The following is a 401,075-nucleotide window of genomic DNA, read 5'->3' as shown; positions in this document are numbered from 1 at the left end:
ACCGATACAACCACAATCTCCGTGACCTTGCCAGCTTCCTTCAGGCGGATCGCCTCTTCAACCGCAATCTCGTCGAACGGATTCATCGACATCTTCACATTCGAAAGCTCAACGCCTGATCCGTCGCCCTTAACACGGATCTTAACATTGTAATCGACGACACGTTTTACTGCGACAAGGACTTTCATCCGCGACCACCTCTTCAATGAATCCTGCGGCACGACTATGCCGCCATGAAACACCGCCCGCATGTCAGATTCCGACGGGAATCCGACATGGAAGCGGCTCCGAAAAAAGCACTGTGACAAAGCCTTTAGCCACGGCGCTTCCTATTAGAAATCGGCGGGAAACGTAAAGACGCCTGACGTGCACGTCAATCAGCCTCGGCAATCTATATCGATTAATATCCATTTATTCTGACAGAACTTCATTCTCAGATTGCGACATCCCTCATCGTGCCTTCTGTTCCCTTATCTGTGGCGTTTACAAAGGCGTCATCCTGCTTTACGACACGCTCCGCACTAACCGGTCGCAGCCTACCCGGTCAAAACAAGGAACCCTGACTATGAAAACGCTTGTCGTCTGCTCCGGCGGACTCGACTCCGTTTCGCTTGCGCATAGAATCGCAGCGGAACTTGAACTCACTGCCCTTCTCTCCTTCGATTACGGCCAGCGGCATAAGAAGGAACTGGATTCAGCCAGAGCCTGCGCCGAACGGCTCGGCGTTCCGCACCAGATTATCGATATCCGCACCATCGGCGCCAGCCTCACCGGCTCGGCACTGACTGATGCTATCGATGTTCCGGACGGTCACTATGCCGAAGAGACGATGAAGATCACCGTCGTACCCAATCGCAACGCCATCATGCTGGCGATTGCCTTTGGTGTGGCCGCCGCACAAAAGGCCGACGCGGTGGCGCTGGCCGTCCATGGCGGCGATCATTTCATCTATCCCGATTGCCGTCCCGGCTTCGTCGACGCCTTCCAGACCATGCAGAATCATGCGCTGGACGGCTATGCCGATATCAAGCTGCTGGCACCCTATGTGCGTGCATCCAAGGCCGATATCGTCACCGATGGTGCAAGACACGACACGCCTTTCGAGGCGACATGGTCCTGCTACAAGGGCGGCGAACACCATTGCGGTCGCTGCGGCACCTGTGTTGAGCGTCGCGAGGCATTTCACCTCGCAGGCGTCGCAGACCCAACCGTCTATGAGGATGCCGATTTCTGGCGCGAAGCCGTTGAGCGGAGGAACGCCTGATGTTTCGCATCACCAAGGAGTTTCATTTCTCTGCATCACACCAGTTGACCGGGCTACCTGCCGATCATCAATGCGCGCGCCTGCACGGGCATAATTACATCGTTGAAGTGGAGCTTTCCGCCGCCGGTCTAAACGGACATGGCTTCGTGCGCGACTATCACGAGCTGGCGCCGTTCAAACACTATATTGACGACGCTTTCGATCACCGGCATCTCAACGATGTGCTGGGTCATGGACACACCACAGCCGAAACGCTGGCAAAGCATTTCTTCGACTGGTGCCATTCGCGCTGGCCGGAAATTTCGGCCGTGCGGGTGAGTGAAACGCCAAAAACATGGGCGGAATATCGTCCAAGTGTAAAGCAATGAAACCGGCATCCGAAATCCGCATCAGCGAGATTTTCGGCCCCACCATTCAAGGCGAAGGCGTGCTCATCGGCGAGCCGACTGTCTTCGTGCGCACAGGCGGCTGCGACTACCGTTGCGCATGGTGCGACAGCCTGCACGCGGTCGAAAGCCGCTTTCGCCATGAATGGAAGCCTATGGGTATCGAAGCCATCTGGCATGAAGTGACGACACTTTCGGGAAATAAGCCGTTAACAGTGTCACTTTCTGGCGGCAATCCGGCGATACAACCTCTTGGACCTCTCATCGCCCATGGCAAGGTGGAGGGTTATCGCTTTGCGCTGGAAACCCAAGGCTCTATCGCCAAGGACTGGTTTTCGGCGCTGGACACGTTGGTGCTTAGCCCCAAACCACCGTCAAGCGAAATGGAATTTGATCCCGATGCGCTGGCGGCCTGTGTCGAAGCGGCAGGACCGAAGCCGCGTGTGGTGCTGAAATTCGTGATCTTCGATGATGCCGATTATGCCTTCGCAAAGCATGTCTCGGCGCGTCATCCCCAGCTGCCGGTCTATCTCCAGCCCGGCAATCACACGCCGCCACCGCCAGAAGCAGATGATGCGCTGATCGACATTGACGGCATCATGCGCCGCATGGAATGGCTGGTGGACGCGGTGATAGCAGACCGCTGGTTCGAAGCGCATGTGCTGCCCCAGTTGCATGTGCTGATCTGGGGCAACAAACGGGGCGTCTGACTACCGATTTACGCCTGGCACCCAGAGCACGTCTTTCGCGCCGTTGTCATTGACGGCGCGGGAGGCGACGAAGAGAAAATCCGAGAGGCGGTTGATATATTGCAGAGCCTCCGGCGACACCACCTCGCCCTCAATCTTCGCCAGCGCCACCATCAGGCGCTCGGCGCGGCGTGAAACCGTGCGCGCCAGATGAAGTGCTGCCGATGCCGCCGAGCCGCCCGGCAAAATGAAAGAGCGCAATGGCTGGAGACTGGCGTTGAGACCATCGATATCCGCTTCCACGCGCGCGACCTGCGACGCAATGATGCGCAGCGGTTCATAAGCCAGCGGCTTGCCGTCATCGGGCGTCGAAAGATCGGCCCCGAGATCGAAAAGATCGTTCTGGATGCGCGAGAGCATCGCGTCGATTTCAGCATATTCGCCGGTATGAATCCGCGCCATGCCGATGCAGGCATTGGCTTCATCCACCGTGCCATAGGCTTCCACACGCAGATCGGACTTCAGACGGCGCGGGCCGCTGGCAAGGCCAGTGGTGCCGTCATCGCCGGTGCGCGTGTAAATTTTGTTGAGCTTGACCATGGCTTACTGTCCGCCAGTGTGCCGCGCGAAATAAATTGCGCCCACGATCAGAACGATTGCGATGAACTGCAGGAATACGCGTAACTGCATCATCTTGTTGGAAAAATTGGCATCACCACCGCGCATCATATTGCGCAGGCCAATGATCAACACAATCGCAACGGCGAGCATGGCCACCATGGCTGCGCCTTTGAACACAACGTCCATCTTGTTCCCTTCCCATCATCCGCAGCCCCTTGTTTTTCAAGACTGATCGGACAGCATCCGGTACAGCCAGCGCGACGGCATCAGGCGGCGCGCCAGAATTCCCAGTTTCGCCGGTCTCGTTACCGCATAGTGCGGACGTGGACGCGGCGCCTCCAATGCGTGAAGCAGTACATCATAGACGGCTTCCGGTCCAAGCTTGTTCTTCGATTTGGTGCCGCCGCTTGTCAGCTTGGCCATCTGGCGCTGATAAAGTTCGCGATGCACGGAAGCTTCCAGATCGATATTGGCCTGCGCATGCCGGGCGGCATTATAGGTGAATTGCGATGCAATCGGCCCCGGTTCGATCAGCGAAACCTCCACACCGGAGCCTTCAAGCTCCATACGCTGCGCCAGCATCAGCCCTTCAATGGCGAATTTGGACGCGACATAAGCGCCGCGCCATTTCATCGGCACCAGCCCCAATATCGACGAACAATGAACGATGCGCCCGTGCCCCTGCCCGCGCATGACGGGCACCACCCGTCGCGTCAGATCATGCCAGCCGAAGAAATTGGCTTCGAACTGGGCGCGAAGCGCTTCCACCGGCAAATCCTCGACCGCGCCCGGCTGGGCATAAGCACCATTATTGAACAACGCACCCAGCCTGCCATCCGTCTTGCGCAACACTTCATCGGCAAGAGCAGCAATGGAGTCCGGCTCGGCATAATCAAGATAATAGGCCGCCATGCCTTTGGCTTGCAGAGCGGCGATATCCTGTTCCTTGCGAGCGGTGGCAAATACCTGCCATCCACGACGATGCAAGGCTTCCGCGCAATAAGCGCCAATGCCGGAAGAACAGCCGGTTATGATGATGCTGCGATTTGCGTGTTCCTCAGCCATTTCGTCCTGTCCTGCCACCGCGTTTCATCCACAGTGCTTGATTCGCAAGGGCTTTAAAACGGCGCAACCCTTGCAATCTGACAGGTGATGCTAGATTTAAGTGTCTGAAACTTGAGCCAAGGATCGAAGGGGTAAAATCTGCGGATGCGAAAAGTCAGACGTTTTCTCCGTCAGATTACCTATGATGTGCTTGGTCATTTCAGTTCGGACGACGGCTGGGCTTTTGCCAGTCACATCGCCCTGTCGGGCCTGATGGCGCTGTTTCCTTTCCTGATCTTCGCAACTTCGCTGGCCAGCTTTCTCGGCACCAAGGAATTTGCTCAAACGGCGGTCCATGTCATTTTCGACATGTGGCCGTCGAATATCGCGGCCCCCATCGCCAATGAAGTGACCAATGTTCTGACGGTTCAGCGCCGGGGGCTTCTGACCCTCAGTGTGATCGCCGCTGCGTACTTTGCCTCCAATGGCGTGGAGGCGCTGCGCATCGCGCTCAACCGCGCCTATCGCGTCACCGACCAGCGCTCGATCATCTTCTGCCGCCTGCAAAGCCTGGGTTTCGTTCTGGTCGGCACTCTCAGCCTGATGGCAATCAGCTTCCTGCTGGTTCTCGCACCGCTCGCCGTGCGCATTGCCGAACAATGGTTTCCCGACATTGCACCCTTCACCGGCACTATCGCGTTCTGGCGCTATAGTGTCGCCGTGGCGGTTCTGGTGCTGGCGCTGTTCATGGTGCATATCTGGCTGCCTGCCGGTCGCCGCAGCCTTGGCGATATCCTGCCCGGCATCATCATCACGCTTCTTGCCTGGCTTGCCTCGGCAACCGCCTTCGCAAAATATCTGGAGACTTTTGCCAATTATGTTTCCACCTATGCGGGCCTTGCCTCGATCATGGTGGCTATCGTTTTCCTCTATATGCTGTCGGCTATCTTCATCATCGGCGCAGAAATCAACGCCGCAATCATGAATTTCCGCAAACGCGAGCAGCAGCCGGATTTGATCGTCGAATAATCAGCGCTTCATCGTCGTCAGGGCCACGCCAAGCGTGGTGACGACCATGCCTGCAATCTGGATCGGACCGAGCGTCTCGCCAAAAATCAGATAGGCCATGATCGCCGCTGTGCCCGGCACGAGATAAAACAGCGATGCGACTTTCGACATCGCACCCTCGCGGATCATCACCAAAAGCGCCAGAATCGCACCGATGGAAATCGCCAGCGTCAGCCAGACCAGCGCGAAAATGAGCTGCGGCGACCAGATCATCACCCGGGTTTCGAACGCAAAGGCACAGATAGCAGTCAGCGTAGCGGCGGCGATATACTGAACGGCAGTGCCTGTCTTCAAATCGCCGGTCGTTCCAAAACGCTTCTGCCAGACCGTGCCCGTGCTGATGGCCAACACCGCAAAAAAAGCTGCGGCAAGGCTTTTCGGGTCGACGCCGCTACCAGCGGAAAACTTCGGCCAGACGACCATGGCCACGCCAAGAAAACCGATCAGTAGTCCCGCCCACTGACGTCCGCTTGCTCTTTCCCCGAGAAGCATGGCGGCGATCAGCGTTGTGAGCATGGGCTGCAGACCGGCGACGAGGCCCGACATGCCAGCAGGTAGACCGTGATGCACGGCCCAGAACAGTGCCGAGAGATAAGCGCCATGGATCAGACAACCAGCGATGGCTGCATGAACCAGCGTTGCCCCCTTCGGCCACGCAGCCCTGCTTGCCAGCGCCCAGAGCGTCATGATGACTGCCGCAATGGAGAACCGCACCGCCATGAAAGTGAAGGGTTCCGCATAGGGCATGGACAGCCCGGCCCCGATAAAGCCAGTGGCCCAGAGCAGAACAAACATGATGGGGAAGAAACGGGCGGCCATGACAAACTCTCTTATTTTGGCCCGCCATATACCGCTTCGCTAGAAACGCCTATCGCATAAATCTGATTGCAGCGTTCAATTTGCCAAAAGGCGCCGGTCCTTTTATGGAGAACGGATGACCGCTGAAACCAATACGATCCGCATTCTTGTCGACGCCGATGCCTGCCCGGTGAAGGCTGAAATCTACCGCGTCGCCGAGCGTCACAACCTTCCGGTGGTGCTGGTTGCCAACAGTCACGTGGCAATCCCGCGCGATGCCGAACGGGTGGAACGGGTTGTCGTTTCGGACAAGCTGGATGCGGCGGACGACTGGATCGCCGAAAATGCACATCCGGGGGCAATCGTCATCACCGCCGATATTCCGCTTGCTAGCCGCTCACTTGAAAAGGGCGCATCGGTCATCGCGCCCAATGGGCGCGTTCACACACAGAGCACCATCGGCAACACGCTCGCGACACGCAATCTGATGGATTCGTTACGTTCCGCCGGAGAAATCACCGGCGGCCCGGCGCCATTTTCGCCGAAGGACCGTTCGGCCTTTCTGTCGGCGCTCGATCTCGCGATTGTACGGCTGAAGCGCGCCGGTTTTACCTCAGCTTGACCGGATCGTCGCGGTCGCCACACCAGCGCCGATCAGCAGGGTTCCGCCGGCACGATTGAAAATCCGCAAGGCCCGCTCGCTGGCAAAGAAGCGCCGCGCCCGCGCTGCTGTCAGCGCATAAGCGAAGGCATTGAGGAAGGCGAGCACCAGAAACGTGCTCTCAAAAACCAACATCTGGGTCAGGAAATCCCGATGCGGGCTGAGAAACTGCGGCAAAAACGCCACGAAGAAAGTAATACTCTTTGGGTTGAGAGCCGTCACCAGCCAGGCGTGAACCAGCATCTTTGCCGGATGCACCTTGTCATGCCGCGCCTTGGCGTTCATCGCGCCGCCTGCCCGGAACAGCTTGATGCCCAGCCAGACGAGATAGGCTGCACCAATCCATTTGACCGCCGTGAACACAGTTGCAGAAGCCGCGAGCAGCGCGCCGACGCCTAACATCGACAGGGTCATGGCCGTGAAATCGCCAAGCGCCACACCCACCGCCATCGGGAAAGCCGTCTTCCAGCCCTGTCCAAGCGCGTAGGAAACGACGAGCAGAACTGTCGGCCCCGGAATGATCAGAAGCACGATAGATGCAGCGGTGAATGCCAGCCAGACGTCGAGGCTCATGGGATGTCTCCTTAGAAAAAGGAGGAAGCCACCAATTCCGGACTTTGTCGAGGACTAAAGCATAATCCGACCGGAGTGAAACGAGGATTGATAAGATTATGCGTTAAACAAAAGAATTTAGAGCGTCGATCCGATTCATTCGGATCGGTACACGCTCTAAAGTTTTTGCGCTGCGTCGATCAATTTCATGGCGTCAGGCCCTTCCCATGGAGCAGGACCGTTCATGGAGGCGATCTGGCAGCCTTCCTTGTCGACCAGAAGTGTGACCGGCAAGCCGAAAGCGAGGTTCTTGCGCTTCAGCTCATTGAAACTCGCCATTGTCGCATCGCGATGCAAGGCAAGGTTCTTGATGCCGATCTCGTTCAGAAAGCCCTTCGGCTTGTCGTCGGAACCTGTGTCGATATTGATCGCCACAACGTCGAAATCCTTGCCACCTTTTTCGGCCTGCAATTTGTCGAGGGCGGGCATTTCCTCGCGGCATGGCGCGCACCAGGTCGCCCAGAGATTAACGAGAAGCGTCTTGCCCTTGTAATCACCAAGCGTCATCTGCTTGCCGTCGGGGCCGGTGAAAGCCAGATGAGCAACGGAAATCGGCTTTTCCGCCGGGCGCATGGCAGCCACGCCACCGGTTGCAGCCGCGTCCAGTCCCTTCAGGGAATCGGCTTTGAGGGCGCATTGGGCGGACGCTTCGTCATTTTCGGCAGAAACATTAGCCGCTACCACATTGCCAGAGGGGCGCTCCATCACGTATACCGCCCCAATACCGGCAATGACACCGGCAAGGGCTGCAAGAAGGACGATCTTGCGATTTCCCGATTTCGCCTTTTCGTTGTCTTCTGCCATGTCGCGTCACTTCTTTCTATTATCCGGCCAAATCGTCACTCGGGGCATATGAGCATGAGCGAACAAAAATCAAGCAATCAGATGTGGGGCGGCCGTTTTGCCTCAGGACCCGATGCGATCATGGAAGAGATCAATGCATCGATCGGCTTCGACCGCAAGCTCTACGCGCAAGACATCCAGGGCTCGCTCGCACATGCAGCCATGCTTGCAAAGACGGGCATCATTACGGCAGACGATCATAAGCAGATCGAGCAGGGCCTGAAAACCATCCTCAAGGAAATTGAGGACGGCAAGTTCACCTTCTCACGCAAGCTTGAAGACATTCACATGAATATCGAGGCGCGGCTGGCCGATCTGATTGGCCCTTCCGCCGGACGCCTGCACACGGCCCGCTCGCGCAACGATCAGGTGGCTGTCGATTTTCGTCTCTGGGTCAAGCAGGAGATGGAAAAGACTGCCGTCGCCCTGAAGAACCTGATCGAAGCATTTCTGGAACGCGCCGAGGAACATGCGGCGACGGTCATGCCGGGGTTCACCCATCTCCAGACCGCGCAGCCTGTCACTTTCGGCCATCATTGCATGGCCTATGTGGAAATGTTCGGCCGCGATCTGTCCCGCGTGCGCGATGCAATTGAGCGCATGGATGAATCGCCGCTGGGTGCAGCAGCCCTTGCAGGCACCGGCTTCCCGATCGACCGCCACATGACAGCAAAGACGCTCGGCTTCCGCGAACCGACCCGCAACTCGCTCGATAGCGTTTCCGACCGCGATTACGCGCTGGAATTCCTGTCGCTCGCGTCAATCTGCGCCGGTCATCTGTCGCGCCTTGCGGAAGAAATCGTCATCTGGTCGACGCCGCAGTTCAACTTCGTGCGCCTGTCCGACGCCTTCTCCACCGGCTCGTCGATCATGCCGCAGAAGAAAAACCCGGATGCCGCCGAACTGGTTCGCGCGAAAACGGGCCGTATCAACGGTTCGCTGGTTGCACTTCTGACCATCATGAAGGGTCTGCCGCTCGCCTATTCCAAGGACATGCAGGAAGACAAGGAACAGGTCTTCGACGCTGCCGAAAATCTGGAACTCGCTATCGCCGCCATGGCTGGCATGGTGCGCGACCTGACCATCAATGTCGCGTCCATGAAGAAGGCTGCCGGTTCGGGCTATTCCACGGCAACCGATCTGGCCGACTGGCTGGTGCGGGAACTGGGCCTGCCCTTCCGCGAAGCGCATCACGTCACCGGTCGCGCTGTTGCTCTGGCGGAAAGCCGCAAGGTCGACCTCGCCAAGCTCTCGCTGGAAGAGCTGCAATCGATCCATCCCGGTATCACCGATGCGATCTTCGGCTACCTCACGGTCGAGAAATCGGTCAAGAGCCGCCAGTCCTTCGGTGGTACGGCCCCGCAGGAAGTGCGCCGCCAAATCCGGTACTGGAAGAAGCGCATCGTGAAGGCGTAATCGCCGTTCAAGATAAAGTCATGTGAAATCATCCGGTCAACGGATGATTTCACTCTTGAGATTTTTGCGTTACAGCTAGCGCAAATAGATTTTGATTCAGGAACCAAAGCTGATGACAGGCCGCTCCGCTATTTCTACCGTGCTTATGATCGCCGCACTCGCGGCCACGCTTGCCGCCTGTGGACGCAAGGGCCCGCTGGAGCCGCCGCCGTCGTCGCTGATTACCGACGATCAGGGGCATACCAAGCCGAAACCCAAGGAAGACAAGCCTTTCATTCTTGATAAGCTGCTCTAGTTCCCAGAAGGACTATCTTCCGTGAATCATTTTGAATATCGCGACGGCGTGCTGCACGCCGAAAATGTCAGCCTGCCTGAAATCGCCAAGGTGGTCGGCACGCCGTTCTATGTCTATTCCCGCGCCACGATCGAGCGTCATTTCCGCGTTTTCAGCGAAGCTTTCGCTGACATGGAACCACTGATCGCCTATGCGCTGAAGGCCAACTCGAACCTGGCGGTGTTGAAGACGCTGGCGAAGCTCGGCGCAGGCGCGGACACCGTTTCGGAAGGCGAAATTCGTCGTGCGCTCGCCGCAGGCATTCCCGCCAACAAGATCGTCTTTTCGGGCGTCGGCAAGACGCCGCGCGAAATGGATTTCGCGCTGCAAGCCGATATCTACTGCTTCAACGTCGAATCCGAGCCGGAGCTGGAAATCCTCTCGGCCCGTGCAGTTGCAGCCGGCAAGGTTGCCTCGGTATCGCTGCGCATCAATCCGGATGTTGACGCCAAGACCCACGCCAAGATCTCGACCGGCAAGTCTGAAAACAAGTTTGGCATTCCGCGCGTCAAGGCGCGTGAGGCCTATGCTCGCGCGGCGAGCCTCCCCGGTATCGACGTCGTCGGCATCGATATGCATATCGGTAGCCAGATCATCGATCTCGAACCGTTCGACAACGCCTTTGCGCTGATGGCGCAACTGGTGACGGAATTGCGCGCCGATGGCCACAATATCCGCCATGTCGACGTTGGCGGCGGTCTGGGCGTTCCCTACCGCACCGACAACAACCCGCCGCCACTGCCCGTGGCCTATGCGGAAATTGTTGCCAAGCACATCAAGCCGCTCGGGCTGAAGACCGTTTTCGAGCCTGGCCGTCTGATCGTCGGCAATGCCGGTCTGTTGGTGACGGAAGTGATTTTCGTCAAGGAAGGCGATGCAAAGAACTTTATCATCGTCGATGCCGCGATGAATGATCTCATCCGCCCGACGCTTTATGAAGCATTCCACGATATCCGCCCGGTCAAGCTGGCGAAGGACGACGCGCCGCGCATCCGCGCCGATTTCGTCGGGCCTGTTTGCGAAACGGGCGACTATCTCGGCCTCGACCGCGAAACAACAAAGCCAGCGCCCGGCGACCTGATCGCCGTCAGCACGGCTGGTGCCTACGGCGCGGTTCTGTCGAGCACCTATAACAGTCGCCTTCTGGTGCCGGAAGTTCTGGTGGATGGCGACCGCTACCATGTCGTTCGCCCGCGCCACACTTACGAAGAGCTGCTCGCGCTCGATTCCATTCCGGATTGGCTGTAGTCGATATTAATCGTGGCCCATATTAATCATGGCGAAGCCTCGCCTTTGCCATGATGCATGTTATCCTGTCATTCGATTGCACACTGGCAGACAGAGCAGAAAGCCCGGATGACGGATCAAGGCCACGACAAGAAGGATAAGCCGCAACTGATGCGGGATGCCTTTTTGCGCCTGTTTTCAGGCGATGGCGCGCTGTTGCGGCGTCTGCGTCTGCGCACTTTCCTGTCTGTCGGGTTTGAACGTCTGTGGCCGCTGGTCCTGCCGCTGATTCTGCTGGCAGCACTTTTCGCAAGCATCAGCTGGTTTGGCCTGTTCGGCATGATGCCGCGCTGGCTGCATATCGCCGTGCTAACGGTCTTCGCGCTGGCAGGGCTGGTTGCGCTCTATCTCCCGTCCCGCTTCCGCCAGCCGACCGACGACGATGTGACGGCGCGGATCGAGGCGGTGAACGGCCTTGTGCATGAGCCGCTGGCCGTGCAGTCCGGCCACATGGCCACCGGCACCCACGATCCTTTCTCGCAGGCTCTGTGGCGCGAACACCAGCGCCGCATGGCCGAACGGCTGAAGAACCTGCAATCCGGTCTGCCGCGACCGCGCCTTCCCGAACGCGATCCTTATGGCCTGCGCGCCGCCGTGGCGCTGCTGTTCGTCACGGCGCTCGCCTATACGTCCAGTTCAAGCAGCGGGCGCATTGCCGATGCGTTTCACATTCGCCCCGGTGAAGGCAGCGCTGTTGTCCGCGTCGATGCCTGGGTGACGCCACCGCGCTATACGGGCCGCGCGCCGGTCTTCCTGACGGTCAGTGCCGACAATGCCCGCAATGCCGAGGCGATTACGGTTCCGGAAGGCAGTGTGCTTTCGGTCCGCGTCATCGGCGGCAGCTCGGAACGCCTGACCGCAACCAATGCAGAAGGCGAACAGCGGGATGTCCAGCCGGTCGCGCCGAAGGAAGAGCAGACGGAAGCCAAGGGGCTAAAGCCGGTGCAGACGCCGGAAGAAAGCGCCGTCGCGGGCAGCCGCAACTTCCGCTACGATTTGCGTGAAGACGAAACCCTGACGCTTTCCGGCACCGATGCGCGCTGGAAATTTGCGGTGACGCCGGACACGCCGCCGACAATCCGCTTTACCAAGGAACCCGGTCGCGCGTTGAACGGCACGCTGCAACTCACCTATGAAATCGATGACGATTATGCGCCGGCCAAGGCTTTTGCTGAAATCGTGCCGCTGGAAATCGATGAAGACGAAGAAGCAACGCCGCTTTACGAAGCACCTGAACTGCCGCTCGCACTGCCACGCCGTGGCGTGAAGGAAGCCACCACCTCGAAGGACCTGACCGAACATCCGTGGGCTGGCCAGAAAGTGGCACTGACCCTCGTCGTCACCGACGCGGCAGGTCAGGTCGGCCGCAGTGAAACCAAGACAATAACGCTTCCAGAACGGCCATTCAGCAACCCGCTTGCGCGCGCAATTGCCGAACAGCGGCGTATTCTGGCGCTCGACGCCAATCAGCGCGATCATGTACTGGACATGCTCTCGGCGCTGATGCTGCGCCCGGAAGAAACGATCAAGAACGCCGCGCATTATCTCGGCCTCGTGACCATCCGTACAAAGCTTCGTCTGGCGCGCAGCGATGATTCGCTCCGCGAGACTGCCGATTACATGTGGCAGGTGGCGCTGGGTATCGAGGACGGCAATCTCTCGGCAGCCGAAAAGCGTCTGCGTCAGGCGCAGGAAGCGCTCAAAAACGCGCTGCAAAACGGTGCCTCGCAGGAAGAGATCGAGAAACTCACCGCCGATCTGCGCAAGGCGATGCAGGATTTCCTGCGCGAATTCGCCCAGCGTCAGCAGCAGAACCCGAATGCGCGCCAGTCAGCGCCCGATCCCAATGCGCGGATGCTGACGGAAAAAGACCTGCAGCGCATGATGGACCAGATCGAAAATCTGGCCCGTCAGGGTTCCCGCGATCAGGCCGAACAGCTTCTGTCGCAATTGCAGGACTTGATGAACAATCTGCAGATGGGACAGGCGCAGCCCGGCCAACAAGGTCAGGGTCAGCAAGGTCAGCAAGGTCAGATGCAGCAGCAGATGAACAAGCTTGGCGATCTGATGCGTCGCCAGCAGCAGATGATGAACGAGACATTCAATCTCGACCAGCAGCAGCGGCGCCAGTTCGACAGCAATCCGGGTGCGGGGACAGAGGGCGAAGACGAAGACATGGAAGGCCTGTTTCCCGGCGATGACGGCTCCAAGGGTGGTGGCTCGCAGCAGGGCGGCCAGACGGATGAAAAGACGGCTGAGGCCATGCGCAAGCTGCAACAGCAACAGCAGCAATTGCAGCAGGAATTGCAGAAGCTAACGGAAGACCTGAAAGGCATGGGCATTGAACCCGGCAAGGATTTCGGCGATGCCGGAAAATCCATGGGCAGTGCCGCCGAAGCGCTCGGACGCAATGAAGGTGCGGAAGCCAACGACAATCAGGGCAGCGCTCTGGACGCCTTGCGCCGTGCCGGACGCGACATGATGCAGAAGATGCAGCAGGCGATGGGGCAAGATGGCCAGCAGGGTCAGGGCGCGAATGGTTCTCGTGGCCGCGATCCACTTGGACGGCAGCAGGGCATGGGAGCTGATGACGGCAGCGGCACCAAAATTCCAGGTGAAATCGATATCCAGCGCGCGCGTGAGATTCTGGATGAAATCCGCCGCAAGCTCGGCAATGCGCTGACGCCACAGATGGAAAAGGAATATCTGCAGCGCCTGTTACAGTTTGATTAGAGCATTTCCAGCAAAAGTGCGTAGCGCCTACGCAGGGCAATCAGTCCACTGGACTGATTTCTGATCCTGCTTCGATGCGTTGGATAATGCGAAAATACAAATAGATCGAGCGGTTCGGAACCGCTCTAGAAGCTGTTCAGCAAATTCGTCAGGCCACGGCAAAAAGAGTGATTTTCAAGCACCGGAGCGGAGCATACTTAAAGCTACGTGAGCACCGGCGCACAGAAAAGCGCTCTTTGCAGCCCGGCATCACGGATTTGCCGCTCAGTCCTTGACGTGCCCAACATAAGGCAGTTGCCGGAACGAATGAGCCACGTCCATGCCGTAGCCAACGACAAAATAGTCCGGGCATTCGAAGGCGACGAAATCAGCTTCCAGATCAACCTTGCGACGCACGCTCTTGTCGAGCAGAACGGCGATGCTGACGCTGCGCGCTCCACGTTCCAGCATCAGTTCGCGGACGAATTTGAGCGTCTTGCCTGATTCCAGAATATCGTCGATCAACAGCACGTCGCGGTCGCGAACTTCACTGTCGATATCACGCAGCAGGCGAACCTCGGTGCTGGTCGTGCCCTTGCCATAGCTGGAAACGGTGATGAACTCGACATCCGGTTCAACGCCTGCATCATGCATGGCGCGGATGAGGTCAGCTGCGAAAATGAACGAGCCCTTGAGAATGGAAATCGTCAGCAGATTGTGAAACTTGCGTTCGGCAATAGCCTTCGCCAGCTCAAGATTGCGACCGGCAATATCTTCCGGGCTGAACAGAACTTCTATCGTCTTGCCGCCGACTTCTGGCATTGTCGGTTCTCTCCTGATCGTTTGCTGTACTTCTCACACCCGAAGCCGTTTCAGACTTTCGGGAGGTGCTGTCATGCAGAAGGCACGCTCTATAGCATGGTTTGAGAAAAATGCACCCCGCCTGTCAACAGGCTCAGGCTTATATCCATTCCCCGATGACGGGATTTGATATAGCGTGCCAGCATGCATCCGGACATTATCGAACTGCGCTCCTTTTACGACACGACACTCGGTCATTTGGCCGAGCGTGCCATACGCATGGCGATTGCAGGTCTGTGGGAACGCGTACCGGGTGAGCGTCTCGTCGGAATGGGCTACTGCCTCCCCTATCTTGACCGTTTCAGCGCCGATACCGAGCGCACTTTTGCCTTCATGCCAGCCGGACAAGGCGCCATTGCCTGGCCTTCAGCCGACAAATCCAGCACGGCTTTGGTCTTCGATGAAGAACTGCCGCTGCCAGATTCCTCTATCGACCGCGTTTTGATGGTGCATGCACTGGAATATGCGGAAAACGCGCAGGAAACGCTGAAGGAAATGTGGCGCGTGCTTGCCCCTAATGGACGGCTAGTGATTGTGGTGCCGAACCGCCGCGGTGTCTGGGCCCGCTTCGAGCACACACCTTTCGGCAGCGGGCGACCCTATAGCCGCGATCAGCTTTCCACCTTGCTGCGCGAAGCCAACTTCACGGTCAACACCGTCAGCGACGCCCTGCATTTTCCACCCGCCACGCGTCGCTGGATGATGCGCCCCTGTCTGGCGCTAGAAGGCATGGGGCGGCGGCTGTGGCCGCTTTTCTCCGGCGTTCTGGTCGTGGAAGCACAGAAGCGCCTCTATCAGGGCCTGCCGGTTGCGCAGCGCTCGTCCCGCCGTGTTTTCGTGCCGGTGCTTGGAACCCCCGTCGGGGGCTTGCGCAAAACAAAGCAGAAAGAAGCGGAAACCTGACGCTTTTCCCTTGAAAACAAGGTTTTTCTCGACTTCCCGTCCATGGCGGTTTATGTCGCATCGGGGCTCAAATCCCTTGAGCGTCCCGTTAAGCAACACTGTTCTTTTGGCGGAGCCAAAATCATGACCGATCAGCAAACCCTTTCCCGTCCCCAGCCCAAGGCCGGCCTGCTCAACATCGCAGCCTACGTGCCTGGCAAGGAACATGTGGAAGGCGTTGCCAAGGTCTATAAGCTCTCCTCCAACGAGACGCCGATCGGTCCCAGCCCCCATGCGGTGGAGGCCTATCGATACGCGGGCGAAAAGCTGGAGATTTATCCCGACGGACAAGCGCTCGCGCTGCGTGAGGCCATTGCCGAAACGCAAGGCTTGAACATTGGCAATATCCTGTGCGGCAATGGTTCGGACGAGCTGCTTGGCCTTCTCTGCCAGACCTATCTTGCGCCCGGCGATGAAGCCATCATCACCGAGCACGGCTTTGCCGTGTACAAGATCCAGACGCTGGCAGCCGGTGCAACGCCGGTGACAGTGAAGGAAAGCAACGAGCGCATCGACGTGGATGCCATTCTTGCTGGCATTACGCCGCGCACCAAGGTTGTCTTCATTGCCAATCCGGCCAACCCGACCGGCACCTATCTGCCGTTCGAGGAAGTGCGCCGTCTGCATGCGGGCCTGCCGAAGCATGTCCTCTTCATCCTCGACGCGGCCTATGCCGAATATGTCCGCCGCAACGATTACGAGGCTGGCCTCGAACTCGTTTCGTCGAACGAAAATGTCGTGATGACCCGTACCTTCTCGAAGATTCACGGCCTTCCAGGCCTGCGGATCGGCTGGATGTATGCGCCTGCCCATGTAATCGACGCGGTCAATCGCATTCGCGGTCCGTTCAACATGAACGCGCCCGCCATTGCTGCGGGCGCCGCGGCCATTCGCGATCGCAACCATGTCGAAAAGTCGGTCGCCTATAATGACACCTGGCTGAACTGGCTGACGGAGGAGTTCACCAAGCTCGGCCTTCGGGTCACGCCTTCGGTAACGAACTTCCTTCTGATCCATTTCCCCGAAGACGCCGCGCACTCGGCGGACAAGGCGGATGAGTGGCTTTCCAAGCGCGGTTATATTCTGCGCCGCGTTGGCGGATACGGTTTCCCCAATGCGCTGCGCATGACTGTCGGACCGGAAGAAGCCAATCGCGGCGTAGTCGCCGCACTCACTGAGTTTTTAAAGTAAGATCAATGTCCACGATCCATTTTGATAAAATCGCGCTGATCGGTATCGGCCTCATCGGTTCGTCGCTCGCACGCGTCATCCGTCGCGAAGGCCTTGCAAACCACATCGCAATCGCAACCCGCAGCGCCGAGACCCTGAAGCGCGCCGAAGAACTGGCCCTCGGCGACAGCTACACGACCGACAGTGCCGAAGCGGTCAAGGATGCCGATCTGGTTATCGTCTCGGTGCCGGTCGGTTCTTCCGGCACTGTCGCAAAGCAGATTGCCGCAAGCCTGAAGCCGGGCGCCATCGTCACCGATGTCGGCTCCACCAAGGCTTCCGTCATTGCGCAGATGCAGCCGGAACTGCCTGCCAATGTGCATTTCATTCCGGGCCACCCGCTGGCCGGAACGGAATATTCCGGCCCGGATGCAGGCTTTGCGGAGCTGTTCAACAATCGCTGGTGCATCCTCACGCCTCTTCCCGACACGGATGAAGCGGCGCTGGAAAAGCTCACCGCCTTCTGGACAGCCTGCGGTTCACGGCTCGATCACATGGACCCGCAGCACCATGATCTGGTGCTGGCCATCGTCTCGCATCTGCCGCATATCATCGCCTACAACATTGTCGGCACGGCCAGCGATCTGGAACAGGTGACGAAATCGGAAGTCATCAAATATTCCGCATCCGGCTTCCGCGATTTCACGCGTCTGGCGGCATCCGATCCGACCATGTGGCGCGATGTCTGCCTGCACAACAAGGACGCCATCCTTGAAATGCTGGGACGGTTCTCGGAAGATCTTGCCTCCTTGCAGCGCTCGATACGCTGGGGTGATGGGGAGGCCTTGTTCGACCTCTTCACGCGCACACGCGCGGTCCGCCGCGGCATTATCGATGCAGGTCAGGAAGTGGATGCGCCGGACTTTGGCCGTCAGGCTGCGACGCGCACAAACGAAAAGAAGTAAGGCAACGGGTAGGGCAGTAAAACATACTGCCCTACTCCCTTATTCCCCTACTCCCCTATTCCCTTACAACGCCGGCAACCGCCCAAGCGGAATGAACCCGGCATTGGCCCTGCCCTTGCGAACAGCAATCTCCAGCGTGGGATTGCCGTTTTCGTCTTTCGGCATAGCTGAAAGCGCGAAGAGGATGGTGGCGATATTGCTGCCCTGTTCCGGGAAAACCGTCTGGCCTGCTTGCGCCAGCGACTGGGCATTCACCAGCGTCAGCTTCACGTCGGCATTGATCAGCCCGTCGTCATCGACGGAGAAAGGACCGGTCAGCGATACCATGGCCCCATTGGGCATGGAGAGAAATGCCTGATGGATCGTGCCGCTATGACCGCGCAAACGCTGGCTGAAGTCGGAAGAGCCAGACGCCAGAAGCGTCGCAGCATCGGCGATCTCGATATCAGCAACACCGTCGATCTCGGGGCTCTTGGCATTACCGATCACCGGTGCTGCAAGCTTCAGCCCTGCAAAACGGCCAGTCAGCTTCAGCGCGCCATCGACGGCGCTCATGCTGAAATCCATCTGTTCCAGACTGCTGAGTGGTTCCGTGGTCGTGGCTTCCGTGCGGCGGCCGACCACGACGTCGCGGGCTTCCAGCGCAATCTCAGTCGGGAACGGGCGGGCAAGCCGGGTGTTGGAGTTGAACTTGCTCCAGTTGACTTCTAGCGGTTGCAAGCCGGGGAATTCGATAAAGGCGGGGCCGGTCAGATCATTGCTGAGCGAGCGCGGCGCATAGACAGGCGAGCCGGAGGTGAAACGACCGGCACGGAATGCCATGCCAGCGCTCGGCTTCTGCCAGGAAATGCTGTCGCAGACGACATTGACGCGGAGCGGATAACCGCTGGTGCGCAAATCCTCGCAGCGCACACCAATACCCTGAGCAGAAAGCTTGGCCATGTCTGCCGTCGCGCGCGTTTGCAGGCGGTCGGCCACATAAAACCACCCGGCTGTATAGCCAGCGACGAGAACGATCAGGAAAATGCCAAGCGCAATCGGGCGCTTTCTGGACTTCCGTTGCTCTGTTCCAGCTTCCGTCCCGGGATGCATCATCGAAAAACCTTATGTCGGTCAGAGAGTTGAGCCTGAGAAGCGGCAAAGCCGCCAGCGACGCATCTTTCGATACCAGTGTTTTGCTCAACCTCACTGGTGGCCATATTATGGCAGGATTGAGTCTTGTGAAGTGGAGCTTCAGAAAAAACGAGGGATATCCATCAATTACCCATGGAAATCGAACAAGAGACGGCAAATATTATATCATCATGACAAAACACATCGATGAAAAGCGGACGAGTGATTTCTGGGTTTTTGGCTATGGCTCGCTGATGTGGCGTCCCGGTTTCGCGCATGTGGAAACTATTCGCGCCCGCCTGCACGGCTATCGTCGCAGCCTGTGCATCTATTCGCATTTTCATCGCGGCTCACCCGATCATCCCGGACTGGTGCTTGGCCTCGATGCGGGCGGCTCCTGCCTTGGCATGGCCTTTCGCGTGCCGGGCGAAATGACCGACGAAGTGATGGTCTATCTGCGCGAACGCGAAATGTCGAACAATGTCTATCATGAAAAGAAGCTGCGGCTGCGCCTTCACGACGGGCGCGATGTTCAGGGACTGGTCTATGTAGCCGACCGCCGCCATGTGCAATATGCCGGCGCGCTCAAGGCCGAGGATGCAGCGGCAATTGTTGCCTCCGCGCATGGCGAGTCCGGCGCAAATATCGACTATGTAGCCAATACGCTGAAGCATCTGCGCGACATGCGGGTGCGCGATCACGCGTTGGAACATGTCGGCAATCTGATCGCCTCGAAATCACACCAGCCGCGTGATTTCGACTGACAGGACGCGTCAAGGGATGACAATCATCCTCTGATAGCAAGAATGGATTTCGCCAGTCCGGCAATCTTTTCAAACTCGATCTGCGCATCCGGGAAGAGCTTGCGCACCTGCCCCGTGGTCAGAAGGCGGATCGATTCCACGTGGAAGCGCGCTTCATCGGCGGTTTCCTGACGCGGGAAAAAGCCAAGCCGCATTTTGGTCATCAGCCAGATGCGCACCGGCACCGGCAGCCACTGGAATCCGATAAAGCGGAAATGCGGCTCGTAAGGGAACCAGTAATTCGGCGTCTGCATATAATAGCGCTTGCCGAGCCTGCGCGTATTTTCGGCGAACCGCGTGATGGCAGCCCAGTCGCCGACATGTTCAATGACCGAGTTGGAATGAACAACATCGAAAGCCCGCCCGGCAAAAAGCGCTGGATCGGTCGCGTCTCCAACCAGAAAGGTGAAGGTTTCCGTGTCCTTCTCTTCCTGCTTTTCAGGATTGATCAGTGTGAAATGCAGGCGGTCGCGATTGGCCTCGATGAAGGCTTCGCCAATCAGCCAATATTTTTCCGATCCGCCGAGATCGAGAATCTCGACCTTTTCGCCTTCCGGCTTTTCGGCGAGTGCGGCTTCGATCAATCTTTGGATATGAGCAAACCGTTTGGCGCGGAAAGAAAACTCGATGCTTTTGCGGTCCTTATAGGGATCGCGACCATTCTCTGAAATACTCATTGCCGTTTTATCCGTTCAGCCAAACACCCGTCAGCACTGTCAGGTTCACTTGGCATTTATTACAGAGCATAGCAACACTGCACAGAATATTAGTATGCTCTAATTTTTTGTTCACATATCATCACCGCTATACTGAATATGGGGTGATCTGTGAATAATCAGGACCAAGGCGGGAAAGAACGGCGCATTCGCACGGCATTTCAGTCACGAAAATTGAGCCGACACTCTATCGGGCACTTGTCCTTAATCGCTGTAATCGCTACATCTCGGCCAATCGTCAAGGAGACAGACACTCATGATTGCATTGTTCCGCACCATTGATCTGGCGCTCGACATCTACACCTGGATCATCATCGCCAGCGCCATCTATTCGTGGCTCTATGCGTTCAATGTCGTCAATTCCAGCAATCGCTTCGTGGCCTCGGTCGGAGAGTTTCTCTACAAGGTGACCGAGCCGGTTCTACGCCCGATCCGCAATCTCCTGCCCAATCTCGGCGGGATCGATATTTCGCCGATCATCCTGCTCCTGATCATCTTCTTCATCCGCCAGTTCATGTGGACGACGCTGCTGCCGCTCTTCCTCTGATCGGCAAATCAAAGCTTAAAAGCAAAAGCGCCCAATAATCCTTCGGGGATCATTGGGCGCTTTTGTTTTAAACCAGAATGCAAACCGGCGATTGCTCGCCCGGATTATTTGCCCTTGGCGCGTTCGATCGCTTCAACGATGAACTTGCGAGCGTAATCTTCATCGCCCCAATCGCCAATCTTGACCCACTTGCCGGGTTCCAGATCCTTGTAGTGTTCGAAGAAATGCGCGATCTGCTTCAGCGTGATTTCCGGCATATCCGTGTAATCATGGATCTTCTCGTAACGGCGCGTCAGGTGCGGCGACGGAACGGCGATGATCTTTTCGTCCTTACCGGAATTGTCTTCCATGACCAGAACGCCGATCGGGCGGACATTGATCACAGAACCCGGCACCAGCGGACGGGTGTTGCAGACGAGAACGTCAATCGGATCGCCGTCTTCCGAGAGCGTATGCGGTACGAAACCGTAATTGCCCGGATAGGTCATCGGCGTGTAGAGAAAACGGTCAACGATCAGAGCCCCGGACTTCTTGTCCATCTCGTACTTGATCGGCTGGCCGCCGACTGGAACTTCGATGATGACGTTGACGTCTTCGGGAGGATTGGTTCCGATGGAAATGGCATCAATATTCATGATGGGTCCTTTCGTGTCGCGCTCTGATACCGGGTTTCATGTTTCCGTGCAAGAAAAACGAAACTCCCACAAAACGCGACTAATTGTCGTTTAACTTAAGTTGAACATGAAGGCTCGGGACGTTTAACCGCGAGGGGAAACGCCCAGTTCCTTCAAGCGCTCAACAGCTGTTGGTGGCATCGGGGGTGGGTTGGGGTCGCGGCTTGCCGCAACCAGAAGCTCGTCGCAGGCCGTTTCGGTGGTTTCGATCAGCCGGCGCAGAAACTCTTCCTTTTCAAGCCCCGGCGGAATCGGAGGCAGAACACGGCAGCGAACGGTGCCCGGAAAACGCAGGAACTTGCGGCGCGGCCAGTAGAGCCCGGCATTATGCGCAATCGGCAGGACCGGCAGATCGAGCGCATCGTAAAGATGCACGATGCCGTATTTATACTGCGGCGGTGCGCCCGGCGACCGGCGTGTGCCTTCGGGATAGATGAGGATCTGACGCCCTTCGGCGATAGCCTTTTCCGCGCCCTTGGTGATCGAGTGCAGCGCCTTGACGCGCGATCCACGATCCACCGGGATCATCTCCATCTTGGCGATATACCAGCCGAACAGCGGAATGCGCATCAGTTCGCGCTTCAGGATGAGAACCGGATCGTCCAGATAAGGCAGGAAAGCATAAGTATCCCAGGCCGACTGGTGCTTGGGCGCGCAGATATAGGCGCCTTCCGGAATATTCTCGAGCCCTTCGATGACGTAATCCGTACCGGCAATGACCTTCTGGAGCCACAGATTAACCCGCGCCCAGAGCTTCGGCACGATCCATGCCTTCTTGCGCGGCAGCAGGAAATAGAACGGCGTATAAAGGATCATCTGCACCAGTGTGCAGATGTAAAACGCAGCGTTGAAGAGGATCGAGCGCAGGTATAGAAGCATCGTGTCGGCGAGTATCCCGGCTAGAGCACATCCCGAAAAGCGTGAAACGGCTTTCAGAAATGATGTGCTCAAAACAAACAGTCAGACCATAATCCCGAAAAACTGTCAGGCCTTCGTTTTCCGAAATCTCGGGCACTCCTATATCAGGAACTGCCCCATTTTCCATACAGAAAACGGTGACTGACCGCCGGGATTTTCCTGTTTGTTACCGATTGATCTTCTGACCGGTCACGCCGTCGAGAATGTCGAAGCCGAAAATCTCTGACGCACCAACGCGCACGACCGCGCCCAGATATTTGACATATTCAACGAAGAGCACGCGCAATGTGTCGCCTTCGGCCACCCAGCTTTGCTCGCGACCGTCGCCATTCACCACCGGATAGGGCACGAATTCCACGTCCTTCATCCGATAGGACATTTCCAGAATGCTGCGCGGCATATGGTAATTGTTCGTCACGACGATCACGCGGCGATAATCGTTGTTGCGAATCCAATGCTCGCTTTCCTCGGCATTGCCGACGGTGTTGCGGGCCGAACGGTCGAGATCGACACAGCAGTCGAACAGGCCTGGATCAGCATGCGTTGCGCGCTGTATGGATTTTTCATTCGTCGAAGGATGAACGCCGCTGATCAGCAGTCGCTTGCCGCGCTTATCCTGCAAGAGATCGACCGCCGCCTGAATGCGGGACTGACCGCCGGTCAGAACCACGATGCCATCGGCCGGCTCATCGATCACTGGCGGCGTCATGCTCGTCACCTTCTCCCCGAAGACGACAAAGCCGACGAGAAAAGCCAGAAGCAGCGTGAAAAGCACAATCGAGATGGGTTGGAAACGTCTGAGCATACGCATCATGACAGACCACAGGAATCTGGCTGGCGCAAGCAGCAAGGATGAAGGGGCAACAACAGGGGGACTGCGCCGCCAGACCACAGCGCCCGCATGCATCTCTTCCGCTGTTCGTTTCTGTGCCACCGCATCGTTACTCGCCCGGTATCCGCCGCCCAATGCGCGCGCGATTCGTCCGTCGTTCCTCTGGCTATCATACGCAGCATTGCGGCGATAACTCGGAGAACTACCAGGAATTCCCGTGCGACGGAGCGTATTGGGCCAAAAGACTGTCATTCGGAGCGTACTCCCGGACCATCCATGGTTGCGAGCTGGCGGATAACCGTCAGGCGGCTGGTCAGCATAGTCAGGACACTGACCAGAATGATGATGGCGGCGGCACCGAGATAGCCGCTGCGACCAATGGCGAAGCTGCCGAACATGGCAGCGGCCTGATCGCCTTCGGGTGTCGCCATATGGCGCGAAGCCCACCAGGAAAAGATCAGGAAAACCAGCATGGCGGCAGCGCCGCCGAACAGAGCACCCTTCAGCGCCGTGCGGAAGAAATGCCACTCGAATTCGCGCGCCACGAATTTCGATTCCGCACCGATGAAATGCAGAACCTCGATGATGTGGCTATTGCCGGACATTGCGCCACGGGTGGCGAAAATGACGGTGAGAACGGTCGCCGCAATGACCAGCGACAGAACCGCCGTACCGACCAGAACCGTTGTGTGCGCCATCGACACCAGTCTGTCCACCCAAGTCCGGTGGTCGTCGAAGCTGGCCGCCGGAATAGCGCGGGTCAATTCCGTGCGCATGGTGCCGAAATCGGGCGGCGCGCTTTCGTCGATGGTCACCACGACGAGGCGCGGCACAGGCAGTTCATCGATATTGAGACCAGTGCCAAGCCATGGCTCCAGCAGGCGCGCAGTAGCATCCTTGTCGATGATGTTCGTCGCCTTCACGCCCGCAAAGCCGCGTGCGATGTCGCTCGCCTGCTGCAAGGCCTTTTCAATATCCTGCCCTTCGACCGAGCGTATCTGGATCGTTGCCTCCCGCGCAATCTGGCTCTGCCAGGCGGCAGCCGATGCACGAACCAGCGACACGCCGCCCATGGTCAGGCAGGCAAGAAAGGTCATGATCGCGATAACGGTCACCAAAGCGGTGCCGGTAACGCTTCCGTCGGGCACAATCGGGCTTGGCCCTTTGCGTTGTCGGCGCTTGCCGACGCGCACCAGAACCATATCCTTCAGGTCTTCGAAACGAACCTTCAGGTCATCCTGAATTTTCTGCCAGCCGCTTGGACGGCCACTGCGGGTACTACTCATAGATGTCGAGCCGCCCGTGTTCCAGAATCATGCGCCGCGCATTGACCTGATCCATCAGGGATAGATCGTGCGTGGCGATGATGACAGCAGTGCCCGAGCGATTAAGCTCCGTAAAAAGGCGCAACAGGCGCTTGGCCAGCGGCGGATCGACATTACCGGTCGGCTCATCAGCAAGCAGCAGTTCCGGCTGATCAATGAGCGCACGCGCAATCGCGGCGCGCTGCTTCTCACCGCCGGACAAAACCGGGGGCAGAACGCCCATGCGGTCACCAAGGCCAACCCAATGCAGCAGCTCTTCCACCTCATGCCGATAGGTGGCTTCTTCCTTGCCGCGCACCCGCAGCGGAAGAGCCACATTCTCGTAAGTGGTCATGTGGTCAAGCAGGCGAAAATCCTGAAACACAATGCCGATACGGCGGCGCAGCAAAGGCACTTGTCTGTGATCAAGGCCCGCCACATCCTTGCCGAACACGTTGATCAGACCGCGTGTCGGCTTCAACGCCATGAAAAGAAGGCGCATGAGCGACGTCTTGCCGGCGCCTGAAGGGCCAGTCAGAAACTGGAATGAACGCGGCGGTATGTGGAAACTGACATCCTTGAGGATCTCAGGTCCCATTCCATATCTCAGGCCGACATTCTCGAAACGTATCACCGGTCAGCTTCTCTTCGGTTCTTCGCGCGCGCGAAGCGTTCGCACGCGCATCAATATCGGATTGACCTTTACCCTCTATGGTTAATCTTGCGTTAAATCCGGCCTGTTTGGACCGTTAAAAATTTCGCGAGCGAAGCATTAACCATTTTGCGGCAGCCTAGGCTGGCAAGGTCTATCGAGAAAACACAGAGGAAGATGACTTCATGATGGCGAAGCAATCATCAGCCAGAGGTAGCGCGCGCGGCCAACCGCATGCGGCAAAGCCTGCTGGCTGGCGTCTGTCGCCTGCTGCTGAAGTCGAGGATGCCGAATTCGAAACCGTGCTGCCGGAGCGGCAAATGCCGGTCACGCCGCTCGCGCTGCCGGGTTTGAGCCTTTTTCACAAACAGGACCATCCAACGCTTTCGGTGAAAGCCGCCAGCGGCCCCGGAGCGGCCTATTGGATTCTGGTGGCCTTTTGCGCCACGACCGCTTTCTGGATGGCGGGCGGCTATACGATCATGACCAGCAAGTCATCGGATGTCGCAGCCGCTGCCTCGCCGTCCCTGCCACTTGCTCCCGCATTGAAAGTGACCGACATCACCACGAATATTGCTGAGCGCGCCGAAGGCAATGTGCTGAATGTCGGCGCCAGCATCAGCAATGAAAGTCGCGAGACACGGCTGCCCCCGGCACTGATCGTCAGTATCACCTATAGCGACGGACAAAAGCGCGAGCGCCTGCTGGAACCGGTGCGCACCAGCATCCGGCCCGGCGGTAATATCCGCTTCGAGACAATGCTGCCCGCGCTGCGCGGCACGATCGAGAAAGTCGATATACGGATGGCGAGCCCGGCCTGATTACCGGGCGCAGACCGCCTGTAATTCTCGAAACCGCGGTTACTGCCAGCAGCCGAGATTGCGTCCCTTGAGATTGTGAGAATCGATATCGACGACAAGCTTCGGGTCCTGACGCAGCAGAACCATCGTCGTCCGCTGTTTCAAATCAATCTTCTGCCATCCAGCGCATTCGGTCGGCATCGGCGTGGAGTCGATCTTGACCTTTTCCGTCCATGCGGTCGCCGTGCAGCCCGACAGAACGGAAATCAGCGCCACTGCCACAGCACTGCCCAATAGGGCTTTCGATTCTCTGGTCTTCGGATGCGTGTTCAAACCGCAAACTCCCCGTCATGCTCTGCGACAGCCTTTGAAAATGGCTGTTCTTCGGTTGCGGGCCTGCCCCGTGCCTACCTTTCGCTTATAACGCGCACGCAGCGTTCTGCGCAATGACCCGACGACAGAAGACCATGGCCAAGGCTCCATTGCAAATGCGGCGCCGGTCAGGCCAGCGATGATGATCCCATCAACGCAGAAGCGCGATAGAGCGCTAAAAAAGCCGGCCTCTATTTTAACCAACGGGGCAAATGGATTATTTAAATGAATTCAATATTTTATGGGCTAAATTTATAAAATTCATAATATAATTGGGATAAATTTGCGCCTTTACTGTTAAAACGGTTCTAACAAGCAAAGCATAACAATCATTCTTTGCTTTCAACAATATTGCCGGAAGAATATGACAAGGATATAGTTTTTTGTCATCTGATTCGCTTACGGCCAGTTTCACTACACCAACCTTGGGGATTTCCATGTTGAATAAACTATCGGCTGAGTTTTTCGGAACTTTCTGGCTGGTTTTCGGCGGCTGCGGTAGCGCGGTGCTCGCTGCGGCTTTTCCTGAACTTGGCATCGGCTTCCTTGGCGTCGCCTTTGCTTTCGGTCTCACCGTCCTGACCATGGCTTATGCTGTGGGCGGCATTTCCGGCGGTCACTTCAATCCGGCTGTATCACTCGGCCTCGTGATCGGCGGCAGACTTCCGGCAAAGGACCTCATTCCTTACTGGATCGCACAGGTTCTGGGCGCCATCGTTGCGGCGGCAGTACTCTATCTGATCGCTTCGGGGAAAAGCGGTTTTACGGCTGGGGGCTTTGCTTCCAACGGTTATGGCGAATTGTCGCCTGGCGGCTATAGCCTGACATCGGCCCTGCTGATCGAAGTCGTCCTGACGGCGTTCTTCATCATCATCATTCTGGGTTCGACCTCGTCGATTGCTCCGGCAGGTTTTGCGCCGATCGCTATCGGTCTTGGCCTGACCCTCATCCACCTGATCTCGATCCCGGTGACCAATACATCGGTCAACCCGGCTCGCTCGACCGGCGTTGCGCTCTTCGCTGACACAGCTGCACTCAGCCAGCTCTGGCTGTTCTGGGTCGCACCTTTGGTCGGCGCAGCACTCGGCGCGATCATCTGGAAAGGCCTGCTTGGCAAAGATTGATCCGCCCTCCCGGATCGACTAGGCCGGCTTCATGTCGGCCTTTTTTTATTTGAAGATTTTTCGCCCCTAGTGGATTGAATCTGACGTTTGAATCCCGACTGACATAGATGCTGTTTCAAACGTCAAATTCGAAAAATCCACTAGATACTTATACTTGCTAGTGGTCTGATTCCAACATTTGCTCAGCGCTTGAACCGAAGGACGCAAATGTTGGAATCAGACCTCTAGAAACAGGGGCGAAACATTTGCCACCAAAAAAGTGATTCCGATCATGGGAAGGATGCTGTAAGTAACAAGCATCTTTCCTCTCGATGTCTTGAGCAATGTCCCCCTCAACTGATGCTTCTTCTGCGGATCGCTACGCAGCATTCCGCCACTCGTCATTCAAGAAATACTGGGGCGCGCGCTTTCTGAGCGCCTTCGCGGTGCAGATTGTCAGCGTTTCGGTCGGCTGGCAGATTTATGACCAGACCCGCGATGCCTTCAATCTGGGCATGGTCGGGCTGGTGCAGTTTCTGCCTGCATTGCTGCTTGTTCTGGTGACCGGCGCAACAGCCGACCGTTTCGGCAGACGCCTGATCATGGGGCTGTCGCTGGTTCTGGAAGCTGTCGTCACGGCTTTGCTGCTCTCACTGACGCTGGCGGGCCTGTTCGAGCCGATGACCGTGTTTGCCTGCCTTCTGCTCTTCGGTATCGCACGCGCCTTCCTCGGACCGTCCTCGGCATCGCTCGTCGTGAACCTCGTTCCAACCGAAGACTTTGCAAATGCGGTATCGTGGAATTCGTCTGCCTGGCAGGTCGCAACCATTGTCGGCCCGGTTGCTGGCGGTTTGCTCTATGGCATCTCGCCGGTTGCGGCCTATTGTGTGGCCACAATCTTCCTGATCGCGGCTGCGGTTCTCACCTTCTCTATCCCGAAACCGAAACAGCACACGCTGACGGAAGAGCGCTCCATGTCGAGCATGCTCGCCGGCTTCCGCTATATCTGGAAGGAAAAGATCGTTCTGGGTGCGATCTCGCTCGATCTTTTTGCGGTGCTGCTCGGCGGTACGGTCGCACTATTGCCGATCTATGCGCGGGATATTCTCGATCTCGGTCCGTGGGGGCTTGGCCTGCTGCGTTCAGCACCCGGCATCGGCGCGGTTCTGACCGCAATCTGGCTGGCCGGTCATCCGATCCGCGATCATGCGGGCCGCGTGATGTTCGTGTTCGTCGCGTTTTTCGGCCTGTTCAACATCATTTTCGGTGTTTCAACACTGACCTGGCTTTCCGTCGTCGCACTGGCGCTGGCGGGTGCTGCCGATATGATCAGCGTCTATATTCGCGAAACGCTGATGCAGCTCTGGACGCCGGATCATGTTCGCGGACGCGTCAATGCCGTGAATATGGTTTTCGTCGGCGCGTCGAACGAACTGGGCGAATTCCGCGCGGGCCTGATGGCAGCGGCGCTCGGCGCGGTTCCGGCTGTGGTGATCGGCGGCGTCGGCTCCATCGCGGTCGCGATGATCTGGGCAGCCATGTTCCCGCAATTGCGCAAAGCCCGCCACTTGCAAGGGCGGACTTGATGATCAAAAGGGCGAGCTACGGCTCGCCTTTTCTATTTGTACCCGTGCCTGAAGAGCATTGCGGTCGTCTTCGCGGATGCCGATAAGCTCCGCGATACGCCATGTCACGTCCGCTTCCACTTCGCTGACATCGCCATCGGCATAGACCATTTCCCACATCAGCCCCACGAAATCGAGCCGCGCATTATAGTCGAGCTGGCGCTTGAGAACGGATGTGAAGCTTGAAAAATCGATGGCCTCGCTGTCGGCCACTTCGGCGGCCTTGATCAGCTTCTTCAGCGCATCGCCTTTGAGATTATATTTCAGCGACAGCATCGCCGCGAGCTTCTTGCGCTCGCTCTCACGCGTCTCGCCATCGACATCCATGATGTGGAACAGCAGGGCAGCTGCGGCAAGCTTGGGATCGTCATTGGAAATATCACCCTTGCGGTCACGAAAACCGTTGCCGGGCAGCTCCTTCAAAAATTCCAACAGACGATCGAACATTCACCCTCGCCAGACATATCAATACAGACGCACCCCATAGAGAAACGCTGCTCTTCATATCTGCGAACCTAACCGGGGAAACACGGCAGACAACGCGACAAACCGTCATGAAAGACGGTTCGCAGCAGATGACGCCGCCAGCGTTGTTTTTAAGCAACGCTTTGCTAAAGCGGAAGCGGCTTAAAAGAGCCGCAAGCCGCCCTGCGCCTTGCGTGGTGTACTGTTTTGATCCACACCTGGATCATCGACGACGAAATGACCGCGCTTGTCCTCGTCGTTACCATCATCAATGGGCGACGCATCAAGAGGCGGTTGCGGAATTTCATCGCGTTTCTGAGCAGGCGCGGGAGGGGAAGCTTTGACCGGTTCTGCGTCGGGAACGACCACTTCGGCCTCCACCACGTCGATTTGGGGAGCTGCTTTCACTCGCGCTTCGCGAGCAGGCGGTGTTACCACAACGGGCACTGGCGCTTTGTCATCGGGAATTGGCCCCTTGATCTCCGGCTCTTCCGCCTCAACAACCGGGGCAAGCTCGACCACCGGAACTTTCCATTCAAAACTGTTCAGGCGACCGGTGACCGGCGAGACCGGCGACCAGCGTTCCGACACATAACCATCGGCAGTCCAGGCGGGATCACGTGGCGCCTTGACGGCCCGGGCTAGCCACTGACGCACCTTGCCCTGATCGCCAGTCTCGGCTTCCTCAATATCGGCCAGCAGCAAATAGACGCTTTCCGTCGGACGCGCCCTCAGCACCTGATCGGCACTGTCGCGCGCTGCCTTGAAATCTCCGGCTTCATAAGCCGCGCGCGCCAGCACAAGACTGCCTTCGGCTGTGTTGGAACGCAGCGAAACCAGATGCCGCGCGCGTTTCAAACGGTCCTGCGCCGTGTCGCCAGCGCGGGCATAGACATAAGCGGAAGCGATATCCGGATGCGGGAAACGCTTCCATGCCGCTTCCAGAAGCTTGGAACCCTTGCGCACTTCGCCATCGCTAAACAGCGCCTGTGCGGCCACCACGGCGGCGGGCACCAGATCTGGCGCGAGCTTGTTTGCCTCCAGCGCCATGGTGCGTGCGTGGGCGTGATCCACATTCAGCGTTGCCATGGCCTTGGCCGTCAGCAGCGCGGCGCGCTCCTTCTTCACCGTATCTTTGCTGTGCGCCAGCGCCTGCTTGCGCGCCTCAACCAGCTTCAGCGCCCCGTCCCAATCGCCATCAGCGCAGAACTGGCCCATAACCGCAGATGACGCCCATTCTAGTTGCGGAGCTTGCTTGGCAGCTTCCGAAGCATAATGGCGTGCGGCTTCAATCGCACCAACGCGCTGGGCCTCAATGTAAAGCCCGCGCAGGCCCAGAAGCTTGGTTTCCGGATCTTCCAGCATGGCCTCAAACCCCTTGCGGGCATCGTCCGTGCGGCCTTCCAGCATCGCCGTCTGCGCTTCCAGAAGCTTGATGAGCGGCTCCTGATCGGAATTCAGCAATTTTCCAGCCTGCTTGGTCATGCGGCGCGCGGCCTCGGCATCGCCCGCACCGGCAGCGATGAGGCCGGTCGAAAGCGACTGATATCCACGGTCGCGCTTGCGCGCCCGGAAATGACGGCGCAGCGTGTAGGGCGACTGGATAATGCTCTTCACCAGCCACCACAAAAGCAGGATCGCCGCCACGATGGCCACGATACCGGCAACCGCAGTAATCAGCGGCACGTTATAGTGGTTGCCCGCGAAAACGACATCCAGCTCACCCGGACGATCGGCCAGCCATGCAAAGCCGAAACCAAGGGCCACAACGATCAGTAGATAGAATAAAACACGCAGCATCGGCCCGCCCCCTTAATTACCCGCTGGTGCCGCAGCGCCCGCGTCAGTCGGCGTCTTTGGCTTGAGGCTGTCCGCAACCAGACGCTGGATCAGCGCATCGGCATCGCGGCGCACTTTCATCTGGTTCGCAAATTCTCCCGAAACGGCTTTAGCATCGGCGGGCAGTTTCTCCCATTCACCGATGGCGCGTTCCAGATCACCTGCGTGGAGTGCGGCTTCCATGCGGGCAGTCGTCGGACCGACGCCCTCGCCTTCCACATTGCCCGCGACAGGGCGAACACTTACCAGCCCCTTGGCGCTGGCAACCAGCTGATCCCAAACACCCGCATCGGCGGGCAGCTTGTTTTCGGTCGCGACAATGCGATTGGCAACCGGGCCAAACCAGGCGTTTAGGTCGGCCACTGTCGGCACGCCCGTATCGGCAAATGGCTTGAGGCCCTCGACCGAACTATCCTGCGGCGCAAGTGAAGCATAAGTATCGAGTTCAACCTTGAACGAACCGCCACGATCAATGGCCGTCTTCAGCGCATTGGCCGCGATCAGCGCTGTCGCATCCGGCTGGCGGGCAGCTTCGCCGACCTTTGCCTGCAAGGAGGTCAGTTTTGATTCGAGCGAAGAAATTGTGCCGCTATTGCCCGAAACACCGGCTGCGGCCTGATCAGCCTGATTCTGGGCTGCCGACAATTTCGATTCCAGCGCGTCGAGACGTCCGGTCAGCGCTTCAATATCACCCGAAGCTGCACCTCCAGTCGCCTGCGGCAGTGTTTCGACCTGCTGCTGCAATTGCGTGAGGGTGCCCGCGACCGCTTCCGCCTTGATCTCTGCGGCCTGAACATTCTTCTGTAAATCGGCAAATTGCGTGCGGCTTGCCGCATCGAGCGGCGCAGGCGTTGGATTGGTGCGCAGATCGGCGATCTGCTGCTCCATCTGCGCCAGTTGCTCGGCAGTCACGCGCGCGCCGGGCGACGGAATGACATTACCCCATTGAAGCGCAAACATGCCGCCGAGCGCGATAACGCCACCGGCAATGCCGGCCAGAAGATGCGATGCACCGGATGTGGATTTCGGGCTGGAACCCTGATTGGCATTGCTGATTGGCGGCACAGTGCACGATGCGCTGGAGGTTGAACGCGGCTTTTCCGCTTCCGGCTTGACGCCTGCGGTAAAAGGCGGACTGGCGGCATTTGAGGTACTTGCAGCCGGTTTCGGTTCTGGCTTTGGCCCAGATTTCGTTTCGGCGGCTTTCGCCTCAGCGGGCTTGGTTGCTGTTGCTTGAGCAAAGTTGCCGACCGGCTCGGCGGGCGGAGTCGCCCTGGCTCCCGTCTGTTCATCGACACGCTTTACATCAGACGGATCGAGATTGATCGTCACGGGATTGCGGGCCGGTTTGGAATGTCGCGGGGTGCCGGATTTCGCCATGGGTCCTCTCGTAATCGTCGATTGCCTGCCGGTGACTCTATGTGACTCTAACAGATAAAATCCTCTGTCGCAGGAAGGTTGCGTCTAAAAGAGTCAAAGTTTGGAAAACAGGCGGAAAAGTCCTTTCTCGTCCGGCTGTTCTGCGACCAGCGCATTCGTCTGCCATTCGGCGGGCAGTTTTGCGGCCACACGCGCCGATATACACAAAAAACGGGTCTTTTCGTTAAAAGGCGGGGCAATCTCGCCCATCGCGGCGGTAAATTCTTCCGCCGCCACACCGGAATAGAGCATCACAGCCGCAAGCGGTTGCGTGCCCAATATGCGCTGAAGTTCATCACGCGAATAATCGATGGTTTCGATATCATAGACATCGCACACGGTCATATCGAGACCAGCTGCGGATACACGTTCTTCGAAAATCGGCTGGCGAACGCGCCCCGCCAGATAGAGAATGCGCGCGCCTTGCGGCAAAACCTTACGCATGGTTTCAGCAAGACGCACCGCATCACCGCCACCGTCGACCACATCGGTGAAGCCCGCCTCACACGCGCCGCGCGCCGTACCCTCGCCAACGGCGAAGAGCGGCATATCGCGTTGCGGCAAAGCATGCCCCGCATGGCGAAACGCATTGGCGCTTGTCACCGTCAATGCGTCGAAACGGGTATCAGGCAGGGAAAAAGCCATTGTGACCGTGCGGCTGAGCGGCAGAAGCACCGGCTCGAAACCCGCATCAGTGAGTTTCGCGGCGGTCAGCAGGGCCGCCGGTTCTGGCCTCGTCACCAGAACCCGCCTGCCTGCTATGGCTGCGCCCGGCCCGGTCAAGATCAATCCCAGTCGGTGAAGAAATGCGGACCGGCAGCGGCACGAACCTGACTTGCAGCCTCAATCCCAAGCGCCGCCGCTTCCGATGCCGTGCCGTCGAGCGTCACTTCATGCGCCTTTGTGCCATCGGGCGTCAGGATCATGCCATGGAAATGCACCTTGTCGCCGTCCACAGTGGCAAGCCCGGCAATCGGCGTGCGGCAGGAGCCGTCAAGCGCGCCCAAAAACGCGCGTTCGCAGGCAAGGGCTACCTGCGTGTCGCGATGCGCCAACGGTGCCAGCAGCTCATCAATGCGCGCATCGCCGATGCGGCTTTCAATACCGATGGCGCCCTGTCCCGGCGCGGGCGGGAAGGTCAGCGGATCCACCAGTTCGGTAATCGCTGCATCAAGGCCCAGCCGCTTCAGACCTGCACAGGCCAGAAAGGTTCCATCAACCTCGCCTGCTTCAAGTTTTCGCAAACGGGTATCGACATTGCCGCGATACATCACCACCTGAATGTCCGGGCGAAGGCGCCGGATCAGCGCCTGACGGCGCAGTGACGACGAACCAACGACGGCGCCCTGCGGCAAATCCATGAACCGCTTGGCCGTGCGACCGATGAAGGCATCGCGCGGGTCTTCGCGTTCGAGAAAGACGGAAAGATGCAAGCCTTCAGGCAAGACAGTCGGCATATCCTTGGTCGAATGAACGGCGAGATCGATACGTCCGTCCTTCAGCGCCTGCTCGATTTCCTCGGTGAAAAGCCCCTTGCCGCCGACTTCCGAGAGCGGGCGGTCCTGAATGCGGTCGCCCGCCGTGGACATGGGCAAAATCTCGATTGCCTCTTCCGGCAAGCCATGCGCTTCCATCAGGCGGCGACGCGTCTCGTGAGCTTGAGCCAGAGCCAGCTTGCTACCGCGTGTGCCAATCTTCAAGGATGGTGTTTGCATATTGCGTCGTCCATGGTACCGGGTTGCTTGACGTATCAGAAATATGAGACTGGCAGGGTCTAACCGCAAATGCGCATTCTTGGAATAGAAACCAGTTGCGACGAAACAGCCGCCGCTATCGTTGAACGCAACGATAAGGGTGAAGGCCGTATTCTGTCCAATGTGGTTCTGAGCCAGATCGCCGAACACGAGCCTTATGGCGGCGTTGTGCCGGAAATTGCGGCACGCGCACATGTCGAGGCGCTGGACCGGCTGGTCGCGCGCGCCTTGCAGGATGCGGATATGCAGCTCGATGATGTGGATGCCGTGGCAGCCACCGCCGGTCCCGGCCTGATCGGTGGGCTGATCGTCGGCCTGATGACGGCCAAGGCGCTCGCCATGGCTGCGCAAAAGCCGTTCTATGCTGTAAACCATCTCGAAGGCCACGCGCTGACGGCGCGGCTGACCGACAAGCTCGAATTTCCCTATCTGCTGCTGCTGGTTTCGGGTGGTCACACGCAGATGGTGCTGGTGCGCGGACTTAATGATTATGAGCGCCTCGGCACCACGATTGATGATGCGCTGGGTGAAGCCTTCGACAAGACGGCGAAGCTTCTCGGCCTGCCTTATCCCGGCGGTCCGGCGGTTGAGCGCATGGCGCTTCAGGGCGATCCCAAGCGCTTTGCCCTGCCCCGACCGCTGAAAGGCGAAGCGCGGCTCGATTTTTCATTTTCCGGTCTCAAGACCGCCGTGCGCCAGACGGCAAGCGAACTGGTGCCGCTCAGCGATCAGGATGTCGCCGATATTTGCGCCTCGTTTCAGGCCGCAGTGGCCGATACGCTTGCCGACCGGGTCGGACGTTCGCTCGAACGTTTCAAGGCAGAATTTCCGGACTGCGCGACACCGTCGCTGGTGGTCGCGGGCGGTGTGGCCGCCAACAAGACCTTGCGAGCTTCGCTGGAGCAGCTCTGCGCCAGACACGGCTTCAGCTTTATCGCACCGCCGCTCAATCTTTGCACCGACAATGCAGCGATGATCGCCTGGGCTGGAGCCGAGCATGCCGCAACCAAAATGCCGGATTCGCTTGCCATCGCGCCGCGCTCGCGCTGGCCGCTCGATGAAAAATCCGCGCCGCTGATCGGCACGGGACGGCGCGGAGCCAAAGCATGAGCGGTCGCACGAAGATCGCCGTTCTCGGTGGCGGCGCATGGGGCACGGCGCTTGCTGCCATGGCGGCGACCAGCGGCCACGAAGCCTGGCTTTACGCCCGTGTTACGGACACGGTCGCAGCGATCAACGAAAACCGACGCAACCCGCGCTATCTGGGCGACATCGAACTGCCAGCCGGTATTCGCGCCAGCACCAAGGCTTCCGATGTTGTGACCGGTGCTGACGCCGTTTTGGCGGTAGTCCCGGCACAGGCAATGCGCGTGGGCCTCTCCGAACTGAGCGGCCTCATTCCACAGTCCGCGCCCGTCGTTCTTTGCGCCAAGGGAATTGAACGCGGCACCGGACGCCTGATGTCGGAAGTGGTGGCGGAAGTTTTGCCGAACCACCGCATCGCTGCCCTTTCCGGCCCAAGTTTTGCAACCGATGTTGCACGCGGCCTGCCAACGGCTGTGACGGTTGCCTGTGAAGATGCAGACACAGCCGACAAGCTGGCAGCTCTTCTTTCTGGTCCAGCTTTTCGCTGCTATTCGACCACCGATCTTAAAGGCGTCGAGATTGGCGGCGCTTTGAAAAACGTTCTGGCGATTGCCGCTGGCGCCGCTGTCGGACGCGGCTATGGTGCGAGCGCGCAAGCAGCGCTCGTCACACGCGGCTTCGCGGAACTGCGCCGTATCGGACAAGCCATGGGCGCAAAGCCGGAAACCATCATGGGGCTCTCCGGCCTCGGCGATCTGATGCTGACATGCTCATCATCACAATCGCGCAACTATTCCTACGGTCTTGCGCTGGGACGCGGCGAAGACCTGACCAACCGGCCTCTGGCCGAAGGTGTCGCTACCGCGCCTATTGCTGCGGAACTGTGCGAAAAGCACGGCATTTCTGCACCCATCATCGATGCGGTTGGCGCTTTGCTCAGCGGGAAGATCACCATCGATGAGGCTGTAACCAGTCTCATCAACCGACCACTCAAGACCGAAGACTAGAGGACCAGACGATGCTTTTTGCACTTCTCTGCAACGACAAGCCCGACCATTTGCAGGTGCGCCTCGATACGCGCCCGACGCATCTCGAATATCTTACGAGCCTTGGCGATGTGCTGAAGTTTGCCGGTCCCTTCCTCGGCGAAGACGGCAAGCCAAATGGCAGCCTTCTCGTTGTCGAAGCTGAAGACAAGGCCGCAGCGGCCGCCATCGGCGCCAATGATCCCTATGCGAAAGCTGGTCTGTTTCAGGACGTCACCGTACGCCCGTGGAACTGGACGTTCAAAAATCCTGCCAACGCCTAAGGCTTAAGCACCGGGGAACACGCAATGGCATACTGGCTGTTCAAGTCCGAACCGTTCAAATGGTCATGGGAAATGCAAAAGGCCCGTGGCGAAAAGGGCGAGCAATGGGATGGTGTGCGCAATTATCTGGCGCGCAACAACATGCGCGCCATGAAAATCGGCGACAAAGGCTTTTTCTATCATTCCAATGAAGGGCTCGAAGTGGTCGGCATTGTCGAGGTTTGCGCTTTGTCGCACCCCGACAGCACCACCGATGATCCGCGCTGGGACTGTGTAGACATCAAGGCCGTCCGCGATGTGCCGAAGCCTGTTACGCTGAAGGACGTCAAGGCGAACCCTAAGCTTGAGAACATGGCGCTTGTCACCTCCATGCGCCTGTCTGTGCAGCCGGTGACCGAAGACGAATGGATCGAAGTCTGCCGCATGGGCGGCCTCGACGCCAAAGACATCTGAGACCAGCAACCGATGCTCGATCCGGCGGAAACCAGCACGCGCAGCTTCATTCTGGCCAATACCGGCCTGCAAGCACCACCGCATGTGCCGGAAATCCGCCTGCATCTGGCTGACGAAGCGCACGACCTCTGGCACAAGACAGAGGAAGAACTGGCCACAATCGGCCTGCCGCCGCCCTTCTGGGCCTTTGCCTGGGCGGGCGGTCAGGGCGTGGCGCGCTATATTCTCGACTATCCGAAAACCGTAAGCGGCAAGACTGTGCTGGATTTTGCGTCCGGCTCAGGTCTTGTCGCCATCGCGGCCATGAAGGCTGGTGCGAATAGCGTCCTCGCTTCGGATATCGATCCCTTCGCGCTCCCGGCAATCGATATCAACGCCACGGCCAACGGCGTGGCGGTGACCGCAAGCCTTGAAGATCTCATCGGCACCGATTACGGCTGGGATGTGGTTCTGGCAGGCGATGTCTTCTATGAGAAGGCGCTGGCCGATCGGCTTATTCCATGGTTCGCAAAACTGGCGGAACGCGGCGCTGAGATCATTGTCGGCGATCCGGGCCGCTCCTATCTACCGAAAGAGCGCTTGCGGCAGCTTGCCGTCTACACCGTGCCCGTGACGCGTGCGCTGGAAGATTCCGAGGTCAAGCGCACAACCGTCTGGGCATTCATTTAGACGCACATCTTATCCGAAAACCGTTTCACACTTTTCGGGATGTGCTTTTGCTTAAGCAAAGCGTTTCGCTCCCGCGACGCAGAGCACGACAATCCCCGCTGTCGCGACCATGCCCATGCTGACGGGTTCGCCCGCAATGCCCGCCGCCAGCATCAAGCCGAAAAACGGTTGCAAAAGCTGAAGCTGACCGACCGTCGCAGCGCCGCCTTGCGCCAGCCCGCGATACCAGAAGAAAAAGCCGATTAGCATCGAGAACAGCGAAACATAGACCAGTCCGCCCCAGGCCATGGCCCCAATCCCCGCCCATGTTTCAGGACGCATGAGAATGGTCAGCGGCAGCATGATCGGCAGCGAGAAAACCAGCGCCCAGCAAATGACCTGCCAGCCGCCGAGCCTGCGGGACAGGCTCGCACCTTCCGCATAGCCAAGCCCGCAAACAATGATCGCGCCCAGCATCAGCACATCGCCTAGGAAAGTCGACTGGCTGCCCTGCCCGTAAGCGTAGGACGCGACGATAGCGCCGCCCACGATCGAAAATAGCCAGAACAGCGGACGCGGACGCTCGCCGCCGCGCAGCACCGCAAATACCGCCGTTGAAAGCGGCAGCAGCCCGATGAAGACAATCGCATGGGCAGAGGTCATATGTTGCAGCGCGATGCCCGTCAGCAGCGGAAAGCCGACCACGACGCCCAGCGCCACGACAATGAGTGAAATGACATCGCTCTTGCGCGGAAACGGTTCACGGAATGCCAGCAGCAGCGCCATGCCCAGCAGTCCGGCAATCGACGCGCGTGCCAGTGTCAGAAAAGTCGGATCGATATCGATGACGGCAAGACGGGTCGCGGGTAGCGAGCCTGAGAAAATCAGCACACCGAGAAATCCATTCAACCACCCGGCCGTCTTGTTACCCACGGTCTGGCTAACAACCACCTTGTTCCCAACATTCTCGCGCATGTGTCTTTTCAGCTTTCAACAAAATCGTCTATGAATTTTGCGGACAATGCCGCGAACTTGCCGAAATAATCAGAGACAGTTACCGGACAATTCTGGCAAACTGTACTGGTACGAAAGAGAGTACAGATGATATCGACGGGCTTATTGCGCAGCCTGGAAGCCGTAGAAGCCGCCTATGCGGGCGTCGATAACGCGCGCGGCGATGAAAACGCTGCTGCGGAGAAGACCTCGCTCGTCGAAAAAGTCATGTCCATTATCCGTGGACGGATTGCGGCCATGAGCCTTGCGCCCGGCGCCCGACTGCCATCGATCCGTCGGCTTGCCGGGACGATGGACGTTTCCAAATCGACCGTTGTCGAAGCCTATGACCGGCTGGTCGCCGAAGGCATCATCCAGTCACGCCGCGGCGCGGGCTTCTATGTGTCGGAACGGGCGCGCCAGCCCTTTTCGCTGGCCACGACCACACCGCATAAGGACCGGCAGATCGATCCATTCTGGGTCATGCGCCAATCGCTGGAAACCGAAGGCAAGACATTGAAGCCCGGCTGCGGCTGGCTGCCGGATGAATGGCTGCCGCTTGAAGGCATCCGCCGCGCGCTCCGCGCCATTGCTCGCGACGAGCGCAGCGATCTCGCCACCTATGGCGAACCGCTCGGCTTCCGTCCGCTGCGCAGCCACCTCGCGCACCGGCTGGCGGAACAGGGCATGGATATTTCCGGTGGCGAGATAATGCTGACCGATTCCGGCACGCAGGCCATCGATCTCATTTGCCGCTTTCTGCTTCAGCCGGGCGACACCGTGCTGGTGGACGATCCCTGCTATTTCAATTTTCAGGCCGTGCTGCTGACCCATCGCGTCAAGCTGATCGGCGTCCCCTATACACATAGCGGCCCGGACCTCGAAGCCTTCGCCAAGGCAGCCGCCGAACATGCGCCGAAACTCTATATTTCCAATGCAGGGCTGCAAAACCCGACCGGCGGCGTCATGTCGCCCGCAACCGCGCATCGCCTGCTGAAACTTGCGGAAGCCCATGGCATCATTCTCGTCGAGGATAATATTTTCGGCGATTTTCATCCCTCACCAGCACCGCTGCTGGCGGAACTCGACGGGTTCGAACGTGTTCTGCACATTGGCAGCTTCTCCAAGACCCTCTCGGCTGCGGCCCGTGTCGGCTATATTGCCGGGCGCAGCGACTGGATCGACGGCCTCACCGATTTGAAGCTGGCCACCACCTTCGGCGGCAATTCGATTTCAGCACAAGTCGTCCACGCGCTTCTGACCGACGGCACCTATCGCCGCCACATCGAAGGCATGCGCGCCAAGCTGGCCGATGCCATGACGCTGACCGCCAAGCGCCTGAAAGCCGCAGGACTTGAACTCTGGAACGAACCGCAAGGCGGCATGTTTCTCTGGGCGCGCCTGCCGGACGGCATGGACTCCGGCATCATTGCCAGACACGCTCTCGACAAGGGTGTCGTTCTGGCTCCGGGTGATGTGTTCAGCCCGTCACGGACCGCAAGTTCCTATTTGCGCTTCAATGTGGCACAATCGACTGACCCCGCTGTTTTCACGGTTCTGCAAGAAGCGATGAAAATCACCGAACGCTAAATCCACCCACAACATTAGCCTTCCCGCGTCGAAAACAATTTCAAGCAAAAGACGCACAGTCATGCGGACGGCTGTCGTTATACTCTTGCGACTGTCTTGGAGGAGACATCGCGTATTTGTGTGTGTGGCATAACTCGGACAGCCACAACACGATTGCGCAGGGAGAACGGAGAGGGCAGACTGGTCTAAACCCGTCTGCCGGGAGGGAGTAGCATTGAATACGCACCTGTCCGGGGCGGATGCAGTTTCGCGCCCCGAAGATGAAAAACTGTCGGTTGCTGCCAACATTGCCTATGGTTTTCAGCATGTGCTGACCATGTATGGCGGCATTGTCGCGGTTCCACTGATTATCGGTCAGGCCGCAGGGCTGAGTCCCAGCGAAGTTGGGCTTCTCATCACGGCTTCGCTCTTTGCAGGCGGTGTCGCCACCGTACTGCAAACCATCGGCATTCCCTTTTTCGGATGCCAGTTGCCGCTCGTGCAGGGCGTGTCCTTTGCCGGTGTCGCCACGATGGTGGCCATCGTCACATCCAGCGGTAGCGGCGAAGCGGGGCTGCAAGTCGTCCTTGGCTCCGTCATGGCAGCGGCTTTTATCGGCTTTCTGATAACGCCGATTTTCTCACGCATTACGCGCTTCTTTCCACCGCTCGTGACGGGCATCGTCATTACAACCATCGGCCTGACGCTGATGCCTGTTGCCGCCCGCTGGGCGATGGGCGGTAACAGCAATGCGCCCGACTTCGGCAGCATGTCCAATATCGGCCTCGCTGGATTGACGCTGGCGCTTGTGCTTGTCTTGAGCAAAATCGGAAGCGCCACAATTTCCCGCCTGTCCATCCTGCTTGCCATGGTGTGCGGCACGCTGATCGCCTGGGCGCTCGGCATGACGGATTTTTCGAGAGTCAGCGAAGGCCCGGTCATGGCTTTCCCGGAAATCTTCCATTTCGGAATGCCGGTGTTCAGCATCGCCGCGACCATTTCCATGTTCATCGTCATTCTGGTGACTTTGGTGGAAACATCCGCCGATATTCTGGCGGTAGGCGATATCATCGGCACCAAGGTCGATTCCCGCAGGCTCGGCAACGGACTGCGTGCCGACATGGCATCAAGCATTCTTGCCCCGGTCTTTGGCTCGTTCACACAAAGCGCTTTTGCGCAGAATGTCGGCCTTGTGGCGGTAACAGGTGTGAAAAGCCGCTTTGTCGTCGCGACCGGCGGTCTCATTCTCGTGGCGCTTGGCCTGTTGCCGGTGATGGGGCGCGTGATTGCCTGCGTTCCGCCAGCGGTTCTGGGCGGTGCAGGCATCGTGCTTTTCGGCACAGTTGCGGCCAGCGGTATTCGCACGCTGTCGAAGGTCGATTATCAGAACAATGTCAATCTGATCATCGTGGCGACCTCCATCGGTTTCGGCATGATCCCGATTGCCGCGCCGCAGTTCTATCATCAGTTTCCGGCCTGGTTTGAAACCATCTTCCATTCCGGCATCAGCTCGGCTGCGCTGATGGCCATCTTGCTGAACCTGATGTTCAATGAATTCAAGACCGGCAATTCCGATCAAATGTCTGTGTTCTCGGAAGGAACCGAGCGCATCATCCGCCATCACCACATCGCCGAACTGCATGATGGCGACTATGTCCTCGGCGGAAAGCTCTATGATGTGCAGGGCAATGAAGTGAAAGTCGTTCCCGCACCGGCACACTGACGGATCGAAACTATCGCAGGACGCGAACCACCGTTCGATCCGATAAATGCGGCAAGAGGCGCGCCATGTCGGCGCGCTTCAATGCGATACAGCCCTCGGTCGGTGTATAGCCGGGCCTTGCAAGGTGGAAGAAAATGGCGCTGCCGCAGCCGCGACGGCGCGGTACGATATTCCAGTCCATCACAATGCAGACATCGTAGAGATCGTCCTTGCGCCACATATCTTCGTGACTGGCCTTGTAAGGCAGCGGTACCGGCCGGTTATAATTGCGGTCTCCCGGTGCGTCGCACCAACCGTCCAGACGACGGATTCTACGCAACGGCAGCTGCGTTATCGGCAGAGTTCCCTTATCGCCACGGCGATATCCGTAGAGCAGACGCATGGCGGTCAAAGGCGTTGCGCCGTCGCCCTCGCGCTTGAAAGCGCTGATGCCCCCCTTGCCAAGCGCGCATTCCAGCACCAGATTGCCAGCAGTAAGCAGCCCGCGAGTCTTGTGGCCCGGCTTGGCCCGAACATTGATGATGCCGACCCCACGGCTTCCTTGGTATCTGGTCACGCCCCCGCCTCCATTTTCAGTTTTCGGGCAAAACATGTTTACAATCCGCCCCTGAAGCCGGTGAAAGCATGATTCGCGTTTCGCCGCTTCAACTTCTGGCCATTAAGTGTCATAAAACACGAAGAGCCATATTTAAATCAAAGAGTAACGAGGACAGGCATGACAGGCCGTACAATTCTGATTGTGGATGACGACGAAGATCTCCGCTCCATCCTCGTCGAGCAGCTTGAGCTGTGTGAAGAATTCCAGATCCTGCAGGAAGACAATGCCACCAAGGGCATTCAGACTGCGCGCAACGGCATCGTCGATCTTCTGATCATGGATGTGGGTCTGCCGGACATGGATGGCCGTGAGGCTGTCAAGCTTCTGCGCAAAGGCGGCTTCAAGTCCCCGATCATCATGCTGACCGGACATGACACTGAATCGGACACGATTCTCGGTCTTGAATCCGGCGCGAATGACTATGTCACCAAGCCGTTCAAATTTGCCGTTCTGCTTGCCCGTATTCGTGCGCAGTTGCGCCAGCATGAACAAAGCGAAGACGCGACCTTCACGGTCGGCGCCTACACGTTCAAGCCGGGCCAAAAGCTGCTCATCGACGAGAAGGGGGCGAAGATTCGCCTGACCGAAAAGGAAGCGGCGATCATCAAGTATCTCTATCGCGCTGGCGACAAGGTCATCGGTCGCGACGTGCTGCTGGAAGAGGTCTGGGGTTATAATTCGGGCGTAACGACCCATACGCTTGAAACCCACGTCTATCGCCTGCGCCAGAAAATCGAGAAAGACCCGTCCAATGCCACGCTTCTCGTCACAGAAAGCGGGGGATACAAGCTTGTCCCGTGATGGACAGCGCTCGATGCAGGTGTATTGACAATCTATGGCGCTAGACGACGATATTCGCATTCTCGGCACGGTGGGCCTGTTCGAGTCATTCACACCCGAACAGTTGCGTCTTCTTGCCTTTGGCGCCGAGCGGCTTGTGCTACGCGCGGGCCGCGAACTTTTTCGTGAAGGCCAGAGCGCAGACTGCGCATATATCGTCGTTTCCGGCAACATTACCCTGTTTCACGATGCTGATGAGGGGCGGATATCAATCCGCCCTGTCGGCCCCGGTGCGATGCTTGGTGAGATGGCTCTCATCGCCCAGACATCACGCCTCACCGGCGCGGTCGCTGAAGCAGAAACTGAAGTGATCCGCATCAGCCGCTCGATCTTCCGGCGCATTCTGGAAGAATATCCAGAAGTGGCAGCCTCCTTGCATAGTCATATCAGCCGTAATCTGCTGGACCTGATCAGCGAGATTGAAAAGGTCGCGCCTCGTCTCGGGAATGGTGACTGACCGCCTCTCATTACAGTTCAATCACTCGTTCTATTCCGATGGCGTTCAAAAACGCCTGATCATGGCTGACAACAAGTAAGCCGCCTTCATAACCGTTTAGCGCTATTTCGAGAGCCTCGATGGAGTCGAGATCGAGATGGTTGGTCGGTTCGTCCAGGATCAGCAATTCCGGCTTCTGTGTTCCGCCGAGAACGCAGGCAAGCGCGGCGCGCAGCAATTCGCCACCGCTCAGCTCTCCCGCAAACCGGCTCGCGCTTTCGCCGCGAAATGAAAAACGCGCCAGCGCTGCACGCGCATCATTGTCATTCGCATCCGGATTGAGACGACGGAAGTTCTCATAAAGCGTGGCCGTGCGATCCATCAGCTTCATCTGCTGATCGAACATCGCAATTGGTACGTAACACTGCACGCGTCCAGCAACCGGCAACAGTTCTCCCGTGACAAGCCGCAGCAGCGATGTCTTACCCGCACCATTGGCACCACATATAGCGATGCGCTCCGGCCCGACGATCTTCATCGAAAAGTCCCGGATAACAGGCCGGCCTGATCGCGGTCCACCCGACACAGTATCGATTTCCACAAGAACGCGCCCGGATGGCAGTGCCGAACGCTCGACGTTGAAACGCATTGGCTTGATCGTTTCGACCAGCGCCTCGGCCTCCTTCAATTGAGCCTGCGCTTTCTCCGAATTGCGATCCGCGAGCGCCTGCCCCTTGCCGCCGGTCTTCTGCGCCCGATCCTCCCGCGCATCGAGTGTCATTTTACTTATGCCGCTATCAGCACGTGAATTACGCCCACGCGCATCACTGCGCGCCTGACGTTCGGCCGCGTCCTGCGCCTTGCGTTGAACCTGTTTCACCTCGCGTTGAGCCGTCTGAAGATTGCGGGCCGCAATATCCCGCTCTTCCTGCTTCTTATCGTGATAAAAATCCCAGTTGCCGCCATAAAGATGCAGGCCAGTTTGCGTAAGCTCGGCGATGCTATCCATCTGCCGCAACAATGCGCGATCATGGCTGACGACAATCGCCGCCCCGCGCCAGTCCGCCAACATAGCCCTCACGGCCTCACGGCCATCGTGATCGAGATTGTTGGTCGGCTCATCCAACAGAATGATATCGGGTTGGTGGAAGATCAGGGCAGCCAATGCCGCGCGTGTCCGCTGCCCACCGCTGAGCAACGCAAGGGGTGTCTGCGGTTCAAGTACCAGTCCGAAGCGCTGTAAGGCGTCCGCAAAGCGCTGCGGCAGAGCCCAGTCGGCTTGTTCAAAGTCGCTGTCCGCCCCCTGCCCGGTCTCAATACGCGAAAGCATGGCTAATTCTGCGGCAAGCTCGAACAGATCGGCCAGCGTTTGCCCGCTATCGGTCGAGATATTCTGTTGCAGAACACCGAGCCTGCCGCTGCGCGCGACAGTGCCCGATGTCGGCGCCAAGACACCGCTCATGATGTTGAGAAGCGTGGATTTACCCACACCATTGCGCCCGACAAGCCCGATACGGGCTTCGGTTACGCTAAAATTGACGGATTCGAAAAGCGTGCGGCCATCAGCCGTGATGCAGGAAACATCCTGAAGTGTCAGAAGAGCAGTCATTGCGAACCATGGAAACATTGAAAACACTGGTCGGTTGATACAGTGCTGTCTGATCCATCGTTCTTTTCTCCTTGCTTAGACTGCTTCCTATATAGGGGCTGTTACCGGATCAATCCAGATCGAACGTCGCAATAACCGGAACATGGTCTGATGGCCGCTCCCAGCCACGCGCATCGCGCAGAATCTGCAGGCCCTTCATATGGGCCTCCAGATCGGCAGAACCCCAGACATGGTCGAGCCTGCGGCCACGATCCGATTCATCCCAATCCTTGGCGCGATAGCTCCACCAGGTATAGATTTTCTGGTCAGACGGAATGATCTGACGCATGAGATCGCTCCAGCCGCCCTTGACGCGCAAATCTTCCAGCGTCTCGGTCTCGATCGGCGTATGGCTGACGATCTTCAAAAGCTGCTTATGCGACCAGACGTCGTTTTCAAGCGGGGCGATGTTGAGATCGCCCACCAGGATCGACGACAGACCATCCTGACGATCCGCCACAATGGCGCGCATTTCTTCAAGAAAGCCAAGCTTGTGGGCAAATTTCGGATTGATTGCCGGGTCCGGCTCATCGCCTCCCGCCGGCACGTAGAAATTATGGATGCGAAGCTTCTTGGTCCCCGCCTCGACCACCGCACTCAAATGGCGGCAATCGCCCATATCGCAAAAGCCGATTTTCTCAACACCGGACAATGGACGGCGCGAAATGGTTGCGACGCCATGATAACCCTTCTGGCCGCTGATCGCGATATGTTCATAACCAAGTGCGCGAAAACCCTTGGATGGAAACTGATCGTCCGGGCACTTGGTTTCCTGAAGACACAGAACATCGGGCTGATAGTCGCGCAGAAACTGCTCGACCAGCGGCATGCGCAGGCGCACAGAGTTGATGTTCCAGGTAGCAACGGAAAAAACCATGGGGGTGGGACTCGCAGCAACGAAAAAGATGCCGCGAACCTAACCATTTATCCTGCAAATGCAAACAGCTTGCCGCAGCAAGGTGACATTTGCTGACCTTTTTGTGAAGGCCGTTACTGGCCTTTGCGCTTCATGGCGATGCGCTGATAGTCGATCTTGAACATGTCATCGGTGAAACGGACACCGCTGCGCACATTGAAGATCATGACCGTCGTATCAAGCTTCTGGGCATCGGTGATCGTCCACTGCTTCAGCTCGTAAGACTTCGGATCGAACATCATGGTGATTTTCGAATCGCCGAAGATCGACTTGTCACCGAGAACCAGCGTGGTCATGTCCGGTTCCTGCTTCACATTCTGCAACCGACCGCCGCCGAGATCAATGCGATCTGCCAGTAACAGCTTGAGCGGCGTCTTGGACAGCGGATAGAGATCCCACGTATCCAGCTTGCGATTGTTGATGACCACAGACTCGCCATCGGAAATCACGCGGATCGGCGAATTATTGTAGTTGAAGCGGATCTTGCCCGGACGCTCGATATAGAAAGTGCCGCCAGTCTGATCGCCCTTCGGGCCGAACTGTACGAACTCACCCGTCATGGTGCGAACCGATGAAAAATGATCGGCGATCTGCTGCGCTGCACCAGCAGCACCAGCCCCCTGCGCCATCGCGGCAACAGGCGTCAGAACCAGAGACGTGACGCCAAGACCAAGCGCTCCCATTCCCAGCACGGCTGCAAGACGACCAGCTTTCGCAAAGGCTGAAAAACGGGAGAATATCATCGGTATACTTTCTCTTTTCATCATATCGTCAGGTTATCGCGCCAGTTTGGCGCGAGTGTGGCGTGCCGTTTTCATAGGGTCGATGAGATTTTGGCTATGGCGCACCGAAAATGGTGGGGTTCGAGAACCGGAGCGGAGTGTACTTAACGTACATGAGCACCGGAAGCGCAGAACAACGCCATTTGCAGGTTGCCAGAGCCGAAATATCCCTGGCTTAAAAGTCATCGTCACCGGTCGGTACGAGAATTTCGCGCTTTCCGGCATGGTTGGCAGGACCGACAATCCCTTCGTCTTCCATCCGCTCGATAATCGACGCAGCCCGGTTATAGCCAATGCCAAGACGACGCTGGATATAGGAAGTGGAAGCCTTCTTGTCGCGAAGCACCACGGCGACGGCCTGATCATACGGATCATCGGAATCTTCCAGATTGGAGGTTCCAGACGGGCCGCTGCCGCTCTCGTCGTCTTCTTCATCCTCAGTGATGGCATCCAGATATTCCGGCACGCCCTGAAGCTTCAGATGCTGCACGATGCGTTCCACCTCGTCGTCGCCGACGAAAGGCCCGTGCACGCGCTGGATACGACCGCCGCCAGCCATGAAGAGCATATCGCCCTGACCGAGCAACTGCTCGGCGCCCTGCTCGCCCAGAATGGTGCGGCTATCGATCTTCGATGTCACCTGGAAGGAAATACGGGTCGGGAAGTTGGCCTTGATCGTACCGGTGATGACATCCACCGATGGACGCTGCGTGGCCATGATCACGTGGATACCAGCGGCTCGCGCCATCTGCGCCAGACGCTGCACCGCGCCTTCGATATCCTTGCCCGCGACCATCATCAGGTCGGCCATTTCGTCGATGATCACGACGATATAGGGCATTGGCGCCAGATCCAGCTCTTCGGTCTCGTAGATCGCCTCGCCGGTATTGCGGTCAAAGCCGGTCTGCACAGTGCGTGCAATCGGCTCGCCCTTTTTCTGCGCCAGACCGACACGCTGATTGAAGCCGTCGATGTTGCGAACGCCGACCTTCGACATCTTGCGATAACGGTCTTCCATTTCGCGCACGGTCCATTTGAGCGCGACCACAGCCTTTTTCGGGTCGGTCACAACCGGCGTGAGCAGGTGCGGAATGCCGTCATAGACGGAGAGTTCCAGCATCTTCGGATCGATCATGATCAGGCGGCATTCCTGCGGCGTCATGCGATAGAGCAGCGACAGGATCATCGTGTTGATCGCAACCGACTTGCCCGAACCGGTCGTTCCGGCAACGAGCACGTGCGGCATCTTCGCGATATCGGCAATGACCGGCTCACCATTGATGGTCTTGCCGAGCGCCAGCGCCAGTTTCGCCTTGGACTGTTCGAAGTCGCGGCTGGCCAGCATTTCGCGCAGATACACCATTTCGCGCTTCGGATTGGGCAGCTCGATGCCGATAGCGTTGCGGCCCGGAATGACAGCAACACGCGCGGCAATCGCGCTCATCGAGCGGGCGATATCGTCGGCAAGGCCGATGACGCGGGATGACTTGATGCCCGGTGCCGGCTCCAGTTCGTAAAGCGTGACCACCGGGCCCGGCTTCACATTGATGATTTCACCGCGCACGCCGAAATCTTCCAGCACGCCTTCCAGCAGGCGCGCATTCTGCTCAAGCGCATCCTTCGACAGAGCGGGATCGCGCTGGACCAGCTTGGGTTCCGCGAGGAAATGCAGCGACGGCATTTCAAACACGCCATTATCCTTGAGGAAGGATGGCTGCGCTTCACGCTGGGCGCGAGCGCCCGGCTTGGGCGAAGGCGCGGCCTGCTCGACACGCGCCTTGCGGCTGCGTGCAGGCGGTGCGTCGTGCCATTCCTGACCGGCCAGCGGTGCGTCGTCCACGCCATCATCCATAGGATCATGCATCGGGTCGTCCATATCGAACGGAGCTTCATCCGCTGACGGTCCACCGAAGCCCGGTTCACGACGCCTGCCCGCTTCCGCACCATTGCGCGTTTCAGCACTGCGGCGCACGGCGCGCATATCGCCGAAATCCTCGTCACGGGACTGGCGACGGCCAAGGCCGGTGAGCCGCTTGAAGTTGGCTGTCGTCGTCAGGGCGAGGTGGGTCAGCGCACCAATGAACTGGAAGCCGCCGCCTGCGGCTTCCTCGTCCTCATCGATGAAATCATCCTCAGTCCGTCCGCGTTGTGCAGGCTGAACCGGATTGATGATGCCACGGCCAATGATGCCGCTTGCAAAAAGGCAGAGCCACAGAGCGGGAAAGGCGAGAACCAGCGCAATCGCGGAAGCGATTGCACCCTGCGGGAACTGGCCAAGGAACAGGCCGGGCAGCCGCAGCAGCATGTCGCCAAACACACCGCCAAGCCCGATTGGCATCGGCCAGCTTTCCGGCACGGCAAAGCAGCTTGCAATGCCCGCGAAAAGAATGGCTGCGCCGATCCAGGCAAAGCTGCGCTTGGCAACACGACCGATACCACCGCGCGTCATCATGAGAAGCGACCACACCACCAGCGGCAGCAATGCGGGAACGCTCGCCAGACCGAAAAACTGCATGGCCAGATCAGAGAAGACAGCGCCCGGATAGCCAAGCGCATTGGTCACCGGATTGTCGGTTGCATGGCTGAAGCTTGGATCAGCCACATTCCATGTAGCCAGCGCGCCAACGGCCATCGCCGTCAGCGACAAAAGCGCCAGACCGAACAGTATATAGAACTGCCTGCGGAAGATATTGGTCAGGCGAAGCCTGTCTTCCGTTATCCGCTCGTCACGCAGCGGGTATGAGGGCGAATATCCTTGCCGCATATAGCCAGTCCCGAACCGAAATTTCTGCTGTCGCCCATAACAGAATAGCTAAGGGCAGAATGAATCGGTCCGATCCTAATCCGGCGATGGTTAATTCCGCATTAACCATGGATTATCTTCACACATATGAAAAAAGGCGCAGTTTCCCGCGCCTTTCTTCGTCTTGGGAGAATTGTTCTTAATGAACAGATTCGCCGTGCAAAGAGATATCGAGACCCTCGATTTCGGCCTGCTTGCTTGGACGCAAGCCCATCACAGCCTTGACCACGTAGAGGATGATGGCCGTAGCGATTGCGGTGTAAACGACGGTTACGGCAGCACCGAAGAACTGCTTGCCCATCGTGGCACCTTCGCCAGCTGCATTGATGGTGGCGTCTGCGAAGAAACCGGTCAGAACCGCACCAACGAAACCGCCAACGCCATGGACGCCGAACGCATCGAGCGAGTCGTCATAGCCGAGAGCGTGCTTGATCTTGACGGCTGCAATGTAGCAGATCGCGCCAGCGACGATGCCGATGATGAGCGCGCCCGTCGGGTTGACGAAACCGGCAGCAGGCGTGATCGCAACGAGACCGGCAACGGCGCCCGAAATAATGCCGAGCACGCTTGGCTTACCGGCAACAGCCCATTCCACGAACATCCAGGCCAGAGCCGCACCGGCAGTCGCAACCTGCGTGTTGAGCATGGCGACGCCAGCCAGTGCATTCGCGCCAGCGGCAGAACCAGCGTTGAAACCGAACCAGCCCACCCACAGAAGGGCGGCGCCGATGACCGAGAGAACGAGGTTATGCGGGGCCATGTTGGTGTGGCCGTAGCCGTCACGCTTGCCGAGGATGAGTGCAGCCACCAGACCGGCAACACCGGCGTTGATGTGAACGACCGTACCGCCGGCAAAGTCGAGAACACCATCGGAAGCCATGAAACCGCCGCCCCAGACCCAATGCGCGACCGGGATATAGACGATGAAGAGCCACAGGGTCAGGAAGACCAGCATGGACGAGAACTTCATGCGTTCAGCAAACGAACCGGCAATCAGCGCAGGCGTGATGATCGCGAAGGTCATCTGGAAGGTGATGAAAACATATTCCGGGATGGTGCCGGTCAGCGATTCCATCGTTACGCCGGAGAAGAAGGCCTTCGACAGACCGCCGATGTACGAATTCATCGAACCGCCATCCGTGAAGGCGAGCGAATAGCCAGCGACCATCCACAGCACGGACATGAGGCAGGTGATGGCAAAGCTCTGCATCACCGTGGACAGCACGTTCTTCTTGCGCACCATGCCGCCATAGAACAGCGCAAGGCCCGGAATGGTCATCATCAACACAAGCGCGGTTGACGTCAGCATCCAGGCCGTATCGCCCGTATCGAGAGTGGGCGTGGGTGCCGCAGGGGCTGCGGCGTCCTGAGCCAACGCCATTCCAGCCATGGCGACAAGCGCAGGCAAAGTGGCCAAAAGAGCTGCTGGCTTGATTCTTCCTGTTATGAGCATCGAATATCTCCGTCGAATGGCGGTTTCAAACGCGTATGCGCTGGAAAGACCGGTTCAAACAGAGAGAAACAAAAATCGTGCCAGTTGCAGAAATGCGCGGCACAAAATGTGATTTTTTTGTGAAGCCGAGTATTACGGGTTCCGAGAGAACCCGAAAAGCCGGGCTTTTCTGCCGGAGGTTTAAGCAAATTCAGGCTAAGTGATTCTGGCGATTCAGTTTTTCAGCGCCCTGTGGAAGCGCTGAACTTTACGGCCTACCATCGAATTGCACAATATTTATACAGCAATAACCTGCGCGATTAATATTTAATCATTCCTTCTTTTCGTGCACACGAATTAGCCCTTCCTGTGCAACGGAAGCCACCAGAATACCATCCCGCGTATAAAGCGCGCCGCGATTGAACCCGCGAGCCCCCGAAGCGCTCGGCGTGTCCTGCGTATAAAGCAGCCAGTCATCCAGCTTGAACGGACGATGAAACCACATGGCATGATCAAGGCTTGCCGCCTGAAGATCACGATCGAAGATCGAGCGCCCATGCGGATGCAGCGAGGTGTCGAGAAGCGTCATATCCGACAGATAGGCGAGAATTGCCGCCTGAAGTGCCCGATCATCAGGGACAATACCGTTTGCGCGCACCCAGACATGCTGCACGGGCTCCAGCTTCTCCCGCGAGAAATAATGCGTGAGCTGGACTGGCTTGATCTCGATTGGCCGCTCCCGCTCCCAATATTTGCGGACATTGGCCGGAGCAAGATGCAGATATTGCTCCTTGATGTCGCGATCGCCGAGCAATTGTTCTGGCAAAGGCAACCCTTCAGGCATGGTGATCTGATGATCGAGACCGCCCTCATCCACCTGAAACGAAGCCGACAGCGTGAAGATGGCCTTGCCGTGCTGTTTGGCGAGCACGCGCCGCGTATTGAAGCTCGACCCGTCACGAATACGATCCACTTCATAGATGATCGGAATTGCCGGATCGCCGGGACGCACGAAATAGCCATGCAGCGAATGCACATGCCGCTCTGGTTCCACCGTCCTTTGGGCCGCAATCAGCGCCTGACCGATCACCTGACCGCCGAATACACGCTGCCAGCCCACTTGCGGGCTGTTGCCGCGAAACAGATCCATCTCCAGCGTTTCCAGATCGAGTGTCGAAAGCAACTCGCGCATGGAAGCGGTCTGGCCTGCGCTCTCGCCTGAGACAGGCCCTGCGACAGGCTTGGCATCGGACTGCTGATATTCGGACTTTTCGCGATCGGACATGGACAGCCTAACTCCTGCGACCCTATATGAACCTAATAAACCTATGGCTCATGTTTGTTCCCGACCGCAGAAATCTGTCAAGTGGCGCGGCTGCTTTTAGAGTTCCGCCTCCTTGCGAACATGCCTTACAGTGCCGCGGCAAAATATCGGCTTCACTCTTGCCGTATTTGTGCCAGAAGCGCACAAGCATGGTATAGGCTTTCCGGAAAGGACGAACTGATGGCTGCGAAATCCAAACAGACAAGCACCAGCAACACCGACCTGCTGATCGCCGGCGGCGGTTATGTCGGCCTCGTCACGGCGGTCGCGGTCAAGTCTGCGGCGCCGCATCTTTCCGTTACGGTTGTCGACGGTGCGCCCGCTGGCGCCTGGAAGACCGACCCGCGCGCCTCTTCGATTGCGGCTGCCGCATCGCGCATGCTCGACAAGCTCGGCTGTTGGCAGGAAATCGTGCCTGAGGCGCAGCCAATCACCGAAATGGTCATCACCGATTCGCGCGTATCCGACCCGGTGCGACCCGTTTTCCTGACCTTTTCAGGCGATGTGGACCCGGGTGAGCCCTTTGCCCATATGGTCGAAAATGGCGTTCTCAACACCGCTCTGCATAACAAGGCCGATGCACTCGGCATCAGCTTTCTCGAAGCAACCAGCGTGAACGGCTTTGAAACCAAGCCGGAAACCGTGGCCGTCGCGCTTTCCGATGGCAACACAATCGAGACCCGGCTTCTGATTGCTGCCGATGGCGCGCGCTCGCGCCTGCGCGATCAGGCGGGCATCAAGACCGTCAACTGGGACTACGGCCAGTCCGGTATCGTCTGCAACGTGTCGCATGAAAAGCCGCATGGCGGACGCGCCGACGAGCATTTCCTGCCTGCCGGGCCTTTTGCCATCCTGCCGCTCAAGGGCAATCGCAGTTCGCTGGTGTGGACCGAACGCACCGCTGATGCCGACCGCCTGATCCGCGAAGATGATTTCGTCTTCGAGGCCGAACTGGAACAGCGTTTTGGCCACCGTCTCGGCGCGCTGCATGTCGAAGGTCCACGCCGCGCCTTCCCGCTTGGCCTGACGCTGGCGCGCGAATTCGTAAAGCCGCGCTTTGCCCTCGTCGGCGATGCAGCGCATCGCATCCACCCGATTGCCGGACAAGGTCTCAATCTTGGTTTCCGCGATGCGGCAGCCATTGCCGAAGTCATCGTCGAAACGGATCGTCTCGGCCTCGATATCGGATCATTCGCAGCACTCGAACGCTACCAGTCCTGGCGTCGGTTCGACACGGTGCAGATGGGTGTGACGACCGACGTTCTCACCAAGCTGTTTTCCAACGACAACCCGGCCATCCGCTCCATCCGCGATATTGGTCTCGGTCTCGTGGATCGTGTCCCCAGCCTGAAGTCCTTCTTCATCAAGCAGGCCGCCGGGCTTTCCGGCGAAACACCGCGCCTGTTGAAAGGCCAGTCGATCTGACCGCCTGCTCTCAGATTGCCGCCTGTTAATCGCTGGAAGCTACGGCCAAGCGCCCTATATCCGTGACGGACAATCACCGAGAGGAGCTTCCCCATGGATAGAAAAGCAACGGCAGTCTGGCAAGGCACGCTCAAGGAAGGCAAAGGCACGCTCAACACCCAGAGCGGGGCGCTGAAAGACCTTCCCTATGATTTCAAGGCCCGTTTCGAAGATGAAAGCGGGCGCGCAGGAACCAATCCTGAAGAGCTTCTTGGCGCAGCACATGCGGGCTGCTTTGCGATGCAGCTTTCCGCCTTGCTGACGCAGAACGGCACCCCGGCGGAAAAGCTGGAAGCAACGGCAGTGGTCAGCATCGGCCCTGCCTCGGGTGGCGGTTTTGAGATTACCCGCAGCGCACTAACGCTCAATGCCAAGATTCCGGGCATTTCCTCTGATGATTTCGACAGCCTTGCGAAGAAGGCAAAGGAATCCTGCCCGCTTTCTAAGGCGCTCGGCGCAATCGAAGTGACGCTGGACGCGAAACTGGTCTGAGATCGCCAAAGACGGGCTTTTGAGCGCATCCCGAAAAGTGTGAAACGCCTCCGCAGGGAAATCAGTCCACTGGACTGATTTCTGATCCTGCTTCGATCGGAAAAGATGCGCGTTAGAACAAACCCTTAGAGCGCCGATCTGATCCAATCAGATCGAACGCGCTCTGAGGAACCCGCCTTTTATTCCGGCAGATGACAGACGGCCTCGATATTGTGCCCGTCTGGATCCGTCACGAAGGCCGCATAATAATCGGGATGGTAATCGGCGCGAAGGCCCGGCTTGCCATTGTCGCTGCCGCCGGCTGCAATGGCCGCTTCATAGAAGCGATCCACTTCCGAACGCGTGCCAGCCGAAAAGGCGACATGCAGAACGCCTTCCAGTTTCGCGCCCTTCTGCTTGCCGATCCAGAATTCCGGCTTGCCATTGCGCCCATATCCGACCCAGTCACCGAATTCCATGGCGCGGGTAATGCCCAATGGGGCAAGCGCCTCATCATAGAATTTGCGCGACTTGGGCATGCTGGAAATGTTGAAGCCAATATGGTCGAGCATGATTGCCCATTCTCCGTGCTGCCTTGTTATCTCAAGACATATCGGCGGCAACGTAAAGGTCAAGACCATGCAATCAATGAGTGCATAGTCCTCACGGGAATCCTGACAAAGAAAAAGGGGAAGGCAACAGCCTTCCCCTTTGCGCGTTTAGACTGATAGTTGCCGCGATTACACGCGGCGCTCGACCATCATCTTCTTGATTTCGGCAATCGCCTTGGCCGGGTTCAATCCCTTCGGGCAGGTCTGCGCGCAGTTCATGATCGTGTGGCAGCGATAGAGACGGAACGGATCCTCAAGATTGTCGAGGCGTTCGCCCTTGGCTTCGTCGCGACTGTCGATCAGCCAGCGATAGGCCTGAAGCAGCACAGCCGGGCCGAGGTAACGGTCGCCGTTCCACCAGTAGCTCGGGCACGAAGTCGAGCAGCAGGCGCACAGAATGCACTCATAAAGACCGTCCAGCTTCTGGCGGTCATCATGGCTCTGCAGCCATTCCTTCTGCGGCTCCGGCGAAACCGTCTTGAGCCAAGGCTCAATGGAACGGTGCTGGGCGTAGAAGTTGTTGAGGTCCGGAACGAGATCCTTGACCACTGGCATGTGCGGCAGCGGGTAAACCTTGATGGTCCCCTTGATGTCGTCCATGCCCTTGGTGCAGGCCAGCGTATTGGCGCCGTCGATGTTCATCGCGCAGGAACCGCAAATGCCTTCACGGCACGAACGGCGCAGCGTCAGCGTCGGATCGATCTTGTTCTTGATATAGAGCAGACCGTCCAGAACCATCGGGCCGCAATCGTCGCGATCGACATAATAGGTGTCGATGCTCGGATTGGCGTCGTCGTCCGGCGACCAGCGATAAATACGGAATTCCGTGACGCGCTTTGCGCCATCAGGACGGGGCCAGGTCTTGCCCTCCTGCATGCGGGAATTCTTGGGAAGTGCGAGTTCAACCATTGCTCTTTCCCTTAATCAGTAAACGCGCTTCTTCGGCGCAATCTTGGCGAGGCTGATGCCACCTTCTTCTTCCGTCGTGAGCGGATCGAGGTGAACGGCGCGATAACCGAGCGTCACCTTGCCGTCCGGCGAGAGCCAGGACAGGGTGTGCTTGCGCCACTCGGCATCGTTACGGTCCGGGAAATCCTCATGCGCGTGAGCGCCGCGGCTTTCATGGCGCGCTTCCGCCGAAACAACGGTCGTCAACGCGTTGGCCATGAGGTTTTCAAGTTCGAGCGTTTCGACAAGATCGGAGTTCCAGATCATCGAGCGGTCGGAAACCTTGATATCCGGCAGTTCGTGCCAGAGCTTTTCCATGCGCTCGCAACCCTGCTTGAGCGATTCCGACGTGCGGAACACGGCGGCATCTTCCTGCATGGTGCGCTGCATCTTTTCGCGCAGCTCTGCCGTCGGCGTCGAGCCGTTGGCGTAACGCAGGCGATGGAAACGATCCATGATCTTTTCGACTGCGGCTTCGTTGATGTCCGGGATCTTCGCGGCGCGGTCGATGACTTCGCCAGCGCGGATCGCCGCCGCACGACCGAACACCACAAGGTCGATCAGCGAGTTGGAGCCGAGACGGTTTGCACCGTGGACCGAAGCGCAGCCCGCTTCGCCGACAGCCATCAGGCCCGGCTGGACGCGATCCGGATCTTCCGGCGTCGGGTTCAGCACTTCGCCCCAGTAATTGGTTGGAATGCCGCCCATATTGTAGTGAACCGTTGGCAGAACCGGGATCGGCTCCTTGGTCACGTCCACGCCTGCGAAAATCTTGGCCGACTCGGAGATGCCCGGGAGGCGTTCATGCAGAACGGCGGGATCGAGATGGTCAAGATGCAGGAAGATGTGATCCTTGGCCTTGCCGACGCCACGACCGGCGCGGATTTCCATGGTCATGCAGCGCGAAACCACGTCACGCGAGGCAAGATCCTTGGCCGATGGTGCATAGCGCTCCATAAAGCGCTCGCCTTCGGAATTGACCAGATAGCCGCCTTCGCCGCGTGCGCCTTCAGTGATGAGGCAGCCTGCGCCGTAAATGCCGGTCGGATGGAACTGAACGAATTCCATATCCTGAAGCGGCAGGCCAGCGCGCGCAGCCATGCCGCCGCCGTCGCCGGTGCAGGTATGGGCCGAGGTGGCCGAGAAGTAGGAGCGACCATAACCGCCCGTCGCCAGAACCACCATCTTGGCGGAGAAGCGATGAATGGTGCCGTCATCGAGGTTCCACGCCACGACGCCGGTGCAGACACCGTCGGTCATGATCAGGTCGAGCGCGAAATATTCGATGAAGAACTGTGCGTTGTTCTTCAGGCTCTGGCCGTAAAGCGTGTGCAGGATGGCGTGGCCGGTACGGTCAGCGGCAGCGCAGGTGCGCTGAACCGGAGGACCGTCGCCGAAATTCTGCATGTGGCCGCCGAACGGACGCTGGTAAATCTTGCCTTCTTCCGTACGCGAGAACGGCACACCATAGTGCTCCAGCTCGTAGACGGCGGCAGGCGCTTCACGCGCCAGATATTCCATCGCATCGGTATCGCCGAGCCAGTCCGATCCCTTGACGGTATCGTACATGTGCCACTGCCAGCTGTCCGGGCCCATATTCTTCAGCGAGGCGGCAATGCCGCCCTGCGCCGCAACCGTATGCGAACGGGTCGGGAAAACCTTCGTGATACAGGCTGTCTTCAGGCCCTGTTCGGCCATGCCGAGCGTGGCGCGCAGACCAGCGCCACCGGCGCCAACCACGACAACGTCGAACTTGTGATCGACAAACTTGTAGGACTTTTCGCCCGCAGCAGGAGCTGCATTCTTTTCTGCACTAGCCATCGGGCTATCAACCTCCGAAGCTGAGCTTGAGGATCGCGAAAACGCAGGCAAAACCAACCACCGCCGCAAAGAAGGTGTTCAGCATCACCAGCACGATCTTCATGCCTTCGCCATGCACATAATCTTCGATAATGACCTGCATGCCCAAACGCATGTGATAGACGCCGGTCAAAACGAACAGCGCCATGATAATCGCGGTAAGGGGATGCGAGAGAGCGGCCCGGACTTCCGCAAAGCTTGCGCCATTGAGCGAAATCACCAGGCCGATGAAAAAGAGAACCAGCGGCACCAGAGCCACCGCCGTCATGCGCTGATACCAGAAATGGCTGGTGCCTTTCTTGGCGGAGCCAAGACCGCGAACCTTGCCAAGAGGCGTACGCATATCGTTATTCGAACCGCTCATGGGATCAGCCTCCTAGCGCACCGAGTAAGCGACGACCCAGACGAGGATCGTAGCGATGACCGAGAAGACAACCGTTGCCCAGGCAATCTTGGAAGCGGTGTGCTTTTCAAGACCGGCGCCGGTATCCCAGATGAAGTGGCGAACGCCGCCAGCCAGATGGTGCAGCAGCGCCCAGGTGTAGCCGAACAGAACGAGCTGGCCGATCCAGGAGCCGAAAACGGCGTTGACGGCATTGAAGCACTCTTCGCCAACGGCTGCGGAAATGAGCCAGGCTGCAAGCAGCAATGTGCCGAAATAGAGAGCGCCGCCCGTGATACGATGCACGATGGACATCGTCATCGTGATGACCGGCTTATAGACGGACAGGTGCGGCGACAAAGGACGCTGACGCGTTACGGTCGGTTGTGTCATGGTTCTCGTTGGCCTCTCGTGGGGCTTCCCTGACGTTTCTCCCCGGCAATACCCACCGACGATGATCGGCCAGGCGTACCGGATAGCGGGTTTCTGAAAACCCAGTTTTGAAGTCGCCCTTCACGCAAGGTACCGGAACTTCCGATCCTGCGTCGGCACGACCCAAGAAATATGGCGAGACCGTGGAATACGGCCTTATGTGCCGCTTTCTACTGCTCTTTTACCATCACGTCAAAGAAGCTTTTTCACGAAAAGACTAACAATTGGTCGCACCTTTGCGACACATTCACGTGATTGCGGCCTTCAATCGTTTGAAGGCCGCAATTTCGAAAAACATGTGTAAATTCATCAACTTTAGCAAAGGCGTATCAAGCGCCGAATCGAATCACATAGCTCGACCAGTCAGCCGCCGTCGCGATCTGCTCATAGAGCTTGCGACCGTCTTCCGGCACGCGCGGCGCATTGAGCACAAGCTTGGACCAGCTGCGTTCTTCCGCCTTGTCGGCAAGCAGGTCGATCAGCGCCTTGGCGATGCCTTTGCCCCGGTGATCGTGATGGACATAGATATGATCCACCTGCCCTGCGCGCAGGCCCGATACCGGCTCCGGGAGATCGTAGAAAATCACGAAGCCGACAAGGTTCCCGTCCACACGCGCGCCGAGAATTTCAGTGGCGCGGTCCTGCAAAAGATGCTCGGCATAATAATCGTCGGGACGGCGCGGCGCTCCACGCTTCAGCGCCTGCGCATAGCTGGCAAGCAGCGGCGCAAATTCGTGGGCATCACGAAGATGAAGATGCGCAATATCGACGGCATGATCTTTGGTCATTGAACATTCCTTGGCCTTCGGGGCGGTTCAAGTCGCCTTTGGTCACAACGCGGCGAAGCAGTTGCGTCCAAAGACTTATCCGATTGTAGCCAGCACCGATGACAAAGGTAAAGAAAGAGTTAAGATGATCTGGAAACTCTTTTTGCGTCAGACGGCAAAGGTGAAACCGCACCATGGCAAACCGAAACAGAACAGCCTTGATAGCTTCATGTGCACTTGCGCTTGCCGGCTGGGTCGCGACGGCATCCGCCGACACCACATTGCGCTATGCCGACGCATCGGGAAACCTGATCATGCAGAAAGCGGATGGCGGCCCCAAGATCATCCGTGTTGGTGCGGCGCATAAAGACCCGACATTGCAGATGCCGCGCCGGACGCAGGGCACGACGACCATCACCGCGCCGCAAGACAAGGCTGTGGCCTATATCGTCGGCCCTCCGAACAGCAGCTGTGAAAGCGCTGTTCTTCTGCGCGGGCGCTCATTCATGTATGGGCTGGATAGCGGCGAAACGCCGGTTCTGGATCACCCGGGCTGTTGAACCGGATTATCCGCGTGTGCGGGCGGAGCCCGACGGGCGAAACTCCACGACATTCTCATCCGAGATGATCGGCGATGCTGCGCGCACGCAATTGCGACCGCCCTTTTTCGCCTCGTACAGCGCGCCGTCAGCCCGTTTGTAGAGATCGGAAAACATGTCGTCGAATTCCATCTCGGCAACGCCGAAGCTGGCGGTGAAATCGATATCGCCACTATGGCTCGGAATTTTAATCGTGCCGCATGCCAGACGCATACCATCGGCACAGCGTGACGCCGACTGAATGGTGTTTCCCGGCAGCAGAACCGCAAATTCCTCTCCGCCCATACGCGCCGCAAAACCGCCTCGGGCAACCGCCGTCTTGCGCAATTCAGCAGCAAAGGCCGCAATGACACGGTCGCCCAGCGCATGGCCGTAATTGTCATTTATCAATTTGAAATAGTCGATATCGCAAACCACGAGCGACAAGGCCTGCCGCGACCGCTTCGATTTATCGATGGCCGCTTCCGCCCGCAACGCAAAGCCACGGCGATTGAGCAGGGCCGACAGCTCATCCGTTTCCGAACGGATAGTCATGTCCGAAAGCAGTTCACGCATCAGGCTCAACAGCAACAGCAGCCCCGCCGCGACCGATAGACCTGCGCCAATCGACTGGGCAAAAAGCGCATAGGCCGTGTTCACATAATCGTTCGGCTCGCTGCCCGCCCCACCTGACACATCGGCGAGCACGGGTTTCAAGAGAAAATGTAGCGCACTCAAAGCAAAGAGCGCGGCCATCATCATATCGACGGCACCACGCCTGCTGAAACGCAGGATAACCCAGACGGCAAGCGCCAAGGCCAGAAAATAAGGCGTCTGATAGAGAAACAAACCCGCCCAGCTGCTGCGCGCAATGCCGTAAATGGCGTAAATCATCACCAGCGAAAGAAACACAAGCAGGCCGAGCATCTTCCACGGCACCGGAGCGACATACATGCGCGCCAGCCCGATGACGAGGCAAACCAGCGTCATCAGATAGGTCGCGAAGGCGAGCATATAGCCAAGACGCGGGCTTGGCATGGACGGCATCGCCAGCTCGGTCAGGAAATAAAGCATCGCAAAAACGAAGCCCATCGCGAAGACGCGCGCAGCCGCATTGCCTTGCGCGTAAACGGCAATGCCGAAAAACGCGAAGGCAAACAGACCGGATACGGTCATGTTGATGATGAGAATGAAATCGGCTCCGCCCATGAATGCCTTTTCCGTTCGAAGCGCGTCAAATAAGAAAACACTAATCTAACAGCACTTGCATATACATGGAATATGCGGGGAAACCATGAAGAAGCTCATAAGAGCAGTGCTGTTTAAGGCATTTGTTTTCGATATTTCTATTTAGAACAGAGCATAAAGAAAAAGCCGCCGGATCGCTCCGGCGGCTTTTTCAAATCGGTGTCTTACGGAACTCAGTTCCAGTCGCGAATGTCGACGAAGTGACCGGCAATCGCAGCAGCGGCAGCCATGGCTGGCGATACGAGATGGGTGCGGCCCTTGAAGCCCTGACGGCCTTCGAAGTTACGGTTCGAGGTCGAAGCGCAACGTTCACCCGGCTTCAGACGATCGTCATTCATCGCAAGGCACATGGAGCAGCCCGGCTCGCGCCAGTCGAAACCCGCTTCGATGAAGATCTTGTCGAGGCCTTCAGCTTCCGCCTGTTCCTTCACGAGACCCGAACCCGGCACGATCATCGCGTTGACGCCATCGGCAACCTTCTTGCCAGCGGCCATACGCGCTGCGTCGCGCAGATCTTCGATACGACCATTGGTGCAGGAACCGATGAAGACGCGGTCGATCTTGATGTCGGTCATCTTGGTGCCCGGCTTCAGACCCATATAGTCGAGCGCACGCCACTTCGATGCACGCTTGGTCTCGTCCTTAATCTCGTCCGGATTCGGAACGATGTCGGTGACGAAAACAACGTCTTCCGGCGAAGAGCCCCAGGAGACGACCGGCGAAATCTTGGCGGCATCCAGCTCGACGATCTTGTCGAAATGCGCACCTTCATCCGAATGCAACGTCTTCCAGTAGCCGATAGCCTGTTCCAGCGCTTCACCCTTCGGCGCGCGCGGCTTGTCCTGCACATAGGCGAAGGTCGTTTCGTCCGGAGCGATCAGACCAGCGCGTGCGCCACCTTCAATCGACATGTTGCAGACGGTCATGCGACCTTCCATCGACAGCGAGCGAATGGCGCTGCCCGCATATTCGATCACGTAGCCGGTGCCGCCTGCAGTACCGATTTCACCGATGATGGCGAGCGTGATGTCCTTGGCGGTGACGCCGGGAGCCAGTTCACCATCGACACGCACCAGCATGTTCTTGGCTTTCTTCTGGATCAGCGTCTGGGTTGCGAGCACATGCTCGACTTCCGACGTACCGATACCATGCGCCAGCGAACCGAATGCGCCATGGGTCGAGGTGTGGCTATCGCCGCAGACAATCGTCATGCCCGGCAGGGTGAAGCCCTGTTCCGGTCCAACGATGTGCACGACGCCCTGACGGCGATCGCGTTCGGAATAATATTCGACGTTGAAATCGGCAGCATTCTTGGCGAGAGCCTCAACCTGAATGCGGCTTTCTTCGTTCTTGATGCCGTTAACGCGATCTTTCGAAGTCGGCACGTTGTGATCGACCACGGCGAGCGTCTTCTCGGGATGGCGCACCGGACGGCCAGCCATGCGCAGGCCTTCGAAAGCCTGCGGGCTCGTCACTTCGTGCACAAGATGGCGATCAATATAAAGGAGGCAGGTACCATCTTCCTGCTGATCCACTACATGGTCGTCCCAGATCTTGTCATAAAGTGTACGCGGCGCGCTCATTGCGAGAGTTCCTTTGAACGGTTCTTAATTTGGCCTGTCATATGCACCTGCCGTCGCGTTTCGTCAAGAAACTGAAACCGCAACAGGGTGTCGCAGTAACAATCTTGCGCAAAGCGGGCAGAATTATGCCTGATATTATGTGTCGCGGTGCATTTGGCAAATAAAAAAGGCGGCCACAGGCCGCCTTTTTCAAAGATCTCTGACTGAAACTTATTCAGCAGCGGTCTTGGCAGCTTCGGCCTTGGCAGCGGCAGCCTTGTCAGCTTCGCGCTCAGCCTTGGTGCGGTTGTCTTTCTTTTCAGAAATACGGGCAGCCTTACCGGTGAGGCCACGCAGGTAGTAAAGCTTGGCGCGACGGACCTTACCGCGGCGAACCAGCTCAACGCCTTCAACGATCGGCGAGTAAACCGGGAATACGCGCTCTACGCCTTCGCCGTACGAAATCTTGCGAACGGTGAAGTTTTCGTTGAGGCCAGCGCCCGAACGAGCGATGCAGACGCCTTCATAGGCCTGCACGCGGGTACGCGTACCTTCGGTAACGCGAACCTGAACGCGAACCGTGTCGCCCGGCTGGAAATCTGGAAGCTTGCGCTTTTCTTCGATCTTTGCTGCCTGTTCGGCTTCAAGCTGACGAATGATGTCGGTCATCGTCTGACTCCTTCTATGTTCTTTTCAAACAGTCAGAGCGCTCTGCACTTGCCGCCAAGCAATCCTTGGCCTTGCGGCTATGCCTTCAATATCAGGCAGGAGCGGTACACCATTTATTGGTTTACGGACGTCTCGGGCTTGGCCCGAACGAGGTATTGCAATGTCGGGTTCCCCCGAACAGACGCGCCAATACAGCATTGCGAGGGGTTTGTCACGCCCTGTCAGAATTTTTAATAGCCAGCCGCAAGCGACTATGTCAGAAATATTGCAAAAATAAATGCTTCACACGCAAGCAATCTAAAAAAGCATAAAGCTAAAATGGGGACAATATGACTATCAAACAACCGTCACCCTCATTGTATAATGAGGATCTGGCGCCTGCTGTCGAACGCAAATGGGGCGCTTTCAGTATTTTCAACGTCTGGACATCGGACGTCCATAGTCTTTGGGGCTATTATCTTGCTGCAAGCCTTTTTCTGCTTTGCGGCAGCTTTCTGAACTTTATCATTGCCATCGGCCTTGGCTCACTGGTGATCTTCTTCCTGATGAGCCTCGTCGGCAATGCGGGCGTGCGGACAGGTGTGCCATTTCCGGTGCTGGCGCGCGCGTCTTTCGGCACATTCGGCGCGAATTTTCCGGCGCTCGTGCGCGGCGTCGTCGCCTGCTTCTGGTATGGCGCGCAGACGGCAGCGGCCTCTGGCGCGCTCGTTGCGCTGCTGATCCGCAATGACAGCATGCTGGCCTTCCACCAGAACAGCCATTTGCTCGGCCACTCCACTCTTGAAGTCATCTGCTATGTACTGGTCTGGGCGGCGCAGTTGCTGATCATCCAACGCGGCATGGAAACGGTGCGCCGCTTTCAGGATTGGGCGGGTCCGGCTGTCTGGATCATGATGCTCATTCTGGCCGTCTATCTGATCATCAAGGCTGGTACATTCTCCTTTGGCAGCGAAATCCCGCGCGATATTCTGCTGGAGAAGACAAGGGACGCTGGCGTATCCGGCGAGCCGGGTTCCATCGCCGCGCTGGCAGCGGTCGCCGCCACCTGGATCACCTATTTCGCAGCACTTTATCTCAATTTCTGCGACTTCTCACGCTATGCCAAGGATGAAGCGGCACTGCGGCGCGGCAATCTATGGGGCCTGCCGGTCAATCTTCTGGCCTTCTGCCTCGTTGCCGGTGTCACGACCACCGCCGCATTCACCGTTTATGGTGAAGTGCTGCTGCACCCCGACCAGATTTCGGCAAAGTTCGACAGCTGGTTCCTGGCGCTTCTGGCCGCGCTGACATTCACTGTCGCCACGCTCGGCATCAATGTGGTTGCAAACTTCGTTTCCGCAGCCTTCGACTTCTCGAACACATTTCCGCAAAAGGTTTCTTTCAAGCGGGGCGGCGTCGTTGCGGCGCTTATCGCGCTGATCCTCTATCCGTTCGCGCCATGGGAAACCGGCGCTGCACATTTCGTCAATTTCCTGGGTTCCACCATGGGGCCGATCTTCGGGATCATGATGGTCGACTATTATCTGCTGCGTCGCGGACAGTTGAATGTCGCCGATCTTTATCAGGAGAATGGCGAGTTCCGCTTCCAGAACGGCTGGCACGTCAAGGCTTTCATCGCCTTTGCGATTGGCGCTCTGTTCTCGTCTGTCCTGCCGATGGCCACCAGTCTTCTGCCGGACTGGTGGGGAACCTATGGCTGGTTCTTCGGCGTCGGCATTGGCGGCGGCGTCTATTTCATACTCCGCAGGCCGGAAGCGCAGGCTCACGCATCCGCAAAGCAGCATGCTTGAAACAAAATGCCCGGTGAAAACCGGGCATTTTCATCTATTTGCCGATACGGCCCAGATGCGTATCCTGAAAGCCCGATCCATATTTGAGACCAAAGCCCAGCGCGCGGTCGATGCCGATATGCACGGCCCAGATCAGCGCCATGGCGATGCAAATCTGCCAGTTCATTGCCCAGCCAAACACGGCCAGCAGAACCACACCGATCCAGCTATGGGCGATATTATAGACAACCGCACCGGTGCGCGGTCCCTTCATATAGGCAAAGAACGACAGATCCGGCGCCAGAACCAGTATGGCAAAAAGCCACCAGCTTGCTCCACTCACCCAGTAGGCTCCGAGCGCCAGAAGCGCGAGGGACAGGCTTTCAAGGCGCTGGATCAGATTCATTTGCGTTTTGTCTCCTGATAAGCATCCCAGAGATCAGGCCGACGTTCCCGGGTGATCCGCTCGGCCTGCGCATGCCGCCACTTGTCGATGGCGCCATGATTGCCGGATGTCAGAACATCGGGGATAGACCTGTCTTCCCAGACCTGCGGACGCGTATAATGCGGATGTTCGAGCAGCCCGGTCTCAAAACTTTCCGTTTCGCCCGATTGCTGATTGCCCATCACGCCCGGCAACAGGCGCACCACGGCATCCAGCAGCACGATGGCCGCCGTCTCGCCGCCCGAAAGAATATAATCGCCGATCGAGACTTCCTCGAGTTGGCGCGCTTCAATCACGCGTTCATCCACGCCTTCAAAGCGTCCGCACAGAATGATCGCGCCCGGCCCGGCTGCAAGCTCGCGCACGCGTTTCTGCGTCAGCGGTGCACCGCGCGGGGTCATCAGCAGCATCGGGCGATCATCGGCAACGGAATCGAGCGCCCGCGCAATCACATCGGGCTTCATCACCATACCCGCGCCACCACCCGACGGCGTGTCATCGACCATGCGATGCCTGCCTTCGGCAAAATCGCGAATCTGCACCGTATCGAGCTGCCATTTCGCCTCGGCAAGCGCCTTGCCGGCCAGTGAAACGCCAAGCGGCCCCGGAAACATTTCCGGATAGAGCGTCAGCACAGAAGCATGGAAAAACCCTGCTTCGTGGTCTGCTGCGCTCTGTTCCGAAGATTCGTCGGTCATGACTTCTTCGGTCGCTTCTTCTGTTGATGACCACCCTTCAGCGGATTGTCATTTTCATCGGGGATCAGGCCTGCCGCGAACGGCTCCACCAGCAGGGTGCCTTTTTCGAAGTCGATCTCCGGTACAGCCGCTTCGGTGAAGGGAATGAGCATCGGGCGCTTGCCCTTCTCGCTCAGCTCGATGAGGTCGCCACCACCGAAATCGAACACCGCGCTCACAACGCCATAGCTCTTGCCCTCGGCATCGATTGCCGCAAGACCGATCAGGTCGGTCTGAAAGAACTCGTCGTCTTCGAGATCGTCATCCGACAATTGCGAACGGTCGATGTAAAGCGCAGTACCATTCAGCGCCTCGGCGGCGTTGCGGTCGTTGACGCCCTTGAAGCGCACAATCACAACCGTCTTGGCGGCCCGGGCTTCAAGAACTTCATAGCCCTTACCCTGCTCATCATAAAGCAGGCCATAATCGCCAATTGAAAGCGGGTCTTCGGTGAATGTCTTGATTCTGACCTCACCACGAATGCCATGGGCGGCACCGACGATGGCGAGCTGAATCGGATTTTCTGGACGTGGCATGGTTGCCCCTGATCTGGATTCGGGCACATCGCCCCGACAGTGAGACCGATATGCGCTGCTGATTAGCTTTATCGCTTAGCGAATTAACACCGAAACGCCAAGAAAAATGCTTGGTTCCGTCAATCTGGCTGCCAAACACACTATGGCAACCAGCCAGTAACCTCTCCCTGACAAACTATCAGCCGAAACTTCAACCGGTAGATTTCAAGATGGCGATGAATGGCGAATTCCTGATTCCCGCCCGTGCAGACCTTGCAGCTGCGCGTGAGGAATGGCTGAAGACATTGAAGGATACGCGCCGCCTTTCTGAAAACACCGTCGAAGCCTATGAGCGCGACTCGCGGCAATTTCTCAATTTCCTCACCGGACATCTGGGCGAACCGCCCTCGCTGAAAGATGTAAGTAGCCTGCGCGTTGCCGATCTGCGCTCGTTCCTCGCCAGCCGCCGCAATGATGGCGCAGGCGCGCGCACCCTTGGGCGCGGTCTGGCCGGTATACGCTCCCTGCTGCGCCATCTGGAAAAGCGCGGTCTGGCCAATGCCGCAGGCGCAAGCGCCATGCGCGCGCCCCGCCAGCCAAAATCACTGCCGAAACCGTTGACCGCAGACGATGCCCGCCGTGTGGTCGCTGCCGATGGCCAGATGGCCGAGGAACCGTGGATCGCGGCGCGCAACGCCGCCGTGCTCACCTTGCTCTATGGCTGCGGCCTGCGCATTTCCGAGGCTCTTGGCCTCAAAGGCGATGCGCTGTCCGACAGTTCCGCGCTTTCGATCACCATAACAGGCAAGGGCAACAAGTCCCGGCTTGTGCCCCTGCTGCCGATTATCCATCGCGCCGTCGCGCAATATCGCGCGCTATGCCCCTATGATCTCTCTGCCGACAAGCCGCTGTTTCGCGGTGCGAAAGGCGGCGAGCTTCATGCCGCCATCATCCAGCGCGAAATGCAGAAATTGCGCGCCGGGCTCGGTCTACCGGACAGCGCCACGCCGCATGCTCTACGCCACTCCTTCGCCACCCATCTGTTGGGCCGCGGCGGTGATCTGCGCACCATTCAGGAACTGCTTGGCCATGCCAGCCTGTCCACCACCCAGATCTATACCGGCGTGGATACGGAGCGGTTGCTGGAAGTTTATGACAAGGCGCATCCGAGAGCCTGAACTGGCCACCTTTCACATCGCGGAAGATTGCTTATATTCCCCTGTATGAAAAAGCTGCTTCTCGTTCTTCTATGCGCCGTCTTCGCCGGTTCCGTCACCGCGCGAGCTGATGAAAAAGCTCCCGCCTGCTCCATTCGGGGCGAAAATCTCGTCGATGGCGTGGAAAAAAGCCACCCCGCTCTCTGGAAAGAGCTGCGCGCGGAAGCAGAATCGATCCCCAACCATCAGGGCCGCATCTGGAAGATCGAAAAGGACGGAGTAGCCCCGTCCTATCTGTTCGGCACCATTCATCTCAGCGATCCGCGTGTACTGGAACTGCCGAAGGTGGTGCAAGACGCCTATCAATCGGCGAATACTGTCGTGATCGAAACTACTGATGTTCTCGACCAGAAGAACTTTCTGCGCTTGAAGCTGGAACGTCCCGAACTGCTGCTTTTCACCGATGGCAGCACACTCAAATCGCATCTGCCTGTCGACAGGCGCGAGGATATCGAAAAGAAGCTTGCGGAGCGCGGCATTATTCTCGATGCGGTCGCCAAGATGAAGCCGTGGATTCTGACCACGCTGCTGGCCCTGCCCAAATGCGAGCGCGAGCGCAAAAGCGACGGCGTGAAATCGCTCGACGAGTTTCTGGCGATCCATGCCCAGTTGGAAGGGCGCAACATTGAGGGGCTGGAAACGGCTGCAGAACAGTTCGAAGCCACCGAGAAGCTTCCGCTCGATTTTCACATCCGCAATCTCATCGCCACGGTCGATTACGGTGACAAAACCGAAGACGCCATGGAAACGACCACCGCGCTTTATCTGAAGGGCGAGCTTGGCATGATCATGCCGGCGCTGAGAAGAATCGTGCCGGATGCATTGTCCGATCAGGATTACGATCTGTTCCTGAAATATCTGATCACCGACCGCAACCACACCATGGCGGATCGCGCCGTTCCGCTGCTGGAAAAAGGCAATGTCTTTATTGCTATCGGCGCCCTGCATCTGCCGGGCGAAGAGGGTGTGGTGGAATTGCTGCGCGCCAAGGGCTATCGGCTGACGGCGCTTTAGCTCCCTGCCCACACGCGGAACAATCGGCTTTTGACTGCGTTCACTCTACTGAAGCAGGTTTGTGACGGCTGAAGGCCGCGCAAACCCGATGCGACAACTGGAGGAGCGCGCAATGGTTGATCCCCTCGATCCGCGAAACGACCCCAGAACGAACCCGGTCAATACTGATCCGAGACTTTCCGATCCTTCCGGCATGCCACCGCCGCAACGCGGCGGAAGCGGCTATCTTCTGGGTGCCGTTCTGCTCGTGGCAATCATCATTCTCGGCTATTTCTTCTACAAGAATGGCACGAGAACCGACATGGCGACACCGCCACCTGCACCCGCAACCCAGAGCGAGCCCGCAACACCGGCTCCGGCCCCACCTGCCAATCCGCCAGCCCAGAATTAATTCCCATAAAAACAAGAAAGGCCCGCTTGCGCGGGCCTTTCTGCATTCTCTCTTCAAGAGATTACATATGGATCGGCTTGGCGAAGGTCGCCAGAGCGGATTCGCGCACGGCTTCCGACATGGTCGGATGCGCATGGCAGGTGCGGGCCAGATCTTCCGACGAGCCGCCGAATTCCATCAGAACGGCCAGTTCGTGGATCATTTCGCCAGCATTGTAGCCGAGGATATGTGCACCCAGAACGCGGTCCGTCGCCTTGTCGGCGAGGATTTTCACAAAACCATCCGTGTGCAGCATGGCACGTGCGCGGCCATTGGCCGTGAACGGGTACTTGCCAACCTTGTATTCGATACCGGCAGCCTTCAGTTCTTCTTCGGTCTTGCCGACAGAAGCCACTTCCGGCTGGGTGTAGACAACGCTTGGAATGACGTCGAAATTCACATGACCGGCCTGACCAGCGATGATTTCGGCAACAGCAATGCCTTCGTCTTCAGCCTTGTGCGCCAGCATCGGGCCCTGCACCACGTCGCCGATGGCGTAAATGCCTTCGACATTGGTGCGCCAGTGATCGTCAATCGCAACGCGGCCACGATCATCGACAGTGACGCCTGCTTCCTGAAGGCCAAGACCGTCCGTGTAAGGACGACGGCCCGTGGAGATCAGAACGGCATCGGCTTCGAGTGTTTCGGCATCGCCGCCCTTTACAGGCTCGAAAGTGACCTTCGCGCCCTTACCTGACTTTTCGACGCCCGTCACTTTCGCGCTGAGCTTGAAGGCAATGCCCTGCTTTTCGAGCAGACGCTGGAACTGCTTGGAGACTTCGCCGTCCATCGCGCCCAGCACCTTGTCGAGATATTCGACAACCGTGACCTTTGCACCGAGACGCGCCCAGACCGAACCGAGTTCCAGACCGATCACACCGCCGCCAACGACGACGAGATGACCCGGAACCTTTTCAAAGGACAGAGCGCCAGTCGAGGAAACGATGGTCTTCTCATCAATGTCGACCTTGACGCCCGGAATACCGGCAACGTCGGAACCCGTTGCGATGATGATGTTCTTGGCTTCGATTTCCTCAACCTTGCCGTCTTCGGCGGTCACGGAAACCTTGCCCTTGGCGACAACCTTACCGGTGCCGATGTAAGGCGTGATCTTGTTCTTCTTGAACAGGAATTCCACGCCCGTCACATTGGACTTCACGGTCGCGTCCTTGTGGGCCAGCATCTTTCCCAGATTAAGCTTGGGCGACACTTCCACGCCCAGCGTATCGAAGGAGTGGCCAGCTTCGGCAAAGACTTCCGATGCATGTAGAAGCGCCTTGGACGGAATGCAGCCGACATTGAGGCAGGTGCCGCCGAAGGTCTTGCGCTTTTCCACCACAGCAACCGAGAGACCCAGCTGCGCGGCCTTGATTGCGGCGACATAACCGCCGGGGCCCGTACCGATGACAACCACATCATAAGACATTGAATTACCCTTTTCAGTCTTTCCTGAACGTTTTTCGTTAGAGTACCGCATTTATGCGACGCCAAATGTTTCGGCTGCAAAATGCTTGAAATAACCGGCCTTTGTTAAAGCTGCCGATCAGTTTTCATCCGGGGTGCATCCCTGAAAACGGAACACTTCCCACTGAAGCGGCTTTTCGGGTTTGGCCGCTCCAAAATCATAACCGTCGAGCGCCGTCACCAGATCAGGGAACAGCACGGCCTGCGCGGCAGGTTCATCCGCCTTGGGCAGAACTTCCGCTTCCGCACCTTCCTTCAGCGCGTAGATGACGCTCTGCCAGATGCTGCAATCATCGAGGTCTTCCGGATTGGAGCCATCGCCCTTGCAGTTATAGGTGATGAGCGCATAAGGCCGCGCCACACCCTCTTCCGGCCAGATCACCATGCCATTCAGCTTGAATTCCGGCTTGTCATTGGCAGTGATGGTAAATTCATTGGTCGGCGCAGGCGTCATCTTGAGATCGTTCGTCTGCAGCGGGCGGAACGTCAATGTGTAGGCGCCGTCACGGTCCTGATAGATGCCGCGATTCTGGGTGCAGGCTGCCTGCACCGCGGTTGAGAACACCGAAGCGGCAACGACCGAAGCGGCCGTTATTTTGAGAAGCTTCCTTGCAACATACATCTGTCGGTTCTCCCTGAGTTTTTCCGGCAGCAAATCAATTGCTTCTTACATAGCCTTTTCGGTGGCAAGTTTAAGCCCCAGAGCGATGAAGACAACACCGCTGGTGCGATCGATCCATTTCGAAGCTCGCGAAAAAGCCGCGCGCATCTTCGGCGTCGTCATGAAAATGCTGACACCAACGAACCAGCTGATCAGCGCCGTGGCCATCACGACACCGTAGCCGAGTTTTATTTCGGTCGGCGTATGCGCGTGAACGACTGTCGAAAAAATCGACAGGAAGAAAAACACCGGCTTCGGATTAAGAGCATTCGCCGCAAAGCCGAGACCGAAGGCCTTGGCAAAGCTCTGCTGCTTGCGCGGCTCGTTCGAGGCGGTTTGCGCATCAATTGTGGTCGCGCCCGCACGCAGCGCCTTGATGCCGATATAGACCAGATAGGCCACACCGCACCATTTGACGATGTTGAACAGATAGATCGACTTGGAAATGATGAGGCCGAGACCCAGCACCGTATAGGTGACATGCATCATCAGCGCCGTCCCGATCCCGAAGCTGGTGATGATCGCCTCACGACGGCCATGCATCAAGGACTGCCGCATGACCATGGCCAGATCTGCTCCCGGCGAAACAATCGCAAAGGAGAAGATCGCCATCAGGGAAGCCAGTTCGAAGAGATAGGGATGCATCGCTTTTCCTTTGCTACATTGTGGCGCGATTGACCGCGCCGGCAGCTATCAAAAAATCAAAGCCAGAAACATGACACCCAGTCCGACCATCGAGCCGACCCAGATCAGCGACCGGATATAGGGAATGCCCGCCAGATAGAGCGGAATGTAAACAATACGGCATGCAAACCAGAGCCAGGCTCCGTAAATGCCCCAGACGCTTGCATCACCCTTCAGGGTCAGAGCCAGCGCCAGCGCAATAAAAGCCGGATAGGTTTCGCGGAAATTCGTGGATGCCCGCTCAGCACGCCCGGCAATGGCACCGGAAGGTTTCAACCCTTCATCGCGGGGACCGGCATTCCAGTCGGTGCCGAGTTCTCGCGTGGCCGTCATGGCTTGCAGGAGAATATGGGCCACCAGCAAGACGACGCTCCAGCCGACAAACGGCAGGTAGGGCGACAGATAAGGCGAAGTGGAGAAAAGACCCGGCTCCATCGTTCAAATCCCGTTGCTCGCAAACCCGACCGAAAAGCCGCCCGATTGTGCACGGGCGGCTTTCCTGAATTCCAGCTTAGAGATCGAGAACCAGACGGTCCGGATCTTCCAGGCTTTCCTTGACGCGGACCAGGAAGGTCACGGCTTCCTTGCCGTCCACGATGCGGTGATCGTAGGACAGGGCCAGGTACATCATCGGACGGATCACGATCTGGCCGCCGACAACAACCGGACGGTCCTGGATCTTGTGCATGCCGAGAATGCCCGACTGTGGCGAATTGAGGATCGGCGAAGACATCAGCGAGCCGTAAACACCACCATTGGTGATGGTGAAGGTGCCGCCCTGCATGTCAGCCATCGAAAGCGTGCCATCGCGCGCTGCCTTTGCCAGACGACCCAGTTCCTTTTCCACGCCAGCGATCGAAAGCTGATCGGCGTCGCGGATAACCGGAACAACAAGGCCCTTGTCGGTGCCGACAGCCATGCCGACATGCGCAAAGTTCTTGTAGATGATGTCGGTGCCGTCGATCTCGGCGTTAACAGCCGGGATTTCCTTCAGCGCATGGGTAACAGCCTTCGTGAAGAAGCCCATGAAGCCGAGCTTCACGCCGTGCTTCTTTTCGAAGACGTCTTTGTATTTGGTGCGCAGTTCCATGACGGCGGACATGTCGACTTCGTTATAGGTCGTCAGCATGGCAGCAGTGTTCTGCGCATCCTTCAGACGCTTGGCGATGGTCTGACGCAGACGGGTCATCTTCACACGTTCTTCACGCGGTGCATCGTCAGCCGAGGAAGCCGGACGAGCAGCTGCGGCAGCAACCGGAGCCGGAGCAGCCGAAACGCCCTTGGCGATGGCGTCGAGAACGTCGCCCTTGAGAACCTGACCGCGCTTGCCCGAGCCTTCAACCTGATCAGCGGACAGACCGCTTTCAGCAAGAAGCTTCGAAGCAGCAGGTGCAGGCTGCATGGCCGGGCCCGACGATGCGGAAGCAACCGGTGCAGCGGCTGCCGGAGCGGCGGCTGGCTTGGCTTCTTCCTTCTTCGGAGCAGGTGCAGCAGCTGCGCCCTCACCGGAAATCTGGCCGAGCAGAGCGTTGACCTCAACCGTGTCGCCTTCCTTGGCCACGATTTCAACCAGCACACCAGCAGCAGCAGCCGGAACTTCCACTGTCACCTTGTCGGTTTCCAGTTCCACCAGCGGTTCGTCGATGGCGATAGCATCGCCAACCTTCTTGAACCATTTTCCGATGGTTGCCTCAGTAACGGACTCCCCAAGCGTGGGAACGCGAATTTCGGTGGCCATGGTTTCTTCTTCCGTTGATCTTCAAACTTTAGATTTTGTGTTCAATTCAGGCTGGAGCAGTTTCGAAAAACTGCTCCAAAACTATAACCCGGATCAGTTACCGAGCGCATCCTCAAGGAAAGCCTCAAGCTGCGCAAGATGCTTCGACATCAGGCCGGTTGCCGGAGAAGCGGCAGCCGGGCGGCCCGTGTAGCGGACGCGCTGATGCTTGGCATCGATATGCGCCAGCACCCATTCCAGATACGGATCGATGAACGACCACGCACCCATATTCTTCGGCTCTTCCTGGCACCAGACGATTTCCGCATGACGGAAACGAGACAGCTCGTTGATGAGCGCCTTGGCCGGGAACGGGTAGAGCTGTTCAACACGCAGCAGGTAGACATCGTCGATGCCACGCTTTTCACGCTCTTCGTACAGGTCGTAATAGACCTTGCCCGAGCAGAGCACGACGCGACGGATCTTGGCGTCTTTCTGAAGCTTGATGCCTTCTTCGCCCTTATTGTACTGCGCATCGTCCCAGAGCAGACGGTGGAACGAGGAATCGCCCGACAGTTCGCTGAGGCTCGATACAGCACGCTTGTGGCGCAGCAGGGACTTCGGCGTCATCATGATAAGCGGCTTGCGGAAGTCACGCTTCATCTGGCGGCGCAGAATATGGTAGTAGTTAGCCGGCGTCGTAACGTTGGCAACCTGCATGTTGTCTTCAGCGCAGAGCTGGAGATAACGTTCCAGACGGGCGGACGAATGCTCCGGACCCTGACCTTCATAGCCATGCGGCAGAAGGCAGACGAGACCGGACATGCGCAGCCACTTGCGTTCACCCGACGAGATGAACTGGTCGAACACGACCTGCGCACCGTTGGCGAAATCGCCGAACTGGGCTTCCCAGAGAACCAGCGCACGCGGATCGGATAGCGAATAACCATATTCGTAGCCGAGCACCGCTTCTTCCGAAAGCATCGAGTTGATGGCTTCGTAGATCGCCTGACCCTTCTGAATATTGTTCAGCGGGGTGTAGCGGTTCTGGTTTTCCTGATCGTAGAGAACCGTGTGACGCTGCGAGAAGGTGCCGCGTTCCACGTCCTGACCGGACAGACGAATCGGATGGCCTTCCGCAACGAGCGTGGCGAATGCCAGCGATTCTGCGGTTGCCCAATCGATGCCTTCACCGGTTTCCATCATCTTGGCGCGGTTATCGAGGAAGCGCTGGATGGTGCGGTGGACGTGGAAGTCCTGCGGCACTTCAACCAGCTTCTTGCCGATTTCCTTGAGCGTCTTGATCGGAACACCGGTCTTGCCGCGGCGCTGCTCGTCGGCATTGTCAGCCGTGCGCAGACCAGCCCAGGCACCATCAAGCCAGTCGGCCTTGTTCGGCTTGTAGCTCTGTCCGGCTTCGAACTCGATTTCGAGCTTTTCGCGCCAGTCGGCCTTCATCTTGTCGACGTCGGCCTGGGTGAGCAGACCTTCGGCAATCAGCTTGTCGCTGTAGAGCTGAACGGTCGTCTTGTGCGCGCGGATTTCCTTGTACATCAACGGCTGGGTGAAGGACGGTTCGTCGCCTTCATTGTGGCCGAAGCGACGGTAGCAGAACATGTCCACGACCACCGGCTTGTGGAAGGTCATGCGGAATTCCATCGCAACCTTGGCTGCGAACACCACTGCTTCCGGATCGTCGCCATTGACGTGGAAGACCGGCGCTTCGACCATCTTCGCCACGTCGGACGGATAAGGCGAAGAACGCGAGAAAGCCGGATTGGTGGTGAAGCCGATCTGGTTGTTGATGATGAAATGCAGCGTGCCACCGACGCGGTGACCCTTGAGGCCCGAAAGACCAAGGCACTCGGCAACCACACCCTGACCTGCGAAAGCGGCATCGCCGTGCAGCAGCAGCGGCAGAACCTTGGCGCGTTCGGTCAGCGGAACCATGTCGTCACGGGTGCGACCAACAAGCAAATCCTGCTTGGCGCGGGCCTTGCCCATGACAACCGGATTGACGATTTCAAGGTGAGACGGGTTGGCAGTCAGCGACAGGTGAACCTTGTTGCCATCGAACTCGCGGTCCGACGAAGCGCCAAGATGGTACTTCACGTCGCCCGAACCTTCCACATCGTCCGGCGTGTAGGAGCCGCCCTTGAACTCGTGGAAAATAGCGCGGTGCGGCTTGGCCATAACCTGGCTGAGCACGTTCAGACGGCCACGGTGAGCCATGCCGAACACGACTTCCTTGAGACCCATCTGACCGCCGCGCTTGACGATCTGTTCCAGTGCCGGGATCAGCGATTCACCGCCATCGAGGCCGAAACGCTTGGTGCCCTTGTACTTGACGTCGATGAACTGTTCGAAACCTTCTGCTTCGATAAGCTTCGACAGGATGGCCTTCTTGCCTTCCGGCGTGAAAGCAACCTTTTTATCCGGACCTTCGATGCGTTCCTGAATCCAGGCCTTTTCAGCCGGGTCGGAAATATGCATGAACTCGACGCCAATCGTGCCGCAATAGGTGCGCTTCAGAATGTCGAGCATTTCCGGCACGGTCGCGTATTCGAGACCGAGCACATTATCGATGAAAATCTTGCGATTGTAGTCGGCAGGCGTGAAGCCGTAGGCTTCCGGCTCCAGCTCGTTATAGTCGTTCGGCTTTTCGGCCAGACCAAGCGGATCAAGATTGGCATGCAGATGGCCGCGCATGCGATAGGCGCGGATCATCATGATGGCGCGAACGCTGTCGCGTGCAGCCTGTGCAATCTCTTCAGCGGACAGTGCGGCAGCGGCTTTACCGTCGCCCTTGCCATTCTGGGCAGCTTTGCCCTTCAGCTTGTCGGTCACATGCTTTTCGACTTCAGCCCAGTTGCCGTCGAGAGCGGAGACGAGTTCGCCATTGGCGGCAATCGGCCAGTTCTTTCTGGTCCAGCTTGCGCCCTGCGCATTCTTCTTCACATCTTCGGCACTATCGCCCAGCTTCGCGAAAAAATCGCGCCACTGCGGATCAACCGAATTCGGATCATCCTCATACTTGGCGTACAGCTCCTCGATATAGTCGGCGTTGCCGCCATAGAGGAACGAGGTAAGGGCGAAAACGTCGTTGGCCTGTTCTTGCCTTGCCATAACCTAATCCGGAGCTTTGCTCCGTCTCCTTGTCAGTAGCTCATCTGCGCGGGCCGGAAGTTTCCGGAAGTTCGTTGCCGAAACCTTCATCCCTCACGCCGCCGGGGAGGAACCACAACAGACCCCGGCAAAACTCGTTTCTACGCGACCCGAGCGATCTGTTCCGACGCAATTGTCAGAACCGCCCGGTCTATTTGTTCGACACCGGAGAATGACCGCGAATGCCTGCCATTCCCTTAAAGCCCGGTATCCGGCTTCAGTATGTTTTGTTATGCCAAACCCGGCAGCGGCTTTCGCCGCCGCCGGGATATTCAAACTCGAACCGATCTTAGCCCTTGAGGACTTCGACCAGCGTCTTGCCGAGCTGCGCAGGCGACGGGGAGACGCGGATGCCAGCCGATTCCATGGCTGCAATCTTGTCTTCCGCTCCGCCCTTGCCGCCGGAGATCACGGCGCCGGCATGGCCCATGGTGCGTCCGGCAGGAGCCGTACGGCCAGCGATGAAGCCGACCATTGGCTTCTTGCGACCGCGCTTGGCTTCGTCCTTGAGGAACTGAGCCGCATCTTCTTCAGCCGAACCGCCGATTTCACCGATCATGACGATCGACTTGGTTTCGTCGTCGGCCAGGAACATTTCCAGCACGTCGATGAACTCGGTGCCCTTGACCGGGTCGCCGCCGATACCGACAGCAGTGGTCTGGCCGAGGCCCTCGTTCGAGGTCTGGAACACAGCTTCATAGGTAAGCGTGCCGGAGCGGGATACAACACCCACCGAACCCTTCTTGAAGATATTGCCCGGCATGATGCCGATCTTGCATTCTTCAGGGGTCAGGATGCCCGGGCAGTTCGGTCCGAGCAGGCGCGACTTCGAGCGTTCCAGACGCTCCTTGACGCGAACCATGTCCAGGACCGGAATGCCTTCGGTGATGCAGACGATGAACGGAACTTCAGCTTCGATGGCTTCGATGATCGCGTCGGCTGCGCCTGCTGGCGGAACGTAGATCACGGATGCATCGGCGCCCGTGCGTTCCTTGGCTTCGGCAACGGTTGCGAAGATCGGGAGCTTTTCGCCCTTCGAACCTTCCCAGGTTTCGCCACCCTTCTTCGGATGGATACCGCCGACCATCTGCGTGCCATAGTAAGCAAGCGCCTGTTCGGTATGGAAAGTACCGGTCTTGCCGGTCAGGCCCTGTACGAGAACCTTGGTGTCCTTGTTAACGAGAATGGACATGCCTTAATTCCCCTTCACAGCAGCGACGATCTTCTGCGCCGCATCGTCGAGATCGTCAGCCGAAATAACGTTCAGGCCGCTCTCGTTGATGATCTTCTTGCCGAGTTCCACGTTGGTGCCTTCAAGACGGACAACCAGCGGAACCTTCAGGCCGACTTCCTTGACCGCAGCGATCACGCCTTCGGCGATCACGTCGCACTTCATGATGCCACCGAAGATGTTGACCAGAATGCCCTGGACAGCCGGATCAGCGGTGATGATCTTGAACGCAGCCGTCACCTTCTCCTTGGAAGCGCCGCCACCAACGTCGAGGAAGTTGGCAGGTTCTGCACCGTAGAGCTTGATGATGTCCATCGTTGCCATGGCAAGGCCAGCGCCGTTGACCATGCAGCCGATATTGCCGTCGAGAGCGACGTAAGCGAGGTCGTACTTTGAAGCTTCGATCTCTTTTTCGTCTTCTTCCGACAGATCGCGCAGTTCCTGAATGTCAGGATGACGGAACAGCGCATTGCCGTCGAACGATACCTTGGCATCGAGAACGCGCACGCGGCCATCGGTCATGACGATCAGCGGGTTGATCTCGAGAAGGCTCATGTCCTTTTCGGTGAAGGCCTTGTAGAGGATCGGGAACAGCTTCACGCCGTCTTCGCGAGCCTGACCTTCAAGCTTCAGCGCGTCGGCGAGCTTGTTGGCGTCTTCGTCCGTTACGCCCTTGGCCGGATCGATGGCGACAGTCACGATCTTTTCAGGGGTTTCTTCGGCAACGGCTTCAATGTCCATGCCGCCTTCGGTCGAAACGACGAAAGCCGGACGGCCGACGGTGCGGTCGATCAGGATCGAGAGGTAGAGTTCGCGATCAATGTCGGCGCCATCTTCGATGTAAAGACGGTTGACCTGCTTACCGGCAGGGCCGGTCTGCTTCGTGACGAGCGTGTTGCCGAGCATTTCCTTCGCATTGGCAACCACTTCCTCAACCGACTTGGCGAGGCGCACGCCGCCCTTGGCGTCCGGGCCGAGTTCCTTGAACTTGCCCTTGCCGCGTCCACCAGCATGGATCTGGCTCTTGACGACATAAAGCGGTCCGGGAAGCGTCTTTGCCCACTCTTCCGCCTGCTCGACGGAATAGACAGCCACACCGTTGGCGATCGGCGCGCCGTAGGTGTGAAGCAGGCGCTTGGCCTGATATTCGTGAATATTCATCTGGTTGTCCTCTACGGATTCCCGGTTCGTTTGGCGAACCGGTACGGATTGACAGCCGGAAAAGGCCGGAGCCCCGTCAAAAACAGAGCATCCGGCCTTGTCTGGATATTACTTGAGCGACGGAGCGATACCGATGCAGGCTTCGCAAAGACCGGCAACCGAAGCCACCGACTTTTCGAACTCGGCCTTTTCGTCCTTGTCCAGGTCGATTTCGATGATGCGTTCAACGCCATTGGCGCCGATCACGGTCGGCACGCCGACATACATGTCCTTCACGCCATACTGACCGGTCAGCTGGGCAGCGACGGGCAGAACGCGCTTCTTGTCCTTGAGGTAGGATTCAGCCATCTGAATGGCCGAAGAAGCCGGAGCGTAGAAAGCCGAACCGGTCTTGAGCAGACCGACGATTTCCGCGCCGCCGTCACGGGTGCGCTGGATGATCTTGTCGAGCTTTTCCTGGCTGGTCCAGCCCATCTTGACGAGGTCCGGCAGCGGAATGCCAGCAACCGTCGAGTAGCGAGCCAGCGGAACCATGCTGTCGCCGTGGCCGCCGAGCACGAATGCCGTGACGTCTTCAACCGAAACGTTGAACTCTTCCGAGAGGAAATAACGGAAACGGGCGCTGTCGAGAACGCCAGCCATGCCGACAACCTTGTGAGCCGGAAGGCCCGAGAACTTCTGCAGAGCCCAGACCATCGCGTCGAGCGGGTTGGTGATGCAGATGACGAAGGCTTCAGGCGCATACTTCTTGATGCCTGCGCCGACCTGTTCCATCACCTTCAGGTTGATGCCCAGAAGATCGTCGCGGCTCATGCCAGGCTTGCGCGGCACACCTGCGGTAACGATGACAACGTCCGCGCCTTCGATGGCTGCGTAATCGTTGGCGCCGGTAAACTTCGCATCAAAACCGTCAACCGGAGAAGATTCGGCGATATCCAGTCCCTTGCCCTGCGGAGTACCTTCCGCAATATCAAAAAGGACGACGTCGCCCAGTTCCTTCAGACCGGCGAGATGAGCGAGCGTGCCGCCAATCATACCGGAGCCGATGAGGGCAATCTTGTTGCGTGCCATGATTGTTTCTTTCCTCAAGTTTGATCCAGAAACGCATGAAGCCATCCGGTGTCCTCCCGGAAACGCTTAAGCGCTGCGAGGGTTCGATATGACTCTTTGCAAAAAAACACAACTCATTATTTTGCGACCAATGTTTTCAATCGGTTAGAATTATATGTTCTTACGTAAACGTAAGATAATTGGGCGAAATAATGGCAATTCCCCTCTGTCTCGCCCGTCATCACCCTGCCGGTGATGCGATAGGCAAGCCGCCAATCCGATCGGTCATTGCCGCATCCCGCATGCGAATGCCGGGAGCAACAATCCTAGAGCAGATACGTCCTTCCGAACGTATCAGGTCGCTCTAACTATCTGAACCTACACACCCTGCTTTCCAAAAACTCGCTTTCGCGTTTCGGGGCCGGGGCGCTGAATTTGCGCGGGCACGATAGCCGATTGAGGATATAAGTCCAGTCTGTGGCAATCAGATGATATGGCTAGACATTTGTAGCCAGAGACGGCTCGCAGAATCGGTGAGCCGTCTTCAAGATCAAACCGATCGGAGAAAAGCACCGAATTCAGTCGGCCCTCTCCGGTATCTGCGACAGATATTCGGCGCTCTGCATTTCGAAGAGACGTGATGCGGTGCGGTCGAATTCGAATGCCTCGGTGCCGCTTTTCGCAACATAGAGCTTTTCCGGCTGCGCTTCCGCCGTAATAAACACGCGGGCATGATGGTCGTATAGAACGTCCACCAGCAGGATAAAGCGCTTGGCTTCGTTGCGCCGCGAAAGATCGAGCATCGGCACATTGTCGATAAACAGAGTGGAATAGCGGCCAACAATGGCCAGATAGTCCGCAGCCCCGAGCGGGCGGCTGCACAGTTCTTCGAAACTGAAACGCGCAGCACCTGGAACGGAATGCGGCACCTCGACATCACGCCCCTTGATGCGAATGACGTCCGGCTTTTCTTCCACGCCGTTCTTCTGCGCAGTCCAGGCGGCATCCATCCGCTTCGCCGTCTCGCCACCCAGCGGGGAGAGATAGACCGGCTGGCGGTCCAGCTTTTCCAGACGATAGTCGGTGCGCGAATCGAGATTGATCACGTCGACATGCTTCTTGAGAATATCGACAAAGGGCAGGAACAGCTGGCGGTTCAGGCCGTCGCGATAGAGATTGTTCGGCGCGACATTCGACGTGGCGATCAGCACGACGCCGCGTGCAAACAGCGCGCTGAAGAGGCGCGACAGGATCATCGCATCGGCAATATCCGTTACCGTGAATTCGTCGAAACACAGCACCCATGCCTGTGCGCTCAGCGCATCGGCAACCGGCGGGATCGGGTCGTCCTGCTTGGTCTCGCCACGCTTCAAGGCCTGACGATGCGCATTGATACGATCATGCACATCGGCCATAAAATCATTGAAATGGGCACGGCGTTTGCGTTCGACGGGCAGGAGCGAAAAGAACATGTCCATCAGCATGGTCTTGCCGCGGCCGACTTCGCCATGGACATAAAGCCCCTTGACGATTTCCTGCGCCTGCTTGCGCTTGCCGAAAAGCCAGCCAAGCGCGCTGGACTTGCGCGAAAGCCGCTTGGTGCAAATCTCCTCGATCAGCCGGTCATAACGGCTGGTCAGGTCGAGCTGCGCGGGATCGGCCTCCACTTCGCCGGATACGACCAGTGCATCGTAATGCTCGCGAACGGAGGGAAACGCTTTCAGATTACCATCAAAGGACATGACAGGTTCCGTGAAACCTCTACTTAAAATTCGGCGGAGCAGTCCGGAGACGCCCCGCCGCGATCGATTGTTTCGGCTTTATATCAGCGCGCCACGTTTAAATCAGCGCGCCAATCTCAGATTAACGCGAAAGTGACAGGGCCTGACCGCCCGTGGTCTGACCGTCGAAACGGCCCTGACCGGACGAATAGAGCGAAGCGACCGTGCCGCCCGATCCATCGTAAAGCACAAGCTGCTTGCCGTTGACGGCCCAGGAAGCGAGGTTTGCCAGTTCGCCCGGGCAACGCAGCGGACCTGCGCGGAAACCCTGACCATATTTGGTCTGCGGCGTGGCAACCTTACAGCTCTGGCCGCCAAGCGAGGCGTTCCAGACGCCTGCGACGCTACCCGGCGTCAGATCGGGCGCCGATGCGGGCGGCAGGCTTGCAACCTGCGTATTGCCCGGCTGCATGCCGGGATTGGTGGTTGGAGCGGTCGGGAACTGCGATCCATCCGGCGAATTGAGATTGCCCTTCTGCACAGAACCCTGCGGCGCGGCCTGCAAGGGTGCTGGCGGAGGCGGCGGGGAAACAGGCCCGAGGTCGTTGCCCATCCGGGAGCTCTGACAGCCGGCCAATACGATGCCAGCCGCTGCCAGGCTCAGCAAACTTGCTTTCGAAATTCCCATCAGGTTCTCCATTTCGGTCGAGGTCTTGGGATAGCGGCGCAAACCACGCTCACGCGAAACCCAGCTATCACACCAATATTGGCGCGATAAAATGGCTATATGGTTAAAAAATCAACACCATCACCCGGCAATTTGCGCAGGAGTGATCAATCCGGGTTTGAAATTGCTCATAAATTTTGGGACTGGGACAGGAAGGCCACAGTTTTTTGGGTGCATGGCTCGAAACGGAACCGCGCAACCGGCCATATGAGCTGATAGCAATGTTAGATATATTGCTGGCACTGGCAATTTGCCGGGTTTTCCGCCATATAGACGCCAGATAACCCATTGAACGAACCTTTCGGCTGCATCAACGCAGCCGCAGGCAGAACGGAACCACGACAGCTATGGCCACCAGGGCAGCCTTCGCCAAGATGAACGGGCTCGGCAATCAGATCATCGTTGCCGATATGCGCGGTCGCGCAGACCGCATCACGCCTGACGCCGCCATTCATCTTGCCGGTGCGAGCGAAACGGCCTTCGACCAGATCATGGCCATTCATGATCCGCGCACGCCAGGCACAGACAATTATATATCGATCATCAATTGCGACGGCACGGAAGCGCAGGCCTGCGGTAATGGCACGCGCTGCGTGGTGCAGGCGCTGGCTGCCGAGACCGGCAAGCGCGCCTTCACCTTCGAGACCCGCGCGGGAATTTTGACCGCCAAAGAACATGATGACGGACTGATTTCCGTCGATATGGGCAAGCCGCGTTTCGGCTGGCAGGAAATTCCGCTTGCCGAAGAATTTCAAGACACGCGCATGATCGAGCTTCAGGTTGGCCCTATCGATGCGCCAGTGCTGCATTCGCCTTCGGTCGCCTCGATGGGCAATCCGCATGCGATCTTCTGGGTGGACCGCGATGTGTGGTCCTACGAACTGGAAAAGTTCGGCCCGCTTCTGGAAAACCATCCGATTTTCCCGGAACGCGCCAATATCTCGATTGCCCGCGTCACATCACCGGAAACGATGGACCTGCGCACCTGGGAACGCGGCGCCGGGCTGACCCGCGCCTGCGGTTCTGCCGCCTGCGCCGCGGCTGTTTCCGGCGCACGCACGCGCCATACCGGCCGCAAGGTGACGGTCAATGTTCCGGGCGGCCCTTTGCTAATTGAATGGCGTGACGACGATCATGTCATGATGACCGGCCCGGCTGAGTGGGAATTTTCCGGCACATTCGATCCGGCAAGCGGCGACTGGAGCCGCGACCTTGAAAGCGGCTCGACGGCGAGCACGTCTGCGGACAAGGGTGCTGCCTGATGAGCGTGGAAGTCGTAACATTCGGATGTCGTCTCAACACCTATGAGTCCGAGGTGATGAAGCGCGAAGCCGACGCTGCCGGTCTTGGACAGTTGAAGGATGGCGCGATCATCTTCAACACCTGCGCCGTGACATCGGAAGCCGTGCGACAGGCCCGTCAGGCCATCCGCAAGGCGCGCCGCGAAAATCCGGAAGCCCGCATCATCGTAACCGGCTGCGCTGCACAAACCGAAGCAGACAATTTTGCCTCCATGGATGAAGTGGACCTCGTGCTTGGCAATGAGGAAAAGCTGAAATCCAACTCCTATCGCATGTTGCCCGATTTCGGCGTGAACCAGTTTGAGAAGGTGCGCGTCAACGACATTATGGAAGTGCGCGAAACCGCGAGCCACATGGTCGACGCCATCGAAGGCCGCGCACGCGCCTTCGTGCAGGTCCAGAATGGTTGCGACCATCGCTGCACGTTCTGCATCATCCCCTATGGTCGCGGCAATTCCCGCTCGGTGCCGATGGGCGCGGTGGTGGAACAGGTGAAGCGCCTTGTTGGCAACGGTTATGCCGAAGTGGTGCTGACCGGCGTGGACATGACTTCCTACGGTCCCGACCTTCCGGGAAGCCTGCGTCTCGGCAAACTGGTCAAGACGGTTCTCAATCAGGTGCCGGACCTTCAGCGCCTGCGTCTCTCATCCATCGATTCCATCGAGGCGGATGACGACCTGATGGACGCCATTGCCAATGAAAAGCGGCTGATGCCGCATCTGCACCTGTCCTTGCAAGCAGGTGACGACATGATCCTGAAGCGTATGAAACGCCGCCATCTGCGCGACGATTCCATTCGTTTCTGTGAAACGGTGCGTTCGCTGCGTCCCGATATCGTGTTCGGCGCGGATATCATCACCGGCTTTCCAACCGAAACCGAGGACATGTTCCAGAACTCGATGAAGATCGTCGAGGAATGCGGCCTGACCCATCTGCACGTCTTCCCATATAGCGCGCGCGAAGGCACGCCTGCCGCGCGCATGCCGCAGGTGCGGCGCGAAATCGTCAAGGAGCGCGCCGCCCGGTTGCGCGCTGAAGGCGACAAGGCCTATGAGAAACATCTTGCCTCGCTCACCGGCACGACCCAGCGTCTGCTGATCGAGAAGGAAGGCATTGCCCGCACGGAAGGCTTTACGCTCGCAGCCGTCGAAGGCGGCGCGGAAGCTGCCGCTCCGGGTCAAATTATCGAACGTATGGTGACGGGCCACGACGGTGAGAAACTTCTCACCCGCGCCGCCTGACCATCAGCTGCATAAACAAGGCATCGGAATCCATGGCAATCGGTTTCATCAAGAGAATGTTCTCCTTCGGCAAGAAGGAGGTCGAGGAAAGACCGGTCGACCAACCGGCGCCCGACACAATCACCGAAGCCACGCAAACGCCAGAACCGGAAGCGCCCGCAACACTGGAAGCGCCGAAACCGGCTGAAATACCGGAAGAAGCAGCCGTAGAGGCACCATCCGAGCCGGAAGCTCCGGTTGCTGAAGAACCCGCGGCCCGCACCGCGCCGGAACCGGTTGTTGAACCTGTCGAAACGCCTGCCGAAAAGGCGCCGGAGCCTGCGGTCGAGGACGTTGTCGAAGCGCAGCCTGAGCCGGAACATCCTGTCGCGGAAATCGAAATTCCAATCGAACAGCCACCAGTCATGGAACCGGCTGTAATCGAACCGCCATTTATTGAGCCAGAACCCCAGCCCGAGGCCACGCCGGAACCCGAAGCAGAGCCTGAGCCAGAACCGGCTCCTGCACTTGCACCCGAACCGGAAAAGCCTGAAGAGCCGAAGCCTGTCGAAACACCTGCGCCCGTTGCAGCGGAGCCGGTGGCGGAAGCAGCACCAGAACCTGCGCCCGCCAAGCCGAAAAAGGTCAAGGTTTCCAAGGCAGTCGAGGAACAGGCGGAAGAAGCGCCTGCCGCCCCTGTGGCCGAGCCGAAACTGTCGTGGTTCGAGCGTTTGCGGCGCGGTCTGTCGCGTTCATCCTCTTCGCTCAGCGAATCCATCGGCGGCATTTTCACCAAGCGCAAGCTGGACGAAGACACGCTTCAGGATCTGGAAGATGTACTGATCCAGGCCGATCTCGGCCTTGAAACCGCAATGCGCGTTACCGATGCGCTGGCCTCCGGGCGCTATGGCAAGGATGTTTCGAGCGATGAAGTGCGCTCGATCATGAGCACGGAAATCGAAAAAGTGCTCGGCCCTGTCGCCAAGCCGCTAGAACTCGACCTGTCCCACAAGCCGCATGTCATTCTGGTTGTCGGCGTCAACGGCACTGGCAAGACCACGACCATCGGCAAGCTCGCAGCAAAGCTGACGGCGGGCGGCCTCAAGGTCATGCTGGCGGCAGGCGATACTTTCCGTGCGGCGGCGATCGAACAGCTTCATATCTGGGGTGAGCGCACAGGCGCACCCGTTGTCTCTTCCAAACTCGGTGCTGATGCGGCCGGTCTTGCCTATGACGCCTGGGAAAAAGCCCGGGACGCAGGCAGCGACGTGCTCATCATCGATACAGCCGGACGCTTGCAGAACAAGGCCGAGCTGATGGATGAACTTGCCAAGATCGTGCGCGTGCTCGGCAAGCACGACCCGGAAGCACCGCACACGGTGCTGCAGACGCTCGACGCCACGACCGGTCAGAACGCACTCAATCAGGTCGAAATCTTCAAGAATATCGCTGGTGTGAACGGGCTGGTCATGACCAAGCTTGACGGCACGGCACGGGGCGGCATTCTTGTTGCCATCTCGGCCAAGCACAAGCTGCCGGTCTATTTCATCGGTGTCGGCGAAGGTGTCGATGACCTCGAACCATTTGCGGCCAATGAATTTGCCCGCGCCATTGCAGGAGTTGCCTGATGGAGCACCCCGTCTTCGAACGCGATCCGTCGCAGAAGAGCGAAGTCGAGCGCAAGGAAGTGCAGCCGCTGCTCAAGCTGGTGCTGGAGCTGGGGCCGCTTCTGGTGTTCTTTTTCGCCAATGCGCGCGGCGAAACGCTGATCGAGCATTTTCCGGTGCTCGCCTCCATCGGCGAGCCGATCTTTCTGGCCACCGCCCTTTTCATGGTCGCGACGGTGATCGCACTTGGCATTTCGTGGGCATTGACGCGCACGCTGCCCATCATGCCGCTCATTTCCGGCATCGTGGTTCTGGTGTTCGGCGCGCTGACGCTCTGGCTGCATAACGACACCTTCATCAAGATGAAGCCCACGATCGTTAACACGCTGTTCGGGGCGATTCTCCTTGGCGGATTGTTCTTCGGAAAATCGCTTCTGGGCTATGTGTTTGATTCGGCCTTCCGGCTCGATGCCGAGGGCTGGAAAAAGCTCACCTTCCGCTGGGGCCTGTTCTTCATCTTTCTGGCCGTCGCCAACGAAGTTGTCTGGCGCAATTTCTCCACCGATGCGTGGGTTTCGTTCAAGGTCTGGGGCATCATGCCCATCACAGTTGTCTTCACGCTTTTACAAATGCCGCTTATCCAGAAGCATTCATTGACAGAGGACAATAAGCCCGCATCATAGGTGCATGATCCCGAAAAGATCATGCACGGAAAATGAACGAGCGGCAGGCATTGAGGGAATCGCGGCATGGTCGACATCGCACAACAGCTGGATATCGAACAATTCATCTGCCGCAGTGACAATTATGGCGTCCTGATCCACGATCCGGTCAGCGCGCTGACTGCGGCCATCGATGCGCCGGATGCCCACGCCATAGAAGCAGCTCTTGAGCGGCGCGGCTGGACGCTGGATTTCATTTTCACCACCCATCATCACCTCGACCATGTCGAGGGCAATGCCGCGCTGAAAAAGAAATTTGGCCTCAGCATTATCGGCCCCGAAGCCGAAGAGAGCAAAATCCCCGGCATCGACCGCACGGTTCGCGACGGCGACGAATTCACCTTCGGGCTTTTCAAGGTCAGGGTCATCGCAACGCCAGGCCACACAGCGGGCGAGATTTCCTATTACATCCCGGACGTCAAGGCGGTTTTCACCGGCGATACGCTGTTTGCACTCGGCTGCGGACGGCTTTTTGAGGGAACGCCCGCGACGATGTTTCAGTCGCTGCAAAAGCTGGTCGCCCTGCCCGGCGATACCGCCATCTATTGCGGCCATGAATATACCGAAAGCAATGCACGCTTTGCGCTGACCATCGATCCGGATAATTCCGCGCTGAAAGAACGGGCGCTGGAGATCGGACGGCTGCGCGCTGCCGACAAGATGACCCTGCCGTCGAGCATTAGTCTCGAAATGGCCACCAATCCTTTCCTGCGCTGGCATGACAGCCGTATTCGTGCCCGCCTTGGCATGCAGGATGCGCCCGACGAAGCCGTGTTTGCAGAGATTCGCAAGCGCAAAGACATGTTTTAGAGCCGTCGCCTGTGGCGACCGCTCGAGACAATTGTTTCACGCATAATCTTGTCCGAAAAGTCTGCAACTTTTCGGGATTATGCTTTTAGGATAGACGACGATGACCTTTTCCCGCTTCAAAAGCCTGAACCGCGCCGCCTTGCTCGGCCTGTCGCTTGTTGTCCTGCCTGCCTCTGCCGGAATGGCGCATGCGGAAGACATTCTGTCGATCGCCACACCGCCGGAAACACCAGCCGAAATCAACAATTTCAAGCTGACCGAAGACCTGTTGACGCGCATGGAGAAGATTCATGGCGAACTGGAACGGATGCAGCTTTCGCCTACCTCGGAAGAGGGACAGGATGCGCAGCCCTCGATGGATTCCATGGTGAAAAGCATCGAATCGCGCCCGCAGGTCGTGGAACTGATGAAAGCGCAGAACATTGCGCCGCGCGATTATCTTCTCGCCTATTTCGCCATGATGAGCGCTCTGGCCGCCGTCGATGCGGAAGAAGAAGACCAGCTTGTCGATGAAGTGAAGGGGATCAATCCCGAACACGTCGCCTTCGGCAAGCAATATGGTGACCGCATCCGCGATCTGATCGGCGAATAGTTCTCCTCTTCACCCAGCGCCCACCCCTCATCCTGACCGGTGCTTCCGCTCCTCATCCTGAGGAGCCGTTGAAAACGGCGTCACGAAGGACGATCCTTCGAGACGGTGCTGCGCACCTCCTCAGGATGAGGGCGAGAGCCGGTTAGACTTTCTGTCTCAACAACCGCAGCGCATTGATCGTCACCAGCACGGTTGCGCCGGTATCAGCCAGAATGGCGGGCCACAGCCCGGTTATGCCCAGCACGGTGGTAACCAGGAAGACAGCCTTCAAACCGAGCGCAATGGTGATATTCTGATGAATATTACGCATGGTGCGCTTCGACAGATCGACCATCGCCACCACATCGCTGACCCGACCATGCAGTACCGCTGCATCCGCTGTTTCCAGCGCCACATCGGTGCCGCCACCCATCGCAATGCCAACATCGGCGGCGGCAAGAGCGGGCGCATCGTTGATACCGTCGCCAACCTTGGCAACGACCTGCCCCTCACCCCGCAATTCGCCGACAATGCGCTGCTTGTCTTCGGGCAACAATTCAGCACGAACATCAATGCCCAGATCGCGCCCGATGGCTTCCGCTGTGCGGCGATTATCGCCCGTCAGCATAACCGTGCGAATACCGGCTTCTTTCAGCGCCTTGAGACCCGCAATAGCGTCGGCGCGCGGTTCGTCACGCATGGCGATGGCACCAGCGATCTTGCCGCCAGCGACCAGCACCGAAACCGTCTTGCCATCGTCATTGCAGGCGGCGATGCGTGCGGCCAGTTCGTCAGAAACAGCTGCCACGTCGTTTGCAGCCTTTCGCGACCCGAGAAACAGTTCGGTCCCGTCCGCAACACCGGAAACACCCTTGCCGCCATGCGCTTTGCCCTGTGCAACGGCAGAAAGCTTTAACCCACGCTCTTCCGCAGCCGACACGATGGCCAGCGCTAGCGGATGGCTTGAGCCAGCATCGAGTGATGCCGCAAGGCGCAACACCTCGTCCTCCGGCAGAACACCGGCAAGAACATCCGTAACCTTCGGCTTGCCTTCGGTCAGCGTGCCGGTCTTGTCGAAGCAGGCGGCGGTGATCTTGCCGATGGTTTCAAGCACCGCGCCGCCCTTCATGAGAAGGCCGCGCCGGGCGCCCGACGACAAGGCCGCAGCGATTGCCGCCGGTGTGGAAATGACCAGCGCGCAGGGGCAACCGATCAGCAAGATCGCAAGGCCCTTATATATCCACTCACCCCATTCAGCTCCCGCCACCAAAGGCGGCAGAACAGCCACGAGTGCGGTAACCACCACCACGCCGGGCGTATACCAGGTCGAGAAGCGGTTGATGAAGCGTTCGGTCGGGGCCTTGGCTTCCTGGGCTTCCTCCACCAGTCGCACGACGCGCGCAATGGTATTGTCCTGCGCCTCTGCCGTAACTTTCACACGCAGCAGACCATCGCCATTGATCGTGCCCGCGAAAACGGTGTCGCCCGCGCCCTTGCCAACCGGCGTGCTTTCACCGGTAACCGGCGCTTCATCGATAGCGCTTTCGCCGGACAGAATTTCACCATCCGCTGGCATGCGGTCGCCGGGTCGCACGGAAATGATATCGCCCACAGCAAGGCTGTCGGCGGCAACTTCCGTGGTCGTGCCATTGCGCTCCAGAAAGGCGGTCTTCGGGACAAGGGCAGTCAGCGACTGGATGCTGGCCCGAGCCTTGCCCGCCGCGACACCTTCCAGCAATTCGCCAACGAGGAACAGGAACACGACCGCCGCCGCTTCCTCGGTCGCACCAATGAAGACCGCGCCAATGGCGGCAATCGTCATCAGCATTTCGATAGAGAACGGCGTACCATTGATCGCAGCCATATAGGCGCGCTTGGCAATAGGCACGAGACCGATCAGCATCGCCGCTGTAAAGGCCCACAGAGCGACCGGCGGATAAAGATGACCGATCACATAGGCCGCAACCAGACCGCCGCCACAGACAAGCATCGTGCGGCCCTTGTCCGTCCGCCACCATGGCAGAGGCTTGGATGGTGCACTGGCCTTCGGCGCATCTACGGATGGAGCTGCGGCGAGCGCGGTTTTATAACCTAGCCCTGTGACCTTTCCGGCGATTTCGTCGCTGTTTGCGGAGCCGTCATGATTGACGGTCATGGTCCCGTTGGTCACGGAAACAGACACATCGCTGACGCCTGCAACACGCCGTACCGCCGTGTCGATCTTCGCAGCGCAGGAAGCGCAATCCATGCCCGCCACCTGAAAACGGAAGCTGCTGGACGATGCCGCTATCACCTTTTCCTGGGCTTGTTCATGCGCATGATCGTGCCCGGAATGATCGTGATCATGAGTGGAATGGTCGTGTCCGGAGTGGTCGTGCCCAGAATGGTCGTGATTATGATCATGACCGTCACAGCTCCCATGGTCATGCGCATGCACATGCGCATCAGCCTTGGGCGCTGCTGCGCGCTTTTCAACGATCAGTCGTTCGACGCCATAGCCAAGGCTACGCACCTTCTTTTCCATGCTGTCCGGATCGCTGCTGCCATCATGCAGTACAGTCATCGTACCAGCCGTCACCGAAACGGAGACGTCCTCCACGCCCGGCACGCGGCGTATGGCGGTATCAATCTTGGTCGCGCAGGATGCACAATCCATGCCGTCCACGCGAAAACGAATCTGGTTTATTGCCTTATTCATGACCTGCCCTTTCGGAGCACTCTTGAATTGTCCTGAACGAGGTCTACATCCTCTAGCGACTAGAGGAGCAAGAGGAAAATGACAACCAACCTTCCCATCGGCGAAGCCTCCAAGGCCAGCGGCGTCAAAGTGCCGACAATTCGCTATTATGAGCAGATCGGTCTGCTGCCGGTGCCGCCGCGCACGGAGGGCAATCGCCGCCTTTATGACAAGAGCGATGTTGAGCGGCTATTGTTCATCCGCCACGCGCGCGATCTGGGATTCGAGGTGGATTCAATTCGCACATTGCTCGACTTGCAGGACAATCCGGATCAGTCATGCGCCACGGCCGACGCCATTGCCCGCGCCCGGCTTATTGAGGTCGAGCATCGTATCGCCAAGCTTCTGTCCCTGAAAACGGAACTGCAACGGATGCTGGAATGCACCGCGCATGGCCGCATCGACCAATGCAGGGTCATCGAAATTCTGGGCAATCACGACGAGTGCCTGCATCCGGCGCACTGAGGCGCTAATTCACCTTCTCGAAGCGCGAGGCGGAAATCTTCAGCGTTCCGATTTGCGTACCGATTCGCGCCACGACTGGCGCATAGATGCCCGAATTGCCCAATGAGGCGAAGGAAACGCTGATCCGGCTCTTATTGGCCAGATAGTCGATCGACTTCTTGCCCTTCTGATAGCCGGAAATCGGAATGAACTTGGCCGAGCAGATGACCGACTCGCCAGTAAAGCCATCAGCGGTGAACGATTCGGTGCCGTTGAAGGAAAGCTTGATATCGGCCCGCGTCTGACCGTCAAACACGCTCAGCGTGCGATTGCAGACCGAACCCGGATCGGTAGCGGGAATCATCAAAGCGCTCAGCGCATCGCTGACATTGAGCAGATCCTGCGGTGAAGTCTCTACCCATGGATCGCGCTTTTTCACTGGCGGCTGGTTTTCCGCAGCCACGACATTGCCATTGGCAAATCGAATGGTCGTGCGCTTGTTTTTCCGTCCATGCTTGTAATTGAGATCGAAGGTGCTCGGAATCACCTTCCCTTTGACCGCATTTCCGGTGACATGCACGGTTCCGGCGGTGTCATCGAAGACCCGCGCGAGGCCGGAAGTCTTGAAATTGCCGTTCAGATTATATCGGGAACCGCTAACCGTTGTCTCGGTGGCGGCGCGCGCGATGGAAAGGCCGAAAATCGATATCTCGTAATCGGTTCTGTAAAGATCGTCCGCCTGTGCTACCCCTGCGCTCAGCACGAAACCTGCGCATGACAACAGAACAAGCCTTTTCAGCCGATTCCGTACAGGTTTCAATAAAAGTGGCGGCTCGATCATATTCGGCGTTCCTTTCTGCGTCCCGGCCCGGAAGTGGCGGCCTATGGTTTTCAACCACATTGAGCTGTCAAAAAGTTGCGAGAGATTCTTCGATACAGTATCTGTGCAACAGGCAAAACCGGCGAAGTTATGATCGTATCGTTTCGTGAAGGCGATCTGAATGCCGTAAAACCGCGCTGTTACGGCTTCGCGGCGGAATCTCACTTGACTGCCAGCGCTCCTGTCACTATAGAAACGCGACTTTCCCAATAGGCCGCCTGTCCGAAATCGCGCGCCAGCAGCATTAAGTTGCTTTGAATGCTTGAATTCGGACATTCGGGTCGGGGCCTGAGAAAACAAAATTGAAGGTGAGACCAAAATGTCCCGCGCTTGTGAATTGACCGGCAAGTCGGTCCAGTACGGCAACAATGTCAGCCACGCGAACAACAAGACGCGTCGCCGCTTTCTGCCGAACCTCTGCAACGTTACGCTGATCTCTGAAGCACTCGGCCAGAGCTATCGTCTGCGCGTTTCCGCCAACGCTCTGCGTTCGGTTGAACATCGCGGCGGCCTCGACGCTTTCCTCGTCAAGTCTGACGACAAGGAACTGTCGCAGCGCGCTCGTCTTCTGAAGCGCCAGATCGCGAAGAAGCAGGCTGAAGCTGTTGCTGCCTAAGCAATAATCCTGAAAGGCCAGTTAGCCTTTCAAATTGGATTTTGCTTCAGACAGAACGCAACACATATCCCGAATGTTTTTCGGATCTATGTGTTGTAAGATTACAGTCTTGAAGATTTGACAAAAAAGGCTGACATTTTGTCGGCCTTTTTTGCTGGTTCCATCACCCAGGATAAAAAAATGCCTATTGAGAATCCTGCATTTTCCCGGCTTTTGCCGGCTGTACTGGCCATGTGCGTTGCGGTCGCCGCATCGAATATTCTGGTTCAGTATCCTTTCCAGCATTTCGGCCTTGGCGAAGTGCTGACCTATGGCGCCTTCACCTATCCGGTCGCCTTTCTGGTCAATGACCTGACGAATCGTCGCTTTGGCCCCGCCGCCGCGCGCAAGGTCGTCTATGCCGGTTTTGTGCTCGGTGTCGTGATGTCGATCTGGCTCGCAACGCCACGTATCGCCATCGCTTCGGGCTCGGCCTTTCTGCTGGCACAGCTGATGGACATCACCGTCTTCGACCGCCTGCGTCGCAAGACCTGGTGGAAGGCGCCCTTTGCCGCCGCCATGTTCGGCTCGGTGCTGGATACGATCCTGTTCTTCTCGATCGCTTTTGCCGCGCAATTCGCATGGATCGATAGGCTGACGGGAATGCCTGATTCGTCACTGACGGAACCGGCCTCGTTCCTCGGCCTTGGCGTGCCGCTCTGGGCATCGCTCGCCTTCGGCGATTTCTTCGTGAAGGTCATCATGGGAACGCTGATGCTGATTCCCTATGGCGCGATCCTCGCCATTTTCGCCCCGTCGCTTTATTCATCGGGTCGAGCGACTGTAGAAAAGGCATAAAAAAGGGGCTCATGAGCCCCTTTTATTTTAGAGCATTTCCAGCAAAAGTGCGAAGCGGTTTTGCGTCGGGTAATGCGTCGAAACAAATAGATAGAGCGGTTCCACGATTCCGTTTTAACCGGAACCGCTCTAGCGTCTTCCGCCAGCCCGGCGTTTGCCGTTACCGGCTGCTGCCGCGCCCTGTTCCTCGAACAGGGATGCAAGCTGCTCGGTCATGGCGCCTGCCAGCTCTTCCGCATCGACAATCGTCACGGCGCGACGGTAATAGCGTGTCACGTCATGGCCGATACCGATAGCGATCAGCTCGACTGGCGAACGCGTTTCGATCTCTTCAATCACTGCGCGCAGATGGCGTTCCAGATAGTTGCCCGGATTGACCGACAGCGTCGAATCGTCGACCGGCGCACCATCGGAGATCATCATCAGGATCTTGCGCTGCTCGGGACGGCCCAACAGGCGCTGATGCGCCCAGATCAGCGCCTCACCATCGATATTTTCCTTGAGGAGGCCTTCACGCATCATCAGGCCAAGATTGCGCCGTGCACGACGCCATGGCGCGTCAGCGCTCTTATAGACGATGTGGCGCAGATCGTTGAGACGACCCGGATTGGCTGGCTTGCCACGCGACAGCCACGCCTCGCGCGACTGACCGCCCTTCCAGGCCTTGGTTGTGAAACCGAGGATCTCGACCTTCACGCCGCAACGCTCCAGCGTGCGGGCAAGAATATCGGCGCAGGTGGCCGCAACCGTGATCGGACGACCACGCATGGAGCCGGAGTTATCCAGAACCAGCGTCACGACCGTATCGCGGAAATCCGTGTCGCGTTCCATCTTGTAAGACAGAGGCTGGGTCGGATCGATCACAATACGCACGAGACGTGCCGAGTCGAGATAGCCTTCTTCCAGATCGAAATCCCAGGAACGGCTCTGCTGCGCCATTAGGCGGCGCTGGAGACGATTGGCCAGACGGCCGACCACGCCCTGCAAATTGGCAAGCTGCTTGTCGAGGAAGCCGCGCAGACGGTCCAGCTCGGCCTCGTCGCAAAGATCGGTCGCCTCGACCTCTTCATCGAATTCGCGTGTGAAAACCTTGTAGTCGATCTGTTCGGCAAAATTGCCGAAAGGCTGATTGGGACGGCGCGTATCACCCGGCGTTTCCGCGTCGATATCCTCGCTGTCATCCATATCGTCGGCGGATGCGTCGGCAGCATCCATCTCGCCCTGCTCGCCTTCTTCGCTCGAGCTGTCGGATTCTTCGCTTTCAGCGGAATCGGAGCCTTCCTGGCTCTCGTCGCCGCCTTCCTCGTTCTCGTCGGAATCGGGCGTCTGTTCTTCGTTCTGTTCCTGATCGTCGCTCGGCTCTTCCTGCGACAGCTCTTCAGCCATATCCATGGATGCGAGCATATCGCGCACAGTGCGTGCAAAAGCCTGCTGATCATCGAGGTTTTCACCCAGACGCGCCAGATCGCCGCCAGCCTTCTCCTCGATCCAATCGCGCCACAGCTCCAGCACCTGACCGGCTTCAGCAGGTGCTGCCCGTCCGGTCAGTTTTTCGCGCAAGAGCAGCGACACCGCTTCCTCAAGCGGCGCATCTTCCTTGTCAGTAACAGCCGAGAAATTCGCCTTGGCATATTTGTCTGCCAGCATGGTCGCCAGATTATCGGCAACGCCAGCCATGGCGCGCGCGCCGATTGCCTCGACACGAGCCTGCTCGACGGCGTCATAAATGGCGCGCGCCTGTTTGCCTTCCGGCGCGAGCTGCGCATGAATGCGGGGATTGTGGCGCGCCTGACGCAGCGCCATCGAGTCGCCAAGGCCACGCGTAACCGCAATATCATGCGCGGTCGGGCGCTTCGGCAGATCGGGCAGTCGGGCGCGATTGGCCGTCAGAGCGGGGCGATCATTGCTGAACGCCACTTCCAGCTCGTTTTCGCCGGAAATGGCGCGCATGCAAGCTGTTACCGCGCGCTTGAACGGCTCGGAGTCCACTGGCCCCGGCTTGCGCTCACGCGAATTGTCGCCCATTCCTGACATCTGGCCTGACATATGCCTATCCTGCTTCCCATCAAATCAAGGCCCTGTCGCCATAGCGGCGACAGGTATCGTCAATTTTCCTCATGCTTGTATTTGCCCTGAAAGCGGTCTCCGCTTTCAGGAGAACAGCATCAGGCCAGAACGATATTGGCTGCCGATTCCGGCAGTTCGGTACCGAAGGCGCGCTGATAGAACTCAGCCACCGTCGCACGTTCCAGTTCATCGCACTTGTTGAGGAAGGTCAGGCGGAAGCCAAAACCGACATCATTGCCGAAGATCGCCGCATTTTCAGCCCAGGTGATGACCGTACGCGGGCTCATCACGGTCGAAAGATCGCCGTTGATGAAAGCCTGACGGGTCATGTCGGCAACGCGAACCATCTTGTTGACGATCTCGCGGCCTTCCGCATTCTGGAACTGCTTGGCCTTGGCGAGAACGATATTCACTTCGTTGTCGTGCGGCAGATAGTTCAGCGTCGTCACGATGGACCAACGGTCCATCTGCGCCTGATTGATCTGCTGCGTGCCATGATAAAGACCGGTCGTATCGCCGAGGCCCACCGTATTGGCGGTCGCGAACAGACGGAAAGCCGGGTGCGGATGAATAACGCGGCTCTGGTCGAGCAGCGTGAGGCGGCCGGAGGTTTCCAGCACGCGCTGGATCACGAACATCACATCCGGACGACCGGCATCATATTCGTCGAACACAAGCGCGACATTGTGCTGGTAAGCCCAGGGCAGAATGCCTTCCTTGAATTCCGTGACCTGCACGCCGTCCTTGACGACGATGGCATCCTTGCCGACGAGGTCGATACGGCTGACATGGCTGTCGAGATTGACGCGGACGCAAGGCCAGTTCAGGCGCGATGCAACCTGTTCGATATGGGTCGATTTACCCGTGCCGTGATAGCCCGAAACCATCACGCGGCGGTTATAGGCAAAACCGGCCAGGATCGCGAGCGTCGTCTGACGGTCGAAAAGATAATCCGGATCACGCTCCGGCACATAGGAGTCGCCCGCCGCATAGGCCGGTACTTTCATGTCGGAATCAATTCCGAACACTTCACGCACCGAAACCATCGTATCCGGCAAATTGGCTATATCCCGCTCAACCTTGTTCATCATGCCTCCAGGGCGGCAGGACTGTCCGGCCGCGACATCCAAGTATCATCCGGGGCATGATGTCCGGCAAGCCGGTGGTATGCCCCTTCCGTCGTTCGTTGCGGGCATCCATGCTTGAATCCGCGCTTGGCAGCACGGCAGGAGAATGTCCGTCAGAGCATTTTGCAGCCAAATGACAACATCTGGCGTTGCATAAATGCGGCTTGAGCCACAGCTCGACTTAATCAATCGAAAACCGGCCAGTTCAAGACTGGCCGACCCCTCATGCTCTAGCAAAAACCTGCCTGCTTGAGCAATTGGTAAGCCTGAATGACATCGCGGAATCTCTCTTCAGAACCGCGGTCACCACCATTCGCATCGGGATGGTGCTGTTTTACCAGCTCTTTATAGCGCGCCTTAATCTTATCGCTAGTCGAATTTGGTTCAAGTCCGAGTGTAGCGAGCGCTTTGATTTCCAGCGTGCGCGGCTTGCGCTTGGCTGTTGCCCCCGGTTCCTGACCCTTGGCTTCCTTCACGAAATTGAACGGATCGCGAATGCGATTGTGATAGGAAGCCGATCCGGAGCGCATCTTTGCCACGTCCGGCGAGGTGCGCGCCTTCGCCGTCGAATTCGCCGTCGTGGACCAGGTTGGACGATGGCCGGTGACGGCGTCCTTCTGGAACTTGGCGATATCTCCATCGGCAAGGCCGGAGAAATAGTTGAAATTCTTATTATATTCCCGCACGTGATCGATGCAGAAGTGGAAATATTCCCCTTCGCGCATGCGTCCGACCGGCGCGCGATGCGTGCCAGGCTTGTCACAACCGTCCCACTGACAGCAGGGGCCACTGGACTTGGCCTGCTGCGTCTTCTTCGGGCGAATGCGGATACTGTCGAAAAGTTTGGAGTTCGTGGTCATCGAATCAATTATGCGGATTAAGGGGTTGCTAAACAAGAATTGACATTTCGTCCGGTTGGGCTTTTAGCCATTTCAACAGGGCGAAATTTTGAAGCGGATTAGTTTCCTGTGCGGATTTGCCCCACCTTGGGCCGTCGGGGCTTGAGTCTATATGAAGCACAGCGTGTATATGGGGAGAACGAGCCCAAATGTCCATTCACAATAGCAAACAAGACGTGATGCAAACAAAGCTTACAGCAGCTTTTGCGCCAGAACGGCTTGAAATCATTAATGAAAGCCATCTTCACGCTGGCCATCATCATCACGACAGCGATCATCATGCAGCTTTCGACGGCTCGGGTGAGACGCATTTTCGCGTCCGTATCGTCTCCGATGCCTTCACGGGCCTGAGTCGCGTTCAGCGTCATCGCGCCATCAACGAAGTCCTCAAGGACGAATTGAATAACGGCGTTCATGCATTGGCGCTGGAACCGTCCGCGCCCGGCGAACCGACGCGCCGCTGATCCAGCCTATTTAGGTACGCGGCGGCAGAACGCCAACGGCGACGATTGGTTTTCCATCGGCATCGAGTGTTACGATACGCAAACGCGTCAGGCGGTTTTTCTCCTTTTTCAACACGGAGAACCGCTTGCCGTGAAAGGTGAAGGCCTGCTTCACTTCCGGGATAGACTGGGTTTCATGAATGACCAGCCCGGCAATCGTCGTTGCTTCCTCATCGGGCAGCGACCAGTCGAGCGCCCGGTTGAGATCGCGAATCGGCAGTGATCCGTCGACAATGAACGAACCGTCCGGTTGCAGGCGGACGCCCTGCATATCGATATCGTGTTCATCGGCAATATCGCCGACGATTTCTTCCAGAATGTCTTCCAGCGTCACCAGACCCTGCACATCGCCATATTCGTCCACGACGATGGCGATATGCGCCTTGCGGCGCAAAAAGGCGTTCAGCTGGTCCTGCAAGGTCGTTGTGTCCGGCACGAACCACGGCTTGCTGGCCACTTTCATGATGTCGATGCGGCTGAAGTCATTATCGACATCATAGAGCGCACGCACCAGATCCTTGGTGTGAATGATGCCGACGATATTGTCGATATCGTTGCGCCAGACCGGCATGCGCGTGTGCGGGCTCGCCAGAATATCGCCGACGATCTGCTCGGCTGGCGCATCGGCATTGATGGTTCCCATCGCCGTGCGGTGCACCATGACGTCGCTGACTTCCAGCTCCTTAAGATCGAGAAGGCCGCCCAGTTGGTCGCGGTCTTCCTTGATCACCGAGCCGTCGCGATGCAGAACTTCCACCGCGCCGCGCAATTCGTCATGCGCCGAAAGCATCGAGCGGCCAGCCGCGAGATTGATACCGAACAGCCGCAGGATTGTACGCACAATCCAGTTGATCGCCGTCGAGATCGGGCCGATCACCGAGACCACCACGGAAACGGCGCGGGCCACCGCCAGCGAAAAGCGATCTGGCGCGGAAATCGCCCAGGATTTCGGCAGCACTTCCGCGAAGATCACCAGAATGACCGTCATGGCGATGGTGGCATAGGCCACACCGGCATCGCCGAAGAAGGTGAGGAAAATGCTGGTCGCGATCGAGGATGCGAGAATATTGGCGAGATTATTGCCGATCAGCAGCGCACCGATCAGCCGGTCGCGCCTGCCGATCAATTGCTGCACCACTTCGGCGCGCTCGTCGCCCTGATTTTCCAGCGAGTGCATGCGCGCACGGGATGCGGCGGTCAGCGCCGTTTCGGAACCGGAGAAAAAGGCCGACAGAATGACACAAAGCAGGATGATTCCGCACATGATCCAGAGTTCGAAAACCATCCCATCGATCTCCTTTTCCGTCCGCGCCGACCGGTTGCGCTATGAGAATTATGCAGTAGCCAGACGTTCCTTCAGAAACTCCAGCACGGCAGCAGGCGGCACATCCTTGGCGATAAAGGACTGGCCGATACCATGCGTCAGAATGAAGGTGAGCGCGCCCCGCGCCACTTTCTTGTCCTGCGCGATGTAGTCCATCAGCTTTTCAGCAGGCGGCAAGCCGCCCGGAACGTCGGACAGCGCGGTCGGGAGGCCTACGGCCTTCAGATGCGCCTCGACCCGCTCCACCGCTTCCACGCCAGCCAGATTCATCTTCACCGAGAAACGATGCGCCAGTGCCATGCCAATGGCCACGCCCTCACCGTGCACCAGACGGCTGGAATCGTAGCCCGTCGCCGTTTCCAGCGCATGGCCGAATGTATGGCCGAGATTAAGAAGCGCACGGTCGCCCGTTTCGCGCTCGTCGCGCGCCACCACGGCGGCCTTCGAACGGCAGGATTCGGCAATCGCTTCGGTTCGCGCCGCACCACCGGCAAAAACTTCCTGCCAGTTCTTCTCCAGCCAGGCGAAGAAATCCGGGCGGTCGATAAGTCCATATTTGGCGACTTCGGCATAACCGGCCCGGAATTCACGCGGGCTCAGCGTATCCAGCACTTCCGTGTCAGCAAGCACCAGCTGCGGCTGGTAGAAGACGCCAACGAGGTTCTTGCCATAAGCGGTGTTGATGCCCGTCTTGCCGCCAACCGACGAATCCACCTGCGCCAGAAGCGATGTCGGCATCTGCATGAAGTTCATGCCGCGACGCACAATCCCCGCCACGAAGCCGGACAGGTCGCCCACCACGCCGCCGCCAAACGCCACCAACGCATCGCCGCGCTCCAGCCGGGCAGCCAGAATGGCATTGGTGACGGTTTCAAGCGTCGCGAAGGATTTGGACTTTTCGCCGGGTGCGACAACAACCGGCGTCGCTTCTATGCCCGCCTGATTGAAACTTGCCGTCAGCCGTTCGAGATGCGCCTTGGCGACATTTTCATCAGTGACGATGGCAACGCGCGCGCCCTTCAGCCGCTTGGCAACTTCCACCCCTGCACGGTCGACGAGGCCCTTGCCGATGAGGATATCGTAAGAACGCTCTCCCAGCGAAACCGGAACGGTGACACTGTCATGTGCGGGCGAAGGCGCATTCATGCTTATTCTCCAGTCGATTTTCCGGTGGTCCGGTTTCCGCAAGGCAATCCTCGCTTAGGCCAATCAGTCCGCGAACTGCCGTTTTTCCAGATGCTGCGCGAGAACCTCGATCAACTCGTCGGCGATGATTTCTTTCTTCTCTTCGCGCGTCATCATTTGCAGATCGGCGAGCGCATAAACGGGATAGCGCTCGTTCATCAGTTTCTGCATGACGGCGCGTGGATCGCTGTTGCGAAGAAGCGGCCGGTTCTGGCGGCGTGAAACTCTGTCCATCAGCACATCGATATCGGCATTGAGCCAGATGGAAATGCCGGCAGCGGAGACAGCGGCGCGCGTTTCGGCATTCATGTATGCGCCGCCGCCGGTAGCAAGCACCATCGGGCCGTCATCGAGAAGACGCAGGATAACCCGGCGTTCGAGATCGCGGAATTCAACCTCGCCATAGGCTTCGAACAGTTCGGGAATCGTCATGCGCGAGACGGCTTCGATCTCCGTATCGGCATCGCGAAAAGGAAGGCCGAGCATCGAAGCCATTTTGCGACCGATGGTAGACTTGCCAGCGCCCATCAGTCCGACCAGCACCAGAACCTTCGTACCGAGCAGACCACGGATAGCGTCGGCCCGCCCATGGAGCCCCGCCTTCTCATGTAGATTGGCTTGTTTTTCTATACTGCTCATCAACCTCATCCATTTGGGATGGTTCCACATGAAAAACCGGGCGGCGTCAATTGCTTTCATGGAATCTGAAAGCAGGAATGGCGGCTTTTTGCAGCGATGCCACCGACATTCTTGCTTTCATCGCAATGCCGCATCATAAACGACATATGCCTACGCTGACGCGCCTCATCGCTTTCGTCGTCGTGATCGCAGCCATTGCCTATGCTGCGATGTATGCGCTTGCGAATTTTGTCACGCCGCAGACCCAGGAAATGAAGGTGGAAATTCCAGCTTCCAAATTGAAGCCTGTGCCGATTGCGCCGATGCCTTCGGCTGATGGAACGGCCTCGACGGAGGAACCGGCAGCGGAGACAACCACGCCTTCAACGCAAACCGATCCCCAGGCCAAGCCACAGGCCAAACCCCAGGAATGACGATGCGCGCATCTCTGGCCATTGAAAATTTCCTTGAAATGATGAGCGCCGAACGGGGTGCTGCGGGCAACACGCTCGAATCCTATGCCCGCGACCTGCAAATGACAGCGGAAGCCCTTGGCGAGCGCGGCATCAATCTCGCAGAAGCGCAGGCCGATCACATCCGCTCGGTTCTGGACGGCATGGCGACGGAAGGTTTTGCCGCGACATCGCAGGCGCGCCGCCTGTCCGCGCTGCGCCAGTTCTTTCGGTTTCTCTATTCGGAAGGCTATCGTCAGGATGACCCCACCGGGGTCATCGATGCGCCAAAAAAGCAGAAGCCGCTGCCCAAAATCATGAGCGTCGATCAGGTCACACGCCTTCTCGACCGTGCCGCGCTGGAAGCAAGCGAAGCCACCGAGCAAGGCGAGCGCATCAAGGCACTGCGGCTTCATGCGCTGATCGAAACGCTCTATGCGACAGGCTTGCGTGTTTCAGAGCTGGTGGGTCTGCCGGTGCGCGTTGCCCGCACCGATCACCGTTTCCTGCTGGTGCGCGGCAAAGGTTCGAAGGACCGCATGGTGCCCCTGTCGCCCAAGGCGCGGGATGCGCTGCAAGCCTTCCTGACCTTGCGCGATTCCTTGCCCGCCAGTGACGAAAACCCATGGCTGTTTCCGGCATTTTCGGAAAGCGGACATCTGGCGCGACAGGTTTTTGCCCGCGAGCTGAAAGGGCTTGCCGCCCGCGCCAATCTTTCCGCCGCCGCCATTTCACCCCACGTCTTGCGCCATGCCTTTGCCAGCCATCTTTTGCAAAATGGCGCTGATTTGCGCACAGTGCAGCAATTGCTCGGCCACGCAGATATCTCGACCACGCAGATTTATACGCATGTGCTTGAGGAAAGGCTGCATAAACTGGTCAGTGAGCATCATCCGCTTGCCGATTGAGCCTGCTCCGGTTATGAGAAAGTCAAAATTTGCAAGTTGAGCCCGCAGTGAATATGTAAAGCGCCGTAAAACAGCCTTCTTCAGGCACGCAATTGCGGCGAGCTCATTAGAAACGCACGAACAGTCAGGCCCGATGTACAACTATCTCGATTTTGAAAAACCCGTCGCCGATCTCGAAGGCCAGATTCTTGAGCTGAAGAAGCTCGCGCAGGAACAAGGCAGCGTTGAGATGAGCGATGAGATTCGCCGCCTCGAGAAGCGTTCGGCTGATGCGCTGAAAGATATCTATCGCAAGCTGACCCCTTGGCAGAAGGCGCAGATCGCCCGTCACCCGGATCGTCCGCATTGCCTCGAATATATCGACCGGCTGTTTACGGAATTCACGCCTTTGGCCGGTGATCGCCAGTTCGCCAATGACGAGGCGTTGCAGGCAGGCTTTGCCCGTTTCAACGGACAGCCGGTTGCCATTCTCGGTCAGGAAAAGGGCTCGGACACAAAGACGCGCCTGAAGCACAATTTCGGCTCGGCCCGCCCGGAAGGCTACCGCAAGGCCGTCCGCATCATGGAAATGGCCGACCGTTTCCAGCTGCCGCTGATCACGCTGGTTGATACGGCAGGCGCCTATCCGGGCGTCAGCGCCGAAGAACGCGGCCAGGCGGAAGCCATTGCCCGCTCCACCGCCGAATGCCTGCGTCTGCGCGTACCAGTGGTCTCGATCATCATCGGCGAAGGCGGTTCGGGCGGTGCAATCGCGATCGCCGTCGCCAATCGCGTCTATATGCTCGAACATTCGATCTATTCGGTCATCTCGCCGGAAGGCGCTGCCTCGATCCTGTGGCACGATTCCACCCGTGCGAAGGATGCCGCCTCCAACATGCGCATCACCGCGCAGGATCTGTTCGATCTCAAGGTCATCGACGGCATCATCCCTGAGCCGCTCGGCGGCGCGCATCGCGGCAAGGAAGCCGTCATTGATGCAGCGGGCGACATGATCACGGCATCGTTACGCTCGATGAAGGATATCGACGGCGAGACCCTGAAGCAGGAACGCCGTCAGAAATTCCTCCAGATCGGTCGTAACCTCTAATAAAACCCCTGTCTGTTTTGCCATTTTTCATCCGGGATGTTCTTCACGTCCCGGATTTGCATCTCCACGTCATTTCCGCCATATTGCCGTCGCGTTAATTTTTAGATATCCAAGCAAGGATTTGTAAACGATACCGTAAGGTTTGGTTGTCAAAATCATCCGAGCAGGAAATCGTCTCTTGCACCGTTCTAACAAAATCGATGCGATATGAAGATCAGAACCGCAATACTTGGAACCGTCATGGCAACCGCGCTTCTCGCGGGATGTCAGGGTTCGTCCGTATCCGACCTGAGCTTGCGCGCTGAAAAGCCGCTTCCCGAAAAGATCGTGACCAAGATGAAGGCGAAGGGCATGACCCGCACCTCGCCAATCACCGTGCGCATCTTCAAGGAAGAAGGCGTTCTCGAAGTCTGGAAACAGAAGAATAACGGCAAGTACGACCAGATCGCTTCTTATGAGATCTGCAAATGGTCGGGCAAGCTCGGACCGAAATATATCGAGGGTGACCGTCAGGCTCCGGAAGGTTTCTACACCGTCCATCCTGGGCAGATGAACCCGAAATCCAATTATTATCTCGCCTTCAACATCGGTTTCCCCAACGCCTATGATCGCGCCAACGGGCGCACGGGCCAGAACCTGATGGTGCATGGCGCGTGCTCGTCGTCGGGCTGCTATTCGATGACCGATGAGAGCGTCTCTGAAATCTACGCTTTCGGACGCGACGCCTTCAAGGGCGGCCAGCGCGACTTCCAGATTCAGGCTTTTCCGTTCCGCATGACTGCGGCCAACATGGCCCGTTACAAGAGCGACCCGAATTACGGCTTCTGGAAAATGCTGAAGCAGGGTTACGACGCTTTCGAAGTGACCAAGGTTCCGCCAAAGGTCGACGTTTGCGAAAAGCGCTACGTGTTCAACGTCGCCTCGCCGGACGGCCAGCCGCTCTCGGCAACGGATGCCTGCCCACCATCGGCCAACACCGATGCGATGTCGACGGCCTATACGTCGTATGAAAAGACCTTCCAGAGCGCCTTCAGCGCATCGCAAAAGGCCCCTGCTCCGTCGATCCAGGGCCTGACCGAAGCCAAGCTCGTTTCGGCCTGGAGCGCTGCACGCGCCCGCGGCGAAAAGGTAACTCGCGAACCGCCTTCGCTCACGCCGTCTTCGGCTGAAAAGGCTGGCGCACCGGATATTCGTCCTGTCACGCCGGCGCTATCCCAGCCAACGGCCACGGCGATTGCGGCAACGCCAGCACCGACCGCAACTGCTCCAGTCGCGGCTCCTGCTGCCGCTCCAGCCATTCCGGCGCAATCAACCCGGACGGCTTCGGTGCCTACGCCGCAGCAAAATCCGACCCAGAACGCGGCAATACCTGCCGACGTTTCGCCGGTCACCACCGGAAGCACGGTTGCCCAGAATATCGATCAGCCAGCACCTGTGGCTGCACCGGAAGCGAAAAAGCCATGGTGGAAGATCGTCGGCAACTGACCTCAGCCGAGGCGCAAATTCCCGTTTATGACCTGAGGGGGCTGAAATGCCCCCTTCCGGTTTTGAAAACCCGTCATCGTCTGGAAAAAATGCCGAGCGGCGCGCAGCTTTGGGTGGAGGCGACCGACCCGCTTTCCGGTATCGACCTGCCGCATTTTTGCACGCAAGAAGGCCATGCGCTCATTGAACATGAACGCAGTGAAACCGTGCAGCGTTTCCTGATCCGGAAAAAATAAAACTCAATGCTTTGGTGAGAATCCGGGGATTGCCAATGGATTTTCCATCAGTGCCGCACGGTCTGGCCGGTCAAGGCTTGGACGACCCAGAAACGCGTCGAACAGTTCCCGCACATAGCTCTCCGGCAGGTCCTTCACGATCATGACCAGAAGCGTCTGCTTCTCGCCCTGCGGCCCCAGGGGCCACTCTGGCAGGCGCGCTGGCGGGTGGAAAATCTTCTGCACGCCGTGGATCACGACGGGACGTTCCGGATCTTCCGCGATCTGCACAATGCCTTTGACGCGCAACAGCTTCTCGCCATGCGTTGAACGCAAGAGATCGAGGAACATATCGAAGGTCGAAAGCGGAATAGGTGCATCGTGCCGCAACGAAAACGAGCGGATGGCATCGTCATGGTGGTGATGCGCATGATGATGGTGGTGGTGTCCATGGCCGTGGCCATGATCATGGTCGCAATCCGGCCCGCACACATGGTCATGCCCGTGATCGTGATGATGGTGGTCATGATCCTCATAGGCTTCCGCCTTGAGCCAGCGCTGCACATCCGCAGTTTTGGTCTCAGGATTATATAATCCGCACTCAAACAAAGCCGCAAAGCCGGTGCGCTCATCACCTGCCGTCAGAATCTCGGCACCCGGATTGAGCGCTCTGAGACGCGCTTTCAGCGCCGCCAAGCCTGCTTGCGCTTCGGACAGATCTGACTTGGTGAGGATGATCCGGTCGGCCATTGCCGCCTGCTTGACCGCTTCCTCATGATTGTCGAGCGTCGCCATGCCGTTGACGGCATCGACGGTTGTCAGCACGCCATCGAGACGGAAAGCCTGCATCAACACGGGATGCCCCATGATCGAATGCAGCACTGGCGCCGGATCGGCAAGGCCGGTCGTTTCAATGATAACCCGCTTCAGCGCCTTGATGCGCCCGGTCTGCAAGCGGTCGATCAGATCGGCCAGCGTGTCCACCAGTTCGCCGCGCACCGTGCAGCACAGGCAACCGTCCGACAGCTCGATAACGCCCTCGCTGGCTTGTTCGACCAGCAGATGATCAATGCCCACTTCACCAAATTCATTGATGATCACGGCGGTGTCGCTCAAGGCCGGATCCTTCAGAAGCCGGTTGAGCAGCGTGGTCTTGCCGGAGCCCAGAAAGCCGGTCAACACGGAGACGGGAATAGGATTTGGCATGGCAAACACTTCACACTTTGAGGGCGCGACACTTTAAGCACACAACAGGTTGGGCCAACTATGCCAGCCCAATGTCGTGGTGGATCAGTTGATCGCGGTTGTTTTCACACCCGCTGCACGCTGCGGGCGCGGCATTGGCACAGGCACCTGCGAGATGTGGAGCTGGCTTGGCTTGGTGACCGGGCCCGGTTCGGAAACAAGTCCGACCTGCACGGCAACCGGATCGTGATCCATGGCGTGAATATAGGGCGAGTTGATCTTCAGCTTGCCTTCAACATCGCGACCGTCCCAGCGATCGGCCATGGCCTCCTGACTACAGATCGCCTTGCGCATATCGACAGCCTCATTGAGATTGCCGCCAGCGGTTGGCCGCAGCGTTGCAAGCGTTGCACCGCCAGAAGTGTTGTCACGGAAAGCATCGGTCATCATTTGCGCAGCCTGAACGGCACGCGTTTCCTGACGATCCGCGCCAAGCACGATGGCCAGCACAGTGCGACCGTTACGGGTGGCGGAACCGGCCAGATTGAAGCCCGAAGCGCAGACGAAACCGGTCTTCATGCCATCAGCGCCGTCATAGCGGCCCAGCAGGATGTTGTAATTGGCCTGAACTTTTTTGCCCGCGCCCGGATCGATGGCCTCGGTCGAGAAATAATGCGCATATTGCGGGAATTCGCGGCGCAGTTGCACGGCGAGAACCGCCAGATCGCGCGCCGTCGTATAATTGTTCGGATCATGCAGGCCATTCGGATTGGCGAAATGCGATCCGACCATGCCAAGGCGCTGCGCTTCGGCATTCATGAGCTGTACGAAGCCCGCCTCACTGCCACCCACAGCTTCGCCCACGGCAACGGCGACGTCATTGGCGGATTTGACCAGCATGATCTTCAGCGCAGTATCGAGCGTCATCACGGAGCCGGGCTTGTAGCCCATCTTGCTCGGCGGCTCCTTGGCGGCGCGAACCGTCATCGGCACGGGAGATTCGAGCGTCATGCGACCAGACTGAAGCGCGCGAAACGTGACATAGGTTGTCATCAGCTTGGTGAGCGAAGCCGGATACCAGCGCTGGAACGCATCCTGCTGGGCGTAAACCTTGCCGGTTGCCACATCGACGGCGATTGACGGATTGGCCAGCGCCGCTCCCATCGCCGTGCCAGTCATTGCTGCGGCAGCAACCAGGAATTTCAACGACTTCGACAACATTGCGCAGTTCCAATCAATAATGGCCCGCAATTTCTGCGGGTCTCCGTTCGCACGGCTCAATTCAATGGTTCCAAATCGCCATCAGGACGACACACGACACTTCCGGTCATATAAGGAGGATTTGCGTTGCTCTTATCTATGCCATGTGGCGAGGAAAAGGCAAACAGGGATTGCCGGATTTCACCGAAACGTCATATCCTGCTTCCTTCAAATCACACCCAACCATGCCACATTGGGCCATGTTGGCCCAAGCCCATATAGACCCAATACGGGAGCCTCTCCGAAATGCCAGTGCTTAATCGTGCCGTAGAAACGCAGGCGGAAATCGCCGCCTGGCGACGCCAGCTACACCAGAATCCTGAACTGCTCTACGATGTGCACGACACCGCAAAATTCGTCGCGGAAAAGCTGAAAGCCTTCGGCTGCGACCATGTGGAAACCGGCGTCGGTCGTTCCGGCGTGGTCGGCATCATCAAGGGTCGCCACGGCGACGGCCCGGCCATCGGCCTCCGCGCCGACATGGACGCGCTGCCGATCACCGAAACAAGCGGCGTCGAATGGGCGTCGCAAAACCCCGGCAAGGCGCATTCCTGCGGCCATGACGGCCACACCTCCATGCTGCTGGGCGCTGCGCAATATCTGAGCGAGACGCGCAATTTCCGCGGCTCGGTCGCTCTGCTTTTCCAGCCCGCCGAAGAAGGCGGCGCGGGCGGGCTTGCCATGGTCGAAGACGGTGTCATGGATCGCTTCGGCATTTCGGAAGTCTATGGCGTGCATAACATGCCAGGTCTGCCGGTCGGTCAGTTTGCCATGTGCAAGGGACCGATCATGGCTGCAACGGACGAATTCGATCTCTTCGTCAGCGGACGCGGCGGGCATGCGGCGCAGCCGCACCGCACCATCGATCCAATTCTGGCCGGTTCGCAGCTGATGATGGCTTTGCAGGGCATCGTTTCGCGCAATACCGATCCGCTGGATTCGCTCGTCATCTCGGTCACGAAGTTCATCGCGGGCGAGGCCTATAACGTGATCCCGGAAAAGGCGACGCTGTCGGGCACCGTCCGCACGCTGCAAAAGGAAACACGCGCTTTCGCTGAACGCCGCATTCGCGAAGTGGCAGCGGGCATCGCCGCCGTCACCGGTGCAGAGATTACCGTGCGCTACAAGAACAATTATCCGGTCACCTTCAATCACGATGCGCAGACGGAATTTGCCGAGCGCATCGCCAACAGCGTTGCAGGCGAAGGCAAGGTCAACGCCAATGTCGAGCCGATGATGGCGGCGGAGGACTTTTCCTACATGCTGGAAGCCCGCCCCGGTGCTTACATCTTCATCGGCAATGGCGATACGCCGGGCCTGCATCACCCGGCCTACGATTTCAACGACGACGCCATCCCCTATGGGGTCAGCTATTTCGTAGCCGTAGCCGAAACGGCGCTCGCCGCCTGAGCGCCCCTGCAATCTGAGAAAATCCGCCTACCCCGCTTTTTGCGGGGTTGGCTACCGCCATGAAACCCAGTATGTGTCGGAAACATCCGAACATGCTGGCAAAAGCGGATGGCTCTAACGGTCGGTCCCGTAGCTCAGTAGGATAGAGCGACAGATTCCTAATCTGTAGGCCACTGGTTCGAATCCAGTCGGGATCACCACTTAACAAGTACTGAACACAGAGACCTATATTGCAAACGAACACGCTGGAAAATGCTGCGTAGGTTTTCGCGGATGAGCGGGCGAGTTTCCCCGCCCGCCTCCTTGATATTCTAGGAATGAAGACGGCGAATAGCCTCTTCTTTACTGCCCGGATGCCGCTTTCCAGTATTTACCTCAGAAATACGACCACCATTCGTATCGAAGTAAGCTGCGATGCGGCTCTGCAACTCACCTCTCATGAGCAATAGATGCACCTGAACAGCGTCTTCAAACGTGAGTTTGTATGCGGGTAAAGTCATAGGTTTCGTCTTTCACAAAAACCGGAAAGAACCTTGACTTGTATCGCGAATGCGAACATGGTCACCCCGTGATCACAAATCTCCGCCCTTCCGGCGGTTTCTATCAAGGCCAGTCTAGTTACAGCTAGATTGGCCTTCTCCTTTGCTGCATGCGAATCATCTCTACAAGCAACAGTAGAATTTTGATAGAAAAGGGGAAACTCCGCAACACAATATATAGAAATTCACGGAGACATAGCCGGAACATCCTATATCTAGTGGGTCGCCTGTTGATAGTGGGGATGGGCGTCCGTTGAGCCTAAAGTCTCCCTGACAGCTATTTCAACGGACGCAATGTCTGAATCCTAATAGTAACCTCACCGATCATAAGGCCAGTTGGCCTGCGAGAAGACGCCGCCATCGACCCAGAGCGTCTGGCCCGTCACAAAGCGTGCGGCCTCTGACGCAAAAAACAGCACCGGTCCAGCCAGATCCTCGACGCTACCGACCCGCCGCAAGGGCGTGACCTTGGCCCAGGTGCCTGCGTAGTCCGGCTGTTCCAGCGCTGTGCGATCATTGAGGATTGCGCCGGGGGCCACACAATTCACCCGAATGCCGTGCGGTCCAAGTTCCACCGCCGAAACCTTGGTGAACTGTTCAATGCCGCCCTTGGAGGCCGTGTAGGAAACGAGCTTCGGGAAAGCGAGCTTGTTGCAGCCCGAACCGATATTGATGATCGCGCCGCTCTTGTCCGCATCCACCATGCGCTTGGCCGCCGCCTGTGTGTTGAGGAAGCAGCCCTTCAGATTGGTGCGGATGACATCGTCCCACTCGTCTTCGCCAAGCTCCAGCAGCGAACTCCATGTCTGGATACCGGCATTGTTGACGAGCACGTCAGGCGCATCGCCGAACCAGCTGCATGCTTCATCGAAGAAGGCATCGACTTCCGCCCCAACGCCAACATCACAGGCAAGCCCAAGCGCCTGACCGCCGCCCGCTTCAATCGCCTCGACCAGCGACTGGGCTGCCCCGTCCTCATCCTTGTAGCTGAAAGCAACCGCATAGCCCGCCTCGGCAAAGGCCGTGACCAGATGTCTGCCAATACCCGTGCTGCCGCCTGTGATGACTGCGAATTCGCTCATGCCGTTCCCTCCCTGAAGCATTTCCGGCAACGAACTTAATCGGTTTTCGCCGGTGGTAAACTGGCAGAAAAGAAAATATCGTCCGCAAAGGCAGAATGGAGTGAAAAATGAATCCGGACATCAAGGAAGCCAACGGCGCATGCCACTGCGGAACGGTGCGTTTTCGCGTAAAACTGTCCGACGGCCTGCATAGCGCGCGCCGCTGCGACTGCTCCTATTGCCGGATGCGCGGCGCAGTCGTCGTGTCAGCAGAACTCGGCGGGCTGGAAATCCTGCAAGGGGAAGACGCGCTCACCCTCTACACCTTCAATACCGGCGTCGCGAAGCATTTCTTCTGCTCCAGATGCGGGATCTATACGCACCACCAGCGCCGCTCCAATCCTCGCCAGTTTGGCGTGAATGCGGCTTGTCTGGAAGGCGTTTCGCCTTTCGACTTCAAGGTTATCCCGGTCAATGACGGCGTCAATCACCCCTCCGACAATCCGAACCACAAGGGTTCAGATGTCGTGGGCTATCTGCGCTTTGAACCGGCGGACGGCATGGATTAAACCCTTGCACGCGGCTTCTGTTCGTTTTTCTCCCAGGAGAAAACCGTTGGCGGCAGCGGATCGCGCCCGCGAATAATGTCGGATCCCTTTTCGCCAACCATGATTGTCGGCGCATTGGTGTTGCAGGACGGCACGCGCGGCATGATCGAGCTGTCGCAGACACGCAAGCCCTCCAGACCGTGAACCCTCAGTTCCAGATCGACCACCGCGGAAGCATCCGTGCCCATCTTGCAGGTGCCGACCGGATGGTGATCGGTCTTGGCATTGGCGCAGGCATAGTCGAACAGATCGTCGTCAGTAACCACTTTCGGTCCCGGCAGCCGCTCGGCCATGACAAAGGGTTTCAGAGCTTCCTGTTGCAGGATTTCGCGGGCGATCTTCAGCCCTTCCAATGACATCTTCAGATCGTGCGGATCGCTCCAGTAATTGGGGTCGATTAGCGGGGCTGCTGCCGGATCGCTGGACGCCAGACGCACTGTCCCACGCGAACGCGGATGCAGATAAGCGGAATTGAGCGTCACGCCCGCATTCTTCAGCTTCTCGACGCCGGCTTCAATCCCCGAACCAAGCCCCAGATGGAACTGGATATCCGGCGACCGGGCCTCCGGGTCGGCATACCAGAAGCCGCCCGTCTCAAACAGGCTCGACGCCACCGGGCCGGAACGCAGCAGGATATATTGCAGACCCGCGCCAAGCGTGCGGTGCAGCTTTGCCACGCCGTCATAGGTGTGATCGCCAGTGCATTCGCTGATAACGAACAGATCGAGATGATCCTGCAAGTTTGAGCCGACGCCCGGCAGATCGTGTTTCACGGCCACGCCTGTCTGCTTGAGATGATCGGCTGGTCCGATCCCAGATTGCAGCAGAAGCTTCGGCGAGCCGATCGCGCCCGATGACAGGATCACCTCCCGCGATGCGCGCAGCACCTCGCCGCTCATCAACGCCACGCCGGTGGCGCGCGTCTTCTCCAGCACGATGTTGCGCACTGGCGCGTTGATTCTGACCGTCAGGTTTCTGCGTCCCTTGATCGATGCGAGATAGGCAAGCGAGGCGGACGAGCGGCGGCGATTGCGCTGGGTCAACTGGTAGAAACCGACACCTGCCTGTTCGCGACCGTTGAAATCCGGATTGTAGGGAAGCCCAAGCTCCTGCCCCGCGCGGATATAGGCATCGCAGATCGGCAGCGGTGCAGACGGCATGGAAACGCCAAGCGGCCCGCCATAGGAATGATAGTCATCGTTGAAACGCTGATTGTCCTCGGCACGTTTGAAATAGGGCAGCACGCTGCGATAATCCCAGCCGGTGCAGCCGTCTTCATTGGCCCAGAGATCGTAATCAGCCGCATTGCCGCGCGTATAAATCTGCGCATTGATGCTGGAACCGCCACCAATGACCTTGGCCTGCGTATAGCGCAGAACGCGGTTTTTCATATGCTTCTGCGGGACCGTCTCCCAGCCCCAGCTCGCCACGCCCTTGGTCATTTTGGCAAAGCCCGCAGGCATATGAAACAGCGGGTTCCAGTCGCTTCCTCCGGCTTCCAGCAGCAACACCTTCACCGAAGCATCCTCGCTCAGACGATTGGCGAGAACACAACCGGCCGGCCCGCCGCCAACGATGATATAATCGTAATTCATGCGTTTCTCCTCCCGAGAAACTAAAGCTTTGCTATCGACAGGCCGCCATCGGCATTGATCACCGACCCGGTAGCGAAGATGAAATTTCCGCCCGCAAGCCCGGCCACGATGGCGCCAACATCGCCCACTTCGCCCCAGCGCTTCATCGGCACCAGCCCGCCGTCAATCAGCGTGTCGTAGCGCTCGGCAACCTTTGCGGTCATGTCGGTGCGAATGATACCCGGTCGAACCTCGAACACACCAATCCGCGCCTCGGCGAGCCGCAATGCCAGCCCCTGTACAAAGGCGGTCAGCCCAGCCTTGCTGATGCAGTAATCGAGCCTTTCCGGCGAACTCATCACTGACGAGACTGAACTGATCGTCACGATGCTGCGTGGAAAACGCACATCGGTTACCGCCAGCATGGCTTTCACTATTGCCTGCGTGAAAAACACAGTGCCGCGCAAATTGACCCCCATGATGGTGTCGAAATTCTCCGGCTTCAGGCCAAGAAAGTCACCGCGTTCGACGGAACCCATGCCCGCATTGTTGACGAGACAATCAATGCTACCAAACTCCTTCAACACGGCGGCAACCGTCGCCGCATGGGTTTCTACGGCAGCAAGATCGCCCTTGAAGAAAGCCACCTTGCCGCCCATGCCGCGCAGTTCGTGGATAACGGTCTCGTCGTTTTCAACATCAGTAATCGCCAGATCGAAGCCCTTCGCCGCGAGAGCGCGGGCTATGCCAAGCCCGATGCCACGTCGACCGCCGGTCACCAGCGCCACAGGTCTTTGACGGTTCATGCCAGCACCTCCCGGTTCAGATGATCGGACACGCGCAACGCCTGCGCGGCGATGGTCAGCGCGGGATTGACCGCAGCTGATGTCGGCAGGAACGACGCATCCACCACATGAAGATTGGGATGGTCGTAAGCGCGGCACCATGTATCGAGCGGCGCTGTCGCCGGGTCATTACCAATGCGCACCGTACCGCATTGATGCGAGGGCGTACGCCGGTCGAAGGCCCGCGACAAAACCACCGGAAATCCTGCCGCCCGCAGTGCGGATTTGAGCTTGTCGACCAGCATCAGATGCGCCTTCCAGTTGCTGCGCACCCAATGCAGGACAATGCGTTCGCCATCCACCGTCACGCGGCTTTCCGGCGACGGCAGGTCTTCGCTCATCGCGTAGAAGTCGATTGTGTGCCCGGCAATCCGGTTCAACAGCCATTCCGGCACACGTGGCATATTGGATTTCAGGATCGCGCCCGACACGCGCCCAAGCAATTGCACATTGCCCAGCGGCGGCCCGCCTGCCCCGTCCGACAGATAGTAATCGTTGAAGCCAAAGGTCTTCTGATAGACGCTGTCATTGCGATAGCGCGGATCGAAAGCGATCACGGCGCTAGAATTATGGTTCATGAAATTGCGACCGACCTGATCGGAACGGTTTGCCAATCCTGAGCGCAACAAAAGCGCTGCCGACTGCACCGCACCCGCAGAAAGAATAACGAGCTTTGGGCGCAAGACCAGCGCCTCGCCGTTCTTCACATAATGCACCGCCGCGATGGTTTTGCCATCCGGACCGGCTTCCAGCCGCGTCACCCGGGCCGCGGTTTCCAGCCTGACATTGGAATAGCGCAAGGCGCTGGCAAGCGGACAGGTTTCCGCATCCATCTTGCCGTCATTGCTGTTCGGATGTGCATCCCACGGCGTTTTTGCCTTGGCGAGCCAGCGGTCAATATCGACACCCAGCGGCAGCGATGCGGCATGAAGGCCGTTCTTTTTCAATCGCGCCCGTATATCGGCAATGGCCGGTTCATCACGGATTGCCGGATAGGGATAGGGTTTTGAATGATCTGGCTCGGTCGGATCATCGCCCAGTTCACCCCGCACCTGAAACAGCTGTTCGGCACGGCTATACCAAGGCTCCAGCTCGTCATAGGCGAATGGCCATGCGGGCGAAACGCCTTCCAGATGCGCCATTTCCGCAAAATCCTCGCGGCGATAGCGGATCAGCACCGCGCCAAAGAATTTGGAATTGCCGCCGACATTGTAGTAGTTGCCGGGATTGAATGGCGTACCACTGGTCTCGTACCAGAACTCCTTCGGGCGAAAGAAGCCTTGTTGGAAAATGGCGCGCGGGTCGCGGTTTTCCGGCCTGTCCGGGAGATGCTCCCCCGCCTCAAGAATGAGAATGTCGGCACCTGACACAGCAAGGCCGGCGGCCATTGTCGCGCCGCCGATACCCGATCCGATAATGACGATATCCGGCTGTCCTCCCAAAGCCGTCACTCCCTACTTTTCTTGCGGCATCCACCAGCCGGTGCGCGCGCCGATATGCATGTTGAGCGTCTTGGTTTCGGTGTAATCCTCCACCGCATGACGACCCAACTCGCGGCCCAGACCCGACTGACGATAACCGCCGAAAGGCAGTTCCGGCGTGCCATCCATGAAAGTGTTCATCCAGACCGTACCGGCGCGCACCTTGCGCCCGATGCTCATGCAGGTATCGAAATCGCGGCTCCACACACCTGCGGAAAGCCCGTAATCAACCGCGTTGGCAATGGAGATTGCCTCATCCACCGTATCGAAGGAGAGGACCGACAGGACAGGACCGAACACTTCTTCACGCGCCACGGCCATATCGGCTTTCACGCCCGCAATGATGGTCGGTCCCATATATTGGCCAAGGCCGAGATCCAGCACATCGCCGCCATGGGCAATTGCAGCGCCCGCCTTCTTGGCCTGATCGACATAAGCGCCAACCTTGCTCAGATGCTGCGGCGTGATGATCGCGCCCACCTGCGTGCTGACATCGAGCGGATCACCGACGATGACCTTTTTCGACAGATCAGCGACGCGCCCGACAATCTCATCGACAATCGAGCGATGCACGATCAACCGCGAACCGGCATTGCAGCATTCGCCCGCATTGAACCATGCGCCGAAAACCGCAGCGTCGATGAAGGCATCCATATCCGCATCCGGGAACAGGATTTGCGGGTTCTTGCCGCCAAGTTCCAGCGACACTTTCTTCAGCGTCTGCGCCGCATTGGCCATTGTCAGCTTGCCAACACCAGTGGAACCGGTGAACGACACCATGTCCACATCCGGATGCGTACTCATATGCTGGCCGACATCAGCACCCGTTCCGGTGACGATGTTGACCACGCCATCCGGCACGCCTGCCTCGGCCAGAATTTCACCAAGCACCAGTGTCGAACCGGAGGTAAGTTCCGAAGGCTTTACGACCGCCGTGCAACCCGCCGCCAAAGCAAATGGCAGCTTTTGGCCGACGATCAGGAACGGAAAGTTCCACGGCGTGATGATGGAAACAACACCAATCGCCTCACGCAGCACAACGCCTAAAGTGCCATCGCCCAGCGTATTATAGCTCTCGCCATGCAGATCACGCGCAAGCGCTGCCGCATAACGCCAGATATCGACGGAACCAGCAATCTCGCCCCGCACCTGACTGATTGGCTTTCCTGCTTCAATCGCATCGAGATAGGCAAGCTCTTCCGCCCTCGCTTCAATGAGATCAGCGGCTTTCAACAGCACCAGCGAACGCTGCGATGCCGTTTTGGAAGACCAGCGCCCGTCATCAAAAGCCCTGCGCGCAGCTGCTACGGCACGTTCCACATCAGCCTTGGTGCCAGCGGGATAACGGCTCACCGTCACGCCATGACCGGGGGCCACACGCTCAATGCTGCCGCCGCTTTGGCTCTGCACCCATTTGCCATCGATCAGCATGGAGAATTCGCGGACGGCCAGTCCTGCCAGCGGCTGCGGTTTTACGATCGTGCTCATCACCATTCTCCCTTAAAATTCGCTTCGCGCTTTTCGCTGAACGAACGCACGCCTTCCTTCAGGTCGCCGGTCTTGGCGACAAGGATGGAACCCAATGCCTCGACGGCGGTTCCATTGTCCTCGCCATTGGCGACGGAAAGCATCAGTTTGGAAATTTCCAGTGCAGCCGGTCCGCGCTTGGCCACCCGCGCCGCATAATCCTGCGCCGCCTGCAAGGCTGCGCCCGTCTCCACAACGGCATCGACAAGCCCATGCGAAAGCGCTTCTTCAGCCGTGAACATTTCGCCGCCCAGCACCATACGGCGCACGATCTGCGCACCGAATCGACGCACAAGACGCTGCGTGCCGGACCAACCGGGGATCATGCCGAGCGAGGTTTCCGGCAAGCCGATCTTCGCCTGTCGTTCGACAATGCGGATATCAGCGGCGCCCGCCAGTTCCAGACCGCCGCCCAAAGCATGGCCGTTCATCGCTGCGATCAGTGGCACACGCAAAGTCGCAAGCCGCTCGAACACACGATGGCCGTAACGCACCCATGCATGGCCGAACTCTGCCGGTTCCATGCCGCCCCAGGCCTTGATGTCGCCTCCAGCGGAAAAGGCTTTGCCCTCACCGGTCAGGATCGCAACCCGCACGGTGCTATCCGCCTCCACCCGATCACAGGCGGCGGATAATTCCTGCAAAAGCTCGATATCGAACGCATTGAGCTTTTCGGGACGCTTGATGGTCATGACCGCGATGTGGTTCTCGGTCGCAATTTCTATGCGATCAGCCATCTCACGCCTCCAGCTTTCGCGCAGGCTTTTGCGGCAATTCAAGTCCAATCGGCTCTTCGCGGAACAGCGCCTCGTCCATGATCTTGAGCTGATCGGAAACGATCAGCGGAAACTCAGCCTGATCGAGAATATGGGCCTGCAAATCCACACCCGGCGCGATCTCGGTGAGCACGATGCCTTCCGGCGTCAGCTTCATCACAGCGCGTTCCGTAACATAGGTGATGTCCTGTCCCTGCGCGACACTGCGCGGACCGGAGAAGGTGACGTGCTCAACCTCATTAACGAGCTTTTTGAGCTTGCCTTCCTTCTCGATCACCAGTTTGCCGTCTGCAACGGAGAGCTTGGCCCCTGCATTGAACATGCCGGAGAAGACAATCTTTTTGGCCCTTGCCGTAATGTCCACAAAACCGCCCGCCCCGGCCGTGACATGCGGACGGAATGAAAGCTTCGACACATTGACCGAGCCGTCGCGTCCAATCTCCAGGAAGGACAAGAGCGACGCATCGAAGCCTGCACCCTGAAAATAGGTGAACTGATAGGGCGACGGCATATAGGCGTCAGCATTCGCTGCGCAGCCAAAGGCAAAATCCAGTAGCGGCACGCCACCGACAGCGCCCTGCTCGATCACCCATGTCACAGCACCATGCAGGCCTTCCTCCAGCAAAATGCGCGGCACATTGGCCGAAATTCCGAAGCCGAGATTGACCGTGCTTCCCGCCTGCAATTCCTGCGAGACACGGCGCGCAATCGCCTTCTGGATATTGAACTCGGCCAGACGGAACGTATCGATCGGACGGAAAATCTCGCCCGAAATCGCCGGATCGTACAGTGTCTGCGTCGTCTGCTTCTGGTCCGGATCGACCACGATATAATCGACCAGAACGCCCGGCACCCGCACATCATGCGGCTTCAGCGTGCCTTCCTTGGCGATGCGTTTCACCTGCGCAATGACGATGCCGCCATTGTTGCGCGCGGCCAGCGCCTGATCGAGACCACCAAGATAAGCGCCTTCGTGCTCATAGGTGAGATTGCCACGCTCATCCGCCGTCGTGGCACGAATGATCGCCACTTGCGGGATGATGGAAGGGAAATAGAGCCAGTCTTCGCCTTCGAAACTGACATGTTTCACAACCGGTTCCTGCCCGGCCTTGTCATTCATCGCCGTGCCCTGACGCTTGGGGTCGACAAATGTATCAAGCCCCACCTTGGTCAGCACGCCGGGGCGCTTGGCCGCTGCTTCGCGGTGCATATCGAACAAAATGCCCGACGGAATATTATAGGCCGGGATATCATTGTTAGTGATCATCTGCCAGATCAGCGGCGGCTCGGCACTGGACGGCCCAGACGGATAGGAACCGCCGATGATTTTCTTCAATAATCCCGGCTTGGCAATGTAATCGACGCCCTTGATGCCGCTCATATCGCCCGCCGCAATCGGGTGCAGCGTGGTGATATCTTTGGGATGGCCGGTTTCGTCAAACCGCTCGCCAATGGCTTTCAGCGTCAAATCGGGACAGCCAAGACCGCTCGATGAGGAGACGGAAACGACAGCGTTGTCGGGGATGAGTGCAGCCGCTTCCGCAGCCGAAATATGCTTGTTCATGGTGTTCAGATTCCAGATTTAACGGCGGTTGCCTTGCCGGTCTTTGCGGCCTCAAGCACGGCAAGCCCGGTGGCGAGCGACCAGATGCCATCCTCCAATGTTGCGGAAGGCTGGCCCTCGCCTGCTATCGCATCATGGAAAGCCTGCAAGGCGGTTTCATAGAGATTCGTCTGATCGAGCGGCAATTCGTGCTCGCCGTCCTTGTCACGCAGCAGCACCGAACCAACCGGCTTTTGCGTCATCACATTGCGCGCCACCAGCGAGCCTTCACTGCCATGCACCTCGAAGCCGGTTTCCGCATATTTGGTCGTGAAAGCGTCGTGGAACTGGGCGATCGCGCCAGATGGAAAACGCAATGCGCCCATCACTCCATCTTCCAGTCCCTCACCACTTAAGCCCCCTTGCTGGCTGAAAGCCAGGGCCTCGACCGGGTTTTCACCCAGCACAAAACGCAACGTATCGGCATCGTGCACCGTGATATCGAGAATGACACCGCCACCAGCATCGGGCCGCTCGATACGCCAGCCCTGCAAATGCGGTGGCAAGTAAACCGCATGAAAAACCCGTGCGCCAAGCACCTTGCCGATCCTGCCCTCGGCGATTGCATCACGCATGGCGCGGTGGCTGGCAGCGTTACGCAAATGATGGTTGGTGCCTGCCACCACGCCCGCTTCGCGTACGGCCTTCAACATGGCATGGGCATCACCAATCGTCAGCGCCAGCGGCTTTTCACAGAGGATATGCTTACCAGCCTTGGCGGCGGCAATCGTCTGATCGCGATGCAATTCATTGGTGGTGGAGATATAGACAGCGTCGATTTCCGGATCGGCCAGAAGTGCGTCGAGGCTTGTCACGGAGCGGTCAATTCCGTTGTCACGGGCATAGGTTTCGCCGCGCGCGGCATTGGTGCTGTAAACGGAAACGACTTCGCCGCCAGTAGCACGAATGGCTCCGATCACCCACTCTTTCGCAATCGTGCTTGCGCCTATAAGGCCCCACTTTGCCATCCGCGTTTCTCCTCCGTTTTAAAAGGCATGCCGCAACTGGCACGCACCGCAAGACGCACCGCCAAACGCTGCGCCTCCGCCTCCACCCGTTCTGAATTGATTTGCTTCAAAAGAAGCTGTGCCGCCCGTTCGCCCATCCCCTGCGGATCGACCGACACTGTTGTTAATGCGGGCACGGCGGTCTTTGCTTCGATCACATCGTCGAAGCCGACCACGCCGAAATCACGTCCCGGTTCCAAATGCGCAGCGCGCAAACCGTCGCAAACGCCAAATGCCACCGCATCGTTGAAACACACCGTAGCCGTCGGCTTTGCACCCAGCAGCAACATGCGTTCCACTGCTTCCACACCGCCCGCCCGCGACGGGGCCGATGTGAAGACCAGCGCATCGTCAAAGACGAGACCGGCCTGTTCCAGACCAGCGCGATAGCCGGAAACACGCTCGGCAAACACCGCCGTATCCGCATAACCGCCCATGAAGGCGATGCTGTTGTGCCCGAGGCCGACCAGATGCTCAACGGCCTTAGCCACGCCGCCGCGATTGTCGGACAGAATGGACGAAACGCCAGAACCCGGCACATCGCGCACCATCTGCACCACCGGCAGGCCACTTTTCGCCAGTGGCTTCAGGTCGCCAGATTCAGTGCCACGCGCCGGTGACACGATCAGCCCGGCAATGCCGTGTTCGCGCATGGAGGCGATCACTTCGCGCTGCCGGTCGATGCTCTCGCCGGTATTGGCCAGAAACTGCACATAGCCTGCCGACTGCATAACGCGGTCCACACCGACCGCCAGTTCGGCAAAGAAGCTGTTGGTCAGATCGTTCACGACCAGCCCGATGATCTTCGACTTGGACTGACGCAGATTGGCGGCGCTGCGGTTATAGACGTAACCGAGCTTTTCGATTGCCGCCTGCACCTTCACACGCGTTTCGGCATGAACCAGCGGACTGTCACGCAGCACGAGCGACACGGTCGATTTCGACACGCCTGCCTCGCGTGCAATATCGATGACCGTAACGCTGCTCTTGTTCATGACTTCCTCGGCTTTCGCTAACAATTTAATTGGAACGTTCCAAAAAAGTCAACGGGAGAAATTTTGCCACTATATCGCCACATCAATGTCCTTTTTCACGATATCACTCCCGCATAAATTTGAGAAATATGGATTATTCGCGTGAGAAGCGCTTTTCTCGGGCCTAAAACTCTACTTGTAACTCGATATTGGCGCTTCTTGCCATTTGGAACGTTCTAAATTATGAAAGGCAAGGTTCCGTGGGAGGATGATCATGAGCGTTGCATTCGACACTATGCTGACCTTGCCAAAGGCAGACGGCACTCTACACGCATACCGGCTTGCTGGAACGCCGACAGAAAGACCTTCCGCTCCCCCGCAGTTCAATCGCATCGCCTATGCAGCGGCGCATATCGTCTCCGACCCACAAAGCGATACGACGCCCTGGAACAATCCCGCGCTTGACTGGGGTGCGACCATGGCGTTTCGCCATCATCTCTGGAGCCTCGGCTTCAAGATCGCCGAAGCGATGGACACCTCGCAGCGCGGCATGGGCCTCAACTGGGCGGGTGCGCAGGAATTGATCCGGCGCTCACTGGCTGAAAGCAAAACCGTAGCGGGCGCCGATCTGGCCTGTGGTGCCGGCACGGATCATCTCGATCCGGCGAACGCAAAGAGCTTTGATGACGTGATCAAAGCCTACGAAACACAGGCCGGTTTCGTCGAAAAGCACGGCGGACGTTTCATCCTGATGGCAAGCCGCGCCCTTGCCCGTATTGCGCGATCCCCGGACGATTATGCAAAGGTTTATGGGCACATTCTCTCCAATGCCCGCGAGAAGGTCGTGCTGCATTGGTTGGGCGACATGTTCGACCCGCAGCTCAAGGGCTACTGGGGAAGCTCTAATTTCGACGATGCGCTGAACACTGTCATCAATATTATCGAGGCCAATCGTGACAAGGTCGAAGGCATCAAGATTTCGCTGTTGGAAGAGCGCTACGAACTTGCCCTGCGTGACCGGTTGCCGGAAGGCGTGCTCTGTTTCACGGGCGATGATTTCAACTATGCACCGTTGATCGAAGGCGACGGGCACAAGCATAGCCATGCCCTGCTCGGCATTTTCGATGCAGTCGCGCCACAAGCTTCCAATGCGCTCGCCGCCCTCGCCAAGGGCGATACTGCACGGTTCCGCTCCATCATTGAGCCAACTGTACCGCTCTCGCGCAAGATTTTTGAAGCGCCGACGCAGTATTACAAGGCGGGCGTCGTGTTTCTCGCCTGGCTCAACGGTCATCAGACGCATTTCACCATGCCTGCCGGAATGCAATCGGCGCGCGGCATTGTCCATTATGCCGACATTTTCCAGCTGGCCGACGAGGCCAATGTGCTCGACCGGCCGGAGCTTGCCATGAAGCGCATGAAAGCGCTTTTGGAAACCCATGGAGTGGAGCAAGCCTGACAGCCACTTTTTCGGACGCTATACATTCTCCCACGCAAGTTTGTCCGGTTCCTGTACTGATTGATTTCGGCTATCAACTTGATTAAGCAATCAACAGCATAGAAACCAATTAGGGGAGATTTTCATGCGTTCTGTACTTCTGGCATTGCTGGCCGCAACGGCCATCGCTACTTCGGCCCAGGCAAAAGACGTAACCGTCGCCGTGACCGCCATTGTCGAACATCCGGCACTCGACGCCGCCCGTGACGGCGTCAAGGATGCTCTGGCCGAAGCCGGTTTCAAGGAAGGCGAAAATCTCAAATTCGTCTATCAGTCCGCTCAGGGCAACCCGGCAACCGCCGCACAGATCGCACGTCAGTTCGTGGGTGATGGCCCGAACGTGATCGTCCCGATTTCCACCCCATCGGCTCAGGCTGTAGTTTCCGCCACGCGCGACATTCCGATCGTGTTCACCGCCGTATCCGATCCGGTCGGCGCGCAGCTCGTCAAGAACATGGAAAAGCCGGGCGGAAACGTAACCGGTCTCTCCGACATGTCGCCGGTCGCCGAACACATCAAGCTCATCAAGGAAGTGATGCCGAACATCAAGAAGCTCGGCTATCTCTACAATTCCGGCGAAACCAACTCGGTCTCGCTTCTGGCTGCACTGAAGGAAGCTGCTGCAGCTGACGGCATTGAGATCGTTGAATCCGCTGCCACCAAGTCGGCTGAAGTCAAGGGCGCCGCACAGGCTCTCGTCGGCCGCGCCGATGCCATGTATGTGCCGACTGACAACACCATCGTCTCGGCCCTCGAAAGCGCCGTCGGCGTTGCTGAGGAAAGCAAGCTGCCGCTCTTCACCGCTGATACGGATTCCGTCAAGCGCGGCGCGATGGCTGCGCTTGGCTTCAACTATTACGACGTCGGCAAGCAGACCGGCGCTGTCGTTGCACGCATCCTGAAGGGTGAAAAGCCGGGTGACATTTCAGTTGAAATCGCCAAGGGTACCGACCTCGTCATCAATCTCGGCGCAGCCAAGAAGATGGGCGTTGAGTTCCCGAAGGCTGTGATCGACCGCGCCACCAGCAAGATCGACTGATCCAGTACGAAATGCAGAAAATCAGGGGCGGGAGTGGAAACTTCCCGCCCTTTTTCTTTGAACACAAGACGAAGCCCTGAAGCGGGGTCAGGTTCGAAAAGACATCTGACCTGTAGCAATACCGCACGAATGTTGCGTAAGCTCCATATAAAGCAGCATTTGCGGGCGTTTGGCGCGGTTAGGACTTGCGCTCATGATTGTGAGAGTTGTAATCCGACTGGAACAATAATGGGAACAAATGATCTAGCCGGGAAACAATCCGAACGGGCCTCGCCTGCCGGATAAACTCAAACCAAAACCGGTCGCGATTGGTGAAAGCCTTTTGGACAATTGACGGCGCAGCGCCTTGATGTCCGCAGGCTTGCGGATGATCTTATGCCGGAGAACCGGCTTCATCCTTGTCGATTGCGGCAAAGTACAAGGAATGTCGTTGTGAGTCAGATCGCCTTCTGGGGTGCGGTCGAATTAGGCCTCGTTTTCGCGTTTGTCGCCATCGGCGTCTATCTGGCGTTTCGCGTCCTCGACTTTCCCGACCTGACGGTGGACGGTTCGTTTCCGCTCGGTGCAGCGGTTACCGGCGTTCTGATCCTCGCTGGCCTCAATGCATGGCTAGCCGCGGCAATTGCCATGGTTGCAGGCGCTGTAGCGGGTCTTGTGACCGCAACGCTCAATGTGCGCTTCAAGATCCTCAACCTGCTTGCTTCCATTCTGACGATGATCGCACTTTTTTCGGTGAACCTCCGCGTGATGGGTCGCCCAAACATCGCACTCATCAATCAGGACACGATGCTGAGCCCCTTCTTCGGCCACGGTATTCCGGAATATTATGTGCGTCCGGCCTTCCTGTTTGTACTTGTCGTCATCGCTGTCTTCATCGTCTGGCGCTTTCTGGAAAGCGACATGGGCCTTGCCATGCGTGCGACCGGCGCCAACCCCAAAATGGCGCGTGCACAGGGCGTACAGACTGACCGCCAGATCTATATCGGCATGGCGCTGTCCAACGCGCTTGTCGCGCTTGGCGGCTCGCTGTTCGCCCAGACAAACGGCTTTGCCGATGTTACCTCGGGCGTTGGCACCATCGTTGTCGGCCTCGCCGCTGTCATCATCGGTGAAACCATCCTGCGCACCCGTAACCTGCTGGTGATCCTGATCGGTTGCGTGCTCGGCTCGGTCATCTACCGCATCGCTATCCAGCTCGCGCTTTCCAATGGCGACACGTTCGGCCTGCAGGCTTCCGACCTGAACATCGCCACAGCGCTTCTCGTCACATTCGCCCTGATATTGCCGCGCCTGCGCCGCGGGGGAGCATCCGCATGATCGAAGTTTCCAATCTCGATGTCGTCTTCGGTCGCGGCACTCCACTGGAAAAGCAGGTTCTGAACAAGATCAACCTGACCATGGATCGCGGTTCCTTCGTAACCGTCATCGGCTCGAATGGCGCTGGCAAATCCACCTTGCTCGGTGTGCTTGCAGGCGACGTCATCCCGACCGGCGGTAAGGTCGTGATCAGCGGCAAGGACGTAACCCGCAAATCCACCGCCGACCGCGCCGGTCTCGTTGCACGCGTGTTCCAGGACCCACTGGCCGGCAGCTGCGGCACGCTGACCATCGAAGAAAACCTTGCGCTTGCCGCCTCCCGCGGCAAGAAGCGCGGCTTTACTCATGCGCTGAATTCCAGCCGTCGCGAATGGTTTCGCGAGCGCGTGGCAAGCCTCAATCTCGGCCTTGAAAACCGCATGCAGGACCGCATGGAACTGCTTTCCGGCGGCCAGCGTCAGGCGCTTTCGCTCATCATGGCAACGCTTGCCGGTTCTGAAGTTCTGCTTCTCGACGAACATACCGCAGCACTTGATCCGGGCATGGCGGAATTCGTCATGGAACTGACCCGCACGCTCATCACCGAAAACAAGCTTACAGCGCTGATGGTGACCCATTCCATGCGTCAGGCGCTCGATTATGGCGACCGCACGATCATGCTGCACGGCGGCAAGATTCTGCTCGATGTTACCGGTGACAAGCGCAAGACCTTGGGCGTCGAAGACTTGATCGATATGTTCCGCAAGGTTCGCGGTCAGACGCTGGATGACGACGCTCTGCTGATCGAGTGACACGTCATCTAAAGCGGTTTTACAAAAGCCCCATGCTTGAAGAAAATGCCTCTACGGCATCAAGCATGGTGGCCACCGGAGCCTCCAGACCAGATCGCCTCCAGACAACATAGATATCGCAGGGAATATTGTCTTCAGCGCTGCAGATGTCATCCACACCGAGGGCTGATGCGATCGTCTGCGGGATAAAGCCGACCCCGCCGCTGTTCCTCACAAGAGCGGCCATCAAGGCGTAGGATTCCGTTTCAACCACACTATAGGCGCCAATCGACTGCGATCGTACCCAGTCATCCACAAAATCCCGGTAGAGGCAGCTGTTGCCGTGGCTATAGACCGGCACGGGCCCGTCTGTCGGCGAAGTTTCATTGCGCATGGGAACCAGCCGCTCCTTAAAAATCAAACGGCTGTTCAACTCCGGCGTAACCACCGGACCATCGGAAAAAATCGCGTCATATTCGTGGTTGTAGAGTCCCTCCTCCAGAACTCTGGAATGGCCCCGGAAAACCTTTAGCCGGGCATAGGGCTGCTTCTGCATATAGTGCGGAATGAACAAAGGCAGATGATGGTCTATGACCACATCAATGGCGCCAATGCTCAGACTATGCTGCTGTGCGGAAGTTCTGAACGTCCTTTCCACCCGGTGGGCATTCTCAAGGATCGGATGAACCTCATCGTAATATCGCCGGCCAAAGGGCGTTATGATCAGATTGCCCTTGTCTCGCACAAATAATGCATCGCTCAATAGTGCTTCCAGATCCTTCAGCATCTTGCTGATGTTCGATGGAACACAAAACATTGCATCAGCCGCAGCCACGACAGTGCCCAGCTCGACAACACGACAAAAGGCTTCCACGCGCCGTAAATTCATAGTGGCTTCTCAAAAAGTGAACGAATACGTTCTTTATAATTCACTTTTACAGAATTTCAAATTGATCCATATATTCGCGCAGATGAGGAATGAATATATCAAATGTTCTTTCGTCATTACACTTGAAACTTTAAAACTAATCCAGTTGGAAAATCAGGTAAGAAGATGATTACGCTTAATGTATTCTTCCATGTTCGCGAAGAAAGTAAGAAAGAATTTCTTTCGGTCTTGAATAACATGGTTTCGGAGTCGAACAAGGAAACGGGATGCGATTATTATCAGCTTTGGAAGAGCGATGATGACAGCAATATTTATGCATTGATCGAAAATTGGACAGATAGGGAATCTCTCTCACTCCATCAAAAGACGCCGCATTGGATTGCATTCAATGATGTCGTCAATTCCTTCCTGGTTCGGCCTTACGATGAAAACCATTACACCGCTATTCCGCATTAATGCCTGAACAGTGAGGAATTGGCCTCCACGAGCAGCCGCCTGTCCATGAAAGACAGGCGGCTGTTTCCAAGAAACTCTCGATACAAACCAACCAGCCTGCGGTTCCATAAGCACTCGCATTACAAAATTCAGCATCCGAAACCGTGCAAACACAAAATGCGTTTCCCACTCCCCGCCCAAATGCTCTAAGAACGATTCATGGCGCAGAAAAAAGCAAATGAAGTCGATGGTTTCCTGAGCAGACCGAGCAGCTCGTTTCCGGTCGTGCTTCTCTATGGTCCGGACAAGGGCCTGGTGAGCGAGCGTGCACGCCGTTATGCCGAAGCGACAAAGTTACCGCTCGACGATCCTTTTGCTGTCATCCGTATGGAAGCCGACGAGATCGATGCCGATCCTTCTAAACTGGCGGACGAAGCGCGCACCATTTCCATGTTTGGCGGCACCCGCCTGATCTGGATCAAGAACGCGGCTGGACAGAAGAAACTGGCCGAAGCGATCAAGCTTCTGGCCACCGAACCGCCGCATGAAACCTTCATTCTCGTCGAAGCTGGCGACCTGAAAAAGGGTGTTGGGTTGCGCAGCGCTATCGAGAACGCCTCGGCGGGCATGGCGCTTCCCTGCTATACGGACGACGCACGCGGCGTTGACGGCGTGATCGATGATGTGCTTGCGGAGTGGAAGCTGCAAATCACCCTTGATGGACGTCAGCTCCTTCGCGCCAGCCTTGGCGGCGACCGTCTTGCCACGCGTGGCGAGCTGGAAAAACTCTGCCTCTATGCACGCGGCAAGGAACGTATCGACATTGACGATGTGCGCGAAGCTGTCGGCGACGTTGCAGGCCTGTCGACCGATGAGGTCGTGGATGCGGTTATTGCCGGTGATTTGCAGCGTTTTGAAATCACGTTTGACCGCGTCGTGAAGTCTGGCACAGCGCCGTTTCTGGTGCTGAACACGGCCATGCGACAGTTCCAGCAGATACAGGCTCTGCGCTATATCATGGATACTGAACGCAAGAGCGCCTCGGTCGTGGTGGCCAGTGCAAGGCCACCCATCTTTTTCAATCGCAAAAGGCTCATAGAAACGGCCATCGGACGATGGGGCGGTGAAAGCCTTTCACGCGTCCTGGAGCGTCTCCAGCGCGCCGTCCTGGAAAGCCGCCAGAATTCCGCGCTTGCCATTCCGATCATTCGGCAATGCCTGATGGCCATCGGTGTGGAAGCCATGCGCAATGCGCGGCGCTGACTGCCTTCGCGACTGCAAAACGTGAAACATTGCCACAAACAAAAACCCCGGTACTGCGATACCGGGGTTTTTGTTTTCTTTATGAGAAACACATCAGCTTTGAAGGCGACGGCAGATTTCGTCCAGCTGTTCCAGCGAGCTATAGCGGATCTTCACTTCGCCGCCGCGATCCCGATGGTTGATCTCGACCTTCATGCCGGTCACATCGGAGAGCAGCTTTTCAAGCGCCTTGGTGTCGGCATCTTTTTCAACCGGCGCAGTCTTACCCGGCTTCGGTTCGGCACCGCCGCGTGCCTCGGCCTGAGCCAGCGCTTCCACCTGACGAACCGACAGGCCTTCCTTGACAATGCGCTCTGCCAATCCCGTCGGATTTTCCATCGTGATCAGGCTGCGCGCATGGCCTGCGGACAAAGCGCCGTCGACAATGAAATCCTGTACCGGCTGCGGCAGCTTGAGAAGGCGCAGCGTATTGGCGACATGGCTGCGGCTCTTGCCGATTACCTGCGCCAGATCGTTCTGTGTATACTCATGATTATCGATAAGCTGTTGATATCCCAAAGCTTCTTCGACTGCGTTCAGGTCTGCGCGCTGAACGTTTTCGATAATCGCGATCTCAAGAGCAACACGATCATCCACATCGCGAACGATAACAGGAATCGTATCGACGCCCGCGCGCTGCGAAGCCCGCCAGCGGCGTTCACCAGCGATGAGTTCAAAATGATCAGGCTGGCCCGGTGCTGGACGCACAACGATTGGCTGGACGACGCCATGTTCCTTGATCGACTGCGCCAGATCTTCGAGTTCGGCTTCCGCAAACATGCGTCGCGGATTGCGCGGATTGCGCGTGACAAACTCGATAGGCACATTGCGTTCGATTGGAACCGGCGCTCTGCGCTCTTCGACCGGACGGTCGATCTCACCAATCAGGGCAGCCAGTCCACGGCCAAGGCGCTTTTTTGAAGGATCGTCGTTCATCGTTCGGCAAATTCCTGCAATTGTTACGTAGTCGAATCGATAGTCTAGATTATGCGGCTTTCAATTGCCGCTCGCGCTGAATAACTTCCGACGCAAGCTGCAAATAAGCCTGACTTCCCGCACATTTCAGATCATAAAGAATGGCTGGCTTGCCATGCGATGGCGCTTCCGATACCCGCACATTGCGCGGAATAACGGTGCGATAGACCTTTTCACCCATGAAGGCGCGAACATCGTCCACCACCTGAGAGGCAAGATTGTTGCGGCTATCGAACATCGTCAACACGATGCCCTGGATCGAAAGCTCAGCATTGATCGTTGAACGAACCTGATCGACCGTCTGTAGAAGCTGACTTAGGCCTTCCAGCGCAAAGAATTCGCACTGCAGCGGCACGAGCACGGAGTCCGCAGCTGCCATCGCATTCAGCGTCAACAGGTTCAACGATGGCGGGCAATCCACCAGCACATAGGAGAACCGATCAGAAACGCTTGAATCGAAACGCAGAGAGTCGCGCAAACGGCGCGTACGGTCTGCGGATTGAGCAATTTCCATCTCGATACCCAACAGATCAAGCGTCGATGGCACGATAAAGAGATTGGGCACATCGGTCTGCATCGCAGCTTCCGGAACTGATGCCTCTTGCGTCAACACGTCATAGGATGACAGTGGACGATTGCGACGGTCGATCCCCAACCCCGTGCTGGCATTTCCCTGCGGATCGAGATCAACGATGAGAACTGTTTCGCCTATTGCCGCCAATGCTGTAGCCAGATTGATCGCCGTCGTGGTTTTGCCGACGCCGCCCTTCTGATTTGCAATGGTTATGATCCTGGACATTTTGTTCATTACCGTCGCCCTGCCGCTTTCCAGATCTGCCAAATTCTCGGATTCAATTTGCTTTGCGTCGCAAGTTGCTGATTTCGAGGATGACCGAAGTCTGATCGATAGCACTTTGATGTTTTACCAGATCGAAATCCCAACCGACACGGCTTTCATCGATTTCTCTCTGGTAATCCCGACCTTTTTGGAAAAGCGCTTTAGCGCCATCAACGAGCCAAGGCTCCGTCAAACCGAAAAGATCATTCAATGAGGCGAGCGCTCGGGCGGTAACAACCTCCGGAGTCTCGATTTTTTCCCACATGGACTCGATACGAGCCGCATGAATATGGGCAGGAACATTCAAATGTCCGGCAGAAGTGCGCAGAAAAGCCGCCTTTTTGCCGGCACTTTCCACCAGATCAATACGACTACCCGGTCTATCCACCAGGTAACAGGCCGTCACGATGCCCGGAAATCCACCACCGGAACCGATATCCAGCCAGCGTTTCGCGTGTGGAGCCAACGGAAAAATCTGCGCGCTATCCAGAATATGGCGACTCCAAAGGTCTGCCAAAGTCGATGGAGATGCCAGATTGATCGCTTTCGACCACTTCTGGAACAGCTCTTCAAATGCGATCAGACGATCCACTGTTTCACGTGAAACAGCCGGATTGATCTGGTGAAGACTTTTGAAACGGCGATCCGCACTCTTACCAGCACTCACGCAGCGCCCTTCCCTTCCGCCAATTCAGTAGCGGCTTGACGGCGAGAACCGTGCTTCTTGATCTGTGCTATCAGCAAAGCCAAAGCGGCTGGCGTCATCCCGTCAACACGCTGCGCCTCGGCGATGGTCTCTGGCTTGCGCTGCTTCAGCTTATGCTTCAGCTCGTTGGACAGGCCGGAAATGGCATCAATGTCCAATCCAACGGGAATCAACAAGCGCTCTTCGCGCTCCATGACCGCGATATCAGTCCGCTGACGCTCCATATAGACCGCATACTGCGCCTCAATCTCCAGCGTTTCGCGGGTAATTGGATCAATAGATTCCAGCTCGGGCCAAATCGGATTCAAGCGCGCCAGATCAATATCCGGATAAGACAACAGATCATAAGCCGAACGACGAACCCCATCATGGTTTAGATGCAGGTCATAACGGCTCGCAAGATTAGGCGTAATCGACAATGACTGCGTTAATTCGCGTGCGGCTGACAATGCATTCTCTCGTTCAGCAAAGCGCTGCTTCCGCTCACTTCCCAGTATGCCAAGGCGATCCGCCAACGGTGTCAGACGCTGATCGGCGTTATCCGCGCGTAAAGAGAGGCGGAACTCTGCGCGGGACGTGAACATACGATAAGGCTCACTTACACCGCGCGAAGTCAGATCATCCACCATAACACCAATATAGGCTTCGGTTCGTTGGATGATGATTGGCTCATCGCCCCCTGCTCGCCTTGCGGCATTCAAGCCAGCAAGAAGACCCTGAGCGCCTGCTTCTTCATATCCAGTGGTTCCGTTGATCTGACCAGCCAGGAATAAGCCACTCACGCGCCGCGTTTCAAGGCTACGCTTCAATTCGCGCGGATCAATAAAGTCATACTCGATGGCATAGCCCGGCTGCAGCATGACTGCTTTCTCTAGACCTGGGATGGTCTTGAGAATTTCGAGCTGAACATCCTCGGGCAACGAGGTCGAAATGCCGTTTGGATAAACCGTATGGTCATCCAGACCTTCAGGTTCCAGGAATATCTGGTGGCCATCACGATCACCGAACTTCACGATCTTGTCTTCAACTGACGGGCAATAACGCGGGCCAATACCCTCGATCGAGCCAGAATACATGGCTGAACGGTGCAGGTTGGCGCGTATGATCGCATGTGTTTCAGGCGTTGTTCGCGTAATACCGCAGTCAATTTGCGGTGTCGTGATGCGATCCGTCATCAAAGAAAACGGTACAGGGTTCTCATCAGCAGACTGGGTTTCGAGGTTCCCCCAATCGATGGTCCGGCCATCGAGGCGTGGAGGCGTACCAGTCTTGAGGCGTCCCAATGCGAAGCCAAGGGTCTTCAAAGTATCGGACAAGCCAAGTGCCGGGTTCTCGCCCATGCGCCCTGCTGGTATCTTCTTCTCACCAATATGAATGAGACCGTTCAGGAATGTACCTGTCGTCAGCACGATAGCGCCGCAGCTCAACAGCCGACCGTCCGATAGGACCACGCCGGTGACATTGCCATCATCGGTCTTGATATCGAACGCACCACCCTCGACGACGGTCAGGTTCTCTTGCGCACCTATCAATTCCTGCATCGCAAGCCGATACAGTTTGCGATCAGCCTGCGTGCGCGGGCCGCGAACGGCTGGTCCTTTACGGCGGTTCAACAGACGGAACTGGATACCTGCCTTATCGGCAACACGACCCATCAAACCGTCCAGCGCATCGATTTCGCGAACGAGATGGCCCTTCCCCAAACCGCCAATGGCCGGATTACAGGACATGACGCCGATAGTATCGAAGCGATGAGTAACCAATGCAGTGCGTGCGCCGGCGCGCGCAGCAGCCGACGCGGCTTCACAGCCTGCATGACCGCCACCGACAACAATAACATCGAAGACTGTAGATTCAGCCGAACTCATTTCTCGCATCCTTGGATTAGGAGACAGCTTTTGCCATGAATGCGTTTGAAACGGAAGGATAAAAAGCGTAACAGCCGATCAATTAAAAGCGTTCAGGACCGCTGACTCATGAAGGATGATTGGAGTCAACTATCCTCGCCAGATTCCACAGATGTTTCACGTGAAACATTCAAACGGGATTTCGCTGCCCGGTGGCGAGATGTTTCACGTGAATCACTCATTTGCCGATACAAAATTGAGAGAAGATTACGTCGAGGATTTCCTCGACGTCCACGTCGCCAGTGATGCGTCCCAAATACTGTGATGCTCGGCGCATATTCTCAGCGCGTAATTCCAGCGGAAGATCATCTCGCTCTGCAGCAGTCTGAATTTCAGTAAGTGTCGAGCGAAGCAAATTGATATGGCGCTGTCTTGTCGGAACGGCATCATTAATCTGGCCAATTCGTTCTTCCGCGAAAGACTCGAGTGCGGCTAAAAGCTCTTCCAATCCGGAACCGTTCTTGATCGATATCTGGACGGTCCAGGGCGCGTGTTGGTTCTTCGTTAGATCGGCCTTGGTGCCAATACGCCAAATCTCAACGTCAGCTTCGTTCAATGTCACATCAATCGGATCTTTCATATCTTCCAATAGAAGAATGAGGTCAGCTTCTGATGCCCTTTCGCGGGCTCTTTCAATACCGATCTTCTCGACTGCGCTTTCAGTCTCACGCAATCCGGCTGTATCGGTGACATAAACCGGGATGCCGTTCAGGTCGAGTTTGACTTCCAGAAGATCGCGGGTCGTTCCAGCTTCATCGGATATGATCGCCACTTCGCGCCCAGCAAGAAAGTTCAACAAACTGGATTTGCCCGCATTCGGTGCACCCGCTATCACCACATGCAAACCATCTCGAAGCATGGCTGCGCGCTTACCGCTGGCAATATGCTGCTCAATTTCCTTTTGTAGCTCTTTCAGGGATCGCCATACCTGATCAGAAACCGAGCTTGGGACATCACTCTCATCGGCAAAATCGAGTTCAGCTTCAATGAACGCCCTCGCGCGAACAAGTCTCTGCCGCCATTCCGTATAGAGTTGACGTTGCGCACCGGAAGCCACTTGCAAGGCAAGACGTCGCTGACCTTCGGTCTCGGCGGCTATGAGATCTGCCAGACCTTCTGCAATTGTCAGATCCATCTTACCATTGGTGAAAGCACGTCGTGTGAATTCGCCAGCTTCAGCAATACGGCAACCAGCTATCTCACCCAGTTCCTGCAACAGCTTTTCAACAACAGCTATACCACCATGAAGGTGAAATTCGACACAGTCTTCGCCTGTAAAACTATGCGGTCCGGGGAAGAAGAGTGCTAATCCACGATCAATCGCGTCTCCATTTCGGGAACGGAATGTCTTATAGGCTGCATATCTAGGTTCAATGCCGGAGCCAAGAATCGTTTCGATAATGAATCGAACTTTCGGGCCAGATGCGCGCACGACAGCAACACCAGACGGAAGCCGCCCACTGGACAGGGCAAAAATCGTATCGTGATGCACAGCGGTGTCGTTCATTGCGTTTCCTGACCTATATCAATCTTGCCAAGAGGATTGAAATTAAGCTCAGTGCATATTCATTCAAACGCTGAAAGGGAAGCCTCATGACGGATATCAGCAGAAACAGGCTGTCTGCGGAACCCAGTGCCTATCTGCGCCAACATGCGGATAACCCTGTTCATTGGCAGCCTTGGGGAAAAGAAGCCCTCGACGCAGCACGTGAGTTTAACCGCCCTATCCTGCTTTCGATAGGCTATGCCGCCTGTCACTGGTGCCATGTCATGGCGCATGAATCGTTCGAAGATGCTGATGTCGCTGCAGTGATGAACGACCTGTTCGTGAATGTGAAGGTCGATCGCGAGGAACGACCGGATATCGATCAGATCTATATGGCCGCTCTCGGTGCTATGGGGCAGCAAGGCGGATGGCCCTTGACCATGTTCCTGCGACCTGACGGAAAGCCCTTCTGGGGCGGCACGTACTTTCCGCCCCACGCACGCCACAACATGCCGGGTTTTGTCGATGTCTTGAAGGCGGTGAATAATCTCTGGCAAGGAGATAAAGAAAAAATTAACCATAATGCAGAGGCTGTGTTCGATCATCTGGAAGGTCGGCTCGCCGCGCAGAATGCCGCCACTCCGAATGAAATCGCGCGCTTTGATGATGTGACGCAACGGATCAGTGGTCTTATTGATCCGGTACGCGGCGGTATCGAAGGCGCCCCTAAATTCCCAAATGCTCCATTCATGGACGCGCTGTGGTTATCCTGGCTCTATAATCACGACAGCGATAACAGGGACAAGTTTATCCGCTCGTTGAAGACCATGCTGCAAGGCGGCATCTATGATCATCTCGGCGGTGGTCTTTGCCGCTACAGCACGGACGCCGACTGGCTCGCTCCGCATTTTGAAAAGATGCTCTATGACAATGCCCAGCTGATCCGACATGCCAATTATGCCTTTGCAGAAACGAAGGATGATTTGTTCCGCATACGAATCGAAGAAACTATTGATTGGTTGGTTCGCGAAATGCGTCTGCCAGATGGAAGTTTCACATCCAGTCTGGATGCCGATAGCGAAGGAGAAGAAGGGAAATTCTACGTCTGGAGTGAGACGGAGATAGACAGCGTTTTGGGAGAGGATAGCCAGGCTTTCAAGACGTTCTATGGCGTTTCCTCGGGAGGAAACTGGGAAGGCCATACTATTCTGAACCGGTTGCATGACGTGGATTCTGATGCAGTGGTGCCGCCGTCGATACGGGACGCCAAGGCAAGGCTCTTCGTACAGCGTGAAACACGCATTCGCCCAGGACGCGATGACAAGGCGCTGACAGACTGGAATGCACTTGCAATCCGTGCGCTGGCAGAAGCCGGACGAAGCCTCGCCAAACCGGAATGGGTGACATTGGCCGTCGAAGCCTATCAGGCGATCATGATGCCATTCCGAGCAGGGAAGATGGCGCATTGCCGTATGGAGGATCGACTGGTCTACCCTGCCCTGTCGACTGACTATGCCAGCATGATCAATGCCGCACTGGCGCTCTATGAAGCGAGTTCTGACCGGACTTACATTGATGACGCTCAGAAGCTCAAACAGGCGTTGGATGACCACCACCGGGATGCTTCCGGTAATTACCGTCTATCCGCGCTGGATGCCGACGATGTCATTCTTCACGCCTATGGCGATTATGACGAGGCTATCCCCAGCGCAACCAGCCAGATCATCGAAGCGCTGACGCGGCTTTTCCTCGCAACCGGTGACATGACGCTTTATCGAAGCAATGAGACGTTGATCGAGGAAGCGCTTGGGCGTGCATTGGCGCAGCAATATGGTCAGATCGGCATATTGAATGCAGCACGCATGGCTGCCGAACCACTATCTCTTGTCATTGCCGCGCAGTCCCATCAAGACGAGCTTGTTTCGATAGCGAATCGAAATCCGGATCCGCGTCGTCTCGACAAAATTATCAGTTTCACGCCGGATGCGGTGATTGAACTGCCTACAGGCGGTACTGCCCGGACCGAAAATCCATCGGCATGGCTCTGCAAAGGACAGGTCTGTCTGCCGCCGGTGGAAAGCGGCGATGCATTGCGCATTCTTCTGACAAGCGGAACGTGACAGACAAAAAAAGCCACGCTGGAAAACCAGTGTGGCTTTTGATTAGAGCATTTCCAGCAAAAATGCGAAGCGCCTACGCGGGGAAATCAGTCCACTGGACTGATTTCTGATCCCGCTTCGAAGCGTAGGATAATGCGCGAAAACAAAAAGCTGCAAGAAGCTTAGGTGTTCATCGAATCGAAGAACTCACCATTGCTCTTGGTCTGCTTGAGCTTGTCGATAAGGAACTCGATCGCATCGGTCGTGCCCATCGGCGCGAGGATACGGCGCAGAACGAAGATCTTCTGGAGATCAGCGCGCGGAACGAGCAGATCTTCCTTACGGGTGCCGGACTTGAGAATGTCCATGGCCGGGAAGATGCGCTTGTCTGCAACCTTGCGGTCGAGAACGATTTCCGAGTTACCCGTACCCTTGAATTCTTCAAAGATCACTTCGTCCATACGGCTGCCGGTATCGATCAGCGCGGTCGCGATGATGGTGAGCGAGCCACCTTCTTCGATGTTACGCGCAGCACCGAAGAAACGCTTCGGACGCTGGAGTGCATTGGCGTCCACACCACCGGTCAAAACCTTACCGGACGACGGAACAACCGTGTTGTAGGCACGGCCAAGGCGGGTGATCGAGTCGAGCAGGATCACAACGTCGCGTCCATGTTCGACCAGACGCTTGGCTTTTTCGATGACCATTTCGGCAACCTGCACGTGACGCGCTGCCGGTTCGTCGAAGGTTGACGAAATGACTTCGCCCTTCACCGAACGCTGCATGTCGGTCACTTCTTCCGGACGTTCGTCGATCAGAAGAACGATCAGATAGCATTCCGGATGATTGGCGGTGATCGAGTGTGCAATGTTCTGCAGCAAAACGGTCTTGCCGGTACGCGGCGGAGCGACGATCAGACCGCGCTGGCCCTTGCCGAGTGGTGCAACCAGATCGATGACGCGCGGCGACAGATCCTTGGAGGTCGGAACTTCCAGTTCCATCTTGAAGCGCTCATTCGGATAGAGCGGCGTCAGATTGTCGAAGTGAACCTTGTGGCGGATCTTTTCCGGGTCTTCGAAATTGATCGAATTGACCTTGAGAAGCGCAAAATAGCGCTCGCCTTCCTTCGGGCCACGGATCGGGCCTTCAACCGTATCGCCGGTCTTCAGCGAGAAGCGGCGCAGCTGCGAAGGAGAAATATAAATATCGTCGGGGCCTGGCAGATAATTGGCATCGGCGGAGCGCAGGAAGCCAAAACCGTCCTGCAGCACTTCGACAACGCCTTCACCGATGATCTCAACATCCTGCGAAGCCAACTTCTTGAGAATCGCGAACATCAGTTCTTGCTTGCGCATTGCGCTCGCATTTTCGACTTCAAGGGTTTCGGCAAAAGCAAGCAGCTCGACCGGTGTTTTATTTTTTAGTTCTTGTAGTTTCATTTCCTGCATGGATGAGGAACTCTTTTGAAATATAAGGAGAAAATGCAGTTGTTCGGAAAGTTGGTCAGCTGGTGGGCTGGACCGGCATCGAAGGCCTGCGATCAGGAAGGGAAGAGGCTTTCTTCATACCGATTTGCGATATGAAGAGCAAGTCACATGTAGTGACCGCAGATAAATTCTGCAACGGGAAAATGGCAGAAACCCGACAAAGCGGGTTTCTTTTCATTCAAAAATGCAATCAAAAAGGTTTTACGATCACCAGAATGACGATCAGGATCATCAGAATGGTTGGCACTTCGTTAACGATTCGCCAATGCTTTGCCGGTTTGGTGTTTTTGTCTTCTGCAAAAAGGCGCGTCGCTTTCGAAAGATAGCCATGCATGCCGGACATCAGCACAACCAGCAGCAGCTTGGCGTGCAGCCAGCCGCCCTGGAAGCGGAAGATTTCCCACGCCATCCACAGACCGGCAATCCAGGTTACAGCCATGGCCGGGTTGATGATGAAATGCAGCAGTCGCTTTTCCATCACCTTGAAAGTCTCGGAAGCTTCAGAACCCGGCTTGGTCGCTGTGTGATAGACGAAAAGCCGTGGCAGATAGAGCATGCCAGCCATCCAGGCGATAACGGCGATCACGTGAACCGCTTTCACCCAGAGATAGGCATCGGTTGGATTCACGTGAAACAATGCCCAGACGCCAAGCACCACAATCACAAGCGCTGCGATCATGCGGATATAGGCAGCCTTGGTGCTGCTTTTCGACGATGGCTGGCTCACGATTTTTCTCCACGAATGCGATCAATCATGCGCTGGACATTCTCGACCGGCGCTTGAGGTGTAATTCCATGCCCGAGATTGAAGATCAGCGGGCCTTTCCCCAGACGTTCGAGGATTGCATCCACGCCTTCATCGAGTGCGGAACCGCCCGCAACAACGCGTAACGGATCGAGATTACCCTGAATGGCGCCGTCTTCCTGCAAAGCGGCGGCGAAATTGAGCGGAACCGACCAGTCGAGGCCGAGCACATCAACGCCGGTCTTTTCGCGGTAGCCCGCATAAAGCATCCCTGCCCCTTTCGGGAAACCGATGATGCGCGCTTCGGGATAGACAGCGCGAACTTTTTGAACGATCCGCGCCACTGGCTGGATGCAGAACCGCTCAAAGCAATCTTCGTCCAGAACACCCGACCACGAATCGAAAATCTGTACGGCGTCTGCGCCTGCATCCAGCTGTTCGATAAGATATTCGGCTGACACATCAGCCAGATCATTCAAAAGCTTTTCGAAGGCTTCCGGGAAACGATAGGCGAAAAGACGGGCAGGCGCCTGATCCGGTGTGCCATGACCGGCGATCATATAGGTCGCAACGGTCCAAGGAGCGCCACAGAAGCCGAGCAGCGTCGTTTCATCGGGCAACTGCTCTCGCAGCAGCCGAACCGTCTCGTAGACCGGCTCCAGCCGTTTGGCGACACCTTCCGTCTCAAGCCAGAAAATCTCGTCAGCGTCGATGGGGGTCATCAAAGGTCCCTTGCCTTCCTCAAAGCGAAGGTCGCGTCCAAGGGCGTGAGGGATGACCAGAATGTCGGAAAAGAGAATGGCTGCATCAAAGCCATAACGGCGGATTGGCTGAAGCGTCACTTCGACAGCCAGATCGGGCGAATAACACAGATCGAGAAAGCTCCCTGCCTTTTTTCGTGTCTCGCGATATTCCGGAAGGTAGCGACCGGCCTGACGCATCATCCAGATGGGAGGTGGAAAGACCGCTTCACCGTCGATCACTCTCAAGACTTTGCGTTTCATCTGATTTTTATCCGCCCTGTTGGTTGCCTGATCCGGTTTTGGTCTGAAGTTATCCAGTCCGGTTCTCATAAAGAAAGGATGATTCAGGAATCTTTTGATTCTTAGAGTCTGTTGGAATCGGGGATTAAGGTCTGTCCCGGTTTTCCCCACAGTTCCGAAATTGCCAACTTACCTTGTGCAATTTTTCGTCGCCAGTCTGACGGAAAACGCAAAAAACTCAATTCCCTCTTTTAATATAAAGGGTTACCAATTGACGCAGTTCATGTGCTTTTGTGGAAAAGCTGGGAATTATTGCGAGGTTTTCCGAAATTGCGAGTCTTGTCCACACATGTTGATGGCTGCTTCGCACATGTTCGCCCGCTGTGGATGACTTGCCAATTTTTCCACGGCCTGCCATGGCTTGTGGACGAAGCCTCGGCCTTACGCACAGCCGTCAACAGGAGGGCAACAAAACTGTGACCAGAACGCTTTCCTACTTTCATCTCCATCTGATTTCTGATGCGACCGGAGAGACTCTCCTCGCAGCCGGACGCGCGGCAGCGGCGCAATATGCCAATGCGCGGGCCATCGAGCATATTTATCCACTGATCCGCACCGAGAAGCAGCTGCGCAAGGTTCTGGAAGGGATCGATGCCGAACCGGGCATCGTTCTCTATACGATTGTCGATCAGAAACTGGCCGCGATCATCGATGAGGCCTGTGCGGAAATGGGCGTTCCCAGCGTTTCGGTGCTGGAACCGGTGCTGAACACGTTCCAGTCCTATCTGGGTGCACCGGCACATCGCCGCGCCAGCGCGCAGCATGTGCTTAACGCCGATTATTTCCGCCGGATCGACGCGCTGAATTTCACGATGGAGCATGATGACGGACAATTGCCGCTCGATATCGAGGAGGCGGACGTCATTCTGGTCGGCATTTCGCGCACATCCAAGACGCCAACCAGCATTTATCTCGCCAATCGCGGCGTGAAGGCGACCAATGTTCCAATCGTTTTGGGCATTCCCGTTCCAGAAGTTCTGTTCACGGCCAAGCGTCCGCTGATCGTCGGGCTGGTTGCGACTGCGGAGCGAATCTCGCAAATCCGTCAGAACAGACCGCTCGGCAGTGTGCCGTCGTTCGATACGGGACTTTACACAGACCGGGTGTCCATTTCCGAAGAACTGGCCTTTGCGCGCAACATCTGCAACAGACATGGCTGGCCGATCATCGATGTGTCGCGCCGTTCCATCGAGGAAACGGCTGCCGCGATATTGGCGCTTTTGCGCACTGGGAAGAACGAAGGATTTCAATCATGACGACCAGGCTCATTCTTGCTTCCAAGAGCCCTTTCCGCTCGGCGCTGTTGAAAAATGCCGGGATCGAGTTTTCGGGCGAAAGCGCCGATATCGATGAGCGCGCCGTCGAAGCGCCGCTTTATGAAACGGGCGCAACGCCGGAAGAAGTGGCCCAGGTTCTGGCTGAAGCCAAGGCGCTCGATGTGAGCGAAAAAAATCCGGGTGCTGTGGTGATCGGTTGCGACCAGACCTTGTCGCTTGGTGACGAGATTTTCCACAAGCCCGCCAATATGGAAGCAGCGGGGCGTCAGCTTTTGCAGTTTTCCGGCAAGACGCACCAGCTCAACAGCGCGGTGGTTCTGGTAAAAGACGGCGAGACGCTGTGGCGTCATGTTTCGGTTGCGCGCATGACTATGCGCAAGCTTGATCCGGCTTTTGTCGGGCGCTATCTCGGCCGGGTTGGCGACAGCGCCCTTTCCAGCGTCGGCGCTTATCAGGTGGAAGGTCCGGGCATCCAGCTTTTCGAGAAGATCGAAGGCGATTATTTCACGATTGTCGGCCTGCCGCTGCTGCCGCTGCTTGCCGAACTGCGCAAGGAACATCTCATCGATGGCTGATACGATATCCGTGACGGGGCCGAAGGCTTTTGTCACCGGCTTTCCGATCAAACATTCGCGGTCGCCACTGATCCATGGATTCTGGCTGAACGCGCTTGGCATTGACGGCTCTTATGAGCCGATTGAAGTGAAACCGGAAGATTTTGCGGCTTTCGCCGCGTCATTAGCCGAAAATGGCTTTGCGGGCGGCAATGTGACGATCCCGCATAAGGAAGCTGCCCACGCGGCAGCCGACAGTCTGGATGCGGCTGCAACGGCCATCGGCGCAGTCAACACGCTGTGGTTTGAAAACGGCAAGCTTCGCGGTGGTAATACGGATGCCTATGGTTTCGCAGCCAATCTTGATGATTATGCACCGGGCTGGGACAATGCGGATACGGCGCTTGTGCTGGGTGCAGGCGGCGCGAGCCGAGCCGTCATTCACGCGCTTTTGTCGCGCGGCTTTTCGAAGGTAACAGTTGTCAATCGTACAGCCAGCCGGGCTGAAGAACTGGCGACGCATTTCGGTGCTGCCGTTTCGGCATCTGGCTGGGACGGCGCGCAGGATCGCGTTGCCGATGCCGGGTTGATCATCAACACCACGTCGCTCGGAATGAGCGGACATGACGACGATGGCGGTTTTCCGCTCGATCTGCGTGTCGCTTCAAAAGGCGCCATCGCGACAGATATTGTCTATGTTCCGCTGAAAACGCCTTTTCTGAAAGGCGCAGAAGAAGCGGGGCTCAGAACCGTGGACGGGCTTGGTATGTTGCTGCATCAGGCGGTTCCGGGTTTTGAACGCTGGTTTGGCCAAAAGCCAGAGGTGACGGCGGCGCTTCGCGAGCATATTCTAGCGGATATGGCAAAGGCTGGCGCTCTATGATCATTCTCGGACTGACAGGCTCCATCGGCATGGGAAAAACCACGGCGTCCAATATGTTCGCCGAGGCGGGTGTTCCTGTTTACAGCGCCGACGATGCCGTCCATCGGCTCTATTCAGGCCGCGCCGCGCCGCTGATTGAGGCGGCGTTTCCCGGAACAGTGGCAAATGGCACTGTGGACCGTGAAAAGCTCTCGGCTGAGGTCATCGGCAAGCCGGATGCCCTGAAGAAGCTTGAGAGCATCGTGCATCCGCTTGTGCGTGAGGAAGAAGAAGCGTTTCTGCGCGAGGCGGAAGCGCAAGGCGCGGCCATCGCTCTGGTCGATATTCCGCTGCTGTTTGAAACCGGCGGTGAGAAGCGCGTGGACAGGATTGTGGTTGTATCGGCTCCTGCCGATATTCAGCGCGCGCGCGTTCTGGCACGACCCGGCATGACGGCAGAAAAGCTCGACGCCATTCTCGCTCGGCAGACACCGGATGCGGAAAAGCGCGCTCGTGCCGATTTCGTGCTCGATACCAGCGGCAGTTTTGACAATTTGCGTCAGCAGATAACGACGGTTATCCAGAAATTGAGTGGAAAGCCAGCTGTCGCGACCGAATAGCCGTATTGGTCGTGCTATATGGTTTTAGATAATTTTCTGAGAGGTTCTTCAATGCGCGAGATCGTTTTCGATACCGAAACCACCGGTCTGGAAAGACTGGAGGATCGCGTGATCGAAATTGGCGGCGTGGAACTGATCAACAAGTTTCCCACAGGCCGCACGTTCCACAAATTCATCAACCCGCAGGGACGCCAGGTGCATCCTGAGGCCTTGGCGGTGCACGGCATCAGCAACGAGCAATTGTTGGACAAGCCGACTTTTGCGGAAATTCTGGACGAGTTTCTCGAATTTTTCGATGGCGCCAAACTCGTCGCCCACAACGCCATGTTCGACCTTGGCTTTATGAATGCCGAGCTTGAACGGCTTGGGAAACCGGAAATCGCGGTAGAACGCATTGTGGATACGCTGGCGCTGGCGCGCCGCAAACATCCGATGGGTCCGAATTCACTCGATGCGCTGTGCAAGCGCTACGGCATCGACAACTCGCACCGCACGCTGCATGGCGCATTGCTTGACTCCGAAATTCTGGCGGAAGTCTATATAGAGCTGATCGGCGGCAAGCAGACGGCGCTTGGTTTAAGCATGGATGGCGGCCCGAACAGCAGTGGTGCATCGGACGGTGGTGCAGCGATTGTGCTGGCGGCGCGCCCTGCCCCGCTTAAAGCCCGCATCAGCGAAACGGAACGTGCAGCCCACACGGCGCTCGTGGACGGCATGGGCGACAAGGCGATCTGGAAAAAATACTCGGCCTGAGAACCTGATAGTACGAAATGAAAAAGCCCGGCCTTACAGCCGGGCTTTTCGTATTGGAAAGCAATAAAGCTTAGCTCTTGACGGCAGCCTTGGCCTGTTCTTCAGCCATACGCTGCTGGAACATCTGCGCGAAATCGATCGGGTCGATCATCAGCGGCGGATAGCCGCCATTGCGCGTTGCGTCAGCAATGATCTGGCGTGCGAACGGGAACAGCAGACGCGGGCATTCGATGAACAGCAGCGGCAGCATGTGCTCCTGCGGAATGCCCGAAATGCGGAAAACGCCGCCATAGACCAGTTCCGTGTTGAACAGAACGTCCTTGCCGTCCACAGCCTTGGCTTCCAGCGTCAGCACAACGTCGAAATCCGTTTCGGAAAGCGGATTGGCGTTCACATTCACATTGATGTTGATCGAAGGCGCCTTTTCACGCGGACGCAGCGACAGCGGCGCGCCCGGGCTTTCAAAGGACAGATCCTTCACATATTGCGCCAGAATGTTGAGGGACGGCTCGGCGGTCGCGCCGTTGCCATTCTTTACTTCGCCCGCAGCCTTATCGCTCATTATCGGTATGCCTTCTTTTCGGTAATTAAACTCGTTGCCCCAAAAGGCTGGTGTGCTTGGCTAGCATGCGAGCGAGCATGAGGCAAGAAAGGCTTTCAACGTTAGCTATTGCTGCTGTTAGCCGTCTTTGCGCTCGCCTTTCCATGGCGAATTGTCATTCGGCTTGGTCGTATAGTCTTCCGGGTCGAGATCGATGACACGATCTTCGCGCCGGTTCGGACTGGAATGCTGATACTGGCTATAGCCTTCCGAATAACGCGCCGATGTGGCCACAACCATGCGGCCGCGCACGAATTTTTCCCAGACAATGTCGCGAATGAACGGGATGAAGAGCAAAATGCCGACGGTGCTGGTTACAAAGCCGGGCACGATCAGCATGATCGCAGCCAGAACCAGCATGGCGCCATGCACCATTTCACGATCCGGAACGCGGCCTGCGGCCGTTTCCGTGCGGATACGCTGAAGAAGGCCGATGCCCTGCACGCGCAGCAGGAAAAAGCCCAGCATGGCGCTCAGGATCACCAGACCCAGTGTCGCGAAGACGCCGATATGGCTGCCGACGATCACAAAACCGGCGATCTCGATGAATGGCATTGCCAGCATGACGAGAGGGGCGAAAGAAGACGACACGTGAGTCAGGACCTTTTGTTGTTTGGTTGATGTTCCGAACATAGTGACAAATGTAGCTTTTTCAGGTTCGGAACGAAATTGAAACTGTCTATCATGAAATATCAAATAGGTACGCGTGATCGGGATTTGAATGATTGCGCCTGCCGATCTATATGTATGAAACAGAAATTCACGATTGGAAGGGATTTGACGCCCTCTCCTTCAATCAACGGCAGGCGGCATGGAATTTTTCGACTTCGGCACGATCTTCTTCTTCATCGCAGCGGTGATCATTTTTCTCCAGCTGAGGAATGTTCTTGGCCGCCGTACTGGAAATGAAAAGCCGCCCTTCGATCCCTATACATCGGCCAAAAGCGCCGACAGTGCCGCGCCAGCCGGGCCGGATAGCGACAATGTCGTGGCTCTACCACGCCGCGCCGGTGAAAAAGACTTCACGGCAATCGACAAGATTGCTGCGACCGGAACACCGATCAATGATGGTCTACGGGCGATCTATGCTGCTGATCCGACCTTCGAACCGGCCCGTTTCGTCGATGGTGTGAAGATCGCCTATGAAATGATTGTGATGTCCTTTGCCGATGGCGATCGCAAAGTTTTGAAGAATCTTCTGTCCAAGGAAGTCTATGAGGGCTTCGTTTCGGCCATCGAGGAACGCGAGCAGCGCGGCGAAAGCGTGCGCTCTTCCTTCGTGGGTATCGAGAAGGCGGAGATTGCAGCTGCCGAAATGAAGGGTTCGGAAGCGCATGTGACGCTGAATATCGTCAGCCAGATGATTTCGGCAACGCTCGACAAGGAAGGCAAGCTGATTGATGGCGACCTCGAAAACGTGGTCGAGATCAAGGATTTGTGGACTTTCGCCCGCGATACGCGCTCGCGTGATCCCAATTGGAAGCTTGTCGCAACCGAAGCGGAAGATTAAGAGAAGGCTTAAGAATCGGGCCGCTGATTTCAGCGGCCTTTTTGTTTGTACTTGATAGAGCGGTTCCCTTTTTAAATGCGGAAACGTCGGAACGGCTCTATCAATTTGTTTTCACCGCATTTCCTTCGCAAAACCGTTTCACACTTTTGCTGGAAATGCTCTAGACGGATGCGGCTGTGAGCGACTTGGCGAGGATTTTCCGCCCGGTGGGTTTTTCCGATTGCCCCGGCTGGGACCGGGACGATCAGGCTCCCGCATTTGCTGCTTTTCGCCGTTCCGCCGATTATGCGGCGCAACAGACCTATCATAGCGGCAGCCTTGGCATCAGCTTCGAGGCTTTGCAAGCGGCCTTTGCCGCGGCACGGCATCTCGATAATCCCGATACGATTACCGCCCGCGCCTTTTTCGAACAGCACTTCGTTCCGTGCCGCATCGTTCCGGAACAGGAACAGGGCTTTGTGACCGGCTTTTACGAGCCGGAGATCGAAGCATCCCTTATCGCGGATGACAGATTTACCGTGCCGTTTCTCAGAAAGCCGGACGATCTCGTCAAAGTGACCGATGAGAACCGCCCCGCCGGTTTTGATCCGTCCTATGCGTTTGCCCGTCAGACGGAAGCCGGGCTTGTCGAATATGACGACCGCCGCCAGATCGAACGGGGCAGCCTTTCCGGGCGCGGGCTGGAGATTGCCTTCGTTGCCGACCGTGTGGATGCGTTTTTTGCTCATGTTCAGGGTGCAGCCAGACTGAAACTCACCGATGGCGGCATGATGCGCATTACCTATACCGCCAAGGCGGGCCATCCCTTCACGGGCATTGGACGTATTCTCGTCGCGAATGGAGAAATTCCGGCGGCGGATATTTCCATGCGGACAATCCGGCGCTGGCTGAAGGATCATCCCGACAAGGCGGATGCGCTGATCTGGCAGAACCGGTCCTATATCTTCTTTCGGGAAGCGCCGGTGGATGATGTTGATGCGGGTCCGATTGCCGCTGCCAAGGTTCCGCTGACGGCGGGCCGGTCGCTGGCCGTTGACCGGCTGCTGCATACATTCGGCACGCCGTTTTATGTCGATGCGCCGACGGTGACTGTTTTCGATGGCGCGCCTTTCGCGCGGCTGATGATTGCACAGGATACCGGCACGGCCATTGTCGGCCCAGCACGCGGCGATCTGTTTGCCGGGTCCGGCGATGCGGCTGGCGAGATTGCCGGTGGTATCAAAAGCGCTGCGGATTTCTACGCGCTTGTGCCGCGTCATCTGGTGGGGGCGTGACCATGGCGCGCGACACAGATAAAACTGGCAAGGATTATCTGCGGCCGGAAGACCGCATTCTCTGGGAAACGGTCGCCAAGACCGCAAAGCCCTTAACGCGACAGAAGCCTGTCGCGGAAGAGCTGCCTGACTTCAAGACACTGATGGCGGAAGAAGAAAAGCGTCCCGCTTTGAAAGTGCCACAGGCTTCCAGTGATGAAGGCGCCAAGCCGAAGAAGGGCCTGTCGTCGCTCAGCGAAATGCAGATCAAGTCGCTGGATAAGCCGACTCATCGCAAGATTGCCAAAGGCAGGGTCGATATTGAAGCGCGGATCGATCTTCACGGTCTCACGCAGAATGAAGCGCATGGCCTACTCTATAGTTTTCTGGTGAGCGCCCATGCACGCGGTTTGCGGCATGTGATGGTGATCACCGGTAAGGGGCGCTCTTTCGGCAGCGAAGGCATCTTGCGCCAGGCGGTGCCGCACTGGTTTTCCACACCGCTGTTCCGGCTTCTGGTCAGCGCTTTTGAAGATGCCGCGCGCCATCATGGCGGTCACGGCGCGCTTTATGTCCGGCTGCGCCGCCAGACCCAGCAGAACTTGCTCGGCGGGGGCTTGGGCGGAGGCAGGCAGCAGCGATGACCCCGTTCGGTAAGCGATTGCGGGAACTGCGTGAAGAGCGCGGCGTGACGCAGAAAGATATGGCGGCGGCACTGCGCGTTTCGCCTGCTTATCTGTCGGCTCTCGAACATGGCCGGCGCGGACAGCCAACCTGGGATCTGCTTCAGCGCGTCATCACCTATTTCAATATCATCTGGGATGAGGCGGAAGAGCTGCAAAGCCTTGCGGCTGTTTCGCATCCGCGTGTGGTGATCGACACATCAGGCCTGTCGCCGCAGGCAACGGAGCTTGCCAATCTTCTGGCGCGCAATATCCGCATCATCGACAAGGAAACGATCAAGCGCCTCAGCGATGATATCGAGACGGCGCGCAAGCGCCGTCGCGGGATCATTCCGAAAAGCTGAATTTGTTCTTGCGCATCGAAGCGGGATCAGAAAACAGTCCTCTGGACTGTTTTCCCCGCATAGGCGCTGCGCACTTTTGCTGGAAATGCTTTCCTGATCAGAACAGGGCCTTCAACTCGTCCATCTTGGAGTTGACCAGCCAGCCGTAGTAATTTTCCTGCGGCATTTGCGGGTCGGAACGCCCTGCATTCTCGTTTGCGAGCGCACGGGCGCGGGCATCGGCACCGCCAGTATTATAGAGTGTGGCGGTCAGGCCCGGATTTTTGGAAATGTCGAAACCGGCAATCTGGCGATAGGAGTTGATCGACTGTTTCAGCGTCGCTGCGATGTAAGGCAGCGTCAGATCCGGGTCCATGATGGTCTTGTAGACGGCGCTGCCGTCTTCCGCATCAAGCTTCGGCAGACCGGAAACGCGGTTCACCATGTCGGTCATTTGCAATGCGGTCAGCGGATTGATCTGGCCGAGTCCAAATGTCTGCCCGCCATAGAAAGGCTGGAAGAAAACGGCACTGAAGCGGTTGTTCGGATAGGAATTGCCGCCCACCGACTTGCCCCGAAACGTCTTGTTCCAGACCGTTTCACGGCATGACCACAGCGAATAGCTGTCCTTGAATTTCAGGCAGTCGGCGAATTCGGGGCGCTTGATGAACTGCCCGATGCTTTCACCATTATAGCCGAAGCTCACGCCCTGATTTACATAGGACATGGCTTTCACATAATAGGTCTGAAGCCGGTCATAGACGTCGACATTATAGGTATGCTCACCGACAATCGCGCCGACAATATGAATGGGGTCGATGCCATAGGCGGCGGCGGTCGAACGAATCTTCGAGCGCAGCGAGGCGTCCTTCTTCAGAAGATTATAGATCTTCTGGTACTTCTTCTCATAGGTGGTGCTCAGTTCCCGCGTGCGCTTGGCGGAAGCGCCGGGAATAGGCGGCTGTTCCGCATTGCGGTTGCCGGGCGGCACGACTGTCACAGCATAGGCGCTCTGGCTCGCGAGCATGAAGGCCAGGGTAACACCAGCAACAGTGGAAACCGGTTTTGCATTGGAAATGGCGCGGAAACAAAAGCCAGCAATGCGGTTCAGTGTACTGTTGCTCATCATTGTGCGGAAGCGGCCCTGATATGGTAAATGGATCGTGAAATTGTGGGCAAAATAGAAAACCCCCCGACGCAAGTCGAGGGGTTTCTTTATCGAGGCATGAAAGCGACAGCGGCCGTGGCTTTCGGGTCACTTAGCACTCCAGTTGCATTCTTCGCCATGCCGGTCTGCAACGAGCAATTTCCTGCGCGCCGGTGCTCGAAAATCACTCATTTCGCCACGGCCTGACGAATTTGCAACTGTAGTGTCAGTTGTCACGGTTTACAGGATGAAGCGCGACAAGTCGGTGTTCTTGGACAGAGCACCCACCTTTTCCTTCACATAGTTCGCGTCGACGGTGAAGGTCGCGCCGGTTTTATCCGGGGCAGTGAACGAAATCTCGTCCAGCACCTTTTCCATCACCGTCTGCAAGCGACGAGCGCCGATGTTTTCGACGGTCGCATTCAGATCGACTGCAATATCGGCAAGAGCGTCAATGGCGTCGTCGGTGAAGGAAAGCGTCACCTCTTCCGTCTGCATCAGGGAAATATACTGCTTGATCAGGCTTGCCTCAGTTTCCGTGAGGATACGGCGGAAGTCTTCGCGCGTCAGAGCGGAAAGCTCGACGCGGATCGGCAGACGGCCCTGCAATTCCGGCAGAAGATCGGACGGCTTCGACACATGGAATGCGCCGGAGGTGATGAACAGGATATGATCCGTCTTCACCGGTCCGTATTTGGTCGCAACCGTGGTGCCTTCGACGAGCGGCAGCAGATCGCGCTGCACGCCTTCGCGTGAAACGCCAGCACCGCCGCCGCCTTCGCGAGAGGCGATCTTGTCGATCTCATCGATGAACACGATGCCTTCGTCTTCGGTGACGCGCAGCGCTTCCTGCACAATCTGGTCCTGATCGAGCAGCTTGTCGGATTCATCATTGACGAGGATTGCATAGGAATCCTTCACCGTGGTCTTGCGCGTCTTGGTGCGCCCGCCCATGGCCTTGCCCAGCATGTCCGACAGGTTGAGCACGCCGATGTTCGCGCCCGGCATGCCGGGGATCTCGAAATTCGAGTTCGATCCGGTATCGGCGACCTCGACCTCGATTTCCTTGTCGTCCAGCTCGCCGTTGCGCAGCTTCTTGCGGAAACTGTCGCGGGTAGCGGGGCTCGCCGTCTTGCCGACCAAAGCTTCGAGAACGCGTTCCTCGGCATTGAGATGCGCCTTGGCCTTCACGTCGTCACGGCGCTTTTCACGCACGAGCGCAATGGCGACTTCAACGAGGTCACGGATGATCTGTTCCACGTCGCGGCCGACATAGCCCACTTCGGTGAACTTGGTGGCTTCGACCTTGACGAAAGGCGCGCCCGCAAGCTTGGCGAGGCGGCGCGAGATTTCCGTCTTGCCGACGCCGGTCGGTCCGATCATCAGGATGTTCTTCGGCATGACCTCTTCGCGCATCTGCCCTTCGAGCTGCTGGCGGCGCCAGCGGTTGCGCAAGGCGATAGCCACGGCGCGCTTGGCGTCGTTCTGGCCGATGATGAACCGGTCAAGTTCCGAAACGATTTCACGGGGAGAGAAGTTACTCATTTTACAACCCACTTTGCCACTGCTTGATGAACTCGAACGGATGCAGCAGCATGATCACGTTGAGCGTAAGATTGTCGCGAATGACGATCAGCGCCAGAATTTCAAAAAAGAGCGCGATGGCGACGGTGATTTTGGTTGGCAGCTTTGCTGCGATCAGAAAGCCGAGCGCGGCGGCGAGCGTATCGGAAACCGAATTCACGATGCTGTCGCCGAAATAGTCCACCGAGGACGTATTGGCGCGATAGCGTTCAATGATGAAGTTCGAGTTTTCGACCAGCTCCCAGACCGCTTCGATGCCGACCGCAGCCGCAAGTCTCAAGCCGAGCGGGGCTTTGGGCGCGATGACCGTGAACAGCCAGTAGAACAGAAAGCCATGGATGATATGCGACAGCGTGTACCAGTCGGCTATATGCTGCGAGTTCTCCGATTTCAGAGAACCCGACCATAATTTTATGGTGCCGCATTCACACATGGCGATCCGCCCGTCGAGGTGCAGCCAGATGGCTTGCACCGCGATGATGGCAATCACGATCAGGACGCCCAGGCCCCAGCGTTGTCCACTCGGTTTGGTGACCTGCGCAAGCGAGCTCATTCTGCGTCCAGGCTTTCCACGAGGATGTTGTGGTTGGTGTAGATGCAGATATCGGCTGCGATCTCCATCGCCTTGCGGGCGATCTCTTCTGCCGACTTGTCGGTGTCGATCAGCGCACGGGCCGCAGCCAGCGCATAATTGCCACCCGAACCGATGGCCATGACGCCATGTTCCGGTTCAAGCACGTCGCCAGTGCCGGTAAGCGCCAACGTCACCTTGCTGTCGGCGACAAGCATCATGGCTTCGAGCTTGCGCAGATAACGGTCGGTACGCCAGTCCTTGGCGAGTTCGACCGAAGCGCGCATGAGCTGGTCGGGATATTGCTCCAGCTTGGCTTCGAGGCGCTCCAGAAGGGTGAAGGCGTCGGCGGTTGCGCCGGCGAAACCGGCAATGACATTGCCCTTGCCGATGCGGCGAACCTTGCGCGCATTGCCCTTCATGACGGTATTGCCGAGCGAGACCTGACCGTCGCCTGCAATCACGACCTTGCCGTTCTTGCGGACGGTCACGATGGTCGTGCCGTAAATCGTTGTGGGATTGTGTTCGATCATGGATGCTCCTTTGGCGGCTCATGCAATCCCGGACGGCGATCCCACAAGCCCCTTCATCTGAGGGTGAACCGCTTCAGCCGGTCATCTTGCCGGATGAATCGCGTTTCAATGTGGATATTTAAGAACAGCCCCCTGAATTGCAAATACTGAATTGCAAATGCCGAATTGCGGCTTGCCGGATTGGCAAAAGCATTTGGCAAAGCGGGCAAGCTGTTCTAGAACGCCTCCAGTACCCCAATGAGGATCGCTTATGACTGCTGAAAGCACCCGCAAGGCAAGTATCGAACGCTCCACGAAAGAGACGAGCATTGCCGTTTCTGTCGATGTGGATGGCGTCGGCAAGTTCGACATCACAACCGGTGTCGGCTTCTTCGATCACATGCTCGAGCAGCTTTCGCGACATTCGCTCATCGATATGCGCGTCATGGCCAAGGGCGACCTGCATATCGATGATCACCACACGGTTGAAGATACCGGCATTGCACTTGGTCAGGCTATCGCCAAAGCCTTGGGCGAACGCCGCGGCATCGTGCGCTATGCTTCGCTCGATCTCGCCATGGACGACACGCTGACCGGAGCGGCGGTCGACGTGTCCGGCCGCGCTTATCTGGTGTGGAACGTCAATTTCCCGGCAGCCAAGATCGGCACCTTCGATACCGAGCTTGTGCGTGAGTTCTTCCAGGCCTTTGCGATGAATGCAGGCATCACGCTGCATATCAACAACCACTATGGCGCCAATAACCACCATATTGCCGAGTCGATCTTCAAGGCGGTGGCCCGGGTTCTGCGCACGGCGCTGGAAACCGATCCGCGCCAGAAGGATGCAATCCCCTCCACCAAGGGGTCGCTGAAGGGATAATTCATGGCCCAGTTCGTCGTTCTGGAACCAACCGAAGCGTCTTCCAAAAAGAAGCGCAGCGGGACGAGCGTTGAACATTCCGTGTTCGTGCGCGATGGATTCCATGTGGTGGCGCTGGTTCTACCCTTTGTCTGGCTTGCGATGCAGCGCCTCTGGTTCGAGGCCTTTGCCGTTCTCGGCGTCACGTTTCTGCTCGGCTTTGTCGGGAGTTACTTCGGCATTGCCGATGCGGTTCCCCTGCTGACACTGATCGTTTCGCTGTTCGTGGCCTTTGAAGGCCCGAACTGGAAAATCGCGAAACTGAAGCGTCAGGGCTATATCGAACGGGCGGCAATCGACGCCAGCGATCTCGACGAGGCGGAAATCCGTTATTTCTTCGGGCGCACAGCGTCTGACACCACTATCGCGGAAAAGCCTGTCCCTGCATTGGATCCGGTCACGGCCAATCGATGGGACAAGGCGTCACCGCGTCCCACTTATTCCTCTACTGGCTCCACGATCGGATTCGTGGGTCATCGCGGAGAAAACTGAAAATGCGTGTTGCGATAATCGACTATGGTTCCGGCAATCTTCGCTCGGCCACCAAGGCCTTTGAGCGTGCCGCCCGCGAAAGCGGCATCAATGCCGAAATCGAACTGACGGCGGATGCTGCGCGGGTGGCGTCTGCCGACCGCGTGGTGTTGCCGGGCGTTGGCGCTTATGCCGATTGCCGTGCCGGTCTCCATGCCGTGTCGGGCATGGTTGAAGCTCTTGATGAGGTTGTCATCAAGAAGGCCCACCCGTTTCTCGGTATCTGCGTCGGCATGCAGCTCATGTCCGAGCGCGGATTGGAAAAGACCGTGACCGAAGGCCTGGGCTGGATTGCGGGCGATGTGCGCGAAATGACGCCGTCTGACCCGACGCTGAAGATTCCGCAAATTGGCTGGAATCGGATTCACGTGAAACAATCGCATCAGGCGCATCCGATTTTCCACGGAATCGAGACCGGCGAGAACGGCTTGCACGCCTATTTTGTCCATTCCTATATGTTCGACGCGAAGAAGGCGGACGAGGTTCTGGCCGTGACGGATTATGGTGGCGATGTTACTGCCGCTGTCGGTCGCGACAATATGGTGGGAACCCAGTTCCACCCGGAAAAGAGCCAGCTGCTCGGCCTTTCGCTCATTGCCAATTTCCTGAAATGGAAGCCTTGAAGACATGATCCTTTTTCCCGCCATCGATTTGAAAGACGGTCAATGCGTGCGCCTGAAGCTCGGCGACATGGATCAGGCCACCGTCTACAACACCGATCCCGCCGCGCAGGCCAAAGCCTTTGAAGATCAGGGCTTTGAATGGCTGCATGTGGTTGATCTCAACGGCGCTTTCGCTGGTGAAAGCGTCAATGGCGCTGCGGTCGAAGCAATCCTGAAGGCCACCAAAAACCCGGTGCAGCTGGGTGGTGGCATTCGCACCCTGCAGCACATTGAAAGCTGGCTTTCCAAGGGGCTGCGCCGTGTCATTCTCGGCACGGTCGCCGTGCGCGACCCGGCGCTGGTGATCGAAGCCTGCAAGGCTTTTCCGGGACAGGTCGCGGTTGGCATCGACGCCAAGGGCGGCAAGGTTGCCGTTGAAGGCTGGGCCGAAGCCTCTCAGCTTGGCGTAGTCGAACTTGCGAAGAAGTTCGAAGGCGCTGGCGTTGCCGCCATCATCTACACGGATATCGACCGCGACGGCGTACTGGCTGGCATCAACTGGGAATCGACGCTGGCGCTTGCCGAGGCGGTTTCCATTCCGGTGATCGCATCGGGCGGTCTTGCTTCGATGGACGACATCAAGCGTCTGGCTGCGCCGGATGCGAGCAAGCTCGAAGGCGCGATTTCGGGCCGTGCGCTTTATGACGGTCGCATCGATCCGGCTGAAGCGCTTTCATTGCTGAGGGCCGCAGTATGACACTCAAAGCACGCGTAATTCCCTGTCTCGATGTGAAGGATGGCCGCGTCGTCAAAGGCGTCAACTTTGTCGATCTGATTGATGCGGGCGATCCGGTGGAAGCTGCCCGCGCCTATGATGCGGCGGGAGCGGACGAATTGTGCTTCCTCGACATCACGGCGTCCTCGGACAATCGCGAGACAATTTTCGATGTAGTGGCCCGGACGGCAGAACAGTGCTTCATGCCGCTAACCGTCGGTGGCGGTGTGCGTCAGGTTGCCGATATCCGCAAACTGCTTCTGGCCGGTGCCGACAAGGTGTCGATCAACACGGCAGCGGTGAAAAATCCGGAATTCGTTGCCGAGGCGGCAGACAAGTTCGGCAATCAGTGCATCGTCGTCGCCATCGACGCCAAGAAGGTTTCCGGCGAAGGCGAAGCGGATCGCTGGGAGATCTTCACCCATGGCGGTCGCCAGACGACCGGCATCGATGCGGTGGAGTTCGCCCGAAAGGTGGTCGATCTGGGTGCAGGCGAAATCCTGCTCACCTCGATGGATCGCGATGGCACAAAGGCCGGTTACGATGTGGCGCTGACCCGTGCTGTGGCTGACAGCGTGCGCGTGCCGGTGATCGCCTCGGGCGGCGTGGGCAATCTGGATCACATGGTGGCCGGTATCCGCGACGGCCATGCGACGGCTGTGCTGGCTGCTTCGATCTTCCACTTCGGCACCTATTCGATCGGCGAAGCCAAGCGCTATATGGCCGAAGCCGGAATTCCGATGCGGCTCGATCCGGTTCGCTGAACAAAGAATATAGATGACGGGAGGAACCCCGATGAGCCAGTTTACGCTCGCAGATCTTGAACGCATCGTGGCCGAACGCGCCAGCGTGACTGATGGATCGTCCTATACGGCAAGCCTTGTTGCCAGAGGCCCGAACAAGGCCTCGCAGAAACTGGGCGAAGAAGCCGTGGAAACGGTGATTGCCGCCGTTTCCGGCGACCGCGCAGGCGTGGTTTCCGAAAGCGCCGATCTGCTTTATCACCTGATGGTGGTCTGGAAAATTGCCGGTGTGCCGCTCGAAGAGGTTCTCCAGGAACTCGACCGCCGCACGGGCCAGACCGGCCTTGAAGAAAAGGCCGCTCGCCCGAAGGCGTGATCCTATAAAGGATTGCGCTGAATAGAAGGCCAGAGAGACGACAGTTCATGTGGGAAAAAGTGGATCAGCTCACCCCTTCCAGATATTCGCCCTACCGCTTTTTCTCGGCAGAGGAATGGGCCGGCTTTCGCGCGGATACCCCCCTCACCCTGACCTATGAAGAGGTCAAGCGGTTGCGTTCGCTCGGCGATCCCATCGATCTCGATGAGGTCCGTCGCATCTATCTGTCGCTGTCGCGGCTGCTTTATGCGCATGTCGAGGCAAGCCAGCTTTTGTTTCGCCAGCGCCAGCAATTCCTCAATATGGAGGAATCCTTCAAGACGCCCTTCATCATCGGTGTTGCCGGTTCGGTGGCCGTGGGCAAGTCCACGACAGCGCGTATTCTGAAAGAACTGCTCGCCCGCTGGCCGTCCAGCCCGAAGGTCGATCTGGTGACGACGGACGGTTTCCTTTATCCGAATGCGGTTCTGCGTGAGCAGAACATGATGGAGCGCAAGGGCTTTCCGGAAAGCTACGATATCGGCGCTGTTTTGCGCTTCTTGTCGGCGATCAAGGCGGGCATGAGCCATGTGCGCGCGCCGCTTTACTCGCATCTGAGCTATGACGTGCTGCCGAATGATTATCAGGGCGTCGACAAGCCGGACATTCTGATTTTCGAGGGCATCAATGTCCTTCAGGTGCGCGATCTGCCTGAAGACGGCAAGATGGTGCCCTTCGTTTCGGATTTCTTCGACTTCTCGATCTATATCGATGCCGATCCGGAACTGATCCATAAATGGTATATTGACCGTTTCATGCGCTTGCGCGAAACGGCCTTCCGCGATCCGCAATCCTTCTTCCATCGCTATTCGCAGCTTTCGGAAGATGCGGCGCGCTCCATCGGCGAAGGCCTGTGGCAGAATATCAATCTGCGCAATCTCAATGAGAATATCCTGCCGACCCGACCGCGCGCGGACCTGATCCTGCGCAAGGGCAGCGATCATCTGATCGAAGAGGTTGCACTCAGGAAGATATGAAAAGAGGCCGGGGGAACCCGGCCTCTTTGCTAGAGCATTTCCAGCAAAAGTACGAAGCGCCTACGCGGGGAAATCAGTCCACTGGACTGATTTCTGATCCCGCTTCGATGCGTCGGATAATGCGTGAAAACAAATAGATCAGCGCCCGAGATTGGTGCGGGCGAGTTCGACGATTTCATCGCCGCGCCCGTTGATGATGGCTTTCAGCATATAGAGGCTGAAACCCTTCGCTTGCTCAGCCTTGATCTTCGGCGGCATGACAAGCTCCTGCTTGGCCGTGACCACATCGACCAGAACCGGTCCCTTGTGATCGAAAGCCTGTTGCAGCGCGCCCGGCAGGTCGACGGATTCTTCCACCCGGATACCCTTGATGCCGATGGCTTCCGCCATGGCGGCAAAGTTCGGATTGTCCAGATCGGTGCCTGTGCTGAGATAACCGCCCGCTTTCATTTCCATGGCGACGAAGCCAAGCGAGCCATTATTATAGACGATGATTTTCACCGGCAGTTTCAGCTGCGTGAGGGATAGAAAATCGCCCATCATCATGGTGAAGCCGCCATCCCCGGACAGAGAGACGACCTGCCTGTCCGGTGCTGCGGCCTGCGCGCCGAGTGCTTGCAACATGGCATTGGCCATGGAGCCGTGATTGAACGAGCCGAGCAGACGGCGCTTTCCGTTCATCTTGAGATAGCGCGCCGCCCAGACGGTGGGCGTTCCGACATCGGCGGTGAAAATGGCATCATCCTTCGCAGCCTGATCGATCAGACGCGTGAGATATTGCGGATGAATGGGCTGTCCCGCCTTTGAGGGCTGGGCGAGATCGTCCAGATCCTTGCGCGCTTTCACATAATGCGCCTTGGCGGAACTCAGGAACGTGGCGCTGCGGTTCGATTTCAGTTTGGGCAACAGGGCGGTGGCAGCTTCCTTTACGTCACTGACGACGCCAAGCGTGATCGGCGCGCGACGGCCAAGCTGGGATGGATCGCGATCGATCTGAACCACTTTCGCTTTTTCGGGATAGAAATTCCGATAGGGAAAACTGGTGCCGAGCATCAGGAGCGTGTCGCAGTTCAACATGGCGTGGTAGCCGGATGAAAATCCGATCAGGCCGGTCATGCCAACATCGTTGGGATTGTCCCACTCGATATGCTCCTTGCCGCGTAGCGCATGCACCACAGGCGCGGCGAGACGATCGGCAAGCGCCACCACGGCATCATGCGCACCGGCGCAGCCACTCCCCGCGAGGATTGTGATTTTTTCGGAGCTGTTCAGAAGATCGGCAAGCTGCCCGATATCATCATCGGACGGGATGATCCGCGGCTGCGCGACTTGGACCCAGGCTTTCGCTGCTGGGTCGTCGATCTGTTTCAGTGCAACATCACCCGGCAGGACGATCACGGCCACGCCCTGCTGTCCCACTGCCGCGCGCATGGCGCGGTGCAGCACTTCCGGCATCTGGGCGGGATTGGAGACAAGCTCGACGAAATGGCTGCATTCGCGGAACAGTTCCTGCGGATGTGTTTCCTGAAAATAGTCGAGGCCGATTTCCGACGACGGGATATGGGCGGCGATGGCCAGAACGGGCGTGCGATTGCGCTGGCAGTCGAAAAGACCGTTGATGAGGTGAAGGTTACCGGGGCCGCAGCTGCCAGCACAGACAGCCAGCTGACCTGTAACGGCGGCTTCCGCGCCAGCGGCGAAAGCGGCGGTCTCTTCGTGACGGACATGCATCCAGTCAATCTTGCCAAGGCGGCGCAGGCTGTCGTTCAGCCCGTTCAGACTATCGCCGGTCACGCCCCATATGCGCCGGACTCCGGCTTGAGCGAGGGTTTCGGCCAAAAGGTCTGCAACAGTCATGCTCATAATATCACCTCATTGAAACTCCCGTCTTCAAACTAGGGCGTCAATGAGGAGATGGTAGCGGTAATTTCAGCAGCGCTGCGCAGCGCCGCCGAAAGAATGCATCAAGCGTGATGAAAACAGCTCTATGCGGTGCAATCGGCGATGAAACGCGCCAGATAGGCATCGAAAACCGCTGGCGTTTCACGAAAAGGTGCGTGACCTGCATTATCGATGACGTGGGTTTTGCCTTCCCAGAGATTGCCGAAACGGACTTTCGAGACGAAGTCGAGTTCAACGAAAGGTTCCTCGCGCCCGTTGACCACGGCGATGGGAAGCTTGGCTTCGGCAGCGATGTCGCGCTGATTGCCACCAGTTCCGGCAGCAAATTTCTCAAACATGATGCGGCGTGCGCGACCATCGGTGCGGGCGACGATATCGAGTAGCGAGGGTTCAAACGGTTCGCCGCAGGTGCTGCGGGCATAGGATTCGACATCGCGTGCGGAAAACACTTCCTGCCCGGCCAGTGCCATGTCGGGGCCGCTTTTGAAGCCCTGCCCCACTTCCTCGCGGGCGACCGGCGGCGTGCCGGTGATCATCAGTCCGCGCATGCCGGGATAACGCGAAATCATCTCAAGGCCGATATGGCCGCCGAGCGACCAGCCGAACACCACCGCATCGGAAATGCCAAGCTTTTCCAGCACTTCGGTCATGGCATCGGCATAGCCTTCCATGGAATAGCTGCGGTCGGGATCGATGGCGTCGCCTGACTGGCCGTGGCCGGGCAGATCGGGCGCAATCACGCGCCACTTCTTGCCGATCTCGCCTTCGAGCTGGTTCTGGAAAATCGCGCTCGCGCTCGAATTGCCATGGATCATCAGCAGGGGCGCGCCCTCGCCCGCGCTTTCGCGCACCGCAATTTTGCCATGGCTGGTTTCGAGGTGGTGGAGTTTCGTGGTCATGCGTTTCCCCTGCTCTTGCGGTCTTTTCGGGATTGGAATTCAGGTCCGGAGGCAGCGCTTCAGTCGAAGGAAACCTTGCCGCGCCCTTTTTTGATATCCGCGCGGCCTGATTTTGCTTTCAGGCGGCGCTCGACGGAGCCTTTGGTCGGCCTGGTCTTCTTGCGCGGCGGCGGTGGCGGCTCGGCGGCCTTGGCGATCAGGGCGATCAGCCGTTCGCGGGCGTCTTCGCGATTGCGCTCCTGCGTGCGGAAGCGATTGGCCTCGATGAGAATGTCACCGTCCTTGGTGCCTTTCTGACCGGCCAGCTTGAAGAGGCGCGTGAGAATATCTTCCGGCAATCCCGATTGCGCCGCATGAAAGCGCAGCTGCACCGCCGTCGAAACCTTGTTGACGTTCTGTCCACCGGGACCGGAGGCGCGAATGAAGCTTTCCTCCAGATCGTCCTCGCGGATTGTCAGGCGGTTGGTGATGCGGATGATGTTCCGGTTCTCTTCCATAAGAGAACGCATACACGCTTCGTTGCTGTTGGACAAAAGAAAACCCGGCGCACGCATGCCCCCAAAAATGCGAAGGGTTTTGGGACAAGGGCATGCACAGAAAAGTCATGCCCCCCAAAAGTGCGAAGCGGTTTTGGGATGAGGGTATGCGCAGAAAAGCTGCGCGCGCCAAAGCGGGAAGCCGGATTGAGGGCAAAAGAAAGCCCGGCGCGCTGGCCGGGCTCTCTCCCTCCTCAGTATTCTGGCCTCAGTATCTCTGAGCGATTTTATTCGGCAGCGACGCGGATTGCCGGTGCTGCGTCCTTGACCTCGTGGTCGACGTGGCGTTCGAACTTCTCGAAGTTCGTGACGAACATATCGACCAGCTTCTTGGCCTGTGCGTCATAGGCAGCCTTGTCGGCCCAGGTCGAACGCGGATCGAGAATGGACGTATCCACACCCGGCACTTCAACCGGAACGGCGAAACCGAAATTCGGATCGATGCGGAATTCCGCATTGTTCAGCGAGCCGTCAAGAGCCGCAGCCAGAAGCGCGCGGGTTGCCTTGATCGGCATGCGCTTGCCGGTGCCATAGGCGCCGCCGGTCCAGCCGGTGTTGACCAGCCAGCAATCGACCTTGTGTTCGGCGATCAGCTGGCGCAGCAGATTGCCGTATTCCGACGGATGACGCGGCATGAACGGCGCACCGAAGCAGGTCGAGAAGGTTGCTTCCGGTTCGGTGACGCCCTTTTCAGTGCCAGCAACCTTTGCCGTGTAACCAGACAGGAAGTGGTACATGGCCTGTGCCGGGGTCAGCTTGGCGATTGGAGGCATCACGCCGAAAGCATCGGCGGTGAGCATGATGATGTTTTTTGGCTGACCGCCCTTGCCCGTCTTCGATGCATTCGGGATGAAATCGAGCGGATAGGCGCAACGGGTGTTTTCAGTCAGCGAGCCATCGTCGAAATCCGGCTGGCGGTTGGCGTCGAGAACGACATTTTCCAGCACAGTGCCGAAACGCTGCGTCGTGGCATAGATTTCCGGCTCTGCTTCGGCGGAAAGACGGATCGTCTTGGCATAGCAGCCGCCTTCGAAGTTGAAGATGCCGTGCTCACCCCAGCCATGCTCGTCATCGCCGATCAGCGTGCGTGTCGGGTCAGCGGAAAGCGTGGTCTTGCCCGTGCCGGACAGGCCGAAGAAGACGGCGGTGTCGCCGTTCGGGCCTTCATTGGCCGAGCAATGCATCGGCATCACGCCCTTGGCAGGCAGGAGATAGTTGAGCGCGGTGAAGACCGACTTCTTCATTTCACCGGCGTAGGACGTGCCGCCGATCAGCACGATCTTGCGGGTCAGATCGACCGCGATCACCGTTTCGGTGCGCACGCCATAACGTTCCGGATCGGCCTTGAAGGACGGCAGATCGATGATCGTCATTTCCGGCACATAGGAAGCGAGCTCTTCCTGGGCCGGGCGGATCAGCAGGTTCCGGATGAACAGCGAGTGCCAGGCATATTCGGTCACGATGCGCGCGTTGATCTTGTTGTCGGCATCTGCGCCGCCGATGAGATCCTGAACGAAAAGCTCCTTGCCCTTCGCATGCTCAATGAAATCGGCATAGAGAAGCTCGAAGGCTTCCGGCGTGATCGGCTTGTTGTTGTCCCACCAGACCTGATCTTCGGTATTGGCGTCGCGGACCACGAACTTGTCCTTCGGCGAACGACCGGTGTGCTGGCCGGTGCGGGCGACAAGCGCGCCCTGTGCGGTCAGCTCGGCTTCGCCACGGCGGATGGTTTCCTCATAGAGCCGAGCAGGCCCGAGGTTATAAAAGACTGCGGAGAGTTCCTTCAGTCCCGAAGTGGCAATGGAAGCGGCCGTGTTGTGAATGCCGGTCTCTCTCATGGTGTCTCCGCCATTTGGTTTGACAAATAAATCTGGCCTCCGTTTTTCCGTTCTCGGAGGAGTGGGGAGTCAGAAACAGATTAATTGCGGCAATTCAAATATTTAATCGGTTTAAAAATTTTGAATTTTTTTTAAATCGTTTAATTATTGCGTTTTCGCGTGTATTATTTGTGGAATACAATCTGAGCGAGTATTAACCAAAGAATGATTCGCCAAAGCGTGTTTCGCGGCTTCTTACAGGGCCGCCACATTTTGTACCTAATTTGTACTGCACAAGCTGCATCACTATAATAGTATCGATGTGCAAATCAGGCGCTCGATTTTCGAACCGCCCTCCAGCCGGTTGCGCCGGGTGGAATGCCAGATGGTCAATGCTCCAATGGGATGCATGCCCTGGCAAAACATGAAGGAGAAGGGTCCGCATGAAGGAAGCCTCGGCAACGCAGACAATTGCGCTGGTCGACGATGACCGTAACATTCTGACCTCCGTTTCCATTGCGCTGGAGTCGGAAGGCTATCGGGTTGAAACCTACACCGACGGCGCTTCCGCTCTTGATGGTCTGATGGCGCGTCCGCCAAATCTCGCGATCTTCGATATCAAGATGCCGCGTATGGATGGCATGGAGCTTCTGCGCCGCCTGCGCCAGAAGTCCGATCTTCCGGTCATCTTCCTGACCTCGAAGGACGACGAGATCGACGAACTCTTCGGTCTCAAGATGGGCGCCGACGATTTCATCACCAAGCCGTTCTCGCAGCGTCTGCTGGTGGAGCGCGTGAAGGCTGTTCTGCGCCGCGTCGCTGCGCGCGACGGTACGGCCAAGCCTGCGGGCCAGCCATCCAAGTCGCTGGAACGCGGTCAGCTGGTCATGGATCAGGAACGCCATACCTGCACCTGGAAGGGCGAGCCCGTCACGCTGACGGTCACCGAGTTCCTCATCCTGCATTCGCTGGCACAGCGCCCCGGCGTCGTGAAAAGCCGTGACGCCTTGATGGATGCAGCCTATGATGAGCAGGTCTATGTGGATGATCGCACTATCGACAGCCACATCAAGCGCCTTCGCAAGAAGTTCAAGGTGGTTGACGACGACTTCGAGATGATCGAAACGCTCTATGGCGTCGGCTATCGCTTCCGCGAGGCTTGATGCATATGATTATCAATGCCGGGTGCGATATCCCGGCATTGGTCAGGAATATTTGACGCATATCCTATCCGAAAGCCGTTCACACTTTTCGGGATGTGCTCTAGCACGAGTAACCTAAGCGAGATGGTCGCAGAGACCCAGAACGAAGGCCTTGCAGGCCAGAAAACGAGTTTGCAAGCGAACTTGCGTGAGCGCAGAGCGCGGCGACAGCGCTCGGTGTTCTGGCGTCGCCTGTTTGCGCCCTTTCGCAAGTTTCTCGGTCAATATCTCTTTTCGAGCCTGACGCGCCGCATCCTGTTCCTCAACCTTGCGGCGCTCGGCGTTCTCGTCTCCGGCATTCTCTATATGAACCAGTTCCGCGAGGGGCTGATCGACGCGAAGGTGGAAAGCCTTCTCACTCAGGGCAAGATCATCGCTGCGGCGATTTCTGCCTCGGCAACGGTCGATACCAACTCGCTGATGGTCGATCCGGAAAAGCTTCTGGAGCTGCAGGCCGGGCAAAGCCTGACCCCCTCGCCCGATTCTCCCGATAATTGGGAATTCCCGATCAATCCTGAAAAGGTTTCCCCGCTGTTGCGCCGGTTGATTTCGCCGACCAGCACGCGTGCGCGTATCTATGATCGCTACGCCAATATGCTGCTGGATTCGCGCGCGCTCTATTCGCCGAGTTTCCCGTCGTCCGGGCCGGTGCTGCGCTATGATCTGCCGCCCATCGAGGAAGAAAAGCCCAGTGTTTGGGAGCGTTTCAGCCGATGGTTCACCAGCTTCTTCTTTGGCGGTGGCTTGCCGGTCTATCAGGAACAGCCGGGCGGTAACGGTCTTGCCTTCCCAGAGATCGTCAAGGCGCTGACGGGTTCCCCGCAAACGGCGCAGCGGCGAAACGAGAAAGGCGAACTCGTGGTTTCGGTCGCGGTTCCTGTCCAGCGTTCGCGTGCCATTCTCGGTGTGCTGCTGCTGTCGACCGAAGGCGACGATATCGACAAGATCGTGCAGGGCGAGCGCATGGCGGTCTTCCGCGTGTTCGGCGTCGTCGCGCTGGTCATGGTGATCCTGTCGCTCTTTCTCGCATCGACCATCGCAAGCCCGCTACGCAAATTGTCGGCTGCAGCGGATCGTGTCCGTCATGGCGTCAAGAACCGTGTCGAAATTCCCGATTTCTCGGAACGTCAGGACGAAGTGGGCCATCTCTCCACCTCCATCCGCGAGATGACGGATTCGCTCTATACACGCATCGAAGCCATTGAGAGCTTTGCCGCTGATGTCAGTCACGAGCTGAAGAACCCCCTCACCTCGCTCCGCAGCGCGGTCGAGACCCTGCCGCTCGCCAAGTCCGAGGAATCGCGCAAGCGTCTGCTCGACATCATCCAGCATGATGTGCGCCGTCTGGATCGACTGATCACCGATATTTCGGATGCTTCCCGTCTCGATGCCGAACTGGCGCGTGAACATATCGATCGTGTGGATATGAAGACGCTACTCACCAATCTTGTGACTGCCGCGCGCGAAGTGCGCCGCAACAAGATCGGCACAGAAATCGTCTTCAATACCGGCAAGCTGCCCGCAGGCAAAAAGGCATTCTATGTCGCGGGCCATGATCTGCGGCTCGGTCAGGTGGTGAGCAACCTCATTGAAAATGCACGCTCCTTCGTACCGGACGATACGGGTCGTATCGTGGTGACGTTGCAGGGAGAAGGCAGCCGTCTGCGTGTTCTGGTCGAAGATAACGGACCGGGCATCCCCATCGAGAATATCGAGCGAATTTTCGAGCGTTTCTATACGGATCGTCCGGCCTCGGAGGCTTTCGGACAGAATTCCGGCCTTGGTCTGTCGATCAGCCGCCAGATCATCGAAGCGCATGGTGGCACGCTGACGGCGGAGAACATTGTCGATCCGGCCAAGCCGGATGAATTCAGGGGCGCTCGCTTCATCGTCGATCTTCCGGCCAGCACATGACCCCGGAAGAAGCCAAGAGCGGTCTGCATGCCACCACCGTGCAATTGCGCGGAAAGGGCGTGATGATCATGGGCCGCTCGGGCGCGGGCAAGACTGAACTCGCACTGACACTTATCGAGCGGGCTTCCCTTCGCGGTGAACAGGCTTTTCTGGTCAGCGATGATCGCACGATGCTGCGGTCGGAAGATAATCATCTCATCGCCAGCGCTCCGGCTGCCCTTGCGGGTGGTGTGGAGATTCGCGGTGCGGGCCTGTTCAGGGTGCCTTTTGTCGCCAGTGCGACGCTTGATCTGGTGATCTGGCTTGTGGCCCGCGAAGAAGCGGAGCGCTATCCCGGCGGTGGAAGCTGGAGTTTTGAAGCCATCGATCTGCCGCGGTTGCTTTTGCCGTCCCTGTCGTCAAATGGCGATTCCAACGCGCTGTCGCGGGCGATCGAGGCGACTTTATTCTACGAACCATGGTCGCCGGAGAATCGCTGAGCCGATGATGGTTTCGATTCGATGAAGATTTCACACCGCTGCGGCATTTTGCTTTTTTCAAGGCGGGGTAGAGATTTTTCACTTGCTATAAGGATTTGCCCTGCCAAGATGCACAACTCGCCGGCATGGTTCCGGCTGCAGTACGATCCTTAAAACGGAACAGGTTTTTTGGAGTGATCGTACTGGAACAAAGCAGGTGCCATCTGATCATCTGGCGGGGTGATGCGGCGGGCGCGCGACGGGAGCTTTTATAGTATGATCGGACTCGTGCTTGTTACGCACGGAAGGCTGGCCGAAGAGTTTCTTCATGCCGTTGAGCATGTGGTAGGCCCGCAGGATAATTTCGAAACCGTATGCATCGGTGCGGAAGATGACATGGAGCAGCGTCGGCGGGATATCGTCGAAGCTGTTGAACGCGCCGAAAATGGCAGCGGCGTCATCATCCTGACCGACATGTTCGGTGGAACTCCATCCAATCTGGCCATTTCGGTCATGCAGGAAGGCAAGATTGAAGTCATCGCAGGCGTCAATCTGCCGATGCTGATCAAGCTTTCGAGCGTGCGGGTCGGGGGTGATATCAAGACTGCGCTTCGCGAGGCGCAGGATGCGGGGCGCAAATATATCAACGTCGCAAGTCAGGTTCTGACAGGAAAGTAATATATGCCGTCCAGCGTCACCCTTACTGGCGAATATGATCCCGAAACTGCCATTTCCCGGTCGCTTGAGATCGTGAACAAGCGCGGGCTGCATGCCCGCGCCTCCGCCAAGTTCGTCCAGCTCGTCGATGGCTATGATGCGCATGTCCGCGTTTCCAAGGACGGCATGACCGTTGGGGGCACCTCCATCATGGGATTGATGATGCTGGCCGCCTCGCCCGGTTGCTGCATCGAGGTCAGCGCCTCCGGTGAACAGGCCGAAACCGTGCTCAATGCCTTGCAGGTACTGATTGCCGACAAGTTCGGCGAGGAATGCTGATCCCATTGGACAGCCTTGCCGCGCCTGTCGCGGTGTTTGACGCAGGCATTGGAAGCTACGCGCTGGTCGAGCTGATCAGACGCCGACAGCCCCAGCGGGACATCATCTATTTTGCAGATCGGGCGCGTTTTCCCTATGGCGGGAAAACGCGAAGCGAGCTGTTGTCCATTATGCGCAGCACAATCGACTATTTGATCGGTCTCGGTGCGGAGAGCGTCGTTCTGGCGTCCAATGCCCCGTCGATCATGGTGCTGGATGAATTGAAGGATCAATTCGCTGTTCCAGTCTATGGGGTTGCTCCTCCTGTTCGGGAGGCAATCGCGACCAGCCGCAGTGGCCATGTTGCGGTCATGGGCGTTCGTTCAATGATTGAAAGCGCCGAACTCAGCGCGTTTGTGCATACCCAAGCGACTGGATCGGCTGAGGTTAGTCTCATCAATGCTTCTCCCATGGTCGAGCTTGTGGAAAGCGGTCTGTTTCTGTCAGACCCGGCAAGCACCGCCGAAGACGTTGCCCGCTTCTGCGATGCGATTGTGGCGAAGCATCCACACATCGATGTTCTGACTTTGTCGAGTACGCATCTGCCCTGGCTGCGACCGTTCTTTGAGAAAGCGCGTCCCGATTGGCTGTTTCTCGACCCGGCGGATAGCGTCGTTTCGGCCCTTCCCTCCTCACAAGGCGGCTCCGGGCAGACCGTAGCGCTGGTGACCGAGAACACCGCCTATCCGGCGTCGGAGTTCCGAAGAATGTTGGAAATTCTTGGGATCAATCTCGATTTGACCGTGGTGGAACCGGCAATCGGCTAATTGTTCGATATGCACGTATAAAGATTTGTTTATATGAAGTTGTGCTTCGGCCCGCGATCTGCTAGTCAAAGCGGCAGCCGGAGCGGCTTTTATCGACGATATTCCGTTCCTGAACCATGTCTACAACGCCATTCCGAACCGGTTTCATTGCCGTATCGGAATTGTTTTTGATTGGAGCACGCGATGACCGCAAGCCAAGATTTCGTCGTCAAGGATCTGAGCCTGGCCGACTGGGGCCGCAAGGAACTCGACATTGCTGAAACCGAAATGCCGGGCCTGATGGCCGCGCGCGCGGAATTTGGCAAGTCGCAGCCGCTGAAGGGCGCACGCATTTCCGGTTCGCTGCACATGACCATTCAGACGGCCGTTCTGATCGAGACGCTCAAGGCCCTCGGCGCCGATGTGCGCTGGGCTTCGTGCAACATTTTCTCGACGCAGGACCATGCCGCCGCTGCAATTGCTGCAACCGGCACCCCGGTTTTCGCCATTAAGGGCGAAACCCTTGAAGAATACTGGACCTATACCGACCAGATCTTCCAGTGGCCGGATGGCCAGCCGTCCAACATGATCCTCGACGATGGCGGCGACGCCACCATGTACATCCTCATCGGCGCACGCGCTGAAGCTGGTGAAGACGTTCTGACGAACCCGGGTTCGGAAGAAGAGGAAGTTCTCTTCGCGCAGATCAAGAAGCGCATGGCTGCGACGCCGGGCTTCTTCACGAAGCAGCGCGATGCCATCAAGGGCGTGACGGAAGAAACCACCACGGGCGTCAATCGTCTGTACCAGCTGCAGAAGAAGGGTCTCCTGCCCTTCCCGGCCATCAACGTCAATGACAGCGTCACCAAGTCGAAGTTCGACAACAAGTATGGCTGCAAGGAATCGCTGGTCGACGGTATCCGTCGCGGCACCGACGTGATGATGGCTGGCAAGGTCGCCGTCGTCTGCGGTTACGGCGATGTTGGCAAAGGCTCCGCCCAGTCGCTGGCCGGCGCTGGCGCACGCGTCAAGGTGACGGAAGTCGATCCGATCTGCGCCCTTCAGGCCGCCATGGACGGCTTTGAAGTCGTAACGCTCAGCGATGCTGCTCCGACCGCCGATATCGTGATCACCACGACCGGCAACAAGGACGTCATCACGCTGGACGACATGCGCAAGATGAAAGACATGTGCATCGTCGGCAATATCGGTCACTTCGACAACGAAATTCAGATTGCCGCTCTGCGCAATCTGAAGTGGACCAACGTCAAGCCGCAGGTCGATCTGATCGAGTTCCCGGATGGCAAGCGCCTGATCCTTCTCTCGGAAGGCCGCCTGCTCAATCTCGGCAACGCAACCGGCCATCCGAGCTTCGTGATGTCGGCTTCCTTCACCAACCAGGTGCTGGCCCAGATCGAGCTCTACACGCGTCCGGAAGCCTACAAGAACGAAGTCTATGTTCTGCCGAAGCATCTCGACGAGAAGGTCGCACGCCTGCATCTCGACAAGCTGGGTGCGAAGCTGACTGTGCTTTCTGAGGAACAGGCTGCGTATATCGGCGTCACTCCACAGGGCCCGTACAAGTCCGAACACTACAGATATTAACCATAGGTTAAGCATTCTACTACATGTTGAGATCGGGCAGTTGACAAGCTGTCCGATCTTTCTTTTTGCGCGCGACACGCTTCACGTGGATTCGTCGGAAGGGTATTGTGAAGACGAATCAAAAGCATTCCCGGCAAAAGTGTATTGCGGTTTTGGCGGTCGGGTATGCGAAGAAACAATGTGTTTTGGCGGGTGTTCGCGTAGTGCGTTTTTTGCCGGTTTCGGCGGGAAGCGACTGGTCGCTTCGTCCCTGAAACACGTTTGGCTATCGGGCACTGTGGCGGTGCGTGATGGCCAATCGAGACGTTGAAGTGTTGAAATACGGGTGCGCGTCCGTTTTTACGGGTTGTGCAGTCGGGTGGCGGAGAAAAGGGAAACATGCCAGAAGTCGGCTTACCGGATCAGGCCCGGGGCAATTCCACAATCGGAAAAGGCAGAAGCCTGACGGTTGCCCTCGCTTGTATTACAAAGCCGCTTCGGCAGGTCGTTTTGAAGGCGACCGTGTCGGTTTCCGCCGTTCTTGCCGCAATGCCTGCTTTCGCGCAGGGCGCTGATGGCGCGCGCATCGAGCTGCCTTTTGGCGGCGGCAGCGTCGGCGCTTTCGAAGTTATCCAGTTTTCCATGTTTGTCGGCGCCATGGGCGCGGCGCTGCTTTCCGCAGGCTGGCTCATTCGTGAGCGTTCGCGCGCTGCCAATGAAAACAAGGACCTGCGTTCAAAACTTTCCGATCTGAGCCTCACTGCGCAGCGCAACGAAGCGCTTCTCAATCTCAAGGATCAGCGGATCGTCGTCTGGGACGGTCATACGGTGCGGGCCGATGTGGTCGGGCAATTGCCGGATGAAAGCGGTGCGCCGCAGGATCGTTCGGCATTTCTGGCTTTCGGCCGCTGGCTGCGCCCGCAATCGGTGACGGCACTGGAACGCGCCGTCGCGTCGCTGCGCGAACATGCGCGCACCTTCGATCTGACGGTCGAAACCAATAATGGCACGCTGCTTGATGTTTATGGCCGCACGTCCGGCGGTCTGGCCGTCGCCCGCTTCTTCAGCCTGCAAGGCGTTCAGGCGGAACGCGCCGCACTTCAGGCGCAGAACCGCGAATTGTCGGAACGGGTTGAACTCCTGCGCCGCCTGTTGGAACGCATCGAGCAACCGGTCTGGGTTCGCGATGGCAATGGCCGCATCGAATGGGTCAATCAGGCCTATGCGCGTGCGGTGGATATGCCCGATACCAGCCAGGCGATCGCGGAAGGCCGTGAGCTTTTCGGCGCGCAGGCGCGGATCCGCCTGGAGCGGGATCGTTTTGCCGAGCCGGTTCTGCATGAGCAATTGCCGACAGTTGTGCGCGGCGATCGCCGAATTTTCGATGTGACCGATGTGAGCGCCGAGGGCGGTTCCGCCGGTCTCGGCTTTGATCTGAGCGAAGTCGAGCAGGTGCGCGAAGAACTGAGCCGCACGCTGAAAAGCCACGCTGAAACACTGGATCAGCTCTCCACGGCCGTGGCGATTTTCGATCCGGAGATGAAGCTCCAGTTCTTCAATCAGGCCTTTGCGAAGCTCTGGTCGCTCGATACGGCTTGGCTGGAAACCCAGCCGAGCAACACCTTGCTCTTCGACCGCCTGCGGTCCGAAGGCAAGCTGCCGGAACAGCCGGAATGGCGCAAATGGAAGGACGGCATGCTGTCCGCCTATCGCGCTGTCGAGCCGCAGGAGCATATGTGGCATCTGCCGGATACGCGCACGATGCGTGTGGTGGCAAATCCGCATCCGCAAGGAGGCGTGACCTGGTTCTTCGAGAATATGACAGAAAAGTTCGAACTCGAAGGCCGCTACAACACGCTGATCAAGGTTCAGGGCGAAACGCTGGATCATCTGGCTGAGGCCGTGGCGGTGTTCGGCTCCGATGGCCGCATGCGCCTTTCCAATCCGTCCTTTGCGGATCTGTGGTCATTGCCTGCTGCCATGGTCGTGGTGGGCACGCATATCTCCACGATTTCAAAGCTTTGCCGCGAACGCGGCGGAAGTGGTCTCTGGGACGATTTCGTGTCCTCGGTGACCGGTTTCCTCGACCAGCGTGACGGTCGCATGGGGCAGGTGGAGCTGGATGACGGTGTGATCCTGTCCTTCGCCGTGGTGCCGTTGCCCAAGGGGCAGACCATGCTCACCTTCATCGATGTGACCGATACGGTGCGCGTTGAGCGTGCCCTGAAGGAAAAGAACGAAGCGCTGGAACTGGCCGACCAGATCAAGAACGATTTCGTGCAGCACGTCTCCTACGAGCTGCGTTCGCCGCTGACCAACATTATCGGCTTTACCGAACTGCTGCAGACCCCGTCCTTCGGCTCGCTCAACGAGCGTCAGGTCGAATATCTGGAGCATATCAGCACGTCTTCCTCGGTCCTGCTGACCATTGTGAACGATATTCTCGATCTCGCGACCGTTGATGCCGGCATCATGGAGCTGGACATCGGCGATGTTTCGGTGGTGGAAGCGATTTCCGCTGCTGCTTCGCGGGTGAGCGAACGTCTGCGCGACCATGATATCGGCCTTGATGTCGATATTGCCGACGATGTCGATGTATTCAAGGCGGATGCCAATCGCGTGCGTCAGGTGCTTTTCAACCTTCTGTCCAACGCGACGAATTACGCGCCGGAAGGCTCGACTGTCACGTTGCAGGTTGCCCGTGAAGGGTCCGAAGTGGTCTTCTCTGTTCATGATGACGGGCATGGTATGCCGCCGGAAGTTCTGGACACTGTCTTCAAGCGCTTCCAGTCCTACCCCAATGGCGGGCGCAAGCGCGGTGCCGGGCTTGGTCTTGCTATCGTGAAAAGCTTCGTGGAGCTGCATGGCGGCAAGGTCGATATCGAGACCGGCGCGGGCAGGGGAACGACCGTCATCTGCCGCTTCCCGTCGGAGACACGCAGCTTCCGTGTTGCTGCCGAATAAGGTAAACGGTGCTAGGCTCAGGACTGACTAATTTGATGGAAATGGCACCTGAAATGACAAGAGTTGCCAGGAGAGATGTGAAGAACGGGGCGGTTCCCCCGGTCAAGCAGCTCGACGCAGCAGATCGCCAGTCATTTCGGTGTCCGAAGGATGTGGTCCATTCGCCCGGCTACATCGTCGAAAAGGCTAGAAAATGAACCACATTTCCTTCGCCTTTTCTCCGCGTATCCGAACGGATGGCCTCACACCATTTGCACCAAATTAGCCGGTCCTGAGCCTATGAGCGCCCAAACACAGATTCTCGAATCCTACCTGCCCGATGAAGCCGCCACACTCCGGTTTGGCGAGGACTTCGCTCTTGCTCTGCAAAAGGGCGATCTGGTCACGCTTTCCGGCGATCTGGGGGCGGGGAAGTCGTCGCTGGCACGCGCAATAATCCGCGCCATTGCTGACGATCCGGGGCTGGAAGTGCCAAGCCCGACCTTCACGTTGGTGCAGAGCTACGATGCGCTTCGTTTACCGGTCGCTCATGCCGATCTTTATCGCCTGTCGTCGGGAGAAGAACTCGACGAGCTGGGACTGGTCGAATTTCTGGATGATGGTGTTGTGCTTTCCGAATGGCCGGAACGCGGCGAGGGCTTTTTGCCCGAAGCGAATTTCTCGGTCACGCTTTCGCATGAAGGGGCAGGGCGGCGCATCGCCATTACCGGGCCGCAGGCGGCGATCAGCCGTCTGGAGCGTTCGCTGGCCATTCGCGCTTTCCTTGACCGTTACGACCGGCAGGGTGCCGAGCGGCGTTATCTGCAAGGCGATGCATCTCCGCGCAAATATGAAACGATCCGCACTGCGCATGGCGTCGAAATTCTCATGAATGCGCCGCAGATGCCCTATGATCCGCCGTTGCGTGACGGCAAGACCTATCGGCAGATTGCGCATCTGGCCGAAAATATCCTGGCTTTCGCGGCCATTGACGGGCTTCTGGCCGCGCATGGTTTTCGTGTGCCGGACATGCGCGCCGCTGATCTGGATGCAGGTTTTCTGGTTCTGGAAAATCTGGGCGTAGAGGGCATGCGTGCTGAATCCGGTGAGCCGGTGGCGGAACGCTACGAGGCGGCAGGGCGCTTTCTCGCGCATGTGCATGGTGTGGACTGGCCGAACCGCGTGCCGCTCGATGGCTACGCCTATCACCTGATTGCGCCTTTCGACCGTGATGCCATGATGATTGAGGTGAGCCTTGTCGGGCAGTGGTATGCGCCGCGCATGATGGGGCGGCAACTGACCGACGCTGAAAAGCAGGCTTACGAAGCCGCGTGGGACAGGGTGATTGTCGATATCGCTGATGTCGAACAGAGCCTTTTGCTGCGCGATTATCATTCGCCGAACCTGTTCTGGTTTCCGGAAGCCGAAGGCAAGGACAGGATCGGAACCATCGATTTTCAGGACGCGATGATCGGTCCCGCTGCATATGATGTGGCCTCGCTGGCGCTCGACGCGCGCGTGACGATCTCCGTCGAACTGGAGCAGGCGGTCGTGGCGGCTTATTGTGAGGAGCGCCGTCGCCTCGGCCATGCTTTCGACGAAGCTCTGTTCCGCAAGGCCTATGCGGCCATGGGCGCGCAACGCAATGCCAAGCTGCTCGGACTCTTTGTGCGGCTTGATGAGCGCGACGGCAAACCGGCTTATCTCAACCATCTGCCGCGCATCCATGATTATCTCGGGCGTGTGCTTGTTCATCCGGTCATGGCGCCCGTGGCGGCATGGTTCCGCGAATTGGGGTTGATGCAGGAAGGGTTCGTGCGCAATGAAAATGCCTGAGACGGCCATGGTTCTGGCGGCGGGGCTTGGCAAGCGTATGCGCCCCATCACCGAGACAATTCCAAAGCCGCTGGTCAAAGTCGCGGGAAAGCCACTGATCGACTGGGGTCTGGACGCGCTGGAAGCTGTTGGCGTGCCCAACGCGGTGGTAAATGTCCATTATTTAGCCGACCAACTGGATACCTATCTCGCTGACCGCGCGGAGCCGCATATCGTCATTTCCGACGAGCGTGATCTGCTGCTCGATTCCGCAGGCGGTATCGTAAAGGCATTGCCACAGCTGGGAACGTCTCCGTTCTATCTTCTGAACGCCGATACATTCTGGGTGGGTGATACAGCGAAGCCCAATCTTACGGCTTTAGGCGAAGCCTGGGACGATACCTGCATGGATATCCTGCTGATGACGGCGGGGCTTGATCAGGCCACTGGTTTCGAAGGGAAGGGCGATTTCGTCGCCGATGATGCAGGCCGTTTGCGCCGTGCTCGCGATGTGCCCGGAACGCCGCTGATCTATGCCGGGGCTGGTATCATTCACCCGCGCATTTTTGCAGGTGCAACGCCTGAAGTGGCGTCGCTCAATCGATATTTCGATAAGGCCATCGCTGAAGGCCGTCTTTATGGTATGCCCATGGTGGGGCATTGGCTGACGGTCGGAACGCCAGAGGCCATAGCGCAAGCGGAGGCCGCACTTTCCGCACTGGTTTGAGCCAAGGTAATTGATGAAGGAGAGAAACAGCATGAGCAAAACAAAGCCAAGGCTGTTTTCCATTCCTTCCGGAACGCCCTTCCTGCCAGCCTTTGCCAAGGCCCTGCTTGAGGGAAGGCTGATCGAAGGTTTTCCCGGCAATCCAGCAGATCCTCTGGCACTGGCCAGCGCAACCATTTACGTTCCGACGCGTCGTGCAGCGCGTGCTCTGCGATCTGTTATCGTCGATATGAATCCGGCTAAGAGCGCTATTTTGCCAGCGATACGACCGCTGGGCGATGTGGATGAGGACGCGGCTTTTTTCAATGCTGGGGCGGCGGGCGTGTTCGACCTCAACCCGCCAATTGCAAAGGCCGAGCGGCTTTTGCTGCTGGCGCGTCTGATCCGTCCATGGCGTGAATCCCTGCCTGCCCATGTGCGTGCGCTGTTCGGCGTTGACGATGTATCGGTTCCGGCCACGACCGCCGATGCCATCTGGCTGGCCCGCGATCTGGCCGGGCTGATGGATCAGGTGGAAACCGATGGCGCGAAATGGAGTGAACTTGCCACGATCGCGCCGGACGATCTTGCCGACTGGTGGCGGGTGACGCTCGGTTTCCTCGATATCGTCACCAAGCTGTGGCCCGATATTCTGGCCGAGCGCAAGCTGTCCAATCCGGCAGCACACCGCAACGAGTTGATCTGGGGTGAGGTGGCGCGCCTGCGCGATAACCCACCTCCGGGGCCGGTCATCGCCGCTGGTTCAACGGGTTCCATTCCGGCCACCGCCGAACTGGTTTCCGTTATCGCCCATCTGCCGAATGGCGCAGTCGTTCTGCCGGGGCTTGATCGTGATCTGGACGATGATGCGTGGAAAATGCTGGGCGAGGCCGAGGACAATCCCTCGACCTTCGGACATCCGCAATATGGCCTGCACAAGTTGCTGCGTGCTATCGGGACTCTTCGCGAAGATGTCGAGCATATTGAGGATATGCCGACGCATGATCCCGAAAAGTTGACAGACTTTTCGGATGAGATCATGCGCAAGAAAAAATCGAAGCGTGTTCTGGAACGCGTTGTGAGTGAAGCGCTGCGGCCGGCGGAAACGACTGATGCGTGGGGTGCGCTCAGCCAACACCCGGATATGCAGCCGGATGTTCTTCTGGCTTCGGCCCACAAAATCGACCTCATTGAGGCGGCAAACGAACGCGAGGAAGCCCTGTCGGTGGCGCTGGCGCTGCGCAATGCCATTCACGAGGAGGGCAAGATCGCGGCGCTGGTGACGGCGGATCGCAATCTGGCGCGGCGCGTGGTTGGCGAACTGGCGCGTTTCGGCATTGATGCCGATGATTCCGGCGGGCGGCATTTGCGCGATGTAGAGACCTCGACGCTTCTGCGCCTGACGGTCGAAACGGTGTTCAATCCCGGCGATCCGGTGGCCTTGCTGGCGCTGGTGAAGCACCCTTTGCTGCGGCTGGAAACACCGCGCATCGACCGGCGTCTGGCTGGCGAAACGCTGGAGCTTGTTGCCTTTCGCGGCGGCACGGGCCGCGCTTCGGTCACTGATCTGCCAGCTTTTTTCGATCGACGACTGGAAGAAAGCGCCAACCAGTCCTGGCGTCCGGCATGGCACGACAGTATCACGCCGGAGATGATCGCCGCCGCGCGCGGTCTTTGCGAAAACCTGTCCCAGGCTGTTGCGCCGTTGGCGCCTTTCGCGACAACAAGCCGACGAACCAATATTGCTGAGATAGCACGGGCAACAGCTGAAGCCATTGAGAACATGGCGCGCGATGAAAACGGCAGTGTCGCGGCCTTCTATTCCGGTGAGCGCGGCGAAAAGGTTGCCTCCTTCCTGCGCGGTCTGGTTTCGAGCGAGTCGGAACTGGATTTCGAAGCCAGCGAATGGCCTGCAATTCTGGATGCACTGATGGCTGGCGAAACGGTCAAGCCGCATCCGGGCGGTCATCCGCGCGTCTTCGTCTGGGGTGCGCTCGAAGCGCGGCTGCAGACGGTCGACACGGTGGTGATCGGCGGTCTGAACGAAGGCAGCTGGCCTGCCAAGACCCGCAACGATCCCTTCATGTCGCGCCCGATGAAAGCGATGATCGCGCTTGATCCGCCAGAGCGGCGCACGGGCCTTGCCGCGCATGATTTCCAAATGGCGCTTGGCATGGACCATGTGGTGCTGTCGCGCTCGCAGCGTTCCGACAACGCACCAACGGTGACATCGCGCTGGTTGCAGCGGCTGGAAACTGTGCTGGGTGCGGATGTGACAAAGGAAATGCGCCAGCGTGGCCAGCGTTTCCTGCACTGGTCGCGGGAGATTGATCGTGCACCGGATGTACCTTTCGTCAAGAGGCCTGAGCCTGCGCCGCCGGTTGCAGCGCGGCCCAAACATTTCTCCGTCACGGAAGTGGAAACACTGCGTCGCGATCCTTACGCGATTTTCGCCAAGAAAATTCTCAAGCTGCGTCCGCTGGAGCCATTGATTCGTGATCCGGCGGCGGCGGAACGCGGCACGCTGTTCCATGACATTCTTGGACATTTCACGCAGGAAAATATCGATCCGCTGGCTCCCGATGCCGCCGAGCGTTTGATGGAACTGGGGCGCATCCTGTTTGCCGATATGGATTTGCCGACCGAGATCGAAGCCGTCTGGTGGCCGCGTTTCACGGCGCTGATCCCCCAGTTTCTCGAATGGGAGCGGGAGCGCGCCTATAATGTACAGACACGGTTTGCGGAAATCGCCTCGGATAAACGGGAGATCGAAAACCTTGGTATCACCCTTTCAGGCCGCGCTGACCGTATCGATCTGATGCGGGACGGCACCGCGGATATCATCGACTATAAAACCGGCTCTACGCCTTCGCCGCGTCAGGCGCATGTCCTCCTGTCGCCGCAGCTGGCGCTGGAGGCTGCTCTTCTGGTGCGCGGCGCATTCCGCGAGGTGGGCTCTGTTCGGGCGTCGGATCTCACCTATGTGCGGCTTCGTGCCGGGGGCGAGGTGAAACCGGAATCCATCTTGAAGATCAGCAGACCGCCATCGGAAAAAACCGCACCCGCTTTGGGTGAAGAAGCGTGGCAACGCCTTGCGCAATTGCTTGCTGAATATCAGAAGCCGGATAAGGGTTATCTTTCGCGCGCGCTACCGTTCCGTGAAACTGAGCTGACGGGCGACTATGATCACCTTGCACGTGTGCTGGAATGGTCCGCTGGCGGCGATGCCGGTGGGGAGGGCGGCGAATGAAGAAGAAACTCTATATCCCGCCGGAAACCATCGACGCACAGACACGGGCAGCCGATCCCGCCGCCTCTGTCTGGGTGTCGGCCAACGCCGGATCTGGAAAGACGCATGTTCTGACCGAACGCGTTATCCGCCTGTTGCTCGAAGGGACCGATCCCTCGAAAATTCTCTGCCTCACCTATACGAAGGCTGCGGCAGCCGTGATGCAGAACCGTGTTTTTGCGCGTCTGTCGGAATGGGCGGTGCTGCCGGATAGTGAACTGGCCGAGCGGTTGAAATCGCTTGAAGGTCGCAGGCCGGGCGCTCCCCGTCTCGCGGTGGCACGGCGGCTGTTCGCCCGCGCACTGGAAACGCCGGGCGGCCTGAAAATTCAGACCATCCACGCGTTTTGCGAAGCCATCCTGCATCAGTTTCCACTTGAGGCGAATATCGCCGGTCATTTCGAGATGATGGACGACCTGATGCAGGCAGCACTCGTGGGCGAAGCACGGCGTCAGCTGCTCGAAACCGCGCATGGCGGCGGCGATACGGATATTGCAGCGGCCTTTGCCGATGTCTTGCAGGCATCAGGCGAAATGGGGCTGCAGTCGCTGCTGGACGAGGCTGTAAACCGGCGTAACGGCCTACAGCGCTATATCGCCGAGTTGGGCGTCGCCGAAACGCGTGTCGAGACTCTGCATCGCGCCTTTGGCTTCGATCCGGATGAGCGCGAAAGCGATATTCTGGCTGAACTCTGGCCGGTCCCTGAATTTTCCGATGACGCGCTCGATCTCATTCTTTCGATCCAGAAGGGTGCGGCGCGTGCGCATGATTTTGCGCTACAGCTGAAGCGCTACGACAAAGTGAGCGCCGCCCGTGACCGCGAGGCCGTGCTGCGCGCTGCATTTCTGAAAAGCACCGGAGAGCCGAAATCAGGTGGCTATGTCGGTTCGGCGGCAGTGAAGAAACTGCTGCCGGAATTCGAGGAGGCGTTCGATGGCGCTGCTGCCCGTGTTGAAATGGGGCTCGACCGGCTGAAGGAATTGCGTCTCGTGCGGCTCAATCTGGCTGCGCTGACGCTGATCGATGATCTCCTGCAACGCTATCATGATCTCAAGCGCAAGCGCGGCCTGCTCGACTTTGAAGATCTGATCACGCGAACCGTGGCGCTGCTCGCCCGCGATGGGGCAGGGCAGTGGGTGCAGTACAAGCTTGATCGCGGCATCGATCATATCCTCGTTGATGAAGCGCAGGATACCAGCCCCGACCAGTGGCAGGTCATTCGCATGCTGTCGGAGGAGTTTTTTGCCGGTCTCGGCCAGCGCAATCTGCAACGCACGCTGTTTGCCGTCGGCGACGAAAAGCAGTCGATCTATTCGTTCCAGGGGGCCGTGCCGGAGGATTTTGCCGCGCAGGGCCGCTCAGTCAGTCTTCGCGCAGGCGATGCCGATCTGAAATTCGAGCGCGTCAGTCTCAACTTCTCGTTCCGCTCGGCTCCTGATGTGTTGCAGGCGGTGGATGAAGTGTTTGCAAGACCGGAAGCCAATCGTGGGCTTGCGGGCGCTACGGTCCACGATGCCATTCGCGCCGACGCGCCAGGCGAAGTGGAAATCTGGGATATGTTGACGCCGGAAGCGGTGGAAGAGCCGGATGACTGGCGCGTGCCTGTCGATCATCTTGCGGCACCCGCCGTGCGACTGGCCGAACAGATCGCCGCCACCATTCGCTACTGGCTGGATAGAGGCGAACCCATACCGGGTCAGAACCGGCGCATCGCGCCGCGTGATATCATGGTGCTGGTGCGCAAGCGTGATCAGTTCATGCCTGCCTTGTCACGGGCGCTGAAGAACCTTGGCGTGCCTGTGGCCGGTGCGGACCGTCTGCGCCTCACCAGCCATATCGCCATTCAGGATCTGATGGCGCTCGGGCGTTTCGTTTTGCAGCCCTCGGATGATCTTTCGCTGGCTTCGCTTCTCAAAAGCCCGCTCTTCGGCTGGGATGATGACAGGCTGTTTGCGCTCGCTTATCCGCGTGGGTCAGGCTCGACGCTGTTCGAGCATCTCTATCGCGTCTCGCGTGACGATGAGGCGCTTGGCGCGATCCACAAGACCTTGAGCCGCTGGCGCGGCATGGCCGACACGATGCCAGTTTTCGAGTTCTATGCGCGCATTCTAAGCGCCGACGGCGCGCGCCGAAAGCTTCTGGCGCGGCTTGGGCCGGAAGCGGGCGACATTATCGACGAGTTTCAAAACTACGCGCTTTCTGCCGAGCGTGCGGGTCTGCCGGGCTTGCAGGCTTTCCTTGAAACGCTGGATGCAGCCTCGCCGGAAATCAAACGTGAGCTGGATCAGGGCCGCAACGAAGTGCGCCTCATGACGGTCCACGCGGCCAAAGGCCTTGAGGGTGCGGTGGTGTTTCTGGTTGATCCCGGCAGCGCCGTCTGGACCGGAAGCCGTGCGCCAAAGCTGATCCCCTATGATCTGCCGAACGATGGTGCGCCAGTGAAAGGCTATCTCTGGCAGCCGAATGGCGGGTGGCAGACCGGCTTTACCGCTTCACGTGTCGAAGAGCTGAAAGTCCGCGCTGAGGAAGAATATCGCCGCCTGCTTTATGTCGGCATGACGCGCGCCGAAGACCGCCTCATCATCTGTGGCTATCGCGGCACGCGCGAGAGCGGTGAGACATGGCACCGGCTTGCCGAGGACGCGCTTGCCATCAAATCCGAGACCTTCGTGCATCCCGTGCAAGGTGTCGCCGCCCGGCGCTACCGCAACACGCCACGCGGATTGACGGAAATTATCGAGCCGGATCAGGCAAAGGCGACCCCATTGCCCGATCTGCCGCCGGAATATCTGCTGCCGGTGAAGCCCGAAGCGGGTCTCCCGCGTCCTCTTGCGCCTTCTGGTGCATCAGCATTGATCGAGGCGGATGAAGAGCCGCCGCTTGACGTCAGCTCGCCTGTGCTCGGGGATATCGTCGGTGACGGTGCGCCCGGCTTTGCCTTGCGACGCGGCACGGCCATCCACATGCTGCTGCAATATCTGCCTGAAGTTCCGGAGGGAGAGCGGGAAAAGCTGGCGGAAGATTATCTCGCCCGGATAGCGGGTGACTGGCCGGAGGCCGAGCGCCACAATGCCGTTCTGAGCGTGAAGGCTATACTGGGTGATCAGCGATTTGCACCGGTTTTCGCGTCTGGTTCCCGTGGCGAAGTTGCAATCATGGGCACGATCAATCTTGGCGGGCGCGATCATGCCGTGTCCGGTCAGGTCGATCGTATCAGTGTTGACGAGACCCGCGTGCTCGTCGTCGACTATAAGACCAACAGGCCGCCGCCAAAGACCGTCGAGGCGGTTCCATTTGCCTATCGTGCACAGCTCGCACTTTATAAGGCGCTGCTGGAGCCGCTCTATCCGGGGCGGGTCGTGGAAACAGCATTGCTTTTTACCGAGGGACCGTTCCTTTTGCCGCTGTCTGATACTGTGCTTGATGAAGCCATGCAGGCGCTGAAAGACTCTCAAGGAAAGTTCAATAACTAGAACTTGACGGATGGCAGCAGACACGCCACATGATATAGCGAAGAAAGAGCGGATTGCGTGTGAGTCTGTGAAGATGTCTGCCGTTCTTACCAATGTAGAGGATAGCCCTATGGCAACCGTTAAGGTCGATAACAGCAATTTTCAGTCGGACGTTCTTCAGTCGAACGAGCCGGTCGTGGTGGATTTCTGGGCGGAATGGTGCGGTCCATGCAAGATGATCGCTCCGGCGCTTGATGAGATCGCTGCGGAAATGGCAGGTCAGGTCAAGATCGCCAAGGTCAACATCGATGAAAATCCGGAACTCGCAGCCCAGTTCGGTGTGCGCTCGATCCCGACGCTCCTGATGTTCAAGGACGGCGAACTCGCCGCCAATATGGTTGGCGCTGCTCCGAAGAGCCGCCTTGCCGACTGGATCAAGGCTTCTGCCGCTTAATCAGAGCGCATCCCGAAAACTGTGAAACAGTTTTCGGATAAGATGCGTGTTAAAACGGCATAACAGCATTCCAATAAAAAACCCGGCCTTGGTGCCGGGTTTTTTATTGCTTGAAGAAGCCCGCGTGGGCTTATTTCAACTTCTTCTTGATGTCGGTGTTGCCGGTATTAATCGGCTTGCATTCGTCATGCGTGCCCAGAATATAGTATTTGCCATCGGCAGAAGGATTCGTGCCGATAGCGCAAAATGGCATTACCTTAGTGCGAATTCCCTTTGTGTAGGCTCCGTTTGTGGTACTTGCAGCAAAAGAAGATGTAGCCGAAAAGCTCAAAAATATAATTGTTGAAATAATAATTGTATTTCGCATTTAAATATCCATTATTAAAAATACAATCAGTAATTAATGGATATAAATAAAAGCGAAAGAGTGATTAATAATTATCTCATAATATTCTAATTTTATTAGGTGGGTGGTGTATTGTTCTCTTCCAATACTTCGCCAGCTAGATAAAGCGAGCCACCAATCAGGATGCGCGGCGGGATTTCATCGGCAGGCCATGTATCGTGCAGGAGCTTCAGCGCATTGGCGACCGAGTGGACCGGTTCGGCTGACAGACCAGCCTTTTGGGCCGATACGGCCAGCGCATCGTTCGGTATGCCTGCATCGCTGGATGGGATCGGCACGGTGAAGACATGGCGCGCCATGCCCGCAAAAGCCTCAAAATAGCCGACAGGGTCCTTGGTGTTGATCATGCCGGTAATCAGGAACAGCGGACGCGCATTGCGTTCTTCGAGATCGCCGAAAGCTTCCGCGATCACTGCGCCTGCACCCGGATTGTGACCACCGTCGAGCCAGATTTCCGACGTTGCCGGTGCGAGATCGACCAGTGTTCCGTGGGTCAGCCGCTGCATGCGCGCGGGCCAATCCACAACCATCAGCGCTTTTTCGACGGCCTTGTCGGGGATGTTGAAGCCCGCAAGCTGCACTGTTTCGATAGCGGCGGCGGCATTGGCAATCTGGTGACGGCCGGGCAGGCGCGGAAGCGGCAGATCAATCAGCCCGTCTTCGTTCTGGAAGACCATGCGGCCATGTTCTTCAAAGGCCAGGAAATCCTGTCCGTACACTGATACAGGGCAGCCCAGACGATCCGCCGTGGAAACGAGCACTTCCCGCGCCGCATCGAAAGGCTGAAAGCCGACAACAACCGGGCAATCCTTCTTGATGATCCCGGCCTTTTCGGCGGCGATCAGCTCCACGCGGTCGCCAAGAAAAGCCTGATGGTCGATGGAGACCGGCATGATCAGCGATACGGCAGGTTCGGGAATGACGTTGGTCGCGTCAAAACGACCGCCAAGGCCGACTTCCATGATGACGACATCGGCGGGATGCTCGGCAAACAGCACAAAGGCTACGGCGGTGAGAATTTCAAAGACCGTAATGTGCTGGCCGCCATTGGCAGTCGCAACGCGCTCGATGGCATCGGCCAGTACATCGTCCTCGACCAGCTTGCCGCCGCCGGGCGCAGCCAGACGATAGCGCTCGTGCCAGTTGACCAGATGCGGAGAGGTGTGGACGTGGACGTCAAAGCCGCCCGCCTCAAGAATGGCGCGGCAGAAGGCGGTCGCCGATCCCTTGCCGTTGGTCCCGGCAATATGGATCACTGGCGGTAGTTTGAGATGCGGATTGCCAAGCCTCTCCAATAGACCGCGAATGCGGTCCAGAGAGAGGTCAAATCCTTTCGGATGCAGTTGCATTAGCCGCTCGATAGCGGCAGCCGCCTTGCCTGCCACGATCTGGCTGCCCATGTCAGGCCGCCTTGCTATCGCTATCCGGCTTTGGCGATACCGGGCTGTCGGTGTTGGCCGGCTGTTTGGTCATGATTTTCAGGAGACGTGCAATCGTTTCCTTCAGCTCGGTGCGTGGCACAACCATGTCCACCATGCCGTGCTCCATCAGATATTCAGCGCTCTGGAAGCCTTCCGGCAGCTTTTCGCGGATGGTCTGTTCGATCACGCGCGGACCGGCAAAGCCGATCAGTGCGCCCGGCTCGGCAATGTGAATGTCGCCCAGCATGGCGTAGGAAGCTGTCACGCCACCTGTGGTCGGGTTGGTGAGCACGACGATGTAAGGCAGGCCTGCTTCTTTCAGCATTTCCACGGCAACGGTGGTGCGCGGAAGCTGCATCAGCGAGAGAATACCTTCCTGCATGCGCGCGCCGCCCGATGCTGCGAACAGAACCAGCGGACGCTTCAGCTCAATGGCCTTTTCGAAGCCCTGAATGATCGCTTCGCCAGCGCCCATGCCGAGCGAGCCGCCCATGAAGCCGAAATCCTGCACGGTGGCGACAATCGGCAGGCCTTCGATGGTGCCGAGGCCATTGACGATGGCATCGTCCATGCCAGTGCGGGTGCGGTAATCCTTGAGGCGGTCGATATATTTCTTCTCGTCGCGGAATTTCAGCGGATCAACCGGAACCTTCGGTGCGTCGAGCGTGGTATATTCGCCATTGTCGAAGAAGAAGCGCAGGCGGTCTTTCGCCTTGATGCGCATGTGATGGCCCGAAGACGGGATCACGAACTGGTTGCTCTCCAGATCCTTGTGAAACACCATCTCGCCGGTCGACGGATCCTTGATCCAGAGGTTTTCCGGCATTTCGCGACGACCAAGCATCGAATTGATCTTCGGACGAACGTAGTTGGTGATCCAGTTCATGACGTTTGGTTCCGTTTCTTGTTCTTCGACGGCAAGCAGTTCCGACAGAAAGTGCGGGCGTCTTTGCGCCCGCTTATGCGGAAAAGCAACTCTACCCGCTTAAATGGACGATTTATTGGGCGGCTTCAAGGCGTGTTGTGCGAACGCTTTGCGCCAGTGCACCGACAAGTTTGCTCACAGCGGCCACAGGATCGCCCTTAAGGGCACCTTCCGGCGTCAATTCACTGGCCACCGCATTGACGATTGCCGTGCCAACGACAACGCCATCCGCATGGGCGGCAATGGCAGCAGCCTGTTCCGGCGTCTTGATGCCGAAGCCGACGCAGATCGGCAGATCGGTGCTCTTCTTGATGTGACGCACCGCGTCGCCGACGCGCGCCGTATCGGCGATGGCCGAGCCCGTGATGCCGTTCATCGAGACGTAATAGACGAAGCCCGATGCATTATGCAGAACCTTCGGCAGACGGTTGTCGTCGGTGGTCGGCGTAGTCAGGCGAACGAAGTTGATACCGGCTTTCATGGCCGGGACGCAAAGCTCAGCATCCATTTCCGACGGCAGATCAACAATGATCAGGCCATCAACGCCGGAAGCCTTGGCATCGGCGAGAAAGCGCTCGACGCCATAGATATAGATCGGATTGTAATAGCCCATCAGCACGATCGGGGTCGTGTCGTCTTCCTTGCGGAATTCGGCTGCCATGTAGAGCGTCTTGGTCAGCGACTGTCCGGCTTTCAGGGCGCGCAGACCAGCAGCCTCGATAGCCGGGCCGTCAGCCATCGGATCGGAAAAGGCCATGCCCAGCTCGATCACATCCGCACCGGCCTTCGGCAGCGCCTTCATGATCTTGAGCGAGGTTTCGAGGTCGGGATCGCCACCCATGAAATATGTGACCAGCGCCGGACGGCCTTCGGTCTTCAATGCGGCGAATTTGGTGTCGATGCGAGTGGTCATACCGTGCCCCGTGGCAAAGTGCGCGCAAGATAATCGGCGATGGGTTTGCCGGACATGGCCGTCTCCATCCAAGCGCGCCGTTCAAAGTCAATAATTCCGAGTTCCCAGACGCAGGCCATCAGCAAAGGCTGTGCGGGCATGAATTCGATCTCGTCGCCGAGTTCGGACTGCCACAGCATTTCCGTTGCGATGCCGCCTTCCAGCCACCAGTGGAGCAGAAGCCACAGGCTTTCCTCACCCTGATGGAGAATGGCGAAACCGGCGTCCTGATGCGGCAGGGCTTCGAGCCTTGCCGCAGCATTTGCGATCTGCCTGCGGGCGATGCCCACCGCAGCTTCGGCAAGCGGATTGGAAGGGTCCGCTTCAATGATGTTGAGCTTGATCGTCGCCGGGCCGCATTCCGTCAGCCCGTCGAACCATGCGGCGCGCGGTCTGTAGGTGGAAAGCTCGGCAGCGTCTTTGCCCATTCTGTCCTCAGATATCCATGCCGAGCAGCTTGCCGACCGTGTGGACGTCCTTGTCGCCACGGCCAGACAGGTTGACGATCATGATCTGGTCCTTGCCCATGGTTGGCGCCATCTTGACGGCCTGCGCAATGGCATGGGCGGATTCGAGCGCCGGAATGATGCCTTCGACGCGGGTTGCAAGCTGGAAGGCATCCAGTGCTTCCGTGTCGAGGATCGGCACGTAATCGACGCGACCCGAATCCTTGAGCCAGGAATGTTCCGGGCCAACACCCGGATAGTCGAGACCGGCGGAAACCGAATGGCCTTCGAGAATCTGGCCGTCTTCATTCTGGAGCAGATAGGTGCGGTTGCCGTGCAGAACGCCGGGACGACCCGCGCTCATCGATGCGCAATGCTCGTCACCGTCGAGACCGTGACCGCCTGCCTCGACGCCGACGATCTTGACTGATGCGTCGTCGAGGAAAGGATGGAACAGGCCGATGGCGTTGGAACCGCCGCCGACAGCCGCGATGATGACATCCGGCAGACGACCTTCCTGTTCGAGAATCTGCTGACGGGCTTCCGTGCCGATGACCGACTGGAAGTCGCGGACCAGTTCCGGATAAGGATGCGGACCGGCAGCCGTGCCAATCAGGTAATAGGTGTCTTCAACATTCGTGACCCAGTCGCGAAGCGCTTCGTTCATCGCGTCCTTGAGCGTGCCGTTGCCAGCCGTGACCGGCTTCACTTCGGCACCCAGCAGCTTCATGCGGAACACATTCGGCTTCTGACGTTCAACGTCCGTTGCACCCATATAGACGACGCAAGGCAGGCCGAAACGTGCCGCGACGGTGGCTGATGCAACGCCGTGCTGGCCAGCGCCGGTCTCGGCGATGATGCGCGTCTTGCCCATGCGCTTGGCCAGCAGAATCTGGCCGAGGCAGTTGTTGATCTTGTGGCTGCCCGTGTGGTTCAGGTCTTCGCGCTTGAAGTAAATCTTCGCGCCGCCCAAATGCTTGGTCAGGCCTTCAGCAAAATACAGCTTGGAAGGCCGACCAGCATAATAGGTCGAAAGGGCGGAAAGCTCGGCCTTGAATTCAGGATCGTTCTTGGCCGTTTCATAGGCCTCCTGCAATTCGAGGATCAGCGGCATCAGCGTCTCGGCGACGAAACGTCCGCCGAAAATACCGAACATGCCCTCTTCATCCGGGCCTGTCTTATAAGAATTGGGTTCAACCGGCTTGTTCAACGCTTCCGCTCCGTCATGTTCAGGCCACTCCTGTCTGGGTATGTCTGGCGGACGGTGATACATCCGCATCGGCGACAGCCTGGAAAAAATCTTCAATGAGACGCACGTCCTTTTCGCCCGGTGCGCGCTCGACGCCAGACGATATGTCGATGCCCGGCGCGTGCGTCTCGTGCAGCGCCTCGGCAATGTTGCCAGCGTTCAATCCACCGGAAAGCATGTAATCGACATCCGCGTCAAGCGCATCGAGCAGGCCCCAATCGAAGGAGACCCCGTTGCCGCCCGGCAATTCCGATCCCTTCGGCGGTTTGGCGTCGAACAGGAAGCGGTCGGCAATGCCCTTATAGGGTGCGATAGCGGCCAGATCGTCAGCGCTGCGGATCGCAAAGGCCTTCATGACCGGCAGGCCGTAGCGCTCTTTTACAAAGCGCACACGCTCCGGCGTTTCATGACCATGCAGTTGCAGAATATCCGGTTTTACGGCGCTGACGATTTCGTCCAGCATCGCATCGTCGGCATCAACGGTCACGGCAACAACTTTGGCCCGACCAAGCGCGGCAGGGCGCAGCGCGGCTGCGGCATCGGGTGCGATATTGCGGGGGCTCTTTGGAAAAAAGATAAAGCCGATATGCGTCGCACCGCCGTCGAGAGCGGCAGCGACAGTATCAGGCGTTTTCAGCCCGCATATCTTGATATCCAAAGCCATGGGTTTCCCGTCGCACAAAACGAGGCGCTTCTCAAGCCGTTCGCACCTATTCGCAACTAATCTCTGACGGTATGTCCGTCAAAACCGCGTGCGATCAGGAAATCATACGCTTCCATGACCTCCATGGGAACAGCCTGCGCAATCTGGTAGCCTTTGGCCGGATAGTCCAGAATGCGCTCCAGATCGCCGGTCATCTCGTTGATGAGCATCTCCAGCGGATAGGAAGGTGTCGGCTGTTCTTCGAAGGAAAGGAGCGGCGCCGTTACGCTGGCCTTTGCTTCCGGCCATTGCCGCGCGACGGTGGCGTGGACGCGGCGTTGTGTCTGCGGCTTGGTGACGAAAATCGGGCTGATCACGCCCGGCAGCATTTTTTCGAGCGAGAACCGGATGTTCTCACCAATATTGGTGGCGTTCGGTTCGATGGTGATTGCCTCTTCGGGCACACCGCGCCGCATTGCCACTTCGGCAAAGGCTTCCGCCTCGCTGGCGGGGTAAAGGTTTTCGGTCCAGTGACCGCTTTTGCCGGTGAAGATCACCAGCGGGGCCATGCCTTCGAGATAGAGATCGGCGGCGCGCTCCGCCACGCGCAGATCGTAGCTGCCCAGTCCGATGATCACATCGGATGCCGGAATGGGATCGTAAATGCAGTGGTAGTCCCACAGCACCTTGGCGGCGGTCAGTATCGATGGGTTCATGTAAAGTCTATAGCCTGTAATGCGCTGCCATTTCGCTTCAGCCACGCCTTGCAGCGTTCCGTATCGGGGCAAAGCTCCTGACAGAGTTTCCAGAATTGCGGCCCATGATTCATCTCGATCAGATGCGCGACTTCATGAGCGACGAGATAGTTGATGACGGCCGGGGGTGCCATGCCGATACGCCATGAAAAGGAAAGAACGCCATCCGAGGTGCACGAACCCCAGCGGCTCTTGGTGTCCTTGAAGCGGACAGCCTTGGCCTTGCGCCCGACAGTCGCCGTATGGCGTACCACCAGCGTTTCGATATCCCGCTTCACCTGCCCTTTGAGATAATCGGCCAGACGGCGCGGCAAATGACTGGGATCGCCATGAACCAGCAGCACATTGCCTTCAAGAAGGTCGACTGTGCCGCGTCCGGGCTGATGCATGATGAGGTGCGGCACGCCGCGAATGGGAATTTTCACACCGGGACGCACACCGGGTTGATCCGGCAGTTTGGTGATGCGGCTTTCGATCCAGCCCTGATGGCGCTTGAGAAAGCTCTGTACTTCGCGCTCGGGCAGGCCGGGCGGGACAGTGATGCGCAGTCCTTTTCCGCCAGCTTCGATGCGCAGTGTCAGCCGTTTGGCGCGCGGGTTTTCGAACACACGTAACGGCAGCTCGCGACCCGCCACCGCATGGATGCGTTCGCTCCGGACAGTCGCCGTATTGGCTGATGCCCTGTTGCCGCTGATTTGCCGAAGGAAGGATAAGCCCATCGCTTAAGAATAAGCGATTCGTGTGAAAAGCCAGACAAAAAAGCTCTTTTAAGCAAAACGGCGCGGTAAAATCGCGCCGTTTCGAGAGATTTCAGGGTGTTATACCCTATCAAAGATCAGTGATGTCGTTCTTGCCACCCTTGGCTGGCGTCTTCTTGGCAGCAGCGCGACGCTCGGCCATGAAGCGGTCGAACTCTTCCTTGTCGCGTGCGCGGCGAAGCTCAGCGGCATAGGATTCGAATTCGGCGCGGGCTTCGTCAAGCTTGCGGCGCTCTTCGGCAAGGCGGTCCAGTTCTTCGCGACGCCAGTCGTCGAAGGCTGCATTGCCGGTTGCGCTGCCAAAGTTGAAGCTCTCGCTCTTGCGGCAGTTGCGGAAAGAACCGAACATGGAATCGGTCTTCTCGTTGACGCCGCGCTTGAACCCTTCGAGGCGGTCGCCCCAAAGAATATAGGCGAGCATGGCAAGGCCAAGCGGCCAGAAGAGAAAGAAGCCGAGCACCATCAGCGCAATCGTGGCTGGCGTCCATGCCGGTCGGATCAATGCGGAATTGGTCATGGTCTGCTCCATAATAATCAGGCCTGCCAAGTCCACATCATGCGGACATTTGTGTCTGGCGGCTTGATTTCGAATTGGTGAAGGGATTGCGGCATTTCAAGAATGTCGTAATCCGATTCCACTTCGTTTCAGGCAGGGTCCAAGCTAACTAATGTGATTATCTCGAAATTTTTTTGCGAAAATGTTCGAGAAAAGTAACGGCAAGCCCGGCAATCAGGGCCCAGAAGGCGGAGCCGACCCCGAAAAATGCCATGCCGGAGGCGGTGACAGCGAAGGTAATCGTGGCTGCGAGGCGCTCCGGTTCGTCTTTCAGGGCCAGTGACATGGCATTGATGAACGGGCCGGTCAGGGCAAGACCGGCGACCAGCGCGATCAGCGTTGTCGGCAAGACGGCGAAGATCGCGACCAGCGATGCGCCGAACAAAGCGAATATTACATAGATTGCCGCGTAGACGGGGCCGGTCAGCCAGCGCTTGGTCGGATCTGGATGCGCGTCGGGATTGGTGCAGAGCGCTGCCGAAATTGCTGCCAGATTGGTGGTCGATGCGCCGAAGGGTGCGGACAGAATGGAGAACAAGCCCGTCACGCGCAGGCAGGCGCTGGTCGGCGGCTCATAGCCGGATGCGCGCAGCACTGCGAAACCGGGCAGGTTCTGCGAAGCCATGGTCACGAGATAGAGCGGCAAGGCGAGGCCGATCATCGCGCCCAGATGAAATTCCGGCCAGACGAGGGTGAGCGTCGAGATTTCCGGTGCGGGCAGGGTTGGCGAGCGACCAGAAACAAGCGCGAAGATCATGCCGACCACCAGAACCGCGATGACCGCCAGCGATGGGTTGAAGAGGCGGATCAGGAAGAACAGCGCCACCAGCGGCAGGACGAAAACAGGATCGAAGGGGACGGTCTTTGCGGCAGCGATGACGAAGCTGAGCAAGACGCCCGCAAGCATGCCGGAGGCAACCGATGCGGGTATGCGTGACACCAGCACCGACAGTTGGCGGATCAGTCCGGTGGCAATCAACGCCAGCGCCGTCACGATGAAGGCGCCGACCGCTTCGGCCATGGTGAAACCGGCGCTCGCACCGATCAGCGCCAGTCCGGGTGTCGACCATGCCGCGATGATGGGCATGCGATAGCGCGTGCTCAGCCAGGCGGAAGAGGCGGCGATCGAAAGGCAGATGGCCGTGACCCAGCTGGCCGTTTGGGCCTGGGTTGCGCCTAGAACCTGTGCGGCGGCGATGATCAGCGCCAGCGTGCCGCCGAAGCCGACAATGGCAGCAACCGCCGATGACGCGATGACCGAAAAGCGCATGATGATGCCCCGTTATGCTGTTGCCCGTTATTGTGTTGCGGCTACGCGTTCTGCCAGACCGGAAACCGTGCGGATGAGAAGATCGAGATCCTGCGGCCGCGACAGCCGGTGGTCACCGTCACGCACAAGCGTCAGTGTCACATCGTCAACCGGCAGATGCTCCACGAGCGTCAGCGCATGTCTATAGGGCACATCCGGGTCTTGCATGCCTTGCAGAATATGCACCGGGCAACCCGTTTCGATAATGCCCTTGAGCACGAGGTTCTTGCGACCGTCTTCGATCAATGCACGTGTGTAGACATAAGGATTGGGCGAATAGTCTGAAGGCTCTTCGAAATAGCCCTTTTCCTGCAAGTCACGCTTCTGCGCGTCGGAAAGGCTCGGCTCGACAAGCGCCGCCGTGAAATCGGGGGCAGGGGCGATCAGCACAATACCCGCAGGCGATTTGCCTTGCTTCTTCAGTTCCTGCGCCATGCGCAGCGCGATCCAGCCGCCCATGGATGAGCCGACGAGAATCTGCGGGCCCTTTGCATAGTGATGGTAGACGGCAAGGCTTTCGTTGAGCCAGCGTGAGATCGTGCCCTCGTTGAAGTCGCCACCGGATTCGCCATGACCGGAATAATCGAGCCTCAGCGCGCTGTGGCCAGTCTTTTCGGCCCATTGGTCGAGAACCACAGCCTTGGTGCCAAGCATGTCGGAGCGATAGCCACCCAACCAGACGACGCCGGGCTGATTTTTGCCCTCTCTGTGGCGAACAGCGATCTTCGCGCCGTCCACGTCAAGAAATTCCGGCAGCAATTCCTGCTCCACGTCTGGCCCCGCATTGCTCATTTGAGTCTCCCGATAATTGGGATGTCTTTTGCCATGTCTTGTGGAGCGTGGAAACCCGCGCGATTGACCCAAGCGTTTGGCGCACCTTGAAATTGAAGGAAATGTGACCGATATGTCGCTTTTCGCCCCCGATTTAGCTCTTTATCACGTGGGGGTGATTTTTCCTGTCAAAGATGCTATTGACTTCGCCGCTTGCTTGACGACATTTCCGCGTTCAACTGCGGTTTGATCGGGGATATGTCGTGTAAGCGACAAAAGTTCTTGCCGTATGAACGTTAACAATCAGGAGATAACGACCATTCGCCGACCGTTCAGAGCGACGCCGGTCCAGAAAGACGGACCGCGCTCCAACCGTGACATCCGGGTTCCCCGGGTCCAGCTTATCGATGCCGAAGGCCAGAACCACGGTGATGTTTCCATTCAGGAAGCTATCGCCATGGCAGAGGAAGCGGGCCTCGATCTCGTTGAGATCGTGCCGAACGCAGAGCCTCCGGTTTGCAAGATCGTAGACCTTGGTAAGCTGAAGTATCAGAACCAGAAAAAGGCCGCCGAGGCACGCAAGAAGCAGAAAACGGTTGAAATCAAGGAAATCAAGATGCGACCGAACATCGACACCCATGACTATGAGGTGAAGATGAAGGCTGCTGTGCGTTTCTTTGAAGAAGGCGACAAGGTCAAGGTTACCTTGCGTTTCCGCGGCCGTGAAATGGCGCACCAGGAGCTGGGTATGAAGCTTCTGCAACGCGTCAAGGAAGACACCGTCGAAATCGCGAAGGTCGAGTCCGAGCCAAAGCTCGAAGGCCGTCAGATGATGATGGTGCTCGCACCGCGCTGATTTTTTCAGTATAGTCGTTGAAAAGCCGCCTTCGGGCGGTTTTTCTTTGCAAGTAAGCAACTGGGCCGCAATGAATTTGGCAACCGTGGAACGATCATGAAGACAATAGGTGAATTGGGGAAGTATCAGCAGCGCCGCCGTCTGGCGATTGGCGTTGTGATTGCGCTTCTGGTGATCGCGCTGCTTTTCGTCCGCTCGTCCTGGGTTGGGCGGGTGCATGAATATATTGAGTCCATCGGCCTCAGCTTCATCGTTGCCGCGATTCTCGGGCGCATGTGGTGCACGTTGTATATCGGTGGGCGCAAGAGCGCCGAAATCGTGCGCAGCGGCCCTTATTCGATGACGCGCAACCCGCTTTATGTGTTCAGCACGCTTGGCGCCATGGGCATCGGCGCGCAAACGGGCAGCGTCATCGTCGCTGTCGGCTTCGGTGTCCTTTGCTACGTCGCCTTTTCCATCGTCATTCGCACGGAGGAAAAGTTTCTGGAGCAGAATTTCGGCGAACCGTATCGCGCTTATTGCCGCGACGTTCCTCGCTTCTTCCCGAAGTTCTCGGTCTATAATGACGATACGACCGTGACGGTGAAGCCGGACCGCCTGTATCGCACCTTTACGGACGGTCTGGTGTTCTTCGTGGCCTATCCGTTCTTCGAATTTATCGAGTACCTGCAGGACATTCATGCCCTGCCGGTTTTGCTGCGGCTTTATTGAGTCATTTCAGTCGATTCAGCCATTGCGTTTTATGGGCTTTGAGCCTATAAGGCCGCGTTCGAACCGCCCGGCAGGGCATGCCGTGGCGGTTTCGTATGCTTTTCAGGCTCGGTCTGCCTGAAAGTAAAAACACGGTTCCTGTGTGACCCAGGCATGAGTGCCCTTGAAAACAAGAGGCGTGAAGTGCTGCAGGCACGACGGGGACTAAACAAAGGAGTAGCAAAATGCCCAAGATGAAGACCAAATCGGCCGCCAAGAAGCGGTTCAAAATCACTGGCACTGGCAAGATTAAAGCTGCCGCCGCTGGTAAGCGCCATGGCATGATCAAGCGCTCGAACAAGTTCATTCGCGATGCTCGCGGCACCATGGTGCTCGCCGATGCAGATGCGAAGATCGTAAAACAGTTCCTGCCTAACGGCCTCTAAGCCGCTGTCCTTTAAGGAGATCATAATATGGCACGCGTAAAACGCGGCGTTACTTCACACGCCAAGCACAAAAAAGTTCTCGATCAGGCTGCCGGTTTCCGCGGTCGTCGCAAGAACACCATCCGCACCGCTAAGGCTGCAGTTGATCGTTCGAAGCAGTATGCTTATCGCGACCGCAAGAATCGCAAGCGTACCTTCCGCGCTCTCTGGATCCAGCGCATCAATGCTGCTGTCCGTGAGCAGGGCCTGACCTATGGCCGTTTCATCGACGGTCTGGCCAAGGCTGGTATCGAAGTTGACCGCAAGGTCCTGTCTGACATCGCAATCCATGAACCGGATGCATTCGGTGCGCTGGTTGCATCGGCGAAGAAGGCTCTTGAGTACCTCAAGAACACCGAAACGCCGAACGCTTTTGAAGGCGCTGTCCGCTAAGCCAGCCCTTCCCAAGTGATATTGTGAATTTGGGGAACCCGCGCTGGCTCGGCTGGCGCGGGTTTTTCTTTCTTATCTGGTGCCCACCGCAAATATCGCCGATGAAGAGGCGTGGACGTTGCAGGCGCGACAGGGACGTAAACCAAGAGGCGACGAGTGTCTTTAGACACGAGTGGGAAGCTAACCAAGAGGCGTGGAGCGTCTAAGACGCGACAGGGACGTAACAAATGAGCGATCTTGAACAACTCGAACAAACGATCATGGGCGAAATCGCCGCCGCCAGCGATGAGCAGGCGATTGAAGCGGTCCGCGTCGCGGCACTGGGCAAGAAGGGCACGGTTTCCGAGAAGCTGAAGCTGCTTGGCACCATGACGCCAGAAGAGCGCCAGGTTCAGGGACCGGCGATCAACGGTTTGAAGAACCGCGTCACCGATGCGCTGACCGAGCGCAAGACTGCGCTGCGCAAGGCTGCGGTTGCCGCCCGCCTTGAGCGCGAAAAGGTCGATGTGACGCTGCCGGTTCGTGAAAGCGCTGCTTCGCGCGGTCGCATTCATCCGATTTCGCAGGTGGTGGACGAAATCACCGCGATCTTCGCCGATATGGGGTTCTCGATTGCCGAAGGTCCGGATATCGAGACCGATTACTACAATTTCACAGCGCTGAATTTCCCGGAAGGACACCCGGCGCGCGAAATGCACGACACGTTCTTCTTCAATCCGGACGAGAAGGGCGAGCGCAAGCTTCTGCGCACGCATACCTCGCCGGTGCAGGTGCACACCATGGAGAAGTTCGCAGCCATCCGTGACAAGGAAGGCCGCGACGAGCCGATCCGCATCGTGATCCCGGGCAAGACCTATCGCATGGATTCCGACGCCACTCATTCGCCGATGTTCCATCAGGTCGAAGGTCTGGTCGTGGACAAGTCGGCCAATGTCGCCAACATGAAATGGGTGCTGGAAGAGTTCTGCAAGGCGTTCTTCGAAGTGCCTTCGGTGACGATGCGCATGCGCCCGAGCTTCTTCCCGTTCACGGAACCATCTGTTGAAGTGGATATCCAGTGCGACCGCTCCGGCCCGCATGTGAAGTTCGGCGAAGGCAATGACTGGCTCGAAATTCTGGGCTGCGGCATGGTGCATCCGAATGTGCTGCGCGCTTCCGGTTATGATCCGGACATCTATCAGGGCTTTGCCTGGGGCATGGGCATCGACCGCATCGCCATGCTGAAATACGGCATGCCGGATCTGCGCGCCTTCTTCGACGCTGATGTGCGCTGGATCAACCATTACGGTTTCCGTCCGCTCGATCTGCCGACGCTGTTCGGTGGTCTGAGCGCTTAAAGACAGGAAAGGGATACACAAATGAAATTCACGCTTTCCTGGCTCAAGGATCACCTTGAAACCGATGCGACGCTCGACCAGATCGTCGAGAAGCTGACCGATATCGGTCTTGAAGTGGAATCGGTCGATGACCGCTCCGCCTTCAAGGCTTTCAAGATCGCCAAGGTGGTGAGCGCCACCCAGCATCCCGATGCTGACAAGCTGCGCGTGCTCTCCGTCGATACGGGCGATGGCAAGCCGGTTCAGGTTGTTTGCGGTGCGCCGAACGCCCGCACGGGTCTGGTCGGTGTTCTGGGCCGTCCGGGCGACTATGTTCCGGGTCTCGATGTCACGCTGTCGGTCGGCAAGATTCGCGGTGTTGAGAGCTTCGGCATGATGTGTTCCGAGCGCGAGCTGGAACTGTCCGACGAGCACAACGGCATCATCGATCTGCCGGACAATGCGCCGGTCGGTACCAGCTTTGCGGCCTATATGGGGCTTGATGATCCGATCATCGAAATCGGCCTCACGCCAAACCGCGCTGATTGCACCGGCATTCACGGTATTGCCCGCGATCTGGCAGCCGCCGGTCTCGGCACGCTGAAGGACACGCTGCCTGCCGCCGCCAAGGGCGAAGGCGAAACGCCGGTCAAGATCATTCTCGATCAAAATGCGGAAAACCCGTTCTGTCTCGGCTTTGCGCTGCGCATGGTCAAGGGCGTGAAGAACGGCCCGAGCCCGAAATGGATGCAGCAGCGTCTGAAGGCAATCGGTCTGCGCCCCATCAATGCACTCGTGGACATCACCAATTACGTGACCTTCGATCAGGGCCGTCCACTGCATGTGTTCGACGCTGCCAAGGTCAAGGGCAATCTGACGGTGCGTGCCGCCAAGGATGGCGAAACCATTCTGGCGCTCGACCAGCGCGAATACAAGCTGAACAGCGGCATGTACATCATTGCCGATGAGAACGGTCCCGAATCGATTGCCGGTATCATGGGCGGCGAGCATTCGGGTTGCGACGAAAACACGGTCGATGTGCTAATCGAATCCGCTCTGTGGGATGCGCGCATGATTGCACGCACGGGCCGTGAACTCGGCATCGTCACCGATGCGCGCTATCGTTTCGAACGCGGCGTCGATCCGGAAATGATGGTTCCGGGTGCGGAAATTGCGACCAGGCTGGTTCTCGACCTGTGCGGCGGACAGCCGACGGTTCTCGACGTTGTCGGTTACAAGGCTCCTGCGCCGCGCGTCATCGACTTCCCGGTCACGGAAGTGAAGCGTCTGACGGGTATCGAGGTTTCCTACGACGCCTCGCTGGAAATTCTCAAGCGCCTCGGTTTCGGTGTTGAAGGTGACGGCAAGGTCATCAAGGCGACGGTGCCGACATGGCGCGGAGACGTGGAAGGCAAGGCCGACCTCGTTGAAGAAGTCATGCGCATTCACGGCATCAACCAGATCGAGCCGCAGCCGCTGCCAAGCCATGGCGCCGTCAATGGCCGCATCCTGACCACCTTGCAGATCCGCACGCGTCATGCCCGCCGCATGCTCGCTTCGCGCGGCATGCTGGAAGCAGTGACCTATTCCTTCATTTCCGAAGCGCAGGCCAAGGCATTTGGCGGCGGCCAGCCGGAATTGAAGCTCGCCAACCCGATTGCTTCCGACATGTCGGATATGCGCCCGTCGCTTCTCCCGGGCCTTCTGGCTGCGGCACAGCGCAATGCAGATCGCGGTTTCGGCGATATTGCTTTGTTCGAAGTGTCGGGCATTTACGAAGGCGACACGCCGGAGAAGCAGCGCCGTGTGGCGGGCGGTATCCGTCGTGGAACGGCAGGCGTCGACGGCGCTGGCCGTTTCTGGTCCGGCAATGCCGCGACGGTCGGTGTGTTCGACGCCAAGGCTGATGCGCTGGCCGCATTGGAAGCGGCCGGTGCGCCGGTTGATCGCATCCAGATCGAAGCCGGTGGTCCGGAATGGTTCCACCCGGGCCGTTCTGGCACGCTGAAGCTTGGCCCCAAGGTCGTTCTCGGCACGTTTGGCGAGTTCCATCCGGATACGCTGGAAGCGCTCGATGTATCGGGCAATCTCTGCGGCTTTGAAATCTATATCGATGCGATCCCTGAGCCAAAGGCAAAGGCAACCCGCACGAAGCCTGCGCTCAACCTGTCGCAGTTCCAGAGCCTCAAGCGCGATTATGCCTTTGTGGTGGATGCAAATGTCGAAGCGGGCAATCTCGTGAAGGCGGTTTCCGCCGCTGACAAGAAGCTGATCGTCGGCGTGCAGGTGTTCGACATCTTCACGGGCGCATCGCTTGGCGAAGGCAAAAAGTCGATCGCGGTTGAAGTGCTGTTGCAGCCGCAGGATCGCACCCTGACCGATGAAGATCTGGAAGCACTGTCGAAGCAGGTCGTGGCGAGTGTCGCCAAACAGACCGGCGGCGTGCTGCGCGGATAAGCATAAAACAAAAAGCCCGGCTTCAAGCCGGGCTTTTTTTACCTCGTAAGCCGATGCAATTGCCCCATAGGTCTTGGACCTGACACATGCGCATGCCATCCTGAATATCGAGCGGTCCGCGATAGAGCTTGCCGCCGATGGCCATCAAAAGTGCCAGTGATTCATCGAAATTGTCGACGTGCCAATAGACAATGCTTCCCGCCGCACCGGACGAAACCTTTTCGTCCGCCGGAACAATTTCCAGATCGATGTCACCGATTTGCAGATAGCTGAAATCAAACGCTTCGAGATGTTTGGGAACGGCGTGCGGAAAGGCTTTGCGATACCACTCGATAGCGGCTGCAACATCGCCGACGTGGATCAGAACCGCGGATATAGTGCCGCTCATGCGGGGATAGTCGCACGCGCAGGCATGGCGCGCATGGCCATGTCGATGATCTTCTGCACTGCCGCACGCGAACTGCCGTCGCGCGCCTCATAGGAGAGGCTCTGCTGGATTGCGTGGTAGAACTCACTCATCTGGGTGATATCGGTATCCGGCGGCAGGTCGCCTTCGCACAAGGCGCGTTGCAGGCGCTTGGAAAGCAGTTCCTGATTGGTATGGCGAATGGCGGTCAGGAACTCCTTGATCGGCACATTCTCCGGTTTGCACTGGATCGAGCTGACGCTGATCATGCAGCCGCCAGCCGGGCAGGCAAAGGCGCTGTCCGCGCTCAATTCGAGCCAGAGACGTATGCCATCCTGAATAGTGGCGGCGTCTTCCAGAGCTGCGAAGGGGGTGGCGCCGATGGTGCGCCGGTAAAAATCGACGGCTTCGCGAAAAGCCTGCTCCTTGTTGCCGAAAGCGGCATAGAAGCTCGGCGGCGTAATGCCTATGGCTGCCGTGAAATCGCTGATCTGGGCGCATTCATAGCCTTTGGCCCAGAATACCTTCATGACCTTGTCCAGCGCAGCATCGCGATCGAAACTGCGCGGGCGACCGCGCGAAACCATTTTTCCTCCCTTTCTATAGTCTGTCTTATATAATTCGCTTGACCTCTCCGAACAAGTCGATATGAATTATATAATAATTATTACATAAATAGGGATTCGTCTCCATGAACGATTCGTGCGAATCCGCCCTTGCGGCGGAAGGGGCGTCCATGTCCCGTAAAGAGGCGCGGGCAATACCGATGGTTGTCTATTGCCTCAGTCTCGGCGTTTTTGCGCTGACGACCTCCGAATTGATGATCTCGGGCATGATGCCTTCATTGCAAGAGGCTTTTGGCCGGTCTATTGCGGATATCGGCAATCTGATCTCGCTCTATGCTTTGGGCATGATGATTGGCGGTCCGCTGGTGACCGTGCTGTTTCTGGCCTTGAAGATTGAGAACAAGCGCGGATTGCTGGGCCTTTTGATCTTCTACGCGCTTGCCCAGAGCGTGGCCGCCTCCACCAGCAATTTCCATGTGCTTTTGGCTGCTCGCGTGCTGACAGGCATGGCCGCAGCGACGAGTTTCGGCCTCATGTTGGCCATTACCGCACAGCTGGTTGCGCCGGAATTGCGGGGGCGGGCATCGTCGCTGGTCTTTGCCGGATTGATGCTCTGCACCGTGCTCGGCGTGCCGATTGCCACGGCGATCACGAATGCTTTCGGCTGGCGCGCCAGCTTCTGGAGCATCGTGGTTCTCATTCTGCTGTGCGCGCTGGTCATCGCGTTGAAGATCGAAACGACCCGTGAGGGACCGCAGGCTGATCTGCGCTCGGAACTGGCGGAAATGCGCAAGCCGAAGCTCTGGGCGGCCTATGCCACCAGCGCGCTCGTCATCGGCTCGTCTTTTGCGGTTTACAGTTATTTGTCGCCGATCACCGTGGAACTGGCCGGTTTCTCGGCCATGCAGGTTCCGTTTCTACTTGCCGTCTATGGCGCGGCCAATATCGTCGGCAACTATGTTTCCGGTCGTTTTGCCGACCGGCACACGATCGTGACCATCTTTGCCGGTCTCGTGGTGATGCTTGCGGCCATGCTGATCTTCGCGCTCTTCGCCGAACTCAAACCGGCTGCGATCCTTGCCATTGTGATGATCGGCCTGACGGGAATTGCACTGAATCCCGCCTTCGTGGCACGTGTGATGCGTATTGCCCATCCCGGCGCATTGGTGAATGCGATGCATGCATCGGTCATCAATATTGGTCTCGGCCTCGGCCCATGGATCGGCGGTCAGGCTATGGAAGCAGGATATGGCCTGCACGCGCCCCTGTGGGTTGGCTTTGCCATGACGCTGGCCGGACTGCTGACGCTGGCACCCCCCGCTTTACGGCGCATGTAATTGCCACTCACAACGACAATAAAAAGCCGGGGTCATGCCCCGGCTTTTTCTTTCCGTACCCATAAAGGCGGATCAGTCCTTGGAGAACATGGTGGCCGACTGTGAGGTCGAGACCATCATATTATAGTCGTTCACGATCCATTCGAGATCCGAACCGATACGTGCTTTGCGGGCGTCGCCCTTGGTCTTCTGCAGCGCTTGCTGGAACGAGCGCAATTTGCCGAGCAGGCTTGCCGGGCGCGATTCGAACACGTGGAAGGAGTTCGGGTGCTCCGAAGCGTAATCGTCCATTTCGCGTACGGCGGCGGCATAGACATCCATGGCCTTGCCGAAGGCTTCCATATCGACCACCGGCTTGTCATTGTCCGGCAGCAGGTCCACCACTGACTTGGCGCGCATCATGACATTGCGAACATACCAGTTGGCCTTTTTGCCTTCCGCCTTTTCAATGGCGTCGAGTTCGGCAAGATCGATCTTGCTCTTTTCTTCATCCAGAAGCGCGTCGACGCGCTTACGCTCCTTCAGGAATTCCGGCGCATAGTCGGCAATCTGCTTGTGAAAGGCTTTGGCTTCGGCAAACTTGTCGGACATATAGTCCTTGCGATCATAATATTTGCTGGCTTTTTCGATCACCGGCGCCAGCTTCTGGTAAATCGCGATGTAGCTTTCCATGGCCGCATCGAGATCGGGCATTTTCGGGTCGGCCTTGGTCGCGCCCTCGGCGGCTTCGATTTCGCTGCGCACGTCATAGAGCGAATAGAGCCCGTAGACATTGCGCTCCTTGCCGGTCGGGCCCTTTTTCATGTCGACCCAGCTGTCATATCTGCCGAGCGATTCCGACGCGCGGATCGTGCGGTTGAGAAGCGAAACATAGGCGTTCATTTTTTCGATGGCGGCATTCGGATCGGCCTCATCGGCGGATTGCGCGAAGGCCGCTGCAGGCAGAAGGACTGCCAGAAACGCAAACAGGATTGCGCGCGGCGAAAATCGTCTCATGTGCTTTTCCTCTTTAAAGAATCGGACGCCGTGTTCCGATCTATTCACGAGCATTGTCCGGCAACCAGTTGCTGCCGGAACGGTTTCTGATGAAGGTGATGATTGAAACGACGACGGACAGCACCACCAGATATTCGAAGAAGCGGAACGGGATGACGATCCAGCCGCTGATGGAGCGTTCGATGGCGCCATAGATGTTGACGAGCTGGAAATCATAGTTCACGCCGGTGCTCCCGCCGCCATGGCTGACGATTTCCCTGATCTGCATATGGCTTCCGGGACTGCCGAAAATCCATGCCAGCGGCTGGTTATAGAGTGGGTTGCCGCGGCTATCGAAGAACATGGCAGTGAAGGCCATGAACGAAATCATGATCGCGGCTGCTTCGGGCTTGCGCCAGTCGACCTTGGTGAACCAGAATATCGCGGAGAAGACGACAAGGAGAACGGCGCTTGCAACGCCATCAACGAAGATGACGCCATACATCCCGTAGACCAGAACCAGTCCCACGAGGGCAAAGCAAGCGATGACAACGGCAGCAATGGCAAAAATGCCAAGCACTTTTGTAACAGATCCTGTTTGCATAGCGCGCAGAGAGCATGTGTAGAACGGAATAACAAGTCTTATTAGCTGCTTATAATATTACAGTGACAGCCGTGAACTTCTTTTTACGCTGTGCTTCCGGCACCGAAACTTGAATCCAAACCGAAATCGACAGGAACAAGCAGGATGAACCATCTGCGCTATGCCGGATTGCCGGAGCACGAACAGCGTGAGGTCTTCACGAATATCATTCTGCAAAATCCACTCCTGACAGTCGCCTTTTCGCGCCTTCAAGATCTTGCTACGACCAGTAGGCAGGCTGGAAATGGCGAGGAAAGTCCGGAATTCTGGATTGTTTCGGGCGCACTTTATAACAGTGTCTGGAATCACCTGACCGAGCGCCCGGCTCAGCACGGCATCAAGGATGTCGATATTATCTATTTCGATGCGCACGATCTGTCCTGGGAGGCAGAAGACCGGCTGATCGAGCAAGGAAAGGCTCTTTTCCGCGATTTTCCTCTGCCGGTGGAAATACGCAATCAGGCGCGGGTGCATCTGTGGTTCGAACAGCGCTTTGGTCAGCCTTATGAACCGTTGCGCTCTGCCACGGAATCGATCGGGCGGTTTTCAACCATTGCACATTGCGTCGGAGCCAGGGTGGAAAGTGACAACACGCTGACGTTACAGATGCCCTTCGGCCTTGACGACATTTTTTCGTTTCGTCTCAGGCCTAATCGTGCCATCGATAACGCCGCAACGCACCGAACCAAGGCGCGCCGCGCGCTTTCATGCTGGCCGGAACTGACTTTTCAGGACTGGGATGCGCCAGAATGATTCGGCGATGTGCATTGTGAGAGTAACGATCTGAACGAAGGAAATGGCATGTTCCGCTGGGGTATTCTTTCCACCGCCAAAATCGGCGTCACGCAGGTGATTCCCGCATTCACCGCGTCGGATAACGGGGTTGTCCATGCAATCGCAAGCCGCGACCACGCCCGTGCCCGTGCCGTGGCTGACCGTTTTGGCGCTCCGCTTGCGTTCGGCTCCTATGAGGAATTGCTCGCCAGCGATCAGGTGGACGGTGTCTATATCCCGCTGCCGACATCGCAGCATATCGAATGGACGATCAAGGCCGCAGAAGCTGGCAAACATGTGCTGTGCGAAAAGCCCATCGCGCTTAAGGCCGACGATATCGATCAGCTCATCGCCGCACGCGACAAGCATAAGGTCACGATCGCCGAGGCCTTCATGGTCTATTATCATCCGCAATGGATCAAGCTGCGTGCATTGCTGGCGGAAGGCGCCATTGGCACCTTGCGCCATGTCCAGGGCGCTTTTACCTATTTCAACGTCGATCCGGGCAATATGCGCAACCAGCCGGACCTTGGCGGCGGCGCTCTGCCCGATATCGGCGTTTACCCGACGGTCGTGACGCGCATGGTGACGGGCAAGGAACCGCTCTCCGTGCAGGCTTCGGTCGAGATCGATCCGAACTTTGGCACCGACCGCTACGCCAATGTCGCCGCGCGATTCGACGGCTTCGACATGACCTTCTATGTCGCGACTCAGCTTGCTGGACGCCAGACCATGGTTTTCCACGGCGACAACGGTTTCATTGAAGTTCATGCGCCGTTCAACACCGGCAAATACGGTCACGGCCGCATCACGCTTTATGACGCAGGCCACACGGAAGCGACGGAATGGTCGTTTTCGGACGCAAACCATTATCAATTGCAGGCGCAAAGCTTCGTGCGCGCGGTGCAGGGCGAGGACGTATCCTTGTTTTCGTTGGAGAATTCCAAGGCAAATCAGCGCTTTATCGATGCGATCTATCGCGCGGGCAAAAATAGTGGTTTCGTAGAGGTATAGAACTGTCTGGAAACAGACCTGTCAGAATAGCCGGGAAGGAATTTAAGGCTGTCCGGCTGTTCTGACTTGCAGTGAAAAAGCGCCTTTCTTATATACGCCTCGCACAGGGCTTCGATGACAGGCCGGAGGCTCATGAAAAAACCTCCGGAACCCAACCTTGAAGCGGGCATTGTGAAAACCGTAGGAACCGCCCATGGAACGCTCGGTAGAGGTCTTGGCGGTTTGCTGAATGGAGAGAAATATGGCTAAAGTTATTGGTATCGATCTGGGAACGACCAACTCCTGCGTCGCCGTCATGGACGGTAAGAACGCGAAGGTCATCGAGAATGCCGAAGGCGCTCGCACGACGCCTTCCATTATTGCTTTCACCGATAGTGACGAACGTCTCGCTGGTCAGCCTGCGAAGCGTCAGGCTGTCACTAATCCGGAAGGCACCCTTTTTGCAGTCAAGCGCCTGATCGGTCGCCGTTTCGATGATCCGATGGTCACCAAGGACAAGGATCTTGTCCCATACCACATCGTCAAGGGCGACAATGGCGATGCGTGGGTAGAAGTTCACGGCAAGAAGTATTCGCCATCGCAGGTTTCCGCGATGATCCTTCAGAAGATGAAGGAAACGGCTGAATCCTATCTTGGCGAAACCGTCACGCAGGCTGTTATCACTGTTCCGGCTTACTTCAATGACGCCCAGCGTCAGGCCACCAAGGACGCAGGCAAGATTGCCGGTCTGGAAGTGCTGCGTATCATCAACGAGCCGACCGCTGCTGCGTTGGCTTATGGCCTCGACAAGAACGAAGGCAAGACCATTGCCGTATACGATCTTGGCGGCGGCACCTTCGACGTGTCGGTCCTCGAAATCGGCGACGGCGTGTTCGAAGTGAAGTCTACCAACGGCGACACGTTCCTCGGCGGTGAAGACTTCGACATGAGCATCGTTGACTACATGATCACCGAGTTCAAGAAGGAAAGCGGCATCGATCTGAAGAACGACAAGCTTGCTCTGCAGCGCCTCAAGGAAGCTGCCGAAAAGGCAAAGATCGAATTGTCGGCTGCCCAGCAGACCGAAATCAATCTGCCGTTCATCACCGCTGATGCGAGCGGTCCGAAGCACCTTGCAATCAAGCTGTCGCGCGCCAAGTTCGAAAGCCTGGTTGAAGATCTCGTCAAGCGCACGATCGAGCCGTGCAAGGCCGCTCTCAAGGACGCTGGCCTCAAGGCTGGTGAAATCGACGAAGTGGTTCTGGTCGGCGGTATGACCCGCATGCCCAAGATCCAGGAAGTCGTGAAGGCCTTCTTCGGCAAGGAACCGCACAAGGGCGTGAACCCGGACGAAGTCGTCGCCATGGGCGCGGCTATCCAGGGCGGCGTTCTGCAGGGCGACGTCAAGGACGTTCTGCTGCTCGACGTGACCCCGCTGTCGCTCGGCATCGAAACGCTCGGCGGCGTGTTCACCCGTCTGATCGACCGCAACACGACCATTCCGACCAAGAAGTCGCAGACCTTCTCCACGGCCGAAGACAATCAGTCGGCTGTGACGATCCGCGTCTTCCAGGGCGAGCGTGAGATGGCTGCCGATAACAAGATCCTCGGCCAGTTCGACCTCGTAGGTATTCCGCCTGCACCGCGTGGCGTGCCGCAGATCGAAGTGACCTTCGACATCGATGCCAACGGTATCGTGAACGTCTCGGCCAAGGATAAGGGCACCGGCAAGGAGCACCAGATCCGCATTCAGGCTTCGGGCGGTCTGTCGGATGCCGACATCGAAAAGATGGTCAAGGACGCCGAGGCCAATGCCGACGCCGACAAGAAGCGCCGCGATGCTGTCGAAGCCAAGAACCAGGCCGAAAGCCTGATCCACTCGACTGAAAAGTCGCTGAAGGATTATGGCGACAAGGTCTCGGAAGACGACAAGCAGGCAATCGAAGGTGCTGTTGCAGCACTCAAGACCTCGCTTGAAGGCGACGACGCTGAAGACATCAAGGCCAAGACCCAGACGCTTGCTGAAACGGCGATGAAGCTCGGTCAGGCCATGTATGAGGCAGCGCAGGCTTCTGAAGGTGCAGAGGCCGAAGGCGGCGAACACGCTTCGTCCAAGGACGATGTCGTTGACGCCGACTATGAAGAAATCGACGACGACAAGAAGAAGTCGTAATCATCTGCCGCTGACAGTAAAAGCCCGGCTCCATGCCGGGCTTTTGCCAGTTTCTGTATTCGGCATATGACGAATAATAACGAAGGCTCCGGTTGGGAGTCCGGTCCAGCCGCCGGGGTAACGGACGTATGAAGATCGATTATTACGAAGCATTGGGCGTTGAAAAGTCCTGCGATGACAAGACGCTGAAAGCGGCTTTTCGCAAGCTTGCCATGCAGTACCATCCTGATCGCAATCCGGATAATCCGGAAGCTGAACGCAAGTTCAAGGAAATCGGCGAGGCTTACGAAACGCTTAAGGACCCGCAGAAGCGGGCTGCCTATGACCGTTTCGGCCATGCTGCCTTTGAAAATGGCGGCGCGGGTGGCGGTTTCGGCAATGGCTTTGGTGGCGCAGGCGGTTTTGCCGATATTTTCGAAGATATTTTTGGCGAGATGATGGGTGGCGGTCGCCGCCGTTCCAGCAACGGTCGCGAACGCGGCGCCGATCTGCGCTATAATATGGAAGTGACGCTCGAAGAAGCATTTGCCGGCAAGACCGCGCAGATTCGCGTGCCGACTTCCATCACCTGTGACGAATGCTCCGGTTCCGGCGCCAAGGCCGGTTCGCAGCCCACCACCTGTACCATGTGTTCGGGTTCGGGCCGTGTTCGCGCGGCGCAGGGCTTCTTCTCGGTGGAACGCACCTGCCCGACCTGTAACGGTCGCGGACAGGTCATCAAGGACCCTTGCGGCAAGTGCCATGGTCAGGGCCGTGTGACGCAGGAGCGTTCGCTGTCGGTCAATATCCCGGCCGGTATCGAGGATGGCACCCGTATTCGCCTTGCAGGCGAAGGCGAAGCCGGCATGCGCGGCGGACCGTCGGGCGATCTTTACATCTTCCTTTCGGTCAAGCCGCATGAGTTCTTCCAGCGCGACGGGGCCGACCTTTATTGCAAGGTGCCGATCTCTATGACCACGGCGGCGCTGGGCGGTCAGTTCGAAGTTTCGACACTGGACGGCACCCAGACCCGCGTAAAGGTTCCGGACGGCACGCAGAACGCCAAGCAGTTCCGCCTCAAGGGCAAGGGCATGCCAGTTCTGCGCCAGCAGGCAGTGGGCGATCTCTATATCCAGATCGATATTGAAACGCCGCAAAACCTGTCGAAGCGCCAGCGCGAATTGCTGGAGGAATTCGAAAAACTCTCCTCGCAGGAGAACAGCCCGAAATCAGCCGGGTTCTTCTCGCGGATGAAGGAATTCTTCGAGGGAATAGGTGAATAAAAAAGGGGAGCCATGCGGCTCCCTTTTTTCATATTTTCCTTATTCCTGCCTTGCTTAGGGAATTGAAAGCGGCATAAACTTGTCCAATAACGACAATGGGAGCATGCGGAATGGCAGGTCAACTCGGCAGGAAACTCGCCGCGAAATTCGACGAGGAAATCCGTTTTTTCAAAGGGTGGATTGACGGTCCGAAAGCGGTAGGCGCCATTCTGCCGACCAGCTCCATCACCGCGCGACGCATGGCGAGTGTGATCGACATTCATTCGGGCCTGCCGGTTCTGGAACTTGGACCGGGCACCGGCGTCATCACCAAGGCGATCCTCAAACATGGCGTGAAGCCGTCTGATCTTTACTCCATCGAGTATTCGCAGGATTTCGTCGAGCATCTGAACAAGACATATCCCGAAGTGAACATCATCCAGGGTGATGCGTTTGATCTCGACACCACGCTTGGCGAGATGAAGGACCAGCAATTCGACAGTATTGTCTCTGCCGTGCCGTTGCTCAACTTCCCGATGGCGCGCCGCATCCAGCTCATCGAAGACATGCTGACGCGTATTCCGCGCGGTCGCCCCTTCATGCAGATTACCTATGGTCCTCTGCCACCGGTTCCGTCCGGCCGTGGAAATTACACGGTCCAGCACTATGATTTCGTCATGCGCAACGTTCCGCCGGCACAGCTGTGGGTTTATCGCAGACCGCTCGGCTGAGTGTCTGATCCAAAAGTCACCATGCCGGGCTGCAAATGGCAATTTCTACGCTTCCGGTGCTCACGTACCCGAAAGTACGCTGCGCTCCGGTTCTCGAAATCACCATTTTCGCCACGGCCTGCCGCTTTTTGATTCAGACACTGACTTCATAGGAGTTGTCCATGACCGCACGCATTCTTGTCTTCGCCGGTTCGATCCGTATCGGCGCTTTCTCGGGTCATATGGCGGATGCCGCCGAAAAGGAATTGCGGGCGCAGGGCACGGAAGTAACACGCATCACGCTTGCCGACTATCCGCTGCCGCTGATGGACCAGAATCTGGAAAAGGAGCATGGCGTTCCGGAAAACGCCATGAAGCTCGGTCGGCTCTTTGCCGAACACGACGCGCTATTGATCTGCTCGCCGGAATATAATGCGTCGATCCCGCCGCTGCTCAAGAACACGCTCGATTGGGTCAGCCGCATTTCCAAGGATGGTGATCAGCCGCTTCGGCCTTATAGCGGGCTGACGGTCGGTTTGTGTTCGACGTCGGACGGCATGTTTGCCGGTATGCGCGGGCTTTATCACCTGCGCGCCGTACTCATGGCGGTGGGAACGCAGGTCGTGACCGAGCAATGTTCGGTCGGTCGTGCTTCGGCGGCATTCAATGAAGACGGCACGCTCAAGGATGAGCGCAGCGCGAAGATGCTCACAGCCGTTTGCCACAGCGTGATCAGCCGGGTCGGCTGATTCTCCGTTCAATATGCATATTTCAGGGCGCGGTATCTTTCGTACCGCGCCCTGTTGTGCGAATAGAGCATGATCCCGAAAAGTGGGCACCGGTTTTCGGAAAAGATCATGCTCAAGCAAAATGCCTGAGCGGGGTTATGTTCAACGTGAAATAGATCCCGCTCAAGACAGAATCACAGCGGAGAATTTCATGACGACGACAGAATTGCGCGATCAGCTGATCGTGGGCCTCGACGTGCCAACTATCGCCGAAGCGGAAAAAGCCGTTGAGGAACTCGGTGATGCCGTATCCTTCTACAAGATCGGCTATCAGCTGGTTTTTGCGGGCGGTCTCGATTTTGCAAAGAGCCTGATTGCAGCGAAGAAAAAAGTCTTCCTCGACATGAAGCTGCTCGACATCGACAACACCATTGCCAAGGGCGTGGAGAATGTTGCGAAAATGGGCGTCTCGATGCTCACGCTGCATGCCTATCCGAAAGCCATGCGCGCCGCCGTCGAAGCGGCCAAGGGGTCCGATCTCTGCCTGCTCGGCGTGACGGTGCTGACCTCGATGGACGATGCCGACCTGCGGGAAGCGGGCTATTCCGACAATGCGGAAACCCTGGTGCTGAAGCGTGCGCGTCAGGCGCGCGAGGCGGGCATGGGCGGTATCGTTGCTTCCGCAGCCGAAGCCGCGGCCATCCGTCAGGCAATCGGGCCGGATATGGCCGTAGTGACTCCGGGCATTCGCCCCGCAGGCGCTGAAAAGGGCGACCAGAAGCGCGTCATGACGCCTGCGGATGCGCTTCGGGCCGGTGCGAGCCATCTCGTTGTGGCGCGACCGATTGTCGGAGCGGCGGATCGCAAAGCGTCAGCGCTTGCCATTCTGGAGGAAATGCGCTCGGTTGCGTAAATAATGTTGGAGGAGGATAGCATGACAAAAGCCTATTGGATCGCTCGCGTGGATGTTCGCGACCCGGAACGCTACAAGGACTATGTGGCGGGCTCCAAGGTTGCATTCGAGCGCTATGGCGCCAAGTTTCTGGCGCGCGGCGGCAAGGCGGAAGCCGTCGAGGGACAGGGTCGTGCGCGCAATGTCGTCATCGAATTCGAGACCATGCAGCACGCGCTTGATTGCTTCAATTCACCTGAATATCAGGCTGCAGCCGCGATCCGCCGGACAGTTGCGGATGGTGAAGTTCTCATTGTTGAGGCTTTTGAAGGCTAAAGCACATCTCGAAAAGTGCGCTTGCATTCTGGAATGTAAAAAGGCCCCGAAAGGGGCCTTTGTCTTTTTGGCAGCTTTTAGAGCAGTACCGGCGGGTCGTGCCGTCCTGCCAATGTGAGGTCGAGCAACAGTACCTTTCCGGCATGGGGATCGGCATTGCGTGCTTCGTCGTTCATGCCTTCATGGGCGCTGGTCACAATCATCACTGCCGCATCTGGACCCACAAAGGCCGGGCAGGAAGGCTGGGTAACCGGCAGCTCGATAGAGCGGATCAGACGGCCTTGCGGCGAATAGGCATGCAGCGCCTTTCCGCCCCAGCAGGCATTCCAGACGGTGCCTTCCGCATCCACGACCGATCCGTCAACGCCGCCTTCTTCAATCCGATGGTGAAAGACGCTCTTTTCCGAAACCGGCAAGCCATTTTCCGGATCGGTATCGACGCGCCAGATGATGTTGCGGTCGGTATCGGCGAAATAGGCGATCTTTCCATCGGGGGAAAAGCAGATCGAATTGGTGATGGTGATGCCGGAGAAAAGCTTCTTCACCTGACCTTCCCGATACCACCAGATGGAACCGGCATCCTTCTCGGCCTTGCGGCCCATGGTGCCGATCCAGAACGAGCCGGACGGGTGGACGCGGGCATCGTTGGAGCGTGTCACGGGATTGTCGGCTTCCAGCGGATGATGCATGGTCAGGCGGCCATTGGCGCGTTCGCGGATGAACAGCCCGTGTTCACTGACCAGAAGCTGGCGCTCGCGGTCGATGACGGCAAGGGCGCTGGCTTTCATGCCGAGGTCATGGACCTCTATCGCGCCGCTGTCCCAGTTCCGCTCGATCAGTTTCTGCCCGAGAATGTCGAACCACCAGACGTGGCCCGTCAGTGGATCGTAACCCGGACCTTCGCCCAGCTCGGCGATATGGTCAGCGAATATGGCGGTTTTGACGGACGTCACCTTTTCCTCCTGAAAAGCGTCTTGCGGATTACGTGTTTAGTATACCTTCCGACCAATTGGAAACCTCTGGCGTGGCACCAATAGGGCAAACATGAAGAAGCGGCTTTGCCCTTCCTCCGAGACAAAGCCGCTCCTGATCTCGATGCGTCTAGCGCCAGCCGAGCGCCGGAGCGACATGTTTCAAGATCGCTTCGATGACATGGGCGTTGTAGTCGACGCCAAGCTGGTTGGGGACAGTCAGAAGCAGCGTATCCGCCTCGGCGATCGCTTCGTCCTGCGCCAGTTCCTTGATCAGATCTTCCGGTTCTGCCGCATAGGACCGGCCGAAGATCGCCCTCGTGTTTTCATCGATGTAACCGATGCTGTCCTGCTCCTTGCCGCCAGCACCGAAATAGGCGCGATCACGGTCGTCAACGAGCGCGAAAACGCTACGGCTCACCGAAACGCGCGGCGTGCGGCTGTGGCCCGCTTCCTTCCAGGCTTCGCGATAGGCGCGTATCTGCTTGGCCTGCTGGATATGGAACGGCTCACCGGTCTCATCGTCTTTCAGCGTGGAGCTTTGCAGGTTCATGCCGAGCTTGGCCGCCCAGACAGCCGTGGCGTTTGACGACGCACCCCACCAGATGCGGTCGAGCAGTCCTTCGGAATGCGGCTCCAGACGCAGCAGGCCGGGCGGGTTGGGGAACATCGGACGCGGGTTGGGCTGGGCAAAGCCTTCGCCCTTCAGCGTGCGCAGAAATACTTCCGCATGTTTGCGCCCCATATCCGCATCTGTCTGGCCTTCTTCCGGCGCGTAGCCGAAGTAACGCCAGCCGTCGATCACCTGCTCGGGCGACCCGCGGCTGATGCCGAGCTGCAAGCGTCCGCCGGAGATCAGGTCGGCAGCGCCTGCATCTTCCGCCATGTAAAGCGGGTTTTCATAGCGCATGTCGATCACGGCAGTGCCGATCTCGATCTTGCTGGTCTTGGCTCCGACAGCGGCCAGAAGCGGGAAGGGCGAGGCGAGCTGGCGCGCAAAATGGTGCACGCGGAAATAGGCGCCATCGGCCCCAAGTTCTTCTGCGGCGACAGCCAGATCGATCGATTGCAGCAGCGTATCGGCAGCCGAACGGGTTTGCGACTGCGGTGAGGGCGACCAATGGCCGAACGAGAGAAAGCCGATCTTTTTCATGGGGTTCCCTTGAATCTAGGGGGATCTATTTGTGATCCATCATATGGGGTGGGGCGCGTGCTTTGGAAGTGAGGCCCCTTGGTAAACACTTTTTTGTGTTTCTCCGTCGGGCCGAAAGTGCCTGAAAGGTAGGAACGGCGGCGTTTTGACGGCAGAAAGGCACTATATCGCCGGTTCATTCCGTTTTAGATTTCCCGCAACTTCGAATCGCGAGGAAATCATGGCTCTCAAAGTCGCGGTCCAGATGGACCATATCAGCACGATCAATATCAAGGGCGACACAACATTTGCGCTTTCGCTGGAGGCGCAAAAGCGCGGCCACGAGCTGTATCACTACACGCCTGACCGCCTGTCGATGCGCGATGGCGTTGTTTCAGCCCGTCTTGAAAAACTCGACATACGCGACGTTGTGGGCGACCACTTCACGCTGGGCGAGCCCATCCGCCGCGACATGTCGGAAATGGACGTGGTGCTGCTGCGCCAGGACCCACCCTTCGACATGAACTACATCACCACCACGCATCTTCTGGAGCGCATTCATCCGAAGACGCTGGTCGTCAACGATCCGGCCTGGGTGCGCAACAGCCCCGAAAAGATCTTCGTTACCGAGTTTCCCGATCTGATGCCGGAAACACTCATCACCAAGGACCCGCAGGAAGTCATGGAATTCCGCAGGGAGTTCGGCGACATCATCCTGAAGCCGCTTTACGGCAATGGCGGCGCGGGTGTGTTCCATCTGGCCGATGGCGACCGCAATCTCTCGTCGCTGCTCGAAATGTTCGGCCAGCTCTTCCGCGAGCCGTTCATCGCCCAGCGTTATCTGAAAGATGTGCGCGCAGGTGACAAGCGCATCATCCTGATCGACGGCGAGCCGGTGGGTGCGATCAATCGCGTGCCATCTGAAACCGACGCCCGCTCCAATATGCATGCTGGCGGCAAGGCCGAACAGAGCAAGCTGACGCCGCGCGAACGCGAAATCTGCGAACGTATCGGTCCGTCATTGCGGGAGCGCGGCTTCATTCTCGTCGGCATCGATGTGATCGGCAATTATATGACCGAAATCAACGTCACCTCGCCAACGGGTATCCGCGAGATTGAGCGTTTCGACGGCACCAATATCGCTGCGTTGTTCTGGGATGCCGTGGAAGCAAAGCGATAAAAGCGCGCGCGTGCCCGGTTCATTCGGGGCAAGGTTGTTTTAGCTCAAAATCTATCAGTATTGAGAAACGGGCTTCCAGCAATGGGAGCCCGTTTCTTGTTAGTCAGATAATCGCTTATTATGATTATACCATTGAGAAAACTTGCAAAACCAAAATGAAACATGTCGCTTCTGTCTCAGACGTCAGTTTGGGCAACACTATCTGATAAAGTTAGATTCATCTAATTTATGTTATTGCCAATCCCGCTCTTTAATGCAGAATTCGAAATATTCAGTGATTTGTCGGATAGTGTTGAGGGGATTTTAATGCGTAATTCGACTGAGAACAGAAAAAGTCGCGCCTTTCCATCACTGCGCTTAACCGCACCTCAGTTTAAAATGCCCATACCCGTCATCGGGGTTCTTCTTCTCTTTCCCTATACAGAGACCGCGCTGGCCGATTGTACGCCTGCATCTCCGGCTTCCGGCGATACTGTCATCTGTAACGGCAATCCGAACGGGTTCAGCACCAGCGGGCTTGGCAGCCTTGATGTCGTGATCCAGCAGAACACCAATCTGAATGGTCCGTTCACGGCCAGCAGCATGGGTGCGCTAACCGTCGACAATTCGGGAAATATGCAGAGCGCGGTCATAACCGATGCGACCAGCCTCGTTTTCGACAATCGCGCCACGATCAATGGTGGCCTGACGATCAGCGGCAACGGCACCTATACGGTCCATAATTACGTCAATTCGCATATCAATTCGGTTTTCAGCTTCACCGGCAACAGCACCAATAACATTACCAATGATGGTACGCTGAACAATGGCGTCACCATCAATGGCGATGGTGCGACCAATATCACCAACACCACTGGCGCTTCGCTCAACAATGGCATTTTCGTCAACGGCGCCAGCCAGACCTATGTGCAGAATTACGGCACGATCCAGAGCACGATTGCGCTCGGTTCCGGCAATGACACGATCATCAATTACGATCCCGGCCAGATAAACGGCAGCGTTTCGCAAGGCTCCGGCGACGATATTTTCGACATGCGCGGCGGTCGTGTCAGCGCAACAGTGAATCAGGACGCCGGCAACGACGTCTTCCTCCTGTCCGGCGGTGAAGTTACCGGCTCACTGATGGCGGGCGCGGGCGCCGACTATATGCTGTGGACTGGCGGTCTGATCGGCGGCATCGATATGGGCACGGAAAATGACGTCGCCGTGTTTCAGGGGCTGACCGATACCCAGCTGAAAGGCATCCAGATCAATGGCGGGCTCGGCACAGATCAGCTGGTCTGGCAGAACACCAAAGGCAGCAATCCGCAGCGCCTGATCAACTGGGAGCTTATTGCGCTCCAGAGCGCGTCCGAGCTGACGATGAACAGCAATCTGACGCTCGGCGACAGCGGCACTTCGACCGGCACGCTCACCATCGATTCGACCAGCTATCTGCGCGCCGGCAGCGGCACATGGACCATCAGCCCCGCAGTGAGCGGCAGTCTCACGCAGGTGGTGAATGCTGGCATTATCGATCTCACCAATGGCTCCAATTCCACGTCGGACAGCCTCACCATCGTCGGCAATTATCAGGGCAATTCCGGCCAGCTCTGGCTGAATACGGTTCTGGCCAGCGACAATGCGCCGTCCGACAAGCTGGTTATTTCGGGCGGCACGACGACCGGTTCAACCGGTATCGTGATCACCAATGTTGGAGGGACGGGTGCAGAGACCCAGCAGAACGGCATTCTCGTGGTGGAGGCCGTTAATGGAGCGACCACCGGCGAGGGTACGTTTAGTCTGGCGCAGCGCGCTTCTGCCGGTATTTACGAATATCAGCTGGTGCAAGGCGGCGTGACGGCTGGCACGGAGAACAACTGGTATCTGCGCAACAATTTCGATGGCATTGACGCGACAAATCCGGATCTGCCGATCTGGTTGTTGCCGGGACCTGATGAAGGTGATGGCGACGGCGATGGCAATACCGGCGGCGGCGGTTCCTCCGGTGGAGGATCAGGCGGCGGTACGGGCGGCGGGACTGGCGGAGGTTCCGGTGGTGGAACTGGAGGCGGCACCGGAGGTGGATCGGGTGACGGCGACGATGGTGGCAGCGTCACGCTGGTTCGTCCTGAAGTTCCGATCCTCGGCGCAACGCCCACCGTCGTGCGCGGCCTCCTGCGCGTGGCTCTCGGCACGTTCCACGAACGCCATGGCGAACAGTCCTGGTTCGGTGATGAGGCAAACAAGCACATCATCTGGGCGCGCGTGTTCGGCGATCAGTATCGCCAGAACCTGAGCACATTTGCCGATCAGCGCTATAAGGGTAACCAGTGGGGCATGCAGTTCGGCGTGCCGGTCTATCGCGCCGAACATGATAATGGTCAGCTCGATACGTTCGGTCTCATGGCCAGCTATGCGCGCGGCTGGGGCGACATGCGCGCCAGAAACATCTACGGCAATAATATCGAGATCGGTAATATCGATGTCGATGCCTACAGTCTCGGCGCCTACTGGACCCATACCTGGGAAGACGAGGCCTATATTGACGCCATCGTCATGCACTCCTGGCTTAGCATCGATACGGAATCTGTGGCGAATTACAGTTCTAGCTTCCACGGCAAGGAATGGTCGGCTTCTCTGGAAGCGGGCAAGAAGTTCTCGATCACCGACAAATGGGTGATCGAACCGCAGGCGCAGATTTATTGGCAGTATCAGAATTTCGATGATGCAACCGATCCCGGCGGCACCATCAGCTATGACAATAACGACTCATGGACCGGCCGTGTCGGTGCGCGCCTGCAAGGCAATTACACCATCAACGAACGGCCGTTCAATCCGTTCGTGCTGGCCAATGTCTGGCACCAGTTCAAGGCGAGCGATACGATCTACTTCAACAATGACCGGCTTCGCCCGTCCTGGGAAGAAACCAGCCTGGAACTCGGTGCCGGTTTCACGACCAAGGTTGCCGACAATACCTCGCTCTATGCCAATGCATCCTATGAGTTCAATCTTGGCGGTGAGCGCTTCAGGCTTCTCTCAGGTCGCATAGGTGCGCGCGTTTCCTGGTAAATTCCAGCCCTCAACCGCCATACGACGTTCTTGATCTGTTTCGGGAAAAATGCTTAAATCCTCTGGTTGTATTTAAGCATTTTCTCACTTTAGGGATGTGCTGCGTGGCGAGTGGGGGCTTATGGTCGCGCGGGTTGGAACAGTTGCCTTTCAGGGCATAGAAGCAGTGCCTGTCGATGTGCAGGTCATGGTTGCTCCGGGCAAGATGGGCATCTCGATTGTCGGCCTGCCCGACAAGGCGGTGGCGGAAAGCCGCGAACGTGTACAGGCAGCCTTGCACGCATCCGGGCTGTCCATGCCCACCAAGCGTGTCACGGTCAATCTGGCGCCTGCCGATTTGCCGAAGGAAGGGTCGCATTACGATCTCCCGATCGCGGTCGGGCTGATGGCGGCCATCGGCGCCATTCCCGCCGACGCCATTCAATCCTATCTGGTGCTGGGTGAACTGTCGCTCGACGGATCGATCACAGCGGTGGCGGGTGTTCTGCCTGCTGCCATCGGGGCCAATCGCGAAGAGAAGGGGCTTATCTGCCCACATGCCTGTGGGCCGGAAGCGGCCTGGGCTGGTGCCAATATCGACATTCTCGCACCGCGCAGCCTGATCGCGCTTGCCAATCATTTTCGTGGAACGCAGGTGCTGACGCCGCCCGATCCCTCCATGCGCGTTTCCAGCGAAAATCTGCTGGACCTTGCGGATATCAAGGGGCAGGAAACGGCAAAGCGCGCGCTGGAAATCGCTGCAGCGGGTAATCATAACCTGCTTCTCGTCGGCCCTCCCGGTTCGGGCAAGTCGATGCTGGCGCAGCGCCTGCCATCGATCTTGCCGGGCCTGTCTCCGCGTGAATTGCTGGATGTGTCCATGATCGCGTCCATAGCTGGAGAGCTGGCAGGTGGAAAACTCTCCGACCGCAGGCCCTTCCGATCGCCGCATCATTCGGCATCCATGGCGGCGATGGTCGGTGGCGGCCTGCGCGCCCGGCCGGGCGAAGTGTCGCTCGCACATAATGGCGTGCTGTTTCTCGACGAGTTTCCCGAATTCTCGCCACAGGTGCTGGATTCACTGCGCCAGCCGTTGGAAACGGGAGAATGTCTGATCGCCCGCGTCAATCATCGCACCAGCTATCCGGCGCGTTTTCAGCTGATTGCCGCCATGAACCCATGTCGTTGCGGGATGGCAGGTGAACCCGGCCACACTTGCGCTCGGGGACCGCGCTGCCAGACGGATTATCAGGCGCGGATTTCCGGGCCGCTTCTGGACCGTATCGACCTGCGTGTCGACATGCCCGCCATCTCGGCGCTGGACCTCATTCAGCCTGCGCAGTCGGAGCGCAGCGAAACCGTGGCGCAACGGGTGGCCCGTGCCAGGGCCGTTCAGGCTGCCCGCTACGCGGCGCTGGGTTTCGATCCGTCGATGACGAATGCTCATTGTTCGGCAAAGCTGATCGAGGATGTGGCACGACCGGATGCGGCGGGATTGAAGCTGTTGCGCGATGCCAGCGAGCAGATGCGCTTTTCCGCTCGGGCTTATCATCGGATCCTGAAAGTTGCCCGCACGCTGGCCGATCTCGACGGCGTGGATCAGGTCAGCCGCATCCATTTGGCTGGCGCAATTTCCTATCGCATCGGTGCGGAACGGTTGATTTCTGCGGCGTGATCGCTCACGCCGCAGATAGTCCTTCGCTGACGCTCAACTGCCGTTGAGCTGGAGCCGCAAGGTTCCGTTGTTGAGAAAGCAGGTTTTATTGAACAGCGACAGATCAAGCGGATTGGGTAATCGAACGTCGTCGAGGTCCGGGCAGACCTTGACATCAGCATCGAAAGACCTGTCGATTTGTGAAATGCAGATGATCGTCATCGCATGCTCGCGGGCAAAAGCTTTGAGCGCATTGATCTGCAACATAAGCTCCGGCTTGTCGCGCTTTTGGTCGAGGATTTGCAGATAATCGATAACAGCAAAGCTGCCTGCCGGTTCACGGTTCAACTTCTCCGCAACATAACTGGCGCTGATCGCGTCAGAACAATCGAAGACAAAACGGTCGCTGAAAAGTGTGGGACGAGTACCCAGATAATCGAAACGGCTTGCCACATCCTTCTCATTGTAATCGAGCGAGAAGAACAGACCGCGCCTTCCATCCTTCATCGCTTCGATCAAAATCTCCAGACTGAGCAGTGTTTTGCCATGGCCGGGACGCGCACCGATCAAAACCAGATCGCCAGCTTGCAAGCTCTGATACAGATCCTTGCCGGACATGGAGGCCGACGATTTCTGCGCGAGCATGCTCCAGCTTTTGTAGCCCTCCTGCGCAGCCACTTGGTCCAGCGCGGCGTGAAGTGGAATTCGGGCATCGCGTGAAAGGCGCTTCGCGTGATGTTTCAGGTGATAAATGGGAGATGATAATTTCATCATTGTGACCTTCTGTGGCGAGCGGTCATCGCAATCCCTCCTCATGCATCTATGCTCGAACAGTCGGTTCGATGATTGATACTTCCTGCATGGAAAATGCTTTCCCGATTGGAGGGGGGAGGCGTGGAAGCAGCCAGAATCAAATCATAGCGCAAATAGTGGCGATGCGGAATTGCCCCTTGCACTCCGTCGCTCATATGAGCGCGGAGCAGCCCGCAGAGACAAGTCCACTCGCCTCTCCGGGATGGTTTTAAACAGATTCGGTTACGTCGCAGGGCTAAAGTCCGAAGGTCACCAGACCGTTTTCGTCGATCTGCCAGGCAGGGTTCCAGGCAATTTCCCAGGCGTGGTCGTCGGGGTCAGCGACATAGCCGCGAAAGCCGCCATGTTGAGGCGCGTCGGCAGCACGCAGCAGCGTTCCACCGGCCTCTATCAGCCGGTGCATCAGCGGCGCGACATCGGATTTTTGCTCCACATTATGGGCAAGCGAAAATGCGCCGGGCTGTAACAGGCCGCTCCGGTTCATGTCGGCTTCCAGCGAAGTTCTGAGAAAGGTGCCGAGCACGAAACCGTTCATCTGATAGAAGACGATCTCTTCATTCTCGAAAATCGGCACCCAACCGAAGCCTTCGACGTAGAACCGACGCGAAGGGGCCAAGTCGGCGACACCAAGTGTGATAACGGAGATTTGCTGTTTCATTGTCCAAACCCTTGATCCTCCGGCGCACCATTGCTCCGGAGTTGAAGGTCAGGGGACTCGACGGGTTTGCAAACAGAACCGCGAAGGTCAGGACCCATACATGCATCATGCCAGACGCTGTATATGGGAGCCGGGCTAACCGCACCGGCCTCTCCTTTTTAGACCCGGACTGTCTAGCATGTTCCGGGTCTGAATTCAATTTTTGGAAGCTTATGATTTAGTGACGAACCGAGCCGACCAGCAGGTTGTCCGGGGCTTCGATGCTGACCCAGCGGCCGGTATTGTTCGTGGCCTGACGCTTCAGATAGGTATAATCGGTTTCGTTCCAGCGCAGAACTTCGTCGGTCAGATTGTCGAGGACGAAGTCACCACGATCAGTGCGGACGGTCAGGACGGCATGGCCTTCACCATCCGGCTTGCGCACGACAGTGATCAGAAGATCGGTGATCGGAACGCCAGCCTTTTGCAGCTCACGCTGCTTGAGCAGCACATAGTCTTCGCAATCGCCGACGGTGGTTGGATAAGCCCAATATTCCTCGACGCCGTAGATTTCCATATCGGTCATCGGCTTGATGCGTTCGTTGACCGAAAGATTGACTTCGACAATCCGCTGCCAGTTGGCATGGCCAAGCTGCAACGGGCTGGTATCGCGGCTGGCGATATTGCATTCCTGTGCTTCGCGCTTGCAGAATTCGTAATGGCCGATCGGCTGGGACGTGACCTTTCCGGTCTGCATGAAGTCGCCAGAGGCTGCCTCAGCGCCAAAGCCTGTCATCAGCACCGAAGCCGCGAAAGCAGCAGCTGCCATAATTTTCTTGGTCGAGCGAACTACGCAAAACATACTCAACGCCTTTGGTGGGGACCTTTGATCTGGTCCTTGCCGGATACTCGTTTATTAACGAAACGTTAAAATCTGAAACACTTCGGAGTCAATTCGATTTGCCGCTTCATCGCCCAACATCTTAATTAATGGTTAACACGGGTAATTCATGAATATACAATCATAGATTGAATTTATTGTGTTTTTGGGGCTGCGAAAACGCTCGGTTGCCACTCATAATTTTGCCATGCTCGGGGAGCTTGTTTTTGCCAGCGAATATGCCAATGGTTGGCACATTCGACCGGACCTTTGAGGTCCCCTTGCAAAGGCCACGGGATGACAAGCGCAACCACGCGCAAGGCCACGGCAGACGACATTGATGCGTTATTGCGCATCGAAGAGCGCTGCTTTGAAGCAGACCGCATTTCCCGACGCTCCTTCCGCGCCTTGATCGCGCGTCCCACCGCTGAAACGATCATTGCGGAAGTCGATGGGAAGATCATCGGCTATGCGATGATCCTTTTCCGGCACGGTACGGCGATGGCGCGGCTCTATTCGATCGCCGTCAATCCGGATGCGAGTGCAAAAGGCATAGGCGGGCTTCTGTTGCAGGCTGCTGAAACGGCAGCCTATGAGCACGACCGCCCGCTGTTGCGGCTCGAAGTGCGCGAGGATAATGCGCGGGCCATCGCGCTTTATAAGCGCAACGGTTATCGCCCAATCGGGCGCTATCTCGATTATTATGCCGATCATTCCGACGCGCTGCGTTTTGAAAAGACGGTGCGCGGCGGCATCCCTCCGATCACGACATTTCCCTATTACCGGCAGACGACCGATTTCACCTGCGGGGCGGCCTGTCTGATGATGGCGCTCGCCTATCACAAGCCCGGCGTGCAACTCGATCCGGTGCTGGAAGTTCGCCTGTGGCGCGACGCGACCACGATTTACATGATGTCTGGACCGGGCGGCTGCGAACCTTTTGGGCTTGCCGTCGCGGGTTACGAGCATGGATTGAAGGCGTCGATCATCGTTTCCATTGAGGACATGCTGTTTCTGCAATCGGTGCGTTCGGAGAAAAAGCGCCGGGTGATGCAGCTTGCACAGACCGATTTCCGCCAGCGCACGGAAGCCTATGGCATCCCGGTGGATTATCGCGGCTTCACCTTGTTTGACATCGTCACGGCGCTCCGGCGCGGTGCGTCGGTGATCGTTCTGATCAGCGGCTATCTCATGTTCGGCAACAAAGTACCGCATTGGGTGCTCGCCCATGGCGAGGATGGCCGTCACATCTTTATTCATGACCCATGGGTGGAAGAGGAACAGGGCGAAAGCATCGCCGATGCGGCCAATGTGCCGGTTCCATTCCACATCTTCGACCGCATCGCCCGTTTCGGCAGCGATGGGCTCAGGGCAGCAGTGATTCTCGAAAAAGGGACAGACTGATGACGATCTGCGTCATTCTCGTTGGGCGCCTCTCGGATATCGATAATGGCGCCACACCGCACAAGGTCATGACCAATCGTGACTATCTCGCACATCCGGCGCTGTTTAACGGCCAGCAGCGCCCGCGCATCATCAATCTCTCGCGCACCTATGCCTATCAGAGCCGCGGCTATTATGCCTCGCTTCTGGCGGAAGCGCGTGGCCACCGCATCATTCCGTCCGTCGAGACGATGATCGATCTCTCCGAGCGTCGGCTCTATGAGAATGCCATTCCCGAACTGGAAGACATGCTCAACAAGGCGCTCGGCAAGCATCCGGAAAAAGCGCCTGAAACCATTCACGTCCATTTCGGTCTGGCCGAGAACCCGGAATTCGAGCGTTTCGGCAGGCTTTTGTTCGATTGGTTCCGGGCGCCGTCGCTGGAAGTGACGATCAAAGCGGGGGAGTGGGCGCGTATCCAGAAAATCGGCTTCTCCAATATTTCGAAATTCTCGAAACATCAAAAGGAGCGTTTTGAGGATGCGCTCGACCGCTACACCCAGCGCGAATGGCGGGCGGCCAAGCCGAAAGTTCCGGCGCGTTATTCCGTGGCGACGCTCTGCGATCCGAAAGAGGCGATGCCGCCATCATCCATGGCGTCCCTGAAGCACTGGGCGAAGATTGCGGCGCGACTTGGTGTTGAGGTCGAACCTATCGGTAGGAAGGACCTCTCGCGTCTTGCCAATTACGATGCGCTGTTCATCCGCGAAACCACATCGATTTCCAACCACACCTATCGCTTTGCGCGCCGGGCGCAGCAGGAAAACATGCCGGTCATCGATGATCCGATTTCGATGATACGCTGCACCAACAAGGTCTATCTGCACGAGCTGATGCAGGCCAATGATGTGGCGGTGCCTCAGACCGTGATGATTGCGGGTGAAGAGGATCTGGAGCGGGCTGCCGATCTGCTGGGCTTTCCGCTGGTCATCAAGATACCGGATTCCTCTTTCTCACGCGGCGTGAAGAAGGTGAGTGATCTGGGCGAGCTGAAAGCGCTGGCGATGCTGTGGCTTCAGGATAGCGATCTTTTGCTGGCGCAGAAATATATGCCGACCCGGTTCGACTGGCGCGTCGGCGTTCTCGACGGTAAGCCGCTTTTCGTCTGTCAGTATATGATGGCGAAAAACCACTGGCAGATTGTGAAGCACGATACCGGCGGCAAACCGCTTGAGGGCGGCTTTCGCACCTACACGCTGGCAGAAGCCCCGCAAGCGGTTCTGGAAACCGGGCTGCGCGCCGCGCGATGCATCGGCAATGGCTTATACGGTGTCGATCTGAAGGAAACCGATGACGGTGTCGTGGTGATCGAAGTCAACGACAATCCCAATCTCGAACACGGCATCGAAGATGCGGCGGAAAAGGATGACGTCTGGATCAACCTGACCAGGTGGTTCACCGACCGGCTGGATCGCAAATAAAGCAATAGCGGTCCGATCCGGGCCGCTTTCACTTTATTATCCGAAGATGTCTTTACGCCGGATTACATCGGCGTGAAGCAGACCTTGGTGTGTCCGGCGCCAATGAAGCCGAGACGGCTTGCAGCACCCTTGGAGAGATCCAGCACGCGTCCTTTGATGAACGGGCCGCGGTCGTTGATGCGCACGACGAGCGACTTGCCATTTCTCTGATTGGTAACTTTGACCTTGCTGCCAAGCGGCAGGGAGCGGTGCGCTGCGGTTAATCCGGCTGGGTTCATACGTTCACCCGATGCCGTGCGGGAGGTCAGGGCGTACCAGGAGGCACCGCCGCATTGCTGTGCCGAGGCTTCGATTGCACTGACAGCGAGAAGGCTGGTTGCTGCAAAGCCGAGCATAGCCATACGGGTCTTGAAGTTCATACCAGTTCCACTAGTTGTTAACGGGGCGCTTTGACAGTTTTGCTGAGAAAGACCTGAGCGAAGTGGAATCTAAATGTGGCGATGACGTGGTTCGAATGAGAACATTGTGCGGTAATTGAATCTATATCCGCAGCGGAAAATCATCCTATACTATGCGTTGTTTACTTATATTATGAAACAAAACTGAGGAATATTTGGAAGGATTCAGTTCGATTGCTGTAAAAGCGTTTACGATTCGTTAGGAATCTGGCGCTGGGCTGAGCGCGTCCATGTTTTCAGGCGTGGAATCCAAGAAAAGCTGCTTGCGACCTTTGTTGCGCTTGCGTCTGACCCTGCAATTTTTATTTGTAGACCAAGTTTTGAAGCACCTTCTAAAAGTTGTCGAAATGCGGCCTTTTCCGGGCAAAATTACAATTCTGGCGTGTGAGTGGTAATTTTCACAGGTCGTCTTTTTGTTATCCACAGGCCGGAAAACGGGGCTTATGACGTTTCTTTGACCGTGCAGCCAGTGCAATTTATGGAAGAAATCCTGCTATAAGCCTGTTGTGAACAGGTGCGATTCCAACGGAAAACATGCAGGACGATCCTTCTGACACGAACACGAATGCCTCCGTTCCGGCGATCTCCGCTGGCAAGCGGGTGCTGTTTCTCGTGCTCGGATTTGTCATGCTGGCGCTTGGCATTATCGGTGCGCTTTTGCCGGTCATGCCGACAACGATCTTCATCATACTGGCGGCGTGGTTCTTCGCGCGGTCTTCGCCCAGGCTTGAAGCACGGCTTCTTCGCGATCCGCGTTTTGGCCCGCTGATCATCAAGTGGCGCGACCGTGGCGCCATTCCGCCAAAGGCCAAGCTCTATGCCTGTCTGGGCATGACTGTTGGCTACGGGCTTTTCTGGTGGGGCGCTCATCCGGGCCCGCTGCTGGCAATTGCCGTGACGATTTTCATGCTGGGGTCTGCGGCTTATGTGCTTTCGCGACCCAGCGAATAAACGGCTTCAACCGACCGGCCCTTCACGATAAGAGTGGCGCAATTGCCATGGGAGCCAACAATGAATTTGCCTGCCGTCAATCCGCTGATCGATCAACTCTCCGCGCCGCCCATTCCGGCTGTGCAGGCCTGGGCGCGGGATTATGACGGCAGCCACGGTCCGCTGATCGATCTTTCGCAGGCGGTTCCGGGCTATCCGCCGCATCCTGACATGTTGCAGTTTCTGGGCGAGGCGGCGGGATCGCTCGCCTGCGTTGGCTACGGACCGATCCAAGGCGAGGCGGTGCTGCGTCAGGCTTATGCCGCACATGTCGCTTCGCTTTATGGTGCATCGATTGAAGCGCACAATGTGCATGTTACATCTGGGTGCAATCAGGCTTTCATTGCAGCCATCATGTGCGTGGCTGGCAGCGGCGATACGGTGCTGACGACCGATCCGTTCTATTTCAACCACCGCTCTTCGCTGGAAATGCTCGGCATCAAGCCAGCTTCATTTCCATGCCGTGCGGAGAATGGCTTTGTGCCGACGGTCGAGGATGTGCGGGCGGCGCTGCATCCCGGTGTGAAGGCGCTGACGCTGGTTTCTCCGAACAATCCGACTGGCGCGGTCTATCCGCCGGAACTGCTTGGCCAGATTTACGCGCTCTGCCGCGCCAACGGCACATGGCTGATCCTAGACGAAACCTATCGCGATTTTCTGCCGAATGCCGATGAAGCGCCGCATGGGCTGTTTGGCGAGGCCGACTGGCCATCGCATCTGATCCAGCTCTATAGTTTCTCAAAATCCTTCTGCATTCCGGGGCATCGTCTGGGGGCGATTGTTGCGGGTGCCGATATGGTGTCCAATATCGCCAAGGTGATGGACAATCTGCAAATCTGCGCCACACGCGCCCCGCAGGTGGCTGTTGCCCGTGCGCTTGCGCCGCTGGAAGCCTGGCGCAATGACAACCGCAAGGAGATTGCGCGCCGGGCGGCAGCACTTCGTTCTGTTATGGCGGGTGTCGATGGCTGGCGCGTCGAGGCGGTGGGAGCCTATTTTGCCTTCGTGCGCCATCCCTTTGACGGTGTATCCTCTGTGACGGTGGCCGAGCGCCTTGCGAAGTCGCTCGGCATTGTCACATTGCCGGGCGTCTTCTTCGGTGAAGGACAGGAAGCCTTTCTGCGTTTTGCCTTTGCCAATGCCGATGTAGCGGGCATTGAGGCCACGGGAGCCCGTCTGCCGCGCCTACGGCTTTGATTCCCATAACAGTTCCAGTAGCTCTTCCAATGCCTGCGAAACCCCACACAATTGGTGGCGCGGAGCATTGATACAAACCTGTAACATTACTGTCATATGAATGTAATATAGAGCGCGTAGACGGCTACTGACGCTAATCGTCATAGGCTTTTTACAACAGGAGCTGCTGCTCATGAACAAGATGATTTCCTCGACCGCGGCGCTGGCCATTGCTGCCGTTCTGTCGGTTTCCGCTGCCCAGGCGCGCGATCAGATTCAGGTTGCCGGTTCCTCGACCGTGCTGCCTTATGCAAAGATCGTCGCTGAAACCTTCGGCGAAACCTTCCCGAACTTTAAGACGCCGGTTGTTGAATCGGGCGGTTCGGGCGCTGGTATCAAGGAATTCTGCAAGGGCGTCGGTGAAAACACCATCGATATCGCCAATGCATCGCGCGCCATGAAGGACACGGAACTGAAGTCTTGCGTCGACGCTGGCGTCAAGGACGTTCAGGAAGTGCGCTTCGGTTATGACGGCATCGTATTCGCGACCGACGCAAAGGGTCCGGATTGGAAGCTGAAGCCGGAAGACGTCTACAAGGCTCTGGCTGCCAAGGTTGTTGTCGACGGCAAGCTGGTCGACAATCCAAACACCAAGTGGAACCAGGTCAACCCGAACCTGCCGGATTGGGACATTGCTGCCTACATCCCGGGCGAAAAGCACGGTACCCGTGAAGTTTTCGAAGAAAAGGTTCTTGCTGACGGCTGCAAGCACTCGGGCGCTCTGGACGAAATCAAGAAGGCCGGTCTCGACGACAAGGCTGCCGCTTCGGCCTGTATCGCAGTTCGCAAGGACGGCAAGGCTGTCGACATCGACGGCGACTATGCTGAAACGCTGGCTCGCATCGACTCCAACAAGACCGGCGTTGGCGTTTTCGGCCTCTACTTCTACGAAAACAACGCCGACAAGCTGAAGGTTGCGACCGTCAACGACATCACGCCGTCGGCTGCCACCGTTGCCTCGGGTGAATATCCGGTTTCGCGCCCGCTGTTCTTCTACGTGAAGAAGGCTCACCTCGGCGTCGTTCCGGGCCTCAAGGAATATGTTGATTTCTTCCTGAACGATCAGATGATCGGTCCTGACGGCCCGCTCGCTGAATACGGTCTGGTTCCGGCTCCGGACGCAGAGCGCGAAGCACAGCGCGCTGCCTTCACCGACGGCAAGACGATGGCTGCAAAGTAAGACTAAAACTGTGGAACGCGGGGATGAAACCTCCCCGCGTTCTTCTCCTTTCGCGCCATTCTAATATGAGAGGCGCAATCGCGCGGAACTGACAGTCTGGTCATAGGGGTCATGTCTTTGTCGTTTCGCATTTTTCAGGGCAACCGGGGAAATTGAATGTCCTTCTTTCTGGTTCTCGTTAGCGTCATTGCAATCGGGTTAGTCGGCTTCTTTATCGGCCGTCAGCGCGCTGTTGCACTGGACAAAGCGCAGCCTGTCGCCCCACAAGGGCCGACGGCCGAGAAAATGCATTCCCGCCCGCATTATCATGGCTGGTGGGTTTTCCTCGTTTCTGCATTGCCTGCAGTTCTGTTTCTTGCTGTCTGGGCCATCGGAGCGTCTGTATATCTCGATCACAGCGCCTCTTCGCGCCTGCCCGATGCGGTCGAGGGTGGTTCCTATACCAATCGCAGCCTTCAGCTCGGTATGGTGCGCGGTCTCGCCAATGGACTTGAGCGCCTGACGCCGGCTGAGCTGGAAAGCTTCCCGTCCAACTATCAGGATGCGCGCACGGTTCTCGGCAATAAGGGCGTGGCTCTCGCGACCGAGGGCCAGGACTACATGGTGCCCATCGCCCTCTATCTGAAGAAGGCGACGGACCTGACGCATACTATTGGCGCTGCCGTGGCGCTGGTCATTGCTGTTGCCGGTCTGATTTTCGGCCTCTCCACGATCAACCGCCGCATGCGCGCCCGCAACAATGTCGAGCGTATCGTGCTGTGGGGGCTGATCGCCGCCTCCGGCATCGCTATTCTGACAACCATCGGCATCATCTGCTCGATGCTGTTCCAGACGATCAGCTTCTTTCAGGCTGTTTCCCCTTGGGACTTCTTCTTCGGTACGGTCTGGGATCCGCGCTTTGCCGCTGCCGGTTCCGGTGGTGAAACGGGCCAGTTCGGTCTGATCCCGCTTCTGGCCGGTACACTCTATATCGCGCTTGTCGCGATGCTGTTCGCGGTTCCGGTTGGCCTGTTCGCCGCCATCTACATGGCCGAATATGCCTCGCCGCGCGTGCGCACGGTGGTCAAGCCGGTGCTGGAGCTTCTGGCCGGTATTCCAAGTATCGTCTACGGCTTCTTCGCCCTTGTGACGGTTGGCCCGTTCCTGCGTGACCTTTCCGCCGCGATTGCGGGCGGGCAGGGCTTCATCATGGCGCAGAGCGTTCTGACCGCCGGTCTCGTCATGGGCGTGATGCTCATTCCTTTCGTGTCGTCGCTCTCCGACGACATCATCACTGCCGTTCCGCGCACGCTGCGCGACGGCTCGCTCGGTCTTGGCGCAACCCGCTCCGAAACCGTCAAGCGTGTTGTGCTGCCTGCGGCTCTGCCGGGCATTGTCGGCGCACTTCTGATGACAGCCTCACGCGCCATCGGCGAAACCATGATCGTGGTTCTGGCGGCAGGCGTTGCGGCACGTATCAATATCAATCCATTCGACGCGATGACCACCATCACGGTGAAAATCGTCAATCAGCTGACCGGCGATCTTGAGTTCAACTCGCCGCAGACGCTGGTTGCCTTTGCGCTCGGCATCACGCTTTTCGTCCTGACGCTGATCATGAACATCTTTGCGCTGCACATCGTGCGCAAGTACCGGGAGCAGTACGAATAATGACCGATACGACCTTCAACGCAAGCGGCGCGGTTTCTGCAAAGCCGGTGCGCCGCGATATCGGGCTCAAGCGCCGCTATGCCGCCGAACGCCGCTTCCGCCTCTATGGCATTGCTGCAATCGCCATTGGCGTGTTCTTTCTCTGCGCGCTGCTGTTCTCGGTTTTCTCCAAGGGCTACACCGCTTTCTGGCAGACGACGCTTTACCTGCCGGTGAAGCTTGAAGCGCAGGTGATCGATCCGGGCAACAAGCGTGCGACCGATCCGAATGTGCTGATCACAGCGAACTATCCGCTTCTGGTGCGCAACGCCCTTGCTGAAAAGCTTGGCGTGTCACCCACGGACCGTCCGGCTATGCGCGATCTCGGTCGCTTCTATTCGGATGGCGTACGCATTCAGCTTCGCCAGATGGTGATGGACAATCCGTCACTCATCGGCACGACGCAGACCGTTCCGGTTCTGGCAGGCGCAGACATCGATTCCGCCTTCAAGGGGCAGATCGACCTGACTGTGCCCGAAACGAACCGCAAGGTTTCTGACCGTCAGATCGGCTGGATGAAGACGCTTTCGGAAGAAGGCGTCATGAAGGAAGCCTTCAATACCGGCCTCTTCACCTATGGCGCATCGAGCCGCCCGGAAACATCCGGTCTCGGTGTGGCGCTGGTCGGCTCGCTCTATATGATGCTGATCGTGCTGGGTCTGGCTCTGCCTATCGGCGTCGCCGCATCGATCTATCTGGAAGAGTTCGCCAAGAAGAACCGCTGGACCGATATGATCGAGGTGAACATCAACAACCTCGCAGCCGTACCGTCCATCGTGTTCGGTCTGTTGGGTCTGGCAGTTTTCGTCAACTTCTTCGGCCTGCCGCGGTCGGCTTCGCTGGTCGGCGGTCTGGTTCTGACGCTGATGACGCTGCCGACGATCATTATCGCAACGCGCGCCGCTCTTCGCGCCGTACCGCCATCAATCCGCGCCGCAGCGCTTGGTCTCGGCGCTTCCAAGACACAGATGGTCTTCCATCACGTCCTGCCGCTTGCCGCACCCGGCATTCTGACGGGCACCATCATCGGGCTTGCCCATGCGCTTGGTGAAACCGCTCCGCTTCTGCTGATCGGTATGGTGGCTTTCGTGGCGGATGTTCCGTCCACTCCGATGGAACCGGCGACCGCCTTGCCTGTCCAGATCTATATGTGGGCCAATGAAGCAGAACGCGCCTTTGTGGAACGCACGTCCGGCGCTATCATCGTCCTGCTTCTGTTCCTGGCCGTGATGAACATTGCAGCAATCATTCTGCGCCGCCGGTTCGAGCGCCGCTGGTAAACGGGAGTCGAAGCTATGAACTTGATGACAGAACGTACTCTCGAGAAAGCCGTAGGAGAAAAGATGAACGCCAACGCCAGTTCCGTAAAGATGCGCGGCGACAAGGTTTGCGTATTCTATGGTGAGAAGCAGGCCCTTTTCGACGTCAATCTGGATGTTCCGGAAAAGATGGTGACGGCGCTGATCGGTCCTTCCGGCTGCGGCAAGTCGACATTCCTTCGCTCGCTCAACCGCATGAACGACACGATTGAAGGTTGCCGCATCGGTGGCAAGATCACCCTCGACAATGAGGATATCTACGATCCGAAGATCGATGTGGTGGAACTGCGCGCCCGTGTCGGCATGGTGTTCCAGAAGCCGAACCCGTTCCCGAAGTCGATCTACGAGAACGTGGCTTACGGCCCGCGCATTCACGGTCTGGCCCGCTCCAAGACCGATCTTGAAGAAATCGTCGTGACGAGCCTTCAGAAGGCCAGCCTGTTCGAGGAAGTGAAGGATCGCCTTCACGATGCGGGAACGGGTCTTTCCGGTGGTCAGCAGCAGCGCCTGTGCATTGCACGTGCGATTGCGGTTAGCCCGGAAGTCATTCTGATGGACGAACCCTGCTCGGCGCTCGATCCGATTGCCACGGCAAAGGTGGAAGAGCTGATCGACGAACTGCGCCAGAACTACACGATCGTCATCGTCACCCACTCCATGCAGCAGGCGGCTCGCGTTTCGCAGCGCACCGCCATGTTCCATCTCGGCAATCTGGTCGAAGTGGGCGATACGGAAACGATGTTCACTGCGCCGACCGAAAAGCGCACGCAGGACTACATCACCGGACGCTTTGGCTAACGGACTGGGGCAGGGGACAAGTCTCCCTTGCTCGCGGACTGTGCCAGAACCAACAGAAGTGCGGCTTCCCCGCAATTTATATTACGAGGTCTACCATGCCGTCTCAGCATACCGTTCGTTCCTACGATGAGGAACTGAAGTTTCTCACCCACAAGATCGCCGAAATGGGCGGACATGCGGAACGTATGGTCGAACAGTCGGTCGCCGCTATTGTCAACGCGGACAACGCTCTCGCACAGCGCGTCATTTCCGACGACCTGATCCTCGACGCCAGCGAACGCGAAATCGACGACAAGGCCGTGATGATCATCGCCAAGCGTCAGCCAATGGCTGTCGATCTGCGCGAGATTATCGGTTCGATCCGTATCTCCGCAGATCTGGAGCGTGTTGGCGATCTGGGCAAGAACATTGCCAAGCGCGTTGCAGCCGTTTCGGAGTCCCGCCAGCCGGTCAAGCTCTATCGTGGCCTTGAAACTCTGGCCGAACTGGCGCTGACCCAGCTGAAAGACGTGCTCGACGCCTATGCGTCGCGCTCGGTGCAGCAGATCAATGTCGTGCGTGATCGCGACGACGAGATCGACGCCATGTACACCTCGCTGTTCCGTGAGCTGCTCACCTATATGATGGAAGATCCGCGCAATATTTCTGCCTGCACGCATCTTCTGTTCTGCGCCAAGAATATCGAGCGCATCGGCGACCATGCGACCAACATCGCGGAGACCGTCTATTACATCGTGACCGGCCTGCAGATGCCTGCCGAACGACCGAAGGAAGACCTGAGCCACGGCATCGTCGTGGATGAGGCACGCAAGCCCTGAGTAAGCGCTGCGTTTGGAGCACATCAGGACGGCTTTGCCGAAAGGTGCTCCAAATGCGGTGGAGAATGAGTGAATAGCGCGGCGACACGCGGTCGATGGGGGGACGTGTATCTTCCGCTCGCCGGATTTTAATAGGGAATATTGGATGTCACAGGTACCCAAAATCGCTGTGGTGGAAGACGAAGAAGCGCTGAGCGTTCTGCTGCGCTATAATCTTGAGGCTGAGGGCTATCAGGTGGATACGATGCTACGCGGCGACGAGGCTGAAATCGCGCTGCGCGAGAACGTACCGGATCTTCTCATCCTCGATTGGATGCTTCCTGGCGTATCCGGCATCGAACTGTGCCGCCGTCTGCGCCAGTGGCCGGAAACGGAACGTTTGCCGGTCATCATGCTGACCGCTCGCGGTGAGGAAAGCGAACGCGTTCGCGGCTTGAGCGTCGGTGCTGACGATTACGTGGTGAAGCCGTTCTCTACCCCTGAGCTTCTGGCTCGCGTCAAGGCCATGCTGCGTCGCGCCAATCCAAGCCTGCTGTCGCATGTGCTGAAGGTCGGTGACCTGGTGCTCGACCGCCAGCAGCATCGTGTTTACCGCAAGGAAAAGGAAGTTCGTCTTGGACCGACGGAGTTCCGCCTGCTGGAATATTTCATGATGTCGCCGGGTCGCGTGTTCTCACGCAGCCAGCTTCTCGATGGTGTCTGGGGACCGGACATTTATGTCGATGATCGCACCGTCGACGTCCATGTCGGACGCCTGCGCAAGGCTATCAACTTGGGTCGCGCGCTCGATCCGATCCGCACGGTACGCGGCGCCGGTTATTCTTTCGGCTGATTGAACTTCGATAAAAACTGCTCTTTGAGCCCGTCTTTCGTGACCGAAAGGCGGGCTCGATCACTTTTGGACGTGCCCGTTTTGCCAGTTGCTCAAGCCACCCGATTCGGCCAGATGAGGCGCTGAAAAGCCCTAAAATGGCCAATCTCACGGAATGTTACGCAGCTTGCATCAAAGTTGAAGGAACCGGCGCAGGACTTGCTAAAACAGTTACGCCGCAGATTTTCCCAGCCCGATGAAGCAAGATATATCAAAATTTTACAGCAGTTGCGAATTAAGGCAGCGATGTGGCCTGTATTGGGGAACTATGATTTCCATCAAATCAAAGGTTTATCTCTTTTCTCTAGGTTCATTAAGAAATTATTAATAGTTTTGAATGGTTTGTGTGGGTAATTACGCTCGTGATTCGGGTTTCATTTGCAGCCGTTTCGATGGTTTCAGCAATTTCGGAATTTGACCCATTGCCTTTTTTTGGCCTAAAAATTCCAAAACCTTGAAGAAGACGAGCGACGGCAGGTTGTTTGATTTTTGATCTTCGCTTGCTTTGACTTGCACCGCAGCTAGACCCGCACTGGTCATTATTGGCCTTCGGATCGACTGCTTCAGTTAAGGGTCCTGAATATGAGACTGAGCCGTTGACGCGCGCTGGTAATTGGAAGCTGCCTGTATTGGCAGGACTGCTCGTAGCGCCCTTCGTAGTGACGGGCTGCACGACGACCGGCACCACAGCCAAGACTGAGAAGACGGCGGCTGTAAGCCACGTCAAGTCGGTTAACGGCGTCAAGACCTATACCTACACGGCGAAGGACAAGGAGTGCCTCGAGCGCGCAATGTTCTTCGAATCGAACCGTTCCAGCCCTGATGGTCTGATGGCCGTTGGTACGGTCGTCATGAACCGCCTCGCATCGGGCCGTTATCCGGATACGATCTGTGGCGTTGTTGGCCAGAAGAACCAGTTCGCGCCCGGCGTGCTCAGCCGCAAGATGGAATCGGGCAAACTGCCCGACGTTCAGGCCGCAGCCGATGCTGTGCTGAAGGGCCAGCGCCATCCGAAGCTGAAGAACGCCATGTTCTTCCACACGGCTGGCCTGTCATTCCCGTATGACAACATGCATTACGTGCTGGTTGCCGGCGGTAATTCGTTCTACGAGAAGCGCAATCGCGACGGTTCGTTGCAGAACCCGGTGCCGCAGGAGCCATACAATCTGGCTCTCGCCTATTCGCCGCAGTCGCCATCCACGCCGCAAGATCCGTCTTATGACGTGACGCTGCCACAGGCCGGACCCGTGCCGGAAGCAGCGCCCACCGTACAGGTCGCGCTGGCGGATGCCGCAAAGATGGAAACCTCTATACGGGGCAGCGGCCTTGGCCCGCAGGCACGTGGCAATCGCCTCTCGCACCAGAATGGTGTAGCGCAGGCACAGCCGCAGATTCAGCAGGTCGCGTCCTACCAGCCGCAATTCGATACGTCTGCGCCTGCCAGCCAGCCGCAAACGCTCGGCTATGCCGCAGCAGACCAGAAGCAGGCCGATGCAATCGGCGCGCTGCTTCTGTCGCAGGATCGTCCAGAAACGCCTCTATAAGTTGATTTGAACAGCTTCGGTGCGGGCTAATCTTTCCGATTGGCCCGCATTTTCATTTGAGCCCCGCAATCTGCCGTAATTAGCGGGGGCGAACTACGACCGGACGATAGATCGGCTGATAGAGCATGATTGGCCGGTCGTAAAAATCGACGCGGTTTTCCCATGCGCGGCGATCCGCCCGGCGGTCGAGATCGAGCCGTTGCAGACAGTTGGCAAATGCGTCGGTCCGAGGCTTGAAACCATAGCCGAGACATGTCCGTTCATCGGCAGCGCGGCGCTCTTCCGGCGTCATGGTGACACAACCGGCCAGCAGGCCTGCAAGTCCCAATAATACAAGCGCTTTCTTGTTCATTCTCTTTGCTTTCCATATCGCTGACCGCAGCATCGAGTATAGACCATATCCTGAAAAGAACGTGGTTTAATTGCGCCATCTGATAAACTGGCGGCGAGTGTACAGAAGTGATTCTTTCATGGCGCCCCCTTTCTTGAGGGAGGCGCTTTCGCATCAAAGAGGTCCGCAGCCCATGGCTCACGATATGCAAAATCCCGTCATCGATCCGGTAAAGCTCGAACGTCTGGCTGAAGTAGCCGTTCGCGTCGGCCTGCAATTGCGCGAGGGGCAGGATCTGATCATCACGGCGCCTGTTGTTGCCTTGCCGCTGGTTCGACTGATTGCCAAACATGCCTATAAGGCGGGCGCGGGTCTGGTGACGCCGTTCTTCGCCGATGACCAGATTGCGCTGGCTCGCTATGAAAATGCGCCGGATGCGAGCTTTGACCGTGCTTCGACCTGGCTCTATGAGGGCATGGCCAAGGCTTATTCGGAAGGTGCGGCGCGTCTTGCGATTGCTGCCGACAATCCGATGCTTCTGTCCAGCCAGGACGCCGCCAAGGTCTCGCGCGCCAATCGCGCCAACTCCAAGGCCTATCAGCCAGCGCTGGAAAAGATCGCCGGTTTCGACATCAACTGGAACATCGTTTCCTATCCGAATGCGGCATGGGCGCAGCTGATGTTCCCCAATGAGCCGGAAGAGGTGGCGACCCGCAAGCTGGCGGAGGCCATCTTCGCCGCTTCGCGCGTTGATGTGGAAGATCCGATTGGTGCATGGGCCGCGCATAATGCAGCGCTTCGCACCCGCACCCGCTTCCTGAACGGCAAGGCTTATAGCGCCCTGAACTTCAAGGGTCCGGGCACGGATCTGACGGTTGGGCTTGCCGATGGTCACGAGTGGCATGGTGGCGCGTCGACGGCCAAGAACGGCATTACCTGCAATCCGAATATTCCGACGGAAGAGGTTTTCACCACGCCGCATGCCTTGCGCGTCGATGGCTATGTCGCCAGCACCAAGCCTTTGTCGCATCAGGGTACGCTGATCGAAAACATCGCAGTGCGTTTCGAGGCGGGCCGTATCGTCGAAGCCAAAGCGACCCGCGGCGAAGAAGTGCTGTCGAAAGTGCTCGACACGGATGAAGGCGCGCGCAGGCTGGGTGAAGTGGCGCTGGTGCCGCACTCCTCGCCGATCTCGCAAAGCGGCCTTCTGTTCTACAACACGCTTTTCGATGAAAACGCCGCGAGCCATATCGCGCTTGGCCAGTGCTATTCCAAGTGCTTCATCGACGGCGCCAAGCTGACGCCGGAACAGATCAAGGCGCAGGGCGGCAATTCCAGCCTCATCCATATCGACTGGATGATCGGTTCCGGTGAAATCGATGTCGACGGCATCAAGCCCGATGGCAGCCGCGAGCCGGTGATGCGTCGCGGCGAATGGGCCAGCTAAGAGCTGGCTAGCAGAAATTGAAAAGGCCGGGATTTTTCCCGGCCTTTTGTTTGACTGTTTGAGGGTAAGCCTCAGTTCTTTTCCTGCACATGGGCTTCGAGGAACCAAAGCGCCTTGTCCAGCGAGCGTGATGCGGCGGTGAAAATATCCGCCGTGTTGTCGTCGCCCGCTTCGTCCGAATCCTTGATCGATTTGCGCAACAGGTTGGCGACATCGCCATAACGTTCAATCAGCGCGCCCAGATGATCGTGAACCGCATAAATATCGGTCGGATACGGCTTCAGTTTCGTCTCCTTCACGACGATCTGGGACGTGCCATAGGCTGTGCCGCCAAGCTGAACCGCGCGTTCGGCAATGGTGTCGATGTGATCGTCGAGTTCGGTCCTGAAGCCGTCGAGCATCTCGTGCACTGCGATGAATTGCGGCCCCTTGAGGTTCCAATGCGCCTGCTTGGTGATCAGCGCAAGATCAATGGTCGCAGCCAGATTTTCGTTCAGAAGCGCGATCATGGTCGTCTTGGTATTGGAAGGAAGATCGTTGCGGGTTGCATGCGTCGACTTATTGGACATTTTATCCTCATATCCTTTGCACAATCAGGCGCGAGCGATTGGCCAGCTCGCAGCGATTGGGGAAATCGCCAGCGTGGGGGCGGTCGAAAAGACGCACAAACGGCACCGTCAAATCTGTAAAAGGCCCGTATTGCAGCAAAACTTGCTGTCGCAAAGGCAACAACAAGACCTTCCCGCACCCGGCGAGATAACGCCTGCCGGGGGATTTTGTTCCGCAGGAAATGCCGAAAATCGTAAGAACCACTGGTCTTTGAGAGTGATTTGGTGTCGGCTCATTACGGTTAGGCTTGTCGCGGGACCAATTCTCATTTACCCGGAAGTGCATGAAGATACTCGCCCTCGATACCGCCGCTTCCTACTGCGCCGCAGCCGTCTATGACGCTGGCCGCGATGTCGTTCTTGCTCAGGTCAGTGAGAATATTGGCAAGGGGCATGCAGAAGTGCTGATGGATTATGTCGGGCGTGCACTGACGGAAGCGGGCGTCACGATAAAGGATATCGACCGTGTGGCGGTGAATATCGGCCCCGGTTCTTTCACGGGCGTTCGTATTGGTGTTTCGGCGGCGCGAGGCTTTGCGCTGGCGCTCGGCTGCCCGGCCATTGGCGTGACGGCATTCGAGGCGCTGGCTAACGAGACACTTGCACGAGTGCCGGGCAAGCCGGTGACGATCCTGCTCGACGCGCATCGCGGCGAGATTTATGGGCAGACATTCGACGCTAATGGTGCTGCTCTGTCCAAGCCATCGGTTTTGTCGCGGGAAGAAGCGGAAGCCTTTGCAGGCAATGCGCCCCTCGAAACCGTGCTGGCCGGATCGGCGGCAAGATCGATTAACGAGGCTTTGGGCGGCAAGTTTGCGCTCGGTCCCATCGAACCGACCGCCGCTATTGCCACTTTCGCCCGTCTGGCAGCCACGCGCGCACCCGGTGATGCGCCGAAGCCGCTTTATATGCGCGGGCCTGATGCCAAGCCGCAGGTGGGGTTTGCATTGCCACGCAGGCAGGCCGGAGAATAGCCGATGATGGGCTTGCCATTCGGTCGCTTCGGACGCCGACAGGTTTCAGTGGAAGCTTTAAGCGCACAGGACAGCCATGCGATCCAGCGGATTCATGCCGTCGCCTTTCATCATGGCTGGAGTTCCGACGATTTTCGCTCGCTGATCGCGCAGGATACGGTTTTCGGCTTTGTCGCCCGTGCGGAAGGCAAGCCCAATGACGCCTGCGGTTTCGTGCTGGCGCGGCTGGTGGCCGGTGAGGCGGAAATCCTCACCATCGCGGTTTCACGCGACGTGCAGCGACAGGGTGTCGGCCGGGCGCTGATGGATGCGGTGTTGCGCTATCTCTATCAGGAACGGGCTGAAACACTGTTTCTCGAAGTCGATGAAGCCAATGTCGCTGCGCAGGCGCTATACCGTCGTCTCGGCTTCCAGAAGGTCGGCGATCGCCCGGCCTATTACGAAACCACCAATGGACGCTCAGCGGCGCTCGTTCTGCGGCGCGATCTGAAGAGACCGCAATGATCGGCGCGATCCGGGTCTTTCTCGTTCTCGCGGCCATGGTCATGCTGAGCCTGTCGCTGATCCCGGTCCAATATGTGTTTCTCAAGCTCAAGAATGGTTGGAAACGCAGCCTGCCCAACACATTCCACCGCATGATTGCGCGACTGTTCGGCTTTCGGGTGCGCACGGTCGGTGAAATGCATCGCGGTCGCCCGTTGTTGCTCGTCGCCAATCATACGTCCTGGAGCGACATTGTTGTTCTGTCCTCGGTCGGGCAAGTGTCCTTCATCGCCAAGTCCGAGGTGCGCAACTGGCCGATTTTCGGCATGTTTGCTGTTTTGCAGCGGACTGTTTTTGTCGAGCGCGAACGGCGCGGCAAAACCGGCGAACAAACCTCAGAAATTGCGACACGGATGAGCGAGGGGGACGCGATGGTGCTGTTTCCCGAAGGCACAACATCCGACGGCAATCGGGTCTTGCCATTCAAGACCGCTCTCTTCGGCGCTGCCCATGCGGCGATCAAGGAAGCCGGTGTGCGGGAAGTACTGGTCCAGCCGGTCGCCATCGCCTATACCGGCGTGCATGGCATGGCCATGGGGCGTTACTTTCGCCCGATTGCCTCCTGGCCCGGCGATGTCGAGCTGATGCCGCATCTGAAAGGCATCCTGCGCGAAGGCGCCATTGATGTTGAAATCCGCTTCGGCGAGCCGATGGTTGTTACGGCAGCCACAGACCGCAAGATGCTGGCCCGCACCATGGAAGGCCGGGTGAGGGCGCTATTGCAAAGTGGGCTTCTGGGCCGCGAGATTGCCGACGATTAGTGCGCGACTTTGCGCCCGAAAATGCGATAGCGAAAAAGCCGTTCAGTTTGTCACCTTCCAATGCGGCGACAAAAGCTGTAGATAGCCCCGCATGAGCGAAAACATCACCGATATTGTGCCAGCGGCAGAACACGCCGATACGCGTCCAAATGCACGCAAGGTTTTTGTCAAAACCTACGGCTGCCAGATGAATGTGTATGACAGCCAGCGCATGGCCGACAGCCTTGCAGCGGAAGGCTATGTCGCGACCGATACGCCGGATGATGCCGATCTGGTGCTGCTGAACACCTGCCATATTCGCGAGAAAGCGTCGGAGAAGCTCTATTCTGCGCTGGGACGCCTGCGCAAGATGAAGGACGCGCGCGAAGCCAATGGCAAGGAATTGACCATCGGTGTTGCAGGTTGCGTGGCACAGGCCGAAGGGCATGAAATTCTGCGCCGTGCGCCGAATGTCGATCTGGTGATTGGACCGCAGACCTATCATCGCCTGCCCAATGCACTGGCGCGTGTTCGGGGCGGCGAAAAGGTTGTCGAGACTGAATATGCGCTTGAAGACAAGTTCGAGCATCTGCCGTCGCCGAAGCGTGAAGAAACCCGCAAGCGCGGCGTTTCCGCTTTTCTGACGGTGCAGGAAGGTTGCGACAAGTTCTGCACCTTCTGCGTGGTGCCCTATACGCGTGGCTCTGAAGTCTCGCGCAGCGTCAGGCAGATCGTGGCGGAAGCTGAACGCCTTGCCGATAGCGGTGTTCGGGAACTGACCCTGCTCGGCCAGAACGTCAATGCCTGGCATGGCGAGGGCGACGATGGCCGCGAATGGGGGCTGGGCGAATTGCTGTTCCGCCTCGCACGCATTCCGGGCGTGGCGCGCCTGCGTTACACGACCAGCCATCCACGCGATATGGATGACAGTCTGATCGCTGCCCATCGCGACCTGCGCCAGCTGATGCCTTATCTGCATCTGCCGGTACAGTCCGGCTCGGACCGTATTCTCAAGGCGATGAACCGCCGTCACAAGGCGGACGAATATCGACGCCTGATCGAGCGCATCCGTGAGGTGCGTCCGGATATGGCGCTGTCGGGCGATTTCATTGTCGGTTTCCCTGGCGAAACCGATCAGGATTTCGAGGATACGATGCAGCTGGTGCGCGACGTCAATTATGCGCAGGCCTATTCGTTCAAATATTCGCCGCGACCCGGCACGCCCGGCGCGGATCTGCCTGATCATGTGGAAGAAGCGGTGAAGGACGAGCGGCTCCAGCGCCTTCAGGCTTTGCTGTCGGAACAGCAATATGCGTTCCAGGAATCCATGATCGGTCGCGAGATGGACGTGCTGTTGGAAAAGCCCGGCCGTCAGTCAGGACAGATGGTGGGACGTTCACCTTGGCTCCTCCCGGTGATCATCGACGACAACAATGATCAGGTCGGCGAAATTATTCATGTGAAAATCACCTCCACTGGGACCAATAGCCTTATTGCGCAAAAACTGGCGTGAAGGCATGATACCGTACAGGCAGATGTTTCGGCGCTTGAGTCTCGCGCCGATAATCCTGTCGGGCCGATGATCCCGTCGGAACTGTGATTGCAATGCGTGAACTCTTGAGGAGATACGGTTGAGCGCCACGGAAAAGCTGAGACCTGCCAAGCCAACCACTCTAACGCAAAAAAGCCCGACTACCGGGGCCTCGGATATGGCCCATATCGTGCTCACTTTCGAGAACAACCGCCTGGCCAGTGCGCTTTACGGTCAGTTCGACGAAAATCTGGCACGTATCGAGCAAAAACTCGGTGTCGATGTTCGCTCCAAGGGCAACCAACTCTCGATCCGGGGCGAACCAACCGCGACCGAACAGGCGCGCCGCACGCTCGATCATCTTTATGAAACCGTACAGAAAGGTCATGAGCTGACGGCATCGGATGTCGATGGCGCCTTGCGCATGGCCATAGCGGCTGATGATCAGCTGGATCTGCCGACGATGGAAAACAAGGGCAAGCTATCCGCCGCCCAGATTTCCACGCGTAAGAAGACGATCTTCGCGCGCACGCCGACACAGGACGCCTATATGCGGGCGCTCGACCGTTCCGAACTGGTGTTCGGTGTCGGTCCCGCCGGTACGGGCAAAACCTATCTGGCCGTCGCCCATGCAGCCATGTTGCTGGAACGCGGTTTGGTGGAGCGGATCATCCTTTCCCGCCCGGCTGTTGAAGCGGGGGAACGCCTGGGCTTTCTGCCGGGCGACATGAAGGAAAAGGTCGATCCCTACCTGCGTCCGCTCTATGACGCGCTTTACGATATGATGCCCGCCGACAAGGTCGAGCGTGCCATCACCGCAGGCGTCATTGAAATCGCGCCGCTGGCCTTCATGCGCGGGCGCACGCTGGCCCATTCGGCAGTCATTCTCGATGAAGCGCAGAACACGACATCCATGCAGATGAAAATGTTCCTGACGCGTCTCGGTGAAGGATCGCGGATGATCGTGACGGGCGATCCAAGCCAGATCGATCTTCCACCCGGTCAGAAATCCGGGCTTGTCGAAGCGCTTCGCGTGCTGGACGATGTGGAAAGCGTCATCAAGGTGCGGTTCACTCAGAAAGACGTAGTGCGACATCCGCTGGTGGCGGCAATCGTCAACGCCTATGACCGCGATGCCAAGACGCATGTCCAGCAGCCGGTTCGTCCGGAATAGGGGCCAAGGACTTGTAATTGGTCGTCAGAATGACGATCTAAAAAATGCTGTCTGCCTTTTTGGGGCAGACGGCTTTCGAACAACTGAAAGGACGAAGCGGCTTGCTGTCAGGGGAAGCCGTCGCAGAACGTGTCAGACAACGCGATCCATATCGATATAGCAATCGAAGCCGGCAACTGGCCGGATGAAACAACACTTGAAGGACTTGTCAGAAAGTCTGTCGAGGCGGCATGGGCCAATCTTGGCCTCAAGAATGCCGACAGCGAATTGAGCGTCGTCTTTACCGACGATGCGTCTATTCAGGAGCTGAACGCCGAATGGCGCGGCAAGGACAAGCCCACCAATGTGTTGTCGTTTCCTGCTTTTCCCGTCAAGGCCGGAGCCCAGCCGGGACCGATGCTGGGCGATATCGTTATCGCTCGCGAAACCGTAGAGCGTGAAGTGGTTGAAGAAGGCAAGCCTCTCGACCATCACCTCTCACACCTTGTCGTGCATGGATTCCTGCATCTTTTGGGATACGATCATGAAACCGACGAGGAAGCAGAAGAAATGGAGCGCCGCGAGCGCGAAATTCTTCATGCTATTGCCATCCCCGACCCTTATGCTGTATCCGAAGAGACCATTAACAACGATTGACCATGGCTGATCAAACCTCACAACCTCCGTCCGCTGGCGAGAATCGCAGCGAGACCCAAGACGCCGAAGGGCAAAGTACGCAGCGGCCTGTAGCGGCCGAAAAGCGCTCCCTTCTGTCAAATATTTTCCCTTTCATCCGCTCGCGACAGCAATCTTCCTTGCGTGAAGATTTGGCCGATGCCCTGTCCAGTACGACGAGCGAACAGGATTCCGCATTCTCGCCCGAAGAAAAGGCGATGCTGCATAACATCCTGCGCCTGCGTGAAATTCGCGTCGAAGACGTGATGATTCCGCGTGCGGATGTCGAGGCGGTGGAAATTTCCACACCGCTCTGGGAAGTGCTGGAACTCTTTGAGGAATCCGGTCACTCCCGTATGCCGGTCTATGCCGAAACGCTGGATGATCCGCGTGGCATGATCCATATCCGCGATGTTCTGAATTTCATCACGCGTCAGGCGCGCCAGAAAACGCGCCGCCGCACGACGGCCAAGACGCCCGCGACGGCAACGCCGCCGAAATTCGATATGAGCCGCATTGATCTCACCAAGACGATTGGCGAGCTTAACCTCATGCGCAAGGTGCTGTTCGTGCCGCCGTCGATGATGGCAAGCGGCCTGATGGCTCGCATGCAGGCAACCCATATCCAGATGGCGCTGGTCATCGACGAATATGGCGGCACCGATGGTCTCGTCTCTCTAGAAGACATCGTCGAAATGGTTGTTGGCGATATTGAAGACGAGCATGACGACGAAGAAATCATGATCGCCGAGGAAGCCGATGGCGTATTCGTTGTCGATGCGCGCGCCGATCTGGACGAATTCGCGGCAAAGATTGGCCCCTCTTTCGAGGTGGGCGAACATGGCGAGGATGTCGACACGGTCGGCGGCCTGATATTCTCGGTTCTTGGCCGGATTCCTGTCCGTGGTGAGGTCGTGCAGGCCGTGCCGGGCTATGAATTCCATGTGCTGGAAGTCGATCCGCGCCGCGTGAAGAAGGTACGCATTGTGCCGCTTTCCGCTGCCGACCGCCGCAGGCAGCAGCGCGCTGTCGTCACCACCAAGCCTGAAGAGCAGTCACCGGCCACGGCCGAAGACGCTGAAACCTTCAAAGAGGCCTGATGATCGAAAGGCTTGCGGGCAGGATCATTCTTTCTAGCGGCTGGCGTCGTGCGCTGGCCGCTTTTTTGAGTGGCGCCTTCGCGACGCTGACCCAGCCGCCTTTCGATCTCTTCATTGCCGGTTTTGTTTCCTTCCCGATCCTCGTCTGGCTGATCGACGGCGCTTTGGCGCGTGCCGATGCAGGCCCGATCCGTCGCGTTCTGCCCGCGGCAATGGTCGGCTGGTGGTTCGGCTTCGGCTATTTCGTCTCCGGTCTCTGGTGGATCGGGACCGCCCTTCTGGTTGATGCAGACCAGTTTGCCTGGGCCCTGCCGCTGGCCGTTTTGGGCCTGCCTGCCTTTCTGGCGATTTTCTACGCTTTCGCGACCATGGTCGCGCGCATCTTCTGGTCCGACGGATTAGGACGTATTTTCGCGCTCGCTTTTGGTTTTGCGCTTGCGGAATGGTTGCGCACGTTCCTGCTGACCGGTTTTCCATGGAATGCCATCGGCTATGCAGCCATGCCGGTGCCGGTGCTGATGCAATCGGTCGCCGTGGTCGGTCTTGTCGGGATGAGCGCTCTGGCTGTGTTCATCTTTGCATCGCCTGCATTGCTAATCGGTGGACGATTGGCAAAGAGCGGTATCGTTCTGGCCATTCTTCTGGCCGCAGCCCATGTCGGCTTTGGCGTGTGGACCCTGTCGCATGCGCCCGCCATCGGTGATGAGAAGGGCACGGTCAATATCCGTATTGTGCAGCCCTCCATCCCACAGAGCATGAAATGGGACAATGCCGAACGGCGCTCGATCTTCGACAAGCTGATTGCCCTGACGGCTCAAGCACCTGCCGACGGCAAGCCGAAGCCTGATATCATCATCTGGCCCGAAACGGCGGTGCCCTATATTCTGACATTGACCCCGGACGCGCTCGCGCTGATTGGCAATACATTGCAGGACGGCCAGGTGCTGCTGACCGGCGCCGTGCGCGAAGAGAAGGCGGCAGGCAATGGCGAGCCGCGTTATTATAATTCCATCTATACGATCAATGATCGGGGCGAGATTACGGATGCTGCCGACAAGGTGCATCTTGTTCCGTTCGGCGAATATCTGCCGTTCGAAACCTTTCTGCGTGGTCTGGGGCTTCAGGAAGTGGTGGAAATGCCCGGTGGCTTTACCGCCGGTTCCTCGCGGCGTCTTTTGAATGTCCGGCCGGGCCAGACTTTCCTGCCGCTTATTTGCTACGAAGCGATTTTCCCGGACGAGCTTGGTTTTTCTGGCTCGCAAGCAGGCGCTCCCAATGCCGTGGTCCCCAATGCCATTGTCAATGTCACGAATGATGGCTGGTATGGTGACACGCCGGGGCCTTACCAACATTTCAGGCAGGCGCAGGTTCGTGCGGTGGAGCAGGGCTTACCGCTGGTGCGCGCGGCCAATAACGGCCTTTCGGCGGTAACGGATTCCTACGGTCGAATCACTGAAGGGCTGGCGCTGGACGTCGTCGGGGTGGTTGATGCTTCCCTACCGTCAGCTCGTGCTCCATTTTGGGGCACCGCTCCCGGATCGAAACAGACGATATCGATCCTGTTAACCTTACTCTTTGTCAACGCTGCTTTCAGGGTGTCATTCCGTAGGCGTTTTCATTGACACGGCAATTTTGTTAAGATGTTATACCGGCGCGGTGACGGTTCCCACGTGCGAAGTCGTGCGAAACGCGTCAGACTACCTCCCACAACGTGATGTTATCCCTGTTCAGATGAACAGTACATGAATGAAAGCTCGCAGCCGCGAGGAGTGACAGCTGTATGATTGAGAATAAAAAGAAGCCCAACCCAATCGACGTACATGTCGGCAGCCGCATTCGTCTCCGCCGCAACATGCTGGGCCTCAGTCAAGAAAAGCTCGGCGAGAATCTGGGCATCACGTTTCAGCAGATTCAAAAATACGAGAAGGGCACCAATCGCGTCGGCGCCAGCCGCCTTCAGGCGATCTCGGCCATTCTCAATGTTCCGGTTTCCTTTTTCTTCGAAGATGCACCGGGATCGAACCCTGTCGGCCAGGAAGGTTTTGCGGAAGACAATGAAGCAACCTATGTGGTCGATTTCCTGAATTCCAACGAAGGCGTTCAGCTCACCCGCGCGTTCACGAAGATTTCAGATCCGAAAGTACGCCGGAAAATCATCGATCTGGTGAAGTCGCTCGCAGCAGACGCCGAGTAAGCAACCCACTGTTACCCCCTGCATTTTGGCGGTTTATTCGCCTTTTTCCCCTTTTGGCGTAGGCTTTGCGGTTTTGGGAATGAATTTTTCCGGCTGCGTCCCGTCGCGATACGAAAATGCATTGACGGTTTGATCCTAACTTCGCTAACACTTTGACGCGCCCGGAAAGTTCCGGGCGCTACTGTGTTTCCTAGGCGGAGATGTTCTCCGTTGGATTTTCAAGAGGGGTTACCCGTGTCGCGCAGTTCTTATCTCTTCACCAGCGAATCTGTGTCTGAAGGACACCCGGACAAGGTTTGCGACCGCATCTCCGATGAAATCGTCGACATGATCTACAAGGAAGCCCGTCGTTCTGGCGTGGATCCGTGGTCTGTCCGTGTTGCCTGCGAAACGCTTGCCACCACCAATCGCGTGGTGATTGCCGGCGAAGTGCGCGTACCGGAGACTTTCCTGAAGAAGAACAAGGACGGCTCGATCGCCAAGGATGCCGCTGGCCATCCGCTGATCAATCCTGCCCGCTTCCGTTCGGCAGCGCGCAAGGCGATCCGTGAAATCGGCTACGAACAGGACGGCTTTCACTGGAAGACGGTGAAGATCGACGTGCTTCTGCATCCGCAGTCTGCCGATATCGCGCAGGGCGTGGACAATGCTGCCGACCGTCAGGGCGAAGAAGGTGCTGGCGATCAGGGCATCATGTTCGGCTATGCTTGCCGCGAAACCCCGGATCTGATGCCTGCCCCGATCTATTACTCGCATAAGATTCTCGAAAAGCTGTCCGAAGCGCGCCATAAGGGCGAAGGCGATGCGGGCAAGCTTGGCCCGGACGCCAAGAGCCAGGTTACGGTGCGTTACGAAAACGGCAAGGCTGCTGAAGTTACGCAGATCGTGCTCTCGACGCAGCATCTGGATGCCAGCTGGGATTCCAAGAAGGTTCGCTCGGTTGTCGAGCCTTATATCCGTGATGCGCTGGGCGAGCTGCCGATTGCAGCCACCTGCAACTGGTACATCAACCCGACCGGCAAATTCGTCATTGGCGGCCCGGACGGTGACGCAGGCCTGACCGGCCGCAAGATCATTGTCGACACCTATGGCGGTGCGGCTCCGCATGGCGGCGGCGCATTCTCCGGCAAGGACACGACCAAGGTCGACCGTTCGGCTGCTTATGCTGCGCGTTATCTGGCCAAGAATGTCGTGGCGGCTAATCTTGCCGACCGCTGCACGATCCAGCTTTCCTACGCTATTGGCGTTGCACAGCCGCTTTCGGTCTATGTCGATCTGCACGGTACGGGCAAGGTTGCGGAAGCCGCTGTTGAAGAAGCGCTGCGTGAAGTGATGGACCTGTCGCCGACCGGTATCCGCAAGCATCTCGATCTCAACAAGCCGATCTATGCCAAGACCTCGTCTTACGGTCATTTTGGCCGCAAGCCGGGCCGTGACGGTTCTTTCTCCTGGGAGAAGACCGATCTTACCAAGGCATTGAAGGCATCTGTTGCCTAAATCTTGGAGCGTTGTGCGTCCTTTTGGGCGTACAACGAGACCAAAAGTTGCATCACAGATCGCTTGGCGTTATGTGTCCGGGCAAATTTCAGAGAGCGCGATTTCAAATCGCGCTCTCTGCTTGTGTTGTTAAGCTGCATTTGCAGGCCGACGGATAAAACATGACAGAAGAAACCCATCCTCTGCGCGGTGCCGGAAACTTTTTTGGCCGTCGTCACGGCAAGCCGCTGCGCAGCCATCAGCGGAACCTGTTCGAGGAGCTGCTGCCCGAGCTGAAGATCGACCTCGCCAAGCCTGCCCCGCAGGATCTGCGCGCGCTGTTCCCTGTGCCGGTTGACGCCGTGCGCATGGAAATCGGCTTTGGCGGCGGCGAACATCTGCATCATGAAACGGGCCGCTATCCGCAGACGGGTTTCATCGGCGTCGAGCCTTTCGTTAATGGTATGGCCAAAATGCTGGCGGCGCTCGATCAGGAGCCGCGTCCCAATATGCGGCTTTACGATGAAGACGCGACGGCGGTTCTCGACTGGCTGCCGGATGCCTCTTTGTCCGGTATCGACCTGTTCTATCCTGACCCTTGGCACAAGCGTCGCCATTGGAAGCGCCGTTTTGTCAGCGATGCCAATCTGGATCGCTTCGCCCGCGTTTTGAAACCCGGCGCAAAATTCCGCTTCGCTTCGGATATCGAGCATTATGTGAACTGGACGCTACAGCATTGCCGTCGTCACGATGCTTTTGACTGGCAGGCGGAAGGACCGTCGGACTGGAATGACGCCTATGAAGGTTGGCCGGGCACGCGTTATGAGGCCAAGGCCTTCCGCGAGGGCCGCAAGGCTGCCTATCTGACATTTATCAGGCGTTGAATTTCTAGAGCAGTCCGATCAAAACGGCATCGTGGAGCTGCTCTATCTATCTGTTTTTAAGCATTATCCTACGCAAAACTGCTGCGCATTTTTGCTGGAAATGCTCTACGGAAGCGGGACTTGAAAAAATCCGCTTCCGCTGGTATATAACTCTCAAATTCTTGGTCGAACGAACAAGAGTGGGTCCGTCCGGTCCCGCTCTTTTTTGTTACTTAGACCTAGGAAACAGAGGTTTTTCGACCCCTTTGAGAGGTTTAGAGTTGACGGAACAGGTTCAGGCAAACGAAGCAGAGACGCCGGAAGTGGCTGTGGATGAGCGCATCATTCGCGAAACGGGCATCGATGCGAAAGTGGCAGGCATTATTGAGCCAGTGCTCAATACGCTGGGCTTTCGTCTTGTGCGCGTGCGTCTTTCCGGTCTCAACGGCCAGACCTTGCAGATCATGGCCGAACGTCCCGACGGCACGATGACCGTTGACGATTGCGAGCTGGTCAGCCGCACCGTCGCGCCGGTGCTCGATGTCGAGGACCCGATCAGCGGCAAGTATCATCTGGAAATTTCGTCGCCGGGCATCGATCGCCCGCTGGTGCGCAAGTCGGATTTCGCCGATTGGGCAGGCCATATTGCCAAGGTGGAAACCTCCATCGTGCATGAAGGCCGCAAGAAGTTCCGCGGTCGTATCGTGCTGGGCGATGCCGAGACAGTCGTGATCGAAAGCGATCAGGTGTCTTACGGCAACGAACCGGTCGTGCGCATTCCCTTCGACGTGATTTCGGATGCGCGTCTGGTCCTGACCGACGATCTGATCCGCGATGCGCTGCGCAAGGACAAGGCCCTTCGCGAAGGCCGCATTCCTGGAGACGATTTGGGAGCCGATCTGGGCGATGCGCCGGAAGAAGCGACGACAGAAGATACGGCTGAAGAGAAATAAGCCGACGAAACAAGTTTCAGGCATTCGGCGCAAGGAGAAGCCGGGTGCGACACCAAGGAGAGACCTATGGCAGTCAGTGCTAACAGGCTGGAGCTTCTGCAGATCGCCGATGCGGTCGCACGCGAGAAGTCGATTGACCGCGAGATCGTTCTTGCGGCCATGGCCGATGCGATCCAGAAGGCAGCGCGTTCGCGTTATGGTCAGGAAAGCAACATCCGCGCCGACATCAATGCGAAGTCGGGCGAGATCAAGCTTCAGCGTCTGCTCGAAGTGGTTGAGAATGTCGAAGACTACGCCACGCAGATTTCGCTGTTCACCGCACGTGACCGCAACCCGGATGCGCAGATCGGCGACTTCATTGCTGATCAGCTGCCGCCAATGGATTTCGGCCGTATCGCTGCCCAGTCGGCCAAGCAGGTCATCGTGCAGAAAGTGCGCGAAGCCGAGCGTGACCGCCAGTATGACGAATACAAGGATCGCGTTGGCGAAATCGTCAACGGCACCGTGAAGCGCGTCGAATACGGCAATGTGATCGTCGATCTGGGTCGTGGCGAAGCCATCGTGCGCCGCGACGAACTGATCCCGCGTGAAGCTTTCCGTTATGGCGACCGTATCCGCGCCTATGTTTACGACGTGCGTCGTGAACAGCGCGGCCCGCAGATTTTCCTGTCGCGCACCCATCCGCAGTTCATGGCGAAGCTCTTCACCATGGAAGTGCCGGAAATCTACGACGGCATTATCGAGATCAAGTCGGTAGCCCGTGATCCGGGTTCGCGCGCCAAGATCGCAGTGGTTTCGCGCGATGCGTCCATCGACCCGGTCGGCGCCTGCGTTGGTATGCGCGGTTCGCGTGTTCAGGCAGTTGTTGCCGAACTTCAGGGCGAAAAGATCGACATCATTCCGTGGTCGCCGGATGCGGCTTCCTTCATCGTCAACGCGCTTCAGCCTGCTGAAGTTGCCAAGGTTGTTCTCGATGAAGATGCGGAACGTATTGAAGTTGTCGTCCCGAATGACCAACTATCACTAGCGATCGGTCGTCGCGGCCAGAATGTCCGCCTCGCATCGCAGCTCACCGGTTGGGACATCGACATTCTGACGGAGGACGAAGAGTCCGAACGTCGTCAGAAGGAATTCACCGAGCGTTCGAACCTGTTCATGGAAGCCCTGGACGTCGACGAAATGGTCGGTCAGGTTCTTGCTTCCGAAGGCTTCGCCTCGATTGAAGAACTGGCTTATGTCGAGCCGGGTGAAATTGCATCCATCGATGGTTTCGATGACGATACGGCTTCTGAAATCCAGCAGCGTGCTCGTGAATATCTGGATCGCCTCGAAGGTGAACTGGATGCGCGCCGCAAGGAACTGGGCGTCGAAGACGAACTTCGCGAACTGCCGAACCTGACGACCGCCATGCTGGTTGCCGTCGGTGAAGACGGTGTGAAGTCGATCGAAGACTTTGCCGGTTACGCTGTTGATGACCTCGTCGGCTGGCGTGAGCGCAAGGATGGCGACACCGTCACCCATAGCGGCATTCTCTCGTCTTTCGATGTTTCGCGCGTCGATGCCGAACAGATGATCCTGACTGCCCGCCTCAAGGCTGGCTGGATCACGGAAGAAGAGCTGGCAGCTGCCGCTCAGGAAGAAGCCGAAGCGGAAGTCGAGGCTGAAGCCGGTGAAGAAGAAGCTGCTTCGTAAGAAGCGCTGAGAAGTTCTGGGGCCGCACGGGTTCTTACGTCTGAAGCAATTCAGGAGTAAGCTGTGCGGCCTTGAGCATCTCCAGCAAAAGTGCGAAGCGGTTTTGCGCCCGGAGATGCGGAAAGACAAACAAGGGAGCGGTTCAATGAAATTGAAACCGCTCCAACAATTGATGCGATGCCGAAAACGGGTCTCATTTACCAGATTCGGTAAGGCAGATCGGGTTTCAGTGGGCTTTCCGCGACGTTTCGGGTTGTGGCGAGGCCCCGGCTCTGGTACAGCGCCACGCGTTGCATTCGATATGTCCGGCGGGGTAACAAACCGCCCGATTTGAGAACAATGCGGCGGAAGCGTTGCCAGTTTTGAAGTTGAGTACAAGTCCGTATACGGCAGAGCGGGAGTTTGCGTGGAGCAGGATATGAATGACAGAACCTGTATCGTCACGCGCGAAAGCGGTTCTGCCGATGACATGATCCGCTTTGTTGCAGGGCCAGACGGTTCCGTCGTGCCGGACTTGAAAAGAAACCTGCCGGGCAGGGGATGCTGGGTCAAGGCCGAGCGCCGTCTGGTGGATGAGGCGATCAAGCGCAAGCTTTTTGCGCGGGCGCTGAAGGAAGGCGTGAAGCCGCAGGATGATCTTGGCGCGCTGGTAGACCAGCTGCTGACAAAATCCGCCCTGGGCAGTCTCGCTTTGGCGCGCAAGGCTGGCGCGGTGGTAACGGGCTCGACCAAGGTGGATCAGGCGATCCGCACGGGCACGGCGGCCATGGTGCTGCATGCGCAGGAAGCCGCAGCGGATGGTGTGCGCAAGCTCGATCAGGCCCGGCGCGCCGTGGTGCATCTTGATGGCCCCGATATCCCTGCCTTCACCCTTTTTACGGGAGAAGAAATGGATTTGGCATTTGGGGGCGGAAATGTGATACATGCAGCCGTGCTTGAAGGAAAGGCGGCTGTCGGGTTCGTAAAGCGGGCGCAATTGCTGCATCGCTATCGCGGTGAAAGCGCAACGGATTCGAATTAGAGCGTAATCTTGCCGAGGCTGGCAGGCCTCATACCGGATTATGCGTTGAGTGGATGACTGGAGCATTATCCAACCCGACTGGGTCGCGTTGGATAATGCTCGAGTAGAGCGGCCGGAGCCGCGAAGGAAACGGAACGTAATGAGCGATAACACAAACGACGACAAGACGCTGGGCGTCACCCCTAAGAAGACCCTGACCATGAAGCGGCCAGGCGTTGAGCAGAGCACCGTGCGCCAGAATTTCAGCCACGGCCGCACCAAGGCTGTCGTCGTTGAAACCAAGAAGCGCAAGTTCTCACGGCCAGACGACAAGCCGGAAGTGGAAGCAGCGGCTCCCAAGCCTGTTGTAGCCGCTCCTGCTGCGCCGACGCCTCAGCCGAAGGCACCGGCAGCACCAGCTGCTGCTGCTCCGGTGGCGAAGCCGCATGTTGCGCAGCAACAGCAGCGCCCCGTGCAGCAGCGTCCCAACCAGCAGGCACCGCGTCCGCGCCCGACCGATCGCTCCGGCATGGTGCTGAACACGCTGTCGCGCTCCGAAATGGACGCACGCCGCCGCGCGCTTGAAGAAGCGCAGGTGCGTGAAGTCGAAGAACGCGCACGTGCGGTTGAAGAAGCCAAGCGTCGCGCCGAAGAAGATGCACGCCGCGCCAAGGAGCGTGAAGAATCCGCACGCCGTCAGGCTGAGGAAGAAGCGCGTCTCAAGGCTGAAGCCGAAGCACGTCGCAAGGCCGAGGAAGAAGCTGCCAAGCGCGTTCCACAGCCGGAAGCACGTGGCGAGCAGCGCGCCGAGCGTCCTGAACGCCGCGACGATTCGCGTGGCGCACCGCAGGGCAATCGTCCGCAGCACGCTGGCCGTCCGCAGCAGGGCAATCGTCCGCAGTCGGGTGCACCGCGTCCGGCTCCGTCGCTTGCAGAAGCCGCTCCTGGACCGGGTAAGCCGCTCCCGCAGAGCCAGCTTCGCAGGCCTGGCCAGTCCGGCGATGATGATGATCGTCGTGGCAGCAGCCCAACCGCTGCTCGTCGTGGCACGCCCGCCAAGCCGGACGCTCGCGCCCCGAAGGTGGTCAAGACCGAAGACGATCGTCGTCGTGGCAAGCTGACGATCTCCAGCAATCTGGAAGACGAAGGTCGTTCGCGTTCGCTGTCGGCCATGCGTCGCCGTCAGGAAAAGTTCAAGCGTTCGCAGATGCAGGAAACTCGCGAGAAAATCTCTCGCGAAGTGACCGTGCCTGAAACCATCACGCTTCAGGAACTCGCACAGCGTATGACCGAGCGTTCGGTCGACATCATCAAGTACCTGATGAAACAGGGCCAGATGATGAAGCCGGGCGACGTGATCGATGCCGATATGGCGCAGCTGATTGCTGAAGAATTCGGCCACACCGTCAAGCGCGTTGCGGAATCGGACGTTGAAGAAGGTATCTTTGACGTTGCTGACGATCAGGCAGCACTGGTTTCGCGTCCTCCGGTCGTGACCATCATGGGTCACGTCGACCACGGCAAGACGTCGCTCCTCGATGCGATCCGTCACGCCAACGTGGTGTCGGGCGAAGCCGGTGGTATCACCCAGCATATCGGTGCTTATCAGGTCGAACAGAACGGCCAGAAGATTACCTTCATCGATACGCCGGGCCACGCTGCCTTTACCGCAATGCGTGCCCGTGGTGCGCAGGCGACCGACATTGCCATTCTGGTGGTTGCCGCTGACGACAGCGTGATGCCGCAGACGATTGAATCGATCAACCATGCCAAGGCGGCTGGTGTTCCGATCATTGTTGCGATCAACAAGATCGACAAGCCATCTGCCGATCCGCAGAAGGTTCGTACTGCCCTGTTGCAGCACGATGTCTTCGTGGAATCGATGGGCGGTGAAGTGCTCGACGTCGAAGTTTCGGCCAAGAACAAGATCAACCTCGACAAGCTGCTTGAAGCGGTTCTGTTGCAGGCTGAAATCCTTGATCTCAAGGCAGATCCGAAGCGTACGGCTGAAGGCGTTGTCATTGAAGCCCAGCTTGATCGTGGCCGTGGTTCGGTCGCAACCGTTCTGGTTCAGAAGGGTACGCTGCATCCGGGTGATATTATCGCTGCTGGTAACGAATGGGGCCGCGTGCGCGCTCTGGTCAACGACCGTGGCGAACACGTCAAGGAAGCAGGACCTGCTATGCCGGTTGAAGTCCTTGGTCTCCAGGGTACGCCGCAGGCAGGCGATCGCTTCGCAGTTGTTGCCAACGAAGCCAAGGCTCGTGAAATTGCTGATTATCGCCAGCGCCTTGCTCGCGATAAGGCTGTTGCCCGTCAGACTGGTCAGCGCGGCTCGCTTGAGCAGATGATGAGCCAGCTTCAGGTGAATGGCCTGAAGGAATTCCCGCTCGTCATCAAGGGTGACGTGCAGGGTTCCGTCGAAGCAATCATTACGGCTCTCGACAAGCTTGGCACCGACGAAGTGCGTGCACGCATCGTCCATTCGGGAGCAGGCGGTATCACGGAAAGCGACGTGTCGCTGGCCGAAGCCTCTAATGCAGCAATCATCGGCTTCAACGTTCGTGCCAACAAGCAGGCGCGCGACGCTGCCGAACAGCAGGGCACTGAAATTCGCTACTACAACATCATCTACGATCTGATCGAAGATGTGAAAGCAGCGATGTCGGGTCTTCTGTCGCCAGAACGCCGTGAAACCTTCATCGGTAATGCTGAGATTCTTGAAGTCTTCAACATCACCAAGGTTGGTAAGGTTGCCGGTTGCCGTGTTATCGACGGCAAGGTTGAACGTGGTGCAGGCGTTCGCCTCATCCGCGACAACGTGGTCATCCACGAAGGCAAGCTCAAGACGCTCAAGCGCTTCAAGGACGAAGTGCAGGAAGTGCCGATGGGCCAGGAATGCGGTATGGCGTTCGAAAACTACGACGACATTCGCGCAGGCGACACGATCGAAGCGTTCCGCGTCGAACATATTACGCGCACGCTCTAACAACTACTTGCCGGATCGCCCAACAGGGGCGGTCCGGCTTTTTATTGCCCGGTTCCGAGGGTCTGACTCCCATCTGAATTGTGGTAAGTTACGCCCATAATTTTCAAGTCATGCGGTCGGACAGTCTGAGAGACTGGACGCCGGTTGATGGCTGTTTATCGAGGATATAGCTATGGCACGTTCTCCGGACCCAAAAGGCTCAGGCGGCCTTTCCCAGCGCCAGCTTCGCGTTGGCGAACAGGTGCGCCACGCATTGGCGCAATTGCTCCAGCGCGGTGAAATCCGTGACGATCTGATCGAGCGCACCGTCATTTCCGTTTCGGAAGTGCGCATGTCGCCCGACCTGAAGATCGCCACCTGTTACATCATGCCGCTTGGCAATGTTGATCCGCAAGCAATCGTCAAGGCATTGGCCGCAAACGCGAAATTCATTCGTGGTCGCATGGCGCCGGTCCTTGGCCAGATGAAATACATGCCGGAGTTCCGCTTCCGCTCCGACACGAGTTTCGACAATTTTTCGAAGATCGACGCCCTTCTGCGTTCGCCGGAAGTGGCGCGTGATCTTTCGCATGACGATGAAGACGCTGGTGAGGATGAAACCTCCCGCAATGGAGACGAATAAAGCATGGCAAGACGGGGTAAGAAAAAAGGCCGTCCGGTTTCCGGTTGGGTTATTTTCGACAAGCCGAAAGGTATGGGATCGACCGAAGCGGTCTCGAAGATCAAGTGGCTGTTCAATGCCGAGAAGGCCGGCCATGCCGGTACGCTCGACCCGCTCGCATCCGGCATGCTGCCGATTGCTCTGGGTGAAGCCACCAAGACCGTGCCTTATGTCATGGACGGAACTAAGGTCTATCGTTTCACGGTGACCTGGGGCGAAGAACGCTCGACCGACGACCTGGAAGGTCAGGCGACCAAGACCTCCGACAAGCGCCCGTCGCGTGAAGAGGTCGAAGCCCTGCTGCCAAACTACACCGGTCTCATTTCGCAGATTCCGCCGCAGTTCTCCGCCATCAAGATCGACGGCGAACGCGCCTATGATCTTGCCCGCGAAGGCGAAACGGTGGAGATTCCGGCGCGCGAGGTCGAGATCGATCGACTGGAGATCGTCGAATTCCACGACGACAACCGCACATCATTCGAAGTCGAGTGCTCCAAGGGCACCTATGTGCGCTCGCTGGCGCGCGATATGGGCCGCGATCTTGGCTGCTTCGGCCATATTTCCGAACTGCGCCGCATCGAAGTCGCTCCGTTCACGGAAGAAGATTTCGTCACGCTGACGGAACTGGAAGCCGTCTGGCCGCCGCTGCCGCCGAAGGACGAGGATGGCAACGCGGTCGAGCCTGCTCCGCGTCGCGATTTTTCCGGCCTCGATGCTCTGGTGATCGATACTGGCGCAGCGCTCGATTGCCTGCCGCAGATTCCGCTGACCGAGGAACAGGCGCAGCGTGTTCGCCTCGGCAATCCGGTCATCCTGCGTGGTCGCGATGCCCCGCTGGAAGCCGATGAAGCCTGCGTCACCGCGCGCGGAAAACTGCTCGCTATTGGCTATATCGAGCATGGTCAGTTCAAGCCGAAGCGTGTTTTCACAGCTAACTAAAAAGTCTTCGCAATTGCCGGGGCATATTTGATGCTGGCATTCTTGCCGTTTTTGCACTATATGCCCCATCAGCGATCATGCAGAAATGCAGATCAGATCGTGTAAGTTGGCCCGCGCTGGACGACATCCCGGCCTGGGCGTCTGGTTTTCCTCTCATCAAGAAAGGGTTTACGATGTCGATTACTGCTGAGCGTAAGCAAGCACTTATCAAGGAATACGCCACCAAGGAAGGTGACACCGGTTCTCCTGAAGTTCAGGTTGCCGTTCTTTCCGAGCGTATCGCCAACCTCACCGAACACTTCAAGGGCCACAAGAATGACAATCATTCGCGTCGCGGTCTTCTGAAGCTGGTTTCGCAGCGCCGTCGTCTTCTTGACTATGTCAAGGGCGTGGACGCAGCGCGCTACCAGGCGCTGATCGGCCGTCTCGGCCTGCGCCGCTAACGGTAAATCGGGCGACGTCACAAGCGTCGCCCGTTTGATTTGAGCATTCTGAGGAAGAGCGGATAGCCGCTTTCCAAAAGAGAATGCGAGAGTATCGGGCGAATGCCCACTGGCATGAGACGGCGCACAAGGTGCATTCCGTCATGCCGATGACGAGCCATAAGGCTCATGACCTGGACCAGTCATGGGGCAGGATTGCAGGTAGTTCGGCGGGTATGATCCCGAAAAGTTGCAGACTTTTCGCATGAGAGAATACCCGGGAAAAGTATGATCCCGAAAAGTGGGAACCGGTTTTCGGATAAGATCATACTATCAATCTGAGCTTCCCGTTGTCTTGCCCGTGGCCTGTCCGCCAACCCGGGAGATGCCTTAGCGCTTTGCGCGGCGTCTCCATATGAGGACAAGATATGTTCAATACCCACAAAGTGGAAATCGAATGGGGCGGTCGTCCGCTCACGCTCGAAACCGGCAAGATCGCCCGTCAGGCTGACGGCGCTGTTCTGGCAACCTATGGCGAAACCGTCGTTCTGGCGACTGTCGTTTCTGCCAAGGAACCAAAGCCAGGTCAGGATTTCTTCCCGCTGACCGTCAACTATCAGGAAAAGACCTACGCTGCCGGCAAGATTCCTGGCGGCTACTTCAAGCGTGAAGGCCGTCCGAGCGAAAACGAAACCCTCGTTTCGCGCCTGATCGACCGCCCGATCCGCCCGCTCTTCGTTGATGGCTACAAGAACGACACGCAGGTTGTTCTGACTGTTGTTCAGCACGACCTCGAAAACAACCCCGACGTTCTGTCGATGGTTGCAGCTTCCGCAGCACTGACCATTTCCGGCGTTCCTTTCATGGGCCCGATCGGCGGCGCACGCGTTGGCTACATCAACGGCGAATATGTCCTGAACCCGAATATCGACGAAATGCCGGAATCGAAGCTCGATCTGGTTGTTGCCGGTACTGCCGACGCAGTGCTGATGGTCGAATCGGAAGCGCAGGAACTTTCCGAAGAAGTCATGCTCGGCGCTGTTGTGTTCGGCCAGAAGGGCTTCCAGCCGGTAATCGACGCGATCATCAAGCTCGCTGAAGTTGCTGCCAAGGAACCACGTGATTTCCAGCCGGAAGATCTGTCGGATCTCGAAGCCAAGGTGCTCGCCGTTATCGAAAACGACCTGCGCGACGCTTACAAGATCACCGAAAAGCAGGCTCGTTACGTTGCTGTTGACGCTGCAAAGGCCAAGGCGAAGGCTCACTTCTTCCCGGAAGGCGTTGAAGAGCCGGAAATGTCGCCTGAGCAGTTCGCGACCATTTTCAAGCATCTGCAGGCCAAGATTGTTCGCTGGAACATTCTGGACACCGGCAGCCGCATTGACGGCCGCGATCTGAAGACCGTTCGTGCAATCGTTTCGGAAGTTGGCCTTCTGCCGCGCACCCACGGTTCGGCGCTGTTCACCCGTGGTGAAACGCAGGCTATCGTTGTTGCCACGCTCGGCACCGGCGAAGACGAGCAGATGATCGATGCCCTGACCGGCACCTACAAAGAATCCTTCATGCTGCATTACAACTTCCCGCCATACTCGGTCGGTGAAACCGGTCGTATGGGTTCGCCAGGCCGTCGTGAAGTTGGTCATGGCAAGCTCGCATGGCGCGCTATCCATCCGATGCTGCCTGCTGCCGACCAGTTCCCTTACACGATCCGTTCGGTTTCCGAGATCACCGAATCCAACGGTTCGTCCTCGATGGCGACCGTTTGCGGCACCTCGCTGGCTCTGATGGACGCAGGCGTTCCGCTCGCACGTCCGGTTGCCGGTATCGCCATGGGCCTGATCAAGGAAGGCGACCGTTATGCTGTCCTGTCCGACATCCTCGGCGACGAAGATCACCTCGGCGACATGGACTTCAAGGTAGCCGGTACTGACAACGGCATCACCGCACTTCAGATGGACATCAAGATCGACGGTATCACCGAAGAGATCATGAAGGTCGCTCTGGAGCAGGCCAAGGGCGGTCGCGTTCACATTCTCGGCGAAATGGCGAAGGCTCTGTCGACGTCGCGTGACGAACTCGGCGAATTCGCTCCGCGCATCGAAGTGATGAACATTCCGACCGACAAGATCCGTGACGTTATCGGTTCGGGCGGCAAGGTCATCCGCGAAATCGTGGAAAAGACCGGCGCCAAGATCAACATCGAAGACGACGGTACGGTGAAGATCGCTTCGTCGAACGGCAAGGAAATCGAAGCCGCCAAGAAGTGGATCCACTCGATTGTTGCTGAGCCGGAAGTCGGCGAAATCTACGAAGGTACGGTCGTCAAGACCGCTGACTTCGGCGCTTTCGTGAACTTCTTCGGCCCGCGTGACGGTCTGGTTCATATCTCGCAGCTCGCTTCCGACCGCGTTGCCAAGACCACCGATGTGGTTAAGGAAGGCCAGAAGGTCTGGGTCAAGCTCATGGGCTTCGACGAACGCGGCAAGGTTCGCCTGTCGATGAAGGTCGTCGATCAGGAAACGGGCAAGGAAATTGTCCAGGAAAAGAAGGCAGAAGCAGACGCTGAATAAGCTTTGCATCTTCTTTGAAATCGAAAAGCGCGCCTCTGGGCGCGCTTTTTTGTTTTTTCACGAGATTGATCGGGATCGTGCGGTCTTTTCGGATGCGATCTTGCGGGGTAAAGAACGATCATGATGACACCGGCACAGAAAACACTTTTCCTTCCCTTCGAGCAGGGCATTCTCGATATGCCCGCGGACGGGCAATCCTTTCTCGCTTGTGGCCTTTCCGCCGACCGGCTTCTCGATCCGGAATGGAAAGAGGTCCTGACCTGTCTGCAGCCATGGCGCCCCGATTTTCTGGCGCTCGGCAAGGAAGGCTTTCGTGCAGAGCCGAGATTGGCCACAGACAGCCGTTTTGCTGGCGGGCTCCTCCTGCTCGGAAAACACCGTGGACGCAACGAGGCGTGGTTCTCCGAGCTTCTGACGCGCGTTCAGCCCGGCGGTTGGATCGTCGTCTGCGGTGAGAAGAAGCTCGGCGTCGACAGTTTCCGCAAATGGGCGGGCAATATCGCTGAAATCAGCGACCGCATGTCCAAGAACCACGCCGTCTCATTCTGGCTTCAGCGCCCCGCCGATCTGGATGATGATTTCATCGCCGCTCTGCGCCCACTCGAAAGTGCAATTGACGATGTGTTCCGCACGGAACCGGGCATGTTCTCGCATGGCGCGATCGACAAGGGCTCGGCGCTGCTGGTGCCGCATATGGAAAAGATCGTGTTCGGCAATGTTGCGGATTTTGGCGCGGGATGGGGTTATCTCGCAGCACAGAGCCTGAAATATGCCGACCGCATCAAGTCCATCGATCTGTTCGAGGCAGATTACGAGGCGCTGGAGGCCGCGCGCGGCAATCTGGAGCGTCTGGGCGCTTCGGTGCCGATTTCATTCAACTGGTTCGATATTACCAGCGAAAAGGTGACCGGTATCTATGACACGGTCATCATGAACCCGCCCTTCCACGAAGGGCGCGTTACGGATGTTTCGCTCGGCCAGAGCTTTATCTCAGCGGCGGCGTCCCGCCTGAAACCTGGCGGGCGCCTGCTAATGGTCGCCAACCGGCAATTGCCTTATGAGGTGACGCTCAAGGGCCTGTTCAAGTCGGTGACGACATTGGAAGAAGCAGACGGGTTCAAAATCTTCGATGCGAAGAAGTGAAACAAAAAAGCCGCCCCGAAGGGCGGCTTTTTCAATTCCAGAGCATTTCCAGCAAAAGTGCGTAGCGCCTACGCGGGGAAATCAGTCCACTGGACTGATTTCTGATCCCGCTTCGATGCGTAGGATAATGCGTCAAAACAAATAGATAGAGCGGTTCCACGATTCCGCTTTAACCGGAACCGCTCTAGAACGCTTACTCGCCGCGTTCAGCGTCAGAGCTTTTCAGCTCTTCCAGCGTCGGCATCGAAACGATGTTGTAGCCCGAATCCACATAATGGACTTCGCCGGTCACGCCGCTCGACAGGTCCGACAGAAGGTAGACAGCCGATTTACCCACATCGTCGATATCGACAGTGCGGCGCAGCGGTGAATTGCGGCGCTGATAGCTGAAGATCGCGCGCGCATCGCCGATGCCGGCACCCGCCAGCGTGCGCACCGGGCCAGCCGAAATGGCGTTGACGCGGATGCCCTGCGGGCCGTAATCGGCAGCCAGATAGCGAACCATCGCTTCAAGCGCCGCCTTGGCAACGCCCATGACATTGTAGTTCGGGATGGTGCGGGTCGAACCGCCATAGGTCAGCGTCAGGATCGAGCCGCCGTCCTTCATGAGCTTTTCGGCGCGCTGTGCCATTTCCGTGAAGGAGTAGGCGGAAATCACCATGGTCCGGCTGAAATTATCGCGCGTGGTGACGTCTGCGTAACGGCCCTTCAGTTCGGTCTTGTCGGAAAAACCGATGGCGTGAACGATGAAATCGAGCTTGCCCCACTTCTTTTCGATCTCGGCAAAAACCGCGTCAACCGTTGCAATGTCTTCAACATCGCAAGGCAGGACGAGGTCCGAGCCGACCTGTTCGGCCAGCGGCTTCACGCGCTTGCCCAGCGCATCGCCCTGATAGGTGAAAGCCAGTTCTGCGCCCTGTGCGGCGAGCTGCTTCGAGATGCCCCATGCCAGAGAATGATTATTCGCGACCCCCATGATGAGGCCGCGTTTTCCTTGCATCAAACCTTCCATATTCCCCTCTCCCTCAGCCCTGGTAGCGCTGGAAAACCAGCGTCGCATTCGTGCCGCCAAACCCGAAGGAGTTGGAGAGCACGGTATTGAGCTGAGCATTATCGATGCGCTTGCGGACGATAGGCATGTCTGCGAAGGCAGGGTCCAATTCTTCGATATGCGCGCTTTCGCAAATGAAATTGTTGTGCATCATCAACAGCGAATAGATCGCTTCCTGCACGCCCGTTGCGCCCAGCGAATGGCCGGTCAGCGACTTGGTCGCGGCAATCGGCGGGCAGGCGTCGCCCGAACCGAACACCTGACGGATAGCGTCGATTTCCGGCGCATCGCCAGCAGGCGTCGAGGTTGCGTGCGGGTTGATGTAGTCGATCTTGGTCTTGACGGTGGAAAGCGCCATCTTCATGCAGCGGATCGCGCCTTCACCGGACGGAGCGACCATGTCGTAGCCGTCAGAAGTTGCGCCATAGCCGACGATTTCGCCATAGATCTTCGCGCCGCGCGCAAGCGCGGTTTCGAGGTCTTCCAGCACCAGAACGCCAGCGCCGCCTGCAATCACGAAGCCGTCGCGGTTCTTGTCATAGGCGCGCGAAGCGGTGGCAGGCGTGTCGTTATACTTCGTCGCCATCGCGCCCATGGCGTCGAACAGCACGGAGAGCGTCCAGTCGAGATCTTCACAGCCGCCCGCAAACATGCGGTCCTGCTTGCCATACTGGATCATCTCGAACGCATTGCCGATGCAATGGTTGGATGTCGCGCAGGCTGAAGAGATCGAATAGTTGATGCCCTTGATCTTGAAGAAAGTGGCCAGCGTTGCGGAAGCCGTGGAGCTCATGGCTTTCGGCACAGCAAACGGACCAACGCGCTTCGGACCCTTTTCACGGGTAATGTCGGCGGAATCGACGATGGTGCGGGTCGAAGGACCGCCCGAACCCATGATGATGCCGGTACGGTCATTGGAGACTTCGTCATCCGAAAGGCCTGCATCGGCGATCGCCTGATCCATGGCGATGTGATTCCAGGCTGTGCCGCGACCGTGGAAGCGCATGGCGCGACGGTCCACGAGGGATTCGACATCGATTTTCGGGGCGCCGTGCACCTGGCAGCGGAAACCCAGTTCGGCATATTCTTCCGCGCGCGAGATGCCGGATTTGGCTTCGCGCAGCGAGGCCGTCACCTCTTCGGTGTTGTTGCCAATCGAGGATACGATCCCCATACCCGTTACGACCACACGCCGCATCGCGTTCTCCTTTACACCCTTGCTCGTCGAGCGGCAGTCGATTGGGTCAGGACTGCCTCGTCGCCGTTACATAGGTGCGATCTTCGCATGTTTTGAGCGCGGCCGCATGAAAACTGTTCATTTTTTGCCGTCGCGCCCGTGAATGATGGTGGATTTAGGCGATGTTTAAGCGTCGCCGTCCTTTGAAAGGCCGACGCGCAAATCGGTGGCCTTGTAGATCACTTCGCCATCGGCCTTCAGCCAGCCGTCAGCAGTGCCGAGCACGAGACGTCCGCGCATGACGCGCTTGAAGTCGATGCCATATTCGAGAAGCTTGGTGTGCGGGCGCACCATGCCCTTGAACTTCACTTCGCCGGTCGAAAGCGCCATGCCGCGACCCGGTTCGCCGAGCCAGCCAAGGAAGAAGCCGGTCAGCTGCCACATGCCGTCCAGGCCAAGGCAGCCCGGCATGATCGGGTTGCCCTGGAAATGGCACGGAAAATACCAGTCGTCGGGGCGCACGTCGTATTCGGCGCGGATATAGCCCTTGTCGAACTCTCCGCCGGTTTCGGAAATATCGGTGATGCGATGCACCATCAGCATTGGCGGCAGGGGAAGCTGGGCATTGCCGGGGCCGAACAGCTCGCCGCGCCCGCAGCTGAGGAGTTCTTCATACCCGTAGCTTGATTTCTGTTCTGCCATTTCGCCTCCCTTGAGGTTTATTCGCTATCGGCCAGCAATCCGGCCCGGTTGTCATTTGGAACGGTTTTAGCGCAAACGCCCAAACCGCTCTATCTCTTTCTGGTCGTTAAGTCGGAACACCCCTATCACAGACTGGTTCCCGTACAAAACCTCAGCGACCATAAAAATATGCAATGGATTTTCCCGAAAAAACGGGCAAACTCCAAGCCTATTGATACTTATTTCGCAACGGCATATATCAATGTCAGTATGCAATGGGCAACAGCCCGTTCAATCTTTGACGAATTTGCTACAAGCTTGTAACGGAACCAGCGGTGAATATGCAGTCTACACATACCCACTCGACGGTCTCTATGGAAGAACGGCTCCGCGATGCTGGCCTGCGTCCGACGCGCCAGCGTGTTGCACTTGCGAGCATGATCTTTGCGCAGGGCGATCGCCACCTGTCCGCTGAAGACCTCCACGAACAGGCGGTCATGGCGGATGTGCCGGTGTCTCTGGCCACCGTTTACAACACGCTGCACCAGTTCACGGAAGCCGGAATGCTGCGCATCATCGCGGTGGAAGGCTCCAAGACCTATTTCGATACCAATATTTCGGACCATCAGCACTTCTTCCTCGAAGGGGAAAATGTCGTGTTCGATATTCCGCATGGCGAGCGCGGGCAGCCGACCGTTGCAAACATGCCGGACGCGCCGGATGGTATGGAAATCGTCAATGTCGATATTATCGTCCGCCTGCGTCGCAAGACGCAGTAACTGATAATATGCGTCGCAAGACGCAGTAAGAGATTGATCCTCAAAGGATTTTGAGAAAGCGGCTTCGGCCGCTTTTTTGTTAGCTGCCACAAAGTTCTTGCCAGAACGATGGAAAGCGGATTGAATAAAACGGTTCCGAAACAATCCTTTGCTTGCAGGATAACGGATGCCGGTAGAGTTGAAGCCGATACAGGCGCTGACATTGTTGAAGACCCTGTCGCTGGGACAGGTGCGCGACGAGATGCCCGATCTCACGACGCGGCAGACAGCTATCCTTCTGACAATCTATCTGGAGCCGCCGCCGCACACGGTGCGCGGGCTTGCGGCAAAACTGGATGTTACGAAGCCGGTGATCACGCGCGCACTCGATACGATGGGTACGCTCGACCTTCTATCCCGTCATCGTGATGAAAAAGACCGGCGAAATGTGCTAGTTAAGAGAACAGTCGCCGGCGCGCTTTATGTTGAACGACTGGGCGATCTGGTGATCGCCAAAGCCAGAGAGTTACCTTTATGAGTGTTCGCCAATGAGTCTCAATGTGACCACGCTCGACCGCCGCCTCAATGCCTATCGCGCCGATCTCGCTGATGAGCGACTGACCGACAAGGTGGAGGCTGCCCGCTTTATAGCCGGAACCGAGATGCAGGTGACTGCATCGGTCGTGGATTTGCGCAGCGAGCCACGCCCCGATAGCGGACCTCAGACACAGATCATTTATGGCGACACGGTACGCGTCTTCGAGGAAATGGACGGCTGGTGCTGGGTTCAGGCCGAGCGCGACGGCTATACGGGCTATGTCTCCGCCTCGTTTATCGAAAAGCCGCAGGGCGCGGCCACGCATATGGTCATCGTGCCGCGAAGCTTTGTTTATCCCGGCTCAGATTTGCGTTTTCCGCATACGCAGGCGCTGTCGCTTGGCTCACGCGTTCGCATTGTGGGCTCGGCTGAAACGCGCGGCACCCAATATGCGGTGCTGGAAAGCGGCGAGGCGATGATCGCAAGCCATCTGGCGCCAATCGGCGAACACGCGGCTGATTATGTGGCCGTGGCGGAAACGCTGCTGCACACGCCCTATCTGTGGGGCGGTACGTCGGGCTTCGGCATTGATTGCTCTGGTCTCGTGCAGCTTTCCATGTGGGTGGCTGGCCGCAGGATTCTGCGTGATTCCGACATGCAGCAGAATACGCTTGGCACAGTTCTGGAGCCGAATGCGGATTATTCCAATCTCCAGCGCGGCGATCTCGTGTTCTGGAAGGGGCATGTCGCGATCTGCGCTGCGCCTGACATGCTGATCCATGCCAGCGGCCACACGATGACGGTGACGCTGGAGCCGTTGCAGGATGCGATCAAGCGCATCGCTTATCTCTATGATCTGCCGACGCTGATCCGCAGACCCTGATTGCGCTGCTGCAAGTGCATTAAACAGGTCCATGAAAGGTCGGGCCGATGACGGGAAACAGGATATTTCAAAGTGCAGGCTTCGTAGCCGTGGTGCTTGGCCTTGCTGTTCTCATCCCTTCAGCGGTGTCGTCCGAAAGGATAGCGCGCGTGACCATTCCCGCTTCGCCTGCCGCCTTTGCCGAGGTCAACGGTATCGAGATGTATTACCGGATCGTCGGCAAGGGACCGCCTATTCTGCTGATACCGGGCGGTCTTTCAGACCAGCATGTCTGGGACGCGCAATTGCCGATTCTAGCGCGTCATCATACGGTGATCGTTGCCGACAGTCGCGGGCAGGGGCGTTCCACCCGCACGACGGAGCCGCTGACTTATGGCCTGATGGCTGATGACTATGTGGCGCTGCTCGATTTTCTGCATATCGACAAGGTTGATCTGGTCGGTTGGAGCGATGGCGGTATTATCGGGCTGGATATTGCGATGCGGTACCCTGAGCGGCTGAAGAGCCTGTTCGCGCAGGCTGCCAATGTCACGCCCGAGGGCAATACCGGCTATATCGAAGCACGGGCCGAAGGACGTCCAATCCCTGAGCTTCGCCATTACGAAAGCATCGACAAGGAAATCCACGCGCTCTGGGCCAATGAACCCAACTACACCGATGAAGATTTGTCACAGATCTCGGTGCGCACGGCTATCGTGATTGGCGATCATGATACAGCCATCACGCGGGAACATACGGAATTCATCGCCAGCCAGATTCCCGGTGCCGAACTGATCATTCTGCCCGATTCTGGCCACGGCGTGCCGGTGGAAAATCCCCGGCTTTACGCCCACACGGTCCTGAAATTCATCGATGGAAAAACGAACAGCCGAATTTAATACGGCGGTTGCAAATTCGTCAGGCCGTGGCGAAAAGAGTGATTTCCGAGTACCGAAGCGCAGGCAATTGTTCTTTGCAGCCCGGTATCACGAAGAATGCATCTGCTGTGCTAAACCCGATTGGGAAGAACCCTGTCCGGCGTGCGGTGCCCGTCGACAAACGCCTTGATATTGATGATGACCTTGTCGCCCATATCGATGCGGCCTTCAATCGTGGCCGAACCCATATGCGGCAGCAGTACAACCTTGCCCTTTTCCGCAAGCGCCAGCAGGCGCGGATTGACGGCTGGCTCGTTCTCGAACACGTCCAGCCCCGCACCGGCAATCCGGCCTTGCTCGATCAGATCGATCAGGGCGTTTTCATCGATGATCTGACCACGCGCCGTATTGACCAGATAGGCCGTCGGCTGCATCAACGCGATGCGACGGGCCGATAGCAGGTGAAACGTTGCGGGCGTTGAAGGGCAATTGACTGAAATGATGTCCATGCGGGCCAGCATCTGGTCGAGGCTGTCCCAATAGGTCGCTTCCAGCTCTTCCTCAACCTGCGGGCTCACGCGCTTGCGATTGTGATAATGGATCGAAAGGCCAAAAGCCTTGGCGCGGCGTGCAACGGCGGTTCCTATGCGCCCCATGCCGACGATGCCGAGGCGCTTGCCCCAGATGCGGCGTCCGAGCATCCATGTCGGCGACCAGCCCGGCCATTTGCCGTCGCGCTCGTTGAGCACATTCGCGCCTTCCACGAGGCGGCGCGGTGCCGACAGAAGCAGCGCCAGCGTCATGTCGGCCGTATCTTCGGTCAGGACATTGGGCGTATTGGTCACGGTAATGCCGCGCTTTGCGGCGGCTGCGACATCGATATTGTCGACGCCGTTGCCGAAATTGGCGATCAGCTTGAGATTGGGTCCGGCTTGCTCTATGGCAGCAGCGTCGATCACGTCGGTGATGCAAGGCACCAGAACGTCAGCTTCCTTCAGCGCGGCGATGATTTCCGGCTGGCTCATGCGGTGATCGTCTATGTTGAGACGTGCATCGAACAGTTCCCGCATTCGGGTTTCCACCGGGTCCGGCAGTTTTCTCGTAAGAACGACCAGCGGCTTCTTTTTGTTCGACATCTCCACCCCGTTTTTTGAGCCTGTTTCCGGGCAAACTTATATGCTGAAGCTTCATGTTGAGACCTCCTTAACCAAGAAGGCGCAATATGGGATATTGCTTCGGCTGCTCATCTCTATCAAGGCGGCGGGGCAAAGACAAAGAAAAACAGGACCGATAAACAAGACGGTCACGATGCCGAGCAGCCCCTGCTGTTTTACGCTTCCGCTGAAGGCATGGTCGTCTTGGGTTAAGAACAGGACGGCGAGAGGCGCAGTTGAATAGAGTACTTCCCCAAAGGTTTTTGGCTAAGGGCATGTCGGTAAAGCGCCTTCTCATGGCCTTTGCGGCTTGTATGGCGCTCCTGTTCGTGGCGATGCCGATCAGTGTGAACGCAGCCGAAACCGAAGGCGCAAACGGTACGGCGACAGGCGCCAGCGGTCTGCCTGTGCCCCGCTTCGTCAGCCTAAAGCCGGCACGGGTCAATCTGCGCATCGGCCCGGGGCGCGACTATCCGGTTTCATGGCTGTTCATGAAATCAGGGCTGCCGGTCGAGATCATTCAGGAATATGACAACTGGCGGCGCATTCGCGATGCTGACGGCACGGAAGGCTGGGTCTACCAGTCGCTTCTGTCCGGCAAGCGCACCGCGATCACCGCGCCCTGGTTGAAGAACGACAAAAGCAAGATGATCACCATGCGCCGCGATGCCAACGATACGGCAGCTGTCGCCGCCGATATCGAGCCGGGTGTTGTCGGCACCGTGCGCCAATGCAATGGCCAGTGGTGCCGCATGGATGTCAGCGGCGTGCGCGGCTGGATCCGGCAGTCCGACCTGTGGGGCGTCTATCCCGGCGAAGTCTTCGACTGATAACACGCGGGCTTCTTACTTGCCGTATTTTTCCTTGAGCAACAGATAGAGCGCACGGATGGCCTGTGCTTCGCCGCCAACCGGCGATGCAGGCTTTTCCACTGGCACCCAGCCGAAAATATCGAAATGCACATGCGCCTTGGCCTTTTCCACAAAACGGCTGAGGAACAAGGCCGCCGTCACCGCTCCGGCAAAACCGTCGGTGGTGACATTGTTGATGTCGGCAATGCGTGACGACAGTTTCTGCGCATAAGGCTGCCAGAGCGGCATACGCCAGAGCGGATCGGCTGTCTCCTCGGCCTTGGCGGCGATGGCTTCGGCCAATGCGTCATCATGCGTGAAAAATGGCGGCAGGTCCGGGCCGAGCGCCACGCGTGCAGCACCGGTCAGGGTCGCCATGTCGATCAGCAATTCCGGCTCTTCCTCATCGGCCAGCGCCAGAGCATCGGCAAGCACCAGCCTGCCTTCGGCATCCGTATTGCCGATTTCGACGGTCAGTCCCTTGCGGCTTTGCAGGACGTCGCCCGGACGGAAGGCATTTCCGGCAATCGAATTTTCAACCGCCGGGATCAAGACGCGCAGCCGCACCGGTAGTTTCGCGTCCATGACGATGGAGGCAAGGCCGAGCACATTGGCAGCGCCGCCCATGTCCTTTTTCATCAGCAGCATGCCGCTTGCGGGCTTGATGTCGAGGCCACCCGTATCGAAGCAGACACCTTTGCCGACCAGCGTGACTTTCGGATCGTTTTCCTTGCCCCATGTGATGTCGATCAGACGTGGCGCAATCGCTCCCGCACGCCCGACCGCATGGATCATCGGGAAGTTTCGTTCCAGAAGAGCTTCGCCTTCCGTGATACTGATTTCCGCCTTATGTTCGCTTGCCAGTGCGCGCGCGGCGTTTTCCAGTGCGTCCGGGCCCATATCGTTGGTCGGCGTATTGATCAGATCACGCGTGAGTATCACCGCAGCGGCGATGCGCTTCGTCTCGGCTTCATTCACGCCGTCCGGCAAAGCAAGGCGGATTGTCTTGCCATTCGCATTGCGGTAGCGCGAAAAATTATAGCCGCCCATCAGGAAGGCGAGCGCCGCGAGCGCGGCATCGTCGTCCGCATTTTCGAAATGCCAGTCACCTTCCGGCAAGCTGCGTGCGAGTTTGCCAGCAAGCAGTTGCGACTGGCCGCCTTTGAGGCCGTCGCCAATGCCGAACAGCGCGCCGGAGATCGCACCGTCCGGTCCCGGCAGAACCAGAACCTTGCCCGCTTCTCCGTCGAAATCATGGGCTTTCGCCCAGCCAGTCACAGGAGCCGGAAGCGTGTTTTCTTCCAGCTTTCCCTTTTTCGTAAACCAGATTGGACGGCTTTGTTCCGACTTTTGGGCAATGATTTCGACAGACATGGCGCTCTTTCTCACCAAGGCAGATTGGGCCGATCAAGGCAGTTTTGAAAACAGATAGAACGCTTCGCCTCGTTTGGAAACGGGTGCATGCAAGGCTCGTTAACCAATCATTAGGGTTAACGGATTATTGATGAAGGAGAAATCGGGCTTGAGGGGCTGGGGCATTCGGTATGCAATGTCCGGCCGCATATGGAGGCGGGATGCTCAACTTGGGGTTAATGGGCGGCGCTGGTTTCCGCCTTGGCGTGGCTTCTGTCCTTTCAGCGCTCGTCCTCACCGGCTGCAACACGGTAGACCGCACCACCACAGGTTCGGTGCGACGTGTCGAAACCGCTGCCACTTTCGATCACATGAACGATGCACAGCTTGCCGCAATGGTAGGCCGTCTTGGCGCGCAATATGAGCGCAATCCCAAGGACCGTGGCACCGCGCTCAATTATGCCAGCGCCCTGACCCGTCTGGGACGCAACGATCAGGCTCTCGCCGTCATGCGCGCGCTGGTCATCACCTATCCGAAGGATCAGCAGGTTCTCGCAGCCTATGGCAAGGCGCTTGCCGGTGCGGGTCAGTTCGACACCGCGCTCGATGCAATCCGCCGTGCGCAAGATCCGGCCTATCCGGACTGGAAGCTCGTATCCGCCGAAGGCGCTATTCTCGACCAGATGGGCAACCGCGATCAGGCCCGCGCCATGTATCAGAAGGCGCTACAGATCAAGCCGGGCGAGCCGTCGATCCTCTCCAATATGGGCATGTCCTATCTTCTGGCCGGCGATTCCAAGACGGCGGAAAACTATTTCCGGCAGGCATCTGTGCTACCCGGAGCAGACAGCCGCGTCCGCCAGAATCTGGCGCTTTCGGTCGGCTTGCAGGGGCGTTTTCAGGAAGCTGAAACGATTGCCGGGCAGGAGCTTTCGCCGCAGCAGGCCAAGGCCAACACGGATTATCTGCGCTCCATGATGGCGCAGCAGAATTCCTGGAACATGCTCAAGGACAAGCCGAAGGGCTGACACGACATCGCATGCTTTGTTTTGGCTTTTTTCGGCGGCGGCGATCAGTGCCCGCCGAAGAACCCGCCTTGCGCGCTAAGCTGGATGAACGCCGGGCCGAGAATGACGATAAACAGCACCGGCAGGAAGAAGACGATCATCGGCACGGTGAGTTTCGGCGGCAAGGCCGCCGCTTTCTTTTCCGCCTCCAGCATACGCAGATCGCGGCTTTCCTGAGAAAGTGTTCGAAGCGCTTGCGAGACGGGCGTACCGTAGCGCTCGGCCTGAATGAGTGCTTGCGATACCGATTTCACCTGATCGACGCCCGTGCGCATCGCGAGATTGTCATAGGCCTGACGCCGTTCAGGCAGGAATGACAGTTCCGCATTGGTGAGCATCAGTTCTTCCGCCAGCTCCACAGACTGTATGCCGATTTCGTCGGCCACCTTGCGAAAGGCTGCTTCGACAGACATGCCGGATTCCACGCAGATCAGCATCAGATCCAGCGCATCCGGCCAGGCGCGGCGGATAGACTGCTTGCGCTTGGCGGCCTTGTTGGAAACATAGAGGTTGGGCGCATAGAAGCCGATATAACCGGCGATAATGCAGACCAGAAGTCGGACGAAGAAGGAATGTTCCGGCATATTGCCGAGCACGAAGATATAGAAGCCAGCCAGCGTCATCGCGCCGAAAGGCAGCACGAAACGCATGAACAGGAAGATGTTGAGCGGGTTCTGCCCGCGAAAACCGGCAGTTCTGAGCGCGGCAATCGTCTTTTCGTCGGCCAGCGCCTTTTTCAGGTCGAGCCTTTCCACGAAATCGCGAATGCCCTGCTTCTGCTGGTGTCGCAGGCTGTTGCGCCGGTCGTTTTCCGCTGCCAACCGCGCGCGCTCGCGAGACCGGATCGCCTCGCGTTCGGTGGCGACCGACTTCATGCGCGATTTCAGGATGCTGGTGCTGAGTATCGGCAAGAGTACGGTGACGATGGCGGCAAAAACCGCAATCGTGATCAGCATGGCGATCAGGAATTGCGGGTCTGTCAGTCTTTCGATGAGGAGAGAAAACATGGTCTGCGCCTCACATATCGAAATTGATCATGTTTTTCATGATGAAAATACCGGTACCCATCAAAACGACAGCGATCCCCAGCAGCATATGGCCGGTCGATGAGGTGAAGAGCAGCGTCATATATTGCGGGCTGGTCAGATAGACGAGCACCATGACGATGATCGGCAGCGCACCGATGATTGCGGCAGAGGCCTTTGCTTCCATGGACAGCGCATCGACCTTGGCTTTCATCTTCTTGCGGTCACGCAGTACCTTGGAGAGATTGTTCAGTGCTTCAGAAAGATTGCCGCCGGCCTGAGACTGAATCTGGATCACGATGGCGAAGAAATTGGTTTCAGGGCAAGGCATGCTGTCTGGCATCTTGCCAACAGCTTCCGGTATCGACAGGCCCATCTGCTGGGCTTCGACAACTTTCTTGAATTCGCCTTTAACCGGCTCCAGTGCTTCGCTGGCAATCAGGCGCAGCCCGTCATTGAGCGGCAGGCCTGCCCGTGTCGCACGAACGATAACGTCGAGGGCGTTTGGAAATTCTTCCAGAAACTTCTTCAGGCGACGCTTGCGTTTTTGCAGCACGAACCAGCGGGGCAGGCCGAAAAAGCAGGCAATGGCAATGCCCGGAAGAAGCAACAAAGGAAGACCGAAGATAAAACCGATCAGAAGTCCGGCAAAGGCCGTCGCGCCGGAATAAATATAGAATTGGCGCAGCGTAATGCTCAGTCCCGCCTGCGTTAGCATGATACGCAGCGGCGGGTATTTCTGATTTTTCTCGCGCTGCTTCTGGCGTGCTTCAAGATCCTTGATATTGTCCTGCAATTGCTTGCGGCGTTTCTGAATATCGGTGTTCTTGTCCCGCTCACTGCGGGTGACGCTGCGTTCTGCATAGTTGCGCACGGTTTCCAGCCGCCGCGAGGCGGGGTCCTTGCTGGCCAGCCTGTCGTAGAACAGCACGTAAGCCAGCGCGGCACAGGCAACCACCGCCAGAAGAATGAAAATCAGAATGCTGACAGGTGAGGCGGTCATCAGTCGACGCTCTCCATACTGTCGAGAACAGAGGCGAGGCGGCTGTCTTCATTGTAGTAGCGCGCGCGGTCCCAGAAGGCCGGGCGGCCAATGCCGGTCGAGCTGTGCGTGCCGAGAATGCGGCCTGATGCATCCTCCCCCTTGATGTCGTAAAGCATCAGATCCTGGGTGATGATGACGTCGCCTTCCAGCCCCACCACTTCCGTCACATGGGTGATGCGACGCGAACCGTCACGCAGTCGCGCGGCCTGAATGATGATATCGATCGAGTTGACCAGAATTTCGCGCACGGTCTTTTGCGGCAGCGTATAGCCGCCCATGGCGATCATGGCTTCCATACGGCTCAGGCATTCACGCGGGCTGTTGGAGTGGATCGTGCCCATCGAGCCGTCATGGCCAGTATTCATGGCCTGCAACAGATCGAACACTTCGGGTCCGCGCACTTCGCCGACGATGATTCGCTCAGGCCGCATACGCAGGCAGTTTTTGACCAGATCGCGCATCGTCACTTCGCCTTCGCCTTCCAGATTGGGCGGGCGGGTTTCGAGGCGTACCACATGCGGCTGCTGCAATTGCAGTTCGGCGGAATCTTCGCAGGTGATGATGCGTTCATGCGTGTCGATATAGCGGGTGAGGCAGTTCAACAGCGTGGTTTTGCCGGAACCCGTACCACCGGAAATGATGACATTGCAGCGCACGCGGCTGATGATCTGCAACAATTCCGCACCGGCATTGGAGATCGCACCGAAGCGCACCAGCTGGTCGAGTGTCAGCTTGTCCTTGCGGAATTTACGAATGGTCAGTGTCGGGCCGTCGAGCGACAACGGCGAGGCGATGACGTTGACGCGCGAGCCGTCCGGCAGGCGCGCATCGCAGATCGGGCTCGATTCGTCGACGCGTCTGCCGACCTGGCTGACGATGCGCTGGCAGATATTGAGAAGTTGCTGGTTGTCGCGAAAACGAATCCCCGTTTCCTGCACCATGCCGTCGACTTCGATATAGGTACGGCGCGAGCCGTTGACCATGATATCGGCAATGTCGTCGCGGGCAAGCAAAGGCTCCAGCGGACCGTAACCGAGGACGTCGTTGCAAATGTCGTCGAGCAGTTCTTCCTGCTCGGCAATCGACATGACGAAGTTCTTGATCGCAATGATATCATTGACGATATCGCGGATTTCTTCGCGGGCCGTATCGGGCGCCATGCGTGAAAGCTGCGACAGGTCGATTGTATCGATCAGGGCCGAAAAGACCTGCGCTTTGGTGTCGTAATAGCCTTCGTTCTTCTCACGTCCGCTGCTGGCCGCGGCTGCGGGTCTCGCTGGCGTGTTGGGAACGGCGGCCTGCATACGGGACGGCTGAACGGGCTCCGTGCGCTGCACAGGCTGGGGCGCGATTGCTTTCGCAATGCTGCCGTCCTGTTTGCTTCCTGAATCGTTGCCTCTTTTGCCGAACATGATTTTCCGCCGTTACTTCGTCTTGCGCGCGAATTTGCCTAGAAGACCGGAGATGCCATTCTTCTTGCGCGGCTGGACATCCGCGCGCCCCGTCAGCACATGCGCTATATGCGTGATGGTTGCAGAAACCGGGCTTTCCGGGCTGGTTTCCGCGATCATGCGTCCGGTATTGGCGGCATTGCCGAAAAGCTGCGGCTCGAATTCGATGGCCGCAATCGGATCGATGCCGAGCGGTTCGGAGAAATCCGACAGCGCGATTTCGGGGCGCTTCGGAACCCCGACCTGATTGAGCACCAGATGCGGCTTCAGATCGTTGGGACGCAATTGCGCCAGCGTATCGAGCAGGTTTTTCGTATTGCGCAGATTGGCAAGATCGGGTGCAGCCACGATCACCACTTCATCCGCCCGCATCAATGTGGTGCGGGTCCAGCCGTTCCAGCCATGCGCGAGATCGAGAACGATCAGTGGCGAGGTGCGCTGGGCAACGTCGATTATTTCGGAGAACGCATCCTCTTGAAAATCGAAGGTGCGCTCCAGACTGGATGGTGCGGCAAGAATCGAGAGATGTTCGCCATATTGCACCAGCAGGCGGTCGAGATAGACCTCATCCACGCGTTCCGGAGAAAACACGGCGTCGGCTATGCCGAGCGTCGGGTCCTGATCGAAATTGATGTTGGCCGTGCCGAAAGGCAAATCCATGTCTGCGAGAACGACGTCGTGCCGGAACAGATGCGAGATCGACCAGGCGACATTATGAGCGATGGTCGATGCGCCGACACCGCCCTTGGCGCCGATAAAGGCGATGGAGCGTCCAAGCGGCTCGGCACCCGGATCGAGAAAGATCGACGAGACGATGGCCAGAACATCGGCCAGCGACACGGGCGCGACGATATATTCCGACACGCCGCGGCGCAGCAATTCGCGATAGAGCCAGACTTCGTTGGAATGCCCGACGACGAGTACCTTTGAGCCCGGGTCGCAGACTTCCGACAGGCGCCGGAGTTCATCGAGCAGAACATTCGGTTCCGATGACGATTCGACGATGATCAGATTGGGCGTCGAGGCCGTCTGATAGAAGTCGATAGCGGCCTCTATGCCGCCCGGCGAGACTTTCAGATGGGTCTTGGCCATGCGCCGGTCATTGCCAGCGCGCTCGATGGGAATGGCAACGCTTTCGTTTTCACAAAAGGCCTGGATGGAAATGCGCGGGATTGGCCGCACATTTTCCAGCATAATCGGCGCGCGGTGTTCGGCAAGGTCGCTGCCGGCTTCTGGTTCGAAGGCGATATCTGTCATGGCGCCCTCTTAATAGTTTGCCTGTTCGCTGCGAGGTTCCTTCCAGTTATCCGTCAGCGCAGTCGACATTTTGGTATAGCCCTGATCGCCATTGAGGCGTTCTGTCGTGCGGTCGGAATCGATTGGAGAGGAAGTGCGCGGTCCAAGAAGATCGGCAGGATTGGCGACTTGCGCCGCAAGATTGTTCTGCATCGCACAGCCGAAATTTTCGTAATGCTTGTTTTCCGGCGTGGTCGCAACATCATCCGGCCAGCGTCCGCAAGGTGTCGTGCCCGCCGTCATCGCATAATAGCTGATGCGGATTGGCGCTGCGGCATCCGGCGACGAAACGGGATAGTTTTCTATGGCGATGTTGGTCTGCTTGACGCCGCCTTTGCGCAAGGCTGTCGCCACTTCTGTGCTTAACCGATAGGCTGCGGCCTGATTGGGCGCTCCAGCAGGAACAAGCACATAGACCATGCCCGAACCCTTGTAGCGGTAGTTGGCGACCGCGCTCTCGATGATGCCGCGCTGCATGGTGTTGAGCCGGCTATCCGCGCTGCCGACCGGAATGTCGGTCACCTGTTCGCGCTCGGCAATCGTGATGGGATGATTGGTGCGGTAATCGTCCGGCAATGCGCCGACGGTCACATGCTGCCGGTTGGCGCAACCGGCCAGAAGAGCGACCGACAGGACCAGCAAGACCGGCGTGATGGAAACTCTGTTGCCCCGAATTGTCATGCCCGTTTCCCCACTCATTTGTAGATATACCCGACAACACCGTTGTAACGGCCGGGCGGCAGCTTGGTCTCCATCGTTCCGTAAACGCGGTTGACCTTGCCGAGAATGTAACCTGCGCCATCGCTGGCCGGATTGAGATTGTCGTCGGGACGCGCAAGCGCCTGCCGCGCAACCGGGCGAGCCAGATATGGCGTCACGATAACCACGAGTTCCGATTCGTTGCGGATGAAGTCCTTGCTGCGAAACAGCGCACCGAGGACGGGAATCTTGGTGAGGCCCGGAAAGCCGGAAACAGACTGGCGCACTTCATCGCGGATCAGGCCGCCGATCATCATCGAACCGCCGGATGGCAGTTCCACCGTGGTGTCCGCCACGCGCTTGCGCAGCGAGAGGAGGCTTGTGCCCACGCCATCGGCCTTGGCAGCCATGCCGGTGCTTTCGGTCGTTGGTTCTGACACTGACGTTCTGATCTTCAGGCTGATGCGCCCCGGGCCGAGCACCACCGGCATGAATTCCAGTCCGATGCCGTATTCGATCTTGGCCAGCTGGTTGGTTCGCTTGCCGTCGTCATCATAAGTGACGCTGTTCAAAACATTGTATTCGCCGCCGACATTGAAGGCTGCCTTTTCGCCTGAGATAGCGGTTAGGGTCGGCTCAGCAAGCGTCTTCATGACGCCCGCTGATTCCATTGCCCGCAGATAGGCCGAGAAGCTGCTCGTCGCGAGACCGAAGCCGGTATCGGACAGATTGTTGCCGATCGCGCCAGAGATGGTTTCTGAAATGCCGCTATAGGTAATGCCATTGTTGGTACCGCGGCCAAGCATATTGACGCCGAGCTGCTTCATGACAGTGCGGCTAACTTCGGCAACGGTGACCTTCAGCGTGACCTGGTCTTCACCGACAATCGTCAGCATGTTGACGATTTTACTGACACGGCGCTGCTGATCGGGGTTATCGATTGCAACGCCGCCGCCGTCTGTCGGAGCTGAAGCGGTGGCAGTATACTGGCCGGTGGTTGCTTCACCACCGGTGACGAAAAGGCCGGCGAGTTTTGCGGCTTGGGCCGAATCCTGAGGGGTCTGAACCGTGCCAGTGAGAACCACATTGTCGTTGATCAGTTCAACCCGGATATCCGAGCCGGGAATGAGGCGTTTCAGCTGTGTCGAAATGCTGCTCACATCGCGCTCGATTTCGACATCGATGGAGGCGATTTGTTCGCCATTCGGGCCGAAGACGAAGATATTGGTTTGCCCGACCTGCTTGCCGAACAGATAGATGCGGCGCGATGTGCGCGTGACCGCATCCGCAATGGACGGATTGGAGACGAGCACGTCATAGGCGTCCTGCGGCAGATCCAGCACCAGCGACTTGTTGAGACCAAGTGCAATCCGCTGGGCGCGGCCCTGCGTGCCGACCTTGACGACACCGCCCGCCGCCATGGCAGGCACATCGAAGAAGGGTTGCGCTGCGAGCGTCAGGCTTGCGGCAATAAGGGCTGATTTGGTCCAATACGGGCGCACGCGTTTTCCCTGTCTCATGAGCGCGGTCCTACTTCTATGATGCTGCCGGACTTGATGACCTTGACCGTTCCGCTATGCGTCGGAGAGGAAACCAGATAGTCGGCTTGCTTGATGTCCTTGTCTTCGGCGTCGTGCATGGATCGCAGCGACAGTGTCAGCCGGTCCGCCATTTGCTGGGCGACGGTGATGATTTCCGCCTGATCGGGCGTCAGTTCCAGTGTCGCCGTCTGGCCGACCATGACCTTGCGACCTTGCTCGTCTTCCTGAATCGTCTGGTCGATGGCGAGCACGCGCACATTTTGCAGCACGGTTTCGGTCGTGAAAGGCGCGATGGACGTGCTGCTGGCATTGTCGGGTTTGCGACGGGTCATGATGACGTCAACGAAATCATTGGGCAGGATAAAGCCGCCCGCCGAGCTTTCGGCATTGATCTGGGTCGCAACCGCACGCATGCCGGGCGGCAGGATCGAGGACAGGAAGCTCTGTCCCGGTCCGATCAGTTTCACTTTGCGAATCGGCTCACCGGGGAAAAGTTGCAGCCTGACGGTGGCACCATTGAGCTGGTTGATTGCATCCGGCTCACTGGAACGAGTGATGTAGCCGTCGGAAATCGCTTCCTTGGGCCATGATTGCCAGCGCATCTGTGAGGTCAGTTCAGCACCGACGCCGAGATTTTCCGTGGCGACAAGCACTTCTTCAAGCTGGATCTGTGGGGTCTCTGGCGCAACCACGACGGGTGCAGGCGGCGGTGCCGACAGATTCATGGCGATATAGCCCGCACCGCCAGCAGCGATAACGGCTACCCCAAGAATGAGTAGACGAGCTGATTTCATGATGTGCCCCGTGCAAGTCCCCACGTCCGAACGACGTGTTCCAAAATTGCACCGGCAATCGTGTAATTATGGTTAATATAATCTTATTCGTATTAAGAAATATAAGTTCCGCAGGGCAATTCGTTGCCGGTTATCATGCGGGAGCGAACAAAATTGACTGAATTGACTGGCCGACAGGTGAGAGCGGGAAGCTCCACAGACCGGCTGCGCCCAAAGCGATCCCATAAGGAATCCCGACATCCTTGCGCGACAGTCGTTCCAGAAAGGCATAACGATCAGCATAAACCGGGCGCGGTATCAGGCGATAAAGAATGATCAGAAGCGTGAGAACGCCGCCCAGGATCGAGAACTTGACGACATAGTCCGCCAGGCCCGGATTGAAGCCGAACCACAGCGTCGTTGCGGCAATCAGTTTTGCATCGCCACCGCCCATGGTGCGCAGGCAGAAGAGGGCGAAAGTGATGCCGAGCATCAGCCCGCCGGTCACCAGATGCCAGCTGTAATCAACAAGTGAAAGCCCGGAAAAGGGTGCGAGAATGATAAACCCGGCGGCGAGACCAATCGAAACCCGGTTGCGAATGGTCATCGACAGGAGATCGGTGATCATGGCCGTGACCATCGCTGCCACGAAAATCGCCGTCATCAGCGCTGCTATGACCATCAAAGCCCCCGATAGAGTTTCGTTGCCGATTATTTACCGTTCGTCGCGTTCTGGAAACCTGTGGCAACGGCGTCGAACTTTTCGCCGACTTTGCCGGCCATGAGCGCTACACCACTGATGATTGCGATAGAAACCAGCGTGCCGATCAGCGCATATTCAATCGCTGTGGAACCGGCCCGGTTCTTCAAAAAACGCGTCATCAATGTCGGCATTGTACGCTCCTTCGCCTCTCCGAAGACGGCTGCCCCATAATGGCCGTCATCAAGTTCGGATGGCTGAAGCATAGTCGGTAGGCATTGTAGGCCCCTTAACAATCAGGGTTAATGAAGTGTTGTCGATTAAATTCCACTTCCGATGGCGCAAGAGGGGCCAGTCTTGCGGATGATTTAATGGTTCCTTCACCAATCCTCTTCATTATTTGCTAGGCATATTACGGGGGTCGTAGAGTGGCGCGTCGGTTTTTCTCTTCGGAAAAGTTGCGGAAGGCATTGGCCTTGGCAGCGATAATGCTGTCTTCGGCCGGAGTTCAGGCCGCGCATGCGGAAGAATATATCAAGCTGGAAACAAGTCGGGCGCGTATCCTTCGTCTGGCCCGCCCCGCTGATACCGTGGTGATCGGCAATCCGGCGATAGCGGACGCTGTCGTTCAGGATTCCCAGACCATCGTACTGACCGGCAAGGATTTTGGCGTTACCAATATCGTTGTCATGGACAAGCAGGGCGAGCCGATCATTGATCGGGAACTTGTTGTCTCCAGCAATGGGCGGGGCACCACCCGCGTCTATCGCCGGGCAGAGGTCCAGACCTTGTCTTGCACACCCTATTGCGAAAAAGCTTCGACCAAGATCGGCGACGATAAATAAGAGCTGTCGCTAAAATCCCGCATGTGCCGTTAATACTCTTTCAGGTTGTCCTGATGTATTCCTACGCCATGTTTTAAACCGGCATGGTTTGGGTGGGGCATGGCATTCAAGAATTCCCGTCGGCATAGGCGTGGAGAAGAATATTCGTGGCTATGTGCCGCCTTTCGGCGCGTGCGGCTGTTTGGCCGGGCGCGCGAAGGCGCGACGGCAATCGAATTCACACTTCTGATCATTCCCTTCCTGCTTATCGTTTTTTCGACCATCGAAACGGGTATGAATTTCACTGCCCGACAGGTGTTGTGGAATGCCACGCAGAATGTCGCGCGTCAGATCCAGACCGGGCAGATCAGGGGAAGCGATCTCACGCCGACCAAAATCCAGACCATGCTCTGCGACCAGATCCAGTTCATGGTGAAGGCCGGTTGTGAGGGACTGTCGTTCAATCTTGGCACCTATTCCGGCTTTTCCACGGTGCCGACCACCGGCATTCTGACCGCTGATGGCGATCTGACGCGCACCGGCATCACCGGCACCAACGGCACCTCGACCATCAACCAGCTCAATGTGCTCTATCGCTGGCCGGTTCTGACCAACATTCTCTATCTGACCGACAGCGCCGATGCGAAACGCGGCACCATGCCGCTGTTCTCTACGCTGACATGGCAGAACGAGCCGTTTCCCAACTGACGACGAATATCGGGTTGCGGCCCGGACTGGACCTTTATCGCCATGCGAACAGCACTATTCCGGTTGTTACGAAATTTCCTGCGCGACAGGCGCGCTGTCGGCGCGGTCGAATTTGCGCTGATCGCTCCGGTCCTGCTCGTGATTTATCTTGGTTCGACCGATCTTGCCGATGGTCTCGACGTCAACAAGAAGGTGTCACGATCCGCCAGCAGCCTGGCCGATCTGGTTACGCGGCAGATTTCGGTTTCGGCCAGTGACGTCGACGATATGTTCGCGATTGGTAGCGCATCGCTGCTGCCCTACAGTCGGACAAGCCCGAAGATCAGGGTAACGGCCCTGAAGGTCACCAAGGCGCAATCATCGAACACCTATACCGTGACGGTCGACTGGTCGCGCGCGAATGTTGCAAATTTCGCCGCCCTGGCTGGCAGCAAAGGCGATCTTCCCGCCGCGCTCATCGCGACTGACGCCTATTTTATCAAGGTTGATGTGGAGCTTGACTACAAGCCGCTCAACTCTTGGATATCGACCAGCATTCCCATGAGCGAGACCTATTATCTCTCTCCACGCTATACCAACACCATTCCTTGTAGCGGGTGCTGAAGCGCTCTTTCGCGTATTCCCCTTGGCAATAGGGGCAAAACCCAACATATAGAGGGAAAGGCCAGACCTTCCCTTCAGGATTTGCTTTCAATGCCAGAATTGCCAGAGGTAGAAACCGTTCGCCGCGGCTTGCAACCCTTCATGGAAGGGGCAACCATCGAACGTGTCGATCAGAACAGACCCGATCTGCGCTTTCCTTTTCCAGACCATTTTGTGGAACGCCTGACCGGGCATCGGATCGAGGCGCTCGGTCGCCGTGCGAAATATCTGACGCTTCACCTCGATGACGGTCTTTCCATCATCAGCCATCTCGGCATGTCCGGTTCGTTTCGCATCGAGGCCGAAGACGGCGGGGATACGCCCGGCGCTTTCCATCACGAGCGATCAAAGAACAGCGCCCATGACCATGTGGTGTTTCATCTGTCGCGTCCCGGCGGTTCAGGTGCGCGCATCATCTATAATGATCCGCGCCGTTTCGGCTTCATGCTGTTTGCGGAAAAAGGCGCGCTCGACACGCATCCATTTCTGAGCGGTCTCGGTATTGAACCAACCGGCAATCTTTTGTCGGGAGCGATACTGGCGGAACTGTTTCAGGGGCGGCGCACGCCGCTCAAGGCAGCACTTCTCGATCAGCGGCTGATTGCCGGTCTCGGCAATATCTATGTCTGCGAGGCGCTGTGGCGTTCCGGTCTGTCGCCCATGCGCGCAGCCGGGGCCGTAGCGGGCGATGCGGTGCTTATGGAGCGGCTGGCCAGCGATATCCGCACGGTGATTGCCGAGGCCATTGCGGCGGGCGGGTCGAGCCTGAAGGATTACATTCAGGCCGACGGGGCGCTTGGCTATTTCCAGCATTCCTTCTCGGTCTATGGGCGGGAAGGGGAACCGTGCCGCAACCCGGCCTGCAACGGTACTGTCGAGCGTGCGGTCCAGGCGGGACGTTCGACTTTTTTCTGTGCGTCCTGCCAGACATAAGACCTTGCCAAACAGGGATGGCCGGTCCACCTTGCCGCCCGGAAATTGAAGCTGTCATGGTATCGGCCTTATAGGCCCTGAACCGGATAGCGATGCCTGATGAAGGAGGAGCAGAATTCCATGGCTTATGAAACGATCATCGTCGAGACACGCGGCAATGTCGGGCTTATCCGCCTCAATCGTCCGCAGGCGCTCAATGCGCTCAATCGGGGTGTGCTCAATGATCTGACGGATGCGCTCGCGATCTTCGATGCGGATGACAAGATTGGCGCCGTGGTGCTGACCGGTTCTGAAAAGGCTTTTGCTGCTGGCGCCGACATCAAGGAAATGCAGTCCATCGATTTCGTCGATGCCTATCTGCAGGACATGTTCGCCGACTGGCAGAAGGTGGACCGCGCGCGCAAGCCGATCATCGCTGCCGTTTCCGGTTATGCGCTTGGCGGCGGTTGTGAGCTGGCCATGATGTGCGACTTCATCATTGCAGGCAGCAATGCCAAGTTCGGCCAGCCGGAAATCACGCTTGGCGTCATTCCGGGCATGGGCGGCTCGCAGCGCCTGACCCGTTTCGTCGGCAAGTCCAAGGCGATGGATATGTGCCTGACCGGCCGCATGATGGATGCGGCGGAAGCCGAGCGCTCGGGTCTCGTTTCACGGGTCGTTGAGCCGGAAGTTCTGCTGGAAGAAGCTTTGAAGGCTGCCGAGCGCATTGCGTCCTTCTCGCGCCCTTCGGTTCTGATGGCCAAGGAAGCGGTGAACCGCACCTACGAAATGACGCTGAGCGAGGGACTGCGCTATGAGCGCCGCCTGTTCCATTCGCTTTTTGCGACGGAAGACCAGAAGGAAGGCATGGCGGCATTTGTCGACAAGCGCACGCCATCCTTCAAGAATCGATAAGACGGACAGCGCATCGGGCGGTGATCACCGCTGCCCGATGCGGTAATCAGGGCTGGATGGAGGCTGGTTCAGAGGGCTGGAAGGCCCGCGCGCAGGCGCAAAACCGGCTTTTTGATTGATAGTCGCGGCAGAATCCTCGTTGACGTGAGGGCAAAGCTGATCTATAAGCCCGCCACGGATCGGCGGCCACCCGGGTTTTCTAGGGATTTCGGCTGCCCTAGAGGTTTTGTGCCCGGCGGTTTAAGCCCCTGGCTAGCTGACAGAAAAAGAGAGGCATTTATGGCCAATACTCCTTCGGCCAAGAAGGCAGTGCGCAAGATCGCTGCCCGCACCGAAATCAACAAGTCGCGTCGCTCGCGCGTTCGCACTTTCATCCGCAAGCTGGAAGACGCTCTTCTGAGCGGCGACAAGCAGGCTGCGGAAGTGGCATTCAAGGCTGCTGAGCCTGAACTGATGCGCGCAGCCTCCAAGGGCGTCGTGCACAAGAACACTGCTGCTCGCAAGGTGTCTCGCCTTGCCAAGCGCGTGAAGGCACTCAACGCCTAATTATTGCCTATTTTTATAAGCAAGTTCTGAAACCCGGCTCATTGTTAGCCGGGTTTTCTTTTTTTCAGGCTTCTTGCAGCTTTCTGCTCAACGTAAGGTCGCAATTTTTTCGCATATTTTTCAATGTGAAGAGGCAAGTTTACGAGGTTTCAGAATGTTACTACCGGGTAATTTTCGATTGTAATTTCAATCATTTGCGTAACATTTCGCAGAGTTATCCACAGGGGTCGGATGGGACTCGGAAGGCCGTTTGAGTCAAGCAGATTTTTAAAAATTATTTTTCAGGCGGAACAGATCAGGACCATCTAATTTGACCACGTAGAAAACACATTGAATCCAAAGGTGTTAATTCGCTGGCGTCCGATTCCCGGTCTATCGCGCGGCCCTATGCAAGGGGTTTCATGAAAAAAAACTGGCAATCCTAGGCTTGCTCTTTACGGCGGCCCTTCGCTAAAGTCAGGTCATCAAGAGGGGTGGGCCACCGGCCCGGAGTTAGCGCTAATTGCTGTCGAATGTCAGCGTGGATGTTGAATCCGCGAGCGCTATTTTCTGGTCTCCAAGGTCCTCTTTCTTTCGGGTGATTGCTTATCATTCAATGACCGGGCCATTAACTGGCCATTAACCGGAAAGTCGTTTTGGACAGATGGCGGTCAATTGAGTGGTTGTCGTGGAAGGGGTTCCGGGCAATCAGCCTTCGGTGAACAGTTGTATGAGTCGTGCGCGGGTAACCGGAAAGGAGTATTTCGGTTTGGACCTGTCGGGTCTGATTGAGTTTGTGTTTGGTCCGGTGTTGCGGGCCTGAGTGTATGAGTGAGTACCGCCGGCGTTGAAGGACGACAGATCCGGAACGACGAGCTGGAAAAAATGACAAGCGCCGGAAAATGGCGCGTACGAATGTGAAGGCAGGCGAGACGATGGCAATGACGAGCGGCAAGGCGACGGCAACGATGGGTGATGATGCACATGCGAACCGTATCCATGGATCTTCTGCTACCGAAAATGACAAGAGCCTGACGAACATGGACGCTGCAGTCAGCGAAGAGGCTTTCGAGCGCCTTACGGCAAAGCTGAAAGCCCGTGTAGGCAGCGAAATCTATTCGAGCTGGTTCGGCCGGTTGAAACTTGACGATATTTCCAAGAGCATTGTGCGCCTGTCGGTCCCGACAGCTTTCCTGCGCTCCTGGATCAACAATCATTATTCTGAACTCCTGACCGAACTCTGGCAGGAAGAAAACGCCCAGATCCTGAAGGTCGAAGTCGTTGTGCGCGGCATGAACCGCGTGGTTCGCAGCGCAGCGCCGGCAGAAACGACGGAATCGGCTGAAGCCAAGCCTGTCGTGGCGCCGCGCGAAAAGATGATGTTCCCGGTCGGCCAGTCCTTTGCCGGTCAGCATATCGGCGACAAGCGCGGTTCTGCCGTGGTCGCAGAATCGGCTGCCGCTTCGGGCTCGATTCTCGGCTCGCCGCTTGATCCGCGTTACACGTTCGACAGCTTCGTCGACGGCGCATCGAATCGTGTGGCGCTTGCCGCCGCCCGCACCATTGCGGAAGCCGGTTCCAGCGCTGTGCGTTTCAATCCGCTTTTCATTCATGCATCGGTCGGCCTCGGCAAGACGCATCTTCTTCAGGCCATTGCAGCCGCAGCGCTGCAGCGTCAGGAAAAGGCCCGCGTCGTTTATCTGACCGCTGAATATTTCATGTGGCGCTTTGCGACCGCTATCCGTGACAACAATGCGCTTTCCTTCAAGGAACAGCTGCGCGACATCGACCTTCTGGTCATCGACGACATGCAGTTCCTGCAGGGCAAGTCCATTCAGCACGAGTTCTGCCATCTCCTGAACACGCTGCTCGACAGCGCCAAGCAGGTCGTTGTTGCAGCTGACCGTGCACCCTCGGAACTGGAATCGCTCGACGTTCGCGTCCGTTCGCGTCTGCAGGGTGGCGTTGCGCTTGAAGTGGCCGCACCGGATTACGACATGCGCGTTGAAATGCTGCGTCGTCGTCTGAACACGGCACAGGTTGAAGATCCGAGCCTCAACATTGGCGACGAGATTATTTCGCACGTCGCCCGCACCGTCACCGGCTCGGGCCGTGAGCTGGAAGGCGCTTTCAACCAGCTTCTGTTCCGCCAGTCCTTCGAGCCGAATCTGTCGATTGACCGCGTGGATGAGCTGCTCGGCCATCTGACGCGCGCAGGCGAGCCGAAGCGCATCCGCATCGAGGAAATCCAGCGCATCGTGGCGCGCCATTACAATGTTTCGAAGCAGGATCTGCTCTCGAATCGTCGTACCCGCACCATCGTGAAGCCGCGTCAGGTGGCGATGTATCTCGCCAAGATGATGACGCCGCGTTCGCTGCCGGAAATTGGCCGTCGCTTCGGCGGACGCGATCATACGACCGTGCTGCATGCCGTGCGCAAGATCGAAGATCTGGTAGGCGCCGACACCAAGCTGGCACAGGAACTGGAGCTTCTGAAGCGTCTCATCAACGATCAGGCTGCCTGATTAATACGACAGTTGCAAATTCGTCAGGCCGTGGCGAAACGGGTGATTTTCGAGTACCGGAGCGGAGCGTACTTAAAGGTACGTGAGCACCGGAGCACAGGAAATTGCTCGTTGCAGCCCGGCATCACGAAGAATGCAACTGTCGTGTTACAGAAGCTTCCCCGCTATCAACGGCGGTTATCAACAAAAAGCCCGGGCCCTGTCGCATTACGACACGGCGCGGGCTTGCTTTTCTCCTTAAAAATCTGCCACTTTAACGGACCTTTCTGGCGCCTTTGGCGCCTTACCGACGAGGGCCGCTGCCCGTCAGATGCAAGCGCCTTGTCCTAGCGAGCGAGTGCGTTTGAACATGCGTGTTACCCTAGAGCGATCGAACCTTCTCAAATCTCTCAACCACGTCCACCGCGTCGTGGAGCGTCGCAACACGATTCCGATTCTGTCGAACGTGCTTTTGCAGGCCGAAGGCGCAAGCCTTGCCCTCAAGGCGACCGACCTCGATCTCGAAGTGAATGAAGCAACCGCCGCCATGGTCGAGCAGGCGGGCGCGACGACGGTCCCGGCACATCTGCTCTATGATATCGTGCGCAAGCTGCCCGATGGCGCGGAAGTCATGCTGTCCACCAATCCCGATGGCGGCTCCATGTCGGTTATTTCCGGCAAGTCGTCCTTCCGCCTCCAGTGCCTGCCGCAGTCGGATTTCCCGGAACTGACGGCAGGGTCCTTCACCCATTCCTTCCGCATCGAAGCGCAGGCGCTGAAGCGCCTTATCGACCGCACCCAATTTGCGATCTCGACGGAAGAAACCCGCTATTATCTGAACGGCATCTTCTTCCATGCCATCGAAAGCGACGGCGCTTTGAAGCTGCGCGCTGTGGCGACCGACGGTCACCGTCTGGCCCGCGCCGAACTGGAAGCCCCATCGGGAACGGAAGGTATGCCGGGCATCATCATTCCACGCAAGACGGTTGCCGAACTGCAGAAGCTGGTCGATGCGCCTGATGTGGTGGCAATGGTGGAACTGTCGGACGCGAAGATCCGCTTTACGGTCGGCTCCGTGGTGCTCACCTCCAAGCTCATCGACGGTACCTTCCCGGATTACCAGCGTGTCATTCCATCCGGCAATGACAAGAAGCTCACCATCGGACGCCAGGAATTTGCCGCTTCCGTCGATCGCGTTTCGACCATTTCGAGCGAGCGTGGCCGTGCGGTCAAGCTTTCCATCGCCGATGGCCAGCTGACGCTGACGGTCAACAATCCCGATTCGGGCAGCGCAACAGACGAGCTGGCAGCGGATTATGATTCCGATCCGCTGGATATCGGCTTCAACTCCAAATATCTGCTCGACATCACCAGCCAGCTTTCCGGTTCGGATGCTGTCTTCATGCTGGCCGATGCCGGTTCGCCGACACTGGTGCGCGACACCGGCGACGAAGATGTGCTGTATGTTCTGATGCCGATGCGCGTCTAGGGCTGGGATATTTCGACTCTGGCGGCCTGCAAATGGCGTGATTTTTCGCTTCCGGTGCTCACGTACAGTATGTACGCTGCGCTCCGGTTCTCAAATCCCACCATTTTCGGCTCGCCATAGCCAAAATCTCGACAGCCCCGGCATCTCGCTGGAAGAGGCCTCTCAAAGAACCCGATTGTGGATATAAAAGACGATATAACAAGCCGTCCCGACCGGGTTTCGGTCCGGCGGCTTAAGCTTACTGATTTCCGCAATTATGCGGAACTCTCGCTGCCGCTTGGCCCCGGCCATGTGGTGCTGACGGGCGAGAACGGTTCGGGCAAGACCAATCTCATTGAAGCACTTTCCTTTCTGTCGCCGGGGCGCGGTCTTCGCCGGGCGTCTTATGACGATGTGGCGCGGGTCAACGGTCCGGAAGGACAGCGAGACGGCTTTGCCATCCACGCATCGCTGGATTGCATGATCTACGGCGAAGCCGAAATCGGTACGGGAACGGCAGGCGGCGGAGAAGGCGGGCGCAAGGTTCGCATCAACGGCGTTGCAGCCTCTGGCGACGAGCTTCTCGATTATGCCCGCATTCTCTGGGTCGTTCCTTCCATGGACGGGCTTTTTACCGGCGGCGCGTCGGACCGGCGGCGTTTCCTCGACCGCATGGTCCTCGCCATCGATACCGGGCACGGCAAGCGTGTGCTCGATTATGAAAAAGCCATGCGCAGCCGCAACCGGCTGCTCAGCGAAGGCAATAATGACGACCGCTGGCTCGACGCCATCGAAAGCCAGATGGCGGAGCTTGGCACCGCCATTGCCGCAGCACGCGCAGAAGCCATGCGGCTGATTGCGGCCATGATAGAGCGCCTTCCGGCGGAAGGTCCTTTTCCGAAGGCGGATTGCTTTCTGGAAGGTTCGCTGGAACAGCGGATCGGCCTCGAAGCGGCGCTCGATCTCGAAGAGGATTTCCGCCGCACCCTGCGCGACGGGCGCATCCGAGATCGTGCGGCAGGCCGCACGCTGGATGGGCCGCACCGCACCGATCTCATCGTGCAGCATAGGCCGAAAGCCATGCCAGCCGCCCTGTGCTCGACCGGCGAGCAGAAGGCATTGCTCATCGGTTTGATACTGGCCCATGCGCGCCTGACGGGCGAATTGTCCGGCATGGCCCCGATTCTCCTTCTGGACGAAATCGCCGCGCATCTCGATTCGGGCCGCCGCGCTGCCTTGTTCGGCATTCTCGACGATCTCGGCGGGCAGGCCTTCATGACCGGCACCGACAGGGCGCTGTTCGACACGCTTGGCGGCGATGCGCAGTTTTTCAGTGTTGCAGGCGGCGTTCTCACCAAGAGCTAAATTATCCGCTGACAGCATCGTCGCGGAGGCATATGTTGGCCATCATGAATGCACCATCCAGACCATTTTCGTCCGAAGAACTTGAACGCTATGCGCGGCATATCGTGCTGCCGGAAGTCGGTGGCCCAGGCCAGCAGAAGCTGAAGGCAGCGCGTGTATTGGTTGTCGGTGCGGGTGGTCTCGGAGCGCCCGTGCTGCAATATCTGGCGGCTGCGGGCATCGGGACGCTCGGCATCGTCGACGACGATACGGTTTCGCTGTCCAATCTCCAGCGCCAGGTCATCCACGACACGGAAAGCGTCGGTCAGGAAAAGGTCGAGAGCGCGCGAAACGCCATTGCGCGCATCAATCCGCATGTGACGGTCGAAGGCCATGCCCTGCGCCTCAACGCGGACAATGCCGAAGCGCTGATTGCCGATTACGATGTCATTGTCGATGGCTCCGACAACTTCACAACGCGCTATGTGCTGGCGGATACGGCGGCCAAGGTCGGGCGACCGCTGGTAACTGGCGCAATGGGCCGCTTCGATGGCACGGTGACTGTACTGATGCCTTATCTGGCCGGTTCGGACGGCACGCAAAATCCCTCCTATCGTGACCTCTTCCCGGAAGCGCCGCCGCCGGGAACTGTTCCCACCTGTGCAGAAGCGGGCGTGCTGGGCGTGCTGCCGGGTGTGATCGGCAGTTTGCAGGCGATGGAGGTGATCAAGCTCGTCACCGGTATCGGCGAACCGCTGGTTGGTCGCCTGTTGCTCTATAACGCGCTGAATGTCCGTTTCGAGACCATTCGCTACAAGGCACGCAAACCCAAATGACGGCGCTCAGCATTGCGCCCATCGGTCAGGATTTCGCCCGCTGGGACGAACTTCTGAAACTCATCCGCGACAGCTTTGCTTATATGGACGGCGTGATTGATCCGCCGTCTTCCGCGCATCTTCTGACTGCGGAAGGACTGAAACAAAAGGCCGGGGAAGAGACCGGCTTCGCAGCCCTGATTGGCGAGGAACTGGCGGGTTGCGTTTTCATCAAGGAAAGAAGCGACAGCTTCTATCTCGGCAAGCTTGCCGTTGCGCCCGCCTTCGAGGGGCAGGGAATCGCTCGCGCCCTGATGCAGCGTGCGGAGGCTGAAACTATCGCGAAGGGCAAGCCGGCGATTGAATTGCAGGTGCGTATCGAACTGACGCGCAATCGGGCGGTGTTTGAAAAGCTCGGTTATTGCAAGATCGCGGAAACGGCGCATCCCGGCTATACGCGCACGACCTCCATCACCATGCGCAAGGAGATCGTGCAGGGATAGGTGGTGAGACGACCGGCAGCGTGTAGCTGCCGATCCCCCAATCTGAAACGTCAATACTGCGTATTGCGGTCGACGATGTGCTCCAGCGTGCCATTGCGCTCGAAGGCTTCAATCTGCCGGATGATCTGCGGCACAAGGGCCGTTGCTGACGAGCTTGCCGCTGCATGCGGCGTGATCGTCACTCTCGGATGATCCCAGAGCGCGCTGGTGGTCGGCAGCGGTTCCTGATTGAACACGTCGAGCGACGCTGCCGAAAGCAGCCCACGGTCGAGCGCCGCCAGAATATCAGCCTCGTTCTGCAAGCCGCCGCGACCGGCATTGATCAATACCGGCGCGCCGAATGGTCCGTCGCTTTTCAGCTGCGCGAACATCGACATGGACAGGATGCCCTTGGTGTCTGGCGTCAGCGGCAGCAGACAGACGAAAATATCGGCGGTCTTGAGAAAAGCGCCAAAACCGTCACGACCGTGATAGGTTTTCACGCCAGCGATTTCCTGCTGGCGGCGGCTCCAGCCGGTCACGTTGAAACCCAGCGCTTTCAGCTTCTCAGCCGCATCGCGGCCCAGAACGCCAAGCCCCATAATGCCGACCGTCACTTCGTGAGCGGCAGGCTGGCGGCGATCTTCATGCCAGACATGGTTCTGCTGCTGCTTGCGATAGCGCGATCCCAGACGGTGATGATCCAGCACCTGCCAGACCACATATTCGGTCATGCGCATGGTCAGATCGTCGGAGATGATGCGCACCAACGGCACATCGGGAATGCGGTCATCGCGGAACACGTGGTCCACGCCAGCACCAAGCGAGAAAATGACTTTCAGGTTGGGCAGATTGGCGAGCGAGCCGGGCTTCTGCTTCCATACGAGAGCGTATTTGACGGAAGGATCATTCTCGGCGCGTTCGGTCACCACGGGGCGATCCGGCGCATTGTCCTTGAATGTCTTCAGCCAGATTTCCGGGTCCCAATCGGTGATCGCCAGAAGAATATTGCCCTTATCATTATTGGTCATTGTCTTACTCCTCCCTCGGTAGCCTCCATATGGAAGGCTGCCGCCATCAACGCCTTGGTATAGTCGGTCTTGGGATTGGCGAAGACGTCCTTCGCCGTACCATATTCGACCGCCTTGCCGTTGCGCATCACCAGCACATCATTGGCCAGTGCCCGCACCACTTTGAGATCGTGGCTAATGAAAAGATAGGCGAGATCATGCTTCTTCTGCAATCCACGCAAAAGATCGACCACTTGCGCCTGCACGCTCATGTCGAGCGCCGAGGTTGGCTCATCCAGCATGACGAAGCGCGGGTTCAGCACCATGGCGCGCGCAATGGCGATGCGCTGGCGCTGGCCGCCGGAAAATTCATGCGGATAGCGGAAGCGGGTTTCGGGGTCGAGGTTCACTTCCTGCAGCGCTGCCACGACACGCGCATCGCGGTCATCGGCGGAGAGTTTCGGCTCATGCACCAGCAAGCCTTCGGCAATGATATCTGCAATGGTCATGCGCGGAGAAAGTGAGCCGAACGGGTCCTGAAACACGATCTGCATTTCACGGCGCAGCGGGCGCATATCCTTGAAGCTGAATTTCGCGATATCACGCCCTTCAAAGCGAATATCGCCCTTGGATGAAATCATCCGCGAAAGGGCGAGGCCAAGCGTGGTCTTGCCGGACCCCGATTCGCCGACGACACCGAGCGTCTGACCGGCACGTAGATTGACATCGATACCGTCCACCGCCTTCACATGGTCGACGGTCTTGCGCATGAACCCCTTCTTGATCGGGAACCAGACGCGGATATCCTTGCCTTCCATCACCGTTTTTGCCGCCGGATCGGCAGCGGGCGGCTCGCCCTTCGGTTCGGCGGCAAGCAGGTGCTTGGTATAGGGATGCTGCGGATTGTCGAAGATGTCCTTGGTTGGACCGGCTTCGACGATCTTGCCCTTGCTCATCACGCAGACCTTGTCGGCGATCTTGCGCACGATGCCGAGATCGTGGGTGATGAACAGCATGGACATGCCTTGCGCGGCCTTCAACTCGGCAAGCAGCTTCAAAATCTGCGCCTGCACGGTCACATCGAGCGCCGTGGTTGGTTCGTCGGCGATCAGCAGTTTCGGCTTGTTGGCCAGCGCCATGGCGATCATCACGCGCTGGCGTTGCCCACCCGAAAGTTGATGCGGGAAGGCCGACAAGCGCTTTTCCGGCTCGCGAATGCCAACCTCGTTCAGAAGCTCCAGCGTGCGCGCCCGCGCCTGGGCGTCGCCCATGCCCTGATGCACACGCAGGATTTCGCCGACCTGCCGCTCGACGCTGTGCAGCGGGTTGAGCGAGGTCATCGGCTCCTGAAAGATCATGGCGATGTCATTGCCGCGCACGCGCCGCAATTCCGGCTCGGAGGCCTTCATCAAGTCCTTGTCGTTGAAAAGGATTTCACCGGAAGGGTGGCTGGCGGCCGGGTAGGGGAGAAGCTTCAGCACCGACAGGGCGGAAACAGACTTGCCCGAACCGGATTCGCCGACCAGAGCTACGGTCTCGCCTTCGGCAATGTCGAAGGACACATGGTCGACCGAAATGCGCTCTTCGCCGTTCTGGCGAAACGCCACCGACAAGTCGCGGACGGACAGCAGGGTTTTGTTGCCTGATTCGGACGGGGATCCACTCATTGACCCACTCATTGAAATGCCTTTCGCGGATCGAATGCGTCGCGTGTCGCCTCGCCGATGAAGATCAGGAGCGACAGCATGACCGAGATGACCACGAAGCCGGTAATGCCGAGCCACGGCGCCTGAAGGTTGTTCTTGCCCTGCGCCAGAAGTTCGCCGAGCGAGGCGGAACCTGGCGGCAGGCCGAAGCCGAGGAAGTCGAGCGAGGTGAGCGTGGTGATCGAGCCGTTCAGGATGAAGGGCAGGAAGGTCAGCGTCGCCACCATGGCATTGGGCAGAAGGTGACGCCACATGATGGTGCCGTTCTTCACGCCAAGTGCGCGCGCTGCATTCACATATTCGAAGTTTCGGGCGCGCAGGAATTCAGCGCGCACAACGCCGACGAATGCCACCCATGAGAAGAGAAGCATGATGCCGAGCAGCACCCAGAAGCCCGGTGGCAGGATCGCCGCTATGATCAGCAACAGATAAAGCACGGGGATCGACGACCAGATTTCGATGACGCGCTGGAAGATCAGATCGACCCAGCCGCCGAAATAGCCCTGAACCGCGCCTGCCGTCACGCCGATGATGGCCGAGAAGAAGGTGAGGATCAGGCCGAACAGCACCGAAATGCGGAAGCCGTAAAGCGCGCGCGCAAAAACATCTCGCGCCTGATCGTCAGTGCCAAGCAGGTTGAAGTTGCCAAAACGGCAATTGGGATCGCTGACACCTTGCGCATAGCGCTGGCAGCGCTCCTCGGCGGAATAGAGCCAGAAGGGCTTTGAGGGCGCTGCTTCCGGGATTTCATTATTCACGGTGTTGTAGGAATAGCGAATGGGCGGCCAGAGCGCCCAGCCATTATTGGCGATTTCTTCCTGTATCACCGGATCGCGATAATCGGTCACGGCATAGAAGCCGCCGAATTTCTCTTCCGGATAATCGACAAAAACCGGCGTCAGCAACTCGCCCTTGTAGGAAACGAGAATCGGGCGATCATTGGCGATGAATTCGGAGCAAAGGGCGGCGATGAGCAGAAACAGGAAAACCCACAGCGACCAGTAACCGCGCTTGTTGGCCTTGAAATTCTGCCAGCGGCGGCGGTTCAGCGGTGATAGCCATGGCCTTTTCACTGGCTTGACGGCGGGGGTGAGGGCAGCGTCTGTCATCACACGTCCCTCCGGTCGAAATCAATGCGCGGATCGATCCACGTATAGGTCAGATCGGACAGAAGCCCGACAAGCAGTCCGATCAGCGAGAAGATGAAGAGATTGGCGAACACAACCGGATAATCGCGGTTGATGACCGACTGGTAGCCGAGCAGGCCAAGACCGTCGAGGGAGAAGATGGTTTCAATCAAAAGCGAGCCGGTAAAGAAGGCCGAGATGAAAGCGCCCGGAAAACCGGCGATGACGATCAGCATGGCGTTGCGGAAAACATGGCGATAAAGCACCTGATTCTCGGTGAGGCCCTTGGCGCGCGCCGTCGTCACATATTGCTTGCGGATTTCTTCGAGAAACGAGTTTTTCGTCAGAAGCGTCGTGGTGGCGAAGGCCGAAAGCACCAGCGCTGTGACCGGCAGAACCATGTGCCAGAGATAGTCGCCGATTTTGCCCCAGAACGACATCTGCGCGAAATCAGGCGAGGTGAGACCGCGTAGCGGAAACCAGTCGAAGAACGATCCGCCCGCGAAAAGCACGATCAGCAGAATGGCGAACAGGAAGCTTGGGATAGCGTAGCCGACGATGATGACCGCGCTGGTCCAAGTGTCGAAGCGCGTGCCTTCCTTGATCGCCTTGCGAATGCCGAGCGGGATCGAGATCATATAGGACAGAAATGTCAGCCACAGGCCGAGCGAGATCGAAACCGGCATCTTTTCCTTGATGAGATCGATCACGCTGATATCGCGGAAATAGCTGCGCCCGAAATCGAAGCGCAGATAGTTCCACAGCATCTGGCCAAAACGCTCCAGCGGTGGCTTGTCGAAGCCGAACTGCTTTTCCAGATCGGCGATGAATTGCGGGTCCAGCCCCTGTGCGCCGCGATATTTGGAGTTGACCGAGCCGCTATCGACAGCGCTTTGACCGAAATCGCCGCCACCGCCGGAAAGGCGATCAAGCGCATCGCCGCCCTGACCGGAAAGCTGCGCGATCACGCGCTCGACCGGACCGCCGGGGGCGAACTGAACAACGGCGAAGGAAATAGCCATGATGCCGAAGATGGTCGGGATCATTAAGATCAAGCGGCGGAGGATGTAAGCGCCCATCAGCTTGGCTCTCTCGTTAGATCCGGGTTTCTCTTATGGCTTACCAACAGCTTTTGCCTTTTCTTCTTCTATCCACCACAGCGTCTCAACCGGAAAGCCATAATCGGGCTTCGGTTCCTTGAAACCGAACCGGTCCCAATAGGCCACGAGATGATTCGCTGTTGTCCAATTTGGAATCCAGTCGCGTCGGATACGCAAGTACCGATCAAGCACTCTGATCGTAGCGACAAGATCGTCCCGGGTCGAAACCTTTCCGGCATCGTCGATCAGGGCGTCGATCACCGGGTCAGCCGTGCCGGGCAGATTATAGCTTCCCGGTGTTTTGGCCGCTTGTGAACCGAACATGCTGGCAAGCGATTCGCTGGTCGGGGTTGCGCCGAACAGCATGGCAAGGCCAACCATGTCGAACTGGAAATCCTGCAAGCGCGCCTGGTATTGGCTCGCATCCACCAGCCGCAAGGTTGCATCAATGCCGATGGCCCTTAGTTTCTGGATGAACGGATTGTAGACGCGGGTGAAAGCTTCGGAATCGCTGAGGATTTCAAGCCCGAATTTTGAACCGTCCTTGTCGTGGAACTGGCCGTTGCGCCGCTCGAAACCAGCTTCTTCCATCAGCTTGATGGCGCGACCGAACTGCGCGCGGTCGCGGCCCGTTCCATCCGAAACCGGCATGGTGACAGCCTCGCCGAATACTGTATCGGGAAGCTTGCCGCGATAGCGCTCCAGCACTTTCAACTCATCGGGGGAGGGCAGGCCCTTGGCCTGAAAATCCGACCCGTTGAAGCTCGATTGCGAACGCTCATAGGTCTTGAAGAAAAGGGTCTCGTTGGTCCATTCGAAATCGAAACAGAGACTGATCGCCTCGCGCACGCGCGGGTCGCGGAAACGCTCGCGGCGCTGGTTCACCGCCCAGGCCTGCATCAGCGGGCTTTTCTCTTTCGGGAAGGTGCGCTTGATGACTTTCTTCTGCTGTATGGCCGGGAAGTCGTATCCCGTCGCCCAGTTCTTGGACACGCTTTCCGAACGGAAATCGATATCGCCTTTCTTGAAGGCTTCAAATTCCGGCTGGCGGTCGCGGAAGAACTCTATGTGGATGCGGTCGAAATGGCTGGAGCCGCGCCGGACCGGAAGATCTTTGGCCCAGTAATCCTCAACGCGGTCATATTCGATGAATTGCCCGGCGGCGAAATTTCCGACCTTGTAAGCGCCGGAACCGAGCACCGGCTCCATGGTCGTCGCCTCAAAATTGCGGTCCTTGAACCAGTTCTCCGACAATATGGGCAGCACCACCGCGTCGAGAATGGCATTGGGGCCGCGATCCGCCGCAAAGCGCAGGCGAATATCGTTTTTTCCGGTCAGCTCCACCTTTTCCAGTCCAGCGAGCGACTGGCGTATGATCGGGTGGCCCTTTTCCTTCAGCACCGTATAGGTGAATAGCACGTCTTTTGCCGTTATGGGCGAACCGTCGTGGAAGCGCGCTTCCTTGCGCAGCTTGAAGGTGCAGGTCTGTCGATCTTTCGACAGCGTGGCGCTTTCTGCGATCAGCCCGTAGACGGAATCCGGCTCATCGAGAGCGGGCACCATCAGGCTGTCATAGGTCAGCTCCATGCGCGGGGGCGCATCGCCTTTGAAGGTAAAGGTGCTGAGCGTGTTGAAGGTCTGCGTGTTCTGGTTCCAGACCCAGCTTGCCGGGGCGAACTTGAATGTGCCGCCCTTCGGCGCATCTGGATTGGTGTAGTCGAAATGGGTGAAATCGCTGCCATATTTCAGTTCACCAAAGGCAGACAGGCCGTGCAGAGCCTTGCCAGTCGGCACCTCCGCAAAGGCTGTGGCTATGACATTCTGGCCCGGCAGGCAGACCGCGACTGCGGCGCTGCCCGAGACCCCCAGAAAATGGCGGCGGTTCATGCGAAGCATCGTCATTCTTCGCACGCCTCTATTCGCTGCCGGTCTTGAGCTTGGCTGCCTTCGCGGGATCAACCCACCATGAGAACGGATCGATACCCATATAATCCGGCTGCTTTTCAGGCATGCCGAATTTGTTCCAGTAGGCCACATTGATGTGGTCGGAATACCATTGCGGAATGACGTAATAATTCCACAGCAGAGCACGGTCGAGCGCATGGCTTGCGGCCACGAGTTCATCGCGGTCCTTGGCGTAGATCACGCGGTCGATCAGCTTGTCGATTGCCTCGCTTTTGATACCGGCATAGTTGCGGCTGCCTTTGAAATCGGCGGCCTTGGAGCCCCACATGTCGCGTTGCTCATTGCCGGGAGAGGCGGTTTGCGCGATGACGGAGGTGATGACGTCATAGTCGAAATCATTGACGCGCGCCTGATATTGCGCGGTATCGACAATGCGCACTGTCGCATTGATCCCGATCTTGCGCAGGCTCGCTGCGAACGGATTATAGATGCGCTCGTCGGTCGGGTCCTTGCCGAGAAATTCGATGGTGAACGGATTGCCCTTTGCATCGACGAGCTTGTTGCCCTGCAATGTCCATCCCGCTTCCGAAAACAGCTTCAAGGCCGTGCGCAGATTATCGCGGGTTGCCTGCGGCGTGTCGTAAACAGGCAGCTTGAATTCCTTGGTCAGGGCATCTGCGGGCAGCGAATCTTTGACCGTTTCAAGAATGGCCTGTTCTGCCGGAGTCGGCGGGCCGCTCAACTGCAATTCGTTGCCAGCAAAATAGCTGTTGATGCGGCTGTACTGATTGAAGAACAGAAGACGATTCATGGATTCGAAGTCGAACGCATAGGTCAGCGCTTCGCGGACTTTCGGGTCCTTGAACTTGTCGCGGCGCATATTCAGGAAATAGCCCTGCATGCGACCGACAGCATTGAACGGGAAGGACTTCTTGATAACATCGCCGCGCTGAACAGCCGGGAAATTATACTGCTCCGCCCAGCGCTGGGCGCGGTTTTCGTTGCGATAATCGTATTGACCGCCCTTCTTGAAGGCTTCCCAGGTCGCGTCTTCATTGAAGTAATATTCGTAGACCACGCGGTCGAAATTGTTGCGGCCGACATTTACGGCGATGTCCTTGCCCCAGTAATCGTCGACGCGCGCCCAGGTGATGGAGCGTCCTGGCGAAACACTGTCGATCTTGTAGGCGGACGAACCCAGCGGAATTTCCAGCGTCGGGCGGGTGATATCACGCTGTTTGCCCTGCGCGTCCTTACCTTCCCACCAATGTTGCGGCAGCACTGCAAGCTGGCCCATGATCTGCGGCAATTCGCGGTTGCCCTTTTGGCTGAAGTTGAACTTCACCTCATGATCGCCGGTCTTTTCCGCACTTTCCACGTCGCCATAATATTTGTTGTAGAGCGGGGACTGCTTCTTCAGCACATTGAAGGACCAGATCACGTCTTCGACGGTGATCGGCTGGCCGTCATGCCATTTGGCGTTCGGATTGAGCTTGAACTTCACCCAGGAATAATCTTCCGGATACTGAAGCGCCTCGGCAATGAGCGGATATTGCGTCGAACTCTGATCCAGCGAATCCGTCATCAGCGTATCGTAGAGCATGCCGCCGCCGAAGTCGGACAGGCCTGCCGCGGGAACGCCTTGCACCACGAATGGGTTGAGGCTGTCAAATGTGCCGACCGCGACCTGATTGAGCGTGCCGCCCTTCGGCGCATCGGGGTTCACATAGTCATAATGCTTGAAATCGGCTGGATATTTGGGCTCGCCGAGCAGGCTGGAAGAGGCGCGCCATTTGGGTTCTGCATCGGTCGCATGGCTTGACGACATTGTGCTTGCAAGCATGGCAACCGCAAATGCACCCGCCCAAAACGCTTTCATCCAGTCTCTCCGTTTCTGCTTCGGATCATCTGTATGAGTCTTATGGGTTTTTGCGGAGGAAGAAAGGCACCGGCGCAATAAATTTCAGGGGCAAATAAAAAAGCCGGGTCGAAACCCGGCTTTTCGATGTTCTTGCGATGCTTAGTTCGCTGGTGCGGCTGGCTTTTCGCCTTCCTTGGCTGGCGCTGCATCCGCAGGTTTGGCGTCGCCGTCAGCCGGTGCAGCATCTGCCGTCGGCAGTGGTGCCGGATTGTCGGAAAGCGTGCGCAGATAGGCAATCAGATCGGCGCGCTCATTGTCCTTCTTGTCACCCGCAAAGCCCATGGCCGTGCCTTTGACGAAAGCCTTCGGCGAGGTCAGGAACTTGTTGAGGTGCTCGTAGTCCCACTTGTTGCCACCGGCGCCAAATTCCTTCATGGCGGCCGAATAGCCGAAGCCTTCGACGGAAGCGGCAGGACGGTTCAGCACATCCCAGAGATGCGGACCCACCTTGTTTGCGCCGCCCTTTTCGCCCGTATGGCAGGCCTGGCAGCGCTTGAAAACTGTTTCACCGCGCGCAGGATCGGCGGATTGCAGCAATGTTGCGATAGAAACTTCTTCCTTGGCCGGTGCAGCTCCCCCTTCACCGGTCGCAGCTTCCGCCGCCTCGATTGCAAAGCCGGGCTTCTCCGGTGCAGGCGAGTGAAACAGCGCATCGGACAGGATGCCCGTCGTCATGACAACGAAAACCGTTGCCAGAAAAGCCATGATAAACTTGTTAGTCCGCGTTGAATTCATCGCCGGTCAGCGCTCCCTCTACCAAAACGCTCTCCCCGAGAACGCTCTCCTCAGCCGACATGCGCACCTCATATGAGGTTGCAATTCTCTCCGCGGCATCGGGCGGAAACTAGGTCTTTTACCAGGGCGATGCAACACCTATAAGGGTAACCAGACCCGTGACTTTTTGACACTTTTGCAGCATTTACAGTGCAGATAAAACTCCTCTAAGGACGGTTACGATCCGGCGAGACAACAAGAGGCGAGCATGCTTCAGACCCTAAAGACCCTCACACTTATTCCGGCAAGACTGGCCGCTACGCGCCTGCCGAACAAGCCGTTGGCCGATATTTGCGGCAAGCCGATGATCGTGCATGTGGCCGAAAGGGCTGCCGCCGCGAAGCTCGGACGCGCCGTTGTCGCGACCGATAGTGAGGAGATTTTCGCAGCCGTTACCGCTCATGGTCATGAAGCCGTCATGACGCGCACCGATCACGAATCGGGCTCGGACCGCATCTATGAAGCATTGTTGAAGCTCGATCCGGCTGGCGAGATTGATGCCGTGGTCAATGTGCAGGGCGATCTGCCGACCATCGATCCGGATATCATCCGTCGCGCATTGCTGCCGCTCGAAGACGGCCCGGCTGATATCGCGACGCTTGGCGTCGAGATCGAGGAAGAATCGGAAAAGACCAATCCGAGCGTGGTGAAGATTGTCGGCTCGCCGCTGGCCGGTAGTTCACGTCTCCGCGCACTTTATTTCACCCGCGCCACGGCACCTTATGGCGAAGGCCCGCTCTATCATCACATCGGCCTCTATGCCTATCGCCGGACGGCGCTGGAGAAATTTGTGAAGCTCGGGCCGTCGCCGCTGGAAAAGCGCGAAAAGCTTGAGCAATTGCGCGCTTTGGAAGCCAGCATGCGCATCGATGTCGAGGTGGTGAAAACGGTGCCACTGGGCGTCGATACGCCAGCCGACCTTGAGCGCGCCCGAGCAATTTGCAGTCAAATGGGAACTATTTGACCTGGCATAAAGGCGGCGCAAAAGATTCTTGTCGCAAAGGGTCTTTGACAAGTTTAACAACCAGGAAAGCCCCGCGAGTGAGGGGCGTTTGAGAAAGTACGACGACGATGAAAACCAACCGGATTTCTTTTCAGGGTGAAGCGGGTGCCAATTCCGATACGGCGTCGCGCAACATGTTTCCCGGTATGGAGCCATTGCCGTGTCCGACTTTTGAAGACGCCTTCAACGCAGTCGAAACCGGCGCTGCCGATCTGGCGATGATTCCGATCGAAAACACGCTGGCGGGCCGTGTTGCGGATATTCATTATCTGCTGCCATTGGCCGATATGCATATTGTTGGCGAATATTTCCTGCCGATTCATTTTCAGCTGATGGTGCTTCCGGGCGTCAAGCGCGAAGAAATCAAGACGGTACACAGCCATATCCATGCGCTGGGCCAGTGCCGCAAGGTCATCCGCCAGAATGGCTGGAAGCCTGTCATTGCTGGCGATACGGCGGGTGCTGCACGCCTCGTTGCTGACACACAGGACCGTTCGATGGCTGCCCTTGCACCGCGTCTGGCCGCCGATCTCTACGGTCTCGATATTCTGGAAGAAAATGTCGAGGATGCGGAAGATAATGTGACCCGCTTCGTCGTTCTTTCGAAGGAAAAGCAATGGGCCCCGCGCCCGGAAAACAGCGAACGCATCATGACGACGTTCGTCTTCCGCGTGCGCAACGTTCCGGCAGCGCTTTACAAGGCGATGGGTGGCTTTGCCACCAACGGCGTCAACATGACCAAGCTTGAGAGCTATCAGATCGGCGGGCGTTTCATCGCCACGCAGTTCTATGCCGATATTGAAGGGCATCCGGAAGACCGCAACGTGCAGCTTGCCTTGGAAGAACTCGAATTCTTCTCCAAGGAAGTGCGCATTCTGGGCGTCTATAAGGGCAGCGACATTCGCGGCACGCAGCTTCTTGCTGCTGAGTAGTTCAGAAAATACCGGGCGGAATCAGTTTTCCGCCCATGCCTTGATCAGATGGGTTGCTATGGCGCCGGATGGCGGCACCCGCAGCCCATTTTCATGTGTGCCCGCCAGCATGCTGCGGACTTCCCGCTTGCCGAACCAGCGTCCGTCTTCCAGTTCCGAACGGTCGATGGTGAAGTCGTCTGACAGCACTTCGGCATGGCAGCCGATCATCAGCGAATAGGGAAACGGCCAGGGCTGGCTGGCGTGATAGCCGACGCGACCGATGGCAAGCCCCATTTCCTCCTGGCTTTCACGACGAACTGCCGCTTCGATGGTTTCGCCATGTTCGATGAAACCGGCAAGGCAGGAATAGGAACCGGCAGCAAAATGCGGGCTGCGCGCCAGAATGCATTTGTCACCGCGCACCGGCAGCATGATCGCCACCGGATCGGTGCGCGGAAAATGCTCTACCCCGCAATTCGGGCATTGGCGCTTGGCGCCACCGGCCCGCATTTCAGTCTTTGTGCCGCAACGTCCGCAGAAACGATGGTTGTTGTGCCAGGCAGTCAGCGCTGCCGCTTGCGCCAGCGCGCCAAGCAGATCGGCTGAAACCAGCCCTTCCATATAGATGCTGCGATAGTCCTGTGCCCGGAATGGCGCTTCCAGAGTTTCAGGATCAATCGGCGCCATCAGGGCGACGAGCGGCGCGCCGTCCTGAAGCCCGAGAAACACCGGCTCATGCAGATCGGGCGCAAAATCCCTGGCTTCGCTGAAGCGGAAGAGTGCACGGGGCGTCTTCTCATCCGTATAGTCGAGCAGCAGCTTGTTGCCGCCCAGTACCATGACGCGGGTTTCAGGCAACTCCAGCGCGGTGAAAGCCTGATCGTCGTGACGCTTTTCGGACTGGCGGTCGATGCGGTTGCCACCAAAGCCGACAAAACGGCTCGGTTCGATTTCCGGCAGGTCGTAGAGGCGGAAAGCCATGATGCTCTCGAATATATGTTTGATCGGATGGGGGAGGTTACAGCGCCGCGCGAATGTCGGCGATCAGCTTGCGGGCGTCTTTTTCGTCATAGGTCTCACGCGTGCCATGGCCCCAGACGGGGCCGGGCCATCCGGCATCACCTTCGTTGCGGGCGATGACATGCAGATGAAGCTGACGCACGATATTGCCCAGCGCGCCGGTGTTGATCTTCTGGCATTCGGTGACCGTCTTCAGCGCCTGTGCCACCAGTCCGGCCTCGAAGGTCAGGATTGTCTGGTCGAGCGGCGTCAGATCATGAATTTCGGAAAGATTGGCCCTGCGCGGCACGAGGATAAGCCACGGCCAGCGGCGGTCGTTCATCAGTCGCAACTCGCAAAGGCCGAGTACGGCGACGGAAAAAGTGTCGGCATCAAGCCGTTTGTCGAGTTCGTACTGTGTCATGTGCTGATTCTTACCAGTTTTTTTCGTTCTGCGCTTGCTTTTTGCGCTGCGATTGACGATATGCAGCGTGGGAGGTTGGTGGTGGACGAGCCACTCGCCAACCGGGTCAGGTCCGGAAGGAAGCAGCCCTAACGAGCCAGGCACGGGTCGCCGTGCCAGCCTCCCACCCTTTTCTCATTCGCCATTTTTCCTGGCTGTCTGGCGGCTTTTGATGGCCCTGTTGATGGACAGTGTCCGTTGTTGACGTCGCTCATAGGTCCGGTCCAAACTGGCGGTCGAGAAAAAAGCGTAACAGGAAGAACGGAAGGGTCGCCATGGATACGAAATCCGCTGGCATAGCTGCCGATGGGGCCTATCGCGTTCTCGCCCGCAAATATCGTCCGCAGAATTTCAACGATCTCATCGGCCAGGAGCCGATGGTGCGCACGCTCAAAAATGCTTTTGAGACGGGGCGCATCGCGCAGGCCTGGATGCTTACCGGCGTTCGCGGTGTTGGCAAGACGACGACAGCGCGCATTCTGGCGCGGGCGCTCAACTACAAGACCGATACTGTTGATCAGCCGACAATTGACCTCTCTGTCCCCGGTGAGCATTGCCAGGCGATTATGGAAGGCCGCCATGTCGATGTGATCGAGATGGACGCCGCCTCGCATACCGGCATCGACGATATTCGCGAGATCATCGAGCAGGTGCGCTATCGCCCGGTGTCGGCGCGCTACAAGGTCTACATCATCGACGAAGTGCACATGTTGTCCAATCAGGCCTTCAACGGCCTGTTGAAGACGCTTGAAGAGCCGCCGCCGCATGTGAAATTCATCTTCGCCACCACCGAAATCCGCAAGGTGCCGATCACCGTTCTGTCGCGCTGCCAGCGTTTCGACCTGCGCCGCATCGAATCGGGCACGCTGGCGCAGCATTTGCGCCGCATTGCGGAAGCCGAGCAGATCGAAGTCGACGATGCGTCGCTCGCCATGATTGCGCGCGCCGGTGAGGGCTCCGCCCGCGATTCGCTATCGATCTTTGATCAGGCCATTGCGCATGGCGCCGGTCAGGTCAGCGCGGAAGCCGTGCGCTCCATGCTGGGGCTTGCCGACCGCGCCCGGATCATCGACCTGTTCGAAATGCTGATGCGCGGCGATGTGGCCGCTGCTCTCACTGAGTTTCGTGCCCAATATGATGTCGGTGCTGACCCTTCGGTTGTGCTGACCGACCTGGCGGACTTCAATCATCTCGTGACACGCCTGCGCTTCACGCCCGATGTGGCGGAAGATGTGTCGCTGTCGGAAGATGAACGTGTGCGCGGTCGCGATTTTGCGCAAAAACTGTCGGTGCGCGTGTTGTCTCGCACCTGGCAGATGCTGCTCAAGGGCATTGCGGAAGTGGATACGGCGACCCGTCCGGTACAGGCTGCCGAAATGTTGCTGATCCGTCTGGCGCATGCGGCCGATCTGCCGACGCTGGACGAAGCCTTGCGCGGCCTCGAAAACGGTTCTGTTTCCGCTGGGCGTCCGCAGCCTTCGGGCAATCCTCGCTCCAATGGCAACGGCGCGCCGGAAGCACGTTTCGCCGCCGATGCCGTCGGTTCGGCCTCCATGGCATCCGCCTCGGGCGGACCGGCCACCGCCATGCGTATCGTGGAAACCGCTCCGCAACCGGTTCAGCCGCCTGCTCCGCAGCCAATTGCCGAGAGCACGCCGCAGCCTTCCGTGCCGGTCAACAGTCTGAATGACATCGTTGCGATGGCAGACAAGCATCGCAACATGCAGTTCAAGATTCTGGTCAAGAACTGTGTGCGTCTGGCGTCCATCGCGCCTGGACGTCTTGAAATCGGTCTGACCGACGATGCGCCGAAATCGCTGCCGAGCGAGATCGCGCAACATTTGTTGAACTGGACCGGTATTCGCTGGGTGGTGACTGTGGCGCGTGATGTTGCGAGCCAGACCGTTGCCGAAGCGGAAACGGAGCGTCGCGACAATCTCGTGACTGATGCCCGCGCCGATCCGGATGTGGCAGCCATTCTCGCGGCCTTTCCGGGCGCGAAAATCACCGACGTGCGCATTGCCGTGGCGGAACAGAACGATGACGAGGACATTGACCTCGACGCCGTTGCTGAAGTGCCCGGCGAGCCGTCTGAAGATGACTGAAGTATCGAAGACTATGGAGTAAACCCATGCGTGACATGATGGGCATGATGAAGCAGGCGAAGGAATTGCAGGCCAAGATGAAGGCCATGCAGGACGAAATCGCCAATCTTGAAGCCACGGCCTCTTCTGGCGGCGGTCTGGTGACGATCACCTTGTCCGGCAAGGGCACCTTGTCGGCGCTGAAGATCGATCCGTCGCTGGCCAAGGAAGACGAGGTGGAAATCCTCGAAGACCTGATCATCGCGGCGCATAACGATGCCAAGGCAAAACTGGAAGCTGTGATGGCTGAGAAGACGCAGTCGCTGACGGCGGGTCTTCCGATTCCTCCGGGTTTCAAGCTGCCGTTTTAAGGCAGTAGGGGAATAAGGGAATAGGGGAGTATGTTTGGTCGGCTGATTGCCGCCATGTCGCATATTCCCTCATTCTCCTCCCCCTACTCACTTATTCCCCTATTCCCTTACTCCCTTAAGAAAATGTCCAAACGAATCGCCGGTCCTGAAATTGAACGTCTGATCCAGCTTCTGGCCCGCGTACCGGGTCTGGGGCCGCGTTCGGCGCGCCGTGCGGCGCTGCATCTCATCAAGAAGAAAGAAGCGCTTCTGGTGCCGCTGGGCGGCGCCATGCAGGAAGCTGCCGAAAAAGTGCGCATCTGTTCGTGCTGTGGCAATGTCGATACGTCCGATCCCTGCACCATCTGCACGGATGAGCGCCGCGATCCCACCACGCTGATCGTGGTGGAAGACGTGTCCGATCTCTGGGCACTGGAACGGGCGGGCACGATGAATGTGCGCTACCATGTTCTGGGCGGTCGCCTGTCGCCGCTCGATGGCATCGGTCCCGACGATCTGAACATCAAGGGGCTGGTGGAGCGTGTCGCAACCGGCGAGATCAAGGAAGTGATTCTCGCGGTCAATGCGACCGTCGAAGGTCAGACCACCGCCCATTACATTACCGATCAATTGGCGAATTTCGAGGTTCGCGTTACGCGTCTCGCTCATGGCGTGCCGGTGGGCGGCGAACTCGATTATCTGGATGAAGGCACGCTGGCTGCCGCCTTGCGAGCGAGAACCACACTCTAGCTTTTCAGGAGAAACGTGATGGCAGCAAGCCGTTGGAAGCATGCTTTGAAAACTGCTCTGGGTCTTGCCGTTATTCTTGCTGTTTCTCCCGCTGTCGCGGCGCCTTCCAAGGCGCAGATCGAAAGCCAGTATCGCAACTGGATCGAGCGGGATCTCTGGCCTGAAGCAAAGGCAGCGGGTGTTTCCCGCGCCGTCTTCGATCAGGCTTTTGCGGGCGTGACGATCAACTGGAAATTGCCGGATCTGGTCATCCCCGGTGAAAAACCGTCGACGCCGAAAGAGCAGAAGCAGGCAGAATTCGGCGCGCCGGGCAAGTATTTCAATGCCAAAACCATGGCGTCGGTCACGAGCGGCGGTCAGGCGCGCTATGGCCAATATGCCAGTCTTTTGAAACGCATCGAGCAGAAATATGGTGTTCCGGGGCCGATCGTTGTTGCGATCTGGGGCCGGGAATCCGGCTTCGGCACGGTCAAGATTCCCTACAATGTGTTTGAAGTTCTAGGCACAAAGGCCTTTATGGCAACGCGCAAGGACATGTTTCGCAAGGAGCTGATCGCTGCGCTCGAAATCGCGTCCAAAGGCTATATCGACGAAAGCGCCATGAAAAGCTCCTGGGCTGGCGCGCTTGGACAGCCGCAATTCATGCCGACTTCCTATCTCAAGCACGCTGTCGATTTCGACGGCGACGGCAAGCGCGACATCTGGAATTCCGTGCCGGATACGCTGGCTTCCATCGCCAATTACCTGAATTTGCATGGCTGGCAGAAGGGGCGCGACTGGGGTTTCGAGGTCAATGTCCCACAGAGCGTGTCATGCTCGCTGGAAGGCCCCGATCAGGGTAAGCCGATTGCGGAATGGGCCAAGCTTGGCATCACCCGCGTCAACGGCAAGGCATTTCCAGCGGGTGAAATGAAGGGCGAGAGCTTTCTGCTCATGCCCGCTGGTCGCTTTGGTCCCGCCTTCATCGTGAGCCCGAATTTCTACGTGCTCAAGGACTATAATATGAGCGATCTCTACGCGCTCTTCATTGGCCATGTCGGTGATCGCATTGCTTATGGTGCGGGAGATTTCCAGCAGTCTTGGGGCAATGTCGGCACGATGTATCGCTCGGATATCGCGGCGATGCAAAAGCGCTTGCAGGCCCTTGGTTATGATGTTGGCAAGCCGGATGGATTGCCGGGCTTCAAGACGCGCCGCTCGATTGGTCTTTGGCAAGCAAAGAACGGCGTGGCTTCGACTTGTTTCCCCCAGCCTGAATTACTGCGTCAGATACGCTGACCGGAATCGGCGACGAGCACATCGGCAAAGGCCTGAAGCGCCTTTGTTTTGTAGCGGTCATTGTGCAATAGCATGAGAAACTGGCGTTGCGGCAGGGCAAAGTCCGCCTTGACGAGCGTTCCGGCGGCGAGATGCGGGGCGGCGACCAGTTCGGAGATGGCGGTGACATAATCACCGGAGCGCACTGCCGAACAAATCGCCTCATTGGACGGCAGTTCCAGCGCCACATTCAATCGTGCAGGGTTATAGCCGTTGGCGCGCATCGCATCTTCGAAGACGCTGCGCGTGCCCGAACCCTGTTCCCGCAAAATCCATTTTCCTTCAAACAAACGGTCCCAGGAAAGGCGGCCCACGCCGCTCCATGCGTGGTCGGGGCGTGCCACCAGAATAAGCTGATCGGTTGCCACCTTGTTGATGGAAAGCGATACGGCTTGTACGGAACCTTCCACCAAACCGATGTCGGCTGCACCCTCTTGCGTCGCCTCGGTCACGCTTTCCGTATTGCCCAGTGTCAGGCGCACTTCGATCATCGGATAGGCGCTGTGAAATCGTGCCAGAAAGGGCGGTAGCCAGTAGCTTGCGATTGTCTGGCTAGCGTGGATCGAAAGAATGCCGCGCTTGCCGCCGCCAAATTCCGACAGCATTCGTTCAGCCGAGCGTGCGCGCGCCAGCGTTGCGCGCGCTTCATCGAGGAACAGACGTCCGTCGCCAGTCAGTTCGATGCGGCGTCCGATACGGTTGAACAGTGTCGCGCCATAACGTTCTTCAAGAGTGCGGATCGCGGAACTGACCGCCGAAGGCGTCAGATGCAGCACCTCGGAAGCCCGTGTCAGGTGTTCGCGCTCCGCCACTTCAATGAAAATACGCAGTTGTTCCAGTGTCATAGTCTACACCATTCGATTTTATAGAACGATTTATGCCATATAATGAAATGGATTGAACAGGGAAAGTAAGGCATTAAATCGGAATGGAATTCTCTTTCGATATGAAATGCCGATAATGACATACTCAAAAATCCAGAACATCCTCCCCGGACTTGCACTCAGCATCGGCGTCGCCGCAGTGGCCATCGCTCTTGAGAAAATCGAGGCGCATTATGCCGGCAGAGCGTGGCTCGAAGCGCTGGTGATTGCCATTCTGCTCGGCACGATGGTGCGCACTTTCCTGCGCCCCGGCAAGCAGTTCAGCAAAGGTATCGGCTTTTCGGCAAAGATGATTCTGGAAATCGCCGTGGTGCTTCTCGGCGCATCCATCAGCGTCAGCGCGGTGATCGCCGCCGGTTCCGGTCTAATTCTCGGTATTGCCTGCGTCGTGGTGGTGGCGATAGCGCTGAGCTATGGCATTGGGCGACTGCTGAAGCTGCCGCATCGCATGGCTGTGCTGGTGGCTTGCGGTAATTCAATTTGCGGCAACTCGGCCATTGCGGCAACAGCGCCGGTCATCGGGGCTGAAAGCGAGGATGTTGCCGCCTCCATCGCGTTTACGGCAATTCTCGGCGTGGTCGTGGTGCTGTGCCTGCCATTGTTGGTGCCGCTGCTCGGCTTGTCTCATACCCAATATGGCGTGCTCGCAGGACTGACAGTCTATGCCGTGCCACAGGTGCTGGCTGCGACGGCTCCAGTGGCGACGATCAGTGTACAGCTCGGTACGCTGGTCAAGCTGGTGCGGGTACTGATGCTCGGTCCGGTTATTCTGGCGTTGGCTGTGCTTGCGGGCAACAAGGATGCGGGTGCAAAGCCGGGCTTTTTTCAGCTGGTGCCGTGGTTCATCCTGGGCTTTCTTGCGATGATGGCCCTACACTCACTGCATCTCATTCCAGAAACACTGCTTCCCGGCATTCAATATGCCTCGACGCTGCTCACCATCATTTCGATGGCAGCGCTTGGTCTTGGTGTCGATGTCCGCTCTGTCGCGCAGGCTGGCGGACGCGTGACACTGACGGCGGTGCTTTCGCTGTTGTCGCTAGGTGTCATCAGTCTCGGGCTGATTCATATGCTCGGGGTGGTTTGACGGAAACAGCCCCGCCTCGGTGAGAGACAGGACTGTTTCCTGAACAGAGGTCAGCTGATCAATCAGAACTTATAAGCGACGCCGAGACGAATATCGTTCGAATTCATCTTCTCGTTGGCCTTGATACCGGGAACGGCGAGATCAAGATTGCGTTTGCCGAAATCGGTGTAACGATATTCGAAGCGCGTGACGATATTGTCAGTGACTGCATAGTCAACACCGCCGCCGATAGTCCAGCCGGTCTGTGTCTTGGACTGCGAGATGAGCTGCGTGCCCAGAATATGTGCCTTGTCACCAATATTGCCGAAAGCCGCACCGCCAGCAATGTAAGGCAGGAACCGGTCAAAAGCGTAACCCACACGTGCGCGAGCGGCACCAGACCAACGCAATCGTGTCTTACCTGATGCCAGGCCTCCATAGGAGATGGTTTCACCAACCGATGTCCCCGTGAAATCGCCATCCACGCCCAGAATCACATTTGCTCCGGTATCAAAATTGTAACCGGCATAGATGCCGCCCAGAAAACCGTCCATATTTCCTTTGGAAGTGTAGGATGGTTCCATTGAGAATTTGGAAGACGCCCAACCATAGCCGACCTGTCCGCCGATGTAAGCGCCACTCCAGTTGAAGTTCGTGGCAATAGGAGCGGCTGGTGCCAGAGGTGTTTCCGGAACGATGACATCCGCCGCATGGGCGCCAGAGGCCAACAAAGCTAAAACTCCGGACGCGATAATGGAAATTCTTGCACCCAATATAATTCTCCTAAATATATAATAGTAAATATAAGCAATAATTTGAGATAAATCGAATTATAGAGAGAGTCAATTTAATTTTAGAGATAATTAAAAAAGATAATTCTGATATTTACTAATTTTCGAAATTTAAAGCCTGTCATAAATTGGGATATTGCATGCTGGTGATGATATTTCATCTTCTGGTGAATATGATTATATTTCTTGGGCGTTCATAATGCGGGCGAGGGTGCTGCGTCCGAGGTCGCTCATGGCTGGATTGGAGCAGCGGTAATACCAGACCAAGCCCATGGCTTGCTGGAAAGCCCAGGCTGCGCCACGCTTCCACTCAACAGGTGTCGATTGAAGTCGCGCTCGCGCAATTTCCCGTCTTTCGCTGTCGAAAAGATGCCAGAACGCGATGAGGTCAAGCGCAGGATCGGCGGGTCCGAAGCTTCCGCAGTCCAGCACGCCGACGAGGCGTTCACCTTGCACCAGCAGATTGGCTGGGATGAGATCACCATGATTCATCACATCAGGATCGATTTTGGGCAGCAGGCGAAGACGATCCCACTTGCTTCGTAATCGCGGCACATCGAGAAGATGCTCGCTGTTTTTGAAGCAGACGTCCATCCAGTCATCGTGATCCGCCAGATTGCCGCCCCTGCCCGAGCGATCGAATGTCTGGCCTTTGGTATCGACGGTCCGCAGCGTTGCGATGAGATGAGCAATGTCGAGCGCGAAAGCATTTGAGGCCGCAAGTCCATCGGGCGTGGCGACATCGCCGTCTATCCAGCTTTGTAGAGACCAGTGCACCGGATAATGGGATGTGGGGCGTCCGATTGCGATTGGGCGAGGCGTTGCAAAAGGCGAATGTTCCGCAAACGCCTTCATGGCCAGTATTTCGCTATGCAGCATATTGGCGCTTTCGCTCGTATCCATCATGCGCAAGGGAAAGCGGGCAGCAACGGATGTTCCGATCCGGAAGATTGCATTGACCGTACCAACCGTTCCCACCTGCTCAACAGGGGTGCCGCTATATTCCGGGAACTGGCTGCTGATTGCCGCGCGAGCGATAGTGGCGTCAATGTGGATTTGGTCGCTATGCATTTATCCGGCCACGCTTCTTTTCAAAAGGCTGTGGCGAAGCCTAGCACATCCAAGCCAAGGCGCAGGTTTGGAGCGCAAAGAAAAAGCCCGCCAGAAGGCGGGCTTTTCCATGTTTGTCAGAAGAGAAAAGATTAGTTCTTTTCCTGCTTCTTCAGAGCGGCACCGAGGATGTCGCCGAGCGAAGCGCCGGAGTCGGTCGAACCGTACTGAGCAACAGCTTCTTTTTCTTCAGCGATTTCGAGCGCCTTGATCGAGACCTGCAGCTTGCGGGTCTTCTTGTCGAAAGCGATGACGCGAGCGTCAACCTTCTGACCGACCGTGAAGCGTTCCGGACGCTGTTCTTCGCGATCACGCGAAAGATCCGAGCGGCGGATGAAGCTTTCCAGGTCGTGATCGACCAGGCGAACTTCGAGGCCACCATCGGTAACAGCGGTCACTTCGCAGGTTACAACGGCGTTCTTGCGCAGGTCGCCAGAAGCTGCTGCTTCGCCGACCTTGTCGCCGGAAAGCTGCTTGATGCCAAGCGAGATGCGTTCCTTGTCGATGTCGACGTCGAGAACGACAGCCTTGACCACTTCGCCCTTGTTGTACTCTTCGATAACCTGTTCGCCTGGACGGTTCCAGTCGAGATCGGAGAGGTGAACCATGCCGTCAACGTCGCCGTCGAGACCAATGAACAGGCCGAATTCGGTCTTGTTCTTGACTTCGCCTTCAACAACGGTGCCGGTCGGGTACTTCTGAGCGAACGTCGTCCACGGATTGTCGAGGGTCTGCTTGAGGCCCAGCGAGATGCGGCGCTTGACCGGATCAACTTCGAGCACAACGACTTCGACTTCCTGAGTGGTGGAGAGAATCTTGCCCGGATGGACATTCTTCTTGGTCCACGACATTTCGGAAACGTGGATGAGGCCTTCGATGCCCGGCTCGATTTCCACGAATGCACCGTAGTCGGTGATGTTCGTGACGGTGCCGGTGATCTTTTTGCCGATCGGGTACTTCGCGCCGATACCATCCCAAGGATCGCTCTCGAGCTGCTTCATGCCGAGCGAGATACGATGGGTTTCCTGGTTGATGCGGATGATCTGCACCTTGACCGTCTGGCCGATGGTGAGGATTTCCGACGGATGGTTGACGCGGCGCCATGCCATGTCGGTAACGTGCAGGAGACCGTCGATGCCGCCGAGGTCAACGAACGCACCGTAATCGGTGATGTTCTTGACGACGCCTTCAACAACCTGACCTTCTTCAAGGTTCTGGACGATTTCCGAACGCTGTTCCGCACGGCTCTCTTCAAGAACGGTACGACGCGAGACAACGATGTTGCCGCGACGCTTGTCCATCTTGAGGATTTCGAACGGCTGCGGGACGTGCATGAGCGGGGTGACGTCGCGGATCGGACGGATGTCGACCTGCGAACGCGGCAGGAAGGCAACAGCGCCGTCGAGGTCGACGGTGAAACCACCCTTGACCTGATTGAAGATCACGCCGTCGACGCGCTCGCCATTGGCGAACTTCTGCTCGAGCTTGACCCAGCTTTCTTCACGGCGTGCTTTTTCGCGCGAGAGAACAGCTTCGCCGAGAGCGTTTTCGATACGCTCGACGTAAACTTCAACTTCATCGCCCGGCTTCAGCGTGCCGTCTTTGCCCTTTGCGCCGAATTCCTTCAGCGGTACGCGGCCTTCGACCTTCAGACCGGCGTCGATGATCGCCATGTCCTTTTCGATGGCGACGATGCGGCCCTTGACGACATAGCCTTCAGCAAGATCGTTTTGCGCGAAGGATTCTGCCAGCAGGGACTCGAAATCTGCGCGGGAGGGGTTGGATTGAGACATATATACTCCTGATGCATCCGGAAAATTCATCGGATGCGGCGCCGGGGGTTCGTGTTGTACACTGTCCGACCTCGGCTCCGTCTTTGCAGACAACCGGCGCGTGGAACGCGAAGTCAGACTATTCGTTATTCGGCACGACCTTTCTCGAAAACCGTTTTACAGCTTTCGAGGCCATGCTCTATCAGAGCAGCCTATATAGGGCTGATCTGGCATTTTTCCAGCATTTCCGGGGCAAATTCAGCTCAAAGAGCCGTAAAAAGCCTGATCATCATGCCTTGTGACGCGCGAGAGCCTCGTCGATGAGATTTTTCGCCGCCAGAAATGCCGCTTCTATACTCATTTCGCTTGTATCAAGCAAGTGCGCGTCTTCAGCAGGGCGCAACGGAGAATCAGTGCGGTTGGTGTCGCGCGCGTCGCGCTTCTTCAGATCAGCGACAATTTCGCCAAGATCGGCAGTGCCACCCTTCGAAACGATCTCGTCAAAACGCCGCTCCGCCCGCACTTCCGGCGAGGCCGTGACGAACAGCTTTATCTCCGCCTTGGGGCAGACCACGGTGCCGATATCGCGGCCGTCAAGAACGCTGGCTGGAAGGGCTGCAGCAAAATGGCGCTGGGCTTCGACAAGCGCACGCCGCACGGCTGGCATGACTGCCACCTTCGATGCGGCCTCGCCGATATCATGAGCAGACAGGACGGTCTTGTCCATTTCGCGCAGATCGAGGTGGCGTGCGGCATCAGCGGCCAGCAGCTCGTCGTCGAGCGGCAGGTTCTTGTCGAGCAGCGCCTTGGCGACTGCGCGATAGGTCAGCCCGGTGTCGAGATGCGGTATGCCGTAATGCGTGGCGATGCGCCGGGCAAGGGTTCCCTTGCCCGAAGCTGCCGGTCCGTCGATGGCGACGATGAATGGCTTCATTCGGCTTCGCTCGGCTCGATCTTCGCACCCATTCCCGTCATGAGGTCCATGAATTCCGGGAAAGAGGTTGCAATCATCGTGCTGTCGTCAACCGTCACAGGCTTTTCCGATGCGAGGCCCATAACGAGGAAGCTCATCGCGATACGGTGATCGAGATGGGTTGCGACGACACCGCCGCCGAGCCCCTTGCCGTCTGGGCGACCGCGAACGGTCAGCGACATTTCGCCTTCCGTGCAATCGACACCATTGACTTCAAGGCCGCGGGCAACAGCTGCCAGGCGATCCGATTCCTTGACGCGCAGCTCATCGAGCCCGTCCATCACCGTTTCACCTTCAGCGAAACTCGCGGCGATGGCCAGCACCGGATATTCGTCGATCATCGAAGGCGCGCGTTCCGGTGGAACGGTGACGCCCTTCAGCCGGGACGATTTCACGCGCAGATCGGCGACATCTTCGCCGCCGGCAAGGCGTTCATTGAAGACTTCGATATCCGCGCCCATTTCCTGCAAGGTGAGGATCAGGCCCGTGCGGGTCGGGTTCATCAGAACGTTGCGGATGGTGACATCCGAACCTTCGACCAGCAGCGCTGCTACCAGCGGGAAAGCCGTCGAGGACGGGTCGCCCGGAACATCGATGGTCTGGCCGATCAGCTTGCCCTGTCCGGTGATGCGGATATGGCGCACACCGTTCTTGTCTGTTTCGACGGTCAGGTCGGCGCCAAAGCCCTGCAGCATCTTTTCGGTGTGGTCGCGGGTCATGACCGGCTCGATAACCGTTGTGACGCCCGGCGTGTTGAGGCCGGCCAGCAGCACAGCCGATTTCACCTGCGCGGACGCCATCGGCACGCGATAGGTGATCGGATTGGCGACGCTCGGTCCAACGAGGGTCAGCGGCATGCGGTCGCCGTCGGTCGACTTCACCTGCACGCCCATCTGGCGCAGCGGGTCGAGCACGCGGCCCATCGGGCGGCGTGACAGGGAAGCGTCACCGATAAAAGCTGTGGTCATGTCATAGGTGCCGACGAGGCCCATGGTCAGACGCGCACCGGTGCCGGCATTGCCGAAGTCGAGCGGGGCTTCCGGCTCGAGCAGGCAGCCATTGCCGACTCCATTGATGATCCAGACGTCGCCGTCCTTTTCGATCTTGGCGCCCATCGCCTGCATGGCGCGGCCGGTATTGATGACGTCTTCACCTTCCAGCAGGCCGGTGATGCGGGTCTCGCCCGATGCCAGGCCGCCGAACATGAAAGAGCGGTGGGAAATGGACTTGTCGCCCGGAATGCGAATTTCGCCGACCAGTGCCTCCGAGCGGCGGGCGACTGCGGGTTTCGGGGAAGCGGAATGGGACATGGATTTTTCACTGTCGCATTTTTGGCGCGAACACGCGCCGGGATTAAGAGATAAGCGGGGCTTCACTAGCATAGTAATAGTGAACGGTCATCCGCGAATACGCCGCTGATACGCTGCCGAACGCAGCTATAAGAAAGAGTCTGCGTCATTCGGAGTCTTTCGCTTTGACAAATGCGCCAAATTGCGTTTATGCACCGAACAACACAGTTAAGGCGCGCACCACCCACTTTTCTCGCTATGCAACGGGCTCCGGGGTATAATAAGAACCATAGTGGTGGCCTGAGAAGCTCAGCAGGCGCGTTTTTGAAATGAATTTATGCCCCCTTTATAAAAGTGGCCACGCGCCACGGGCGTAACGGGAATAAAACTCACGAGGCTCAACGTGGCAAAAGCTGAACTTGGTACCAAGCGCATCGACCCGGAAACGGGCAAGAAGTTTTACGATCTGAATCGCGATCCGATCGTTTCGCCTTACACCGGCATCTCCTATCCGCGCTCCTATTTCGACGCGAATGCAGAAGCGCGCGTCGTTGAAGAGGAAGCCGAAGAGGAAGAACTGGATACGGCAATGGAAAAGCCGGATTTCGTTTCTCTCGAGGATGCCGACGACGAAGCGAAGGGCGGCGGCGACGATCTGCCGGATATGGGCGACGACGACGACGTTGATCTGGGCGACGACGATGACGACACCTTCCTCGAAGAAGAGGAAGACGAGGACGACGACATGTCGGGTATCCTCGGCGGTGGCGTCGGCGGCGACGACGAAGAAGGCTGATCCTTCGGGGATCGCTTCGATTTTTTGGAATTGTGGAAAGGGCAGCTCACGAGCTGCCCTTTCTTTTTGGCGTCGTGGTTGAGCGCTTTCCACAGCCTCCGGCGGCGGAGGTGGGCATTGGGCGAAATTATTTTCGCAGATGTGAAAAGAGTTGCGATTTAGCTCTTGATCTTCTGGCAAACGCCATTTAATAAGCCGCCACACCGGGCAGCAAGTTCTGCCTGGCCCACCTCGAAAGAGGTCTGATGGGGCCATAGCTCAGCTGGGAGAGCGCCTGCATGGCATGCAGGAGGTCAGCGGTTCGATCCCGCTTGGCTCCACCAAATTTCCTCCGAATTGAATGACCATCTTTCGCTCTCTGCCGGAGAGTTTTCTGTCGTTCAGGCTTCGTCTTTCGTCATTTTTTTGCCCGCTAGATCAATTCATGCTCGACTTTATCGTGGAAGCATATACTGACTTATATGTTACAGTATTTTTGCGATGTCATTTAGATGAAACGGTTACCTGATTTCGATGGTCTTCGGTTTGTATTGTGTCTTGGGATCGCATTCTTCCATTATTCTTTCCGGGTATCCGTCGACAATGAGGCGGTGCATTCTGTTATATTAACATTTGCTTATTTTACGGATATCTTTTTTATTCTGTCTGGATTGTTTCTGGCTCTTCGCTCCAATTATGATTGGAATTTCGTCCGCTACGTGTCTTTCGTCGGCAAGCGGCTTGCGCGAATCTATCCGTTACATGTGGCTGCCTTTTCCTGTTTCGCCCTGATGTCGATACTGGCGGCTGCGGGGCTGTTCCACCCATCCGTGCCGCCAAACATGAACTGGCGTGACGGGCTGGCTCAATTGCTGCTTGTACATAACTGGGGGCTGGGAAAGAGCTTTTCCTACAATTATGTCAGCTGGTCTCTCAGCGCCTTGTTCCTGATGTATCTGTGCTTCCCGCTGTTCGACTGGCTCTGCAAGCGCTTCGGTGACTGGGTGCTAGTCCTGGTCGTCGCGGCTCTGCTTGGGGGCGAATATGCGGCGCGAGTTCTGGAAACTCCGTCCCTGACACGGGTGCAGTGTGCCGATCTTGGCGTTTTCCGCGTCTTGCCGTCCTTCCTGTTCGGCATGTGGCTCGCGCGGCAGAAGCACGGCGATTTGCCGAAGAGCTTCATCAAACTCGCTTTGGCGGCCTGTCTGGTGATCTTTCTGTTCTATCATCCGAAAAGCGGGATTCCGAACACGGCAACGCTTGAAGGGCCATGGCGGCTCGTCTTTCTCTATTTCAGCATCTATGTGCTTTTTGCGGCCAGTCGACAGAATCTTTACACGCCGCTGCAATGGAGCGGCTTCGTTAAAATGTCACGCTACAGTTTCGGCATTTTCATTCTCCACCCGCTGGTCGGCGTGGTGTTTTTCAAGCTGGTTCCCAGTAGTTGGGGGCAAACGACCATCAGTGCGATTGTGTTGATGAGCTTGGCCGTCCTTGCCAGCATCGTTACCGCTGTCGTCGCATGGCATCTGTTTGAAAATCCGGTCCATCGCTGGGCGGTGCGACGCCTCGAGATGTGGGCGGACAACAGAACGAAAACGCAAGAGTGATGCGCTGACACGACGCATGGCTGTGAAAAAACATGGACCTGTCGGGAAGTCTCTTTTAGAAATCTCAGGCGGCGCGGCTCGTAAACGGATATTGGCTGCGCCTGTGTAGGGAGGAATGATGAGCACTGAGGCAGTTTCCACGCAGTTTTCGCAAGACCATCCGCTGTGGCAGCCCGATGCGCAACGCATCGCAGCCAGCACGCTGGAGCAATTCCGCATTCGCGCTGAACAGCGCACCGGCCTTGACCTGCCGGATTATGCGGCGTTGCATCGCTGGTCGGTGGAAGATCGCGCTGGCTTCTGGACGCTCATCTGGGATTTCTGCAACGTCATTGGCGAGCGTGGCGAAACGGCCCTTGTCGACAAAGGACATATGCGCGAGGCGAAATTCTTCCCCGAAGCACGTCTCAATTTCGCGGAAAATCTTCTGCGCCAGCAGGGCCGCGACGACGCGATTGTCTTCCGCGGCGAAGACAAGGTCGAACGTCGCCTGAGCTGGAACGATCTGCACGCGCTGGTTTCAAAGCTCCAGCAATTCATGCTGTCGGAAGGCGTGGAACCCGGCGACCGCATTGCCGGCATGATGCCCAATATGCCGGAAGCGGTTGCGCTGATGCTGGCTGCCAGCTCCATCGGTGCCGTCTGGTCGTCGTGCTCGCCGGATTTCGGCGTGCAGGGCGTGCTCGACCGTTTCGGCCAGATCGAGCCAAAACTGTTTTTTGCTTGCGATGGCTATTGGTACAATGGCAAGCGCATCGAGGTGGCCGACAAGGTCGCGCAGGTAACGGCAAAGCTGCCGGGACTGCGGAGATCGGTAATCGTGTCCTATCTGGGCGAGGCGGAAGCCGTCGCGCAGAACGCCGAGAAGGGCATTGCACTCGACGAAGCGCTGAGCGCCTTCGCCGCCAAGCCGGTGGAATTCACGCGTCTGCCTTTTGATCACCCGATCTATATTCTGTTTTCGTCCGGCACGACCGGCATTCCAAAATGCATCGTCCATCGCGCTGGTGGGGTGCTGTTGCAGCATCTGAAGGAACAGCAGCTCCATGCGGATATCCGCGAAGGTGACCGCTTCTTCTATTTCACCACATGCGGCTGGATGATGTGGAACTGGCTTGCCTCGGGCATCGGTTCCGGGGCTACCTTGCTGCTCTATGACGGCTCGCCGTTCTATCCCGACGGCAATGTGCTGTTCGATTATGCTCAGGCCGAAGGCATGACCTATTTCGGCACGTCGGCGAAATTTATCGATGCTGTGTTGAAAGCCGGTCTGAAGCCGGGTGAAACACACGATCTTTCGGCACTGCGTACAGTATCGTCCACTGGCTCGCCCTTGTCGCCGGAGGGCTTTGCTTTCGTTTATGACGCGATCAAGCCGGATGTGCATCTTGCGTCCATTTCAGGCGGAACGGATATCGTGTCCTGCTTCGTGCTGGGTGTGCCGACGGAACCCGTTTGGCTGGGCGAAATTCAGGGCGCGGGCCTCGGCATGGCTGTCGATGTCTGGAACGATGACGGCCAGCCGGTGCGCATGCAGAAAGGCGAACTGGTCTGCACCAAGGCGTTTCCGTGCATGCCGCTGCAGTTCTGGAACGATCCGGACGGTGCAAAATATCAGGCGGCTTATTTCGAGCGCTTCGACAATATCTGGTGCCATGGCGATTTTGCGGAATGGACAGAGCATGACGGCATCGTCATCCATGGCCGTTCGGACGCAACGCTGAACCCCGGTGGCGTGCGTATCGGCACGGCGGAAATCTACAATCAGGTCGAGCAGATGCCGGAGATCGCTGAGGCGCTCTGCATCGGTCAGGACTGGGACAAGGATGTCCGGGTTGTGCTCTTCGTGCGGCTTGCCGCAGGTGTGGCGCTCGATGACGATCTGAAGGCGCGGATCAAGACCAAGATTCGCACCGGCGCGACACCGCGCCATGTTCCGGCAAAGATTGTTGCGGTTGCGGATATTCCGCGCACCAAATCTGGCAAGATCGTCGAGCTTGCCGTTCGTGATATCGTGCACGGTCGCGACGTGAAAAACCGCGAGGCGCTGGCCAATCCGGAAGCACTCGAGCTTTATCGCGACATTACCGAGCTTCAGGAGGATTGATCTGATCAACCTCCAACTGCTTGGAATTGCCGGATAACATGCGCAACAAAATTGCGTTATCCGGCAATAAATAGCCACAGAACGCCGCGCAAAGCCATTGCCTATTTGGCCGCCACGGGACACTCTGACCGGATATGGAGCATTTCCAGCAAAAGTGCGTAGCGGTTTTGCGCAGGACAATGCGTCATAAAAATATCTGTCTTGCGAAAGGCGGATACCGGGCAGAACTTGTGGAGGACGAGTATGTTTGCTTCGGGCATGAATTTCGGTCTTGGCGAGGAGATCGAAGCCCTTCGTGATACGGTGCGCCGTTTCGCTGAAAGCCGCATTGCGCCGCTTGCCGCCGAAACCGACCGCAATAACGCATTTCCCATGCATCTGTGGCGTGAACTGGGTGAGCTGGGTGTACTCGGCATTACCGCGCCCGAAGAATATGGCGGCGCTGGGCTGGGGTATCTCGCCCATTGCGTGGCCATGGAAGAGATCAGCCGCACCTCGGCCTCGATTGGCCTCAGCTATGGCGCGCATTCCAATCTCTGCGTCAATCAGCTCAAGCGCAATGGTTCGCCTGAACAGCGGGCGAAATATCTCCCAAAGCTCATTTCCGGTGAACATGTCGGCGCGCTTGCCATGTCTGAGCCGGGGGCCGGTTCCGACGTTGTTTCGATGAAACTTCGCGCCGAAAAGCGGGGCGACAGATACGTTCTTAACGGCAACAAGATGTGGATCACCAACGGCCCCGATGCGGATGTGCTGGTGGTCTATGCCAAGACCGATCCGGCGGCTGGCTCGCGCGGGATCAGCGCCTTCATCGTAGAAAAAGGCTTTGCTGGCTTCTCCACGGCACAAAAGCTCGACAAGCTCGGCATGCGCGGCTCCAACACTTGCGAGCTGGTGTTCGAAAATTGCGAAGTTCCAGCTGAAAATCTGCTGGGCGAAGTCGGTAAGGGCGTCAATGTGCTGATGTCCGGTCTCGACTATGAGCGCGTGGTGCTGGCGGGCGGTCCGCTCGGCATCATGGCGGCCTGTCTCGATGTCGTGGTGCCCTATGTGCATGAGCGCAAGCAGTTCGATCAGCCGATTGGCGAGTTCCAGCTGATGCAGGGCAAGCTTGCCGACATGTATGTGACCTTCAACGCCTCGCGCGCTTACACCTATGCGGTGGCGGCGGCCTGTGACCGGGGCGAGACCACGCGCAAGGATGCGGCGGGCTGCATTCTCTATACGGCGGAAAATGCGACCCAGATGGCCTTGCAGGCAATCCAGTCGCTGGGCGGCAACGGCTATATCAATGATTATCCGACCGGGCGTCTGCTGCGCGACGCCAAGCTTTACGAAATCGGTGCAGGCACGTCGGAAATCCGGCGTATGCTGATCGGACGGGAATTGTTTCAGGAGACCCGTTAATGCCGGTTCTGAAATCCGAGATATCGACGCGCGGCGCGACCTATCAGGCCAACCGCAAAGCCCTGCTTGAGGCCATCGATATCGTGGCCGAGGCGTCTCGCCTTGCCATCGATGGCGGTGGTGAAAAAGCGCGCGAGCGTCATGTTTCTCGCGGCAAGCTGCTTCCCCGTGACCGCGTTGCGCAATTGCTGGATCCGGGATCGCCGTTTCTGGAAGTCGGATTGACGGCGGGGCACGGCATGTATGGCGGCGCTGCGCCATCCGGCGGCATCATCACCGGCATCGGGCGCGTATCGGGCCGCGAATGCATGATCGTCTGCAACGATGCGACGGTGAAAGGCGGCACCTATTACCCGGTAACCGTGAAAAAGCATCTGCGCGCGCAGGAGATCGCGGGCGAGAATCGCTTGCCCTGCATCTATCTGGTGGATTCCGGTGGGGCCAACCTGCCTAATCAGGACGAGGTATTCCCGGATCGCGACCATTTCGGACGCATATTTTATAATCAGGCGCAGATGTCGGCAGCGGGTATTCCGCAGGTTGCCGTGGTCATGGGGTCATGCACCGCAGGCGGTGCTTATGTGCCCGCCATGAGCGACGAGACGGTGATCGTGCGCAATCAGGGTACGATCTTTCTGGCGGGACCGCCGCTGGTGAAGGCCGCAACCGGCGAAGTGGTGACGGCGGAAGATCTCGGCGGCGGCGATGTGCATACGAGGCTGTCCGGCGTGGCCGATCATCTGGCCAATGACGACGCCCATGCCTTGCAGATTGCGCGCGCCATCGCGGCCAATCTCAACAGCGAAAAACGCTCCTTCATTCCGAAGGGCGAAGGTGCTGCTCCGCTTTACGACCCGGAAGAACTGCTCGGCGTGGTTTCCGCCGATACACGCATTCCCTATGATGTGCGCGAAGTGATCGCGCGGCTGGTCGACGGCTCGGATTTCGATGAGTTCAAGGCGCGCTATGGCACCACGCTGGTTTGCGGTTTCGCGAGCATTTACGGCATGCCGGTCGGGATTATCGCCAATAATGGTGTGCTGTTTTCCGAAGCGGCCACCAAGGGCGCGCATTTCATCGAGCTTTGCTGCCAGCGCAATATTCCGCTGATTTTCCTGCAAAATATCACCGGCTTCATGGTCGGGCGCAAATATGAGGCCGAGGGCATTGCTAAGCATGGCGCCAAGCTGGTGACAGCTGTGGCAACGGCCAATGTGCCGAAAATCACCATGCTGATTGGCGCATCCTATGGCGCAGGCAATTACGGCATGGCGGGGCGGGCCTATTCGCCGCGCTTCCTGTGGACCTGGCCGAACAGCCGCATTGCGGTGATGGGCGGCGAACAGGCGGCGGGCGTGCTGGCAACCGTCAAGCGTGACGGGATTGAACGCACCGGCGGAACATGGTCGGCGGAAGAGGAAGCGGAGTTTAAGCGCCCGACGCTAGACATGTTCGAGCGCCAGAGCCACCCGCTTTATGCCTCTGCGCGGCTTTGGGACGATGGCGTTGTCGATCCGCGCAAGTGCCGTGAAGTGCTGGGACTGTCGCTTTCCGCAACGCTGAACGCGCAGGTCGAGCCGACGCGCTTCGGCTTGTTCAGAATGTAGGGAGGTAATCAGATGTTTAGGAAAATACTGATTGCCAATCGCGGGGAAATAGCTTGCCGGGTCATCCGCACTGCGCATGAATTCGGTATCGCCACGGTGGCGATCTATTCGGATGCGGATGCCAATGCGCTCCATGTGGAGATGGCCGACGAGGCCGTCGGCGTCGGTCCGGCGCTTTCGGCGCAAAGCTATCTCAATATTGAGGCGATCATCAAAGCAGCACTGGAAACCGGCGCGGAGGCAATCCATCCGGGCTATGGCTTTCTCTCGGAGAACGCTGGCTTTGTCGACGCTGTCGAGGCGGCGGGGCTGACCTTCATTGGCCCATCTGCAAAAGCCATCCGCGCCATGGGGCTGAAGGATGCTGCCAAGGCGCTGATGGAAAAAGCCGGTGTGCCGGTTGTGCCGGGCTATCACGGCGACAATCAGGATGGCGCTTTCCTCAAAAGCGAGGCGGACCGTATTGGTTATCCCGTGCTTATCAAGGCACGTGCAGGCGGCGGCGGCAAGGGCATGCGGCGTGTCGATCAGGCGGCGGATTTCGCAGTAGCACTGGACAGCGCGCGCCGCGAGGCAGAAGCCTCCTTTGGCGACAGCGCCGTGCTGGTGGAAAAATACATGACCAAGCCGCGCCATATCGAGGTGCAGGTCTTTGGCGATGATCACGGCAATGCGGTCCATCTCTTCGAGCGCGATTGCTCGCTGCAACGTCGCCACCAGAAGGTGATCGAAGAAGCGCCAGCACCCGGCATGACGCCGGATATGCGCACGGCCATGGGCGAAGCCGCGGTGAAGGCCGCCTTGGCCATTGGCTATTCCGGTGCAGGCACGGTGGAGTTCATCGCCGATGTGTCGGAAGGGCTGCGGCCTGACCGGTTCTTCTTCATGGAAATGAACACACGCTTGCAGGTGGAGCATCCGGTGACGGAGGCGATCACCGGTCTCGATCTGGTCGAGTGGCAATTGCGCGTGGCCTCGGGCGAAACCTTGCCGAAGCGACAGGACGAACTTGCCATCGACGGCTGGGCTTTCGAGGCTCGTCTTTACGCCGAGGACCCGGCGCGTGATTTTCTGCCCGCAACGGGCAAGCTTGCTCTTTTCGCCCCGCCGGAACAGGCGCGCACCGATTCCGGTGTGCGGTCTGGCGATACGATCACACCGTTCTACGATCCGATGATCGCGAAGATCATCGTCCATGGCCGCAATCGCGACGAAGCGCTGAACCGGCTGGACGCGGCGCTGGGTAAGACCCGCATTGCCGGTCTTGTCACCAATCGCCAGTTTCTGTCGGCACTCTGCAAGCTGGACGCTTTTCGCAGTGGCGATGTCGACACCGGGCTGATTGCGCGGGAAGCGGGGCATTTTTTTGCCCAAGAGCCACCATCGGAAATCGCCTTTGCACTGGCGGCATTGACAGCGCTCGATCTTCTGGATGCACCGGCAAAAGACGAGCCCCAAAATGATCCCCAAATTGATCCTTGGACGCGCCTGCGCGGTTTCCGTCTTTGGGGCGATGCATCGCGGTCGGTCACGCTGGATCATCAGGGTGATCGCCGGGCGATCCGTTTCACGATCGATGATCAGGGGCGTTTCGGCTTCGACTTCGGCCTGGTCGAAATCCGCAGTCACGAAAGCGGTGTGGTCCGGTTTGGTCTGGATAGTCGTGTGGCGCAAGCATCTGCTGTGCGGATCGGTCAGGATGTGACGGTGCAGTTCGACGGACGCGACACCATATTTCATCATGTGCTGTCTGCCGGAGCGGAAGATGACGCCGCCACCGAAAGCCGCATTCTGGCGCCAATGCCGGGACTGGTACGGCTTGTGTCCGCCGTGGAGGGCGCCATCGTCACCAAGGGCGATCCGCTGGTGACGATGGAAGCGATGAAGATGGAACTGTCGCTGACCGCGCCGCGCGACGGCAAGGTTGCGACGGTGACGGTCGCAGCGGGCGATCAGATCAATGAAGGCGCGCTGCTTGTCGAATTGGAGGAAGACCATGGCTGACCATGTCGAAATCGTTGAAATGGCGGCACGTGACGGGCTGCAAAACGAGAAGCGCTTTGTGCCGACGGCTGACAAGATCGCGCTGATCGACCGCCTGTCCGGTTGCGGTTATGCCCGCATTGAGGCGACGAGTTTCGTCAGCCCGAAATGGGTTCCGCAACTGGCCGATGCGGCAGAGGTGATGGCCGGTATTCGTCGCGCCGACAGCGTGCGCTATTCGGTGCTCGTGCCGAATATGAAGGGCTATGAGGCGGCGGCAGCAGCCAATGCGGACGAGGTCGCGGTCTTCATTTCCGCTTCGGAAGGGTTTTCGAAAGCCAATATCAACTGCACGATTGCCGAAAGCATTGAGCGCCTGTCGCCGGTGATCGGTGCTGCGATCAATGACGGGTTGGCTATACGCGGCTATGTCAGTTGCGTTGTCGAATGTCCCTATGACGGACCGACCGCGCCGCAGGCCGTGGCCGATGTCACCGAGCAGCTTTTCACGCTCGGTTGCCATGAGGTGAGCCTTGGCGACACGATTGGGCGCGGTACGCCGGACAAGGTCGCGGCCATGCTGGATGCGGTGTTGGCGATTGCGCCCGCACATAGTCTGGCGGGCCATTATCACGACACAGGCGGACGCGCCCTCGACAATATCCGCGTCAGTCTGGAAAAGGGCCTGCGGGTTTTCGATGCTTCGGTCGGCGGCTTGGGCGGCTGCCCTTTTGCGCCGGGCGCCAAGGGCAATGTCGATACGGTTTCCGTCGTCGAGATGCTGCATGAAATGGGTTTTGAAACCGGGCTCGATCTGGACAAGCTGCGGTCGGCGGCATTGTTCGCGCAGGCGCTGCGGCAGGACAAAGCTGCATGAGCGACTTTGAGACCATCGATGTTGCGATTGATGCACGTGGCGTTGCAACGCTGACGCTGAACCGGCCTGAGCAGCACAATGTGCTGTCCGGCCTGATGATCGATGAACTGACCACCGCGACGCTGCATCTGGCCGATAATGCTGCGGTCAGGATTGTCGTTCTGACCGGCGCAGGTAAAAGCTTTTGCGCGGGCGGCGATCTGGGCTGGATGCAGGCGCAGGTGAATGCCAGTCGCGCGCAGCGGATTGAAGAAGCACGCAAGCTTGCTCTGATGCTGAAGGCGCTCCGCGATCTGCCAAAGCCGCTGATCGGGTGCGTCAACGGTCAGGCCTATGGTGGTGGTGTCGGTCTCATTAGCGTCTGCGATGCCGCCATCGGTGTTGCTGGTGCGCGCTTCGGGCTTACCGAGACAAAGCTTGGCCTGATACCGGCAACGATCAGCCCTTATGTCGTGGCGCGCATCGGGCAGGCGAATGCGCTGCGCATGTTTACCTCTGCCAGATTGTTCGACGCGCAGGAGGCAATGCGCATCGGCCTGCTGCATCGGGTGGTCGAGGCTGAACAACTGGATGCGGCGGTGGAGGAGGAGATTAAGCCCTATTTTTCCACTGCACCGGCGGCGGTTGCGGCGTCGAAACGGCTCGTGCATGCGCTGGTCGCGCCGATTGACGAAGCCGTCATCGATATGACGCTGACCCGTCTTGCCGACACATGGGAAACACCGGAGGCCGCGGAAGGGATCGCGGCCTTTTTTGCGAAACAATCACCATCATGGAAGGGAGGGAACGCATAAAAGGGAGGAGCGGATTTTCGTTGTAATTGTGGGTACTTGGCCCCTTGCAATCGACAGCCGGAAATGCATTCTTAGCACATCACGAAAGCGGCTCCCGTTTTGGAGCAGTTTTCCGAAACCGCCGAGGCTGTTTTGGATAATATTATGGCTCCAGTCCCTTTTTGGGTGCGGTGCGGCGCGCTTTTGGATCGACCCTTTGAAATCGTAAGATGAAACAAAAGGGAGGGCCCGGCAATTCGGCAGCATATGAGCGCTGAGAATTGACCGGATGGGTTGCCATCATGGGTTAGATGAGGGCGCGTCCCTGGACGGCGCCCCACCAAAGGAGAAAAAGAATGAACCTGAAACTTCTGTCCAGCGTAGCTTTTGCAGCTACACTCGGTTTTGCCAGCGCCGCTTATGCGGATATCACCATCGGCGTTGTTGCACCGCTGACGGGTCCGGTTGCCGCTTTCGGCGATCAGGTGAAGAAGGGCGCAGAAACCGCTGCCGAAGTCATCAACAAGGCTGGCGGCATCAAGGGCGAGAAGATCGTTCTGAAGTTCGCCGACGATGCCGGTGAGCCGAAGCAGGGCGTTTCCGCTGCCAACCAGATTGTCGGCGACGGCATCAAGTTCGTCGTTGGTCCGGTCACGACCGGCGTTGCCATTCCAGTATCCGACGTTTTCTCGGAAAACGGCGTTCTGATGGTCACCCCAACCGCTACCGGCCCGGACCTGACCGCACGCAAGCTGGAAAACGTGTTCCGCACCTGCGGCCGCGACGACCAGCAGGCTGAAGTCATGGCTGATTTTGTCCTGAAGACCATGAAGGACAAGAAGGTCGCCGTGATCCACGATAAGGGCGCTTACGGCAAGGGTCTGGCCGACGCTTTCAAGGCTGCGATCAACAAGGGCGGCATTACGGAAGTTCATTATGACTCCGTCACCCCGGGCGACAAGGATTTCAGCGCGCTGGTTACCAAGCTGAAGTCGGCAGGCGCTGAAGTCGTTTATTTCGGCGGCTACCATGCTGAAGGCGGTCTGCTGTCGCGTCAGCTGCATGACGCTGGCATGCAGGCACTGGTTCTCGGCGGTGAAGGCCTGTCCAACACCGAATATTGGGCAATCGGCGGCACCAACGCACAGGGCACGCTGTTCACCAACGCAAAGGACGCCACGAAGAACCCGGCTTCCAAGGACGCTATCGAAGCGCTCAAGGCCAAGGGCATCCCGGCTGAAGCCTTCACGATGAACGCCTATGCTGCTGTTGAAGTCATCAAGGCTGGTATCGAAAGCGCCGGTTCGGCTGATGATTCGGCTGCCGTTGCCAAGGCTCTGCATGACGGCAAGCCTATCGAAACCGCGATCGGCACACTGACCTATGGCGAAAACGGCGACCTCAGCTCGCCGAGCTTCGACATCTTCAAGTGGGATGACGGCAAGATCGTCGGCCTCGAATAAGACTTTTCGAGCAAATAAGGAAACGCCGGGCTTGTCCCGGCGTTTTTTGCATTCAGGGTTCAGGTGAGAGATGAACCGTCAGGAATCGTGAAATCCGAGAGCCGGTTCAAGCTCTTCGAAAGTGTCTTCCATCGCGTGGGTGGGGCTGCCCGGAAAACCGAAATGCCCATAGGCGATGGACATTTGCTGTTCTGCCTTGCGCTCGCCTCCCTTGGAGATGGCTGCTACATAAAGCGCTGCCGCGAGACCCGTGCGGTCCGAACCTGACTTACAGTGAATGAGGATCGGCTTTTCTGCGCTCTGCATCAGTGCAATCAATTCCCGCGCGCGCTGGGGCGTAAGCCGTTTGCTGGCCGACATTTCAAAATCCATATGGTGGATACCAAGAGCATCGGAAGTCTCGATTTCCCTGTCATACCAGCGCGACCCCGGTTCCGGGCCGCGCAGATTGATAATGGTCTTGATGCCATAGGTTTTTTGCAGCGCAGCAATCCGCGCAGGATCGGGCTGGTTTGCGCGATAAGCCTGTCCGGGCACAATCGCATGGACATTGCCATTATACTGGATCGTATACAAATAGCCGCCCAGCACACTTGCGCCAATCAAAGCAGCAAGTGCGCCAAGCTTGACGCAATTGAACGACCATCGGGCGTATCTTTTGAAAAAAGTCATGTGAACGCTTTAAAAGAGTTTTGTGAAATAAATACCATCGCCAGTTTTTGCTTGTCTTTATCCGAACATAGAGTAAGAATGAGACTTATTCTTGTTCGGTCTGACTATATTCTGACTGTTTTATAGCGTGCATTTCATAATTCATATTGGGAAACGGCGATAAGCCGTCAGGGGTAAATATTCGCGTCAGTTGCGTGGTGTCAGTCAAAGTTGCGTAAGTTTTCTGTGGCTTAAGCCTCGGTTAACCATAAGTGTCTAGTCTGAAATCATGAAGAGCTGGGGCAGATAGCGGAGCAGGTTTATGCAGCGCTACAGATTTGACGATAAAATGATTCTGACGGAAGCGATTGTCGAGCTTCTTAACCGTGGTGTTGAGCGCGATGATCTTGATCTGGTCTTGAGCCGGATTGGTCCGGTTGATCTCGATTTGATGCATCAGTGTCTGGTCGAGATTTGGAATTACAATCATCCCGAATATGCCGAAACGGCGATGGCGGCCTGATATCAGGCGGCCTGCCTCGGCAGACGAATTTCTACCCGACGGCGGAATTGTTCGGGAATGTCACAAACTTGAAACGGAGAGGGCTTATGTCTAGCTCCGTATCGGGAATTCACTTGGGAAGACGACCGCGGATGAACCGGCGTCAACTCAGGTGAAAGCGGAAGGTCGGGTTCATCCCGGCCTTTTTCGTTTTTGGGCGTTCTTGCGATTTGCCTTTTTGCATTTCCGGCAGGCACGAATTGGCGTAAGAAACACTGTTTCCAAACAGCGGTGAATCTCATGATACGTCATATTGTTCTGATTAAGTTCAAGCCGGAACTCGATGGCGCAGCCATTGATCAGGCGCTGGCTTCGGTCGTTGCTCTCAAGGGTAAGATCGATGGCATCATTTCCGTCACCACCGGCGCCAACAACAGCCCTGAACGGCTGGAAAAAGGCTTTCGTCACGGCTTTGTAGTGGATTTTGCCGATGCTGCGGCGCGTGACGCCTATCTCCCGCATCCGGAACACGTCAAGGTCGGCAAAGGCCTTGTCGAAGCTGCCGAGGGCGGTCTCGATGGCATTCTGGTTTTCGACTACGAAATCTAGAGCGCATCCCGAAAAGTGTGAAACGGTTTTCGGACAAGATGCGCGTTATAACAAACTGTTAGAACGCCGATCTGATCCAATCAGATCGAAACGCGCTCTCAGCAATAGCTTATAACAGAAGGCCACCAACACCCATGCGGGACAGGTCTTTTGAGCTGAGGTTCATGCCTGCCATCAGGCGGTCGAGCACCCAGTCGAGGCTGTTTTCCCGTATGCTGCGGGCGGATCCCGGCGCGGCGACGATATACTTGCCGTCGCGCTTTCCCAGCACGAGCAGATTGCCGGGGTCGACCGGCATGCCAACGCGCAAAATTTGTCCGCCACTTTGCAGGATCGAGCGCGGCACGATGTCGGTGGCGTCGGCGACCGCCGATGCGCTGAAAATCACAAGAATGTCGCAGCCGCTGCTCAGGTCCGCTATGGCGCTGCCGAGCGCTTCCGTCTCGTGGGCGACACGCTTTTCGATAATCAATATGCCGCCATTGCGCGCCGCGCGCTTTTCCATCAGTTCGCGCGTCTTGTCGAGGACGGTCTCGCGGATCGAAGGGAGGCGCGACTGGATCAGGCCGATACGTAACGGGCGAAACGCCTTGACCTCAACGGCCCTGTCTCCGTCGAGCAGGGGGCATATGTCGTCAACCAGGCTTTTCGGTACGGCAAAGGGAATGATCTTGACGGTCGCGACCATTTGGCCGGCTTCCACGCGCATGTGATTACGGATCGTCGCGAGAGAAATGCGCGCATCATGCGCATTGACCGCATGGATACGGGACGGGTCGACGCAAAAGACACCGTCTGCACTGGCGAAAAGATTGATACGTCCGGTGGTCGCCGCGCCGGTATGGATTGTGGCGGAGGCGAGTGTGGTCCCGATTGCCTGTGCGGCTTCGTCTTCGCCGATATCGCCGGGCTCGAAGCGGGCAGCGAGAACGCTTGTGAGGCCAGCCTGTTGCAGGGCCACGCAATGTTCGTTGTTCAGCACGGTTCCCTTGCGCAGGACGAGCGCACCTGCCGTTACCGCATAGGCGAGTACGGCGCCTTCGGCATCATCGAGCGGCAAGTCTGCGAAAATCATGGGGCGCCTTTCTCACTATCCAGATTGTCTTAGTCGCGGCTCGGCGACTTCACAATGTTGTTTGTTGTCTCGCCACAGTGCGGAAAAGCCAGGATTTATCCATTGGTCGTACTTGCATGCATGGTGATGAAAGGCTAATTCACCGCCGCGTCGGCGTAAAAGGGGTTCCATTCCCCGTGATCAGGCGCCTGCGGAGATGCCTGTTTCCGCCAATTGGAGTCCGTTTTGCGGGGTTTTGACCGCGACATTACGATCCAGCACAAATCTCTCCAGACAGGTGACAAACGGAATTATTCGATATAACGGTACTTTTGGAATTTTCAGAATTTACCGAAAACTGAAAAACGACATACGTGCCGGATTTGACGCTCGCGACATGATGAACCTCTGCGGTTCCCAATGTCTGGGCAGCCTGGAAGGGATTTCAGGTTCAAAACCACACTGACGACGAAATCGCTCTGGTGCGATCTGAAGAACTGAGACGCCTGACCGCAATCATCTGTGGCAGCGGGTTTCAGATTTTCAGATCGCATCGGTGCAGGATGGAAAGACAAATGAAACTCGGCATCCCTCGGACGATCGCTTCGTTCGCCGTACTGGCCCTGACTGCGTTTCTTGCCGGCTGCGAGAACCAGGTTCTTCTCTCTCCAAAGGGAGAGGTCGGCGTAGCAGAACGCGATCTCATCCTTTTTGCGACCGGCCTCATGCTGCTCGTCGTGCTGCCCGTCATCTTCATGACGCTGTTCTTCGCCTGGAAGTACCGCGCCACGAATGAAAAGGCGGATTACCAGCCCGACTGGCACCACTCCACCAAGATCGAACTGGGCGTTTGGCTCATTCCTCTGGCGATCATCGTGGTTCTCGGCACGGTTACCTGGATCAGCACGCATAAGCTCGATCCGTACCGCCCGCTGGAATCCAGCGTGAAGCCGATCAATGTCGAAGTGGTTGCGCTCGACTGGAAGTGGCTTTTCATCTATCCCGATCTGGGCGTCGCCAGCGTCAATGAAATGGCCATGCCCGTTGATGTTCCGGTCAACTTCAAGCTGACCTCCAGCAACATCATGAACTCCTTCTTCGTTCCGGCCTTGGGCAGCATGGTCTACACCATGCCGAGCATGCAGACGAAGCTGCATCTCGTCGCCAACCATGAAGGCGAGTTCGACGGTATTTCCGCCAATTACAGCGGTCAGGGCTTTGCCCAGATGCGCTTCAAGGCGCATTCCTACAATCAGGCCGACTTCGACAAATGGGTTGCCGACGTGAAGGCCAAGGGCGAAGAATTGGGCCGCGATCGCTATGCATCGCTGGTTCAGCCGAGCGAAAAGCATGCGGTGCAGTTCTTCACCTATAATGACCAGACGCTGTTCCACGACATCGTGAACCGCTGCTGGGACGGCAAGTCCGTCTGCATGGATGACGAAATGCACCGTCAGCAGATGATCCGCGAAGCACGCTCAAACCTGCGCAAGTCTTCGCCTGTCGATTTCAGCCAGTGGGCGAGCGACATCATCTGTGCAGTCGCGCCGCAGCGTCTGTCGCAGCTCGAAAACTGATCTGCCTTTGCGCCGTGATCTCGTATGAGGTCGCGGCCGTTCGCATTCAATCTTTTGTTTCACGCGGTTCCGGAATGATAGCCATTATTGGCTTTCCCGGAATTGCTCCAATCGAAGCGTGATAAAAATGTTCGGAAAACTTACGCTGGAAGCGATCCCGTACCACGAGCCGATCATCATGGTCACATTGACCGCGGTGGCTGGCGGTGCGCTCGCTATTCTGGCAGCCATCACCTACTACGGAAAATGGGTCCCGCTCTGGAAAGACTGGCTGACGTCGGTCGATCACAAGCGTATCGGCATCATGTACATCATTCTGGCTTTCGTGATGCTGTTCCGCGGCTTCTCGGACGCCGTGATGATGCGCGCGCAGCAGGCTCTTGCCTCGGGCGCGAATGAAGGCTTTCTCCCGCCGCATCACTACGACCAGGTCTTCACCGCCCATGGCGTGATCATGATCTTCTTCGTGGCGATGCCTTTCGTCGTCGGTCTGATGAACTTTGCAGTTCCGCTTCAGATCGGTGCACGCGACGTTGCTTTCCCATACCTCAACTCGCTGAGCTTCTGGCTCACGGTTGCCGGTGCGGTTCTGATCAACCTGTCGCTCGGTATCGGCGAATTCGCCAAGACCGGCTGGCTCGCTTATCCGCCGCTGTCGGGTAAGGAATTCAGCCCGGATGTCGGCGTGGATTACTATATCTGGGCCTTGCAGATTTCCGGTATGGGCACGCTGCTTTCTGGCGTCAACCTGATCACCACGATCATCAAGATGCGCGCGCCCGGCATGGGCATGATGCAGGTTCCGGTCTTCACCTGGACCGCGCTCTGCTCGAACGTGCTGATCGTCGCGGCCTTCCCGATCCTCACCGTCACGCTGGCCCTGCTGTCGCTGGACCGCTATCTGGATTTCCACTTCTTCACCAATGATGCTGGTGGTAATCCGATGATGTATGTGAACCTGATCTGGATCTGGGGTCACCCGGAAGTCTACATCCTCATCCTGCCTGCTTTCGGTGTCTTCTCCGAAATCATCGCGACCTTCTCCGGCAAGCGTCTCTTCGGCTACAAGTCGATGGTCTACGCAACTGTCGCCATTACGGTCCTGTCGTTCCTCGTCTGGGTGCACCACTTCTTCACCATGGGTGGCGGCGCCAACGTCAATGCCTTCTTCGGCGTGGCGACGATGATCATCTCGATCCCGACGGGTGCGAAGGTCTTCAACTGGCTGTTCACGATGTATAAGGGCCGCGTCCGCATGGAAACGCCGGTTCTTTGGACCATCGGCTTCATGTGCACCTTCGTGGTTGGCGGTATGACGGGCGTTCTGCTTGCTGTTCCGCCTGCGGATTTCGTGCTGCACAACTCGGTGTTCCTGATCGCCCACTTCCACAATGTGATCATCTCGGGCGTGCTGTTCGGCTGCTTCGCCGGTCTCGTCTACTGGTGGCCGAAGGCTTTCGGCTTCAAGCTGAACGAACGTCTGGGCCGCAACGCGTTCTGGTGCTGGCTGGTCGGCTTCATCATGGCCTTCATGCCGCTCTACGTGCTTGGCCTGATGGGCATGACCCGTCGTCTGAACCACACCGAAAATCCGGCATGGCACATCTATCTGATCATCGCCGCCGTCGGCGTTGCGATCATCCTGTGCGGTATCGTGTTCCAGGTTTTGCAGATCGCCGTTTCGATCCGCGACCGCGAAAAGCTGCGCGACAACAACGGCGACAGCTGGGGTACAGGCCGTACGCTGGAATGGTCGCTGGCTTCCCCGCCTGCATTCTACAACTTCGCTGAAGTGCCGCATGTCCGCGACCACGACAGCTGGTGGGATATGAAGCAGAACGGTTATGTGCGCCGCACGGAAAAGTTCGCCCGCATTCACATGCCGAAGAACACCGGTACCGGCTTCATCATCGGCATCATGAACATCCCGCTCGGCTTTGCTCTGGTGTGGCATATCTGGTGGCTGGCAATTGCAGCTGCCGTGGGTGTGCTGGCCGTTGCGATCTTCCACTCGTTCAACAATGACAGAGACTATTACGTCTCGGCCGAAGAAGTGCAGAGCGTCGAAGACCTTCGCACCCGGCAACTGACGGCTCAGGAGGCTTGATCCATGAGCGCTAGCATTTCAACTGCTGGTCCATTCAAGGGCGGCAACGAGCATCCTGCTCACGAGGACCATCATGATGCAGGGTCGACCACGCTGGTCGGCTTCTGGATCTACCTGATGAGCGACTGCGTCCTGTTCTCGGGCCTGTTTGCAACCTACGCCGTTCTGGCGCACCAGTTCGCGGGCGGCCCGACCGGCCGTGAACTCTTCGATCTGCAGTTTGTGTTGACCGAAACCATGCTGCTGCTGGTGTCGTCGCTGACCTACGGTCTGGCGACACTGTCCATGTACAAGAAGAACCGTGCAGGCGTGCTGTTCTGGCTGGGCGTAACGTTCCTGCTGGGCGCCGCGTTCCTCGTGATGGAAGTCTATGAATTCCATCACCTGATTCTCGAAGATGCCGGTCCGAGCCGCAGCGCGTTCCTTTCGGCCTTCTTCGCGCTGGTCGGAACCCACGGTCTTCACATCACGTCCGGCCTGATCTGGATTCTGGTGCTCTCCGCCCAGCTTTTGCGTGACGGTCTGACGGAAAAGAACCAGACGCGCGTGATGTGCCTCAGCCTCTTCTGGCACTTCCTGGACATCATCTGGATTGGCGTCTTTACCCTTGTCTATCTGCTGGGTGTACTGTGATGAGTTCTGCACACGAAACACACGATCATGCCGCGCACGGCAGCCTGAAGTCCTATCTGATTGGCTTCGTGCTGGCGGTTGTTCTCACCGTCGTTCCATTCCTTCTGGCGATGAACGGCTATTTCACGCCTGCCACGACCGCGGCTGTTGTTCTCGGCATCGCCGTCGTTCAGATCCTGGTGCATCTGGTTTACTTCCTGCACCTCGATCCGAAGTCGGAAGGTGGCTGGAATATTCTGGCGCTCATCTTCACGGTCATCATTCTGGCCATCGTGCTTGCAGGCTCCATCTGGGTCATGCATCACCTCGATACCAATATGATGCCGATGTACATGTCGCCTGACGACGTGCGCAACCTGCCTTAAATAGCTCGCGCCTGGCGGGGCTGGTCTTGGACATGCCCCGCTGAGCTACCGTTTCTCCCGTGCGCCGGACCTTGATCCGCGCACGGTTTGAATCGCGGCTTTATCCTCCCTCTCTCCCCCCAAAGCCGCGTGGCGCTCCGGTTCCCTCCGGAGCGCCTCCCTTTTTTAAAGCTTCTTCATATTTTGCATTTTTCGCTTGAACTGTTTGCCGCTTGCGACCGGGCGTTGCGTAAAGCTGTGGTAACGTTAACACTCCTTTGACTGAATCCGTTCATATCTAGAGACTAATCTTTAGGTTGTTGCTTGGCCCCCCGGCCTCCCTATGGTAATCCCTAAATCGTCCTGGGTGGGGAATAAACGGGACGCTGCCAGGCGACCGCAAAGACAGGAACCGGACAGTAGCGCGTATGACTTGGAGTAACAGGACGATACAGGGAAAAGGCATCGCCATGCTTTTGCTGGCGGCTCATTTTTCCTCCTTTACCGTGTCGCCCGCTTTGGCGTTTGAGCTTTTTGGCGTCCGTCTTTGGGGCGAAGACAAGAAAACCGATCCAGATATCATCGATCCGAAGACCTATGAGGTCGAGGTTGCCACAACCGGTGATCGCAAGAATGCGGATGGCACCGAAGCCGATCTGAAATCCGTCGTCGAAGGCGCATCCGGTCTGGTTACAGATGCGGACAAGCCCGCTTCAGGTTCTGCCGGTCTGCTTGCCAAGGCCCGTGGCGATTATCGGCGTATTCTGGCGGCCCTTTATGGTGAAGGCCGCTATGGCGGCACGATCTCGATTCTCGTCGATGGCCGCGAGGCAAACGACATTCCGCCGGATGCGGATATTCCCAACAATGCCAAAGTGGCGATTTCGGTCGATCCGGGGCCGCAATTCCTGTTTACGCGCACGGCCATTTCCAATATCGCCCCGCCTGCGACGGACAAGCGCGATGTTGTGCAATCACCCGAGGATGCAGGTTTCGCGCCCGGTAAGGTGGCGCGGTCCGGAACGATCATCAAGGCCGAGCGCCTTGCCGTCGAGGCATGGCGTCAGCAGGGCTATCCCAAGGCGCGAGTGACGGATGAAGATGTGGTCGCCGACCATGACGGCAACACGGTGGCTGCCGATGTTTCGCTAGATCCGGGTCGCAAGGCGCATTACGGGCCGGTCAGCGTGGTTGGCACGGCGCGCATGGACCCGCAATTCATCGCCTGGATGACCGGCCTGACGCCCGATAAGGAATATTATCCCGACGACATCGAGAAGGCCAAGAAGCGTCTTGGCCGCATGGAAGTATTCCGTGCGATGAGCTTCGAGGAAGCGGAAACCATCGAGCCGGATGGCAGCCTGCCGATGACGCTCAATGTGCAGGAACGCAAACCACGCCGTTTCGGCTTTGGTGCGGAATATTCGACCATCGACGGCTTCGGTGTTACCGGCTACTGGATGCACCGCAACCTGTTCGGCAAGGGCGAAAACCTGCGTTTTGATGCCAAGATCAGCGGGATCGGCGGGTCGCAGGATAATTCCTTCAGCCCGCAGAACTATTCCTATCTTCTTGGCGGCACGTTCAAGAAGCCTGGTGTCTACACGCCTGATACGGATTTCGTTTTGTCGCTCGACGCCAAGCGCGAAGTGCTCGACGCCTATACCGAAACGTCGGTCAACGCCAAAACCGGCTTCACGCAGATATTCAGCGACGAATTGTCGGGCGCGATCTATGCCAAGGCAAGTCAGGGCCGCTACACCGACTATCCTTTCGGTCCGCGCGACTTCACGACTGCGGGTCTGGAAGGCAGCGTGCTCTACGACAGCCGCAACAACAAGCCGGACCCGAGTTCGGGCTTTTATCTGGAAGGCAATATCCAGCCCTTCTACGAATTCCATTATGGCAATTTTGCCACCCGCTTCACCGCAGAAGGCCGTACCTATTACGGCATCGGCGCAAAGGATCGCGTGATTCTGGCCGGGCGTGTGAAAGTGGGGTCGATCGTTGGCGCTTCCATCGAAGACTTGCCGCCGAGCCTGTCCTTCCTTGCTGGCGGCGGCGGCTCGGTGCGCGGCTATGCCTATCGCAATATCGGCGTCGATGCCGGAAACGGCAACATTGTCGGCGGACGTTCGCTGGTGGAAGCTTCAGGCGAAGTGCGCACCCGCATTACCGATTCCATCGGAGCGGTCGCCTTTGTCGATGCGGGCTATGTCGGCGAAAAATCGTTCCCGGATTTCTCCGAACAAATGCGCATTGGCGCCGGTGGCGGTCTACGCTACCTGACCGGCCTCGGGCCGATCCGCCTCGACGTCGCCATACCGCTTAACCGCCGCTCGGGTGATCCGAGCTATGCATTCTACGTGGGCATAGGACAGGCGTTTTGACCAGATTTATCGCAGTTTTCCTTTTCCTGATTCTCGCTGTTGTGGCCGCCGTGCTGGCCATACCGGGCGCATGGGTTACGCTTGTCGGCGTGGATACGCAGACCACGGCATCGATTGTCGCGCCCGCACAGGCGCAGGATCAGAGCCAGAGCACGCAGCAGGCCGAAGCGTCTGAAAGCAACGAAGAGCAAAAATCCTATTTCCTGTCTTTTGTTGAAAGCCAGCTTTCCGCGCCGAACCGCCGCATTTCTCTGTCGGGCATCAGCGGTGTTTTGTCGTCGGAAGCTTCCATCGGCTTGATCACCATTGCCGACCGCGAAGGCGTCTGGTTGCGCATTGAAAATGCCAAGCTGAACTGGAGCCGCACCGCATTGCTGCTCGGTCGTCTCAGCATCCAGTCGCTGAGCGCGGAACGGATCGATATCGCCCGCAAGCCGTTGCCGGATAACAGCCTGCCGTCGCCGGAATCGTCGAGCTTCAGCCTGCCCGAACTGCCGATTTCTATCAATCTGGACCAGCTTGATGTGGCGCGCCTGCATTTCGGACCGGAGATTTTCGGTCTCGAATCGGAAGTCTCTGCAACCGGCAGTCTTTCGCTGGCCGATGGCTCGCTCAATTCCACCTTCAACATCAAGCGCCTTGACGGCCCCGGCGGCAGTTTTGCCCTGCGCGCGGCCTATGCCAATGCCGACCAGAAGGTCGACCTCGATCTGAAAGTCGCCGAACCGGCCAATGGCATCGTGGCCAACCTGCTCAATATTGACGGTCGCCCGCCGGTTGATCTCACTTTGACCGGTGCTGGCCCGCTCGATGAATTGAAAGTGGATCTGGCGCTCGACACCAATGGCAGCCGCACGCTGACCGGCGCATTCACACTCAACCGTCAAGGCGAAGCGCCCAATGGGGGACGTGTTTTCGCAGCCCGTTTCAACGGGCCGATTGCCGTTCTGGTGCCGCCCGTGTTCCGCGACTTCTTCGGTGCTGAAACCGTGCTTTCTGCCGATGGCTTCCTGAAAGATGCGGGCGGTTTCCGCCTCGACGATCTGGCGCTGACAAGCGCCGCATTGAAGCTGAAGGCTGCTGCCGAATCCGGCAATGATCATTTTCTGAACAAGCTCAGCATTGATGCGTCGATTGCCGATGAAAGCAAGGGTCGCGTCCTGCTGCCGGTCAAGGGTGCGGAAACCTATATCGACAATGCGCGGTTTCAGGTTTCCTATGGCGACCGTCCTACCAATGACTGGAGGGGCAAACTCGCCGTCAACGGTTTGAAAAATGCAACCATCTCCGCCTCCAGCGTTGCGCTGGATATGGGCGGTGTTGCCGAAAACCTCAACGATGCCGCAAACCGCCACATCACGTTCAAGGTGACTGGCGGCATGGATGGAATTTCATCGCCGCGCGCGGAGCTGGCGCAAGCACTGGGCAGCAAGATCGCGCTTCTCATCGATGGCGGCTGGCGCGCCGGTTCTCCGGTGGAGCTTGCGCAGGCCAATATCGAGGGCAACGGTCTCAGCCTCGACCTCAAGGGCAATATTGAGGACTTCGTCTTCAATGGCGATATCGCCGCCAAGGTCGCAAGCCTTGCGCCGTTTGGCGCGTTGGCGGACAAGGAGCTGGCTGGCAGTATCGACGTCAAGGCCAAGGGCACGGTTCGTCCGATCAGTGGCGCATTCTATCTTGATCTTGACGGCACGGCGCAGAACATGCGCACCGGAACCGAGGCAGTCGACAATATTCTGGACGGCGAAGTGCGTCTGGCCGGTGCAATCGGTCGTAGTGCTGAAGGTTTTTCGGCCCGTGATTTCCGGATCGGCAATGAACTGAGCGAAATCACGGCCAATGGCTCTTTCGCATCGGACAAGGCGAATTTCGATTTCGGCGTGATGCTGTCCGATCTGAAACTGGTTTCAAAGCAGGCCTCCGGTCGCATGACGATCAAGGGCAGTGCGCGCGGCGACGACAAGCTGATAGCGCTGGCCCTGCGCGCCGACGCGCCACAGGGCACGCTGGCAGGTCGCAAGCTTGCCAATGCCGGTCTTGATTTCAACGCTATGCTCGACGGCAACGCCACCACGGGTGCGGCGCTATCCGGCAAGCTGGCGGGCAATGCCTTCCTCAATGGTGAGCGCATCGAACTTGGCACGCTGATCGACATCGTCAATGACGAGAAGCGCCTGACCAATCTTCTGTTCAATGCTGGTGGAGCGCATCTCTCCGGCAATGTCACACAGACCGCCAAGGGTTTGCTCAATGGCGCGCTGAAACTCGATGCGCCGGATATTTCCACGGCCGCCGCACTGTTCCTTGCCGAAGCAACCGGTGCGGCCAATGCCGATATCGCGCTGCAAGCTGATGGCGAACGCCAGAACGCCACCGTTTCGGCTGACGCCAAGGGCGTAAAGGTCAATGGCAACCACATTGCGTCCGCCACTGTCGCGTTGACCGCACAGGATCTGTTCGGCGTGCCTGTCGTGGACGGCAACGCTGCTGCGCGCGATATCATGGTCGGCACTTTCGGTATCGACACGTTCGACGCCAAGGCCAACGCCACCGGAACCAAGACCGATTTCAGCGCCAATACGAAGCTCAAGATTGGTACAGTGGCCAATGCCGCCGGTTCACTTGAGCCGAAAGATGGCGGCTTTGAGCTTGGCCTCGCATCCGCCGATGTGAAGCAGGGCGCGCTGCGCGCCAATCTTGCCGCACCGGCGAATATCGTCATGAAGGGCAGCGAGATTTCCTTTGGCGATATCGTTATCAACACCGGCGCCAATGGCACGCAAGGACAGGTGAAGGTCAACGGCTCTGTCGATGAAAAGCTAGATCTGTCGGTGGCACTGTCCAATCTGCCGCTGGCGCTTGCCAACACCTTCAAGCCGGATCTAGGTCTCGGTGGTACGGTCAACGGTACGGCGCGCCTGACCGGCTCCCGCGATGCACCGAATGTCGCCTTCGATATGGCGGCGCGCGGCGTAACGGCAGCGGAACTCAAGAAGCAGGGCATTGCTGCCCTGAATGCCGACGCCAAGGGCACCTCTGCCAATGACCGGCTCAACATAGACGCCCGGGTGACCGGGGGTGCGGCAAGCGGCAATGGTATCGACGTCACAGCCAAAGGCGGAGTGCCGCTCGGCAAGGGCGATCTCGCCGTTGACGTGACGCTGGCCAATCTGCCGCTCGGTATACTTAACGGCGCTGTAAAGGGGCAGGACCTCGCAGGTAATGTCACCGGCACGGCGCGCGTGACAGGCCCGCTGACCAATCCTGCGGCCACCTTCAATCTCAAGGGTTCCGGCCTCGCTGCCAAGCCGCTGCGCGACAACGGTCTTGCCCCGCTCAGCCTGCAGGCAGCAGGCAGCTATGCGGCCAAAGCGGTCGATATTTCATCGCTGACGGTGGACGGTCCACAAGGCCTCAATGTCACCGCAAGCGGCAAGGTGCCGTTCTCCGGTCAGGGACTTGGTGTCAACGTCAACGGCAACATCCCGCTGGTGCTTGCCAATCGCTTCCTCGCGGATCGCGGCGCGCAGGCCAGTGGTATGCTGACGCTGACTGCAAGTGTTTCCGGTGGTTTTGATCGTCCGCAATTGCGCGGCATGTTCTCCACCAGTGGCGCGACTTTCATCGATCCGGAAACCAATGTCCGTGTGAACAGCATCAACATCATGGGCAGCATGGATGGCGAAACCATCACGCTGCGACAGGTCAATGCTGCATTTGGCAGCGGCGGCTCCGTGTCGGCAAGCGGTACGATATCGACCAATGCGGCGGCGAATTTCCCTGCCGATATCAATATCAAGCTCGACCGTGCGCGTTATGCAGATGGCAAGCTGGTCGTCGCAACGGTCAATGGCGGCATTACGATCACCGGACCGCTGGCGGGCGATATGCTCATCGGCGGTCGTATTGACGTGGAGCGTGCCGAAATCTCGGTGCCGGAAAATCTCGGCGGCGGCGCAACCTATGTGCCCGTCGAGCACAAGAACACGCCGAAGAATGTTGCGAAAACGCTGGAACGCGCCAAGGTCGAAACCCGCAAGGGCAAGGCCAAATCGGTGGCGCGGACAAATTCCGCCGGCCCGCGCCTCGATGTCGTCGTCAATGCACCGAACCAGATCTTCGTGCGTGGTCGTGGCCTCGATACGGAATTGGGCGGTCGCGTTCGTCTCACCGGGCCGGTCAGTGATATCAAGCCGGTTGGTTCATTTGATCTGATCCGTGGTCGTATTGGCATTCTCGGCCAGCGCATCACCTTCGATGAAGGCCATGTCACGCTGGTCGGCGATCTCAATCCGCAGCTCAATTTCGTGGCCAGTTCGGAAGGCAATGAAATCACGGCCATCGTGACGGTCACGGGTACGGTCGATAATCTCAACATCGTCTTCTCCTCGTCGCCAGAACTGCCGCAGGATGAAGTGCTGGCGCAGCTGATTTTCAAGCGCTCCATCAGCGAATTGTCGGCCTTCCAGATCGCACAGCTTGCGGCTGCGGCTGCGGAACTTGCGGGCGGCCCCGGCGGCAATTCGCTCATGAACAAGCTGCGCGCCGGAACGGGGCTGGACGATCTCGATGTCGTGACCGACAGCAACGGACAGACTGCCGTTCGCGCCGGGCGCTACATCCGCGACAATATCTATCTGGGTGTGGAAGCGGGTTCTGGCGGCTCGACCAAGGGAACCGTCAATCTCGACATCACGCGAAACCTCAAGGCGAAGGGCGCGCTTGGTGCAGAGGGCGATTCCAGCGGCGGTATCTTCTACGAAAAAGACTACTGACCGATCCTTTGATTTGATTGAAAAGCCGGGCGTTTCGTCCGGCTTTTTCTTTTCAAACGCTGCATCCCTCGGTTGAGTTTTCACGCCGGTGCTATTCTTTTATGAGCATCGGTGCGCCTAGTTTAACGGTTCCTCAACCATAAGACTGCAAATTACGGTTAATACCGAGCGGCATGATGCCTGCTCCCTGTCACCTGTGTTTTGGGCGTTTTGCATGTCAAAGTTGAGTGATGATCTGAGCCGCCGCCGCTTTCTGCTTGGCACCGGGGCCGTCGTTCTGAGTGGTGTTGCAGGCTGCTCGCAGACGATGGACATGTCTGCCTTTCAGGTAGATACGATGTCGACAGGCGGCATCTCGCCGATGCGTCCGCAGATCAGTGTCGATCGCGCCATCACGACGCCGGATGTCATGTATGCATCGGTGCAGGAGGGGCCCTATGCGCTGCCTGCCATTCCTTATGACAAGGTGCCGAAGCAGTTCCGCCGCCAGATCGTGCCTGATCCGACCGGTCAGGCGCCAGGCACCATCGTCGTCAGCCTGAAAGACCATTACCTCTATTATGTTCTGCCGGGCGGCGAAGCCCTTCGCTATGGCGTCGGCATCGGTAAGGCAGGCTTTGAATGGCAGGGCCGCGCCAATGTGCAATACAAGAAGCAGTGGCCGCGCTGGACGCCGCCACCGGAAATGATCCAGCGCAAGCCGGAACTCGAAAAATACCGCAATGGTCAGGAGCCGGGTCCGCAGAATCCGCTCGGCGCACGCGCGCTTTATATTTTCCAGAATGGTCGCGACACCGGCTATCGCATCCATGGCTCGCCGGAATGGTGGTCCATCGGCCAGTCCATGTCGTCCGGCTGCATCCGCCTGATGAATCAGGACATTATCGACCTGTATAATCGCGTACAGGGGCAGGCGCCGATTGTCGTCGGCTAACCGGACCATCGAGATACATGCTTAAACAAAAGGCCGTCAGAGACGGCCTTTTTTGTATTCTATTCGTAGCGGACCGACTTCGGCATCGCTTCGCCAAGCCTGACGAAATGACGGAACTCGGCGCGCAGTGTGTCGGCCGAAGCCATGTGAATCTGCTTCTGTGGCGCAACGTCGTTTTGCGCAATCTGGGTGGATACGCCCGGCATGACAAATGCTGCTGCGGTCAGTACGAGGGCAGCGGCAATGCCGAGGCGTCGTTCGGTTCTGGCCTGCATTTCTATCTCCTTGCGCCGCGTCGCGACGACTTAAAAATCAGAATCGTTATTATTCGCAAAGGGTTCGACTTGTTCAGCTCAGTGAAAAGTCGCGCGATGCGTAATGTTCAAAGCGGTGTCGATGGCGTGAATCGGTATTGGCAGCAAAGTCTGGCCGAAATCGGCCAAAGCTTCGGCAAAATTGCTTGCCGCAGCTGCCACATCGTCGCAGCGCCTTTTGCAGGCAATGGCCTCAAGGCACGTGTCGAGCAACAGAGCGTCCTGATTATGCAGGCCGGAAATCAGCCCCAATGTCAGACATTCCTCGCGGCAGACATGATGCGAGTCAAACGGGAACGCACGCAACTGGCAGCTTGCACAATGACGCAACACGCGGATGAAGTGCGAAAGCTCGCCGACAGCGCGCTTCGCCTCCGATGGTCCGAGCACTTCCGAATAGAGACCCCAGGTCATTTCCCACGGGATAATCGAGCCAGTCTCGAAACCCGCAGTCCAGCGACGATAACCTTCCAGCACCAGCTTTTCCGGCAGGCGGTCGAAATAGCCTGCGGTATTGGCGCCGTTCAGCTGCGATATACGCATATTCATGTGCGCCTCCACGATGAAACATCGGAAGACGGATACGAGGCAAGGCATTTGCCCTGCTTGCGCTGAACGGGACGTTCCGTTTCACCGCGTATATTGCAGTATCCGGTCGGCAAAAGACTGAGCTGCCAGGGCAGGCCGTCGATATTTGCGGACCGGCATTCGCCGAGACCAACCATTGGGTCCTCCAATCGAAAGGGTTCAAGGCCCAGACATCAAAGGTGCGCAGGATTGCGCGAAGGGTATAAAAGCCGCAAATTGATCTGGAGTCAATTAGTCAACTTTTAAAAAGCTTAGATATTTCAAGAGTGTAGAATTATTCTAGACTATAATAGTCATGTTTACAGCATTTGAATGAATACGCAACCGCTGTGGGGGGACAGCGGTTGCGGCAAACGGGCGCAATGCCGGTGGAGGGGGGAGAGAAGGCACTGCGCCCCCATGCTCCGGGAATTAGTGGCCGGAATGATCGGATGAATGATCGCCCATCTGGCCATTCTGGGCCGTAACGGGGAAGTTGATCTCGACCTTGCCAGCCTTTTCGAATTGGAGCGTGACCGGCACAGTTTCGCCTTCGGTGTAAGGCTTCTCGGGCTGGATGAACATGAGGTGATAACCGCCGGACTTCAGTTCGACGGTTTCGCCCGCAGGCACGTCGAGACCGCCATCGAGCTTGCGCATCTTCATCACGTTGTTTTCCATGCTCATTTCATGGACTTCCACGCGCTTCACGCCCGCTGTCGTGACCGATACGAGCTTGTCGGCATCCTTGCCGTTATTGGCGATTGTCAGGAAGCCGCCTGCCACCTTGGCGCCGGGCACCATGGCGCGTACCGAAGGCGAGGTGATTGTGAGATCGCCGAGTTTTACCGGCTCTGCTGCATGACCGGCCTGATCGTGATGGCCCCCGTGTCCGTCACCGTGCCCATCATGGCCTGCATGCTCGTCAGCACCGGTCGCGGCCAGCACAAGAAGCTGGGGTGCCGGGTTTTCGAGTTCGTGCGGGTTCTGTCCATCCTTGGCAATCTCTGTCCAGGCGACGGAGGCGTCGCTACCACAGACCTGCGTCACCGGGAAAGACAGCGTGGTATCCTTGTCGAACTTGGCCAGTTGGCCGACGACGGTGAACTCGTCATAGAACTCGGCTGGCAGGCTGCCTTCGGTGAAGCGCACTTCCTTCACACCGGAGGTGACATCCTTGCCATGCACCTTGTAGGTCTTGGCATAATCGCCCTTGGTGGTTTCGATTTTCCAGCCAGCCTTGGCTTGCGGCTGCGCAGCGATAAAGCCTTCCGGAAGCTCCACTTTCACTTCTGTCGTGGCTTTGCCGTCGCAGCCATGCGGAATGCGGAATGTGGCCTTGTAGAAGCTGCCAGCCTTGGCTTCGCTTTGGTCGAGCGACGAATGGGCATTGGCCATGCCAGCGGAAGCGCAAAGGGCTGCGAGCGAAATTGCGGACGCAAAAAGACGATAGTTTTTCATGTTGAATTACCTGAATAGTCGTGAGGAAGACGCGCCAGCCTTTGTCAGGCGCATTCGTTCAAACGGGACGTGTTCAGGCGAGAGGCGGCGCTTGCGGCGGTGCCGAAGGCGGATAGACTGCGCGGCGCAAAACCGGCTGTGGCGGCACAACGCCATCAGCCATCGCGATATGCGGTGAAGGGCCGGTCGAGCTGTCAGGCGTTGGGCACAGGAAACCGGAGGCGATACGGCAGGCCTCGCAGCTTTCGCTGCTCAGATGCTTGTCATGGCCGTGGTGATCCTGATTTTCACCCTGATCGCTGATACAGATGACAGGATAGGTTCCATCAGGCAGCTGGTATTGCGCCAGCTGAAAACTGTCGAGAGCATTCAGATCGACCGGCTTATGCGCGAATGCCACGAGCATCAAAGCCAATACGCTCAACAGGCGTATTGCAAGACTGCTCCGAAACTGGCGCGCGTTGAGCTTCAACCGGGTGCCTCTCATTGTTCTGCGGAGCCTATCTAGTCCAAACCGCGCATCTTTGCCAAGCGCCAAACAGAACCGGCGCGAATTGGTCGCGCCGGTTCTGTTTGCTGCGGTCAGGGGAGAATGTTTTCTGTCTGACTAGATCGTCCGCTTTTTCATCTGCTCGGCAATGTAATCCGCCTGACGGATGGCAAGCGCCACGATGGTCAGGGTTGGATTTTCGGCACCGCCGCTTGTGAACTGGCTGCCATCCGACACGAACAGGTTCTTGATGTCATGCGACTGCCCATGCTTGTTCACCACGCCGTCCTCCGGCTTTTCGCTCATGCGGTTTGTGCCGAGATTATGCGTTGAGGGGTAGGGCGGCGTCGGGAAGGTGCGAACGGCCCCCACCGCTTCATAAAGCGCCTTGCCCTGCGCATAGGCGTGTGTACGCATCGCAACATCGTTGGGATGATCGCTATAATGCACATCCGGCACCGGCAGGCCGTGCTCGTCTTTCACATCCTTGCTCAATGTGATGCGATTATCCGCCTGCGGCATGTCCTCGCCGACAATCCAGAGGCCCGCCATATTGACGTAATCATCCAGCGCCGAGGTGAAGCTGCGGCCCCAGCCGCCCGGATTGAGGAACGCCGCCATGAAGGGAAGCCCGAGTGAAATGGTCTCCATTTCATAACCGCCGACAAAGCCGCGCTTCGGATCGTGGATCGCTTCGTCGCGGATAATACCGGCCATGGTCGTGCCGCGATACATGTGAACCGGCTTTTCAAACGAGGCGTAAACCGAGCCTGTGGTGTGACGCATGTAATTACGCCCGACCTGCCCCGATGAATTGGCGAGGCCGTCTGGGAATTTCGACGAGGCGGAGTTGAGCAGCAGGCGCGGGCTTTCGATCGAATTGCCCGCAACGCAGACAACGCGCGCTTTTTGCAGATGCTGCTTGCCGTCCTTGTCGGCATAGAGCACGCCCGTCACCTTGCCAGCCGCATTGTGCTCGATCTTGAGCGCGGTGCATTCGGGACGAACTTCCAGCTTGCCGGTTTCCTCGCCCTTTGGAATTTCGGTATAGAGCGTCGACCATTTCGCGCCCCATTTACAGCCCTGAAAACAAAAACCGGTCTGCTGGCAGCCCATGCGGTCATCGCGCGGCGCGGAATTGATGGCCATGCGGCCGGTATGGCATTCCTTGTAGCCGAGCTTGTCGGCACCAGCCTTCAGCACCTTGAAATTGTTGTTGCCGGGCAGGCCTTCAATGCCGTTGGTGCGCGTCACGCCCATCTTGTCCTCGGCCTTGGTATAATAAGGCTCCAGATCGGCAAGGGTGATCGGCCAGTCGAGCAGGTTTGCGCCTTCCAGCTTGCCGTAATTGGTCAGCGTGTGGAATTCGTGTTCCTGAAAACGCAACGATGCGCCAGCCCAGTGCGTGGTGGTGCCGCCGACCGCCTTGACGATCCATGCGGGCAGATTCGGGAAATCCTTCGCAACCCGCCAGTCGCCTGATGTGGTGCGCTTGTCCAGCCAGGCGAGCTGCGCAAAGCTATCCCATTCGTCATTGATGAAGTCTTCGAATTCGTGGCGCTTTCCGGCTTCCAGAATAACGACGTCAATGCCTTTCTGCGCCAGCTCGTTGCCGAGCGTGCCGCCGCCAGCGCCGGAACCGATGATGACGACGACCTTGTCGTCCTTGAGATCATATGGAGCAGCCATGGTTTCCTCCCAATGCTTCGCCGTTTCCGCAAAGCGCATGGCGCTTGCCGGACGGTGATGCCGCTGTGAAATTGGTTCGGTTGAGCTTGATCCGGACTTTTGTTTTTACGCATTATCCCACGCAAAACCGCTACGCACTTTTGCTGGAAATGCTCTAAAGCCACTCGATATCGTCGAAGCCGCGCTTGATGTAACCGCCCTTGGAATAGGATTCGCCTTCGTAGCCGAAGAGCGGCCAGATATCCTTCTGGTTATAAAGGCCGGTCACAAGTCCGCTGCGCACCTTCTGGAAAAAGGGGCTTTCTTCGATATCGTGCAGGATCGCCACGCGCTCTTCCTCCCAGCCCAGACCGAGATATCCTCCGGCTCCGGCCCGTTTGTTCAGATCGGCAACACCGTCTTCGATCAGCTTTTTCAGCGTTTCGTCCTTGGCGGAATCCGCGTCATAGGGTTTGACGGCAATGGCGTAAAACCGGTCGGGAAGCTTGTCATGCGGATAGATATCGCGTGCGAGCTGGATCAGCGTCGCCATGGTTTCGGGCTTGAGCGTCGTTGTCTCAAGCGCCCATGCAAATTGCGGGCAGATAACGGCATTGCCGCTGATGACCAGCATGGCCCCAAGGCTCAGGCCCGCACCGCGCTTCAAGAGGTCGCGGCGGGAGAGCTTCTTCTTTTCGTGGGTGGAAAGACCGTCGAAAACGGTGGTCATTCGGTTCTCCTCCTTTGCTTGCCCATCCGGAATGAATGGGCTGGCTGCGCGCCCCCGGCGAATTGTCGCCACCGGGAACGCTGGCGTCTGTCGTGGCCGCTCCTCTCGGCCATGACAGGCGATACAGGTGCAGGGCGGCTTACTGGTAACGGCCGCCGCGCTGCAGAACTTCGATCTTGTACCCGTCCGGATCTTCGGCAAAGAAGAAGCGGGCGAGCTGCACGCCGTTGTTCTTGAAATCGACAAGCTTGCCGACCTTGAAACCAAGCGCGGTGAAACGGACATGTTCGGCGTCGACATCGTCCACGACCACGGCAAGATGGCCGTATCCGTCGCCCAGATTGTATGGTTCGGTGCGACCCTTGTTGACCGTCAGCTCGACTTCAAAGTCGGCTTCCGCATTGCGCAGATAGATCAGGGTGAATGTTTCGAAATCAATGCGTTCTGCAATGTCGAGCTTGAAGGCCTGCTGGTAGAAGGAAACGGATTTTTCCTCGTCGAGAACGCGGATCATCGAATGAATGGCTTTAGCCACAAGGGACTCCTATTTCTTGCATGTCATTTTTGGCAGCGCTTCAGCAAAAGCGGCTTGCGATTGTCTCACTGGTTGTCGATTATGAAAGAAAAAACGACGGCGTGGTGGCAATCGGCTACCACAGCGCAGTTCGTGCTCTCGAGGGAGCGCTTTTCAATCTGGAAACAGATCGGCGCTCTGAAGTTTATTTCTGCGCACATCTTTTCCGAAAACCGTTTCACACTTTTCGGGATGTGCTCTGTAATGGAGGAACCCATGTGCAAGGTTTTCGCTGAGCAGGACCCGGAAGGCTACCGGCAGATCAATCGCTCCGTGCGCATTGGCGGGCATTCCACCAGCATTCAGCTGGAGGCCACATTCTGGCGCCTGCTGGATGAGATCGCGGCCAGCCAGAATCTGACCACACCGCGCTTTATCTCCACGCTCTATGATGAGGCGCTGGAGGCCAATGGCGCGATCCCTAATTTCGCCTCCATGCTGCGTACCACCTGCGCGCTTTATCTCATGGGGCACCGCCCCGAAGCTGCCGTCTGCGAGGAAGCGGCCTGAATGGGTATTGGCCTCTTGGTGAAATGGGAATAAGGCAGTAACAGTAAGGCAATATGGGAATAGGGGAGTAAGGGAATAGGTGGTCGCGCGGTGTGTTCGTTTCGAGGAACATACTGCCTTACTTCCCTATTCCCTTACTCCCCTAGTCAAGGGAATCGAAATGGCAAGCGTAACGCGCGAACAGGTTCTGGAGCGGCTGAAGACCGTGACGGGACCGGACTTCGAAAGCGATGTTGTGTCGCTCGGACTGGTATCGGATATCTTTATTGCCGACGGCAAAGTCTTCTTCTCCATCACGGTTCCAGCGGAACGCGCAGACGGGCTGGAACCCATGCGGGTTGCAGCGGAAAAGGCCGTGAAGGAAATACCCGGCGTTTCCGGTGCACTGGTCACGCTGACGGCGGAAAAGCGAGGCGGTCGCACCAGCGACGACGCTCCGCCGCCGCCAAAGCCGCAACCACGCCCTGCTGCCGCCGCACCTGCGCAACATCGTCATCCCTCGCCACCGCAACGTGCGGCGCAAAAGCCCGGCATTCCCGGTGTCGGCGCGATCATCGCTGTTGCATCCGGCAAGGGTGGCGTGGGCAAGTCCACCACAGCGGTCAATCTCGCGCTCGGTCTGCAGGCCAATGGCTTGAAGGTCGGCATTCTCGACGCCGATATTTATGGCCCGTCCATGCCGCGTCTTTTGGGCCTCACCGGTCGTCCGGAAACGATTGAAGGCCGCATCCTGAAGCCGATGGAAAATTACGGCCTCAAGGTCATGTCCATGGGCTTCATGGTCGATGAGGAAACGCCGATGATCTGGCGCGGGCCGATGGTCATGTCGGCGCTGACGCAGATGCTGCGCGAAGTGGCTTGGGGTGAGCTTGACGTCCTCGTCGTCGACATGCCTCCGGGCACCGGCGATGCGCAATTGACCATGGCGCAACAGGTGCCGCTGGCTGGTGCGGTCGTCGTCTCGACACCGCAGGATCTTGCGCTGATCGACGCACGCAAGGGCCTTTCGATGTTCCGCAAGGTGGATGTGCCGTTGCTCGGCATTGTCGAGAATATGAGCTACTTCATCGCGCCGGATACCGGCAAGCGTTACGATATTTTCGGTCATGGCGGCGCGCGCAAGGAGGCCGAGCGCCTCAATGTGCCGTTCCTCGGCGAAGTGCCGTTGCATATGGATATCCGCGCCCATTCGGATAATGGCACACCGGTCACGGTGGTCGAGCCGGATAGTGAGCACGCGAAAATCTACCTCGATATCGCCTCGAAGGTCTGGGAAAACATGAAGGGCGGCAACGGGGCTGGTCGGCCAGCTCCGGCGATTGTGTTCGATTAAGGGAGTAGGGGAGTAAGGCAGTAGGGGAATAAGTGAAAAGAGCGCTTGAACAAGGTTTCTGCCTTGCTAGCCTATTCCCCTATTCCCCTATTCCCCTATTCCCCTATTCCCCTATTCCCCTATTCCCCTATTCCCCTATTCCCCTATTCCCCTATTCCCCTATTCCCTAACTGATCAGGTGACCACCGACGGAGCGTCGCGTCCGCTGCGCTTCTTGACTTCGGCGATCTGTTCCGCAGCGTCGATCAGTGCGGCAAGTGTTTCCTGCGTATCGAGATTGTGCTTGGCGGTATCCGCTTCGTAGCGTTCGATATAGATGCGGATCGTTGCGCCCGACGTGCCCGTGCCGGACAGGCGAAGCACGACGCGCCCGCCATCGGGGAAATAGATGCGGATGCCCTGATGCTCGCTCACCGAATGGTCGACCGGATCATGATAGGCGAAGTCGTCGGCCTTCTCGATCTTCAAACCGTTGACCGTGGTGCCCGGCAGGCTCGAAAGCTTGCCGCGCAGGTCGGCCACCAGCTTGTTCGCGATATCCGAATCGACCGCTTCATAGTCGTGGCGGGTGTAATAATTGCGCCCGAAGCGCGCCCAATGTTCCTCGACAATGGCCTTCACGCTTTCCTTGCGCACGGCCAGAATGTTGAGCCAGAGCAGCACGGCCCACAGGCCGTCTTTCTCACGCACGTGATCGGAGCCCGTGCCGGAGCTTTCTTCGCCGCAGATCGTGACCTTGCCATTGTCCAGCAGATTGCCGAAGAATTTCCAGCCGGTCGGCGTTTCATACATGCCGATGCCGAGCTTTTCCGCGACACGGTCGGCGGCGGCGCTGGTGGGCATGGAACGCGCGATGCCCTTGATGCCACCCTTATATCCGGGTGCCAGATGCGCATTGGCGGCGAGCATGGCGAGCGAATCGGAAGGGGTGACGAAAATGCCGCGCCCGATGATCAGGTTACGGTCGCCGTCGCCATCGGAGGCTGCACCGAAATCTGGCGCGTCGTCTGACATCAGCAGATCGTAGAGATCTTTTGCATAGACGAGGTTCGGATCGGGGTGATGCCCGCCGAAATCCGGCAGCGGAACGAAATTGACGACGCTGCCATCCGGTGCACCGAGACGGCGCTCGAAAATTTCCTTGGCGTAAGGACCGGTCACGGCATGCATGGCGTCGAATTTGAGTCCAAAACCGCCCTTGATCATGGCGCGGATGGCGTCGAAATCGAACAGGCTTTCCATCAGCTCGGCATAGTCGGTCACCGGATCAAAAATGACGATCTCGGCGTCACCCAGTTTGGTACTGCCGAGTTTGTCGATATCGACATCGGCCACCTCGGCGATTTTGTACTGATCGATCACCTTGGAGCGTGCGAAGATCGCCTCGGTGATCTTTTCCGGTGCCGGGCCGCCATTGCCGATATTGTATTTGATGCCGAAATCTTCCTTCGGGCCGCCGGGATTATGGCTCGCCGACAGTATCATGCCGCCGAAAGCCTTGTATTTGCGGATCATGTTGGACGCGGCCGGTGTCGACAGAATGCCGCCCTGACCGACCATGATACGACCGAAGCCGTTGGCTACCGCGATCTTGATGAGCTTCTGGATCACTTCGCGATTGTAGAAGCGCCCGTCGCCGCCAACCACCAGCGTCTTGCCTTCAAACCCTTCCAGCACATCGAAAACCGACTGGATGAAGTTTTCGGCATAGTTGGGCTGCTGGAATACAGGAACCTTCTTGCGCAGGCCTGAGGTGCCCGGTTGCTGATCTTGAAAAGGCGTGGTCGCAATCGTCTTGACGGTCATATCTTTCCCGTTCGGTCCAATGGTTTCAAGCGGTTAACTTGTCGGCTTTTGTGCCCTTTGCAAGACAAGATAGATCAAACTTATTGATTGAAAATAACAAAGCGTGTGTTTGTGACGCGATGTGCTACAAATTTATCCGATGACCGACATGAACCACCATGGCCACGACGCCCGCGATGTCATGCGCCTGAAACGCGACGATGCCACGGGACTTGAAGCCGTTGCTGCGCGTTTCCACAGCCATGCCTATGACATGCATTTCCATGACGAATGGCTTGTCGGTGTAACACATGCGGGCGTGCAGGACTTTTTCTGTCGCGGCAAGCGGCGGCAGAGCACGCCGGGCCGGGTGATTCTCATCGAACCGGGCGAATGCCACGATGGGCAGGCGATTGAGGCGAACGGTTTCACCTACAATATGCTCTATATGCCGCAATCGCTGATCCGCGATGCGATGGGCGGCAATGACGCGCATATCGGTTTTCGCGAAACGCTGGCCGATGACCAGCAGTTGTTTCAAGCTATCGCACGTGCCTGCGAAGCAATCTTTCTGCAAGCGCCGCAGCTGATGGTCGAGGATTATCGCGATCAGGTTACGCAGCATCTGGCGCGGCATTTAGGGCAGGAGAGGCCGGAGACGGGTTCGGTGCCGCATCCCGTTGCCGCCCGTGCGATGGAGTATCTGCGTGCGCGCTTCGATGAAGAATTCGGGCTGGATGAACTGGCAAAAGCCGCAGGTGCTGCGGACCGGTTTCAGCTTTCACGCGGGTTTCGGCGTGAGTTTGGCACATCACCCCATGCCTATCTGGTGCAGTTGCGGCTTGCCGAAGCGCGCCGCCTGTTGCGAGAGAAAGTGCCGCCAGCGGAAGCCGCAGCGCTCAGCGGCTTTGCAGACCAGAGCCATATGGGGCGCTGGTTCCGGCGGGCTTATGGCATGACACCGGCAGCTTATAGGCGGGGACGCACAAACGTTCCAGAAATTGCAGCCGCGAAGAGATAGGTCTTCTCTCGAACAGAGGAAGAACCGATGATTTTCGATACCAAAGTAGCCATTCTTGTCCTGAACGATTTGCCTATCTGGCAGAAACTAAACGTGACCGCCTTTATCGCAACCGGCATATCCGGCGCGGTGCCTGATGCAATGGGTACGCCCTATGAGGATGCGTCGGGCCGACGCCATGCGCCGCTTCTGGGGCAGCCGATGCTGATTTTCGCCGCAACGCCGGAAATCCTGCAACGGGCATGGCAGCAATCGATCCAGCGCGATCTGGTGCGCGCGCCTTATGTGCGGGCCATGTTCGAGACCGGCCATGACGAAGCCAACCGCGCAGTGTTCAAGACAGAACCGGCAGATGCGCCCGATCTGGTCGGGCTGGCGCTTTATGGTCCGAAGAAGGATATCGACAAGGCCATCAAGGGCGCTAGCCTGCATCCTTGAACAATACGCTCTGGTCGAACAGATAGCGGTTAGAGAGCGGCAGGCTTGCGGCACCCATTGCCTTGGCGTGCACGCCCACCTTGCCCTCGATGATTTCTGGCGCACTGAGACCCTGAAGATCGAGACGGGAAAGTTCGGCCCGCGTTGCTTCGACAATGCGATGGCGAACGCCTTCCGGCAGCCATCCATCGATGATGGCCGCTGGAAAATCGATGATCGACGCCGCCGCCACCGCCGCATGGGCAAGCCCGCGTGCGGCAAGTGCAATCCATGCGTCCAGCGGCTCGCCGAAATTGTGCCAGCTTTCGGGCGATAGCCACAGATCGTCGGATGAAATATTCTGCTCCTGCAACAGTCGCTCCAGCACGAAAAGCGAGGCGGTATCGATCAGCTGCAATGTCGCGCGGCCGTCTTCGGCGCTGCGCATGCGCATCGGCATGGAACCAAGCGCACCGGCATTGCCCGTGCGGCCCGGATAGAGCGTATTGTTCAGCACCACGCCGCCGCCAATGAAGGAGCCGATGAAGAAATAGACGAAATCGGTGAATTCTGGTCCGCGCCCGAAGGTCAGTTCCGCGCCACAGGCCGCCGTGCCGTCATTCTGGAGAAACACGGGAAACGGAAAGACCGCACCGAAATCGTTGACGAGATCGGCATCAAGCCACGCATTCATGTCGGCGGCGGGCGCGCCCACTTCTTCAACCCAGTTCCACAGTTCAAAAGGCAACGCGATGCCGAGACCTGCAATGCGATCGCGCTTGTCCGGATCAAGTGCGGCGGTGAAAGCGGCAATGCTGTCAAAGGCGAAACGACGAATTTCGTCAGGCACCGGCCAGCGATAGGTGATGTGCCTGCGTTCGCGGATCGCGCCCAGAAAATCCATCAATATGATTTCCGCGCTGCGTCGTCCGATCTTGAGGCCGAAGGAGAAAACACCGTCGGCAGCAAGCCGCATCGGCATGGAAGGCTGGCCGACGCGCCCGCGCACGCGCTCGCCTTGGGTGATCAACCCGTCTTTTTCCAGAGCGCGAATGATGACGGAAACGGTCTGCGCCGAAAGACCGGTCAGGCGCGCAATGTCGGCCCGGGCCAGTGCGCCATGTCTGCGAACGAGCGCGAGAACCAGCCGCTCATTATAGGCGCGCACGCCGATCTGGTTGGAACCACGATTGATGTTCGCGCCCGGTTCGGCAAATTTCTGCATGGCAGGGCCGGGCGAACCTGCCGGTCCGTCCCTCGGCTCGGAAACGTCCTGTTCCGGATGATGCCTGACCATTTTCTCTCCCAAATCCCACGCTTGACACGACAGTTGCATTCTTCGTGATGCCGGTCTGCAACGAGCAATTTCCTGTGCTCCGGTGCTCACGTACTTCTAAGTACGCTCCGCTCCGGTGCTCGAAAATCACTCGTTTCGCCACGGCCTGACGAATTTGCAACTGTCGTGTTCGGGCACGGCGAGGTTCCTAACCCATTCATCGCAGGAGAAAAAGCCTTCTTCTTTGGGATATGAAATAAAAACAAAAGCTTATGCAGCAAGCTGCTCGCGCTTTTGAGTGCGGCCTCCAGCCTCCCATGGCTCTCTCCTCCGATGGTGAGAGTGACACAGCACATTAATAAATCAAGTGGATTTATTAATTGACTCTGTTTCAAAGCCGTGTTTTCCTCATGGCATGCCGGGGGAAAAGGACCGGTTTCACTCTGGGAGGAGTTCATGAAGAAGACAGTTCTGTCGGCGGCCTTTGCTGCCTTCACGCTTGGTGTTGCAGCGCTGCCTGCGCATGCCGCCGATGTTGGCGCGTGCCTGATTACCAAGACCGACACCAATCCCTTTTTCGTCAAGATGAAAGAAGGCGCTGTCGCCAAGGCCAAGGAACTTGGCGTCAACCTCAAGACCTATGCGGGCAAGATCGACGGCGATTCCGAAAGCCAGGTTGCAGCCGTTGAAACCTGCATCGCCGATGGCGCCAAGGGCATTCTCATCACGGCTTCTGACACCAAGGGCATCGTGCCGACGCTGCAAAAGGCGCGTGATGCTGGTCTTCTGATCATCGCGCTCGACACGCCTCTGGAACCGGCGGATGCGGCAGACGCGACTTTTGCGACCGACAATTTCATGGCCGGTGAGCTGGTCGGCAAATGGGCCGCATCAACGCTTGGCGACAAGGCAAAGGATGCGCGTGTCGCCTTCCTCAACCTGACAGCCTCGCAGCCCAGCGTCGACGTTCTGCGCGATCAGGGCTTCGATGTCGGCTTCGGCATTGACCCGAAGGACAAGAGCAAGCTTGGCGATGAGGACGATCCACGCATCGCCGGTCGCGATCTGACCGACGGCAATGAAGAAGGCGGTCGCCGCGCCATGGAAAACCTTCTCCAGAAAGATCCGACCATCAATGTCGTGCACACGATCAACGAACCTGCCGCTGCTGGCGCTTATGAAGCGTTGAAGGCAGTGGGGCGTGAAAAGGATGTACTGATTGTTTCCATCGATGGCGGCTGTCCCGGCGTGAAGAACGTTGCGGCTGGCGTGATCGGCGCAACCTCGCAGCAATATCCGTTGCAGATGGCGTCGCTTGGCATCGAGGCAATCAAGAAATTTGCCGATACTGGCGAAAAGCCGAAGCCGACCGAGGGCAAAACCTTCGTCGATACGGGCGTGACACTCGTCACTGACAAGCCCGTCGATGGCGTGCCGTCCATCGATACCAAGACGGCGCTCGGCAAGTGCTGGGGCTGATCCGTCGTTGAAATGCCGGTCCGGTGAGTCGTCAGATTTGCCGGATCGTTCTGCGGGCGAAAGCAGGAGACAATCATGAGTGAGCCACAGGCGGCATCCGCTGCACAAAAACCGTCGATGCAGGCATTTGAGACAACCCTGTCGCAAAGCGCAACCGACGTCGCCTCCTTCGATGCGGGCGATCGTTCGACCGTTTACCGCGTCCGCCAGTTTCTGCATCACAATCCGGCAGCCGTGCCGCTGATCGTGTTGGTCCTGTCGTTGGTGGTGTTCGGCGTCACATTGGGCGGCAAGTTCTTCTCCGCCTTTGCGCTCACGCTCATTCTCCAGCAGGTCGCCATCACAGGTATCGTGGCCGCAGCGCAAACGCTGGTCATCCTCACTGCCGGTATCGATCTTTCGGTCGGCGCGATCATGGTGCTGTCATCGGTGGTGATGGGCCAGTTCACTTTCCGCTATGGCCTGCCAGCCGAGCTTTCCATCGTGCTTGGCTTTGCGACCGGCGCGCTTTGCGGCTTCATCAACGGCTTTCTTGTCGCTTATGTCCGCCTGCCGCCCTTCATTGTCACGCTCGGCATGTGGCAGGTGATTCTGGCGACAAATTTCCTCTATTCGGCCAATGAAACCATCCGCGCGCAGGAGATCACCGCGCAAGCGCCGATCCTGCAATTTTTCGGCGAGAGCATTCGCGTCGGTGGTGCTGTGTTTACCTATGGCGTGATCGCCATGGTGCTTTTGGTGCTGTTGCTCTGGTATGTGCTGAACCACACCGCCTGGGGCCGCCATGTCTATGCCATCGGCGATGATCCGGAGGCCGCAAAGCTGTCCGGCGTTTCGGTCAAGCCGATCCTGATGTCGGTCTATGTTCTGGCCGGTATCATCTGCGCTCTGGCCGGGTGGGCAATGATCGGTCGCCTCGGTTCCGTGTCACCGACCGCAGGCCAGTTCGCCAATATCGAATCCATCACGGCTGTGGTGATCGGCGGTATCTCGCTCTTTGGCGGGCGCGGCTCGATCCTAGGCACCATGTTCGGCGCGCTGATTGTCGGCGTGTTCTCGCTCGGCCTGCGGCTTTGGGGCACCGATCCGCAATGGACCTATCTCCTGATTGGCGTTCTCATTATCGCCGCTGTCGCCATCGACCAATGGATCAGAAAGGCTGCCGCATGACAAACTCGGCTACACCTGTTCTCTCGGCAAAAGGTCTGGTCAAGCGTTATGGGCGCGTTACCGCGCTCGACCATGCCGATTTCGATCTCTATCCTGGCGAAATCCTCGCCGTTATCGGTGACAATGGTGCCGGCAAATCATCGCTCATCAAGGCGCTGTCCGGCGCGATCAAGCCCGACGAAGGCGAAATCCAGCTCGACGGCAAGCCGGTCAGCTTCCATTCGCCGATGGAAGCCCGGCATGCCGGAATTGAGACGGTTTATCAGAACCTCGCTCTGTCGCCTGCGCTTTCCATTGCCGACAATCTGTTTCTCGGGCGGGAAATCCGCCGCAAGGGACCTCTTGGCTCGGTGTTCCGTATGCTCGACCGAGGCGCGATGGAGAAGATCGCCCGCGACAAGCTGACGGAACTGGGTCTGATGACCATCCAGAACATTGGCCAGGCGGTGGAGACGCTGTCCGGCGGGCAGCGCCAGGGTGTTGCGGTGGCGCGTGCTGCCGCTTTCGGGTCCAAGGTCGTGATCATGGATGAGCCGACGGCAGCGCTCGGCGTCAAGGAATCGCGCCGCGTGCTGGAGCTGATTCAGGACGTCAAGGCGCGGGGCATGCCGATTGTGCTCATCTCGCATAACATGCCACATGTGTTCGAAGTGGCCGACCGCATCCATATTCACCGGCTCGGACGTCGCCTGACGGTGATCGACCCCAAGGAATATTCGATGTCTGACGCCGTGGCTCTGATGACGGGCGCGATGCGACCGAAGGCCGAGGCTGCATAGTTTTCTTGAGCGGGCCGCTCGAATCGCTGCATCTGTCAGCCCACCCATCGGCAAGGACAGAATACGGAAACCGGACATGATGCCTATCGACCGCGAAGCCCTGCCTTCAAAAATTCTTGCGCGGCTTGCCGAGGATGATGGCCGGTTGATCGTTGCGATTGCCGGCCCTCCGGGCGCAGGCAAGTCTACGATCTCTGAAGAGCTGCGCGCCGCCCTTAACAAGGGTGATGACGCACCGTCCATCGTCGTGCCGATGGACGGGTTTCACCTTGATGACGTGATTCTCGATCAGCGTGGTCTGCGCAGTCGCAAAGGATCGCCGCCGACTTTCGATTGCGCCGGGTTTGCGGCGCTGCTCGAACGGCTGAAACACGCGCGGGAAGAAGTGTTCATTCCGGTGTTCGACCGTTCGCTGGAGCTTTCCCGCGCGGCGGCCTCGGTGGTCGGCCCCGAGCATCGCGTGCTTCTGGTGGAAGGCAATTATCTGCTGCTCGACCAGCAACCATGGTCGAGACTGGCGCCGTTTTTCGACATGACGATCCGCCTTGATGTGCCTTTTCCGGTACTGGAACGGCGATTGATCGACCGCTGGCTCTCTTTCGGTTTCGACGAGGAGACGGCCCGCAATCGCGCACTTTCCAACGACATTCCCAATGCGCAACTCGTCGTGGGACAATCGCGCCTGGCGGATTTTGTCGTGGTCTCAGACGGGCGATAACGGGGAATTGCTGCTTTCAAGACTTGCGAGGACGCGCTTGCGTCTGCATGATGGGTGAAACTCGTCGTATTCTGCAATTTCCGATCGGAATAATCCCCAATGACCGATTATGTCTTCGCGCCGCGCCCGCAGCCTTTTCTGCCCGTGAAAGGAACAGACGCGCTTTTCCCCGTGCACCGCATCTATTGCGTCGGGCAGAATTATGCCGATCACGCCATCGAAATGGGCGGTGATCCGACCCGCAATCCTCCGTTCTTCTTCCAGAAGAACCCGGATAGTCTGGTCATCAATGGCGGTGATTTTCCCTATCCGCCCAAGACCGAGGATGTGCATCACGAGATCGAGCTGGTGATTGCGCTGAAGACCGGCGGTATCGATATTCCGGTCGAGAAGGCGCTGGATCACGTTTACGGCTATGCGGTCGGCATCGACATGACGCGGCGCGACCTGCAAGCGGTCGCTAAAAAGGCCGGTCGTCCGTGGGAAGTCGCCAAAGCTTTCGAGCATTCCGCACCATGCTCGGCCATTGCGCCAGTATCGGATGTAGGCCACCCGCAGTCGGCGTCGATTTCGCTTTCGATCAATGGTGAGACGCGCCAGTCCGGCGATCTCAATCAGATGATCTGGAAAGTGGCCGAAACGATTTCCTATCTTTCGTCGCTCTTTGAGCTGCAACCAGGCGATCTTATATTCACAGGCACGCCCGCAGGCGTCGGCCCCGTGCAGCGCGGCGACCGTCTCGTGGGCAAGGTGGATGGTGTCGGCAGTGTGTCCGTAACGGTTGCCTGATTTTATTAAGCGCATCCCGAAAAGTGTGAAACGGTTTTCGGATAAGATGCGCGATAAAGCAAAGGACAGAGCGCATCCCGAAAAGTGGGAACCGGTTTTCGGATAAGATGCGCGTTCTATCAAACAGTTAGAGCGCCGATCCAATCAGATCGAAACGCGCTCTAAGCGGAGGAGACAGAATGAGCACCTATCTTCCCGATGATGTGCATGATGCTTTGGAGCGCGTCATCGCTGAGAAGCATCCGGGTCTGAACCTGACAGAGGCCATAACGCTGATTTTGCGCAAATGGCTGGTCCATGAAGGCTATCTGCCGTCGGCGCCTGAACATGGCACGCCGCCGGAAGAACTGAATGCGACCAATGATGATTAGCGCGTCCGAAACAACGCCGAAGCACCAGAGCCGGGGCGACAAGTGACGATGGCAAAGCATTCAAAGCAGGGGGCGGGCCGCAAGGCGGCGCTCGGCAAACGCCTTTTGATTCTCACGATTCTGGCTATTTTGCTGGTCATCGCGCTTATCTGGATGAGCATTTATCTCTTCGATCCAAACGGTGGGTTGGACTTCGACGATCTTGGGATTTTTGCCTTGGATTTCAACGTTATAGATACGATGCTGCCACGCATTCTTTGAGCGCGTTAATCCTTTTGTTACCATTTGAAATATTCATTTTGGCGCGACCCCGACGTTTAGAGCTTCCGCTTTTCGTCTTTTGCGTGGTACAGAACTGTCATCGACCGAAAGAATATTGACTGCAACGGGCTTCCTGGAGGCCGTTAAGCCAAGAGGATCTGGATGGCATTCGAGGACATCAAGGCGGAAATTGCGCTGCTGTTTGAGCAAATGGTGAATCAGCCGCAGGACGCCCATGAAATCCGCGAAACAGTTCGCGAAAAGCTGAATGCGCTCCGTGCGAACGGTTTGCCGCTGCCTGACGATCTGGTCGAGCTTGAAAAACGCATCGAAAAAGATTTCGATTCCTGAGAACGGGTCCAGCTATGCGTTTCGCGCTTTTTTCTTCTGCATCCGCTTCCCTTGCACGCAAGGGTGTCCTGCTTTTGGGCTGCGCCGTGGCGCTGAGCGCCTGCAATACCACCAATGATGGCAAGCCGGTCAAAACGGCTCTAATTTCCCCAGCTGATACCGCACCGCAGACGAGTGCAGCGGGTGCCGCTGTCGGCGCTGCCGCGCCGCAGGCTGTTGCTGTGGCGGGTGCGCCTGCCGCCGCGACCGCAGCTGCGGTTCCGGGGGCTGCCACCGTTCCGACCGCTGGTGCCGCCGTTGGCACGACTGCAACGGCTATGGCTGCTGGTCCGGCTGCAACGGGCGGTGCTGCCGCTATTGCCGCTGCCACAACAACGGACGGCACTGCCGTTCCCGGCGTGCCAGCAGCGGGTGCCGAAGCTGTTGCTTCCGCCGAACCTGCTCTGCCAGCCGTCGTTCCCATTCCGGGCGAACGCGGCGTTTCGCAGCCGATGATGGCCTATGCGGGCGCACGTGCTGCCGCTTCGCCTGCTTCGGTCGCCGCCAACATGGCTTTCGAGACGCCGGAGCACGCGCCGAAAGATCTCGATGCGCTGATTGCCAAATATTCCGTCGCTTATGATGTGCCTGAGCGTCTGGTGCGCCGGGTTGTGCATCGCGAAAGCCGCTTCAATCCCGGTGCGCGCAATGGACCCTATTGGGGTCTGATGCAGATCAGCCATCCGACGGCACGCGGCATGGGCTATAAGGGCGCACCGAAGGGCTTGCTCGATGCCGAAACCAACCTGAAGTATGCCGTTCGCTATCTGTCGGGCGCGTATAAGGTTGCTGGCGGCAATGAAAGCCAGGCCGTGCGTTACTATGCACGCGGCTATTATTACGACGCCAAGCGTCAGGGTATGCTGGAAGAAACCGGCATGGATGGCGGTTTCCGTAACGGTCCGACACGCGATGCCGCGGCTTCTATCGAGCCGGTTGCCCTGCCAAGCGGTTCTTCGGCACCGCTGCCGGGTGTTGCGCCGATCCAGGCTTCTTACGCGCCTGCCGCGCAGTAAGCTTCTACCGGCGGCGGTTGGTCGCCGGTTTAAATCTCGACATCGATTGACGCATTTGCCCAAAAGTCGGAATCGATTTTTGGAAAACACGATGCGTTTAACTGTCATCTTGACGCTGCAGAGCAATGGCAGTTTGCTGTCTGAAGATCGGACAGGGCGAAGATTATGAAACTGCCAGATACAATCAAATGGCATTACGACCGGGCGGAGCTCTGGGCGGATGGCGTCATCCATGTGCTGGGCGTGGCGCTGGCCTTTGCCGGTGCAATCGCCATGCTGATCTATTTCCTGCCCAACAGTTCTGCGTCGACATCGATTTCTTCCAGCGTCTATCTGGCGTGCCTTCTGGGCGCACTCGGTATTTCGGCGGTCTATAATATCTGGCCGGTCTCGCCGACCAAATGGTTCCTGCGCCGTTTCGATCATTCGGCCATCTATCTGCTGATTGCCGGAACCTACACGCCTTTCGCGATGCATATGGGCGACCGTGCTGTGCCGCTGCTGCTTTTCGTGTGGGGCGTGGCTTTCGTCGGCATCATGCTGAAGCTTTTCCTGCCCGGTCGTTTCGACCGGCTGTCGATCCTGCTTTATCTGGCGCTCGGATGGAGCGGCATCATGGTTTACGACACGATTGTGCAATCGTTGCCGCCGACCGTGTTCTGGCTGATTGCCGCGGGCGGCATCGTTTATTCGCTGGGCGTGATCTTTCACGTCTGGCAACGGCTGCGTTTCCAGAACGCCATCTGGCATGGCTTTGTCGTGGTTGGGGCGATGCTGCATTATTGTGCGGTGTTCTTCGTCGGCGCGTGGAACTGAAACTCTCAATGGAAGTCTCGCGACTTCGGCATGATCCGCACATTTCTGGGGTGATGCGCCATTTGTGACGGCGCGACGAGGCGTTGCGCATCGCGCCCGCTGAGATCCAGCAGGGCACCGGAGCGATCCTCGATCTTGGCCGCCACCACATGCACCACGCCTTCCGGGCTGCGCTGGATGCGGCCTTCGATGCGGACGAGACGCGCGCCCATCACCTCGCGGCGAAATGCCTTCATGATCTTCGGCCAGACGACGATATTGGCTATGCCGGTTTCGTCTTCGATGGTGAGAAACACAACGCCCTTCGCGCTGCCGGGGCGCTGACGCACGGTCACGATGCCTGCCACCTTCATCCGGCCACCATTGGCGCCTTCCTGCACTGCGCGACAGGTGGAAACACCTTCCGCTGCCAGCCCCTCGCGTAAATATTGCAGCGGATGCCCTTTCAGCGAAAGCCGGGTCGTCTCGTAATCGGCAATGACATGTTCCGCCGCGGCCATTTCAGGCAGCTTGGTGCGCGGTTCTTCCGCAAGTTCGCTTGTGGATGCAGCCCGAAACAGCGGCAAGGTTTCATCATTGGGCAGGCGGCGCACGGCCCAAAGTGCTGCGCGGCGGTCGATATCGAGCGAGCCGAAAGCATCGGCATCGGCGAGCGCGGTGAAGGCCCGCCGGTCGAGACGCAGGCGGCGATGCATATCCTCAATGGTGCGATAAGGCTCATGCCGGTCGGCAAGCAGCAGATCAGTGTCTCGCTCGGAAAAGCCGTCGATCTGGCGGAAGCCCAGCCGCACAGCTGGTTGCGGGCCGGGGATGTCTTCGAGAAAATTATCCCATTGGCTGAAATTCACATCGACGGGCAGGACTGTCACGCCATGGTCACGCGCATCGCGCACGATCTGCGCCGGGGCATAAAAGCCCATCGGCTGCGAGTTGAGCAGGGCGGCGGCAAAGACTTCCGGGTGATGATGCTTGATCCACGCGGAAATATAGACCAGATGCGCAAAGCTTGCCGCATGGCTTTCCGGAAAACCATATTCACCGAAGCCCTTGATCTGGTTGAAGCAGTTCTCGGCGAAGGTCCGGTCGTAGCCGCGCTTCACCATGCCGTCGATCATCTTTTCCTGCATGGTGTGGATGGTGCCCATCTTGCGGAACGTCGCCATGGCACGCCTCAGCTGGTTGGCTTCGTCGGGCGTGAACTTTGCCGCCTCAATGGCAATGCGCATGGCCTGTTCCTGAAACAGCGGCACGCCTTTGGTCTTGTCCAGTATCTGCCGCAGCTCGTCCGGTGGGCCATGTTCCGGGGCAGGCGACGGCAAGGTGTTGGGCTCCTGTCCGTTTCTTCGTCTCAGATAGGGATGCACCATATTGCCCTGAATAGGGCCGGGACGTACAATGGCGACCTGGATGACGAGATCGTAGAACTCCTGCGGTTTCAGACGCGGCAGCATGTTCATCTGGGCGCGGCTTTCCACCTGAAATACGCCGAGCGAATCCCCCCTGCAGAGCATGTCATAGACGGCCTTGTCTTTGCGCGGCAGATTGGCGAGGGTCTGCTTTTCGCCGCCATAAAGATGCGGCTTATGCTGGTGAATGAGGTCGAAAGCCTTGCGGATGCAGGTGAGCATGCCGAGTGACAGCACATCCACTTTCATCAGCCCTACTTCATCGATGTCATCCTTGTCCCATTCGATGAAATAACGGTCTTCCATAGCTGCCGGGCCGATGGGAACAGTCTCGTCCAGACGGTCACGTGTGAGCACAAAGCCCCCCACATGCTGCGACAGATGACGCGGAAAGCCGATCAGCTCTATGGCCAGTTCCACAGCGCGCCGAATGACCGGATTGTCCGGGTCGAGGCCTGCCTGACGAATATGTTCTTTGTCGATGCCACCGCCAGATATGCCCCAGACCGTATTGGCAAGCGCCGCCGTCACATCTTCGGTCAGTCCCAGCGCCTTGCCGACATCACGGATCGCACTGCGGGAACGATAGCTGATGACGGTCGCAACAATTGCCGCGCGGTCGGTGGTGTAGCGATTATAGACATATTGCATCACCTCCTCGCGCCGTTCATGCTCGAAATCGACGTCAATATCCGGCGGTTCCTTGCGCTCGGCGGAGATGAAACGCTCGAACAGGAGATCGACTTCGGTCGGGTCCACACCGGTCACGCCGAGGCAAAAGCAGACGACGGAATTCGCCGCCGAGCCGCGCCCCTGACACAAAATCTTTTGTGACTTGGCAAAGCTGACAATGTCATAGACGGTCAGGAAATAGGCCGCATAGTGCAGCTTTTCGATCAGCGCCAGTTCCTTGTGGATCAGTCCCTTTACCTTTTCCGGAATGGTATCTGCGCCGTAATGTCGGGCAGCGCCTTCCCAGGCAAGGTCATGCAAATGCTGTTGCGGCGTCTTTCCCGGCGGCACGGGCTCGTCGGGATAGTCATATTTCAACTCATCGAGCTGGAAGGTGATGGGCGCGATGAAATCGGCGGTCGCGGCGATGGCCTGTGCGTAGGCGCGGAAAAGCCGTACCATTTCCCGCGCAGGCTTCAGATGGCGCTCGGCGTTTTTCTCCAGCAGCCGTCCGGCGGCAAAAACCGTGCTGTGATGGCGGGTTGCCGTCAGCACATCCTGAAGCGCACGGCGGTCGGGGTGGTGATAGAGCACATCATTGGTGGCGAGAAGCGGCACGCCCGCGTCTGCTGCAAAACGGGCGATGCGCTCGGCCCGGCGGCCGTCATGCCCTTGATGCGGCATGGCGAGCGCCAGCCAGACACAGCCTTGCGCCGCCGTCGCGATTTCCGACAGGCGCGTCGGAAAGTCAGGATCGTCGTCTTCCGGGGGCATGACGGCGATCTGAAACTGTCTGGCACGAAACAACAGGTCAGCCCAGAGCAGATGGCATTCGCCCTTGATGGCGGCGCGCCTTTTACCTTCGGTCAGAAGGCGACACAATTGCCCATAGGCAGGCCGGTCTCGTGGATAGACGACCATATCCGGCGTGCCATCGATGAAAGACAGGCGGCAGCCGATGAAAAGCCGGAAGTCGCTTTTGTCGCGAAAATCCTTCCAAGCGGCATGCGCCCGCACCACACCGGCCAGCGTGTTGCGATCGGCAATGCCGATGCCGGACAGACCAAGTTCGTGCGCGCGCAATACCAGTTCCTGCGGATGCGATGCGCCGCACAGGAAGGAGAAATTGCTGGCGACAGCCATTTCATAATAAACGGGGTTTTGGCCGATATGGGTCATCAGGCAAACAACCCATGCAGAAACCAGCGTGGATGATTGGCGCCGTCATAAAGCCCTTCGCGGAAAATCCAGAAGCGCTGGCCGTTCTCATCTTCCACCCGGTAATAATCGCGCAGCTCCGGCACGTCATGGCCGATGGAAAGCCACCATTCCGGTTCGATCCGCTCTGGCCCCTCGGCAAGGCGAATATGATGGCGAACCCGCCGCCACAGGAAGAACGAGGGCGGACTGTCAGGCACTTCCGCCACGCTTTCGATGGGCTGCGGCGGCCGAAACAGTTTTATGGGACGCGCTGGCGGATCGCCCGCCAGAACCGGACCGCTTTCATAGTCGGTCTCGTTTGCGCGGCTGCCATGCAGGGCAGGGCGCAGGCCAAAAGCGCGCTCCGGCATATGCGTATCGCGCGCGAAAGGCACCAGCACGCGTTCCGGCCCCAGACGCGCCGAGAGCCGGTCAATGAGTTGGCTGAAACCGGCATCGTCTTCCTCATGCTGGTCCAGCCCGGTCTGGCGTTGGGCGACCGCGGCACTGCGCAAGGCGGCAAGCCTGATCATGTCGAAACCAAAACCGGCATCCAGCGGATCGGTAAGGGCATTGAGCCTTTCGCGCGCAAGGCGCAGAAAAACCCTGTCGTCGCGCAGAGGTTGACCGGTTTCGATATGGATATGGCGTATCGCGCCATCGACCCGGAAGAAGGTCGCTTCGATCAAAAGCGCGCCTTTGCCTTCCGTCTCAAGCCGGGCGAACAACTCCAGCGCCAGTTCCTGCAAGATGCGCTCCACCAGTTCCATGGCGGTCACAGGCTCGGACAGGCGACGTTCAGTCGTTGCGAGCGGCACCATGCGCAGCGGCGAGATGGGCGCGCGCTCCTGCCGTGTCAGACGACCGAGACGGGTGGCGAGATCGGGGCCGAAGCGGGCGGTGAGTGCGGCACGCGGCAGCGCCATCACATCGCCGATCCGTTTCAGGCCCGCACGCTTGAGGCCGGTTTCAGCGGCAGCGGCCAGTTCAAGTGCGGAAAGCGGCAGGCGCGGCAACACGGCGTCGGCTTGCGCCTTGTTGAAGACGCCGCCTCTCGTGCCACGGGCGAGAAGCCGTGCAGCAAAGCTGTTATCGGCAATGGCCGCCTGTATGTGCAGACCGGCGCGCTCGATGCGCCGGATCACATCGGCATGCATGGCGGCCAATCCGCCGAACAGATGCGCGCAGCCGGTAATGTCCAGCATCAGTCCGTGCGGCGGATCGAAGGCAACGAGCGGCGTATAGCGTTCGCACCAATGGGCCATTCCTGTGAGCAGGGCGGCATCGCGCTCCGGCTCGGCATTGGCTACATCCAGCCTTTCCACGCGCGCCCGCGCATCGGTCAGCGCCATGCCGGGATAAAGCCCGAGCTTGGCGGCCTTGACGTCGATGGCCGTCAGCCGCAGCGCATTGGCGGTGCGCTCGGTAATGACAAGCGGCAGCGCGTCGGATGCTTGCCCGGAGGATGCATCAGATCGCCCGGCGCGGTGCAATCTGTCCGTCGGCAGGAACGGAAACCACAGCGCCATGAACGCCATGGAGGACGCCATGGATGCCGACGCTACCGCTTCCTTCCCGTTCTCTGATGCCGAATTCAAGGGTTTCATTGTTCCATTCCATGATCCACTGGCCGCATGTGCCATGACGGTTGCGCTCCAGAACGGCTAGAAAGGCCGGTTTCCCGGGCGCATTGGCTCCGCTGGAGCGCGAGGGAGCAGGGGCCACACGCCATCGGCTGACGGCAGCGCTTTGCACGCCGGTGCGATGGCTTCGAAGCAGGATGACCGGCAGTTGCGCGGTCTCCGCTGCCAGCAGCAGGCGGCGTGAGGCCGTCAGGTCGAGGCATTTCGGCTGGCCGGTTATCGAGGCAACGATGCCGGAAACGAGATGCGAAGCCTTGCCGCCGGTTCCTGCTTCCAGCACATCATTGGCGGCCTTCAGCACATCCTGTGCATTCGGACAGCGCACGATCAGCAGCCGGTGCGGATCGATGCCGAAAGCATGCAGTCCCGGCGGGTAGAGCCCGCCATATTCGCTTGTCGCCGTTTCCTCCTCGATCCAGACGATTGGTCGCTGCTTCTGTGTGGCTCGCAATGCCATGGCGAGCGCAAAGCCCGTTGCCGCCATATGCGCACCAGGATTTTCCGCGAAAACCTCATGCAAGGCATCGCCAGCAAGCCCATGCGGAAAGGCGGTGTCCGCCGCCGCAAGGCCAAGCGCGAAGCTGTTTGCGCGCCCGAAACCGGCACCTGTATCGCCAGCAAAGTTTCCTTGCGGATCGTTGCCTTCAATGGCGGTAACCATGCGCCGCAACGTCGCGATGTCGATGCCGCTCACGTCGAAATTCCTGTAATCTGTCTGTGTTTGATTGCGCGGTTCCGGAGGCAAGCCTGCCTGCCGGTTTTGCCAAAGTCGCTTTCGTTCTCTATTTGTTCCAGTATTGAATCGACTCTGAAAAGAGTCAAGCAGGGAAACGTCCGATCCCTGTCGGCGCGTCGGATTCTTCATAGAAAAGAAAATTCAGGGCAAAGAAAAACGCCCTCCGATGAGGGAGGGCGTTTCATATTTTCAATATTGGGTCTGCTTATTTGCGATCACGCGCGGCGAGCGTGCGCAGGCGCAGCGCGTTGAGCTTGATGAAGCCCGCTGCATCCTTCTGGTCGTAAGCGCCCTGATCGTCTTCGAAGGTCACGAGCTTGTCGGAATAAAGCGACTTGTCCGACTCACGGCCGATCACCATCACATTGCCCTTGTAGAGCTTGAGGGTGACTTCGCCTTCGACGTTCTTCTGGCTGAGATCGATTGCGGCCTGCAGCATTTCGCGCTCCGGCGAGAACCAGAAACCGTAATAGATCAGCTCCGCATAACGCGGCATCAGCTCGTCCTTGAGGTGAGCAGCACCACGGTCAAGCGTGATCGATTCGATGGCGCGGTGAGCTGCCAGCAGGATCGTGCCGCCCGGTGTTTCGTAGACGCCGCGCGACTTCATGCCGACGAAGCGGTTTTCCACGAGGTCGAGACGACCGATGCCGTTGTCGCGGCCATATTCATTGAGCTTGGCAAGAAGCGTCGCAGGCGAAAGACGCTGGCCGTTGATCGAAACGGCATCGCCCTTTTCAAAGCCGATCTTGATGATCGTTGCCTTGTCGGGCGCTGCTTCCGGCGAAATGGTGCGCATATGCACATATTCTGGAGCTTCCAGTGCCGGATCTTCCAGAACCTTGCCCTCGGACGAGGAGTGCAGCAGGTTGGCGTCGACGGAGAACGGCGCTTCGCCCTTCTTGTCCTTGGCAACCGGAATCTGGTGCTGTTCGGCGAATTCGAGCAGATGCGTGCGGCTCTTGAAAGTCCAGTCGCGCCATGGAGCGATGATCTTGATGTCCGGGTTCAGCGCATAAGCGGAAAGCTCGAAGCGAACCTGATCGTTGCCCTTGCCGGTCGCGCCATGCGCAATGGCATCGGCGCCGGTCTTCTTGGCAATCTCGATGAGGTGCTTGGAAATCAGCGGACGGGCAATCGACGTGCCGAGCAGATAAACGCCTTCATAGACGGCATTGGCGCGGAACATCGGGAAAACGAAATCGCGCACGAATTCTTCGCGCACATCCTCAATGAAGATTTCCTTGATGCCCAGCATTTCCGCTTTCTTGCGTGCCGGTTCAAGTTCTTCGCCCTGGCCCAGATCGGCGGTGAAAGTCACAACTTCCGCGCCGAGTTCCGTCTGAAGCCATTTCAGGATGATCGAGGTGTCGAGACCGCCCGAATAGGCGAGTACGACCTTCTTAACGTCTTTCCACTTGCTCATAGTCAACTTCCGATACGATGGATGCCCCATTGTCCGCTCGGGAAGAGCATCCGCAGGGCTTGGGAATTGGATGTTGCTGTCCTTTTATCAGTTGCTAAGCCACGTGCAAGCAGGATGGCTGCGACTTATCGAAAAGACCAGAGAATCCAGTAGCGGCGAGATTTGATTCGCGTTAGAGCATTTCCAGCAAAAGTGCGAAGCGGCTTTGCGTCGGATAATGCTCAAAACAAACCAAATAGAGCGGTTCCGACGATTCTGTCAGAACAGAAACCGCTCTATTTTGCCGCGAATTTTCGGAGCTACGCGCATGCCATTCCTGACAAACCTGACCTTCATTCCCGAATGGACCATTTTCGTCCAGTTCGCGATTGCAACCGCCATTCTTTCCATCACACCTGGCCCGGATATGACGCTGTTTGTCGGGCGCGCCTTGTCTGAAGGCAAGGCGGCCGGTTTTGCCTGCATGGCAGGCGCAAATACCGGCATCGTCATCCATACGACGATGGTGGCGCTGGGGCTTTCGGCGCTGATTATCGCGTCTCCGGCTGCTTTCACTGTGCTGAAGGTGGTGGGGGCGGGCTATCTCGTCTGGCTCGCCGTGCAGGCAATCCGCAAGGGCTCGGCGTTCTCGCCGGAAAAGAACGGCGGTAAAAAGCACACACTGGTTCAGAACTGGGCGACCGGGCTTGGCATTAATCTGCTCAACCCGAAGATCATTCTGTTCAACATGACCTTTCTGCCGCAGTTCGTCTCCGTTACTGACCCGCATGCGATGGGCAAACTGTTTTTCCTCGGCCTGTCTTTCATTCCGCTGGCGCTGCCCTTTACCGTGCCAATGGTCGTCGCAGCCGACAGGTTTGCGGGCCTTCTGAAGAAGAACCCGACTGTGACGCGCATTGTGGATTGGTTGTTTGCCGGCGTGTTTTCAGCTTTCGCGCTGAAAATCATCACCGCGCAGGCGAAATAAGCTTTATGCCTTGATTATCCTGCCGGGCGGTCGGAAAGCCGTCCGGCATTGCGGCCTGCAATCAGCCAATATATGAAGCCGCCTACAATGCCTGCACCGACGAAGGCGGCAATCCAGAGCGGCATTTCCGGCCAGTCGTCCGATCCGCGAAACGGAATGGCGGTTCCCGCGGTTCCAAGACCGATCACCGCCCCTACCACACAATAAAACACCGACGAGCGATAGCCGCGCGCTTCGGCGAGCAGAATGACGATAGCGGCAGGCAGAAAACTGATGCCGCCCGCCAGCATAGCTACAACGATACCGCCGACGAAAACGCTGCTCCAGAAACTGGTCGTCGCCCAAAGGGTGGCGGCTTCCATATTGCTGGCCCCGGCCATCATGGCGAAATCGTCCATCAGCGCATCGACGCCGATGCTGCGAAACAGGATGGCAGCCAGAAACCAGCCGGTTGCCAGAAGGCCGCAGCAATAGCCAAAGAGAATAACGACGAAGCGCATTATGTAGTCGAAAGTATCGTTCACGTGCGCTCGCTTGTTCCGTTTATTCGCCGTGTCCGGCGATCATCATGGCTTCCAACGCAAGGCGTTCGCTCTTGCGCATGCGTTCGGATTCCGACTTCAACTGGCCGCAGGCAGCAAGAATATCGCGACCGCGTGGGGTACGGATCGGCGAGGCATAACCGGCAGCGTTGACGTAATCGGCAAAACGTTCGATCTGCTCCCAGTCCGAGCACTGGTAGTTGGTGCCGGGCCACGGGTTGAACGGAATGAGATTGATCTTGGCCGGAATACCCTGCAACAGCTTCACCAGAAGCTTTGCATCCTCAAGGCTGTCATTGATGTCCTTCAGCATCACATATTCGAATGTGATGCGCTTGGCATTCGACAGGCCGGGATATTCGCGGCAGGCCTTGACCAGCTGTTCCAGCGGATATTTCTTGTTGATCGGCACGAGAATGTCGCGCAACTCGTCGCGCACGGCGTGCAGGGAAATGGCGAGCATAACCCCGATCTCATCACCGGTACGATAGATTTCCGGCACGACGCCGGAGGTCGAAAGCGTGATGCGACGCTTGGAAAGCGACAGGCCGTCGCCATCAGAGGCGATGATCAGGGCCTTCTTCACTTCCTCGAAATTATAGAGCGGCTCGCCCATGCCCATCATCACGATGTTGGTGATCTTGCGGCCTTCGGCAGGCACCATGGCGCCGTCGGGCGTATCCTTGTCCGGGAAGTCGCCGAGCCGGTCGCGGGCAGTCAGAAGCTGCGCCAGAATTTCTTCCGAGGTCAGATTGCGCACCAGCTTCTGCGTGCCGGTATGGCAAAACGAGCAGGTGAGGGTGCAGCCGACCTGGCTGGAAACGCACAGCGTGCCGCGGCCTTCTTCGGGGATATAGACGCTTTCGATCTCGACCGGGCGACCTGCGCCGCGCGGCGGAAAGCGGAACAGCCACTTGCGGGTGCCGTCCTGAGAAATCTGTTCTTCGACCACTTCCGGGCGCGCAATGGTGAAATGCTGCGCCAGCATGGCGCGCAGGTCCTTGGAAATATTGCGCATGTCGGCAAAATCGGAAACGCCGCGCACATAAAGCCAGTGCCAGAGCTGGCTGATGCGCATCTTCACCTGACGTTCCGGCACACCGGCCTTGATGAGCGCTTCGGCCATCTCCTCGCGCGACATGCCGATGAGCGACGGCTTTGCTTCCAGATTGGCGCGCACATGGCGGGCAAGCTGGTCGCGCGTATCATCAATGGTAAGGTCGAACGAAATAGACATCTGTTTTCAACTGTTAAGGGGCGACCGCGATGACGCGCGCCGATCAATTCGGGCCCGATTGCCCTGATTGCAAGGAGTATATGGGCTCTGCCATCTGCATATGCGAGCCTTGTTCCGCGCGCTCTTAGCATAGAATAAGGCGTCCGTCATCCCGTTCGATAATCCCGGCAGTCATGCAAGATTGGCGGAACTGACACAAAAGAAAAAAGCCGGAGCAAAGGCTCCGGCTCTGAAAAAACAGTCCGTATTCGACGAAAAGTCGCTTACTTGCAGTTCTGGATCGCGGCGAGAGCTGCCGAAACACCCTTCAGCGAATAGGTGTAATTGGTCTTGGTGCCGCGCTTCGACTGCGCCTCGACCTTGAGATCCTGACCGGACTTCATGGCTGCTATGAGCTTCGGCTCTTCAGCGGCATTTTCCATCCAGCCCGACTTGCCGTTCACGAACATGGTGAAACGGTTGCTGCCGACGCTGACGGTAACCTTGGCATTGGGGTTCAGGTCATAACCCGCCATGAACTGCGGCTCGAACGAGATGTTCTGGCCCGGCTTCTGGCTGATCAGGAAGAAATTGTCGCCGTGGTCGACCGAGGCCGGAGCCTTCACAGTCGGAACGGAGAGGACATAGCAAACCTTGCCGTTGCCCGCCTTGTAGCTATAGGCGCCCCAGGCGTCGAACTGTTTAATCTGGGTCGGTGTCTGGGCGAGGGCCGAGCCCGCCATTGCAATCGTAAACACCGAAGCCGCGACGATCGATTTTCCAAGCATGGTCTTTTACCGGTTCTCTTTCGTTTGCTTCAAACTCGAATATCGGGATGCCGCCGTTCTACACGCCGCCCCGCTCAGTTGCCGATTAAAGTGCCTTAATCTGGGTTACCAAACGGTGAAGTTTTGAAAGAAAACTTGAACGAGCAAGGGCTGATCGCCACCCCAGGCTCCACATCAATGCAAAGAAAGCGGCTGGAATATGACAGGAGGGGAGTAGGGCAGTAGGGGAATAAGGGAATAGGGGATAAAGGGAGAAGTTGCGGCTTCACAATTAAGTGTCTGGTCCGAAAGTCGCCATTCGCGCTGCAAATGACGACCAATGCGCTCTGGCTCACCACCAGCTTTAAGGGCTTGTACGCGTTCAGGATTGTGAGAACTTACTCCCTTACTCCCTTACTCCCTTACTCCCTTACTCCCTTACTCCCTTACTCCCTTACTCCCTTACTCCCTTACTCCCTTACTCCCTTACTCCCTCAGCCTCTTCCAGCGCCTGACGCGCCGCCAACCGGTGCGCAGGCGTAATATGCGTGCGCACAGCGGTAAGGGCTGCCATCAGCACGGCGACATCGTCAGTAAAGCCGATGCCGACCAGCATGTCGGGGATGATGTCGAAGGGCAGCACGAAATAGGCAAGCGCCGCCATCAGTGTCATGCGCACGCGTGTCGGTGTTTTCTGGTCGAGGGCGCAATAATAGGCGGCCACCACTTCATCCATGAAGGGCACCATCCGACCGGCGCGGCGCACGGCCTTCCAGAAACCTTGCTTCACCCGTTCGCTGCGTTTCTTGAAATCGCTTTCGCTGCCGGGTTCAAGGATTTCACCAATTTTGACGCTATCCATCGTCGAGCAAACTCCTGTCAGTCAGATCGCGGCGTATGAGGGGCCGAAAATGACATGATCGAAAATGGGGGGTATCGCCAGGGTTTTCAAGTTTTTGCTCGTTCAGGGCAGGGAGCATCCTGCAAGAACCATCAGCTACAACGGCTATCCCAAATCACCGGATTATAGGTCTGGCCAGCCCAAGGTCAGTTTTGGGTCTGGGTCAGCTTCTTGACCTGATTGAATGGAGACTGTTCATGCATCTTACCGGCTATGGCGAGAACTTTGTCCGTGCTGACCGGACAAGTCAGTTCTATCGCGGAAACCAGCTCGCATCGGCGCAGGATTTAAGCGACCACATCACTGTCGATGTGAAAGACAATGTTTGCTACGATGCAACGGCCTATATGCGCTTTCTTCTGGGGGCAGGCATTTCCGAGCATACCTTGCGCGGAACCTCCGGGCAGAACTGGATTCCGCTGCTGAACTTCCGCGCCGGAGAGCAGTGGAACGGCTATTCCGCCATCACCTATGGCCGCGCCATCGGGTTCTACGATGTCAGGGCCGGGCATATTTTCCACTCGGCTATTGCTGTCGGCGATGTCTTTATCCGAAGCATCAATGGTGGCGCGCTTGGCCAGAATTGGGGCGATCGCATCGATCTGACCAAAGCGCTGCCCTATTCATGCCGGAACCGCGACGGCAGCTTCAATTACCAGAAGAAGACTATCATGGTTTATATTTCAAAGGTTTAGGCGATTATCATCAGGGTCAGGCTATCGCGTTCATCTTGCGTGCCATTTTGATGTCCAGCTCGGTTACGCCATTTTCGCTGTGGGTCGCAAGCGTGACATCAACGCGGTTATAGACATTGAACCATTCGGGATGATGGTCGAGTTTTTCGGCATAAAGTGCTGCCCGTGTCATGAAGCCGAAGGCGGCGTTGAAGTCCTTGAACTTGAAGCTTTTGGTGATCGCCTCGCGATCATCCACCTTCTGCCAACCTTCCAGTTCGGTCAGCGCCTGTTTCAGTTCGTCTGCAGTCAGCCGGTTGCGTGCCATCGTCTTTCGCCTATGTTGCGGTTCTTGAACTAACTTATCATGAGCGCGAGGGTTCCGTGACCATAGAGAAACCGACCAGCATTCTTTTCATCTGCGCCGGCAATATCTGCCGTTCACCGCTTGCCGAGGGCGTGATGGGACATGTTCTTGAAGCACGTGGTGTCCGCAATGTGCTGATCGATTCGGCAGGGACGAACGGTTATCACACGGGAGAAGAACCCGACGAACGGTCCATCAGCGTCGCGGCACGTCATGGTCTCGATATCAGCGCACAACGATGTCGCCAGCTGATCGCCGCCGATTTCAGCCGCTTCGACCTGATCCTTGGGATGGACCGCTACAATATGCGGATGATCGCACAACGGCAGCCTGCAAATGCAAGCGCGCATGTTGGGCTGTTCACCGAGATTGCGGAGGGAAAGGCAGTTGAAATCCCCGATCCCTATTATGGCGGAACCGGGGATTTCGAGCTGGTTTACCGGATGGTTCTGGCGTCTTCGAAAGCGCTGGCCGACCAGTTCTGGCGGGTGGACGCCACCAAAGGCCAGGCTTCTTCAACAATGTAAGGTCCGCCGCCCACGGAATCGCGGGAGGACATCAGCACGAAACGGCCCACCTTGAAGGGTGGCGTCGCGAAATTGCCGCGTGAAGAAAGGTAACGCACGACATCGTCGATGCGAGCGTTGCGAAGCCGCGCAAGCGTCACATGGGGTGTGAATTTGCGCGGGTCAGCGGGAATGTGCAGCCTCTGGCAGATGCGTTCGATTTCCGCCTGCAATGCGTTGAGTTCAGGCGACGGGGATACACCCGCATAAATGCTGTGCGGCTTTTTGGAGCCGAACGCATTGACACCCGACAGGTTGAGCATGAATTCGGGTCGCCGCACACGATCAAGCGCATTGGCAACCTCGTCGGCCACATGGCCTTCCACATCTCCGATAAAACGCAACGTTATGTGGTAGTTTTCGACATCAATCCAGCGTGCGCCGGGGAGACCGCCTCGCAATAATGAAAGCGAGAGCGCAGCATCGCGCGGGATTTCGAGGGCAGTGAAAAGACGCGGCATAAGGCATCCTCCTCGAAGCGTTCTGTGTCAGAGCGCTATGCGTCGTGGACGCATAAAGGACACTCTAACCTAGAGAGTCAAAACATCGTACCTGTCAGAAATCGATTCGGCTAAGTCGATGCATTTGTAGCGAATCATCGTTTGAGTCCCGGAGCAAGCTGTTTATGCTCCTAACGGGTTTCAGCCTCCTGATGTCCCCTTGTTTTGCATGTCGGACAGGCTTTTTTCGATAGTGGGCATAAAGTTTGCCACCATTGCTTCGACACCTTTTTCGTTGGGGTGCATTCCATCCTCAAGCAGAAGATCCTTCTTGGTTGCTACGCCGTCGAGGAAAAACGGGTAGAGCGGTACGCCATATTTCTGCGCCAGCTTCGGATAAATCGGGTTGAACTTGGCGGCATAGTCCTTGCCCATATTGGGTGGCGCGATCATGCCTGCCAGAATGACGGAAATGCCGCGCTCCTTGAGGCGCGCCAGCATGTCGTCCAGATTCTTTTCCGTAATATCGGGCTGGATGCCGCGCAGGGCATCGTTGGCGCCGAGTTCAAGAATGACGAGGTCAGTTCCATCGGGGATGGACCAGTCGATGCGCGACAGGCCGCCGGTGGTTGTGTCGCCCGATACGCCTGCATTTTCAATTGAAACCTCGACGCCCTTGTCGTTCAGCGCTTTTTCAAGCTGCTGCGGAAAGGCGGCGTTGACGGGCAGGAGATAACCGGCCATCAGGCTGTCACCGAAGCCGACAACCTTGACCTGCGAAAGCTGCTCGGTCGGCAGAGCGTCTTCCAGGCCCGTCGGGTCCTCCTGTGCCGGCTCTTGCTGGGCATAGACGCTGCCAGCAAAAACCGATCCGAGGATCGCAAAAATCGAGAGCCATGCCGGAATTGAGAGTTTGAAACGCATCGTTGGCAACCCATATTCGGTAAAAGGGTGAGCGACAGCTCACGTGATTTATTCAATAGTTGGCGCAACATAAGTTCAAATTTGTGGCGCGCTCTTCAGTTCTACTGATTCATATAGGAAGAAAACCGCGTGACGGAACAGGCTGTTGGCCCGATTATCGAACTTGAGAATGTTCATCTGACGCTTGGCCATGCTGCATCATCGGTGCATGTGCTGAAGGGTGTCTCCCTCAATATTGCCAGCGGCCAGTCCGTGGGCATTGTCGGTCCGTCCGGTTCGGGTAAATCCACACTTCTCATGGTTCTGGCAGGGCTGGAGCATGTCGATAACGGAACTGTGAAGATTGCGGGCGAGACCATCAGCCAGATGAGCGAGGATCAGGCAGCCGCTTTTCGCGGGGCCAATATCGGCATCGTGTTCCAGTCGTTTCACCTGATCCCCAATATGACGGCGCTGGAAAATGTGGCGGTTCCGCTGGAGCTGGCCGGACGCCGGGACGCATTCGACGTTGCGGAACGCGAGTTGAAGGCCGTTGGACTTGGCGAACGGCTGACGCATTACCCATCCGAACTGTCCGGCGGTGAGCAGCAGCGCGTGGCGATTGCACGCGCGCTTGCGCCGTCGCCGAAAATTCTCATTGCCGATGAGCCGACCGGTAATCTCGACACCACGACAGGGCGGCAGATTGCCGATCTGCTCTTCGCCAAACAGCGCGAAAACGGGCTGACCATGGTGCTGGTTACCCACGATCCGTCGCTGGCTGCGCGTTGCGACCGCGAGATTCCCGTCCGTTCCGGTTGCATCGAAGAACCTGCCAAGGGTGGTGCGGTGCTTGAGAAACTGGTGGCTGGCGCATGAAATCTGCGACGTCGCTTTCGCTGGCACTCCGCTTTGCACTGCGCGAAATGCGCGGCGGGCTTGCCGGGTTCTATATTTTTCTGGCCTGCATCGCGCTTGGCGTGGCGGCCATTGGCGGCGTCAATTCCGTGGCGCGGTCGGTCAGCACCGGCATTGCGTCGGAAGGTCAGAGCATTCTCGGCGGTGATGTCAGCTTTGCGCTCAATCAGCGCGAAGCATCCGTCGATGAGCGCGCCTTTATCGAAAAGCAGGGCAGGATGGCCGAAAGCGCGACAATGCGCTCCATGGCTCGTATGCCGGATGGTTCCGACCAGTCGCTGGTCGAGGTGAAGGCGGTCGATGCCGCCTATCCGCTCTATGGTACGCTGAAGGTCGCACCGGAGCAGTCGCTGGCCGATATGACGGCGGTCAAAGGCGATGTTTACGGCGCTGCGGTCTCCCAGGATTTTCTCAACCGCATGGGGCTGTCGCTCGGCGCAAAGGTACTGCTCGGTTCGCAAACATTCGAATTGCGCGGTGTGATCGAAAGCGAACCGGACCTTCTTTCGTCCGGCTTCAATTTTGCACCGCGTTTTCTGGTTTCGCTTGATGGCTTGCGGGCTTCGGGTTTGATCCAGCCGGGCAGCCTTGTCGACCATGTTTATAAGGTCGCGCTTCCCAATGGCGCGCCAGATTCGGCAATTGCCGAAGTCAGACGTCTGGCGACCGCCGATTTCCCGGATGCCGGATGGAATATCCGCTCCCGCGCCAATGCCGCTCCGGCGCTGAGCGCCAATATCGAGCGCTTCTCGCAGTTCCTGACACTGGTGGGCCTGACGGCGCTGATCGTCGGTGGTGTCGGTGTGGCCAATGCTGTGCGCGCTTATCTCGATGGCAAGCGCGGTGTGATCGCGACCTTCAAGTCGCTTGGCGCGCCTGCGCGCTTTGCGGTTCTGGTCTATCTGGTGCAGATCATGGTGATTGGCCTGATCGGTATTGTGCTTGGGCTCATTCTGGCGGCGATTATTCCGTTTGCTGCTGGAATAGTGCTGGCCAATTATCTGCCGGTCGCCGGTGGCGGCGGCTTCTTTCCCGGCGCGTTGGCGCTCGCCGCCGTCTTCGGCCTGATCACCACGCTCGCCTTTGCGATCATTCCGCTCGGTCGCGCCCGCGATATTCCGGCGACGGCCCTGTTCCGCGAGCAGGGCTTTGAGCAGCGTGGTCTGCCACCGCTGCTTTATCTGGGGCTGGCGGTTCTGCTGATTGCGGCTCTCGCCGCTCTGGCGCTTTACGTTGCCTATGACCGGCGGATTGCGGCGATCTTCATCGTCTCGGCCATTGCTGCTTTCGGCGTGCTGCGGCTTGTGGCCGATGGCATACGCTGGCTTGCCCGCCGCGCACCGCGTGTGCGCTCGACGGCGCTTCGGCTTGCAGTCGGCAATATTCACCGTCCCGGTGCGCTGACGCCTTCAGTGGTGCTTTCGCTCGGCCTCGGCCTTACGCTGATGGTGGCGATTGCGCTGATCGATGGTAATCTGCGCCGTCAGGTCACTGAGAATATTCCGGCACAGGCGCCGGACTTCTTTTTCGTCGATATCCAGAACCGCGACATTGGCGATTTCACCAAACTGGTGAGCGGTATCGTGCCAGACGGCAAGCTCACCTCCGGCCCGATGCTGCGTGGGCGTATCGTGGCTTTCAACGGCACCAATCTCCGCGACATGACCATTCCGCCTGAGGCGGCATGGGTTCTGCGCGGCGACCGCGGCATTACATTTGCCGACAAGGTGCCGGATAACTCGACGCTGAGCGAAGGTGAATGGTGGCCTGCCGATTATAGCGGTGAGCCGCTGGTCTCTTTCTCCGAACGGGAAGGCAAGGAACTGGGCCTGAAGCTTGGAGACAAGGTGACGGTCAATGTGCTGGGCCGCAACATCACCGCAAAGATCGCGAGCTTCCGTCAGGTGCAGTGGGAAACGCTGGCGATGAATTTCGTCATGGTGTTTTCGCCCAACACCTTTGCCGGTGCGCCAGCGACATGGCTTGCAACGCTCACCATTCCGGACAACCAGAAAAACCGCGCGCCCGATGTGCTCCGACAAGTTACCAAGACATGGCCCGCTGTCACGACAGTCAGCGTGACCGATGCGCTCAATGTCGCCAATGATCTCATCAGCCAGCTTGCAACAGCCATTCGCGCTGCGGCTTCCATTGCGCTTGCCGCTTCGGTTCTGGTGCTGGGCGGTGCGCTGGCTGCGGGCAACCGCGCCCGGGTACACGATGCTGTCGTCCTGAAGACGCTGGGGGCCACACGCGGCACGCTGATTGCAGCCTATGTCATGGAATATATGCTGCTCGGTCTCGCGACAGCCCTTTTTGCACTTGCCGCCGGCAGTGCGGCTGGCTGGTATGTCGTGGTGGAAATCATGAAGCTCAAGGCGAGCTTCCTGCCTGATGTGGCGCTGATGACCGTGGCGGTTGCGCTGGTGCTGACGGTCGGTTTCGGATTGGCCGGTACATGGCGCGTGCTGGGCCAGAAGCCTGCACAAGTGCTCCGGACTATATGAGCGATTTGTAATGTGGGGGGCTCAAAAAGCATAAGCCATTGGATCGTATGGAGAATGCGGTTCGGTTTTTCGCCGTGACCCTCGCGTTTTTTTACAGGCGGTACTTGTACGTGAGGGCCATAATCCCCATAATGTCAGGCAGGCATGCTGGAGTCCCGCCAGCGGCGCCTGGCGGCGGCTCGCCGGAATGAGCGCCCCGACACCGGACGGGACATGGCAAGAGGATTTAAGTCATGGCTGACTTTCGCAATATTCAGGCGCAGCAGAGGCCCGTAGGCGGCGCTCGCGCCGATGCAGGCATCGATCAGGGTCTGCGCAGCTATATGCTGGGCGTCTATAACATGATGGCTATCGGCCTGGCCGTTACCGGCCTTGCTGCATTCGCCGTTGCGGCACTCGCAACGACGACGGACCCGTCCGCAGCCGTCGCGCAGCTTGCTAACGGCAAGATGCTCACGGGCCTTGGCGTCGCGCTCTACACCTCGCCGCTGCGCTGGGTGGTGATGCTTGCGCCGCTGGCGGCAGTGTTCTTCCTGAGCTTCCGCATCGAACGTCTTTCGGTCTCGACCGCTAACGCCGTCTTCTGGGGCTATGCAGCTCTCGTCGGCCTGTCGCTGTCGTCGATCTTCCTGGTCTTCACCGGCCAGAGCATCGTTCGCACCTTCTTCGTGACCGCCGCGTCCTTCGGTGCGCTGTCGCTCTATGGCTACACGACCAAGCGTGATCTGTCCGCTATGGGCTCGTTCCTGATCATGGGCCTGTTCGGTCTGATCCTGGCTTCGGTCGTCAATATCTTCCTCGGCTCCTCGGCATTGCAGTTTGCAATCTCGGTGATCGGTGTTCTGATCTTCGCAGGCCTCACCGCCTACGACACGCAGTCGATCAAGGAAATGTATTACGAAGGCGATGCTTCGGATACGCAGGGCCGCAAGGTCGTGATGGGCGCGCTGCGTCTCTACCTCGACTTCATCAACATGTTCACCTTCCTGCTGCAGTTCATGGGCAACCGTAACTAATCAGCAGAAGAAGCTGGAATGCGAAAGGGCAGCGGTAACGCTGCCCTTTTTGCTTTTGTCTGACGGTTTCATGATGCATGCTGGAAATGTGTAAAATCATTTCTCCGGTTCTGCCTCATGCCCATCGTTCGCGATTTCCTCCCCACCGACATCGATGCCATCACTGCGATCTATACCGAAGCCGTGCTGAACGGTTCCGGGTCTTATGAGGTTGAGCCGCCCTCGCGTGAAGATTTGCGACAGCGCTTTGAGGGCTTTGTCGAGCAGGGTTTCCCAATTCTGATTGCGGAAGAGGAGGGCGTGGTGCTGGGCTATGCCTATGCCAGCTATTTCCGCACCAGACCGGCCTATCGCTGGCTTGCGGAGGATTCGATCTATATCGCGCCAGAGGCCAAGAATAAGGGCGTCGGCAAGCTTCTCCTGCGCGAGCTGATCGAACGGGTAACGGTTTTGGGTTTCCGGCAACTATTGGCCGTCATCGGCGATGGTGAGAACAATATTGGTTCGGTACGGCTGCATGAAAGCCTAGGCTTCCAGCATTGCGGACGGATCGAGGGTTCAGGCTTCAAGCACGGGCGCTGGCTGGATACCGTGCTGATGCAGCTGTCGCTCAATGGCGGGCGCACGCTTGAGCCGGGCAGGATGCCGCTATCCTCATCCTGAGCGCGGCGACGTTCAGGCCTCGACGAGTTTCAGGCTCTTGTCAAAAACGCGCAGCACACGTTCCAGCTCATGGCCGCGCTTCATGATCAGCCCGCTTGCGGCGATAACCGAATAAGCACCCTGCTTTTGAGCCAGCTTGGGATTCTTCTCGATGCGGAACAGCGGAACCTCGCTGGCGCGCCGGAAGATGGAAAAGACGGCCCGGTCACTCAAATGGTCGATGGCGTAGTCACGCCATGCCCCGGCGGCAACCATCCGGCCATAAATGTTCAGAATCTTGCCAAGTTCATGCCGGTCGAAACTGATGGTGGAGGGGGTCGGTCTGGCGCGGTCGAGTGAGACGACCTTTGGCGACGCGGACGCGTTGGACGAGGATGATGAATCCTCACTTGCTGCGCTTGAAATATCCATGTCCTTCCTTTCAGCCCTGTGGGTGGCGAAGCGGCAGGCGCGTCTTCGCTGAAACGAAGCGCATGACAGTAGGGTGATGCTTTTGTGAAACAAATTCAAGTGCAGGCGGCGGCCCTGCTGTTCAATTGACCGGGATTTCCCTCATAAAACGCCAGATTCACTGCCTGTTTGATCGTGCATTAGTTGTTCACGAAAAACGAAAGTCTGTCTGGAATGGTGATCGTTGAACACATTTTCGCCTTGTCAGCTTCGCATTCCAGCCTGATTATGGCTTCAGCATCCACGTGTTGCCTGAGACGGTTCGGTTCGGGTATGTCCGACCCCAAGCCCCCCGCCCAAAGGACTGCCCGAGCCGAACCAACCTTCTTCGTCCGACCGTGCCGCAACACTGATACGGTCTCCAGATCTCCGAGACTGATACCCTTCCCGAAAAGTGACGACTATGTTCGATATCCGACAATGCTGCCGGATTTGAAAACTATGGTTTGTGCTGAAGCCGCCGCGGTCAGAGGCCGACTGGCGCTTTTTCCTTGAACATGGCCGCGCCATGGATGCGCCCGAGCGAATTGTCGTCCCTGGTTTCCTGCAGAATGACCGCGCAACCGGAAACATCCTTGCGTTTCAGTTCGGAAGCGGGGAGTTCGATTTTCAGCGCCTTGCCGTCCCACATGCCGATCGTGTTGATCTCGCTCACCGTGTTTCGGTAAGTGATATCCTGACCGGCATTCTCGCCTTCGGTGATCGGTATGGTCACCGCATCGCGGAAATAGAACAGCACCACATGCACCGGTGATTTCGGCTTTTCGCCAGCACCGATTTCGATGGACAAACGACCATCATCGAGCCGGTTGATTGCGACAGGCACAGTCAGCTTGTCGGCAGCGATCTGTGCGTTGATAGCCCCGCCATCGCGACCGTTGACCTCCGCCCGGCCGTTGATGATGGCCTGCGGCGTATAGATCATGCGCGCGTTGAAGGAATTGCGATAGGCATTCTGCCGGTCGGTATTATCCTGGGTAGCAAGCGTGTCGCGCCACCCCATATAATCCCAGTAATTGACGTGAAACGACAGCGCCAGCACGCTCGGATCATCGGCGAATTTGGCAAAATTATCGTCAGCCTTCGGGCAGGATTTGCAGCCTTGGCTGGTGAAAAGCTCGATAACGGCAGTCTTCTTCGGCGCAGCTTCAGCCAAAGCGGAGCCTTGCATGGAGACACAACCGGTGAAAGCCAGCCCCAGAACGGCGCATATGTTGCGCCAACCCGGCTGGAAATCGCCGGTCAGCCATGTGGCTGTTCCATAAAAAGAGGGCTGAGCGGTCACTTTAGTTTCATCCTGCACTAATTGATGATGACATCTATTATGTAGGAATTGCGTCGATCAATGGGAATTCACGTTGCGGTGAGATTCCGGGGCAAGTGTGCTCTATTTGCGTCATATCAATCCCGAAATGTCGAGATTCGCGCGCGAAAACCGCAAAAATGAGAGTTTCGGCGTTGAAACTGCCGGAAAATAAAAAAGCCGCCGGATTGCTCCGGCGGCTTTTTGTTTCAATCAGACGCTGATTATGCAGCGAGATCGCGCAGAACGGTCTGCAGAATGCCGCCGTTCTTCATGTAGTCCAGTTCGTCCAGCGTATCGATGCGGCAGATCAGCGGAACCTTCTTCACCGAGCCGTCGGCATAGGTGATGGAAGCGTCGACCTTCTGACGCGGACGCACATCGGCAAGACCTTCGATGGTGACGATTTCGTCGCCCTTGAGGCCAAGCGTCTGCCAGCTTGTGCCTTCCTCGAAGACGAAAGGCACAATGCCCATGCCGACGAGGTTGGAGCGGTGAATACGCTCGAAGGACTGAGCGATCACGGCCTTGACGCCGAGCAGATTGGTGCCCTTGGCAGCCCAGTCACGCGAAGAACCGTTACCGTATTCGACGCCTGCGAAGACGACGAGCGGCACGCCCTCGGCCTTGTACTGCATGGCAGCATCATAGATCGAGGTTTCTTCCTTCGACGGGTAGTGGATGGTGTAGCCGCCTTCACGTCCGTTTTCGCCCAGCATGTGGTTGCGGATACGGATATTTGCGAAGGTGCCGCGCATCATCACTTCATGGTTGCCGCGACGCGTGCCGTACTGGTTGAAGTCGGCAATGCCGACGCCATGGTCGATGAGATACTTGCCGGCAGGCGACTGAGCCTTGATGGAACCAGCAGGCGAAATGTGGTCGGTCGTGATCTTGTCGCCGAAGAGACCAAGAATACGAGCGCCCTTGACGTCGCCGATCTGACCTGCCGACTTGCCCATGCCGACGAAGTAAGGCGGGTTCTGCACATAGGTCGAGTTGTCGTCCCACGCATAGGTCTGGCCGGCAGGAACCTGAACAGCCTGCCAGTTGGCATCGCCCTTGAACACGTCTGCATATTTCTCCGAGAAGATTTTGCGGGTGACGTTCTTGGCGATGAATTCCTGGATTTCCTTCGAGGAAGGCCAGATGTCGCGCAGGAATACCGGGTTGCCGTTCTGGTCTTCGCCGAGCGGCTCCTTGGTCAGGTCCTTGGTGACCGTACCGGCAAGAGCGTGGGCGACAACGAGCGGCGGCGAAGCAAGGTAGTTTGCCTGCACGTCCGGAGAGACGCGGCCTTCGAAGTTACGGTTGCCGGACAGAACGGCAGCCGCGATCAGGCCCTTTTCGTTGATCGTCTTGGAGATCGGCGCAGGCAGCGGGCCGGAATTGCCGATGCAGGTCGTGCAGCCGAAGCCGACGAGGTTGAAGCCGAGTGCATCGAGATCCTTCTGGAGGCCAGCGGATTCGAGATAGGCGGCAACGACCTGAGAGCCGGGAGCCAGCGACGTCTTGACCCAAGGCTTGGTCTTGAGGCCCTTGGCGACGGCGTTGCGAGCCAGCAGACCGGCAGCAATCAGCACGCTCGGGTTCGAGGTGTTGGTGCAGGACGTGATAGCGGCAATCACCACATCGCCATGACCAAGGTCGAAGTCTTCGCCTTCAACGGCATAACGCGTGGTCTGGCCGGTGGTCTTCTTGTACTCGTTTTCCAGCGAGGTTGCGAAACCGGAACCGATGTTTTCCAGCGGAATACGGCCTTCCGGACGCTTCGGACCGGCCATCGACGGAACGACGTCGGCCATGTCGAGTTCGAGAATGTCGGTGAAGACCGGATCGGCTGCACCCTTGTCGCGCCACATGCCCTGCGCACGGCAGTAAGCTTCAACCAGCTCGATGCGATGTTCGTCGCGACCGGTGGTGTTCATGTAGTTCAGCGTTTCACTGTCAACCGGGAAGAAGCCACAGGTTGCGCCATATTCCGGGCCCATATTGGCAATGGTCGCACGGTCGGCCAGCGTCATGTTTTCGAGGCCTTCGCCGAAGAATTCGACGAACTTGCCGACAACGCCCTTCTTGCGCAGCATCTGCGTGACGGTGAGCACGAGGTCGGTCGCGGTGACACCTTCCTTGACCTTGCCGGTCAGGCGGAAGCCGATAACTTCCGGCAGAAGCATGGAAACCGGCTGGCCGAGCATGGCAGCTTCAGCTTCGATACCGCCCACGCCCCAGCCCAGAACGCCAAGGCCGTTGACCATGGTCGTGTGGCTGTCGGTGCCGACGCATGTGTCGGGATAGGCAACGGTTTCGCCGTCTTCTTCCTTGGTCCAGACTGCCTGGGCCAGATATTCGAGGTTTACCTGATGGCAGATGCCGGTGCCAGGAGGAACAACGCGGAAGTTCTGGAACGCCTGCTGGCCCCACTTCAGGAAGCGGTAGCGTTCGCCGTTGCGCTGATATTCGAGGTCCACATTGGCCTTGAACGCGCTTGGATTGCCGAATTCGTCAACGATGACCGAGTGATCGATAACCAGATCTACGGGCACGAGCGGATTGATCTTCTCCGGGTCGCCGCCGAGCGCCTTGAGGCCGTCGCGCATGGCTGCAAGGTCGACAACGGCTGGAACGCCGGTGAAGTCCTGCATGAGAACGCGGGCTGGGCGGTAGGCGATTTCTGCGCCGGCTTTGCCGCGGTCGGCAAGCCACTTGGCAACAGCTTCGATGTCCGACTTCTTAACGGAGCGGTCGTCCTCGAAGCGAAGCAGGTTCTCAAGAAGAACCTTCATGGAGAAAGGAAGCTTGGAAACACCCTCGAGGCCGTTCTTTTCGGCTTCGGTCAGGCTGTAATAGACATAGTCTTTACCACCTACGGTGAGGGTCTTGCGGCATTTGAAGCTGTCAATGTGTGACACTGCATTCGTCCTTATGCTACTGGCCGGAAAACCAGGACGAACGCCTAGGCTAGCGTTTCAAGGACGCGCCAAGGTGCGGGTGCAGTCATTTCCGCTGTCCGTCCCGAAGCCTGGGGCCCGAACTTTTTATTGCGGGTGCCAGGTGTTGAGATCGGCCAAAAATGGTTTCCACGCCGACCGCTGGCGTGGTAGCTGCTATATAGAGAGTTTCCTAAAACGATTCCAGACTGAATCTCGTGAATTCGCCTGCTTGCGGCGAAATGTTGCGATCCTCCCGGTTGTTCCATCGAGCTGGGAAGCGGTTGGTTTTTGAGGAGAGAAAATGCGGCTTGAGGCCGAAAATCTGGGCGGCGAACGGGGCGGCGAGACAATCTTCTCCAACGTTTCTTTCACGCTCGATAGCGGGGAGGCGCTGGTGGTCACCGGCCCGAACGGGTCAGGCAAATCCACCTTGCTGCGGATCATCTGCGGCTTGCTCGCGCCCGAAGAGGGGCGGATCGAACTGACCGAAGGCGGTGCATCACTGCCGGTGCAGGCAGCCTGCCATTATCTCGGCCATCAGAATGCGATGAAACCGGCCTTGAGCGTGCGCGAGAATCTCTTGTTCTGGCAGCGCTTTAACGGTCAGGACACCACTGCGCCGCTGCTTGAAGTCGATGAGGCGCTGGAAGCCGTCAATCTGCCCGGCGTTGAACATCTGCCCTTCGGCTATCTCTCCACCGGACAAAAGCGCCGTGTTTCCATTGCCAAGCTTCTGGTCAGCTATCGTCCGCTATGGATTGTCGATGAGCCGACGGCAGGTCTCGACAAGGCATCCGAAGCGCGCTTTGCCGGGCTGATGCACGACCATCTGCAACAGGGCGGCATGATCATTGCTGCCACGCATATTCCGCTGGGACTGGAAGCAATTTCAGGGAAAGTGGAGGCCGGTTTCCCGTCAGAAACTGCGATAGTCAGAAATATTTCTATCAAGTCGCTCGATATGGCCGGTTTCTCGCATGAGGCCTTTTGATGCTGGCGCTGTTTCTTCGCGACATGCGCTTGAGCTTTCGCGCGGGTGGCGGTGCGCTGGTCGGCATATTGTTCTTTCTCGCCGTCATTTCGGTGATGCCATTTGGCGTCGGGCCTGACCTCAATCTGCTGGCGCGGATCGGTCCGGCCATGTTGTGGATCGGCGCCTTGCTGGCGACGCTGCTTGGGCTTGACCGGCTGTTTCAGGTTGACCGCGACGATGGCTCTCTCGATCTTCTGCTGATCGGCTCTGACCGGCACATGCTGGCGCTCACGGTGCTGGTCAAATGCATTGCCCATTGGGCGTCAAGCGTGTTGCCGCTGGTGATCGCGTCGCCCATGCTCGGCCTTTTCATGAATATGGATGCAGCGGCAATAGGCGCTACGACCTTGACGCTTCTGGTCGGCACGCCTGCCATTGCCTTTGTCGGCGCAGTGGGGGCGGCGCTGGCGGTGGCCTTGCCGCGCGGCGGACTGCTTGTTTCCGTCATCGTGCTGCCGCTCACCATACCGGTCCTCATTTTTGGTGTATCTGCTTCTTATGGAGCGACGGTAGACAACGCCCCCTTTCTGGCTCCATTTCTGGTTTTGTCCGCGCTCACGCTGTTTTTCGCGGTGCTGGGGCCGCTGGCCGCGAGCGCCGCGCTCAAGAATTCGGCGGATTGAACATGATCCCGAAAAGTGGGAACCGGTTTTCGGTGGTCATCATGTTCGGCGGATTGACGCAGTTGATTACGGTCAATTGAACGGCATAAGGGGGGAGGTTAAGTATAGGTCATGACGAAAGACGCAGTGAAAACCGCAAGCTGGCTCGATATGGCCAACCCCACCCGCTTCCTTGCCTTTGCGGGCAAGGTTTTGCCGTGGCTGTCGGCGCTTGCCGTTCTGTTCCTTGTCGGCGGTCTCGCCATGGTCTTCCTGTCGCCAGACGATTACCAGCAGGGCCTCACGGTCCGCATCATGTATATTCATGTGCCTTTCGCATGGCTTTCCATGATGTGCTATTCGATCATGGCTGTGTCCGCACTGGGAACGCTGGTCTGGCGGCATCCGTTGGCCGATGTCTCGATCCGGGCCGCCGCGCCGCTTGGTGCCGTGTTCACGGCCTTGGCGCTGGCTACGGGTTCGCTCTGGGGCAAACCCATGTGGGGCACATGGTGGGTGTGGGACGCACGCCTGACCTCGGTTTTCGTGCTGTTCCTGATGTATCTTGGCATTATCGCTCTGTCGCGCGCCTTCGCCGATCCGGCCAAGAGCGCCAAGCCTGTGGCCGTGCTGACGCTGGTCGGCTTCATCAATATCCCGATCATCAAATTCTCGGTCGACTGGTGGAACACGCTGCACCAGCCAGCGTCGGTTTTCCGCATGGGCGGGCCGACCATCGATGCATCCATGTTGCGTCCGCTGTTCGTGATGGCGATTGGTTTCACGCTGCTGTTCTTTGCGCTGCATATGATGGCGATGCGTAACGAAATCTGGCGCCGCCGCGTGGCTTCGATGAAGAAGCTGGCCGCCCGCAACGCCGATCGCAAGCGCAGCAAACAAATCCAGGAAGAGGGCGCGGTATGAGCAATCATCTCGGCTTCGTCGTGGCTGCATATGGCATCACAATCGTGGCGCTTGTCCTGACCGTTGGGTGGATATTCATCGATCAGCGTATCCAGAAAAACGAGCTGAAGCGGCTTGAGGCGCAGGGCGTGCGCCGCCGGTCCTCGAAGCCAGCCGGGTCGGCACAATGAGTGAGGCCACGCAAAAACCTGCTGCGCCGAAAAAGCGTGCCAAATGGGTAGCGCTTCTGCCTCTGCTGGTCTTTGTGGGGCTGGCTGCCGTCTTTGCCGTGCAGCTTTTGTCCGGCAAGGATAGCTCGGCCATTCCATCCGCGTTGATCGGCAAGCAAGCACCGCAAACCAATCTCCCGGCAGTCGAAGGCCTGATGCGCGACGGGGTTCCAGTGCCGGGCCTCAACAGCGAAGATTTCAAAACGAGTCCGGGGGGCAAGCTGACACTGGTGAATGTCTGGGGATCGTGGTGCGTTCCCTGCCGCCAGGAGCACCCGCTTCTGATGGAAATCGCCAAGGATAGCCGCATTCGTCTGGTGGGCCTCAATTATAAGGACCAGCCTGAAAATGCCCGCCGTTTTCTGGGCGATCTCGGCAATCCCTTTGCCGCCGTCGGTGCCGACCGTGCGGGTCGTTCAGCCATCGAATGGGGTGTCTATGGCGTGCCTGAAACCTTCCTCGTCGGCCCCGATGGCAAGATCATCTACAAGCATGTCGGACCGTTTACGCCGGAGTCGGTGCGTGATGATCTGATGCCTGCGGTGGCGAAGGCTGTGCAGTAATCTACGGAGGTTGCTGCGCTGCTCTTTTCCCTCATCCTGAGGAGGGGCCCTGAGCTTGCGAAGGGAACCGTCTCGAAGGGTTTGAGGGGGTGAAGCAACCGGTTTACAACGGGCCAAAATGAAAAAGCCCCGCATGTGCGGGGCTTTTGCTTTTCTTATTATCAAATCAATCCGGCAATTTCCGAACCGCACCCTTCGCAGCACTCGTTGCCATGGAGGCATACGCCTTCAGCGCGGTTGAAACCTTGCGCTTGCGCTCTTCAAGCGGTTTCCAGCCTGTTGCTTCCTGCTCGGCGCGGCGTTCGGCCAGCGTCGCATCGTCCACGGCGAGGTGGATCTTCCGGTTCGGAATGTCGATATCGATGATATCGCCTTCGCGCACCAGACCGATCGTGCCGCCTTCGGCCGCTTCCGGCGAAACGTGGCCGATGGAGAGGCCCGACGAACCGCCCGAGAAACGACCGTCGGTGATCAGCGCGCAGGCCTTGCCCAGACCCTTCGACTTCAGATAGCTGGTCGGGTAGAGCATTTCCTGCATGCCGGGACCGCCGCGCGGGCCCTCATAGCGGATCAGCACAATGTCGCCAGCCTTGATCTTGCCGTTCAGAATACCGAGCACAGCCGTATCCTGACTTTCGAAGATGCGCGCCGGGCCGGAGAACTTCAGGATGGATTCATCCACGCCTGCTGTCTTCACGATGCAGCCGTCTTCGGCCAGATTACCGTAAAGCACGGCCAGACCGCCGTCCTGACTGAACGCATGTTCCTTGGAGCGGATGACGCCCTTTTCGCGGTCGGTATCGACGCTGTCGAAGCGGCGTTCCTGGCTGAAAGCCACCTGCGTCGGCACGCCGCCGGGCGCAGCCGAGTAGAACTTGTGCACCATTTCGCTGTTGGTGCGGGTCACGTCCCAATGATCCAGCGCCTTGGCAACAGTCTGGCTGTGCACGGTCGGCAGATCGGTATTGATCAGGCCTGCCTTGTCGAGCTGGCCGAGGATGCCCATGATGCCGCCTGCACGGTGCACATCTTCCATGTGAACCGTGTTGTTGGCAGGCGCGACCTTGCAGAGCACCGGCACGCGGCGCGACAGGCGGTCGATATCGGCCATGGTGAAATCGATTTCGGCTTCCTGTGCGGCGGCGAGAAGATGCAGAACCGTGTTGGTCGAGCCGCCCATGGCGATGTCGAGCGTCATGGCATTTTCAAAGGCCGGGAAGCTTGCAATCGAGCGCGGCAGCACGCTTTCGTCGTCCTGCTCGTAATAACGGCGGGCGAGATCGACGACCAGATGACCGGCTTCCACGAAGAGGCGCTTGCGGTCGGCATGGGTTGCGAGCGTCGAGCCATTGCCCGGCAGCGACAGGCCGAGCGCTTCGGTGAGGCAGTTCATCGAGTTCGCGGTGAACATGCCCGAGCACGAACCACAAGTCGGGCAGGCGGAGCGTTCAATCGTCTTGACCTGCTCGTCGGTATAGTGATCGTCAGCGGCGGCGACCATGGCGTCGACAAGGTCGAGCTTCTTGACCTGATCGTCCCAGATCACCTTGCCTGCTTCCATCGGTCCGCCCGAAACGAACACGACCGGGATATTGAGGCGCAATGCGGCCATCAGCATGCCGGGGGTGATCTTGTCGCAATTGGAAATGCAGACCATCGCATCGGCGCAATGGGCATTGACCATATATTCGACCGAGTCGGCGATGAGTTCGCGCGACGGCAGCGAATAGAGCATGCCGTCATGGCCCATGGCGATGCCGTCATCGACCGCGATGGTGTTGAATTCCTTGGCGACGCCGCCAGCGCTTTCGATTTCGCGCGCGACGAGCTGGCCGAGATCCTTGAGGTGAACGTGGCCCGGCACGAACTGCGTGAACGAGTTCACCACAGCAATAATCGGCTTGCCGAAATCCTCATCCTTCATGCCGGTGGCGCGCCATAGGCCGCGCGCACCCGCCATATTGCGGCCGTGGGTGGTTGTTCGCGAACGATAAGGAGGCATTTTCTGACCTTTTAGGAATTAAACCGGAGCGATTTCATCCGAACCGCCCCATCCATTGATAGTAACCCATTTCCTGTCACAAAACCGTATCACGCTTTTGCTGGAAACATTCTAACTTCATTGCCGATATGACAGAACCCCTTGCAGCAGGCAAAGCGCAAATTGCCCCATATTGCCAGTGGCGGGACCAATTGCAGGTTTACAAACAACGAAAAGGGTTCCGGTGTGCGACAGCTTTCGCAGGCACAGGCAACCCCAATCTAGCAGGTTCTTGTTATAATGCAAAAGAATTCAGGCTTAAAACGTAACGAAATTGCTTGAACTCAGTTTGTGGCCATTGCCATGGCGGTATCAAGCAGGGCGTTCGCTGTCTTCATACGCTGTTCCGCATCGGCACGAAACTCCGGCGGCAGGCGGTCCGGATGGTTGTTGGCAGCAAAGCTCCGGCGCAGACGCTGTAGCTCAGTGCGCTTCAAACCGGGGCGAAGATCAAGCTCGCGCCTTATAGCATCCGGTGACTGGTTTTGCATGCGTGCTGCGATTTCACGCCGCTCTGTTTCAAGAAGGGTCTCAGGCCGCTCTGTCTCCGCGCTCTTTTCCTCAAGGTCAAAGAGGGGAGCGAGATCGACTTCCGGTCGCGATGGTGCGGCACTATCGCTAAACCCTGCGGAGAAAACCGCCGATGCGAGATTGATCTGCGGCCGGATCACGGTTTCTTCCTGACCGGAGCTTGCTTCGGCTTCTTTCAGGACAGTTGCAAAATCCGGGAAGGCCTGCCGCATCGGTCTCAGCGCGCCGCAACGGCCGAAAGGGCGGTGGCCAGTGTGCGGGTCAGTATGATGGGCGGGATCGGCTTCTGGAAGACCGGCACTTCGGGATAGCGCGCTGCGAGTTCAGCGGGCAGTCCGCCGCCTGTATGGATGACGACGAATGTGTTGCGGCTTTTCAGCCGGTCGAGAATAGGTTCGACATTGCCGTCAGCCAGATTCACATCGAGGATGGCGGCGTCGACTTCGTTTCTGCTGATGAGATCCATCGCCTGCCGGACAGTGCCGACCGGACCGACAACCGTCCCGTTCGCATCTTCCACAGTCGCGGCAACGTCGAGAGCGACGAAAATTTCGTCCTCCACAACCAGTATGCGCCGCTGTTCAAGATCGTTCATCACTGTCTTTCACCTCTACGGGAGCCCACGTTGCGAGGCCCGCGCTTCCATTCAGAAAATGCGCGAACACTAAGGGTGGTTCCCTTCGCTGCATGATAATTCACTTATGGTGAATCAAATCTTTACCGCAGGAAGAGGTCCCGAAGACAATCAGCCGATGTTTAGCCGATACTCAAAATGCTGTGAAAGTCAGCGTGGTCAGGGAACGCACGATATTGGGAATGTTGAGCACGTTCTCATTGATGAATTTGCCGATATCGTGGTCCTCGGTGACGTAGATTTTCGCCAGCAGGTCGAATTCGCCGCTGGTCGAGTAAAGCTCGGACACGATCTCGCGCTGAAAGAGAGTGTCGGCAACCTCATAGGTTTTGCCGGGAGCGCACTGCAGTTGCAGGAAAACGGGCTTCATGTCTCTACCTTTCGCATCGGATGGCGGCGTTCGAGGTTTCAAACACGGTCGGGCAGGCGAAATCAAGAGCCATTGCGTGATAGAACCTGCCCACTTGCTGCAAATTCTGTTCGAAACCTGATCGACCGCATGACCAAAAGCTGTGGTCAAAAGGAGCGATGGGTCACAATTGCTCTGGTAATATATCAATTTCAGGTGATGATCGGCTTTGCGTCCCAAATCGCTGTTATAGTCCCGCGCTCTGCGTCGGAGTACAATTTTCACCCTACACCGATGCATTTGCGAGGAGTATCCGAAGGTCTCATGAAATTTATGTCTGTTCTGTCCCCGGCTTTTGCCGTCGCTTGCCTTGTCTCTCTGGTTTCGATGGCTTTGCCGGCTTCCGCAATGAATGCTTCTGAAAAAGCGCAGCTCGAAAAGCTCGATCCAGATACCCGTCTGGAGCAGCGTTGCGATGTGGAGGCCATGGAGCGGATAACCCGCGAACAGAATAAATTCTCGGTCGACAAGGTGCTGGCCTACGCTTTTTCCGATCCGGTGACGCAGAAAAACTCCATCGATGCAGAAGGCGCTGCATTCCGCAGCCGCGAGCGCTGGTACAAGCTCGCCTTCACCTGCAAGACCGATGACGAGCACATCAATATCACGTCGTTCAAATATGATATTGGCGACGAAGTCCCCGAAGACCAGTGGGACAAGCACTATCTGGTGCCTTGATCGGGCCCCGCTTCCTTTTACTCTAGCGAATTTTCATTCGAACGGCTGATCCAGCCTGTTGCAGGCGGGGCAGGCGCGCGCGACCAATGATCCCGAATATATTGGGCCCGAATATATTGGGATTGCCTGCCTGTGCGATGTGTGGTCTCACTGTATTAATTATTGCTAAACTTATAATAATAATCGGTTTTCTGGATATGACGCTTAATATCACCGTTGCATTTATCGTTGTCGGCTTGCTGTTTTGCTATCTCAAATGCCGCAAGCTTGGCCTTGTTTCTATTGCCATCGGCATTGTTCTTTATGGCGCAATCGCATCGGCAATTCTGCCTGATTTTCTGATGCAGCGCTTGCAGTCGCCTTATTCATCAAGGCTGCCATCGCCAATCCAGGACAACACCGCCTTTATCATTTTCGGCATGGGGACGCAGACGGTCACCGAGCGTGGTGAGAAAGTGGTTGAGCCACTTGCCTTTTCTTATGGGCCGATTCTTGCCGCTGCGGGCATGAACCATCAATGTGTCGCGAGCGCTTTGAAGTGCACCTTTATTGTCAGCGGTGCGGATGTGGCCGGGACGGGTGTAACCGAGGCAGCGTCAATCGCCGCACAACTGGTGAAGGCAGGCGTCGATCCCGCGTCCATTTTGTTGGACGGGAAGAGCCGAAACACCTGGCAGAACGCCAAAAATACCGCTGCAATTCTGCGCGCGATCAAGCCTGCCAAAGTCGTGCTGTTGCAGAATGCACCGATCATCAAGCGTGACCTCCTGTATCTGGCGCATTTCGGCGTGACGCCTGAGCCGGTCGCGGCTGGCTTTCTGACGGCAGCGCATACCAATATGTCTTCGGCTGGCCTCTATTTTCTGATAACCGATCTGGCGCTGCATGAAGCCATGGGCATCTGGCGCTACGACTTTTACAATTACATGGGCTGGAACGAGCCGAAACAGCCACCTCTTGTGTTGAACGCAGCTTCGGCGGCGATTCCTGCCCCTGCCCAGTGAGTTATTGATGCTACGTCCGGCGTGTTTCCATGGGGTGGCGGAAAAAATATCCCCGAAATATCCTCAAAAGGGAGTAGATTTTTCGAAGCCGTTTTAAATTTCGGTGAGGTTGTGGCATCCTGTCGTCAAAGACCTCTGATACTGTCCTGACCAATGGATACTCGAGGGATAACCCGTGGGGGGACCCAAAGGAAACAATGGAGGCGGTCGTGAAATTATCGAAACTTTCACTCACTTTGGCGGCATTGGTGGCAGCGGCATCGCTGGCTGGAACCGTTCAGGCAAGCCATGCGGATCAGACGCTTCTGAATGTGTCCTACGATCCAACGCGTGAGCTGTACAAGGATTACAATGCGGCCTTTGCGGCGCATTGGAAGAAGGAAACCGGCGAAACTGTCACCATCCGCGCATCGCATGGCGGTTCGGGTGCACAAGCCCGTTCGGTGATCGATGGCGTCAAGGCCGATGTCGTCACGTTGGCGCTCGAAAGCGATATCGACGCGATTGCGGAGCGCACGGGCAAGATCGATAAGGAATGGCGCAAGCGCTTGCCGAACAATTCGTCACCCTATACGTCGACCATCGTTTTTCTGGTGCGCAAGGGTAACCCGAAGGCCATCAAGGATTGGGGCGATCTGGTGAAGGATGGCGTGGAAGTCATCACGCCGAACCCGAAGACCTCCGGCGGCGCACGCTGGAACTATCTTGCCGCCTGGGCCTGGGCCTATAAGCAGTATGGCGGCGACGAACAGAAGATCAAGGATTACATCGCTGATCTGTTCCGCCACGTTCCGGTGCTCGATACCGGCGCACGCGGCGCGACGACCAGCTTTGTGCAACGCCAGCTGGGCGATGTGCTGCTAGCCTGGGAAAATGAAGCCTATCTCTCGGTTGCCGAATTTGGTGAAGACGCGTTCGATATCGTCGTGCCGCCACAATCGATCCTGGCTGAACCGCCGGTCGCGGTTGTTGACAAGAACGCCGAGGAAAATGGCACCACAAAGCTGGCGCAGGCCTATCTCGAATATCTCTATTCGCCGGAAGGTCAGGCCATCGCGGCCAAGCATTTCTACCGTCCGTCGAAGCCTGATCTGATCCCGGCTGACCAGCAGCGCAAACTTCCCGACTTGACGCTGGTCACCATCGATGATCCGATTTTCGGCGGTTGGGCCAAGGCACAGCCTTACCATTTCGGTGACGGAGGCACGTTCGACCAGATCTACAAGCCTGGCAAATAAGAGGCAGCCATTTCGGGGAGCCGCGGCAGACGCGGCTTTCCGTTTAATGCGCAATAAGAGCACAGTCAGCCCGCAAGAACCGGAGCTGATATTTGCAGCCACTGAAAAAGGGAACAAAACAACAGCATGTCTTCGCTCCCTGCACGGGCCAGAGCAGGGTTTCACTTTCGTAAGCCGAGCGTCATTCCAGGTTTCGGACTGACGTTCGGTTTCAGTGTTGCCTATCTGACTCTTCTCATTCTCATCCCGCTGGCAGCCCTCGTGCTGCGCTCCACCGATGTCGGTTTCGCCGGTTTCTGGCGGCTCATCACCGATGATCGCACGCTGAAGGCGCTCGAAACAAGCTTTGGAACGGCGTTTATCGCCGCTCTGGTCAATGTGGTGTTCGGCGTCATTCTGGCCTGGGTCCTGACCCGCTATCGCTTTCCCGGCCGCCGCGTCGTGGATGCGATTGTCGATATTCCCTTTGCATTGCCGACAGCAGTTGCCGGTATTGCGCTTGCGGCCATCTACGCACCGAATGGCTGGATTGGTAGCCTGTTTGCGCCCTTTGGCATCCGCATCGCCTTCACGCGTCTCGGCATTGTGATCGCGCTGATCTTCATCGGCCTGCCATTCGTGGTGCGCACCGTGCAGCCGATCATGGAAGAAATCAGCCGTGAGGTTGAAGAGGCAGCGGCGACGCTTGGTGCTTCGCGTTTCCAGACCATCTGGCGCGTGCTCCTGCCGAGCCTTCAGCCTGCCATTCTGACCGGCTTTGCGCTCGCCTTCGCGCGCGGCGTGGGTGAATATGGCTCGGTCATCTTCATTGCGGGCAACACGCCTTATGTATCGGAAATTACGCCGCTGCTGATCGTGGTCAAGCTGGAGGAGTTTGACTACGCCGGTGCGACAGCGCTGGCCACCATCATGCTGGTGCTATCCTTCGCGATGCTCTTGCTCATCAATCTCATTCAGGCGCGATCAAGAAAGAAATACGGCTATGGCGAATGAAAAAAAGCGCGCCAGCCGTAGTGCTGTGACCGAAAGCCGACCGACGCGCATCATCCTGATCGCGCTCGCGCTGGCGTTTCTGGCTCTCTTCCTGATTCTGCCGGTGATTGCAGTCTTTGTCGAAGCATTCCGCAAGGGCCCCACGGCCTATGTCGAGGCCTTGCTGGAGCCAGACGCCTGGTCGGCAATCAGACTCACTTTGACTGTCGCGGCCATCGCCGTGCCGCTCAATCTGGTCTTCGGCGTTGCCGCCGCCTGGGCAATCGCCAAGTTCGAATTCAAGGGCAAGGCGCTCTTGACTACGCTGATCGATCTGCCGTTTTCGGTGTCGCCGGTGATTTCCGGTCTGGTCTTCGTGCTGCTGTTTTCCAGCCACAGCCTGCTCGGGCCCTGGCTGGAGCAACATGGCATCCAGATACTCTTCGCGGTGCCCGGCATTGTGCTGGCGACGGTTTTCGTGACGTTTCCGTTTG

At 57.8% G+C, this 401,075-nt stretch carries 383 protein-coding genes, 2 tRNA genes, 1 other RNA gene and 1 pseudogene (1 of these 387 only partly in view); 213 read left to right on the top strand and 174 right to left on the bottom strand.

The window, feature by feature from the left end; translation table 11 throughout:
- Window positions 1–188 (bottom strand): annotated as a pseudogene (locus FHW00_RS02385) (electron transfer flavoprotein subunit beta/FixA family protein); the annotation flags it as partial.
- 377 nt (window positions 189–565) lie between these two features.
- Here FHW00_RS02385 and queC point away from each other — a divergent pair.
- From queC to queE, 3 genes are read left to right on the top strand one after another with little or no spacing between them, the layout of a single operon-like run.
- Window positions 566–1,264, top strand: coding sequence for a 7-cyano-7-deazaguanine synthase QueC (queC, locus tag FHW00_RS02380; RefSeq protein WP_078337500.1), 699 nt, complete (start codon window positions 566–568; stop codon window positions 1,262–1,264).
- Window positions 1,264–1,632: a 6-carboxytetrahydropterin synthase QueD gene (queD, locus tag FHW00_RS02375; protein WP_078337501.1), complete on the top strand. Its 369-nt coding sequence runs from the start codon at window positions 1,264–1,266 to the stop codon at window positions 1,630–1,632. Before queC ends, queD begins: the two co-directional genes overlap by 1 nt.
- Entirely contained in the window at window positions 1,629–2,360 is a 732-nt protein-coding gene (queE, locus tag FHW00_RS02370) for a 7-carboxy-7-deazaguanine synthase QueE (RefSeq protein ID WP_113533791.1), read from the top strand. Before queD ends, queE begins: the two co-directional genes overlap by 4 nt.
- Here queE and FHW00_RS02365 read toward each other — a convergent pair whose 3' ends face one another.
- Genes FHW00_RS02365 through FHW00_RS02355 form a run of 3 tightly spaced genes read right to left on the bottom strand, consistent with a single transcriptional unit; the run spans window position 2,361 to window position 4,025 of the window.
- Window positions 2,361–2,939 (bottom strand): cob(I)yrinic acid a,c-diamide adenosyltransferase, encoded by a 579-nt coding sequence (locus tag FHW00_RS02365; RefSeq protein WP_078337503.1) that lies wholly within the window; start codon window positions 2,937–2,939, stop codon window positions 2,361–2,363.
- Between the two features lie 3 nt (window positions 2,940–2,942).
- Window positions 2,943–3,146 carry a twin transmembrane helix small protein gene (locus FHW00_RS02360; RefSeq protein WP_078337504.1) on the bottom strand — a complete coding sequence of 68 codons (204 nt, stop codon included), beginning with the start codon at window positions 3,144–3,146 and terminating at the stop codon, window positions 2,943–2,945.
- Between the two features lie 36 nt (window positions 3,147–3,182).
- Complete coding sequence (locus FHW00_RS02355) at window positions 3,183–4,025, bottom strand: SDR family oxidoreductase (protein WP_078337808.1); 843 nt, start codon at window positions 4,023–4,025, stop codon at window positions 3,183–3,185.
- Between the two features lie 144 nt (window positions 4,026–4,169).
- Here FHW00_RS02355 and FHW00_RS02350 point away from each other — a divergent pair, with 144 nt between their 5' ends.
- On the top strand, window positions 4,170–5,033 hold the full coding sequence (locus FHW00_RS02350) for a YihY/virulence factor BrkB family protein (protein ID WP_113533790.1): 864 nt from the start codon (window positions 4,170–4,172) through the stop codon (window positions 5,031–5,033).
- On the opposite strand, the gene FHW00_RS02345 is transcribed toward FHW00_RS02350, so the two are convergent.
- Entirely contained in the window at window positions 5,034–5,891 is an 858-nt protein-coding gene (locus FHW00_RS02345; RefSeq protein ID WP_078337505.1) for a DMT family transporter, read from the bottom strand.
- A gap of 115 nt (window positions 5,892–6,006) precedes the next feature.
- Here FHW00_RS02345 and FHW00_RS02340 point away from each other — a divergent pair, with 115 nt between their 5' ends.
- The gene (locus FHW00_RS02340; RefSeq protein WP_078337506.1) at window positions 6,007–6,492 is read left to right on the top strand and encodes a YaiI/YqxD family protein; all 486 of its coding nucleotides are present in this window, start codon (window positions 6,007–6,009) and stop codon (window positions 6,490–6,492) included.
- Here FHW00_RS02340 and FHW00_RS02335 read toward each other — a convergent pair.
- On the bottom strand, window positions 6,484–7,104 hold the full coding sequence (locus FHW00_RS02335; RefSeq protein WP_078337507.1) for a LysE family translocator: 621 nt from the start codon (window positions 7,102–7,104) through the stop codon (window positions 6,484–6,486). The genes FHW00_RS02340 and FHW00_RS02335 overlap by 9 nt on opposite strands.
- Window positions 7,105–7,260: 156 nt before the next feature.
- Entirely contained in the window at window positions 7,261–7,947 is a 687-nt protein-coding gene (gene tlpA, locus FHW00_RS02330; protein ID WP_078337508.1) for a thiol:disulfide interchange protein TlpA, read from the bottom strand.
- Window positions 7,948–8,001: 54 nt separating this feature from the next.
- Between tlpA and argH the strand changes: the two genes are divergently transcribed.
- The 4 genes from argH (at window position 8,002) to FHW00_RS02310 (ending at window position 13,756) form a co-directional block, all read left to right on the top strand.
- A complete protein-coding gene (gene argH, locus FHW00_RS02325; protein WP_078337509.1) occupies window positions 8,002–9,402 on the top strand; it encodes an argininosuccinate lyase in 1,401 nt (466 codons plus the stop codon).
- A gap of 112 nt (window positions 9,403–9,514) precedes the next feature.
- Window positions 9,515–9,697: an LPS translocon maturation chaperone LptM gene (gene lptM, locus FHW00_RS02320; RefSeq protein WP_078337809.1), complete on the top strand. Its 183-nt coding sequence runs from the start codon at window positions 9,515–9,517 to the stop codon at window positions 9,695–9,697.
- Window positions 9,698–9,718: 21 nt separating this feature from the next.
- On the top strand, window positions 9,719–10,984 hold the full coding sequence (gene lysA / locus FHW00_RS02315) for a diaminopimelate decarboxylase (RefSeq protein ID WP_078337510.1): 1,266 nt from the start codon (window positions 9,719–9,721) through the stop codon (window positions 10,982–10,984).
- 108 nt (window positions 10,985–11,092) lie between these two features.
- Window positions 11,093–13,756, top strand: coding sequence for a TIGR02302 family protein (locus tag FHW00_RS02310; protein ID WP_078337511.1), 2,664 nt, complete (start codon window positions 11,093–11,095; stop codon window positions 13,754–13,756).
- A gap of 264 nt (window positions 13,757–14,020) precedes the next feature.
- Here FHW00_RS02310 and hpt read toward each other — a convergent pair whose 3' ends face one another.
- The gene (gene hpt, locus FHW00_RS02305) at window positions 14,021–14,557 is read right to left on the bottom strand and encodes a hypoxanthine phosphoribosyltransferase (RefSeq protein ID WP_078337512.1); all 537 of its coding nucleotides are present in this window, start codon (window positions 14,555–14,557) and stop codon (window positions 14,021–14,023) included.
- Between the two features lie 183 nt (window positions 14,558–14,740).
- On the opposite strand from hpt, the gene FHW00_RS02300 reads away from it, so the two are divergent.
- From FHW00_RS02300 to FHW00_RS02290, 3 genes are all read left to right on the top strand, one after another.
- Complete coding sequence (locus FHW00_RS02300; protein WP_078337513.1) at window positions 14,741–15,499, top strand: class I SAM-dependent methyltransferase; 759 nt, start codon at window positions 14,741–14,743, stop codon at window positions 15,497–15,499.
- A 123-nt stretch (window positions 15,500–15,622) separates the two neighbouring features.
- Window positions 15,623–16,729, top strand: coding sequence for a histidinol-phosphate transaminase (hisC, locus tag FHW00_RS02295; protein WP_078337810.1), 1,107 nt, complete (start codon window positions 15,623–15,625; stop codon window positions 16,727–16,729).
- A 5-nt stretch (window positions 16,730–16,734) separates the two neighbouring features.
- Window positions 16,735–17,673 carry a prephenate/arogenate dehydrogenase family protein gene (locus FHW00_RS02290; protein WP_078337514.1) on the top strand — a complete coding sequence of 313 codons (939 nt, stop codon included), beginning with the start codon at window positions 16,735–16,737 and terminating at the stop codon, window positions 17,671–17,673.
- A gap of 63 nt (window positions 17,674–17,736) precedes the next feature.
- Here FHW00_RS02290 and FHW00_RS02285 read toward each other — a convergent pair whose 3' ends face one another.
- On the bottom strand, window positions 17,737–18,765 hold the full coding sequence (locus FHW00_RS02285) for a DUF2125 domain-containing protein (RefSeq protein WP_113533802.1): 1,029 nt from the start codon (window positions 18,763–18,765) through the stop codon (window positions 17,737–17,739).
- A 212-nt stretch (window positions 18,766–18,977) separates the two neighbouring features.
- Between FHW00_RS02285 and FHW00_RS02280 the strand changes: the two genes are divergently transcribed.
- Complete coding sequence (locus FHW00_RS02280) at window positions 18,978–19,550, top strand: gamma-glutamylcyclotransferase (protein ID WP_078337516.1); 573 nt, start codon at window positions 18,978–18,980, stop codon at window positions 19,548–19,550.
- A 23-nt stretch (window positions 19,551–19,573) separates the two neighbouring features.
- Here FHW00_RS02280 and FHW00_RS02275 read toward each other — a convergent pair whose 3' ends face one another.
- On the bottom strand, window positions 19,574–20,266 hold the full coding sequence (locus tag FHW00_RS02275) for an SAM-dependent methyltransferase (protein ID WP_078337517.1): 693 nt from the start codon (window positions 20,264–20,266) through the stop codon (window positions 19,574–19,576).
- 295 nt (window positions 20,267–20,561) lie between these two features.
- On the opposite strand from FHW00_RS02275, the gene FHW00_RS02270 reads away from it, so the two are divergent.
- Window positions 20,562–20,852, top strand: coding sequence for a YggT family protein (locus tag FHW00_RS02270; protein ID WP_078337518.1), 291 nt, complete (start codon window positions 20,562–20,564; stop codon window positions 20,850–20,852).
- 104 nt (window positions 20,853–20,956) lie between these two features.
- Here FHW00_RS02270 and ppa read toward each other — a convergent pair whose 3' ends face one another.
- The 5 genes from ppa to ftsE all read right to left on the bottom strand — a co-directional run bounded on the left by ppa (window position 20,957) and on the right by ftsE (window position 25,178).
- A complete protein-coding gene (gene ppa, locus FHW00_RS02265) occupies window positions 20,957–21,487 on the bottom strand; it encodes an inorganic diphosphatase (RefSeq protein WP_078337519.1) in 531 nt (176 codons plus the stop codon).
- Window positions 21,488–21,610: 123 nt separating this feature from the next.
- Entirely contained in the window at window positions 21,611–22,405 is a 795-nt protein-coding gene (locus tag FHW00_RS02260; protein ID WP_078337520.1) for a lysophospholipid acyltransferase family protein, read from the bottom strand.
- Between the two features lie 205 nt (window positions 22,406–22,610).
- Window positions 22,611–23,528: a YdcF family protein gene (locus FHW00_RS02255; protein ID WP_078337521.1), complete on the bottom strand. Its 918-nt coding sequence runs from the start codon at window positions 23,526–23,528 to the stop codon at window positions 22,611–22,613.
- Complete coding sequence (locus tag FHW00_RS02250) at window positions 23,525–24,562, bottom strand: cell division protein FtsX (protein ID WP_078337522.1); 1,038 nt, start codon at window positions 24,560–24,562, stop codon at window positions 23,525–23,527. The genes FHW00_RS02255 and FHW00_RS02250 overlap by 4 nt, the downstream gene beginning before the upstream one ends.
- Entirely contained in the window at window positions 24,555–25,178 is a 624-nt protein-coding gene (ftsE, locus tag FHW00_RS02245) for a cell division ATP-binding protein FtsE (RefSeq protein ID WP_210276417.1), read from the bottom strand. The genes FHW00_RS02250 and ftsE overlap by 8 nt, the downstream gene beginning before the upstream one ends.
- A 239-nt stretch (window positions 25,179–25,417) precedes the next feature.
- Here ftsE and FHW00_RS02240 point away from each other — a divergent pair, with 239 nt between their 5' ends.
- Window positions 25,418–26,053 (top strand): hypothetical protein, encoded by a 636-nt coding sequence (locus FHW00_RS02240; protein WP_078337524.1) that lies wholly within the window; start codon window positions 25,418–25,420, stop codon window positions 26,051–26,053.
- Window positions 26,054–26,092: 39 nt separating this feature from the next.
- On the opposite strand, the gene FHW00_RS02235 is transcribed toward FHW00_RS02240, so the two are convergent.
- Entirely contained in the window at window positions 26,093–26,326 is a 234-nt protein-coding gene (locus tag FHW00_RS02235) for a hypothetical protein (protein ID WP_374843078.1), read from the bottom strand.
- Between the two features lie 515 nt (window positions 26,327–26,841).
- Between FHW00_RS02235 and aqpZ the strand changes: the two genes are divergently transcribed.
- Together aqpZ and FHW00_RS02225 are read left to right on the top strand one after the other, a co-directional pair.
- Window positions 26,842–27,528: an aquaporin Z gene (aqpZ, locus tag FHW00_RS02230; protein WP_078337526.1), complete on the top strand. Its 687-nt coding sequence runs from the start codon at window positions 26,842–26,844 to the stop codon at window positions 27,526–27,528.
- A gap of 323 nt (window positions 27,529–27,851) precedes the next feature.
- Window positions 27,852–29,093, top strand: a complete 1,242-nt coding sequence (locus FHW00_RS02225; protein WP_078337527.1) for an MFS transporter — start codon at window positions 27,852–27,854, stop codon at window positions 29,091–29,093.
- Window positions 29,094–29,096: 3 nt separating this feature from the next.
- Here FHW00_RS02225 and FHW00_RS02220 read toward each other — a convergent pair whose 3' ends face one another.
- The 5 genes from FHW00_RS02220 to hemC all read right to left on the bottom strand — a co-directional run bounded on the left by FHW00_RS02220 (window position 29,097) and on the right by hemC (window position 34,570).
- Complete coding sequence (locus FHW00_RS02220) at window positions 29,097–29,579, bottom strand: tellurite resistance TerB family protein (protein ID WP_078337528.1); 483 nt, start codon at window positions 29,577–29,579, stop codon at window positions 29,097–29,099.
- Between the two features lie 180 nt (window positions 29,580–29,759).
- The gene (locus FHW00_RS02215; protein WP_078337529.1) at window positions 29,760–31,397 is read right to left on the bottom strand and encodes a heme biosynthesis protein HemY; all 1,638 of its coding nucleotides are present in this window, start codon (window positions 31,395–31,397) and stop codon (window positions 29,760–29,762) included.
- 12 nt (window positions 31,398–31,409) lie between these two features.
- Window positions 31,410–32,816: a COG4223 family protein gene (locus FHW00_RS02210; RefSeq protein WP_078337530.1), complete on the bottom strand. Its 1,407-nt coding sequence runs from the start codon at window positions 32,814–32,816 to the stop codon at window positions 31,410–31,412.
- A 93-nt stretch (window positions 32,817–32,909) separates the two neighbouring features.
- A complete protein-coding gene (locus tag FHW00_RS02205; protein ID WP_078337531.1) occupies window positions 32,910–33,638 on the bottom strand; it encodes a uroporphyrinogen-III synthase in 729 nt (242 codons plus the stop codon).
- 2 nt (window positions 33,639–33,640) lie between these two features.
- Window positions 33,641–34,570, bottom strand: a complete 930-nt coding sequence (hemC, locus tag FHW00_RS02200) for a hydroxymethylbilane synthase (protein ID WP_078337532.1) — start codon at window positions 34,568–34,570, stop codon at window positions 33,641–33,643.
- Window positions 34,571–34,639: 69 nt separating this feature from the next.
- On the opposite strand from hemC, the gene tsaD reads away from it, so the two are divergent.
- From tsaD to FHW00_RS02175, 5 genes are read left to right on the top strand one after another with little or no spacing between them, the layout of a single operon-like run.
- On the top strand, window positions 34,640–35,719 hold the full coding sequence (gene tsaD / locus FHW00_RS02195) for a tRNA (adenosine(37)-N6)-threonylcarbamoyltransferase complex transferase subunit TsaD (RefSeq protein ID WP_113533785.1): 1,080 nt from the start codon (window positions 34,640–34,642) through the stop codon (window positions 35,717–35,719).
- Entirely contained in the window at window positions 35,716–36,702 is a 987-nt protein-coding gene (locus tag FHW00_RS02190) for an NAD(P)H-dependent glycerol-3-phosphate dehydrogenase (RefSeq protein WP_078337533.1), read from the top strand. The genes tsaD and FHW00_RS02190 overlap by 4 nt, the downstream gene beginning before the upstream one ends.
- 11 nt (window positions 36,703–36,713) lie before the next feature.
- Entirely contained in the window at window positions 36,714–37,004 is a 291-nt protein-coding gene (locus FHW00_RS02185) for a YciI-like protein (protein ID WP_078337534.1), read from the top strand.
- A 24-nt stretch (window positions 37,005–37,028) separates the two neighbouring features.
- Window positions 37,029–37,457 carry an EVE domain-containing protein gene (locus FHW00_RS02180; protein ID WP_078337535.1) on the top strand — a complete coding sequence of 143 codons (429 nt, stop codon included), beginning with the start codon at window positions 37,029–37,031 and terminating at the stop codon, window positions 37,455–37,457.
- Between the two features lie 12 nt (window positions 37,458–37,469).
- Window positions 37,470–38,126, top strand: a complete 657-nt coding sequence (locus FHW00_RS02175; protein WP_078337536.1) for a class I SAM-dependent methyltransferase — start codon at window positions 37,470–37,472, stop codon at window positions 38,124–38,126.
- Window positions 38,127–38,177: 51 nt separating this feature from the next.
- On the opposite strand, the gene FHW00_RS02170 is transcribed toward FHW00_RS02175, so the two are convergent.
- Window positions 38,178–39,080 carry a DMT family transporter gene (locus FHW00_RS02170; RefSeq protein WP_078337537.1) on the bottom strand — a complete coding sequence of 301 codons (903 nt, stop codon included), beginning with the start codon at window positions 39,078–39,080 and terminating at the stop codon, window positions 38,178–38,180.
- A 126-nt stretch (window positions 39,081–39,206) separates the two neighbouring features.
- Here FHW00_RS02170 and FHW00_RS02165 point away from each other — a divergent pair, with 126 nt between their 5' ends.
- Together FHW00_RS02165 and FHW00_RS02160 are read left to right on the top strand one after the other, a co-directional pair.
- The gene (locus FHW00_RS02165) at window positions 39,207–40,688 is read left to right on the top strand and encodes an aminotransferase-like domain-containing protein (RefSeq protein WP_078337538.1); all 1,482 of its coding nucleotides are present in this window, start codon (window positions 39,207–39,209) and stop codon (window positions 40,686–40,688) included.
- 214 nt (window positions 40,689–40,902) lie between these two features.
- Complete coding sequence (locus FHW00_RS02160) at window positions 40,903–42,390, top strand: nucleobase:cation symporter-2 family protein (RefSeq protein WP_078337539.1); 1,488 nt, start codon at window positions 40,903–40,905, stop codon at window positions 42,388–42,390.
- A gap of 10 nt (window positions 42,391–42,400) precedes the next feature.
- On the opposite strand, the gene FHW00_RS02155 is transcribed toward FHW00_RS02160, so the two are convergent.
- Window positions 42,401–42,982 (bottom strand): L,D-transpeptidase family protein, encoded by a 582-nt coding sequence (locus FHW00_RS02155; RefSeq protein ID WP_210276416.1) that lies wholly within the window; start codon window positions 42,980–42,982, stop codon window positions 42,401–42,403.
- Between the two features lie 123 nt (window positions 42,983–43,105).
- Between FHW00_RS02155 and FHW00_RS02150 the strand changes: the two genes are divergently transcribed.
- Window positions 43,106–43,789: a response regulator transcription factor gene (locus tag FHW00_RS02150; protein ID WP_078337540.1), complete on the top strand. Its 684-nt coding sequence runs from the start codon at window positions 43,106–43,108 to the stop codon at window positions 43,787–43,789.
- 34 nt (window positions 43,790–43,823) lie between these two features.
- Window positions 43,824–44,285 carry a cyclic nucleotide-binding domain-containing protein gene (locus FHW00_RS02145; RefSeq protein ID WP_078337541.1) on the top strand — a complete coding sequence of 154 codons (462 nt, stop codon included), beginning with the start codon at window positions 43,824–43,826 and terminating at the stop codon, window positions 44,283–44,285.
- Window positions 44,286–44,295: 10 nt separating this feature from the next.
- Here FHW00_RS02145 and FHW00_RS02140 read toward each other — a convergent pair whose 3' ends face one another.
- From FHW00_RS02140 to tesB, 6 genes are all read right to left on the bottom strand, one after another.
- Entirely contained in the window at window positions 44,296–45,873 is a 1,578-nt protein-coding gene (locus tag FHW00_RS02140; RefSeq protein ID WP_078337812.1) for an ABC-F family ATP-binding cassette domain-containing protein, read from the bottom strand.
- A 109-nt stretch (window positions 45,874–45,982) separates the two neighbouring features.
- Window positions 45,983–46,789, bottom strand: coding sequence for an exodeoxyribonuclease III (xth, locus tag FHW00_RS02135; RefSeq protein ID WP_078337542.1), 807 nt, complete (start codon window positions 46,787–46,789; stop codon window positions 45,983–45,985).
- Window positions 46,790–46,902: 113 nt separating this feature from the next.
- Window positions 46,903–47,571, bottom strand: a complete 669-nt coding sequence (locus FHW00_RS02130; protein WP_176168299.1) for an outer membrane lipoprotein carrier protein LolA — start codon at window positions 47,569–47,571, stop codon at window positions 46,903–46,905.
- 214 nt (window positions 47,572–47,785) lie between these two features.
- The gene (locus tag FHW00_RS02125; protein ID WP_078337544.1) at window positions 47,786–50,374 is read right to left on the bottom strand and encodes a DNA translocase FtsK; all 2,589 of its coding nucleotides are present in this window, start codon (window positions 50,372–50,374) and stop codon (window positions 47,786–47,788) included.
- Between the two features lie 178 nt (window positions 50,375–50,552).
- On the bottom strand, window positions 50,553–51,866 hold the full coding sequence (locus FHW00_RS02120; RefSeq protein WP_078337545.1) for an ammonium transporter: 1,314 nt from the start codon (window positions 51,864–51,866) through the stop codon (window positions 50,553–50,555).
- A 310-nt stretch (window positions 51,867–52,176) separates the two neighbouring features.
- A complete protein-coding gene (gene tesB / locus FHW00_RS02115) occupies window positions 52,177–53,130 on the bottom strand; it encodes an acyl-CoA thioesterase II (RefSeq protein WP_078337547.1) in 954 nt (317 codons plus the stop codon).
- Window positions 53,131–53,349: 219 nt separating this feature from the next.
- Here tesB and FHW00_RS02110 point away from each other — a divergent pair, with 219 nt between their 5' ends.
- Together FHW00_RS02110 and FHW00_RS02105 are read left to right on the top strand one after the other, a co-directional pair.
- Window positions 53,350–54,594: a ubiquinone biosynthesis hydroxylase gene (locus FHW00_RS02110; RefSeq protein WP_078337548.1), complete on the top strand. Its 1,245-nt coding sequence runs from the start codon at window positions 53,350–53,352 to the stop codon at window positions 54,592–54,594.
- 93 nt (window positions 54,595–54,687) lie between these two features.
- On the top strand, window positions 54,688–55,125 hold the full coding sequence (locus FHW00_RS02105) for an OsmC family protein (RefSeq protein ID WP_078337549.1): 438 nt from the start codon (window positions 54,688–54,690) through the stop codon (window positions 55,123–55,125).
- 179 nt (window positions 55,126–55,304) lie between these two features.
- Here FHW00_RS02105 and FHW00_RS02100 read toward each other — a convergent pair whose 3' ends face one another.
- The 6 genes from FHW00_RS02100 to FHW00_RS02075 all read right to left on the bottom strand — a co-directional run bounded on the left by FHW00_RS02100 (window position 55,305) and on the right by FHW00_RS02075 (window position 60,125).
- Window positions 55,305–55,676 carry a VOC family protein gene (locus FHW00_RS02100; protein ID WP_078337550.1) on the bottom strand — a complete coding sequence of 124 codons (372 nt, stop codon included), beginning with the start codon at window positions 55,674–55,676 and terminating at the stop codon, window positions 55,305–55,307.
- A 168-nt stretch (window positions 55,677–55,844) separates the two neighbouring features.
- Window positions 55,845–56,624 carry a succinate dehydrogenase iron-sulfur subunit gene (locus tag FHW00_RS02095; protein ID WP_078337551.1) on the bottom strand — a complete coding sequence of 260 codons (780 nt, stop codon included), beginning with the start codon at window positions 56,622–56,624 and terminating at the stop codon, window positions 55,845–55,847.
- Window positions 56,625–56,639: 15 nt separating this feature from the next.
- Entirely contained in the window at window positions 56,640–58,484 is a 1,845-nt protein-coding gene (gene sdhA, locus FHW00_RS02090; RefSeq protein WP_078337552.1) for a succinate dehydrogenase flavoprotein subunit, read from the bottom strand.
- Window positions 58,485–58,491: 7 nt separating this feature from the next.
- Entirely contained in the window at window positions 58,492–58,887 is a 396-nt protein-coding gene (gene sdhD, locus FHW00_RS02085) for a succinate dehydrogenase, hydrophobic membrane anchor protein (protein ID WP_078337553.1), read from the bottom strand.
- A 12-nt stretch (window positions 58,888–58,899) separates the two neighbouring features.
- Window positions 58,900–59,298 carry a succinate dehydrogenase, cytochrome b556 subunit gene (sdhC, locus tag FHW00_RS02080; protein ID WP_078337554.1) on the bottom strand — a complete coding sequence of 133 codons (399 nt, stop codon included), beginning with the start codon at window positions 59,296–59,298 and terminating at the stop codon, window positions 58,900–58,902.
- Between the two features lie 368 nt (window positions 59,299–59,666).
- On the bottom strand, window positions 59,667–60,125 hold the full coding sequence (locus FHW00_RS02075) for a GNAT family N-acetyltransferase (protein ID WP_078337555.1): 459 nt from the start codon (window positions 60,123–60,125) through the stop codon (window positions 59,667–59,669).
- A 197-nt stretch (window positions 60,126–60,322) separates the two neighbouring features.
- On the opposite strand from FHW00_RS02075, the gene FHW00_RS02070 reads away from it, so the two are divergent.
- Window positions 60,323–60,664: a hypothetical protein gene (locus FHW00_RS02070; RefSeq protein ID WP_445557885.1), complete on the top strand. Its 342-nt coding sequence runs from the start codon at window positions 60,323–60,325 to the stop codon at window positions 60,662–60,664.
- A gap of 6 nt (window positions 60,665–60,670) precedes the next feature.
- Here FHW00_RS02070 and FHW00_RS02065 read toward each other — a convergent pair whose 3' ends face one another.
- From FHW00_RS02065 to rplS, 3 genes are all read right to left on the bottom strand, one after another.
- Window positions 60,671–61,891, bottom strand: a complete 1,221-nt coding sequence (locus FHW00_RS02065; protein ID WP_078337557.1) for a GGDEF domain-containing protein — start codon at window positions 61,889–61,891, stop codon at window positions 60,671–60,673.
- A 212-nt stretch (window positions 61,892–62,103) separates the two neighbouring features.
- Window positions 62,104–63,513: a 3-isopropylmalate dehydratase large subunit gene (gene leuC / locus FHW00_RS02060; protein WP_078337558.1), complete on the bottom strand. Its 1,410-nt coding sequence runs from the start codon at window positions 63,511–63,513 to the stop codon at window positions 62,104–62,106.
- 210 nt (window positions 63,514–63,723) lie between these two features.
- Window positions 63,724–64,161 (bottom strand): 50S ribosomal protein L19, encoded by a 438-nt coding sequence (gene rplS, locus FHW00_RS02055; RefSeq protein WP_078337559.1) that lies wholly within the window; start codon window positions 64,159–64,161, stop codon window positions 63,724–63,726.
- Between the two features lie 329 nt (window positions 64,162–64,490).
- Here rplS and FHW00_RS02050 point away from each other — a divergent pair, with 329 nt between their 5' ends.
- Window positions 64,491–65,951 carry an NCS1 family nucleobase:cation symporter-1 gene (locus FHW00_RS02050; protein WP_113533781.1) on the top strand — a complete coding sequence of 487 codons (1,461 nt, stop codon included), beginning with the start codon at window positions 64,491–64,493 and terminating at the stop codon, window positions 65,949–65,951.
- Between the two features lie 34 nt (window positions 65,952–65,985).
- On the opposite strand, the gene FHW00_RS02045 is transcribed toward FHW00_RS02050, so the two are convergent.
- From FHW00_RS02045 to rimM, 3 genes are read right to left on the bottom strand one after another with little or no spacing between them, the layout of a single operon-like run.
- Window positions 65,986–66,336: a DUF4260 domain-containing protein gene (locus FHW00_RS02045; RefSeq protein ID WP_078337560.1), complete on the bottom strand. Its 351-nt coding sequence runs from the start codon at window positions 66,334–66,336 to the stop codon at window positions 65,986–65,988.
- Complete coding sequence (gene trmD, locus FHW00_RS02040; RefSeq protein ID WP_078337561.1) at window positions 66,333–67,073, bottom strand: tRNA (guanosine(37)-N1)-methyltransferase TrmD; 741 nt, start codon at window positions 67,071–67,073, stop codon at window positions 66,333–66,335. Before trmD ends, FHW00_RS02045 begins: the two co-directional genes overlap by 4 nt.
- On the bottom strand, window positions 67,070–67,648 hold the full coding sequence (gene rimM / locus FHW00_RS02035) for a ribosome maturation factor RimM (RefSeq protein WP_078337562.1): 579 nt from the start codon (window positions 67,646–67,648) through the stop codon (window positions 67,070–67,072). The genes trmD and rimM overlap by 4 nt, the downstream gene beginning before the upstream one ends.
- 209 nt (window positions 67,649–67,857) lie before the next feature.
- Here rimM and FHW00_RS02030 point away from each other — a divergent pair, with 209 nt between their 5' ends.
- The 3 genes from FHW00_RS02030 (at window position 67,858) to FHW00_RS02020 (ending at window position 70,249) form a co-directional block, all read left to right on the top strand.
- Window positions 67,858–68,805 carry a tyrosine recombinase XerC gene (locus FHW00_RS02030; protein WP_078337563.1) on the top strand — a complete coding sequence of 316 codons (948 nt, stop codon included), beginning with the start codon at window positions 67,858–67,860 and terminating at the stop codon, window positions 68,803–68,805.
- A 45-nt stretch (window positions 68,806–68,850) separates the two neighbouring features.
- Window positions 68,851–69,858, top strand: coding sequence for a TraB/GumN family protein (locus tag FHW00_RS02025; RefSeq protein ID WP_113533780.1), 1,008 nt, complete (start codon window positions 68,851–68,853; stop codon window positions 69,856–69,858).
- Window positions 69,859–69,970: 112 nt separating this feature from the next.
- Window positions 69,971–70,249: a hypothetical protein gene (locus FHW00_RS02020; protein ID WP_078337564.1), complete on the top strand. Its 279-nt coding sequence runs from the start codon at window positions 69,971–69,973 to the stop codon at window positions 70,247–70,249.
- 61 nt (window positions 70,250–70,310) lie between these two features.
- Here FHW00_RS02020 and lpdA read toward each other — a convergent pair whose 3' ends face one another.
- The 11 genes from lpdA to FHW00_RS01965 all read right to left on the bottom strand — a co-directional run bounded on the left by lpdA (window position 70,311) and on the right by FHW00_RS01965 (window position 83,830).
- Entirely contained in the window at window positions 70,311–71,714 is a 1,404-nt protein-coding gene (gene lpdA, locus FHW00_RS02015) for a dihydrolipoyl dehydrogenase (protein ID WP_078337565.1), read from the bottom strand.
- Between the two features lie 117 nt (window positions 71,715–71,831).
- Window positions 71,832–72,374: a hypothetical protein gene (locus FHW00_RS02010; protein WP_078337566.1), complete on the bottom strand. Its 543-nt coding sequence runs from the start codon at window positions 72,372–72,374 to the stop codon at window positions 71,832–71,834.
- A gap of 45 nt (window positions 72,375–72,419) precedes the next feature.
- On the bottom strand, window positions 72,420–73,058 hold the full coding sequence (locus tag FHW00_RS02005; RefSeq protein ID WP_078337567.1) for a LysE family transporter: 639 nt from the start codon (window positions 73,056–73,058) through the stop codon (window positions 72,420–72,422).
- Between the two features lie 48 nt (window positions 73,059–73,106).
- Entirely contained in the window at window positions 73,107–73,532 is a 426-nt protein-coding gene (locus FHW00_RS02000; RefSeq protein ID WP_078337568.1) for an MAPEG family protein, read from the bottom strand.
- Between the two features lie 76 nt (window positions 73,533–73,608).
- Window positions 73,609–74,835 carry a 2-oxoglutarate dehydrogenase complex dihydrolipoyllysine-residue succinyltransferase gene (odhB, locus tag FHW00_RS01995; RefSeq protein WP_078337569.1) on the bottom strand — a complete coding sequence of 409 codons (1,227 nt, stop codon included), beginning with the start codon at window positions 74,833–74,835 and terminating at the stop codon, window positions 73,609–73,611.
- A gap of 93 nt (window positions 74,836–74,928) precedes the next feature.
- Complete coding sequence (locus FHW00_RS01990; RefSeq protein ID WP_078337570.1) at window positions 74,929–77,940, bottom strand: 2-oxoglutarate dehydrogenase E1 component; 3,012 nt, start codon at window positions 77,938–77,940, stop codon at window positions 74,929–74,931.
- Between the two features lie 328 nt (window positions 77,941–78,268).
- Complete coding sequence (sucD, locus tag FHW00_RS01985) at window positions 78,269–79,171, bottom strand: succinate--CoA ligase subunit alpha (RefSeq protein ID WP_078337571.1); 903 nt, start codon at window positions 79,169–79,171, stop codon at window positions 78,269–78,271.
- 3 nt (window positions 79,172–79,174) lie between these two features.
- Window positions 79,175–80,371 (bottom strand): ADP-forming succinate--CoA ligase subunit beta, encoded by a 1,197-nt coding sequence (gene sucC, locus FHW00_RS01980; protein WP_078337572.1) that lies wholly within the window; start codon window positions 80,369–80,371, stop codon window positions 79,175–79,177.
- 108 nt (window positions 80,372–80,479) lie between these two features.
- A complete protein-coding gene (gene mdh, locus FHW00_RS01975; RefSeq protein ID WP_078337573.1) occupies window positions 80,480–81,442 on the bottom strand; it encodes a malate dehydrogenase in 963 nt (320 codons plus the stop codon).
- Between the two features lie 557 nt (window positions 81,443–81,999).
- Window positions 82,000–83,163, bottom strand: a complete 1,164-nt coding sequence (zapE, locus tag FHW00_RS01970; protein WP_078337574.1) for a cell division protein ZapE — start codon at window positions 83,161–83,163, stop codon at window positions 82,000–82,002.
- Between the two features lie 121 nt (window positions 83,164–83,284).
- A complete protein-coding gene (locus FHW00_RS01965; RefSeq protein ID WP_078337575.1) occupies window positions 83,285–83,830 on the bottom strand; it encodes a protease inhibitor Inh/omp19 family protein in 546 nt (181 codons plus the stop codon).
- A gap of 386 nt (window positions 83,831–84,216) precedes the next feature.
- On the opposite strand from FHW00_RS01965, the gene dapF reads away from it, so the two are divergent.
- The 6 genes from dapF to FHW00_RS01935 all read left to right on the top strand — a co-directional run bounded on the left by dapF (window position 84,217) and on the right by FHW00_RS01935 (window position 90,121).
- Window positions 84,217–85,131, top strand: a complete 915-nt coding sequence (dapF, locus tag FHW00_RS01960) for a diaminopimelate epimerase (protein WP_078337576.1) — start codon at window positions 84,217–84,219, stop codon at window positions 85,129–85,131.
- Window positions 85,131–86,411: a tRNA (N(6)-L-threonylcarbamoyladenosine(37)-C(2))-methylthiotransferase MtaB gene (gene mtaB, locus FHW00_RS01955; protein ID WP_078337577.1), complete on the top strand. Its 1,281-nt coding sequence runs from the start codon at window positions 85,131–85,133 to the stop codon at window positions 86,409–86,411. Before dapF ends, mtaB begins: the two co-directional genes overlap by 1 nt.
- Window positions 86,412–86,443: 32 nt before the next feature.
- Window positions 86,444–88,018, top strand: coding sequence for a signal recognition particle-docking protein FtsY (gene ftsY / locus FHW00_RS01950; RefSeq protein WP_078337578.1), 1,575 nt, complete (start codon window positions 86,444–86,446; stop codon window positions 88,016–88,018).
- Window positions 88,018–88,680, top strand: a complete 663-nt coding sequence (locus tag FHW00_RS01945; RefSeq protein WP_078337579.1) for a septation protein A — start codon at window positions 88,018–88,020, stop codon at window positions 88,678–88,680. Before ftsY ends, FHW00_RS01945 begins: the two co-directional genes overlap by 1 nt.
- Window positions 88,681–88,746: 66 nt before the next feature.
- Complete coding sequence (gene gloB / locus FHW00_RS01940; protein WP_078337580.1) at window positions 88,747–89,529, top strand: hydroxyacylglutathione hydrolase; 783 nt, start codon at window positions 88,747–88,749, stop codon at window positions 89,527–89,529.
- Between the two features lie 100 nt (window positions 89,530–89,629).
- Window positions 89,630–90,121, top strand: a complete 492-nt coding sequence (locus FHW00_RS01935) for a hypothetical protein (RefSeq protein WP_078337581.1) — start codon at window positions 89,630–89,632, stop codon at window positions 90,119–90,121.
- Between the two features lie 142 nt (window positions 90,122–90,263).
- On the opposite strand, the gene FHW00_RS01930 is transcribed toward FHW00_RS01935, so the two are convergent.
- Complete coding sequence (locus FHW00_RS01930; RefSeq protein ID WP_078337582.1) at window positions 90,264–92,798, bottom strand: heavy metal translocating P-type ATPase; 2,535 nt, start codon at window positions 92,796–92,798, stop codon at window positions 90,264–90,266.
- 78 nt (window positions 92,799–92,876) lie between these two features.
- Between FHW00_RS01930 and FHW00_RS01925 the strand changes: the two genes are divergently transcribed.
- Entirely contained in the window at window positions 92,877–93,302 is a 426-nt protein-coding gene (locus tag FHW00_RS01925; RefSeq protein ID WP_078337583.1) for a MerR family transcriptional regulator, read from the top strand.
- 4 nt (window positions 93,303–93,306) lie between these two features.
- On the opposite strand, the gene FHW00_RS01920 is transcribed toward FHW00_RS01925, so the two are convergent.
- Window positions 93,307–94,122, bottom strand: a complete 816-nt coding sequence (locus tag FHW00_RS01920) for a DUF3108 domain-containing protein (protein ID WP_078337584.1) — start codon at window positions 94,120–94,122, stop codon at window positions 93,307–93,309.
- Between the two features lie 358 nt (window positions 94,123–94,480).
- Between FHW00_RS01920 and rpmB the strand changes: the two genes are divergently transcribed.
- Both rpmB and FHW00_RS01910 read left to right on the top strand, forming a co-directional pair.
- Window positions 94,481–94,777 (top strand): 50S ribosomal protein L28, encoded by a 297-nt coding sequence (gene rpmB, locus FHW00_RS01915; protein WP_078337585.1) that lies wholly within the window; start codon window positions 94,481–94,483, stop codon window positions 94,775–94,777.
- Between the two features lie 180 nt (window positions 94,778–94,957).
- Window positions 94,958–95,614 (top strand): queuosine precursor transporter, encoded by a 657-nt coding sequence (locus FHW00_RS01910; RefSeq protein WP_078337813.1) that lies wholly within the window; start codon window positions 94,958–94,960, stop codon window positions 95,612–95,614.
- 129 nt (window positions 95,615–95,743) lie between these two features.
- On the opposite strand, the gene cobT is transcribed toward FHW00_RS01910, so the two are convergent.
- The 3 genes from cobT to FHW00_RS01895 form a co-directional block, all read right to left on the bottom strand.
- Entirely contained in the window at window positions 95,744–97,660 is a 1,917-nt protein-coding gene (gene cobT, locus FHW00_RS01905) for a cobaltochelatase subunit CobT (RefSeq protein WP_182514633.1), read from the bottom strand.
- A gap of 119 nt (window positions 97,661–97,779) precedes the next feature.
- Window positions 97,780–98,769: a cobaltochelatase subunit CobS gene (gene cobS, locus FHW00_RS01900; protein ID WP_078337586.1), complete on the bottom strand. Its 990-nt coding sequence runs from the start codon at window positions 98,767–98,769 to the stop codon at window positions 97,780–97,782.
- Window positions 98,770–99,038: 269 nt separating this feature from the next.
- The gene (locus FHW00_RS01895) at window positions 99,039–99,668 is read right to left on the bottom strand and encodes a J domain-containing protein (RefSeq protein ID WP_078337587.1); all 630 of its coding nucleotides are present in this window, start codon (window positions 99,666–99,668) and stop codon (window positions 99,039–99,041) included.
- Window positions 99,669–99,856: 188 nt separating this feature from the next.
- On the opposite strand from FHW00_RS01895, the gene FHW00_RS01890 reads away from it, so the two are divergent.
- The gene (locus FHW00_RS01890) at window positions 99,857–100,171 is read left to right on the top strand and encodes a BolA family protein (RefSeq protein ID WP_078337588.1); all 315 of its coding nucleotides are present in this window, start codon (window positions 99,857–99,859) and stop codon (window positions 100,169–100,171) included.
- A gap of 10 nt (window positions 100,172–100,181) precedes the next feature.
- Here FHW00_RS01890 and FHW00_RS01885 read toward each other — a convergent pair whose 3' ends face one another.
- The 3 genes from FHW00_RS01885 to FHW00_RS01875 form a co-directional block, all read right to left on the bottom strand.
- On the bottom strand, window positions 100,182–101,495 hold the full coding sequence (locus FHW00_RS01885; protein WP_078337589.1) for an HlyC/CorC family transporter: 1,314 nt from the start codon (window positions 101,493–101,495) through the stop codon (window positions 100,182–100,184).
- A 48-nt stretch (window positions 101,496–101,543) separates the two neighbouring features.
- Window positions 101,544–102,680, bottom strand: coding sequence for a 3-dehydroquinate synthase (gene aroB / locus FHW00_RS01880; protein ID WP_078337590.1), 1,137 nt, complete (start codon window positions 102,678–102,680; stop codon window positions 101,544–101,546).
- Between the two features lie 63 nt (window positions 102,681–102,743).
- Complete coding sequence (locus FHW00_RS01875) at window positions 102,744–103,358, bottom strand: shikimate kinase (protein WP_078337591.1); 615 nt, start codon at window positions 103,356–103,358, stop codon at window positions 102,744–102,746.
- A 77-nt stretch (window positions 103,359–103,435) separates the two neighbouring features.
- On the opposite strand from FHW00_RS01875, the gene FHW00_RS01870 reads away from it, so the two are divergent.
- The 5 genes from FHW00_RS01870 to FHW00_RS01850 all read left to right on the top strand — a co-directional run bounded on the left by FHW00_RS01870 (window position 103,436) and on the right by FHW00_RS01850 (window position 107,505).
- On the top strand, window positions 103,436–103,771 hold the full coding sequence (locus tag FHW00_RS01870; RefSeq protein ID WP_078337592.1) for a hypothetical protein: 336 nt from the start codon (window positions 103,436–103,438) through the stop codon (window positions 103,769–103,771).
- 2 nt (window positions 103,772–103,773) lie between these two features.
- On the top strand, window positions 103,774–104,697 hold the full coding sequence (xerD, locus tag FHW00_RS01865) for a site-specific tyrosine recombinase XerD (protein ID WP_078337593.1): 924 nt from the start codon (window positions 103,774–103,776) through the stop codon (window positions 104,695–104,697).
- A 133-nt stretch (window positions 104,698–104,830) separates the two neighbouring features.
- Entirely contained in the window at window positions 104,831–105,784 is a 954-nt protein-coding gene (locus tag FHW00_RS01860; protein WP_078337594.1) for an acetyl-CoA carboxylase carboxyltransferase subunit alpha, read from the top strand.
- Between the two features lie 207 nt (window positions 105,785–105,991).
- Window positions 105,992–107,269, top strand: coding sequence for a L,D-transpeptidase family protein (locus FHW00_RS01855; protein ID WP_113533774.1), 1,278 nt, complete (start codon window positions 105,992–105,994; stop codon window positions 107,267–107,269).
- Entirely contained in the window at window positions 107,248–107,505 is a 258-nt protein-coding gene (locus FHW00_RS01850; protein WP_445557889.1) for a sulfurtransferase TusA family protein, read from the top strand. The genes FHW00_RS01855 and FHW00_RS01850 overlap by 22 nt, the downstream gene beginning before the upstream one ends.
- Window positions 107,506–107,508: 3 nt before the next feature.
- Here FHW00_RS01850 and FHW00_RS01845 read toward each other — a convergent pair whose 3' ends face one another.
- On the bottom strand, window positions 107,509–108,690 hold the full coding sequence (locus tag FHW00_RS01845) for a CobW family GTP-binding protein (protein ID WP_078337595.1): 1,182 nt from the start codon (window positions 108,688–108,690) through the stop codon (window positions 107,509–107,511).
- 84 nt (window positions 108,691–108,774) lie between these two features.
- Complete coding sequence (locus tag FHW00_RS01840) at window positions 108,775–109,890, bottom strand: D-alanyl-D-alanine carboxypeptidase family protein (RefSeq protein ID WP_078337596.1); 1,116 nt, start codon at window positions 109,888–109,890, stop codon at window positions 108,775–108,777.
- 285 nt (window positions 109,891–110,175) lie between these two features.
- Here FHW00_RS01840 and FHW00_RS01835 point away from each other — a divergent pair, with 285 nt between their 5' ends.
- Together FHW00_RS01835 and FHW00_RS01830 are read left to right on the top strand one after the other, a co-directional pair.
- Complete coding sequence (locus FHW00_RS01835) at window positions 110,176–111,339, top strand: M20 aminoacylase family protein (RefSeq protein ID WP_078337597.1); 1,164 nt, start codon at window positions 110,176–110,178, stop codon at window positions 111,337–111,339.
- Window positions 111,340–111,462: 123 nt separating this feature from the next.
- Window positions 111,463–111,539: transfer RNA gene (locus FHW00_RS01830), tRNA-Arg, on the top strand.
- A 656-nt stretch (window positions 111,540–112,195) separates the two neighbouring features.
- On the opposite strand, the gene FHW00_RS01825 is transcribed toward FHW00_RS01830, so the two are convergent.
- On the bottom strand, window positions 112,196–112,960 hold the full coding sequence (locus tag FHW00_RS01825) for an SDR family NAD(P)-dependent oxidoreductase (RefSeq protein ID WP_078337599.1): 765 nt from the start codon (window positions 112,958–112,960) through the stop codon (window positions 112,196–112,198).
- A gap of 107 nt (window positions 112,961–113,067) precedes the next feature.
- Between FHW00_RS01825 and FHW00_RS01820 the strand changes: the two genes are divergently transcribed.
- The gene (locus FHW00_RS01820; RefSeq protein WP_078337600.1) at window positions 113,068–113,508 is read left to right on the top strand and encodes a GFA family protein; all 441 of its coding nucleotides are present in this window, start codon (window positions 113,068–113,070) and stop codon (window positions 113,506–113,508) included.
- Here the strand turns inward: FHW00_RS01820 and FHW00_RS01815 are convergent.
- The 8 genes from FHW00_RS01815 to FHW00_RS01780 are packed head-to-tail and all read right to left on the bottom strand — an operon-like array spanning window position 113,505 to window position 123,355.
- On the bottom strand, window positions 113,505–115,142 hold the full coding sequence (locus FHW00_RS01815; RefSeq protein WP_078337601.1) for a GMC family oxidoreductase: 1,638 nt from the start codon (window positions 115,140–115,142) through the stop codon (window positions 113,505–113,507). The genes FHW00_RS01820 and FHW00_RS01815 overlap by 4 nt on opposite strands.
- Before the next feature lie 20 nt (window positions 115,143–115,162).
- Window positions 115,163–115,927 carry a 3-ketoacyl-ACP reductase gene (locus FHW00_RS01810; protein WP_078337602.1) on the bottom strand — a complete coding sequence of 255 codons (765 nt, stop codon included), beginning with the start codon at window positions 115,925–115,927 and terminating at the stop codon, window positions 115,163–115,165.
- Window positions 115,924–117,408 (bottom strand): GMC oxidoreductase, encoded by a 1,485-nt coding sequence (locus FHW00_RS01805; protein WP_078337603.1) that lies wholly within the window; start codon window positions 117,406–117,408, stop codon window positions 115,924–115,926. Before FHW00_RS01805 ends, FHW00_RS01810 begins: the two co-directional genes overlap by 4 nt.
- Before the next feature lie 12 nt (window positions 117,409–117,420).
- Complete coding sequence (locus FHW00_RS01800; RefSeq protein WP_078337604.1) at window positions 117,421–118,941, bottom strand: aldehyde dehydrogenase family protein; 1,521 nt, start codon at window positions 118,939–118,941, stop codon at window positions 117,421–117,423.
- Window positions 118,935–119,711 (bottom strand): enoyl-CoA hydratase/isomerase family protein, encoded by a 777-nt coding sequence (locus FHW00_RS01795; RefSeq protein WP_078337605.1) that lies wholly within the window; start codon window positions 119,709–119,711, stop codon window positions 118,935–118,937. Before FHW00_RS01795 ends, FHW00_RS01800 begins: the two co-directional genes overlap by 7 nt.
- A 1-nt stretch (window position 119,712) precedes the next feature.
- A complete protein-coding gene (locus tag FHW00_RS01790) occupies window positions 119,713–121,314 on the bottom strand; it encodes an acyl CoA:acetate/3-ketoacid CoA transferase (RefSeq protein ID WP_078337606.1) in 1,602 nt (533 codons plus the stop codon).
- A gap of 5 nt (window positions 121,315–121,319) precedes the next feature.
- Window positions 121,320–122,321, bottom strand: a complete 1,002-nt coding sequence (locus FHW00_RS01785; protein WP_078337607.1) for a Gfo/Idh/MocA family protein — start codon at window positions 122,319–122,321, stop codon at window positions 121,320–121,322.
- Window positions 122,300–123,355, bottom strand: coding sequence for a LacI family DNA-binding transcriptional regulator (locus FHW00_RS01780; protein WP_078337608.1), 1,056 nt, complete (start codon window positions 123,353–123,355; stop codon window positions 122,300–122,302). Before FHW00_RS01780 ends, FHW00_RS01785 begins: the two co-directional genes overlap by 22 nt.
- A gap of 253 nt (window positions 123,356–123,608) precedes the next feature.
- Here FHW00_RS01780 and FHW00_RS01775 point away from each other — a divergent pair, with 253 nt between their 5' ends.
- From FHW00_RS01775 to FHW00_RS01760, 4 genes are all read left to right on the top strand, one after another.
- The gene (locus FHW00_RS01775; protein ID WP_078337609.1) at window positions 123,609–124,793 is read left to right on the top strand and encodes a dihydrodipicolinate synthase family protein; all 1,185 of its coding nucleotides are present in this window, start codon (window positions 123,609–123,611) and stop codon (window positions 124,791–124,793) included.
- 124 nt (window positions 124,794–124,917) lie between these two features.
- On the top strand, window positions 124,918–125,871 hold the full coding sequence (locus tag FHW00_RS01770; RefSeq protein ID WP_078337610.1) for an ABC transporter substrate-binding protein: 954 nt from the start codon (window positions 124,918–124,920) through the stop codon (window positions 125,869–125,871).
- 432 nt (window positions 125,872–126,303) lie between these two features.
- Window positions 126,304–127,188 carry an ABC transporter permease gene (locus FHW00_RS01765; protein ID WP_078337611.1) on the top strand — a complete coding sequence of 295 codons (885 nt, stop codon included), beginning with the start codon at window positions 126,304–126,306 and terminating at the stop codon, window positions 127,186–127,188.
- On the top strand, window positions 127,185–127,979 hold the full coding sequence (locus FHW00_RS01760; protein ID WP_078337612.1) for an ABC transporter ATP-binding protein: 795 nt from the start codon (window positions 127,185–127,187) through the stop codon (window positions 127,977–127,979). The genes FHW00_RS01765 and FHW00_RS01760 overlap by 4 nt, the downstream gene beginning before the upstream one ends.
- Before the next feature lie 19 nt (window positions 127,980–127,998).
- Here FHW00_RS01760 and FHW00_RS01755 read toward each other — a convergent pair whose 3' ends face one another.
- The gene (locus FHW00_RS01755; RefSeq protein WP_078337613.1) at window positions 127,999–128,847 is read right to left on the bottom strand and encodes a LysR family transcriptional regulator; all 849 of its coding nucleotides are present in this window, start codon (window positions 128,845–128,847) and stop codon (window positions 127,999–128,001) included.
- A 165-nt stretch (window positions 128,848–129,012) separates the two neighbouring features.
- Here FHW00_RS01755 and FHW00_RS01750 point away from each other — a divergent pair, with 165 nt between their 5' ends.
- Both FHW00_RS01750 and holA read left to right on the top strand, forming a co-directional pair.
- Window positions 129,013–129,303 carry a putative quinol monooxygenase gene (locus tag FHW00_RS01750; RefSeq protein WP_078337614.1) on the top strand — a complete coding sequence of 97 codons (291 nt, stop codon included), beginning with the start codon at window positions 129,013–129,015 and terminating at the stop codon, window positions 129,301–129,303.
- A 198-nt stretch (window positions 129,304–129,501) separates the two neighbouring features.
- On the top strand, window positions 129,502–130,545 hold the full coding sequence (gene holA, locus FHW00_RS01745; protein ID WP_078337615.1) for a DNA polymerase III subunit delta: 1,044 nt from the start codon (window positions 129,502–129,504) through the stop codon (window positions 130,543–130,545).
- 93 nt (window positions 130,546–130,638) lie between these two features.
- Here holA and FHW00_RS01740 read toward each other — a convergent pair whose 3' ends face one another.
- From FHW00_RS01740 to mnmE, 5 genes are all read right to left on the bottom strand, one after another.
- Window positions 130,639–131,520: a ParB/RepB/Spo0J family partition protein gene (locus FHW00_RS01740; RefSeq protein ID WP_078337616.1), complete on the bottom strand. Its 882-nt coding sequence runs from the start codon at window positions 131,518–131,520 to the stop codon at window positions 130,639–130,641.
- Between the two features lie 49 nt (window positions 131,521–131,569).
- The gene (locus tag FHW00_RS01735; RefSeq protein ID WP_078337617.1) at window positions 131,570–132,367 is read right to left on the bottom strand and encodes a ParA family protein; all 798 of its coding nucleotides are present in this window, start codon (window positions 132,365–132,367) and stop codon (window positions 131,570–131,572) included.
- A gap of 43 nt (window positions 132,368–132,410) precedes the next feature.
- The gene (rsmG, locus tag FHW00_RS01730; protein WP_078337618.1) at window positions 132,411–133,064 is read right to left on the bottom strand and encodes a 16S rRNA (guanine(527)-N(7))-methyltransferase RsmG; all 654 of its coding nucleotides are present in this window, start codon (window positions 133,062–133,064) and stop codon (window positions 132,411–132,413) included.
- The gene (mnmG, locus tag FHW00_RS01725) at window positions 133,061–134,971 is read right to left on the bottom strand and encodes a tRNA uridine-5-carboxymethylaminomethyl(34) synthesis enzyme MnmG (RefSeq protein ID WP_078337619.1); all 1,911 of its coding nucleotides are present in this window, start codon (window positions 134,969–134,971) and stop codon (window positions 133,061–133,063) included. The genes rsmG and mnmG overlap by 4 nt, the downstream gene beginning before the upstream one ends.
- Window positions 134,972–135,188: 217 nt before the next feature.
- The gene (gene mnmE, locus FHW00_RS01720) at window positions 135,189–136,517 is read right to left on the bottom strand and encodes a tRNA uridine-5-carboxymethylaminomethyl(34) synthesis GTPase MnmE (RefSeq protein ID WP_078337620.1); all 1,329 of its coding nucleotides are present in this window, start codon (window positions 136,515–136,517) and stop codon (window positions 135,189–135,191) included.
- A gap of 86 nt (window positions 136,518–136,603) precedes the next feature.
- Here mnmE and FHW00_RS01715 point away from each other — a divergent pair, with 86 nt between their 5' ends.
- Window positions 136,604–138,616, top strand: a complete 2,013-nt coding sequence (locus tag FHW00_RS01715; RefSeq protein WP_078337621.1) for a thioredoxin domain-containing protein — start codon at window positions 136,604–136,606, stop codon at window positions 138,614–138,616.
- Window positions 138,617–138,777: 161 nt separating this feature from the next.
- On the opposite strand, the gene rho is transcribed toward FHW00_RS01715, so the two are convergent.
- The 3 genes from rho to hemE all read right to left on the bottom strand — a co-directional run bounded on the left by rho (window position 138,778) and on the right by hemE (window position 141,831).
- A complete protein-coding gene (rho, locus tag FHW00_RS01710) occupies window positions 138,778–140,043 on the bottom strand; it encodes a transcription termination factor Rho (protein ID WP_109370019.1) in 1,266 nt (421 codons plus the stop codon).
- A gap of 229 nt (window positions 140,044–140,272) precedes the next feature.
- Window positions 140,273–140,761, bottom strand: a complete 489-nt coding sequence (hemJ, locus tag FHW00_RS01705; RefSeq protein ID WP_113533800.1) for a protoporphyrinogen oxidase HemJ — start codon at window positions 140,759–140,761, stop codon at window positions 140,273–140,275.
- Between the two features lie 44 nt (window positions 140,762–140,805).
- Window positions 140,806–141,831, bottom strand: coding sequence for a uroporphyrinogen decarboxylase (gene hemE, locus FHW00_RS01700; RefSeq protein ID WP_078337623.1), 1,026 nt, complete (start codon window positions 141,829–141,831; stop codon window positions 140,806–140,808).
- Between the two features lie 455 nt (window positions 141,832–142,286).
- Between hemE and FHW00_RS01695 the strand changes: the two genes are divergently transcribed.
- The 5 genes from FHW00_RS01695 to dnaQ are packed head-to-tail and all read left to right on the top strand — an operon-like array spanning window position 142,287 to window position 145,936.
- Window positions 142,287–143,126 carry a pyruvate, water dikinase regulatory protein gene (locus tag FHW00_RS01695; protein WP_078337624.1) on the top strand — a complete coding sequence of 280 codons (840 nt, stop codon included), beginning with the start codon at window positions 142,287–142,289 and terminating at the stop codon, window positions 143,124–143,126.
- Entirely contained in the window at window positions 143,123–143,722 is a 600-nt protein-coding gene (locus tag FHW00_RS01690; protein WP_078337625.1) for a Maf-like protein, read from the top strand. The genes FHW00_RS01695 and FHW00_RS01690 overlap by 4 nt, the downstream gene beginning before the upstream one ends.
- Window positions 143,715–144,584 (top strand): shikimate dehydrogenase, encoded by an 870-nt coding sequence (locus tag FHW00_RS01685; RefSeq protein ID WP_078337626.1) that lies wholly within the window; start codon window positions 143,715–143,717, stop codon window positions 144,582–144,584. The genes FHW00_RS01690 and FHW00_RS01685 overlap by 8 nt, the downstream gene beginning before the upstream one ends.
- Window positions 144,581–145,183, top strand: a complete 603-nt coding sequence (gene coaE / locus FHW00_RS01680; RefSeq protein WP_078337627.1) for a dephospho-CoA kinase — start codon at window positions 144,581–144,583, stop codon at window positions 145,181–145,183. The genes FHW00_RS01685 and coaE overlap by 4 nt, the downstream gene beginning before the upstream one ends.
- A 51-nt stretch (window positions 145,184–145,234) precedes the next feature.
- A complete protein-coding gene (gene dnaQ / locus FHW00_RS01675; RefSeq protein WP_078337628.1) occupies window positions 145,235–145,936 on the top strand; it encodes a DNA polymerase III subunit epsilon in 702 nt (233 codons plus the stop codon).
- 70 nt (window positions 145,937–146,006) lie between these two features.
- Here dnaQ and secB read toward each other — a convergent pair whose 3' ends face one another.
- Window positions 146,007–146,498, bottom strand: coding sequence for a protein-export chaperone SecB (gene secB, locus FHW00_RS01670; RefSeq protein ID WP_078337629.1), 492 nt, complete (start codon window positions 146,496–146,498; stop codon window positions 146,007–146,009).
- Between the two features lie 117 nt (window positions 146,499–146,615).
- Window positions 146,616–147,128, bottom strand: coding sequence for an FxsA family protein (locus FHW00_RS01665; protein ID WP_078337816.1), 513 nt, complete (start codon window positions 147,126–147,128; stop codon window positions 146,616–146,618).
- A 220-nt stretch (window positions 147,129–147,348) separates the two neighbouring features.
- Between FHW00_RS01665 and FHW00_RS01660 the strand changes: the two genes are divergently transcribed.
- The 4 genes from FHW00_RS01660 (at window position 147,349) to FHW00_RS01645 (ending at window position 150,327) form a co-directional block, all read left to right on the top strand.
- Window positions 147,349–148,047, top strand: a complete 699-nt coding sequence (locus tag FHW00_RS01660; RefSeq protein ID WP_078337630.1) for a Tim44/TimA family putative adaptor protein — start codon at window positions 147,349–147,351, stop codon at window positions 148,045–148,047.
- Between the two features lie 176 nt (window positions 148,048–148,223).
- On the top strand, window positions 148,224–149,321 hold the full coding sequence (gene mltA, locus FHW00_RS01655) for a murein transglycosylase A (RefSeq protein ID WP_078337631.1): 1,098 nt from the start codon (window positions 148,224–148,226) through the stop codon (window positions 149,319–149,321).
- A gap of 2 nt (window positions 149,322–149,323) precedes the next feature.
- Complete coding sequence (locus FHW00_RS01650) at window positions 149,324–149,944, top strand: Smr/MutS family protein (protein WP_078337632.1); 621 nt, start codon at window positions 149,324–149,326, stop codon at window positions 149,942–149,944.
- On the top strand, window positions 149,941–150,327 hold the full coding sequence (locus FHW00_RS01645) for a helix-turn-helix domain-containing protein (RefSeq protein WP_078337633.1): 387 nt from the start codon (window positions 149,941–149,943) through the stop codon (window positions 150,325–150,327). The genes FHW00_RS01650 and FHW00_RS01645 overlap by 4 nt, the downstream gene beginning before the upstream one ends.
- 97 nt (window positions 150,328–150,424) lie before the next feature.
- Here the strand turns inward: FHW00_RS01645 and FHW00_RS01640 are convergent, their stop codons facing one another.
- The 4 genes from FHW00_RS01640 to hslV all read right to left on the bottom strand — a co-directional run bounded on the left by FHW00_RS01640 (window position 150,425) and on the right by hslV (window position 154,141).
- Window positions 150,425–151,432: a DUF1402 family protein gene (locus FHW00_RS01640; protein ID WP_078337817.1), complete on the bottom strand. Its 1,008-nt coding sequence runs from the start codon at window positions 151,430–151,432 to the stop codon at window positions 150,425–150,427.
- A gap of 261 nt (window positions 151,433–151,693) precedes the next feature.
- Window positions 151,694–152,998 carry an ATP-dependent protease ATPase subunit HslU gene (hslU, locus tag FHW00_RS01635; protein WP_078337635.1) on the bottom strand — a complete coding sequence of 435 codons (1,305 nt, stop codon included), beginning with the start codon at window positions 152,996–152,998 and terminating at the stop codon, window positions 151,694–151,696.
- Between the two features lies 1 nt (window position 152,999).
- Entirely contained in the window at window positions 153,000–153,590 is a 591-nt protein-coding gene (locus tag FHW00_RS01630) for a DUF2585 domain-containing protein (protein ID WP_078337636.1), read from the bottom strand.
- The gene (hslV, locus tag FHW00_RS01625) at window positions 153,587–154,141 is read right to left on the bottom strand and encodes an ATP-dependent protease subunit HslV (protein WP_078337637.1); all 555 of its coding nucleotides are present in this window, start codon (window positions 154,139–154,141) and stop codon (window positions 153,587–153,589) included. Before hslV ends, FHW00_RS01630 begins: the two co-directional genes overlap by 4 nt.
- Window positions 154,142–154,391: 250 nt before the next feature.
- Between hslV and hisB the strand changes: the two genes are divergently transcribed.
- Genes hisB through coaA form a run of 7 tightly spaced genes read left to right on the top strand, consistent with a single transcriptional unit; the run spans window position 154,392 to window position 159,082 of the window.
- A complete protein-coding gene (hisB, locus tag FHW00_RS01620) occupies window positions 154,392–155,000 on the top strand; it encodes an imidazoleglycerol-phosphate dehydratase HisB (RefSeq protein WP_078337638.1) in 609 nt (202 codons plus the stop codon).
- A 3-nt stretch (window positions 155,001–155,003) separates the two neighbouring features.
- The gene (locus FHW00_RS01615; RefSeq protein ID WP_078337639.1) at window positions 155,004–155,531 is read left to right on the top strand and encodes a DUF2628 domain-containing protein; all 528 of its coding nucleotides are present in this window, start codon (window positions 155,004–155,006) and stop codon (window positions 155,529–155,531) included.
- Between the two features lie 2 nt (window positions 155,532–155,533).
- Window positions 155,534–156,193 carry an imidazole glycerol phosphate synthase subunit HisH gene (gene hisH, locus FHW00_RS01610; RefSeq protein ID WP_078337640.1) on the top strand — a complete coding sequence of 220 codons (660 nt, stop codon included), beginning with the start codon at window positions 155,534–155,536 and terminating at the stop codon, window positions 156,191–156,193.
- Window positions 156,194–156,197: 4 nt separating this feature from the next.
- Window positions 156,198–156,929 carry a 1-(5-phosphoribosyl)-5-[(5-phosphoribosylamino)methylideneamino]imidazole-4-carboxamide isomerase gene (gene hisA, locus FHW00_RS01605; RefSeq protein WP_078337641.1) on the top strand — a complete coding sequence of 244 codons (732 nt, stop codon included), beginning with the start codon at window positions 156,198–156,200 and terminating at the stop codon, window positions 156,927–156,929.
- Complete coding sequence (hisF, locus tag FHW00_RS01600) at window positions 156,926–157,711, top strand: imidazole glycerol phosphate synthase subunit HisF (RefSeq protein WP_078337642.1); 786 nt, start codon at window positions 156,926–156,928, stop codon at window positions 157,709–157,711. The genes hisA and hisF overlap by 4 nt, the downstream gene beginning before the upstream one ends.
- A gap of 31 nt (window positions 157,712–157,742) precedes the next feature.
- The gene (locus tag FHW00_RS01595; RefSeq protein WP_078337643.1) at window positions 157,743–158,066 is read left to right on the top strand and encodes a phosphoribosyl-ATP diphosphatase; all 324 of its coding nucleotides are present in this window, start codon (window positions 157,743–157,745) and stop codon (window positions 158,064–158,066) included.
- A 47-nt stretch (window positions 158,067–158,113) separates the two neighbouring features.
- Window positions 158,114–159,082, top strand: coding sequence for a type I pantothenate kinase (coaA, locus tag FHW00_RS01590; protein WP_078337644.1), 969 nt, complete (start codon window positions 158,114–158,116; stop codon window positions 159,080–159,082).
- 138 nt (window positions 159,083–159,220) lie between these two features.
- Here coaA and poxB read toward each other — a convergent pair whose 3' ends face one another.
- From poxB to FHW00_RS01570, 4 genes are all read right to left on the bottom strand, one after another.
- Window positions 159,221–160,945, bottom strand: coding sequence for a ubiquinone-dependent pyruvate dehydrogenase (poxB, locus tag FHW00_RS01585; protein WP_078337645.1), 1,725 nt, complete (start codon window positions 160,943–160,945; stop codon window positions 159,221–159,223).
- A gap of 122 nt (window positions 160,946–161,067) precedes the next feature.
- Window positions 161,068–161,883, bottom strand: coding sequence for an alpha/beta fold hydrolase (locus FHW00_RS01580; RefSeq protein WP_078337646.1), 816 nt, complete (start codon window positions 161,881–161,883; stop codon window positions 161,068–161,070).
- A 59-nt stretch (window positions 161,884–161,942) separates the two neighbouring features.
- Window positions 161,943–162,392: an alternative ribosome rescue aminoacyl-tRNA hydrolase ArfB gene (arfB, locus tag FHW00_RS01575; protein WP_171058694.1), complete on the bottom strand. Its 450-nt coding sequence runs from the start codon at window positions 162,390–162,392 to the stop codon at window positions 161,943–161,945.
- A gap of 254 nt (window positions 162,393–162,646) precedes the next feature.
- Window positions 162,647–164,257, bottom strand: a complete 1,611-nt coding sequence (locus tag FHW00_RS01570; protein ID WP_078337647.1) for a phosphoenolpyruvate carboxykinase — start codon at window positions 164,255–164,257, stop codon at window positions 162,647–162,649.
- A 422-nt stretch (window positions 164,258–164,679) separates the two neighbouring features.
- Here FHW00_RS01570 and FHW00_RS01565 point away from each other — a divergent pair, with 422 nt between their 5' ends.
- The 13 genes from FHW00_RS01565 (at window position 164,680) to trxA (ending at window position 183,834) form a co-directional block, all read left to right on the top strand.
- A complete protein-coding gene (locus FHW00_RS01565) occupies window positions 164,680–165,399 on the top strand; it encodes a response regulator transcription factor (RefSeq protein ID WP_078337648.1) in 720 nt (239 codons plus the stop codon).
- A gap of 123 nt (window positions 165,400–165,522) precedes the next feature.
- Entirely contained in the window at window positions 165,523–167,352 is a 1,830-nt protein-coding gene (locus FHW00_RS01560; protein WP_078337649.1) for a stimulus-sensing domain-containing protein, read from the top strand.
- A complete protein-coding gene (locus FHW00_RS01555; RefSeq protein ID WP_078337650.1) occupies window positions 167,349–167,831 on the top strand; it encodes an HPr kinase/phosphorylase in 483 nt (160 codons plus the stop codon). Before FHW00_RS01560 ends, FHW00_RS01555 begins: the two co-directional genes overlap by 4 nt.
- A 255-nt stretch (window positions 167,832–168,086) precedes the next feature.
- Entirely contained in the window at window positions 168,087–168,488 is a 402-nt protein-coding gene (locus tag FHW00_RS01550) for a PTS sugar transporter subunit IIA (RefSeq protein WP_078337651.1), read from the top strand.
- A 3-nt stretch (window positions 168,489–168,491) separates the two neighbouring features.
- Entirely contained in the window at window positions 168,492–168,806 is a 315-nt protein-coding gene (locus FHW00_RS01545) for an HPr family phosphocarrier protein (RefSeq protein ID WP_078337652.1), read from the top strand.
- Window positions 168,800–169,612 carry a glutamate racemase gene (locus FHW00_RS01540; RefSeq protein WP_078337653.1) on the top strand — a complete coding sequence of 271 codons (813 nt, stop codon included), beginning with the start codon at window positions 168,800–168,802 and terminating at the stop codon, window positions 169,610–169,612. Before FHW00_RS01545 ends, FHW00_RS01540 begins: the two co-directional genes overlap by 7 nt.
- A 183-nt stretch (window positions 169,613–169,795) precedes the next feature.
- Window positions 169,796–171,196, top strand: coding sequence for an adenosylhomocysteinase (gene ahcY / locus FHW00_RS01535; RefSeq protein WP_078337654.1), 1,401 nt, complete (start codon window positions 169,796–169,798; stop codon window positions 171,194–171,196).
- A 528-nt stretch (window positions 171,197–171,724) separates the two neighbouring features.
- Window positions 171,725–174,139, top strand: coding sequence for a PAS-domain containing protein (locus FHW00_RS01530; RefSeq protein WP_445558197.1), 2,415 nt, complete (start codon window positions 171,725–171,727; stop codon window positions 174,137–174,139).
- 279 nt (window positions 174,140–174,418) lie between these two features.
- Window positions 174,419–175,954 (top strand): tRNA (adenosine(37)-N6)-threonylcarbamoyltransferase complex ATPase subunit type 1 TsaE, encoded by a 1,536-nt coding sequence (gene tsaE, locus FHW00_RS01525; protein ID WP_078337655.1) that lies wholly within the window; start codon window positions 174,419–174,421, stop codon window positions 175,952–175,954.
- The gene (locus FHW00_RS01520; RefSeq protein WP_078337656.1) at window positions 175,941–176,660 is read left to right on the top strand and encodes a nucleotidyltransferase family protein; all 720 of its coding nucleotides are present in this window, start codon (window positions 175,941–175,943) and stop codon (window positions 176,658–176,660) included. The genes tsaE and FHW00_RS01520 overlap by 14 nt, the downstream gene beginning before the upstream one ends.
- A gap of 31 nt (window positions 176,661–176,691) precedes the next feature.
- On the top strand, window positions 176,692–179,889 hold the full coding sequence (addB, locus tag FHW00_RS01515; RefSeq protein ID WP_078337657.1) for a double-strand break repair protein AddB: 3,198 nt from the start codon (window positions 176,692–176,694) through the stop codon (window positions 179,887–179,889).
- Complete coding sequence (addA, locus tag FHW00_RS01510; RefSeq protein ID WP_078337658.1) at window positions 179,886–183,401, top strand: double-strand break repair helicase AddA; 3,516 nt, start codon at window positions 179,886–179,888, stop codon at window positions 183,399–183,401. Before addB ends, addA begins: the two co-directional genes overlap by 4 nt.
- A gap of 109 nt (window positions 183,402–183,510) precedes the next feature.
- Window positions 183,511–183,834 carry a thioredoxin gene (gene trxA / locus FHW00_RS01505; RefSeq protein ID WP_078337659.1) on the top strand — a complete coding sequence of 108 codons (324 nt, stop codon included), beginning with the start codon at window positions 183,511–183,513 and terminating at the stop codon, window positions 183,832–183,834.
- Window positions 183,835–183,964: 130 nt separating this feature from the next.
- Here trxA and FHW00_RS01500 read toward each other — a convergent pair whose 3' ends face one another.
- The 13 genes from FHW00_RS01500 to FHW00_RS24475 all read right to left on the bottom strand — a co-directional run bounded on the left by FHW00_RS01500 (window position 183,965) and on the right by FHW00_RS24475 (window position 194,452).
- Window positions 183,965–184,201, bottom strand: a complete 237-nt coding sequence (locus tag FHW00_RS01500) for a hypothetical protein (protein WP_139364351.1) — start codon at window positions 184,199–184,201, stop codon at window positions 183,965–183,967.
- Window positions 184,202–184,296: 95 nt separating this feature from the next.
- Window positions 184,297–185,589 carry a bifunctional folylpolyglutamate synthase/dihydrofolate synthase gene (locus FHW00_RS01495; protein WP_078337819.1) on the bottom strand — a complete coding sequence of 431 codons (1,293 nt, stop codon included), beginning with the start codon at window positions 185,587–185,589 and terminating at the stop codon, window positions 184,297–184,299.
- A 52-nt stretch (window positions 185,590–185,641) separates the two neighbouring features.
- Window positions 185,642–186,547, bottom strand: coding sequence for an acetyl-CoA carboxylase, carboxyltransferase subunit beta (gene accD / locus FHW00_RS01490; protein WP_078337660.1), 906 nt, complete (start codon window positions 186,545–186,547; stop codon window positions 185,642–185,644).
- A 112-nt stretch (window positions 186,548–186,659) separates the two neighbouring features.
- Complete coding sequence (trpA, locus tag FHW00_RS01485; protein ID WP_078337661.1) at window positions 186,660–187,499, bottom strand: tryptophan synthase subunit alpha; 840 nt, start codon at window positions 187,497–187,499, stop codon at window positions 186,660–186,662.
- Entirely contained in the window at window positions 187,496–187,966 is a 471-nt protein-coding gene (locus FHW00_RS01480; protein WP_078337662.1) for a hypothetical protein, read from the bottom strand. The genes trpA and FHW00_RS01480 overlap by 4 nt, the downstream gene beginning before the upstream one ends.
- Window positions 187,967–187,973: 7 nt before the next feature.
- Window positions 187,974–189,194: a tryptophan synthase subunit beta gene (trpB, locus tag FHW00_RS01475; protein ID WP_113533760.1), complete on the bottom strand. Its 1,221-nt coding sequence runs from the start codon at window positions 189,192–189,194 to the stop codon at window positions 187,974–187,976.
- Window positions 189,195–189,213: 19 nt separating this feature from the next.
- Window positions 189,214–189,897 (bottom strand): phosphoribosylanthranilate isomerase, encoded by a 684-nt coding sequence (locus tag FHW00_RS01470; RefSeq protein WP_078337663.1) that lies wholly within the window; start codon window positions 189,895–189,897, stop codon window positions 189,214–189,216.
- 56 nt (window positions 189,898–189,953) lie between these two features.
- Window positions 189,954–190,592, bottom strand: a complete 639-nt coding sequence (locus FHW00_RS01465) for a YdcF family protein (protein ID WP_078337664.1) — start codon at window positions 190,590–190,592, stop codon at window positions 189,954–189,956.
- Window positions 190,589–191,350: a M48 family metallopeptidase gene (locus FHW00_RS01460; protein ID WP_078337665.1), complete on the bottom strand. Its 762-nt coding sequence runs from the start codon at window positions 191,348–191,350 to the stop codon at window positions 190,589–190,591. Before FHW00_RS01460 ends, FHW00_RS01465 begins: the two co-directional genes overlap by 4 nt.
- Window positions 191,351–191,459: 109 nt before the next feature.
- Window positions 191,460–191,906 (bottom strand): DUF2852 domain-containing protein, encoded by a 447-nt coding sequence (locus tag FHW00_RS01455; protein WP_078337666.1) that lies wholly within the window; start codon window positions 191,904–191,906, stop codon window positions 191,460–191,462.
- A gap of 157 nt (window positions 191,907–192,063) precedes the next feature.
- Window positions 192,064–193,215, bottom strand: a complete 1,152-nt coding sequence (locus FHW00_RS01450) for a benzoate/H(+) symporter BenE family transporter (protein ID WP_078337667.1) — start codon at window positions 193,213–193,215, stop codon at window positions 192,064–192,066.
- A 27-nt stretch (window positions 193,216–193,242) separates the two neighbouring features.
- The gene (locus FHW00_RS01445) at window positions 193,243–194,046 is read right to left on the bottom strand and encodes an alpha/beta hydrolase (protein WP_078337668.1); all 804 of its coding nucleotides are present in this window, start codon (window positions 194,044–194,046) and stop codon (window positions 193,243–193,245) included.
- A gap of 214 nt (window positions 194,047–194,260) precedes the next feature.
- On the bottom strand, window positions 194,261–194,452 hold the full coding sequence (locus FHW00_RS24475; protein WP_318282643.1) for a hypothetical protein: 192 nt from the start codon (window positions 194,450–194,452) through the stop codon (window positions 194,261–194,263).
- On the opposite strand from FHW00_RS24475, the gene infC reads away from it, so the two are divergent.
- From infC to pheT, 6 genes are all read left to right on the top strand, one after another.
- On the top strand, window positions 194,405–194,881 hold the full coding sequence (gene infC, locus FHW00_RS01440) for a translation initiation factor IF-3 (RefSeq protein ID WP_319080801.1): 477 nt from the start codon (window positions 194,405–194,407) through the stop codon (window positions 194,879–194,881). The genes FHW00_RS24475 and infC overlap by 48 nt on opposite strands.
- A 96-nt stretch (window positions 194,882–194,977) precedes the next feature.
- Window positions 194,978–195,592 (top strand): methyltransferase family protein, encoded by a 615-nt coding sequence (locus FHW00_RS01435; protein WP_078337670.1) that lies wholly within the window; start codon window positions 194,978–194,980, stop codon window positions 195,590–195,592.
- Between the two features lie 224 nt (window positions 195,593–195,816).
- Complete coding sequence (gene rpmI, locus FHW00_RS01430; protein WP_006473268.1) at window positions 195,817–196,017, top strand: 50S ribosomal protein L35; 201 nt, start codon at window positions 195,817–195,819, stop codon at window positions 196,015–196,017.
- A 27-nt stretch (window positions 196,018–196,044) separates the two neighbouring features.
- Window positions 196,045–196,449 carry a 50S ribosomal protein L20 gene (rplT, locus tag FHW00_RS01425; protein WP_078337671.1) on the top strand — a complete coding sequence of 135 codons (405 nt, stop codon included), beginning with the start codon at window positions 196,045–196,047 and terminating at the stop codon, window positions 196,447–196,449.
- 227 nt (window positions 196,450–196,676) lie between these two features.
- Entirely contained in the window at window positions 196,677–197,786 is a 1,110-nt protein-coding gene (pheS, locus tag FHW00_RS01420) for a phenylalanine--tRNA ligase subunit alpha (protein WP_078337672.1), read from the top strand.
- Window positions 197,787–197,807: 21 nt separating this feature from the next.
- Entirely contained in the window at window positions 197,808–200,222 is a 2,415-nt protein-coding gene (gene pheT / locus FHW00_RS01415; RefSeq protein ID WP_078337673.1) for a phenylalanine--tRNA ligase subunit beta, read from the top strand.
- A 22-nt stretch (window positions 200,223–200,244) separates the two neighbouring features.
- Here the strand turns inward: pheT and FHW00_RS01410 are convergent, their stop codons facing one another.
- Both FHW00_RS01410 and FHW00_RS01405 read right to left on the bottom strand, forming a co-directional pair.
- Complete coding sequence (locus FHW00_RS01410; RefSeq protein WP_078337674.1) at window positions 200,245–200,610, bottom strand: VOC family protein; 366 nt, start codon at window positions 200,608–200,610, stop codon at window positions 200,245–200,247.
- Window positions 200,607–201,215, bottom strand: a complete 609-nt coding sequence (locus FHW00_RS01405) for a TetR/AcrR family transcriptional regulator (protein ID WP_078337675.1) — start codon at window positions 201,213–201,215, stop codon at window positions 200,607–200,609. The genes FHW00_RS01410 and FHW00_RS01405 overlap by 4 nt, the downstream gene beginning before the upstream one ends.
- Before the next feature lie 104 nt (window positions 201,216–201,319).
- Between FHW00_RS01405 and FHW00_RS01400 the strand changes: the two genes are divergently transcribed.
- Entirely contained in the window at window positions 201,320–202,531 is a 1,212-nt protein-coding gene (locus FHW00_RS01400) for an MFS transporter (RefSeq protein ID WP_078337676.1), read from the top strand.
- Between the two features lie 72 nt (window positions 202,532–202,603).
- Here the strand turns inward: FHW00_RS01400 and FHW00_RS01395 are convergent, their stop codons facing one another.
- Complete coding sequence (locus tag FHW00_RS01395; RefSeq protein WP_078337677.1) at window positions 202,604–203,527, bottom strand: YiiG family protein; 924 nt, start codon at window positions 203,525–203,527, stop codon at window positions 202,604–202,606.
- A 40-nt stretch (window positions 203,528–203,567) separates the two neighbouring features.
- Entirely contained in the window at window positions 203,568–204,086 is a 519-nt protein-coding gene (locus tag FHW00_RS01390) for a hypothetical protein (protein ID WP_445557886.1), read from the bottom strand.
- A 168-nt stretch (window positions 204,087–204,254) separates the two neighbouring features.
- Between FHW00_RS01390 and FHW00_RS01385 the strand changes: the two genes are divergently transcribed.
- From FHW00_RS01385 to FHW00_RS01350, 8 genes are all read left to right on the top strand, one after another.
- Window positions 204,255–204,902 carry a nucleotidyltransferase family protein gene (locus FHW00_RS01385; protein WP_078337679.1) on the top strand — a complete coding sequence of 216 codons (648 nt, stop codon included), beginning with the start codon at window positions 204,255–204,257 and terminating at the stop codon, window positions 204,900–204,902.
- 48 nt (window positions 204,903–204,950) lie between these two features.
- Window positions 204,951–205,937, top strand: a complete 987-nt coding sequence (locus tag FHW00_RS01380; RefSeq protein ID WP_078337680.1) for a Gfo/Idh/MocA family protein — start codon at window positions 204,951–204,953, stop codon at window positions 205,935–205,937.
- A gap of 241 nt (window positions 205,938–206,178) precedes the next feature.
- Window positions 206,179–208,089 carry a molecular chaperone DnaK gene (dnaK, locus tag FHW00_RS01375; protein ID WP_078337681.1) on the top strand — a complete coding sequence of 637 codons (1,911 nt, stop codon included), beginning with the start codon at window positions 206,179–206,181 and terminating at the stop codon, window positions 208,087–208,089.
- Window positions 208,090–208,217: 128 nt separating this feature from the next.
- Window positions 208,218–209,351: a molecular chaperone DnaJ gene (gene dnaJ, locus FHW00_RS01370; protein ID WP_078337682.1), complete on the top strand. Its 1,134-nt coding sequence runs from the start codon at window positions 208,218–208,220 to the stop codon at window positions 209,349–209,351.
- 110 nt (window positions 209,352–209,461) lie between these two features.
- Window positions 209,462–210,061 (top strand): phospholipid N-methyltransferase PmtA, encoded by a 600-nt coding sequence (gene pmtA, locus FHW00_RS01365; protein ID WP_078337683.1) that lies wholly within the window; start codon window positions 209,462–209,464, stop codon window positions 210,059–210,061.
- 161 nt (window positions 210,062–210,222) lie between these two features.
- A complete protein-coding gene (locus FHW00_RS01360; RefSeq protein WP_078337684.1) occupies window positions 210,223–210,789 on the top strand; it encodes an NAD(P)H-dependent oxidoreductase in 567 nt (188 codons plus the stop codon).
- 190 nt (window positions 210,790–210,979) lie between these two features.
- On the top strand, window positions 210,980–211,681 hold the full coding sequence (pyrF, locus tag FHW00_RS01355) for an orotidine-5'-phosphate decarboxylase (RefSeq protein ID WP_078337685.1): 702 nt from the start codon (window positions 210,980–210,982) through the stop codon (window positions 211,679–211,681).
- Window positions 211,682–211,702: 21 nt separating this feature from the next.
- Window positions 211,703–211,996 carry a DUF1330 domain-containing protein gene (locus FHW00_RS01350; protein ID WP_078337686.1) on the top strand — a complete coding sequence of 98 codons (294 nt, stop codon included), beginning with the start codon at window positions 211,703–211,705 and terminating at the stop codon, window positions 211,994–211,996.
- Window positions 211,997–212,073: 77 nt separating this feature from the next.
- Here the strand turns inward: FHW00_RS01350 and FHW00_RS01345 are convergent, their stop codons facing one another.
- Both FHW00_RS01345 and FHW00_RS01340 read right to left on the bottom strand, forming a co-directional pair.
- Window positions 212,074–212,949 (bottom strand): SMP-30/gluconolactonase/LRE family protein, encoded by an 876-nt coding sequence (locus tag FHW00_RS01345; RefSeq protein ID WP_078337687.1) that lies wholly within the window; start codon window positions 212,947–212,949, stop codon window positions 212,074–212,076.
- Between the two features lie 148 nt (window positions 212,950–213,097).
- A complete protein-coding gene (locus FHW00_RS01340) occupies window positions 213,098–214,120 on the bottom strand; it encodes an LLM class flavin-dependent oxidoreductase (protein WP_078337688.1) in 1,023 nt (340 codons plus the stop codon).
- 220 nt (window positions 214,121–214,340) lie between these two features.
- Between FHW00_RS01340 and gshB the strand changes: the two genes are divergently transcribed.
- The 3 genes from gshB to FHW00_RS01325 all read left to right on the top strand — a co-directional run bounded on the left by gshB (window position 214,341) and on the right by FHW00_RS01325 (window position 219,984).
- Window positions 214,341–215,279, top strand: coding sequence for a glutathione synthase (gshB, locus tag FHW00_RS01335; protein ID WP_078337689.1), 939 nt, complete (start codon window positions 214,341–214,343; stop codon window positions 215,277–215,279).
- Window positions 215,280–215,657: 378 nt separating this feature from the next.
- Window positions 215,658–218,330 carry an autotransporter family protein gene (locus tag FHW00_RS01330; protein WP_176168300.1) on the top strand — a complete coding sequence of 891 codons (2,673 nt, stop codon included), beginning with the start codon at window positions 215,658–215,660 and terminating at the stop codon, window positions 218,328–218,330.
- A 121-nt stretch (window positions 218,331–218,451) separates the two neighbouring features.
- Window positions 218,452–219,984, top strand: coding sequence for a YifB family Mg chelatase-like AAA ATPase (locus FHW00_RS01325; RefSeq protein ID WP_113533755.1), 1,533 nt, complete (start codon window positions 218,452–218,454; stop codon window positions 219,982–219,984).
- Between the two features lie 33 nt (window positions 219,985–220,017).
- Here the strand turns inward: FHW00_RS01325 and FHW00_RS01320 are convergent, their stop codons facing one another.
- The 3 genes from FHW00_RS01320 to FHW00_RS01310 all read right to left on the bottom strand — a co-directional run bounded on the left by FHW00_RS01320 (window position 220,018) and on the right by FHW00_RS01310 (window position 222,275).
- A complete protein-coding gene (locus FHW00_RS01320) occupies window positions 220,018–220,734 on the bottom strand; it encodes a DNA helicase (protein WP_078337820.1) in 717 nt (238 codons plus the stop codon).
- Between the two features lie 277 nt (window positions 220,735–221,011).
- Window positions 221,012–221,434 carry a VOC family protein gene (locus FHW00_RS01315; RefSeq protein WP_078337691.1) on the bottom strand — a complete coding sequence of 141 codons (423 nt, stop codon included), beginning with the start codon at window positions 221,432–221,434 and terminating at the stop codon, window positions 221,012–221,014.
- A gap of 217 nt (window positions 221,435–221,651) precedes the next feature.
- Window positions 221,652–222,275 (bottom strand): transglutaminase-like cysteine peptidase, encoded by a 624-nt coding sequence (locus FHW00_RS01310; protein WP_078337692.1) that lies wholly within the window; start codon window positions 222,273–222,275, stop codon window positions 221,652–221,654.
- A gap of 315 nt (window positions 222,276–222,590) precedes the next feature.
- Here FHW00_RS01310 and FHW00_RS01305 point away from each other — a divergent pair, with 315 nt between their 5' ends.
- Window positions 222,591–223,697, top strand: coding sequence for a GNAT family N-acetyltransferase/peptidase C39 family protein (locus FHW00_RS01305; RefSeq protein WP_078337693.1), 1,107 nt, complete (start codon window positions 222,591–222,593; stop codon window positions 223,695–223,697).
- Window positions 223,697–225,157 (top strand): RimK family protein, encoded by a 1,461-nt coding sequence (locus tag FHW00_RS01300; RefSeq protein WP_078337694.1) that lies wholly within the window; start codon window positions 223,697–223,699, stop codon window positions 225,155–225,157. Before FHW00_RS01305 ends, FHW00_RS01300 begins: the two co-directional genes overlap by 1 nt.
- Before the next feature lie 62 nt (window positions 225,158–225,219).
- Here the strand turns inward: FHW00_RS01300 and FHW00_RS01295 are convergent, their stop codons facing one another.
- Window positions 225,220–225,576 (bottom strand): septal ring lytic transglycosylase RlpA family protein, encoded by a 357-nt coding sequence (locus tag FHW00_RS01295; protein ID WP_078337695.1) that lies wholly within the window; start codon window positions 225,574–225,576, stop codon window positions 225,220–225,222.
- Window positions 225,577–226,149: 573 nt separating this feature from the next.
- Here FHW00_RS01295 and FHW00_RS01290 point away from each other — a divergent pair.
- The 8 genes from FHW00_RS01290 to phoB all read left to right on the top strand — a co-directional run bounded on the left by FHW00_RS01290 (window position 226,150) and on the right by phoB (window position 234,477).
- Window positions 226,150–226,566: a YbaN family protein gene (locus tag FHW00_RS01290; RefSeq protein ID WP_078337696.1), complete on the top strand. Its 417-nt coding sequence runs from the start codon at window positions 226,150–226,152 to the stop codon at window positions 226,564–226,566.
- A gap of 66 nt (window positions 226,567–226,632) precedes the next feature.
- The gene (locus tag FHW00_RS01285) at window positions 226,633–227,802 is read left to right on the top strand and encodes an aminotransferase (protein ID WP_078337821.1); all 1,170 of its coding nucleotides are present in this window, start codon (window positions 226,633–226,635) and stop codon (window positions 227,800–227,802) included.
- Window positions 227,803–227,974: 172 nt separating this feature from the next.
- Window positions 227,975–229,021 carry a PstS family phosphate ABC transporter substrate-binding protein gene (locus tag FHW00_RS01280; RefSeq protein ID WP_078337697.1) on the top strand — a complete coding sequence of 349 codons (1,047 nt, stop codon included), beginning with the start codon at window positions 227,975–227,977 and terminating at the stop codon, window positions 229,019–229,021.
- Window positions 229,022–229,177: 156 nt separating this feature from the next.
- Window positions 229,178–230,671 (top strand): phosphate ABC transporter permease subunit PstC, encoded by a 1,494-nt coding sequence (gene pstC / locus FHW00_RS01275; protein WP_078337698.1) that lies wholly within the window; start codon window positions 229,178–229,180, stop codon window positions 230,669–230,671.
- Complete coding sequence (gene pstA, locus FHW00_RS01270) at window positions 230,671–231,990, top strand: phosphate ABC transporter permease PstA (protein ID WP_078337699.1); 1,320 nt, start codon at window positions 230,671–230,673, stop codon at window positions 231,988–231,990. Before pstC ends, pstA begins: the two co-directional genes overlap by 1 nt.
- A 63-nt stretch (window positions 231,991–232,053) precedes the next feature.
- Window positions 232,054–232,827: a phosphate ABC transporter ATP-binding protein PstB gene (gene pstB, locus FHW00_RS01265; RefSeq protein ID WP_235889732.1), complete on the top strand. Its 774-nt coding sequence runs from the start codon at window positions 232,054–232,056 to the stop codon at window positions 232,825–232,827.
- Between the two features lie 95 nt (window positions 232,828–232,922).
- On the top strand, window positions 232,923–233,645 hold the full coding sequence (phoU, locus tag FHW00_RS01260) for a phosphate signaling complex protein PhoU (RefSeq protein ID WP_006468129.1): 723 nt from the start codon (window positions 232,923–232,925) through the stop codon (window positions 233,643–233,645).
- A 145-nt stretch (window positions 233,646–233,790) separates the two neighbouring features.
- Window positions 233,791–234,477 carry a phosphate regulon transcriptional regulator PhoB gene (phoB, locus tag FHW00_RS01255; RefSeq protein ID WP_078337701.1) on the top strand — a complete coding sequence of 229 codons (687 nt, stop codon included), beginning with the start codon at window positions 233,791–233,793 and terminating at the stop codon, window positions 234,475–234,477.
- 393 nt (window positions 234,478–234,870) lie between these two features.
- Here the strand turns inward: phoB and FHW00_RS01250 are convergent, their stop codons facing one another.
- Window positions 234,871–235,056, bottom strand: a complete 186-nt coding sequence (locus FHW00_RS01250; RefSeq protein ID WP_078337703.1) for a hypothetical protein — start codon at window positions 235,054–235,056, stop codon at window positions 234,871–234,873.
- A gap of 56 nt (window positions 235,057–235,112) precedes the next feature.
- On the opposite strand from FHW00_RS01250, the gene FHW00_RS01245 reads away from it, so the two are divergent.
- Window positions 235,113–236,060 carry a cell wall hydrolase gene (locus tag FHW00_RS01245; protein ID WP_078337704.1) on the top strand — a complete coding sequence of 316 codons (948 nt, stop codon included), beginning with the start codon at window positions 235,113–235,115 and terminating at the stop codon, window positions 236,058–236,060.
- 79 nt (window positions 236,061–236,139) lie between these two features.
- Here the strand turns inward: FHW00_RS01245 and FHW00_RS01240 are convergent, their stop codons facing one another.
- Entirely contained in the window at window positions 236,140–236,412 is a 273-nt protein-coding gene (locus FHW00_RS01240) for a hypothetical protein (protein WP_078337705.1), read from the bottom strand.
- A gap of 172 nt (window positions 236,413–236,584) precedes the next feature.
- Between FHW00_RS01240 and FHW00_RS01235 the strand changes: the two genes are divergently transcribed.
- On the top strand, window positions 236,585–237,838 hold the full coding sequence (locus FHW00_RS01235) for an aminopeptidase (protein WP_113533750.1): 1,254 nt from the start codon (window positions 236,585–236,587) through the stop codon (window positions 237,836–237,838).
- A 71-nt stretch (window positions 237,839–237,909) separates the two neighbouring features.
- On the opposite strand, the gene dps is transcribed toward FHW00_RS01235, so the two are convergent.
- Entirely contained in the window at window positions 237,910–238,407 is a 498-nt protein-coding gene (gene dps / locus FHW00_RS01230; RefSeq protein WP_078337706.1) for a DNA starvation/stationary phase protection protein Dps, read from the bottom strand.
- A gap of 323 nt (window positions 238,408–238,730) precedes the next feature.
- Between dps and tsaB the strand changes: the two genes are divergently transcribed.
- From tsaB to FHW00_RS01130, 20 genes are all read left to right on the top strand, one after another.
- Window positions 238,731–239,420, top strand: a complete 690-nt coding sequence (gene tsaB, locus FHW00_RS01225) for a tRNA (adenosine(37)-N6)-threonylcarbamoyltransferase complex dimerization subunit type 1 TsaB (protein WP_078337707.1) — start codon at window positions 238,731–238,733, stop codon at window positions 239,418–239,420.
- Window positions 239,421–239,423: 3 nt separating this feature from the next.
- The gene (rimI, locus tag FHW00_RS01220; protein WP_078337708.1) at window positions 239,424–239,924 is read left to right on the top strand and encodes a ribosomal protein S18-alanine N-acetyltransferase; all 501 of its coding nucleotides are present in this window, start codon (window positions 239,424–239,426) and stop codon (window positions 239,922–239,924) included.
- Window positions 239,921–240,724, top strand: a complete 804-nt coding sequence (locus FHW00_RS01215; protein WP_078337709.1) for a lysophospholipid acyltransferase family protein — start codon at window positions 239,921–239,923, stop codon at window positions 240,722–240,724. Before rimI ends, FHW00_RS01215 begins: the two co-directional genes overlap by 4 nt.
- Before the next feature lie 91 nt (window positions 240,725–240,815).
- The gene (gene miaB, locus FHW00_RS01210) at window positions 240,816–242,216 is read left to right on the top strand and encodes a tRNA (N6-isopentenyl adenosine(37)-C2)-methylthiotransferase MiaB (protein ID WP_078337710.1); all 1,401 of its coding nucleotides are present in this window, start codon (window positions 240,816–240,818) and stop codon (window positions 242,214–242,216) included.
- A gap of 118 nt (window positions 242,217–242,334) precedes the next feature.
- The gene (locus FHW00_RS01205; protein ID WP_171058692.1) at window positions 242,335–243,408 is read left to right on the top strand and encodes a PhoH family protein; all 1,074 of its coding nucleotides are present in this window, start codon (window positions 242,335–242,337) and stop codon (window positions 243,406–243,408) included.
- Window positions 243,409–243,537: 129 nt separating this feature from the next.
- Window positions 243,538–244,044 carry an rRNA maturation RNase YbeY gene (gene ybeY / locus FHW00_RS01200; protein ID WP_078337713.1) on the top strand — a complete coding sequence of 169 codons (507 nt, stop codon included), beginning with the start codon at window positions 243,538–243,540 and terminating at the stop codon, window positions 244,042–244,044.
- Window positions 244,045–244,046: 2 nt separating this feature from the next.
- On the top strand, window positions 244,047–245,162 hold the full coding sequence (locus FHW00_RS01195; RefSeq protein WP_078337714.1) for a hemolysin family protein: 1,116 nt from the start codon (window positions 244,047–244,049) through the stop codon (window positions 245,160–245,162).
- A complete protein-coding gene (gene lnt / locus FHW00_RS01190; protein WP_078337716.1) occupies window positions 245,162–246,784 on the top strand; it encodes an apolipoprotein N-acyltransferase in 1,623 nt (540 codons plus the stop codon). The genes FHW00_RS01195 and lnt overlap by 1 nt, the downstream gene beginning before the upstream one ends.
- 158 nt (window positions 246,785–246,942) lie before the next feature.
- Window positions 246,943–247,356, top strand: a complete 414-nt coding sequence (locus tag FHW00_RS01185; protein WP_078337717.1) for a helix-turn-helix domain-containing protein — start codon at window positions 246,943–246,945, stop codon at window positions 247,354–247,356.
- Window positions 247,357–247,590: 234 nt separating this feature from the next.
- A complete protein-coding gene (gene metK / locus FHW00_RS01180; RefSeq protein WP_078337720.1) occupies window positions 247,591–248,853 on the top strand; it encodes a methionine adenosyltransferase in 1,263 nt (420 codons plus the stop codon).
- A 161-nt stretch (window positions 248,854–249,014) separates the two neighbouring features.
- Window positions 249,015–249,716, top strand: coding sequence for a tRNA (guanine(46)-N(7))-methyltransferase TrmB (gene trmB / locus FHW00_RS01175; RefSeq protein ID WP_078337721.1), 702 nt, complete (start codon window positions 249,015–249,017; stop codon window positions 249,714–249,716).
- A gap of 260 nt (window positions 249,717–249,976) precedes the next feature.
- Entirely contained in the window at window positions 249,977–250,648 is a 672-nt protein-coding gene (rimP, locus tag FHW00_RS01170) for a ribosome maturation factor RimP (protein ID WP_078337723.1), read from the top strand.
- A 66-nt stretch (window positions 250,649–250,714) separates the two neighbouring features.
- A complete protein-coding gene (gene nusA, locus FHW00_RS01165) occupies window positions 250,715–252,340 on the top strand; it encodes a transcription termination factor NusA (protein WP_078337725.1) in 1,626 nt (541 codons plus the stop codon).
- Between the two features lie 418 nt (window positions 252,341–252,758).
- On the top strand, window positions 252,759–253,361 hold the full coding sequence (locus FHW00_RS01160; RefSeq protein ID WP_078337726.1) for an RNA-binding protein: 603 nt from the start codon (window positions 252,759–252,761) through the stop codon (window positions 253,359–253,361).
- Window positions 253,362–253,500: 139 nt separating this feature from the next.
- Window positions 253,501–256,329, top strand: a complete 2,829-nt coding sequence (gene infB, locus FHW00_RS01155) for a translation initiation factor IF-2 (protein ID WP_078337727.1) — start codon at window positions 253,501–253,503, stop codon at window positions 256,327–256,329.
- A gap of 172 nt (window positions 256,330–256,501) precedes the next feature.
- Window positions 256,502–256,951: a 30S ribosome-binding factor RbfA gene (gene rbfA / locus FHW00_RS01150; protein WP_078337729.1), complete on the top strand. Its 450-nt coding sequence runs from the start codon at window positions 256,502–256,504 to the stop codon at window positions 256,949–256,951.
- A 3-nt stretch (window positions 256,952–256,954) separates the two neighbouring features.
- The gene (gene truB, locus FHW00_RS01145; RefSeq protein WP_078337731.1) at window positions 256,955–257,929 is read left to right on the top strand and encodes a tRNA pseudouridine(55) synthase TruB; all 975 of its coding nucleotides are present in this window, start codon (window positions 256,955–256,957) and stop codon (window positions 257,927–257,929) included.
- A 173-nt stretch (window positions 257,930–258,102) separates the two neighbouring features.
- A complete protein-coding gene (rpsO, locus tag FHW00_RS01140; RefSeq protein ID WP_078337732.1) occupies window positions 258,103–258,372 on the top strand; it encodes a 30S ribosomal protein S15 in 270 nt (89 codons plus the stop codon).
- A gap of 407 nt (window positions 258,373–258,779) precedes the next feature.
- The gene (pnp, locus tag FHW00_RS01135) at window positions 258,780–260,921 is read left to right on the top strand and encodes a polyribonucleotide nucleotidyltransferase (RefSeq protein ID WP_078337733.1); all 2,142 of its coding nucleotides are present in this window, start codon (window positions 258,780–258,782) and stop codon (window positions 260,919–260,921) included.
- 120 nt (window positions 260,922–261,041) lie between these two features.
- On the top strand, window positions 261,042–262,064 hold the full coding sequence (locus FHW00_RS01130; protein WP_078337734.1) for a class I SAM-dependent methyltransferase: 1,023 nt from the start codon (window positions 261,042–261,044) through the stop codon (window positions 262,062–262,064).
- A 193-nt stretch (window positions 262,065–262,257) separates the two neighbouring features.
- Here the strand turns inward: FHW00_RS01130 and fabI are convergent, their stop codons facing one another.
- The 3 genes from fabI to fabA all read right to left on the bottom strand — a co-directional run bounded on the left by fabI (window position 262,258) and on the right by fabA (window position 264,994).
- Window positions 262,258–263,076, bottom strand: coding sequence for an enoyl-ACP reductase FabI (gene fabI, locus FHW00_RS01125; RefSeq protein ID WP_078337735.1), 819 nt, complete (start codon window positions 263,074–263,076; stop codon window positions 262,258–262,260).
- 13 nt (window positions 263,077–263,089) lie between these two features.
- Complete coding sequence (fabB, locus tag FHW00_RS01120; protein ID WP_078337736.1) at window positions 263,090–264,313, bottom strand: beta-ketoacyl-ACP synthase I; 1,224 nt, start codon at window positions 264,311–264,313, stop codon at window positions 263,090–263,092.
- 165 nt (window positions 264,314–264,478) lie between these two features.
- On the bottom strand, window positions 264,479–264,994 hold the full coding sequence (gene fabA / locus FHW00_RS01115; protein WP_078337738.1) for a 3-hydroxyacyl-[acyl-carrier-protein] dehydratase FabA: 516 nt from the start codon (window positions 264,992–264,994) through the stop codon (window positions 264,479–264,481).
- Window positions 264,995–265,314: 320 nt separating this feature from the next.
- On the opposite strand from fabA, the gene irrA reads away from it, so the two are divergent.
- The 4 genes from irrA (at window position 265,315) to FHW00_RS01095 (ending at window position 268,030) form a co-directional block, all read left to right on the top strand.
- A complete protein-coding gene (gene irrA, locus FHW00_RS01110; RefSeq protein ID WP_078337739.1) occupies window positions 265,315–265,752 on the top strand; it encodes an iron response transcriptional regulator IrrA in 438 nt (145 codons plus the stop codon).
- Between the two features lie 166 nt (window positions 265,753–265,918).
- Window positions 265,919–266,269 carry a MarR family transcriptional regulator gene (locus FHW00_RS01105; protein ID WP_078337740.1) on the top strand — a complete coding sequence of 117 codons (351 nt, stop codon included), beginning with the start codon at window positions 265,919–265,921 and terminating at the stop codon, window positions 266,267–266,269.
- A gap of 10 nt (window positions 266,270–266,279) precedes the next feature.
- On the top strand, window positions 266,280–267,152 hold the full coding sequence (locus tag FHW00_RS01100) for a C40 family peptidase (protein ID WP_078337741.1): 873 nt from the start codon (window positions 266,280–266,282) through the stop codon (window positions 267,150–267,152).
- A 47-nt stretch (window positions 267,153–267,199) separates the two neighbouring features.
- Window positions 267,200–268,030, top strand: coding sequence for an alpha/beta fold hydrolase (locus FHW00_RS01095; protein WP_078337742.1), 831 nt, complete (start codon window positions 267,200–267,202; stop codon window positions 268,028–268,030).
- Between the two features lie 110 nt (window positions 268,031–268,140).
- Here FHW00_RS01095 and FHW00_RS01090 read toward each other — a convergent pair whose 3' ends face one another.
- Window positions 268,141–269,145, bottom strand: a complete 1,005-nt coding sequence (locus FHW00_RS01090; RefSeq protein WP_078337743.1) for a 2-hydroxyacid dehydrogenase — start codon at window positions 269,143–269,145, stop codon at window positions 268,141–268,143.
- Between the two features lie 353 nt (window positions 269,146–269,498).
- Here FHW00_RS01090 and FHW00_RS01085 point away from each other — a divergent pair, with 353 nt between their 5' ends.
- Window positions 269,499–269,993, top strand: a complete 495-nt coding sequence (locus tag FHW00_RS01085) for an SH3 domain-containing protein (RefSeq protein WP_440629624.1) — start codon at window positions 269,499–269,501, stop codon at window positions 269,991–269,993.
- Between the two features lie 15 nt (window positions 269,994–270,008).
- Here FHW00_RS01085 and FHW00_RS01080 read toward each other — a convergent pair whose 3' ends face one another.
- Entirely contained in the window at window positions 270,009–271,388 is a 1,380-nt protein-coding gene (locus tag FHW00_RS01080; protein ID WP_078337745.1) for a leucyl aminopeptidase family protein, read from the bottom strand.
- Window positions 271,389–271,588: 200 nt separating this feature from the next.
- On the opposite strand from FHW00_RS01080, the gene FHW00_RS01075 reads away from it, so the two are divergent.
- Complete coding sequence (locus FHW00_RS01075) at window positions 271,589–272,395, top strand: tetratricopeptide repeat protein (protein WP_078337746.1); 807 nt, start codon at window positions 271,589–271,591, stop codon at window positions 272,393–272,395.
- Between the two features lie 44 nt (window positions 272,396–272,439).
- Here the strand turns inward: FHW00_RS01075 and FHW00_RS01070 are convergent, their stop codons facing one another.
- From FHW00_RS01070 to FHW00_RS01030, 9 genes are all read right to left on the bottom strand, one after another.
- On the bottom strand, window positions 272,440–273,441 hold the full coding sequence (locus tag FHW00_RS01070; RefSeq protein WP_078337747.1) for a type II secretion system F family protein: 1,002 nt from the start codon (window positions 273,439–273,441) through the stop codon (window positions 272,440–272,442).
- A gap of 10 nt (window positions 273,442–273,451) precedes the next feature.
- Complete coding sequence (locus FHW00_RS01065; RefSeq protein WP_078337748.1) at window positions 273,452–274,462, bottom strand: type II secretion system F family protein; 1,011 nt, start codon at window positions 274,460–274,462, stop codon at window positions 273,452–273,454.
- Window positions 274,462–275,808, bottom strand: coding sequence for a CpaF family protein (locus FHW00_RS01060; protein ID WP_374843095.1), 1,347 nt, complete (start codon window positions 275,806–275,808; stop codon window positions 274,462–274,464). The genes FHW00_RS01065 and FHW00_RS01060 overlap by 1 nt, the downstream gene beginning before the upstream one ends.
- A gap of 120 nt (window positions 275,809–275,928) precedes the next feature.
- A complete protein-coding gene (locus FHW00_RS01055) occupies window positions 275,929–277,212 on the bottom strand; it encodes an AAA family ATPase (protein ID WP_078337750.1) in 1,284 nt (427 codons plus the stop codon).
- A gap of 9 nt (window positions 277,213–277,221) precedes the next feature.
- Window positions 277,222–277,932: a CpaD family pilus assembly protein gene (locus tag FHW00_RS01050; RefSeq protein WP_078337751.1), complete on the bottom strand. Its 711-nt coding sequence runs from the start codon at window positions 277,930–277,932 to the stop codon at window positions 277,222–277,224.
- A 14-nt stretch (window positions 277,933–277,946) separates the two neighbouring features.
- Entirely contained in the window at window positions 277,947–279,470 is a 1,524-nt protein-coding gene (locus FHW00_RS01045; RefSeq protein ID WP_078337752.1) for a type II and III secretion system protein family protein, read from the bottom strand.
- Entirely contained in the window at window positions 279,467–280,285 is an 819-nt protein-coding gene (cpaB, locus tag FHW00_RS01040; RefSeq protein ID WP_078337753.1) for a Flp pilus assembly protein CpaB, read from the bottom strand. Before cpaB ends, FHW00_RS01045 begins: the two co-directional genes overlap by 4 nt.
- 133 nt (window positions 280,286–280,418) lie before the next feature.
- Entirely contained in the window at window positions 280,419–280,946 is a 528-nt protein-coding gene (locus FHW00_RS01035) for an A24 family peptidase (protein WP_078337754.1), read from the bottom strand.
- A 29-nt stretch (window positions 280,947–280,975) separates the two neighbouring features.
- A complete protein-coding gene (locus tag FHW00_RS01030) occupies window positions 280,976–281,230 on the bottom strand; it encodes a Flp family type IVb pilin (RefSeq protein WP_445557887.1) in 255 nt (84 codons plus the stop codon).
- A 222-nt stretch (window positions 281,231–281,452) separates the two neighbouring features.
- Between FHW00_RS01030 and FHW00_RS01025 the strand changes: the two genes are divergently transcribed.
- The 11 genes from FHW00_RS01025 to FHW00_RS00975 all read left to right on the top strand — a co-directional run bounded on the left by FHW00_RS01025 (window position 281,453) and on the right by FHW00_RS00975 (window position 292,124).
- Window positions 281,453–281,809, top strand: coding sequence for a pilus assembly protein N-terminal domain-containing protein (locus FHW00_RS01025; RefSeq protein WP_078337755.1), 357 nt, complete (start codon window positions 281,453–281,455; stop codon window positions 281,807–281,809).
- A gap of 99 nt (window positions 281,810–281,908) precedes the next feature.
- Window positions 281,909–282,496: a TadE/TadG family type IV pilus assembly protein gene (locus FHW00_RS01020; protein ID WP_078337756.1), complete on the top strand. Its 588-nt coding sequence runs from the start codon at window positions 281,909–281,911 to the stop codon at window positions 282,494–282,496.
- Between the two features lie 42 nt (window positions 282,497–282,538).
- Window positions 282,539–283,099 (top strand): TadE/TadG family type IV pilus assembly protein, encoded by a 561-nt coding sequence (locus tag FHW00_RS01015; RefSeq protein ID WP_078337757.1) that lies wholly within the window; start codon window positions 282,539–282,541, stop codon window positions 283,097–283,099.
- Between the two features lie 90 nt (window positions 283,100–283,189).
- A complete protein-coding gene (gene mutM, locus FHW00_RS01010) occupies window positions 283,190–284,071 on the top strand; it encodes a bifunctional DNA-formamidopyrimidine glycosylase/DNA-(apurinic or apyrimidinic site) lyase (protein ID WP_078337758.1) in 882 nt (293 codons plus the stop codon).
- 120 nt (window positions 284,072–284,191) lie between these two features.
- Window positions 284,192–284,965, top strand: coding sequence for an enoyl-CoA hydratase (locus FHW00_RS01005; RefSeq protein ID WP_078337824.1), 774 nt, complete (start codon window positions 284,192–284,194; stop codon window positions 284,963–284,965).
- Window positions 284,966–285,244: 279 nt separating this feature from the next.
- Window positions 285,245–285,511, top strand: a complete 267-nt coding sequence (rpsT, locus tag FHW00_RS01000) for a 30S ribosomal protein S20 (RefSeq protein ID WP_078337759.1) — start codon at window positions 285,245–285,247, stop codon at window positions 285,509–285,511.
- Between the two features lie 920 nt (window positions 285,512–286,431).
- Window positions 286,432–288,015, top strand: a complete 1,584-nt coding sequence (gene dnaA / locus FHW00_RS00995; protein ID WP_078337825.1) for a chromosomal replication initiator protein DnaA — start codon at window positions 286,432–286,434, stop codon at window positions 288,013–288,015.
- Between the two features lie 349 nt (window positions 288,016–288,364).
- Window positions 288,365–289,483 (top strand): DNA polymerase III subunit beta, encoded by a 1,119-nt coding sequence (dnaN, locus tag FHW00_RS00990; protein ID WP_078337760.1) that lies wholly within the window; start codon window positions 288,365–288,367, stop codon window positions 289,481–289,483.
- Window positions 289,484–289,660: 177 nt separating this feature from the next.
- Window positions 289,661–290,827, top strand: coding sequence for a DNA replication/repair protein RecF (recF, locus tag FHW00_RS00985; protein ID WP_078337761.1), 1,167 nt, complete (start codon window positions 289,661–289,663; stop codon window positions 290,825–290,827).
- A gap of 32 nt (window positions 290,828–290,859) precedes the next feature.
- Window positions 290,860–291,642, top strand: coding sequence for a molybdopterin-synthase adenylyltransferase MoeB (locus FHW00_RS00980; protein ID WP_176168301.1), 783 nt, complete (start codon window positions 290,860–290,862; stop codon window positions 291,640–291,642).
- Window positions 291,639–292,124, top strand: a complete 486-nt coding sequence (locus tag FHW00_RS00975) for a GNAT family N-acetyltransferase (RefSeq protein ID WP_078337762.1) — start codon at window positions 291,639–291,641, stop codon at window positions 292,122–292,124. Before FHW00_RS00980 ends, FHW00_RS00975 begins: the two co-directional genes overlap by 4 nt.
- Before the next feature lie 50 nt (window positions 292,125–292,174).
- On the opposite strand, the gene FHW00_RS00970 is transcribed toward FHW00_RS00975, so the two are convergent.
- The 7 genes from FHW00_RS00970 to FHW00_RS00940 all read right to left on the bottom strand — a co-directional run bounded on the left by FHW00_RS00970 (window position 292,175) and on the right by FHW00_RS00940 (window position 301,607).
- Entirely contained in the window at window positions 292,175–293,134 is a 960-nt protein-coding gene (locus FHW00_RS00970) for a 2-hydroxyacid dehydrogenase (RefSeq protein ID WP_078337763.1), read from the bottom strand.
- Window positions 293,131–294,792 (bottom strand): ABC transporter ATP-binding protein, encoded by a 1,662-nt coding sequence (locus FHW00_RS00965; RefSeq protein WP_078337764.1) that lies wholly within the window; start codon window positions 294,790–294,792, stop codon window positions 293,131–293,133. Before FHW00_RS00965 ends, FHW00_RS00970 begins: the two co-directional genes overlap by 4 nt.
- A complete protein-coding gene (locus FHW00_RS00960) occupies window positions 294,789–295,928 on the bottom strand; it encodes an ABC transporter permease (RefSeq protein WP_078337765.1) in 1,140 nt (379 codons plus the stop codon). The genes FHW00_RS00965 and FHW00_RS00960 overlap by 4 nt, the downstream gene beginning before the upstream one ends.
- Window positions 295,928–297,025: a microcin C ABC transporter permease YejB gene (locus FHW00_RS00955; protein ID WP_078337766.1), complete on the bottom strand. Its 1,098-nt coding sequence runs from the start codon at window positions 297,023–297,025 to the stop codon at window positions 295,928–295,930. Before FHW00_RS00955 ends, FHW00_RS00960 begins: the two co-directional genes overlap by 1 nt.
- Window positions 297,026–297,058: 33 nt before the next feature.
- Window positions 297,059–298,948 (bottom strand): extracellular solute-binding protein, encoded by a 1,890-nt coding sequence (locus FHW00_RS00950; RefSeq protein WP_078337767.1) that lies wholly within the window; start codon window positions 298,946–298,948, stop codon window positions 297,059–297,061.
- 13 nt (window positions 298,949–298,961) lie between these two features.
- Complete coding sequence (locus tag FHW00_RS00945) at window positions 298,962–300,830, bottom strand: extracellular solute-binding protein (protein WP_078337768.1); 1,869 nt, start codon at window positions 300,828–300,830, stop codon at window positions 298,962–298,964.
- 141 nt (window positions 300,831–300,971) lie between these two features.
- Entirely contained in the window at window positions 300,972–301,607 is a 636-nt protein-coding gene (locus tag FHW00_RS00940; protein ID WP_078337769.1) for a c-type cytochrome, read from the bottom strand.
- 247 nt (window positions 301,608–301,854) lie between these two features.
- On the opposite strand from FHW00_RS00940, the gene FHW00_RS00935 reads away from it, so the two are divergent.
- Both FHW00_RS00935 and FHW00_RS00930 read left to right on the top strand, forming a co-directional pair.
- Window positions 301,855–302,610, top strand: coding sequence for a 3-deoxy-manno-octulosonate cytidylyltransferase (locus FHW00_RS00935; RefSeq protein WP_078337770.1), 756 nt, complete (start codon window positions 301,855–301,857; stop codon window positions 302,608–302,610).
- A gap of 107 nt (window positions 302,611–302,717) precedes the next feature.
- Window positions 302,718–303,581, top strand: coding sequence for a prephenate dehydratase (locus tag FHW00_RS00930; RefSeq protein WP_078337771.1), 864 nt, complete (start codon window positions 302,718–302,720; stop codon window positions 303,579–303,581).
- Between the two features lie 21 nt (window positions 303,582–303,602).
- Here FHW00_RS00930 and nudC read toward each other — a convergent pair whose 3' ends face one another.
- Complete coding sequence (gene nudC / locus FHW00_RS00925) at window positions 303,603–304,544, bottom strand: NAD(+) diphosphatase (protein ID WP_078337772.1); 942 nt, start codon at window positions 304,542–304,544, stop codon at window positions 303,603–303,605.
- 37 nt (window positions 304,545–304,581) lie between these two features.
- Window positions 304,582–304,986 (bottom strand): HIT domain-containing protein, encoded by a 405-nt coding sequence (locus FHW00_RS00920; protein WP_078337773.1) that lies wholly within the window; start codon window positions 304,984–304,986, stop codon window positions 304,582–304,584.
- A gap of 70 nt (window positions 304,987–305,056) precedes the next feature.
- On the opposite strand from FHW00_RS00920, the gene ffs reads away from it, so the two are divergent.
- The 5 genes from ffs to FHW00_RS00895 all read left to right on the top strand — a co-directional run bounded on the left by ffs (window position 305,057) and on the right by FHW00_RS00895 (window position 309,487).
- Window positions 305,057–305,153: signal recognition particle sRNA small type (ffs, locus tag FHW00_RS00915), an RNA gene on the top strand.
- A 147-nt stretch (window positions 305,154–305,300) separates the two neighbouring features.
- Window positions 305,301–307,130 carry a DNA polymerase III subunit gamma/tau gene (locus tag FHW00_RS00910; RefSeq protein WP_078337774.1) on the top strand — a complete coding sequence of 610 codons (1,830 nt, stop codon included), beginning with the start codon at window positions 305,301–305,303 and terminating at the stop codon, window positions 307,128–307,130.
- Window positions 307,131–307,156: 26 nt separating this feature from the next.
- Window positions 307,157–307,480, top strand: coding sequence for a YbaB/EbfC family nucleoid-associated protein (locus FHW00_RS00905; RefSeq protein ID WP_078337775.1), 324 nt, complete (start codon window positions 307,157–307,159; stop codon window positions 307,478–307,480).
- 123 nt (window positions 307,481–307,603) lie between these two features.
- Window positions 307,604–308,209: a recombination mediator RecR gene (gene recR, locus FHW00_RS00900; RefSeq protein WP_078337776.1), complete on the top strand. Its 606-nt coding sequence runs from the start codon at window positions 307,604–307,606 to the stop codon at window positions 308,207–308,209.
- A gap of 18 nt (window positions 308,210–308,227) precedes the next feature.
- A complete protein-coding gene (locus FHW00_RS00895) occupies window positions 308,228–309,487 on the top strand; it encodes a lytic murein transglycosylase (RefSeq protein WP_078337777.1) in 1,260 nt (419 codons plus the stop codon).
- Here the strand turns inward: FHW00_RS00895 and FHW00_RS00890 are convergent.
- The gene (locus FHW00_RS00890) at window positions 309,475–310,371 is read right to left on the bottom strand and encodes a LysR family transcriptional regulator (protein ID WP_078337778.1); all 897 of its coding nucleotides are present in this window, start codon (window positions 310,369–310,371) and stop codon (window positions 309,475–309,477) included. The two genes, FHW00_RS00895 and FHW00_RS00890, sit on opposite strands and share 13 nt — an antisense overlap.
- 106 nt (window positions 310,372–310,477) lie before the next feature.
- Here FHW00_RS00890 and FHW00_RS00885 point away from each other — a divergent pair, with 106 nt between their 5' ends.
- Window positions 310,478–311,497 (top strand): YeiH family protein, encoded by a 1,020-nt coding sequence (locus FHW00_RS00885; protein ID WP_176168302.1) that lies wholly within the window; start codon window positions 310,478–310,480, stop codon window positions 311,495–311,497.
- A 62-nt stretch (window positions 311,498–311,559) separates the two neighbouring features.
- Here the strand turns inward: FHW00_RS00885 and FHW00_RS00880 are convergent, their stop codons facing one another.
- The 5 genes from FHW00_RS00880 to aroA all read right to left on the bottom strand — a co-directional run bounded on the left by FHW00_RS00880 (window position 311,560) and on the right by aroA (window position 317,432).
- Window positions 311,560–312,249, bottom strand: a complete 690-nt coding sequence (locus FHW00_RS00880) for an outer membrane protein (protein WP_078337780.1) — start codon at window positions 312,247–312,249, stop codon at window positions 311,560–311,562.
- Window positions 312,250–312,444: 195 nt separating this feature from the next.
- Window positions 312,445–313,338, bottom strand: a complete 894-nt coding sequence (locus FHW00_RS00875; protein ID WP_078337781.1) for an aminoglycoside phosphotransferase family protein — start codon at window positions 313,336–313,338, stop codon at window positions 312,445–312,447.
- 131 nt (window positions 313,339–313,469) lie between these two features.
- Entirely contained in the window at window positions 313,470–315,170 is a 1,701-nt protein-coding gene (gene rpsA / locus FHW00_RS00870) for a 30S ribosomal protein S1 (RefSeq protein WP_078337782.1), read from the bottom strand.
- Between the two features lie 268 nt (window positions 315,171–315,438).
- Window positions 315,439–316,083, bottom strand: coding sequence for a (d)CMP kinase (gene cmk / locus FHW00_RS00865; RefSeq protein WP_078337783.1), 645 nt, complete (start codon window positions 316,081–316,083; stop codon window positions 315,439–315,441).
- Window positions 316,080–317,432, bottom strand: a complete 1,353-nt coding sequence (aroA, locus tag FHW00_RS00860) for a 3-phosphoshikimate 1-carboxyvinyltransferase (protein ID WP_182514632.1) — start codon at window positions 317,430–317,432, stop codon at window positions 316,080–316,082. The genes cmk and aroA overlap by 4 nt, the downstream gene beginning before the upstream one ends.
- A gap of 382 nt (window positions 317,433–317,814) precedes the next feature.
- Between aroA and FHW00_RS00855 the strand changes: the two genes are divergently transcribed.
- The 10 genes from FHW00_RS00855 (at window position 317,815) to FHW00_RS00810 (ending at window position 330,013) form a co-directional block, all read left to right on the top strand.
- A complete protein-coding gene (locus FHW00_RS00855; protein WP_078337784.1) occupies window positions 317,815–318,207 on the top strand; it encodes a TIGR02300 family protein in 393 nt (130 codons plus the stop codon).
- A 247-nt stretch (window positions 318,208–318,454) separates the two neighbouring features.
- Window positions 318,455–318,530, top strand: a tRNA-Ala gene (locus FHW00_RS00850).
- Between the two features lie 168 nt (window positions 318,531–318,698).
- Window positions 318,699–319,796 (top strand): acyltransferase family protein, encoded by a 1,098-nt coding sequence (locus FHW00_RS00845; protein ID WP_078337785.1) that lies wholly within the window; start codon window positions 318,699–318,701, stop codon window positions 319,794–319,796.
- Window positions 319,797–319,914: 118 nt separating this feature from the next.
- Entirely contained in the window at window positions 319,915–321,903 is a 1,989-nt protein-coding gene (locus FHW00_RS00840; RefSeq protein ID WP_113533741.1) for an acetoacetate--CoA ligase, read from the top strand.
- A 258-nt stretch (window positions 321,904–322,161) separates the two neighbouring features.
- Window positions 322,162–323,310, top strand: coding sequence for an isovaleryl-CoA dehydrogenase (locus FHW00_RS00835; RefSeq protein WP_176168304.1), 1,149 nt, complete (start codon window positions 322,162–322,164; stop codon window positions 323,308–323,310).
- On the top strand, window positions 323,310–324,917 hold the full coding sequence (locus FHW00_RS00830) for a carboxyl transferase domain-containing protein (RefSeq protein ID WP_078337787.1): 1,608 nt from the start codon (window positions 323,310–323,312) through the stop codon (window positions 324,915–324,917). The genes FHW00_RS00835 and FHW00_RS00830 overlap by 1 nt, the downstream gene beginning before the upstream one ends.
- 12 nt (window positions 324,918–324,929) lie before the next feature.
- Complete coding sequence (locus FHW00_RS00825) at window positions 324,930–326,921, top strand: acetyl-CoA carboxylase biotin carboxylase subunit (protein WP_182514631.1); 1,992 nt, start codon at window positions 324,930–324,932, stop codon at window positions 326,919–326,921.
- Entirely contained in the window at window positions 326,914–327,777 is an 864-nt protein-coding gene (locus FHW00_RS00820) for a hydroxymethylglutaryl-CoA lyase (protein ID WP_078337788.1), read from the top strand. The genes FHW00_RS00825 and FHW00_RS00820 overlap by 8 nt, the downstream gene beginning before the upstream one ends.
- Entirely contained in the window at window positions 327,774–328,571 is a 798-nt protein-coding gene (locus tag FHW00_RS00815; protein WP_078337789.1) for a crotonase/enoyl-CoA hydratase family protein, read from the top strand. The genes FHW00_RS00820 and FHW00_RS00815 overlap by 4 nt, the downstream gene beginning before the upstream one ends.
- 335 nt (window positions 328,572–328,906) lie before the next feature.
- A complete protein-coding gene (locus tag FHW00_RS00810; protein ID WP_078337790.1) occupies window positions 328,907–330,013 on the top strand; it encodes a branched-chain amino acid ABC transporter substrate-binding protein in 1,107 nt (368 codons plus the stop codon).
- 78 nt (window positions 330,014–330,091) lie between these two features.
- Here the strand turns inward: FHW00_RS00810 and FHW00_RS00805 are convergent, their stop codons facing one another.
- The gene (locus tag FHW00_RS00805; protein ID WP_078337791.1) at window positions 330,092–330,685 is read right to left on the bottom strand and encodes a tyrosine-protein phosphatase; all 594 of its coding nucleotides are present in this window, start codon (window positions 330,683–330,685) and stop codon (window positions 330,092–330,094) included.
- A gap of 301 nt (window positions 330,686–330,986) precedes the next feature.
- On the opposite strand from FHW00_RS00805, the gene FHW00_RS00800 reads away from it, so the two are divergent.
- Window positions 330,987–331,187: a hypothetical protein gene (locus FHW00_RS00800; protein WP_078337792.1), complete on the top strand. Its 201-nt coding sequence runs from the start codon at window positions 330,987–330,989 to the stop codon at window positions 331,185–331,187.
- Between the two features lie 279 nt (window positions 331,188–331,466).
- Window positions 331,467–331,775, top strand: a complete 309-nt coding sequence (locus FHW00_RS00795) for a Dabb family protein (protein ID WP_078337827.1) — start codon at window positions 331,467–331,469, stop codon at window positions 331,773–331,775.
- A 109-nt stretch (window positions 331,776–331,884) separates the two neighbouring features.
- Here the strand turns inward: FHW00_RS00795 and FHW00_RS00790 are convergent, their stop codons facing one another.
- Complete coding sequence (locus tag FHW00_RS00790; protein ID WP_078337793.1) at window positions 331,885–332,850, bottom strand: molybdopterin-binding protein; 966 nt, start codon at window positions 332,848–332,850, stop codon at window positions 331,885–331,887.
- Between the two features lie 554 nt (window positions 332,851–333,404).
- On the opposite strand from FHW00_RS00790, the gene cyoA reads away from it, so the two are divergent.
- The 7 genes from cyoA to FHW00_RS00755 all read left to right on the top strand — a co-directional run bounded on the left by cyoA (window position 333,405) and on the right by FHW00_RS00755 (window position 345,592).
- Window positions 333,405–334,406 (top strand): ubiquinol oxidase subunit II, encoded by a 1,002-nt coding sequence (gene cyoA / locus FHW00_RS00785; RefSeq protein WP_078337794.1) that lies wholly within the window; start codon window positions 333,405–333,407, stop codon window positions 334,404–334,406.
- Window positions 334,407–334,533: 127 nt separating this feature from the next.
- On the top strand, window positions 334,534–336,513 hold the full coding sequence (gene cyoB, locus FHW00_RS00780) for a cytochrome o ubiquinol oxidase subunit I (RefSeq protein ID WP_078337795.1): 1,980 nt from the start codon (window positions 334,534–334,536) through the stop codon (window positions 336,511–336,513).
- Between the two features lie 3 nt (window positions 336,514–336,516).
- Complete coding sequence (gene cyoC, locus FHW00_RS00775) at window positions 336,517–337,146, top strand: cytochrome o ubiquinol oxidase subunit III (RefSeq protein WP_078337796.1); 630 nt, start codon at window positions 336,517–336,519, stop codon at window positions 337,144–337,146.
- Window positions 337,146–337,511, top strand: coding sequence for a cytochrome o ubiquinol oxidase subunit IV (cyoD, locus tag FHW00_RS00770; protein ID WP_078337797.1), 366 nt, complete (start codon window positions 337,146–337,148; stop codon window positions 337,509–337,511). The genes cyoC and cyoD overlap by 1 nt, the downstream gene beginning before the upstream one ends.
- Before the next feature lie 407 nt (window positions 337,512–337,918).
- Window positions 337,919–339,880, top strand: coding sequence for an autotransporter assembly complex protein TamA (locus FHW00_RS00765; protein WP_445557888.1), 1,962 nt, complete (start codon window positions 337,919–337,921; stop codon window positions 339,878–339,880).
- Window positions 339,877–344,658: a translocation/assembly module TamB domain-containing protein gene (locus FHW00_RS00760; RefSeq protein WP_078337799.1), complete on the top strand. Its 4,782-nt coding sequence runs from the start codon at window positions 339,877–339,879 to the stop codon at window positions 344,656–344,658. The genes FHW00_RS00765 and FHW00_RS00760 overlap by 4 nt, the downstream gene beginning before the upstream one ends.
- A 214-nt stretch (window positions 344,659–344,872) precedes the next feature.
- Window positions 344,873–345,592, top strand: a complete 720-nt coding sequence (locus FHW00_RS00755) for a L,D-transpeptidase (RefSeq protein ID WP_078337800.1) — start codon at window positions 344,873–344,875, stop codon at window positions 345,590–345,592.
- A 59-nt stretch (window positions 345,593–345,651) separates the two neighbouring features.
- On the opposite strand, the gene FHW00_RS00750 is transcribed toward FHW00_RS00755, so the two are convergent.
- The 7 genes from FHW00_RS00750 to FHW00_RS00720 form a co-directional block, all read right to left on the bottom strand.
- The gene (locus FHW00_RS00750) at window positions 345,652–345,867 is read right to left on the bottom strand and encodes a hypothetical protein (protein ID WP_078337801.1); all 216 of its coding nucleotides are present in this window, start codon (window positions 345,865–345,867) and stop codon (window positions 345,652–345,654) included.
- 78 nt (window positions 345,868–345,945) lie between these two features.
- Complete coding sequence (locus tag FHW00_RS00745; RefSeq protein ID WP_171058689.1) at window positions 345,946–346,455, bottom strand: hypothetical protein; 510 nt, start codon at window positions 346,453–346,455, stop codon at window positions 345,946–345,948.
- Between the two features lie 450 nt (window positions 346,456–346,905).
- A complete protein-coding gene (locus FHW00_RS00740; RefSeq protein WP_078337803.1) occupies window positions 346,906–347,934 on the bottom strand; it encodes a DUF1775 domain-containing protein in 1,029 nt (342 codons plus the stop codon).
- A 73-nt stretch (window positions 347,935–348,007) separates the two neighbouring features.
- On the bottom strand, window positions 348,008–348,406 hold the full coding sequence (locus tag FHW00_RS00735; RefSeq protein WP_078337804.1) for a hypothetical protein: 399 nt from the start codon (window positions 348,404–348,406) through the stop codon (window positions 348,008–348,010).
- 135 nt (window positions 348,407–348,541) lie between these two features.
- Window positions 348,542–350,113 (bottom strand): GMC family oxidoreductase, encoded by a 1,572-nt coding sequence (locus FHW00_RS00730; RefSeq protein WP_078337829.1) that lies wholly within the window; start codon window positions 350,111–350,113, stop codon window positions 348,542–348,544.
- 154 nt (window positions 350,114–350,267) lie between these two features.
- On the bottom strand, window positions 350,268–350,822 hold the full coding sequence (locus FHW00_RS00725; RefSeq protein WP_078337805.1) for a Twin-arginine translocation pathway signal: 555 nt from the start codon (window positions 350,820–350,822) through the stop codon (window positions 350,268–350,270).
- A 139-nt stretch (window positions 350,823–350,961) separates the two neighbouring features.
- Entirely contained in the window at window positions 350,962–351,357 is a 396-nt protein-coding gene (locus tag FHW00_RS00720; protein ID WP_078337806.1) for a VOC family protein, read from the bottom strand.
- Window positions 351,358–351,612: 255 nt separating this feature from the next.
- Here FHW00_RS00720 and FHW00_RS00715 point away from each other — a divergent pair, with 255 nt between their 5' ends.
- Together FHW00_RS00715 and apbC are read left to right on the top strand one after the other, a co-directional pair.
- A complete protein-coding gene (locus FHW00_RS00715) occupies window positions 351,613–351,906 on the top strand; it encodes a ribbon-helix-helix domain-containing protein (protein WP_006471202.1) in 294 nt (97 codons plus the stop codon).
- A gap of 160 nt (window positions 351,907–352,066) precedes the next feature.
- Complete coding sequence (gene apbC / locus FHW00_RS00710; RefSeq protein WP_078337807.1) at window positions 352,067–353,239, top strand: iron-sulfur cluster carrier protein ApbC; 1,173 nt, start codon at window positions 352,067–352,069, stop codon at window positions 353,237–353,239.
- 174 nt (window positions 353,240–353,413) lie between these two features.
- Here apbC and FHW00_RS00705 read toward each other — a convergent pair whose 3' ends face one another.
- A complete protein-coding gene (locus tag FHW00_RS00705) occupies window positions 353,414–355,045 on the bottom strand; it encodes an alpha-D-glucose phosphate-specific phosphoglucomutase (RefSeq protein WP_078339943.1) in 1,632 nt (543 codons plus the stop codon).
- A gap of 139 nt (window positions 355,046–355,184) precedes the next feature.
- Here FHW00_RS00705 and FHW00_RS00700 point away from each other — a divergent pair, with 139 nt between their 5' ends.
- Window positions 355,185–356,045 (top strand): AraC family transcriptional regulator, encoded by an 861-nt coding sequence (locus FHW00_RS00700; protein WP_078339968.1) that lies wholly within the window; start codon window positions 355,185–355,187, stop codon window positions 356,043–356,045.
- A gap of 27 nt (window positions 356,046–356,072) precedes the next feature.
- A complete protein-coding gene (locus FHW00_RS00695; RefSeq protein WP_078339944.1) occupies window positions 356,073–356,483 on the top strand; it encodes a DUF2000 domain-containing protein in 411 nt (136 codons plus the stop codon).
- On the opposite strand, the gene FHW00_RS00690 is transcribed toward FHW00_RS00695, so the two are convergent.
- Window positions 356,467–357,759, bottom strand: coding sequence for an ROK family transcriptional regulator (locus FHW00_RS00690; protein WP_078339945.1), 1,293 nt, complete (start codon window positions 357,757–357,759; stop codon window positions 356,467–356,469). The genes FHW00_RS00695 and FHW00_RS00690 overlap by 17 nt on opposite strands.
- 435 nt (window positions 357,760–358,194) lie before the next feature.
- Between FHW00_RS00690 and FHW00_RS00685 the strand changes: the two genes are divergently transcribed.
- From FHW00_RS00685 to trhA, 10 genes are all read left to right on the top strand, one after another.
- Window positions 358,195–359,217, top strand: a complete 1,023-nt coding sequence (locus FHW00_RS00685; RefSeq protein ID WP_078339946.1) for a sugar ABC transporter substrate-binding protein — start codon at window positions 358,195–358,197, stop codon at window positions 359,215–359,217.
- Between the two features lie 75 nt (window positions 359,218–359,292).
- Window positions 359,293–360,387 (top strand): ABC transporter permease, encoded by a 1,095-nt coding sequence (locus tag FHW00_RS00680; RefSeq protein ID WP_078339947.1) that lies wholly within the window; start codon window positions 359,293–359,295, stop codon window positions 360,385–360,387.
- Window positions 360,384–361,166: an ATP-binding cassette domain-containing protein gene (locus FHW00_RS00675; protein WP_078339948.1), complete on the top strand. Its 783-nt coding sequence runs from the start codon at window positions 360,384–360,386 to the stop codon at window positions 361,164–361,166. The genes FHW00_RS00680 and FHW00_RS00675 overlap by 4 nt, the downstream gene beginning before the upstream one ends.
- A gap of 76 nt (window positions 361,167–361,242) precedes the next feature.
- Complete coding sequence (locus FHW00_RS00670) at window positions 361,243–361,884, top strand: nucleoside/nucleotide kinase family protein (RefSeq protein WP_078339949.1); 642 nt, start codon at window positions 361,243–361,245, stop codon at window positions 361,882–361,884.
- 99 nt (window positions 361,885–361,983) lie between these two features.
- Complete coding sequence (locus FHW00_RS00665; RefSeq protein WP_078339950.1) at window positions 361,984–362,673, top strand: fumarylacetoacetate hydrolase family protein; 690 nt, start codon at window positions 361,984–361,986, stop codon at window positions 362,671–362,673.
- 179 nt (window positions 362,674–362,852) lie between these two features.
- A complete protein-coding gene (locus tag FHW00_RS00660; RefSeq protein ID WP_078339951.1) occupies window positions 362,853–363,044 on the top strand; it encodes a hypothetical protein in 192 nt (63 codons plus the stop codon).
- 48 nt (window positions 363,045–363,092) lie between these two features.
- Window positions 363,093–363,305, top strand: a complete 213-nt coding sequence (locus FHW00_RS00655) for a hypothetical protein (RefSeq protein WP_078339952.1) — start codon at window positions 363,093–363,095, stop codon at window positions 363,303–363,305.
- 162 nt (window positions 363,306–363,467) lie between these two features.
- The gene (locus tag FHW00_RS00650) at window positions 363,468–363,656 is read left to right on the top strand and encodes a hypothetical protein (protein WP_078339953.1); all 189 of its coding nucleotides are present in this window, start codon (window positions 363,468–363,470) and stop codon (window positions 363,654–363,656) included.
- 68 nt (window positions 363,657–363,724) lie between these two features.
- A complete protein-coding gene (locus tag FHW00_RS00645) occupies window positions 363,725–364,711 on the top strand; it encodes a transglycosylase SLT domain-containing protein (RefSeq protein ID WP_445558196.1) in 987 nt (328 codons plus the stop codon).
- Window positions 364,712–364,876: 165 nt separating this feature from the next.
- Window positions 364,877–365,527: a PAQR family membrane homeostasis protein TrhA gene (gene trhA, locus FHW00_RS00640; protein ID WP_078341290.1), complete on the top strand. Its 651-nt coding sequence runs from the start codon at window positions 364,877–364,879 to the stop codon at window positions 365,525–365,527.
- A 5-nt stretch (window positions 365,528–365,532) separates the two neighbouring features.
- Here trhA and FHW00_RS00635 read toward each other — a convergent pair whose 3' ends face one another.
- From FHW00_RS00635 to FHW00_RS00620, 4 genes are all read right to left on the bottom strand, one after another.
- Window positions 365,533–368,784, bottom strand: coding sequence for an error-prone DNA polymerase (locus FHW00_RS00635; protein WP_078341291.1), 3,252 nt, complete (start codon window positions 368,782–368,784; stop codon window positions 365,533–365,535).
- Window positions 368,784–370,235, bottom strand: coding sequence for a Y-family DNA polymerase (locus tag FHW00_RS00630; protein WP_078341298.1), 1,452 nt, complete (start codon window positions 370,233–370,235; stop codon window positions 368,784–368,786). The genes FHW00_RS00635 and FHW00_RS00630 overlap by 1 nt, the downstream gene beginning before the upstream one ends.
- Window positions 370,236–370,275: 40 nt before the next feature.
- Window positions 370,276–371,142: an ImuA family protein gene (locus FHW00_RS00625; RefSeq protein ID WP_078341297.1), complete on the bottom strand. Its 867-nt coding sequence runs from the start codon at window positions 371,140–371,142 to the stop codon at window positions 370,276–370,278.
- A 247-nt stretch (window positions 371,143–371,389) separates the two neighbouring features.
- On the bottom strand, window positions 371,390–372,610 hold the full coding sequence (locus tag FHW00_RS00620; RefSeq protein ID WP_078341292.1) for an argininosuccinate synthase: 1,221 nt from the start codon (window positions 372,608–372,610) through the stop codon (window positions 371,390–371,392).
- A 307-nt stretch (window positions 372,611–372,917) separates the two neighbouring features.
- Here FHW00_RS00620 and FHW00_RS00615 point away from each other — a divergent pair, with 307 nt between their 5' ends.
- Window positions 372,918–373,577 (top strand): LysE family translocator, encoded by a 660-nt coding sequence (locus FHW00_RS00615; protein WP_078341293.1) that lies wholly within the window; start codon window positions 372,918–372,920, stop codon window positions 373,575–373,577.
- 14 nt (window positions 373,578–373,591) lie between these two features.
- Here FHW00_RS00615 and FHW00_RS00610 read toward each other — a convergent pair whose 3' ends face one another.
- From FHW00_RS00610 to FHW00_RS00595, 4 genes are all read right to left on the bottom strand, one after another.
- Entirely contained in the window at window positions 373,592–374,101 is a 510-nt protein-coding gene (locus FHW00_RS00610) for a hypothetical protein (protein WP_078341294.1), read from the bottom strand.
- Window positions 374,102–374,120: 19 nt separating this feature from the next.
- Window positions 374,121–375,356, bottom strand: coding sequence for a 23S rRNA (adenine(2503)-C(2))-methyltransferase RlmN (gene rlmN / locus FHW00_RS00605; RefSeq protein ID WP_078341295.1), 1,236 nt, complete (start codon window positions 375,354–375,356; stop codon window positions 374,121–374,123).
- Between the two features lie 263 nt (window positions 375,357–375,619).
- Entirely contained in the window at window positions 375,620–376,123 is a 504-nt protein-coding gene (locus FHW00_RS00600; RefSeq protein ID WP_113533733.1) for an invasion associated locus B family protein, read from the bottom strand.
- 457 nt (window positions 376,124–376,580) lie between these two features.
- The gene (locus FHW00_RS00595; protein WP_078339700.1) at window positions 376,581–376,964 is read right to left on the bottom strand and encodes a YkvA family protein; all 384 of its coding nucleotides are present in this window, start codon (window positions 376,962–376,964) and stop codon (window positions 376,581–376,583) included.
- A 236-nt stretch (window positions 376,965–377,200) separates the two neighbouring features.
- On the opposite strand from FHW00_RS00595, the gene FHW00_RS00590 reads away from it, so the two are divergent.
- The gene (locus tag FHW00_RS00590) at window positions 377,201–377,698 is read left to right on the top strand and encodes a hypothetical protein (RefSeq protein WP_078339699.1); all 498 of its coding nucleotides are present in this window, start codon (window positions 377,201–377,203) and stop codon (window positions 377,696–377,698) included.
- Between the two features lie 16 nt (window positions 377,699–377,714).
- On the opposite strand, the gene FHW00_RS00585 is transcribed toward FHW00_RS00590, so the two are convergent.
- The gene (locus FHW00_RS00585; protein ID WP_078339698.1) at window positions 377,715–378,005 is read right to left on the bottom strand and encodes a 4a-hydroxytetrahydrobiopterin dehydratase; all 291 of its coding nucleotides are present in this window, start codon (window positions 378,003–378,005) and stop codon (window positions 377,715–377,717) included.
- A 56-nt stretch (window positions 378,006–378,061) separates the two neighbouring features.
- Between FHW00_RS00585 and FHW00_RS00580 the strand changes: the two genes are divergently transcribed.
- Window positions 378,062–378,571, top strand: a complete 510-nt coding sequence (locus FHW00_RS00580) for a low molecular weight protein-tyrosine-phosphatase (RefSeq protein WP_078339710.1) — start codon at window positions 378,062–378,064, stop codon at window positions 378,569–378,571.
- On the opposite strand, the gene thpR is transcribed toward FHW00_RS00580, so the two are convergent.
- Both thpR and FHW00_RS00570 read right to left on the bottom strand, forming a co-directional pair.
- Entirely contained in the window at window positions 378,481–379,071 is a 591-nt protein-coding gene (gene thpR / locus FHW00_RS00575; protein WP_078339697.1) for an RNA 2',3'-cyclic phosphodiesterase, read from the bottom strand. The genes FHW00_RS00580 and thpR overlap by 91 nt on opposite strands.
- 180 nt (window positions 379,072–379,251) lie before the next feature.
- The gene (locus FHW00_RS00570; protein WP_078339696.1) at window positions 379,252–379,974 is read right to left on the bottom strand and encodes an arylesterase; all 723 of its coding nucleotides are present in this window, start codon (window positions 379,972–379,974) and stop codon (window positions 379,252–379,254) included.
- Between the two features lie 129 nt (window positions 379,975–380,103).
- Between FHW00_RS00570 and FHW00_RS00565 the strand changes: the two genes are divergently transcribed.
- From FHW00_RS00565 to FHW00_RS00550, 4 genes are all read left to right on the top strand, one after another.
- Window positions 380,104–380,832 (top strand): ABC transporter ATP-binding protein, encoded by a 729-nt coding sequence (locus FHW00_RS00565; RefSeq protein WP_078339695.1) that lies wholly within the window; start codon window positions 380,104–380,106, stop codon window positions 380,830–380,832.
- Window positions 380,829–383,378, top strand: a complete 2,550-nt coding sequence (locus tag FHW00_RS00560) for an ABC transporter permease (RefSeq protein ID WP_078339694.1) — start codon at window positions 380,829–380,831, stop codon at window positions 383,376–383,378. Before FHW00_RS00565 ends, FHW00_RS00560 begins: the two co-directional genes overlap by 4 nt.
- A 233-nt stretch (window positions 383,379–383,611) precedes the next feature.
- On the top strand, window positions 383,612–384,394 hold the full coding sequence (locus FHW00_RS00555) for a Bax inhibitor-1/YccA family protein (protein ID WP_078339693.1): 783 nt from the start codon (window positions 383,612–383,614) through the stop codon (window positions 384,392–384,394).
- Window positions 384,395–384,511: 117 nt separating this feature from the next.
- Entirely contained in the window at window positions 384,512–385,057 is a 546-nt protein-coding gene (locus FHW00_RS00550) for a GNAT family N-acetyltransferase (RefSeq protein ID WP_078339692.1), read from the top strand.
- Between the two features lie 12 nt (window positions 385,058–385,069).
- Here the strand turns inward: FHW00_RS00550 and FHW00_RS00545 are convergent, their stop codons facing one another.
- The 3 genes from FHW00_RS00545 to acnA form a co-directional block, all read right to left on the bottom strand.
- On the bottom strand, window positions 385,070–385,468 hold the full coding sequence (locus FHW00_RS00545; RefSeq protein WP_078339691.1) for a DUF2794 domain-containing protein: 399 nt from the start codon (window positions 385,466–385,468) through the stop codon (window positions 385,070–385,072).
- A gap of 505 nt (window positions 385,469–385,973) precedes the next feature.
- Entirely contained in the window at window positions 385,974–386,708 is a 735-nt protein-coding gene (locus FHW00_RS00540; RefSeq protein ID WP_078339709.1) for a DUF1223 domain-containing protein, read from the bottom strand.
- 326 nt (window positions 386,709–387,034) lie between these two features.
- Window positions 387,035–389,722: an aconitate hydratase AcnA gene (gene acnA / locus FHW00_RS00535; protein ID WP_078339689.1), complete on the bottom strand. Its 2,688-nt coding sequence runs from the start codon at window positions 389,720–389,722 to the stop codon at window positions 387,035–387,037.
- A gap of 322 nt (window positions 389,723–390,044) precedes the next feature.
- Between acnA and ccmA the strand changes: the two genes are divergently transcribed.
- The 5 genes from ccmA to FHW00_RS00510 all read left to right on the top strand — a co-directional run bounded on the left by ccmA (window position 390,045) and on the right by FHW00_RS00510 (window position 393,074).
- Complete coding sequence (gene ccmA, locus FHW00_RS00530) at window positions 390,045–390,734, top strand: heme ABC exporter ATP-binding protein CcmA (protein ID WP_078339688.1); 690 nt, start codon at window positions 390,045–390,047, stop codon at window positions 390,732–390,734.
- Window positions 390,734–391,399, top strand: a complete 666-nt coding sequence (gene ccmB / locus FHW00_RS00525; RefSeq protein ID WP_078339687.1) for a heme exporter protein CcmB — start codon at window positions 390,734–390,736, stop codon at window positions 391,397–391,399. The genes ccmA and ccmB overlap by 1 nt, the downstream gene beginning before the upstream one ends.
- A gap of 111 nt (window positions 391,400–391,510) precedes the next feature.
- Complete coding sequence (locus FHW00_RS00520) at window positions 391,511–392,302, top strand: heme ABC transporter permease (protein WP_078339686.1); 792 nt, start codon at window positions 391,511–391,513, stop codon at window positions 392,300–392,302.
- Complete coding sequence (ccmD, locus tag FHW00_RS00515; protein WP_078339685.1) at window positions 392,299–392,472, top strand: heme exporter protein CcmD; 174 nt, start codon at window positions 392,299–392,301, stop codon at window positions 392,470–392,472. Before FHW00_RS00520 ends, ccmD begins: the two co-directional genes overlap by 4 nt.
- Complete coding sequence (locus tag FHW00_RS00510) at window positions 392,469–393,074, top strand: DsbE family thiol:disulfide interchange protein (RefSeq protein WP_078339684.1); 606 nt, start codon at window positions 392,469–392,471, stop codon at window positions 393,072–393,074. The genes ccmD and FHW00_RS00510 overlap by 4 nt, the downstream gene beginning before the upstream one ends.
- Before the next feature lie 166 nt (window positions 393,075–393,240).
- Here the strand turns inward: FHW00_RS00510 and ilvD are convergent, their stop codons facing one another.
- From ilvD to FHW00_RS00490, 4 genes are all read right to left on the bottom strand, one after another.
- A complete protein-coding gene (gene ilvD / locus FHW00_RS00505; protein WP_113533732.1) occupies window positions 393,241–395,076 on the bottom strand; it encodes a dihydroxy-acid dehydratase in 1,836 nt (611 codons plus the stop codon).
- 323 nt (window positions 395,077–395,399) lie between these two features.
- The gene (locus tag FHW00_RS00500) at window positions 395,400–395,858 is read right to left on the bottom strand and encodes a hypothetical protein (protein ID WP_078339683.1); all 459 of its coding nucleotides are present in this window, start codon (window positions 395,856–395,858) and stop codon (window positions 395,400–395,402) included.
- A 5-nt stretch (window positions 395,859–395,863) separates the two neighbouring features.
- Window positions 395,864–396,241 carry a response regulator gene (locus FHW00_RS00495; RefSeq protein WP_078339682.1) on the bottom strand — a complete coding sequence of 126 codons (378 nt, stop codon included), beginning with the start codon at window positions 396,239–396,241 and terminating at the stop codon, window positions 395,864–395,866.
- 172 nt (window positions 396,242–396,413) lie between these two features.
- Complete coding sequence (locus FHW00_RS00490) at window positions 396,414–396,650, bottom strand: Lrp/AsnC ligand binding domain-containing protein (protein WP_078339681.1); 237 nt, start codon at window positions 396,648–396,650, stop codon at window positions 396,414–396,416.
- On the opposite strand from FHW00_RS00490, the gene FHW00_RS24470 reads away from it, so the two are divergent.
- From FHW00_RS24470 to cysW, 6 genes are all read left to right on the top strand, one after another.
- The gene (locus FHW00_RS24470; RefSeq protein WP_445557952.1) at window positions 396,649–396,771 is read left to right on the top strand and encodes a hypothetical protein; all 123 of its coding nucleotides are present in this window, start codon (window positions 396,649–396,651) and stop codon (window positions 396,769–396,771) included. The two genes, FHW00_RS00490 and FHW00_RS24470, sit on opposite strands and share 2 nt — an antisense overlap.
- Window positions 396,772–396,953: 182 nt before the next feature.
- Window positions 396,954–397,367 (top strand): DUF930 domain-containing protein, encoded by a 414-nt coding sequence (locus tag FHW00_RS00485; protein WP_078339680.1) that lies wholly within the window; start codon window positions 396,954–396,956, stop codon window positions 397,365–397,367.
- Between the two features lie 197 nt (window positions 397,368–397,564).
- Window positions 397,565–398,371: a YdcF family protein gene (locus FHW00_RS00480; protein WP_078339679.1), complete on the top strand. Its 807-nt coding sequence runs from the start codon at window positions 397,565–397,567 to the stop codon at window positions 398,369–398,371.
- Between the two features lie 209 nt (window positions 398,372–398,580).
- Entirely contained in the window at window positions 398,581–399,609 is a 1,029-nt protein-coding gene (locus FHW00_RS00475; RefSeq protein ID WP_078339708.1) for a sulfate ABC transporter substrate-binding protein, read from the top strand.
- Between the two features lie 126 nt (window positions 399,610–399,735).
- The gene (gene cysT / locus FHW00_RS00470; RefSeq protein WP_078339678.1) at window positions 399,736–400,602 is read left to right on the top strand and encodes a sulfate ABC transporter permease subunit CysT; all 867 of its coding nucleotides are present in this window, start codon (window positions 399,736–399,738) and stop codon (window positions 400,600–400,602) included.
- Window positions 400,592–401,075: the 5' portion of a sulfate ABC transporter permease subunit CysW gene (gene cysW, locus FHW00_RS00465; RefSeq protein ID WP_078339677.1), read on the top strand. The gene runs 380 nt beyond the window's last position; only the first 484 of its 864 coding nucleotides appear in the window; it begins with the start codon at window positions 400,592–400,594; its stop codon lies beyond the right edge, outside the window. Before cysT ends, cysW begins: the two co-directional genes overlap by 11 nt.

Origin of the sequence: Ochrobactrum sp. P6BSIII, from assembly GCF_014138065.1 — a bacterium.
GTDB lineage: Bacteria > Pseudomonadota > Alphaproteobacteria > Rhizobiales > Rhizobiaceae > Brucella.
This window is presented reverse-complemented; position numbering and strand designations above follow the sequence as displayed.

Coding starts and splice junctions, on each gene's coding strand:
- FHW00_RS02210 (WP_078337530.1), bottom strand. CDS start 32,816: ATGGCGAAATCCGGCACCCCGCGACATTCCAAACCGGCCCGCAATCCC.
- FHW00_RS02110 (WP_078337548.1), top strand. CDS start 53,350: ATGGCTGCGAAATCCAAACAGACAAGCACCAGCAACACCGACCTGCTG.
- rpsA (WP_078337782.1), bottom strand. CDS start 315,170: ATGTCTCAATCCAACCCCTCCCGCGCAGATTTCGAGTCCCTGCTGGCA.
- FHW00_RS00795 (WP_078337827.1), top strand. CDS start 331,467: ATGATACGTCATATTGTTCTGATTAAGTTCAAGCCGGAACTCGATGGC.
- FHW00_RS00950 (WP_078337767.1), bottom strand. CDS start 298,948: ATGACGATGCTTCGCATGAACCGCCGCCATTTTCTGGGGGTCTCGGGC.
- FHW00_RS02340 (WP_078337506.1), top strand. CDS start 6,007: ATGACCGCTGAAACCAATACGATCCGCATTCTTGTCGACGCCGATGCC.
- odhB (WP_078337569.1), bottom strand. CDS start 74,835: ATGGCCACCGAAATTCGCGTTCCCACGCTTGGGGAGTCCGTTACTGAG.
- FHW00_RS01280 (WP_078337697.1), top strand. CDS start 227,975: ATGAACAAGATGATTTCCTCGACCGCGGCGCTGGCCATTGCTGCCGTT.
- FHW00_RS01465 (WP_078337664.1), bottom strand. CDS start 190,592: ATGAACCCATCGATACTGACCGCCGCCAAGGTGCTGTGGGACTACCAC.
- FHW00_RS00890 (WP_078337778.1), bottom strand. CDS start 310,371: ATGACACTGGAACAACTGCGTATTTTCATTGAAGTGGCGGAGCGCGAA.
- FHW00_RS01360 (WP_078337684.1), top strand. CDS start 210,223: ATGACCGCACGCATTCTTGTCTTCGCCGGTTCGATCCGTATCGGCGCT.
- FHW00_RS00955 (WP_078337766.1), bottom strand. CDS start 297,025: ATGGGCGCTTACATCCTCCGCCGCTTGATCTTAATGATCCCGACCATC.
- irrA (WP_078337739.1), top strand. CDS start 265,315: ATGCAGTCTACACATACCCACTCGACGGTCTCTATGGAAGAACGGCTC.
- FHW00_RS00555 (WP_078339693.1), top strand. CDS start 383,612: ATGGCTGACTTTCGCAATATTCAGGCGCAGCAGAGGCCCGTAGGCGGC.
- FHW00_RS01065 (WP_078337748.1), bottom strand. CDS start 274,462: ATGACCGCCTCACCTGTCAGCATTCTGATTTTCATTCTTCTGGCGGTG.
- FHW00_RS01445 (WP_078337668.1), bottom strand. CDS start 194,046: ATGAGCAATGCGGGGCCAGACGTGGAGCAGGAATTGCTGCCGGAATTT.
- FHW00_RS01055 (WP_078337750.1), bottom strand. CDS start 277,212: ATGACAGATATCGCCTTCGAACCAGAAGCCGGCAGCGACCTTGCCGAA.
- FHW00_RS01845 (WP_078337595.1), bottom strand. CDS start 108,690: ATGCCAAATCCTATTCCCGTCTCCGTGTTGACCGGCTTTCTGGGCTCC.
- FHW00_RS00660 (WP_078339951.1), top strand. CDS start 362,853: ATGAGCACCTATCTTCCCGATGATGTGCATGATGCTTTGGAGCGCGTC.
- FHW00_RS01500 (WP_139364351.1), bottom strand. CDS start 184,201: ATGCGAAATACAATTATTATTTCAACAATTATATTTTTGAGCTTTTCG.
- FHW00_RS01555 (WP_078337650.1), top strand. CDS start 167,349: ATGACCCCGGAAGAAGCCAAGAGCGGTCTGCATGCCACCACCGTGCAA.
- FHW00_RS01090 (WP_078337743.1), bottom strand. CDS start 269,145: ATGTCGAACAAAAAGAAGCCGCTGGTCGTTCTTACGAGAAAACTGCCG.
- FHW00_RS01930 (WP_078337582.1), bottom strand. CDS start 92,798: ATGAATAAGGCAATAAACCAGATTCGTTTTCGCGTGGACGGCATGGAT.
- FHW00_RS00800 (WP_078337792.1), top strand. CDS start 330,987: ATGCAGCGCTACAGATTTGACGATAAAATGATTCTGACGGAAGCGATT.
- FHW00_RS02130 (WP_176168299.1), bottom strand. CDS start 47,571: ATGATATTCTCCCGTTTTTCAGCCTTTGCGAAAGCTGGTCGTCTTGCA.
- FHW00_RS01435 (WP_078337670.1), top strand. CDS start 194,978: ATGAAGACAATAGGTGAATTGGGGAAGTATCAGCAGCGCCGCCGTCTG.
- phoB (WP_078337701.1), top strand. CDS start 233,791: ATGTCACAGGTACCCAAAATCGCTGTGGTGGAAGACGAAGAAGCGCTG.
- FHW00_RS00975 (WP_078337762.1), top strand. CDS start 291,639: ATGACGGCGCTCAGCATTGCGCCCATCGGTCAGGATTTCGCCCGCTGG.
- FHW00_RS01235 (WP_113533750.1), top strand. CDS start 236,585: ATGGCTCACGATATGCAAAATCCCGTCATCGATCCGGTAAAGCTCGAA.
- fabA (WP_078337738.1), bottom strand. CDS start 264,994: ATGGCAGAACAGAAATCAAGCTACGGGTATGAAGAACTCCTCAGCTGC.
- FHW00_RS02155 (WP_210276416.1), bottom strand. CDS start 42,982: ATGTTTTGCCCGAAAACTGAAAATGGAGGCGGGGGCGTGACCAGATAC.
- secB (WP_078337629.1), bottom strand. CDS start 146,498: ATGAGCGATAAGGCTGCGGGCGAAGTAAAGAATGGCAACGGCGCGACC.
- queC (WP_078337500.1), top strand. CDS start 566: ATGAAAACGCTTGTCGTCTGCTCCGGCGGACTCGACTCCGTTTCGCTT.
- FHW00_RS00815 (WP_078337789.1), top strand. CDS start 327,774: ATGAGCGACTTTGAGACCATCGATGTTGCGATTGATGCACGTGGCGTT.
- FHW00_RS01870 (WP_078337592.1), top strand. CDS start 103,436: ATGGCGGCTTTTTGCAGCGATGCCACCGACATTCTTGCTTTCATCGCA.
- FHW00_RS01460 (WP_078337665.1), bottom strand. CDS start 191,350: ATGGGCTTATCCTTCCTTCGGCAAATCAGCGGCAACAGGGCATCAGCC.
- hemJ (WP_113533800.1), bottom strand. CDS start 140,761: ATGATCGCAGCGCTTGTGATTGTGGTGCTTGGCGTCTGGGCATTGTTT.
- arfB (WP_171058694.1), bottom strand. CDS start 162,392: ATGCGTTCTCTTATGGAAGAGAACCGGAACATCATCCGCATCACCAAC.
- FHW00_RS00790 (WP_078337793.1), bottom strand. CDS start 332,850: ATGATTTTCGCAGACTTGCCGCTCGATGATGCCGAAGGCGCCGTACTC.
- poxB (WP_078337645.1), bottom strand. CDS start 160,945: ATGAGCATGACTGTTGCAGACCTTTTGGCCGAAACCCTCGCTCAAGCC.
- pnp (WP_078337733.1), top strand. CDS start 258,780: ATGTTCAATACCCACAAAGTGGAAATCGAATGGGGCGGTCGTCCGCTC.
- mutM (WP_078337758.1), top strand. CDS start 283,190: ATGCCAGAATTGCCAGAGGTAGAAACCGTTCGCCGCGGCTTGCAACCC.
- FHW00_RS02335 (WP_078337507.1), bottom strand. CDS start 7,104: ATGAGCCTCGACGTCTGGCTGGCATTCACCGCTGCATCTATCGTGCTT.
- FHW00_RS01595 (WP_078337643.1), top strand. CDS start 157,743: ATGAGCCAGTTTACGCTCGCAGATCTTGAACGCATCGTGGCCGAACGC.
- FHW00_RS01890 (WP_078337588.1), top strand. CDS start 99,857: ATGTCCATTCACAATAGCAAACAAGACGTGATGCAAACAAAGCTTACA.
- FHW00_RS01300 (WP_078337694.1), top strand. CDS start 223,697: ATGACGATCTGCGTCATTCTCGTTGGGCGCCTCTCGGATATCGATAAT.
- FHW00_RS01045 (WP_078337752.1), bottom strand. CDS start 279,470: ATGAGACAGGGAAAACGCGTGCGCCCGTATTGGACCAAATCAGCCCTT.
- sdhC (WP_078337554.1), bottom strand. CDS start 59,298: ATGACACAACCGACCGTAACGCGTCAGCGTCCTTTGTCGCCGCACCTG.
- FHW00_RS01495 (WP_078337819.1), bottom strand. CDS start 185,589: ATGCAACTGCATCCGAAAGGATTTGACCTCTCTCTGGACCGCATTCGC.
- sdhD (WP_078337553.1), bottom strand. CDS start 58,887: ATGAGCGGTTCGAATAACGATATGCGTACGCCTCTTGGCAAGGTTCGC.
- FHW00_RS00830 (WP_078337787.1), top strand. CDS start 323,310: ATGCCGGTTCTGAAATCCGAGATATCGACGCGCGGCGCGACCTATCAG.
- miaB (WP_078337710.1), top strand. CDS start 240,816: ATGAGCGAAAACATCACCGATATTGTGCCAGCGGCAGAACACGCCGAT.
- FHW00_RS01330 (WP_176168300.1), top strand. CDS start 215,658: ATGCCCATACCCGTCATCGGGGTTCTTCTTCTCTTTCCCTATACAGAG.
- FHW00_RS02260 (WP_078337520.1), bottom strand. CDS start 22,405: ATGCTTCTATACCTGCGCTCGATCCTCTTCAACGCTGCGTTTTACATC.
- FHW00_RS02285 (WP_113533802.1), bottom strand. CDS start 18,765: ATGCATCCCGGGACGGAAGCTGGAACAGAGCAACGGAAGTCCAGAAAG.
- FHW00_RS01840 (WP_078337596.1), bottom strand. CDS start 109,890: ATGTTGTCGAAGTCGTTGAAATTCCTGGTTGCTGCCGCAGCAATGACT.
- FHW00_RS02360 (WP_078337504.1), bottom strand. CDS start 3,146: ATGGACGTTGTGTTCAAAGGCGCAGCCATGGTGGCCATGCTCGCCGTT.
- FHW00_RS01660 (WP_078337630.1), top strand. CDS start 147,349: ATGGAATTTTTCGACTTCGGCACGATCTTCTTCTTCATCGCAGCGGTG.
- pheS (WP_078337672.1), top strand. CDS start 196,677: ATGAGCGATCTTGAACAACTCGAACAAACGATCATGGGCGAAATCGCC.
- FHW00_RS02095 (WP_078337551.1), bottom strand. CDS start 56,624: ATGGTTGAACTCGCACTTCCCAAGAATTCCCGCATGCAGGAGGGCAAG.
- addB (WP_078337657.1), top strand. CDS start 176,692: ATGAGCAAAACAAAGCCAAGGCTGTTTTCCATTCCTTCCGGAACGCCC.
- cyoB (WP_078337795.1), top strand. CDS start 334,534: ATGTTCGGAAAACTTACGCTGGAAGCGATCCCGTACCACGAGCCGATC.
- FHW00_RS01455 (WP_078337666.1), bottom strand. CDS start 191,906: ATGACCAATTCCGCATTGATCCGACCGGCATGGACGCCAGCCACGATT.
- FHW00_RS02255 (WP_078337521.1), bottom strand. CDS start 23,528: ATGACAGTCTTTTGGCCCAATACGCTCCGTCGCACGGGAATTCCTGGT.
- FHW00_RS01835 (WP_078337597.1), top strand. CDS start 110,176: ATGCCAGTGCTTAATCGTGCCGTAGAAACGCAGGCGGAAATCGCCGCC.
- FHW00_RS01070 (WP_078337747.1), bottom strand. CDS start 273,441: ATGTTTTCTCTCCTCATCGAAAGACTGACAGACCCGCAATTCCTGATC.
- coaE (WP_078337627.1), top strand. CDS start 144,581: ATGATCATTCTCGGACTGACAGGCTCCATCGGCATGGGAAAAACCACG.
- dapF (WP_078337576.1), top strand. CDS start 84,217: ATGGCCACCAGGGCAGCCTTCGCCAAGATGAACGGGCTCGGCAATCAG.
- rbfA (WP_078337729.1), top strand. CDS start 256,502: ATGGCACGTTCTCCGGACCCAAAAGGCTCAGGCGGCCTTTCCCAGCGC.
- FHW00_RS00520 (WP_078339686.1), top strand. CDS start 391,511: ATGACGAAAGACGCAGTGAAAACCGCAAGCTGGCTCGATATGGCCAAC.
- mdh (WP_078337573.1), bottom strand. CDS start 81,442: ATGGCACGCAACAAGATTGCCCTCATCGGCTCCGGTATGATTGGCGGC.
- FHW00_RS01105 (WP_078337740.1), top strand. CDS start 265,919: ATGCCGGTAGAGTTGAAGCCGATACAGGCGCTGACATTGTTGAAGACC.
- FHW00_RS01315 (WP_078337691.1), bottom strand. CDS start 221,434: ATGAAACAGCAAATCTCCGTTATCACACTTGGTGTCGCCGACTTGGCC.
- aroA (WP_182514632.1), bottom strand. CDS start 317,432: ATGTCCCATTCCGCTTCCCCGAAACCCGCAGTCGCCCGCCGCTCGGAG.
- ilvD (WP_113533732.1), bottom strand. CDS start 395,076: ATGCCTCCTTATCGTTCGCGAACAACCACCCACGGCCGCAATATGGCG.
- FHW00_RS01640 (WP_078337817.1), bottom strand. CDS start 151,432: ATGAGCAACAGTACACTGAACCGCATTGCTGGCTTTTGTTTCCGCGCC.
- FHW00_RS01545 (WP_078337652.1), top strand. CDS start 168,492: ATGCCGTCCAGCGTCACCCTTACTGGCGAATATGATCCCGAAACTGCC.
- FHW00_RS02065 (WP_078337557.1), bottom strand. CDS start 61,891: ATGGGCGGAGCCGATTTCATTCTCATCATCAACATGACCGTATCCGGT.
- sucC (WP_078337572.1), bottom strand. CDS start 80,371: ATGAATATTCACGAATATCAGGCCAAGCGCCTGCTTCACACCTACGGC.
- FHW00_RS02100 (WP_078337550.1), bottom strand. CDS start 55,676: ATGCTCGACCATATTGGCTTCAACATTTCCAGCATGCCCAAGTCGCGC.
- FHW00_RS00705 (WP_078339943.1), bottom strand. CDS start 355,045: ATGACCGTCAAGACGATTGCGACCACGCCTTTTCAAGATCAGCAACCG.
- FHW00_RS01195 (WP_078337714.1), top strand. CDS start 244,047: ATGGCTGATCAAACCTCACAACCTCCGTCCGCTGGCGAGAATCGCAGC.
- hisH (WP_078337640.1), top strand. CDS start 155,534: ATGCGTGTTGCGATAATCGACTATGGTTCCGGCAATCTTCGCTCGGCC.
- FHW00_RS00885 (WP_176168302.1), top strand. CDS start 310,478: ATGCCGATAATGACATACTCAAAAATCCAGAACATCCTCCCCGGACTT.
- FHW00_RS01050 (WP_078337751.1), bottom strand. CDS start 277,932: ATGACAATTCGGGGCAACAGAGTTTCCATCACGCCGGTCTTGCTGGTC.
- FHW00_RS02075 (WP_078337555.1), bottom strand. CDS start 60,125: ATGACCAAAGATCATGCCGTCGATATTGCGCATCTTCATCTTCGTGAT.
- FHW00_RS01750 (WP_078337614.1), top strand. CDS start 129,013: ATGATTACGCTTAATGTATTCTTCCATGTTCGCGAAGAAAGTAAGAAA.
- FHW00_RS00570 (WP_078339696.1), bottom strand. CDS start 379,974: ATGCGTTTCAAACTCTCAATTCCGGCATGGCTCTCGATTTTTGCGATC.
- FHW00_RS00835 (WP_176168304.1), top strand. CDS start 322,162: ATGAATTTCGGTCTTGGCGAGGAGATCGAAGCCCTTCGTGATACGGTG.
- truB (WP_078337731.1), top strand. CDS start 256,955: ATGGCAAGACGGGGTAAGAAAAAAGGCCGTCCGGTTTCCGGTTGGGTT.
- queE (WP_113533791.1), top strand. CDS start 1,629: ATGAAACCGGCATCCGAAATCCGCATCAGCGAGATTTTCGGCCCCACC.
- rpmB (WP_078337585.1), top strand. CDS start 94,481: ATGTCCCGCGCTTGTGAATTGACCGGCAAGTCGGTCCAGTACGGCAAC.
- FHW00_RS01395 (WP_078337677.1), bottom strand. CDS start 203,527: ATGAGACGATTTTCGCCGCGCGCAATCCTGTTTGCGTTTCTGGCAGTC.
- FHW00_RS01100 (WP_078337741.1), top strand. CDS start 266,280: ATGAGTCTCAATGTGACCACGCTCGACCGCCGCCTCAATGCCTATCGC.
- queD (WP_078337501.1), top strand. CDS start 1,264: ATGTTTCGCATCACCAAGGAGTTTCATTTCTCTGCATCACACCAGTTG.
- trhA (WP_078341290.1), top strand. CDS start 364,877: ATGAAACTGCCAGATACAATCAAATGGCATTACGACCGGGCGGAGCTC.
- phoU (WP_006468129.1), top strand. CDS start 232,923: ATGCCGTCTCAGCATACCGTTCGTTCCTACGATGAGGAACTGAAGTTT.
- FHW00_RS01645 (WP_078337633.1), top strand. CDS start 149,941: ATGACCCCGTTCGGTAAGCGATTGCGGGAACTGCGTGAAGAGCGCGGC.
- FHW00_RS01855 (WP_113533774.1), top strand. CDS start 105,992: ATGAAGATCAGAACCGCAATACTTGGAACCGTCATGGCAACCGCGCTT.
- FHW00_RS01480 (WP_078337662.1), bottom strand. CDS start 187,966: ATGGGCAAAGACGCTGCCGAGCTTTCCACCTACAGACCGCGCGCCGCA.
- FHW00_RS00820 (WP_078337788.1), top strand. CDS start 326,914: ATGGCTGACCATGTCGAAATCGTTGAAATGGCGGCACGTGACGGGCTG.
- FHW00_RS00510 (WP_078339684.1), top strand. CDS start 392,469: ATGAGTGAGGCCACGCAAAAACCTGCTGCGCCGAAAAAGCGTGCCAAA.
- FHW00_RS01810 (WP_078337602.1), bottom strand. CDS start 115,927: ATGAACCGTCAAAGACCTGTGGCGCTGGTGACCGGCGGTCGACGTGGC.
- FHW00_RS01560 (WP_078337649.1), top strand. CDS start 165,523: ATGGTCGCAGAGACCCAGAACGAAGGCCTTGCAGGCCAGAAAACGAGT.
- FHW00_RS01325 (WP_113533755.1), top strand. CDS start 218,452: ATGGTCGCGCGGGTTGGAACAGTTGCCTTTCAGGGCATAGAAGCAGTG.
- FHW00_RS00895 (WP_078337777.1), top strand. CDS start 308,228: ATGGCAGCAAGCCGTTGGAAGCATGCTTTGAAAACTGCTCTGGGTCTT.
- dps (WP_078337706.1), bottom strand. CDS start 238,407: ATGTCCAATAAGTCGACGCATGCAACCCGCAACGATCTTCCTTCCAAT.
- FHW00_RS01015 (WP_078337757.1), top strand. CDS start 282,539: ATGCGAACAGCACTATTCCGGTTGTTACGAAATTTCCTGCGCGACAGG.
- FHW00_RS00685 (WP_078339946.1), top strand. CDS start 358,195: ATGAAGAAGACAGTTCTGTCGGCGGCCTTTGCTGCCTTCACGCTTGGT.
- fabB (WP_078337736.1), bottom strand. CDS start 264,313: ATGCGGCGTGTGGTCGTAACGGGTATGGGGATCGTATCCTCGATTGGC.
- FHW00_RS00840 (WP_113533741.1), top strand. CDS start 319,915: ATGAGCACTGAGGCAGTTTCCACGCAGTTTTCGCAAGACCATCCGCTG.
- FHW00_RS00905 (WP_078337775.1), top strand. CDS start 307,157: ATGCGTGACATGATGGGCATGATGAAGCAGGCGAAGGAATTGCAGGCC.
- pyrF (WP_078337685.1), top strand. CDS start 210,980: ATGACGACGACAGAATTGCGCGATCAGCTGATCGTGGGCCTCGACGTG.
- FHW00_RS00665 (WP_078339950.1), top strand. CDS start 361,984: ATGACCGATTATGTCTTCGCGCCGCGCCCGCAGCCTTTTCTGCCCGTG.
- FHW00_RS02030 (WP_078337563.1), top strand. CDS start 67,858: ATGGCGATGAATGGCGAATTCCTGATTCCCGCCCGTGCAGACCTTGCA.
- FHW00_RS01130 (WP_078337734.1), top strand. CDS start 261,042: ATGATGACACCGGCACAGAAAACACTTTTCCTTCCCTTCGAGCAGGGC.
- trpA (WP_078337661.1), bottom strand. CDS start 187,499: ATGACCACTCGCATCGACACCAAATTCGCCGCATTGAAGACCGAAGGC.
- hisB (WP_078337638.1), top strand. CDS start 154,392: ATGACTGCTGAAAGCACCCGCAAGGCAAGTATCGAACGCTCCACGAAA.
- FHW00_RS01400 (WP_078337676.1), top strand. CDS start 201,320: ATGAACGATTCGTGCGAATCCGCCCTTGCGGCGGAAGGGGCGTCCATG.
- FHW00_RS01965 (WP_078337575.1), bottom strand. CDS start 83,830: ATGGGAATTTCGAAAGCAAGTTTGCTGAGCCTGGCAGCGGCTGGCATC.
- FHW00_RS00560 (WP_078339694.1), top strand. CDS start 380,829: ATGAAATCTGCGACGTCGCTTTCGCTGGCACTCCGCTTTGCACTGCGC.
- gshB (WP_078337689.1), top strand. CDS start 214,341: ATGGCTCTCAAAGTCGCGGTCCAGATGGACCATATCAGCACGATCAAT.
- trmD (WP_078337561.1), bottom strand. CDS start 67,073: ATGACCGACGAATCTTCGGAACAGAGCGCAGCAGACCACGAAGCAGGG.
- rho (WP_109370019.1), bottom strand. CDS start 140,043: ATGCAGGAAATGAAACTACAAGAACTAAAAAATAAAACACCGGTCGAG.
- FHW00_RS01305 (WP_078337693.1), top strand. CDS start 222,591: ATGACAAGCGCAACCACGCGCAAGGCCACGGCAGACGACATTGATGCG.
- fabI (WP_078337735.1), bottom strand. CDS start 263,076: ATGGAAGGTTTGATGCAAGGAAAACGCGGCCTCATCATGGGGGTCGCG.
- gloB (WP_078337580.1), top strand. CDS start 88,747: ATGGTCGACATCGCACAACAGCTGGATATCGAACAATTCATCTGCCGC.
- FHW00_RS02170 (WP_078337537.1), bottom strand. CDS start 39,080: ATGCGCGAGAATGTTGGGAACAAGGTGGTTGTTAGCCAGACCGTGGGT.
- thpR (WP_078339697.1), bottom strand. CDS start 379,071: ATGCCGCGTCTTTTCACTGCCCTCGAAATCCCGCGCGATGCTGCGCTC.
- FHW00_RS02145 (WP_078337541.1), top strand. CDS start 43,824: ATGGCGCTAGACGACGATATTCGCATTCTCGGCACGGTGGGCCTGTTC.
- hslV (WP_078337637.1), bottom strand. CDS start 154,141: ATGATCGAACACAATCCCACAACGATTTACGGCACGACCATCGTGACC.
- FHW00_RS00935 (WP_078337770.1), top strand. CDS start 301,855: ATGCTTCAGACCCTAAAGACCCTCACACTTATTCCGGCAAGACTGGCC.
- ccmA (WP_078339688.1), top strand. CDS start 390,045: ATGCGGCTTGAGGCCGAAAATCTGGGCGGCGAACGGGGCGGCGAGACA.
- FHW00_RS00920 (WP_078337773.1), bottom strand. CDS start 304,986: ATGACACAGTACGAACTCGACAAACGGCTTGATGCCGACACTTTTTCC.
- FHW00_RS01650 (WP_078337632.1), top strand. CDS start 149,324: ATGGCGCGCGACACAGATAAAACTGGCAAGGATTATCTGCGGCCGGAA.
- FHW00_RS02355 (WP_078337808.1), bottom strand. CDS start 4,025: ATGGCTGAGGAACACGCAAATCGCAGCATCATCATAACCGGCTGTTCT.
- hemE (WP_078337623.1), bottom strand. CDS start 141,831: ATGAAACGCAAAGTCTTGAGAGTGATCGACGGTGAAGCGGTCTTTCCA.
- ccmB (WP_078339687.1), top strand. CDS start 390,734: ATGCTGGCGCTGTTTCTTCGCGACATGCGCTTGAGCTTTCGCGCGGGT.
- FHW00_RS01780 (WP_078337608.1), bottom strand. CDS start 123,355: ATGAACAAGAGCAGCGTTACGGTCATCGATATTGCACGCGAGGCAGGC.
- FHW00_RS00740 (WP_078337803.1), bottom strand. CDS start 347,934: ATGAAAAACTATCGTCTTTTTGCGTCCGCAATTTCGCTCGCAGCCCTT.
- pstC (WP_078337698.1), top strand. CDS start 229,178: ATGTCCTTCTTTCTGGTTCTCGTTAGCGTCATTGCAATCGGGTTAGTC.
- FHW00_RS01550 (WP_078337651.1), top strand. CDS start 168,087: ATGATCGGACTCGTGCTTGTTACGCACGGAAGGCTGGCCGAAGAGTTT.
- lpdA (WP_078337565.1), bottom strand. CDS start 71,714: ATGTCTTATGATGTGGTTGTCATCGGTACGGGCCCCGGCGGTTATGTC.
- FHW00_RS00825 (WP_182514631.1), top strand. CDS start 324,930: ATGTTTAGGAAAATACTGATTGCCAATCGCGGGGAAATAGCTTGCCGG.
- FHW00_RS01715 (WP_078337621.1), top strand. CDS start 136,604: ATGACGGATATCAGCAGAAACAGGCTGTCTGCGGAACCCAGTGCCTAT.
- FHW00_RS00595 (WP_078339700.1), bottom strand. CDS start 376,964: ATGGATAGCGTCAAAATTGGTGAAATCCTTGAACCCGGCAGCGAAAGC.
- FHW00_RS01470 (WP_078337663.1), bottom strand. CDS start 189,897: ATGGCTTTGGATATCAAGATATGCGGGCTGAAAACGCCTGATACTGTC.
- FHW00_RS00930 (WP_078337771.1), top strand. CDS start 302,718: ATGAAAACCAACCGGATTTCTTTTCAGGGTGAAGCGGGTGCCAATTCC.
- FHW00_RS02150 (WP_078337540.1), top strand. CDS start 43,106: ATGACAGGCCGTACAATTCTGATTGTGGATGACGACGAAGATCTCCGC.
- accD (WP_078337660.1), bottom strand. CDS start 186,547: ATGAACTGGATCACCAACTACGTTCGTCCGAAGATCAATTCGATGCTT.
- FHW00_RS01775 (WP_078337609.1), top strand. CDS start 123,609: ATGAGCGTTGCATTCGACACTATGCTGACCTTGCCAAAGGCAGACGGC.
- FHW00_RS01025 (WP_078337755.1), top strand. CDS start 281,453: ATGCTGTCTTCGGCCGGAGTTCAGGCCGCGCATGCGGAAGAATATATC.
- FHW00_RS02165 (WP_078337538.1), top strand. CDS start 39,207: ATGATATCGACGGGCTTATTGCGCAGCCTGGAAGCCGTAGAAGCCGCC.
- FHW00_RS01570 (WP_078337647.1), bottom strand. CDS start 164,257: ATGAGAGAGACCGGCATTCACAACACGGCCGCTTCCATTGCCACTTCG.
- aroB (WP_078337590.1), bottom strand. CDS start 102,680: ATGAATGCGCCTTCGCCCGCACATGACAGTGTCACCGTTCCGGTTTCG.
- FHW00_RS02220 (WP_078337528.1), bottom strand. CDS start 29,579: ATGTTCGATCGTCTGTTGGAATTTTTGAAGGAGCTGCCCGGCAACGGT.
- FHW00_RS02020 (WP_078337564.1), top strand. CDS start 69,971: ATGGTTGATCCCCTCGATCCGCGAAACGACCCCAGAACGAACCCGGTC.
- FHW00_RS00910 (WP_078337774.1), top strand. CDS start 305,301: ATGGATACGAAATCCGCTGGCATAGCTGCCGATGGGGCCTATCGCGTT.
- FHW00_RS01410 (WP_078337674.1), bottom strand. CDS start 200,610: ATGAGCGGCACTATATCCGCGGTTCTGATCCACGTCGGCGATGTTGCA.
- FHW00_RS00485 (WP_078339680.1), top strand. CDS start 396,954: ATGAAATTTATGTCTGTTCTGTCCCCGGCTTTTGCCGTCGCTTGCCTT.
- FHW00_RS00635 (WP_078341291.1), bottom strand. CDS start 368,784: ATGACCCATATCGGCCAAAACCCCGTTTATTATGAAATGGCTGTCGCC.
- FHW00_RS01790 (WP_078337606.1), bottom strand. CDS start 121,314: ATGAACAAGCATATTTCGGCTGCGGAAGCGGCTGCACTCATCCCCGAC.
- rimM (WP_078337562.1), bottom strand. CDS start 67,648: ATGCCACGTCCAGAAAATCCGATTCAGCTCGCCATCGTCGGTGCCGCC.
- FHW00_RS02000 (WP_078337568.1), bottom strand. CDS start 73,532: ATGGAGCCGGGTCTTTTCTCCACTTCGCCTTATCTGTCGCCCTACCTG.
- FHW00_RS01215 (WP_078337709.1), top strand. CDS start 239,921: ATGATCGGCGCGATCCGGGTCTTTCTCGTTCTCGCGGCCATGGTCATG.
- nusA (WP_078337725.1), top strand. CDS start 250,715: ATGGCAGTCAGTGCTAACAGGCTGGAGCTTCTGCAGATCGCCGATGCG.
- FHW00_RS01005 (WP_078337824.1), top strand. CDS start 284,192: ATGGCTTATGAAACGATCATCGTCGAGACACGCGGCAATGTCGGGCTT.
- FHW00_RS01785 (WP_078337607.1), bottom strand. CDS start 122,321: ATGGCAAAGTGGGGCCTTATAGGCGCAAGCACGATTGCGAAAGAGTGG.
- addA (WP_078337658.1), top strand. CDS start 179,886: ATGAAGAAGAAACTCTATATCCCGCCGGAAACCATCGACGCACAGACA.
- FHW00_RS02050 (WP_113533781.1), top strand. CDS start 64,491: ATGACTATCAAACAACCGTCACCCTCATTGTATAATGAGGATCTGGCG.
- FHW00_RS01160 (WP_078337726.1), top strand. CDS start 252,759: ATGAATGACAGAACCTGTATCGTCACGCGCGAAAGCGGTTCTGCCGAT.
- FHW00_RS02310 (WP_078337511.1), top strand. CDS start 11,093: ATGACGGATCAAGGCCACGACAAGAAGGATAAGCCGCAACTGATGCGG.
- ftsY (WP_078337578.1), top strand. CDS start 86,444: ATGGCAATCGGTTTCATCAAGAGAATGTTCTCCTTCGGCAAGAAGGAG.
- FHW00_RS01580 (WP_078337646.1), bottom strand. CDS start 161,883: ATGACCACGAAACTCCACCACCTCGAAACCAGCCATGGCAAAATTGCG.
- FHW00_RS00725 (WP_078337805.1), bottom strand. CDS start 350,822: ATGACCACCGTTTTCGACGGTCTTTCCACCCACGAAAAGAAGAAGCTC.
- FHW00_RS00700 (WP_078339968.1), top strand. CDS start 355,185: ATGACCGACATGAACCACCATGGCCACGACGCCCGCGATGTCATGCGC.
- aqpZ (WP_078337526.1), top strand. CDS start 26,842: ATGTTGAATAAACTATCGGCTGAGTTTTTCGGAACTTTCTGGCTGGTT.
- FHW00_RS01405 (WP_078337675.1), bottom strand. CDS start 201,215: ATGGTTTCGCGCGGTCGCCCGCGCAGTTTCGATCGCGATGCTGCGCTG.
- cysT (WP_078339678.1), top strand. CDS start 399,736: ATGTCTTCGCTCCCTGCACGGGCCAGAGCAGGGTTTCACTTTCGTAAG.
- FHW00_RS01685 (WP_078337626.1), top strand. CDS start 143,715: ATGGCTGATACGATATCCGTGACGGGGCCGAAGGCTTTTGTCACCGGC.
- FHW00_RS00945 (WP_078337768.1), bottom strand. CDS start 300,830: ATGAAAGCGTTTTGGGCGGGTGCATTTGCGGTTGCCATGCTTGCAAGC.
- hisA (WP_078337641.1), top strand. CDS start 156,198: ATGATCCTTTTTCCCGCCATCGATTTGAAAGACGGTCAATGCGTGCGC.
- FHW00_RS00680 (WP_078339947.1), top strand. CDS start 359,293: ATGAGTGAGCCACAGGCGGCATCCGCTGCACAAAAACCGTCGATGCAG.
- FHW00_RS01795 (WP_078337605.1), bottom strand. CDS start 119,711: ATGGCTGATCGCATAGAAATTGCGACCGAGAACCACATCGCGGTCATG.
- xth (WP_078337542.1), bottom strand. CDS start 46,789: ATGGTTTTTTCCGTTGCTACCTGGAACATCAACTCTGTGCGCCTGCGC.
- mnmG (WP_078337619.1), bottom strand. CDS start 134,971: ATGAGTTCGGCTGAATCTACAGTCTTCGATGTTATTGTTGTCGGTGGC.
- apbC (WP_078337807.1), top strand. CDS start 352,067: ATGGCAAGCGTAACGCGCGAACAGGTTCTGGAGCGGCTGAAGACCGTG.
- FHW00_RS00810 (WP_078337790.1), top strand. CDS start 328,907: ATGAACCTGAAACTTCTGTCCAGCGTAGCTTTTGCAGCTACACTCGGT.
- FHW00_RS01520 (WP_078337656.1), top strand. CDS start 175,941: ATGAAAATGCCTGAGACGGCCATGGTTCTGGCGGCGGGGCTTGGCAAG.
- hemC (WP_078337532.1), bottom strand. CDS start 34,570: ATGCAAACACCATCCTTGAAGATTGGCACACGCGGTAGCAAGCTGGCT.
- FHW00_RS02120 (WP_078337545.1), bottom strand. CDS start 51,866: ATGCTCATAACAGGAAGAATCAAGCCAGCAGCTCTTTTGGCCACTTTG.
- tsaE (WP_078337655.1), top strand. CDS start 174,419: ATGAGCGCCCAAACACAGATTCTCGAATCCTACCTGCCCGATGAAGCC.
- FHW00_RS02180 (WP_078337535.1), top strand. CDS start 37,029: ATGGCATACTGGCTGTTCAAGTCCGAACCGTTCAAATGGTCATGGGAA.
- FHW00_RS02365 (WP_078337503.1), bottom strand. CDS start 2,939: ATGGTCAAGCTCAACAAAATTTACACGCGCACCGGCGATGACGGCACC.
- zapE (WP_078337574.1), bottom strand. CDS start 83,163: ATGTCCTTTGATGGTAATCTGAAAGCGTTTCCCTCCGTTCGCGAGCAT.
- FHW00_RS01240 (WP_078337705.1), bottom strand. CDS start 236,412: ATGAACAAGAAAGCGCTTGTATTATTGGGACTTGCAGGCCTGCTGGCC.
- mtaB (WP_078337577.1), top strand. CDS start 85,131: ATGAGCGTGGAAGTCGTAACATTCGGATGTCGTCTCAACACCTATGAG.
- FHW00_RS01800 (WP_078337604.1), bottom strand. CDS start 118,941: ATGGTGATGAGCACGATCGTAAAACCGCAGCCGCTGGCAGGACTGGCC.
- dnaA (WP_078337825.1), top strand. CDS start 286,432: ATGACGAGCGGCAAGGCGACGGCAACGATGGGTGATGATGCACATGCG.
- FHW00_RS01740 (WP_078337616.1), bottom strand. CDS start 131,520: ATGAACGACGATCCTTCAAAAAAGCGCCTTGGCCGTGGACTGGCTGCC.
- FHW00_RS01530 (WP_445558197.1), top strand. CDS start 171,725: ATGCCTGCTTTCGCGCAGGGCGCTGATGGCGCGCGCATCGAGCTGCCT.
- FHW00_RS01320 (WP_078337820.1), bottom strand. CDS start 220,734: ATGAAATTATCATCTCCCATTTATCACCTGAAACATCACGCGAAGCGC.
- cyoD (WP_078337797.1), top strand. CDS start 337,146: ATGAGTTCTGCACACGAAACACACGATCATGCCGCGCACGGCAGCCTG.
- FHW00_RS02005 (WP_078337567.1), bottom strand. CDS start 73,058: ATGCATCCCTATCTCTTCGAACTGGCTTCCCTGATGGCGATCTTCTCC.
- FHW00_RS01760 (WP_078337612.1), top strand. CDS start 127,185: ATGATCGAAGTTTCCAATCTCGATGTCGTCTTCGGTCGCGGCACTCCA.
- FHW00_RS01860 (WP_078337594.1), top strand. CDS start 104,831: ATGTACAACTATCTCGATTTTGAAAAACCCGTCGCCGATCTCGAAGGC.
- pheT (WP_078337673.1), top strand. CDS start 197,808: ATGAAATTCACGCTTTCCTGGCTCAAGGATCACCTTGAAACCGATGCG.
- FHW00_RS00980 (WP_176168301.1), top strand. CDS start 290,860: ATGTTGGCCATCATGAATGCACCATCCAGACCATTTTCGTCCGAAGAA.
- FHW00_RS02215 (WP_078337529.1), bottom strand. CDS start 31,397: ATGCTGCGTGTTTTATTCTATCTACTGATCGTTGTGGCCCTTGGTTTC.
- FHW00_RS00500 (WP_078339683.1), bottom strand. CDS start 395,858: ATGCGGCAGGCCTTCCCGGATTTTGCAACTGTCCTGAAAGAAGCCGAA.
- FHW00_RS01030 (WP_445557887.1), bottom strand. CDS start 281,230: ATGCTTCAGCCATCCGAACTTGATGACGGCCATTATGGGGCAGCCGTC.
- FHW00_RS00805 (WP_078337791.1), bottom strand. CDS start 330,685: ATGACTTTTTTCAAAAGATACGCCCGATGGTCGTTCAATTGCGTCAAG.
- FHW00_RS01020 (WP_078337756.1), top strand. CDS start 281,909: ATGGCATTCAAGAATTCCCGTCGGCATAGGCGTGGAGAAGAATATTCG.
- FHW00_RS02185 (WP_078337534.1), top strand. CDS start 36,714: ATGCTTTTTGCACTTCTCTGCAACGACAAGCCCGACCATTTGCAGGTG.
- FHW00_RS02290 (WP_078337514.1), top strand. CDS start 16,735: ATGTCCACGATCCATTTTGATAAAATCGCGCTGATCGGTATCGGCCTC.
- FHW00_RS00550 (WP_078339692.1), top strand. CDS start 384,512: ATGCCCATCGTTCGCGATTTCCTCCCCACCGACATCGATGCCATCACT.
- FHW00_RS00585 (WP_078339698.1), bottom strand. CDS start 378,005: ATGGCACGCAACCGGCTGACTGCAGACGAACTGAAACAGGCGCTGACC.
- infB (WP_078337727.1), top strand. CDS start 253,501: ATGAGCGATAACACAAACGACGACAAGACGCTGGGCGTCACCCCTAAG.
- FHW00_RS00745 (WP_171058689.1), bottom strand. CDS start 346,455: ATGAATATGCGTATATCGCAGCTGAACGGCGCCAATACCGCAGGCTAT.
- cobS (WP_078337586.1), bottom strand. CDS start 98,769: ATGAACAAGGTTGAGCGGGATATAGCCAATTTGCCGGATACGATGGTT.
- argH (WP_078337509.1), top strand. CDS start 8,002: ATGAGCGAACAAAAATCAAGCAATCAGATGTGGGGCGGCCGTTTTGCC.
- FHW00_RS00750 (WP_078337801.1), bottom strand. CDS start 345,867: ATGCAGGCCAGAACCGAACGACGCCTCGGCATTGCCGCTGCCCTCGTA.
- FHW00_RS01060 (WP_374843095.1), bottom strand. CDS start 275,808: ATGCAGGCCGCCGTTCCCAACACGCCAGCGAGACCCGCAGCCGCGGCC.
- ahcY (WP_078337654.1), top strand. CDS start 169,796: ATGACCGCAAGCCAAGATTTCGTCGTCAAGGATCTGAGCCTGGCCGAC.
- FHW00_RS01380 (WP_078337680.1), top strand. CDS start 204,951: ATGTTCCGCTGGGGTATTCTTTCCACCGCCAAAATCGGCGTCACGCAG.
- FHW00_RS00590 (WP_078339699.1), top strand. CDS start 377,201: ATGCATCTTACCGGCTATGGCGAGAACTTTGTCCGTGCTGACCGGACA.
- cyoA (WP_078337794.1), top strand. CDS start 333,405: ATGAAACTCGGCATCCCTCGGACGATCGCTTCGTTCGCCGTACTGGCC.
- FHW00_RS02345 (WP_078337505.1), bottom strand. CDS start 5,891: ATGGCCGCCCGTTTCTTCCCCATCATGTTTGTTCTGCTCTGGGCCACT.
- tlpA (WP_078337508.1), bottom strand. CDS start 7,947: ATGGCAGAAGACAACGAAAAGGCGAAATCGGGAAATCGCAAGATCGTC.
- FHW00_RS00620 (WP_078341292.1), bottom strand. CDS start 372,610: ATGAGCAAGTGGAAAGACGTTAAGAAGGTCGTACTCGCCTATTCGGGC.
- FHW00_RS01290 (WP_078337696.1), top strand. CDS start 226,150: ATGCAGGACGATCCTTCTGACACGAACACGAATGCCTCCGTTCCGGCG.
- leuC (WP_078337558.1), bottom strand. CDS start 63,513: ATGAGCGCGCCGCGTACACTTTATGACAAGATCTGGGACGACCATGTA.
- FHW00_RS01755 (WP_078337613.1), bottom strand. CDS start 128,847: ATGAATTTACGGCGCGTGGAAGCCTTTTGTCGTGTTGTCGAGCTGGGC.
- FHW00_RS01095 (WP_078337742.1), top strand. CDS start 267,200: ATGACGGGAAACAGGATATTTCAAAGTGCAGGCTTCGTAGCCGTGGTG.
- FHW00_RS01990 (WP_078337570.1), bottom strand. CDS start 77,940: ATGGCAAGGCAAGAACAGGCCAACGACGTTTTCGCCCTTACCTCGTTC.
- FHW00_RS01075 (WP_078337746.1), top strand. CDS start 271,589: ATGCTCAACTTGGGGTTAATGGGCGGCGCTGGTTTCCGCCTTGGCGTG.
- FHW00_RS01690 (WP_078337625.1), top strand. CDS start 143,123: ATGACGACCAGGCTCATTCTTGCTTCCAAGAGCCCTTTCCGCTCGGCG.
- FHW00_RS01920 (WP_078337584.1), bottom strand. CDS start 94,122: ATGATCGAGCCGCCACTTTTATTGAAACCTGTACGGAATCGGCTGAAA.
- trxA (WP_078337659.1), top strand. CDS start 183,511: ATGGCAACCGTTAAGGTCGATAACAGCAATTTTCAGTCGGACGTTCTT.
- trmB (WP_078337721.1), top strand. CDS start 249,015: ATGACAGAAGAAACCCATCCTCTGCGCGGTGCCGGAAACTTTTTTGGC.
- ccmD (WP_078339685.1), top strand. CDS start 392,299: ATGAGCAATCATCTCGGCTTCGTCGTGGCTGCATATGGCATCACAATC.
- FHW00_RS01815 (WP_078337601.1), bottom strand. CDS start 115,142: ATGAATTACGATTATATCATCGTTGGCGGCGGGCCGGCCGGTTGTGTT.
- FHW00_RS00670 (WP_078339949.1), top strand. CDS start 361,243: ATGATGCCTATCGACCGCGAAGCCCTGCCTTCAAAAATTCTTGCGCGG.
- FHW00_RS01540 (WP_078337653.1), top strand. CDS start 168,800: ATGCTGATCCCATTGGACAGCCTTGCCGCGCCTGTCGCGGTGTTTGAC.
- cyoC (WP_078337796.1), top strand. CDS start 336,517: ATGAGCGCTAGCATTTCAACTGCTGGTCCATTCAAGGGCGGCAACGAG.
- FHW00_RS02280 (WP_078337516.1), top strand. CDS start 18,978: ATGACAAAACACATCGATGAAAAGCGGACGAGTGATTTCTGGGTTTTT.
- FHW00_RS00495 (WP_078339682.1), bottom strand. CDS start 396,241: ATGAACGATCTTGAACAGCGGCGCATACTGGTTGTGGAGGACGAAATT.
- sdhA (WP_078337552.1), bottom strand. CDS start 58,484: ATGGCTAGTGCAGAAAAGAATGCAGCTCCTGCTGCGGGCGAAAAGTCC.
- FHW00_RS00845 (WP_078337785.1), top strand. CDS start 318,699: ATGAAACGGTTACCTGATTTCGATGGTCTTCGGTTTGTATTGTGTCTT.
- FHW00_RS01080 (WP_078337745.1), bottom strand. CDS start 271,388: ATGTCTGTCGAAATCATTGCCCAAAAGTCGGAACAAAGCCGTCCAATC.
- FHW00_RS00960 (WP_078337765.1), bottom strand. CDS start 295,928: ATGACAGACGCTGCCCTCACCCCCGCCGTCAAGCCAGTGAAAAGGCCA.
- FHW00_RS00970 (WP_078337763.1), bottom strand. CDS start 293,134: ATGACCAATAATGATAAGGGCAATATTCTTCTGGCGATCACCGATTGG.
- xerD (WP_078337593.1), top strand. CDS start 103,774: ATGCGCGCATCTCTGGCCATTGAAAATTTCCTTGAAATGATGAGCGCC.
- FHW00_RS02225 (WP_078337527.1), top strand. CDS start 27,852: ATGTCCCCCTCAACTGATGCTTCTTCTGCGGATCGCTACGCAGCATTC.
- cpaB (WP_078337753.1), bottom strand. CDS start 280,285: ATGAAATCAGCTCGTCTACTCATTCTTGGGGTAGCCGTTATCGCTGCT.
- FHW00_RS01875 (WP_078337591.1), bottom strand. CDS start 103,358: ATGAGCAGTATAGAAAAACAAGCCAATCTACATGAGAAGGCGGGGCTC.
- FHW00_RS01925 (WP_078337583.1), top strand. CDS start 92,877: ATGACAACCAACCTTCCCATCGGCGAAGCCTCCAAGGCCAGCGGCGTC.
- FHW00_RS01885 (WP_078337589.1), bottom strand. CDS start 101,495: ATGGTTTTCGAACTCTGGATCATGTGCGGAATCATCCTGCTTTGTGTC.
- FHW00_RS00480 (WP_078339679.1), top strand. CDS start 397,565: ATGACGCTTAATATCACCGTTGCATTTATCGTTGTCGGCTTGCTGTTT.
- hisC (WP_078337810.1), top strand. CDS start 15,623: ATGACCGATCAGCAAACCCTTTCCCGTCCCCAGCCCAAGGCCGGCCTG.
- FHW00_RS24470 (WP_445557952.1), top strand. CDS start 396,649: ATGTCTCTACCTTTCGCATCGGATGGCGGCGTTCGAGGTTTCAAACAC.
- dnaQ (WP_078337628.1), top strand. CDS start 145,235: ATGCGCGAGATCGTTTTCGATACCGAAACCACCGGTCTGGAAAGACTG.
- FHW00_RS01085 (WP_440629624.1), top strand. CDS start 269,499: ATGCCGATCAGTGTGAACGCAGCCGAAACCGAAGGCGCAAACGGTACG.
- FHW00_RS01350 (WP_078337686.1), top strand. CDS start 211,703: ATGACAAAAGCCTATTGGATCGCTCGCGTGGATGTTCGCGACCCGGAA.
- nudC (WP_078337772.1), bottom strand. CDS start 304,544: ATGGCTTTCCGCCTCTACGACCTGCCGGAAATCGAACCGAGCCGTTTT.
- FHW00_RS00695 (WP_078339944.1), top strand. CDS start 356,073: ATGATTTTCGATACCAAAGTAGCCATTCTTGTCCTGAACGATTTGCCT.
- ppa (WP_078337519.1), bottom strand. CDS start 21,487: ATGAATATTGATGCCATTTCCATCGGAACCAATCCTCCCGAAGACGTC.
- FHW00_RS01825 (WP_078337599.1), bottom strand. CDS start 112,960: ATGAGCGAATTCGCAGTCATCACAGGCGGCAGCACGGGTATTGGCAGA.
- pstB (WP_235889732.1), top strand. CDS start 232,054: ATGAACGCCAACGCCAGTTCCGTAAAGATGCGCGGCGACAAGGTTTGC.
- rpsO (WP_078337732.1), top strand. CDS start 258,103: ATGTCGATTACTGCTGAGCGTAAGCAAGCACTTATCAAGGAATACGCC.
- FHW00_RS02350 (WP_113533790.1), top strand. CDS start 4,170: ATGCGAAAAGTCAGACGTTTTCTCCGTCAGATTACCTATGATGTGCTT.
- FHW00_RS02250 (WP_078337522.1), bottom strand. CDS start 24,562: ATGAGTAGTACCCGCAGTGGCCGTCCAAGCGGCTGGCAGAAAATTCAG.
- FHW00_RS02270 (WP_078337518.1), top strand. CDS start 20,562: ATGATTGCATTGTTCCGCACCATTGATCTGGCGCTCGACATCTACACC.
- recR (WP_078337776.1), top strand. CDS start 307,604: ATGTCCAAACGAATCGCCGGTCCTGAAATTGAACGTCTGATCCAGCTT.
- FHW00_RS00940 (WP_078337769.1), bottom strand. CDS start 301,607: ATGAATTCAACGCGGACTAACAAGTTTATCATGGCTTTTCTGGCAACG.
- dnaK (WP_078337681.1), top strand. CDS start 206,179: ATGGCTAAAGTTATTGGTATCGATCTGGGAACGACCAACTCCTGCGTC.
- FHW00_RS02010 (WP_078337566.1), bottom strand. CDS start 72,374: ATGTATGTTGCAAGGAAGCTTCTCAAAATAACGGCCGCTTCGGTCGTT.
- FHW00_RS01910 (WP_078337813.1), top strand. CDS start 94,958: ATGCCTATTGAGAATCCTGCATTTTCCCGGCTTTTGCCGGCTGTACTG.
- lnt (WP_078337716.1), top strand. CDS start 245,162: ATGATCGAAAGGCTTGCGGGCAGGATCATTCTTTCTAGCGGCTGGCGT.
- FHW00_RS00965 (WP_078337764.1), bottom strand. CDS start 294,792: ATGAGTGGGTCAATGAGTGGATCCCCGTCCGAATCAGGCAACAAAACC.
- sucD (WP_078337571.1), bottom strand. CDS start 79,171: ATGTCCATTCTCGTTAACAAGGACACCAAGGTTCTCGTACAGGGCCTG.
- rpmI (WP_006473268.1), top strand. CDS start 195,817: ATGCCCAAGATGAAGACCAAATCGGCCGCCAAGAAGCGGTTCAAAATC.
- dnaJ (WP_078337682.1), top strand. CDS start 208,218: ATGAAGATCGATTATTACGAAGCATTGGGCGTTGAAAAGTCCTGCGAT.
- FHW00_RS02125 (WP_078337544.1), bottom strand. CDS start 50,374: ATGCGGCAAGGATATTCGCCCTCATACCCGCTGCGTGACGAGCGGATA.
- FHW00_RS01935 (WP_078337581.1), top strand. CDS start 89,630: ATGACCTTTTCCCGCTTCAAAAGCCTGAACCGCGCCGCCTTGCTCGGC.
- FHW00_RS00690 (WP_078339945.1), bottom strand. CDS start 357,759: ATGGTCAGGCATCATCCGGAACAGGACGTTTCCGAGCCGAGGGACGGA.
- FHW00_RS01630 (WP_078337636.1), bottom strand. CDS start 153,590: ATGAGCTCGCTTGCGCAGGTCACCAAACCGAGTGGACAACGCTGGGGC.
- FHW00_RS02140 (WP_078337812.1), bottom strand. CDS start 45,873: ATGACTGCTCTTCTGACACTTCAGGATGTTTCCTGCATCACGGCTGAT.
- FHW00_RS00600 (WP_113533733.1), bottom strand. CDS start 376,123: ATGCTTGGAAAATCGATCGTCGCGGCTTCGGTGTTTACGATTGCAATG.
- rpsT (WP_078337759.1), top strand. CDS start 285,245: ATGGCCAATACTCCTTCGGCCAAGAAGGCAGTGCGCAAGATCGCTGCC.
- coaA (WP_078337644.1), top strand. CDS start 158,114: ATGTGGGAAAAAGTGGATCAGCTCACCCCTTCCAGATATTCGCCCTAC.
- FHW00_RS01820 (WP_078337600.1), top strand. CDS start 113,068: ATGAATCCGGACATCAAGGAAGCCAACGGCGCATGCCACTGCGGAACG.
- tsaB (WP_078337707.1), top strand. CDS start 238,731: ATGAAGATACTCGCCCTCGATACCGCCGCTTCCTACTGCGCCGCAGCC.
- ftsE (WP_210276417.1), bottom strand. CDS start 25,178: ATGGGACCTGAGATCCTCAAGGATGTCAGTTTCCACATACCGCCGCGT.
- FHW00_RS00615 (WP_078341293.1), top strand. CDS start 372,918: ATGCCATTCCTGACAAACCTGACCTTCATTCCCGAATGGACCATTTTC.
- dnaN (WP_078337760.1), top strand. CDS start 288,365: ATGCGTGTTACCCTAGAGCGATCGAACCTTCTCAAATCTCTCAACCAC.
- tsaD (WP_113533785.1), top strand. CDS start 34,640: ATGCGCATTCTTGGAATAGAAACCAGTTGCGACGAAACAGCCGCCGCT.
- FHW00_RS00655 (WP_078339952.1), top strand. CDS start 363,093: ATGGCAAAGCATTCAAAGCAGGGGGCGGGCCGCAAGGCGGCGCTCGGC.
- hslU (WP_078337635.1), bottom strand. CDS start 152,998: ATGAGTAACTTCTCTCCCCGTGAAATCGTTTCGGAACTTGACCGGTTC.
- cobT (WP_182514633.1), bottom strand. CDS start 97,660: ATGTCAGGCCAGATGTCAGGAATGGGCGACAATTCGCGTGAGCGCAAG.
- FHW00_RS00875 (WP_078337781.1), bottom strand. CDS start 313,338: ATGCATAGCGACCAAATCCACATTGACGCCACTATCGCTCGCGCGGCA.
- FHW00_RS00650 (WP_078339953.1), top strand. CDS start 363,468: ATGGCATTCGAGGACATCAAGGCGGAAATTGCGCTGCTGTTTGAGCAA.
- mnmE (WP_078337620.1), bottom strand. CDS start 136,517: ATGAACGACACCGCTGTGCATCACGATACGATTTTTGCCCTGTCCAGT.
- FHW00_RS01295 (WP_078337695.1), bottom strand. CDS start 225,576: ATGAACTTCAAGACCCGTATGGCTATGCTCGGCTTTGCAGCAACCAGC.
- FHW00_RS01945 (WP_078337579.1), top strand. CDS start 88,018: ATGGAGCACCCCGTCTTCGAACGCGATCCGTCGCAGAAGAGCGAAGTC.
- FHW00_RS01450 (WP_078337667.1), bottom strand. CDS start 193,215: ATGCGCTTTTCGGTCATCGCGTCATCGGCGGTTGCTGCCATTGTCGGC.
- pstA (WP_078337699.1), top strand. CDS start 230,671: ATGACCGATACGACCTTCAACGCAAGCGGCGCGGTTTCTGCAAAGCCG.
- FHW00_RS01310 (WP_078337692.1), bottom strand. CDS start 222,275: ATGTTTTGCGTAGTTCGCTCGACCAAGAAAATTATGGCAGCTGCTGCT.
- FHW00_RS02045 (WP_078337560.1), bottom strand. CDS start 66,336: ATGAATCTGATCCAGCGCCTTGAAAGCCTGTCCCTCGCGCTTCTGGCG.
- hpt (WP_078337512.1), bottom strand. CDS start 14,557: ATGCCAGAAGTCGGCGGCAAGACGATAGAAGTTCTGTTCAGCCCGGAA.
- FHW00_RS02275 (WP_078337517.1), bottom strand. CDS start 20,266: ATGAGTATTTCAGAGAATGGTCGCGATCCCTATAAGGACCGCAAAAGC.
- FHW00_RS00490 (WP_078339681.1), bottom strand. CDS start 396,650: ATGAAGCCCGTTTTCCTGCAACTGCAGTGCGCTCCCGGCAAAACCTAT.
- tesB (WP_078337547.1), bottom strand. CDS start 53,130: ATGTCCGATCGCGAAAAGTCCGAATATCAGCAGTCCGATGCCAAGCCT.
- FHW00_RS01035 (WP_078337754.1), bottom strand. CDS start 280,946: ATGGTCATAGCAGCGCTGATGACGGCGATTTTCGTGGCAGCGATGGTC.
- FHW00_RS02025 (WP_113533780.1), top strand. CDS start 68,851: ATGAAAAAGCTGCTTCTCGTTCTTCTATGCGCCGTCTTCGCCGGTTCC.
- pmtA (WP_078337683.1), top strand. CDS start 209,462: ATGGCAGGTCAACTCGGCAGGAAACTCGCCGCGAAATTCGACGAGGAA.
- rlmN (WP_078341295.1), bottom strand. CDS start 375,356: ATGTCTATTTCGTTCGACCTTACCATTGATGATACGCGCGACCAGCTT.
- FHW00_RS02300 (WP_078337513.1), top strand. CDS start 14,741: ATGCATCCGGACATTATCGAACTGCGCTCCTTTTACGACACGACACTC.
- FHW00_RS02240 (WP_078337524.1), top strand. CDS start 25,418: ATGATGGCGAAGCAATCATCAGCCAGAGGTAGCGCGCGCGGCCAACCG.
- cmk (WP_078337783.1), bottom strand. CDS start 316,083: ATGAAGCCATTCATCGTCGCCATCGACGGACCGGCAGCTTCGGGCAAG.
- holA (WP_078337615.1), top strand. CDS start 129,502: ATGGCGCAGAAAAAAGCAAATGAAGTCGATGGTTTCCTGAGCAGACCG.
- FHW00_RS01250 (WP_078337703.1), bottom strand. CDS start 235,056: ATGACCAGTGCGGGTCTAGCTGCGGTGCAAGTCAAAGCAAGCGAAGAT.
- rplS (WP_078337559.1), bottom strand. CDS start 64,161: ATGACCGACATCATTCGTCAGCTTGAAGCCGAACAGGCAGCAAAGATC.
- FHW00_RS00730 (WP_078337829.1), bottom strand. CDS start 350,113: ATGGCTGCTCCATATGATCTCAAGGACGACAAGGTCGTCGTCATCATC.
- FHW00_RS00675 (WP_078339948.1), top strand. CDS start 360,384: ATGACAAACTCGGCTACACCTGTTCTCTCGGCAAAAGGTCTGGTCAAG.
- FHW00_RS00755 (WP_078337800.1), top strand. CDS start 344,873: ATGTCAAAGTTGAGTGATGATCTGAGCCGCCGCCGCTTTCTGCTTGGC.
- FHW00_RS02105 (WP_078337549.1), top strand. CDS start 54,688: ATGGATAGAAAAGCAACGGCAGTCTGGCAAGGCACGCTCAAGGAAGGC.
- FHW00_RS01770 (WP_078337610.1), top strand. CDS start 124,918: ATGCGTTCTGTACTTCTGGCATTGCTGGCCGCAACGGCCATCGCTACT.
- FHW00_RS00765 (WP_445557888.1), top strand. CDS start 337,919: ATGACTTGGAGTAACAGGACGATACAGGGAAAAGGCATCGCCATGCTT.
- FHW00_RS01895 (WP_078337587.1), bottom strand. CDS start 99,668: ATGACCACGAACTCCAAACTTTTCGACAGTATCCGCATTCGCCCGAAG.
- FHW00_RS01385 (WP_078337679.1), top strand. CDS start 204,255: ATGAACCATCTGCGCTATGCCGGATTGCCGGAGCACGAACAGCGTGAG.
- FHW00_RS01340 (WP_078337688.1), bottom strand. CDS start 214,120: ATGAAAAAGATCGGCTTTCTCTCGTTCGGCCATTGGTCGCCCTCACCG.
- rimI (WP_078337708.1), top strand. CDS start 239,424: ATGATGGGCTTGCCATTCGGTCGCTTCGGACGCCGACAGGTTTCAGTG.
- FHW00_RS02190 (WP_078337533.1), top strand. CDS start 35,716: ATGAGCGGTCGCACGAAGATCGCCGTTCTCGGTGGCGGCGCATGGGGC.
- FHW00_RS01735 (WP_078337617.1), bottom strand. CDS start 132,367: ATGAACAAAATGTCCAGGATCATAACCATTGCAAATCAGAAGGGCGGC.
- FHW00_RS01185 (WP_078337717.1), top strand. CDS start 246,943: ATGATTGAGAATAAAAAGAAGCCCAACCCAATCGACGTACATGTCGGC.
- FHW00_RS01565 (WP_078337648.1), top strand. CDS start 164,680: ATGAAGGAAGCCTCGGCAACGCAGACAATTGCGCTGGTCGACGATGAC.
- hisF (WP_078337642.1), top strand. CDS start 156,926: ATGACACTCAAAGCACGCGTAATTCCCTGTCTCGATGTGAAGGATGGC.
- FHW00_RS01615 (WP_078337639.1), top strand. CDS start 155,004: ATGGCCCAGTTCGTCGTTCTGGAACCAACCGAAGCGTCTTCCAAAAAG.
- lptM (WP_078337809.1), top strand. CDS start 9,515: ATGACAGGCCGCTCCGCTATTTCTACCGTGCTTATGATCGCCGCACTC.
- FHW00_RS02175 (WP_078337536.1), top strand. CDS start 37,470: ATGCTCGATCCGGCGGAAACCAGCACGCGCAGCTTCATTCTGGCCAAT.
- FHW00_RS00545 (WP_078339691.1), bottom strand. CDS start 385,468: ATGGATATTTCAAGCGCAGCAAGTGAGGATTCATCATCCTCGTCCAAC.
- rplT (WP_078337671.1), top strand. CDS start 196,045: ATGGCACGCGTAAAACGCGGCGTTACTTCACACGCCAAGCACAAAAAA.
- FHW00_RS00715 (WP_006471202.1), top strand. CDS start 351,613: ATGTGCAAGGTTTTCGCTGAGCAGGACCCGGAAGGCTACCGGCAGATC.